Source organism: Acinetobacter sp. RUH 2624 (genome assembly GCF_000162375.2).
Classification (GTDB): Bacteria; Pseudomonadota; Gammaproteobacteria; order Pseudomonadales; family Moraxellaceae; genus Acinetobacter; species Acinetobacter nosocomialis.
In genome coordinates, this window is record NZ_KI391940.1 from 140,347 (window position 1) to 484,040 (window position 343,694).

At 39.9% G+C, this 343,694-nt stretch carries 306 protein-coding genes, 10 tRNA genes, 2 rRNA genes, 8 pseudogenes and 2 riboswitches (1 of these 328 running past the window's edge); of the genes and pseudogenes, 141 read left to right on the plus strand and 185 right to left on the minus strand.

All coding sequences use genetic code 11. The annotated features are described in order from the left end of the window. The 12 genes from bamB to HMPREF0014_RS22780 form a co-directional block, all read right to left on the minus strand. A protein-coding gene (bamB, locus tag HMPREF0014_RS22725) for an outer membrane protein assembly factor BamB (protein WP_004883298.1) crosses the window boundary here: on the minus strand, positions 1–654 show its 5' portion. It extends 492 nt beyond the left edge of the window; 654 of the gene's 1,146 nt are visible here — the first part of the coding sequence; the start codon lies at positions 652–654; the stop codon falls past the left edge of the window. After that, positions 654–1,352, minus strand: a complete 699-nt coding sequence (locus tag HMPREF0014_RS22730; RefSeq protein WP_002053293.1) for a tetratricopeptide repeat protein — start codon at positions 1,350–1,352, stop codon at positions 654–656. The genes bamB and HMPREF0014_RS22730 overlap by 1 nt, the downstream gene beginning before the upstream one ends. A 28-nt stretch (positions 1,353–1,380) precedes the next feature. Next, positions 1,381–2,673 carry a histidine--tRNA ligase gene (hisS, locus tag HMPREF0014_RS22735; RefSeq protein WP_006580431.1) on the minus strand — a complete coding sequence of 431 codons (1,293 nt, stop codon included), beginning with the start codon at positions 2,671–2,673 and terminating at the stop codon, positions 1,381–1,383. Further along, entirely contained in the window at positions 2,670–3,785 is a 1,116-nt protein-coding gene (gene ispG / locus HMPREF0014_RS22740) for a flavodoxin-dependent (E)-4-hydroxy-3-methylbut-2-enyl-diphosphate synthase (protein WP_000572095.1), read from the minus strand. The genes hisS and ispG overlap by 4 nt, the downstream gene beginning before the upstream one ends. Positions 3,786–3,806: 21 nt before the next feature. After that, positions 3,807–4,598 (minus strand): RodZ domain-containing protein, encoded by a 792-nt coding sequence (locus tag HMPREF0014_RS22745; protein ID WP_002053491.1) that lies wholly within the window; start codon positions 4,596–4,598, stop codon positions 3,807–3,809. Further along, on the minus strand, positions 4,589–5,365 hold the full coding sequence (pilW, locus tag HMPREF0014_RS22750; protein ID WP_306302597.1) for a type IV pilus biogenesis/stability protein PilW: 777 nt from the start codon (positions 5,363–5,365) through the stop codon (positions 4,589–4,591). Before pilW ends, HMPREF0014_RS22745 begins: the two co-directional genes overlap by 10 nt. Positions 5,366–5,404: 39 nt before the next feature. After that, the gene (gene rlmN, locus HMPREF0014_RS22755; RefSeq protein WP_002053401.1) at positions 5,405–6,637 is read right to left on the minus strand and encodes a 23S rRNA (adenine(2503)-C(2))-methyltransferase RlmN; all 1,233 of its coding nucleotides are present in this window, start codon (positions 6,635–6,637) and stop codon (positions 5,405–5,407) included. A 122-nt stretch (positions 6,638–6,759) separates the two neighbouring features. After that, positions 6,760–7,191 carry a nucleoside-diphosphate kinase gene (gene ndk / locus HMPREF0014_RS22760; RefSeq protein WP_000963851.1) on the minus strand — a complete coding sequence of 144 codons (432 nt, stop codon included), beginning with the start codon at positions 7,189–7,191 and terminating at the stop codon, positions 6,760–6,762. A gap of 113 nt (positions 7,192–7,304) precedes the next feature. Beyond that, on the minus strand, positions 7,305–7,505 hold the full coding sequence (iscX, locus tag HMPREF0014_RS22765) for a Fe-S cluster assembly protein IscX (protein WP_000524329.1): 201 nt from the start codon (positions 7,503–7,505) through the stop codon (positions 7,305–7,307). A 99-nt stretch (positions 7,506–7,604) separates the two neighbouring features. Then, the gene (locus tag HMPREF0014_RS22770) at positions 7,605–8,156 is read right to left on the minus strand and encodes a phosphatase PAP2 family protein (RefSeq protein WP_004710660.1); all 552 of its coding nucleotides are present in this window, start codon (positions 8,154–8,156) and stop codon (positions 7,605–7,607) included. Positions 8,157–8,180: 24 nt separating this feature from the next. Further along, positions 8,181–9,479: a glycosyltransferase family 1 protein gene (locus HMPREF0014_RS22775; protein WP_006580432.1), complete on the minus strand. Its 1,299-nt coding sequence runs from the start codon at positions 9,477–9,479 to the stop codon at positions 8,181–8,183. A gap of 137 nt (positions 9,480–9,616) precedes the next feature. Beyond that, positions 9,617–11,800, minus strand: coding sequence for a carboxy terminal-processing peptidase (locus HMPREF0014_RS22780; protein WP_006580433.1), 2,184 nt, complete (start codon positions 11,798–11,800; stop codon positions 9,617–9,619). Positions 11,801–11,992: 192 nt separating this feature from the next. Here HMPREF0014_RS22780 and nagZ point away from each other — a divergent pair, with 192 nt between their 5' ends. Next, entirely contained in the window at positions 11,993–13,012 is a 1,020-nt protein-coding gene (gene nagZ / locus HMPREF0014_RS22785; protein WP_006580434.1) for a beta-N-acetylhexosaminidase, read from the plus strand. 325 nt (positions 13,013–13,337) lie between these two features. Then, on the plus strand, positions 13,338–14,180 hold the full coding sequence (locus tag HMPREF0014_RS22790) for a class I SAM-dependent methyltransferase (RefSeq protein WP_006580435.1): 843 nt from the start codon (positions 13,338–13,340) through the stop codon (positions 14,178–14,180). 51 nt (positions 14,181–14,231) lie between these two features. On the opposite strand, the gene HMPREF0014_RS22795 is transcribed toward HMPREF0014_RS22790, so the two are convergent. Continuing rightward, on the minus strand, positions 14,232–15,545 hold the full coding sequence (locus HMPREF0014_RS22795; protein ID WP_006580436.1) for an alpha/beta hydrolase: 1,314 nt from the start codon (positions 15,543–15,545) through the stop codon (positions 14,232–14,234). Positions 15,546–15,844: 299 nt separating this feature from the next. Here HMPREF0014_RS22795 and HMPREF0014_RS22800 point away from each other — a divergent pair, with 299 nt between their 5' ends. Beyond that, the gene (locus HMPREF0014_RS22800; RefSeq protein ID WP_006580437.1) at positions 15,845–17,110 is read left to right on the plus strand and encodes a glutamate-5-semialdehyde dehydrogenase; all 1,266 of its coding nucleotides are present in this window, start codon (positions 15,845–15,847) and stop codon (positions 17,108–17,110) included. 105 nt (positions 17,111–17,215) lie between these two features. Here HMPREF0014_RS22800 and HMPREF0014_RS22805 read toward each other — a convergent pair whose 3' ends face one another. The 5 genes from HMPREF0014_RS22805 to edd form a co-directional block, all read right to left on the minus strand. After that, positions 17,216–18,844, minus strand: a complete 1,629-nt coding sequence (locus tag HMPREF0014_RS22805) for an NADP-dependent glyceraldehyde-3-phosphate dehydrogenase (RefSeq protein WP_002053334.1) — start codon at positions 18,842–18,844, stop codon at positions 17,216–17,218. A gap of 172 nt (positions 18,845–19,016) precedes the next feature. Further along, positions 19,017–19,529: a gluconokinase gene (locus tag HMPREF0014_RS22810; protein WP_006580438.1), complete on the minus strand. Its 513-nt coding sequence runs from the start codon at positions 19,527–19,529 to the stop codon at positions 19,017–19,019. A 17-nt stretch (positions 19,530–19,546) separates the two neighbouring features. Then, positions 19,547–21,250 carry a gluconate:H+ symporter gene (locus HMPREF0014_RS25690; protein WP_020992378.1) on the minus strand — a complete coding sequence of 568 codons (1,704 nt, stop codon included), beginning with the start codon at positions 21,248–21,250 and terminating at the stop codon, positions 19,547–19,549. A gap of 197 nt (positions 21,251–21,447) precedes the next feature. Next, positions 21,448–22,068 carry a bifunctional 4-hydroxy-2-oxoglutarate aldolase/2-dehydro-3-deoxy-phosphogluconate aldolase gene (gene eda / locus HMPREF0014_RS22815; RefSeq protein WP_002053427.1) on the minus strand — a complete coding sequence of 207 codons (621 nt, stop codon included), beginning with the start codon at positions 22,066–22,068 and terminating at the stop codon, positions 21,448–21,450. A 20-nt stretch (positions 22,069–22,088) separates the two neighbouring features. Next, positions 22,089–23,942 (minus strand): phosphogluconate dehydratase, encoded by a 1,854-nt coding sequence (edd, locus tag HMPREF0014_RS22820; RefSeq protein ID WP_006580441.1) that lies wholly within the window; start codon positions 23,940–23,942, stop codon positions 22,089–22,091. Between the two features lie 761 nt (positions 23,943–24,703). Between edd and HMPREF0014_RS22825 the strand changes: the two genes are divergently transcribed. The 4 genes from HMPREF0014_RS22825 (at position 24,704) to HMPREF0014_RS22840 (ending at position 30,544) form a co-directional block, all read left to right on the plus strand. Then, positions 24,704–25,906, plus strand: coding sequence for an acetate kinase (locus tag HMPREF0014_RS22825; RefSeq protein WP_031944372.1), 1,203 nt, complete (start codon positions 24,704–24,706; stop codon positions 25,904–25,906). A 43-nt stretch (positions 25,907–25,949) separates the two neighbouring features. Continuing rightward, positions 25,950–28,094, plus strand: a complete 2,145-nt coding sequence (gene pta / locus HMPREF0014_RS22830; RefSeq protein ID WP_006580443.1) for a phosphate acetyltransferase — start codon at positions 25,950–25,952, stop codon at positions 28,092–28,094. A 226-nt stretch (positions 28,095–28,320) separates the two neighbouring features. Beyond that, positions 28,321–29,847 carry a fumarate hydratase gene (locus HMPREF0014_RS22835; protein ID WP_002053445.1) on the plus strand — a complete coding sequence of 509 codons (1,527 nt, stop codon included), beginning with the start codon at positions 28,321–28,323 and terminating at the stop codon, positions 29,845–29,847. Between the two features lie 142 nt (positions 29,848–29,989). Continuing rightward, positions 29,990–30,544, plus strand: coding sequence for a DUF2059 domain-containing protein (locus tag HMPREF0014_RS22840; protein WP_004710671.1), 555 nt, complete (start codon positions 29,990–29,992; stop codon positions 30,542–30,544). A gap of 24 nt (positions 30,545–30,568) precedes the next feature. Here HMPREF0014_RS22840 and HMPREF0014_RS22845 read toward each other — a convergent pair whose 3' ends face one another. The 4 genes from HMPREF0014_RS22845 to tig form a co-directional block, all read right to left on the minus strand. After that, complete coding sequence (locus HMPREF0014_RS22845; RefSeq protein WP_006580444.1) at positions 30,569–31,285, minus strand: DUF2846 domain-containing protein; 717 nt, start codon at positions 31,283–31,285, stop codon at positions 30,569–30,571. 147 nt (positions 31,286–31,432) lie between these two features. Further along, the gene (gene clpX, locus HMPREF0014_RS22850; RefSeq protein ID WP_006580445.1) at positions 31,433–32,746 is read right to left on the minus strand and encodes an ATP-dependent Clp protease ATP-binding subunit ClpX; all 1,314 of its coding nucleotides are present in this window, start codon (positions 32,744–32,746) and stop codon (positions 31,433–31,435) included. A gap of 101 nt (positions 32,747–32,847) precedes the next feature. Further along, the gene (gene clpP / locus HMPREF0014_RS22855) at positions 32,848–33,453 is read right to left on the minus strand and encodes an ATP-dependent Clp endopeptidase proteolytic subunit ClpP (RefSeq protein ID WP_000289452.1); all 606 of its coding nucleotides are present in this window, start codon (positions 33,451–33,453) and stop codon (positions 32,848–32,850) included. Between the two features lie 194 nt (positions 33,454–33,647). Continuing rightward, positions 33,648–34,982, minus strand: a complete 1,335-nt coding sequence (gene tig, locus HMPREF0014_RS22860; RefSeq protein WP_002053278.1) for a trigger factor — start codon at positions 34,980–34,982, stop codon at positions 33,648–33,650. Between the two features lie 415 nt (positions 34,983–35,397). Between tig and HMPREF0014_RS22865 the strand changes: the two genes are divergently transcribed. From HMPREF0014_RS22865 to rdgB, 7 genes are all read left to right on the plus strand, one after another. Next, entirely contained in the window at positions 35,398–37,689 is a 2,292-nt protein-coding gene (locus HMPREF0014_RS22865) for a TonB-dependent siderophore receptor (protein ID WP_004883343.1), read from the plus strand. 105 nt (positions 37,690–37,794) lie between these two features. Continuing rightward, positions 37,795–38,478: a Fe2+-dependent dioxygenase gene (locus HMPREF0014_RS22870; RefSeq protein WP_002053497.1), complete on the plus strand. Its 684-nt coding sequence runs from the start codon at positions 37,795–37,797 to the stop codon at positions 38,476–38,478. 459 nt (positions 38,479–38,937) lie between these two features. After that, positions 38,938–40,635 carry a 2-isopropylmalate synthase gene (gene leuA / locus HMPREF0014_RS22875; protein WP_004883345.1) on the plus strand — a complete coding sequence of 566 codons (1,698 nt, stop codon included), beginning with the start codon at positions 38,938–38,940 and terminating at the stop codon, positions 40,633–40,635. Positions 40,636–40,717: 82 nt separating this feature from the next. Beyond that, positions 40,718–41,878 (plus strand): homoserine O-acetyltransferase, encoded by a 1,161-nt coding sequence (locus HMPREF0014_RS22880; RefSeq protein WP_002053295.1) that lies wholly within the window; start codon positions 40,718–40,720, stop codon positions 41,876–41,878. After that, the gene (gene metW, locus HMPREF0014_RS22885) at positions 41,878–42,471 is read left to right on the plus strand and encodes a methionine biosynthesis protein MetW (RefSeq protein ID WP_001217230.1); all 594 of its coding nucleotides are present in this window, start codon (positions 41,878–41,880) and stop codon (positions 42,469–42,471) included. The genes HMPREF0014_RS22880 and metW overlap by 1 nt, the downstream gene beginning before the upstream one ends. Then, positions 42,468–43,055: a tetratricopeptide repeat protein gene (locus HMPREF0014_RS22890; protein ID WP_000751694.1), complete on the plus strand. Its 588-nt coding sequence runs from the start codon at positions 42,468–42,470 to the stop codon at positions 43,053–43,055. Before metW ends, HMPREF0014_RS22890 begins: the two co-directional genes overlap by 4 nt. A gap of 167 nt (positions 43,056–43,222) precedes the next feature. Continuing rightward, positions 43,223–43,849 carry an RdgB/HAM1 family non-canonical purine NTP pyrophosphatase gene (gene rdgB, locus HMPREF0014_RS22895; RefSeq protein WP_002053259.1) on the plus strand — a complete coding sequence of 209 codons (627 nt, stop codon included), beginning with the start codon at positions 43,223–43,225 and terminating at the stop codon, positions 43,847–43,849. 214 nt (positions 43,850–44,063) lie between these two features. Here rdgB and HMPREF0014_RS22900 read toward each other — a convergent pair whose 3' ends face one another. Further along, a complete protein-coding gene (locus tag HMPREF0014_RS22900) occupies positions 44,064–44,939 on the minus strand; it encodes a permease (protein ID WP_006580447.1) in 876 nt (291 codons plus the stop codon). A gap of 252 nt (positions 44,940–45,191) precedes the next feature. Between HMPREF0014_RS22900 and HMPREF0014_RS22905 the strand changes: the two genes are divergently transcribed. From HMPREF0014_RS22905 to HMPREF0014_RS22925, 5 genes are all read left to right on the plus strand, one after another. Further along, positions 45,192–45,410: a Sec-independent protein translocase subunit TatA gene (locus HMPREF0014_RS22905; RefSeq protein WP_002053267.1), complete on the plus strand. Its 219-nt coding sequence runs from the start codon at positions 45,192–45,194 to the stop codon at positions 45,408–45,410. Positions 45,411–45,421: 11 nt separating this feature from the next. Beyond that, positions 45,422–45,859, plus strand: coding sequence for a Sec-independent protein translocase protein TatB (gene tatB, locus HMPREF0014_RS22910; RefSeq protein ID WP_002053452.1), 438 nt, complete (start codon positions 45,422–45,424; stop codon positions 45,857–45,859). Beyond that, positions 45,856–46,626, plus strand: coding sequence for a twin-arginine translocase subunit TatC (gene tatC / locus HMPREF0014_RS22915; RefSeq protein WP_002053474.1), 771 nt, complete (start codon positions 45,856–45,858; stop codon positions 46,624–46,626). Before tatB ends, tatC begins: the two co-directional genes overlap by 4 nt. 176 nt (positions 46,627–46,802) lie before the next feature. Beyond that, positions 46,803–48,788 (plus strand): alkaline phosphatase PhoX, encoded by a 1,986-nt coding sequence (locus tag HMPREF0014_RS22920; protein ID WP_006580448.1) that lies wholly within the window; start codon positions 46,803–46,805, stop codon positions 48,786–48,788. Between the two features lie 205 nt (positions 48,789–48,993). Beyond that, positions 48,994–51,186: a PhoX family phosphatase gene (locus HMPREF0014_RS22925; protein ID WP_006580449.1), complete on the plus strand. Its 2,193-nt coding sequence runs from the start codon at positions 48,994–48,996 to the stop codon at positions 51,184–51,186. A 44-nt stretch (positions 51,187–51,230) separates the two neighbouring features. On the opposite strand, the gene HMPREF0014_RS22930 is transcribed toward HMPREF0014_RS22925, so the two are convergent. Then, entirely contained in the window at positions 51,231–52,010 is a 780-nt protein-coding gene (locus tag HMPREF0014_RS22930) for an NRDE family protein (RefSeq protein ID WP_006580450.1), read from the minus strand. 93 nt (positions 52,011–52,103) lie between these two features. Between HMPREF0014_RS22930 and lgt the strand changes: the two genes are divergently transcribed. The 8 genes and pseudogenes from lgt (at position 52,104) to msrA (ending at position 57,618) form a co-directional block, all read left to right on the plus strand. Then, positions 52,104–52,922 carry a prolipoprotein diacylglyceryl transferase gene (lgt, locus tag HMPREF0014_RS22935; protein ID WP_002053387.1) on the plus strand — a complete coding sequence of 273 codons (819 nt, stop codon included), beginning with the start codon at positions 52,104–52,106 and terminating at the stop codon, positions 52,920–52,922. A gap of 73 nt (positions 52,923–52,995) precedes the next feature. Next, positions 52,996–53,355, plus strand: coding sequence for a hypothetical protein (locus HMPREF0014_RS22940; RefSeq protein ID WP_002053200.1), 360 nt, complete (start codon positions 52,996–52,998; stop codon positions 53,353–53,355). Between the two features lie 11 nt (positions 53,356–53,366). After that, a pseudogene (locus HMPREF0014_RS22945) lies at positions 53,367–53,728 on the plus strand (hypothetical protein). A 117-nt stretch (positions 53,729–53,845) separates the two neighbouring features. After that, a complete protein-coding gene (gene thyA, locus HMPREF0014_RS22950) occupies positions 53,846–54,688 on the plus strand; it encodes a thymidylate synthase (protein WP_002053494.1) in 843 nt (280 codons plus the stop codon). A gap of 44 nt (positions 54,689–54,732) precedes the next feature. After that, positions 54,733–55,242: a dihydrofolate reductase gene (locus HMPREF0014_RS22955; RefSeq protein WP_000312548.1), complete on the plus strand. Its 510-nt coding sequence runs from the start codon at positions 54,733–54,735 to the stop codon at positions 55,240–55,242. 14 nt (positions 55,243–55,256) lie between these two features. Beyond that, on the plus strand, positions 55,257–56,312 hold the full coding sequence (locus tag HMPREF0014_RS22960) for a DUF4105 domain-containing protein (protein WP_006580452.1): 1,056 nt from the start codon (positions 55,257–55,259) through the stop codon (positions 56,310–56,312). A 148-nt stretch (positions 56,313–56,460) separates the two neighbouring features. Next, the gene (locus HMPREF0014_RS22965; protein WP_006580453.1) at positions 56,461–56,958 is read left to right on the plus strand and encodes an SRPBCC domain-containing protein; all 498 of its coding nucleotides are present in this window, start codon (positions 56,461–56,463) and stop codon (positions 56,956–56,958) included. A 135-nt stretch (positions 56,959–57,093) separates the two neighbouring features. Beyond that, the gene (msrA, locus tag HMPREF0014_RS22970) at positions 57,094–57,618 is read left to right on the plus strand and encodes a peptide-methionine (S)-S-oxide reductase MsrA (RefSeq protein ID WP_002053439.1); all 525 of its coding nucleotides are present in this window, start codon (positions 57,094–57,096) and stop codon (positions 57,616–57,618) included. Positions 57,619–57,675: 57 nt separating this feature from the next. Here the strand turns inward: msrA and HMPREF0014_RS22975 are convergent, their stop codons facing one another. The 5 genes from HMPREF0014_RS22975 to HMPREF0014_RS22995 all read right to left on the minus strand — a co-directional run bounded on the left by HMPREF0014_RS22975 (position 57,676) and on the right by HMPREF0014_RS22995 (position 61,518). Further along, positions 57,676–58,080 carry a biopolymer transporter ExbD gene (locus HMPREF0014_RS22975; RefSeq protein WP_002053449.1) on the minus strand — a complete coding sequence of 135 codons (405 nt, stop codon included), beginning with the start codon at positions 58,078–58,080 and terminating at the stop codon, positions 57,676–57,678. Further along, complete coding sequence (locus HMPREF0014_RS22980; protein ID WP_002053291.1) at positions 58,080–58,700, minus strand: MotA/TolQ/ExbB proton channel family protein; 621 nt, start codon at positions 58,698–58,700, stop codon at positions 58,080–58,082. The genes HMPREF0014_RS22975 and HMPREF0014_RS22980 overlap by 1 nt, the downstream gene beginning before the upstream one ends. A gap of 44 nt (positions 58,701–58,744) precedes the next feature. Beyond that, positions 58,745–59,500, minus strand: coding sequence for an energy transducer TonB (locus HMPREF0014_RS22985; protein ID WP_002053518.1), 756 nt, complete (start codon positions 59,498–59,500; stop codon positions 58,745–58,747). A 387-nt stretch (positions 59,501–59,887) separates the two neighbouring features. After that, positions 59,888–60,751 carry a formyltetrahydrofolate deformylase gene (gene purU, locus HMPREF0014_RS22990; RefSeq protein ID WP_002053369.1) on the minus strand — a complete coding sequence of 288 codons (864 nt, stop codon included), beginning with the start codon at positions 60,749–60,751 and terminating at the stop codon, positions 59,888–59,890. A 74-nt stretch (positions 60,752–60,825) separates the two neighbouring features. Continuing rightward, positions 60,826–61,518 (minus strand): TetR/AcrR family transcriptional regulator, encoded by a 693-nt coding sequence (locus HMPREF0014_RS22995; protein WP_002053350.1) that lies wholly within the window; start codon positions 61,516–61,518, stop codon positions 60,826–60,828. A gap of 112 nt (positions 61,519–61,630) precedes the next feature. On the opposite strand from HMPREF0014_RS22995, the gene HMPREF0014_RS23000 reads away from it, so the two are divergent. The 4 genes from HMPREF0014_RS23000 to HMPREF0014_RS23015 all read left to right on the plus strand — a co-directional run bounded on the left by HMPREF0014_RS23000 (position 61,631) and on the right by HMPREF0014_RS23015 (position 65,508). Then, positions 61,631–63,079 (plus strand): coniferyl aldehyde dehydrogenase, encoded by a 1,449-nt coding sequence (locus HMPREF0014_RS23000; protein ID WP_006580455.1) that lies wholly within the window; start codon positions 61,631–61,633, stop codon positions 63,077–63,079. A 167-nt stretch (positions 63,080–63,246) separates the two neighbouring features. Further along, positions 63,247–63,483 carry a 50S ribosomal protein L28 gene (gene rpmB, locus HMPREF0014_RS23005; protein ID WP_000048256.1) on the plus strand — a complete coding sequence of 79 codons (237 nt, stop codon included), beginning with the start codon at positions 63,247–63,249 and terminating at the stop codon, positions 63,481–63,483. Between the two features lie 12 nt (positions 63,484–63,495). Further along, positions 63,496–63,651: a 50S ribosomal protein L33 gene (gene rpmG / locus HMPREF0014_RS23010; RefSeq protein WP_001205031.1), complete on the plus strand. Its 156-nt coding sequence runs from the start codon at positions 63,496–63,498 to the stop codon at positions 63,649–63,651. A 147-nt stretch (positions 63,652–63,798) separates the two neighbouring features. Continuing rightward, on the plus strand, positions 63,799–65,508 hold the full coding sequence (locus HMPREF0014_RS23015; protein ID WP_006580456.1) for a cation:proton antiporter: 1,710 nt from the start codon (positions 63,799–63,801) through the stop codon (positions 65,506–65,508). A 36-nt stretch (positions 65,509–65,544) separates the two neighbouring features. Here HMPREF0014_RS23015 and HMPREF0014_RS23020 read toward each other — a convergent pair whose 3' ends face one another. The 10 genes and pseudogenes from HMPREF0014_RS23020 to HMPREF0014_RS23065 all read right to left on the minus strand — a co-directional run bounded on the left by HMPREF0014_RS23020 (position 65,545) and on the right by HMPREF0014_RS23065 (position 74,342). Continuing rightward, positions 65,545–65,823 (minus strand): hypothetical protein, encoded by a 279-nt coding sequence (locus tag HMPREF0014_RS23020; RefSeq protein ID WP_002053465.1) that lies wholly within the window; start codon positions 65,821–65,823, stop codon positions 65,545–65,547. A gap of 112 nt (positions 65,824–65,935) precedes the next feature. Next, complete coding sequence (locus tag HMPREF0014_RS23025; RefSeq protein WP_004710685.1) at positions 65,936–66,439, minus strand: DUF6586 family protein; 504 nt, start codon at positions 66,437–66,439, stop codon at positions 65,936–65,938. Positions 66,440–66,561: 122 nt separating this feature from the next. Next, a pseudogene (locus HMPREF0014_RS23030) lies at positions 66,562–66,723 on the minus strand (ASCH domain-containing protein); the annotation flags it as partial. A gap of 7 nt (positions 66,724–66,730) precedes the next feature. After that, a complete protein-coding gene (locus HMPREF0014_RS23035; protein ID WP_000699342.1) occupies positions 66,731–66,970 on the minus strand; it encodes an RNA-binding protein in 240 nt (79 codons plus the stop codon). A 73-nt stretch (positions 66,971–67,043) separates the two neighbouring features. Next, on the minus strand, positions 67,044–69,023 hold the full coding sequence (locus HMPREF0014_RS23040; RefSeq protein ID WP_006580459.1) for an ATP-dependent helicase: 1,980 nt from the start codon (positions 69,021–69,023) through the stop codon (positions 67,044–67,046). A gap of 117 nt (positions 69,024–69,140) precedes the next feature. Then, complete coding sequence (locus HMPREF0014_RS23045; RefSeq protein ID WP_006580460.1) at positions 69,141–69,713, minus strand: HdeD family acid-resistance protein; 573 nt, start codon at positions 69,711–69,713, stop codon at positions 69,141–69,143. 137 nt (positions 69,714–69,850) lie between these two features. Continuing rightward, positions 69,851–70,609 (minus strand): hypothetical protein, encoded by a 759-nt coding sequence (locus HMPREF0014_RS23050; protein WP_006580461.1) that lies wholly within the window; start codon positions 70,607–70,609, stop codon positions 69,851–69,853. An 86-nt stretch (positions 70,610–70,695) separates the two neighbouring features. Next, positions 70,696–73,332, minus strand: coding sequence for a type I DNA topoisomerase (topA, locus tag HMPREF0014_RS23055; protein WP_002053435.1), 2,637 nt, complete (start codon positions 73,330–73,332; stop codon positions 70,696–70,698). Between the two features lie 35 nt (positions 73,333–73,367). After that, positions 73,368–73,817, minus strand: coding sequence for a hypothetical protein (locus HMPREF0014_RS23060; protein WP_002053270.1), 450 nt, complete (start codon positions 73,815–73,817; stop codon positions 73,368–73,370). Between the two features lie 147 nt (positions 73,818–73,964). Then, entirely contained in the window at positions 73,965–74,342 is a 378-nt protein-coding gene (locus HMPREF0014_RS23065) for a helix-turn-helix domain-containing protein (RefSeq protein ID WP_002053421.1), read from the minus strand. 99 nt (positions 74,343–74,441) lie between these two features. Here HMPREF0014_RS23065 and HMPREF0014_RS23070 point away from each other — a divergent pair, with 99 nt between their 5' ends. Beyond that, positions 74,442–75,449 carry a zinc-binding alcohol dehydrogenase family protein gene (locus tag HMPREF0014_RS23070; RefSeq protein WP_006580462.1) on the plus strand — a complete coding sequence of 336 codons (1,008 nt, stop codon included), beginning with the start codon at positions 74,442–74,444 and terminating at the stop codon, positions 75,447–75,449. Positions 75,450–75,503: 54 nt separating this feature from the next. On the opposite strand, the gene HMPREF0014_RS23075 is transcribed toward HMPREF0014_RS23070, so the two are convergent. Beyond that, on the minus strand, positions 75,504–75,749 hold the full coding sequence (locus tag HMPREF0014_RS23075; RefSeq protein WP_002053395.1) for a SlyX family protein: 246 nt from the start codon (positions 75,747–75,749) through the stop codon (positions 75,504–75,506). Between the two features lie 32 nt (positions 75,750–75,781). Here HMPREF0014_RS23075 and HMPREF0014_RS23080 point away from each other — a divergent pair, with 32 nt between their 5' ends. Beyond that, the gene (locus tag HMPREF0014_RS23080) at positions 75,782–77,692 is read left to right on the plus strand and encodes an ATP-binding cassette domain-containing protein (RefSeq protein WP_004710693.1); all 1,911 of its coding nucleotides are present in this window, start codon (positions 75,782–75,784) and stop codon (positions 77,690–77,692) included. Between the two features lie 16 nt (positions 77,693–77,708). Here HMPREF0014_RS23080 and HMPREF0014_RS23085 read toward each other — a convergent pair whose 3' ends face one another. Continuing rightward, on the minus strand, positions 77,709–78,719 hold the full coding sequence (locus HMPREF0014_RS23085; RefSeq protein WP_006580464.1) for an acyltransferase family protein: 1,011 nt from the start codon (positions 78,717–78,719) through the stop codon (positions 77,709–77,711). 137 nt (positions 78,720–78,856) lie between these two features. Here HMPREF0014_RS23085 and HMPREF0014_RS23090 point away from each other — a divergent pair, with 137 nt between their 5' ends. The 3 genes from HMPREF0014_RS23090 (at position 78,857) to HMPREF0014_RS23100 (ending at position 81,878) form a co-directional block, all read left to right on the plus strand. Then, positions 78,857–79,489: a LysE family translocator gene (locus HMPREF0014_RS23090; RefSeq protein ID WP_004883388.1), complete on the plus strand. Its 633-nt coding sequence runs from the start codon at positions 78,857–78,859 to the stop codon at positions 79,487–79,489. 119 nt (positions 79,490–79,608) lie between these two features. Beyond that, on the plus strand, positions 79,609–80,544 hold the full coding sequence (gene lpxL, locus HMPREF0014_RS23095) for an LpxL/LpxP family Kdo(2)-lipid IV(A) lauroyl/palmitoleoyl acyltransferase (protein WP_006580465.1): 936 nt from the start codon (positions 79,609–79,611) through the stop codon (positions 80,542–80,544). A 233-nt stretch (positions 80,545–80,777) separates the two neighbouring features. Continuing rightward, positions 80,778–81,878 (plus strand): glycosyltransferase family 4 protein, encoded by a 1,101-nt coding sequence (locus tag HMPREF0014_RS23100; protein WP_006580466.1) that lies wholly within the window; start codon positions 80,778–80,780, stop codon positions 81,876–81,878. 56 nt (positions 81,879–81,934) lie between these two features. Here HMPREF0014_RS23100 and gltP read toward each other — a convergent pair whose 3' ends face one another. Both gltP and HMPREF0014_RS23110 read right to left on the minus strand, forming a co-directional pair. After that, positions 81,935–83,221, minus strand: a complete 1,287-nt coding sequence (gene gltP / locus HMPREF0014_RS23105; protein ID WP_002053256.1) for a glutamate/aspartate:proton symporter GltP — start codon at positions 83,219–83,221, stop codon at positions 81,935–81,937. 690 nt (positions 83,222–83,911) lie between these two features. Next, complete coding sequence (locus HMPREF0014_RS23110; protein WP_002053517.1) at positions 83,912–85,033, minus strand: endonuclease/exonuclease/phosphatase family protein; 1,122 nt, start codon at positions 85,031–85,033, stop codon at positions 83,912–83,914. A 187-nt stretch (positions 85,034–85,220) separates the two neighbouring features. Between HMPREF0014_RS23110 and asd the strand changes: the two genes are divergently transcribed. The 5 genes from asd (at position 85,221) to truA (ending at position 91,043) form a co-directional block, all read left to right on the plus strand. Next, a complete protein-coding gene (gene asd / locus HMPREF0014_RS23115; protein WP_006580467.1) occupies positions 85,221–86,339 on the plus strand; it encodes an aspartate-semialdehyde dehydrogenase in 1,119 nt (372 codons plus the stop codon). A gap of 148 nt (positions 86,340–86,487) precedes the next feature. Further along, a complete protein-coding gene (locus HMPREF0014_RS23120) occupies positions 86,488–87,849 on the plus strand; it encodes a hypothetical protein (RefSeq protein ID WP_006580468.1) in 1,362 nt (453 codons plus the stop codon). A 59-nt stretch (positions 87,850–87,908) separates the two neighbouring features. Then, positions 87,909–89,201: a hypothetical protein gene (locus tag HMPREF0014_RS23125; RefSeq protein ID WP_006580469.1), complete on the plus strand. Its 1,293-nt coding sequence runs from the start codon at positions 87,909–87,911 to the stop codon at positions 89,199–89,201. A gap of 58 nt (positions 89,202–89,259) precedes the next feature. Continuing rightward, positions 89,260–90,231: an asparaginase gene (locus tag HMPREF0014_RS23130; RefSeq protein WP_006580470.1), complete on the plus strand. Its 972-nt coding sequence runs from the start codon at positions 89,260–89,262 to the stop codon at positions 90,229–90,231. Positions 90,232–90,245: 14 nt separating this feature from the next. Beyond that, positions 90,246–91,043 (plus strand): tRNA pseudouridine(38-40) synthase TruA, encoded by a 798-nt coding sequence (truA, locus tag HMPREF0014_RS23135; protein ID WP_006580471.1) that lies wholly within the window; start codon positions 90,246–90,248, stop codon positions 91,041–91,043. Between the two features lie 16 nt (positions 91,044–91,059). Here the strand turns inward: truA and HMPREF0014_RS23140 are convergent, their stop codons facing one another. Continuing rightward, a complete protein-coding gene (locus HMPREF0014_RS23140) occupies positions 91,060–92,070 on the minus strand; it encodes an AraC family transcriptional regulator (protein ID WP_004710706.1) in 1,011 nt (336 codons plus the stop codon). Positions 92,071–92,334: 264 nt separating this feature from the next. On the opposite strand from HMPREF0014_RS23140, the gene infA reads away from it, so the two are divergent. Next, positions 92,335–92,556, plus strand: a complete 222-nt coding sequence (infA, locus tag HMPREF0014_RS23145) for a translation initiation factor IF-1 (protein WP_001284370.1) — start codon at positions 92,335–92,337, stop codon at positions 92,554–92,556. A gap of 51 nt (positions 92,557–92,607) precedes the next feature. Here infA and HMPREF0014_RS23150 read toward each other — a convergent pair whose 3' ends face one another. After that, positions 92,608–92,982: a lysozyme inhibitor LprI family protein gene (locus HMPREF0014_RS23150; protein ID WP_082187659.1), complete on the minus strand. Its 375-nt coding sequence runs from the start codon at positions 92,980–92,982 to the stop codon at positions 92,608–92,610. 167 nt (positions 92,983–93,149) lie between these two features. Here HMPREF0014_RS23150 and HMPREF0014_RS23155 point away from each other — a divergent pair, with 167 nt between their 5' ends. Beyond that, positions 93,150–93,557 (plus strand): hypothetical protein, encoded by a 408-nt coding sequence (locus tag HMPREF0014_RS23155; protein ID WP_020992381.1) that lies wholly within the window; start codon positions 93,150–93,152, stop codon positions 93,555–93,557. A 53-nt stretch (positions 93,558–93,610) separates the two neighbouring features. Here HMPREF0014_RS23155 and leuB read toward each other — a convergent pair whose 3' ends face one another. The 4 genes from leuB to leuC form a co-directional block, all read right to left on the minus strand. Then, positions 93,611–94,690 carry a 3-isopropylmalate dehydrogenase gene (leuB, locus tag HMPREF0014_RS23160; RefSeq protein WP_006580474.1) on the minus strand — a complete coding sequence of 360 codons (1,080 nt, stop codon included), beginning with the start codon at positions 94,688–94,690 and terminating at the stop codon, positions 93,611–93,613. A 31-nt stretch (positions 94,691–94,721) separates the two neighbouring features. After that, entirely contained in the window at positions 94,722–95,312 is a 591-nt protein-coding gene (locus tag HMPREF0014_RS23165; protein ID WP_006580475.1) for a hypothetical protein, read from the minus strand. 112 nt (positions 95,313–95,424) lie between these two features. Then, positions 95,425–96,072 carry a 3-isopropylmalate dehydratase small subunit gene (gene leuD, locus HMPREF0014_RS23170; protein WP_006580476.1) on the minus strand — a complete coding sequence of 216 codons (648 nt, stop codon included), beginning with the start codon at positions 96,070–96,072 and terminating at the stop codon, positions 95,425–95,427. A gap of 18 nt (positions 96,073–96,090) precedes the next feature. Next, positions 96,091–97,509 carry a 3-isopropylmalate dehydratase large subunit gene (leuC, locus tag HMPREF0014_RS23175; protein ID WP_031944373.1) on the minus strand — a complete coding sequence of 473 codons (1,419 nt, stop codon included), beginning with the start codon at positions 97,507–97,509 and terminating at the stop codon, positions 96,091–96,093. Positions 97,510–97,753: 244 nt separating this feature from the next. Here leuC and HMPREF0014_RS23180 point away from each other — a divergent pair, with 244 nt between their 5' ends. Next, entirely contained in the window at positions 97,754–98,002 is a 249-nt protein-coding gene (locus tag HMPREF0014_RS23180) for a DUF2061 domain-containing protein (protein WP_031944325.1), read from the plus strand. A 117-nt stretch (positions 98,003–98,119) separates the two neighbouring features. Beyond that, positions 98,120–98,980 carry a LysR family transcriptional regulator gene (locus HMPREF0014_RS23185; RefSeq protein WP_004710713.1) on the plus strand — a complete coding sequence of 287 codons (861 nt, stop codon included), beginning with the start codon at positions 98,120–98,122 and terminating at the stop codon, positions 98,978–98,980. Between the two features lie 5 nt (positions 98,981–98,985). Here HMPREF0014_RS23185 and HMPREF0014_RS23190 read toward each other — a convergent pair whose 3' ends face one another. Further along, on the minus strand, positions 98,986–99,222 hold the full coding sequence (locus HMPREF0014_RS23190) for a hypothetical protein (RefSeq protein WP_006580478.1): 237 nt from the start codon (positions 99,220–99,222) through the stop codon (positions 98,986–98,988). Between the two features lie 95 nt (positions 99,223–99,317). Here HMPREF0014_RS23190 and HMPREF0014_RS23195 point away from each other — a divergent pair, with 95 nt between their 5' ends. Then, a complete protein-coding gene (locus HMPREF0014_RS23195) occupies positions 99,318–99,914 on the plus strand; it encodes a hypothetical protein (protein ID WP_020992382.1) in 597 nt (198 codons plus the stop codon). A gap of 4 nt (positions 99,915–99,918) precedes the next feature. Here HMPREF0014_RS23195 and HMPREF0014_RS23200 read toward each other — a convergent pair whose 3' ends face one another. Then, complete coding sequence (locus tag HMPREF0014_RS23200; RefSeq protein ID WP_006580480.1) at positions 99,919–101,358, minus strand: DUF2252 domain-containing protein; 1,440 nt, start codon at positions 101,356–101,358, stop codon at positions 99,919–99,921. A 153-nt stretch (positions 101,359–101,511) separates the two neighbouring features. Further along, entirely contained in the window at positions 101,512–102,162 is a 651-nt protein-coding gene (locus HMPREF0014_RS23205) for an HAD family hydrolase (protein ID WP_002053378.1), read from the minus strand. Between the two features lie 183 nt (positions 102,163–102,345). Here HMPREF0014_RS23205 and HMPREF0014_RS23210 point away from each other — a divergent pair, with 183 nt between their 5' ends. From HMPREF0014_RS23210 to katG, 3 genes and pseudogenes are all read left to right on the plus strand, one after another. Continuing rightward, positions 102,346–102,831, plus strand: coding sequence for an RNA pyrophosphohydrolase (locus HMPREF0014_RS23210; RefSeq protein WP_000567255.1), 486 nt, complete (start codon positions 102,346–102,348; stop codon positions 102,829–102,831). A gap of 84 nt (positions 102,832–102,915) precedes the next feature. Beyond that, entirely contained in the window at positions 102,916–105,210 is a 2,295-nt protein-coding gene (gene ptsP / locus HMPREF0014_RS23215; protein WP_004710729.1) for a phosphoenolpyruvate--protein phosphotransferase, read from the plus strand. Between the two features lie 513 nt (positions 105,211–105,723). Continuing rightward, positions 105,724–107,880 (plus strand): annotated as a pseudogene (gene katG / locus HMPREF0014_RS23220) (catalase/peroxidase HPI). A gap of 68 nt (positions 107,881–107,948) precedes the next feature. On the opposite strand, the gene HMPREF0014_RS23225 reads toward katG, so the two are convergent. Next, a complete protein-coding gene (locus tag HMPREF0014_RS23225; RefSeq protein ID WP_004710732.1) occupies positions 107,949–109,001 on the minus strand; it encodes an MBL fold metallo-hydrolase in 1,053 nt (350 codons plus the stop codon). A gap of 704 nt (positions 109,002–109,705) precedes the next feature. On the opposite strand from HMPREF0014_RS23225, the gene hcaR reads away from it, so the two are divergent. Continuing rightward, positions 109,706–110,605, plus strand: coding sequence for a DNA-binding transcriptional regulator HcaR (hcaR, locus tag HMPREF0014_RS23230; protein ID WP_002053339.1), 900 nt, complete (start codon positions 109,706–109,708; stop codon positions 110,603–110,605). Between the two features lie 257 nt (positions 110,606–110,862). Continuing rightward, a pseudogene (locus tag HMPREF0014_RS23235) lies at positions 110,863–111,384 on the plus strand (DUF1345 domain-containing protein); the annotation flags it as partial. Between the two features lie 19 nt (positions 111,385–111,403). On the opposite strand, the gene HMPREF0014_RS26010 reads toward HMPREF0014_RS23235, so the two are convergent. Continuing rightward, positions 111,404–112,494 (minus strand): IS4-like element ISAba33 family transposase gene (locus tag HMPREF0014_RS26010; protein WP_115736667.1). Its coding sequence is split into 2 segments (ribosomal slippage): positions 111,404–111,954 and positions 111,954–112,494, totalling 1,092 coding nucleotides; the frame shifts between segments, so codons are not numbered across the junction. A gap of 73 nt (positions 112,495–112,567) precedes the next feature. Between HMPREF0014_RS26010 and HMPREF0014_RS26015 the strand changes: the two are divergent. Then, positions 112,568–112,729 (plus strand): annotated as a pseudogene (locus tag HMPREF0014_RS26015) (DUF1345 domain-containing protein); the annotation flags it as partial. Positions 112,730–112,786: 57 nt separating this feature from the next. Here HMPREF0014_RS26015 and HMPREF0014_RS23245 read toward each other — a convergent pair. The 4 genes from HMPREF0014_RS23245 to HMPREF0014_RS23260 form a co-directional block, all read right to left on the minus strand. Continuing rightward, positions 112,787–113,392 (minus strand): glutathione S-transferase family protein, encoded by a 606-nt coding sequence (locus HMPREF0014_RS23245; protein WP_006580484.1) that lies wholly within the window; start codon positions 113,390–113,392, stop codon positions 112,787–112,789. Between the two features lie 48 nt (positions 113,393–113,440). After that, positions 113,441–114,133, minus strand: coding sequence for a YafY family protein (locus HMPREF0014_RS23250; RefSeq protein ID WP_020992385.1), 693 nt, complete (start codon positions 114,131–114,133; stop codon positions 113,441–113,443). A gap of 70 nt (positions 114,134–114,203) precedes the next feature. Next, positions 114,204–114,878, minus strand: a complete 675-nt coding sequence (locus HMPREF0014_RS23255) for an HAD-IA family hydrolase (RefSeq protein ID WP_006580486.1) — start codon at positions 114,876–114,878, stop codon at positions 114,204–114,206. Beyond that, a complete protein-coding gene (locus HMPREF0014_RS23260; RefSeq protein WP_006580487.1) occupies positions 114,875–115,807 on the minus strand; it encodes an RluA family pseudouridine synthase in 933 nt (310 codons plus the stop codon). The genes HMPREF0014_RS23255 and HMPREF0014_RS23260 overlap by 4 nt, the downstream gene beginning before the upstream one ends. A 722-nt stretch (positions 115,808–116,529) precedes the next feature. On the opposite strand from HMPREF0014_RS23260, the gene HMPREF0014_RS23265 reads away from it, so the two are divergent. From HMPREF0014_RS23265 to HMPREF0014_RS23280, 4 genes are all read left to right on the plus strand, one after another. Next, a complete protein-coding gene (locus HMPREF0014_RS23265; RefSeq protein ID WP_006580488.1) occupies positions 116,530–119,859 on the plus strand; it encodes an Rne/Rng family ribonuclease in 3,330 nt (1,109 codons plus the stop codon). Between the two features lie 191 nt (positions 119,860–120,050). Then, positions 120,051–121,892 (plus strand): long-chain-acyl-CoA synthetase, encoded by a 1,842-nt coding sequence (locus tag HMPREF0014_RS23270; protein WP_004710745.1) that lies wholly within the window; start codon positions 120,051–120,053, stop codon positions 121,890–121,892. 120 nt (positions 121,893–122,012) lie between these two features. Next, positions 122,013–122,088: transfer RNA gene (locus HMPREF0014_RS23275), tRNA-Lys, on the plus strand. Between the two features lie 22 nt (positions 122,089–122,110). Then, positions 122,111–122,186: transfer RNA gene (locus HMPREF0014_RS23280), tRNA-Lys, on the plus strand. A 65-nt stretch (positions 122,187–122,251) separates the two neighbouring features. On the opposite strand, the gene HMPREF0014_RS23285 is transcribed toward HMPREF0014_RS23280, so the two are convergent. Beyond that, positions 122,252–123,148 (minus strand): LysR family transcriptional regulator, encoded by an 897-nt coding sequence (locus HMPREF0014_RS23285; protein WP_006580490.1) that lies wholly within the window; start codon positions 123,146–123,148, stop codon positions 122,252–122,254. 112 nt (positions 123,149–123,260) lie between these two features. On the opposite strand from HMPREF0014_RS23285, the gene HMPREF0014_RS23290 reads away from it, so the two are divergent. After that, positions 123,261–124,016, plus strand: coding sequence for an SDR family oxidoreductase (locus HMPREF0014_RS23290; RefSeq protein WP_002053353.1), 756 nt, complete (start codon positions 123,261–123,263; stop codon positions 124,014–124,016). A 51-nt stretch (positions 124,017–124,067) separates the two neighbouring features. Here the strand turns inward: HMPREF0014_RS23290 and hemW are convergent, their stop codons facing one another. Next, positions 124,068–125,222, minus strand: a complete 1,155-nt coding sequence (gene hemW / locus HMPREF0014_RS23295; RefSeq protein WP_006580491.1) for a radical SAM family heme chaperone HemW — start codon at positions 125,220–125,222, stop codon at positions 124,068–124,070. Positions 125,223–125,339: 117 nt separating this feature from the next. On the opposite strand from hemW, the gene HMPREF0014_RS23300 reads away from it, so the two are divergent. Further along, positions 125,340–125,801, plus strand: coding sequence for a DMT family transporter (locus HMPREF0014_RS23300; RefSeq protein ID WP_006580492.1), 462 nt, complete (start codon positions 125,340–125,342; stop codon positions 125,799–125,801). 32 nt (positions 125,802–125,833) lie between these two features. Beyond that, positions 125,834–127,180, plus strand: a complete 1,347-nt coding sequence (gene abeM, locus HMPREF0014_RS23305; protein WP_004710751.1) for a multidrug efflux MATE transporter AbeM — start codon at positions 125,834–125,836, stop codon at positions 127,178–127,180. 33 nt (positions 127,181–127,213) lie between these two features. Here abeM and HMPREF0014_RS23310 read toward each other — a convergent pair whose 3' ends face one another. Beyond that, positions 127,214–128,464, minus strand: coding sequence for an acyl-CoA dehydrogenase family protein (locus HMPREF0014_RS23310; protein WP_006580493.1), 1,251 nt, complete (start codon positions 128,462–128,464; stop codon positions 127,214–127,216). Positions 128,465–128,496: 32 nt separating this feature from the next. After that, positions 128,497–129,744, minus strand: a complete 1,248-nt coding sequence (locus HMPREF0014_RS23315; RefSeq protein ID WP_004883462.1) for an SfnB family sulfur acquisition oxidoreductase — start codon at positions 129,742–129,744, stop codon at positions 128,497–128,499. Positions 129,745–130,001: 257 nt separating this feature from the next. Between HMPREF0014_RS23315 and HMPREF0014_RS23320 the strand changes: the two genes are divergently transcribed. From HMPREF0014_RS23320 to HMPREF0014_RS23330, 3 genes are all read left to right on the plus strand, one after another. Continuing rightward, positions 130,002–131,300, plus strand: coding sequence for an AarF/ABC1/UbiB kinase family protein (locus HMPREF0014_RS23320; RefSeq protein WP_006580494.1), 1,299 nt, complete (start codon positions 130,002–130,004; stop codon positions 131,298–131,300). Between the two features lie 102 nt (positions 131,301–131,402). Next, entirely contained in the window at positions 131,403–131,657 is a 255-nt protein-coding gene (locus tag HMPREF0014_RS23325) for a type B 50S ribosomal protein L31 (RefSeq protein WP_001224256.1), read from the plus strand. 253 nt (positions 131,658–131,910) lie between these two features. Then, on the plus strand, positions 131,911–132,243 hold the full coding sequence (locus HMPREF0014_RS23330) for a HopJ type III effector protein (protein ID WP_002114866.1): 333 nt from the start codon (positions 131,911–131,913) through the stop codon (positions 132,241–132,243). A gap of 132 nt (positions 132,244–132,375) precedes the next feature. On the opposite strand, the pseudogene HMPREF0014_RS25715 reads toward HMPREF0014_RS23330, so the two are convergent. The 5 genes and pseudogenes from HMPREF0014_RS25715 to HMPREF0014_RS23350 all read right to left on the minus strand — a co-directional run bounded on the left by HMPREF0014_RS25715 (position 132,376) and on the right by HMPREF0014_RS23350 (position 135,607). Beyond that, positions 132,376–132,504: pseudogene (locus HMPREF0014_RS25715) on the minus strand (hypothetical protein). 165 nt (positions 132,505–132,669) lie between these two features. Next, complete coding sequence (gene crcB, locus HMPREF0014_RS23335) at positions 132,670–133,050, minus strand: fluoride efflux transporter CrcB (protein WP_006580495.1); 381 nt, start codon at positions 133,048–133,050, stop codon at positions 132,670–132,672. Positions 133,051–133,174: 124 nt separating this feature from the next. Beyond that, positions 133,175–133,241: riboswitch (Fluoride riboswitch) on the minus strand. Positions 133,242–133,285: 44 nt separating this feature from the next. After that, positions 133,286–133,696 carry a GFA family protein gene (locus HMPREF0014_RS23340; protein WP_006580496.1) on the minus strand — a complete coding sequence of 137 codons (411 nt, stop codon included), beginning with the start codon at positions 133,694–133,696 and terminating at the stop codon, positions 133,286–133,288. 77 nt (positions 133,697–133,773) lie between these two features. Beyond that, positions 133,774–134,979 (minus strand): TIGR03862 family flavoprotein, encoded by a 1,206-nt coding sequence (locus tag HMPREF0014_RS23345; protein WP_020992386.1) that lies wholly within the window; start codon positions 134,977–134,979, stop codon positions 133,774–133,776. Next, on the minus strand, positions 134,969–135,607 hold the full coding sequence (locus tag HMPREF0014_RS23350; RefSeq protein WP_006580498.1) for an SAM-dependent methyltransferase: 639 nt from the start codon (positions 135,605–135,607) through the stop codon (positions 134,969–134,971). The genes HMPREF0014_RS23345 and HMPREF0014_RS23350 overlap by 11 nt, the downstream gene beginning before the upstream one ends. Positions 135,608–135,694: 87 nt before the next feature. Here HMPREF0014_RS23350 and HMPREF0014_RS23355 point away from each other — a divergent pair, with 87 nt between their 5' ends. Further along, positions 135,695–135,889 carry a DNA gyrase inhibitor YacG gene (locus HMPREF0014_RS23355; RefSeq protein WP_001138289.1) on the plus strand — a complete coding sequence of 65 codons (195 nt, stop codon included), beginning with the start codon at positions 135,695–135,697 and terminating at the stop codon, positions 135,887–135,889. Here HMPREF0014_RS23355 and HMPREF0014_RS23360 read toward each other — a convergent pair. The 5 genes from HMPREF0014_RS23360 to HMPREF0014_RS23380 all read right to left on the minus strand — a co-directional run bounded on the left by HMPREF0014_RS23360 (position 135,886) and on the right by HMPREF0014_RS23380 (position 140,295). Further along, the gene (locus HMPREF0014_RS23360) at positions 135,886–136,530 is read right to left on the minus strand and encodes an MBL fold metallo-hydrolase (protein ID WP_006580499.1); all 645 of its coding nucleotides are present in this window, start codon (positions 136,528–136,530) and stop codon (positions 135,886–135,888) included. The genes HMPREF0014_RS23355 and HMPREF0014_RS23360 overlap by 4 nt on opposite strands. A 23-nt stretch (positions 136,531–136,553) precedes the next feature. Next, entirely contained in the window at positions 136,554–137,570 is a 1,017-nt protein-coding gene (hemH, locus tag HMPREF0014_RS23365; protein WP_004883476.1) for a ferrochelatase, read from the minus strand. A 73-nt stretch (positions 137,571–137,643) separates the two neighbouring features. Further along, on the minus strand, positions 137,644–138,648 hold the full coding sequence (locus tag HMPREF0014_RS23370; protein WP_006580500.1) for a DUF4062 domain-containing protein: 1,005 nt from the start codon (positions 138,646–138,648) through the stop codon (positions 137,644–137,646). Positions 138,649–138,768: 120 nt separating this feature from the next. After that, positions 138,769–139,635 (minus strand): glutamate racemase, encoded by an 867-nt coding sequence (murI, locus tag HMPREF0014_RS23375; RefSeq protein WP_000125351.1) that lies wholly within the window; start codon positions 139,633–139,635, stop codon positions 138,769–138,771. 48 nt (positions 139,636–139,683) lie between these two features. Further along, complete coding sequence (locus HMPREF0014_RS23380) at positions 139,684–140,295, minus strand: DUF1285 domain-containing protein (protein ID WP_006580501.1); 612 nt, start codon at positions 140,293–140,295, stop codon at positions 139,684–139,686. 184 nt (positions 140,296–140,479) lie between these two features. Between HMPREF0014_RS23380 and HMPREF0014_RS23385 the strand changes: the two genes are divergently transcribed. Beyond that, positions 140,480–142,192 carry an electron transfer flavoprotein-ubiquinone oxidoreductase gene (locus HMPREF0014_RS23385; protein WP_006580502.1) on the plus strand — a complete coding sequence of 571 codons (1,713 nt, stop codon included), beginning with the start codon at positions 140,480–140,482 and terminating at the stop codon, positions 142,190–142,192. A gap of 43 nt (positions 142,193–142,235) precedes the next feature. Here HMPREF0014_RS23385 and HMPREF0014_RS26175 read toward each other — a convergent pair whose 3' ends face one another. Together HMPREF0014_RS26175 and tusA are read right to left on the minus strand one after the other, a co-directional pair. Continuing rightward, positions 142,236–142,616, minus strand: a complete 381-nt coding sequence (locus tag HMPREF0014_RS26175) for a hypothetical protein (protein ID WP_004710769.1) — start codon at positions 142,614–142,616, stop codon at positions 142,236–142,238. A gap of 132 nt (positions 142,617–142,748) precedes the next feature. Then, positions 142,749–143,006 (minus strand): sulfurtransferase TusA, encoded by a 258-nt coding sequence (gene tusA, locus HMPREF0014_RS23395; RefSeq protein ID WP_002053527.1) that lies wholly within the window; start codon positions 143,004–143,006, stop codon positions 142,749–142,751. A 184-nt stretch (positions 143,007–143,190) separates the two neighbouring features. Here tusA and HMPREF0014_RS23400 point away from each other — a divergent pair, with 184 nt between their 5' ends. Continuing rightward, positions 143,191–144,030, plus strand: a complete 840-nt coding sequence (locus tag HMPREF0014_RS23400) for a CBS domain-containing protein (protein WP_002156911.1) — start codon at positions 143,191–143,193, stop codon at positions 144,028–144,030. After that, positions 144,027–145,586 (plus strand): apolipoprotein N-acyltransferase, encoded by a 1,560-nt coding sequence (gene lnt / locus HMPREF0014_RS23405; RefSeq protein ID WP_002156963.1) that lies wholly within the window; start codon positions 144,027–144,029, stop codon positions 145,584–145,586. The genes HMPREF0014_RS23400 and lnt overlap by 4 nt, the downstream gene beginning before the upstream one ends. Before the next feature lies 1 nt (position 145,587). Here the strand turns inward: lnt and HMPREF0014_RS23410 are convergent, their stop codons facing one another. Beyond that, positions 145,588–145,926, minus strand: coding sequence for a tRNA-binding protein (locus HMPREF0014_RS23410; protein ID WP_002156976.1), 339 nt, complete (start codon positions 145,924–145,926; stop codon positions 145,588–145,590). Between the two features lie 240 nt (positions 145,927–146,166). On the opposite strand from HMPREF0014_RS23410, the gene HMPREF0014_RS23415 reads away from it, so the two are divergent. Further along, positions 146,167–146,427, plus strand: coding sequence for a DUF2798 domain-containing protein (locus HMPREF0014_RS23415; RefSeq protein ID WP_006580971.1), 261 nt, complete (start codon positions 146,167–146,169; stop codon positions 146,425–146,427). Between the two features lie 60 nt (positions 146,428–146,487). Here HMPREF0014_RS23415 and HMPREF0014_RS23420 read toward each other — a convergent pair whose 3' ends face one another. The 3 genes from HMPREF0014_RS23420 to gspF all read right to left on the minus strand — a co-directional run bounded on the left by HMPREF0014_RS23420 (position 146,488) and on the right by gspF (position 148,842). Beyond that, positions 146,488–146,832 carry a hypothetical protein gene (locus tag HMPREF0014_RS23420; RefSeq protein ID WP_006580970.1) on the minus strand — a complete coding sequence of 115 codons (345 nt, stop codon included), beginning with the start codon at positions 146,830–146,832 and terminating at the stop codon, positions 146,488–146,490. A gap of 265 nt (positions 146,833–147,097) precedes the next feature. Further along, positions 147,098–147,613 (minus strand): type II secretion system major pseudopilin GspG, encoded by a 516-nt coding sequence (gene gspG / locus HMPREF0014_RS23425; protein WP_020992388.1) that lies wholly within the window; start codon positions 147,611–147,613, stop codon positions 147,098–147,100. A gap of 23 nt (positions 147,614–147,636) precedes the next feature. Then, a complete protein-coding gene (gene gspF / locus HMPREF0014_RS23430) occupies positions 147,637–148,842 on the minus strand; it encodes a type II secretion system inner membrane protein GspF (RefSeq protein WP_004699003.1) in 1,206 nt (401 codons plus the stop codon). 148 nt (positions 148,843–148,990) lie between these two features. Between gspF and HMPREF0014_RS23435 the strand changes: the two genes are divergently transcribed. The 6 genes from HMPREF0014_RS23435 to HMPREF0014_RS23460 all read left to right on the plus strand — a co-directional run bounded on the left by HMPREF0014_RS23435 (position 148,991) and on the right by HMPREF0014_RS23460 (position 156,375). Beyond that, positions 148,991–151,219 carry a primosomal protein N' gene (locus HMPREF0014_RS23435; protein WP_006580968.1) on the plus strand — a complete coding sequence of 743 codons (2,229 nt, stop codon included), beginning with the start codon at positions 148,991–148,993 and terminating at the stop codon, positions 151,217–151,219. A 75-nt stretch (positions 151,220–151,294) separates the two neighbouring features. Next, positions 151,295–153,136, plus strand: coding sequence for a monovalent cation:proton antiporter-2 (CPA2) family protein (locus tag HMPREF0014_RS23440; protein ID WP_006580967.1), 1,842 nt, complete (start codon positions 151,295–151,297; stop codon positions 153,134–153,136). A 165-nt stretch (positions 153,137–153,301) separates the two neighbouring features. Continuing rightward, positions 153,302–154,177, plus strand: coding sequence for an Hsp33 family molecular chaperone HslO (locus HMPREF0014_RS23445; RefSeq protein ID WP_004710781.1), 876 nt, complete (start codon positions 153,302–153,304; stop codon positions 154,175–154,177). A 136-nt stretch (positions 154,178–154,313) separates the two neighbouring features. Next, a complete protein-coding gene (locus HMPREF0014_RS23450) occupies positions 154,314–154,925 on the plus strand; it encodes a LysE family translocator (RefSeq protein ID WP_006580966.1) in 612 nt (203 codons plus the stop codon). Positions 154,926–155,074: 149 nt separating this feature from the next. After that, positions 155,075–156,034: a DnaJ C-terminal domain-containing protein gene (locus tag HMPREF0014_RS23455; RefSeq protein WP_006580965.1), complete on the plus strand. Its 960-nt coding sequence runs from the start codon at positions 155,075–155,077 to the stop codon at positions 156,032–156,034. Between the two features lie 11 nt (positions 156,035–156,045). Next, positions 156,046–156,375: a chaperone modulator CbpM gene (locus HMPREF0014_RS23460; protein ID WP_000207458.1), complete on the plus strand. Its 330-nt coding sequence runs from the start codon at positions 156,046–156,048 to the stop codon at positions 156,373–156,375. A gap of 230 nt (positions 156,376–156,605) precedes the next feature. On the opposite strand, the gene HMPREF0014_RS23465 is transcribed toward HMPREF0014_RS23460, so the two are convergent. The 3 genes from HMPREF0014_RS23465 to rpsO form a co-directional block, all read right to left on the minus strand. Continuing rightward, positions 156,606–157,817: a magnesium transporter CorA family protein gene (locus tag HMPREF0014_RS23465; protein ID WP_006580964.1), complete on the minus strand. Its 1,212-nt coding sequence runs from the start codon at positions 157,815–157,817 to the stop codon at positions 156,606–156,608. 84 nt (positions 157,818–157,901) lie between these two features. Then, positions 157,902–159,989 (minus strand): polyribonucleotide nucleotidyltransferase, encoded by a 2,088-nt coding sequence (pnp, locus tag HMPREF0014_RS23470; protein WP_171057491.1) that lies wholly within the window; start codon positions 159,987–159,989, stop codon positions 157,902–157,904. A 257-nt stretch (positions 159,990–160,246) separates the two neighbouring features. Then, a complete protein-coding gene (gene rpsO, locus HMPREF0014_RS23475; protein ID WP_001229357.1) occupies positions 160,247–160,516 on the minus strand; it encodes a 30S ribosomal protein S15 in 270 nt (89 codons plus the stop codon). A 212-nt stretch (positions 160,517–160,728) separates the two neighbouring features. Here rpsO and HMPREF0014_RS23480 point away from each other — a divergent pair, with 212 nt between their 5' ends. Then, positions 160,729–162,027 carry an EstA family serine hydrolase gene (locus tag HMPREF0014_RS23480; RefSeq protein WP_006580963.1) on the plus strand — a complete coding sequence of 433 codons (1,299 nt, stop codon included), beginning with the start codon at positions 160,729–160,731 and terminating at the stop codon, positions 162,025–162,027. A gap of 717 nt (positions 162,028–162,744) precedes the next feature. Here the strand turns inward: HMPREF0014_RS23480 and recD are convergent. The 3 genes from recD to HMPREF0014_RS23495 all read right to left on the minus strand — a co-directional run bounded on the left by recD (position 162,745) and on the right by HMPREF0014_RS23495 (position 171,942). Beyond that, complete coding sequence (recD, locus tag HMPREF0014_RS23485) at positions 162,745–164,496, minus strand: exodeoxyribonuclease V subunit alpha (RefSeq protein WP_006580962.1); 1,752 nt, start codon at positions 164,494–164,496, stop codon at positions 162,745–162,747. 108 nt (positions 164,497–164,604) lie between these two features. Next, positions 164,605–168,303, minus strand: coding sequence for a UvrD-helicase domain-containing protein (locus HMPREF0014_RS23490; protein WP_006580961.1), 3,699 nt, complete (start codon positions 168,301–168,303; stop codon positions 164,605–164,607). Positions 168,304–168,306: 3 nt separating this feature from the next. Continuing rightward, a complete protein-coding gene (locus tag HMPREF0014_RS23495) occupies positions 168,307–171,942 on the minus strand; it encodes an exodeoxyribonuclease V subunit gamma (protein ID WP_006580960.1) in 3,636 nt (1,211 codons plus the stop codon). 171 nt (positions 171,943–172,113) lie between these two features. Between HMPREF0014_RS23495 and HMPREF0014_RS23500 the strand changes: the two genes are divergently transcribed. Together HMPREF0014_RS23500 and HMPREF0014_RS23505 are read left to right on the plus strand one after the other, a co-directional pair. Next, positions 172,114–172,626 (plus strand): hypothetical protein, encoded by a 513-nt coding sequence (locus HMPREF0014_RS23500; RefSeq protein WP_004710796.1) that lies wholly within the window; start codon positions 172,114–172,116, stop codon positions 172,624–172,626. 179 nt (positions 172,627–172,805) lie between these two features. Next, positions 172,806–174,125, plus strand: a complete 1,320-nt coding sequence (locus HMPREF0014_RS23505) for an MFS transporter (protein WP_006580959.1) — start codon at positions 172,806–172,808, stop codon at positions 174,123–174,125. A 23-nt stretch (positions 174,126–174,148) separates the two neighbouring features. On the opposite strand, the gene HMPREF0014_RS23510 is transcribed toward HMPREF0014_RS23505, so the two are convergent. Further along, positions 174,149–175,567 (minus strand): polyphosphate--AMP phosphotransferase, encoded by a 1,419-nt coding sequence (locus HMPREF0014_RS23510; protein ID WP_006580958.1) that lies wholly within the window; start codon positions 175,565–175,567, stop codon positions 174,149–174,151. 209 nt (positions 175,568–175,776) lie between these two features. Here HMPREF0014_RS23510 and HMPREF0014_RS23515 point away from each other — a divergent pair, with 209 nt between their 5' ends. The 15 genes from HMPREF0014_RS23515 to HMPREF0014_RS23585 all read left to right on the plus strand — a co-directional run bounded on the left by HMPREF0014_RS23515 (position 175,777) and on the right by HMPREF0014_RS23585 (position 192,164). Continuing rightward, positions 175,777–176,484: a hypothetical protein gene (locus HMPREF0014_RS23515; RefSeq protein ID WP_002157018.1), complete on the plus strand. Its 708-nt coding sequence runs from the start codon at positions 175,777–175,779 to the stop codon at positions 176,482–176,484. 148 nt (positions 176,485–176,632) lie between these two features. Then, positions 176,633–177,580: a bifunctional demethylmenaquinone methyltransferase/2-methoxy-6-polyprenyl-1,4-benzoquinol methylase UbiE gene (ubiE, locus tag HMPREF0014_RS23520; RefSeq protein ID WP_002156970.1), complete on the plus strand. Its 948-nt coding sequence runs from the start codon at positions 176,633–176,635 to the stop codon at positions 177,578–177,580. 11 nt (positions 177,581–177,591) lie between these two features. Next, positions 177,592–178,260, plus strand: coding sequence for a hypothetical protein (locus HMPREF0014_RS23525; RefSeq protein ID WP_002156948.1), 669 nt, complete (start codon positions 177,592–177,594; stop codon positions 178,258–178,260). 12 nt (positions 178,261–178,272) lie between these two features. Next, positions 178,273–179,892, plus strand: a complete 1,620-nt coding sequence (locus tag HMPREF0014_RS23530; protein WP_002156982.1) for an AarF/UbiB family protein — start codon at positions 178,273–178,275, stop codon at positions 179,890–179,892. 120 nt (positions 179,893–180,012) lie between these two features. Continuing rightward, on the plus strand, positions 180,013–181,326 hold the full coding sequence (locus HMPREF0014_RS23535) for an NAD(P)/FAD-dependent oxidoreductase (protein ID WP_006580956.1): 1,314 nt from the start codon (positions 180,013–180,015) through the stop codon (positions 181,324–181,326). A gap of 26 nt (positions 181,327–181,352) precedes the next feature. Beyond that, positions 181,353–181,751, plus strand: a complete 399-nt coding sequence (locus tag HMPREF0014_RS23540) for a VOC family protein (RefSeq protein ID WP_006580955.1) — start codon at positions 181,353–181,355, stop codon at positions 181,749–181,751. Between the two features lie 162 nt (positions 181,752–181,913). Then, positions 181,914–182,687, plus strand: coding sequence for a bifunctional phosphoribosyl-AMP cyclohydrolase/phosphoribosyl-ATP diphosphatase HisIE (hisIE, locus tag HMPREF0014_RS23545; protein WP_004710809.1), 774 nt, complete (start codon positions 181,914–181,916; stop codon positions 182,685–182,687). Between the two features lie 9 nt (positions 182,688–182,696). Beyond that, positions 182,697–184,199: a UvrD-helicase domain-containing protein gene (locus HMPREF0014_RS23550; RefSeq protein ID WP_002156955.1), complete on the plus strand. Its 1,503-nt coding sequence runs from the start codon at positions 182,697–182,699 to the stop codon at positions 184,197–184,199. A gap of 23 nt (positions 184,200–184,222) precedes the next feature. Further along, entirely contained in the window at positions 184,223–185,605 is a 1,383-nt protein-coding gene (locus tag HMPREF0014_RS23555) for an AAA family ATPase (protein WP_006580954.1), read from the plus strand. A 314-nt stretch (positions 185,606–185,919) separates the two neighbouring features. Beyond that, the gene (locus tag HMPREF0014_RS23560; RefSeq protein ID WP_031944152.1) at positions 185,920–188,769 is read left to right on the plus strand and encodes a monovalent cation/H+ antiporter subunit A; all 2,850 of its coding nucleotides are present in this window, start codon (positions 185,920–185,922) and stop codon (positions 188,767–188,769) included. Continuing rightward, positions 188,766–189,134 (plus strand): Na+/H+ antiporter subunit C, encoded by a 369-nt coding sequence (locus HMPREF0014_RS23565; RefSeq protein WP_000624229.1) that lies wholly within the window; start codon positions 188,766–188,768, stop codon positions 189,132–189,134. Before HMPREF0014_RS23560 ends, HMPREF0014_RS23565 begins: the two co-directional genes overlap by 4 nt. Continuing rightward, positions 189,134–190,945 carry a monovalent cation/H+ antiporter subunit D gene (locus HMPREF0014_RS23570; RefSeq protein WP_002156993.1) on the plus strand — a complete coding sequence of 604 codons (1,812 nt, stop codon included), beginning with the start codon at positions 189,134–189,136 and terminating at the stop codon, positions 190,943–190,945. The genes HMPREF0014_RS23565 and HMPREF0014_RS23570 overlap by 1 nt, the downstream gene beginning before the upstream one ends. 2 nt (positions 190,946–190,947) lie before the next feature. Then, positions 190,948–191,475, plus strand: a complete 528-nt coding sequence (locus HMPREF0014_RS23575) for a Na+/H+ antiporter subunit E (protein WP_002156972.1) — start codon at positions 190,948–190,950, stop codon at positions 191,473–191,475. Beyond that, complete coding sequence (locus HMPREF0014_RS23580; RefSeq protein WP_002053531.1) at positions 191,472–191,747, plus strand: monovalent cation/H+ antiporter subunit F; 276 nt, start codon at positions 191,472–191,474, stop codon at positions 191,745–191,747. The genes HMPREF0014_RS23575 and HMPREF0014_RS23580 overlap by 4 nt, the downstream gene beginning before the upstream one ends. 12 nt (positions 191,748–191,759) lie before the next feature. Continuing rightward, positions 191,760–192,164: a Na+/H+ antiporter subunit G gene (locus tag HMPREF0014_RS23585; protein WP_002157026.1), complete on the plus strand. Its 405-nt coding sequence runs from the start codon at positions 191,760–191,762 to the stop codon at positions 192,162–192,164. Positions 192,165–192,220: 56 nt separating this feature from the next. On the opposite strand, the gene HMPREF0014_RS23590 is transcribed toward HMPREF0014_RS23585, so the two are convergent. The 9 genes from HMPREF0014_RS23590 to tpiA form a co-directional block, all read right to left on the minus strand. After that, entirely contained in the window at positions 192,221–192,622 is a 402-nt protein-coding gene (locus HMPREF0014_RS23590) for a ribosome-binding factor A (RefSeq protein WP_002157043.1), read from the minus strand. Further along, positions 192,622–195,321, minus strand: coding sequence for a translation initiation factor IF-2 (infB, locus tag HMPREF0014_RS23595; protein ID WP_002156968.1), 2,700 nt, complete (start codon positions 195,319–195,321; stop codon positions 192,622–192,624). Before infB ends, HMPREF0014_RS23590 begins: the two co-directional genes overlap by 1 nt. Positions 195,322–195,331: 10 nt before the next feature. After that, complete coding sequence (gene nusA / locus HMPREF0014_RS23600) at positions 195,332–196,816, minus strand: transcription termination factor NusA (protein ID WP_002156952.1); 1,485 nt, start codon at positions 196,814–196,816, stop codon at positions 195,332–195,334. 37 nt (positions 196,817–196,853) lie between these two features. After that, entirely contained in the window at positions 196,854–197,378 is a 525-nt protein-coding gene (gene rimP, locus HMPREF0014_RS23605) for a ribosome maturation factor RimP (protein WP_002157009.1), read from the minus strand. 215 nt (positions 197,379–197,593) lie between these two features. After that, a tRNA-Met gene (locus tag HMPREF0014_RS23610) sits at positions 197,594–197,670 on the minus strand. 88 nt (positions 197,671–197,758) lie between these two features. Next, a tRNA-Met gene (locus tag HMPREF0014_RS23615) sits at positions 197,759–197,835 on the minus strand. 38 nt (positions 197,836–197,873) lie between these two features. Beyond that, positions 197,874–197,958 (minus strand) — tRNA-Leu (locus tag HMPREF0014_RS23620). A gap of 56 nt (positions 197,959–198,014) precedes the next feature. After that, positions 198,015–198,344 carry a preprotein translocase subunit SecG gene (gene secG / locus HMPREF0014_RS23625; protein ID WP_002156913.1) on the minus strand — a complete coding sequence of 110 codons (330 nt, stop codon included), beginning with the start codon at positions 198,342–198,344 and terminating at the stop codon, positions 198,015–198,017. 12 nt (positions 198,345–198,356) lie between these two features. Continuing rightward, complete coding sequence (tpiA, locus tag HMPREF0014_RS23630) at positions 198,357–199,151, minus strand: triose-phosphate isomerase (RefSeq protein WP_004710827.1); 795 nt, start codon at positions 199,149–199,151, stop codon at positions 198,357–198,359. 290 nt (positions 199,152–199,441) lie between these two features. On the opposite strand from tpiA, the gene pilB reads away from it, so the two are divergent. Genes pilB through coaE form a run of 4 tightly spaced genes read left to right on the plus strand, consistent with a single transcriptional unit; the run spans position 199,442 to position 203,866 of the window. Continuing rightward, complete coding sequence (gene pilB / locus HMPREF0014_RS23635) at positions 199,442–201,154, plus strand: type IV-A pilus assembly ATPase PilB (RefSeq protein WP_004710829.1); 1,713 nt, start codon at positions 199,442–199,444, stop codon at positions 201,152–201,154. Between the two features lie 27 nt (positions 201,155–201,181). Further along, positions 201,182–202,408 carry a type II secretion system F family protein gene (locus HMPREF0014_RS23640; RefSeq protein WP_006580952.1) on the plus strand — a complete coding sequence of 409 codons (1,227 nt, stop codon included), beginning with the start codon at positions 201,182–201,184 and terminating at the stop codon, positions 202,406–202,408. Then, on the plus strand, positions 202,408–203,268 hold the full coding sequence (locus tag HMPREF0014_RS26450; RefSeq protein WP_004710834.1) for an A24 family peptidase: 861 nt from the start codon (positions 202,408–202,410) through the stop codon (positions 203,266–203,268). Before HMPREF0014_RS23640 ends, HMPREF0014_RS26450 begins: the two co-directional genes overlap by 1 nt. 1 nt (position 203,269) lies before the next feature. Then, positions 203,270–203,866, plus strand: a complete 597-nt coding sequence (gene coaE / locus HMPREF0014_RS23650) for a dephospho-CoA kinase (RefSeq protein WP_000874125.1) — start codon at positions 203,270–203,272, stop codon at positions 203,864–203,866. On the opposite strand, the gene HMPREF0014_RS23655 is transcribed toward coaE, so the two are convergent. The 4 genes from HMPREF0014_RS23655 to HMPREF0014_RS23670 all read right to left on the minus strand — a co-directional run bounded on the left by HMPREF0014_RS23655 (position 203,863) and on the right by HMPREF0014_RS23670 (position 207,377). After that, on the minus strand, positions 203,863–204,777 hold the full coding sequence (locus HMPREF0014_RS23655) for a DMT family transporter (protein WP_006580951.1): 915 nt from the start codon (positions 204,775–204,777) through the stop codon (positions 203,863–203,865). The two genes, coaE and HMPREF0014_RS23655, sit on opposite strands and share 4 nt — an antisense overlap. 35 nt (positions 204,778–204,812) lie before the next feature. After that, positions 204,813–205,562: a 23S rRNA (guanosine(2251)-2'-O)-methyltransferase RlmB gene (rlmB, locus tag HMPREF0014_RS23660; RefSeq protein ID WP_006580950.1), complete on the minus strand. Its 750-nt coding sequence runs from the start codon at positions 205,560–205,562 to the stop codon at positions 204,813–204,815. Between the two features lie 101 nt (positions 205,563–205,663). Continuing rightward, on the minus strand, positions 205,664–205,990 hold the full coding sequence (locus tag HMPREF0014_RS23665; RefSeq protein WP_000099685.1) for a pyrimidine/purine nucleoside phosphorylase: 327 nt from the start codon (positions 205,988–205,990) through the stop codon (positions 205,664–205,666). Between the two features lie 76 nt (positions 205,991–206,066). Further along, positions 206,067–207,377 (minus strand): hypothetical protein, encoded by a 1,311-nt coding sequence (locus HMPREF0014_RS23670; protein ID WP_006582268.1) that lies wholly within the window; start codon positions 207,375–207,377, stop codon positions 206,067–206,069. Positions 207,378–207,491: 114 nt separating this feature from the next. Between HMPREF0014_RS23670 and recN the strand changes: the two genes are divergently transcribed. The 3 genes from recN to ruvX all read left to right on the plus strand — a co-directional run bounded on the left by recN (position 207,492) and on the right by ruvX (position 210,280). After that, on the plus strand, positions 207,492–209,159 hold the full coding sequence (recN, locus tag HMPREF0014_RS23675; RefSeq protein ID WP_006580948.1) for a DNA repair protein RecN: 1,668 nt from the start codon (positions 207,492–207,494) through the stop codon (positions 209,157–209,159). Positions 209,160–209,285: 126 nt separating this feature from the next. Beyond that, positions 209,286–209,840, plus strand: coding sequence for a YqgE/AlgH family protein (locus HMPREF0014_RS23680; protein ID WP_001979301.1), 555 nt, complete (start codon positions 209,286–209,288; stop codon positions 209,838–209,840). Continuing rightward, positions 209,840–210,280 (plus strand): Holliday junction resolvase RuvX, encoded by a 441-nt coding sequence (gene ruvX / locus HMPREF0014_RS23685; RefSeq protein ID WP_000127528.1) that lies wholly within the window; start codon positions 209,840–209,842, stop codon positions 210,278–210,280. Before HMPREF0014_RS23680 ends, ruvX begins: the two co-directional genes overlap by 1 nt. Positions 210,281–210,338: 58 nt before the next feature. On the opposite strand, the gene HMPREF0014_RS23690 is transcribed toward ruvX, so the two are convergent. From HMPREF0014_RS23690 to HMPREF0014_RS23700, 3 genes are read right to left on the minus strand one after another with little or no spacing between them, the layout of a single operon-like run. After that, entirely contained in the window at positions 210,339–211,340 is a 1,002-nt protein-coding gene (locus HMPREF0014_RS23690) for an HlyD family secretion protein (protein WP_002156989.1), read from the minus strand. A 39-nt stretch (positions 211,341–211,379) separates the two neighbouring features. Beyond that, the gene (locus HMPREF0014_RS23695) at positions 211,380–211,586 is read right to left on the minus strand and encodes a DUF1656 domain-containing protein (protein WP_002157017.1); all 207 of its coding nucleotides are present in this window, start codon (positions 211,584–211,586) and stop codon (positions 211,380–211,382) included. Then, a complete protein-coding gene (locus tag HMPREF0014_RS23700) occupies positions 211,579–213,678 on the minus strand; it encodes an FUSC family protein (RefSeq protein ID WP_006580946.1) in 2,100 nt (699 codons plus the stop codon). The genes HMPREF0014_RS23695 and HMPREF0014_RS23700 overlap by 8 nt, the downstream gene beginning before the upstream one ends. Positions 213,679–214,172: 494 nt before the next feature. On the opposite strand from HMPREF0014_RS23700, the gene HMPREF0014_RS23705 reads away from it, so the two are divergent. Beyond that, a complete protein-coding gene (locus HMPREF0014_RS23705) occupies positions 214,173–214,946 on the plus strand; it encodes an IclR family transcriptional regulator C-terminal domain-containing protein (protein WP_004883565.1) in 774 nt (257 codons plus the stop codon). A 195-nt stretch (positions 214,947–215,141) separates the two neighbouring features. Here HMPREF0014_RS23705 and HMPREF0014_RS23710 read toward each other — a convergent pair whose 3' ends face one another. The 6 genes from HMPREF0014_RS23710 to HMPREF0014_RS23735 all read right to left on the minus strand — a co-directional run bounded on the left by HMPREF0014_RS23710 (position 215,142) and on the right by HMPREF0014_RS23735 (position 220,815). Then, positions 215,142–215,753 (minus strand): alpha-ketoglutarate-dependent dioxygenase AlkB, encoded by a 612-nt coding sequence (locus HMPREF0014_RS23710; RefSeq protein WP_006580945.1) that lies wholly within the window; start codon positions 215,751–215,753, stop codon positions 215,142–215,144. Then, positions 215,750–216,604 (minus strand): methylated-DNA--[protein]-cysteine S-methyltransferase, encoded by an 855-nt coding sequence (locus HMPREF0014_RS23715; RefSeq protein ID WP_006580944.1) that lies wholly within the window; start codon positions 216,602–216,604, stop codon positions 215,750–215,752. The genes HMPREF0014_RS23710 and HMPREF0014_RS23715 overlap by 4 nt, the downstream gene beginning before the upstream one ends. Before the next feature lie 126 nt (positions 216,605–216,730). Then, complete coding sequence (pgsA, locus tag HMPREF0014_RS23720) at positions 216,731–217,318, minus strand: CDP-diacylglycerol--glycerol-3-phosphate 3-phosphatidyltransferase (RefSeq protein ID WP_002156973.1); 588 nt, start codon at positions 217,316–217,318, stop codon at positions 216,731–216,733. Positions 217,319–217,436: 118 nt separating this feature from the next. After that, entirely contained in the window at positions 217,437–218,231 is a 795-nt protein-coding gene (locus tag HMPREF0014_RS23725) for a thioesterase family protein (RefSeq protein ID WP_006580942.1), read from the minus strand. A gap of 120 nt (positions 218,232–218,351) precedes the next feature. Beyond that, complete coding sequence (gene uvrC, locus HMPREF0014_RS23730) at positions 218,352–220,151, minus strand: excinuclease ABC subunit UvrC (RefSeq protein ID WP_031944150.1); 1,800 nt, start codon at positions 220,149–220,151, stop codon at positions 218,352–218,354. A 133-nt stretch (positions 220,152–220,284) separates the two neighbouring features. Next, the gene (locus tag HMPREF0014_RS23735) at positions 220,285–220,815 is read right to left on the minus strand and encodes a CHAP domain-containing protein (protein WP_002157041.1); all 531 of its coding nucleotides are present in this window, start codon (positions 220,813–220,815) and stop codon (positions 220,285–220,287) included. Between the two features lie 883 nt (positions 220,816–221,698). Here HMPREF0014_RS23735 and HMPREF0014_RS23740 point away from each other — a divergent pair. Further along, the gene (locus tag HMPREF0014_RS23740) at positions 221,699–221,983 is read left to right on the plus strand and encodes a hypothetical protein (protein ID WP_006580940.1); all 285 of its coding nucleotides are present in this window, start codon (positions 221,699–221,701) and stop codon (positions 221,981–221,983) included. A gap of 173 nt (positions 221,984–222,156) precedes the next feature. On the opposite strand, the gene lpxO is transcribed toward HMPREF0014_RS23740, so the two are convergent. Beyond that, positions 222,157–223,071 (minus strand): lipid A hydroxylase LpxO, encoded by a 915-nt coding sequence (lpxO, locus tag HMPREF0014_RS23745; RefSeq protein ID WP_004699120.1) that lies wholly within the window; start codon positions 223,069–223,071, stop codon positions 222,157–222,159. Positions 223,072–223,644: 573 nt separating this feature from the next. Between lpxO and fadB the strand changes: the two genes are divergently transcribed. Both fadB and fadA read left to right on the plus strand, forming a co-directional pair. Continuing rightward, positions 223,645–225,798 carry a fatty acid oxidation complex subunit alpha FadB gene (gene fadB, locus HMPREF0014_RS23750; RefSeq protein ID WP_006580939.1) on the plus strand — a complete coding sequence of 718 codons (2,154 nt, stop codon included), beginning with the start codon at positions 223,645–223,647 and terminating at the stop codon, positions 225,796–225,798. Between the two features lie 12 nt (positions 225,799–225,810). Continuing rightward, a complete protein-coding gene (gene fadA, locus HMPREF0014_RS23755; protein WP_002157046.1) occupies positions 225,811–226,983 on the plus strand; it encodes an acetyl-CoA C-acyltransferase FadA in 1,173 nt (390 codons plus the stop codon). 46 nt (positions 226,984–227,029) lie between these two features. Here fadA and HMPREF0014_RS23760 read toward each other — a convergent pair whose 3' ends face one another. Then, on the minus strand, positions 227,030–227,521 hold the full coding sequence (locus tag HMPREF0014_RS23760; RefSeq protein WP_006582271.1) for a hypothetical protein: 492 nt from the start codon (positions 227,519–227,521) through the stop codon (positions 227,030–227,032). A gap of 238 nt (positions 227,522–227,759) precedes the next feature. After that, complete coding sequence (locus HMPREF0014_RS23765; RefSeq protein WP_006580937.1) at positions 227,760–228,407, minus strand: alpha/beta hydrolase; 648 nt, start codon at positions 228,405–228,407, stop codon at positions 227,760–227,762. Positions 228,408–228,478: 71 nt separating this feature from the next. Here HMPREF0014_RS23765 and HMPREF0014_RS23770 point away from each other — a divergent pair, with 71 nt between their 5' ends. Further along, complete coding sequence (locus HMPREF0014_RS23770) at positions 228,479–228,847, plus strand: MerR family transcriptional regulator (RefSeq protein WP_006580936.1); 369 nt, start codon at positions 228,479–228,481, stop codon at positions 228,845–228,847. An 18-nt stretch (positions 228,848–228,865) separates the two neighbouring features. Here HMPREF0014_RS23770 and HMPREF0014_RS23775 read toward each other — a convergent pair whose 3' ends face one another. Then, positions 228,866–229,624 (minus strand): hypothetical protein, encoded by a 759-nt coding sequence (locus tag HMPREF0014_RS23775; protein WP_006580935.1) that lies wholly within the window; start codon positions 229,622–229,624, stop codon positions 228,866–228,868. A gap of 177 nt (positions 229,625–229,801) precedes the next feature. On the opposite strand from HMPREF0014_RS23775, the gene HMPREF0014_RS23780 reads away from it, so the two are divergent. The 3 genes from HMPREF0014_RS23780 to HMPREF0014_RS23790 all read left to right on the plus strand — a co-directional run bounded on the left by HMPREF0014_RS23780 (position 229,802) and on the right by HMPREF0014_RS23790 (position 233,029). Further along, a complete protein-coding gene (locus HMPREF0014_RS23780; RefSeq protein WP_002156938.1) occupies positions 229,802–230,512 on the plus strand; it encodes a DsbA family oxidoreductase in 711 nt (236 codons plus the stop codon). A 352-nt stretch (positions 230,513–230,864) separates the two neighbouring features. Beyond that, the gene (locus tag HMPREF0014_RS23785; RefSeq protein ID WP_006580934.1) at positions 230,865–232,004 is read left to right on the plus strand and encodes a hypothetical protein; all 1,140 of its coding nucleotides are present in this window, start codon (positions 230,865–230,867) and stop codon (positions 232,002–232,004) included. Between the two features lie 122 nt (positions 232,005–232,126). Then, positions 232,127–233,029, plus strand: a complete 903-nt coding sequence (locus tag HMPREF0014_RS23790; RefSeq protein ID WP_006580933.1) for a hypothetical protein — start codon at positions 232,127–232,129, stop codon at positions 233,027–233,029. A gap of 84 nt (positions 233,030–233,113) precedes the next feature. Here the strand turns inward: HMPREF0014_RS23790 and htpG are convergent, their stop codons facing one another. From htpG to HMPREF0014_RS23815, 5 genes are all read right to left on the minus strand, one after another. Continuing rightward, a complete protein-coding gene (gene htpG, locus HMPREF0014_RS23795; RefSeq protein ID WP_006580932.1) occupies positions 233,114–235,033 on the minus strand; it encodes a molecular chaperone HtpG in 1,920 nt (639 codons plus the stop codon). A 102-nt stretch (positions 235,034–235,135) separates the two neighbouring features. Next, positions 235,136–235,489 carry a lysozyme inhibitor LprI family protein gene (locus HMPREF0014_RS23800; protein WP_006580931.1) on the minus strand — a complete coding sequence of 118 codons (354 nt, stop codon included), beginning with the start codon at positions 235,487–235,489 and terminating at the stop codon, positions 235,136–235,138. A gap of 183 nt (positions 235,490–235,672) precedes the next feature. Then, complete coding sequence (locus HMPREF0014_RS23805; protein WP_006582275.1) at positions 235,673–236,254, minus strand: OmpW family outer membrane protein; 582 nt, start codon at positions 236,252–236,254, stop codon at positions 235,673–235,675. A gap of 328 nt (positions 236,255–236,582) precedes the next feature. Then, a complete protein-coding gene (locus HMPREF0014_RS23810; RefSeq protein ID WP_006580929.1) occupies positions 236,583–238,007 on the minus strand; it encodes a Na+/H+ antiporter NhaC family protein in 1,425 nt (474 codons plus the stop codon). A 104-nt stretch (positions 238,008–238,111) separates the two neighbouring features. After that, positions 238,112–238,990 carry an alpha/beta fold hydrolase gene (locus HMPREF0014_RS23815; protein WP_006580928.1) on the minus strand — a complete coding sequence of 293 codons (879 nt, stop codon included), beginning with the start codon at positions 238,988–238,990 and terminating at the stop codon, positions 238,112–238,114. Positions 238,991–239,107: 117 nt separating this feature from the next. On the opposite strand from HMPREF0014_RS23815, the gene HMPREF0014_RS23820 reads away from it, so the two are divergent. Then, on the plus strand, positions 239,108–239,593 hold the full coding sequence (locus tag HMPREF0014_RS23820) for a DUF4442 domain-containing protein (RefSeq protein WP_006582277.1): 486 nt from the start codon (positions 239,108–239,110) through the stop codon (positions 239,591–239,593). Between the two features lie 41 nt (positions 239,594–239,634). Here HMPREF0014_RS23820 and HMPREF0014_RS23825 read toward each other — a convergent pair whose 3' ends face one another. From HMPREF0014_RS23825 to HMPREF0014_RS23970, 30 genes are all read right to left on the minus strand, one after another. Further along, on the minus strand, positions 239,635–239,991 hold the full coding sequence (locus HMPREF0014_RS23825; protein ID WP_023187972.1) for a hypothetical protein: 357 nt from the start codon (positions 239,989–239,991) through the stop codon (positions 239,635–239,637). A gap of 212 nt (positions 239,992–240,203) precedes the next feature. Then, positions 240,204–240,569, minus strand: a complete 366-nt coding sequence (locus HMPREF0014_RS23830) for a hypothetical protein (protein ID WP_002157021.1) — start codon at positions 240,567–240,569, stop codon at positions 240,204–240,206. Positions 240,570–240,735: 166 nt separating this feature from the next. After that, the gene (rpoC, locus tag HMPREF0014_RS23835) at positions 240,736–244,929 is read right to left on the minus strand and encodes a DNA-directed RNA polymerase subunit beta' (RefSeq protein WP_002053534.1); all 4,194 of its coding nucleotides are present in this window, start codon (positions 244,927–244,929) and stop codon (positions 240,736–240,738) included. Between the two features lie 86 nt (positions 244,930–245,015). After that, the gene (gene rpoB / locus HMPREF0014_RS23840; protein WP_002156925.1) at positions 245,016–249,104 is read right to left on the minus strand and encodes a DNA-directed RNA polymerase subunit beta; all 4,089 of its coding nucleotides are present in this window, start codon (positions 249,102–249,104) and stop codon (positions 245,016–245,018) included. Positions 249,105–249,408: 304 nt separating this feature from the next. Then, a complete protein-coding gene (gene rplL, locus HMPREF0014_RS23845) occupies positions 249,409–249,780 on the minus strand; it encodes a 50S ribosomal protein L7/L12 (protein ID WP_001229360.1) in 372 nt (123 codons plus the stop codon). Between the two features lie 42 nt (positions 249,781–249,822). Next, complete coding sequence (gene rplJ / locus HMPREF0014_RS23850) at positions 249,823–250,329, minus strand: 50S ribosomal protein L10 (protein ID WP_006580925.1); 507 nt, start codon at positions 250,327–250,329, stop codon at positions 249,823–249,825. Positions 250,330–250,648: 319 nt separating this feature from the next. After that, the gene (rplA, locus tag HMPREF0014_RS23855; RefSeq protein ID WP_002156922.1) at positions 250,649–251,344 is read right to left on the minus strand and encodes a 50S ribosomal protein L1; all 696 of its coding nucleotides are present in this window, start codon (positions 251,342–251,344) and stop codon (positions 250,649–250,651) included. A 3-nt stretch (positions 251,345–251,347) separates the two neighbouring features. Further along, positions 251,348–251,776, minus strand: a complete 429-nt coding sequence (rplK, locus tag HMPREF0014_RS23860; RefSeq protein WP_001074682.1) for a 50S ribosomal protein L11 — start codon at positions 251,774–251,776, stop codon at positions 251,348–251,350. A gap of 109 nt (positions 251,777–251,885) precedes the next feature. Continuing rightward, positions 251,886–252,419: a transcription termination/antitermination protein NusG gene (gene nusG / locus HMPREF0014_RS23865; protein WP_002115092.1), complete on the minus strand. Its 534-nt coding sequence runs from the start codon at positions 252,417–252,419 to the stop codon at positions 251,886–251,888. A gap of 7 nt (positions 252,420–252,426) precedes the next feature. Further along, positions 252,427–252,867 (minus strand): preprotein translocase subunit SecE, encoded by a 441-nt coding sequence (gene secE / locus HMPREF0014_RS23870; RefSeq protein WP_002157045.1) that lies wholly within the window; start codon positions 252,865–252,867, stop codon positions 252,427–252,429. A gap of 75 nt (positions 252,868–252,942) precedes the next feature. Next, a tRNA-Trp gene (locus tag HMPREF0014_RS23875) sits at positions 252,943–253,018 on the minus strand. Positions 253,019–253,078: 60 nt separating this feature from the next. Further along, positions 253,079–254,269, minus strand: coding sequence for an elongation factor Tu (gene tuf / locus HMPREF0014_RS23880; RefSeq protein WP_002157016.1), 1,191 nt, complete (start codon positions 254,267–254,269; stop codon positions 253,079–253,081). Positions 254,270–254,428: 159 nt separating this feature from the next. Next, positions 254,429–254,503 (minus strand) — tRNA-Thr (locus HMPREF0014_RS23885). Positions 254,504–254,516: 13 nt separating this feature from the next. Further along, a tRNA-Gly gene (locus HMPREF0014_RS23890) sits at positions 254,517–254,592 on the minus strand. Positions 254,593–254,628: 36 nt separating this feature from the next. Then, positions 254,629–254,712 (minus strand) — tRNA-Tyr (locus HMPREF0014_RS23895). Between the two features lie 56 nt (positions 254,713–254,768). After that, positions 254,769–254,844 (minus strand) — tRNA-Thr (locus tag HMPREF0014_RS23900). Between the two features lie 98 nt (positions 254,845–254,942). Further along, entirely contained in the window at positions 254,943–256,436 is a 1,494-nt protein-coding gene (gene trpE / locus HMPREF0014_RS23905; protein WP_006581152.1) for an anthranilate synthase component I, read from the minus strand. Between the two features lie 108 nt (positions 256,437–256,544). Beyond that, a complete protein-coding gene (locus tag HMPREF0014_RS23910; RefSeq protein WP_006581153.1) occupies positions 256,545–257,213 on the minus strand; it encodes a phosphoglycolate phosphatase in 669 nt (222 codons plus the stop codon). Positions 257,214–257,278: 65 nt separating this feature from the next. After that, positions 257,279–257,908, minus strand: a complete 630-nt coding sequence (locus HMPREF0014_RS23915; protein WP_006581154.1) for an FHA domain-containing protein — start codon at positions 257,906–257,908, stop codon at positions 257,279–257,281. Positions 257,909–257,948: 40 nt separating this feature from the next. Further along, entirely contained in the window at positions 257,949–260,225 is a 2,277-nt protein-coding gene (gspD, locus tag HMPREF0014_RS23920; RefSeq protein ID WP_006581155.1) for a type II secretion system secretin GspD, read from the minus strand. Between the two features lie 41 nt (positions 260,226–260,266). Beyond that, entirely contained in the window at positions 260,267–261,106 is an 840-nt protein-coding gene (locus tag HMPREF0014_RS23925; RefSeq protein ID WP_004710893.1) for a type II secretion system protein N, read from the minus strand. Beyond that, positions 261,106–261,849 carry a type II secretion system protein N gene (gene gspN / locus HMPREF0014_RS23930; protein WP_006581156.1) on the minus strand — a complete coding sequence of 248 codons (744 nt, stop codon included), beginning with the start codon at positions 261,847–261,849 and terminating at the stop codon, positions 261,106–261,108. Before gspN ends, HMPREF0014_RS23925 begins: the two co-directional genes overlap by 1 nt. A gap of 331 nt (positions 261,850–262,180) precedes the next feature. Beyond that, positions 262,181–262,507, minus strand: a complete 327-nt coding sequence (locus tag HMPREF0014_RS23935) for an H-NS histone family protein (protein ID WP_006581157.1) — start codon at positions 262,505–262,507, stop codon at positions 262,181–262,183. A 194-nt stretch (positions 262,508–262,701) separates the two neighbouring features. Next, on the minus strand, positions 262,702–263,142 hold the full coding sequence (locus HMPREF0014_RS23940; RefSeq protein ID WP_004710900.1) for a thioesterase family protein: 441 nt from the start codon (positions 263,140–263,142) through the stop codon (positions 262,702–262,704). Positions 263,143–263,149: 7 nt separating this feature from the next. Continuing rightward, entirely contained in the window at positions 263,150–264,343 is a 1,194-nt protein-coding gene (locus HMPREF0014_RS23945) for a hypothetical protein (RefSeq protein WP_004710901.1), read from the minus strand. A 9-nt stretch (positions 264,344–264,352) separates the two neighbouring features. Further along, positions 264,353–265,192: a hypothetical protein gene (locus tag HMPREF0014_RS23950; protein WP_004710903.1), complete on the minus strand. Its 840-nt coding sequence runs from the start codon at positions 265,190–265,192 to the stop codon at positions 264,353–264,355. A gap of 8 nt (positions 265,193–265,200) precedes the next feature. Further along, on the minus strand, positions 265,201–265,968 hold the full coding sequence (locus HMPREF0014_RS23955) for a uroporphyrinogen-III synthase (RefSeq protein ID WP_006581158.1): 768 nt from the start codon (positions 265,966–265,968) through the stop codon (positions 265,201–265,203). Positions 265,969–265,972: 4 nt separating this feature from the next. After that, positions 265,973–266,890 (minus strand): hydroxymethylbilane synthase, encoded by a 918-nt coding sequence (gene hemC / locus HMPREF0014_RS23960; protein WP_031944156.1) that lies wholly within the window; start codon positions 266,888–266,890, stop codon positions 265,973–265,975. Positions 266,891–266,989: 99 nt separating this feature from the next. Further along, positions 266,990–267,730, minus strand: a complete 741-nt coding sequence (locus tag HMPREF0014_RS23965; protein WP_004710910.1) for a LytTR family DNA-binding domain-containing protein — start codon at positions 267,728–267,730, stop codon at positions 266,990–266,992. A gap of 60 nt (positions 267,731–267,790) precedes the next feature. Then, positions 267,791–268,930 carry a histidine kinase gene (locus HMPREF0014_RS23970; RefSeq protein ID WP_006581160.1) on the minus strand — a complete coding sequence of 380 codons (1,140 nt, stop codon included), beginning with the start codon at positions 268,928–268,930 and terminating at the stop codon, positions 267,791–267,793. On the opposite strand from HMPREF0014_RS23970, the gene argH reads away from it, so the two are divergent. Beyond that, the gene (argH, locus tag HMPREF0014_RS23975) at positions 268,921–270,354 is read left to right on the plus strand and encodes an argininosuccinate lyase (RefSeq protein WP_006581161.1); all 1,434 of its coding nucleotides are present in this window, start codon (positions 268,921–268,923) and stop codon (positions 270,352–270,354) included. The two genes, HMPREF0014_RS23970 and argH, sit on opposite strands and share 10 nt — an antisense overlap. 9 nt (positions 270,355–270,363) lie before the next feature. Beyond that, positions 270,364–270,633 carry an oxidative damage protection protein gene (locus HMPREF0014_RS23980; protein ID WP_002053140.1) on the plus strand — a complete coding sequence of 90 codons (270 nt, stop codon included), beginning with the start codon at positions 270,364–270,366 and terminating at the stop codon, positions 270,631–270,633. A 315-nt stretch (positions 270,634–270,948) separates the two neighbouring features. Here the strand turns inward: HMPREF0014_RS23980 and phoU are convergent, their stop codons facing one another. The 4 genes and pseudogenes from phoU to HMPREF0014_RS24000 all read right to left on the minus strand — a co-directional run bounded on the left by phoU (position 270,949) and on the right by HMPREF0014_RS24000 (position 274,678). Further along, on the minus strand, positions 270,949–271,671 hold the full coding sequence (phoU, locus tag HMPREF0014_RS23985; RefSeq protein ID WP_000075183.1) for a phosphate signaling complex protein PhoU: 723 nt from the start codon (positions 271,669–271,671) through the stop codon (positions 270,949–270,951). A 108-nt stretch (positions 271,672–271,779) separates the two neighbouring features. Next, on the minus strand, positions 271,780–273,111 hold the full coding sequence (locus tag HMPREF0014_RS23990; protein ID WP_016803687.1) for a TolC family outer membrane protein: 1,332 nt from the start codon (positions 273,109–273,111) through the stop codon (positions 271,780–271,782). A 94-nt stretch (positions 273,112–273,205) separates the two neighbouring features. Continuing rightward, positions 273,206–274,104, minus strand: a pseudogene (locus tag HMPREF0014_RS23995) (EamA family transporter). Further along, complete coding sequence (locus tag HMPREF0014_RS24000) at positions 274,097–274,678, minus strand: TetR/AcrR family transcriptional regulator (RefSeq protein WP_006581164.1); 582 nt, start codon at positions 274,676–274,678, stop codon at positions 274,097–274,099. The pseudogene HMPREF0014_RS23995 and the gene HMPREF0014_RS24000 overlap by 8 nt, the downstream one beginning before the upstream one ends. Before the next feature lie 110 nt (positions 274,679–274,788). On the opposite strand from HMPREF0014_RS24000, the gene HMPREF0014_RS24005 reads away from it, so the two are divergent. The 6 genes from HMPREF0014_RS24005 to gluQRS all read left to right on the plus strand — a co-directional run bounded on the left by HMPREF0014_RS24005 (position 274,789) and on the right by gluQRS (position 281,260). After that, a complete protein-coding gene (locus HMPREF0014_RS24005) occupies positions 274,789–275,871 on the plus strand; it encodes a hypothetical protein (RefSeq protein ID WP_006581165.1) in 1,083 nt (360 codons plus the stop codon). A 34-nt stretch (positions 275,872–275,905) separates the two neighbouring features. After that, positions 275,906–276,040, plus strand: a riboswitch (TPP riboswitch). 90 nt (positions 276,041–276,130) lie between these two features. Beyond that, positions 276,131–278,008: a phosphomethylpyrimidine synthase ThiC gene (gene thiC / locus HMPREF0014_RS24010; RefSeq protein WP_006581166.1), complete on the plus strand. Its 1,878-nt coding sequence runs from the start codon at positions 276,131–276,133 to the stop codon at positions 278,006–278,008. A 75-nt stretch (positions 278,009–278,083) separates the two neighbouring features. After that, positions 278,084–278,710, plus strand: a complete 627-nt coding sequence (locus tag HMPREF0014_RS24015; RefSeq protein WP_004710927.1) for an NUDIX domain-containing protein — start codon at positions 278,084–278,086, stop codon at positions 278,708–278,710. A 4-nt stretch (positions 278,711–278,714) separates the two neighbouring features. Beyond that, positions 278,715–279,527 carry a 3',5'-cyclic-AMP phosphodiesterase gene (cpdA, locus tag HMPREF0014_RS24020; RefSeq protein ID WP_002053135.1) on the plus strand — a complete coding sequence of 271 codons (813 nt, stop codon included), beginning with the start codon at positions 278,715–278,717 and terminating at the stop codon, positions 279,525–279,527. A 210-nt stretch (positions 279,528–279,737) separates the two neighbouring features. Continuing rightward, the gene (gene dksA, locus HMPREF0014_RS24025) at positions 279,738–280,274 is read left to right on the plus strand and encodes an RNA polymerase-binding protein DksA (RefSeq protein WP_001262524.1); all 537 of its coding nucleotides are present in this window, start codon (positions 279,738–279,740) and stop codon (positions 280,272–280,274) included. Positions 280,275–280,276: 2 nt separating this feature from the next. Then, positions 280,277–281,260, plus strand: a complete 984-nt coding sequence (gene gluQRS, locus HMPREF0014_RS24030) for a tRNA glutamyl-Q(34) synthetase GluQRS (RefSeq protein ID WP_006582284.1) — start codon at positions 280,277–280,279, stop codon at positions 281,258–281,260. Between the two features lie 50 nt (positions 281,261–281,310). Here gluQRS and ftsW read toward each other — a convergent pair whose 3' ends face one another. The 5 genes from ftsW to HMPREF0014_RS24055 all read right to left on the minus strand — a co-directional run bounded on the left by ftsW (position 281,311) and on the right by HMPREF0014_RS24055 (position 286,403). Beyond that, positions 281,311–282,507, minus strand: coding sequence for a putative lipid II flippase FtsW (ftsW, locus tag HMPREF0014_RS24035; RefSeq protein WP_006581168.1), 1,197 nt, complete (start codon positions 282,505–282,507; stop codon positions 281,311–281,313). A 24-nt stretch (positions 282,508–282,531) separates the two neighbouring features. Further along, positions 282,532–283,878, minus strand: coding sequence for a UDP-N-acetylmuramoyl-L-alanine--D-glutamate ligase (murD, locus tag HMPREF0014_RS24040; RefSeq protein ID WP_006582285.1), 1,347 nt, complete (start codon positions 283,876–283,878; stop codon positions 282,532–282,534). Positions 283,879–284,025: 147 nt separating this feature from the next. Beyond that, complete coding sequence (locus HMPREF0014_RS24045; protein WP_002053159.1) at positions 284,026–284,277, minus strand: DUF6587 family protein; 252 nt, start codon at positions 284,275–284,277, stop codon at positions 284,026–284,028. Positions 284,278–284,289: 12 nt separating this feature from the next. Continuing rightward, on the minus strand, positions 284,290–286,146 hold the full coding sequence (locus HMPREF0014_RS24050; RefSeq protein ID WP_004710937.1) for a ferrous iron transporter B: 1,857 nt from the start codon (positions 286,144–286,146) through the stop codon (positions 284,290–284,292). Continuing rightward, a complete protein-coding gene (locus HMPREF0014_RS24055; protein WP_002053176.1) occupies positions 286,143–286,403 on the minus strand; it encodes a FeoA family protein in 261 nt (86 codons plus the stop codon). The genes HMPREF0014_RS24050 and HMPREF0014_RS24055 overlap by 4 nt, the downstream gene beginning before the upstream one ends. A 143-nt stretch (positions 286,404–286,546) precedes the next feature. Between HMPREF0014_RS24055 and xerD the strand changes: the two genes are divergently transcribed. From xerD to thrC, 4 genes are all read left to right on the plus strand, one after another. Further along, positions 286,547–287,467 carry a site-specific tyrosine recombinase XerD gene (gene xerD, locus HMPREF0014_RS24060; protein ID WP_002053149.1) on the plus strand — a complete coding sequence of 307 codons (921 nt, stop codon included), beginning with the start codon at positions 286,547–286,549 and terminating at the stop codon, positions 287,465–287,467. 146 nt (positions 287,468–287,613) lie between these two features. Further along, positions 287,614–288,429 carry a DsbC family protein gene (locus HMPREF0014_RS24065; RefSeq protein ID WP_006581170.1) on the plus strand — a complete coding sequence of 272 codons (816 nt, stop codon included), beginning with the start codon at positions 287,614–287,616 and terminating at the stop codon, positions 288,427–288,429. Positions 288,430–288,673: 244 nt separating this feature from the next. Then, the gene (locus tag HMPREF0014_RS24070) at positions 288,674–289,975 is read left to right on the plus strand and encodes a homoserine dehydrogenase (protein ID WP_002048970.1); all 1,302 of its coding nucleotides are present in this window, start codon (positions 288,674–288,676) and stop codon (positions 289,973–289,975) included. Positions 289,976–290,030: 55 nt separating this feature from the next. Then, positions 290,031–291,170 carry a threonine synthase gene (gene thrC, locus HMPREF0014_RS24075; RefSeq protein WP_002048893.1) on the plus strand — a complete coding sequence of 380 codons (1,140 nt, stop codon included), beginning with the start codon at positions 290,031–290,033 and terminating at the stop codon, positions 291,168–291,170. Between the two features lie 108 nt (positions 291,171–291,278). Here thrC and pbpG read toward each other — a convergent pair whose 3' ends face one another. Then, positions 291,279–292,325, minus strand: a complete 1,047-nt coding sequence (gene pbpG / locus HMPREF0014_RS24080; protein WP_006581172.1) for a D-alanyl-D-alanine endopeptidase PBP7/8 — start codon at positions 292,323–292,325, stop codon at positions 291,279–291,281. A gap of 211 nt (positions 292,326–292,536) precedes the next feature. Between pbpG and HMPREF0014_RS24085 the strand changes: the two genes are divergently transcribed. The 3 genes from HMPREF0014_RS24085 to HMPREF0014_RS24095 are packed head-to-tail and all read left to right on the plus strand — an operon-like array spanning position 292,537 to position 296,197. Continuing rightward, a complete protein-coding gene (locus HMPREF0014_RS24085; RefSeq protein WP_000633799.1) occupies positions 292,537–293,172 on the plus strand; it encodes a response regulator in 636 nt (211 codons plus the stop codon). Positions 293,173–293,182: 10 nt separating this feature from the next. Continuing rightward, on the plus strand, positions 293,183–294,751 hold the full coding sequence (locus tag HMPREF0014_RS24090) for a PAS domain-containing sensor histidine kinase (protein ID WP_006581173.1): 1,569 nt from the start codon (positions 293,183–293,185) through the stop codon (positions 294,749–294,751). A gap of 24 nt (positions 294,752–294,775) precedes the next feature. Continuing rightward, entirely contained in the window at positions 294,776–296,197 is a 1,422-nt protein-coding gene (locus HMPREF0014_RS24095) for a sigma-54 dependent transcriptional regulator (protein WP_006581174.1), read from the plus strand. Between the two features lie 3 nt (positions 296,198–296,200). Here HMPREF0014_RS24095 and HMPREF0014_RS24100 read toward each other — a convergent pair whose 3' ends face one another. The 4 genes from HMPREF0014_RS24100 to lptF form a co-directional block, all read right to left on the minus strand. Beyond that, a complete protein-coding gene (locus HMPREF0014_RS24100) occupies positions 296,201–297,385 on the minus strand; it encodes a S41 family peptidase (protein WP_006581175.1) in 1,185 nt (394 codons plus the stop codon). 15 nt (positions 297,386–297,400) lie between these two features. Then, positions 297,401–298,948, minus strand: coding sequence for a 2,3-bisphosphoglycerate-independent phosphoglycerate mutase (gpmI, locus tag HMPREF0014_RS24105; protein WP_006581176.1), 1,548 nt, complete (start codon positions 298,946–298,948; stop codon positions 297,401–297,403). 125 nt (positions 298,949–299,073) lie between these two features. Then, complete coding sequence (gene lptG, locus HMPREF0014_RS24110; protein ID WP_002048976.1) at positions 299,074–300,144, minus strand: LPS export ABC transporter permease LptG; 1,071 nt, start codon at positions 300,142–300,144, stop codon at positions 299,074–299,076. Next, positions 300,144–301,244 carry an LPS export ABC transporter permease LptF gene (gene lptF / locus HMPREF0014_RS24115; RefSeq protein WP_006581177.1) on the minus strand — a complete coding sequence of 367 codons (1,101 nt, stop codon included), beginning with the start codon at positions 301,242–301,244 and terminating at the stop codon, positions 300,144–300,146. The genes lptG and lptF overlap by 1 nt, the downstream gene beginning before the upstream one ends. Positions 301,245–301,387: 143 nt before the next feature. Here lptF and HMPREF0014_RS24120 point away from each other — a divergent pair, with 143 nt between their 5' ends. From HMPREF0014_RS24120 to HMPREF0014_RS24135, 4 genes are all read left to right on the plus strand, one after another. After that, positions 301,388–302,836, plus strand: coding sequence for a leucyl aminopeptidase (locus HMPREF0014_RS24120; protein ID WP_006581178.1), 1,449 nt, complete (start codon positions 301,388–301,390; stop codon positions 302,834–302,836). Beyond that, positions 302,829–303,236 (plus strand): DNA polymerase III subunit chi, encoded by a 408-nt coding sequence (locus tag HMPREF0014_RS24125; protein WP_006581179.1) that lies wholly within the window; start codon positions 302,829–302,831, stop codon positions 303,234–303,236. Before HMPREF0014_RS24120 ends, HMPREF0014_RS24125 begins: the two co-directional genes overlap by 8 nt. Before the next feature lie 38 nt (positions 303,237–303,274). Then, positions 303,275–303,913, plus strand: a complete 639-nt coding sequence (locus HMPREF0014_RS24130) for a hypothetical protein (protein WP_017393526.1) — start codon at positions 303,275–303,277, stop codon at positions 303,911–303,913. 130 nt (positions 303,914–304,043) lie between these two features. Beyond that, positions 304,044–304,262: a hypothetical protein gene (locus HMPREF0014_RS24135; RefSeq protein ID WP_002048916.1), complete on the plus strand. Its 219-nt coding sequence runs from the start codon at positions 304,044–304,046 to the stop codon at positions 304,260–304,262. Positions 304,263–304,320: 58 nt separating this feature from the next. Here the strand turns inward: HMPREF0014_RS24135 and HMPREF0014_RS24140 are convergent, their stop codons facing one another. The 6 genes from HMPREF0014_RS24140 to glnK all read right to left on the minus strand — a co-directional run bounded on the left by HMPREF0014_RS24140 (position 304,321) and on the right by glnK (position 309,825). Continuing rightward, a complete protein-coding gene (locus HMPREF0014_RS24140) occupies positions 304,321–304,980 on the minus strand; it encodes a riboflavin synthase (protein ID WP_006581181.1) in 660 nt (219 codons plus the stop codon). A gap of 42 nt (positions 304,981–305,022) precedes the next feature. Continuing rightward, a complete protein-coding gene (locus tag HMPREF0014_RS24145) occupies positions 305,023–306,315 on the minus strand; it encodes a DNA adenine methylase (protein WP_001083669.1) in 1,293 nt (430 codons plus the stop codon). After that, complete coding sequence (gene ribD / locus HMPREF0014_RS24150) at positions 306,312–307,397, minus strand: bifunctional diaminohydroxyphosphoribosylaminopyrimidine deaminase/5-amino-6-(5-phosphoribosylamino)uracil reductase RibD (protein ID WP_006582288.1); 1,086 nt, start codon at positions 307,395–307,397, stop codon at positions 306,312–306,314. Before ribD ends, HMPREF0014_RS24145 begins: the two co-directional genes overlap by 4 nt. 15 nt (positions 307,398–307,412) lie before the next feature. Next, positions 307,413–307,871 (minus strand): transcriptional regulator NrdR, encoded by a 459-nt coding sequence (nrdR, locus tag HMPREF0014_RS24155; protein WP_004710970.1) that lies wholly within the window; start codon positions 307,869–307,871, stop codon positions 307,413–307,415. Positions 307,872–308,031: 160 nt separating this feature from the next. Next, a complete protein-coding gene (locus HMPREF0014_RS24160) occupies positions 308,032–309,429 on the minus strand; it encodes an ammonium transporter (RefSeq protein WP_002048891.1) in 1,398 nt (465 codons plus the stop codon). Positions 309,430–309,486: 57 nt separating this feature from the next. Further along, on the minus strand, positions 309,487–309,825 hold the full coding sequence (gene glnK / locus HMPREF0014_RS24165; RefSeq protein WP_000780326.1) for a P-II family nitrogen regulator: 339 nt from the start codon (positions 309,823–309,825) through the stop codon (positions 309,487–309,489). A gap of 279 nt (positions 309,826–310,104) precedes the next feature. On the opposite strand from glnK, the gene HMPREF0014_RS24170 reads away from it, so the two are divergent. Together HMPREF0014_RS24170 and HMPREF0014_RS24175 are read left to right on the plus strand one after the other, a co-directional pair. After that, the gene (locus tag HMPREF0014_RS24170; RefSeq protein ID WP_002048939.1) at positions 310,105–310,332 is read left to right on the plus strand and encodes an accessory factor UbiK family protein; all 228 of its coding nucleotides are present in this window, start codon (positions 310,105–310,107) and stop codon (positions 310,330–310,332) included. A gap of 65 nt (positions 310,333–310,397) precedes the next feature. Beyond that, on the plus strand, positions 310,398–311,885 hold the full coding sequence (locus HMPREF0014_RS24175; protein WP_006581184.1) for a YifB family Mg chelatase-like AAA ATPase: 1,488 nt from the start codon (positions 310,398–310,400) through the stop codon (positions 311,883–311,885). A gap of 29 nt (positions 311,886–311,914) precedes the next feature. Here HMPREF0014_RS24175 and HMPREF0014_RS24180 read toward each other — a convergent pair whose 3' ends face one another. Beyond that, positions 311,915–313,339 (minus strand): PLP-dependent aminotransferase family protein, encoded by a 1,425-nt coding sequence (locus tag HMPREF0014_RS24180; protein WP_006581185.1) that lies wholly within the window; start codon positions 313,337–313,339, stop codon positions 311,915–311,917. Between the two features lie 111 nt (positions 313,340–313,450). Between HMPREF0014_RS24180 and HMPREF0014_RS24185 the strand changes: the two genes are divergently transcribed. Together HMPREF0014_RS24185 and HMPREF0014_RS24190 are read left to right on the plus strand one after the other, a co-directional pair. After that, positions 313,451–314,227: an aldolase gene (locus tag HMPREF0014_RS24185; RefSeq protein ID WP_004883678.1), complete on the plus strand. Its 777-nt coding sequence runs from the start codon at positions 313,451–313,453 to the stop codon at positions 314,225–314,227. 15 nt (positions 314,228–314,242) lie between these two features. Continuing rightward, positions 314,243–315,121, plus strand: coding sequence for a dihydrodipicolinate synthase family protein (locus tag HMPREF0014_RS24190; protein WP_006581187.1), 879 nt, complete (start codon positions 314,243–314,245; stop codon positions 315,119–315,121). Positions 315,122–315,163: 42 nt separating this feature from the next. Here the strand turns inward: HMPREF0014_RS24190 and HMPREF0014_RS24195 are convergent, their stop codons facing one another. Continuing rightward, a complete protein-coding gene (locus HMPREF0014_RS24195) occupies positions 315,164–315,985 on the minus strand; it encodes a TorF family putative porin (RefSeq protein ID WP_020992390.1) in 822 nt (273 codons plus the stop codon). A gap of 964 nt (positions 315,986–316,949) precedes the next feature. On the opposite strand from HMPREF0014_RS24195, the gene HMPREF0014_RS24200 reads away from it, so the two are divergent. Further along, entirely contained in the window at positions 316,950–318,266 is a 1,317-nt protein-coding gene (locus tag HMPREF0014_RS24200; RefSeq protein ID WP_002048907.1) for an OprD family outer membrane porin, read from the plus strand. Positions 318,267–318,374: 108 nt separating this feature from the next. On the opposite strand, the gene ppa is transcribed toward HMPREF0014_RS24200, so the two are convergent. Both ppa and HMPREF0014_RS24210 read right to left on the minus strand, forming a co-directional pair. Continuing rightward, a complete protein-coding gene (ppa, locus tag HMPREF0014_RS24205) occupies positions 318,375–318,902 on the minus strand; it encodes an inorganic diphosphatase (RefSeq protein WP_002048945.1) in 528 nt (175 codons plus the stop codon). A gap of 127 nt (positions 318,903–319,029) precedes the next feature. Next, positions 319,030–319,428, minus strand: coding sequence for an MAPEG family protein (locus HMPREF0014_RS24210; RefSeq protein WP_002048944.1), 399 nt, complete (start codon positions 319,426–319,428; stop codon positions 319,030–319,032). A gap of 106 nt (positions 319,429–319,534) precedes the next feature. On the opposite strand from HMPREF0014_RS24210, the gene HMPREF0014_RS24215 reads away from it, so the two are divergent. Beyond that, positions 319,535–319,918, plus strand: coding sequence for a hypothetical protein (locus tag HMPREF0014_RS24215; RefSeq protein WP_006581189.1), 384 nt, complete (start codon positions 319,535–319,537; stop codon positions 319,916–319,918). A gap of 41 nt (positions 319,919–319,959) precedes the next feature. Here the strand turns inward: HMPREF0014_RS24215 and HMPREF0014_RS24220 are convergent, their stop codons facing one another. The 6 genes from HMPREF0014_RS24220 to HMPREF0014_RS24245 form a co-directional block, all read right to left on the minus strand. Then, complete coding sequence (locus HMPREF0014_RS24220) at positions 319,960–321,639, minus strand: long-chain-fatty-acid--CoA ligase (protein ID WP_002048927.1); 1,680 nt, start codon at positions 321,637–321,639, stop codon at positions 319,960–319,962. A gap of 299 nt (positions 321,640–321,938) precedes the next feature. Next, on the minus strand, positions 321,939–324,158 hold the full coding sequence (gene parC, locus HMPREF0014_RS24225; protein ID WP_002048971.1) for a DNA topoisomerase IV subunit A: 2,220 nt from the start codon (positions 324,156–324,158) through the stop codon (positions 321,939–321,941). 153 nt (positions 324,159–324,311) lie between these two features. Then, entirely contained in the window at positions 324,312–325,631 is a 1,320-nt protein-coding gene (locus tag HMPREF0014_RS24230) for an MFS transporter (protein ID WP_006581190.1), read from the minus strand. Between the two features lie 82 nt (positions 325,632–325,713). Then, a complete protein-coding gene (locus HMPREF0014_RS24235; RefSeq protein ID WP_002048969.1) occupies positions 325,714–326,358 on the minus strand; it encodes a trimeric intracellular cation channel family protein in 645 nt (214 codons plus the stop codon). A 45-nt stretch (positions 326,359–326,403) separates the two neighbouring features. Beyond that, the gene (locus tag HMPREF0014_RS24240) at positions 326,404–326,871 is read right to left on the minus strand and encodes a YchJ family protein (RefSeq protein ID WP_006582290.1); all 468 of its coding nucleotides are present in this window, start codon (positions 326,869–326,871) and stop codon (positions 326,404–326,406) included. Between the two features lie 71 nt (positions 326,872–326,942). Next, positions 326,943–328,535, minus strand: coding sequence for a TerC family protein (locus HMPREF0014_RS24245; protein ID WP_004710994.1), 1,593 nt, complete (start codon positions 328,533–328,535; stop codon positions 326,943–326,945). A 326-nt stretch (positions 328,536–328,861) separates the two neighbouring features. Here HMPREF0014_RS24245 and HMPREF0014_RS24250 point away from each other — a divergent pair, with 326 nt between their 5' ends. The 4 genes from HMPREF0014_RS24250 (at position 328,862) to dinB (ending at position 332,938) form a co-directional block, all read left to right on the plus strand. Further along, positions 328,862–329,485, plus strand: a complete 624-nt coding sequence (locus HMPREF0014_RS24250; protein WP_001089658.1) for a TIGR00730 family Rossman fold protein — start codon at positions 328,862–328,864, stop codon at positions 329,483–329,485. A 168-nt stretch (positions 329,486–329,653) separates the two neighbouring features. After that, the gene (gene mdtD / locus HMPREF0014_RS24255) at positions 329,654–331,045 is read left to right on the plus strand and encodes a multidrug transporter subunit MdtD (protein WP_006581192.1); all 1,392 of its coding nucleotides are present in this window, start codon (positions 329,654–329,656) and stop codon (positions 331,043–331,045) included. Between the two features lie 77 nt (positions 331,046–331,122). After that, complete coding sequence (locus tag HMPREF0014_RS24260; RefSeq protein WP_006581193.1) at positions 331,123–331,881, plus strand: GH25 family lysozyme; 759 nt, start codon at positions 331,123–331,125, stop codon at positions 331,879–331,881. Position 331,882: 1 nt separating this feature from the next. Then, the gene (dinB, locus tag HMPREF0014_RS24265) at positions 331,883–332,938 is read left to right on the plus strand and encodes a DNA polymerase IV (RefSeq protein ID WP_006581194.1); all 1,056 of its coding nucleotides are present in this window, start codon (positions 331,883–331,885) and stop codon (positions 332,936–332,938) included. A 58-nt stretch (positions 332,939–332,996) separates the two neighbouring features. On the opposite strand, the pseudogene HMPREF0014_RS26400 reads toward dinB, so the two are convergent. Next, positions 332,997–333,059: pseudogene (locus tag HMPREF0014_RS26400) on the minus strand (hypothetical protein); the annotation flags it as partial. Between the two features lie 199 nt (positions 333,060–333,258). Between HMPREF0014_RS26400 and HMPREF0014_RS24270 the strand changes: the two are divergent. Further along, complete coding sequence (locus HMPREF0014_RS24270; RefSeq protein ID WP_006581195.1) at positions 333,259–333,612, plus strand: RidA family protein; 354 nt, start codon at positions 333,259–333,261, stop codon at positions 333,610–333,612. 146 nt (positions 333,613–333,758) lie between these two features. Here the strand turns inward: HMPREF0014_RS24270 and HMPREF0014_RS24275 are convergent, their stop codons facing one another. From HMPREF0014_RS24275 to HMPREF0014_RS24290, 4 genes are all read right to left on the minus strand, one after another. Next, positions 333,759–334,259: a DUF2726 domain-containing protein gene (locus HMPREF0014_RS24275; protein ID WP_006581196.1), complete on the minus strand. Its 501-nt coding sequence runs from the start codon at positions 334,257–334,259 to the stop codon at positions 333,759–333,761. A gap of 313 nt (positions 334,260–334,572) precedes the next feature. Then, on the minus strand, positions 334,573–336,951 hold the full coding sequence (locus HMPREF0014_RS24280) for a YgiQ family radical SAM protein (protein ID WP_006581197.1): 2,379 nt from the start codon (positions 336,949–336,951) through the stop codon (positions 334,573–334,575). A 214-nt stretch (positions 336,952–337,165) separates the two neighbouring features. Further along, complete coding sequence (locus tag HMPREF0014_RS24285) at positions 337,166–338,425, minus strand: esterase-like activity of phytase family protein (RefSeq protein ID WP_006581198.1); 1,260 nt, start codon at positions 338,423–338,425, stop codon at positions 337,166–337,168. A 146-nt stretch (positions 338,426–338,571) separates the two neighbouring features. Then, positions 338,572–338,976: a helix-turn-helix domain-containing protein gene (locus tag HMPREF0014_RS24290; protein WP_002048943.1), complete on the minus strand. Its 405-nt coding sequence runs from the start codon at positions 338,974–338,976 to the stop codon at positions 338,572–338,574. Between the two features lie 81 nt (positions 338,977–339,057). Here HMPREF0014_RS24290 and HMPREF0014_RS24295 point away from each other — a divergent pair, with 81 nt between their 5' ends. The 4 genes from HMPREF0014_RS24295 to HMPREF0014_RS24310 all read left to right on the plus strand — a co-directional run bounded on the left by HMPREF0014_RS24295 (position 339,058) and on the right by HMPREF0014_RS24310 (position 341,255). Then, positions 339,058–339,543 carry a DUF2938 domain-containing protein gene (locus HMPREF0014_RS24295; protein WP_002048933.1) on the plus strand — a complete coding sequence of 162 codons (486 nt, stop codon included), beginning with the start codon at positions 339,058–339,060 and terminating at the stop codon, positions 339,541–339,543. 18 nt (positions 339,544–339,561) lie between these two features. Continuing rightward, on the plus strand, positions 339,562–340,128 hold the full coding sequence (locus HMPREF0014_RS24300; RefSeq protein WP_006581199.1) for a flavodoxin family protein: 567 nt from the start codon (positions 339,562–339,564) through the stop codon (positions 340,126–340,128). Positions 340,129–340,132: 4 nt separating this feature from the next. Next, a complete protein-coding gene (locus HMPREF0014_RS24305) occupies positions 340,133–340,366 on the plus strand; it encodes a DUF2798 domain-containing protein (protein WP_002048955.1) in 234 nt (77 codons plus the stop codon). A gap of 280 nt (positions 340,367–340,646) precedes the next feature. Then, positions 340,647–341,255, plus strand: a complete 609-nt coding sequence (locus HMPREF0014_RS24310) for a transglycosylase SLT domain-containing protein (protein WP_006581200.1) — start codon at positions 340,647–340,649, stop codon at positions 341,253–341,255. A gap of 52 nt (positions 341,256–341,307) precedes the next feature. On the opposite strand, the gene cysK is transcribed toward HMPREF0014_RS24310, so the two are convergent. The 4 genes from cysK to HMPREF0014_RS0206650 form a co-directional block, all read right to left on the minus strand. Then, entirely contained in the window at positions 341,308–342,306 is a 999-nt protein-coding gene (cysK, locus tag HMPREF0014_RS24315; protein ID WP_006581201.1) for a cysteine synthase A, read from the minus strand. A gap of 151 nt (positions 342,307–342,457) precedes the next feature. After that, positions 342,458–343,000 (minus strand): GNAT family N-acetyltransferase, encoded by a 543-nt coding sequence (locus HMPREF0014_RS24320; protein ID WP_004711020.1) that lies wholly within the window; start codon positions 342,998–343,000, stop codon positions 342,458–342,460. 202 nt (positions 343,001–343,202) lie between these two features. After that, positions 343,203–343,317: ribosomal RNA gene (gene rrf / locus HMPREF0014_RS24325) — 5S ribosomal RNA — on the minus strand. 179 nt (positions 343,318–343,496) lie between these two features. Further along, a 23S ribosomal RNA gene (locus HMPREF0014_RS0206650) occupies positions 343,497–343,694 on the minus strand; the annotation flags it as partial.

Genomic DNA, 343,694 nt, shown 5'->3' on the forward strand with positions numbered 1-343,694 from the left:
GAAACGTGGGATACCACTAATCGTATCAATTGCATAAACATATGCATTTGCAGAAGCAATTAAAACAGTACGTGGGTCAAGACTTACCGGTGATGGTTGACCGCGTAAACTGAACTGAACGTTTGGCAATTTGTATGCCCAAACTTGTTGTCCTGATGACGCATCATGTGCAAATACGGTACCGTCGTTTGCAATCGTAATCACACGTCCAGATTGAACTAAAGAAGGACTTAATAATGCACCAGATAATTGTGCAGTCCATTTTTGTTCACCTGTCGCTTGATCTAAAGCAAATAATTGACCTTTGCTGTTACCAACAACAACAATACCTTCAGCTGCTTCAACACCAGAGCTTAAGCCCAATTTACTGACTTTTTTCTCCCAAAGACGTTGTTTGCCACGATATGCAGCAACTTCACCCTTAGGGTCAAGCGTAAAAACAACACCGTCACTAGCGTCAAGTTGTAAACGTAATGGATCTGCCTTATTCGTAGAAGAAACACTGCGCGAAAACACCGGTACCAGAGCCTTTTTCGACTCAGTCAATTTCGGTAGTGGATTTGGTTTTGCTTCTTTTACTTTGTTGCTAGAACATCCCACCAGTACAGCTGATGCGATTGCAATTGCCAAAGGCAGTTTGAATTTCTGATTCATTAAGACTCTTCCACCTGTGTTTCCAAAATTGGGCGCTCAATCTGTGGATCTTCAACTAAAACGCCAACACTTTCGAGTTTAATTTGTAAAATTTGTCGCTCTTGTTTACGTTCCAGTAACGAATCCCATGCAGCTTGATACGCTTTTTTAGCAGAATCAATATCTTTCTTCGCAACAAAGATATCACCACGTAACTCTTCTACTGTTGCTTTAAATGCCGGATCGACATTACCAGACAAAGTTTTTAGAGCTTCATCATATTTGTTTTGCGCCAATTGTGCATCTGCTAAACGCAATTTTACAACCTGAATCAGTCCTTCATCTTTTACTTTTGAGTTTTCAACTTTTTTCAAAGCTTTTTCAGCAGCAGCATAATCTTGTTTTTCATATGCAAGCTTTGCTAATACAAATTGAGTTTGTATCGCCTGAACTGAATCAATATCGTCTTTTACAAGTTTATCTGCCGATGCTGTTATTGAAGCTAAAGCATTTGGATTATCGGCTGTTGCATTTGCTTCATCCATTAACTGCTGTACTTTTGCAGTTTCTGTCTGACTTGTTGCAAGGTTTCTTTTTTGCCAATATTCCCACCCGAAAAAGGCAATCAATGCAATGAGAATCCCGCTAATCATGGCAGAACCATATTTTTTGGCGAACGACTTTAAGCTGTCGAATTGTTCTTCATCACTTAAGCTCATGTGATTGTCCTTTTCCAGATGTTTCAGTTTATTTTGTAAATTTTTCAATTAAGAATGGTACGAGTTCAGCTAGTGCCACTTGTGTCTGCTCAGCTGTTGCCAACTCTTTGAGAGCAAGCTGCTGTGCTTCCCATTCACGTTCACCCAAAATCATGGCGTAAACGGCCCCAGCCTGATCAGCCTTTTTCATCTGACTCTTCATGCTGCCTTGTGAACCCGTTTTAATACGAATATTACTATTCGTAGCTTCTAACTGATCACGTAATTGTTCTGCCAAAACTAATGCTTTAGCTTGATAAGCTGGCTCTGCTACCAAGAAAACTTCACAATCACGTACAATTTCAGCTTTTTCAACTTGCTCAAGTAGAAGCAATAAACGCTCCATACCCATTGCAAAACCAACTGCTGGTACAGACTGATCAGCCTTACCTTTTAGTTGGCCAACCAAGCCGTCATAACGTCCACCTGCACATACCGTACCCTGCGAACCTAAAGCTGTTGTTGTCCACTCAAAAACAGTTTTATTGTAATAATCTAAACCACGTACCAGTTTTTGATTAATTACAAATTTAACGCCCGCAGCAGTCAAATAATCTTGTAATTGCTGGAAGTGGTTTAGACTGTCTTCTTTTAAAAAGTCGTGTAATTTCGGCGCATTTTCCAAAATTTTCTGAGTCGATTCAATTTTAGAATCTAAAATACGTAATGGATTTGTTGTTAAACGGCGCTGTGAATCCTCATCCAAAGCATCTTTATGTTCATTTAAGAAGGCAACCAAAGCATTACGATATTCTGTACGCTCATCGGTTTCACCTAGAGTATTCAACTCAAGCTGAACCATATGATCAACGCCCATACGTTTCCACAAACGAGCTGTTAACAGAATCAATTCAGCATCAATATCAGGAGTTGCCACACCAAAAGTTTCTACACCAAACTGATGGAACTGACGATAACGGCCTTTTTGTGGTTTTTCATAACGGAACATAGGTCCCATATACCACACACGCGGCGTAGCACCACGCAACAAGTTATGTTCAACCAAAGCACGTACACAACCAGCTGTTCCTTCCGGACGCAAAGTTAATGATTCAGGTGGGTTTCCTTTATCGAAGAATGTATACATTTCTTTTTCAACGATATCGGTTGCATCACCAATAGCACGTTTAAACAGTCCCGTTTGTTCAACGATCGGCAAACGAATTTGTTGGTAACCATAAGCATCCATTAACGATGCTAAATGCTGCTCGAGACGTCTCCACGCTGCTGTTTGCGTTGGTAAAACGTCATTAAAACCTTTGATTGCGACAATTGAACTCATGATGAACTACGAATAATTTCTTTAGATTTAGCTTCTTCAAGCTCTTGAACACGTTGACGAACCATAGTTTCGATTTCATCAACCAATTGATTGGTATCAATTAAATGGCTTTTCTCACCATTACGATAAACCAGTGAACGAGGCGCAGCCCCAACAACCCCGATATCTGCTTCTTTTGCTTCACCTGGGCCATTTACCTTACAACCAATAACTGAAACATCCATTGGCGTACGTATATCTTCTAGGCGCTCTTCTAAGGCTTGCATCACCTGAATCACGTTAAATTCTTGGCGAGAACAACTTGGACAAGCAATAAAGTTAATACCGTTAGAACGTAGGCCAAGCGATTTCAAGATGTCAAAACCAATCTTGATTTCATCTTCTGGTTCAGCAGCAAGTGAAATACGCATGGTATCGCCAATACCTTCCATCAATAATCCACCAAGAGCAATCGCTGATTTCACAGTACCTGTACGGTAAATACCAGCTTCAGTCACACCAAGGTGCAATGGATTGTCGATTTGCTGAGAAAGCAAACGATAAGCATCCATGGTTAAAAACACATTTGATGCTTTTACGCTGACTTTAAACTCATGGAAATCTAGACGGTCTAAAATATCGATATGACGTAAAGCTGACTCAAGCAGTGCCTGCCCTGTTGGCTCGCCATATTTTTTCTGTAAATCTTTTTCTAGAGAACCCGCATTCACACCAATACGCATAGAAATGCCGTGATGGCGTGCAGCAGCAACAACTTCACGAACTTTTTGATCTGAACCGATGTTACCCGGGTTAATACGCAAACAGTCTGCACCATAGTCTGCAACTGCCAAGGCAATTCTATGGTCAAAGTGAATATCAGCCACTAATGGAACTGAAACACGTTTGCGGATCGCACCAAAGGCTTCAGCTGCTTCCATAGAAGGAACTGAAACACGCATAATATCTGCACCTGCATCAACACAACGCTCAATCTGAGCAACAGTTGCATCGACATCGCAAGTTTCGGTATTTGTCATACTTTGCACGCTAATAGGTGCATCGCCACCGACATAGACCGAACCAACACGGATTTTACGTGTTGGTCGACGTTTAATTGGGTTCTCTATCATTGTATCGCTCAACTCATGGTATTAGCGGGATAAACGGAATTCAGCTTTACCGTTTACCGTATATGGAGACAATGAAATCTGTTCTTGGTTTAGACTTAATGACACAGCTGTTGCATCATCAAGACGAATCTGGAATGGAGACTCACCATTTAAGGTTAAAGTCGATGCCTGACGACCCGTCGCTAAAACCTTGCCTGTTGCATCTACAATATGAACAGAAGTTGGACGGTTAAAGTTTAACACCAATTGATCACCCGCTGTTGCAGAGGCACTTCCTTTCATAGGTAAAACTTCAACATTAGACTGATTGGCTTTTGGCACATCAGCTTCTTCTTTGTTTGAAGTCCATTTTTGGACACCCATCACAATCAATGACACGACAGCAATAATCAAAATCGCAAGTAACGCACGCTTTAACCATTTTTTGTTACGATCACTATTAGAACCTGGTAATTTACCCATGATTTTAATTGGTGAGTTGTTTAAAGCATGATTTGGCAAAAGACCTGTATCGTTCGCATAAATTTCATCAAAACGCTGAATAATTGCAGTTGCATCAGCATTTAAATATTTCGCATAAGAACGATAATAACCTTTAATAAAGGTTGCTTCTGGCAAAGATTTATAATCGTCTTGCTCTAACGCACTTAGCGTTTTAAGCGGCATATTTAAATCAGAAGATACTTGCTCTAATTCTTTTTTCTGAGAAACGCGAATTTGACGTAAATACTCACCAGGACGTTGAATATTTCCTAAAGCAGAAGTCGGTAAGCTTGAGCCAGTTGGCTGCTGTGAATTAGGATTTATTTCCATACGGCCTCAGTACTATACTGTAATTGCAAATAACGTTGATATTCTGGACTTTCCGGGAATAAAGCACGTAACTGGTTTACTAAAACTTGCATTCCCATTTTATCCGCATTGGCTCGAGCCACTCTTAAACCAATCCAAAGTGCGCGAGCACCCTGATTTTTCTGCCCCACTGTACGAACGTATTGTTCATACATTTGTGTAGCAGCCGGAATCTGCTGCTGCAAATAAAAAATTTCTGCTAACTCTAACATTGAAATGTAAGAATCGCGGTTAGCAAGGAGTGCTTGTTTGAATGTTTTTTCAGCACTCGCAATATCACCTAATTTTAAATAAATCCGCCCTAGATTTTCTAAGGCTTGATAGCGTTGATCATAACCTAATGTTGCACCAGCAATACGGAATTGCTCAATGGCATCATTATAACGCTCCATTTGGTACAAATACGTACCATAATTATTACGCGCCTGAGCATTATCTGGCTCAGATGAAATTGCACGTTTAAAATAATGTTCTGCTTTTTCTAAATTGGGTTTACTGCCTTCTTGTTGCAATAAAATGCCCATCATCATATTTGCCGTTGCATCACGGCTATCGACACTTAAAGCTTGGTCAAGGGAACGCTTTGCAGAGTCCAAGTCACCAGAACGAATGTATTCTGCGGCAAGCTGCGTACGCACCTTAACTGCTTTTTCCGGGTCCTTTTTAAGCGTTGGCGAAGACTGACAACCACTGGCCAGAAATGCAACAGCAACCCCCATACATAACATGATCTTTAACTTCGGAGTACTCAAAGTCTGCCCTCAACTTTATCCTTGTGTACGTAAAATCTCTTGTCGCTGCGCTACTTTCTTTTGCCACTGCTCAGCACGGCGCGTACGGTCAGCAACTTGACCCACTAACTGTCCACATGCAGCGTCAATATCATCACCACGTGTTTGACGAATCGTACACACAAATCCGGCATCAGACAAAGTTTTTTGGAACGAGATAATACGATTTCGACTTGAGCGACCATACGGCGCATGAGGGAATGGATTAAATGGAATTAAATTAATTTTACTTGGTAAGTTTTTAAGCAACTTAAGTAACTGCTGTGCATGTTCAGGCTGATCATTTACGCCTTCTAACATCACATATTCAATAGTCACATGTTTACGCGCACTTTCATTACCATCTTTGGCAATATAACGCTGACACGCTGCAATCAACTGAGCCAATGGATATTTTTTATTAATAGGCACAAGTTCATTACGTAGTTCATCGTTTGGTGCATGTAAAGAAATTGCTAATGCAACATCAATATCTTGTGCAAGTTGGTCAATTTTCGGTACAACACCAGACGTTGACAAAGTCACGCGACGTTTTGACATGCCATAAGCAAAGTCATCAAGCATAATGTGCATTGAGCTTAATACAGCATCATAGTTGAGTAATGGCTCACCCATACCCATCATCACCACATTAGTTACTGAACGCTCGCGCTCGGCAACAGGCACTTCTTCCATATAAGAATAGTTTGCCATCCAAAGTTGCCCAATAATTTCATCTGGCGTTAAATCGCGCTGAAAGCCTTGCTTACCTGTTGAACAAAATGAGCAGTCTAATGCGCAGCCCACTTGTGAAGAAATACATAAGGTTTTGCGTGAACCAGTTTTATCTTCGGCAGGAATTAATACAGTTTCTACTAAAGAGCCAGAACCTTCACCTACGCGAAACACCCATTTACGTGTTCCGTCTTTTGAATAATGACGGTGAACAACTTCAGGGGCTTTAATTTCACAAATTTGTTCAAGCTTTGCGCGCAATTTGCCTGAAATATTGGTCATTTCAGCAAAATCAGTGACAAAATATTGATGAATCCATTTCATAACCTGCCCGGCACGAAACTTTTTCTCACCAATATCTTCAAAGAATTTTTCTAATTGAGCGCGTGACATGCCGAGTAAATTCACTTTTTCGGCAGCAGGCGATGCTGGCGTGGACGAAGATTGCTGCTGTCCATCAAGATTTTCAGATGAAACGACCACTGCAGAACTCATGTGTATTTACCTAAACCATGTCAAAAAAAGAATATATTGTTCAAGAATCAAACAATATGCTCTTAAGAGAATAAAAAAACCAGATAAGTAGTATACCACTTATCTGGTTTGAATGCTTTCGATTAACGAGTGCGTGGGCAGATCTCGTTGTCAGCAAAGAAGTAAGCAATTTCACGCTCTGCAGAAGCAACTGAGTCAGAACCGTGAGCAGCATTTTCGTCGATGCTTACAGCGAAATCAGCACGGATAGTACCAGGAGCCGCTTCTTTAGGGTTTGTAGCACCTAAAATTTCACGGTGAGCAAGAACTGCGTTTTCACCTTCAAGAACAGATACTACAACTGGACCAGAAGTCATGAATGCAACTAAGTCACCAAAGAAACCGCGTTCTTTGTGCTCTGCATAGAAACCTTCAGCATCAGCTTGAGAAAGGTGTTTCATTTTAGTCGCAACAATTTTTAAACCCGCTTTTTCGAAACGAGCAAAAATTTCACCGATGTGGTTTTTAGACACAGCATCTGGCTTTACGATAGACAAAGTACGTTCAATTGCCATGAGTGGCTCCTTTATTTTAAGATTTAAACTTTAAAAAATTTGCCGCATTATACCGATGTCATAGGCAATAATCAGCTTTGAATGTGTAAAAGTTGCGATTTTTTCTACTGTTTTTAGCGAACTTCATCTAACCAAGCCATTTGGATGGCTTCTAGCAATCCTTCGGTTGATTTATTTGGGTCATCACTAAAGTCTGGTAACGCACATACCCATGCATGTAAATCAGTAAAACGAATCCATTGCGGATCAACTTCTGGATGTGCTTCTGACAATTCAATGGCAATATCAATCGTATCTGTCCAACGTAAGCCCATAGCGGCTCCTATCTGTTTAATCTGCTAAATCACGAACTGTGTACTTTAGCAAATCCACAAACGTAATCGATAGCTTAAGCTGATAAAAATTACTGTTCGTTATAAAGCAATGCCCAATAATGGCGCGACAAAAATAATCAGACTTGCTACTGCCGCACCAATAAGTGCGCCTACAATCACATCACTTGGGTAGTGAAGTCCAAGCACCATACGAGACAATGCCACAAGCACCATGAATGGCAACATGGCAGCTAGCAACACAGGCTGGATATAACCTAACACAATTGTCACCATCACTGCATGTAGCGTATGGCCTGATGGAAAACTAAAGTGATCAAGTGGTCTCTCCCCAAGCACAATCACCTGATGTACTTGGTAAGGGCGTGGACGCGTAGTTTTATGTTTTAAGAATTTATAAATTGCTGTTCCGACTGAACCGCCAAGTAGCAAATAGATAATTTGCAAACTATAGGTAATGCCATGCATTCCCCATACAATTGCCAGCATGAGGTACCAAAATGGCCCATCGCCCGCACGGCTAATAATTTTGAAAAATAAAGCTACACGCTGTGAATGGGAAAAATGATTGAGGTATAAACAGCCTCGTAAATCTAGATCGAGTATTTTTATTTTTGCATTCTTTAATTTCATGGTTGTTCTCCTATTTTAGGATACTTAGGTGAAGTCCACCGAGGATTCCTTCACTACCTGATAAAATGCCTGTTCTAATTGCTGTACCGGAAGTTGCCAACCGCTTTGCTGTACTTTACGACAGGCTTGTATGCCCATTTCTCTAAGTTGTTGTACTGAAGGGAGTTGATAAATTTGTTGTATAAAATGGTTTTTCTGTCCAAGTGGACTTAACCAGCCACTTACGTTATGGACTAAATATTGATGTGCACATGCATAATCATACGCGATAACAGGCAAACCGCTTGCCATTGCCTCTAAAACTACGTTACCAAACGTTTCAACCTGACTCGCAAATACAAAGACATCAGCACTTGCATATGCTATTGCTAAATCTTGTCCACGCAAACTACCCGTAAAAATGACATTTCTCGCTTCAGGTAATACTTTTAATCGAGCAAGATCTGGGCCATCTCCTACCACCACAAGTTTAGTTTTATGTTGCTGCATATTTTGCATAGCTGCATAGCTTTCAACAATCAATTGAACTTCTTTTTCTGGTGATAAACGCCCTACATACAGCATGACACGAGTATCGGCATCGGCACCCCATTGCTGGCGTAAGCTTTCTGAACGATGTTTTGGTGAAAAGCGTGTGGTATCGACCCCTCGTCCCACCACAACCAGTGGACAGGTAATACCAAAACCACGTAAAGCTTCTTCGGTATCTTTACTTGGCACACAAGTCACTTGAGTATTGTTATGAAACCAGCAAAGATATTTTTGAATTGGCTTAACTAAAAAAGCCAAATCAAAGAATCGGCTAAAATCTTGAAATGGTGAATGAAAGCCACTAGAGACCGGAATATCTTTTGCTTTTGCAGCTTGCATGGCAGTTAAGCCCAAAGGCCCTTCTGTCACGATGTGCACAACATCTGGCGCAAATTTTTCAAAAGCTTTTGAAACTTTTAAATATTGGGGCCAACCAAATTGCAGAGTTGGATATTTAGGAATAGCCTGTGACATGACGAGACATTCTTGCTCTGGTAGAAAATCATGACACTTGGCTTTTTGTTCTGGGCGAACCAGTAGAATTTTATGACCTTGTTTTTGCAAACCTTGACATAACTGTAATAAGGAAAGCGCTACACCATTAATTTCTGGTGGCCATGTCTCTGTCACAATCGCAATTTTTAAACGAGGACGAACCAACCCGTGGAGTTGGTGCAATTCCTGAGTATTAGACAACTGCTGTTTTTGTTTAAAATAGAAGTGGAAGCTTTCAGGGAGTTGCTGTTGTTTTAATAGTGCTGTCGCGTATGAGCCTTGCATAGCGCCATCCATCAATGTATTTATTTTCATGCTTAAAGATTAAGCAGCTTTCTTGACACTTTGATGATAAATGCATGACAGTTTACTGACATGAAAAATTAAAAAAGCACGCTGAGAACAGCGTGCTTTTTTATAAACAGACAAAGAACTTAACGGTTCTGCAATTTTGCATAATCCATAAGTACATTTGCTGCTTCATTCACAAATGTTTCTTCTTCTGGTAATGCAGGACGTTGGTTGGCTTTCATTTTGGCACGAGATTCAGCCAATGCATCTAAGGAAGCCTGATAGCTTTCCCAGTTAGCAAAAGGTTTTTGACCTGTCGCTACACGGCGTTCATTTTCAGCATCTAAAGTTTGCTTTTCTAAACTCAGAAGCTCTGCGCGGCGCTTATCAATATCAAGAACAACTTGTTTCTGATCGCTAGTCACCTTTGCGATTGCCGTACGTTTATTTAAATATTTAAACTGCGGATCGACTGCTACACGTTGCTCTGAAAGTTGAGACAACTTCGCCACATATGGCTGAACAGAACCTTCACGTTTAAATGGTGCAGTTGGAATCGTATCCCACTTTAAGGCATTTTTCGATTTACGCTCACCAAACTCTTCGTTATAAATATCAACAAGCTTAATGTCTGGCACTACACCTTTGTTTTGCGTACTACCACCGGTAACACGGTAGAATTTACGCTGAGTTAAGGTTGCTTGACCATATGCCAAAGTATCAAGTTGGACCTGAGCTGTACCTTTACCTGTGGTTGTACTACCAATGATAATGCCACGCTCATAATCTTGAATTGCAGCAGAGTAAATCTCACTTGCAGATGCCGATGCCAAGTTCACCAATACAGCGAGTGGACCTGTATAGATTTGCTGACCACCATCGTTGTCTTCAAATACACTTACATTGCCATTGCCGTCACGAATTTGCACAACCGGACCTGACTTAATTACCTGTCCAAGCATACGTGCAACTTCTTCTAATGAACCACCTGGGTCATTACGCAAGTCAATAATAATACCTTCGACTTTCTTAGCTTTTAATGCCTCAAACGCATTTGCAGTGTCTTCAGAAACTGAACGATATTGCTGACCAGCACGACGTGAACGATAGTCGAAATAGAAAGATGGAATTTCAATGACACCTAATAGATGTTTTTTACCATCACGTATTACTTCAACTGTACGTGAACGGACGCCCGCATCTTCTTCTTGAATGACATCACGTACCAAAGTCACATTGCGTGCCTGACTCATTGACGCACCAGCACCAAGAAGTTTCAGCGTTACTTTTGTGCCACGCTTACCACGGATCAACCCAACAATTTCTGAACTCGACCAGCCGACCACATCAATCATTTTACCGCCCTCTTGAGCGACACCAACGATTCGGTCTCCTGATTTCACTTGACCAGACTTACTTGCCGGGCCACCTTCTACAATGGTTTCAATCTTGGTGTAATCTTCATTGCCACGCTCTGGACGAATCGATACCCCAATACCTTCAAGTTGTAAGGTCGTTTGGCGGTTCAGTTCTATCGCATCAATTGGCGGATAATAGTTACTATGTGGATCATAAGTCGCCAACATTGCATTTAATGTTTTATCTAAAACATCGTCGCTTTTCACACGGCTAATTCTTTCAAGCTGACGTGTATAACGCTTGGTCAAAGTCTGAGCCGGTGTTAAATCTTCTGGGCCTGTTAAGTCTTGACCATCAGCAAGTGATGGATTTTCTTTTAATGCCTTTTGTTTCGCCTGCTCTTCTTCACGGCTAATCGTTAAATTAATTAACTGCGAAACTAACATTTTACGCCAGTGATTTTGCTGCTCAGCCGATGTTTTAAAATACGGTGCTTTTTCGCGATCTACTTCAATAAAAGTATTTGGCTGTTTTAAATTTTGTGGTTTCTTTAACTCAGCAAGCATGAACTCATAAAATTGTTTTAAGCGTTCACGATATTGCTGGTGAATAGCAAACGGTCCAGTTAAATTCCCCGCTTTTAATGAAGCACCAAAATTTGAACCATAGAGCTTTTTATAATTTTGAACTTCAGCGTCTAAAAATAATGAATGGTCTGGATCAAGACTATCTAAATACATATCGAGAATACGGTTAGATGTATTCGCATCCAAACGCATATTTAAATAATGTTGGCGATCAACTAAAGTTGCCAGTTGACGAGCCACCAAGGCCTGCTCTTGCGTTGGCTGGATCGATTGAGAAACAGCAGCTGTATTGGTTGCTGCTCTTGCTTCGTTCATCGTATGAGAGAAGAATAAACCGCCAGTCGCGATTGCTACTGCACAAGCTATAGTTTGAAGTTTCATAAATTCTTAATACTTCCTTGGGTGTTCGTATCTTACACGCTCTGTTTTCGATATGAACTAAGCAGATTCAACATCTTAACCAACTAAATTGTTTATACCGTGTAGTTTTATCATATTCTGTACTGACAAAATGTAGCAAATCATTGCAAAATTCGCTTATTGTTTTTCAATCAAAATTCAAATGGAACCAATATGATTGGCGCGTTGATGCTGGACATTGCCGGCACAGAACTTACTAAAGAAGATATTGAACTATTACAAGCTCCGCAAGTCGGTGGCATGATTTTATTTGCACGAAATATTGAATCACCACAACAAGTCCGTGCTTTAACCGACCATATGCGTCAAGTTCGCCCAGATATTTTAATTGCCGTCGACCAAGAAGGCGGCCGGGTTCAACGTTTAAAATCTGGCTTTACACTATTGCCAGCCATGGGCCGCTTTGGGGAACTCTATATCACTCAACCACAAAAGGCTCTAGAACTGGCTGAACAGTGTGGCTGGTTAATGGCAACTGAAGTCTTAGCTGTGGGGATCGATTTTAGTTTTGCACCAGTTTTAGATCTTAATGCGATTAGTGATGTGATTGGTGACCGTGGATTCTCTAAAAATATTGAGGATATTGCTCCGCTTGCTGGTGCATTTATGCGCGGCATGAAAAAAGCTGGCATGGCAAATACTGGTAAGCACTTCCCGGGTCACGGTTCGGTCAAAGCCGATTCACATGTCGCAGCCGCAATTGACAGCCGTAGCTATGACGAAATTTACAACCATGATATGCAAAGCTTCATTAAGCTTATGCCTGAGCTCGATGCGCTCATGCCTGCACATGTAATTTACGACAAGGTTGACCCAAATCCGGCAGGTTTCTCACCTTTCTGGATTCAAGAAGTCCTTCGTAATCGTTTGAAGTTTAATGGTGTACTTTTCTCTGATGACTTAAGCATGCAAGCTGCTTGTGTCGCTGGAGGTGCAGATGCGCGTATTCAAGCATCTCTGGCAGCTGGTTGTGATATGGGGCTAGTGTGTAATGACCGTAGTGCAGCATGTACAGCACTCGATGGTATTGCAAACTTAGCGTTACCAAATCAAGAACGTTTAGAACGTATGCGTGGTCGAATTCCACAAATCCAAGTTGGTGAAACTTTATCGCTTGGAAATGAGTGGCAAACTGTCAAAACTGCCATTGAAGAGTTTAAGAATTCGATTTAAGTTAGTAAAAATTTTAATTGGCTACAAAAACCTATTCACTATCTGATACGCGGTTAAGTCATACGCAACCTGCTCATCTGCTGAAGGATATTGATTGCTTCAATATATTTGATAGATGCAGAAAGTGAACAGGTTTTGCGTATGACAATGGTTTTGGTTACTTTTCCCGAAAGAAAAGTAACTCCAACTGAAAGTTCATCCCAGAATGCCAACCTAATTGACAGGACTCCGTCATGCAGGTTCATTCACCATCAATGCATTAGAACCTCTTCATTGTTATTAATAATGAAGATCACACAAAAACAATAAATCGAGTTCAGGACGAATGACACAACACCTTTCAAAACACCGCCACATTTCTTTTACAGCCCACTATACAGGCTATATCTGGTATCAAATGGGGATCTCACACGAAGCACTTGCCACCAACAAAGGCAAATCTTTGGCATATTTAGTTCACCCATTAGAATCTTGGGCAGAGAAATATGTCGGTGGCAGTATGCGCACGACACTTAAACAGCGCCATACCATGCTTGATCATGATTTAGAGAAGTTAATTCAAGAAAATCCTGATTTACAGGTGCTTGAAATTGCTTGTGGTTTATCACCACGTGGTTGGTGGTTTAGGCAGCATTATCCTTCTATTACCTATCGGGAGCTTGATTTGCCCGATATGGCTCAAACAAAACAAAATGCACTACAACAAATTGAAAAAAATGCACCTGAAATTTTATCGGTCGATTTATTTACCGAGGCTTTCGCACAAGCGTTTGAAGTGTTTGACCCTAGCCGCCCACTAGTTGTAATCAGTGAAGGTTTAATTAACTATTTTGATAAAGACTTATTAAAGCAACTGATCCAATCCATTGCCCACTATGGTGCTTCCTTTAAAAAGCTTCATTATTTAACCGACCTGTATCCTGAACCCGTTAAGAACAAACTCGCAAGTATTATCTGGAACAGTAGTAAATTACTTAAACTTATGTCTCGAAGCTCATTTAGTTTTCATTTTAAGACTCCACTAGAAGTGAAAGACTTTTTTAAAGATGCAGGCTTTAGTCAAGTTAACGTTGAACAACCGCATATATTCTTCGGACAAGTTTCTAAAGAGAACGATGAAGAGCATTTAGGTGACTTAGTCTGGACTATTCATGCTCAATTGAAATAAAAAAAGAAGTCTCAATATTTTTGGGACTTCTTTTTTATAAAAAATTAAACTTTATGCTGCTTGCTTTTGGCGGGCAATAAAACGACTTAAACGGTCAGCAAGTTCGAAACTGCCATGTTTAAATAAAGCACGGATTCCTTGTTCAGTAGCATCAAAGATTAAACATTCAATCGAAAAAGCACCCTCTTCATCTTCTAAATATAGTGCGAGATCCCGTGGATGTTCATTTACAAAGTCGAGCTGTTTCACATCATCTAACTTCAAATACATTCCAAAGAAAGTCACATCAACAATCGTCACTGGCACCTCTGTTTGACATTCACGGTGGCTCAGTTTCGTTTTAGGCTGGAGAACTGGTATACGCTCTTCACCTCGGCGTTCCATGTTTTGCATTTGCTCACGCGTCATTGGAATAATGCCATCCAGATTTTGGATAGATTCACCCTTCAAAAATGAAGTGAACAAACTCATAGTTTCTTTACGGCGCTGAAGCTGTGGCACATGATCTGCGTTAGCAATTAGAGCAAATTCCATATCCGGACATTGCAAAGCAAAATTGGCATTTTCATGAGGTAAAGTAAAACTATCGTACTGCCCTGCTGCGACCAGTGTTTTACACTGTGGAATCGGTACATCTGTTAAGCGTAAAAGTCGATTACAGTTAATGTCATAACGTTCACGCTCGGTCCCCGTAAACTCAGCCATTTGCCTAAAAAATAATTTTTTAGCTGTCGGTGACATACGTGTTTTATCTAATTTGGCATGATTCACCAAATATAGAATCACCGCTTGTCCAAACTCTTCCATACGATTTTCTTGCATGAGTTTGAGTGATTCTTCCAAAATCATCCGCCAACTTTTACGGGTCTTTTGCATGACACCCATTAAAATCATACGGTCCATTAAATCTGGACGGTGATAAGCAAAACAAGAAGCAACAACTGAACCCAACGACATTCCCATTACAGAAACTTTTTGAATTCCCACAATATCTAACCAACGACCTAACATTTCGGACAAATCAGGTAGTTCTAATGTTCCAGCAGAAATTCCGGTATCTCGATTGGTAATTTGTTGATTTGCGCCCATAGATGGCAAGTCGATTAAAATGACCGGGCCACTTTCAAACAGTTGCTCAACACAATATTTATAAGAGTTAAAATTTTGAAAAGCACCACCAACAATCACAATCGGTGTTTTGTGAATGGTTTTTGGGTCTGCGATCGCCATGTATTCAATTTTCCAACCGTCAATCCATGTGGTACGAGCTGGCTGTTTAAAACTATCTCTATGGTAGATATCGAAAAACCCAAAACCGGCATAAGCTTGGTTTATCTCCGAATCCATTTGAATAATGGAATTCATATCCTTGCTTCCTCCTTGCTGTAATTTTTTTATGCTGCAAGAGTTCCTTCTTGAACATGTAATCTTTTATGCACAAATCTTTAAAATTTGTATTAGTTTGTATTGCACAAGTCCATTCTAAACAATTGTCTGAAATATACGCAATCGCTGAAATGACCGCTCATCTTGTTTAAGCCGCGAATAGTTTGCAAAATATTTAAATGTTTTTTTATAGCGGTCACATTTTTCAAAAAAAGCCATTCATTGTTCCGCATTTGACTGCTACTATCGTAGTCATTGGTAAATGATTAAAAACTGCTATGCAAGATTCAATTGAACAATATATGCAAAAAGTCGGGCAACAAGCACGTGAGGCTTCACGTGTTTTAACAAGTGCTTCGACTTCGCTTAAAAATCATGCACTCTCTGCTATTTACACTGCTTTAGAAAATAATCAGGCAGCGATTTTGGCGGCGAATCAACTCGACATGGAAAAAGGCCGTAGTAACCAACTTGACAGTGCCTTACTTGATCGTCTTGAACTTACGCCCGCACGTTTTAAGGGGATGTTGCAAGGTTTAAAAGATGTGATCGCTCTCGTCGATCCAATTGGGGAAATTACGGATCTTGCATATCGCCCCACAGGCATTCAAATTGGGAAAATGCGTGTGCCTTTGGGTGTAGTAGGTATGATTTATGAATCACGCCCAAACGTAACACTTGAAGCTGCCTCGTTAGCGATTAAATCGGGCAATGCCATTATTTTACGTGGTGGTTCAGAAGCACTTGAGTCAAACAAAGCAATCGCAGAAGCAGTTAAACATGGTTTAAAAGTTGCTGGTTTACCTGAGCATTCAGTACAAGTGATTGAAACTTCTGACCGTGCGGCAGTTGGTCACCTCATTACCATGGCTGAGTATGTAGATGTCATTGTTCCACGCGGTGGTAAAAGCTTAATTGAGCGTGTGACCAACGAAGCCCGTATTCCTGTGATTAAGCATCTTGATGGTAACTGCCACGTGTTTGTAGAAGCACAAGCAGACTTGCAAAAAGCATTACCGATTACTTTAAATGCCAAAACTCATCGTTACGGTGTTTGTAATGCGATGGAAACACTGCTTGTTGATGAAAAAATTGCAGATGTTTTCTTACCACGCATTGCTGAACTTTATGCTGAAAAACAAGTTGAGTTACGTGGCTGTCCAGAAACACGTCGTATTTTGGGTACGACTGTCAAACCTGCAACAGAAGAAGACTGGTATACCGAATATTTAGGACCAATTCTTGCAGTTAAAGTGGTTAGCGGGATTAATGAAGCAATTGACCATATCAATAAATATGGTTCGCATCATACCGATGCAATTGTGACTGAAAACTATACTTTAGCTCGTCAGTTCTTGGCTCGCGTAGATTCAAGCTCTGTCGTAGTTAATGCCTCAACTCGTTTTGCTGATGGCTTTGAATATGGTTTAGGTGCTGAGATTGGTATCTCAACTGATAAAATCCATGCACGCGGCCCTGTTGGCTTAGAAGGTTTAACTTCTCAAAAATGGATTGTGTTAGGTGACGGTCAAATTCGTCAATAAATCCCTTATTTAAATAAAAATGCCTGATCCATATCAGGCGTTTTTATTTTGTTATTTCCCATAAAAAAGCCAGCCCGTAGGCTGGTTTTTTTAATCGTATATTAATTAGAAAATGAAGTCAGTATTCACAAATTTCGAATAGTGCTCAGACACCATAGAAGCCAGCATACCTTTACTGTCATCAGTCTGTTTAGCCGCAATCATAGAGCGGATCGAGAATGCACGAAGCGCATCATGCACAGACAGTGTACCTTCTGCAGAATCTTTACGACCACCAAATGGGAATACATCAGGACCACGCTGACATTGACAGTTGATATTTACACGACAAACTTGATGTACCAGTGTATCGACCAAATGACCAATTTGCGCTGGGTCACTACCAAAGATACTCACCTGCTGACCATGATCAGAAGTAGTGACATAGTCCAATACTGTTTCAATATCATCATAAACAGCAACTGGTACCACTGGCCCAAACTGTTCTTCGCGATATAGTCTCATCCCCTCAGTCACTGGATAAACGACAGCTGGATAGAACATGGTTTTGCAGAATTCACCACCTTCCGGATTAACCACTTTAGCCCCTTTTGCCACAGCATCTTCAATCACTTCAGTCATGTAGGCGGTACGGTGCATACCCGGTAGCGGCGTAATAGAGACACCTTTTTCCCACGGCATACCTACTTTCAGTTTAGCCAGCTCAGTCGTTAAACGATTAACAAATTCATCGGCTATTGAGCGGTGTACCATCAGCATTTTCAAAGCAGTACAACGCTGACCATTGAATGACAATGCACCCAGTAGACATTCTTTCACTGTCAGGTCTAAGTCAGCATCCGGCAAAATGATAGCTGCATTCTTCGCATCCAACCCCAAAATCGCACGCAGACGATGGGATTTTGGATGTTGCTTTTTCAAATGATCAGCCACTTTACTAGAACCAATCAGTGCCAATACATTAATTTGCCCTGACGCTAATAAGTGAGGCACTACCAGAGAACCTGGTGCATAGATAGTATTGATTACGCCTTTTGGAAATGAATCTCGGAATGCCTCTAGCAATGGTTCAAATAGTAAAGTTCCAAATTGAGGTGGTTTAAAAATAATGGTATTACCCATTAGCATAGCTGGGATGAGGGTTGCGAAGGTTTCATTCAGTGGGTAGTTGTATGGTCCCATACACAACACAACACCTAATGGAGTACGACGAATTTGACCAATAGTACCTTCAGCAATTACAAAGCGAGAGTTAGCATTATCCAGATCTTTTAAAGCATCAATGGTTTGACGCATATAGGTAATAGTACGATCAAACTCTTTCTCTGAGTCAGCCAAGCTCTTGCCAATTTCCCACATGATCAGCTTAATAATCAGATCTCGTTGCTCTACCATGCGCTGAATGAAATTCTGCATACAAGCGATGCGCTCACCAACTTTCATCATTGGCCATTCGCCGCGACCATTGTTGTAAGCCCGTACTGCCGCTTCCAGAGCTTCATCACTTTCTTTTTCGCCCATGACTGGATAACTACCAAGTTCAACTTGCTGTAGGCTACCGTCAGACTGCTGAATCCAGATCGGAGATAATGTTTTCTTGGTTGGACCAGCCCATAGCTTCAACTCACCGTCCACCAGTGAGACACGTTGATGAATTTGAGATGGCAGACGTACACTTTCAGGAATACTGTCCACTACTGGAAATTTATGCTGTAAATTATTTAACTGATTCATTCTTCTTAATACCTTATTCTTTGTATATCTTTTTATATCTACCGAGCTTTCGCTGTAATCAGGTCTTATTCGGGTCAATACTACTATTATTATCAGTACTCACCTTGCTTGAACCGTAGATGCAAGGTGAATATCTTAAGGCTGTGATAGTTTCGATATTTTCTAGATGAATTTACCCCCGACACACACTATCAGTCACCCCTAGCTTCTGGATGACTTGTTCAATGATCTGTTCTGGTGTGAGAGCAATATCAATTGCTATTGCCTCATTCACATCAGGTTCTTCTAATGTATCTAGTTGAGTTTGTAACAATGCCGGATCAAAAAAATGACCAGATCTTTCTGCAAGTCTTTGCTGTAATAGTTCAAAAGAACCTTTTAGATATACAAACTTAACATTCTGGTCCTGCCCTCTTAAAATATCGCGATACATCCGCTTTAAAGATGAGCATGTAAACACAGCTGTTTCACCATCTCTTTGTTTTGTTTCAATTGCCTGACGAATGGCTTGCAACCATGGCAAGCGATCTTCATCAGTTAAAGGAATACCTTGGCTCATCTTGCTTTTATTTGCAGCGGAATGAAGCGTATCGCCATCAAGAAACTCACAAGCCAAACGCTCTGATAACAACTCACCAATGAGGGTTTTCCCTGTTCCACAGACACCCATAGCTATCACAATCATGGATTACCTACCTCTAATTACAAAACAGCGCTAAGCAACAATGTGAAAGACAAACCAAGTACTGAAATAATTGTTTCCAGTACAGACCAAGTCTTCAGTGTCTGCCCAACTGTCATTCCAAAATATTCTTTGATTAGCCAGAAACCAGCATCGTTTACATGCGAAAAAATTAATGATCCTGAACCTGTCGCTAATACTAAAAGTTCAGGTCTAACAACTACACCTGCCGCCGCCGCAATAGGTGCAACAATGCTACAAGCCGTAGCCATCGCAACAGTAGCCGAACCTGTCGCCAAGCGTATAAGGGCTGCAACAAGCCATCCTAACAACAATGGTGAAAGGTTTGCTTTTAAGGCAGTAGATACAATTTCATTAGAAATTCCACTGTCTCTTAAAATACCGCCAAAACCGCCACCAGCACCAACAATCAACAAAATACCGGCAATTGAAGCCAAGCACCCACCACAGAACTTTTCGATTTGTTCACGGTTGAAACCCTGCATGGTGCCGAAAGTAATAAAGCTGACCAAAACAGCAATAAGTAATGCAATATCAGAAGTACCAATAAAGCGTAATAACTCATTTGGGAAAGTTTTTGGAGCAAAGAAAACATCTGCCCAACTACCAACTAGCATCAATGCAACTGGCAGCATGATCGTAAATAAGGTAATACCAAAACTTGGTAATTCACGTGTCTTGTTAGCATCTGCTTCAACAAACTGCTTTGCTAAAGGATTATTTTCAGGCAATTTGACATATTTGTTGATCCATAATGCATACAATGGACCTGCTGAAGCCAAGCACCCACCACAGAACTTTTCGATTTGTTCACGGTTGAAACCCTGCATGGTGCCGAAAGTAATAAAGCTGACCAAAACAGCAATAAGTAATGCAATATCAGAAGTACCAATAAAGCGTAATAACTCATTTGGGAAAGTTTTTGGAGCAAAGAAAACATCTGCCCAACTACCAACTAGCATCAATGCAACTGGCAGCATGATCGTAAATAAGGTAATACCAAAACTTGGTAATTCACGTGTCTTGTTAGCATCTGCTTCAACAAACTGCTTTGCTAAAGGATTATTTTCAGGCAATTTGACATATTTGTTGATCCATAATGCATACAATGGACCTGCAACAACCGCTGTCGGGACACCAACCAACAAACTGTACATAATAGTTTTACCGATGTCGGCGTGGTAAGCCTGCACCGCGAGCAAAGCTGCTGGATGTGGTGGAATCAACCCATGTACGACCGATAAACCTGCAACCATAGGTAAACCTACAACCAACAATGATTTACCTGTGCGTTTAGCAATGTTGAAGGCAATTGGAATTAGAAGTACAAAACCGACTTCGAAAAATACTGGAAGCCCCACAATTAATGCAATGAACATCATGGCCCAGTGAATATGTTTTTCACCAAACCATTTAATTAAAGTAATTGCTATTCGTTCTGCACCACCTGACTCGGCCATCATCTTGCCAAGCATGGTTCCTAGCGCAATCACAATCGCAAGGTGACCTAATGTTTTACCGGTACCAGCCTCATATGATTTAACAATCCCATCCATTGGCATGCCAACTGCAAGAGCTAAACCGAGAGAAACAATAATAAGAACTAAAAAGGGGTAAATTCTAAACTTCGCGATCATAACAATCAAAGCAACAATCGCGATTAAAGTATAGATAAGCAACATGCCACCCTGAACGGTCTCCATGTGACACTTTCTCCTTGGAATAATGCTATCTAGGCATACTGCCCAAACGAAGCTCTTCAACCAGAGATATACTCATTGTTGAAGCACTCATTTTTTATATTTTGTATGACTGGCATCCGCCAGTCACCGCATCACAAAAAATCTAAAGCACCTAAAAGATACTTTAGATTTTCAAACCACAATTACTTTCGTAAAACTCACAACTGACTTGCAATTTGGGCTAAACGGGTAATTTCAGCCCAATCTTGTGCAGCGACAACAGGTTTAGGTGTTAACCATGACCCACCTACACACACGACATTAGGCTGCTTCAAGAAATCTGGAGCCGACTCCGCTGTAATTCCACCTGTAGGACAAAAACGTAAGTTTGGAAATGGCCCATAAAATGCTTTTAGCATCTCTACACCACCAGCCTGTTGAGCAGGGAAAAACTTCACAATGTCGTAACCCAATTCAATCGCTTGAATAAGATCACTCGGTGTCATTACCCCTGGTAAAAGAGGCAAGCCCGCATCTTGCGCAGCCAGATGCAAGTCTTTAGTCAAACCCGGAGATACCCCAAATTTAGCACCTGCTTTTTTAGCTTGAGCACAATGCTCAGGCTTAGTAATCGTTCCTACGCCCACCACAATGTCATCTGCTAACTGAGACGCTCGCTCAATAGCAGCCAAACCAGCAGCGGTACGTAAAGTAATTTCCAGTACTTTTACACCACCAGCATGCAACGCACGTGATACATGCTCACCTTGTTCAGCAGAATCAAAAGCCAACACTGGAATTACTGGGCCTAATTTGACAACATCTTCAATCTTGCTCATTACTTTGTAATTCCTTCGTCTCAAATATGCGCTTGTGGCTCTTCGCCAACAAGTGCACCAAACACAGATGCACCATGCTCAGCAGGCGCTGCTGCTGCACGGAATACACCAAATAATTCACGTCCAAAACCGACTTCGTTTTCAGCCTGATGTTCTGGCTGTGCAACAGGGCGTGACTGCCAAGTTTGTTCATCTAACTCAATATCGAGTACGCCAGCTTCAGCATCAATGATTAACATATCTCCGGTTTGAACTTTTCCAATCGGACCGTTTAATAACGCTTCTGGAGACAAATGAATGACTGCCGGTACTTTGCCTGAAGCACCAGACATACGGCCATCAGTCACTAATGCAACATGGAAACCTTGATCCTGTAAAACACCCAACACAGGCGTTAAACGGTGTAATTCAGGCATACCATTCGCACGAGCACCTTGGAAACGAACCACCGCAATAAAGTCTCGGTGTAATTCACCACGATCAAACGCCGCTTGTACCGCTTCTTGCGAGTCAAATACGATTGCAGGTGCTTTCACTTTACGGTGCTCTGGCGCAACCGCAGAAATTTTAATAACACCACGGCCAAGGCGACCTTGCATTAAGCGCAAGCCACCATCTGGCTGAAACGGCACATCAATGCTACGGAGTACTTTGTCATCAAGGCTTTGAACCACACCGTCAACCCAAGTGAGCTGACCGTCAATCAATTTCGGTTCTTTAGTGTAGTGCTGTAAACCTTTACCAGCGACTGTCGTCACATCGTTATGTAGTAAACCAGCCTCAAGTAAGTTACGAATAAGGAATGCCACCCCACCCGCTGCTTGGAAATGGTTTACATCGGCTTTACCATTTGGATAGATTTTTGCGAGCAATGGAACAACAGCAGACAACTCATCAAAGTCATCCCAGTCAATTAAGATGCCAGCCGCACGTGCAATCGCAATAAGATGTAAGGTATGGTTGGTTGAACCGCCTGTAGCCAGTAAAGCTACAATGCCATTGATAATGGCTTTTTCATCAATAACATGACCAATTGGCGTGTAGTTGCCTCGCTCAGCAGTTAAGTCAAGTACACGTTTAGCAGCTTCGGCAGTAAGCGCGTCACGTAGTGGTGTGTGAGGATGAACAAATGCAGCACTTGGCAAATGTAAACCCATCACTTCCATCAACATTTGGTTACTATTGGCAGTACCATAGAATGTACATGTGCCCTGCCCATGATATGCAGCAGACTCAGCTTCAAGTAAGGCATCGCGACCTACTTGGCCTGTAGCGAATTGCTGGCGGATTTTAGCTTTATCATCATTCGATAAACCGCTGCTCATTGGACCTGCGGGTACAAAAATAGTTGGTAGATAACCAAACTGTAAAGCACCAATTAGCAAGCCTGGCACAATCTTATCGCATACCCCGAGACACAATGCAGCGTCAAACATATTATGAGAAAGTGCAATCGCTGTACTCATTGCAATTGTTTCACGTGAAAACAATGACAATTCCATACCGGCATTACCTTGAGTAATACCATCACACATTGCCGGTACACCACCAGCAAACTGTGCAACGCCGCCATTTTCGCGAGCAGCTGTTTTTATAATGTCAGGGAATGTTTTATATGGGGCATGTGCCGAAAGCATTTCATTATAAGAAGACACAATACCAATATTTGGTTCACGCCCCACTTTAATAATTAATTTTTCATTATCTTCCATGCCGGCAAATCCATGAGCCAGATTGGCACATGAAAGTGCTCCACGAGCTGGAAATTTGCCTTGAGCATGTTCAATACGTTGTAAATATGCAGAACGAGTTTTTTGGCTACGCGCAATTACACGTTCGGTAACTTTTGCCAATATTGGATTCGGCAAGTCCATGCTGGACGCTCCTGTACAACCGGATAAGCCGGAACAATAAAAATAGACCAAATGATATATTTCATCATCATTTGATAAGGGGGAGGAACAATATTATTAAGGCAAAAAGCGACATGCAAGCCCTAGACAACTTTACGGTAATACCTGAGCATGAGTATTAAATACAAATTATGTTTAAGTTTTAAACAAGAAGCTGGTTTTATTTTTGACTATATTTACCGGTATATTAGCCTCTAATAACTATGAGAAAATTCTCATAATATCAAAGTAATAAAATATCTTTATAAATGTATTAACACAGTTTTTTTATACTAAATTTTATAATAAAAATGTTTATGATTTATTCATTTTAACCTATATATAAACGATTAAATCTTAATTTCATTTACGTATATTATTTGTAATATATCCATCGAGCTTGATTAAAATAACATCACTTCTTTTTCTTAAAAAATTTATACCAAATAGTTGAAAATTACATTAAATATAAATTTACTCTTCATAAATATATACAAAAAACTGTTTAATTCATCTACAAAAAATAAATGAATACAGTGGTTAAGCTTTATACTGAACAAATATTAGTTATAAAAAATTTAATGGTCGATAGTGCTTAAGTCTAATGGGCTAAAGTCTATCTTGGACAGAAAAACAACACATGTTAAAACATCACAACCTGCTCTTAGTGCATATTGCAATTAATGCCTTTTGATCAGGAAGTTAGGAAAACTATTTTTAAATCAGGACTTGGGTATTTCAACGTGGCTACATCAGTATTAGTTATTAATTGCGGTTCTTCATCTATTAAATACGCACTGGTTTCAGAGCGTCGTGAAGATCGTATTTATGGTTTAGCAGAAAACTTAGGGGCAGCTGATGCTCGTATTAAAGGAATTACAGTCGGTGGAGAACCGCTAGAGCTTTCAATTCCCTATGCTGACCACGCCAAAGCTTTAGAAACCTTACTTGCACGTCTTGCAAACTATAAACCTCAAGCAATCGGTCACCGTGTCGTACATGGTGGAAGTCTTACTAAAGCTGAATTACTCACCCCTGAAATTATAGAACGTATTCGTGCAGCCACGCCTCTTGCCCCGCTTCATAACCCTGCTCACTTAATTGGGATTGAAGCAACAATGCGCCTATTTCCTGAATTACCTCAAGTTGCCGTATTTGACACCGCATTCCACCAAACCATGCCTGCACATGCATACCGTTATGCAATTCCGAAATTTTTATATACAGACCATAACGTTCGCCGCTATGGCTTCCATGGCACAAGCCATGCTTATGTGTCTGACCGCGGCAGTGAACTGGCTGGAAATTTCCAAAAAGGTGGTTGGCTAACAGCACACTTGGGCAATGGTAGCTCGACTTGTGCAGTATGGAATGGACAAAGTGTTGATACTTCTATGGGCCTTACTCCGCTTGAAGGCGTTGTAATGGGAACCCGTAGTGGTGATGTCGACCCAAGCTTACACAACTTCCTTGCAAAAAACCTTGGCTGGGACTTAGCGAAAATAGACAAAGTTTTAAATAACGAAAGTGGATTACTTGGCTTATCACAACTTTCTAACGATATGCGTACAGTGATTGAAGCTTCTGAAAACGGCAACGAGGATGCTCGTCTTGCAATAGAGGTATTTAGCTATCGCCTTGCAAAATCACTTGCTGCCTTAAGTTGTGGTTTACCAAGTATTGATGGTCTGATCTTCACAGGTGGTATCGGTGAGAACTCTGCTTATATTCGTGAAAAAACTCTAGCTTATTTACCTCACTTCGGTTTACAGCTCGATAAAGATCAAAATAACAACTTAAAACGTGGTACAGAAGGCCGTATCGATAGCGGTACAGGTCCACAAATTTGGGTGATTCCAACCGATGAAGAAGGCCGTATTGCCAAAGAAACTCGTCAGGTTGTAGACGTTTCACCAAATACATCTCCTGAAGTTAGCCTTGCTTAATTACAGAAGTCAAAGAACGTTATTCATTTATTTATAGGTTTATATGAATACAATTTTATTAATTCCTACAGGTGAAGGGGTTGGTCTAACCTCTGCCTGTTTAGGTATGATTTATGCACTTGATTGTAATGGGATTAAAGCAGGCTTTTTAAAACCGTTCTCTCAGGTAGATCAAGAAAATTTAGACCGGACCACCTCTTTATTTGGCCATTTATTTCAAGGTAAAACTGTTCAATCCATTTCTCATGAAAAACTAACCCAACGCATTGCGGCTGGCGAAGTAGATGAGTTACTTGAAGAAGCAGTAAGTCTTCATCGCAGTATCGCAGCAGACAACAATGTGATTATTGTTGAAGGCTTATTACCAAATGGGCAAGACCATTTTGCCAGTGAACTTAATGCAAGCCTTGCACAAGCTCTCGATGCTGAAGTGGTTTTAGTCAGTACAGCAGATATTCAAAACCCACGTAAAACAGCAGAGAAAGTTGAAGCTCACTTACGGCAGTTTGGTGGTGCAACCTCTAACCGAACAGCGGGTGTACTCTTTATGCGTACACGTGGGTTGTCTGAAGAAACAGCTCAAATACCTGTCGCATTTGACCCGTCGTTACGTCCAACCGAAGACATCGCAAAATTTACGACAGAACTGCAAAAATACAATCGCTACTTTGGATCAAACGATTTACCAATTATTGGTTTAGTCCCATTTAGTAATACCTTAAGTGTACCTAGAACTTTAGACATCGCGAACGTGATTGATGGTCAATGGGTACATCAAGGCGAAGCGAAAACACGTCGTATTTTGCACTCAAGTTTAATTGCCTCAAGTATTGAATATGAACTTAATAAATTCATTGCAGGTGAGCTGATTATTAGCGCATCTGAACGTACCGACGTTTTACTTGCAGGTAGCTTGGCAACCAGTAACGGTATTCCATTGGCAGGCTTGGTACTGACCGAACGTGAAGCACCTGCCCCTGAGCTTTTAGAGTTTTGCCAAAGCGCGATTAAACAAGGCTTACCAATTTTACATACCCGTTTAAACACACTGGAAACGGCACAGCGCTTATCTGATTTTGGTAATGAAATTCCAATTGATGACACTGAACGTGCCGAGCAAGTGACTCGTTTTGTTTCAAGTCATATCGATGTCGAATGGCTTAAACAACACAGTAATAATGGAGCAACACCACGTCTTTCTCCTTCTGCATTCCGTCACGAACTGGTACAAAAATCGATTGCAGCCAAAAAACGGATTGTTCTTCCAGAAGGCGATGAACCACGCACTATTGAAGCTGCTGCTATATGTCAGGCTCGTGGTATTGCGCATTGTATTTTGTTAGCAAAACCAGATGCGGTACAAGACGTTGCAAAAGCACGCGGTATTGAATTACCAGCAGACTTGGAAATTATTGATCCGGACAGCATTCGCAACCAATATGTTGCACCTATGGTTGAACTCCGCAAAGGCAAACTCAATGAGTTACAAGCCAAAGATCAATTACAAGACACCGTAGTTCTTGGCACCATGATGCTGGCCCTAGATCATGTAGATGGTTTGGTTTCAGGTGCAGTTCACACCACGGCTAACACCGTGCGCCCTGCTTTTCAGCTGATTAAAACCGCACCTTCTTACTCTTTAGTTTCGTCCATATTCTTTATGCTTTTACCAGATGAAGTATATGTTTACGGTGACTGTGCAATTAACCCAGACCCTACAGCCGACCAACTTGCTGAAATTGCAATTCAGTCTGCTGACTCTGCAAAAGCGTTTGGAATTGACCCACGTATTGCCATGATCAGCTATTCAACTGGTACGTCTGGAACAGGTGCGGATGTTGAGAAAGTACAGCAAGCGACTCAAATTGCACAGCAACGCCGTCCTGATTTACTAATTGACGGTCCACTCCAATATGATGCAGCTTCCGTTGAAAGTGTCGGACGCCAAAAGGCACCGAATTCACCTGTAGCTGGCCGTGCCAATGTATTTATTTTCCCTGACTTAAATACAGGTAACACGACCTATAAAGCAGTACAACGTGCAGCAAATGTAGTCAGCGTTGGACCAATGCTGCAAGGTCTAAACAAACCAGTCAATGACTTGTCTCGTGGTGCTTTAGTAGATGATATTGTCTTTACTATTGCATTAACAGCAATTCAGGCTGAACAACAGGCTGCTGCGAAATAATTAATATCATTTAATCTTTTCTACCTCTCGCCATTTGATATCCGCTCAAATGGCTTTTTTTATTCTTAAATAACAACATTCCCTTTTGGTTATTCTTAGTTTTAAAACACTTAGCACTAGTCCTATTCGACTTTCGGTCAAAAGATCAACCAATCCCCCACAAGTTTGTGTTTTTGTCATATAATTTAGCCCGCTAGCTAACAGCCCGCTCAAGAGATTTTCTGGTATGACAACGATTATCAAACAAGATGACTTGATTACATCAATCAAGGACGCCCTACAGTTTATTTCGTACTATCACCCGCAAGACTTTATCCAAGCGATGAGCCGTGCTTATGATCGCGAAGAAAACAAAGCTGCAAAGGATGCAATTGCACAGATTTTAATTAACTCTCGCATGTGTGCGGAAGGTCATCGCCCAATTTGCCAAGATACTGGTATTGTTAACGTTTTCCTTGAAGTGGGCTTAGATGTTAAATTTGATTTAACTATGAGCTTAGACGATGCAGTAAACGAAGGTGTTCGCCAAGGCTACCTTGAAAACAGTAACGTTCTTCGTGCATCTGTACTTGCTGACCCTGCATTTGGTCGTAAAAATACAAAAGACAATACCCCTGCTGTTATTCACTACAAACTCGTACCGGGTAACAAGGTAGATATTACTGTTGCTGCTAAAGGTGGCGGTTCAGAAAACAAATCTAAGCTTGCAATGCTTAACCCATCTGACTCGATTGTTGACTGGGTACTTAAAACTGTTCCGACTATGGGTGCAGGCTGGTGTCCTCCTGGTATGCTCGGTATCGGTATTGGTGGTACTGCTGAAAAAGCCATGATGCTTGCGAAAGAAGCACTCATGGAAGAAATCAACATGGACGAATTACTTCGCCGTGGGCCAGAGAACAAAATCGAAGAACTTCGTATCGAAATCTTTGAAAAAGTAAATGCTCTTGGTATTGGTGCTCAAGGTCTTGGCGGTTTAACGACTGTTCTTGATATTAAAATCAAAGATTATCCATGTCACGCTGCAGGCAAACCAGTTGGTATGATTCCTAACTGTGCTGCAACTCGTCACGCTCACTTCCAGCTTGACGGCTCAGGTGTAGCTCATATTCAAGCACCAAAACTTGAAGACTACCCATCTGTAACTTGGGATTCTTCACAGTCTAAACGTGTAAACCTTGATACCATTACTCAAGAAGAAATGGATTCTTGGAAACCAGGTGACACATTACTTCTTAGCGGTACAATGTACACAGGTCGTGACGCTGCGCACAAACGTATGGTTGAAATGATCGACAATGGTGAAGAATTACCAGTTGATCTTAAAGGTAAATTTATTTACTACGTTGGCCCTGTTGATCCAGTGGGTGATGAAGTCGTTGGTCCTGCTGGTCCTACAACTGCAACACGTATGGACAAATTCACACGTAAAGTACTCGAGCATACTGGTTTATTCGGTATGATTGGTAAAGCTGACCGTGGTCCAGCAGCAATTGAAGCAATCAAAGACAATAAAGCAACTTACCTCATGGCAGTTGGTGGTGCGGCTTACCTCGTATCTAAAGCTGTTCGCGAAGCTGAAGTTGTAGCATTTGCAGACTTAGGTATGGAAGCAATCTACAAATTCGTAGTTGAAGACATGCCTGTATCTGTAGCAGTTGATGTAAACGGTACTTCAATTCACGCAGTGGCTCCAAAAATCTGGCAAGCGAAAATTGGAAAAATTCCAGTAATCGATGCCGCAGCAGGCTAATCAAGAAAAGCACCGAATTCGGTGCTTTTTTTTATGCCTTATAATTTTTTTTGGAAATTGAAAAGAATTGTAACAATTAGTTCGCCAATCTATGTTATTAATAAATACACCCACCCGCCATATATTGCATATAGGTCATTTCATGACTATCCGCCCTATTCTTAAAAATCTCTCAATCAGCCTCTGCCTAAGCTGTATTACGACAAGCTTGTTTGCCTCTCCTGCGAAATTAAGCTCAGTAAAAGAACTCATGCAAATGAGCCAAATTGATTATTTGCTTAAAGAATCAATTAATGAATTAACGCCTTATTATGATCAACAAGCTGAGCAGATCATCACTAATATTACAGGCATCAAAACTTTAGGCCCGAAAGAAAAAGAGGCTGCAAAAAAGTTAGGCTTACTTTTAAAAGATTCGAGTAACCAGCTCATTAGTAGCCCAAAAACTACGCAAGCCTTACAAGATATTTATTTAAAGACATATACTGAAGAAGAAGTTCAGGCAAATCTGAAATTTTTAAAAACCCCAGAAGGTCAATCAATTACGCGTAAAAACGTACAGATTATGGGGCAAATTTCAGAATACATGATGGAGTTGGGTCAACAAACCTTTAATGACCCTAAAGCACGTGATCATATGCAAGAAGAGATGCTTAAAATTATTGCGCCACTCATGAAAGATAAAGAAAAGTCTTAACTTTTCTTTATCTTTTGTAGGCCATTACCACGTTAAAGGGTTCCACAACTTAAATGGTTTAATCAGATGGACATCTGATTTTTCATCATATTTGGCTGGTTTTAGCTCTTGCGGTTTATGTCGAATTTTTCCTGAAGCATCTTCAGCTACAAAGTTGAAGCTAGAAGATTTAAGCTCGGTAAATGCTATCTCTCTACGTCCAATATTGTCTTGCATTAACATAAATGGGCCAGTGTGTTCACCACGGTCCATTTTATTTTCTTCATCGTATTTTAAATAATAAGACGTTCCAGCATCGACTGTAATATCAATATATTTTGGCTCTTGAAAATGAATACCTAATAAAGGCCGACTTGCAGAAATACGATAACTTCCTGCTGGCAGCTCAATCCAGTAATAATGATTATGCAATAAGCTTGGAATTCGTTTGCCATTTACAAATAAATTAATTGCTGCAATTTCCTGACGGTTCCATTTGGTATCTGGCCGATAGAGATAGACTACTGCTGCATGTTCATTTTGCGGTTTAATCGGAACAAATGTCTGACCTAGTTTTTGGTTGACCCATCCCCCCATGCTAAAACCACCGACATGGTATTGATCAAATACACCAGGTGCTTTATCAACATCAACTTTAGGTAAAGTCGCAGTCAGCTCAGCTGGATTCTTTGCCAAGTGTGATGAACTCTGGCAACCCGCAAGTAATGCGGTACAACTTAATGCAATAATTAAATAACGCATGACATCCCTCAAAGCGTTTTCTTTTGATTTTTCTATATCGCAAAACTATGCGTATTTTGTTTTTTTAGATTAACACCACCTACATGAATTGAAAACAAAAAAAGCATGAATCACTCGCGCGATTCATGCTTTTTAGATGAATGAAATCTAAGCAGACTTCGAATCAATTACTTTTAAATCTGCCTTAGCAACACTTTCATGAGTTGCTGTTTCTTTAGGCTGACGTTCTGGTTTGTAAACAGGTTCAGCTTCACCATTAATCACTGCTTCATTAATGAAAACTGTTCCTACATCTGTACGGCTTGGTAAGTCATACATTGTTTCAAGTAAAACATTTTCCAAAATCGAACGTAGACCACGAGCTCCGGTATTACGCTCAAGCGCTCGCTTAGCAACTGCACGTAAAGCTGAATCTTCAAATACAAGGTCAACATTTTCCATGTTGAATAAGTATTGATACTGGCGAGTTAATGCATTTTTTGGTTCTGTCAAAATTTGCATTAATGCTTCTTCATCAAGCTCTTCAAGCGTCGCAATAACTGGTAAACGGCCAATAAACTCTGGAATTAAACCAAATTTCACTAAGTCAGTTGGCTCAACTTGACGGAACAATTCAGCAATTTTCTTGCTTTCATCTTTTTTCTTCACGTCAGCTGTAAAGCCAATTCCGCCTTTTTCTTGGCGCTGTTGTACAATTTTTTCCAGCCCAGCAAATGCACCACCACAAATAAATAAGATATTTGAGGTATCAATTTGAATGAACTCTTGCTGCGGATGTTTACGTCCACCTTGTGGCGGAATTGAAGCTACAGTACCTTCAATCATCTTAAGCAATGCTTGTTGTACACCTTCACCAGAAACGTCACGCGTAATCGACGGATTTTCAGATTTACGTGTAATCTTGTCGATTTCATCGATATAGATAATGCCCTTTTGAGCTTTTTCTACGTCGTAATCTGCTTTTTGCAAAAGCTTTTGTACAATATTTTCAACGTCTTCGCCGACATAACCCGCTTCAGTTAAAGTGGTCGCATCTGCCATCGCAAATGGAACATCTAACAAACGAGCTAATGTTTGAGCAAGTAATGTTTTACCTGAACCGGTAGGTCCAATCAGTAGAATGTTACTTTTAGCAATTTCCACATCTTTAGACACATGACCAGATTGCCCGACTTTCAAACGCTTATAATGGTTATAAACGGCAACAGATAATGTCTTTTTGGCAAGATCCTGACCAATCACATATTGATTAAGCGCAGCACGTATTTCATGTGGTTTTGGCAATGCCTTGCTCGCCCAGTCACCTGCTTCAACCTGTTGGCTGGTTTGTACAAGGTCTAAGCAGACATCTACACACTCATTACAAATATATGCGTCCTCGCCCGCAATCAGTTTCCCGACTTCAGACTGCGTTTTACCGCAAAATGAACAATGTTTTTGTCCTTGAGGATGTTCGGACATATTCTCTCCACAAATAGAATCTTAAATATGAGGGCAAGCGATAGGGTTAAATGACTATATGGAGGCGTTTTCTAACAACTCAAGCCACTTAAAAACTCCCCTTATGGACGCTTACTTAATACCTGATCGACTAAGCCATATTCTTTTGCTGCTTGTGCAGTCATAAAGTTATCACGATCAGTATCACGAGCAATCGTGTCATAGTCTTGACCACTGTGTTCTGCCATCAAACGATTCAAGCGTTCTTTAATAAATAGAATTTCACGTGCATGAATTTCAATGTCTGATGCCTGACCACGGAATCCACCTAATGGTTGGTGAATCATTACACGTGCATTTTCAAGGCAATAGCGCTTACCTTTAGCACCAGCATTTAATAAGAATGCACCCATAGATGCAGCCTGCCCCATACAGTATGTCACTACATCAGGTTTGATAAATTGCATCGTGTCATAAATCGCCATACCAGCAGTGACTGAACCACCAGGCGAGTTAATATAAAGATGGATATCTTTATCTGGGTTTTCAGCTTCTAAGAACAACATTTGAGCAACAATCAAATTTGCCATGTTGTCTTCAACTTCACCAGTTAGAAAAATGACGCGCTCACGTAAAAGTCGTGAATAAATATCAAAAGAACGTTCGCCGCGAGAAGATTGTTCAACCACAACAGGAACTAAAGCATTTTCAATTGTTGGAACATACATACGTTATTTATTCCTAAATTTTTTGTGACTTAACCTATGGCAACAATATGCGGGATAATTTCTCAAATTGCAAAAGGTTCGCACTGAAATATTATATTATTTATACCTAAGTACTTAATGACGTACTCAAATTAACCACATACCTAAAAAATGAAAAAGGCGCCTAAAGCGCCTTTTCCTGACTTCTCAAAAGATTAGCCCATACGGCGAGCTTGTTGTTCTTTCAATAAATCTTCGTAAGATACTGCTTTGTCAGTCACTTTAGCAGCAGCTAAGATGTGATCAACAACTTGATCTTCTAATACAACAGCTTCGATTTGAGCACGTTGTTGAGCATCATTTTTGAAGTATTCGATCACTTCAGTTGGATCTTCATAAGAAGAAGCCATGTCGTCGATGTAAGCATCAACACGTGATTGGTCAACTTCAAGTTTAGCATCAGCTAATACTTTGCTTACTAATACGCCAAGTTTAACAGAACGCTCTGCTTGTTCTTTGAACAATTCGTCAGGAAGCATGCTCTTGTCAAAAGATTGAGCACCAGCGCCACCAAATTGTTGAGTGAACTGTTGAACCATTTGTTGACGTTGACGGTCAATTTCTTGAGCAACCATTGCAGCTGGTACTTCAACTTCGTTCGCAGCAACAAGAGCATCAAATGCCGCTTGTTTAACTTGGTTACGTAAACCATTGCGAACTTCACGTTCCATGTTTTTACGAACGTCAGCTTTTAATTTTTCAATGCCTTCTTCTTCAGTAACACCGAAGATTTTTAAGAATTCAGCATCAATCTCTGGAAGTTTAGGTTTTTCAACTTGCTTCACAGTGATTTTGAATTGAGCTGCTTTACCAGCCAAGTTTTCAGCTTGGTAGTCTTCAGGGAAAGTCACATCAATTACTTTCTCTTCACCAGCTTTCATACCAATGATGCCGTCTTCGAAGCCAGGAATCATACGACCTGAACCTAACACAAGTTTAAAGTCTTCAGCAGAACCGCCTTCGAACTTCTCACCGTCGATAGAACCTTCGAAGTCAAAAGTCACTTGCATATCTTTTTTCGCCATACCCTTGGTCACAGCCCAAGTTTGACGTTGTTTTTGCAAGTTTTCGATCATAGTGTCGACGTCAGCATCTTTAATTTCAGCTGTTTTACGTTCAACTTCTAAGCCGTCAAATGCTTTTACTTCAACTTCAGGATAAACTTCTACAGTCGCTTCAAAAACTAAAGCATCTTCTTTATGTTCAACTTTCTCAATGTTCGGCATACCTACCGCATTGATTTTTTCTTGTTGAATTGCTTCAAATACGCTGTCACGAATAATGTCATTCACAACTTCTTGATAAATACTTGCACCGTATTCGCGACGAACAACGTTTGCAGGTACTTTGCCCGGACGGAAGCCGTTGATCTTCACAGTTTTGGCAGTGCGCTTCAAACGAGCTTCAAATTGCTCGTTAATACGGCTCGTCGGTACAGAAACATTTAAACGACGGGCAACGCCCGAAACCGCTTCAGTCGTTACTTGCATGGCTTCCTCGATAAAAATTAGTTAGTAGGAACAGTTTTTAAAAAAGTGCTGTATTATATGACAACTTTCAAGATATACAAAATTAACCGATCAGATCAGTAAATTGAAGGTGGTTTTTCCAAGAAATTTCACAATAATTTTATGATTTTTTAATTTTTTTTAATTCAACCTTAAGCCAAAGTAATTTTTTAGTTATTCTTCATGAATCTAAAATTACAATTAAATTTCACATTATTATCGATTTTACAAACAGTTAAGAATAATCAATCAATTAGAGAATTTTAGACACAAAAACCTATTAAATCTTTCATATTTTCTTCATAATCCTATCGGCAAATCCAATTAACACAAACTGTACATATAAATAAGAATTATTATTATTCGCATAACGTTTTGTATTTAAGTCCTGAAAGTCATGTCATTGATTAGAACACGTAAAAAAATTGTTTCATCTGCAATCGCTTCATCCCTTTCTATGATTGCAACTACTGCAATGGCACAAGAAGCTGTTTCACAACTACCAACGATTCATACTCAAGCAACACAAGAAGAATCTTTAAAGGTAGATCAATCAGCAAATGCAAAATTCGTTGCTCCCCTTTTAGATACTCCGAAATCAGTTTCAGTGATTTCAAAACAACTTATTGAAGATACAAAAGTAACAACCTTATCAGATGCATTACGTACCGTCCCTGGTATCACGTTAGGTGCAGGTGAAGGTGGCAATCCAAATGGTGACCGACCTTTCATTCGTGGCTACAATTCAGAAAGTTCGATGTATGTAGACGGCGTTCGTAACGCAACTTCTCAAAACCGTGAAATGTTTGCTGTCGAGCAAGTAGAAGTGACCAAAGGTTCTTCATCTGCTTTAAGTGGTGCGGGTGGTTCAGGCGGTAGTATTAACCTGATTACGAAAGTTGCGAAAAAAGGTGACTCTCTTGAAGGTTCTGTTGCCGGGGGCACAGATAACTATGCACGTGTTACTTTGGATGGCAATAAAGACTTCGGCAATGGAGTGGCTGCCCGTGTGATTGTGATGGGACACCAAAATGACAAAGCCGGCCAAAGTAATGGCGCAGAATATAAACGCGCTGGTATCGCACCAAGTATTAGCTTCGGTTTAGATAGTGCTACTCGCGGAACACTGAGCTACTACTATTTAAAAACTGATGATACACCTGATTCTGGTGTGCCTTATCAATATGACGTCATTAAGAAAGCGACTGCTGGTAAACCGGTTGATGTTAAACAAGGTATTTATTACGGTTGGAAAGATCGCGATTTTCAAAAGCAAGAAAACCAGATTGGTACACTTAAACTTGAACATGACTTCAACGATAACCTAACTCTCAGCAATACCGCTGTTTATGGTAAGTCTAAAAATAATTATTTATGGACTCAGCCAGATGACAGCCAAGGTAACATTGTTAATGGTAAGGTTTGGCGCCGTGTAAATACCAATATTACTGATACAGACAGCTTTACTGATCAGCTATCATTAAAAGGTAAGTTCAATACGGGTTCTCTTAAGCACAGCTTTAATATTGGTGCTGAATATAGCAAGCAAGATTCAGATCGTGGCACAAACATCGTAACAGATCCAAATACTTCACAAATTGGTGGTAGCGGTACAAACAATGCTTGCTCACTTGCTAACTCAAATGGCTGGTGTACTGACCTTAATAACCCTAATCCAAATGATGCATGGTTGGGTCGTATACAAGCAAACCCAAATGTTACCAACATTACATCTAAAACCCAGTCAATTTACGCATTAAACAACATTGAAATTACACCTCAATGGTTAATTGACTTAGGTGTACGTTGGGACAAATTTGATACTGATGTTAAATATAATAAGGACTCAGGCTCAGGTGCAACGCTCATTAAAGCTGGCACAAAATACAGCTCAAGCAATGACTTCTTTAACTATCAAGCAGGTATCACATTTAAGCCTGTTGAAAATGGTTCTATTTATTTGAGCTACGCAACGTCAGCTAACCCAGTAGGTGTAGATGCTGGTGATGGTTCAGAAGGAATTAGTGTTCCAAACCGTAATACAACCGATGAACAAGCAAGAGCTATTAATAACCTTAAGCCAGAAGAAGTTAAAACTTATGAGTTAGGTACAAAATGGGATGTGTTAAATAACCGTTTAAACTTAACTGCTGCAATCTTCCGTACTGAAAAAACCAATACACGTGCTTTAGGTACTGATGGTTTCACAAGAAATATTGGTGAAACACGTGTTGACGGTATTGAATTAGGTGCGAACGGTAACATTACTGAAAAGTGGGCAGTCTCTGCTGGTTACACCTATTTAGATAGCGAAATCGTTGATGGTGGATATGCTAAAGATAGTAACGGTAACTATGTTCCAAGCCCCACAAACGGTAATCAAGTACAAAACGTAGCGAAAAACTCAGCGACACTTTGGACAACTTATAAAGTATTACCACAAGTGACAGTAGGTGCTGGTGCAGTCGCTATGGATAAAGTATTTGGAGATGCTGCAAATACTAAATACGTTCCTGGTTATGTTCGTTACGATGCTATGGCTCGTTATGACGTAAATAAAAATGTTAATTTACAGCTTAACCTAAACAACTTATCTGATAAGCGTTACTTTACTAAAGCTTATGCTTCTCACTATGCAACAGAAGCAGAAGGCCGTAGCGCAGTACTCGCAATCAACTTTAAATACTAAGTTAGTCTAGAATCCCATAATCTTTTTATGGTTTCTAATATAAAATAGCCTCTATAGTTAGAGGCTATTTTTAATTTTCTATTACTATTACTCGCAGGTATCACCGTGATCCACCATATTCCCAATGTATTGAGTAAAGAACAGGTTCAATATTTTCGTAATGAAATGGATAAAATTGAATGGGTCAATGGCAAAGTAACAGCTGGTACACTCTCTGCAACTGTAAAACGCAATCAGCAATTACCCGAAGATCATCCGCTTACTCACCATCTGAGTAATATTATTCTTGAGGCACTAGGCACTCACCCATTATTTTTATCTGCTGCAATACCACTTGATATTATCCCTCCCCTGTTTAATCGTTATGAAAATCAGGAGTCTTTTGGTTTTCACGTAGACAATTCTATCCGCCGCATACGTGGTACCAATGAACGGCTTAGAACCGATTTATCATGCACTTTATTTTTAAGTGAACCTGAAGAATATGAAGGCGGTGATCTAGTCGTAGAAGACACTTATGGCTATCACGAAGTGAAACTTCCGGCAGGAGATATGATTTTATATCCATCTACCAGTTTACATGAGGTGACGGCGATTACTTCTGGCTGTCGTATTGCTTCTTTTTTCTGGGTGCAAAGTATGGTGCGTGATGATGCTGAGCGACATATGCTTTTTAATCTAGATCAAACAGTACAAAACCTAAGAATCCAGCTGGGTGACAATCATAGCGAAGTCATTAAACTGACTAACCTTTACCATAACTTAATGCGTAAATGGGCTGAACTATAACTCTATTTATTTTTGCCTTATTTGGACTAATTAATTATTTTTATCTCAATAAGGCAAAACAATGAAAATTATTTTCGACAAAACATTAAACGGCGCAAAATTAGAAAATTATTTTCTGAACACTAAAATTAAAATGAGTATAAGACTTTTGCACAACGTGTAATCATTGTTTAGATGTGGTATATCTAAACAATAAGCATATTTGCAAACCACCAAACTTACTATTACATGGTCCATAGATGAAAACGAATCACTTGTTTGCCCAGCCTACTCAAGCAAGACATCATCTCGAACTCCTGATGCTGCGCCTCGTGCGCGTATAAATTTTTGTCTGTATTTTAGAGCAGACCTTTTCAAATTCCCTTTAATTTTTCTGTATTAGATACCATATATAACTGTAGAACGTTGCCTTTTATACGATACCTAGAGCAACCGTGCTACGAGATAAGGAGTTTTCTCATGATGTTGGCTGACCCTAGCAAAAAATACCGCCGTATGTACCAGCGAGTCGATTTACCAGATCGCCAATGGCCAAATAATGAAATTACAAAAGCGCCAATCTGGATGAGCACGGATTTACGTGATGGCAACCAAGCAATTTTTGAACCGATGAACATGGAACAAAAGTTCAAAATGTTCAAAATGCTTGTAAAAATCGGTTTTAAACATATTGAAATCGGCTTTCCTTCTGCGTCTCAAATTGACTTCGATTTTACTCGTATGTTGATCGAAGAAAATCATATTCCGGATGATGTATACATTGAAGTTTTGGTACAGGCACGTGACCATTTAATTGAGCGTACTTTTGAAGCTTTAGCAGGCGCTAAGCGTGCAATTGTGCATATTTATAACTCTAACTCTCCAACCTTCCGTCAAAAAGTGTTGAATGTAGATGTAAATGGCGCAAAACAGTTGGCGGTGAATGCAGCTCAGAAAGTAAAAGAATATGCTGCACAATATCCTGAAACTGACTGGATTTTCCAGTACAGTCCAGAATGTTTCTCTGCAACTGAATTAGAAGTCGCGAAAGACGTCTGTGATGCGGTTACAGAAATTTGGGATGCACGTCCAGATCATAAAGTGATTTTGAACTTACCTGCGACTGTCGAAGTTTCTACGCCAAATGTTTATGCAGACCAAATCGAATGGATGCATCGTAATTTGGCACGTCGTGATGGCGTGATTATTTCCGTTCACTGTCACAATGACCGTGGCTGTGGTATTGCTGCATCAGAACTTGCCATTATGGCAGGTGCCGACCGTGTTGAAGGCTGTGTATTTGGTAACGGCGAGCGTACCGGTAACGTTGACGTTGCAGCAATTGCATTGAACATGTACACCCAAGGTGTAGCGCCAGAGTTAGATTTCTCTAATATTAATGAAGTCATTGCAACGGTTGAAGAATGTACTGGTTTACCTGTACACCCTCGTCATCCATATGCAGGTGACTTGGTATTTACTGCATTCTCTGGTTCGCATCAGGACGCAATCAAAAAAGGCTTTGAATACCAGAAAAACGAAGAAATCTGGGATATGCCTTACTTACCAATCGACCCGAAAGATTTGGGCCGCGACTATGATGCTGTCATTCGTGTAAATAGTCAGTCTGGTAAAGGCGGTATCGCTTACTTATTAGAATCGAACTATAACGTTGTATTGCCTCGTCGCTTACAAATCGAATTTAGTCAAGTTGTTCAACAATATACTGATGAAAATGGTACAGAGATTAGCGCTAAACAAATCTGGACTTTATTTAAAGACACGTATGTTGAAGTGAAAAACCACCATTACACGGTCAAAAACTATAAGTTATCTGACATTAATGGTACTCAAATTATTGAACTTGAGATTGATGTTGAAGGTGAAACTCAACAATTGCGTGGCGAAGGTAATGGTCCAATCTCTGCATTCTTAAATGCACTTCAATTACCAATTGACGTATTGAACTACGAAGAACGTAGTATTAGTTCAGGTGCAAATGCCAAAGCATTAACCTTAATTGAACTTCAAGTGAAAGGTACAGGTAGAGGCTCATTTGGTGCAGGTGTTCACGACAACACAGTCACTTCATCTATTGAAGCCATTATTGCATGTACCAACCGTTTGATTGATCAAGGTGTTTTAAGTACAGATCAGGTTGTTGCTGCCGCTGTTTAATTAAAAAAAGACTTTGGAAAGGATACCTAGCTTGGTATCCTTTCTTTTTATTCCTGAAAGATTTAAAAGGCGAAATGTTCCCGTGTCTTTTCCAGCTGACTCAGTGGGGTTAGTCACTCCGCAAAAGTTCCAATTTGAAGAACCCTTACATCTTGAATGTGGCCGTGTTTTACCGCGCTTTGAGTTAATGGTTGAAACTTACGGCACTTTAAATGCAGATAAATCAAATGCGATTTTAATCTGCCATGCCCTTTCCGGACATCATCATGCAGCGGGTTATCACCATGAAGATGATAAAAAAGCTGGATGGTGGGATAGCTGTATTGGCCCGGGTAAGGCAATCGACACAAATAAATTTTTTGTAGTTGCACTCAACAATATTGGTGGATGTAGCGGATCGACCGGTCCAACTTCACCAAACCCTGAAAATGACAATCGCCCTTATGGACCAGATTTCCCATTAGTAACGGTACGCGACTGGGTTAAAACTCAAGCCATGCTTTCTGATCGTTTAGGAGTAAGCGTTTGGTATGCAGTCGTTGGCGGTTCATTAGGGGGCATGCAAGCACTACAATGGTCGGTAGATTACCCTGACCGTTTACAAAAATGTGTTGTTATTGCCAGTGCGCCAAAGCTTTCAGCACAAAATATTGCGTTTAACGAAGTGGCACGTCAGTCAATTCTGTCTGACCCGGACTTCCATCATGGTCGTTATTTGGAAAATGATAGCTATCCAAAACGTGGTTTGATTTTGGCTCGTATGGTCGGCCATATTACCTATCTTTCCGAAGAAGCCATGAAACAAAAATTTGGTCGTGATTTAAAGTCCGGCAAGTTTATGTACGGTTTTGATGTCGAGTTTCAAGTTGAAAGTTATCTGCGTTATCAAGGTGAACAGTTTAGCCGTAACTTTGATGCAAATACTTATCTGATTATGACCAAAGCTTTGGATTATTTTGATCCTTCGCGTGAGTACGGCCACTCGCTTACAGAAGCGATGAGTAAGACCAAATGTCAGTTTCTGATTGTCTCGTTCACCACTGACTGGCGTTTTGCACCAAGCCGTTCACAAGAAATTGTAGATGCACTCATTACCAATCATAAACCGGTAAGTTACCTCGATATTGATGCTGAACAAGGTCATGACTCGTTCTTATTCCCGATTCCACTGTATGTCAAAACACTGCGCGCTTTCTTAGGCGGTGAAGAACATTTAAAATCGACATCACTGGAGGCAAGCTAATGCGTATTGATCAACAACTGGCAGAAAAGTGGATTAAACCCGGCTCTAGCGTACTCGATTTAGGGTGTGGTGACGGTGAATTACTCGCTCATATGAGCCAAAAGCATCAAATTCGTGCTTATGGTTTAGAAATTGATCAAGAAAAGATTGCAATTGCCGTCAGTCGCGGGTTAAATATTATTCAACAAGATTTGAATCTCGGTTTGAGCCGTTTTGCCGACCAGTCTTTTGACTATGTGGTCATGGCACAAGCTTTGCAAGCCGTAGATGCACCCGATGTTTTATTAAGAGACATGGTGCGTGTGGGAAAACAGGCCATTATTACCTTTCCAAACTTTGCACACTGGAAGACTCGCTCTTTTCTAGCATTAAAAGGGATGATGCCTGTATCGGATGCTCTACCATATATGTGGTATAACACCCCCAACATTCATTTATGTACGTTTAAAGATTTCGAAGCACTATGTGCGGAAAATCAAATACAAATTATTAATCGACTCGCCGTCAATGGAAACCAGCAGGGAAGCCTGTTAAGCAAACATGTTCCGAATTTGTTTGGTGAAGTCGCTATTTATCGAGTGAGTGCACTATGAAAAAGACATTATTTAGCACACTAATTGCAGGACTGCTAAGTATGCAGGCTCATGCAGATTATATCGCCCAGCCACAATCGGTTGCGAGCCAGGCTGCGCGCTTCTCCACAATGGGGATTCATGACCTTCAAAAAGCAGCTCAAGCGGGTCAAGCTGGCGCACAATTTTATCTTGGAACACGTTACCAATACGGTAAAGATGTAGCAAAAGACGATAAACAAGCATTTACTTGGTTCAAAGCTGCTGCTGACCAAGGCCTTTCACCTGCGCAATTAAATGTTGGTCGTATGTATGCTGATGGTATTGGCGTTAAGAAAGATGAGTCTATGGCTCGTAAGTATTTCGAAAAAGCGGCAAGTAACGGCGATAACCGTGCAAGCTATAACCTCGCGATGATGGAAGAGCAAAAGAAAAACTACGTAGGTGCTTACCAGTGGTATGAGCTTTCAACTCGTGATGGCATGCTCGACAATAAAGTAATTAGCTTATCTGAAGGTAAAAAGACGGCTCTTGCTGCAAACTTAACTCAAGAGCAAATCCGTATGGCACGTGACCGCGCGGATAAATGGATTCAAGCACAATAATAATCCAGCTTATACTTACTCGACTAAAACCACCTTATATCACCTATAAGGTGGTTTTAGTTTTTAAGCTTCTAATTTTATATTCTATTTGTTTTGCTCTATATCCCCTTTCAAAAAACACGTAACATAGCTCACGTTCAATATTGGTTATAAAGTTTGGTTATCTTATGTCTACCCCACATTGGTTTGATCAGGGCTCTTTAGTCCTTGCAAGTAATAACAAAGGTAAAGTCGCAGAGTTTGAAAAACTTTTTGAACAGCTTAAGTTACCTGTAGAAATTATTCCTCAAGGTCGCCTTAATATTCCCGACGCCATTGAAGACGGCTTAAGCTTTATTGAAAATGCCATTATTAAAGCACGTCATGCCTCTAAAATTTCAGGGAAACCTGCTATGGCTGATGACTCAGGTATTTGTGTTCCCGTTTTAGGTGGTGCACCTGGTATTTATTCAGCACGCTATGCTGGAGAACATGGTGACGATGCAGCGAATAATGCCAAGTTATTAAATGATCTTTTGCCATTTCGTAAAAATGGAGAAGTGATTGAAGGCATGTTCGTATGTGTGCTTGCTTTAGTGACTCATGCGGAAGATCCATTACCACAAATTTTCCAAGGCATCTGGCATGGTGAAATTTTAGAAGCGCCACGCGGTGAAAATGGTTTTGGTTATGACCCACTGTTCTGGTTACCAGAGCTACAAGTTTCTAGCGCTGAGTTGTCTAAAGAAGAAAAAAATAAGATTAGTCATCGTGGACAAGCGATGCAGTTATTTAGAGAGAGCTTGCAGAAGTAAAACTTTATATAGCATTTATTTAACTTAACGTTAAAGTCATTTGCTATCGTGCTAGGCGACATGGATGTCGCCCGTCGAACTGCGACATCAAGGATGTGTCGTCAGTTCGACAAATGGTTTTGTTACTTTTGACGAAACAAAAGTAAATATTGCCTATATACACAAAATAAGCATATAACCACTATTAAAAGGCTGTCTGATCTAAACATCTTACTTAGAAGTAAAGATGTAAAAACACTGCATAAATCGCAATACACACACAACTCACTATAGTCCCCGAAGCGATATAAGCCGCTGATCTACCCGTCCCTTGATAATGTGTTTCCAGAGCTACAATATTGGCTGCCGGTGGCAAACAAAACATTAAAAACATTACACCAATATGCTGATTTATATTTGGAATCGGTAAAAATCTATAACTTAATCCACAAAGTACAAATCCACAGGCTACTTTAAATGCTTGAGCTTTTGTACTGTAAATTAAATCTTTTGCATAAACTCTGGTACGGCGTAGCCACATTCCAAGCACACACATACCTGCGAAAGTCATCGCAAATTTAGCAACCTCATAAACCCAATGTATAGCAGGGCTTTCGATATGCTGGGCCCCTAAAAGTCTGAGCACAACAGCACAAAATATTGATATACAAGGTGGCGACGTTAAAACCTTTTTTAATATATTGAGCTTACTTTGCGGTGCCGTAGTAACGGCAGTCACAGCCCAAGCATTGCCAAAAAGCGACATTCCAATATATAAAGCGACAATTGGAGCAGTTGCTTCAGGGCCAAATAAAGCCATAGCGAACGGAAAACCAAGCCATCCCATATTGGTATAACTGACGCAAAGCGCCAGTAAGCGGTCTTTAAATAAAGCCAAATAGGCAAAGAAAATAATAAACGCTGACCCAAAACTAAAGAGCATTAAGCTCAAACTTCCCGATTGATAAAAAACCATGTTGTAAATAATTACAACCGGAATCAGGAGTCGTGCAAGCCAAGCTGAAAGAATAGGTTTTATGGTTTCTGAAATAGAGGTCTGAGCAAGTAGAAGTCCTGTGATAAATGCCAATACAGGCAGTAGTAATGCCACGCTCTCTCCTCTCGCTCGTCAAAATCAGCTTGTTATGCTACACCTTTTAATTTTGAAATGTATGGTCTATTTCAAGTAAATTCGTCTAAGAAAGAAGCTCAATAAAACTTAAAAATCCTTCCAAAAAATATCTTTTAAAAACTGATCATAAGTGTCTACTTATAAATATTGTCTTAAAAATGAAATATAAGTGTCACATTCTTGTCATGGCAACCTGTTGAGATAAAGCGAACTAAAAAGAGGTATAAAATTATGGCCGGTTTATCTATTTGGCATGTCGTCATTTTCGCAATTGTAGTTATTTTATTGTTCGGTACATCTAAATTAAAAAATATTGGTAAAGATGTTGGCGGTGCAGTAAGAGACTTTAAAAAATCAGTTCGTGAAGAAGACGAAGCTGCATCTTTAAATACTCCTCGTACAATCGATGCACAAGTTAAAACATCTGAAAGCACATCAGTGAAAAGCTAAAGGTTTGACCCATGCTTGATGTAGGAATGACAGAGCTACTCTGTTTTGCAATTATTGCAATTTTAGTTTTAGGTCCAGATAAGCTTCCCGAAGCTGCACGCTTTGCAGGCCGCTGGTATGTTCGACTAAAACGCTATATTACCAATCTGCAAAACGAGATTGATCAGGAGCTGCGTCTTTCTGAGTTCCGCAAAGAAATGCAAGAGGAACTTAACCGCATCGAAGCATTGGAACGAAAAGTACAGCAACAGCTTGAAGAAATACAAAAACAGCAGATTTCAGAACATTTAGAAGTTACTGAAACGCCTAAAACAACACCAAAGCCTATTCGGAAATGTATTCCTATATCAGACCATTACAAAGTACCGTATGTTGCTAAACCTACGCCTTTAGTGACTCAAACTGATATTGCAGAAACATCTCCTGTTGAATTGAAGATTGCCGTATGAACCAACTGCCTTCAACCACTGTAAATAGTCAAGAAAACTTAGACCAAATGCCAATCATGAATCATTTGGTTGTTTTAAGACGCCATTTATTCAGGATTGTAGGGGTAACATTATTCTTATTCTTTTGTTTATTACCCTTTCGAAATAATACTTACCAATTATTATCTGAGCCTTTAAGGTTACAACTCCCTGCATCATCGTCAATGATTGCAACAGATGTAACAGCAACCTTTATGGCGCCATTTAAACTTAATTTATTTGTCGCACTTATGCTTGCAATGCCATTTATTCTTTATGAAATATGGTCTTTTGTTCGCCCTGCGCTTTATCAAAAAGAACGCCATTTAGCGCTTCCATTACTGATTGGTAGTATTGTCCTATTTTATGCAGGTGTCGCTTTTGCTTATTACATTACCTTGCCTGCCATATTACATTTCTTTATTAGCGTTTCACCTGAAACAGTAGCACCAATGACCGATATTAATAGTTATTTAAGCTTCTGTTTAAAGCTATTTTTGGTATTTGGTGTGACCTTTGAGATTCCTATCGCGACCTTATTACTGATTTTAATTGGTGTAGTAAATACGCAAAGCCTTGCTGAAAAAAGACGTTTTATTATTGTGGGCTGTTTTTTTGTTGCAATGTTTATTACTCCACCAGATGCGATTTCAATGGTGATGTTAGCTATTCCAATGTGGTTACTTTTTGAAATAGGCCTACTGTTCGGTAAGATTCTTGAGAAGAGAAAAAGCCAGACTGCCGAATAATTTAAAACTTCTCTTTAAAAGCCCAAATATTAAAATTTGGGCTTTTTACTTTTAAATCGTCTTAATTAATCAAACCATAAACTGTCTTCAAAGTGACTTAAAAATGTAAGAAAAGTGTCATTTCCAATCCATAGAATCGACTCAACAAATATACACACAAAAGTTACGGATTTATTATGACAACTGCTTCTAACCACCCAACACGTCGCGATATTTTAAAATGGTTTACGGGGATTCCTTTTCTTCCATTAGGTGCGATGGCTACGGCAGCAACGTTAGCAGGCTGTAATGACAGCAATAATGATTCAGATGTTGTTACTCCACCACCAACAGTAAACTTTAAAAACGCAACCTTTACATCAATGGCTGCGCCATCTTTAGCTAACCCAGCGGCGATGGCAACCACAACTGTTACATCAAGCCTTTCAATTAATTGGGAAGATGGCTCAAAAACTGACTACACATTAGCGTATAAGCCTTTCTTTACCACAGGTGATTTGGTTGCAGACGGTAAAGGTGGAAAAATTCTGGCGGGTGGTTATGTTGATATTAATAATCAACCAATTATTGATAAGTCAAAACCAGGCCAAGAACGTCAATTCTTCTCTGACTGCCCGGACGGAAGCTCTTTAATTAGCTTTAAACAAGCAACAGGCCGTGACTTTACCGATGCAGACAAACAAGCTTTAGGTGTTACTGGCAACCCTGTATTTCACGTAGTTCAATTTGAATATACGACTCGTGACCAAAGCTTAGCGTCTATGTATGGTTTACTACCATCTCCAATTGCGATTTTAACTTTAGACCAAGACCCTAAAACTGGTCATTTAACCCTTGTTAAATACCACAATGTTGATACCTCTAAAGTAAACGGTTTATGGATCACGTGTGGTGCAAGTTTATCTCCATGGGGAACTCACCTGTCGAGTGAAGAATATGAACCAGATGCAAACAATGTTGCTGGAAGCTATTTACCAGTATTTAGCAAAAACTTATTTGGCGACAGTACAAAAGGTAATCCTTACCACTACGGTCACTTACCAGAAGTTACTGTAAATACGGATGGTACAGGTTCAATCAAAAAACATTACTGTTTAGGTCGTATCTCTCACGAACTTATTCAAGTTATGCCAGATAACCGCACTGCATTGATGGGTGATGATGCAACAAATGGCGGTTTATTCATGTTTGTTGCAGATAAAGAAAAAGACTTATCTGCGGGTACGCTCTATGTTGCTAAATGGAAGCAAACCTCAGGCGTAGGTGCTGGTGCCGGTGATATTTCATGGATTAACCTTGGTCACGCGACAAGTGCTGAAGTAAAGAGCTGGGCTGATCAATATAAGATTACCGACCTGATGGATGTAAAAACGTCTGATCCAAAAGATGCAAGCTACACCAAAATCCGTTATAGCGGTAAAGACAACTGGGTAAAACTTGTACCTGGTAAAGAACGTGAAGCGGCTTTCTTAGAAACGCATCGTTATGCAGCCTTGGTTGGTGCAAGTATGGGCTTTACTAAGATGGAAGGCACAACTGTAAATATCAAAGACAAAATTGCTTACTCTGCGATGTCTTATGTACAGTCTTCTATGGTTGATAAAACTACTGATATTCAAGTACAAGGTCCAAAAGCTGGTGCAATTTACGCACATACGTTAAAAGGCAGCCAAGTTGATAACAAAGGTCAGCTTATTAACAGTGAATGGGTATCGACTCATATGGAACCACCTGCAGCTTTAGTGGGTGAAGACCTAACAACTGCTGATGCTTTAGGTAATACTGCAAATGCAGATAAAATTGCCAACCCAGATAACATTAAGTTCTCTGAAAATTTACGTACCCTCTTCATTGGTGAAGATAGTGGTATGCACGTAAATAACTTCTTATGGGCATATAATGTTGATACCAAACAATTAAGTCGTATCTTATCAACACCTGCTGGCGCAGAATCTACAGGTTTGCACGCAGTTGACTCTGTAAATGGTTGGACTTACATCATGAGTAACTTCCAGCACCCTGGTGACTGGGAATCTCCATTACACGATAAAGTAAAAGCAACGCTTGATCCTCTTGTTCGTGCAAACTACAAAGATCGTTTTGCAGCAGCAGTTGGCTATATTACAGCTGACCCTATCGCACCATCTGTTGTGAAGAAATAATTCTTAGCGCAACTCAAAAGAAGCCTGCTTTATGCAGGTTTCTTTTATTTAAAAGCATTTATAAAAATAAAAAGCCCTTTTCTTTTTTGACTAAACGATCAAATTTTTCATTAAGTTATCATTAAAACGTCAAGACCTCGTCATATTCAAAATTTAAGCTAATCAAGACTTTTATAAAAAACTTATTTTGAATTAGGAATTTAATATGAACGATTTGACGCCATATCATGAAGATCAGGAATTAGACAACAACACTTCAGACAATATTCACTTTCGTGATGTTTTAGACCAATATGTGAGCCGTCGTAGCCTCATTACTAAAGCAGCAAGCGGTGCTGTGGCATTAACTTTAGCCTCTACTTTAACGGGCTGTAATGATAATAACGATGACTCTGGTTCTAATAACGGTGGAACTGCTCCAGTCGATCCAAACAAAAAGCCTGAAAAACTTACCTTTACGCCAGTTGCTAAAAATTTAAATGATATTGTGACCGTACCAGAAGGTTACGAAGCAAATGTAATTTACGCTTTAGGTGATTCTCTTAATCCTTCTTTTGGTGATTGGGACGATAACAATATTCCATCTGGTCCAAGCTTCCAGTTTCGCTCAGGTGACTGCCATGATGGTATGCACTATTTTGGTTTAAACACATCAACAAACCGTTTTGATGACACTGTTTCAGCACAAGGTTTATTGGTGATGAACCACGAATACATCAACCAAACCTTTCTACACCCTAAAGGTCCAACCAAAGTTGATGGACGCCGCCCAGAAGACGAAGTCATTCGTGAAACCAATGCCCATGGGGTTTCTGTAGTCCAAATCAAAAAAGACCCTACTACTCAAAAAGTCGAAGTTGTAAAAAACTCTATTTTTAATAGACGTATTACAGGTTCTACAGTCATGGACTTCGCTGGTGCCGCGGCAGGATCTAACTTACTTTCGACGCGTTTTTCGCCTGCTGGCCGCCAGACTCGTGGTACACACAACAACTGTGGTAATGGCTATACACCTTGGGGAACATACTTAACCACGGAAGAAAACTTCATTGGTTATTTTGCGCGTAGTACAACTGATGATGCGCTACGTACTCCAGAAGAAATTATTGCTCTTAAACGCTATGGTCTTAAAGCAGGATCAAGCTCTCGCTACGGTTGGGAAACCGCAATTGGTCAAGTAGAGGCGCAAGACCTATATGACCGCTGGAATGCCGATGTAAAAGCCGCTCAAGCAACTCAAGATTACCGCAATGGACCAAACACATTTGGCTGGATGGTCGAAATTGACCCATTTGATAACCGCCAAAATCCGGTTAAACGCACATCATTAGGCCGTTTTGCCCATGAAGACAGTGCATGCCGTGCCGTAGCAGGTCAACCAATCGCATTTTATATGGGGGATGACTCTCGTGGCGAATATATCTATAAGTTTGTTTCAACCGCAGTGTGGGATACAAAAGATATAAACGGCGGCTATGCAGCTGGTGACAAATATATGAACTCAGGTAAGTTGTATGTTGCCAAGTTTAATAACGATGGTTCAGGTCAATGGATTGAACTTGCCTACGGTAAAAATGGTTTAAATGAAAGTAACACTACCTATCCATTTAAATCTCAGGCAGAGGTAGTCACTTTTGCACGCTTGGCGGCAGATTCAGTCGGAGCAACTAAAATGGATCGCCCAGAGTGGGCTACAGTTAACCCAATCAATGGCGAAATCTATGTCACACTTACAAATAACTCAAACCGTGGTAAAGATTACCCTACAGATGCGGCTAACCCTCGCAACTATACCGATCTGTATGCAGGCACAAAAGAACAAAAAGGAAATGTGAACGGTCATATCATCCGTTTTAGAGAAGCCGATGACAAAACCACTGCTGAAACCTTCAAATGGGATATTTATCTGTTCGGTGCAGAAGCTTCGATGGCTTCAAATATCAATTTGTCAGGCTTAACAGACAATAACGACTTTTCGTCTCCAGATGGTATGTGGTTTGACCCACGCGGTGTTCTCTGGATTGAAACAGATGACGGCGCTTATACAGATGTCACCAACTGTATGATGCTTGCTGCCCTACCAGGTCAAATTGGTGATGGTGGTGCGGCAACTACATCAAATGGTCAGCAAACTATAACCGGTGCTAAAGTTACAGACGCAACATTACGTCGTTTCTTAGTTGGACCAAAGCAATGTGAAATTACTGGTATTGCTATGACACCTGACTACAAAGCTATTTTCATTAATGTTCAGCATCCTGGTGAAGACTCGGCAAGTTATGCAAAACCAGAAAGTAACTGGCCTGCCACACAAAAAGATCCAAGCAACAAAACTGCGCGCCCACGTTCGGCAACTGTAGTTATTACCCGTAAAGATGGCGGTGTTATTGCTGGTTAATTGATTTCTTCCTAGAAAATGCCGATCAAGTGATCGGCATTCTTTTAACGGTTTAGAGGCACCTGCTGCTGTACAATTTGGCCGCTATGTTCGCCTTGCTGGGTCTTTTCCAACCAAATCCATTCATTATTGGTCATTCTTAAAAAATTCGAACACCGGGTTCCATATACTGGACTTTGAATAAAAGTCGATGATAACAACTCTTCCATTTCTGGTTGAATGCCTGTATTTGGCAACAATGCTGTGGTGACCTTGCGCTCATCTTCTAAAATATCCCACGCTGCATGTTGCAAGCTTAACTCTTCTGTTTTGTGCTGATGCATAGGCAAGAACTCTTGCGTAAAACGTGTGCGTAAATGTCTGGTTTTCTCCCAGTGATCGGACATTAAACCATTCGAAACCACATAAACGCTGTTGGCTAATACTTGAGGAGCCTCACCACGGTTACTCATGTAGACCGCTTGATCAGCAGTCCCCATAAACAGGTTAAAACCAGCAAAGTTCTGTTGCCGTTGTTCTAATTGCTGAGCAAAGCGAATCGGTAATAAATCAGACTCTAAAAAAGCCTGAACCAAATGACCACGAGAAGTTTCATATTGTTTTTTATCACGTCCATCACGGAAATTGGTTAACACAGCCCATCGGCCCTGCGGGGTAACCCCCATCCAAGTACCACCCGACTGTAAGTCTTGCCCTGCAATGATTGGCGTATGTTCCCATTGATGCAATAATGCTGTTGGTCGGTGATAAAACTCATCACGGTTTGAAATCAGACACAAGGGCATATCATCCAGAACATGCCATGCTAAAGCCACAATACACATTGATTCTTGTTCCCTATGTTTACACATTGAATGTACAACATTTTTCACATCATTCCGCTACAATCTGTCAAAACGTAAGATCAAGGAGCAGCAATGCTGACCTATCCTAATATCGATCCGGTCGCAATACATCTAGGACCTCTTCAAGTCCATTGGTATGGACTCATGTATTTATTGGCATTTTTATGTGCTTGGGGACTCGCTTCCTACCGTGCCAAACAGCGTGATGGCTGGACATCGGACATGGTTTCCGATCTGGTGTTTTACGGCGCCTTAGGAGTTGTACTCGGCGGACGTATCGGCTATGTGCTTTTCTATGAGTTTGATAAATTCCTTGAAAACCCGATCTGGCTCTTCCAAGTCTGGACAGGTGGTATGAGCTTCCACGGCGGCTTCTTAGGCGTCATGATCGCAATGCTATTCTGGTGTAAAAAATATCAAAAAACATGGTTCCAGACACTCGACTTTATTGCCCCTTGTGTACCGACAGGCTTAATGTTTGGACGCTTCGGTAACTTTATTGGTGGAGAATTATATGGTCGTGCGGTTACAGATCCGAATTATCCGTTCGGAATGATTTTCCCAACCGACCCATTACATTTAGTTCGTCACCCTTCTCAAATTTATCAAGCGCTTTGTGAAGGTCTAATTCTATTCATTGTTTTGTGGTGGTTTAGCTCAAAACCACGCCCACGTATGGCCGTATCTGCCCTATTTTTAATGGGTTATGGTGTTGCACGCTTTGTAATGGAATTCTTCCGTCAACCAGATGCTGACCAAGGTTTTATCTTATTTGGTTGGATGACGAAAGGACAAATCCTCACCGTTCCAATGCTACTCATTGGCCTTTGGATGATGTGGTATGCCTACCAAAAGAAAATTTATGACTGGGGCCCTCAAAAGAACAGTTAACATCTAAATCAGAGGAGTTTCGGCTCCTCTTTTTTATGCTACAGTTTTTATCTCCCAAGAAAGAAGATTCGCCATGCTGGAATTCTGGTTTAATACGCAAGTCCCGACTTTTAAAAAATTAATGATCTTAATTATTACCCTCTTAATCTGTATTGGGTTATATCAATATCAACCATTGCCCTTAGATACTATTTTAATGTTTACAGGAACTGGGGTTATTTTTTTAATCTGCCGTTACTTTAAATTGCATTTTGCTCAAAGTAACCCGACTGGTTTACTTTACCGCCTATTTACGTGGGTGCCTATTGCCCTCTTGTTTGCACTTATTTTTGTAAAAACCATGCCTAACTTGTTGATCTGGGGCGTCCAAGGCATTGCATTTATGGCACTTGCTGCTTTTATTTTTTCACCACAATCGTTATTTAACAAATAGGCTCATTTTTTATGTTGGCTTATTGGTATAACGCACCACGTCACATCAAACTCATCTTTATTATTGTCGTTTGTGCTGCAATTTATGCAGCCAATCAAGTTCAGCCTTTATCGTCGACTTACACTATTCTGAGCCTCGTGTTAGGGTTCGGGCTTCATTTCGGGCAATATTTACAAACAAAATTCCAGAGCACAGCTCATATAAATCTAAACTCCAGTTTCTGCTTGGAATTTACCCTCTCATTATTGTTGTTATTGTGATGTGGTTACTGCCCCCTCAACACAATTGGATCGCAACAATACAAGCTTTAGGCTTTGTACTGGTTGGATTTTTTCTTGTTTCAATTTATCAAAATCGTGCCAAGCGTTTTTAAGCATAAAGTTTAGCTCGTTTTTACTATTCCTAAAGCATGCTATTATCTTCCACGGTTTATTGATCCATGAACCGTCTCCCTTTTATTTTATGGAATTAATCCGAACTCGAGAGTGTTATGCGTGCATATTTAGACCTTCTACAACATATCCTTGATAATGGCGGTGACAAAGGCGACCGTACAGGCACAGGAACCCGTTCTGTATTTGGTCATCAAATGCGTTTTGATCTCTCTAAGGGTTTTCCTTTACTCACCACAAAAAAAGTTCACTTTCGTTCTATCGTGATTGAGTTACTTTGGTTCTTAAAAGGCGATACTAACGTTAAGTACTTACAAGACAATAAAGTCACCATTTGGGATGAATGGGCAACAGCAGAACAAACTGCCCGTTTCGGCCGCCCAGAACATGAACTTGGTCCAGTTTATGGCCATCAATGGCGTAATTTCGGCGCAACCAAAAATGCCGATGGTACTTATAACCAAGATGGTTTTGACCAAATTAAATGGTTAATTAATGAAATTAAAACCAACCCAAATTCACGCCGTTTAATTGTCTCTGGCTGGAACCCAAATGAAGCCGGACAAGTTGCTTTACCACCTTGCCACACACTCTTCCAATTTTTTGTACAAGACAACAAGTTGTCATGCCAGCTTTATCAACGTAGTGCTGACGTATTCTTAGGCGTGCCATTTAATATTGCCAGCTATGCCCTACTCACCCATATGATTGCTCAGGTGTGTGACTTAGGTGTTGGTGATTTTGTTTGGACAGGTGGCGATACGCATCTTTATGCCAACCATTTTGAGCAAGCAAAACTACAATTGACGCGTGAGCCATTACCACTTTGTCAATTAAAACTTAATCCGGAGGTTAAAGATATTTTCGACTTTAAATTTGAAGATATCGAGATTGTAGGCTACGAGTCACATCCGGCAATTAAAGCACCAGTTGCAGTATAACGACGGCTTAAATTTCATTAGATTACGGTTTAGAGAATAAAATTATGGCATGGCAAAATGTAGAAGTTGTCCACGTTGTCGCAATGGACAAAAATCACTGTATTGGTAAAGGCAATGCGTTGCCATGGCATATCTCTGCCGACTTAAAACACTTTAAAGAAATCACACAAGGTGGTGTGGTGATCATGGGCCGTAAAACCCTTGAGTCTATGGGCCGTGCTCTACCGAACCGTGTGAACTGGGTAATTACCCGTGACATTAACTGGCATTTTGACGGCGTAAAAATTGCGTATTCAATTGAAGATGCTTTAAATGCTGCTTTAGAAGATGCCAAAAACACCGAAAAGCAAGCTTTATTCATTATTGGTGGCGGTGAAATCTTTAAGCAAACCTTGTCAATTGCAGACCGTCTTGAGCTCACTCATGTTGACTTAGATGTACAAGGTGATGCACATTATCCAACTATACCGAGTGAATTTCATAAAACTGCAAGCGAACAGCAAGTAGATGAAAAATCAGGAACTTCATTCGAATTTGCCACTTATAAAAAATAATTTTCTGGTCGCCTATGCACAATATCGGAACACGTGAATTTATTATCGCCCTCGCTTTCGGCGCTTTACATAGTTTATTCACGTTGTTTATTGTGCTTTCCAGCATTTGGGTATGCTTAGCCTTATGGGTCCAACAACCCTTTGGCTGGTTAGGCAGCCGTATTATTATTGGCATATGGATTGCCTTTGCTCTAAGTATGGCAGGCTTATATTTCAATGGACATATCATTAGCCGTCGTACAGATATCCTGATTTATCTTTTAGCTTTTGCCTGTTCTCTGGTTTGGTATTTTTCGATTACTGCACGTCAAGACCGTGACTGGAACCCTGAAGTTGCCAATATGCTAAGTTACGAAAAACACGGCGATGTTATTACCTTGCATAATGTCCGTAACTTCAACTGGCATCCTGATGGAACCTATGATGTCCGCTGGGAAACCCGTACTTTTGACCTGAACCAGTTAAATGGCATAAATATCATTACCTCTTACTGGATGGGGCCACAAATTGCCCATACGCTAGTCAGTTTCGAATTTAAAAATCAACAACCTTTAGTTTTTTCCATCGAAATTCGAAAAGAAAAGACTGAAGAATTTTCGGCAATTGGTGGTTTTTTTAGAAAATATGAACTGAGCTTAATTGCATCTGATGAAAAAGATATTGTCTACACACGTAGCAACATTCGTAAAGAGCAAGTTTATAATTTCCCGGTCAATATGCCTCGCTCTGAACAAAAAGCACTATTTTTAGAATATCTTAAAAAGTCAGATGAGCTACGTGCACAGCCAAAATGGTATAACACCCTCACAAGTAATTGCACAACCTTGATTTTTGATATGGTTCAAGCCATTAACCCATATCAACTTCCTAAAGATTATCGCTTAATTGCGTCTGGTTACTTACCTAATTATTTATATGATCTTAAAGCACTTAATCAAAATATTAGTTTAAAACAGTGGTATCAAATCGCACATATCAATCCACGTACTGAGCATTTTGAACAACTTTCAGATCAGAGTAGTGAACACTTCTCTCAAATTGTGCGACAAGGTTTACCCAAAGCTGACTAGAGTCTGCTTGATATTTTATAGGCTTATTTTCGCCAAATACTAGAAGAACACTTTGAGAGCATTGAATATGATCTACAAAAATTACAAAGTAATTGTATAACTTATTCAATTTGTAAATTAACCAGTTTTCTAATAAAAGAAAATAATCATGACAGAAAAAATTACACCATTTAGTATTTCTAAAGTATTTAATGCACCTCGTGATCTTGTATTTAAGGTACATACTGATATTAATCACTTACAAAATTGGATGAGTCCAAAAAATTTCAAAATCATTCATACCTCAATGGATTTTAGAGTTGGTGGCACTTATCACTATGGATTAGAAGGACCCGATGGAACACAAATGTGGGGTAAGCAAGTGTTTCGTGAGATTGTACCTAATGAGCGATTAACGTTTATTCAATCTTTTTCAGACAAAGACGGTAACAGCACACGACACCCTATGTCACCGACATGGCCATTAGAAATGTTAGCAACCACAACTTTTGAAAATATTGATAATAAAACAAAAGTCACAATTACTTGGCAACCGTGGAACTCTGACGATATTGGTAACTCAACTTTTGATTCTGCACGCGATGGAATGACGCAAGGATTTAATGGAACATTCTCCAATTTAGAAGCTTATTTAAAAACCCTTTAAATATAGAGGATCTGTTGGTGGCTATCGAAAACTAAATAAGTTATTCTCTTTTTCTTTACTTTTTTATACACGCTTTACTTTGTAATCTAGATAGATAGACCCTATTGTAATAGGCAGGAAATAGAGGGAAAAACAATGCAACAGGCATTATTTGGCGGCGGCTGTTTTTGGTGCGTCGAAGCCGTATTTTTACAAATACGTGGTGTAGAAAAAGTAACAAGTGGTTATGCTGGTGGGCATACAACTCAGCCAACTTATGAGCAAGTATGTCAAGGTGACACTCAGCATGCTGAAGTAGTTCTCATCGACTTTGATGAACAACAAGTTACATATTCTCAGTTACTTGATGTGTTCTTTGCAACGCATGATCCAACGACCTTAAATCGCCAAGGTAATGATATTGGTACTCAGTACCGCTCTGTTATTTACTATTTTAATGAAGAGCAAAAACAGGCAGCAGAACACACGATTCAAACGTTAAAAGATGACGATCTTGATATTGTGACTGAGCTGTCTCCTGCCCCGACATTCTATCCAGCCGAAGAATATCATCAGAATTACTATGCAAAGAATCCTTCACAAGGTTATTGCAACTTTGCGATTCCACCTAAGCTATTAAAGCTATATAGTAAATTCCAGCATCTAATGAAAGATCAATAAATTAGAGCAATAAAAAAGCAACCGACTTGGTTGCTTTTTTATTGAGTAAACTAAATTTTAGTTTTCACTTACAAAGGCAATATCGCTCAGTCCGGCTTCACTGGCGCGAGACATTACCTGAGCTACCGTATCGTACTTCGACTCTTTATCAGCACGAAGTTGAACGGTTGGTTTAACCGCACCTTGACCTGCTTCTTGGAAACGTTTTTGAAGCTCATCAAGACTAATTACTTGAGTATCCCAAGCCACTTCACCATTTGCATTGATACTAATCGTAATTGCTTTTGGTGGTGGATCAATAATTTCAGCAGTTGTTTTAGGCAGTGTTAATGGAATCGATGGGTTGGCAACTGTTGCTGTGACCAAAAAGATGATCATTAACACCAACATAATGTCGATTAGCGGAATGAGGTTCATCTCATTTATGCCACTATCGTGGTCTTCACCCAATTGAAAAGCCATTAAGCTTGACCTCCAACATAACTTTGCTCTGCAGTTTTAACATCAGACTTTACAGTTGAGTCTTGCTGCAACATGGTGTCGATTAACAAACTGTGTGCTTGATCTTGTAAATCATGAGCAAGACCACGATTAGCACGTACACAAATGTTATAAGCCAATACCGCAGGAATCGCAACTGCAAGACCAAGACCAGTCATAATAAGTGCTTCACCTACTGGTGTAGCCACCTGAGCCAAACCTGCTTGTCCGCTCTTACCTACAGCAACCAGCGCGTGGAAAATACCCCATACCGTACCAAACAAACCAACAAATGGTGCAATTGAAGCAATTGTTCCTAAAACAGAAATACCTTTTTCAGCATTGACTTTTTCAGCAGAAATTTGGCGCAATAGTGCTTGCTCTGCAACTGCTTTACGCTGTTCAAAACTCAAAGGCTGTAACTTTGCTTTTAGCGAACTAATAGCTTTAGAGAGTTGAGCGTAAGCTTGTTGTTTTAATTGGCGAGTCCCCATCAAACGTAAGATGAAAACTGTCCAGGTAGCAATCGACATTGCCAATAAAATGAAATACAGAGTTTTACTCACTGCATCTGCATGTTGCCAATAGATTGAAAAGTTCATATTAGAACTCCTGATTAAGGTTAGCCGTTGGGACTCAAATTCGTTTAAGGGGTTAAATCAAAGGGTTGCTCGGCTTTAATTGGATAAGCAACACCGTTTTCCATATAAGGTTTAAATTTTGCACCACGTACAGCACGGACAACTTTGTCATCTAGACTTGAAATGCCACTGCTTCGTGTTACACGTACGTTGGTAATCTTACCTTTTTCATCGGCTTCAATCAGTACAACAACCGAACGCGCTTCGCCTTGTAAATCTTTTGGTGAAACAGTCAAACGTGGTGAACGGCTCCACTGCACACCTGAACCACCAATTGAAACATGTTTTGGTGATGGATCTGGCGCAGGTTGAGCTTTAGGTGCTTCTTGCACCACTGGCTTTGGCTTTTCAACGACTTTTTCAGTCACAGTAGTTGTTGGGGTCACTACTTTTGGTTCAACTTTAGGTTCTGTCTTTACTGCTTGTTTAGGAGTTTCAGCCTTTTTCACCTGCTGAATTTTTTCCACTGGTTTAGGCGGAGTCACAGGTTTCTCAACAACCTTAACTTCTTTCACTTCTTTTTTAGGTTCCGGCTTTTTAGGCGGTTCTTTCGGTTTCGGTGGTAAAGGTTTTGGTTGTTCTTGAATTTTTACAAAGCGGACTTGTAAAGGCTTCTTATCAATTGGCTTTAGTTCAGCAGGCTTAATGTGGCTAACTGCCCATAAGACCCCGATATGACCAATTGCAACCGCAATTAGTGCCGTGATGACTTTCTTTTTCATCGGATTGGGAGAGTTTAAGGCTGCGGAAGATTGACTCATAAGAATCTAATTACCTAATGGATGATGAAGTCGACTTCAATTTATAGAAACGATTTCAAACATCGGATAGAACAATAAAGTGCCACAATAATAAATGAGAAGTGTTTTCATTTGCAACTACTTTTTTTGCGAAAACACTTTCCAGTATTGTGCGATCTAACTTCATAAAGTGATATCACTTTACTTTTCTCATGTTTAGACAATGCACTAAAACTTGTTGGTTTCAGATACTACTTATCAAATCGTGCTCAACTTAAAAAAAACATTAAGCAACTATATTGAACGTAATCAATGAAACCTCAAATCATAGTTATGTTATAACATTTTAATTTTATTTTAGCCATAAAAAAGCACACTCAAAAGTGTGCTTTTAAAAATATGAGGTAATTAGAAAACAACCGTCTTATTACCATCTACAATGATTCGGTCTTCTAAATGCCATTTAACAGCACGAGCTAACACATTACGTTCCACATCTTCGCCAAGCTCACGTAACTGCTCAACATTATAATCGTGGCTCACACGTTCAACGTCTTGCTCAATAATTGGGCCTTGGTCTAGATCAGCAGTCACATAGTGAGCTGTTGCACCAATCAACTTCACACCTTTTTCATAGGCTTGCTTATATGGATTTGCCCCAACGAAAGCAGGTAAGAATGAGTGGTGAATATTGATGATTTTCATTTCCCATTTAGAAACGAAATCTTCACTTAAAATCTGCATGTAGCGCGCTAGAACTAATAAGTCATTACCCTGCATCATTTCATGAATTTGAGCATAGGCTTCTGCTTTATTGTCTTTAGTTACCTTAATCACAGTAAACGGAATACCAAAGTTTTCAACTGCTTCACGTAAATCTTCATGGTTAGAAATAACGTGGGTAATTTCACAAGGTAAAGAACCACGAGCATGGCGCCACAATAACTCAAGCAAAGCATGGTCGACTTTAGAAACTAAAATACCAACCTTTTTAACATCATTTACAAAAGCAAGACGCCATTGCATGCCATAACGTTCAGCAACATTTGCAGCGAAAGTCTGAATTAAAGCATCCTTACGTGACTGTAAATGATCAAGTTCAAATTCAACACGCATGAAATAACGCCCGCCTTGAGCTTCCGTCGCATACTGATCAAGCGCGGTAATGTTTGCACCTTGGTGGTACAAAAAGCTCGATACAGCCTGTACGATCCCAGGCTTGTCTTCACAAGTAATCAGTAAACGGGCTGTATTGGCAGTGGTCATATTCATTTGGTTAATATCACTTAATTGAGACAAAATTTTGATAAGCCGAGTATTCTAGCGCTCTAAATAAACAAGCACAACTATTCATCTTTTAAGGATGACAAGCTTGCAAAAAGATCAGAGGGTCCAAGTGATTCTAACAATTGTTCATAAGTCGCACGGCTTTCACCCATCAAATAAGGGCCTTCTAAGAAAACCATTTGACGTAATGCTTGCCAGACCCATTTCTCTTCAAGGTGATTGTTGTCACTAATATGCCCAGACATATATAGAAAGTTGGTCCAGTTGGTTAAGACAATCCAAAGGTTAATAATTAAAGCTTCAATTTCAGAAGCTGTCATTTTCATAAGTCCTGCATCAACAAAGGCCTGATAAATTCGTTGTCCTTGTTGCATCACCTGTCCCGCAAATCGCGGATAGATCTTTTTAAAGTCTTCGTTACTTTCAACTAAGTGATAAACATCACGATGAATAAAACGATAGTTCCATAACTGGCCGCTGAGCACTTGAAAATAGTTAATTTTGTCATTGGTCGTTAATGGTCTGTCTTCAGGTAAAGATAGCATTTCCAAAGTCTCGACCTGATATTGATACATTAATTCTTTAATAATTTCATGCTTGTTTCGAAAGTGATAATACAAGTTTCCAGGACTAATGCCCAACTCTGCAGCAATATGATTGGTAGTGACAGACCGTTCGCCACGCTCATTAAAAAGCTGCAAACTGATTTGTAAAATCCGGTCTTTTGTCTTCAAAGCTTTAGGTAGAGACATTTTAATAACCTTCGTTAATTCATATGGTTAAGACTTGCACACAGAAACCAACTTGACTCTTTAGAGTATTTACTCTAAAAAATAAGTATATCAGTATATTTGGTAAGTACCGATGAACAGTCAAACAAAAACAAATCCAGAGACTCAGGTTCCTTATGATGTTAAGCATTTACAAGATTTGCTTGAGCAGCAAAAGATTGCCTACTTACGTCATCCGGTACCCACTGCTAAAGAGCGTATTGATCGTTTAGCTCGTCTTAAAAGAGTCTTGGTAAAATATCAAGATCAGATTGCCGAAGCAATTAACCTTGATTATGGCAATCGTGCCATTATGGAAACCAAAATTGGTGAGTTGCTTACCTGTCTTGAACAAATCAAATATTACAGTAAGAACCTGACCGGATGGATGAAACCATCAAAACGCCATATCAGTGTATTACATCAGCCAGCAAAAGGTTGGGTACAATATCAACCAATGGGCGTAATTGGCATTATTACACCATGGAACTACCCGTTACTACTGTCTGTTGGACCACTTATTTGTGCTTTGGCTGCAGGTAACCATGCCATGATCAAAATTTCGAGTGCTTCTCCAAATTTTGGACAGGTTCTTGAAAATGCACTTTCTGAAGCCTTCCCACAAGAGCTGGTTGGGGTGGTAAATGGCGGCGGCGTAATTTCTGATGCGTTTAGTCATTTGCCTTTCGACAAAATGATTTTCACTGGCTCGACTTCTGTTGGTAAAACTGTCATGGCAGCCGCAGCTCAAAATCTGGTTCCGGTTATTCTTGAGTTGGGTGGTAAATCCCCTGCTTTGGTACATGCTTCCGTAGATATGAAAGATGTCGCACAGCGTATTGCTGTAGGTAAACTATGGAATGCAGGCCAAACTTGTGTTGCGCCAGATCATATTTTCTTGCCACGCGGAAAAACTGCCGAGTTCATTGAAAACTTTAAATTGATTGTGGCCGGAATGTACCCACATTTCCGTAACAACCAAGACTACACCTCTATTATTAATGATAAACAGTACAACCGTATTCAGGGATATCTCGAAAATGCCCGTGATCAAGGTGCGCGTATTGTTGAAGTTAATCCGCAAAATGAAATTTTAGATGATGTCCGCAAAATTGCACCGACTCTAGTGACTGGTGTAACAACTGCAATGGATATTATGCAAAATGAAATTTTTGGTCCTGTTCTACCAATTTTAGAATATGACCAAATCGAAGAGGTCATTGAGTTTATTAATAGTCGCCCGCGTCCTTTAGCAATGTATTATTTTGATTATGATCAGGCACGCGCTGATTATATCTCTCAACATACTCATTCAGGGCATTTCGGAATTAACATGGTGATTACCCATGTTGCGCAAGATGACTTGCCATTTGGAGGAATCGGCGCATCAGGTATGGGTAAATACCACGGACCTGAAGGCTTTTTTGGGCTGTCACATGAACGTTCGGTAATGTCAAATCCAAAACTTTATAGCTTGAAATACATTCTTCCACCGTTCAATAAACCAATTCATCGCTTCATTTCGAAAACCTTGTTGCGTTAACTGATCAAGGCATGATCTGTTACACTAGATCATGCCTCGTTTTTACCAATTTCGCTTGTCTTTTAATCGTATTTTTGGTATAAAACGCCCCTTGAATGAATTCATCCGTTTACATTTAGTATGACTGGCCACAGATTTGCTGTTGGCTAAATCAATGGAGTTACACCATGTCTAAGGTTTGCCAAGTTACCGGCAAGCGTCCAGTCGTTGGTAACAACGTCTCACACGCCAACAACAAAACCAAGCGCCGGTTCGAGCCGAACCTGCACCACCACCGTTTCTGGTTAGAAAGCGAAAAACGTTTTGTACGTCTTCGTTTAACCACTAAAGGTATGCGTATTATTGACAAATTGGGTATCGAAAAGGTTGTTGCAGACCTTCGTGCTCAAGGTCAAAAGATCTAAGGAGTCTGAGCAATGCGTGATAAGATTCGTCTCGTTTCTTCAGCTGGTACAGGTTATTTCTATACCACAACTAAAAACAAACGTACTATGCCGGAAAAAATGGAAATCAAAAAATTTGATCCAAAAATCCGTCAACACGTGATTTTCAAAGAAGCTAAAATCAAATAATTTTAGCGTCGAAAAAAACGACTTCTTAAAGAAGTCGTTTTTTTTTGCATTTTTTTTATACCTGCCTTTTTGTTAAACTTTCTACATATTCCACCTTGGCATTTTTTATGCTTGTCTTTAGCCTAACTCACGTAAAAGGAGTTTTTAGTGCCGCATGACGTAGATTTAATTATTTTACTTGCTGTTGGTTTCGGTGTTGCCCTCTTTTTTGGCTATATAGCCGCCCGACTACGACTTCCCCCTCTTATTGGCTACCTTATTGCCGGAATTATTATTAGTCCGAATACCCCCGGCATAGAAGCAGATATTCATCTTGCCAACCAACTTGCTGAACTCGGCGTAATGTTCTTGATGTTTGGCGTTGGGATGCATTTTTCATTAAATGATCTTTTACAAGTTCGTCGTATTGCCTTGCCGGGTGCGATTTTACAGATTGCTGTTGCCACCTTACTTGGTATTGGCGTTTCAATGTTATGGGGCTGGAGCTTTGGCTCCGCTCTGGTTTTTGGCTTAAGCCTATCGTGTGCGAGTACTGTTGTCTTATTAAAAGCTTTAGGAGACCGCGGTCTTTTAGACTCAGTAAACGGCAAAATTGCTGTAGGTTGGCTGTTAGTTGAAGACTTAGTGATGGTACTTGTTTTAGTACTTCTTCCAGCTACAGCAGTTTTACTTGGTGGCAAAGCACCAGCAGGCGCGCAAGGCAACATTTGGTTAACGCTTGGAATCACCCTATTAAAGGTGATTGGCTTTATTGCGTTCATGCTCATTGTAGGCAAGCGTGTAGTGCCTATCATTATGCAGTTTGTTGCTCGCTTAGGTTCAAGAGAGCTATTTACGCTGACAGTCGTAGCAGCAGCTGTTTCAATCGCCTATGGCTCTTATGCTATCTTTGGCGTTTCAATGGCCTTAGGGGCCTTCTTTGCGGGGATGGTCGTAAAAGAATCAGACTTTAGCCACCGTGCAGAAGAAGAGACTCTTCCCCTACGTGAAATTTTCTCAATTTTATTTTTCGTTTCGGTAGGAATGCTGTTTGATCCACATATTCTTATCGAGCGTCCACTGCATATTTTGGCAGTTATCGCAATTATTATGGTGGGTAAAACACTTGCTGCAATGGCCTTGGTTTTATTCTTCCGCTATCCAATTAATACTGCTTTGACTGTCGGGGCCAGCCTTGCACAAATTGGTGAGTTTTCATTTATTTTGGCTACTCTGGGAGTTTCTTTAGGTCTATTAACCCTAGAAGCGCAAAACCTGATTTTAGCGGGTGCTTTATTCTCTATTACGCTTAACTCTTTTGTTTTCTCGGCAGTTGAACCTGTACAACGCTGGATTCGTGAGCGCTCTCATTTGGCACGACTTCTTGAACGTAGTGGTGACCCACTCGCTATGTTGCCAGATGAAGTCGATCAGGCTTATCTACGCGATCAAGTGGTAATTGTAGGATATGGTGGCGTTGGACGACGTATTACTGAAAATTTAATTAATCAGAATATTAAAGTCGTGATTGCAGAAGAAAATCGTGAAATTGTAGAAAAGTTACGTCAAGCAAATATTGCTGCCGTAAGTGGTGTAGCAACTGAACCTGGTGTTCTCATTCAGGCTCATATCATGCATGCACGTCTTTTGGTGATTTCCCCTATGGATATTTTAGATATTCACCGGATTGTGGATATTGCCAAACAATTGAACCCTCAAATTCAGGTTTTAATTTGTGCAGAAAGTAAAGAAGAAGCTGCCGTTATTCGAGATGAAAATATTGGTGAAGTATTCTATGCAAAAGAAGAAATGGCAAAGAATATGAGCCATCATATTTTAAATCAAATCGAGCTTGCGCATCAGTCAACACATCATTAACGCATACAAAAAAGCGTACTCAAGAGTACGCTTTTTTTAACTTAGGAATTTAGGCTGCTCATCTACAACTTCAGCCTGCCATTCATTAACCTGCTTCTCTAGCAGTCCAAATAAAGCAGCTTGAATCATATGCTGGGCAACGATAGGCGTTTGCTCGCCTAATATCTCTTTTAGTTCATCACTAAATTGAATTTTAACCAAAGGCTCTTTTTCAGAACCAGCATTACGCAAGGCGAGCTCACCACCTTCGAGTTGGACTAACTCCAACACTGCTTCTTGATTTCCAAATAACTCTTTCAATTGCTGTATAGACATATACTTCCTCCATGTTTCAACATGGTGGCAAAGCACCCTTGCACTTTGCATCTCTCGTCTTATTTATATAGGCGCACTGGGATTAAATTTCAAGCGCTCAGACAGTTTAATTTTAGAACTCGACCATTTCGTTACGAAAACCATCAATTAAATGACTTAACTCTCTATGCCATTCACGCAAAATTTTCACATCAGGTAACCATGATTGTGGCCCCTGAGTCACTTTAATGATCAAATTAGAAGAAGTTTCTTCTTCCGGTGTCGGTTCAGTAGGTTCCGGTGCATATTGGCACATGCGGTAAGCACGCTTTAACTCTGCAACAAAACCATCTTTTGCCAATTGCTGCAAAACAGAAACTTCAGGAGAAACTTGTCCTTTTGCCGCCATATGCTCTTCAATCGATTTTAATGTCGGCTGCGAGTCATTTAAACGGTAATAACGTACCAGTTCTTGCAGAAATGCTAACATCGCACCATGCAAGTGAAAGACAGCTGTTTCACGATACGCTTGTACCTGCTGTACATGATCAGTTTGCTCTGCTTGTTGACACGCTAGGCGCGCAAAATAGAGTTTTTGATTGGTACGATCGGCATGATAACGAGCAACACGTGACATAACTAAACTTTCCTGTTCTAAAATTGCCATCAATATGGCTATTCTTAGCTTAACGACTCCATTGATAAAATCAACGTTATTTATGGTAAATCCAGAGAGACTTGATAAATTTTACGTTATCCCTCATCACCATCATTCATTAAAAAATTCTTGTTTTCAACAATGAATAGATCTTTAAGAGGTAACTCTGTAGGCACCCATGAAAGGACTTCAAGTGTCTTTACACCTTGGGCTATATAGGTTCCATTTGGAGCAACCACAGAAAGAGCTAAAAATTGTTGCATAAAAGTATTACTCTTCAGCAGCCTTAACGCGAATACCGTAACCTTTTACCTTAAGTGTATTTAGACCTTTGATTGCTTTAATGGCTTCACGCGGATTCGGCATTTCAACAAAGCCAAAACCTTTTGATTTACCTGTATCTTTATCGGTAACAACCACACAAGACTCAACTTTACCATAAGCCTTAAACAGCTCTAAAACTTCAGCTTCAGTCACTGAACGATCTAAATTACGAACTAATATTTTCATTTTCCAACCTTGATTAGCCTTCAAAATAAAGGCCAATATACATTTGAGTATTCACAGTGTCTTATACAGTAGTTTAGTCAAGATCGATACCAAAACCTAAGTTTACTGTTCGTGAAGTGTTCCATTGTTTTTTGGCAAATGGCTGTGGAACTTGCCGATGAATTTTTGCCTGTACCAAATGAGCAGGTAGATCATTTAAGAAATAACTTTCGATTTTGCGGCCTTGTTCGTCATATGTATCTTGTGACCATGTATTGAGATTTTGCTTCGTCAAAATCAATTCATTTTCCGCACGTGTTAATGCAACATACAATACACGGCGTTCTTCTTCGACTTCATCAAAATCGCCCTGCGCACGCGCATAGGGATATTGATTTGGTGAGACATGCGGCACATAACACACCTTCTGTTCTGCACCTTTAGCCGAATGAATTGTAATTAAGGTCACTAAATCATCATCACCCGCTTTTTCAATTTCAGAAATTGAAATTGGTTCAAGCACATATTCTTCAAGGAACTCACCAAGAGATGCATGCTTGCGAGCAAGTTGTTTGACTAAATCAAAATCTCTAGCGCGACGTGACCAATCTTTAGTTTTATAGTTTTGCTCCAACTGTTCACTTAAGGCATCAAGAGCTAGACCAATACTTGCCTCAACATGCTGCTGTAGCACATCAAGCTGCTTCAAAATCAAAATAGCCTGTAAAGGAACTTTTCCATGACGCTCCAAACGCTGGCAACGCTCTTCGACCTCACTAATGCTCATTAACTCTTGTGCTAACTTGCTGGCCCCAACGTCACCAATACCATCCCATAAGGTTAAAAAGCGCATCCAAGCCAAGTCATCCTGCGGGTTACTCACAATACGTAATAAACTGAGCACATCCTTTACATGCGCTGATTCAAGTAACTTTACGCCCCCAATAAAACGATACGGAATTTCAGCAGCGATAAATGCCCCTTCCAAATAACGAGCACTGTAGCCAGAGCGGACTAATACCATATGGTCATACCAATTTGCGCCCTGCTGATGCCGCTCTATTAAGTCTTGTGCAATCCAGTTGGCTTCTTCAAATTCATTACCAAACAAATGGAGTTGTGGCTTTTGTCCTTTGCCACGATGTGCCTGTAACTGTTTTTGATAATCGATTGGACTGTGGGCAAGTAACCAATTTGATAAATCTAATATTTCTTGAGTCGAGCGATAATTTAAATCTAAAGTATGAATTACTGCGTCTGGAATCCGCTCTTTAAACGAATGAATGTTTTCAAAGTCGGCACCACGGAAACCGTAAATTGACTGGGCATCATCTCCCACACAAAATAATTTCACCTTACCAATCAGTGGCTGCAAAAGAGCCCACTGTAAAGGATTGGTATCTTGCATCTCATCAACCAGTAAAGCTTGGCAAAAGCCTGCAACCCAGTTCGTCAGTGCTTCCGAGTTTTGTAAATGAACAGCGACGATCGACAAAATGTCATCATAATCTAAAAAATTACGCTCTCTTTTACGCTGTTCATAGGTTTTCATTAACTCAGCAATTTGTGATTTATATTCATATGCTTCAGGTAATTGCTTGAGTAACGCTTCAGACAGCTTAGATTGTGTATTTCGGGCATAAGAATATAAATCACACAGCTCTGCCGCTTTAGGCAAAACATTATCTTTGTCTTTGCCTCTCAATAAGCGAAACATGAGTAACTGATCATCACGATCAATAATACTAAATTGGGTTAAACCAAACGCTTGCGGATTACGACGCAATAAATACATGCAAAAGGTATGAAAAGTAGATGCGCGAAGGCCTTTGGCTTGTGCTCCAACATGCTGTTCAACCCTTGCAACAATTTCACTCGCAGCACGGCGCGTAAACGTTAAAATCTGAATTTGATTAGCTGACAAACCCTGATCAATTAAATAAGCTGCGCGAGCAACAATGGTTTTAGTCTTGCCACAGCCCGCTCCAGCCAAAACCAAACAGTTTTGTGCTGTAGTAGTTGCTGCTTTTTTTTGCTGAGCATTTAATTCATTAATTAACTTTGCAAGACTCATAACACATATCGCTAAAACACCAAGGCTTAGTTTAACAGACCCATACTATGAGATGGACCTTCACTCACTAAAAACAAAAAAAGGACACTCTAGGTGCCCTTTTGTTCGTTATTTATATTAAGAAACCGTTTTTGAACTAGAAGGCAAATGTTTAATTGCAGAAGCAAGTCCTAAAAAGTTGATTCCCTGAAATAAAATATCTACTGCTAAAAACATTCCCAACACCCAAAACGGAGAATCTTTAGAAACTAAAATTAAAATACCGGTAGCGAGTGTTAGTAACCCGGAAAATAAGGTCCAGCCCCACCCAGCGATTGGTCTCAATAAAAATGCATTTATAGTACGAATTACCCCGGCAATAATCAGGGCAATTGATAATAAGCTAGTTAAAACCACAGCCGTAGTCACAGGCGTAGAAAATGCGTAATAGCCCGCCATTAAATACAGCACACCAAAAAGTGCCCACAGCCATCGGCTACCGCCCTTAAATACACTTATGGCAGCAATCAAGTGCAGCACACCACCTATCATCATTAAAATACCAAATAGGAAAACAACCGAAAATGTTGCAAATGGCAGTGAGCTAAATAACACCAAACCGAAAATAATGAGCACAAAGCCTAATATTAGATACCATTTACGATCAGCATGTAGCTGATTACGAACTAAATCATTACCTACAGTTTTCATCATGGCTACTCTTATTATCAGGTATTAGAAAGTTTATATAATGTCATTATAGTGATGCACTTCACATTTATTGTCTGTATAAGATCTGCATCGTTTATTAACAATTGATAGGGATAAAACAGTATTTATCCACAATTTTATTTCAACCATCCAATTTCTTGAGCAGTCGGTAAACCAATTACAGTTTCTTGTAAATCACTTGGCATTTTATTGGTCTGTTCAGATAATGGTGTTCGACCACCCATGATTTCTGCTCGTGTTTGTGGATAAAGAGGGACCTTTTCAGGTTGTGCGTAGCCTAATGGATAAATCGGCTGACCTGTTTTTAAATCATATTTATCTTTTGCGCCAAAGCCGTGTAATAGCTCGTGAACGATAACAACCTGATTTTGTGGGGCTTGCTCTGGTATAGCAAACAAATTAACGCTACCAATACGGCCTTTTTCTAAAGCAGTCGAATGCACCAAAACTTTTTGATAACTTGGATCATAATAATTTAAATAAAGTTTGAGTGATGCACCACTATCTTCAGGCTGTTGTTGTCGCCATGCATAAAAACGAAACTTTAAGCTCCACCAAATGACATTCAGGATATTGGCATTTTGAGGAACTACAGGCGGCCTCTGCTGTAGTTGCTGCCCTAAACGAATTTCAAAGTTACTTGATTGCCCACGATAATGCTGTGACCATTCACTTAGGTAGCTTTTAAGCGTTTGGAAGTCAGCGTTTTGTAGCTGATGAATATAAGCTTGCGTGGTTTGTAAACCATCCGCGTTTACTGGGTGCAATACCACAACAATAGGCTGATTCCAGTCTTGGTTTTGGTCACGCCATGCCTGAACTGCAACGATTAATAAAACAATCAATAGACACAAAATCCGAATGTTTTTCCACATTCTTGTTCCCCATAAAAATTAAATTTTCTTTTCTTGTTCTAGATATAAAAAATGCTAGCTGAGCTAGCATTTTTCATTTGTCTTATTTAGCCTTCAATCCATTTACCGTCTTGGTAAATCAGGCTCCATTTAGTTTGTTTACCTTCTGGTGTTTCAGATCCCACATACTGCGATTGGTTCTTACGACTAAACTTCACAATGGTTGGGTTACCTTCAGGGTCTACATCCGGAGCTTGTAAAATAAACTGGTATTTTGGATCAAGTTGGTCAGCAACACTACGAAGCTCAGCAACTTTTGGTGCACGTGTTTCACGAATTTTCGGGAACTTACTTGCAGCCAAGAACAGACCAGCAGCGCCATCACGTAACACAAAATAGTCATCATGTTTGGTCGAGCGCAAATGTTCCATCTTAATTGGTTCTACGCGTGGTGGTGCAGGTTGACCATTTTTCAAAACTTTACGGGTATTATCACAGCTTGTACAAGCGAAATACGGGCCAAAACGGCCAGTTTTAAGCTGCATTTCACCATCACATTTATCACATGGAATGGTTGGGCCATCATAACCTTTGATCTTGAACTCGCCTTCTTCAAGCTCATAACCATCACAGTCTGGGTTGTTACCACAAACATGTAACTTGCGGCCACCATCAATGACATAACTGTCCATTGCTGTACCACATTTAGGACAACGATGTTTAGACATCAAGTCTGCGGTTTCAGCACTGTCATCATCAGATAACGCTGCTAATGACTCAACTGGTGTTAAGTTCAAAGTTCCTTTACAGCGTTCTTTAGGCGGCAAGTTATAACCTGAACAACCTAAGAATACGCCTGTAGTACCCGTACGAATCTGCATTGGTCGTGAACATTCAGGACAATGTACTGCTGGCACTTCAACTGGTTGATTACGGCGCATTCCCTGCTCACCTTGAGCATTGGTCAGACGCTTTTTAAAATCACCGTAGAATGTATCGAGTAATTCTTTCCAATTACGCTCACCCGTTGCCACACGGTCCAACTGACCTTCTAAATCTGCGGTAAAAGCATAATTCATCAGGTTATTAAAACTTTCATCAAGACGATCTGTTACGATCTCACCCATTTTCTCGGCAAAGAGACGGCGATTTTCTAACTTAACGTAGCCACGTTCTTGAATTGTAGAAATAATGGCAGCATAAGTTGACGGACGACCAATACCACGTTTTTCAAGTTCTTTTACTAAAGATGCTTCAGTAAAACGAGCTGGTGGTTTAGTAAAGTGCTGACTTGGATCTAGCTTTTCTAATTTTAAAATTTCACCCACTTTAATTGCAGGTAAAATGATATCGTCATCAGATTTGTTAGCACCACGAACTTTAGTGAAGCCATCAAATACAAGCGTACGGCCTTTTGCCTTTAACTCCACATTGCCAGCTTCAACGGTTAAAGTTGAAGATAAATATTCTGCCGGAGTCATTTGGCAAGCAACAAATTGACGCCAAATTAAATCATATAAACGCTGCGCATCACGCTCTACACCTGCAAGTTGATCACCTGTAAGTGCAACATTTGACGGACGAATTGCTTCATGGGCTTCTTGAGCACCCGCTTTGTTACCATAGCGGTTTGGCTTTGCTGGTAAATATTTCTCACCAAACTGGCTTTCAATATGAGCACGGACCATACTTACAGCGTCATCACTCAAGAATGTTGAGTCCGTACGCATATAGGTAATAAAACCAGCTTCATACAAACGTTGCGCCAACATCATGGTTTTCTTTACAGAGAAACCTAAGCGTGTACTTGCCGCCTGTTGTAAAGTCGACGTGATATATGGTGCACTCGGATTCACCTTAGTCGGCTTATCTTCACGCTGTGCAACTTTATATTCAGCGCCCTTTAATACATCCAACAGGGCATCTGTTTCAGCTTTGTTCTTTAATTTAAGTGTTTTACCAGCCTGTTTCACAGCCTCAAGACGAATATCATCTTTTTTAGCCTTAGTGTCTGCAAACACTTGCCAATATTCTTCTGGAATAAAAGCACGAATTTCACGTTCACGTTCAACAACAAGCTTTACCGCTACAGACTGTACACGACCTGCTGACAAACCACGGGCAATCTTTTCCCATAGTAATGGCGAAACCATGAAGCCTACTACACGGTCCAAGAAACGACGCGCTTGCTGTGCATTAACACGGTTTAAGTCGAGACGTGTTGGCTGTTTAAATGCTTCTTGAATGGCATTTTTAGTAATTTCGTTAAATACCACACGATGATAACGGCTATCGTCACCACCAATCACTTCGCGTAAGTGCCAAGCGATTGCTTCCCCTTCTCTATCCAAGTCCGTTGCGAGATAGATTGCATCTGCATCTTTGGCAAGTTTCTTGAGTTCAGCAACAACATTTTCTTTGCCAGGTAGAACCTCGTAGTGTGCTTTCCAGTCATGTTCCGGATCGACACCCATACGATTAATCAGCGCAGATTGGGCTTTTTGTTCTTTTTCAGCTTCAGTGAGTTTTGTCCGGGCAGCCGGCTTTTTCTCTGTTGATTTGCTGCCGCCTGTTGGCAAGTCACGTACGTGACCTACAGAAGACTTAACAATGTACTGCGAACCTAAATATTTGTTGATGGTTTTCGCTTTGGCAGGCGACTCCACAATCACTAAGGCACGTTTATGTGCAGCAGAGGCAGTAGATGCTGTGCTTTGAGATGCAGAGCGCGAGGTATTCGCCATATAAAATGTTATTCCTATACCAATAAATTTAAAAATCAGGCTTCAGCCAAGGCCAACAGATAAGCCTTCATCTCATCTAATTGCGTGGCTTTTAGGTCCGATTCCTCATCCCAATAAAGGCCTACACAGTTTGCCTGCATATCAATAGCATAAATCCCTTTTAATGCAATGGGAGAATCATTAAATTTCTCATCACCCTGCACTACTTTTAATTTTCCGTCTATAACACGAGCACGCATGAGCGTTAAACGAGCATCGGGGATCAATACACTATAATAAGCAACCATGCTGGCACGCTTTTCAGTTGCCATCGGGACATGTGTCCATTCAGGTGCGGCAATTATGCGTGGATGTAATCCCATTTTACGGGCTTTGTCTCGCATAATACCGAGTGCCTTTTCACGCGGACTCACTCTTAAACCAAAAATGGAGCCCAGCACAAAAAGAACAATGATAACGGTAACCCAAATTCCGATATTGTCCATAGCAAAACCTATTAATCTCTTTTATTAGAGTTGCATAAGCTGACCAGAAAACGCAAGTTACATCATAAAAATAATGTCCAATTAACCGACGAGGTTAAAAACTACAACATTTCCTCATAGATATTCTTAGCAATCTAGGCACAATATTTAGGCGCTCTTTTCAGTTTCAAGAGTAGCTAACTTACCAAACTGATCCAGATGCGCATCTCCCCACGTTTTTAGAGCAAGAAGTATCTGCTCAAGCCCACGTCCTAAATCAGTCAGGCTATATTCCACTTTAGGAGGAACTTGAGGATAAACCTCGCGATGAATAATGCCATCTTGTTCTAACTCACGAAGCTGATTGGTGAGCATTCTTTGCGTAATACTTGGAACTCGTTTACGGATTTCATTAAATCGTAAAGTTCCTTCATTTAATAAATGCCAAAGAATGACGCATTTCCATTTGCCATCAATCAAACTGATCGCGGCTTCAACTGAACAACCCGGTGAGCAGTCAAAACTTGAATGTCGAGCTTTTGCCATTTTACAGTATCCTTTTTGACACTATGAGCGTTATTTGTCTGTAGTCACTATTTTTAAGCTTACGTTATGATCAAACTCTCAACAAGAGGAATCACAATTATGAAAGCTGTCGCATATCAAAAAGCAGGTCCCATTACATCGCCAGAATCACTCGTTGATATTGAACTCGATACACCTGCTGCGAAGGGGCACGATTTACTAGTTCGCGTGCAAGCTATTTCAGTAAATCCAGTCGATACAAAAATACGTAAAAATATAAGTGCCGAATCCGGCTGGAAAGTGCTTGGCTGGGATGCTGTAGGCGTGGTTGAAGCGACTGGAGATAAAGTCACTCAATTCAAAGTAGGCGATGTTGTTTGGTATGCAGGTGCTTTAAATCGCCAAGGCAGTAATAGTGAATTGCAATTGGTTGATGAACGTATTGTTGGTCATAAACCAAAAATTTTAGGAGCAACAGAGGCAGCTGCTCTCCCTTTAACTGCAATCACAGCTTGGGAAATGCTATTTGATCGTCTGCAAGTTCCAAAGACTGCACCTGCTAATACAACTATTTTAGTGATTGGTGGAGCTGGCGGTGTAGGTTCAATTACCATTCAGCTTCTTAAGCAATTAACTAACCTCACGATTATTGCTACAGCTTCACGCCCTGAAACAAAAGAATGGGTAGAACAACTAGGTGCTGACTATGTATTAGATCATCGCGAGCCTTTAGCCCTACAAATCAAGCAATTAGGCTTAAATGCACCTTCATATGTGTTCTCGACCACTCAAACGGATCAGCATTTAGCAGATATTGTAGAGTTGATTGCACCACAAGGGCATTTTGGACTTATTGATGACCCTGATCAGTTAGATATTAAACCGTTTAAATCCAAGTCTGTCTCAGTCCACTGGGAGTTTATGTTTACGCGCTCCATGTTCCAGACTGAAGATATGGAAAAACAAAGTGAACTACTAAATGAAATCAGTAAACTGGTGGATGAGGGTAAAATCAAAACAACTGTAACTCAGGTTTTAAGCCCAATTAATGCTGAAAACTTAAAACGGGTTCATCAGCAAATTGAAAGTGGAACAACAAAAGGGAAGATTGTTTTACAAGGTTTTTAAGTAAAATTCAAAATACCTCCTAATAAAAAGGCAAGTATTGAACTTGCCTTTTTATTAATAGTGCGGAGGTTTATTCGTTAAAGGGTCAAAAGGTGCAATGCCTTCTGATAAATCCGAAGATTCCACACGTTGATAAAGCAATTGCATTTGTTTTTTCAAATCAGCTATTTCCTGAGTTTGAATAGCGAGTTGTTGATTTAATTGTTCAACTAAATCATCCAAAAATGTAATTCGCACTTGCAAATCTTCAATGGGTGCGGAAAATGACGCTTGATCATCATGATATGGTGGTTTAGTCATTTAAATCCTCATTTGAGATTCTGGAAAACATTATGGCCTATATTACCCTAAGGGATGTCCAACTTGCTTTTGGCGGACCTGCCCTGCTCGATGGCGCGAACTTTAATCTAGAACGTGGCGAACGAGTCTGTTTAATTGGGCGTAATGGTGAAGGTAAGTCTACTTTACTTAAACTCATCGAGGGAAGCTTATTACCGGATTCTGGTGAAGTTTCTATCCAAAATGGTTTAACGGTTTCCATGTTAGCCCAAGACGTTCCAATGGATTCAGGTAAGGTTGCTGATATTGTAGCAGACGGCGCGGGAGAAGCGGCTGAAGTACTCAAAGCGTATCACCAAGCAACCGATGCTTGTATGCTTGGCGATATGGAAGCTTGCGACCGTATGGGTAACCTTCAGCACAAGCTAGACCAACTAGACGGTTGGGCACTTGAAAATAAGGTGAATGCTCTATTAAGTAAAATGGGTCTCGATCCAAATGCAGACTTAGCAGACTTATCTGGTGGACGTAAACGTCGTGTTTTACTCGCTCGTGCTCTTTTAACGCAGCCAGACGTATTGCTTCTAGACGAACCAACCAACCATTTAGATGTTGAAAGTATTGAGTGGCTAGAAAAATTCCTACTCGATCAAAATAATTTAACACTTCTATTTATTTCGCATGACCGCTCTTTTGTAGATAGCATTGCGACTCGAATTGTTGAACTTGACCGCGGCATCTTACGTGGCTACGAAGGTAACTATTCACGCTATTTGGAGCTTAAAGCTCAGCAAATGGAAGCCGAAGAGAAACAAAATGCTTTATTTGATAAAAAATTAGCTGAAGAAGAGGCTTGGATTCGTCAAGGCATTAAAGCACGTCGTACACGTAACGAAGGCCGTGTTCGTGCATTAAAAGCTTTACGCGAAGAATCGAAAGCACGCCGTTCACAACAAGGCAAAGTGAGCATGGCGACTCAAGAAGCAAATCGCTCTGGTAAATTAGTATTTGATATTGAGCACTTGAGCGTATCTTATGATGGTAAACCACTCATCAAAGACTTCTCTACGCTTGTCATGCGTGGTGACCGTATTGGCTTAGTCGGTGATAACGGTGTCGGTAAAACGACTTTAATTAAAGCTATTTTAGGTGAAATCGAACACGGTGGCTCTGTTAAAACAGGTACTCAATTAGAGATTGCTTATTTTGATCAATTACGTAATGCCTTAGATCTTGAAAAAACAGTCATGGCAAACGTTTCAGAAGGCTCTGACTTTGTGGATGTAAATGGCAACCGTCGTCATATCTACAGTTATTTACAAGATTTCTTGTTCTCACCTGAACGTGCACGTACACCAGTAAAAGCCCTTTCTGGTGGTGAGCGTAACCGTATTTTGCTTGCTAAATTATTGCTTAAACCATCGAACCTGATTGTGATGGACGAACCAACCAATGACTTGGATATGGTAACTCTTGAGCTACTTGAAGAGATGCTTTCCGAATATAAAGGCACGCTATTACTTATTTCGCATGACCGTGCATTTATGGACAACGTTGTCACTTCTACTTGGGTCTTTGATGGTAAAGGTGGTATTGCAGAGTACATAGGTGGTTACCAAGACTACTTACTACAACGCCCAGATGAAAAAGTGGTAGACCAGAAGTCTGACGTTAAGAAAGCTCAGGCAAAAGCTGAAGCTGAAAAAGCTGCTGCTCAAAGTACCGTAAAAAAGGTGAAATTGAGCTATAAAGACCAACGTGAACTTGAGCAACTTCCTGCTGAAATTGAAAAGCTGGAAGTTGAACAAGCCGAGCTTTCTGACAAACTTGCAGATGGTTCATGGTTTGTGTCTGATGCAGATGCTGCGACTCAAGCAAGTCAACGCCTAGCAGAAATTGAAGAATTATTGCTTGAAAAATTAGAGCGTTGGGATGAACTTGAGCAAATGAGTAAAGGCAGTTAATCAATAAAAAAGGGCTTTAATTAAAGCCCTTTTTTGGTTTTAAAAGTTCTAATAGTTTTATAAAAGGTCTGTAAATAAAGAAGGAAATTAAACCAATTAAACGTTCAAATAGCTGTAACTGCAAAACCATACAAGTCAGGATAGCCAAAACAAGACTAATGAAAATATTGATCTCGACCGAATATTTAAAACTTAACTGATGAGTCAAAACAATAATTATAAAACCATGCAATATATAAACTGGCAGCGTTTTTTGGCCTAAACCAATCCAAGGTCGTTTAAAATTTTGAGTGAGTACAAATAAACTCAAAACACCCATAGTCGATAGCAACATAATTACACTGCGAATCAGCATTCCCTGCCATAGATCTACATGTAGTTGAAAATATGACAAACTACCAAATAACCAGTAATAACTATAATGACTTATATCGGCTACAGCAGTAATGATTAATAATGTGATAACAGCAAATAACTTTGCATAAGGCAACTGCGATATATACTGAAAAATGGTTTTACCATAAATCGACCCAGCTATAAAAAAAGGTAGAAATACGAAAATTCGACCCATCGAATAGCTGTAATTATTGATGGGTGAGCATCCAACCAGTAAAGCTAAAACTATTGAAAACAGAACTGGATATGCCGTCTTTTTTAAGAAAAAAGCGAGAACCGTCCAAGCCCCCATGCCAAATAAATACCATAACACCCAATAAGGTTTAGCAAACCATACCAAATGAAATGTACCAGTCCAAAGACTTCCATTATAAAAGGCATCAAGCAATTGAAATAAAATTTGAAATGGCAAATATAAAGATAGAAAGTAAATTAATTTTTCTAGTATTTTCTCTTCTTTAAAAAACATGCCCGATATAAAAATAAAAGCTGGCATATGAACAAAGTAAATACTCCCTAAAATCGCTTGATTTAAAGGCTCGTTCCAGCCAATTAACCTCTCAAGGTAATGACCTAATACAACCAGAAAAATTAAGATGCCTTTTGTGGCATCGATATGGAGATTTCTCATAAATTTCTATGAAATCAGGATATTCATATCATACTGAATTATTCTTATTTTTTAATTTAAAAAGACAATGAATAAAGTTTCGCTGTATATAAAATAATTATGATATACCTATCAGTATAATATTTAAGGATAATTCCGTGCTAGATCTCTCTCAAATTTTGGCATTCGGACTCATTTGCTTGGCGATGGTACTCACCCCGGGTCCGAACATGATTTATCTTATCTCTCGCTCCATTAGTCAAGGCAAAATAGCAGGTTTTATTTCCCTCGGTGGGGTTGCTGTTGGTTTTGTATTTTATATGCTCTGCGCTTCTTTCGGGATCACAGCGCTTGTTGTGGCAGTTCCATATGCTTATGACACAATTCGTATTGTCGGTGCCATATATTTACTCTGGCTTGCATGGAAAGCATTACGTCCAAATGCAGCGCCTATTTTCAGTGTAAAAGACTTATCTATTGACTCACCATTAAAATTATTTTTAATGGGCTTTTTGACAAATTTACTTAATCCTAAAATTGCAATTATGTATTTGTCTTTATTGCCACAGTTTATACATCCACAACAAGGCAGTATTTTAGCGCAGTCCATTCAACTCGGGACCATACAAATTTTTGTCAGTGTTTCAGTCAATGCACTGATTGTATTTTCTGCAGGTAGTATTGCGCTCTTTCTACAGCAAAAACCGCTTTGGGCAAGCATTCAACGCTGGATTATGGGGACTGTATTAGCCGGACTCGCTGTTCGTATTCTTTTAGAACACCGCCGATAACGCACTTTGTTTTCTTTCCCCTGCTCTAAAACTTCAATTTACTCCTGTGTATTACGACGATAAATTCAGTTCGTGATACACTTTTGCCAGTTTTAACTTTTTAAATTTTTTATATCGTTATGAGCCAAAAGCAGCCTTATACGCCCGGTGAGTTTCAATGGTCCTTTTTATTACCTAAATATTGGGGTGTATGGATTGCGATTACTTTCCTCATGCTTTTGGCTATTTTACCATGGGCGATCCAATGGCGTTTAGCTCACGGGTTAGCAAATCTTGCTTGGAAATATTTAAAATCTCGTCGCAAAACTACTATTCGTAATTTAGAAGTTTGCTTCCCTGAATGGTCACCTGAAAAAGTACAGCAACAAGCAAAACAAGTTTTTGTAGATATGATGCTTGGTATTTTTGAGACCTTAAACGCATGGTATAAGCCTTACTGGTTTAAAAACCGCGTCACAATTGAAGGTTTAGAACACATTACTGATGCTCAAGCTCAGGGCAAAGGTGTTTTATTACTGGGAACTCATAGTACTTTGCTTGATGCCGGTGGTTATGTATGCGCTCAATATTTTGAACCTGATGTTGTTTATCGTCCTCAAAATAATCCACTACTCGATATGCTGATTTATCGCTGCCGCGGCACAATCTACAAAGCACAAATTGATCATGATGATATGCGCGGCTTAATTCGTCACCTTAAAGATGGTGATGCCATTTGGTATAGTCCCGATCAAGACTTCGGGCTTAAACAAGGCGTTATGGCACCATTTTTTGGAGTGCCAGCTGCGACAGTAACGGCTCACCGTCGTTTATTAAAAATTTCCAAAGCGGTTGCTGTTCCTTTATATTTTTATCGTCATGGCGATGTACATGACCCTAAATATCATATCTTGATTGAACCTGCAGTCGACAATATGCCAAGCGAAGATGAAGTCGATGATGCAACCCGCGTGAATAAGATTATTGAGAACCAGCTTCGTATCGCACCAACTCAATATATGTGGTTTCACCGTCGTTTTAAGACACGTCCTGAGGGATATGAAGAGATCTATTAAATAATCTTCAGTAACGGCCGCACTGTAGTAATAAACATCTAAATAAACACCAGCATGTACTATCGTGCGAAGGCGACAAGGACGTCGCCCGTTGGATTACGACATCATGGATGTGTCGTTAGTCCAACAAATGGTTTTGTTACTTTTGCCAAAACAAAAGTAAGGAGTAAACTCCACCTATTAAATGAATAACCGGTAAAACACCGCTTTGCTACAACCTAAAGGCAAAATCAATGAAAGTGATGCAACTTCTCCCAGAACTCAATAGCGGTGGCGTAGAACGCGGCACACTGGAAATTGCACGTGCACTGGTTGCACAAGGCCACCAATCTTTGGTTATATCAAATGGCGGACGATTAGTGTCTCAACTTGAAGCCGAGGGCTCTAAACACTTAACACTACCGATTCATAAAAAATCTTTATCGAGCTTATGGCAAATCCGCCCTTTACGTCGACTTATTGAAGAGCATCAGCCCGATATTGTTCATGTACGCTCACGTGTTCCTGCATGGCTTACCCATTTTGCTTTAAAAGGAATACTAGCCCATAAGCGCCCTCACCTCATCAGTACAGTACATGGTTTCTACTCAGTCAATCGCTATAGTGCGATCATGACTCAGGCAGAAAAAGTAATTGCCGTTTCTGACAGCGTGGTTAAATACATCACTGACCATTATAAAAACTGTCCACCACAAGATATTGTACGGATTTATCGAGGGATTGATCCAGCTGCTTTCCCGCATAACTACCAACCCTCAGCACAGTGGTTTAATCAAGTTTTTAATGACTTTCCTGAACTCGAAAATAAATTTTTACTTTGTCTGCCTGGCCGTATTACGCGTTTAAAAGGACATGAAAGCTTAATTGAATTGATGCAACAACTTCAGTCGCAATATCCTCAACTTCATGCTGTTGTTGTGGGGGGTGCCGATGCTAAAAAACAGGCCTATTTAAGTGAGTTGCAAAGCACCATTCAAAACAAAGGACTTGCAGATAAGATCACCTTTGTAGGACATCGCTCAGATATACGTGAATGGCTCGCTTTTAGCGACATTGTGCTCACTCTATCCAATCAAGCAGAAACATTCGGTAGAACAGCATTAGAAGCACTGTCAGTCGGTACGCCAGTAATTGGCTGGAACCGTGGAGGTGTTGCAGAGATTTTATCTCATGTATATCCACAAGGTCTTGTTGAAGCCGAAAATGAAAAAGCTTTATTAGAAACAGTAAAGCATCATATTGAACAACCGCAAACAGTCGCTCCTGTGACAATGTTCAGTTTAAAAGATATGTGTGACCAAACCCTTGAGCTCTATCAAAGTGTATTGAAATAACATAATAAAAAACCCGCGATCATCGCGGGTTTTTTATTAACTAAAAGAAAGCAGTCTTATTTAAATGTTGCTTCATAAGCAGCAGCTTTTTCATAGTCATATTGTTTTTCCCATTTACTGATTACAAGTACCGCAAGCGCGTTACCTACAACGTTCAACGCAGTACGTGCCATATCCATAATACGGTCAACACCAGCAATAAACGCTAAGCCTTCCACAGGAATACCAACACTACCTAATGTCGCTAATAACACCACAAACGATACGCCAGGAACACCCGCAATACCTTTCGAAGTAATCATTAATGTTACAACCAAAATAACTTGTTGGCTGATCGACATTTCAATACCGTAAAGCTGTGCAATAAAGATTGCTGCGATACTTTGATAAAGCGTAGAACCGTCAAGGTTAAAAGAATAACCAGTTGGGATTACAAAACTAGAAATCGCTTTTGGCGCACCATAAGCTTCCATTTTTTGCATAATACGCGGTAAAACTGTTTCAGAACTAGCAGTTGAATATGCCAAGATTAATTCATCTTTCAAAATCTTAAACAAAGTAAAGATATTGATGCTGAACATTTTTGCAGTTAAACCAAGTACCACTAAAGCAAAGAACAAGATTGCACCGTAAACCAATACAACCAATTTACCTAATGGAATAAGTGAAGCAAAACCAAAGTTTGCAACAGTAACAGCGATTAAACCAAATACACCCACTGGTGCATATTTCATGATGATGTGTGTCACACGGAACATTGTTTCCGATACAGCATGAAATACATTTAATAATGGGTCTTTTGTTGTAGCTGGCAATGAAGATAAGCCAATACCAAAAAGCACAGCAAAGAAAATCACTGGTAACATTTCGCCATGTGCCATTGAACTAATAATGTTCGTTGGGATAAGCGATAATATCGTCTGGATAATACCATGAGACTGTGACTGTACTTCTTCAGTTGTATGCTTATATTGAGAAATATCAGTTTGAACCAGTTGAGACATATCAATGCCTGAACCTGGATGGAAGATATTTGCTGCAACCAAGCCGACCAAAATAGCAATAGTAGTAATAATTTCGAAATAGAGAATGGTTTTAAAACCAAGACGCCCAAGACTTTTTGTACTGCCAACACCCGCAATACCTAAAATCAATGTAGAGAAAACGATTGGGATGACAATCATTTTAATCAGGCTAATAAAGATCTTACCTAATGGAGTAAGAACGTTATTTACAATACTATCTTTGATTTCAGGCTGGTTATGTAAAACAGCCCCAACAACTATCCCTAGGATTAAAGCAATTAAAATTTGCCATGCAAGGCTAAATTTAAAATTCTTCATAAGACAATCCTTATGCACCGCAAAGTATCAAATATGAGAGGGAGAAGACCACTACTTTAGAGTGAAACCTCAATATGTACACGAATTTCCAAACAGAAATTTAAATGCACAAGCAAATCACAACCCGCCGATCCGGCGAAGTAAACAACAATGCCTGTTGACGATCCAACATGTCAACGATCGGCACATTCTATTGAGATTTGCCAATTAAACAAGTCCAATTTATGTCTAAATAGACCAAAGCCTATATTTATTCTTCAATAATCTATAAAAACAAAAACTTATCAAAAAAAATTTTTGTATCTATTTTCATCGAAAAAGGCTCGGATATATAAAAAAACTTATGGACAACTACCTATAATTAAATAGATTTTAAAATTAAGATAACCTTAAAAATATTTCTTTAATTTACAAATAATTAAATGGCATTTATATAAAATATCAACCCGAGTTCTGCGTCCTGCAAAACTCGGGTAAATGAGGTTGTGCTTTCAGGGTATATAATTCTTTTTATTGCTTCCGTTCTAACATCTTATCCGTGATGTCGTTCCATATCAGCTTAGTGCATCCTTACTTGGGATTATCCATTCCCGCTTCCGTGTGCCGATGAATGTAGAATACGGGTTTTAGTTCCCCCTGCCTATTGGACCTAGACTCAAATCTTTGTACGATATTGCTTACAACCTGCTTTTATATACTTTTCTCTTTATAAGGCTCTGCAATTTCATCAGTCACTATTTTTTCTTCTTTTTCAGCTTTAGCAATACCTTCTTGTATAGCAGCTTGAGCTTCTTCTTCATCATCTTGAGTTTCTTCAACTTCTTCTTGAATCTCTTCAAATATTCGACCTGTTTGTAAAACGACGTAGACAGGAAAATGATCTGAGCCAATATGAGATAAACGCTGCATTTTTACTAAACCAAAGTCTGTACTATGAAAGATATGATCAAGTGACCAACGCAATAAAGAGTAATCTGCGTGAAAAGTATTAATAAAGTGTCGGCCAACTCGCGGGTCGAGTAATCCACTAATACGCTGAAATAAACGTGTTGTGCGTGACCATGCGACATCATTTAGATCTCCCATCACGATACAACTCTCATCCAGATCTTTAATTTGATCTCCAACAATTAAAAGCTCTGCATCTCGTAGTGTTGAATCTTTTGCTTCAGTTGGACTAGGCGGCTTAGGATGTAAACAGTAGAGCTGAACAGGCATCCCAGAACGTAAGATTACAGTGGTATGAATAGAAGGAATTTCATTACTTAAAATGAACTTGACCTCAGTATTTCTAAGCGGTAATCGACTATATAAATGCATGCCATATAAATTATCTAATGGTACAGGCACACGGTAAGGGTACTCCTCTTCAATTTCTTTTAGAGCATTTTCCCATGTCTTGTCACTTTCTAACGTCAACAATAAATCAGGTTTTAATGTCCGTACATGCTCAAGTAATAAATGATATTTATCATTGGGTGTAAGCACATTAGAAACAATTAGTGAAATCTGTTTTTTAGGATCTACTTGATGTTGCTTTACCTTTTTAACCTGTTTTTTCCAAAACAAGGTATAAGGCAAAACCATTTTAAGTTGATAAGCAATTGCTGCAATGAGTACTGCAAGTAAAAGCTCACGCCATATGTTCCATTCAGACGGCCAAAACAACATGCCAATTAAAGCAATAAAGCCCACAAACAGAATTTGTAAACGTGGAAAATCAGCCCCTCTAAACCACCACTCATCACGAGGGATAAGTGACCAGAAAGTCAACCAAATCACCACCACAGACACAACTTCGATATAAATCATTGAAATTACTCTTTTAAGATGATTTGTTTTTTAATGTTTTTGTCATCTTTATCAATTTTGTATGTAACATAAACAAGATATTCTACTCAATAAAATTGCTGTTTTGATTCTGTAACGCTTGCAGTTGTGAGCACTTTTGATACACTCAACTCCCCCTAACAATTTTAACGCACCGAGGCAAAATGACATGAAAGTAGGTCTGGTCGGTTGGCGCGGGATGGTCGGTTCCGTCCTTATGCAACGTATGGTTGAAGAGAATGATTTTGCTCATATTGAGCCATTCTACTTCTCTACCAGTAATGCAGGTGGTGAAGCTCCTTCATTTGGTGGTAAGACTGCCCCAGCACTTATGGAAGCTACAGACATTACCAGTCTGAAGCAAATGGATGTCATTATTACCTGCCAAGGTGGTGACTACACGTCTGAAGTTTTCCCACAGTTAAAAGCAACTGGTTGGGATGGCTACTGGATTGATGCTGCATCTACTTTACGTATGTCTGATGATGCAATCATCGTTCTTGATCCAGTTAACCTTAACGTAATTAAAGACGGTTTAGCGAAAGGTACTAAAACTTTCGTTGGTGGTAACTGTACAGTATCACTTATGTTGATGGGCGTAGGCGCACTTTTCCAAAATAATTTGGTTGAGTGGATGACTGCTATGACTTATCAAGCAGCATCAGGTGCTGGCGCACAAAACATGCGTGAGTTGTTAACAGGTATGGGTTATTTGTACAACAATACCAAGGCTTTGTTAGATGATCCTAAATCTGCAATTCTTGATATTGACCGTCAAGTTGCTGAGTTACAACGTGGTGAAGGCTTCCCTTCTGCTAACTTTGGTGTGCCACTTGCTGGTTCATTGATTCCTTACATTGATAAACAGCTTGAAAGCGGTCAATCTAAAGAAGAGTGGAAAGGTCAAGTTGAAACCAACAAGATTTTAGGTAACTCTCAAATTGTTCCTATTGATGGTCACTGTGTGCGTATCGGTGCAATGCGTTGCCACTCTCAAGCATTAACCATCAAACTGAAAAAAGATGTTCCGCTTGATGAGATCGAAGATATGATTCGTAACTCAAACCAGTGGGCTAAAGTTGTACCAAATACACGTGAAGCATCGATGACTGATCTTACACCTGTAGCTGTGACTGGTACCTTAACTGTACCTGTAGGCCGTTTACGCAAACTCAATATGGGTAAAGAGTATCTCGGTGCATTCACAGTAGGCGATCAGCTACTTTGGGGTGCTGCTGAACCTTTACGTCGTATGTTACGTATTTTAGTAGAATACAAAAGCTCATAATTTGACCTGAATTATTCAGTCAAAATAAAAAGCCGATCACATTTGATCGGCTTTTTCGTAACTGGTTTGTGAAAAATTAACAATTTATTTACATTTCATTATTGTATAATTTTGAACGACTTTACGACTGATCAGGTCATGGATTGAGATGACTGCATATAACAAATTAAAAATTGCCATTTTCACCATTATGTCTTCGCCTTGTGTTTATGCGATTACATTAGATCCTATTCAAATTCAATCTGCGCCTGGGGAATTACTTTATGCAGAAATGAATTTTCAGCAAGCGGATCCAAATACCCCATTACAAGTCAGTTTAGCCACTCAAGAAGATCTTAATAGTTTGGGAGTAACTCACCAACCTCCTGGTAATCTGAATTTTTATACACGCCAAAATGGCCAAGGTTCTGGCGTTATTGTGATTACCTCATCTCGTCCTATTATTGATCCTGAATTGAATATTGTCGTAAAAGTCAGTGAAGGTAATGCAACTCGTCTTCAACATATTAAAACCGTTTTAAAGCCATCGCCTATAAAAAAGGTCGCTGCTAATGAAACTCCACTTTCACCGCAATTTATCGTAAATGAAAAAGACATCGCGTTAAACTTACCGGAAAGTACTCGATACACACCTGCTGAGACAGCAACAACCGTAGCAGAAACTCCAGCTAATGAACGTAATCTAAATATTAGTACTGGAACTGCTCCAGCTTTGAATAGCTCTGCTCCTGCGACGCCTTTTACCGAAAAACCTTCGACTCAAGCGCCACAGCAAACTATAGCAGCAATGAGTACTGAGCCATCTGCTATAGAAAAACAGCCATCTACGCCTCTTAAACCAAGCAATGACAATCAAACAACTACAGTCAAAAAAGCAGCCCAACCTAAGCCTGCTCAACACAAAAATGTATTAAGTAAAAATACACCGAAAAAGCAAAAAATCAGCACTTATAAAGGCCCTGCACCTACCGGTAAATATGTTGTACAACGTAATGAGTCTTTATGGAGTATTGCCAATCGTATCGCAGCACAAACTAAACAACCTGTAGCTAAAGTCATGCGAGATATCCAAGCTCAAAATCGACATGCTTTTATCCAAGGCGATGTAAACCGTTTACGTCAGGGAATTTCACTAAATTTAACAGCAGCAAATACAGCTAAAACTTCACATCCAAAACCTAAATCAACCGAAGCTAACTTAGCAAAACCTACTTCTGGCCGAGCTAAATATCGTTTGCAACAAGCTGAAATGAGCATTGTGGCAGAGAACAGCCCAAATTCTAATCATGGAAGTGCAAAAAAGAGCACACAACAAGGTCAAAACAATACTGAGTTAGCAGTAAAAGTTATGACAACTCGAGAAAAAACCGTTACATTACAAAGGAATGTAACCAAACTAAATCAAACTTTAAGTTTAAAAGACCAACGTATTCAACTTCTGAATGCGCGTTTGGCAGAGTTACAGCAGCAATTAAAAGCACAGCAACAAACTCACAAGCAAAAACACTAAGTTAAAACCAGAGTTAGCTCGCTTTATATTGCAAAATTTTATTTTTTAAGGGGAAAGTAATGTTATATGTGATTCCGTTTATCATATTACTCGTGGTCGCCGTTGTTTTAAAAAAACGCGAGAATGGCCAAAAACAAGAGACCACCTCCCCAAAAAGTATAAGTAAAAAATCGGGCAAAAAAGCAGGTGCCAAATCGAGTAAAAGCTCGCGTGAAAAAAGTAAAACCAATGTAGTTGAAGAAATCACTCCTGCTCTTCCACAAAGTAGTCCTGTTCCTGAGGCTGTTCGTCAAAATATTCAACAGCTCATTCAAGAAAAACAGTTTTCAGCGGCTGAAGCTCAAGTCAATCAGGCACTAAAAAAAGACAATACCCAGCATGAATTGTATTTATTACTTCTTGAAGTTCATATTGCTCAAAAAGATGAATTCGCGATTCAACAACTAATTAGCCACATTCGCAGTTTGGCATTAAATGAAATCGCGATTAAAGCAGAAGCAAGACAAAAAGAATATGAGTCTGCAAGACAACCTGATGCTATTGATTTTCCTCAAGCTCAATCATATGAAGAACCGAAAAACACACCTGACACAACTGCTCAGTTTGACCAGTTAACAACAAGTTCTTCTGAAACTTCTTTTGATGACTTGCAGAAAGACTATACACCTGTAAAACAAGAACCAGCAGTTGAAGTTGAACCGTTAGAATTTAACTTTTCATTTGAAAAAACTGCAGCTACCGAAAATATCAGTCAACCCATACAGGAACCAGAACAATCAACATCTCAGCAAATACCAGAAGTTTCGTCATCTCAAGAAACAAATGAACTAGCTGATTTAGAGTTTTCTTTTGACTTGGCACCTCTGCATGAAAATGAAGAAAAAACTCAAGCAGTAGAAGTAAAAGCAAATCAAGAAAATAGCGTCAATGCATTAGATTTTAACCTTGACTTAAATCCTTCAATTTCAGAAAAGAAATCTGATGAACAAGTTTCATCATTAGATGAACTTACACTCGTAGAACAAGCACCATTAGAAGCGACTTCTATCGCACCTCTTGAGTTTTCGCTAGATGAACCTGCACTAGTTACAGCACCAGAAATTGAAACTCAAAACCATCTAGATGTAGTAACTAAAGAGGCTACTCAAACTCAAATAGAGGATCCACTACTAGACGCATTTCCAGAATTAAAACAAGTAAATGAAAGTGAGCTCGACTTAAAACTGGCTGAGCAATATATCAAGTTTGGTGAGAACCAAGCAGCGCGCAATTTACTACAGGCTAATGAGCAAAAATTCAACACAGAACAACAACAACATGCGAAAAACCTACTTAATCGCATAGCTTCTTAGAACTGTTCGATTTACCATAAGCAGTCAGAGATGACTGCTTTTTTATGCCTGCAAAAATATGAAAAAAATAGCCTTATTTTACATGGGTGGTACTTTTGGCTGCGTCGGTGAGCCGTTAGCACCTATGCCTTATGACCAATTCTTACCTCAACTTGAGAAAGTGATACCTCCACACTTAACAGTTGACTGCTTTGCGGCACCCAATATTGTCGATAGCAGTGCATGTACGGCACCTGATTGGTTACGTCTAATTCAACGCATACAACAACTACAACTTAAAGGCTATCAGCATTTCGTTGTTATTCACGGTACAGACACGCTCAGTTATGCGGCTGCGACCCTAGCTCGCTTTTTAGGCCAAAGCTGTCATATTGTGATTACTGGTAGCCAATACCCGTTACTCAATGTTCAAGGTGATAATACTCGTGAATTCACTGATGCAATCGAGAACTTATATCTTGCATTAGAACAAGTGATTAGCTTACCTGTAGGTGCTTATCTTGCATTCCATCATCAAGTATTCCATGCACAAACTGCATTAAAAACTCATACAACTGAACTCGATGCATTTTCAGGTTTAAGTAGTGAAGTTGAATTTACGCCTCAACAAAATGAATTGATCGTACAAGATGCTCAAATTGAACGAGCTGCTTCATTTCAGATTTTAAACTGGATGATGCAACCGATTTCAACACAGCACTTGGTACAACAGTTACGTCACTTACTTCCTGCTCCACCGCACTTTTTAGTGTTACAAGGCTTTGGTACAGGCAATATCGCAGTTAACCCTGAACTATTGGCAACATTAGATGAACTCTATGCTCATGGTTGTGTTCCAATCTTGGCAACACAAGTGACATTTGGCGGCATTGACCAACGTTATGCAATTAGTGCATGGACCAAAACTGCAAAAATTGTCATTAATGATGCACATAGTCATGCAGATCTTTATGCAAAAGCACTTCAAATCTATTTAAAATACCCAACCCCAGAACAATGGCTCAGCCATTGGAATGAAAATTTGCATTAAATAGAGGTAAAGCTATGCAACGTTATGCGGTCGGTATTGAGTTTAGCGGAGTTCAATATCGAGGTTGGCAAACACAACAGCCAGGCGTTGCCAGCGTTCAGGAAACTATCGAGCGTGTACTCAGCAAAATCGCAGATGAATCTATTGCACTTCACGGTGCGGGCCGAACAGATGCGGGAGTACATGCAACGAATATGGTGGCACACTTCGATACGAACGCCATTCGTCCAGAAATGGGATGGTTGAGAGGAGCAAATAGCCAGTTACCTAAAGATATTTCCATTCAGTGGATAAAACTGATGGATGAAAATTTTCATGCACGCTTTAAGGCAACGGCTCGACGTTACCGCTATGTTATTTATAACGCTCCTTGTCGACCAGCCCTCTTACATAAACAGGTCACGCACATTTACCAACAGCTAGATGTGCAAAAGATGATTAAAGCTGCTAGTAAATTTGAAGGTACACATAACTTTGAAACCTTTCGTGCAGCAGCATGCCAGTCCAATAAGCCTGTTCGACATGTAACGCATTGTCGTCTATTTGAACATGGCCGCTATTTAGTGTTAGATATTCAAGCAGATGGTTTTTTACACCATATGGTGCGTAATATTGTTGGATGCTTACTCGAAATTGGTCAAGGTATGTATGAAATAGACCATATCGATACGATGTTTGCAGCACAAGATCGTAAAGCAGCAGGAGTCACTGCTCCACCTGACGGTCTCTACTTTATTCAATGTTACTATCCCGAGGAGTTTGACTTACCACAACCACCACTTGGGCCACACTGGTTAAACCTACCTGAGTAGGCTTAACCCATTTTTATTAGCGGTGCTGTTTACGCTTACGGTACTCAACTGGTGTTTCATTGGTCCAACGTTTAAACGCACGATAGAACGTACTTGGTTCAGAGAAACCCGTTAAATACACAATACGCTCCACACTCTCACTGGTATTTGCCAAAAGTTTTTTAGCTAAACGACAACGATAGTCAGAAAGTATTTGTTGGAAACTGGTATTCGCTTCACTCAACTGAGTGCGTAAACGACGTGGCGTAATATTTAATTGTGCTGCTACAGTTTCTAGCGTGGTTTCTCCACTTTCTAGTGTTGAACCAATCGCTCGACGAACCTCACCGACCAAATCATAACGAGCCAATTCTTGTAGCTTTTCAATTGCGAGCTGTTCATGCAGTTGCAATAGTTCAGGTTCCGCCTGCCAAAGCTGGAAGTCTAAAATGGCAGGATCAAAATATAGCCTTGTTTCTTTTTGCCCTAAACTTACCGGACAGCCATAAACTCGGAAATATTCATCTTCCGAAGCACCTTCACTAAAGTTAAAATCGATGAAGATAGGATGAAACTGACCTTCGGTAATAAATTTGAAGAATCGAAGCACACCAGAAATCGCACATTCTGAAAAATGACGATTCACAAGGTTATCAGCCCCCACTTGCTCACCATTGGTTAAATAGCAACGCCCATCTTCGACAACCAGCTTTGCATCAAATGCATCACTAATTAGACGTTGATACGCTAAAGCTCTTTTAAGGCCTTCACCAAAGGTTTCACTACTAATAAATAAATGTTCAATCACCTGACCACGGTACAAAGGCAAATGCTCACCTAAATGCAAACCGATGTCTGGATCTTTACTGACTTCCTGAGCTGCAGTCCAAAAGGCATACTGTGCACTTAACGGAGTACGTGCATTTGTATCGACCTGATTTAAAGCGACTCCCGCTTTAGTTAATATTTCTTCTGTTGGCAATCCTGCACGACGAATTGCTTGATAGCCAAAACGTAATACAACTGATGCATCTGTTAGCTGACCCACGCAGTGCCCTTCCATGTAGATACTTCATTGATACTTAGGAGCTGTTGACTCTTTATGCATGAACAGTCCCTAATAACTATGATTTTAGATTAGCGTTGATTGACCAAACTGACAACAGAATTAGAGTTGTTTTGTGAAAAAAATTACATCTTTTTTTACTAGTCATAGTTTAACCAGATGCTTTAACAAGAAGATGTCTATCTTGTTTTTTTTAAATAAATTGACTATAATTTGCGCCTTTCCAATTTGATCATCAGGTAGGCTATGGCCAATAAAGAGGAACTCATTGAGTTCGAAGGCGTTGTCACCGAAACGCTTCCTAATACGATGTTCCGTGTACGTCTTGAAAACGGTCACGAAGTTATTGCACACATTTCTGGTAAAATGCGTAAACACTATATCCGTATTCTTACTGGCGACAGTGTAAAAGTCGAAATGACTCCATATGACTTAACTAAAGGTCGTATTACGTACCGTGCTCGCTAATTAGTGAATGCAAAAAAGCCACTTCATGATGTGGCTTTTTTATTGCTTTATTTATTCACTTAATCGACTGGACTTACACCCAACTGTTTGGCATTCACGCAATCTTTCTTGTAGCCAATGGTTTCTTTCCTGCGTTGTCTGTAAACGACACTGCACGTCTACACTATTTCTATTTGAATCTGTACATTCAGCATCACGTTGACGTATCCACGCAAGCTGAGACTTCTTAAGCGTATTTCTTTGTGCCGTATTCAATTTTGCTCTTAATGCCTGATAATTTTTATTTAGATCTGCATCAGCACTCGCATAGATTTTATTTGTACAGTAAATATCATCATAGGTATTACGAGTAGTGTCGCAATTATCGGCATATACCGCTGTTACTCCAAAGCTGCATAAAAGTGCTAAAAGTATTTTTTTCATCATGTTTTCCTTAAGTTTTTTACGAAGTAATTATAAAGCCTTTCAGATGTGAGTATGAATTGCTAGATAAACTCATCCTCCATTTATCATAAACTTCCTTTTTTTCTTTACAAGCTAGGCAATCCAACCTACCGTTATCTAACAATAAATATAATTTGATAGAGAGAAAAATGAATATATCGAACCTATGCCGAATAACCTTGCTCTCAGTGATGTCTATTTATTTGAACGGTTGCGCAACTCAACCACGCCAATCTGTCGACTTACAAGAATATTTAAAAGGCTTTCTGGGCAAATCATCGACCACCATTCAACAAGAACTAAACTTACGCGGTCTTGGCTTTCAAATTGCGCATGTTCCACAAAAAACATCAAATCAACTCATCTACACGATTCTACGGCCATTAAGTATTCCCATTCCTATGGTCAGTAATGTAGAGATGGGTGGTAATCCAGTTCCTATTCAATCGGGGACATTAGGGGGCAACTCTTACGATGTTAATTTTAATTGCAAAGTTATTTTTCAGCTTAAAAATGACATTGCTGAATCTATTCAATACGAAGGTAAAGCTTGCTAAACACAACCATAAAAAAACGCAGCTTGAAGCTGCGTTTTTTAGCAAAGTAGCGTTTAAGCAAGAGCAGCAACGACTGCTTCACCCATCTCGGCTGTACCTACTTTAGTCATGCCTTCAGACATAATATCGGCTGTACGGAAACCTTGATCAAGTACTTGCCCTACTGCATCTTCAATTGCTTTAGCAGCAGCTTCTGCACGGAAGGTATAACGAAGCATCATTGCAACAGAAAGAATGGTTGCTAATGGGTTTGCCACATTTTGACCCGCAATATCAGGCGCCGAACCATGACAAGGTTCATACATGCCTTTGCCATTTTCATCTAAAGAAGCTGACGGCAACATACCAATTGAGCCTGTAAGCATTGCTGCTTCGTCAGACAAGATATCGCCAAATAAGTTACCTGTAACGATTACGTCAAACTGTTTAGGTGCACGTACAAGTTGCATAGCAGCATTATCCACATACATATGTGAAAGCTGAATATTTGGATAGTTCGCTTGCTGTAAGTCAGTAACCGTTTGCTTCCAAAGCTCTGTCACTTCTAAAACGTTTGCTTTATCTACAGAACACACTTTACCGCCACGTAATCCTGCAAGTTCAAAAGCAACTTTTGCAATACGCTTAATTTCGCTCTCAGAATAAACGTCAGTGTTATAGCCCTGTTTTTCACCATTTTCGAGTTCACGAATACCACGTGGTTGACCAAAGTAGATACCACCAGTCAATTCACGAACGATCAAAATATCTAAACCTGCAACAATTTCAGGTTTTAAGCTAGAAGCATCAGCCAATTGTGGATATAAGATCGCTGGGCGCAAGTTAGCAAATAAGTTAAGTTCACTACGAATTTTTAAAAGACCGCGTTCAGGGCGAATAGAGCGTTCAATAGTGTCCCATTTTGGTCCACCAACGGCGCCTAATAAAATGGCATCAGCTTTTTTGGCTTGCTCACTTGTTACAGCTGGATATGGTTCTCCATGAGCATCAATCGCAGCTCCACCTAACAAGCCATGTTCCCAAGTCAAAGACAAATTAAATTTTTCATTTACTTTATTTAATACTTTTTCTGCTGCCCCAACAATTTCAGGACCAATCCCATCGCCAGCCAAAATTAAAATCTGTTTAGACATGAAGTTTTCCATTTTCAAAGACAAGACAGTGTTATGACTGTCGTGGTGTTAGTTTTTTCTGTTCGAGAAATTCACCGAGTCCTGTGGTTGCATCAAATGGTCGACAAAAACGGCGAATTACACGCCCATCCTGCTCTAAGTCAACACATAATGGATCTGGTACAGAAACATTCAGCAAACTACCCGAACGGTTAGATTTGTCTCGGTACATTTTAAACATATAGCGATGGTTGGCTTTGAATTGGTGAATAACATGGATGGTTTCTGCCCGATCTGGAGAAATCGGATAGTAACGAATCACCACTTCATATTGTTTGGCAGGCACAGATAAATACAAACTATTGCTTTGACTTAACACCGAACCATTTAATCTCACAATTCCTTGATGAATTGCCTGATTACTAATACGACGTGTCTGTGCATCAACAACAGTAATATCATTTAGCCGTTCAAATTCGCAACTTTTTGCGCCTGAACAATATATTGCTGCATTCTGCCCCAAATTTTCTTGTTCAGCCTGCTTAATACGAACAGTATCCACTACATTGTAAGTGCTCTGACAAGCACTTAGTGTTATTGCGCACAGGCCCAACAAAAAGCTATGAGTAACGTTCCTCTTCATTGTTCAAGCCCAATCCTCATCTAGTGCATAATTTTAAGCTGTTGTTATGCTTTAGCATGTTAGCAAGAGTTTGAACACGACGCCATGACTATGTTTAAAATGTACCAAAAGGTTAATTTATCTCTTGGAATACCCAAGGACGAACCTGTTTGGTTTTTTCTTCATAAGCGCGAATTGCGTCCGCATTTTGAAGAGTTAAGCCAATATCATCCAAGCCATTTAACAAGCAATGCTTACGAAATGGATCCACTTCGAATTTAAATGCTTCACCTGCTGGTGTACGAACTTCTTGCGCAGCCAAATCAATTGTTAATTGATATCCTTCATTCGCAGTACATTCTTTGAATAATTGATCAACAATATTCTCAGATAAAATAACTGGTAACATGCCGTTTTTAAAACAGTTATTAAAGAAAATATCAGCAAAGCTTGGCGCAATAACGGTACGGAAACCATATTCGTTTAATGCCCAAGGTGCATGCTCACGACTTGAACCACAACCAAAGTTCGTACGAGCAATTAAAACTGTTGCTCCCTGATAACGTGGTTGATTCAAAACAAAGTCCGGATTTTTTGGACGTACCGAGTTATCTTGACCTGGGTAACCTTCATCTAAATAACGAAGTTCATCAAATAAGTTGTCGCCAAAACCAGTACGTTTAATCGATTTTAAAAACTGTTTTGGAATAATTAAATCTGTATCGACATTGGCACGATCTAATGGTGCAACGATACCTTGTTCAACTGTATAAGCTTTCATGGTTTGCTCCAGACCGAATTAAAATGAACGAACGTCAACAAAATGACCTGCAATTGCAGCCGCTGCTGCCATTGCCGGACTTACCAAGTGAGTACGGCCACCATTCCCTTGACGACCTTCAAAGTTACGGTTTGATGTCGATGCACAGTGTTCGCCCGGTTGTAACTTGTCTGCATTCATGGCTAGACACATTGAACAACCCGGTTCACGCCACTCGAAACCAGCTTCTAAGAAAATTTTATCCAAACCTTCTTTTTCTGCCTGCTGTTTCACTAAACCAGAACCCGGAACAATCATCGCTTGCTTAATGCTAGAAGCCACTTTACGGCCTTTAACCACCTCAGCAGCAGCACGGATATCTTCAATACGTGAGTTAGTGCAAGAACCAATAAATACACGGTCAAGTTGAATTTCAGCCAATGCCTGACCTGCGTTTAACCCCATATATTGATACGCACGTGTCCAGTCACTACGTTGTACGTCATCTTTCGCTTGTTCTAAAGTTGGTACAGCTTTAGATACTGGAATTACCATCTCAGGTGAAGTACCCCAAGATACCTGTGGTTCAATCTCTGCGCCATTTAACTCAACAACTGCATCAAAAACAGCATCATCGTCTGAATGTAAAGTGTTCCAATAAGTAACCGCTTGTTCCCACTGCTCGCCTTTTGGTGCGTAGCTACGGCCTTTTACGTATTCAATGGTTTTGTCATCAACTGCAACCATACCAACACGTGCACCCGCTTCAATCGCCATGTTACATACCGTCATACGTCCTTCAATCGACATATTACGGAAAACTTGGCCACCGAACTCAATTGCGTAACCCGTACCGCCTGCGGTACCGATTTTACCGATAATCGCCAACACCACATCTTTTGGTGTTACGCCCTTACCTAAAACGCCATCAACACGAACCAACATATTTTTTGATTTTTTCTGAATCAAACATTGTGTCGCTAAAACGTGTTCAACTTCAGATGTCCCGATACCATGTGCCAAACAACCAAAGGCACCATGAGTTGCTGTATGCGAGTCACCACATACTACCGTCATACCCGGTAAAGTTAAGCCTTGCTCAGGACCAACAACATGCACAATACCTTGGCGAATGTCATTAATACCAAATTCAACGATATTAAATGCCTTACAGTTATCATCTAAGGTTTGAACCTGAATACGCGATGTATCATCTTCAATACCTGCAATGCCCTGATCACGCTCTTTTTTAGAGGTTGGAACGTTGTGGTCTGGTGTAGCTACGTTTGCGCTTAAACGCCACGGTTGACGACCCGCAAGTTGCAAACCTTCAAATGCTTGTGGACTTGTTACTTCATGCAATAAATGACGGTCGATATAAAGTAAGCACGAACCATCATCACGCTCTGTAACTACGTGGTCATCCCACAATTTGTCATATAAAGTTTTGCCTGCCATGTCGTCTTGCTCCATTGGACTGGGTAATTCTAATCTTTCTTCGATTATAGCCAGAGTTTCACATAAATCTAATTTATCATTTTTATAAATTAGAAAACTTTTAGGAATCATTCCCGTCTTTATTTATATTGTTCAAAAATATTTAAATCGGTTTTGTTAATGATTATCATTTGCATAATCCATTTTTAATCTTATACTCTTATCTCTATACTAAAAATATCAAATATAGGTAGAGAGAACGATGATGGCTAATATTCAAAAATTCGTTGTAAATAACCAACGTACATTAAAGAAAACCTTAAGTTACTACATTATGCATATTACGGTAGCCATGTTAGTTGCCTACTTTGTAACGGGTAATATTTGGATGGCTTTAACATTAAGTATGTTAGAACCAACCGTACAAGCATTTGCATTTTTCTTTCATGAAAAAGTATGGGCAGCAAAAGACCGTCGTATTTCAGCTTTAAACGAAAAAGAGACAACTGCTTAGGTTAAGATTAATACGCCAAATCACAAGTTTATAGAACGTTTGGCTGCAAGCATGATACGATTTTGGCTTGGCGACTTTAGCCTCTCTCGATTTTTCTATCCCAAGTAGAGTTGTATTATGAATCTTGCAGCCTTTGAAGCTTTTGTAAAAGTTATGGAAACAGGGTCTATCTCTGTGGCTGCAGATCAACTCTTTATTACCCAACCTGCTGTTACCAAACGTATTCATAGTCTCGAAGAATATTTCGGCGTAAAGCTATTTGAGTCGGCAGGACGTGGGGTTCAAGCCACTCATGCTGCGCATTCATTATTACCAAAAGTCAAAAGCTGGTTAAATGAACTTAAAGATATTCACCACACGCTAAGTCATGAACAAACACAAATACAAGGCCGTTTAAAAATTGGCACGAGTCATCACATCGGTTTGCACCACTTACCTGCTCCACTTAAACACTTTGTTCAGCAGTTTCCACAAGTCACTTTAGACGTACATTTTGTTGACTCAGAACAAGCCCACGAACAGGTCCTTGCTGGTGATTTAGAGCTTGCATTTTTAACGCTTCCTCCTTCAGGTGATGAACGTCTTAACTACATTACCATCTGGAATGATCCTTTAGTTTTTGTAGCTGCTCCATTTCATCCATTGGCTCAAAAAAAGAATTTAACCTTACAAGATTTAATTGAATATCCAAGTTTGCTGCCTGCCGCACAGACTTATACAGCCCAAATTACTTTGGCCGAGTTTGAAAAACAGGGGCTTAAACCGAAAATTACTATGAGTAATAACCCTCTAGAGTCAATTCGTATGTTGGTCTCTATTGGTTTAGGTTGGTCAGTTTTACCAAAAACTTTATTGAATCAAGATATGCAGCAGCTCGATTTAAATGTCGAGATGAACCGTCAGCTAGGTATGGTATGGCACCCTGCACGTACGCAATCTAGAGCCATGCAAGAGTTGATTAAAATGATGCAAGAATAACGGTATTAATGGCTATATTTTTTAACAAGGATATAAATCAAAACTGCGAAAGGTAGTAGTAAAAATAGAACGCCCCAACTGAAACATATGGCAGCGAAAATAATTCCGCCAAGTGCACTCATAAACAGTAAAGCAATGATATAAATAAGTAACTCACCAAAAATAGCGGTAATGAGCTGATCTATAAATTCTTGAAAGAAACCATTGCTACCTTTACTTTTAGTGCGCTTATTTTTAGTCATGCTATTTTAATTAATAAAGTTATATATTGATTAGAAATAATACTGTAAATATATACCCTTTACTCTACTATCCTTATACTTTTCGCTTAAGATTCATGATCGTGAAGAATCCATATTCAAATATAATTAAAGTCGGTTTATATATATTTATAACTTTAGCTATCTTAGTTCTAGTTACATTTATTTGGTTTAAACCGATACGTGTTATTTTCGCCCATCACCTTTCATTGTTACATTGTGATGGTCAAGTCTGTGTAGATGATCCAAAGACACAACCTCTTGCGAACACACTTTATAATCAGGCATTACAAGAAACCCAAGATAAATTAGGTGCTTTTCATCAACAGCCCACTATGGTTTTTTGCTCCACTCCACAATGTGCCAATACCTTTGGTATGGAAAAAGCAGCCGCTAAAGCGGTTGGTAATTTGGGGTTATTGGTTGCACCACGAGGCTGGAAAGATTTCTATATCACTCATGAACTTATTCATCATCGACAAGCCGAAGAATGGGGAAATATAGCAATGCTGACTAAACCTAAATGGCTGGTAGAAGGCATGGCTTATAGCTTAAGTGATGATCCACGCCCTACGTTATCGGAGCCCTTTCAGCAATGGCGGGCGCAATTCAAGCATTGGCATCAACAGAACCCTGACCCAAATATTTGGCATGTCACAGAGAAAGTTAAATAATTTATTAAAGTGCATCATCTCCGGCGAGCTGAATCTTACTATCAGCAATTTCATTCATAAATTGCTGATAGTCGTTTAGATTACGCTCTGCATATTCTTCTGCATAGGTTTGTAATACGTCTATAATCGTATCACCCTCTCCAAGATATCCTATAAGCACATCTGCATTTCCCGATTTTGCATGGGCATGCGCTAAAGCCAAGCCACAATCTTCAGCATACTTATAGAAATACTCTTCATCCATATCCTTAAGATTAAAAGAGATTTTCATATCACGTAACTGACGTACATGAAAATGTTGAGTTGATATTGAGGAAAACCCAAGAAATATATCACTTGCGGCTTGCATCAGTTGCTGTCCATGTATTACACGTTCACCTTCGTGATTTACTTTTTCTACAAATAACGGACTAAGAATTGATGGATTCGCTTCTTTCATTTGTAAAATTAACGGCTCCCGATCTGCATCCTGAAATAATGCTATGGCTGATCGTGTACCAACACTTCCAATACCAACCACTTTAAAAGCCACATCTGTACATTGATAACGATCAAAAAGGACTTGGCGATCATATTTCAAAGAGTCACGGTATTGTTTAAAGAATACGTCAACATCTTTACTAAATGGTTCATCTGCATTTGGGTGCCATAATAACGGCGCATCATCTACAAAATGACGCAAGCCTGTATCTTGGTCTTGCTGTGTAAGCTTCGGCAATACAGAGTACACCGTTTTTTTCTGTGCAGAATCAAGATCCTTTTCACTTTTCTTTCTTAGTTTTCGGCATTCAGTATTTTCTAATAAGGTAACGGCATCAATTTTTTCATACCAAACTTGTAGGGGCGAAAGTTTTGCATTTTCTAATAAGTGCTGACGATAACTATTCAGCATTATTTTAACTGCTTTTAAACCCACTTTATCTGCAAGATTAATATCGCGTGCTGCAATCACAAAACTGGTTGCTAAACGCTTTACATCCCATTCAAACGGGGCAACTAAAGTTTCATCAAAATCATTAATTCCAAATAACAGGTTGCGTTCTGGACTTGCAAAACCACCAAAGTTACTTAAATGACAATCACCACAAATCTGTTGAAATAAACCTGAATTTAGTGGCTCCCACACTTGGTCAAATAGCATCAAAGAAGGCATACCACGATAAAATGTAAATGGTGAAACGCTCATCCGTTTTGCACGAATCGGTTTGAGTTTTTCTAAACGTCCTTGGTTATTCCAATCATAGATCGTTAAAGCAGTTGTTCCTTCTGGCCGTTCAGAAAGTTTTGAAAGTTGTTCAAGCGGTACTTTTTTCCGTTGAGTCTTACCTAATTTAAAACCCTCACTTTTACTCAGTAATTTTCCTTGATAGCTATGACGTGTTAAATCAATGCTTTGATTATTCCAAAGTTGTTCTGGTAATTTAATCTGTGGTGTTTTTGACATTATTACCTCTTTTTTTAAATTTATTTTTATTGAACTTATCAATATTTATTTTTGGATTAGGATTTTCATAGGATATAAAAAGAATGATTTAAACCTAATGAATGAAGAGTTGGAAAACCTTAAATACCGTATGGGTCTTCCAACTCTACAATCTTAAATCGACCAGTCCTGAATTTCCCAGTTATGCTCTTGAGCTAACTTTTCTAGACGATCATCAGGATTTACAGCAATTGCATGTGTTGCATATTCAAGTAAAAAACGGTCATTGATTGAATCTGAATAAGCCCAAGACTCAGACACACTGCGTCCAGCCAACCAATCGTCAAGACGCGCAAGCTTACCTTTTTGATAACATGCCAAGCCCGCAACTTTACCTGTATATTTGCCATCAACAACTTCGGCATTGGTTGCTAAAATTTCAGTAATGCCAAATTCACGGAAAATCGGCGCCGTAATAAAATCACTCGTTGCCGTAATACCCACAATGGTATGGCCTAAATCTTGATGTTTCTTAATCGCCTCAAAACCTTTAGGGCGCATTTGAGGGCGAATTACTTTTTCCATAAACAACTGATGAAGCTCAGTTAAATAGTTATTGTCATGCTTAGTTAAAAAGCCAAAAACAAATTCATTATAAGCATAGGGGTCAAGTTGCCCTGCTTTGTAATCTTCATAAAATTTATCATTCATCTGACGATGATGAACCGGATCAACCAAACCTTCATTGACTAAAAATTCACCCCAAGAATGGTCTGAATCGGTATTTAACAAGGTATGGTCTAAATCAAACAACGCCAGTTTCATGAAAATTCTCGTTTAAACTGAAATTTAAGAAAAAAAATGTAAATCTATCTCCGCTAGTCGATAGAAATTCGTTAAGATCGTAACAATTTAAACATTTTACTTTGATCTTTTCGAGCTGGACATAAAAAGTTGTTGGTCCCCGTGGTCAAAGTCAACGATATAGACAAATATTTAGGTAGCCAAATGATCGACTCAGAAGGTTTCCGACCGAATGTCGGGATCATTTTGGCAAACGATGATGGACAGGTTTTATGGGCAAAGCGCATTGGTCACAATGCTTGGCAATTTCCACAAGGAGGCATCCAGTTTGGAGAAACCCCTGAACAGGCACTTTTTCGAGAACTGAGAGAAGAAATCGGCTTATTGCCCGAACATGTCCAAATTATTGCGCAAACCAAGGGATGGCTGCGTTATCGTTTGCCACATCGGTACATTCGGTCAGACTCTGACCCCGTATGTATCGGACAGAAACAAAAATGGTTTTTACTGAAGTTAACTGCGCCTGCAAAAAATATTCAGTTGAACCTCTCTGACCCGCCCGAATTCGATGAATGGCAGTGGGTTAGCTATTGGTATCCTCTTGGTCAAGTGGTGAACTTTAAGCGTGATGTTTACCGCAAAGCCATGGTGGAGTTGTGTACACAGTTGCCTATGCAACAATTACCCTAAAAATCATTTATCTAGCAAATGATTTTTATTAAAAGTGCTGTTATAAATACATTCATAGTCTAAAAAATACTGGAGTATACATCCATGTCAAACATGCAACTCGACACTCTAAGACGCATTGTCCAAGAGATTAATGCGTCCGTGAGTTTGCATGAATCGTTAGACATTATGGTCAATCAGGTTGCTGAGGCCATGAAAGTGGATGTTTGCTCTATTTATTTACTCGATGAACGCAATCAGCGTTATGTCTTGATGGCCTCAAAAGGCTTAAATCCAGAATCTGTTGGACATGTCTCATTGCAGTTAGGTGAAGGCTTGGTCGGTCTGGTTGGGCAACGTGAGGAAATCGTTAACCTTGATAATGCCCCAAAGCATGAGCGCTTCTTGTACTTACCCGAAACGGGCGAAGAAATTTATAACTCATTCCTCGGCGTACCTGTCATGTACCGTCGTAAGGTTATGGGTGTTTTAGTCGTCCAAAATAGACTTCCTCAAGATTTTAGCGAAGCAGCCGAGTCCTTTTTAGTTACGCTATGTGCACAGCTTTCCGGGGTAATTGCACATGCTCACGCGGTTGGTAACATCGATGTATTTCGTAAACCAAGCAATGGACCTGCCTATAAAACCTTCCAAGGCGCTTCAGGTGCAGGCGGTGTTGCTTTAGGCCGCGCTATCATTTTATATCCACCTGCCGATTTGGGTGCTGTCCCTGACCGTGAAGCAGAAGATATTAGCCATGAACTTCGCCTTTTAGATCAAGCGATCTCATCAGTTCGTTCAGAGATTCGTTCTTTAGACGAAAAAATGCATGATTCACTCATGGCAGAAGAACGCGCTTTATTTAGTGTTTTCTTAAGAATGCTAGATGAAAATGCATTACCCGCAGAAATTAAAGATCTGATTCGTGATGGTCATTGGGCACAAGGTGCTGTACGTCGTGTAATTGAAAAGCACACTGCCCTATTTGCGCAAATGGAAGATGACTATCTTCGCGAACGCGTTTCCGATCTTAAAGATTTAGGCCGACGTATTTTAGCGTGTTTACAAGAAGAAGATTCTAGCCACCGTGAACTCAGTCCAGACAGTATTTTAATTGGTGAAGAAATTAGTACTGCTGCGCTCGTCGAGTTACCGGTCGATAATATCGCTGCTATTGTAACCTCAGAAGGTGCAGCTAATTCACATATGGTGATTGTGGCACGCGCATTAGGTATTCCAACTGTAGTTGGTGTAACCGAACTGCCTGTAAATACGCTTGATGACGCGGAAATGATTGTGGATGCCTATCAGGGTCGTGTTTTTGTGAACCCTCCACGTCGTTTACGCCAACGCTATAAAGAAATTCAAAAAGAAGACGAGCAAATCGCAAAAGATCTCAAACAATACGAGACCAAAGAAGCGATTACTCCTGATGGGGTTTCTGTTCAACTTTTTGTAAACACGGGTCTCATGATTGATGTTGTTCGCGGCGTACAACGCGGCGCGCAAGGTGTAGGTCTATACCGAAGTGAAATTCCATTCATGTTACGGGAACGTTTCCCAGGTGAAGAAGAACAACGTGCAATCTACCGCCAACAGTTGAGTCACTTTGCCAATAAACCAGTGGTAATGCGAACCCTCGATATTGGTGCCGATAAAGATTTACCGTACTTCAGTATCGAAGAAGAAAACTCGGCATTAGGATGGCGCGGTATTCGTTTTACACTCGATCATCCAGAGATTTTCTCAGCACAAATCCGGGCAATGCTCAAAGCCAGTATTGGTTTAAATAACTTGCATATTCTATTGCCAATGGTGACAACAGTAAGTGAAGTCGAAGAAGTACTTTATTTACTTGAGCGAGACTGGATAGCCGTGCAAGAAGAAGAGCAAGTTAAAATTACTAAACCAAAAATCGGGATTATGGTAGAGGTACCAAGTGTACTGCTACAAATTGATGAGTTTGCTGAACTTGTCGATTTTTTCTCGGTTGGTTCAAATGACTTAACTCAATACTTACTTGCGGTAGACCGTAATAATCCGCATGTGGCTAGCGTATATTCACACTTCCATCCATCTATTTTGCGTGCGTTGACTCGACTGGTGAAGGAATGTCACAAATACCAAAAACCGGTAAGTATTTGTGGTGAGATGGCGGGTGACCCATTATCAGCAATCTTACTAATGGCAATGGGCTTTAATACTCTTTCTATGAGTTCAAGCAATATCTTGCGTGTGCGTAAAGCAATTTGCCATGTACCAATGACAGATGCGCAAAAGTTACTTGATGATGTCATGAAAATGAATAACCCGCTTATTGTAAAAAGCTGGCTTGAGTATTACTTTAAAACGCATGGTTTGGCGGATATGGTTAAATCTAACCGCCTTGTCACCGTATAAATATTTAAAAAAAGGAGAGTTTTAACTCTCCTTTTTAATTGAACTAGTTTTAGTTTTTTCTTTTTTCAAATCCTCATTTACCATACTCAACAATTTTGCTTCACCGTTAAAATCGGTTTTATCTATTAATATGGACAATTTAATCCATTTGAAAAATAAACAATCAAATTTTAGTATATTTAAAGAACGAAATTGAAAGATATTGCGATGTTTCAATGATTAAGGAGCTCATGCCATGCATCATTATTTGCAAAAGTCGAACCATTTTCCCTCTTGTTTTTTAGCCTTCATGCAGTAAATTGAAGGAATAATAAACAAAGGAAACTCATGTATTGTTGAATAAAAATGATGAGCTGACATAACAGTGAAAAATTTTTAAAACGGTTTATCTCACCACTTGTTTCCTCATTTCTTTATTCGATAAGCATCATTTTTTTAACCCAGAAGTCCAGGAAAATGAGCTTTCGGTTCCATTAAGAGCTCAAATAAATATTACCCAGAGAGAATATAATCATGTCAAACGAATCAAAATGTCCTTTTTCAGGTCATAACTCAAAACCGCAAGTAACAGTCGGTGGTGGCACGACTAATTTGCACTGGTGGCCAAATCAATTACGCGTCGACTTACTCAATCAACATTCAGAACGCTCTAATCCACTTGGTAAAGATTTTAATTACCGTGAAGAATTTAAAAAAATTGACTACTACGCACTTAAAGCGGATATCAAAAATGTCTTAACCGATTCCCAAGATTGGTGGCCAGCCGATTGGGGAAATTACACAGGCTTATTTATTCGTTTAGCATGGCATGCTGCCGGCACCTACCGTATGGGTGATGGCCGTGGTGGTGCGGGTCGTGGTCAACAACGTTTTGCGCCTTTAAATAGCTGGCCTGACAACGCAAGTTTAGATAAAGCACGCCGTTTACTATGGCCTGTTAAACAAAAATACGGTCAAAAAATATCATGGGCTGACTTATTTATTCTTGCCGGAAATATTGCACTTGAGTCTTCTGGCTTCCGTACCTTTGGTTTTGGTGCAGGCCGTGAAGATGTTTGGGAACCAGACAACGATGTAAACTGGGGCGATGAAAAAGAATGGTTAGCTCACCGTAACTCTGAAGCTTTAGCTGGCAGTAATCTTGCGGCAACCGAGATGGGACTAATTTATGTAAACCCTGAAGGTCCAGAAGCTAGCGGTGACCCAAGATCAGCTGCGCCGTTTATTCGCGCGACTTTCGGCAACATGGCAATGGACGATGAAGAAATTGTTGCTTTGATTGCAGGCGGTCATACTTTAGGTAAAACTCACGGTGCAGCCTCTGCTGACCATGTTCATGCCGATCCAGAAGGCGCTCCAATTGAGCAAATGGGCTTTGGCTGGGCAAATAGCTATGGCACAGGTGTGGGTAAAGATGCGATCACGTCAGGTTTAGAAGTAATTTGGTCACAGACACCAACACAATGGAGCAATTACTTCTTTGAAAACCTATTCAAATACGAGTGGGTACAAGAACGTTCACCTGCTGGTGCAATTCAATGGGTAGCAGCAGATGCTGAGGCAATTATTCCTGATCCTTTCGACCCGTCAATTAAACGTAAGCCAACAATGTTGACTACAGATTTGACTTTACGTTTTGACCCTGAATTTGAAAAGATCTCTCGTCGCTTCCATAACGACCCTCAAGCTTTCGCAAATGCTTTTGCTCGTGCCTGGTTCAAATTAACTCACCGTGATATGGGTCCAAAAGCACGTTATTTAGGTCCTGAAGTCCCTGCTGAAGATTTAATTTGGCAAGACCCATTACCGGCCGCTAACGCTATTCCATCTGCTGCAAGTATTGCTGATGCAAAAGCAAAAATTGTGGCATTAGGATTATCTGCCGGTGAGTTGGTTTCTCTTGGTTAGGCATCAGCATCAACATTCCGTGGTGGAGACAAACGCGGTGGAGCAAACGGTGCACGCATTGCTTTAGCTCCTCAACGTGGTTGGGAAGTCAATAAAAAAGCTGTTGAGACTTTAACTAAAATTGAAGAACTCAAAGCATCAACTCAATTATCATTGGCTGACTTAATTGTGCTTGCAGGGAACATCGGTGTAGAACAAGCTGCTCAGGCGGCAGGTTTCAACGTTAGCGTACCATTCGCTCCTGGTCGTGTAGATGCATTACAAAGTCAAACTGATATCGAAACTTTCCAATTACTACTCGGCGCTGCTGATGGCTTTAGAAACTGGAAAAAACAGGGAGTCAACACACCAGCTGAAATCTTATTGATTGATAAAGCTCAGCAACTGACTTTGACTGCACCAGAGTTAACTGCATTAATTGGTGGTTTACGTGTACTGGGCACCAATTGGGATGGTTCACAGCATGGTGTATTCACTCAGCAAGTCGGTGTACTTAGCACAGATTTCTTTACAAACTTACTCGACATGTCGAATGTATGGGCACCTGTTGATTCAACAAGTGAAGTATTTGAAGGCAAAGATCGTAAAACAGGTGCAGTTAAATTTACTGCAACACGCAATGATTTAGTCTTTGGTTCTAATTCAATCTTACGTGCATTGGCAGAGGTTTATGCTCAAGCCGACGGTAAAGAAAAATTTGTTAAAGACTTTGTTGCAGCATGGACAAAAGTCATGAATCTTGACCGTTTTGACTTAGCTTAATTTAAGTCCAAATAATAAAAAGCCAGTTCAATTTGAACTGGCTTTTTTAATATAAAAACCATAGGCTTTTAGACAGTCAATTTATGCCCTTCTCGAATACAATAAAAGGGATTAGCAAGTTTTGATGAAGCTTTAATAGCTTGAGCTAAAGCATGTTCAGGGTCTTCCCGATCTTCATCTGTTAACTGAAAAGTTCGATAGTGAATCGCAACAGAACGATGCGCTTGTAAATCCAAATGTGCATGAACTGCATCTTGAGGGTTCATGTGAACGTAGCTCATTAGTTTACGAGGTTCATAAGCTCCAATTGGAAGTAAAGCAACACGTGGTGCGCCATAACGTGCATGTATCTGTTTGAAGTGTGCTGCATAGCCAGTGTCACCAGCGAAAAAACAATGACCTGTTTTTGCTAAAACCGAAAAACCACCCCAAAGTGCTTTATTTTGATCACGTAAGCCCCGCCCCGAACCGTGCTGAGCAGGTGTATAGACAATTCTTAACTCATGATAAGGAATTTCTTGCCACCAATCCATTTCAATGACATGGAAATCTTTAGGCAAGTAAAACCCGTTGCCAAGCCCTGTATAAATCGGCATCGCAAATTTCTTGTGCAACCATTCAAGCGTTGCCAAATCCATATGATCATAATGATTATGGCTCAGTAAGACTCCATGAATAGTGGGCAACTGTTCCAAAGCAAAACCGGCCGGGCATACACGGCGTGGTCCACGCCCATGCAACGGACTCGCATAATCACACCAAACCGGGTCGGTAATAAAGTTATATGGTCCAATTTGAATGAGTACAGTAGCGTGACCTACAAACCATACTTGCCAATCATCTAAATCCGCATGAGGACGGTTCTGTGGTAAGGCAATTGGTGTATTCACACGAGTTTCGTATTCACCTTGAATATCAACATTCCATGTATAAGATTCACGAGTGACTAACCAACGCAATAATTCTTTCGATCCTCGTGCAGGCGATCTAGGCTGCTGATTATAAAAACGGGTGTCGTTTTCATGGCCCAATTCAGGATGACAAAAAGGCGGTTTTATCCATGTATGCGTCCAACAGGACTGAGTCGGCAATTGATAAGTTAATGTCGGCTTGTCTTTCATGGGCTTATTCTATGGTTGTAGCATCAGGAGGATGATTCATTCAATTTTCTATCTTAGCGATTTAAATAAATTAAGCTATGACACTTACACTTATTTATCATATAAATATCCCTTTATTTTTGTCGCCGCCGACATACACCAATCTAAAGTGCCACAAAAAAATGTTTAGATGTGTTGAGTTTGTGATTCGTTACTTACAGTTCTTATTAAAAGCTACTGTATAACATAACAATAGTATATAATAAGTAATCTATAGCTAAAGGATGAACTACTTTTATCTTAGTTATTCAATAAATCTTTTAAATTGCTTAATTTTATCAACTTTTATCGATGATTGATAAACTAAAAAAATAGAGCAATATAAGTGTGATACATTTACTATAAAAATACTTTCCAAAATTTTTCGCTAAAAAAATCAACACCTAAATCTCTGCATTAATAATAGATTTTTTCATAATATGAGAAAACTTTAAGTGATTTTTAAAAAAGAAATTAAAATTTCCTATGAAAATTTAAAAAAAACAGTTAATAATCGGCAATTAATATATTTTATAAATTAATAATTAAGAAAAATTTCATATTAATTTAATAATGATTTATAAATTTTCATTTATTTTATAAATATCTAAAGCATCTTCACGCTATATAGTTTTATGCTTTATACTTTACTTAAATCATAGTAAGACATTTTTTGGATTAGTCTTATGGAATTACGCCATCTTCGATATTTCATCACTGTTGCTGAAGAATTAAATTTTAGTAAGGCCGCTCTAAAACTCTATACTGCTCAACCCTCCCTTAGCCAACAAATTAAAGATTTAGAAGAAGATGTCGGTGTACGACTTTTAAACCGCACAAAACGTAAAGTCGAGTTAACTGAAGAAGGTGAAGTATTTTTAGAACATGCCCGTTTAACACTTGCTCAAGCAGATAAAGCTGTAGCGATGGCACGTCAAGTCTCAAAGGCCAAACAACAATTATTACGTATTGGTTTTGTCCCCATTGCAGAAATGAAAATTTTCCCGTACGTACTTCCAAATCTACGATTACAACATCCTGACCTGACCATTGAACTATCAAGCTTAAATAATACAGAACAACTCAAAGCATTAAAAAGAGGTGAACTCGACATCACCTTCACTCGTGATAATACCGAAACCGATGAAATCCAAAGCCAATTTGTTTTAACAGAACCATTAATTTTTTTATTACCTAGAAACCATCCTTTGGCTAAATATGAACGCATTCCTGTAAAAGCTTTACACGGTATAGATTTTATTATTCCTGCCGCCGAACAATCGAATACGCTGCACAATACTATTTTAGAATTTACTAAAACTCATGGTATTGATCTGAATATCGTACAAAAGGCCGATAGTATTTTACTCAATATTAATTCGATTGGGTCAGGTCTAGGTTGTACGATTTTACCAGCCTATGTTGCACCTCTAGGTGTATCAAATACAGTAGTTCGCCCTTTAGATGTGGATTTACCTTCTTTAGATTTATTTGTCAGTTATCGTAAAAATACAGAATCTGTAGGTGTTAAAAGATTTATTGACCAGCTCAATAAAGTGTTTCATCTTGATAAGAATCTCGATTAAATACGACAAATTAAAGTTAACTTTATTTGGCAATAATAAATTAGTTAGAGAATCTAAATTAAAGTATAAAATAAATGAGCTTAAGATTTATTTTATACTTTTGATCCATTATTTAAATTGCGATAATTTTTTATATTTTAGCTTATCAAAAATATTATTTAAAAAGACAATCAAAAGTATAAACAATATATAAAACTTAATGTTAAATTAACCAAATAGTAAAAAATAGTTTTTACGGCATAAGGAGAGTCGAGTAAATGTTGGGACTATTAAAGCATTTGGGGCGTAGCGTAAAAAACCGACCTCACTTCTTTATTGCTTTATTCGTTGGCGTTATTGCTGGAATTCTATTGACTTGGTTTACCTCATGGAAATGGTCTACTATTTTATTAGTAAGCTGGAACGGTTCGATTGGCTTATATTTATTGAATGTTTTCAAACTTATGAAAAATGCTGATCACTCTCAAATGCAGCAGCAAGCTAAAAAACAAGATGAAAGCAAATGGGTCATTATGCTGATTGTTTTACTTGCAATTTCTATGTGTCTAGTTGCTATATTAGTACAGCTGTCTCAGCTTCCTTCTGACCATTATGCAAAATTAGGACACGTTGCTTTAGCTTTACTTACCATTGTTTCAGCATGGCTTTTTATGCACACTGTTTTCGCCTTGCACTATGCACATGACTTTTACATGGCTTTATCCAGAAATGAAGAAAGTGGTGGATTAGATTTTCCAGGGACCAAAAATCCAACATATCCTGATTTCTTATATTTTAGTTCTCTGTACACGACAAATTTCATAGGATCCTTGTCCTATCAGGCTTTTTCTTTCTTAAAATTGCTAGCACTTTCTTAAATTCTTCTTTTTTTCCAAAACCAATCAAACGTAGAATAGCCATTTGAACATAGTCCAAACCGTAGCGAAATAAACTTACTGAAAGTCGTCCATGCTTCTTTATTTTTATCGCTTTTTTTCGATCATGTTGCCATTCACCTGTTAAATAGCACCAACAGAAACCGATAGCTAGCACTGCTATCAATTTCTTGACTCGTCCAGGGTCTGTTAAACGAGTATTTTCAAGATTGAATCCACGTCCTTTGAGACAACTAAATAAGGTTTCGATTTCCCAGCGTAATGCATAATCACGAATAGCAGAAGCATTAAACATAGGAGAAACAACAAGTAAAAGTTCTCCATCTTCTAATCGTAGCGCACTAATATACAGTTTTACTCGACCAACCCAAATACGTCGTTTACGACATTCAGTTTGACCAACTTGAAGATGACGAAATAAATCACTAATTTTATGATTCCTGGCTAAGTGATTGGTCACAATAAAGTTTTTTTAACACGTATACAGAAGTTAATGTCATTTTCAATTAACCATGTAAACCATTTCTCACCGATAAATTCTCTGTCTGCGAACACATTCACAATACGGTCTTTACCAAAAATAGAGATAAAGCGTTGAATCAAAGCAATACGCTCTTTTGTATCTGAATTTCCACGTTTATTGAGCAATGTCCAAACAATAGGTATCGCTATTCCACGATAGACGATGGCTAACATCAAGATATTGATATCTCGTTTTCCCCATTTCCAATTGGTTCTATCTAAAGTCAGTTGCACTTTGTCGAATGAAAATATATTGAAAATTAACTGAGAAATTTGACGATAATCAAAATACTGACCTGCAAAGAAGCGTTGTATACGTCGATAAAATGATTGTGGTAAGCACTTGATGGGTAAGGCTTTAGATGCAGAAGAAAGATTACATGTCTGTTTTACAATTAATGCAATCATAATCAGTGTAAAACATTTTACATGTGACTTGTTCCACTTTAGATATTTGTTTAAGATGAGATGTAACTCATTGAAATGTGTCATCATATTCGTCGTCAGAAAACAAGTATTATGCCATTATTTCAATGAGTTATCTTTTTTTGTCGTGTACAAAGATTTTAGTTATATTATTGGTACTTCAGCACAAACAGCAGATGTATCGGTTACCACTAGGCATATGCGTTTGCTAAACTTATTTCATTTCGTTCTGGCATTTGGCTTTAACACGACTATTTTAGCAATTTGTATTAACGTCGCTGCGGGTTTTATTAGCAATTAAAGCTTTTGATTAAAAAACAAAAAGCCACCTTAAAAGGTGGCTCGAAGTAGCATAGGTTTACAATAATCCGCCCATACTGCTTTGTTTTAACCCTTCACGTTGTTTAATCGTTTCAACATAACGTGTAATGGTAGGGTGTGATTCAATCGTGTTCATTTTCAATTGCCATAACAACATCGCGCCCACGCTTACATCTGCTGCCGTAAACTGTTCACCACATAAGTATGGATTAGCCTCACTCAGCCCTTGAATCAAAGCATGGTAAGCATCGTTGTAATCACCATAACTCACAAACATTTTTTGCTCAGGAGATACTTTTATTCCTAGAGCTTTATCAACGCCAGCAGCTTCCCAAGGTCCAGCCATCATAAATAACCAACGATAATACAAACCACGCTTTGGATCATTCAACGCTGGTGCCAAGCCTTTATCACTAAACTTGTCCGCAAGATATGCGCAAATTGCCCCTAACTCATAAATAACAACATCGCCATCTACCAATACAGGTACTTTTCCAAAAGGATTAATTTTTAAATATTCTGGTGACTTCATCTCGGTTCGGTATGCAAGTTCAATACGTTCACATTCGACACCAAGCTCGACTAAAAGCCAGTCGATCACTACACCACGCGATTCTTTGTTAGTATAAAGTTTAAGGCTCATTTTTATGGCTCCTTGTTTATCGTGGTTCTAGTCTACAAATATCTTTTGTCAGTTTTTGTCAGTAGTCTGCGATTCTTGTGCCCACCACTGCTGGAAGAGTTGCTGCTTAAATGATGGATATAATTCTTGGGTTAAACTTAAGTGTTGAATACGATCCATTCTAAAATGTCGAAAGTCCTGTCTTAATTCACACCATGCGGCCAACACAATTTTGTCATTAAAGTATCCCAAGGCAAAAGGCCACAAGGTTCGAACACTACTTCGTTGTTGTTCATCATGATAATGCATCGTAATTTTGACTTGCTGCCGAATGGCTAAACGTACTTGTTCAACCTGATTTTTATCTACAGGCAGCCATGTGTTAAACGCTCTTAAGGTTGTTTGCTGTAATAAATATTGGCGATGTTCAGGCAGCACAGAATTTAATTTAGCTAAGATTGATGTAGAAGCCGATTGTAAAGATTGATCGGGTACACTCTTCAACCAATACAACGCCAGAAAAATAGCTTCAACTTCATTTTCATTGAGCGTCATTGGTGGCAATACTATGTCTTCTTTAAGCTGAAATCCTAAACCCGCTGATGCATCGATTCTCACACCTTGGGCACGTAGACTATCAATATCGCGGTAAATACTACGAACACTAATTCCCATACACTCAGCCAAGACTTGTGCAGTCACTGGATAACGGGATTCACGAAGTTGCTGTAAAAGATTTAATAAACGAATAGAACGGCTCATTTTTCTCGTCTTATTGTTATTGGACATACAATAAGAGGGAATAAATTCCCCCTTCTTATATCATTCTAAATTACGCTATATCTGCATTAGATAACTTTGCATACTCTCTTAAAAAGTTGTGCAGTTCAGGTACATCTTTAGCAATCGTTAAAGGCTGGAACTGTTGTAAAACTTCGATTGAATGCACACCATAGCCAACACCAATACGTGACATACCTAAACGCTGTGCCATCTCAAGATCATAGCTACTATCACCAATCATTATGGCGCGCTCGACGCTTACCCCTGTTACATTCAAGATTTCTTGTAACATAAGCGGGTCTGGTTTTGAACGGGTTTCATTGGCTGCTCGAGTAACATCAAACAGATGAGTACTTTGTGTTTTTGCAATCACACGGTCTAATCCACGGCGGTTTTTACCTGTTGCTACCGCAAGTTTTAAACCTTGAGCTTTTAAGTCATGAAGTAACTCAGAAATACCTTCGAACCATGCATCATTTGTCGAGTTGGCAATATAGTGATCGCCATATGCTTTTAAAATCGATTCATGTAGCTCTGGTGTTTCCGGAAATAAAGTTTGCATCACTTCCGGTAAACCTAAACCGATAATACTTTTTGCGGCTTCATCCGTTAGCGTTAACTCATGCTGCTCGGCCGCATGCTGTAAACTTGCCACAATCTGACCAACAGAATTATATAAAGTACCATCCCAGTCAAAAATCACTAATTCGGTTTTCAGACTCATTTTGCTACTCTCAAAGCCTCTAATAACTGGATCATGTCTTCTGGTAACGGTGCTTCAATCGTTGGATAACCCGGAATATCTAAACGCATGGCATGCAAACACAAACGGCGTGCTTCAGGCCCCGCATAAGCAGTGTTGTGACCATATTTATCGTCACCCAGCAAAGGATGTCCAATACTTAAACCATGTACACGAATTTGATGGGTACGACCTGATAAAGGCGAAGCATGAACCAGTGTGGCATTTTTAAAGCGCTCTGCAACCACCCATTCGGTTTTACTTGGCTTACCTTCTTTAGATACACGTACGCGACGCTCGCCATTTGCTAACTCATAGCGAAATAGAGGAGCATCAATGAGTTGTTTATCAAGACTTACCTGACCTTTTACAATAGCGGCATAGGTCTTACGAATTTTGTGTTCACGCAACATATCTTGTAGCAACTTTAAAGTGCTACGCTTTTTACTAATCATGACCAGACCAGAAGTGTCACGGTCAATACGATGAATCAGTTCTAAATATTTTTTACCTGTTGCCGCGCGTAGTGCCTCAATCAAACCATACGCCACGCCACTACCGCCATGTACGGCAATACCTGAAGGTTTATTTACAACTAATAGGCCTTCATCTTCGTAAACCACACGGCTTAATAAACCTTGAGCTACACTGTCGCTTACAGGAACAGCAGTTTCATCTTTTTGTTCATAGCGAATAGGCGCAACGCGAATCTGGTCGCCAATTGCAAGTTTGGTCTCGGCTTTAATACGTTTTTTATTCACGCGAACCTGACCTTCACGAATCAAACGATAAATTCGACTCTTTGGTACACCCTTCAAACGTGAAAACAGGAAATTATCAATTCGTTGTCCTGCTTGATGCTCATCCACCTCAAACCAAGTGACACTTTGCCATTGCTGTGTAGAATTCATACTAATATTTAAACCTGAAATTTTACGAAATTTGATTAATAAATGACCGATTAGCTTAGTTTTTTCACAAGAAATCTAAGCTTAGCCCATAGGCAGATGCTGCAAGGTTTGATATAGTCAGCGCACGGATACCACCGTAAGTGAACATCTAAAGGGAAATTTCCCTGATTGAAACCTCAATCAAAATGATGCTTTCATCACCAGCTCGGACAGGTCCTAAAGAATTATGCCGACGCCGAAGGCTTATTATATCGGCAAAATGACAAACTGTTGCGTTTAATTCAGTTTGTTCAAAAAAATATGTTACCAACTCTAGTTGGTTATGGAACGTAAACTGATACACATCAGACAAATCGATCCTTAATGTTGCCTTCAGGCTAAAGCGTTGATGCATTGGAACTGCCGAAAGCACCGATACGATGAGCATTCCGTATCAAACTTCCAATAAAGAAGTCACTTCGCGCCCAATGACAGTGAAAGTCATTAACCAATGCACCGCTCACCCGCCAGTGAAGCAAAAGGGAATTCCGATTTAAAGGTTGAAGCAGTATTGCCTACATCACAGACGAGAATCGAAGCTAAGGCTAAATGTAGCCGGTAACAGATGACTCAGACCACAAGTATTTTGAGATCTGGGAAATGATCCGTCATGTTCGATGTTCGTTCAGAACCTTTAAGTTTGTTTGGTTTGTTTGTGTGAGTCACTATTAGGTGTCACACCCATGAAACGTATGTTGATTAATGCAACTCATGCCGAAGAAGTTCGCGTTGCACTTATCACTGGTAATCGTCTTTACGATTTTGATTTAGAGAATCGTACCCGAGAACAGAAAAAATCCAATATCTATAAAGGCCATGTCACCCGCGTAGAACCTTCATTAGAAGCTGTTTTTGTTGAATACGGCGCAGGTCGTCAAGGCTTCTTATCTATGCGTGAAATTGCGAACAGCTATTTTCAGGCAGACCCACGTCAAACTTCAAACATTCGTGAACTTATTACTGAAGGCACAGAGCTTTTAGTTCAGGTTGAAAAAGAAGAACGTGGTAATAAAGGTGCAGCCCTTTCTACTTTTATTTCTCTTGCAGGCCGTTATTTGGTTCTTATGCCAAACAACCCGAAAGGTGGTGGTATTAGCCGTCAAATTTCAGGTTCAGTGCGTGAAGAGTTAAAAGAAATTTTAGCGTCTTTAAATGTACCTCGTGGTATGAGCGTTATTGTACGTACCGCTGGTATTGGCCGTACTCAAGAAGAATTACAACTCGACTTACAACACTTGCTTGACCTTTGGGCACAAATTCAAAGTACAGCAAGCTCAGGCCCTTCTCCGATGCTTGTTCATCAGGAAGCTGGCGTTGTAACACGTGCGATTCGTGATTACTTACGTGATGACGTTGCTGAAATCTTAATTGATAGTGAACAGGCTTATAACGAAGCATATAACTTTGTTAAAGCAGTAATGCCACGTCAATTAGACAAATTAAAAACTTATACTTTAAACGAGCCATTATTCGCTCATTTTGGTATTGAAAGCCAAATTCAAACTGCTTACGAACGTGAAGTAAAACTTCCTTCTGGCGGTTCAATCGTAATTGACCAGACTGAAGCTTTAGTTTCAATCGACATTAACTCTGCGAAATCAACTCGCGGACATGACGTTGAAGAAACCGCACTGAATACAAACCTTGAAGCAGCAGAAGAAATTGCTCGTCAACTTCGTCTTCGTGACATTGGCGGTTTAGTTGTGATCGACTTCATCGATATGACTAAAGAACGCAATCAACGTATGGTTGAAGCAAAACTTCGTGAAGCAACCCAAAGCGATCGTGCCCGTATTCAGTTCGGTCAGTTGTCTCGTTTTGGCTTAATGGAAATGAGCCGTCAACGCTTACGTCCATCGCTTGAAGAAGCAACAGGTTATGTATGCCCTCGCTGTCATGGTACAGGCATGGTTCGTGACTTACGTTCACTTTCTCTTTCAATCATGCGTAAAGTTGAAGAGATTGCTCTTCGTGAACGTCATGGTGAAGTTCAGGTTGAAGTTCCAGTTGAAATTGCAGCCTTCTTGCTTAATGAAAAACGCCATAGTTTGGTGTATTTAGAGCAAACTTCTGGTGTACGTGTAACTGTATTACCTCACCCGCACTTAGAAACTCCACATTACGAAATTGCTTATAACCCAGATGGTTTTGCTCCATCTAGCTATGAACGTACTGAAGCAACTCGCTCTAGTGAGAAAGAGTTAGGTTATGAGTCTTCTGAATGGCATTTAGAAGAAGCAGATCATGCTCATGTAACAGCTCCTGCTTCAAAAAATGGTTCTGCTCAGAAAAAGACAAGCCATACAACTCAACCTGTAGTACAGCAACCTGCAGCTCAAAAAGCAGCAAGTCCTTGTGCATGGTTAGAAAACTTATTTGTTCAAAAACAAGCGCAAACTGTTGATCAATCTCGTTCAGCACAAAACGCTGCTGCTGCGATTGAGCAAATGGTAAATACGGGTGCTGTTAGCCGTGGTCAGTTCGGTCAAGTAGCCGTACCTGCTGTTGCAGAAGTTGCGCCAGTTCAAACAAATAACGCTTATATTTCACAGTCACCTGTGAAACAAGAAGTTCGTGAACATGTTGAAAAAGACGATAAATCTCAGCAACAACGTCAGAACAACAAAAAGCGTAAACATAAAGAGCAACGTGAGCAACATCACCAATCTCATGAACAGCAACATCAAGTGCATGAAGAAGTGGTTCAGTTGTCACGCCAAGAGCAACGTGAGTTAAAACGTCAGCAAAAACGTCAACAACAGCAAGATCAGCAACATCAAAATAATGATGTACAACAAACTGAAAATGTTGTTCCACGTCGTGATCGCAATAATCAACAGCGTCCGAACCGTCCAAATCGCCACCGCGATCCAAGCGTATTAAATGAAAATCAAAATACGCCGGCACCAGTTGTTGTTGATGAAAAACAAGTTAAAGTTGATGTGATTGATGCACCTAAGCATGATGTCATGAACACTGCTTTAATTATTAATGTTGATCAAGGTCAAAGCGAGATTGTGGCGCTTACACCTGAACGCCAAGTTGAGCGTGTTGAGCCTACTCCTGCTGAAGTTGCTCCAGAGTCAACACCAGCTCCTGTTGCAGAAGAGAAAGCCGTTGTTGCTGAAGCAAAAAATGAAGCTCAGCCAACTGAACAAGCTGCTCAGCCACAAATCCAACGTGCTAGCAATGACCCACGTATGCGTCGTCGTCAGCAACGTGAGGCTAAACAAGCCAAAGCTGCTGCGCCATCTATTGCGCCATCGCAAATACCAACTTTGGCACAACACACGATTGGTAGCTTAATTCGTCATGTATATGGCGAAGACTGTACCGTATTGATTGAACAATTTGGTTTAGTACCAACGTTTAATCGTGCATTGCAAAAGTTTGCAGAACAGTATGCAAGCACTTTAGTGGTTGAAGTAACTTCTGAAACAGAAGAGAAAAAGCCTGTAACTCGTGATGCAGAACTTCCAAGCCATAAACCGGCTGAAGAAGCAGAACCAGCACCCGTACTTCCACTTACTCCATCGCAAGCACCGACTCCACGTGTTGCAAATGACCCGCGTGAACGTCGCCGTTTAGCAAAATTAGCTGCGGAGCAAGCATTTGAGCAAGTGAAACAACAACATTCTGCTCAAGAAGAAGTTGTAACTCCTGCTCCTGTAGCAGAAGAAACTGTTGCTACTGCACCAGCTGAAACACAAGCTACTGCTGAACCAGAACAGCAACCGCTTGAACTTAATCAGTCAACTGAAGTTGCACAGCCTGAAGCTGCCCCTGTAGAAGAAAAAACTACAGAAACAGTAGCTGAAGCTCCTGTAGCAAAAGAACCTGCGCCATCAAAAGCAACAAGCAAAGCGAAAGTAGCTCCTGAAGAAACAGCGGCTCCGACTGAAGCGGCAGCTGATGCTGAAACAGAAGACGCTAAAGCCGACAAGGATAAACCAAGTCGTCCTCGCCGTCCTCGTGGCCGTCCGCCAAAAAAAGCTAATCCTGTAGCTGAGTAAGCCATTTGCTCAATTGCAGCTAATTTAAACAAACCTAGTCATTTCGATGACTAGGTTTTTTTTGTTATTTTTAACCAATTAGGTTGATTGCACTAGAAGAAAAGTTTTAAAAGCATGGTGAACCATGAAAACTATTGGACTTTTTGCCCCACAACCTTTTTTGGATTGATCGAAAAATAAATAGGATTGATATGAGCCAGACAACACAGACCGATATCATTACGCTTGGTGATGTTGCCACAAGACTTCCTAGCTTCATTCCCAAAGTACCCCATATCCTAAATGGTCTTAGACAGGCTTATTTAAGAACATCACATACTCCAACAGGTTTGGGTATTGCTTTTGAAAAAGCTGTTAAGCGAAATCCTAAAGGCGCGGCATTATTATTTGAAGATCAAAGTTATTCTTATGAAGCTTTAAATGAATGGGCAAACCAGATTTCCCATTACTACCTTTCGCTGGGAGCGCATAAGGGTGACGTCATTGCTGTAATGATTGAAAACCGCTCTGAGCTAATCGCAACAATTATTGGTTTAGCCAAGATTGGAGTCACGATTGCGCTTGTGAATACATCACAAGTCGGTAAGGTTCTTGCTCATAGCATCAATCTGGTAAAGCCAATTGCTGTTATTGCGGGTGAAGAAGTTCGTGCTGCTATTGACGAAATTCGTCAGGATTTAAATGTTCCTAAAGATCGTTTCCACTGGTTCGCAGATCAGGCAACCCGTCAAAATTCGGGTACAGCACCTCAAGGTTATATCAATCTAGCTGACCAAATTGATCAATTTCCAAAATTTAACCCATCCACTACCCATTCTGTGACTGGTAATGATGGCCTGTTTTATATTTACACCTCTGGTACAACAGGTTTACCAAAGGCAGTTATTTTCAAACACAGTCGCTGGACATTAGCGTATGGTACTTATGGCCATATCTTAAACTTAGGACCAGATGACGTCATGTATGTGACCTTACCACTTTACCATGCAACAGGTGTGGTGGTTTGCTGGTGTGGTGTAATTGCTGGAAGTGCAACCCTTGCAATTCGTCGTAAATATTCGACTAGCGCTTTCTGGAAAGACGTTCAAAAATTTAATGCATCTGCTATTGGTTATGTCGGTGAACTTTGTCGCTACTTAATGGATGCTCCTGTTACGGAACTTGACCGTAACCATCGTGTCACAAAAATGATCGGTAACGGCATGCGCCCAAATATCTGGGACAAGTTCAAACAACGTTTCGGTGTTAAAGAAGTGCTTGAGCTTTATGCATCGAGCGAAGGTAACGTTGGATTTAGCAACATTTTCAACTTTGACAATACAGTTGGCTTCTCTCCTACACCATATGCCATTGTTCAGTTCGACAAAGAAAAAAATGAACCAATCCGCGATAAAAACGGCTGGTGCCAAAAAGTAAAAGCAGGTGAAGTTGGCCTACTCATTGGGAAAATTACTAGCCGTTCTCCATTTGATGGCTACACCGACCCTGAAAAGAACAAGTCTGTGATCTGGAAAGATGTTTTCAAAAAAGGTGACTCTTATTTCAACACTGGTGATTTAGTTCGAGATATCGGTTTCCGTCATGCTCAGTTTGTGGACCGCCTAGGCGACACTTTCCGCTGGAAAGGTGAAAACGTATCGACCACTGAAGTGGAAAACATGGTGTGTGAATACGAAAAAATTGCTGAAGCTGTTGTGTATGGTGTAGAAATTCCAAATACCAACGGCCGTGCTGGTATGGCAGCAATTACGCTGGCAGATGGTGAAGAGTTAAATGATGCAGATTTAACCGAAATGGTCACTGTGTTTAAGAAGTGTTTGCCTGCTTATGCTGTACCGGTATTTTTACGTGTACAAAAAAAGGTCGAAACAACAGGCACATTTAAATATCAGAAGAATAAACTGAAAGAAGATGCGTTTAATCCGAGCAAAACTTCTGAACGTTTACTCGCTTTATTGCCTGGTGCAAGCAGTTACTGTGACATCACAACTGAAATTTTTGACAACATTCAGGCATATAAATACCGTTTTTAGTTCATTTTTTAGCTAAACAAGAGGAAATCGTGCTTTTTATAGGCAATCATGCAAATGTTTTTAAATTTCCTCTTGTGTTAGTTGAATAACTTGCTAAAATACGCGACATCAAAACGATACGGGTCGTTAGCTCAGTTGGTAGAGCAGCGGACTTTTAATCCGTTGGTCCCGCGTTCGAGTCGCGGACGACCCACCACTTATCTGTTTTGAACCTATTTGGGTCGTTAGCTCAGTTGGTAGAGCAGCGGACTTTTAATCCGTTGGTCCCGCGTTCGAGTCGCGGACGACCCACCAAATTCTAAAAAGCCTCTCACAATTTGAGAGGCTTTTTTTATTGTTATCTTATTTTCTTTTTATGACTAAAAGATGACGATACATTTTCGATTTAAAACCTCTCCCACCCAATTCATAAAAACTTCTAATCGTTTCGGAATATAAGTCCTGTTGGGATACAAAATATTAAGTGGAAGTGACGGTGCACTATAAGCACTCAGGACCTCAACCAAGATTCCCTGCTCAATTTTATCTTGAACATCATAGTAAGGAACTTGAATAATCCCTAAACCTGCACAGGCCGCAGCACTATAAGCTTCCGTATTATTTACACTTAAAGCACTATCCATCATCACGCTTCCTCCTTGATATACAAACTCACCCTGCTTTTCACCTACGGCTCCTACATAGTTAATGAGTTTGTGCTGAGATAGATCTTCTAATTGTTCAGGCATACCGTACTGTTCTAAATAGCCTCTACTTGCACAATTCACCATGACCAAATGGCCAATAAATCTTGCAATTAAACTACTGCTATCTAGCTCACCTACCCGAACAACACAGTCAATTCCTTTTTCAATTAAGTCAGTCATGTCATCAGAACTATTAAGCTGCAAATGTATATCTGGATAGCGATGATAAAAATCTGACAGTTCAGGAATAATTACTTGATGCACAATCCGACTGGGCATCGAAATTTTTAATGTGCCTCGGTAATGCTGCTTTTGGGTCTGAATGAGTTGTTCTAATTGTTCATAGTCCAATAAAAGATTTTGGCATTCTGGCAATATTCGCTGTCCATCTTGCGTAAGACTGACTTTACGTGTAGTTCGATGAAATAAGCGTACGCCATAGTGAGTCTCAAGCTGTTGAATAGCACTCGTTACTGTTGAGCGCGGTAAATCGAGTCGATGTGCAACCTCACTAAAGCTTTGTCGTTTAGCGACTTCTGTAAAAATAAAAAATTGCTGCAAACGATCCATTTAATTGTTCGTATTTTCTGAATAGTTAAACCAAACTAGCACAATTGATCAAAAATTACCGCCAATCTAGACTAAAAATACATTAAAACAAGTCATCATAGGAACAATCATCATGACAACTCATAGCCTCAAAGATAAAGTTGTATTGATTACTGGCGGTGCTAAAAACCTTGGCGGACTCATTAGTCGAAAATTTGCAGAACAAGGAGCAAAACTCGCAATTCACTATAACAGTTCAGAAACTCAAGCAGATGCCGAGCAAACACTCGCAGACGTAAAAGCCTTGGGTGCAGATGCAATTCTAATTCAGGCAGATCTAACAGATATCGATAACATCGAGAAGCTATTCTTAGACACTAAGCAGCATTTTGGTGGAATAGATATTGCGATTAATACAGTTGGAAAGGTCTTGAAGAAGTCATTTTTAGAAACGACAGAACAAGAGTTTGATAGCATGAGCGATATCAACTCAAAAATTGCCTATTTCTTTATTCAATCGGCAGGTCGACATTTAAATAACGGCGGAAAAATCTGTTCAATCGTGACTTCTCTTCTTGCAGCCTATACTGGACTCTATTCAACCTATGAAGGTTTAAAAGCACCTGTTGAGCATTACACCCGCGCTGCATCGAAAGAATTTGGTGACCGCCAGATTTCTGTAACTGCTGTTGCACCAGGCCCAATGGACACACCATTCTTTTATGGCCAAGAGTCTGCTGAAGCAGTCGCTTATCATAAATCAGCTTCAGCTTTAGGTGGACTTACTAAAATTGAAGATATTGAGCCTCTCGTTCGCTTTTTAGTCACTGATGGTTGGTGGATTACGGGCCAGACGATTTTCGCAAATGGCGGTTATACTACCCGCTAAAATTAAAAAAGCCGCATCTCATCGTGCGGCTTTTTCTTTAGGACTATTTAATTATAAAAACTCTTCGAGTACCGAATTTAAGAAAATATGCCCTTGCTCTGTACAGGCTAAACGAGTGCTGTCCTCTACCAGAAGTTTCCTTGCCCGTAATGAAGTAAGCACATCATTTAAATCATCTAAACTTAAGCCTGTACGCTGTTTATATAAATCGGCTTTTACCCCATTATTTAAGCGTAAAGTATTCATCATAAATTCAAAAGGTAGTTCATCTGCTTCAATCTTTTTCATTTGCAAATGTTCTGCTGGAACTTTAGCTAAATAGTCTTTCGGCAAACGAGTCTTTTGGAAACGATAGACGCCATCTGACTGTGTTACTTTGCCATGTGCACCTGCACCAATTGCAAGATAATCACCAAACTCCCAATAATTTAAATTATGAGCTGAAGGCTGCTCTTTACGCCAAGCTGACACTTCATAATTGATAAAGCCATTTGCTTTTAGATATGCTTCGCCTTGCTCTTGAATATCTTCTAACACTTCATCTTGAGGTAGAACAGGCTGCGTTCGGAAAAACACGGTATTTGGCTCAATAGTAAGTTGATACCAACTGATATGTGTAGCACCATGCTCTACAGCCATCTTTAAATCATAAAGTGCTTGTTCGAGTGTTTGTTCAGGCAGCCCATGCATTAAATCGACATTAACTCGCTTAAAGCCTGCTTGTCTTGCTTGCTCTATTGCATCCATAGCATTGTTTGCTGAATGAATACGTCCAAGCTTTTGCAAGTGATCTGTATTAAAAGTCTGTACACCAATCGACAACCGGTTAATACCCGCCTCTAAATAGCCTGCAAACGGGTCATGTTCTAGTGTTCCCGGATTAGCTTCTAAAGTAATTTCACAGTTATCTTCAAATTTAAGTAATAACTTAAGCTGCTCAAACAGCCATGCATAACCTTTAGCAGAAATAAGTGAAGGTGTTCCCCCACCAATAAATACACTGTGAATTGAACGCCCTTGGGCCATCTCAACTTGAGTTTCAAAGTCGGCCACTAAGGCTTTTAAATAGATTTGCTCGAGTTCTGACGAAAGCGCACCATCAGGCACCGCATGCGAGTTAAAGTCACAATATGGACATTTACGCACGCACCAAGGCATGTGGATATATAAAGATAACGGAACAGAAGCAGGGTTTAATACAGCCAAGGAACAGGGTCCAATTTACACAATATTTCTATTTTAACATGACTGCATCAATGGGCTTATGAAAACATACCTTAATTGCTTTAGACTGTTTTTAAACATACTTAAATATTGATAAAAATGATGAAATTCTCTAGTCAACTTTTCCTGATCTTACCCTTAGCTATGGGAATCGGTATTGCCATGGCTTTTCAGACTGCAATCAATGCTCAGCTTCGTGAGCAATTACACTCACCATTACAAGCGGCATTGTTATCATTTTTCATAGGCACAATTGTCTTGGCCATTATGGTGTTCTTCCAAAGTGCTGAAAAACCCTCTTTAAGTGAAATATCTAATATTCCTTGGCTTCTTTGGACCGGAGGATTCCTTGGGGTTTATGCAATTAGCATGAGCATTTATACTGCACCTAAGCTTGGTTTTTTAACCTTTACAGGGTTAGTCGTTTTTGGACAATTGGTCATTTCTATGTTACTTGATCATTTTGGCTGGTTAGGTACCGAAAAGACACCTGTTACATGGCAACGGTTTCTTGGTGGAGTGGTCATCTTTGTTGGTGTGTTACTCACCTTGCAGCGCTAGTTTCATTTTTATATTTATAAAGAGTACCTTTTGTGTCGAATGTCACGTCGTTTCGGGCTGAATTAAAACAACTCTTCCATTTAATGTTACCTATTTTAATTACGCAGTTTGCTCAAGCAGGGTTCGGGTTAATTGATACCATTATGGCTGGGCATTTATCTGCCGCAGACTTAGCCGCTATTGCGGTAGGTGTAGGTTTATGGGTTCCCATTATGCTTCTGTTTAGTGGAATCATGATTGCCACTACGCCGTTAGTTGCAGAGGCAAAAGGCGCGAGAAATACAGAACAAATTCCTGTGATTGTTCGTCAGTCATTATGGGTTGCCATCATTTTAGGTGTAATGGCTATGCTCATTTTGCAGCTTATGCCTTTTTTCTTACACGTATTCGGTGTTCCAGAAAGCTTAAGACCTAAAGCAAGTTTATTCTTGCATGCTATTGGTTTAGGTATGCCTGCTGTAACTATGTACGCAGCGCTACGTGGCTATTCAGAAGCTTTAGGCCACCCACGTCCTGTAACCGCGATTAGCTTATTGGCCTTAGTGGTTTTAATCCCGCTTAACATGATTTTTATGCATGGCTTAGGACCAATTCCAGCGTTAGGTAGTGCAGGCTGTGGCTTTGCAACCTCCATTTTACAATGGCTCATGCTGATCACTTTAGCAGGCTATATCTATAAAGCTTCTGCTTATCGAAATACTTCTATTTTTAGTAGATTTGACAAAATTAACCTGACTTGGGTTAAAAGAATTTTAAAGCTTGGCTTGCCAATTGGTTTAGCAGTGTTCTTTGAAGTGAGTATTTTTAGTACAGGTGCATTAGTCCTTAGCCCATTAGGTGAAGTGTTTATTGCTGCACATCAAGTGGCTATTTCAGTTACTTCTGTGTTGTTTATGATTCCGCTATCACTTGCAATTGCCTTAACCATTCGCGTGGGGACATATTATGGTGAAAAGAACTGGGCTTCCATGTACCAAGTACAAAAGATTGGTCTAAGCACAGCAGTATTTTTTGCTCTATTGACTATGTCTTTTATTGCTCTAGGCCGTGAACAAATTGTCTCGGTTTATACTCAAGATATAGACGTTGTACCTGTTGCCATGTATTTACTCTGGTTTGCAATGGGCTATCAGTTGATGGATGCTCTACAAGTCAGCGCTGCCGGCTGTTTAAGAGGCATGCAAGACACACAAGCACCGATGTGGATTACCCTAATGGCTTATTGGGTGATCGCTTTCCCAATCGGGCTTTATTTGGCACGTTATACCCATTGGGGCGTAGCTGGCGTATGGCTTGGTTTAATTATTGGTTTAAGTATCGCCTGTGTTTTACTGCTCTCAAGGCTTTACCTAAATACAAAGCGCCTAAGTCAAACCTAATAAAAAAGCCGATGAAATATCGGCTTTTTTATTTTATGCAGACTTTGCCCGCGGGCTTGCTCCAATTTGCCAGACAAAAGGTAAATCCGTACGGTTTACTTCCCAATCTCCAATCACTTTTTCTTTATAAATAAGCGGATTATGTGAAGACACAGTACGCGCATTACGCCAGAAACGGTCCAGTTGTTTCGCTTGGCTACTTGCTGATGCACCTAATGCATTAAATAACTGACTTGTTAAATCAAGCACTAAATTGGAAATCACGACCTGCCCTTGTGCCGACTCAAGCTCGGCATCTACATTAAACTGATGCTCTTTCACTTCAGACTCGGCAAAATGGCTTTCATAAGCCTTTTGTAATGCCTCGGCCGTTTTCAAGGTGATTGCTTCACTTGCATAAGCTTGAGCTGAGGCCTTACCGACCACTTGTAAAACTTGTGGGTCGTGACGAACCAAGTCACCATTACCATGACTAAAAATACGTGTGCGTTCACGAATTTCCTGACTGAACGTCTCGACTGCAGCGCGCGCAATACCTGTTAATGTTGCAAGATGCACCACCTGATAAAAAGCGGTTTGATACTTAAAACGTTGATCAAATGGAATGAGGTTTGAAGCTGGCAAATGAACTTGATGTACTTTTAAAGTACCACTGCCGGTTGTCTTTTGACCAAAGCCATCCCAATCATCAAGCACACTTACACCTGTTTCATGACGGTAAATAGCAGCAATCACATGACGGTCATTTACCTCATCGTAAGCAAATAAATCAATCCAGTCTGCAAAGATACTACCGGTTGAATAGTACTTTTCGCCATTTACCACCAAGTTACCCGAAGCGTCTTTGGTGACACGTGTAACGACATCACCAATCTGTACGTTTCCAACTTCTGTCCATGCATTTCCGACTAAATCGCCTTGTATAAAACGCTGAAACCAGACCTCTTGTGAGTGCTCTTTATGAGCAACCAAACGGTCTTCAACAAATGCAAAATGACCACGTAAGGCTTGTACAATATTGGAATCAGCTTCTGCTAACTCTGCTAAAAGCTGGAACAGTTGAGGTAATGAAACCCCATCTCCACCATATCTACGGGGTACTCGTACAGCACCCAACTTAGCTTCTTTTAACCACTGAATCGGTTCAAAAGGTAAGATTCGCTCTTTTTCCCGTTGAATTGCACCTTGCGCAATTTTCTCAAAAATAGGACGAAATCTGTTTGCAACCTTTTCATAATCCGCGCCTACCGATAGTTCTTCTAATTCAATTTGAGCTGTTGTCATCGTTATTCTCCTAATTTTGTTTTTTCTTCAATTTAACTCCATGCATGACGAGGTGGTTGAACTCCATTGAGGTAGTAGTTACCGACAATGTGATATTTCCAACGCACAGGGTCATGCAAGGTGTGGGTACGGGCATTGCGCCAGTGACGGTCAAGGTTGAGTTCAGATAAAGTAGAACGCGTACCCGATAGTTCAAAAAGTTTATTGGCAGCTAAAATAGCAATTTCTGTGGTGAGTACTTTAGCCTCGGCAACCAGTAGTGTGGCTTGGTTTACATGCTCTTCGGTGGTGTCAGCAATGGCCTGATCAATTGCATCTCCGGCCAAGTCCAGCACCGCTTCTGCTGCACGCAGTTTAATTTTTAGGTCACCAATATTTGCAATGGTGTAAGGGTCATCACTGGCTTTTTCCAAACCTGAATCAATCCATGCACGGCTGTGATTTTTGACGTATTGAATCGTTTCTTCAATTGCACCACGCGCAATACCTGCATCGACTGCAGCCTGAATAAACTGAGAAATAGCACCTGCTGGTGTTGGGCGTTCAAATGCTTGGTAAATCGGAACTAGATATTCTTCACGTACTGGCACCTGATTCAGCTCTACCGTACCGCTAGCCGTGGTACGTTGTCCAAAACCAGACCAATCATTAATAATATTGACCCCAGATGTTTCACGTGGCACAAGTGCAGCATAAGGTTGCCCCTGTTCATTTACAGCAACAATTGGAATCCAGTGGGCAAGCAAAGCACCCGTTGCAAAGAATTTTTTGCCATTAATTTCATAGCCATGTTCGGTCTTTTCAAGTTTAGTTGTGAGCTCCGCGACTGTCTTACTGTGTTTTTCCGAAAATGCATTGCCAAAACGAATTCCTCTTAGCACCAAATTAAAGAAGAACTGTTGCTGTTCAGGTTTCGCATCTAGTCTTAAATGTTCAATAAAAGCCAAGTGATTTTGAGGCAACTGAGCAAGAGAAGGATCGACACTTGCAATTGTTTTGATCACTTCTGCTAAAGTTCGATACTTGACTTGTGCGCCACCAAATTGCTTAGGTACTGTAATGGCCCATAGGCCGCTTTGTGAGAACTGCTGAATTTCATTTAAGGGTAAACGGCGCTCTCTATCACGATCTGATGCTTCTTGGGCAAACTCTTGAGCAAGTTGCTTGGCAATCTCAATTGCTTCTTCATCAGAACGAATAATATGTGCATCTTTCGACTGCTCGAATACAGATAAAGGAACCGCTTGAGAGCGCCCATAGGACGAATTTAGACTGGTCATAACTTTTATTGTCTCTATTTCTTATTTAACATGTCCTTCACCTTAGCACTAAAAAAACAGCGACTTTATAGATATTAAAGCTTTGTTTATGAAATGAATTTTGAAAAGCTTTTCACATTTTTTACTTTAAAAATAACGTTTTGTTTTTCGAAAATTTTCTTACATGCGATAAACAATTTCATATAGGCTTTTTAAGTTTTGTCACCTATGATCAAAACTAGACAATATTATATTGTAGTCAACGAGGTATCGAAGATATGGCAAAGAATGCAAGTTCACCTGGCAAACGATTTATGAAACTTGCAGGAATGACCGCGAGCATTGCAACAAAAACCGTTTCTAACTCGATTCGAAACCTGACTGCGGATGAAGAACAGAAACTGGCTGCAAAAACTAAATTGTTTCAAGATATCGGTCTACAGATTGCAGACACCTTAGGCGAAATGAAAGGTGCTGTCATGAAAGTTGGGCAAATTGCATCGCAATATAAAGATATCTTCCCACCAGAGGTTGCTAAAGCAATATCAAAACTACAACGCCAAGCTCCAGCCATGCCTTTTGCAGCAATTCAACAACAAGTTGAACGTGAGCTTGGAAAACCGCTCAACGCTGCCTTTAAATCTTTTGATGAACAGCCTTTTGCTGCTGCATCGATTGGACAAGTTCACAAAGCAGTTTTGCCAAATGGTGAACAAGTTGTGGTTAAGGTTCAATATCCCGGTGTTGATGAAGCCTGTGAAAGCGACTTAAAACAAGTACGTTTAGCACTACGTTTAATGGGTGTACTTAAGATTGATAAAAAGCTGCAAGATCAGCTTTTTGCAGAGATTCAAGATAGTCTATCAGCAGAGCTTAACTATGAAATCGAAGCTCAAAATCTTGAAGTCTTTAAAACTTTTCATAGTAAATTAGACGACAAAATTATTATCCCGACTGTTTATAAAGATTACTCTTCAAGACGTATTTTAACTTTAAGCCTTGAACAAGGTGACAGCATTGAAACTGCTAGTTCTTGGCCTATTGAAATTCGAAACACAATTGGCCGTCGTCTAATCCGCGCTTTAGGTCAAGAAATATTCTTTTTAAAACGTTTCCACTGTGACCCTCACCCAGGTAACTTTGCCTTCCGCCAAGATGGTAGTGTGATTATTTATGACTATGGCAGTGTTAAAACACTTTCCAATGAAATTGTGTATAGTTTCAAACGACTGGTGAATGCAGCTCGCCATGAAGATATTGATCTTATTGAAACCGAATTACTTGCTCTGCACTCTTTGACCGAAAAAGGTAAATTCCCGAGCGATCTTTATAAACTCTGGATTGAAGTATTATTGCGTCCGCTTACCACAACCTATGATTTTGCAGAGAATTCATCCCATCATGATGGCATGTTACTCGTGAAAAAGTCTTTAAAATATTGGGATGTCTTTAAACCTTCACCAGATACATTAATGGTTAATAGAACCATTTCAGGACACTACTGGAACCTCATTCATTTAAAAGTACATGACAACCTGAATGATTTATTTGAAGAACTTGTTCCGCCTTCTAACTAATTCAATGAACTGATCAATGTAACCTTTCGGAGGTTACATTGACTTATTTATTGTTATGTTATAACATTTCTTTAATCAAAAATAAATTTAGGACAATCTCTCATGCGTAAAGATATTCATCCTGCTTATCAACAAGTGTTATTTCATGACACCAATGCAGACGTGTACTTTTTAATTGGTAGTACCATTCAAACTAAACAAACTAAGGAATATCAAGGACAAGTCTATCCTTATGTGACTCTTGATATTTCAAGTGCTTCACATCCGTTCTATACAGGTGAAGTACGTCAAGCAAGTAATGAAGGCCGTGTTGCAAGCTTTAACAAACGCTTCGCTCGCTTCAATCGTAAGAGTTAATCTTACGTTAAGTTTTGACCAATACACTAAAATCATTGGAAGCCTAAGACTCATCTCCTCCACTTAGGCTTCTTTTTTTTATGTACATTTTTTCAATGATTTTCTAAGGTGTGTATAAACCAAAACTTATCCACAATTTGGCTAAAACGCTTCTGATTTTTCTCAACAATCCATCATTTTTTATAGCTCTCAAGCTTTCAAAACGTGTATTCAATGCTATGCTTAAGCCCCATTTGATAGGAAGTTTAAGATTATGGCACAAGAGTTACTTGCCCAATTACAAGCAGGCACAGCAAAATTTTCAGATGTTTTAGCTCATATTGAAGCACGTTACCAACATACTCCAACAGCTTTTCAAAATGGCGCACAGCATAACGCTGCAACTGAAAATCAAGGCAGTGCGAAAGTTTTCTCTTTTGCCAAGTTACAAGGTTTAGATCAAGCACAAACTTTAAGTTTATTTGCAGAGCACTATGCATCTGTGTTGGCTACCCCAGAGGGAACTGACCATCAAAATATTCGTCAGTTTATGCAAAATGGTTGGGATGGTGTGAAGTTTGAAGGTCAGGCTTTAACTGAAAAGTAATTAAGTATTTGTGAATATATGACGGAGTCTTACCGTTTATTCTCAAATGAAAGTAGCTAATTCTGTTACTTTGGTTTTGCCCAAAGTAACCAAAGGCATTTGTCATCAACAGAACCTGTTTCCCGTTTGCACTTATCCAATATTTTGCAAAAACAATATATAGCTGATTTCAGTCAGGCTGTTGATGACTTTAACGCGTATCAAATCCTAAAATAAATCAGATGTTTTTAATTCATCATTTACTATCGTGACAAGCGGCATGGATGCCGCTGTTTTGCTGTGCTACATGGATGTAGTATCAGCGAAACAAAAGATTTTTGCTTACTTTTGATCTCTCAAAAGTAAGGTATGCCTATACAAATGGTCTTGGAGAATATCGTAAAACAGAGGCCGTGCAGTATATATCGCTCCTTAAACATCGGAATATCAGTTGCCTGCTACCCAATAATAAGTCGCCAACCCCAAACACGTAAAAATTAACGACCCAAGTAAATGAATAGAAATAGCCAACATCGCCATTCCCCACTTACCACTTTGCAATAAGGTGACGATCTCAATTGAGAAAGTTGAGAATGTAGTTAAAGCACCACAAAAACCGGTAATCACAAAAAGTTTATAGTTCGGACTCAAATCACTATGAGCAAAATAAGCCATCGCAAAACCAATAATAAAACCACCGACCAAATTAACAGTAACAGTACCCAACGGAATTTGCGGATAAATCGGGTTCAGTTTTAAACCTAAAAACCAACGCAACCACGCCCCTAGAACCGAGCCTAAAGCAATTGAAAGTAAAGGATAATACATAGAACCACCCCTTTAGTGAGATGCTAAAAGAGCAAAAAATAATGAAGGAAAATATGACATGGCGTACTCCAAAAATAAGCAGAGTACGCAATAACCTACGTACCCAGCGATATAAATACATGAGGGTAACGTAGGCATCATTAGCCAATACGGCGGTTTTTCAAGGGAGGAATGCCATCTCCCTGTTTTAAGTATATTAAATTATCTAAAAGTTGATTAAAACATACTTTTTAAATCATGGACGTTCATCGTATTGCGGTAAATCGTCACAAATGCTTTCCCACTCTGCTTTTGAAGCAGCAAAAATATGCATTGTCGGCTTTTGGTCTAATGGTGTATCTAGTGTCCCAATTCTTAAACGATACAGTTCAGGTTGGGCATCACGCGAGCTAATAAGCGGTGAACCACATTCACTACAAAACCAACGGTACACACCGTTCACAGCAAATTTTTTGACGAGGTCTTTACCTTGTGTAATTTTAAAATCTGCACTGTTGACAGGAGCATTCGTTGCAAATGCTGTTCCATTGGCTTTCCGACAGCGTTGGCAGTGGCACTGAATAATATCTCCGATACCGCCTTTAATTTCATAGCGGATACCCTGACATAAACAACTTCCTTGATAAACTGGTGATGTCTGAGACATGTTCTCATAAATCCTATTATTATTGATCGCTCAAAAATAACACTTTTCACATATCAAACATAGCACCAAATTCGCTATTATTTTTCTAAGAATGAATGCACACCTTCACCAGCTGCTCGGCCCGTAGCAAAACATGCTGTAAGCAAATATCCGCCTGTAGGAGCATCCCAATCCAGCATTTCGCCACAGCAAAAAACACCTGAGGTTTGTTTCAGTTCTAGACTTTCAGTTAATGCACCTTGCTTGATACCACCAGCACAACTAATTGCTTCTTCAATCGGTCTAAAACCATCTAACTTAATTTGAAGTGCTTTAATTTGCTGAGCCATAGCCTCTGGTTGGCTCCATAGCGATTTATCAACCACTTCTCTAATTAAGTTAATTTTGGCCGTGTCTAAGCCTGCTTTACGCCAGATATTAGTAAGCGATTGTTTTTTGCTAGCCTGTAACTTTTTAACTAACTGTGTAAGCTCTACATCAGGCAATAAGTCTAAAAATAGATTTAAGCCTTTTCCTTGTTTTTGTTGTTCTCTTAAGGCGCGTCCAAGTTTATAAATGACACCACTTTCTAAACCGTAGTGAGTAATCACAATATCACCATGAGTGACTTGGTTAGGTTCAACCCACGCATTGATACGCTTTAAAGGTTCCCCAAAACAACTTTCCATAAAAGCTGACCAAGTGTGCAATACCCCTGCGTTACTCGCTTGAAAAGGCTCGATACTGGATTGATCCATCCATTTTTGCCAAGCACCATCACTACCCAATTGAGACCAAGACACCGCCCCGCATGCTAATACGACTGCATCGTATTGTTGGGTAAAAGTTTCAGTGCTTTGATTATTTTGGTTTTCTAAAGTCACTGTTGTACCTTGCAAATTAATACAACGATGACGATAAAAGAATTTAACTTGCTGTTCTGCTAAACGTTTTAACCAAGCACGAAGTAAAGGAGCCGCTTTCATTTCAACAGGGAAAATACGACCGGAACTACCTACATACGAGTCTATTCCCAGACTTTTCATCCAGTTCTGAATCCAGACTGCATCCCATTTTTCAACCCACGGCTTGAGCCATTCTGCATGATCATAACGTTCAATGAACTGGGCTAATGGTTCAGCATGCGAAATATTTAAGCCCGTTTTGCCTGCCATCAAAAACTTACGCGCAGCCGAAGGTTTTTGCTCAAACACATCAATTTCATAAGCATACTGACTCAGTACCTCAGCTGCCATTAAACCAGCCGGACCCGCACCAATAATGGCAATCCGCTTATTCGCCATGTGTTTGCCCTTGCATTGGCGTAAACTCATCAAATCGAGTTTTATAACCTTCCGGCTTGGTCATAATAAGCTGCTGACAAAGCTCACCACGCTCTAAATATTTAATTTCAAAATGAGTGCGTGCAGAGGTTTGCGCAATTTTTTCTTTTTGGTAAGGCAGCTTCCACACATTTAATAACTGTTGTTCAGCTTCTTCAATATATTCAGGAATATTACTTGCTAAAGTAATAGTTCCACCTGTTTTCAGGCGTGATAATAAAAACTCAAAAAATGGCATGTTCAACCAGCGTTGTGCTGGATTATGAGGTTCTGGGTTGGGATAGAGAATAAAAAAATGTTCAACTTGAGCAGGGTGTAATGCATGTACCACCCACGGCAAAGCATCTGCATGTACAGGTACCAAGTTGTCTCTTGGTTCCAAACCATGCTGCTTTTGCATGGCTAAGAATTTTTCTCTAGTTCGTTCAATTGCATATAACGTGTGCTGAGGATTTTGCCCACTAAATAGCAGAGCATGTTTACCTTTGCCTGCCCCAATTTCTACACAAATTGGAGTATTTTCAATTGGGGTAAAATCACGAGGCGCTTGCATACGTTGTGCTTGAAATTGACGAATCTGCATAATCACATCAAACTAAATAAAAATCGGCACAAGTCTAACAAGTCACCTGACTTTTGCCTAATCTATTTCTCTTCACTTTGAGGATATCGCTTTATGCCACGTACATTCCCCTGCCCACGTTGTGGTGAACCAAGTGTTTGGGAAGGCAATGAATTTCGTCCGTTTTGTTCTGAACGTTGTAAACTCATTGATTTAGGCGCTTGGGCAAACGATGAATATAGACTGCCTACCCAAGATGCTCCTCAGCAAGACAAGGGTAGTCAGCATGAAGATGATTATGAGGATTAACCCGCTTTACCCGCGACAAAAGGGTTAAATTGTTTTTCATAGCCAATGGTACTCATTGGACCATGACCCGAAATAAACTGGGTTTGATCTGGCAAGCTAAAGCATTCACGTTGAATCGACTCAATGAGTTGCTCATGGTTACCACGTGGAAAGTCTGTTCTTCCTATTGAGCCTTTAAACAGGACATCGCCAGTCCAGAGTAAACCATGATTCTTATTATAGAACATGACGTGACCTGGTGTATGTCCTGGTGCAAAACGCACTTCAAACTCATCTTCACCGAGTTTTAGCACTTCACCGCCTTCAAGCCATTGATCAACTTTTACTGGCTGTGGAATTGGAAAACCATAACGTGCTGAAACTTCCTGAATCATATCTAGCCAGAACTGATCTTCTTTATGCGGACCAACAACAGGAACACTCCATTCTTGTGCGAGCTCACCCACCGCCCCTGCGTGATCTAAATGCCCATGAGTGAGCCATAGTGCCTTTACTTTTAAACCTAAAGCTTCTACTTCTTTCTTCAAAACAGCAGCGTCACCGCCTGCATCAATCAAAACTGCTTCTTTTGTTTCACTGTCCCAAACTAAAGAACAATTTTGAGCAAAAGCAGTAACTGGAACAATTTTGACTTGCAGCATAAGAACCTCTGGCTAAAACGCAATTAACGGTGGGCTAAGGTATGGGTAAGGGCATCAAGATTAGCCTGAACTAAACCTGCAAGCAAATCAATATGAGCCTGATCACTATTTAAAGCAGGAATGTAAGCGTAGCTTCCGCCACCTGCCTCTTGAAACAACTCAGCGTTTTGTATAGCGAGCTCTTCAAGTGTTTCTAAACAGTCAGCAGAGAAAGCGGGACTTAAAACCTGAACAGACTTAACGCCTTGCTTCGCCCAATCTTGTAAAAGCTGGTCAGTATAAGGTTTCACCCATTCTTGTTTTCCAAACCGTGATTGGAAACTAATAGCCCATTCATCATCTTTTAAATGCAAAGCTTCAGCGACTAACTTTGCAGTAATACGACAACGATCTGCATAAGGATCTCCTTTATCTGCATAAGGCTGCGGAATACCATGAAAAGACATCAATAGTTTTTCAGGCTTACCATGCTGTGCTTGATAAGCTAAAACACTTTCTGCCAGTGCTTGAATAAACATTGGGTGCTGGTAGTAGTCTTTAATAATGGTCAAGCCTGGCAAATTTCGCTGAGTAGGAATCCACTTAGCAAATGCGTCATATAACGGTGCTGTCGATGTGGCAGAATACTGAGGAAATAAAGGCAATAAAATGACATGCTCTTGTGGATGAGCTGCCAACTTTTCTAAAACTGCATCAATACCCGGATTACCATAAGTCATGGCGGGCAACACAGTTAAGTCAAACTGTTTATTTTCACGCTCTAAATAAGCCTGCACACGTTGAGTTTGCTCAAATACAATTTCACGCATGGGCGAATCGGTAGACCATACCGAAGCATAAGCATGCGCTACTCTTTTTGGGCGAAAAGGCAAAACAAACAGATTTAAGATAATCCACCAGATGAATTTTGGTATTTCAATCACACGTGAATCAGATAAAAACTGCTTTAAAAAACGGCGCACCGCTGGGACAGTTGCCTCATCCGGTGTGCCTAAATTCGCTAAAATGACAGTAACTTTCGGTTTTTGTTCAAACGACATGCGCAAATGCCTTTCAGTTCATCTTATGACACTAATGTAACAGTTTTCATGGTCATATCTAAATTGAATTGCTCTAAGCTTTTAATCGAGTCACCCGATGGTTCCATTTATAACTGAGCAAGAGCTTTTGCGCTTTTGTCGTTACCTTCCATAAACTATGCTGCTGATCAATCTTGGTTGGAACAATCCACCCCTGTGATTGCATCTGATTTTTAATACGGAATAGTGCCTTGTGATTAATCTGTGCGCCAGCCACCGCATGTGCTCTTGGCAACTCCTGACGGGCATCCTCTAGTCCCGCATGATTGAGATATTCATTGAGACAAGTTCCAAAGTTCTCTTCTGGCATGGCTGTCTCAAAATGTTTAGCTAATATACTTAAGAGCTGTGACCAAGTCATTTGTCTCTGACGCTTAAGCTCTCTAAAGTTGCCATCTTGAAAAGCTTGAATGTGATATTCAAACGCAAAAACATCATGTGGAGCCACTTCATTGGTTTGAGTTGATGACTCTACTAACTGTTGCTCTAATTGTGAAATTTTACTTTTTAATCGATTAATTTCATCTTCTAATTGATGTGCTTGGTGTGCAGGTACCCAGCCTTGCCCCACTTGCTGTTCAACTATTAGAGGCATATTTAAACGGACCGCTAACTCTAAGTCACGAGGGCTTTTAAAGTAAAATATGTGGTGAGCTTCATGTAATAGTTTTTTTCTAAATGCGAGAAATTTTTCTTTAAGCTGTGGATGAGTCTCTTGTAAATGCATCTCACGGCTTTCAGGCTGTTCATGCATAAATACCACAATAGGTTTAGCTCGACTTAAAGCGTATTCATACTCTAGAGCAAAGTAACTAGCACCAGAAATAGATTGTTCACCATACTGGCTACCTAGCAACAAAACAACATAATCCGATTCATCAATTTGCCGACGGGCAAGTGTTGTAGTTAAAGGACTTCTATACTCTAAACCCCAAGCAAAAAAACCCATACTGACTAAAGTTTGAGAGAGAACCATACGTTCAGGTTGCATCTCGCGACCTGACGTTGAAATAAAAATCTGATAGCGTGTATCGAGCATAACAATACCCTTATCGCCCCATAATCTTAATATGGCCCAAATAAGCCAAGATTATGAACCGCCCCAAATAAGAAAAATAAATATAAAAAAACGCTTTCTTCTGAATGCCTACAACAGAGCTCAACTCAGATTGTGTAGCGTCCATGTCAATTCTTGTGGAATCATATTCTGTAAAACAGGTTGCAATGCTTCAGCATTATTACCACTTACATAACATTCAATACGTGCAACATTCTGACGTATTTGGTCACATAATAACTCATTTTTTATTAAAATACGGGCTGTTTGTCGGGCAACTGCTAATCCCGAATCAACCAGTGTGAATTGGTTATCAAAAAGATGATGAATTGCTTCATTTAAGAACGGATAATGTGTACAACCGAGCACTAAATAGTCAGCCCCTTGATCGGCTGCAGGCTGTAAAACCTCTTTTAATGCATTCAAACAAACAGGACTCATTTGCTGGCCTGCTTCGACACAAGGAACAAGCTCCAGATTGGTTAAAGTCATGACTTTAACACCCGCTGGAACAGCAAATTTTTCAACGACATCTTTAATAAGTTGCCCACGAAAAGTAGCAGGCGTTGCCAATACTGCAACTACTTTAGAACGGGTTTGTAATACGGCAGGTTTTAATGCCGGTACTAAACCAACAATGGGAAAGTGCTCGCCATAATGTTCACGTAAATGGTCAAGACTAAATGCTGAGGCAGTATTACATGCCACGACTGCAATTTTACAACCTTGGCGGTATAACCAGTCGACAGCGCGAGCGGTAAGCTCTCTAATTTCTTCATCAGAACGAGGGCCATAAGGAACATAGGCTGTATCGGCATAATACACAATATGTTCGTTTGGCAAATATCTGGCAATTTCTGCTGCAACTGACATACCTCCAATACCTGAATCAAAAATACCAATTGGGGCATCTGCTGATGCTTTAGGCATAGATTCTAATTCGGTAAATAAAGGCTGTATGGCTGTCATGGCAGTACTAGAGAGTGTCGGAAAATTTCACTCTATAAAGCTTAAACCTCAAGTGCCTAATTGCAAGTGCAAATTACCACTTTTTAACTGCAAAATGGTTTCGCCTTTATCATTTTCGACCAATGTTCCGTAGTTCACGAGATGATAAAAAGCCTGACGTTGAATAAGCGCATTAATACCAAATCGGACATGCACGTATGGGCGTAATTCTCCTGCATATTCGCGCATAAAAATCGGGTGTTCTGCATCAACTAAAATCACATCTTGATTGGTGGTAGTCAGTTGCAAAAACTGATCACCTAAAATTTCAACCTGATCGACTTGATTGACCAATAAAGGTTCATCTTCAACTTCGATTTCAATTTGTTCTACAGGGGTTTTCAGGTAGAATTTACCCTCTTCTTTCCATAGGACTTTGGTAAACAAATCCAATAGAGCTTGGCGCTTGATTAATTGACCTTCGTGCCACCATTCTCCATTGGCTTTAACCGTTAAATCCATTTTACCGCAATGCTTTGGATGCCATTGCTCTAAAGGTGGGATTGACCTTTTGTGACTTTGCTGTACACCTTTTAAGTATTGTGCAATGTTCATTAAGTTTTTATCATCAGATAACGGTATTTTTCCCATATCCGATGGGGAATTATTTTGATTTACCATAGTTTATGCCTTGCTGACGAGAAAATATGACGACTCAGCCAATTGGCTAGATCATGGTTTAAAACTATACTAGCCAAAACGATAAAAGGCACAATAGCATATTTGCGCCTATGGATTAAAACTCACGGCAGCACCGGATGATCTGACATTACGGTTGCCACCTTTAAGTATTGAGGAGTCCTACATGGAACACATCGAACGCGAATCGATGGAGTTTGACGTTGTCATCGTAGGTGCAGGACCTGCAGGTCTATCTGCTGCGATTAAGATCCGTCAATTAGCGATTGAGAATAACTTACCCGATCTTTCAGTTTGTGTAGTTGAAAAAGGCTCTGAAGTAGGTGCGCATATCTTATCTGGTGCTGTACTTGAACCGCGTGCTATTAATGAACTTTTCCCAAACTGGAAAGAAGAAGGTGCGCCTCTTAACGTGCCTGTAACTGAAGACAAAACTTTCTTCTTGCTTTCAGAAACTACGTCTAAAGAAGCACCTCACTGGATGGTTCCAAAAACCATGCACAATGACGGTAACTATGTTATCTCGCTAGGTAACGTTGTTCGCTGGTTAGGTCAAAAAGCTGAAGAATTAGAAGTTTCTATTTTCCCTGGTTTTGCTGCATCTGAAGTGCTTTACCATGAAGACGGTACTGTAAAAGGTATTCAAACTGGTGACATGGGTATTGGTAAAGATGGCGAACCAACGCATAACTTTACTCCGGGTTATGAGCTTCACGCTAAATACACCCTCTTTGCCGAAGGTTGCCGTGGTCACTTAGGTAAACGCCTGATTGCAAAATACAATCTTGATAAAGATGCTGACCCTCAGCACTACGGTATCGGGATTAAAGAACTTTGGGAAATTGACCCAGCAAAACATAAGCCGGGCTTAGTCATGCACGGCGCTGGTTGGCCATTATCTGAAACTGGTTCGTCTGGTGGTTGGTGGTTATATCACGCTGAAAACAACCAAGTGACTTTGGGTATGATTGTGGACTTGTCTTATGAAAATCCACACATGTATCCATTTATGGAAATGCAGCGCTGGAAAACTCATCCACTCATTAAACAATACTTAGAAGGTGGTAAACGTATTTCTTACGGCGCACGTGCTGTAGTGAAAGGCGGCTTCAACTCATTGCCTAAATTAACTTTCCCAGGTGGTTGCTTAATTGGTGATGACGCAGGTTTCTTAAACTTTGCAAAAATCAAAGGCTCACACACTGCCATGAAATCAGGTATGTTATGTGGTGAAGCTGTATTTGAAGCAATTGCTGCCGGAGTTGAAAAAGGTGGTGATCTTGCGGTTGCTCGTGTAACCGAAGGCGAAGATTTATTCGTTAAAGAATTAACTTCATACACTGACAAATTTAACAACAGCTGGTTAAAAGAAGAGCTTTATAACTCTCGTAACTTTGGCCCTGCAATGCATAAATTTGGTCAATGGATTGGTGGTGCATTTAACTTTATCGACCAAAACGTCTTTAAAGTGCCATTCACTTTACACGACTTGAAGCAAGACTTTGCTGTATTGAAAACTGTTGATGCAACTAGCTTTAAGCCAAACTATCCAAAACCAGATGGCAAGCTTACATTTGACCGTTTATCTTCGGTGTTTATCTCAAACACTGTACATGAAGAAAACCAGCCAGCTCACTTGAAGCTTACTGATCCTTCAATTCCAGTGAACGTAAACTTACCAAAATGGGATGAGCCTGCACAGCGCTACTGTCCTGCTGGTGTTTATGAAATCATGGAAAATGATGATGGTTCTAAACGCTTCCAGATTAACGCAGCAAACTGTGTTCACTGTAAGACTTGTGACATTAAAGACCCATCTCAAAACATCACATGGGTAACGCCTGAAGGCGGCGGTGGTCCGAATTACCCTAATATGTAATAAAAAAGCCCCGAATAATCGGGGCTTTTTTATTAGTATCCACTTATTGAAAAGGCGGTATTTTTGATACTTTTAGATTAAAATTCTTTTTATAGAAAATAAATGTGCCTAATAAAAATAAGCTAAGAAAACCAAAATTCCGTGCTAGATCAATATACCAAGCTGATTTTCCAAACAATAAATCAATCATTAGCATAAATCCCATGAATCCTGTATGTAAGATGAGGCTATTATTAATTTTTGATTCTGGAGCAAAAGATGTATTTCTATAACCTAATATAATTGAACCGAGAATTATAAAAGTGAATAAAATTATTGTAGCCATAGTCTCAGTTAACCAAGAAACTTTTATACTTAACAAACCAGCAAGACATGCGAACCAAAGGAAAATAAATAAGCTTCGTTTTAGAAAATAATCTTTCATTTTTATATGCCATTTATATACTTAATTTTATAGATTATATAACGATTCTTATTTGTAAAAAATTATCATTTTAAAATAATTTAAATGTTTAATGGCTCCCAACACTATTCATTAGAAGCCTTATTTATTCTATTAACCCTTTTTCACCAGATAATGAAATTCTTTATGACCATTTTCATCTAAGCGTTCTTCTTGTAAAAGCAACTCGTGACCTAAATGCATACAAAATTTAGGAATATCCCACGAAGTCGAATTGTCTGTTGCGAAGACCTCAACCACATCTCCAGACTTAGATTTACGAATGGCTTGATGCAACATCATGACAGGTTCCGGACAACGTAAACCACGCGTATTGAGTTGTACAGTAGGTGAAATAGGTTGTTCTGACATAACAAACTCGAACAAATAGAATTTTCACATTTTAGCATAAACCGATCACTGACTTATGAACTGTAACTGGTGTTTACATAACAATATGTGTTTTGTCTTTTACTTTGTTTTATAGATGCATAAGGGCCTTTTCTTCGGTATGATCAATGTATTCATTTGATACATTGAGTCTTTAGGAAAGATCATGCAAGAGGAACCGAGTCCGTCGTGGGGAATGCGAGGCTTACGAAAGTGGTTAGGTACAGCGCCCGAAACCCGAGATGAATTATTAAAACTAGTCCAAAATTCACGTCGTTTTTTAGAACCTGATACTGTTGCCATGCTTGAAGGTGTTCTTGACCTTCCTGCTACAAAAATTCGTGAAGTTATGACGCCACGAACAGCAATGATCAGTATGCAAGAAGATGATCAGTTACTTGATATTCTTCACGTATTGGTTGAGTCTGCTCACTCACGTTTTCCAGTTTTCTCAGCTGACCAACCCGATAACGTCGTCGGTATTTTATTGGCAAAAGATTTACTGCCATTTTTGACTGAACCGAATACCAAATTAGATATTGGCTCGCTTATGCGCCAGCCATTATTTGTGCCTGAAAGCGCACGTTCAGATCAAGTTCTTCGTATGCTCAAACATACCCAAACCCATATCGCAATTGTCATTGATGAATATGGCTCTACGGCTGGTCTTGTTACGCTTGAAGATATTCTTGAAGAGATCGTTGGTGAAATTGAAGACGAACATGATACTGCTGATGAAGATGCACAGTACATTGTTCCAGATAACGACCATACTGTAGCGAATGCATGGATGGTGCAGGCACTTACACCAATTGAACACTTCAACACTGTTTTAGATGCTGATTTTTCTGACGATGAAGTAGAAACTGTCGGCGGTTTATTGCTTCAAGAAATTGGTCTAGTCAGTGATTTACAAGGTCAGACAGTTGAACTTGGAAAATGGTTATTTACGATTGTTGAAGCAGATGCCCGCACTATTCATCTGATTCGAGCTGTACGTCAATGAGAGCATACTTTGAAAAGCTGTTAGATTCTTCGCAACAACAAAAACAGCTTCCATTAATTTTTCCATTGCTCATTGCTTTATTTTCAGGTGCCGTGTTTAGTTTTGCACTGGCACCTTATTATTGGTGGTGGCTGGCAATTTTGTCTCCTGCCCTACTCTATGCAACATTACATAAACGCTCAGCCAAACAAGCATTTGCGATTGGTTGGAGTTATGGTTTTGGTTTATGGTTTGTAGGGGCTTTCTGGCTCTATACATCTATCCATGTATACGGCGATACCAATGCCTTTTTAAGCGTATGTATGATTGCTGTTATGGCTCTTGTGATGGGGTTATTTACAGCATTCCAAACTTGGGTTTATCGACGCTTCTTCCCTGAAACACCGCTGACTTTCGCCCCTCTCTGGATTGTTTTTGAGTGGGCTAAAACTTGGGTGTTTACAGGTTTCCCATGGCTATTTGTAGGGTACGCTTTTACCGAACGTTTACTTGATGGCTATGCACCGCTATTTGGTATTTATGCAATTTCTTTCGTGGCAATTGTATTGGCGTGTGCTTTAGTTGAAGTTCTGCGTAAGCGTATTTTCTGGGTTATTCCTTCTGCCCTATTAGTTTTAGGTGCATGGGGAGCATCATATATTCAGTTTGTACAACCTAAAGCGGCTAAACCGCTTAGTGTTTCGCTTATTCAAGGTAACATCCCACAAGATTTAAAATGGCTAACCGAATATCAAGTTAGAACATTAGAAATTTATGCAGGTTTAACTCAATCTGAATGGGGCCGTGACCTCATTGTATGGCCTGAGTCTTCAATTCCACTCTTCCAAACCGATATTGAACCGTTTTTGGATGCCATGGATGCACAAGCGAAAAAGAACCATACTGCTTGGGTAACCGGTATTCCTTATTGGGATGTTGCAAAATCACATCAAGTCGGCAGTCCTCTGTATTACAACAGTATTATGGCTTCTGGTAGCGATTCAAGCGGCCTTTATAAAAAGCAGCGTCTTGTGCCGTTTGGTGAATATATTCCGCTTTCAGGTTTACTCTCTTGGGTATTACCAGCCATGCAAAATGATATTAGCATGAGCGGATTTACACGTGGTGAGAGCAACCAGAAACCACTCTTAATTAAAGGGCATGCGCTTGCTGCTGCAATTTGTTATGAAGTGGCATATCCAAACCTGACACGACGTAATGCAGAAGATAGCGACTTCTTGGTGACTGTATCTAATGATGCTTGGTTTACAGGTACTGCTGGCCCATGGCAACATTTACAAATGGTACAAATGCGCGCGAAAGAAAATGGTCGCTGGTTTATTCGTGCAACCAACACAGGTGTAACAGCATTTATTGATCAAAATGGTCATATCACTGAACAAGCACCGATTGATAAAGAGTTTGTCTTGAGAGGTGATTTACCGGCTATGCAAGGCCAAACTCTCTATAACCGTTTAGGTGATTATCCAATTTTAGGATTTGCAGTATTACTGTTGGTTTTAGGTTGGATTTATCGTCCACGTAAAGTTGATGTGTCTTATAAATCACGTCGCTAAGTTATAATAGCTTTGTACCCAGAGGAACTTCAAACTCTGGAATACAAAGTGCAACATCCCCATCTGCGTTATGAAACCCTGTCACTAAGCATTCTGACTGAATAGGACCAATTTGTTTTTTAGGGAAATTCACGACAGCAACCACTAATTTATCAATCAAGTCCTGCGGTTGATAAAGTTTAGTAATCTGGGCACTCGATTTACGTACACCCAATTCTTCACCAAAATCTACATGCAGAATATAAGCAGGTTTACGCGCCTTTTCAAAAACCTCAGCTTGAATAATTTTACCTACACGAAGCTCTACTTTTAAAAAATCATTCCACTCGATTTGTTCCATTTACTTTTCTCATATTCTTAAATATCTGATTTGAAGCATATAATATGTACAAATAAAGAAACACCCTCTTTTTATTTTCAGCTCTCAAAATTCATGTTAAATTAAATCTGCTGACTCAAAAGCCGTAAACGTTTACGTCAATCAACGTGCCAACATACCTCCAACAATGCTTGGAGCTATTTATTCAAAATATTTTTATATTTTGAATGGCACGGGCGTTTGTTGGTTTACGGAGTTAAAATGAAAAACTCAAAATCTTTATCTAGTTTTAGAAAACTTCCAAATCGCTATACCTTTATCGTTTTACCCTTTCTTTTATCGATCATTATGACTTTTGTGGTTTCAATGATTAGTACATTACGAAGTTTGGGATTAGAAGAATTTTCCCTATATGTATGGATGTCTGCATGGGCAATTTCTTGGATAATCGCTTTTCCAACATTACTTTTAGTCTTACCGATCGTCCGTAAAATCACGACACTATTGGTACAGCCTGCTTAAACAAAAAAGACGTAGATTTAATATCTACGTCTTTTTCAAAAATGAAGTTAGCTATCAGTATTAAAAAGCGATAGATAACTGCAAAGATAAATAAGCAACTAGACTTGATAAAAAAACCATTGGTACATAGCGATAAGCTTTAAAAACTAATTGCTCATATTTAGATGATATTTGTTTCGCTTGCCATATGCTTGCTTTTAATGCAGTGAAAAAGCTCACCATTAACCATGCACTGACAATACTTAATGCGAAGAAACCAATCATGATTTGGCTGCTACCTTCTGTACTCAGCCATAGTTTTAATGAAACTTCAGAAATTGGTAATAATGCTAAAATCAATAGGACAGACTTAAGCATCGCCCAATGAAACTGATTCAGTTCATCAAGTACGAGAAATGCTTTCATTTAATCTCTCCCATAGTTTTATAAAGTGGTTTTTATTTATTATGCAAAGCTTTTATTTAAATATATAGCTTATTTTCTCTCATATTTTAACTTTCTTGTAACTATTAAATATGGGAATAATTCTTATTTTAAATCTCAAAATTAGATATTAACTTTTTTACCTTATTTTCAATTATTTATTATATTTTTGTGATTAAGAAAGATTATCAATTCGGATTATCGTTTTATCTTATTAACCGAATCGATAATCTCTCTTACATTTTAATTAAGGTTGGTAGTAAATATCGGCATCGTTGCCTTCACCACCTTCTTTACCGTCTGCACCAAATGAATATAAGTCAAAAGGATGACCGTCTTTTCCTGGAATGACATATTGAATATCATTTTTCCAACTGTCTTTAGGATAACCACCTTTCACATAACCACCTGGCATCCAGTTTTTTGCTGTAGCAGGTTGATTAATAAGTGCATCTAGTCCGCCTTCTTGCATAGTTGGGAAATGTCCGTTATCGAGCCTGTACTGATCTAAAGCACCAGCTACCCCCTTCAACGTAATTTGAGTGGTATCGATTTTAGCTTTTTCACTACGACCCATGACGTTCGGCACAATTAAAGCCGCCAACACACCTAAAATAACAATCACGACCATGACTTCAATAAGGGTAAAGCCTGAGGCACGTTTCATTCGAGCACCGCTCGAACGTGCCACAAGTCTGAAAGCTACGCTTGAGGTTTTTTGAGCATCCTTAACGTGCTCTTTTTGTTTCATGACCATCTTCATCATTATCTCTAATATCAAAGTTATTAAATCATATTGTTCATATTTACGATTGGCAGCATAACCGCAATTACAATAACCAACACAATGCTTGCCATTAATACCAGCATAAGCGGTTCAAGTAATGCCAATAAGGTTGAAATAAATGTCGTCACCTCACGGTCTTGCATAGTTGATGCACGTTCCAGCATACGGTCAAGCTCACCTGATGCCTCACCACTTCGAATCATTTGTACCATCATTGGTGGGAAATAACCACTGCGCTCCAATTGCGTACCCAAGTTACCACCTTCGGTAACACGCTCAGCAGCATGGGCAATAGAGTCACGGATGACCCAGTTATTGGTCACAGCAGCACCAATTTTTAGAGCATCCACCAACGGCACACCCGAACGAGTCAAAATAGATAAAGTACTGGCAAAGCGTGCAGCATTAATACCACGAGACAGTTTACCGAATAATGGCAATTTGAGTGTTAAGCGATCAAAAGCATAATGACCAGCCGTTGTTTTTAAAAACCGTACAAACGCAACAACGCCTATCACAGCAAAAAGTATAATAAACACCCACGCATGGCGAATAAAATCACTCGCTTTCATTAAAGCGACTGTAATCCATGGTAAGGCATCTTTGCTTTGATCGAAGGTTTTTACAATCTCTGGGACGACATAGGTCATTAATCCCATCACAATACCAAAAGACATCAGCATTAAAATGATCGGGTAAATCATGGCACCTTGAACTTTCTTTTGCATGGCAAAACGGTTTTCGGTGTAGTCAGACAACTGATCTAAAATGAGATCTAAATGACCTGAACGCTCACCTGCTGCAACCGTTGCAATATAAAGGTCAGGAAAACGACCTGACTGTTGCATGCCTTGCGCAAGTGAATGCCCTTCTAATACTCTTGAACGAACCGAGAGTAAAAGATTTTGCACATGTGCTTTTTCACTTTGTCTGCTCACGGCGCGTAAAGCTTCTTCTAAAGGAATTGCAGCAGCGACCAAAACGGAGAGTTGTCTGGTCATCAGTGCTAAATCATAAGCACTAAACTTTTTCTGGAATAACCCGTGGCTTTGATGCTTATCTTTTTGCTCAACAGGGTCAACGCTAATCGGAGTCCATGCTTTATCGCGTAATTGTTGGCGAATCTGACGTGCTGAGTCTCCTTCAAGCACCCCCTTTTGCTGCTTCCCTGAAGCATCAATAGCAGTAAATTGATATGCAGGCATGGTAATGTTCTAATTTTCCAAAAATAATAGTCGCTGCTGTTGCATCTATGCTACGCAATCATTCATATTCATTCTATAGCCTGTGTAGAATACCCAAGTCCTCTTCACGACGCTATGCCGTTTTTTAAAATTGACGAAATGAGCCTCTATGACCATAACGCCAAAGCCTGATTCAGTTGTTTATCGTGTGCGTGTTGCCGTACCTGTGCATCTGTACGACACTTTTGACTATACACTCACCAAAGCACAATATGAACGGGCTCAAGTAGGTTCACGCGTCGCAATTTCATTTGGACGGCAAAACCTGATTGGTATCATTACTGAAAAAGTTGACCCACAAGAATCATTTACAGGTAACTTTCAGCTTAAAGCCATTTCTGAACTTTTAGATGATGAGCCTATTTTAGATGAACAAGTTTTAAATTTATTGACATGGTCGGCACAATATTACCAATTTCCGATTGGTGAGGTCATGCAAACTGCTTTACCTGCGTTATTACGTCAGGGTAAACCGATGGATGTTTTATTTCATCTATGGAAAATCATTCCATGTGACAATGTTGAAGCTCTGCTAAAACGCTCAATCAAACAACAAGACGCTTATCAAATTTTAAAATTACACCCTGCTGGAACTACAGAAAATATTCTTAATTTGAGTGGTGTAGAAACTGCGACACTTAAAGCACTTCAAAAGAAAGGACTGGTAGACTGTACGCTTGAGCCTCATGACTTTAGCCCAGCACCCGTACAATTGGCGCAAATGCCACTCACGCTAAATGATGACCAAAAGAAAGCCACTCAGCACGTCATTAATACACAGCATCAATATCAAGCGTTTTTGTTAGATGGTTTAACGGGAAGTGGTAAAACTGAAGTTTACCTGCACATCATGCATGAAGTGCTAAAGCAAGGTAAGCAAGTATTGGTGTTAGTTCCTGAAATTGGTTTGACCCCTCAAACCATTTCGCGCTTTAAGTCTCGTTTTAACTGCGACATTGCTTTATTACATTCCGGCTTAAATGACTCTAAACGCTTACAAGCATGGCAACAGGCACAGACTGGAAAGGCCTCTATTATTTTAGGGACGCGTTCAGCCATTTATACACCACTGCCACGTTTGGGCCTTATCATTTTAGATGAAGAACACGACCTGTCTTATAAACAGCAAGAAGGCTTTCGTTACCATGCGCGTGATGTCGCGCTTTACCGCGGACATTTACAAGGCTGTCCTGTTCTTTTAGGTTCGGCAACCCCAAGCATTGATAGCTATCACTTAGTCGAAACTGGCAAGTTAACTGCACTTCAGCTGAACCAACGTGCAGGCCATGCGCTTTTACCAAAAATGCATTTGATTGATCTTAAAATTGTCAAAAAACAGCATGGAATTAGCCAGCCTTTAATCGAGCAAATTAAAAATACCCTAGCAAGAAAAGAACAGGTTTTAATTTTTTTAAACCGACGTGGTTATGCACCTGTTCTGGTCTGTGAAAGTTGTGGTTGGCAAGCGAATTGTCCGCATTGTGATGCGCATTTTACGTTGCACACTCAGCCTTATTCTTATTTACATTGTCACCACTGCGGCACGGTTCATCGCTTGCCAGACCACTGCCCTGAATGTCAGCAAAAGAGTTTAAAAACTTTAGGTGCTGGCACAGCCAAGGTTGAAGAGCATTTACAAGAATTATTTCCAGATCATGATGTGATTCGGGTCGATCGTGACAGCACCAGCCGAGTCGGTAGCTGGCAAAAAATTTATGATCGCATTCAGCAAAATAAACCTTCGATTTTGCTCGGTACGCAAATGTTGGCAAAAGGTCACCATTTTCCGCATGTGACCTTGGTTGCTATTTTAGATATTGATGCAGGTTTATTGAGTGTCGATATTCGAGCGCCAGAGCGTACTGCTCAATTGATTGTACAAGTGGCTGGTCGTGCAGGTCGTGGAGAACATAAAGGCCATGTTTATTTACAGACTTTAAGGCCAGATCACCCTTTATTAACCACGCTTATTGAAAAAGATTATCGGGCAGTCGCAAAGCAAACATTGGCTGAACGTAAAGTTGCATTACTGCCGCCTTATCGCTATGCCGTACTTATACGCGCTGAATCGAAAGATCGCGATTATACCTTGCATTTTTTAAATGAAGCTGCCGAGCAACTTCGCCAAATTGCAGGCGATATTGTTGATATCTGGGGACCAATTCCAGCACCAATGGAACGTAAAGCGGGACGTTACCGCGCACATATGGTGATTTTGTCTGCTGACCGCGCTCGTCTGCATTTTTATTTAAGACAATGGTGGGCTCAGTTGGTTCATGCACCAAGACAGCATCAACTCCGACTCTCTATTGATGTTGACCCGCAAGAATTTAGTTAGATGATTTGAATATCATGGTGTGAAGAAACCTTTTTGGCTTTACACTTAAAAAGATCAATACATTCGGGGTAATGAATGTCATTCCTACTGCAAGCAACTATTTTTCTTGGAGCTTCTCTGATTTTAGTCCCTTTGGGTAAACGCTTGGGGATTGCAACAGTTTTAGGTTATTTATTTACGGGCATACTTCTTGGCCCAAGTGTTTTAAATATTGCCCATGACCCTGAAGCCATTATGGAATTGGCTGAGTTTGGGGTCATCTTACTTATGTTCCTGATTGGCTTAGAGTTACGTCCACAGCGCTTATGGGAAATGCGTGACTCTATTTTCGTGATGGGAAGTTTGCAAGTGGTGATTACGGGCATAATTCTCATGCTCACCATATTCCTGCTATTTCAACAACACCTCGCTGCGAGCTTTGTGATTGGTTTTGCGCTTGCGCTATCTTCTACGGCTTTTGTATTACAGCTTCTGTCTGAAAAACAACAGCTCAATACGACTTATGGCCAACAATCATTTTCAATTTTACTGTTCCAAGATATTGCAGCAATACCTTTACTAGCAGTCATTCCCCTCTTGGCAGGAACAGAATCTACCCATCATGGTATTGCTTATTTTGCTGCCATCATCGCAACATTTAGTGGACTATTCCTATTTAGTCGTTATGTGATGCGTCCATTTTTTCGTTTTGTCGCAAAAAGTGGTGCGACCGAACTGATTACGGCTGTAGGGTTATTTATTATTCTTGCTGTTGTGCTACTTATGGACACTTTAGGAATTAGCACGACACTAGGCGCTTTTCTCACTGGGGTACTTTTAGCCGACTCAGAATTTCGTCATGAACTTGAAGCAAGTATTGCTCCGTTTAAAGGGCTATTACTTGGTTTGTTCTTTATGACTGTGGGCATGACCACACAACTGTCTTTATTTATTGAAATGCCTTGGCTCATTATTGGCGGAGCGATTGGCTTACTCGTTATAAAAACCCTCGTGTTGACCGCTATTGCCCGCTATAAAAAATATAGTTGGAACAATAGCCTGCTGCTTGGAACATGTTTAGCGCAAGGTGGTGAATTTGCATTTGTCATTTTAAGCCTTGCTAAAAGTGAAAAAGTTTTGACTGATGCTTTATTAGAACCTGTTACCCTGATTGTGACGTTGTCGATGGTCCTTACCCCAGTCATTTACTGGATTATGGCAACTAAAATCATTCCTTTGCTTAATAAAGAACGCCCACCTGAATATGATGAAATTCCGCAACAAGATAATCCAATTATCATTGCTGGGTTTGGTCGCTTTGGACAAATTATTGCGCGTATTGCCCGTTTGCAGCACTTAGGCTTTACTGCCATCGACAACAACCTTCACCAAGTGGACTTTGTGCGTCGATACGGCGGTAAACTCTACTATGGAGATGTCACCCAACCTGACTTACTTCGCTCGGCAGGCATCGAAAAAGCCCAAGTATTTATTCTCGCAATAGACGATGTCGAAGACTCTATGAACGTTGCGCGGCATCTAAGATTGAACTATCCCCACATAAAGTTACTAGCACGTGCACGTGACAGACACCATGTACATCTATTAAGAGACTTAGGTGTTGAACATATTTGGCGTGAAACCTATTTATCATCGTTAGGTATGGCTTATCGCGCTTTACGCGAACTTGGTATTTCAGATGAACAAGCCTATAACAATATCGAAATCTTTCGAGATTATGATGAGAAATTACTCATTCAGCAGCAAAGCATTTATACCGATGAACAAAAGGTTTTTGAAACTCATCGTAATGCGCTGGCTGAACTTGAACATCTCTTTGAAAGCGATGCACAGCAAGCCACATCAAGACATGACGTGAATTTAAAGCGTCATTTACAACCAAATCGTATCGACATTACACGAGATCACGAAGAATAACTTGAGATTTCGCAAAATGGCTATATTAAGGACTTATTCACATTGCCTAAATGATTGCGACAATCGGTACAAGAGTTACCGATGTCCTGCTTGCAGCCACGCTGCATTCCCTAAGCTTGATTAAACCGAAGTTGTTATAATCTGCTTAGGGCCCTGGAGAATATTATGTCTGATTTACGCCAACGCTTTTATATAGAGGACTTTCCTGTTCGCGGTGAAGTAGTTCATCTGGAAGAAGCATTACAAACTATTTTAGCTCAACGCGACTACATGCCTGCGGTTAAGATTCTATTAGGCGAGATGTTGAGCGCGACTGCATTACTTGCAAGTACTTTAAAAATCAAAGGCCGTATCAGCTTGCAAATCCAGGCTAGCGGCTCTTTCAAATGGGCCATGGCTGAATGTAATCACTTAGGTGAAGTTCGTGCTTTAGCAGACTACGAAACAGATCCTCGTTTTGTTGAAGCAACTGACAGCAGTACAGTCCTTGGCGCTTTAGTTAATCCAATTTTATTTATTAACATCGAACCTGAGCATGGTGAGCGTTATCAAGGGATCGTACCTCTTGACCAAACAAACTTAGCGGGCTGTTTGATGCAGTATTATGATTTATCTGCTCAAATTCCAACTCGTATTGTATTGGCAAGTACAGCTAAACGCTCTGGTGGTCTACTCATTCAGTTATTACCTCGTCATGATGAGGAAGAGCAAAAACTGGTTGATGAAGATTTATGGCCACGTTTAACTATGCTGACTGAAACGCTCAAGCCTGAAGAACTAACTGAGCTTTCAGCGAATGAAATTTTGTATCGTCTTTATAATGAAGAAGAAGTACGCTTGCCAGAAGTTGAACATTTAAAATTTGGCTGTACTTGCTCTAAAGAGCGCTGTGCTAAAGCACTCATTCAAATTGGTGTTGATGCTGTTCATGAAACATTGGAAGCACAAAACCCGATTCAAATGGATTGCCAGTTCTGTAATACTCGTTATGAATTCACTGCTGAAGAAGCATTAGGTCTGTTTGGTGAACACTTGAGTTAATCCCTTACTTTATAAAAAGGCGGTCAAACCGCCTTTTTATTTATCTATAATTTTTGATGAGAATTTTCAGCATGTTATTTTAAATCAGTTAATATGAGCTTACTTTATAACCCAATAAATAAGATGCTTATATTTCATGAATTATTTTGATTATTTTCTCTTTATTTTCAGTGTCATTATTATGATTGCGACCCCTGGCCCAGTCATGATTTTGGTGGCAAGCGCCGGACTGAAAGGCGGATATAAAAAAGCACTGGAAACCATTTTTGGTACAAATCTCGCCTCACTGGTTTTAATTTTTATTTCGGTACTCGTACTTAAAGGAGTACTCGGTATTAATGAAAGCTATTTAAATATTATTCGCATTTTAGGCTGTCTCTATATTGGCTATTTAGGACTTAATATTCTCAAAGAAGTCATCCAAGCTCCGCATCCTGAGGCAATACAAACCGTTTCTGCCCAAAATGGTGGTTTTAAAAAAGGCTTTTTAGTGGGTATTTCAAACCCTAAAGATATTATTTTCTTTTCAGCTTTCTTTCCTCAATTTGTCTCTATTTCACCTAACCTAAATTTCAGTTTGACCCTTCTTACACTGACATGGATTATTTTAGATTTTTTAACCCTATCTTTGGTTTATGTATTCTTCCGTCGCCTTTCTAACAGCCACTTATATCCTAAAATACTCGGCTTATGCGGCCTATTGCTTTTATTAATTGCCCTATACGGTTTATATCAAAGTTTCATATAAAGAATGAGAGGCATAGTCCTAATCGACTTATGTCTCTTCCACCTAGTCTCCCATTTTTGTAAGAGAACAACTCTTATACAATCTAGCTCATTGAAAGCCTTAAAAATTGTTTCATAATGAAATAAACAACACCATCGTGATAAAACATTATGGCCAAAAATTATTATGAAGAATTAGGGGTTAAACGAGATGCCTCTGCTGATGAAATTAAAAAAGCATATCGCAAATTAGCTCGTAAATATCACCCCGATATCAGCAAAGAAAAAGATGCAGAAGAAAAGATGCAGGCTATTAACGTCGCCTACGACACCTTAAGTAATGCCGAAAAAAAGGCTGAATATGACCAAATGTTAGACCACCCACAAGGTTTCAACGGCTTTGGCCAAGGTGCAGCTCAAGGTGGATTTGATGGTGCACGCTTTTATCGTCAAGGCTTCTCAGGCGGCGGTGAACAAGCTGACTTTAGCGGCTTTGAAGACTTATTTGGTCGTTTTGGTGCAGGCTTTGGTGGTGGACAGCAACAATACCAAAGGCAACAACGTAGTTACCGGGGTGAAGATCAACATGCCAGCATAGAGGTCGATCTTGATATTGCCTATCATGGGTCAACACAACAGATTACCTTGCAAATTCCGACTGTGAATGTTTATGGTGAGCCTGAGGTACAGCGCAAAACCCTACAGGTGAAAATACCTAAAGGGATGAAGGAAGGCCAACAAATTCGTCTAAGCGGACAAGGACAAAGTGGCATTAATGGTGGTGCCAACGGCGATCTTTATATCGAGATTCAATATAAAGATACAAATCGTGTTCATGTAGAAGGCAGTGATGTATATTTAACTGTAGATGTAGCGCCATGGGAGGCCGCATTAGGTCAAGGTATTGAAGTAAAAACACCTGCAGGACCTTTACATGTCAATTTACCAAAAAATGCAAAACAGGGACAACAGCTACGTTTAAAAGACAAAGGGATACCAAATAAAACGCCAGGTCATCTTTATTTAATTTTAAATATTGTATTCCCACCTGTGCATTCTGAAAAAGAAAAAGAAGCCTATCAGCAATTGGCAGAAGCCTTTGCTTCATTCGAACCTCGTTCATCTCATTAGGGAGCAAGATCATGACAACCATCCATTATCGAGAAATTGTATGTGACGGCCACACCTTTAGTGCTGAAGTCGTTGATGAACAATGTACATTTGATCTGCAACAATTTGCTCAAGCCTGTGGTCAAAGCCCGGACTGGATTCTAGAGCTCATTGAGTACGATATTTTAGCGATTGATACTCCACCTGAAAAACATCAGTTTATGGGTGAAGATGTTATTCGCGCTCGTAAAGCCTATCGTTTGCAACGTGACTTTGATGCAAGTTTGGCAGCAGTTGCGGTGATGTTAGATTTGATTGATGAAGTGCAACAACTTAGAAAACAGTTGAAGCATTTCCATTAAGATTTTTTCTTCTAAATAATCTTTAAAGTAGGTATGAACTAACGTGATGGGCGGCATGGATGCCGCCTTTTGGACTGCGGTAACATGGATGTACCGTCAGTCCAATAAATGGGTTTTGTTACTTTTGCCCAGTCAAAAGTAAGGATATGCCTATACAAAAAATATCTAATTAATTCATATATTTGAGGCAGTATTAACAAATCAACTTTACTGATCTTTGAAAATTCCTATTACTTCAACCGAGTAATCTTCTCCACTTCCTTCAAAGTCTGCTTAATCGGTTCATATTCCAAAAACCAGAACAAATTCATACGCTCTTGGCGGTGCTGCTGAGCCAATAAATCAATAACGCTTTTCTCACCCCGCCCCACTAAATGCTGTCTATAGAAGTAGTACAACAATAAAACCGTACTGAGCAACATAACACCGAGCATAATCCAGAAACCCACTGGCGACTTAAGCCCCGGAATAAACTCAAAGTTCATTCCGTAAATACCAGTTAAAAGCGTAAGTGGTGCAAATACAGCGGTAATAATGGCAAGAATACGCATATTTTCATTGGTCTGGTTTGCAATCGCTGAGAAATGCAAATCTATTGCCGATTGAATCGCACTCCGTAAACGTAAAGTATGTTTTTGAATACGTTCTACATGACTCATTAAATCATTCAAACGAACTAATAAAAGATCTTGTGAACTATGCGTACGCTCACCAATCACATGATGATAATTTTCTACAATTTCATCCCGAAACTCTTGTAGGGTTTCGATTTGTTCTTCACACAAGTTTTCGACCTGCTGAAAGGCCATGTTTTCATGAAACAGTTGATGCCATTGTTTAAAACGACGATTGCCCTGTAATAGTTGTTGTTGCCAGTGCTCGACCCTTCTGGTTAAAGGCGAACGAATATCAAGATAACCATCCACCATGCTATTGAGCAGACGTAAACACAAATCTACAGGTGAATTAGGCAACTTACGGGTTTTATTTTGTTCTTCTAAGGTTTTACATAAAATATTTTCAAGACGCTGAATATAATTTTCAATCGACTTGTTGCCCTGCTCACGTACACTAATCAGAACTTTAGGGGTAAAAATAAAACTAATTGGCGTGGTAGCTAAGCCAAACACACTCTCGTGTGTTTCTCCATTTTTAATTTCATCATCAGGTGTAACAAGCTTTTTAAAAATGAGCAGGTCATATTCTTCAAGCGTATCAAAGGCACAGGGGTGCTCGATATTGGCAATATCTCGCATATGAAATTCATTAATTGCGACATCTGAAAGCTGCTGAATTTTTTGTTGCCACTCTTCATTATGGTTAACAACGTCAGATCTCACACTATCAATCCAGAAAAATTCCAGAACATGTTCAGTGTGCTTTTCTCGGCTCAAAAAAACATAGCCATCCTTTTGATGACGATAAAAATAATAAATCTGCATACCACGTCGATCTATTTGTGTGTTACTTGCATCATGCCATAAAAAAAGCCCGCATCAAGCGGACTTTTTTAGTGAGTTAAGCAATTATGCTTGCTCAATATCTTTCATAGTCAATTTGATACGACCACGGTTGTCAACATCAGCAACTTGTACTTTCACTTCCTGACCTTCTTTAAGAACATCAGTTACGTTCGCAATACGCTCATTAGAGATTTGCGAAATATGAAGAAGACCATCAGTACCTGGCATAATGTTTACGAATGCACCAAATTCTACAATACGGATAACTTTACCGTCGTAGATTTTACCTGGTTCAACTTCAGCAGTAATCGCTTGAATTTTTGCAATTGCAGCTTTAGCAGCAGCTTTAGTTTCACCAAATACGCGAACTGTACCGTTATCTTCAATATCAATAGCAGCTTTAGTTTCTTCAGTAATTTGACGGATAGTTGCACCACCTTTACCAATTACGTCACGGATTTTGTCCGGATTAATTGTAATCACTTCAAATGTTGGAGCATGCATTGAAATTTCAGGACGAGCGCGTGAAATTACTTTATTCATTTCATTAAGGATGTGCATACGACCAGCAAATGCTTGGTTTAACGCAACTTCCATAATTTCTTCAGTAATACCTTCGATCTTGATGTCCATTTGAAGTGCAGTAATACCGTTTGCAGAACCTGCTACTTTAAAGTCCATATCACCAAGGTGGTCTTCGTCACCTAAGATGTCAGAAAGTACAGCAAAACGATCGCCTTCTTTCACTAAGCCCATTGCGATACCCGCAACTGGTGCTTTAAGTGGAACACCTGCATCCATAAGAGATAATGACGCACCACATACAGAAGCCATTGAAGATGAACCGTTAGATTCAGTAATGTCAGATACAATACGAATAACGTATGGGAAGCGGTCAGCAGCAGGAAGAACAGCTTGAACACCACGACGTGCTAAACGACCATGACCAATTTCACGACGTTTAGGGCCAGATTCACGACCTGTTTCACCTACAGAGTATGCAGGGAAGTTGTAGTGCAACATGAAGTTGTCAGTTTTAGTACCAGAAAGCGTATCAACCATTAACGCATCACGAGTATTACCCAAAGTTGTTGTTACTAACGCTTGAGTTTCACCACGTGTAAATAATGCAGAACCGTGTGCACGGTCTAATACGCCAACTTGAACGTCGATCGCACGAACAGTTTTAGTATCACGACCATCAATACGCGGCTTACCTGACAAGATGTTGTCACGTACTGTACGGTATTTAAGGTCTTCAAATAATTCGTTTACTTCTTCAGCAAGACCAGTTTCGTCATTTTCAGGAACGAACTGAGCTACAGCTTCTGCATAAAGTGCATCTAATGCTGCATAACGATCTTGTTTAACCGCAATCGTATACGCTTCAGAAATTTTAGCTTCGAAAGCTGCTTTTAATTGCTCACGAAGTGTTTCATTTTTAGCTGGAGCAACCCAAGTTGATTCCACTGCACCGGCAGCAGCAGCAAATTCTTTAATTGCTTGAATCGCGATTTGCATTTCGTCATGACCGAAAAGCACAGCACCAAGCATTTGGTCTTCTGAAAGTTCTTTTGCTTCAGATTCAACCATTAATACAGCCGCTTCTGTACCAGCAACCACAAGGTCAAGGTCAGACTGAGCCATTTGTTCAAAATTCGGGTTTAAAACATATTCACCGTTAATTAAACCAACACGTGCTGCACCGATTGGGCCACGGAATGGTGTACCTGCAATTGCTAATGCAGCAGAAGTACCTAACATTGCAGCAATATCAGCTTCCATAGTTTTGTCAGAAGAAACAACTGTTGCTGTTACTTGAATTTCGTTGAAGTAACCTTCTGGGAACAATGGACGAATTGGACGGTCAATAAGACGTGAAATTAAAGTTTCAGCTTCAGAAGCACGACCTTCACGCTTACCGTAACCACCAGGGATACGACCAGCTGCATATTGTTTTTCTTGATAGTTAACTGTTAACGGGAAAAAGTCTTGACCCGCTTTTGCTTTAGATTGAGCAACAACTGCAACTAAAACAGTTACGCCGCCCATTGTAATTAAAACTGTATTTGCTTGACGTGCAACGCGACCCGTTTCTAAAACGACTTGATGTTGACCGAACTGGAATTCTTTACGAACGATGTTAAACATTGACATGTATTGTATTTTCCTAATTTTATTCTAGTGAGACCCCTAAGGTTTGGCATTCAGACTACAACTATTGGTAGATAAATGACAAAGCTTAGAAGCCATCACACTAGACCAAAAATTTTAAATAATATTAAACGCAAAGAAGGAGCGCACAAGCGCCCCTTCTATAAATCGCCTAACGGTTGATTAGGCGAAACTTTCTTTCCAGAAACAAAGCATAGCAACATGCGATAAACCGAAAACAAAGCAAAATCGAATTAACGACGTAGACCTAAAGCACCGATCAAAGCAGTGTAACGCTCGTGGTCTTTACCATTTAAGTAGTCAAGTAATTTACGACGTTGGTTAACCATACGGATCAAACCGCGACGGCTATGGTGGTCGTGTTTGTGAGCTTTAAAGTGACCTTGTAAATCATTGATTTGAGCAGTCAATAAAGCTACTTGTACTTCTGGTGAACCAGTGTCGTTTTCAGCGCGAGCAAATTTAGCAATGATCTCTGCGCGGTCTGCATTAGTTAAAGCCATTCGATTTCTCCGAGATGCTTAAAAAATAAAATGATATGAATCAGTTGAGCGCAACTGACTGCCGTGCATCACTACAGCAAGTTGCCTATTTTAAGGTATCTATATATGGATTGCAAAATTGTTTTCAGTTACCTGTCATTTTAGACACTGACATACGCATCCGAACCCTGCACACTTGACCGTCAATAAAAAGAAAGAAACGCGAGGGACGTGTGAAAATATTTTCGACCAACACCTGTCCAGTACCAGACGATATTGGATCGGTCATTCATCACAAAGATGAGGTACCTACTGAACAAGGTGGAATGAGTGAACGTCAGGTTCAAAAGATCTGGAAGAGTATTGAGTCGCTCTATAAAACCGGGAACTATCCGCTCATTACTTTTTGTTTACGTAGACAAGGGAAAATTTTATTAAATCGAAGCATTGGCTATGCTCAAGGGAACTCTCCAGAAGGTTTGCAAAATAATGCCCTCATCGCAACGCCGGATACTCCTGTTTGCTTATTTTCAGCATCCAAAATGATTACTGCTATGTTGATTCATCTTTTAGATGAAAAAGGTGAAATCAACTTACTTGACCCCGTCAGTTATTACATTCCTGAATATGGTGTAAATGGGAAGCGCCGTGCGACCATCTTTCATTTGTTAGCACATCGGGGAGGCATTCCTTATGTTGATGGAGAAGTCACTCCTGAACTGCTTTTTGATAAAGATGAAATTTTAAAGCGCCTATATGCAGCAAGACCTGTTTCTCCAGCAGGAAATCACCTCGCCTATCATGCAGTAACGGCAGGTTATATTTTAGGTGAAATTATTGAGCGAGTCACAGGGCAAGACCTTCGCCAATTTGTGCATGAGACCATCGAGAAGCCGATGGACATGCCTTATTTCAACTATGGTTTGAAGCCAGAGTATCGCTCCAAAGTTGCACTCAATTGTGCAACAGGTTTACATCCTCGCTTAGGAACAGATCATTATTTAAATCATGTACTAGGTGGCGGCTTACAACTCGCTGTAGATGTAACTAATGATAGCCGCTTTATGGATACCATCTGCCCTGCTGGCAATATTTATACCAGTGCCGAACACGCTGGACGCTTCTTTGAAATGCTTTTAAGTGGAGGAAGTTACCAAGGCAAACAAATTTTAAGTGAGAAAACAATTTTTAGAGCAACTCTACCGACCACAGGAGTTAACATTGACCGAACCTTATTAATACCTATGCGTTATGCACTAGGTCCCATGCTCGGTAGCAATCCAGTAGGTTTATTTGGTCCAATGACTGGACAAGCTTTTGGTCATCTCGGCTTTTCTAATATTTTATGTTGGGCCGACCCAGAGCGAGATATTAGCGTTTCACTGTTAACCACTGGAAAGTCCGTAGTAGGCACTCACCTTCCAGCTCTAGCCAGCTTGCTCTATCAAATTTCTAGCCAATGCCCACGAATTCCTAGAGATCAGCGTCGCTCATTGTTTGGTAGCGATTCACATGAAACAGATCTAGTCTAAATCGTAATAACTTAGCGCTAAAATAAAAAACCCAAGCATTTCTGCTTGGGTTTTTGGCGCTGTAGTTCTTGTTTATCGTGTTTATCGCTGTTCTTATTGTTATGTGTGAGATGCTTTCCACATCCTTCTTCTCGTTTTACTCACTTCCGTTGTTTTTATTTCTATTTCCTTATGTGATGTATTTTGTCATATCCAATTATGAAGAAAAGTAGTATTTTTCTTATCATCATGTAAGCGAAAACGTACAGGTCTGTCTAATATTTAGCGTTTATCTGTAACAGCTAAATAACGTACGGTTCTGTATAACATTTAACTTAACAATTCACGCGAAAAATGCCCATTTAAGAATCATATTACAAATAAATATATTAATATGCTTGAGTTAAATTATTGATAATCAGAATAAGAAATAGCACGACGCAAACAAGGGGTTATTTAATTTATTTAACGTGATAAAAACTCAAAATATAAAAAAGCCCTGTAGTCTCTCCCAAAACTACAAGGCTTAGCGGCTGTAAGTTTCCTCTTTATTCACCTACTTCATTGTAAGTTCGCAGTCTCTCGACTTAAGTTGTTATTATTGTGCGATTTTGCCCGACATTCCTTGCCAAGCTCGTTGTGCGTTTATAATCTCAAAAACAGGGTATGTTCTCTAGCAGCAAATATCTCGAATCCATGTAAGCTTTTTCTTACAAGGGTAAAAATATTAAGTTTGCCTTAACGAACTAACCGATTAACTTTTTCAACTAAACCGCTTTTTCTGGTCGTACGAACTGTAAAAGATTGCAATAAAGCCTCTGGATGAACCAACAGACTGACCACTTTTTTCGCTCGTGTAATCGCAGTGTAAATTAACTCTTGGCTTAACAAATTCTTAGCGGCCTGATCGAGAACAACAGCAGTATGTGTAAATTCAGACCCTTGCGATTTGTGAATGGTTAAAGCAAATGCACTTTGAATACTTTTAGGTAATCGGTTTGCAGCAACCCACTTATTTAAACTTGGGAAATAGACTTCAAACTGTTGCGGCTGGGTTCTATGTTCAAAACATAAACCAATGTCACCATTTGAAATACCAAGCTGGTAATCGTTATAAGTCATCATGACCGGACGGCCTACATACCATCCTCCTAAAGTCACAATACCTAGCTGTTGTTGTAACCAGCGTTCGGCATATTGATTAAGTTGCTGCAAGCCAAATGGCCCATGACGAACTGCCGTTAAAATACGGTAGTCATCGAATGACTTAACGATATTTTCAATATGCTCAAGTGATCGATCATCTTGTAAATAAGCTTTTAGGCTTTGCACATAGCCTTGAAAGCCCACCATCAATTTTTGATAGTAAGCTTCCAGCTCTGTAAATGATCCTTCAGGTAAATATTCAAGCTGAACTACATCGGGCATATCAGCTTCTAAAGGAATTGAGCGTAATTCTGAAACCTGAACAATATCAATTTCAAATTGTTGTAAAACTTGCTCATGGTTGATTTGACTAGTTTGCATTTGAATAAATCGAGCAACCTGACCAATCAAAGCACCTTCTGCAAAACGACGGCTGGTTTGAAGGTGAACACGGTTTTCAGATAAAGCCTCTATTTGCTGTAAATCTGCAAGTACTGCTCCAACATCTACAGAAGCAAGCTGGTTGGCATCACCTAATAAAATAATTCGACACGACTCAGGAACAGCTTCAAATAATAACGTTGCCAGATTTAAATCCAGCATAGAGGCTTCATCCACCACAATAACGTCATAAGGCAACGGCTGTTTTTGATTAAACCGTGGAGTTTGACTATGCCCCATACCTAATAACCGATGGATAGTTTGGGTACTTTGGTTTCTTAGCTCATCACTTATTAATCCCGACTCAAGCAGTTTGGGATCATTAAACGAGTTTTGTAAGGCTTCTTGCATACGTTGTGCAGCTTTACCCGTCGGAGCAGCCATCGCCACACGAATATGCGGAATTGCCTGACTAAGCACAGCAATAATACGAGCGAGCGTATAGGTCTTACCTGTACCCGGTCCACCTGTAATAATACTTAAGCTCTGCCGAGTCACCATTTGCAAAGCAGCTTGCTGATGAGGATCAGTTAATAAGTCTAAATGCTCTTCACATGAAACAGGTTGAATTGGTTGTTGCTTTAATCGGCGAATTTGCTCAGCTAGACGTTGCTCTAGGTTCCAATATCGGTATAATGCCAACCCCTGCCCGTCGTGGACACAAGGAGCAACTTGAGACTTTGCTTGTTCAGCAGATATCACCAGTTGGCCAAGTGTTTCTATTTGCTCTGGGCTAATCTCAATACAACTGTCACCCTGCAAGCTCGCTTCAATCAGCTGCTGCAAAAAATAAGCTGCCTCTGGAGCTTGTGTCTGTGCAGTAAACGGGGCTTGATTTAGAAAGGTACTCCAAGTCATTAACCAGCTTAAATCGCTTTGTTCAGGGCTATTTAGATTGTCCACACACTTATCCACCTAGTTTTCCACACGCTTGTCCACATGGTTATAGACAGGCTTATCCACACCCCAAGTATTTGTTAATTCTAAAATTAGATCATTTATCAGCATTTTTTATGCAATTTTATCCTCAGCAAAGTACCCTAAAATAGCATCAAGGCGTAGAACAAATTCTGTACTTGGCTGCCAATAATAATAGCCTTGCTCAGCTTCGCCATTCATACCGCGTAAGTAAAGATAAGTTGCCCCACCTAAGTGTTGTTCAATATCATAATTCTGCATTTTGACTTTTAAATAACGATGTAACGCAACCAAATACAGGCCTGCTTGTAGCCAATAGCTGGCTAAAGACATACTTTGTGCAATGCTTTCTACACTGTAATCGGCAAGGTTTTCACCTAAGTAGTTACTCTTATAGTCAGCAATGTGATAACGCTGCCCATCAAAATAAACCAAGTCTATCGAACCATTTAAATAGCGAGCAGAACGAGCCTCTAATAACTCTGGCATTTCCATACCATATTCAGCAAAAAGTTGATGAATACGTTTCATGGCTAGCACACGATCTGACAGTGCTAAATAAAAAGGACACTCTGATAAATAGTGCTCTGGCTGTAACTGATTTAAACGAAAACCTTGATATAACGGCGTACTTAGAATCTCTTGCAACCATTCGGCCACAGCGTGATAAAGCGAATATTCCGCTTCTTGTTCTTCGGGAAAGCTTTCTTGGTATTTGATTAATAAATCTTGCCACAAACTACTGTAGTCATTTTTAAAACGACGGCGTATTTCACTTACCCACTCATCTGAACATTGAAAATCAATATGTTCAAAAATTTCATGTAAGAAATTACCTGCGAGCGTCCCTCTCGGAAAATTGCTTTTGATCCAGCTAATTGGCTGTGCTGCGGGCGCCTCAACAGAAATAACCTGATCGAGTTCATCCTCGGCTAAAACAGCTTCATGGCTCTGGCTCGCAAGTAAATCTGTACCTACTTTATGTCTTAAATGCTGTGCCAGATAACTAAAACTGGTTTTGCCTCTTGAATAAAAGCGCTGATCAGGAAAATGCTGTGCCTGTATCTCAATAATATTGATGTTTTGATTTAAATGCCTTGCAGCAGGTGGTTGCTCCAAAATTATTTCATCGGTACAACAACGGTGCTGGAATGGTTCAGCTCTGTTTTTCCAAAATGCCAAACCTGAAACAGACTTGCCATCCGTATCTTGTAAGAGCGCATAAACACGATGACTTGCCCGGGTTAAAGCAACGTACCATAGACGATTTTGTTCCGCTAAAGCCCGTTCTTCATGCTGCTTCAGCTCGGTTTCGTTTAAATATGTTTTATCGGCAATCGCAACGACACGTTGTGTTAGAGTTTGAGCCGACTCTGGAACCGTTATATCTTGGGTCGAGAAGTTAAGTGTCTTGTTATTTTCCCGAAATGGCTTGTCGGCCCCGAGCAAAAAGACAATTTTAAACTCAAGACCTTTTGACTGGTGAATGGTCATGAGCTGTACGCCAGCTTCACTCGACAACCTACGTTCTAACTCCCATTCACGGTCAAGCGGTGACTGTAGTTGCTTGAGATACCAATGATAGAGATTTTGCGCACCCTGATATTTCTCGCTATGTTGGCTCAAAATTTCGGTCAAATGACGCAAGTTCACCACAACCCGCTCATTATCTTTACTCTGGACAGCAACCAGATTTTTCCAAATGACAAATTGGTTTAAACATTGCTGCCATGCTACTAAAAAGCCCTGAGCTGACCAAAGCTCACGAATAGCATCAAAACCAGTCATAAACTGGCTTAAACCTTCGGCCGTTTGTTCGAGTTGCAATAGCTGTTTAAGGTCCATAGCAAATAAACGACTAATCAAAGCTCGTTTCACTTTGGCCTCATCGTAAGGATGGAGTATCGCTGTGAGTAAGGCCCCAACATCCTGAGCAATTGTGCAATCAAAAACGCTTCGTTTTGATGGCCGGTTAACTCGTATTCCTAAACGTTCTAATTCAAATTGAACTTTATCAAGACCATCATGATTACGCGACAAGACTGCAATATCGTCTTCATTTAAGATTTGAGTCTGGGCATCTTTTTGAAAATAAAGTTGTCCTGCATGTGACTGATTGAGTAAATCACGTATTTTCCACGCGACTTGCTGTGCTTCCGTTTCCTTGTCTTTTAGCATAAGCCAACGTAAAGGATGCGGATTAGGCTGGTTTTGATCGATTAAAACTGGATGAGGTCGAGTCCCTGCCCGAATCGGGTCATATTGAACCTGTTCACCAAAGTCAATTTGCCTTTGAAATAACGCATCAACCACTTCAACCAAGTCAGCGACTGAACGGTGGTTATGAATTAACTTATATTCACGGCCATGCTTTGCCTGAATATCTTTGTAGGCATTTAAAAAGGTGAGCATATCCCCACCACGAAAACCGTAAATTGCCTGCTTACGGTCACCCACCATAATCATGCAACCTTTTTGGTAACGTTCTGGATGACGCCAAATGCTGGCGAGCATGTCATCTTGGTCTTGGTTGGTGTCTTGAAACTCATCGACCAAAATTAAGGGGTATCGAGCTTGCACAAATACGGCGAAACGTTGCCCCTGCTCGCCCTTTAAAGCTTCTGACAAAGTGCGAATTTGCTGAGAAAAAGTCGTCTCGCCCTTGTTTTGTAAAACCTGTGGTAAACGTTTTTTAACCTCTACACACAAATAGGCTTTTAAATAAATATGAAGCTGATCGAACTGTTCAGCATAGTTTTTCAGTACACCAAATAACTGCTGAATCTGCTGAATACAAGGATGCTGATAAAATCCATCCGAAATTTCGGCAGGACATTTCTTGAAAACTTTCTGATCGGCAAGCTGGCCTAAAAACTTAAAAATGAGTTCGCGTTGTACCGCTAAAGACCCATCAAAAACTAAAATACTGTCGCTTTGCTTTAAAACCTGTAATAACTGTGGCAAACATTCACTAAATAACTTATTAAATGCTCCATTACGAAATATTGTGCCGCTTACATGTTTATAGTGTTCGCCATCAAGCAAGTAATACGGTTCTAGAAGACTGATATCAATTTCTGCTGCCAACTGTTTGAGCTGAGCAAGCTGTTCAAACTGAATGGTAGGCTTTTCGGGAAGTTTAAAATGAGCCGAACTAAAATTCAGTGAGTCTTCGACCAGTTTGACAAAACTGTCGACACTTTTTAACTCACCTGCCAGATACAATGCATCAATTACAGTTTGAGGCTGAGACTGTATCCATTCACGTAAAACATCATGAATCAGTTGTCGGCTATAGGTTTTGGCATCATCGGTAATTTGAGCACGTTCAATTTTGCCACTTTCAAAGGCAAACTCACGTAATAGTTTTTGGCTAAAGCTATCGAGTGTTCCGACAAATAGCTCATCTAGCTGATCAATAACAAGCTTTAAGCGCTCACAGGCATAGGCAATACGTGTCGCAAAATGCTTTAGAACATGTTGCAGTAATAAGTCAGATTCTTGCTCGGCCTGTAAAAGGATCTCTTTTTCAGTCAAGCTCCGCTTGGCATCTAAGTAACGGTAGGTTTCGACCAAACGCGCACGAATTCGGCTTTTTAACTCGGCAGCGGCAGCACGGGTGAATGTTGTTGCAATGACTTGGCCCGGTAAATATTTCTCAAGAAAAATACGGACCATTAAACTCGACAGTGTATAGGTTTTCCCGGTACCCGCCGAAGCCTCAATTAAATGCAGTCCACTAAATTCAATATCAATAATAGGTTGATAAGACACCTGTACTCTTGAGTTCATGTCTTACTCCGAATGTTGAAATTGAAAAACCGGATGATACAGGTCATAAGCAAACTCATCACAAGCATGTTGAAGTAATGCTTGTGCATCTTGTTCTTGCAAAATGAAACGCCAATCTTGATGTAACTTGCACGCTTCATTTTGTGTCATATCGATAGAGGTAAATGTCCCCGTTTCATTCCAGTATTTTAACAGCTCCGCATAGCTCTTCTCATCGAGTTTTATTTTTTCTGTCGGATTTGTTGTTTCCCACTGATATGCCTTAGCTTTTTCAAGTGGTTTTAATAATAAAGCTGCTGGTAACACGAGCGGCTGCTGTTGAGCATAACGCCAGATTTTAAACCAAGGCTGTAAATACTGCCGAGCTTGCTCCGAACTAATACCTTTACAGATGACGGTTTGATCACTAAAAACCACAATACGGCGTCTTTCAGCTCCTGCACTTCCTTCATTTAAATAGGCCAACCAAAGCAGGTACTCTAACCAGACTTTTGCACGTCTTTTTGCCCGAGCACTTGATGCTTCCATGCTGACCCAATCCTGAGTTTCAGATTTTGGCACCTTAATATTCATATGTAGCTGTTTGGCAATTCGCCACACACGCTGAGTCGTTTGTGTCACGGCTGGCGCATAATGATGAAGACGCTCAAGCAAACACTCCTGTTCAAAAATGCCCTGTTGCCATGCGCTGTATTGAACTTTGCCTACAGGCAACTGATCAAGTAGAGCTTCTGGCTGTGCCTGCTGTTCGTTTTGTTGTAAAAAATGTCGAATGGTATAACGACCCAAACCATCTAAAAGCAGAGGTTCATTCTGATCTAACTCCCCAACACTTCCCAAGTTTTCTACGCCTAAAGTTTTTAAATATAGGCGTGCAGGGAAAGTCACATCCTGTATCCACTGATGGCTGTCTAAAACCAACATGTCAGGTATTTCTAAAGGATAAGATGTATTTGCCCAAGGCTTAAGAACACCGGAAGCTTGCTGAATTTGCATCGCCACATTAAACCAGTGATCTTGGTAGCGAATATAACTTTTCTCGGCCATAAAACCCTTCGGGTCAAACGGCTGTAAATAATGTAAATGGTAGAGCTGTTTTAATTGAGACGGAATTTCAATGCCTTCAATCACTTCACGGTCAGGTGCATTTGGCTCCGGTTTTACAATAAACGCAAGATGCTCACGGAACTCTTGAAGAATACTAGAAGGATCTCTCACCTCACCGTCATTAACATCAAAACCGTTATAAAACAGCCATAAGTTTTCTTGGGCTAAAAGTAAGGCATCCAAGAAAGCGCCTTGATCATCCTCAAGACGGGAACGGTCACCTAGTTGTTGACGTAATGCATCCATCAAATCAAATGGCACGTGGGTATCACGGTTAGGAAACTGCCCTGCATCAAGGTTCAACATCACAATTAAGCGATAAGGTAAGGGACGAATTTGTCCAATCTGGGCAAAGGTAATCTGTCCGGTCGGTTCAGCTTGGGCGGTCTGATTTTCTAAAGTTCGCTGAATCTCATCCAGAATATAAGGCAAAGGCAAGGTGATTTTACGTAAGGCGCCTGATTCTGTCTCGGCATAGTAGCTTGCAAGCGTTAACATACGCTCTTGTTTTTTTACAATTTCCCGCGCAGTTTTTAAAGCAGCCACACCAGCCTGCTCAAACTCGATAATATCTTGCGAGAGTATTTGCAGCCAGTATTCCACCGTATGACTTTTTCTCTGCTCATGCATAATGAGCCAGTCACGGCGCTCATTTAAATCTTGATAAATCTGAATGAGCGTACCAATAAGCTCAAAATCACTCGGTTGGACCTTAGCGTAACTCAGCACCTGATTAAATGTAGCGTGTTCAGGAATTGCTATACCGAGCGCTAACCGCTCTAAAGCAAATTTAAAGCTATATCGATAATCATCATCGCCGTCACATAAGCTACGTTTCAGATGCTCTGCATCAAGCCCACGTTTAAACCCTGCATCAACAAGTAAGTTTAAAATTCGTTCTACTTGAGCATATTCAAGTGCATAACGCTGCTGTGTCGCATGCAAACCAAGCCAGTCAGCAAAGTCATCAAAGCCAAATCGCCCTTGCATGAGGTTAATTCGGCCAATTACGGCACGCCATGCATTGAGTGCATCAAGTGAGGCAACACCTGCTATTTTGACAGGCAAATGCACGCCTTGCTCAGTCGCTGTAGCAGGAAAAACACTTCGTATTAAAGGCTCTACCTCAGCCAAATTAGGAACCAAAACCAAAATATCATTTGGACGACGCGGCTGTTCGTGCGGTTTTGCCAACCAGCCAATCAATTGTTCTTTCAATACTTCAAGTTGCCGTAATGTCGAGTGGCAAATATGAATCTGAATTGAGTCATCGTTAGGGGCAAGCTCATATTGCTTGGCTTGGGGCTCCACCAAGTGCAAAATATCTGACTGAACTTTACCAAGTAAACTTTCAGGAAAATCATCTACAAAGGCATCCACCCACTTACCCTCTTCACCTGTAGACAAGTTTGAGAGTAAGGAGAAGTGGTCGCGGGCTTGTTTCCCTAATCTGGTTAATAGTGGATGTCTTGACTCACGCGCCTCAGCATTAAAGTTAAGCGTAAATTTATTAAAAAAATCGGCAATTTCCGCATCGGTCGCTTGGGGATTCTTTGCGATAAAACGCTCTTTTACCCCTAAGTCATAGCGCTGTTTCCAGAGTGGGTCGACACTATCGGCCCAATATTCTTGCGAAGGGTTATAGTGCAAAATCAACACATCAATGTATTGCCCTAAACGGCGCAAAAACTGAAGCTGGCTAGGCGGTAAGTCTAGCAAAGTAAAAATGACTATTTGCTCCGGCAAACGAGCCAATGCCTTCTTCTGGCGCTCAGGATGCTCTAACTCTTGCCAAAACAACTCATCAATTTGCTGCATTTGCATAAAATCATCATGAAAATGCTGCTGCCATAACCAGCGCTGCCAACGCTCTAACTCTTGGGTTTGCTGTAAAGTAAAAGCAGAAATTTCTTTATCTTTCTGCGCAATATACTTTTCGATATCCAGCGCGCGACCTTGTCCCCACGCTGCTAACCAGTTATTTGGACAAGTACAGGTATTTTCACAACCACGCTGGCACTGTCCCCGATAGACCATATAGTTACTAAATAAATCGGCAACCTGCTCGGCAACCCAATACAACATTTTTTGTTTTTTTAGCTGCTTCTCAATCCCTTGTTCGAGTCGATCTGCGCTGTCATAAATACGTTGAACAATAGAATGCAGTGGATGAGAGCTATCTATGCTCATGACATCAGGCTGAATAAATTCCTGTAAGGCTTGATGTACACGCCATTTAAAAATCAAGCGTGGAATATTCGCTTTACGAACCTGTTCCTTATGTGCTGTGAGGACCTGTTGATAGGCATACCACTGAAACCCGCGCACACGTTGGTGGAACTGGTAATTGGCGCTCATTCCTTGCTGTTCTGCAAGTTTTTGTATCAGCCACTGCTCGATGGCAGGACTTGGCACAATGAAATGCTGGGCTTTCAAAACCTGTAATGGATGCGTTGACGGCTGGGACGTAGATGCCAGTACGCCCTGCAACAACACATCAATACGTTGACTTTGAATAACATGGATACCCATTTATTTCATATCCTACTCGCATAATTTATGCACAAAATCATAAACATTCATTACTATACAACTGAATCTGACTATGTCACGTTGGTTTAAACACAGCATAATCTCATTTTAGGTGTCACTTACCTTATGTTGGCAAGGCACCTTTAAGGAACACATTACAGGTAAAACATTATGAAAATTGATAACATTCCTGACTATATTGATCCTAGCCTAAATCTGGAACAAATTCGCGATGAGTGCCACGATCTCATTCAGAAAAGAGCTTACGTCTCTGCTGGTGCAGCAATTGTACCCATTCCTTTTTTTGACGTGGTAGTAGATTTGGGAATTTTGTCACAGCTTATTCCCGATATTAATTCCCGTTTTGGTTTAGCACCTGAACATGTCAGCGTCTATGATCCAAAAACAAAAACCATTCATTGGGATGAATTGCGTAAACGTGGCTTTCAATTTTCAGGTTTTGTGGTCGCGCGTACAACCGTTAAAAAAACCTTTAACGGTTTCTTTGGCAAAATCGTAACGAAACAAGTGACGAAATTTATTCCGTTAGGCGGACAAATTGTTGCAGCAAGTTTAGGTTATTTTATGATGAAAAAAATAGCCCAAACTCACTTAAATGACAGCTACAATCTTGCTAAACGTATCCAACAAAAAGGACGCAACTCAACAGTACTTGAGCATTAATATAGTCCTATCATAATTTTAAGGCACATGACTGTGCCTTATTTTTTACTTTTAAAATTTACACAATAAAACAAAAGATATATTAAAAACTTTAATCTTCACTTATTTTTTTAAGTTTTACTAAAGTTTAAAAGTCTATTATTCAGTTTACAATGCCAAATGAAATACGGAGAGCCATTGTGGAATATGGACAATCAACATCCCGTTTACGTGCCATTTTTAATGTGACCAGTGGCAACTTCCTAGAACAATATGACTTTTTTCTCTTCGGTCTATATGCAAAAGCCATAGGTGAAACTTTTTTCCATTCTGATAGCAGCTATGCCGCGCTAATGAAAACTTTTTTGGTATTTGCCGTTAGTTTTTTAATGCGTCCAATTGGTGCACTCGTCTTAGGTCCATATGTCGATCGAATTGGACGCCGAAAAGGATTGATGGTCACCTTAAGTATTATGGCAATTGGCTCATTGTTAATTGCACTAACACCTGGATATGCCACTATCGGCTTTGCAGCCACTGTCTTAATATTTGTTGGCCGTTTAGCCCAAGGTTTCTCAGCTGGCGTTGAGTTAGGTGGTGTTTCGGTTTACTTATCTGAAATTGCGGAACCACATAACCGTGGTTTTATTACCAGTTGGCAATCTGCCAGCCAACAAGTCGCTGTAATTTTTGCTGCTACATTAGGCTATTTAGTCAGTCTAGCCTTTACAAAAGCTCAAGTTGATGCCTGGGCTTGGCGTATTCCATTTTTTGTCGGCTGTGCAATTATTCCTTTTATATTCTGGTTACGTAAATCCTTAGCCGAAACTGAAGCTTTTTCATCTCGAAAAGAGCATCCAACTACTAGACAAATTATGTCAACGCTTGCAGCAAATTGGAAAATTGTAGTTGTTGGAATGTGTATGGTTGCAACAACCACAACCATGTTCTATTTCATTACAGTTTACACCCCAACTTATGGAAAAGAAGTCCTACACTTAACAAGCACAGAAAGCTTATTTGCAACAGTGATGGTAGGAGCAAGTAATTTTATTTTATTACCTATTGGTGGTTATTTATCAGATAAAATTGGCCGAAAGCCATTATTAATCACCACAACCATTTTAATTTTTGTAAGTGCTTATCCTTTATTAAGTTGGCTAACTCAAAACATTAGTTTGGCACACATGTTACTTTCACTACTATGGCTATCTCTGCTCTATAGTTTCTATAACGGCGCATTGGTTGTTTCCCTAACTGAAATGATGCCAAGTTCCGTAAGAATTGCTGGTTTTTCTGTAGCGTATAGTCTTGCCACTTCTATATTTGGTGGGTTAACACCTATGATTGCCACATATCTTGTTCAAGAATCTGGCAGCAAAAGTATGCCTGCTTTCTGGTTAATGTTTGCCGCAATCATCAGTTTGATTGCAACGCTTATTGTATTTCGCAATCGACAAACTCTTGCTACAAAATCCTCTTCAATTAAGGATCAATTTGTACAACCAACAGTTCAATAATATTCAAACAGTTAAAGGAGACATTAGTCTGCCTTTAACTGTTTCAAAATCGCTCTTAACACTTCTAAACGCGCAGTATATTTATCATCAGTGGCAACAATATGCCAAGGAGCATATTCGGTACTGGTTCGTTCAAACATATCTGCTGCTGCTTTTAAATAATCATCCCATTTGTCACGATTACGCCAGTCTTCTGCGGTAATTTTAAAGCGTTTATGCGGTGTCTCTTCTCTGGCTTTAAAACGTTGTTCTTGCTCATCTTTACTAATCGCTAGCCAAATTTTTACCACAATCGTTTGGCTATCAAATAAGTCTTTTTCAAAGCGATTAATTTCGTCGTATGCCCTTTGCCATTCCAAAGGTGACGCAAAACCTTCCACACGTTCTACTAGCACTCGGCCATACCAAGTACGGTCAAAAATCGTAATTTTTTCGGCTTCATTAATGCGGTTCCAAAAACGCCACAAATAAGGATGCCTTGCTTCGAAACGTTCAGGTGCTCCAATACAATGAATATCATATTCACGCGGGTCTAAGTTTTTCACAATTCGTTTAATGGCCCCCCCTTTGCCCGAAGCATCCATTCCTTCAAAAGCAATCACAAAATTACGTTTATCAAAACGCATGGTATCGGCAATTTTTTTGCTGAGTTTATCGAGCTCTTTTTTGTACTCAGCTTTATCAAGCTGTTCTTGAGCAGGTTTTAATAAACTCTCGGGAATCTTGGCCTGCTGCCATTTCCCTTTGACTTCACTTTCATGTTCAGGTAGCTGACGCATATGTTGTAAAAGATACTGAGCAAAAAATTGATCGCGCTGTTTTTCATCTTCTCCATCAATAATGTACCAATCGTCGGTAAAGCGGCGGCGTAACTTTTGCAAAGTGTCATATTGTTTTTTATTACGCCAGTCTAGGCCGTGGAGTTTATGCCAATGTTGTTCAGAAGGGTCTATTTTATCTAAACGTTTTTGCAATGATTTCCAAGAAAGATCAAACCAGACTTTAATCACATCGACATAATTATTTTTTAGGTCTTGTTCAAATGAACGCATATTTTCCACATATGCATCAAAACGTGCCTCATCCAAAGGCTCTGACACATGCGTCGCGGTAACCAACAAGTCACTATACCAATTGCCAAACATCACCACAATTTGGCCCTCAGTCGGAATAAACTCTGAATATGACTGCCAAAAAGCTTCTGTATATGTCAGCACACGCGGTGCATCTGCTTTTACCCTTAAATATCTCGGATCTAACCATTCTCGAAGCTGTTTAACAGCCTCACCTTTTCCGGCCAGTTCGATGCCACTCATTAAAATGAGCGTACTTTTAGCATTTTTTTTACCGCGACTATCTTTTAAAGCATATTGTGCTTCAATCAAATCGACCGAAAGCTGTTCTTCGTCTCGAATTTCAAATTTTGGTTGTTGTTCACTCATAGTCCACTGCTCTAATCTTTTATTGTTTAATTTCGTTGTTATTTAACTTATGCGCTTAGATGATGAATTGCTATACAAATTATGTCATTGCAGCAAAATTCTGTCTAAAAATTGACGCATAAATCATTTTTTTTACATCTACTCGCCATAGTAGAAGGTTACAATGCCTTTTATGATTTTTTGCAAATAGCCCAATATTAGAGCCTTAAATGTCTAAACTCGCTGCTTTTGATGATCTTTTACAACAATATAAAACATTTAATTATCACGATAATCCAGTGCTTGCCCAGCGTTTGCAAGATGTACAAACATGGTTAAAAGAGCGGATGAAAGAAACGCATCACGACTTTTTTAATCTGCCAGAGCACAAGCTCATGTCAGAGTATTTTTTAAACCGTTTATATGGCGGCCCAGAGTTTGATGCGCTTGCTGCACAAATTGAACGATTATTGAAATATGCCCATAAAGCAGAAAAAGTCCTACCTGAAAACGCAATTAAAACAGGAACAAAGTCGGTAAGTTTGGCTGTACTTGCCACGCAACTTGATGAACAAGTGGCCATGCAGCTTCTTGAAGACTATCCAGCAGATACAGTACTCACTGATGAGATCATGCGTTTAACCTTAATCAAGCTTGATCAGGCCGAAGCCCGTTACCAGCAGCTTGCCCTTCTTGATGACTTAGGGATAGCACTCGATAAATACATGCGTTCATTTATGATGTTCACTGCTTTTAAAATGTGTAAAGGTATTGCACAAAAATATCACTTCGAATTGATGTATGATTTTATTCAAGATGGTTTTACCGCAATGAAACCATTAAAATCAGCAGAGGCTTTCATTAAGACTTTTACGGAAAAAGAACGTCAGATTGTTGAAAAAGTACATTCAGGACATCCGAATCCGTTTAGAGTGTGATAAGGTCGGCACATAGAAAAAACTCAACCTCGCGAAGTTGAGATTTTATTCATTATATTTGCATGATGATGCCTGTAAAAATAGACAAAATCTGTCATCATGCAGAACTTATTCCGTTTCACTTGAGTTTGAGTCTAGGAGAGACAATATGTCTAACGAAAACCAAAAGCCAACATCTCCAACTGAGCAGGCACAAAGTTCAGACAAAGTTAGCCCATTCCTAAGCTCACCTTTACCGCAAGGTACCCCTCAAGGGCAACAACAAACTTTACAGCAAACCTTAACAGATACACCTGTTAGCGGTTCTGTACCAAAATACAATTTACCACGTGGTGCAGGCAACACTGGCAACGTTGGTGAAACAACTCACTTTGGTTATTCAACAGTTCGAACTGAAGATAAAGCACAAAAAGTTGCTGAAGTTTTCCACTCGGTTGCAAGCAAATATGATCTTATGAATGACTTGATGTCATTTGGTATTCACCGTTTATGGAAACGCTTTGCAATTAACATGTCTGGTGTTCGCCGTGGTCAACACGTGTTAGACATTGCTGGTGGTACAGGCGACTTAGCAAAAGTATTTAGCCGTGAAGTTGGTCCTCAAGGTCATGTGGTACTTTCAGACATTAACGAATCGATGCTGAATGTTGGCCGTGACCGTCTGATTGATGCAGGCTGTACCAATGTCGATTTCGTACTTGCCAATGCTGAAACTTTAGAACCTTTTGCAGATAACAGCTTTGACCTTGTTACCATTAGCTTTGGTCTACGCAACGTAACGGATAAAGATGCTGCGCTTGCTTCTATGTTCCGTGTACTTAAACCAGGTGGTCGTTTACTGATTCTTGAGTTTTCTAAACCAGTATTTGAGCCTTTTTCAAAACTTTATGACCTCTACTCATTCACCGCTTTACCGATTATGGGTAAATTGGTTGCCAATGACTCAGAAAGTTATAAATATTTGGCTGAATCAATTCGTATGCATCCAGACCAACGTACCTTAAAAGGCATGATGGAAAATGCTGGCTTCCAGAACTGTGACTATCACAACCTGACTGGCGGTATTGTTGCTGTTCACCGCGGTTTCAAACTGTAAGGGATAGCGATATGTGGTCGATTCTAGCACTCGGTGCAGTCGAACGTATCATTCATCATCTGATCGATCTGGATGCATTAACCCGCATTCAGCTCAATCAGTTACAGGGCAAAATGTTGCGTGTTGTCATCGATAGCCCGCAGCTTTCTGTCGATGTATTCTTTGACCAAGAAAAAGTACGTCTTGAACCTACTGCAACTGGGCACAGCGAAAAACCTTCTATTTTTGAACAACGCCCTTTTGATCCGCAATTTAAAATTTCTGAAGCAACAGCTACTTTACATGTCAAAGATGTTGTTGAACTCATCAAACTATTGGTGAGCGATCCCGACCAGATTGGTAATATCCCGCTACAAGGTGACTATCACCTATTACAGGATATTCAAAAAATTATGCAGCAGACTGAACCTGATTTAGCTGCGCATTTATCAAAATGGGTTGGCCCTCAACTCGCTCATGAAATTGGTAAGATTCAACTTGCACCCAAGCATCTAAAACGCTCTCTTCAAAGCCATCTATTTTTCGCTGAAGATGCTTTAAAAGAAGACAGTGGTTTATTTGCCCCACGTTGGGAAATGGACGATTTAAATCAAGCTACGCGTAAGCTTAATCAAGATATTGACCGTCTAGAAGCTAAATTACAGCAGCTCAATGCACAACTACAACCCACTCAAGACTAGGTAAGACCGTATATGATTCCGCACGTTTCACGTTTACTCGAACTTTGGCGTATTGCAGCGCACTATAGACTCGATACGTTGTTCCCTGCGGATGAACTACCAGTTAAAGCTAAACATGCATTAAATATTATTAAAATGCATCCGGCAGCATGGTCGAGTCGTGAGCGCAAGAATCCTTTAAAGCTTAAAGAAGCTTTAGAAGACATGGGACCACTTGCAATTAAGCTTGGGCAGTTACTGTCAACTCGACGCGACCTAATTCCACCTGAAATACTCGCTCAATTGGTTTTACTTCAAGATCAGGTGAAACCTTTTGATAGCAATGTTGCCAAACAACGTATTCAAGACTCTTTAAAAGCAGACGTAAATACACTATTTGCTCGCTTTGATGACCAACCCCTTGCTGCTGCCTCAATTGCACAAGTTCATACAGCGGCACTACATGATGGCCGAGAAGTTGTTGTTAAAGTCACTCGTCCAGATATTCGTAGCCAGATTTTACAAGATTTTGAAATTTTGGCATGGCTAGGAAATACACTAGAAAGCCGCCTTGAAGCTGCTCGTGCATTACATTTATCTGAAATTATTCAAGACTACCGCCAGATCATTTTAAATGAGCTGGACTTGAGTATTGAGGCAGATAACACTCGTCGTATGCGCCATTACTTCACTGGTTCGACCATGATGTATGTGCCAGAAGTCTACATGGACACCAAAGATGTTATGGTGGCTGAACGTATTACTGGTGTACCTATTTCAGACACGGCAACCTTTGACCGTTTAGGCATGGACCGCGCACAACTTGCAGAAAAAGGCTTAACTATTTTCTTTACGCAAGTATTCCGCGATAACTTTTTCCATGCCGACATGCATCCCGGCAATGTCTTTGTAGAAACCATCAACCCAAGCAATCCACGCTTTATTGCACTGGATTGTGCGATCATGGGTGAGCTTTCTAAGCACGACCAGATGACGGTTGCCCGCATGTTGCTTGCTGTCATGAACAGCAACTTTATGCAGCTTATTCAAATTGTGCATCAAGCTGGCTGGATTCCACCGGGTACCGATCAAGACGCTTTAGCACGTGAGATGCGCCGTACTGTTGGGCCAATGGTGTCTAAACCAATGGATCAACTTGATTTTGCAGGTATCTTAATTCAAGTGATGGACATTGCCCGTCGCTTCCATCTTGAGATTCCACCACAGCTCATGCTGCTGCTCAAAACTTTAGTGCATGTAGAAGGCTTAGGTACGGACCTTTATCCGCAACTCGACATCTGGAAATTGGCAAAACCAATTTTGACAGAATGGGTTAAATCCAACATGAACCCAGTCAAAAATGTAAAAGAACTTGGCCAGCAATTACCTGACCTGCTTTTAGGCGCTCAAGATTTCCCAAGCTTAATTATTGATAGCTTAAATGGTTTAAAGAATCAGTCTGCTTGGCAGGACCGTCAGTTACGTGAAATTCAGCAACTTCGTTTGCAAATGGAACATCAACAGCGTCGTAGCTGGATGTTTGGCAGTACCATGCTGATTTTACTAACCATTGCCATTATTAGCCCTTGGTTTGTTTCCATTATTTTAATTGTGCTGAGTAGTTTATTAGCGCTTTGGCGTGTGTTGAAATAAATTCTAAATCCCTTGCCTCGCAAGGGATTTTTTTATGCCTAAACTTTAATTTTAAAAAATATAGATCGTTTATTCGTTCATTGCTAAATTGAAGCTGTAAATACTTGAAAAGAACAAACAATGAAAACACCTCATTTTGCCATTGTTGGTGCAGGTACAGCAGGTTTAGCCACCGCAATTTTGCTCGCCCGTGAAGGCAACAACGTTACTATTTTTGAACAAGTTGATGAGTTATCTCCGGTAGGGGCCGGTTTACTGCTACAACCTGCGGGTTTAGCTGTATTTCAACATTTAGGTGTACTCGACAAAGCCTTAACATTAGGTGCAAGAGTCACAGGCCTAGAAGGGCAACTTCCGGACAAACGTCTTTTAGTTAACAGTCACTATCACGAAGCATCAGCAAATCTTTATGGTTTAGGTATACACCGTGCCACTTTGTGTCATGTACTCACTCAAAAGCTTAGCGAGTATTCAAGCCAGATTACTTGGCATATGAACCATTCTGTTGAAAAATTTGAAGAACATAACGAAGAGGTTCGAATATCCGGAACTCATCAAAACCAAAAGTTTGATGCTTGTTTTGATGGCCTACTCATTGCCAATGGTGCTCGTAGTCAATTACGTCCTAAAGCATGGGTAAAGGTTGACCAAGCCTACCCTTGGGGTGCAGCGTGGAGTATCGTGCCTGAGTGCCAATTCCTTGAACCTGAAATTCTGCATCAATTTTATGATCGCTCGAAAATTATGATGGGAATTCTTCCTACAGGAGCGGTTCCAACCAAACCTCAACAGCGCCTTTCGAGTATATTTTGGAGCTTACCTACCACACAATTACAAAGCTTTTTGCAAGATGAACAAGCTAAACAGACTTGGTTAAAGCAAGTCTCTGAGCGTTGGCCAAAAGTTGCAGAGTGGCTCAAAGAAATTTTGTATAGCAGTCAAACTCAGCCCAAATGGTTATCTGCAAACTACCGTGATGTCGTCATGACCCAATTTGGTCAAGGTCGAATTGGGGTAATTGGAGATGCAGCTCATGCAATGAGTCCTCAGTTAGGACAAGGTGCAAATATGGCATTATTAGATGCTTGGGCTTTTTCTCAATCATTGCGGCAAGCTCAAAAAAACCAGAATATTGATTGGTCCTTGCTCTGGCAGCATTATCATCAGCTTCGCGGTTCATCTACCCAGTTTTATCAATTTCTTAGTCGCTTACTAACACCACTATATCAATCTGACCATTGGTGGGCGGGAAGTTTAAGAGATCTAGTTTTCCCTTGGATGTATCAAATTCCTTATTTTCGAAAAGAAATGGCAATTACGATTTCAGGCTTAAAGACTGGTCCATTTCGACAACTTGATTATGATCAAGTCGCTCAATTACCTAAAGAAAGCAGTGCGTTTCATTTAAAAAATGAATCTCTGTCTGACTATTAACCCATCCAAATGATAGTGAATAGAATATGAAAATCAGCCATCTTGATCATCTTGTTTTAACTGTTGCCAGTATTGAGAATACATGTAATTTCTATCAAACCGCGCTGGGGTTTAAAGTCATTACCTTTAAAGGCGATAGAAAGGCTCTACAGTTTGGAAATCAAAAAATAAATTTACACCAGCAAGGTAACGAGTTTGAACCTAAGGCATTACAGCCAACTCCCGGATCTGCCGACCTGTGTTTTATTTCAGATACTCCCATTTCAGAAGTGGTTGCACAGCTTAATCAATTAAATATACAAATTGAAGAAGGCCCCGTTGAACGTACTGGTGCAATGCACCCTATCCTTTCAGTTTATATTCGCGATCCAGATCAAAATTTGATTGAGATTTCAAATATTATAACGACTCAGCCACCTAAATAGGCTCTTCATAAGTAAGAAGTGCAAGCTATTCATTACGTTGACAAAGACAAAAAGAACAAAGAATTTTTCCGCAAAGTGGCGTTGATGCCGTACACTATACAAGCTATTTTTTAGCATCTGACAGAAATCAATTTATAGTTCATATTTCTTTGGTGATTCCTCATGAATAACACGCAATGGCTCGATGAAGTAAAATTTAACGAACAAGGTCTTATCCCTGCCATTGCTCAACATCATCAAACCGGACGTATTTTGATGGTAGCGTGGATGAACCGTGAAGCACTTGCGCTCACAGCAGAAAAAAATCAGGCTGTATACTTCTCTCGCTCTCGCCAAAAACTCTGGCACAAGGGTGAAGAATCAGGTCATTTTCAAACAGTTTATGAAATTCGTTTGGACTGCGATGGTGATGTAATCGTATTACAAGTTGAGCAACACGGCGGTATAGCGTGCCATACAGGTCGTGAGTCTTGTTTCTACCGTAAACTTACCCCACAGGGTTGGGAAATTGTCGATGCACAATTAAAAGACCCTACCGCAATTTATGGTGACAAAGCTAAAACTGAAAGCCACGATCATGCTCACACCACTGAACAAGTTGATGTGCTTGCTCACTTAGGGCAATTGATGCAAGAGCGTAAGCAAGCAGAAGCAGACACTTCATATGTTGCAAGCCTCTACAAAAAAGGCATTAATAAAATCTTAGAAAAAGTTGGCGAAGAAAGCGTAGAAACTATTATTGCTGCAAAAGACTACGCTGCTCAAAATACAGAAAGCAATTTAAATGACTTGATTTATGAAACTGCCGATTTGTGGTTCCATAGCATTGTCATGTTGGGTTATTTCGATCTTAATCCACAGCTTATTATTGACGAATTAGCTCGTCGTCAGGGTTTATCTGGTTTAGTTGAAAAAGCTAACCGCAATAAGGTTTAAAATCACTCAGTGTCGAATATCGAAAAACCTAAAGCCACCTATGAGCAAGCAATTGCCATAGATAACGCACGTCTTGGGCAATCATTTAAAGTGATTGCCTATGCGGGTACAGGTAAAACTACTACCTTACAAATGATTAGTGATGCCATGCCTGAACGGCGTGGAATGTATTTGGCATTTAACAAAGCCATTGCAGGCGAAGCTCAGAACAAATTTCATCGCAATGTAGACTGCCGTACTTTTCACTCACTCGCGTTTCGTAGTGTGCCACGTGGTGTGACTGATAAATTACGCTTACCTCGCTTAAGTCCAAGTTTTATTGCCAAAGAATATCGACTAGAACCGATTACCTTACGACGCATGATGGGTGGACGTTATGAAAAATACGTCTTAATGCCAAGTCGATTAGCGAGTCTTGTCGCCAATGCAGTAAGCTATTTCTGTTCGACCAGTTCTCAATATCCAGCGCCTCGACATATTCAGGCGCCAAACTGGTTACATCCAGACGATATTACTGAGCTACAGACCCACCTTTACCCTGCTGTTGAACGCCGCTGGCTTGAGTCCATCGACCCAAACCATCAAGCGGGAATTGGTCATGATATTTATCTCAAGCTTTGGGCATTGTCTGAACCTAACATTCCGGCAGATTATGTCTTATTTGATGAAGCCCAAGATGCTGACCCTTTAATGTTGGGTATTTTGCTACGTCAAAAAAGTACGCAGGTTATTTATGTAGGTGATGCCCACCAGCAAATCTACGCGTGGCGCGGTGCAGTAAATGCCATGCAACAGCTGCCTTTGCCAGAGTCTCGCCTCACCACTTCTTTTCGTTTTGGAGAGGCAATTGCCGATGTCGCCAATGCTTTGCTAGGTGGCTTAAATGAGACAGTACCTTTACTTGGTAATCCGAACCAAAAATCAAGCGTAGTCAATAAACCGCATACAAAAATGCGTGATGCGATTTTATGTCGTACTAATGCTCGCGCAATGGAGCTGTTATTGGCAGGCTTAGTTCACGGCGATAAAGTGAGTTTACAAGCTGACCATCAAAAGCTAAACCGTTTTGTAGATGCTGCAAGCCTCTTGAAGCAAGGAAAACGAGTTACTGACGTCCCCGAGTTAGCATGGTTTAACTCATGGCATGATGTTCATGAATACTGTGAAACCAATGAGGGAAGTGATATTAAACCATTGGTTAAACTGGTGGATGATCACGGTACCGACCCACTGAAAAAAGCACTTGCAAAGATTACCCCACTTGAGCAAGCTGACTATGTCATCTCGACTGCCCATAAAGCAAAAGGACTAGAGTGGAATCGTGTCCATATTGAAGATGATTATCAATTTAAAATTAATGGCTTAGAACACAAGATTACAGATGAGGAATTAAGATTACTTTACGTGGCCTGTACTCGTGCTAAAGTAAGTCTAAACATCCATCATCTTTATGATCTGATACAACAATTAAAAGTAAGGGCGCCTTTAAGTCTTCGTAAGTCGGTTGGTTGAAGCGCTCATAATTAGGTGAGCCTATGAGACTTCAATCCATCCAATTTAAACATGTTGCTCTGTTTCATGACCTAAAGATCCAGTTTCAATATGATAAGCAACCGATTACTTTAATTTTAGGTGAGCAGGCAACCGGTAAAAGTATGCTACTTAAGCATATTTATCATGCTTTAACGTGGTTTCCTGCGCGTCTTAAAGATGTCCGCACTCCGGGTGTTGTCATGCCCGATCAAGACATTACTCATTCTCGTTTACAATCTAAAATAGAAGTGAGTATCCATATTCCTTCAGAGTTCGGGCAATTACCTGAAACTACATCTGCACAGCAAACCGACACATCCGTTTGTAGTTGGAAACTATTTAAGACCTTAAATGCAACTGGTGTGGGTATTAGTCAAGTTGAAACTCAGCAGCTCGATCAAACTGTTACGCTTTATCATCAAGTCACCAGAAAAGACCCGCTTCAAGGACTTCCTCTACTTGCCTATTACCCATCTGAACGATTTGTTAACGATATAAATTTACTCAATAAAAACCTTCCAGGTATTACTCAGTCTATTTCTGCTTATGAAATTAGTTTAATCCCGTTTACAACTTTTACTCGCTTTTTTGAATGGTTACGTGAAATTAGCGATATTGAAAATGCGCAAGCAGCGCAGGTTGTACAACGAATTATTTCAAAACAATCTAATCCACAAAATCAGGAAGAACTTTTACATCAGCTTCAAATCGAATTGGCAGGGCAACCTAAACAGCTTCCTTCACCAAATCTATATGCGCTTAAATCAGCGTTAAAGATTATATTTCCAGAACTTGAAGACCTTTACCTACAATATCATCCACGGCTTCAACTCATGGTACATTACAAAGGTGAAGCTTTAGCATTTCAACAACTTTCCAATACCACAAAAACATGGATCGCACTCGTAGGGGATGTTGTACGCAGACTTTGTTTGCTCAACCCACTCAGCTTAGATCCTTGCCTTGAAGGCGAAGGAATTTTATTAATTGACCAGATCGATTCACAACTAGATGCTCAACATTGTTCAGAAATTTTAAATCGACTTCATCAAGCATTTCCGCGTTTACAAATCATAGTGACTGGGAGCCGTGAAGAATTACTTGAGCATGCGACTGCTTATCAATGTTTTAAATTAGAACATGGCAAAGTAGGTCAACTTGATTTAAATACGACTCAGCAGCAGCTCGAACACCTTTATACCCTCTTGCATCGAGATGAAGCTTTAGCACCACATATAGATACTTTGCCACCTGATACTGAACCTACAACAGCCCAGATCGACAATTTGTACCAACAAATTCAAAACTTAAATGAACAACAAAAAAATGAATTATTACGTATGATTCATGCAGGAGATACTTCGGAAGAAACCTCATCTCTGTAGACGTTATTATCCATATAGCTCAATTTTTATAATAAAAACCGGATTCGCTAAATATACGATGAAATCTGTTTTTTGAGCTGAAAAATCACTAGATGTTGTTACCACATGTAATAACATCAGATTTTTAATGATTTTTTAGTGTACAATAAATTTCATTTTGCGTTTTTATTATTCAAGTTGCGCAATACAACTTGTTTCTCGCTTTATTTTTCTAATTTGGTCGGGTTTTCAGAATATAAGCTTTGGAAATCTCTTTGAATTCCTATCTATTCTGAAATGAAAATTTCACCTTTAGGCTTCGGTCTAAATTATATATGGATACGAGTGTGCTACCGATAATTATCTTATTACCGTTAATATTAGGCACCACCCTTGTTTCATTGCTTCAACGGTTTTCACGTGGAGTAACGGCTTTAGGGGCGATCGGAGTCAGTTTAACCAGTTTTGGTTTATTACTGACTCAGGCTAAAACTGTGCTTGGTGGTGCAAGCATTCAACAAAGTTGGGATTGGTTACCGCAATTAGGAATTAATCTGAGCTTTAGACTTGATGCCCTTGGTTTATTATTTTCTCTTCTTATTACCGGTATCGGTACACTCATTTATATTTATGCCTATTATTATTTAGGCCCTAAAAATTCATTAAGTAAATTATATTTATTACTCATGCTGTTTATGGCAGCAATGCTGGGTATTTCCCTTTCAAACAATTTAATTATTTTATTAGTGTTTTGGGAACTTACCAGTATTTCATCTTTCTTATTAGTAGGTTACTGGAGTCATTACGAAGCTGCTCAACGTGGCTCGCGCATGGCACTTACCATTACAGGAATGGGTGGACTCGCCATGCTAGGTGGATTTGTCTTATTAGGGCAAATCACCGGTACTTATGAAATTAATGATATTGTCGGAATGAAAGACCTCATTCAAAGTCATCATCTTTTTGTTCCAGCGCTTTTGCTTATCCTACTTGGTGCTTTTACTAAAAGTGCTCAGTTCCCTTTTCATTTTTGGTTACCCAATGCAATGGCAGCACCCACCCCGGTGTCAGCCTATTTGCACTCTGCCACCATGGTTAAGGCAGGTATTTTCTTATTAGCACGTCTTGCACCTATCTTTATTGGTGCGGCGCTTTATCACAACATTGTCACGTTTGTCGGCCTATTCACGCTTTGTATGGCGGCATGCTTTGCTATCTTCAAAGAAGATTTAAAAGGATTATTAGCCTATTCAACTATTAGTCATTTAGGTCTTATTGTCTGCTTATTAGGTATTGGTTCACCTTTAGCGGTTGCCGCTGCAATTTTTCATATTATTAACCACGCAACCTTTAAAGCTGCCCTGTTTATGATTGCAGGGATTATTGACCATGAAACAGGTACACGTGATCTTAGAAAATTAAGTGGCGTTTGGCAGCTACTGCCGTTTACCGCAACGCTCACTATGATCACTGCAGCCTCAATGGCAGGTGTTCCTCTTACCAATGGCTTTATTTCTAAAGAAATGTTCTTTACCGAACTGTTAGCGAACCTTTCAGGATCGGCTGTTATTTTTGCCAGTATTATTGCGACCCTTGCCGGTATTTTTGCAGTGAGTTATTCAATTCGTTTAGTTCACGGCGTATTTTTTGATGGCCCATTGGGTAAACAAGTTCCAAATAAAAATGCCCACGAGCCACCTATCGGCATGAGAGCACCAGCTATATTGCTCGCGGCACTATGTATTTTGGTCGGTATTTTCCCTGCCCTACTGGTCGAGCCTTTAGTTAACAGTGTGACACGCGCAAGTCTTATGCAGCCTGATTTTGCAGGAACTCATCTTGCAATTTGGCATGGATTCAATGCGCCATTAGTCATGAGTATTATTGCCTTGGCTGGAGGTACGCTTTTCTATTTTGCCCTAGCAAAAGATGGCATGATTCGTAAGATCGACCTTGACCCAAGACTCGGTCGCTTACAAGGCCGTATTTTATTTGATTTATTCTTAAAGCATTTATTATTAACGAGCCGAAAAATCAAACAAAAAACCGAAAATGGTTCTTTGCAAAGTTACCTATTTTTAATCATTGCTTTTAGCACCATCATGGTGACCATGCCTTTGCTCAATCAAGGGCTTACCACAGGTACACGTGAGCTGACTCATGCCCCATGGATTGCAGTTGTGCTTTGGCTAACCTTATTCTCAGGTTGCTGGATGATGCTCTGGTTTCACCATGAACGCATCAAAGCTGTACTCATTAGCGGTGCAATTGGTCTCGTGGTGACCATGGTGTTCGTTACCATGTCTGCACCTGACTTAGCACTTACTCAAATTACGGTAGATGTGGTTACGACTGTTCTTTTGTTGATGAGTTTGTCTTTACTACCACAGCTGACACCTTATGAATCTACTCGCTCAAGACGTTTAAGAGATGCATTTTTAGCAATCATTGGTGGCTTAGGTATCGGCTGGATTACGTGGCTCATTTTAACGCGTGACCATAATTCGATTTCATGGTTCTTTGCTCAGCAATCTTTACCACTTGGCGGTGGTTCTAACATCGTGAATGTTATTTTGGTGGACTTCCGTGGTTTCGATACCTTTGGTGAAATTACCGTATTAGGCATTGCTGCGATTGGTGCGCTATGTCTTATGGATGGCATGCGCGTACACGGTACCACCATGACACAAGGCCTCACCTACCGCTTTAACCCATCTCCGCTTATGTTCCGTATTACGGCCTCTTGGGTTTTACCTTTAGCGTTGGTGGTAAGTGTCTATATCTTTATGCGCGGACATAACTACCCTGGCGGTGGCTTCATTGCAGGTTTAATTACCTCAATGGCACTTATTATTCAGTACATTGCTTTAGGTCAAGATCAAGCAGAACAAATGTTAAAAGCACAATCTGGTCGTCTTTATGAAATCTGGATTGGTTCTGGTTTAACAATTGCGGGCTTAACTGGTATTGCCGCATGGTTCTGGGCACGTCCATTCTTAACTAGTGCTCATGTCTATATTGAGTTACCAATTTTAGGAAAACTACATCTGGCTTCAGCAGCAAGCTTTGATTTGGGTGTGTATATCACGGTGGTAGGCGCCACTATGCTACTCATTTCTGTATTAGGAGACTCTCGCCACTCGAGTATGTCTGGTCCTGTACCTCATGGGGAGAAATCATCATGATCAGTTTAGAATTCTTACTGGCCTCTGCCATTGGGCTACTTGTTGCTACAGGCATCTATCTTATTTTGCGTGCGCGTACCTTTCCTGTTGTGTTGGGTTTAGCCGTACTAGGTTATGCGGTTAACTTATTTTTGTTTGCGATGGGCCGTCTGCAAGTCAGCTCGCCAGCTATCCTAACGGAGACTACCAATATTACAGATCCGCTTCCACAAGCGCTTGTTTTAACTGCGATCGTTATCGGTTTCGCAACCACAGCGTTTATTGTGCAACTGGCTTTACGCAGCCGTTATGAATCAGGAAGTGACCACGTTGATGCAAAAGAAGATATTTCTCCAACATACGACCCACGTGAGGATGAGCCGTGATGTTTGATTTTTTATCTTTTTGGCAAGCAAATACACCAATTTTCAGCATCCTCATCCCGGCATTTACTGGTTTTATTTTACTGCTTCTAGGCAATCCTGGCGCTGGTGCATTAAAAGAAGACTGGCGTCAACCTTGGCGACGTGGCATTAGCTTGCTCTCAGCAATCGCAGGTTTAGTCACTGCTGTTAGTTATCTGATTGTTGCTAATACAGGCCAAATTACTGTTTACCAGTTGAGCGAGTGGTCAGCACCATTTGGTATTGTGCTGGTACTTGATCGACTTTCAGCATTTATGCTGGTTTTAACCTATGCCTTAGCAGTCCCGGTTTTATGGTATGCAAGTGAGAATTGGGATACGAGAGGTCGCTATTTCCACGCTATATTCCATTTTCTTTTAATGGGCCTATGCGGAGCATTTCTTACAGGTGACTTATTCAACCTGTTCGTTTTCTTTGAAATCTTGCTTATGGCGTCCTATGTTTTGCTGTTGCATGGACAAGGCAAACCACGTTTTCAGCTTGGCGTACACTATGTCATTATCAATCTCTTAGCCTCTGCCCTATTCTTAATTGGCCTTGGTATGATTTATGGCAGTGTAGGCAGTCTAAATATGACTGACGTTTCACGCCTTTTACCAACTTTAGATGCAGATCAACATAAATTAGCAGTCGCTGGTGCCCTACTGTTATTTGTCGTGTTTGGTATTAAAGCAGCCATGCTACCAGTGGGTTTTTGGCTACCAAAAACTTATGCCGTTGCAAGTACACCTGTCGCAGCGATCTTTACCATTATGACTAAAGTGGGCATCTATGCCATTTTGCGTGTAAATGGAACTGTATTTAATGATGTACTTAGCCAAGAAATCTTTAAAAGTTGGCTTCTTCCAATTGGCTTAATTACGTCTCTATACGGTGTGGTTGGAGCAATCGGTGCAGATCGCCTTAGACGTTTTGTTGGTTTTATGGTGCTGTCTTCGATTGGTACATTATTGACTGCAATTGCTATGTCAAATACGCAAGCGTGGTCAGGGGCACTATTCTATTTAGTCCACAGTACACTGATCGGTGCTGCATTTTACTTGTTCTGTGGTTGGATGACTTCGCAACGCGGTGATTTCAAAGATCACTTAAAAATCGCACCAAGAATTAAGCAAGAAAAAGCAGCCATGCTGACTTATTTCTTAATTGCCATGATGCTCGCTGGTTTACCACCTTTTAGTGGCTTCTTTGGAAAGGTGTTTATTTTACAAGCAACTGTTGAAACAGCATATCAAGGCTGGGTAATTGGTATTGTGCTTGTGGTCAGTCTATTAAGCATTATTGCGTTAACACGTGTCGGATTTATTTTATTCTGGCGTGCCTCAGCACCAGAAGAAGATCCGATCAATCCTGCTTATATTATTTATCGGGCTTTACCTGAACGTGCACCACCACGTAATGATTCAGTGATTTATATTTTGCTTGCAGGTTTAGTGGCTTATGTCGTATTTGCTTCACCTGTGTTGCACTACACCACAAGCACTGCTCAGCAAATTCAAAATCACGCCTTATATCAGCAATCTATTCTTAAAACTGATCAAAATGGCGAAATCATTAGTGTGCAGCCTTATGATTCAACTTATTTACCAGAAACAAAATATGGTGGAGAAGTTGAAGATCATAATGCCTATCTGATACCTGACATTATTTCTAAAGACACATACAACGGTGTACATATTTCCGAATACAAACACCGCCAAATTCAGCAGCAAGAAAAATTGCAAACGCCAACCATTGCTGATGAAAGTCAACTGAAACCTATGGAGCCATAACAATGCAGCTATCTAAATTGCTTGACCGCTGGTTCCCGCATCCATTTGTTTCTTTTTTAATTATCGTTTTTTGGTTAATGCTCTCGCATAGTCTTGATGCAAGTGACCTGCTTATGGCTGTAATTTTGGGGCTTGTGATTCCTCGATTGGTTCGACCTTTTATTACTAGAACACCGCACATTCATTGGCAACCAGCAGTAAAACTATGCTTTGTTGTACTGTGGGATATTATTGTTTCCAATTTTCGCGTTGCTAAACTGGTATTAGGGTCACCTAAAAAATTACATCCCAAATGGTACCGTGTTCCATTAGAAACAGAACATGAACAAGTAAATTCTTTACTCGCAATGATTATTACCACAACACCAGGTACGGTCTCTGCTGGTATTGATCAAGAGCGTGGTGACATTTTGGTACACTCGCTCAGTACAGAAAATACTGAAAGTGATGTGCAAGACATCAAACAACGCTATGAGGCTCCACTCATGGAAATTTTTGATGTGAAAAGCAAATCGGAGGACAATACATGACCATCCTACCTTATGCACTTGGCATTAGCTTGATTGCCATCACGATCTCTATGTTGCTCTGTCTGTTTCGCATGGTGATGGGACCATCAATTGTAGATCGCCTTTTAGCACTTGATACCCTTTTTCTAAATGCAACTTGTCTCATTGTTGTATTAGGTATTTATTGGACAACCACCTCTTTATTTGAAGGGGCATTATTAGTTGCCATGCTAGGGTTTGTATCGACAGCTGCTTTGGCTCGTTATTTTACAACCGGTCATGTAATCGATTAGAGGGAGGTCAAAATGCAAATTACAATGGAAATTATTGTTTCGATCTTTCTGGTTTTTGGTTCGTTCTTTATGTTAGTTGGTTCAATCGGCATGGTACGCCTACCCGATTTATTTATGCGACTACATGCGCCTACCAAATCGAGTACATTAGGACTAGGTAGCTTTTTAATTGCTTCAATGATCTTTTTTGCTTTTCAAGGTCGTTTTGGCTTTGCCGAACTTCTCATCACTCTGTTAGCTTTCATTACGGCACCTGTTTCAGCCAATTTAATTGCACAAGCAGCACTACATCTGCGTTTACGCTCATTAAGTGGTGAAGTTCCTGAAGCAATCGAACGTCCATTACCATGGGATCGCTATAAAATCGGACAACGCTTTTCACAAAACAAACCTCCGATGGAGCCTCCTCAGGAATAAAAATGTGAACAAATAAAAAAGCCACCCAAAGGTGGCTTTTTTATTTTGAGTATAAATTACTCTTCGTCATCTGACTTACGTTCCGGTAAATCTTGTACCGCTTTTTCAATAAGACCAAACATATAATTACCATATGCATTCGTCTTATCGTAATGGAAACGTAAGCGAGGCGTAATACGTGTTTTGATACGACGACTGAGTTCATGACGCAAGAAACCAGAAGCTTTATTTAATACATCTAAAGTTTCTTTATTTGCTGCTTCACTTTGCTCATCACCTAGCTCACGCCCCATAACAGTAACGTAAACTTCAGCGTATCCCATATCCGCACTGACTTTCACGGCTGAGATGGTCACTAGACCACCCAGACGCGGATCTTTTAACTCCTGACGGATTAGATCAGACAGCTCACGCTGTACTGAATCCGCCATTCGCTTTAAGCGTTGGCTACCCGCCATTAAAGACTCCGTTTAATCAATTGAACATCATATACTTCGATCTTATCTTGTACTTTGATGTCTTTATAACCTTTAACCGCAAGACCACATTCCATACCAGCACGAACTTCATCAACTACATCTTTATAACGACGTAATGATTCAAGTTCACCTTGGAACACAACCACGTCATCACGTAATACGCGAATCGGTTTATTACGGTGTAATGTACCTTCAAGTACCATACAGCCTGCTGCTGCACCAAACTTACTTGAGTGGAATACTTCACGTACTTCAGCAACACCCAAGATTGTTTCACGGTGTTCAGGAGCAAGTTTACCGCTCATGGCATCTTTCACATCATCAATCAATTCATAGATGATGCTGTAGTAACGAATATCGATACCGTCTTGGTCACTTCTCTGACGCGCAGCTGTATCAGCACGAACATTGAAGCCTAACAATACTGCTTCTGAAGATTCAGCAAGAATTACATCAGATTCAGTAATCGCACCAACACCAGAACTAATTACACGAACTTTTACTTCATCAGTAGAGAGTTCATATAAAGCTGCATTCAATGCTTCTAAAGTACCACGTACGTCAGTTCTTAAAACAACGTTCACTGTAGGAACATCTTTTTTGCCCATTGACGACATGATATTTTCAAGACGCATTGCACTTTGACGCTCAATACGTTTTTGACGCTCACGGTCAGCACGAGCATCGGCAACTTCACGTGCTTTTTTCTCGTCATTTACAACAAGAACTTCGTCACCTGCCATTGGAGCATCTGGAAGACCCAGAATTTCTACCGGAATAGATGGTCCTGCTGATTTAATTGGCTTACCGTTTTCGTCAGACATTGCGCGGACACGACCATAAGATGAACCTGCAAGAACAAGGTCACCAATATTTAATGTACCGTTTTGAACAAGAATAGAAGTTACTGCACCACGGCCTTTATCAACACGCGCTTCAATAACAACACCTTGCGCAGCACCTTCAGCAGATGCTTTTAATTCCATCAATTCTGATTGAATAAGAATTAAATCAAGAAGTTCATCAATACCTTGTCCAGTATGTGCTGAAACTTTAGCAATCGGAACATCACCACCCCATTCTTCTGGAACGATTTGTTTCGTTGTTAATTCATTTAACACACGGTCTGGATCAGCAGATTCTTTATCCATCTTGTTGATTGCAACAATAATTGGAGTACCTGCTGCACGTGCATGGTCAATTGCTTCCGCAGTTTGTGGCATTACACCATCATCTGCCGCAACAACCAATACCACGATATCTGTTGCTTTAGCACCACGTGCACGCATTGAAGTAAACGCAGCATGTCCCGGTGTATCAAGGAATGTAATAATCCCTTTGTCTGTTTCAACGTGATACGCACCAATGTGCTGGGTAATACCACCTGCTTCACCAGCCGCAACTTTCGAACGACGGATACGGTCAAGCAATGATGTTTTACCATGGTCAACGTGACCCATAATCGTAACAACTGGTGGACGAGTTGTTTGCTCACCACGTGCTTCTTCAGCCGCTTCAAGCAAGTTATCTTCCGCCTGTGTATCAGAAACTAGAACAGGGTTGTGTCCCATTTCTTCTACAACAAGTGCCGCTGTATCTTGGTCAATAGCTTGATCTTGATTAACCAACTCACCCATTTTCATAAGTGTTTTGATAACTTCACGTACTTTAATCGCCATCTTTTGAGCAAGATCGGCAACAACAATACTTGAACCGATTTCTACGTCATAGACTTGCTTTTTAACTGGCTTTTCAAATCCATGCTTGTTTGCTTGGCTTGATTTTAAACCACGTTTGTTATGGTTAACGAAGCTTTGCTCTTCTTGACCACGACGACCACCTTTCTTACCCGCACGCGGGTTAGTAGTTGCGCCACCGCGTTTAATTTCACGGTCTTCTTGCTTAAATGAATCTTCATACGCTTGGCCAACAAGACCTGAAGCAAGTGGAGAATCATCAATTACACGAATTGTGGTAGTAGCATCGTCATTTGAGTACTTAGATGCCATTTTGCGCATTTGTTCAAGCGTACGTTGCTGAGCTTCTTCAGCCGCTTTACGACGTGCAGCTTCTTCAGTTGCTTTTAACTGAGCTGTTTGAGCTTCACGCGCTTTCTTTTGCTCTAATGTTTCTGCTGGTTTTGGTGCAGGTTTTACTGTACCACCACCACGTTTTTTCACTACAACGGCAGCTTTAGGAGCTGACTGTGCAGCGCTATCTTGTTGATGAGCAGCACGCATTGCATCTAAAGTTGCTTTTGCTTTTTGCTCTGTTTGAAGACGCGCTTTTTGCTCTGCAGTTTCACGCGCTTGTTGATCTGCACGTGCTTTAGCTTCTGCTTCTGCACGCGCTTTAGCCTCTGCTGCAATTTGTTCTGGGTTTGGTTTAGCAAAAACCTGTTTTTTACGTACTTCTACGTTAATTGTTTTTGCTTTACCTGAAGTACTTGCAACTTTAGCGGTACTGGTTGTTTTACGTTTCAACGCAATTTTTCCTGTGTTACCACTTTCCTGACCATGCACTTTTTTCAAATGATTGACTAAAGTGTCCTGTTGTTCAGTGGTAATAATGTCGTCTGCTGTACGTTGAGGCAAACCTGCTTCGCGAGCCTGTTCTAGGAGCTTCTCAACAGGACGTCCTACACTGAGAGCTAACTCTTTAATCGACTTGTCCGTCATATTTCATCTCCTAGTTAAACCATGATTCGCGAGCTTTCATGATCAATTGACCTGCTTTTTCATGATCAAGACCTTCAATATCAGAGATATCGTCAGTAGCCTGATCTGCCAAATCATCCACGGTAATAATACCGCGAGCGGCAAGCGAGTAAGCGATCTCAGAAGTCATGCCTTCCATTGTGAGAAGGTCTGCGCTCGGTTCTTGAATATTTTCTTGCTGTTTCAAAGCATCAGTAAGGGCTGCTTCTTTTGCACGACTTTGCAACAACTCAACCAATTCAGCATCAAGCTCAATTTCGTCAAAAGTTTCAGCAGGAACATAAGCAATCTCTTCTAAAGAAGTGAAGCCCATTTCTACCAATGCCATTGCTAAATCTTCTTCAATATCTAAACGTGATACAAACATGTCGAGATATTGTTGAGCTTCATTTTGCTGACGAGCACGATACTCTTCTTCAAGCATCATGTCGAGTTTGTAGCCAGTTAAATCAGAAGCTAAGCGAACGTTTTGACCTTGTGAGCCAATCGCACGAGCTAATTGATCGCTGGTTGCAAAAATAATATCGGCACTTCTTGCATCTTCATCAAGCACGATGCCTGAAACATCAGCTGGTTCTAATGCGCTAGCAATGTATTGAGCTGGATCATCAGACCAAACCACTACATCAATACGTTCACCGTTTAACTCCTGCTGTACAGCTTGAATACGCGTACCACGCATACCAATACATGCACCTACAGGGTCGATACGGTGATCATTTGTTTTCACTGCAATTTTAGCACGGACACCTGGTTGGCGTGCCGCTGCTTTAATTTCGATAATCTCTTCAGAAATTTCAGGAATTTCTTTTTTCATTAAAGCGATTAACATTTCAGGCTTAGCGCGTGATAACAATAACTGAGCGCCGCGGCCTTCACGGTTAACATTATATAAGATAGCGTTTACACGTTGCTTTGGACGAAGAATTTCTTTAGGAATCATTTCTTCGCGAGCAAGATAAGCTTCTGCGTTGTCGCCTAAATCAATGATGAAACCATCTTTGGTTTGTTTTTTCACTTCACCGTAGATTAACTCACCCACTTTAGATTCGTATGCATCAGCAACTAAAGCACGCTCAGCTTCACGGATTTTTTGTACGATAACCTGTTTTGCGATTTGCGCAGCAATACGGCCAAACTCGATAGATTCAACTTCAAGTTCACGCACATCACCAATTGACCATTTCGATGGATCAACATCAGAGATCGCATCTTGGCAAGCTGGCATTTCATGATCTTCATCCGCCACTACAGTCCATTGACGGAATGTACGGTAATCACCAGTTTTACGATCAATCTCTACACGAAGCTGAGCTTCTTCAGCATGCGTACCTTCGTAAAATCTTTTCTTCGTTGCAGCAACTAGAGCTTGTTCTAAAGCCTCGAAGATCGCTTCACGACTAACACCTTTTTCATTACTAACCGTTTCTACAACGGTAAGAATTTCGCGGCCCATAAGTCACCTACCGATTTCTTATATAATTTAAATAAATTTAATCTTGATAGATCAAGTTTGCTTTATCGATATTGTTGCTGTCGATATCAAGCACATGCTTTCCTTCAACTTCAACCTTAATCTCTTCATTTTCAAGGTCTACAGCAAGGAGTTTTGCTTGAAATTTACGGCGATTTTCTACTGCTGCAATTAAACGCAAAGCAACTTGTTGTCCAATATAGCTTTGCAACTGTTCAAGTTGAAAAAATGGGCGATCCCAACCTGGTGAAGAAACTTCTAAAGAATATTCACCTGAAATCGGATCATGAACATCCAACATCGCGCCGACTTGTTGTGTAACACGTACACAATCTTGTACGCCAATACCACGACCTTGTTCTACTTCACCATCTTCATTAATCACTGGTTCAGCGTTTTCATCAACCGGTCTATCGATATAAATACGCAATAATGAACGTTTACCTTGTGGAAGGAATTCGATTCCCCACAGGTCAACACCACATGCCTGCACTGCTGGAGCAATCATGTCATACAATGCTTGGGATTTATTTGATAATTTCATTTACTCTCGTCATTCTCGTGCGATTCAATCGGTTGTTTTAACCGACACAGACCTACTATAGTGAAGCATGACTATTTGACCAATTGATGTCGACACTACACGATAGCGATACGATAACCAATAAAAAAGGGCGTTAATCGCCCCTATGTAGCACAGAAAACAATAGTCCACTGTGCAAAAAGGCCCACCTGTCTGTGAGCCTCTTTTAAGAAACTTGGTAGCGGGAGCTGGATTTGAACCAACGACCTTCGGGTTATGAGCCCGACGAGCTACCAGACTGCTCCATCCCGCATCAACGTGCAAAAATTATATACAAATATCGAAAAAAGTCAATGTAAACTTTACAATATTCGTTTGATTAAGTTGCACCTTAATCAAATTGGTAGCGGGAGCTGGATTTGAACCAACGACCTTCGGGTTATGAGCCCGACGAGCTACCAGACTGCTCCATCCCGCATCAATAAACTGCTTGCACTCAACTTTCTGGTTCAAAGTTGGTGCGGAAGGGGGGACTTGAACCCCCACGCCCGAAGGCACTACCACCTCAAGGTAGCGTGTCTACCAATTCCACCACCACCGCAGCTTGTGGGACGCATTCTAGTCCTTCCAATTGCAAAAGGAAAGCCCTATTTCGAATTATTGACCCGTTTTTGGTGCATTTGGTGAAGTTTCAGGCGATGTTGTTTGAGCTGGTGCTGTTGTTTGTACAGTTTTCAAACTATATGCCTCTGTAGTCTGTTTTTTTGCAAAAACAGCAAGAGTCAAACTCGTTACAAAAAACAATGCAGTTAAAACAGCAGTCAGGCGAGTAAGGAAGTTACCCGAACCAGATGCACCAAATACAGTTGCTGCACCGCCACCACCAAAAGAAGCACCAGCATCTGCGCCTTTACCATGTTGCACTAAAATCAATGCAATCATCAGTACAGCTAAAATAATATGTACAACAAGTACAAAAGAGTGCATACCCTATCCTCGTTATTTGCTTTGCGCGAAGGCTTGTACAATTTGATAAAAAGATGCTGCATTTAATGAAGCACCACCCACCAACGCACCATTAATATCTGGACATGCAGCTAATTCAACAGCATTTTCAGCTTTTACACTACCACCATATAAAATAGCAATACTTGAACCCGCTGAGGTAAGCTGGCATAAGCCTTCACGAATTTTAGCGTGCATTGCTTGTGCATCTTGTGGTGAAGCTGTTTTACCAGTACCAATTGCCCAAATCGGCTCATAAGCAATTACGACTTGGTTTTGCCACTGTTCAGCAGTCACTACGGGTGCAATATCACAAATTTGTTGTAAAACAACTTGCTCTGCCTGCCCTTGTTCACGCTGTTCAAGACTTTCGCCCACACAATAAATGACAGTCAAGCCCGCATTTAATGCATTTTGGAGTTTCGCCTTCAAAATTTCAACGTTATCGCCAAAAATATCACGGCGTTCAGAGTGTCCGACCAATACGAAATTAATTTGGCTATCTTTTAATAATTCTGCACTAACTTCGCCAGTATAAGCACCTGTACCTGCAATACGCGATACATCTTGCGCAACTGTATATACCGTTCTTGCAGCATCCTGCAATTGCGCCTGTACTGTTGTAAGTGCAATAGAAACAGGGGCAACGCCCACATGGCAGCTTTCATCTGCAATTTGGTTTTGTTGCAATAATTGTTTAAATTCTTCTATAAGTTGGTTGGCGTTAGCACGCATTGGATTCATTTTCCAGTTGCCAACTACCCAAGGCGTAATCGTCGAACCCGACATACTGCTCACCTTTCATCAAAAATGCAGCACATTCTACACGCATTTATACAAATTTCAGATACTTTTCTTTAAAGGGATTACTTATATCTTTTCTTCTCTTTGAAATTAAGAAAAACTTTATAGCCATTCGAAGTTAAACATTCTAAAAATTAATCTTTAAAAACTTCGACTAGTTCAAGCTTTAATAGCTCGAGTAAGACTAGAGCAACACTTTATAAGGTAGTAATTTTACATAACAAAAGTATAATTTTTCATATACCAATTATAAACACATTAGCATAGGCAGGCAGATGTCAGTATTACATACATCTCCAAAATTTACGGGGTTTTTTCGGCGTTTAGTCGAAGAAAAGCATGTGTCGGCAGCGACCATGCAAAATGCATTAGATGCAGCAAAGAGAGCCAAGCAGGATACAGTCGCATATTTAATTGAAGAGGTACATCTCTCCCCTTCTTTATTGGCTGAAACCATTTCTGCGGAGTTTGCTGAACCATATTTTGATCTAGATGTTTATGACACATCTCAGATTCCTAAAGATCTGGTCGATCAAAAACTGATTTTAAAACATCGAATTTTGCCGCTCATTCAAAGAGGACAAATTCTATATGTCGCGACCAGCAACCCAAGCAATATTGAAGCAATCGATGCAATCCGTTTTAACAGTAAATTGCTGGTTGAACCTGTTATTGTCGAGCATCATAAGCTGGAAAAAGTTTTAGGCCAGCATTTTGCAGAAGAAAGCAGCTTTGACTTTAATGATGAAGAGTTTGATCTTGATGTCAGCCTTGATGGTCCTACCACTCAAGAAGATGAAGAAGAAACACCTCAAGGTGATGAAGCTCCTATTGTTAAATATATTAATAAGTTGCTTATTGATGCCATTCGTATGGGCGCGTCAGATTTACATTTTGAGCCTTATGAAAAGTCATATCGGGTACGTTATCGTGTCGATGGTGTGTTACGTCAAATTGCCAATCCGCCTTTACAACTTGCAAACCGTTTGGCATCACGCTTAAAAGTAATGTCCCAAATGGACATTTCCGAAAAACGTGTCCCACAAGATGGTCGTATTAAACTTAAGCTATCAAAAACCAAAGCAATTGATTTCCGTGTGAACTCTCTCCCTACCTTGTTTGGTGAAAAATTAGTTCTACGTATTCTTGATCCATCAAGCGCAATGCTAGGCATTGATGCATTAGGCTACGAAGAAGAACAAAAAGCTTTATTTATGGAAGCTTTAGATAAACCACAAGGTATGCTTTTGATTACTGGACCAACAGGTTCCGGTAAAACTGTATCTCTATATACAGGCTTAAATATTTTAAATACTGAAAGTTCCAATATTTCTACTGCCGAAGATCCAGTGGAAATTAACTTAGAAGGTATTAATCAGGTTAACGTCAATCCTAAAGTGGGTTTAACATTTGCAGCTGCTCTTAAGTCTTTTTTACGTCAAGACCCTGACATTATTATGGTCGGTGAGATTCGTGACTTGGAAACAGCAGAAATTGCGATTAAGGCTGCTCAAACCGGCCACATGGTGATGTCAACATTACATACCAATAGTGCTCCGGAAACATTGACCCGTCTACGCAATATGGGAGTTCCTTCTTTTAATATTGCAACATCAGTAAATCTAGTGATTGCACAGCGTTTAGCACGTCGTCTTTGTTCTCAATGTAAAATACCTGCTGATATTCCTAAACAAAGCTTATTAGAAATGGGCTTTACCGAACAAGATTTAGCACATCCAGATTTTCGGGTTTTTCAACCCGTGGGCTGTCCTGAATGTCGTGAAGGCTATAAAGGCCGTGTCGGTATTTATGAGGTAATGAAAGTTACACCTGAAATTTCCAAGATTATTATGGAAGATGGCAACGCTTTAGAAATCGCGGCTGCTTCTGAAAAATTGGGGTTTAATAATCTACGTCGTTCAGGTTTAAAAAAGGTGATGCAAGGGGTGACCTCTTTACAAGAAGTTAACCGTGTAACCAGTGAATAAGACACTATTTAAAATAAGGATAATCTAATGGCTGTCAAAAAGGCACAAATGATGCCGACTTTTGCTTATGAAGGGGTTGACCGTAAGGGCGTAAAAATTAAAGGAGAACTTCCGGCTAAAAATATGGCTTTAGCCAAAGTAACCTTACGCAAACAAGGGGTGACTGTTCGAACTATACGTGAAAAACGTAAAAATATTCTTGAAGGGTTATTTAAGAAAAAAGTCACCACACTCGATATTACGATTTTTACCCGACAACTTGCGACTATGATGAAAGCTGGTGTACCTCTAGTACAAGGCTTTGAAATTGTAGCAGAAGGTTTAGAAAACCCTGCCATGCGAGAGGTTGTCCTCGGTATTAAAAGTGAAGTTGAAGGTGGTAGTACCTTTGCCTCAGCTTTAAAAAAGTACCCTCAACATTTTGATAACTTTTTTTGTTCACTTGTTGAATCTGGTGAACAATCAGGTGCACTCGAAACGATGTTGGATCGCGTTGCAATTTATAAAGAAAAAAGTGAGTTGCTCAAGCAAAAAATTAAGAAAGCAATGAAATACCCTGCAACAGTTATTGTGGTAGCCATTGTGGTGACTATTATTTTGATGGTTAAAGTAGTCCCCGTTTTCCAAGATTTATTTGCTTCTTTCGGCGCAGAATTACCAGCATTTACACAAATGGTCGTGAATATGTCGAAATGGATGCAGGAATACTGGTTCATTATGATTATTGCGATTGGTGTATTTATTGCTGCGTTTTTAGAAGCAAAAAAACGTAGTAAAAAGTTTCGTGATGGCTTAGATAAACTGGCACTTAAGTTACCTATTTTCGGAGATCTGGTTTATAAAGCAATTATTGCCCGTTATAGCCGCACGCTTGCTACAACATTTGCCGCAGGTGTTCCGCTTATTGATGCACTAGAGTCGACTGCAGGCGCAACAAATAATGTCATTTATGAGCAAGCTGTGATGAAAATTCGTGAAGATGTGGCAACCGGTCAACAACTTCAATTTGCTATGCGAGTATCTAATCGTTTTCCATCTATGGCTATACAAATGGTTGCAATTGGTGAAGAATCGGGTGCACTAGACAGCATGCTCGATAAAGTTGCCACTTACTATGAAAATGAAGTGGATAATGCCGTTGATGGTTTAACTTCTATGATGGAACCTTTAATTATGGCAATTTTAGGGGTACTCGTAGGCGGTCTGGTAATTGCTATGTATCTTCCAATTTTCCAAATGGGCTCAGTTGTATAATGCAAGACATCATTGCGTATTTTATTCAAAACTTAACTGCACTTTATATTGCTGTTGCACTCGTGAGCCTATGTATCGGTAGCTTTCTTAATGTAGTGATTTACCGCACACCAAGAATGATGGAGCAAGATTGGCAGCAAGAATGCCAAATGTTACTCAATCCTGAGCAACCCATTATTGATCATGAGAAGCTAACTTTAAGTAAGCCTGCTTCATCATGCCCTGCATGCCATCAACCCATCCGTTGGTATCAAAATATCCCACTCATAAGCTGGCTAGTGTTAAGAGGAAAATGTGGTCATTGCCAGCACCCGATTAGCATTCGCTATCCAGCCATCGAACTACTTACCATGCTATGTTCATTGGTGGTGGTTATGGTGTTTGGTCCAACCATACAAATGCTTTTTGGACTCGTCCTCACATGGATATTGATAGCACTTACCTTTATTGATTTCGATACACAATTATTGCCTGATCGCTTTACCCTACCTTTAGCTGCGCTTGGTTTAGGCATTAACACCTTTAATATCTACACCTCACCCAACTCGGCCATTTGGGGTTACCTCATTGGTTTTCTATGTCTTTGGATTGTCTATTACTTATTTAAAGTAATTACTGGCAAAGAAGGTATGGGCTACGGCGACTTTAAATTACTTGCAGCATTAGGTGCATGGATGGGGCCATTGATGCTGCCGTTAATTGTGTTATTGTCATCGTTACTTGGCGCAATCATTGGCATCATTTTATTAAAATTAAGAAATGACAATCAGCCTTTTGCGTTTGGGCCATATATTGCCATTGCAGGTTGGGTTGCCTTTTTATGGGGTGATCAGATTATGAAAATTTATTTGGGAGGTTAAGATGGCTTTTATTCTGGGAATCACAGGTGGTATAGGCAGTGGTAAATCAGCTGCAACACAGTGGTTTGAATCCCAAGGAATCCAAGTCGTCGATGCCGATATTGTTGCTCGCGAAGTGGTTGAAAAGGGCCAACCTGCCCTTCAAAAAATTCAGCAAACTTTTGGAGACTGGGTGCTTCAACCCGATGGCAGTTTAGACCGTCGTGCCTTACGTGAATATATTTTTCAAAATCCACAAGCGCGTCATACACTTGAGCAAATTACCCATCCTGCAATCCGTCAATCTATTATTCAACAGCTACAAAATCCTAAAAGTCCTTATGTAATTTTAGTTTCGCCATTATTGTTTGAAACAAATCAACATGAACTGGTCAATCACACGCTACTAATTGATGCGAGTGAACAAACTCAAATTCAGCGTGCAAGCCAGCGCGATGGGCAAAACCAAGAACAAATCCAGAAAATCATTGCTGCACAAATGCCACGCGAACGAAAACGTGAGCTTGCCAATGACATAGTGTTTAACGATGGATTACTCGAACATTTATATCAGCAATTAGAGCCTTTACATCAAAGCTATTTGAAGCGTGCAAACTAATTTTGTGTATTTTGCTGTTTAATCTTTTGTGTCAGGCTATCTTGTCTAAACCAGCGCCAAGGCTGTAAAGCGCCTACCCCCATACCTACCAAGCCCACAACAATTGATGGGCTTAATGATTCACCAAGTAAAGGTACAGCTAAAATAGCTGCAATAAACGGCGCCAAAGTTACAATACTTCCCGTTTTAAAAGCACCAAGACGTTGAATAGCAGCAACATAAGTCAACGTTGCAATAATAACGACAAATACGCCATGAAAAATGCCTTGTACAGCCAAATGTACAGGATCTACATCCATAAAATGTTTAGGTAAGAATAATAGGTAAATCGGCAAATAAATAATTGCAGACCAAATCGCGACGCTTGCCATAGAGTGCCAGGCAGAGAGTTTCCACTGTTTAAGTAGTACAGTAAAAATCCCCCACCAAATTGCACTGATAAACAGAAGTAAATCGCCAATTCCAAAAGCAGAGGTACTACTTTGTAGCATTAATGCACTCATGAGGCCCAAGGCAGTGATCATAATTGCCAGACTCACCCATGTATGTTTATCAAATGGTTGTCTAAATAGAATATAGGCAGCTATAGCTGTACAGATGGGGATACAACCATTTAAAAATATTGCGGCATGTGCAGCTGGCGCATAAAGAAACGCAGTATAGACGGTGAGACAATAGATGACTCCACCAATGAGCGCCAAAATAACCGCATGCTTACTCCATAAAAAAGCGAGATCTTTTTTATAAATTAAGATAGGCATCAAAATTAGAAAAGCAATAGCGAAGCGCAGTGCAGCAATATCCCAAGCACTAATGTGCCATTGTGCATTTAAACGGGCAAAAAGCGTAAACCCGCCCCAAATGCACATGGTCACCAATACAAAAAAATAACCTTGCTTACGGGGAGACATATTTAGACTGCTTTAAAACGAGAAAGGCAGCTAAATTATACCTCAGAACGCTGACGGCAAGCCTCATAAAGTGCCATACCTGTTGCCACACTCACATTTAGGCTCTGTAAATTCCCAGACATCGGGATATAAACTTTATGATCACACTGTGCCTGAGTAATTGGACGTAAACCTGTGTCTTCTGCACCCATAACAATGACAACTGGGCCAGAGAAATCACATTTTTGAATAGGCAAAGCACTTTCATCAAGCATTGTACCAATCACACGTACGTGAGTTGTCTCTTTAAGATGCGCTAAAGTACGCGCTAAGTTTGTTACTTGAATAAATTTAACTTTTTCGGCCCCACCCGCTGCGACTTTGCGAGCAGTTGGAGTTAAGCTTGCTGAGCGATCACGAGGAACAATGACTGCTTGAACACCCATTGCAGCGGCTGTACGAATACAAGCCCCTAAGTTATGCGGGTCTGTCACCTGATCTAATGCCAGCAATAAGGCATCTGGAGTTTCAGCCAAAATCTGATCGAGATCTTTTTCATTTAACGTCGGATACGGACGTACTGCCGCAACTACACCTTGGTGGAATGGTAAGCCTGCAAGCTTCTCAAGGCTTTCACGGCTTGCTTTTTGTACGCTAATTCCAAAAGGCTCAGCCAATTGCAAAATCTTTTGTAAACGTTGATCATCGCGCCCCTTCAATGTAAACAAGGTCAGCACGCGCTCCGGCTCAAGTTCTAACAATGACTCCACTGAGTGAACGCCATAATAATATTCCGGTTTTGCCATGCATGACCTCTAACAACGTTTGAGCAAAAAATAAAAATCCTGCAAAGCCAACTTCACAGGATTTCTTTGGGCATAGTGTACCCGATTTAAACAGGAATTTCTTAGCCTTCTAAATGGCAAACATAATCGAGTACTTCATCAGTCTCGATTTTAAAAACGCTATTGCCTGGTACATAAAATGATTGACCAGCGCGGAACAATTCACTTTCATTGCTATCTGCAATTTTAACGCGACATTCACCTGAAATAATTTCCATACGCTCAGGAACATGTGTTTCAAATGTTAAAGGCTGCTCAGTCGGCAAAATAACACCTAATGTTTTTTTCGTTCCATCTTCAAATTGCACGGTATGGCTGATACATGCTCCACCAAAATAAACATTTGATTTTTTGATGACCGTTACATGATCAAATTGGGTTGAACTCATGCACACTCTCCAGATAATGCCGCATTTATATAAATTATGATGAATGTAGTTTAATTGTGCCTAAATAACTAATCAATCAGTTTTCATACGGATAGACTTGTAATTTCCACTGCTGTAACTGAATTTTTTTAGCAAAAGCGTGGGGTAAATTTACTTCAATATTTCGACTCTTCGACACTATTGCATCATATCTGCAAACTTCATCGTGATTTTCATCGAATACAACCCAATAAACTTTCTCTGCAGTTGGGTGTGTCACAGCAGTTGTAACCACTGGTGAACCATTATCCATGCCAACATGAAAATTGTCTGGGTCATTTTGCATTGAAGCTGACTCATAAGCCGGAAAATCGACGCCATTTTCATCAAATTGCTGGCTGTCATGCACAAGCACACTTTGTTTTAAAGTCGGCCAAACACGATAACGAAGATAATGCTGATCTATGACCCGATTGTCCGGATACTTTCCAGTGGCGACATAATCTCTGACATGTGCTTCAATATTATGAAAAATACCTGAGCAACCACCCCACATTCCCGCCAAAATTAATTCAGTGTGAGAATAGCTATCTCTCATTAAATGAAACCATTGATCACTCTTGAGCCAAGCATCGACAGCAGCTTTTTCACGATAAGACACGATAGAGTCAGCATCCCGTATCAAAAATCGTTTAACTAGCGGATCATCCATGACTAAAAAGCGCCAAAATAAACCAGATAACTGTTTTTGAGTGGAGCTGACATGTACTACTTGGGCACCATTTGCTTGTAAACGTTTCTGTACAAGTTCAGGAACGGTATCATCTATATAGAACCGACACGTCCATTCCGGATAAATTTCTTGCGCTAACTTAGTATTTAAAATTGAAGTTTCACAGTAACGCGGATTTGCTCCAAATAAAGAAAAAGCAATAATGTTTTCTTGAGGATTGGGACTAAATGGTACAGGTTTATGCGGGGGTATATTTAAAGCAGGCTCATTCTTTGTGAGTTCTTTTTTTGTTGAAATGGCTAAACGCCCAAATTTGATTTTTTCTTCTTTTTTATTTAAATGATGACAAACTTCGGTTAAGCCATCATATAAATTTGTATTAACGTTGGAACCACTTGCTTTAATAGCTTGCATATAATGTTGATATGCATCGTCATAACGGCGTAACCGCAGCTCAGTATAAGCTAAATCAGATAGTGCTCCAGAATGCTGTGGCACTAGATTTACCGCTTTTTTTACATGCTGATAAGCTTTGGCATAATCACCTTGTGCAGCAGCCTGTTTAAATGCATTAAAATGCTGACTTAAAATTTTATTCATTTCAGCAGGATTTGTTTTTTTATGGCGGTTCATCATCCCTATTGGTGCTTTCGGTAAGCTTAATGTTTTTTTCATTGTAAAGTTCCGCAATCTTGCTGTTCTATAATTTCATTTAGAATAATAGATCACTTGTAGCAAATTCAAAACTTCTCTATCTTTAACCCATAATTTGGCGCGTTGGATGCGTTTATGCTCACACATTTAACTTTAATCAATTTTGCATTAGCTGATCATTTAGCTATTGATATAGAACAAGGATTTAATGTTCTAACAGGTGAGACAGGTGCCGGAAAATCATTATTACTGGATGCACTCTCTGCCTGCTTAGGGGAACGTACAGATACAAATTATGTCCGCTATGGTTCGGACAAAGCGGATGTAACCGCAGTTTTTACTTATCAGAACAATAGCCCTGAGGCAAAATGGTTACAAGACCATGAGCTAGATGATGATTCTGGGGAAATTCATTTACGTCGGGTTATTTTCGCAACTGGCCGTAGTAAAGCATGGGTGAATGGCCGCCCAAGTAGCCTCTCTGAGCTTAAAGAATTGGGGCGCCTATTGGTTCAATTATATAGCCAGCACAGTCAGCAACAGCTTCTTGAACCACCTTATCCAAAGCATTGGTTAGACCGTTATAACAATTTTTATGCTGAAGCGAATGATGTCCGTGAAGCTTATAGCACATGGCAACGCACGATTCGTTTACACCAAGCAGCCTTAGATGCTCAAGCAACTCGTCTACAACGTATTGCGACCTTAGAGCTGCAAATCGAAGAACTTGAGGAAGTCATTCAGACCGATTACAAAGAAATCGAGCAAGAGTTTGACCGTCTCAGTCATCATGAACATATCATGCAAGATTGTAGCTATAGCTTGAATGCGCTTGATGAAGCTGAACAAAACATTACTCAAGAAATGTCATCGATCATTCGCCGACTAGAATCTCATGCTGGACGTAGTGAACAGCTTTCTGAAATTTATAATTCTTTACTTAATGCTCAAAGTGAAATTGATGATGCAACATCAAATTTACGTCAGTTTATTGACCGTCAGAGCTTTGACCCTGAACGGATGGAAGAACTCAACTCCAAGTTAGAAGTTTTCCATCGTCTGGCACGTAAATACCGTACTCAGCCAGAGACGCTGAAAGAAGAGTACGAAACATGGCAAAATGAGCTTGAACAGTTACATCAACTTGAAGACCCAGAGACTCTGGCAGAACAAGTAGAAAAGTCACATCAAGAGTTCTTAGACAAAGCCCAGCATTTAGACAATATTCGTCGTGAAGCTGCTACTCCACTTGCAAAACAATTAACCGAGCAGGTTAAGCCTTTGGCACTACCTGAAGCACACTTTGAGTTTAAATTTGAGCCATTAGAGCAACCAAGTGCAGAAGGCTTAAGCTTTATTCAACTTTTATTTACTGCCAACAAAGGCATACCACCACAACCATTGGCGCGTGTGGCATCGGGTGGTGAGCTTTCACGTATTGCACTGGTCATGCAAGTGATGAATGCTGAAAAGACCGAAGCAGAAGTTTTGGTATTTGACGAGATTGATGTCGGGATTAGTGGCGGTACGGCTGAAGTAGTTGGACGATTACTTGCCGATTTGGCTCAGCATGTCCAACTGCTATGTATTACTCACCAAGCGCAGGTCGCTGCACAATCTGATCAACATTTGTTAGTTAAAAAACAGCAAACAGATCCGGCAAGCAGCACCATCGTACAACTCGATGAAAATCAGATTATTTCTGAACTAGCACGTATGTCAGGTGGAGTTGAAATTAATGAAACGACCTTGCAGCATGCTAAACAATTACGCCAACTTAAATTTCAGGCTTCTTCAAATTAATAAAGAAAATGAGAGAAAAAGATTGGCGAAATCCGATTAACTCTTGTATGTTGATAAAAAGAACCTATATACATAAAAAGGGTCGAGAGACCCTATAGCGACATTTTTTGAGGGAGAACCGCTTAGGTGACCAAACAATACATGACTCACCGTTGTCTGATTGCCCCGCCAGAAATGGCAGATGACTTTTTTGCAAATACTGTAATTTATCTTGCCCGCCATGACGAAGAAGGTGCTCAAGGTATTATTATCAATCGCCCTGCTGGTATCCAAATTAAAGAACTACTCAATGATTTAGACATTGATGCAGACAATGTAAATCCGCATGAGGTTTTACAAGGTGGACCTTTACGCCCTGAAGCAGGCTTTGTCCTTCATACTGGTCAACCAACATGGCACTCCTCTATTGCTGTCGGTGAAAATGTCTGTATTACCACCAGTAAAGATATTCTCGATGCAATTGCACATAACGAAGGTGTTGGTCGCTACCAAATCGCCCTCGGTTATGCGAGTTGGGGTAAAAACCAGTTAGAAGATGAAATCGCCCGTGGTGACTGGCTCATTTGTGATGCCGACATGGATCTGATTTTTAACTTGCCGTACGATGACCGTTGGGATGCAGCCTATAAAAAAATTGGTGTAGATCGTACATGGCTGGCTTCTGAAATCGGACATGCTTAATGACTGCAACACAATCAAAATCAATTATGGCTTTTGACTTTGGTACTCAAAAAATGGGAATGGCGATCGGCCAATCTGCAATTGAAAGTGCTAATCCATTGCCATTATTTGTGATGAAAGATGGGATTCCCAACTGGGACCAACTTTTAAAAATTGTCAAAGAATGGCAACCTGATTTGTTTATTGTCGGTCTTCCATTAAATATGGATGATAGCGAATCAGAGCTTTCTACACGTGCACGTAAGTTTGCACGCCGTTTACGCCATCAAACCAATATTGAAACATGGATGGTAGATGAACGACTCACCACCCGTGAAGCAAGAGAAGAACTTGGTTTTTATCAAGAACAAGGCCGTGCAAAGAAATTATCAGCAGATAGTTTTGCCGCAGCTTTGCTGATTCAAAGCTGGTATCGCAATCCAGTTGGTTTAACACCATAAAAAATAAAAAAGCATGTTTTACACATGCTTTTTTATTGGGTTTAAAAACTTCAATTTTTTATTTTTCAATAATATGTACTGTAGCAGTACGACCAGAAACAAAAGCCAGCTCGTTTTTTGGTGCTTCATCTAACACAATTTTTACAGGTACACGCTGTGCTAAACGAACCCAGCTAAACGTCGGGTTTACGTTTGCAAGCAATTTAGAACTACTTGAACGCTCACGATCTTCAATACCCGATGCAATACCTTGCACATGGCCTTTAATTTTCTGACTGTCACCCATTAATTGCACACTTGCTTGATCGCCAATATGAATGCGGTCTAATTTTGTTTCTTCAAAATATCCCACAACATAAAGTTGTTTACGATCTAGCAATGCTGCAACCGCTTGTCCAACTTGAACATAGTTACCCGGACGCAAATCAAAGTTAGAGAGTGTTCCATCTGCCGGTGCAACAACAGCCGCACGGTGCATATTGAGTTCTGCTAAATGTAAGTTACTTGTTGCTGCTTCAACCAATGCCTGTTGCTGTTTAATAGTGGCTTCAGCTTGTTGAATAGCTGCTTGGAGTTGCTCATGTTCCGCATGTGATTGATCGCGAGTTGCAAAGACCTGATCTTGTTCTTGTTTAGAAATCGCGCCATCCATTAAGTTTGAATAACGGTTTGCGTTTTTCTCGGCTAACTTAATGTTAGTGCTCGACTTAATCAAGTTTGCTTTGGCTTGTGCTAAACCTGCTTGTGCCTGAGCATATGCCGCTTTTGCTTTTGCCAAATCAGACTTTGCTTGCTCTACATCTAAAGCTCGGCGAGAGACATCAATTTTAAAAAGCACCTGACCTTTTTTGACAGTCTGGTTATCTTGAACCAATACTTCCGTTACAAGTCCTGCTACATCTGAGGAGACTTGAATAACGTCACCACGAACTCGGCCATCACGTGTCCACGGCGCTGCATTATAGTAATTCCATAAATGCACAATGGTATAGACCGCAATCATTAATGCGACAATCAAAATCACTGGACGGATGACTTTTTTCAACTCCAATTGATTCATTTTACTCACCTAACTCAATCTTTAATCTGGCAATCATCTTTAAGCACCTAACCCAACAAAAATTTGGTGTATCACCAAAAGTAGTAAAAGGTAAAAACACAAATTGAAAATGCTGGGTAGTGCAATCCAGCCTTGTGCAATCCATTTGTTAGTTAAAGGACTTAACAAGCGGAAACATATATATGCAAATAAGGCTTGGACGAGCAAAGCAGGCAGGTAAATACCGTAGACATTAAACTCACCCATGCGCTGTGGCTCCTGTAAGCGTACGATCTGCATTCATTTGGTTTGATGAAACATGACACATGCTATAAGCAATATTATTTAGCGAAATAAATAATCTTTGACGCAAAGTCATATCTTCAATATGTGAAGCAAGTTGTTTAAGTTCAAACAAGGTCTGATGAATGTGCTGTACCAATACATCACTTTCATCTTTTTCATTTTCTTTGGCTCTAAACAGCTCATCTAAATCTTGTTGCAAACGGCCAATGTGATGAGCTAGTTCTGAAGATGGCTGAAATTGATTTGCTAACTCTTGAAGTCGGCTTAAATCAACAATCGCACTTGATTCAACCAATGCTTGATGAATCGATTTTTTAATCTCTTCTGACTGAACCATTTTGGTATTTAAAACACCAACACGGTCTAACATCGCCCGCAAATGAACTTTGAATTCAATGCCATAAGGTATATAAATCGCTTGACGCATCGCGCGATAATGTAAAGCTAAAATACGGTTTGCACTGGTATCGGGTGACATGGCACGTACAACATCTATCACTATGAGAGACACCAATACGCCCATAACCATACCAAATGAGCTGTCTAGGTAAGACACTGCATCCATACTGTAAGCATTATGCAAGTTCAGACCCATCATGGTGTTAATACCCAGCACCATGCCCACTGGCATGAGTGCTTGATTCGCCATCATAGAAACCGCAAATAAGAACATCGGCAACAAAACGAGTCCAAGTTCCCAAAATGTAGTGACATGAGGAAAAACACCAAAAGCATAAATAAACACTAAAACAGCCGAAGCCACACTACCCCATATAAAAATACGCAAGACAGGAACAGGATTATCTAAGGCCGTTAAAATACAAGCTGTTACTGCACCGATCTGTGCCATCATAAATCCAGCTTTCCAGCCAGACAGAATCCACACACCTGTCACAATAAATGTAATGAGTACCGCACTAATACCGCCTCTGACTGCTACACCATGATCTCGGTGCAAACTTGGATATTTAGTCGTCATTGGGGTAATGTTATCTGGAATCTCTTTATTACCTTGCTTGATGCGTTGCCATAAAACTTTTACAGCTAGAACATTACTAATGAAATGGCGGACATCCATTTTCATGGCAGCCAATAGCACTTGTTGATGTTCAGAAGCCGAGTCATTTAAGTTCAAAAAATCATTTTCAAACTCGTCAGGTAACTGCAAAACATTTTCATCAGTCATCTGGTCTTTTTGTTCAAGAAAATGAATCACATGACCTGAAAGCTGCTTTAATTTGTCTGAATGACTTTCAATAAAATTGAGTTCTTGCAGTTGTTTAATTCGCTCGGACAAAGCAACTAAGTTTGCAACTACCATCGACATTTGGTGGAGCATTTCTTGCAAAGGTTTGGTCATGCCATGTAACTCACCTTTTTCATAGCTCAAGTGAACTGCCAGAGCATGAATATCGGTCGTATCACGAGTAATCGCAGCCAAAAGCTGTGTATTGTTTTGCTGTTGATCTGCATTTAACAAATTAGCAAATAGGTTCTCTGTATCTTTGAGTGTCTTAGTTACACGCTGTTTGATTGCCGAACCAATATGCATCGGCAAAATAGTTGCGGACACAACCGCACTCGAAATCACCCCAATTGAAATCTCGAGTACACGCGCCAAAGCAATATCAAAAATATTGTACTGGTCAATATATGTAATCGCGTTATACGCAATCATTGCAGTTGAATAACCCGCCAACATAAATGCATAACTGCGAGGTGTCCGGTCGAGTAAGGATACATAAAGCGCAAAGCCCACCCATAGTGACAACACAACCGTAAATATCCACGGCGTATTAATCAGGTGAGGTGTTATTGTTAACGCAACAATGGCACCACCCACCGTGCCTAAAACACGATAGACACACTTAGACGACACCATACCCGAATAAGGGTTGGCGATAATCAGGACGGTACCGATCGACCACATTGGATTAATCAGGTCTAATTCAAACGAAACAAATAATGCCAACATGCCGGCAATAAATGTCTTTATTGCAAAAATTAGATCCAGCTTACTCGGGCGGAAAGCCAGTATTTGCTTTAATAACATGAACTCATCTCAAATACAGATTTGAACTGATGAGCATGCTCATCAGTGTCCATTTGCCTTTTAAAAAGACAACACGACTTTGTCATTTGCCTTATAGACAAATGAGTTAATGAGAGCATCCTTCAATACAATGATTTTTCCTACATCTCTGTATGATGTACCGAGATGATTTCAGTTTGGCCGCTATTTATACGACCAAGCTTAGGAAAGGAGAGACATCGAAAAAGTCGGCAGAGTAAACCAATTTCTCGATTAGATATTTTGCTGCACAATTTTTTCAAAATAAAGTGATTTAGTCAACTAAAATATCTTTATTTGATAATTTGATATGTTTTTAGTTAATCATATATGATGTGTGAATCAAGAGAACTTTTCTGATTCTGAGCGTAAAATATTTAAATCAGGTAGTTATCTTGGAATTGAGACAAAGCTTCAATTTTTCTGTTATAAGAACTCAAGTGTGACCCGTTTATTAAGGATACGAATAAGACATCATGGCAATTTCAAGTTTTGGCAAAATTTTAACCGTACTGGATTTATTTTCAGTTTCACGACCAGTGATTAATGTCGATATTATTTGCGAAGAACTTGGCTTGTCTAAACCGACCAGCTATCGTTATCTGAAAGAACTCGTATCAGCCGACTTATTAAAACGTATTAATGGTACTTCTGGCGATTACACTTTAGGCTCAAAAATAGCAGTTCTTGACTATGTATCCAGAACAACCGATCCATTAGTTCAAATCAGTACGCCGTTTATGCGTAACATTGTTGAACGCACTGAACTTTGCTGTTTACTCACCTATTTAAATGATGACTACTGCATTGATATTCATCATGAGATTTTTAAAGATACAGAGCTACTTTCATATGGCCGAGGTTGTCCGCGTCCGATCTATGTTGGAGCATCACCAAAAACAATGGTGTCACATTTAAGTAAACAGCGCATGCATGACTATTATCAACGTTTTCAACATGAGCTGTCTGAATCAGGTTTTGCTCTGGATGAACCAAGCTTTATCCAACGCATGCGTAAAATAAAGAAACAAGGCTTCTATTTCTCACAAGGTGAGATTGATCCTAATGTTTCAGGGCTTGCTGTACCCGTTCGTTTTTCAAGTAAAGAAGTTCCATTAGCTTTAACACTAGTCGCATCAAAAAATCGCTTTGATTTTTTAAATATTGAAAAACTCATTGAAATTTTGCAAGAAAATGCTGCATTAATAGAACAGCGCTTTATGGAACTTTCCGAAAAAGGCGAGATCTAAAATAATATTTTTGATAATTTAAAGTTTTCTTACACTTTGAAGCATTGAAAATATCTAAATATTCTCATATTATGATTTTAGCACCTATTGATGATTCTTTTCATCAGCAGCTCATCAATAGAAGGCTCTCCCTCAGAGGAATAAGCTCATGCTGCCATCATGGGCTTTTTTCTTGCCCAATTTTTATAATAAAACTTATGAAAATTTGAACTGACGGAATGTCAGATTAATACGCGGTTGTAAAATCTTGGTTGAACGATTTAAACGGTGTTGCCAATATTGTTGAGTCTCACCACGCATCACAATAAGTTGACCCGGTTGTAACCACATCTCAACTTTTTCCTTGGTTTGAATATGTCTAAAAGAGAACTTCCGCGTTGCTCCAAAACTTAAAGAAGCAATTGTAGTAGTTCTAGCTAAAGACACATCCGAATCACTATGCCAAGCCATACCTTGCGTTCCGTCTTCATAAAGATTTGCCAAGCAAGAGTTAAATTTTTCTGAAAGAATCTGCTCGACTTGCTGCTTTAGCTTGGCAAGTGCTCTGTCCCACGGTAAAGAATCACGAAAGACACCGGAATATTTATATCGATAATGCTCATCTCCATACCAAGCAACCTTGCGGGGTGTAATAAAGTGCTTGCCATATAGCTTCGCTTCATCATGTCGCCATGCCAAATGGTGGTACAAATAATGAAAATATTGTTCGGCTTCTTCTATACTTAAAATACATCCATAATCCTGAACCTCACCTTCATAAGGCAATAAGTTTGAACAAGGCTCCGGAGAAAATAAATCTAGTGTCATGCAATCTCCCCTTGCTGCTTAGCCATTTCCCAAGCTAACAATGCCAGTTTACGCCCTTTTTGCCAATGGTACTCACCGACCATTCCTGTTGCACGAATGACTCGATGACACGGAATTAAATACGCAATCGGATTTTGCCCAATTGCCGTAGCGACTGCTCTGACTGCTTTAGGTTTTCCAATTTGCTCAGCAATATCTTGGTAAGTACGTAGCTGTCCTTCGGGAATAGTAAGTAATGCTTCCCACACTTGAAGCTGAAATGGTGTTCCTGCAAGATTAAGCGGTAATTTCTGCTGTAAGTGTTCTGAAAAATCTTGTCTAAACCACTGTGCAATTTGCTGATGCCAAATCGGAGAGTGATTTCTTAGTTGAGCTTTCGGAAAGTATTGTTTAATGATGTCTTGAATATTTTCACGACTATCAACAAAGCGAACAGAACAAATCCCTTTCTCACTACTTACTACTAATAAATCACCAAATGGGCTTGTTTCAACTGAATAATTCAGTTCAACCCCATCACCTTGCTGCTTGTATTCACCTGGGGTCATCCCCTCAAGCTGAATAAACAAATCATGTAAACGACCCGTACCCGATAGTCCAGTATTTAAAGCAGTATCTAATAAGCTACGTTGCTGCATTAAATAATACTTTGCCTGCTGCAAGCTCATATATTGCACAAACTTCTTAGGGCTAATGCCTACCCATTCCTGAAACTGCCGCTGGATATAACTTGGACTTAAATCCATATATTTAGCGACATCTTCTAAGCTTGGTTGCTGGTCTAGATGTTCATATAAATATTCAATAATTGTGGCAATCACAGCAAATTGCCGAGAAGAAAGCATTTGCATCTGTCACCTCCTTAGCACTTAATCTTACTTTAAAGTAGCCAAGACACCATGACGACCCGATTCTTGCACTCTTCAAAAATAAAAAAAGCCTTTCGTTATAGAAAGGCTTAATCATTCAACCTGACATTAGGGTTGTTTTAGATATGGCCACGCTGCTTTTAAATAAATAAACATTGACCATAAAGTGAGAATCACAGCGGTATATAACAAAGCATAAGCCAGCATTTCTAAAGGCTGCCAATTCAGTAGAAATACACTAATCGCAATCATTTGAAATGCGGTCTTATATTTACCTACAGTTGACACTGCTACACTGGTTCGTGCACCGAGCTCTGCCATCCACTCACGTAAAGCAGACACGGTAATTTCCCGTGAAATAATAACAATTGCAGCAAAAGCCATCGCAATTGTCGGTTTCCACTGCACTAAAACAATAAGTGCAGCTGCCACCATAAGTTTGTCTGCAACTGGGTCTAAGAATCGGCCAAATGCTGAAGTCTGGTTCAAAGTTCGTGCTAAGTAGCCATCAAACCAGTCAGTTACGGCAGCCAGCACAAAAATAGCCGTCAAGATAATATGACGCGTCATACTTCCTACGTGCTCACCAATACCTATTGCAGGCGGCCAATATGCAATCACCAAAAATACAGGAATAAGCGCGATACGCGCCAAAGTTAGGATATTTGGGATATTCAGGATTCGCCCTGTGGTCATAAACACCGCCAATTTAGTCTTCACGCATCTTTTAACAGACAACGACACATACTTCAATATTGTATCTATCTGTAACAGCCACTTTATACGAAATATGTGAATCGAGAAAGTAGATTACTTAGGTAAATACCGTAACAGTTTGCCGCAAGATTGCAATTAAATGATCATTTTGATCCCAAAGATATGCATATTCTGTGGAATAACCCTCAGCTGCATATTCAGTCGTGACTTTATATTTAAACCAGTCGCACAACTGATGCTGAACTGGATGAACATAAGTAATGTGCCATGTTAAAGAGCTTGCTGGCGCAACTTGCTTAAACATTGGCAATACACCCGGCGGCCAAATATCCATAAGTACAATCAAATCAGGTAATGTCATTTGACGATTTTCATGTTGTTCTGGTGAGAACCTTGACCAACCACCAAAGTCAGGATGCCCACTTGCCGTTACCTGATAATTACCCTCAGCCCAACAGACTTCAAAATGCTGAAAGCATTCCGGCATATGTTTCGCAAAAGGAATGACGGTTAAATTTTCTGGTTGTACATAAGCAGGTGCTATGGGTTCTTGTTTTACCTCAATACTCGACACACGAGACACGCCAAAACTTGCAACCAAAATGGTTTGAACTGCATTATCTTGCCATAACCGTGCTTCAAGCGTAGTGACTGACTTTCCTTCTCTTAAAACTTCAATAGTCAATCGGGCAGAACCTTGTTGTACAGGGCCTACAAAAGTAACACTACAACTTAACAGCCTTTTATTTGAATCTTGAATATGGGCGCATGCTTTTTGCATTAATAACCCTGCAACAAAGCCCCCAAAAACGGTGCGGCCCTGTAACCATCCTGCGGGTATATCAATCCATTCATTTTGTTTTACATCTTCCCATAGTTGTAATAACGACATTCCTATCCCTAAATCATGCGTATGATTAAGAAATATCTTTCATCATTTTGACCAACATGTGAATGATCATTCAGCTATTAATTTACGAGCGCTTTTGTCACTCATATTCTCAAGACTTAACTACTCATGCAAAATTTTATAAATCGTTCTTGCCATCACTTCACCCAAGCCCGGCACGACTGTCAGTTCTTTTTCAGATGCTTTTAACACCCCTTGAATCCCACCAAAATGTGTTAATAAATCTCGACGGCGTTTAGGTCCTAAGCCCGGAATTGCTTCTAAAACTGAAGTACTACGGCGTTTGTCGCGTTTAGCGCGGTGTTTAGTAATGGCAAAACGGTGAGCTTCATCACGCACCTGTTGAATCAAATGTAGTGCCTTGTTATCTTCAGGTAACTGGATTTTTGTGCCATCAGTAAAATGAAGCGTTTCAAGGCCCGGTTTACGTCCCTCACCTTTTGAAACACCAATCATGAAAGCATCAAGTCCAAGATCTTGCATAACTTCCATGGCCATATGGAGCTGGCCTTTACCACCATCAATTAAAAGTAAATCCGGCAACATTGCCTTTTTATAACGACGTGTTAAAGCTTGTCGCATCGCAGCGTAATCATCGCCTGCGGTAATATCTTGAATGGCAAATTGTCGATAATCCCGTTTACGTGCACCGCCTTGGTCAAACACCACACACGATGCAATAGGCGCTTCACCCATGGTATGGCTAATATCAAAACACTCAATACGATCGATCGGACGGCCAACTACCTGCTCAAGCTGGTGGAAACGCTCATTAAGTTCTAAATGATTACTCAACTGCCCTTTAATTGCATGCTGAACATTCATTTCAGCAAGTTCTAACCATTCGGCACGTGTTTCTCGCACATTGCTCTTAATCTGGACTTTCTTTCCAAACTGCTGTGCTAAAGCTTCCTCCAACTCTTTACGGTCAGGTAAGGCAGTATTCACAATCAGTTCGCTTGGTACTTCATCGGCAACCTGAAAGTAAAAGTTTGCCATGAAGTCACTCAGCATTTGACCAAGGTCATCGCCCAACATATCAGGGAAATAACTTTTTCCGCCTAACATACGACCATTACGCACATGCATAATCTGCACACATGTCACTCCAGCCTGATAGGCAATGGCTAAAATATCCGCCTCACCTTTCACTTTGAAAACAGCTTGCTGTGCTTGTACTTCACGGAGCAAAGACAAACGGTCTCGATAAAAAACAGCTTTTTCAAATTCAAGATCTGCCGCTGCCTGCTCCATTTTCGCAATCAGTTCTTGGTTTAATTCTTTGGTATCACCTTGTAAGAAACGAATACTGTTATTGACGTCTTCTTTGTAATCTTCTGGTGAGACTAAGCCTACACATGGGGCCGAGCAACGTTTGATTTGATATTGCAAACATGGACGCTTGCGCTGTGAGAAGTAAGTATTTTCACATTGGCGCACATTAAAAAGTTTTTGTAAAACCAGTAAGGTATCTCGAGCACTATAAGCGCTTGGATACGGGCCAAAGAACTTCCCGATTTGATGCTTACCTTTGCCACGTCCACTGGCAATTCGCGGATAAGGTTTATCTGCCGATACAAAGATATAGACATATGACTTATCGTCTCGCAGCATAATGTTATAAGGCGGACGATGTTGCTTAATTAAGTTTTGTTCTAAAAGCAGCGCTTCAGTTTCTGAACGCGTAACGAGCGTTTCAATATCATAAATTCGTGCAACTAAAGCCTGAGTTTTCGGATGCTCAATGGTTTTAACAAAATAACTCGATACCCGATTTTTTAGGTTTTTAGCTTTACCCACATATAACAACTCTCCCTCTTTCCCTAGCATCTTATAAACGCCTGGAAGTTGGGTCAGGTTAGCTAAAATTTTTTCAATATAGGGACGAGCGTTTTGATTCACTATTGGCATACATGGCTTAATATTGAATACCTAATGTGATGTTTTCACCTTTACTTTTCAAGTGCTTTACTGTGGCAGAACCTAAATTTGAAAACACATCATGAATTAGCCCGACAATATGTGTCGTACTACCTTAAGAATCGAGGCGATAGTAACTATATTTCACGTCTTTTTCTTTATATACCGCATAGGTTTTTTGACGAAAATCTGAGAACCAACCATTACCCGTATAGCCAGCAATGTGTCCGTAGGTATGACCACTGGTACGTTCGATAATATAAATATCACCTTCTTGAGGACGGTTAAATGCCGGTTTGATTTTCTTATAGCCGTTCTTTTCTAATGTATGTCCCCAGTCAGATGCAGCTACTGGATGCTTGGAAACATCTGCACCTGCTGCTTGTAGAGCAATACGGATATTCTTGGCACATTTCTCTTTGCTGTGCTTTGCTGACATGCTTTCAAGTTTGCTTGAGAACTTATGTAAATCAATGTTTTGATCTTCTACTTTATGTCTTTTAGAAGTCGTTCGGCCATGCTTTTTAGTCTCAGCAGAAGCTTTGTTTAACATCGCTTTCGTTTTTAAGTCACCCTGAGAACTTTCTTCTTTTCTCAATTTAATATGGTGAACATGTGCATGAGCTACGTGATGAGCATGAGCCATTTTGAAACCTACTTCCGCTAATCAGTCTTCGAAAAAACGGAGCAATTGTAGAATCAAAATTATGCGTTGGCTTTTAATAGTTGTAACAAATTGCCAGCACTGTGAAATGAGTCACAAAATGAATTTATCGTTTTTATTTTATAAAAAAATACCTTTTCTGGCCCTTTAATCTTTCTATAAATATTGAGGCAAAGATATCCTATTATAAAAGCAAAATACTTAGCTACAACCAATCAATCAAATTCATTTCAACCGACCAAACACTTATATAAAACTTCAGATTAATTAGAAATTTTAAATATTATAAATATTTCCCCAAATAATATTTAAAATGAAAAAATTTAATAAAAATAAATCACATTTATTTTAAATAAAAATCCTTTTTAATAATTGACGCTTTTCATTTTAACTATTATTATCTCGTTGCTGGCCTACATTGCCAGTCGGTTTTAGCAGACCGTAATCTATGGCGGGTTATAGTACAATCTATAAGTCGTTAGACCCTTGCGTCCCCTTTTCTTTGCGGTAGGACGGGAGGGGGACGCCCTGTGCGTGCTGGTCCCATAGATTCCAGTCTGCTAACCCCCTTTCGTTCTACCACCCTAATTAATTCGCGGTAATCTGGTGGTAGGACTCCATTTTTTAAGGAGTTGGCCATGCCATTATTCAAACTTGTTTTCTCTCTAATTTAATTATTTTATTTATTTAAAATTTGGTTTTATGCCTTATTTTTATATCTATAAATTATTTTTATTTTAAAAATTTTAATCATTTTATTTTCCTGTTTTTTAGGAGGATTAATTATTAACTAAAATTTATTTTAACTATTTAAACCCATTATATTTTTATTTTACTCATAGATATAAATCATTATGAGAATAATATGAAAGCTTATAAAGCTATTTTAACTTTTAGTTTAGTTCTAGGTAGTTTGGGTATTTCGGGTTGCAATTTACACACTCAGCAGGAGTTTGAAAAAATTTGCCTATCGGGTGGACATAGCGAGTCGAGTTGTGACTGTATTTACCAGCGACTTGAACAAGTTTACTCCCCTAAGCTCATGCAACGCCTTAAACATGTCAGTTTGCAAAGTCCTGTTCTCCCACAGGACTTTGTCCCTACTTTTTTGAACACCATGCAGCGATGTGACAAAAGTAGTCTGGGCTAAGCGTTGGCTTAGCTCTTTATCTCTGTGTCGCAATGGTTGATTACTTTAAATCAGCGCAAAAAATTAAAGTCTGTTGTGGCACAGAGGCCTGTCAGAAAATTTCCACAAAAAAAACCACACTCGAAGGTGTGGCTTAGTTCAATCACGCAGAATTTTTATTTCGGGCGCTTTCATTAAAACACGTATGGTCGAACAAAAATCAGGAAGAAAATTCCAAGCATGAGGAACCATTTCAAGAAGTAATACAACTTACGGTTTTTAGCTTTTAAAGCTTTAGCTTTAATACGAATTTGATAAACATAACCAAAGGCTTTATTTAAGCCCCCTGTTTGGTCACCTGTTTCATTCGGTGAGCTTGCCGCAGTCATCACATTACGGCCAAACCAATGGTTGAAACGTTCCATCCATTTTACTTTCATTGGACGCTCAACGTCTGCGAAGAAAATAATACGGTTTTGATCAGTCTTATTTTCAGCATAGTGAATATAAGTTTCATCAAACACAACACTTTGACCATCACGCCAAGAGTATCTTTCACCATCTACATCAATAAAACAACGGTCATCATTTGGTGTAATTAAACCCAAGTGATAACGAAGTGAACCTGCGTACGGGTCACGGTGTCTAACCAAACGGCTATCAGGAGCAAGCTCTGTAAACATTGCCGCTTTAATGGTCGGTAATGTTTTGAGTAAAGCCGTTGTTTTCGGGCAAAGCTCAGCAGCTGAAGGATGGCTTGATTCATACCACTTGAGGTAAAAACGTTTCCATCCTGTTTTAAAGAACGAGTTAAAACCTAAGTCATTGTAGGTACTCGATGCTTTAATCCCACCTTGGTCATATAAAGCTTTCGCTTCATCTCGAATCATTTCCCAATTTTCATCTAACACTTTTAAATCTTTGAAGTGTTGAGTATCGATATAAGGCTGATTCGGTACCTTTGAAAAGATGTACATTAAAAAGTTAATCGGTGCGAGCAAGGTTGAATGGTCAAAAAATTGACGATAAAACGAGTGACGCACTTTGCCGCGATGTTGGATATACAATGCAGATATTACAAAAATCGCTAATACGATCCACTTAATCATATTGCTACTCTTTCAAAAGTTTAGGGCAACATTACCTTAATTTTCGAAGGTAATAGTAGCCAGAAGAATATTTAATTGGCGCAAATTTTAGCAAAATTGACTTATAAAAAGCGAATGTAAAAAATTAAACAGCATATTTCGGAACATTAAGTACTTTAATATAAAAAATAGTACGTAAATTTTTGTGGTTCTAATTCATTAGAAAATTGTAACTTTATAGTCGGTTTTTTCAGTCATTACACCAGAACAATTGACCTTTTTGACAAGAAGTGAAAGGAATAAAATTCACATTTTTTATATAAAAAATTAAAGATTTATACTTTTTATAATTAAAAACTTAAATTAAAACAAAAACCTCTAACCAATAGCTATCTCTATGATTTTCTTTATGCATTTAAGTGGTATGAATTCAACAAAAAATAAGATGACCCTTGCGTCACGGCTTGATACAACTTGTCGGGTTCTTTTTAGATATAGTTATCGTAAGATTAGCGAAGCATAAATGTGTACCGGAGCTGTACACACGCTTCATAACATCAACTTAGAAATCCTCCAAAACTAAGGAGATCAGGCATGATCCACGCTGGCAATGCCATTACCGTCCAAATGCTTGCGGACGGAATTGCAGAATTCCGCTTTGACTTACAAGGTGAGTCGGTCAATAAATTTAACCGTGCAACAATTGAAGATTTCAAAGCTGCTATCGCGGCTGTAAAAGCCAATAACGATATTAAAGGCTTAGTCGTAACTTCTGGTAAATCTACATTTATTGTAGGTGCAGATATTACCGAGTTTGGTGAAAACTTCGCACAAGGCGAAAAAGCGATTGTTGACTGGCTTATGCCTGTTCACGAAATCTTCAATAGTTTTGAAGATTTAGACGTTCCAAAAGTTGCTGCTATTAATGGCATGGCTTTAGGTGGCGGTTTTGAAATGTGTTTAGTTTGTGACTATCGCGTGATGTCAGAAGCTGCACAAGTGGGTTTACCAGAAATTAAACTCGGCATTTACCCAGGTTTCGGTGGTAGTGTTCGTTTAAGCCGTCTTATTGGTATTGATAATGCAGTTGAATGGATGGCAATGGCTGCTCCTAAAAAACCAGCTGCTGCGCTTAAAGATGGTGCTGTAGATGCTGTTGTAGCTGCTGACAAATTACTTGATGCTGCAACTGACTTGGTTAAACAAGCAATTTCTGGTCGTTTAAACTGGAAAGCAAAACGCCAAGAGAAACTTGAAGCTGTAAAATTGAACCCGCTTGAACAAATGATGGCGTTCAACACAGCAAAAGGTGCAGTACTTGCTAAAGCAAATCCTGCTCAATACCCTGCTCCAAAACTATTACTTGATTCATTACAAGCTGGTGCAAGCCTTGCACGTGATGAAGCATTAAAAGCTGAGGCTGAAGGCTTTGCTAAAGCAGCAATTACTCCACAAGCTGGCGCATTGATTGGTCTATTCATCAATGACCAAGTTGTGAAAAAGGCATCTAAACAACATGAAAAAGGTGCTCACCCTGTAAACCAAGCAGCTGTACTTGGCGCTGGTATTATGGGTGGTGGTATTGCTTACCAAGCAGCAAGCAAAGGCACTCCAATTATCATGAAAGATATTGGTAACCCACAACTTGCACTAGGTATGTCAGAAGCTAACAACTTGTTAACTAAGCAAGTTGAACGCAAGAAAATGAAGCCTGCACAAATGGGTGAAACGCTTGCACGTATTCGTCCTACTTTAAGCTACGAAGAGTTTAAAGAAGTCGACATCGTGATCGAAGCGGTAACTGAAAATCCAAAAGTTAAAGAAATCGTACTTGCAGAAACTGAGAAAAATGTTCGTGAAAACACGATCATTGCTTCTAACACTTCTACAATTTCAATTACACGTTTGGCAAAAGCATTACAACGTCCTGAAAACTTTGTTGGTATGCACTTCTTCAACCCAGTTCACATGATGCCGCTTGTAGAAGTTATTCGTGGTGAAAAGACTTCTGAAGAAGCAATTGCAACGACTGTCGTTCTTGCTCAAAAAATGGGTAAAACACCAATCGTTGTAAATGACTGCCCAGGGTTCTTGGTTAACCGTGTATTGTTCCCTTACTTCGGTGCATTTGACCTTCTTGTAAAAGACGGCGCAGATTTCCAACAAATCGACAATGTAATGTCTAAGTTTGGTTGGCCAATGGGCCCTGCTTACCTGATCGATGTTGTAGGTATTGATACAGGTGTGCATGGTGCAGAAGTAATGGCGGAAGGTTTCCCTGACCGTATGAAGCCAGACTACAAAGGCGCAATCCAAGCAATGTATGAAGCGAAGCGTCTTGGTCAAAAGAATGACGTAGGTTTCTACAAATACGAACTCGACAAGAAAGGCAAGAAAGCAAAAACTGTTGATCCAACAGCGTATGAAGTGATTGCTCCGTTCGTAACTGGCGAAAAACGCGAATTTGATAACCAAGAAATCATTGACCGTATGATGCTTGCTTTCTGTAACGAAACAGTTCGTTGCTTGGAAGACAAGATTGTAGCAACTGCATCTGAAGCAGACATGGCAATGATTATGGGTGTAGGTTTCCCTCCATTCCGTGGTGGTCCATGCCGTTACATCGACCAAACTGGTGTTGCTGAATACGTTGCACTTTGCGATAAATATGCACACTTAGGTAAGGCTTATGAAGCGCCGCAAATGTTGCGCGACATGGCTGCTAACAATAAAAAATTCTACGGTTAAGGAGCGACGTGAATGGCTACTTTAAATCCACGTGACGTTGTGATTGTTGATGGCGTTCGTTCTGCCATGGGCAAATCTAAAAACGGTATGTTCCGTAATGTACGTGCCGACAGTTTATCTGCTGAACTTGTACGTGCGCTCGTTGCCCGTAACCAGTTTGATGTAAACGAAGTTGAAGACCTGATCTGGGGCTGTGTAAACCAGACTCTAGAACAAGGTATGAACATTGGCCGTAACATCGGTTTATTGGCTGACTTGCCTAAAACTGTTGCTGGTCAAACAGTGAACCGTCTTTGTGGTTCGTCTATGCAGGCAATCCACACTGCGGCTGCACAAATTGCGACTAACCAAGGTGACATCTTCATTATTGGTGGTGTAGAGCACATGGGTCATGTAGGTATGATGCACGGCATCGACCTTAACCCAGAAGCATCTAAACACTATGCAAAAGCATCTAACATGATGGGCTTAACTGCTGAAATGTTAGGTCGTATGAACGGCATTACTCGTGAAGAACAAGATGCGTTCGGTGTTGAATCTCACCGCCGTGCTTGGGCTGCAACTCAGGAAGGTCGTTTCAAAAATGAAATCGTTGGTGTTGAAGGCCACGATGCAAATGGTTTCAAAATCCTTTGCGACATCGACGAAGTGATTCGTCCAGATGCAAACCTTGAAGCATTCAAAGCATTAAAACCTGTATTTGACCCTAAAGGTGGTTCAGTAACAGCAGCAACTTCTTCTGCTCTTTCTGACGGTGCTTCTGCAATGTTGCTTATGTCTGCTGAACGTGCACAAGCATTAGGTTTAAAACCACGTGCTGTAATTCGCTCTATGGCAGTAGCAGGCTGTGACGCAGCAATCATGGGTTACGGCCCAGTTCCAGCGACTCAAAAAGCGCTTAAGCGTGCTGGCTTATCAATTGCTGATATTCAGACTGTTGAGTTAAATGAAGCATTTGCTGCACAAGGCTTGTCTGTTCTTAAGGGCTTAGGTCTTTATGACAAACAAGACATCGTGAACTTAAATGGTGGTGCAATCGCACTTGGTCACCCACTAGGCTGTTCTGGTGCACGTATTACAACTACGTTGTTGAACGTGATGGAACAACAAGATACTCAAATTGGTCTTGCGACCATGTGTATCGGCCTTGGTCAAGGTATCGCAACGATTATCGAACGTGTTTAATTAACACCAAGATAAAAAATCCCCGCTCAATGCGGGGATTTTTATTTTACCGGCCTTTTAAACCATCTTGGATTTGTTGCTGTAATTTCAAAATATCATCTAAATTTACTTTCATCGTACCTTCACGATAAGCATCGACATTACTTCGGTTAATGTTCAACGGCTTTAACATTTCAAAAAGACCATTGGTTGGGTCAGAAGACTGAATCCCGCCCGCTACCGCTAGAATATATTCTCGTAAAAATGGAGAAAGTTGTGAGAGATCAGGCTGCGCCATAACGGGCTGATAATCTATGGTCGTCATCCCTTCTGGGACTAAAGCATTCTGTATATCGTTATGTATTTTATATTCATGGTGTTGTAGTGCTTGGCGTACCTTCTTATCTTCTTGAAACGGCACAAAGCCCACCTCATCACGTAGCTCAGATTCAGCCATAACGCGAATAGTGGGTAAAGTCGTTACTTCTTCTGCCTGAACAGTTGGTAAACCTATAAAAGCAAATGCAGCGACTAAAGCTGATTGTTTTAGAAAGTTCATAACTAGCTCCAAAAAATCAGTCATCCTGTTTCAATCAAAAGATGAAGATTCAAATAAAGGTCTCTATAAATAGGCTACAACAAACTGCTTTGTGATTCAGTAAGGCTCAGATAAACGGTAAATATAATTAAAATTTTTAATGTAATAGTAAGGGACTTTCTTAATAAAAAGCTGAATAGAAAAACCACCCTATAAATGAGTTATAACCATTTATAGGGTGAGATTTATCTTATAGATTTTATTTGTTCTCTAACATTTCTTTTAAAGAGTCGACCAATTGAGGAAATGCCGTATAACCTTCCCGACCTAAAAAGTGCCCGCCATTAGGAACAGTAATGTACGGCGCATCAATATCCTTAGCCAATTGAATCGTTAAGTGTGGTGGAACCAAATCATCATTATCAGATAAATACACCAACTTTTTCTTTATGCTCTTAAAATAATTGGTGTCGACTTTGCTCTGTGTTATATAAGCTGTGAGAGGGGAAGAATCTGCAATTGGTCCAGAGAATCCGGATACTAAAATCATTCCTCCAATATTTTTATAATCATGTCTTTGCAAAAAGTGCAGTAAGGTAATGACACCCAAACTATGTGCCACAAAATAAGTATTTTCATTAACCACTGGTATCTGTTCATCTAAAACCTTCTGCCAAGCATCTACATTGGGATGCTCAGAATCTGGAAATGGTATTAAAGTAACAGCCGTATGTTCATCTTCTATTTGATGTTTTAGGTCCAAGAACCAGTGATCATGTATAGAAGCCGAATAACCGTGAAGTACAAATATTTGACGCATGTTCTTCTCCTGATGTTCCAGTGTTTTGGTATTTGCAGCAAATGACATTAATCCAAATAACACCAATAAAATGAGTTTTCTGATCATTGAACAAGTACCATTTTGAAAGATAAAAACATGCTAAACTATGACACCACTGTTAAGGTCAAGCCTATTTTATGAACCTAGCTAAAGTCGCTGAGCTTACAAAAGTTAGTCCGCGTATGCTGCGTTATTATGAAAGTTTAGGGCTAATACAACCGCATCGAGCAAGTAATAACTATCGAAGTTATACGCAAAAAGATATTGAAAATATTAAGAAAATTAAAATATTAAATGATGCGGGTATGACACTAAAAGATATCCAAGTGTTATTACCATGTTTTGATTTAGATGAAAGGGTATTTACGCTTTGCCCTATTGTTCAAGAAAAGCTACAAACAGAGCTGATGCATGTATCGGAGCAGTTAAACAAACTACAAACTTCTCAAAGTTTATTACAATCTTTCTTGATAAAAGGCAAAGCTGAGAGCACCAATACATCATGATTGATGCTCATGCTGTAATTATTCTTCTAACTCATTTTCTAAAGCAGCCACGTTCTTTTTCTTAATACTTTCAATTTTTGCATTAAGCTTTAAGACATGTTGGTAAAGCTCGTTAAATTTTTTAACTTGAGCATTTTCATGAAAAAGAATCATATGGTCTTTCTTTTGCCACGAATAGTTTTTTAGAAGTTTAAACATTTCCTCTGCGTCATCTAAAATTTGCAGCTCAATCATAAAAATCGTATGGTCTTGATCAGCTTTTTGCTGAGTTCCCAATTTCATTTCAAGAAGTTGTCTGGTATCTGCATCAACAGATAATTCCTGTATTTTAGCGAGAAAGATTTTATGAATTTTTTCATATTCAGATTGGTATTTATCTGAAGCTTTTCGAACGTCAGCCAACATCTTTTCTGTTTCAGCATATTTTTGTTTTTTATCAATATCCAAACGGTCAACATTTAAAAAAGTATCCCATTTTGCAACCTTTAATTCTCTTAAGTATTCATTACGCGCATTTACATTTTGAACCCAATAACTTAAAAGAAATTCTGAGACTTGCTTATAATGCCCTGCGAGCCGTTTATCATGAATATCGAGTTGTACAGGTTTAGACCAATCTTGAGCCTGTTCATAAAGTTCACTCATTTTTTCATTCATCACCACATCGAACATTTGGCTACTGTCTTTAGCTTGTTGCTGTTTAATATGTTGATAGGAAAAAAAGACAATACCTGCAATTACCACCAAACCTGCAATCGCAATCAAAATTCGGCGCATACACACCTCCTATTTCCATTCTTATAGTTTTGCTCTTTATAGTTATAAAATAGAGCTCTTACTTCTTTATATGTCATTTATTTCACAATACGCAACACTCTATTCGCTATTCAATGCTTTAAATCCTTGTACATCATCCCTATTATGATGAGTAATTAAAATTTATGAGATTCTCCCATGCGTGTTGATGTCTGGTCTGATGTAGTTTGTCCTTTTTGTTACATCGGCAAAAAACGCCTTGAGCATGTCGCGGCTGAAGCTGGCATTGAACTTGATATTCATTGGCATAGTTTCGAGTTAGATCCGAATGCGCCAGCGACCCACGACACTTCAAATACTGAGCGTTTAGCGAAAAAATATGGTCGTACCTATGAAGAGATGGAAGAAATGGAGCGCAACATTGCGGCCATGGCTGCCTCTGAAGGAATCGACTTCCAATGGCAAAAAGCCAACTCAGGCAATAGCTTTAACGCTCACCGTATTATTCACCTAGCTCAAAGTAAAGGCTTAGGTAACGAAGCAAAAGAAGCCTTTTTTCACGCTTATATGACTGAAGGTTTAGCTATTGGCGAACGCGAAGTCGTAGAAGAAATCGCTTCTCGTATTGGCTTAGATAATGCCGAAGTTGAATATGTACTCGATACAAATGAATTGGCTGACTTTGTTCGTCATGACGAAAAGATTGCGCATGAGCAACTTAATGTAACAGGCGTACCATTCTTTGTATTTGATCAAAGAATTGCACTTGCAGGCGCACAACCTCGTGAAGTGTTTTTACAAGTCTTAGAACAAGCACAGCTCAAGGCAAATGCTGAAGAAATCGAGCAAGATGATGCTGCTGTTTGTAATGATGAAACATGTGATATTCCACAAAATAAACAGTCTTAATTGCAAAGTGTGAACAAATCGTATGTTTTATCATCGTTTTAGCAATAGAGCGTTCTAAAAAAAGAACTATTCAATTGCTTAAAATGCGTTTATGATTGCCACTTAGAATATTCGCGCTGTAATGTTCTGTTTTTTATGTGTTTAATGATCGGAATTTGAAGTTTCCTTGATCTAAAATCCCCCTAGTTTGGGGGATTTTTTTTTGCTTAAAAATTCTCGCTAATAGCTTAAACTTTTTAAGTTATTTCAAATATGTAAGAAAAGTTAAATTTACTTAACTTTTGTGTCGTCCTCTTGATTTTATTAGAAAAATCAACAAAAGTGGCAATAACAACAAAACATAAAGATAGATATGAAAACATTTCACGTTATTACGTATCGGCAGCTTTTTGCACTTGTAACATTGGGATTTGGTTCTATATGCATGGCTCATGCAGAAGTAAATTCTTCTTCAACTCAACAAGTCAATGGTTCGTCATCTGGAATACAAACCGAAGAAAATAAAGATGAAAATCTTTTAGATCAAATTCCAAGGTGGATTGATGCCACTCCAACGATTTTTCCGGAGCAGTCCAACCAACCAATTGTTCCACCTACCGAGCAGACCGAAGACCAGACCTGGTTTGACCGTAAGCAAAAGAAAATTCGAAATTGGGCCGATCACACTTCGGAAAAAATTGATAACTGGTTTGGTGAAGTCGACCCTCAAAAGCCTGCTTCGGCCACCATTCGAGTCATGATTGATAACTATTGGAACGAATATGATAACTTTGAAATTAAGCCAAGAATACGCGGTAAAATTAAACTCCCGACGCTAGAAAAACGCTTAAGCGTGGTATTTGGTGATGACTCTTTAGATAACGAATTTAATAATAGTCCAGCCAATATTAACCAGAACCCAAATCAAGATTCAAATAAGAAACTTGATACTAAACGAACACGAGATGATAACAGCTCAATCGCATTACGTTGGTCAAATTTCTCTAAAAAACTGCCGTTTGAAACAGATGCCGACTTAGGTATTCGTTCTGGAGACGACGTGTATGTTCGCTTAAAAGCATCAAGAGATTGGCAACTCCGTAATGACTTTAAGTTTTATGCTGAAGAAATTTATCGCTATGGCATTCATAGTGAAAATTATTTACGTACTAATTTGGAACTCACCCATGCTCGTCCAAATCAACCCATCTTATCAAATCAGTTCAGCCTAACTTATGCTGACGATCAAGATGATGATTTAACATGGGAAAACCGAGTTTTCCGTGAACATAGTTTCTTTGCAAATAACCGTTTTAACTATGGTATTTACACAGGTGGCTATTACAACGACAACGATTTACGCTTAAACAGTTGGGGGCCATTTGTATCATGGCGTCAGCCGCTCTTACGTGAGTGGTTCTTTGTACAAGGTGACGTCAACTACTTTAATGACCACCGTGAAGACCGTAACCATTTTGTCAGCACATTCTTACGTTTAGAAGCACTTTTCTAATTGAGCAAGATCACCTTGGAGGTTATCTCCAAGGTGATGAATAATAAAATACTTTTAAATAAAAATTTAAGCTTTTTCCCTTACAATACTGAGCTAACTTTTGATTCCTGATTTTCAGAAAAATGAATCAATTCTCTTCTTTGTCATTTGAATATAAATCTAAAGCTCTACTTTGTATTTATAGTTTAGGTATGTTGGTTTTAATCCCTCATACACAGCTTTTCTCTACGCCCTTAAAGCATCAACGCTCCACGAGACGCTCCCTACATCCGTCGAGCCTATTCATAAAAAGCAAAAGTCATTCTCTAACTTTTTCAAATTCACCATGTGAAGTAGAAAATAATAATGATTCAGATGCAGCACTCATTCAGGACCTGATGGCCGTGTTTGGAAATGATACGCTGTGGAACCGTGCAACCCAGCACAAACAACCTTATAAAACCTTGGGTAAGAAAAAGAAGAAAGCTTCAACACCCCATATTTCGATCAGCAACCCAATTACTGCAAGCTGGGATACGATTTCAACATGGATACCTTTTGAAAATAATCTTGATTTAGGCTCAAATTCAGAAAGTGATGTTTATGTACAATTTCTTGCCAAAAAAAAATGGAATTTAAGACATAACATTAGCATAGATACCGAACAAGTCTTTCGCTATGGCTCAACCAGCCGAAACTATACTGAAACCACGCTAAACTTAACGCAAAAGATGCAAGACAACACCCTGTTCGCTAACAAATTTAATGTGAATAAGAGTGAAAATGAAGAATACAACTGGGGCAATTGGACTTTTCAGCAATTTGAGTTCGTAAAAGATAATAGCCTGACTTACGGCATTTATAGTGGCGGTGTATATACTAAAAATGACATGCGGGTAAATAGTTGGGGACCTTATATTTCATGGCGCCAGCCCGTATGGCGAGATTGGATTTTTATGCAAAATGATCTTAATTTTTTTAATCATATTGATGATGACCCGAAACATCAGCTTAGTGTTCAAATGAATTTAGAAGCTAATTTTTAACCAAAAATCATCAAGTTGTGGATAACTCTTTCTTTATCCACAAAAAAGCCTCTGACAGTTCAGAGGCTTTTTTTACATCAAATATTATTTCAACAATAAGCTATTAATACGCTTCACATAAGCTGCCGGGTCTTCCGGTAAACCACCTTCTGCAATCACAGCCTGATCAAAAATCACGTTTGCCAAGTCATCAAACTGTTCTGAACCTTCAAGTTTTTTCACTAAAGGATGCTCAGGGTTAATTTCTAAAATTGGCTTGATTTCAGGTACAGCTTGTCCCGCTTGTTTGAGCATACGAATAAGTTGAGGAGACAACTCACCTTCACTTGTTACTAAACACGCCGGAGAATCTACTAAACGGGTTGTTACACGGACTTCTTTAGTTTTAGCCTTCAATGAGTCACTTAATTTCTCAACAACAGGTTTAAACTGTTCAGCCGCTTGCTCTAGTGCTTTTTTCTCTTCTGCATCTTGCAAGTCACCTAAATCAACAGCGCCTTTAGATACATTCTTTAATGGCGTACCGTCAAACTCATGAACAAAGTTCATTGCCCACTCATCAACACGCTCTGCCATTAACAATACTTCAATGCCTTTTTTCTTAAACAACTCCAACTGTGGAGAGTTTTTAGCAGCAGCTAAGCTGTCAGCAGTAACATAATAAATGGCTTTTTGGCCTTCTTTCATGCGCGCTTTATAGTCTGCAAAAGAAGTTACCACTTCATCATTTGTTGAAGTTGCATAACGTAATAATTTTAAAATACGTTCGCGGTTACCAAAGTCTTCGCCCAAGCCTTCTTTCAGTACTGAGCCAAACTCAGTGTAGAAGGTCTTGAATTTTTCTTGGTCTTTTTCATCTTCTGATTTAGCCAAACCATCAAGCAAAGTGAGTACACGGCGTGCGTTACCTTCACGAATTGTTTTAACATCACGACTTTCTTGCAACAACTCACGGCTCACATTAAGCGGTAAATCGGCGCTGTCCACGACACCTTGAACAAAGCGTAAATAGTTTGGAATTAAATTATCCGCATCATCCATAATGAATACACGTTTTACATATAACTTAATTCCCGCTTTTGCTTCACGTGTAAAAATGTCATGTGGCGCTTTACTTGGAATATAAAGTAATTGGGTATATTCGGTGCTGCCTTCAACACGGTTGTGTGCCCAAGCCAGTGGTGCTTCGAAGTCATGAGTTAAGTTTTTATAGAAGTCAACATATTGCTCTTCAGTCACTTCACTCTTGTTACGTGTCCATAAAGCACTTGCAGAGTTAATCGCTTCCCATTCATCAGTCTTGACCATTTGGCCGCCTTTAGGCTCTTCACCTTCAGCAACCTCCTCTTCCTGCCAAACTTCTTTTTGCATTTCAATTGGCAAGCTAATGTGGTCAGAGTATTTATTAACGATTTGCTTAACTTTATAAGACTCTAAATAATCAAGCGCGTCATCACGCAAGTGAAGAATAATATCAGTACCGCGTGAAGCTTTATCAATTTGCTGAACTTCAAACTCACCTGTGCCACCGCTGATCCAACGCACCCCTTCAGAAGCATCGAGACCTGCGCGGCGTGATTCAACTGTAATTTTATCGGCAACAATAAAACCTGAGTAGAAACCAACACCAAACTGACCAATCAACTGAGCATCCGCTTTCTGGTCGCCCGTTAATTTTGACATGAAGTCTTTAGTGCCTGATTTTGCAATAGTACCCAAGTTATCAATTGCTTCTTGTTGGCTTAATCCAATACCGTTATCAGAAATCGTTAAAGTTTTATCTTCTTTGTTTAAGCTGATGCGTACATGTAAGTCCGGATCATTTTCATAATATTCAGGATGATTAATTCCTTCAAAACGCAACTTATCACATGCATCAGATGCATTAGAGATAAGTTCACGTAAGAAAATTTCAGGGTTCGAATAGAGAGAATGCGTCACTAAATGTAAAAGCTGGGCTACTTCTGCTTGGAAACTATAATTTTGTGATGCTTGTTCACTCATAAATCACTCCTTAAATTTTGAAGTTTGTTTGTTCTCGAATGCTTTATGAATGGAGTACTTCTACAATTTTTCAATCCTGAATATTAAAAAATTTTTCTTTAATTAAAACGGACCATGACTTAGTACCCTATCTTGCAAGATAGAGTCCAATTGTTGTTGTCTCTGCTGATAAGCTTTAGAAATACAACTTACATTAGCTGCACAAGCATTCCTTTTTTTTAACCACTGCTGCTGTGTATCTTTTTGATTATCACGGCCACCCATTGGCAATGCATGTAAAACAATTTGATATGTTGTTGCCATTTTGACATCAGCATCATTTAAAGAACGATTTTTGCAAATACTCAGCTCAGTCTTAGTTTTTGCAGCATTACAAGAGAAACTAGCAGCCTGTGCATTATGAGCAAGCGTGATGCCACTAAAAAGTGCTAGACCTATGGCAAATTTTCTATTCATGAGGTTATTCCTTTAAAGATATATAAAAAATAGTTTAAAAATAAAGACCAAAAGAATATGTATAAAACTGTCTGTTTTATGCTTTTTTTAGTGAGAGCAATAAAATAAAAAACCTCACATAAAATCTATGTGAGGTGCCTGAGTCTAGGTTTGTTATTATATTTTTTCTATTTATTATTATGCTTAAAATTTATAGCTATAACCTAAAGTGTAAACAAACGGATTAATATCCAAGTCAAATTTAGCACCATTTGTTAAAGTAACTTCTGGGCTAATATCCGCATAGCGAACATCTACAAATACACCCCAATTTTTCGCATCAGCAGGTTGGAAGTTAAAACCAACTTGTCCAGCTACACCAAAATCTTCTTTTACTTTCTCAGCAACACCTTGCTCATCCCAAGGAATAAATGCTGTCGCCCCGATACCAATATACGGTGTGAAACGAGTTGAGTTTTTAAAATGATATTTTGCGGTAATTGTCGGAGGTAATTGTTTAATACGTGCTACATTTTTACCGTCTAATAAAACATCATGATTAACCGGCGCTGCTAATAATAATTCTGCCGAAAAAGGTGATTCACCAAAAAAGTATTCAACTGATGGTGTAAATGCATATTCATGATCAGCTTTTACTACACCTAAAGCAGTTGTTGTATCGTCAGATGGAGCAATAACACTACCCCCAAATTTTACTTGCCAATTACCAGCAAAAGTAAATGAAGACATCCCCATTAATGCAATAATCAAAGCTTTTTTGAACACGTTAATATCTCCAACCTTATTTATATTTATAATAAACATTTATTTTAAATTGATGCAACACCCATTATAAAATTATTTTTATATTTATTTTTAAATAACTGTTTTAAATAAAAATATATATTAACCAACCATTTTAATTGGTTTTTATCCCAACTTTATTAATCAGAATTATTTTATATAACCAACCTTTTTAATATACTTTAAATTCCGAGTATTTTAATATAATTTATTTTAAATACATATTTTATTTAGAGCATAAAAAAACCTTCTTAATGCTTATCTTAAGATAATTATTAAGAAGGTTTTAATTTAATATATTATAAAAAACTTATAAAACCATGGCTGCAATCCAACCAAAAACTAACAATGGAATATTAAAGTGGATAAATGTTGGAATGACGGTATCCCAAATATGGTCATGTTGTCCATCGACCCCTAAACCAGCTGTTGGTCCTAAGGTAGAATCGGAAGCTGGAGATCCAGCATCACCTAAAGCCGCCGCTGTACCAATCAATGCAATTGTCGCTAATGGCGAAAAACCAAACTGTACACATAAAGGTACATAAATAACTGCTAAAACAGGCACACTTGAAAAAGATGAACCAATACCAATCGTGACAAATAAACCAATACTCAGCATTAAGAAAGCCGCGAGCGCACGATTATCACCAATGATTTCAACCACCCCTTTAACCAGTTGATTGATATCTCCTGTATGCGTCATGACTGAAGCGAAACCGGCGGCAGAGATCATAATAAAGCCTACTAGAGCCATCATTCGCATGCCTTGTACAAAGACATCATCTGCATCTTGCCATTTAAAAATGCCGGCTGTAGACAGAACCGCAAAGCCTACTAAACCACCCAAAATCATTGAGCCGGAATAAAGCTGTGCAACTAAGGTAAGACCAATCGCGAGCAAAGCCATAAAAATTGTTTTTTTCGCAATTACAGGGCCTTGCTCTGCTTCGTGTTTAAGTTCTTCTGCATCTGCTTTTAGATCTACTGTTTCATCTTGCGCTGTTGCACGCAGAGGTTTGTCTAAATCAATGGTAGCTACAGGGGTAATGGCACGGTCCGCATAAATTCTTGGCTTACGGTAACTAATAAATACTGCAACTAAAGTACCTAAAACCATACCTAAAACTGGAATAGCCATGCCAATTGGCATCATCCCACGTTCTACATGCAAGCCATAAGCAGCACCGATTTTGTTGATATTCCCCATCAAAATTTGTTCAAGGAAAATCGCACCAAAGCCAACGGGTAGAAAAATATAAGTACCTACTAAACCTAAAGTCAGGACACAAGCTGCTGCACGGCGGTCTAGTTTTAAATGATTCATGACTCGTAATAATGGCGGCACCAGTACAGGAATAAACGCGATATGAACCGGTATGAGGTTTTGAGAGAAAATGGCAGCAATAAGTAAAATACCTAAGAGTAAATATTTTACTTTGGTTTCACGGCTTTTCCCCGCTTCCATTCCCAACAGACCAATAAGTTTATGAGCAAGCAGGTCGGGTAAACCCGATTTAGAGAGAGCGAGTGCAAATGCACCTAATACAGCATAAGCGAGAGCAACTTCGGCTCCATCACCAAGACCAGCATTAAAAGCTTCAACTGTTTGAGAAAGACTTAAACCCGCGACAAGACCACCAACAATGGCAGAGACCACTAATATCAATACGACAGAAACGCGTGCTAGTGATAGTAAAAACATCACAGCAATCGCCACAACAACAGCATTCATGAACAAATTCAGAACAAAACAAAAGGCGATATTCTATCAGATTCACATCTACGAAGCCGAAAATATCGCCAAATTATCAGTTTTGTAAATTAAACAGTCACTTATTAACTTTGTGATTCGATGAACTGACGAATATGTCCTGCCACTTTTTCAGCCTGACTCAGAATCGCCCAATGGTTTGCTTCAAGCTCAACATACTCAAAGTTTTCAACCCATTTTGGCATTGCTTCCGTAATATATTCAGGACTCACAAAAGTATCGTATTTTAAAATTATTGCTTTGACTGGACACTGTGCATAACGCTGGCGAGGAGTTGTTAAGCGAGGAATAAAATTCGCACGATATAAATTAATCCCGTATTTACCATCAGCAGAAATATTACTATTTAACGGTAAATTATCTTTTCTCTCTAAGTCTTTTAATATTTTGCCCCATTTTTCTGGAGTAAAAAGAGACCAGACCGTCGGAGCAATTAATGGTAAATGGAAAGCACCGATATACCATGATTTTGTTAGTATTTTTAAGATTTTTGCAGGCGTCGTTTTAAATTTATCTCTTAAGAACAGCGCAGCATGATCTAAACAAGGACCAGAAATGGTTGTATAAGAGAGTAAACGGCCTTTAAATTTAGGTTCAGTTGCAGACTCCCAAGACTGAATTGATCCCCAATCATGGGCAGCCATATGGAACTGTCGATTTGGGAGTACTTCATCGACGACTTCTTGTAAGTCTAAAGATAAACGTTCTAAACGATAATCCCGTATTCGTTTAGGAATAGATGACAAACCCGCTCCACGGACATCATAAGTAACAATATAAAAATCATTGATTAAATGCTCAATGACCGATTCCCATACTTCCTGATTATCTGGATAACCATGTACTAAAACTAATGGAGTATTTTTCTCATCACCCCAAGCCTTAGCGCATAGAGTTTGTTGATCACTTGTTGTTACTGTATAAATCTTTGGCTGCATAATCATTTCCTATTTTGTTTTTCAATCGATCATGTCGTTAATCGGATAAAGCATTGCCATCAATATAAAAAAGATGATACTTATCTAGTATGACCAGTGTTGCAATAAAAAAAATTGACTATTATGGCTATTTTAAAAAAACTTCAGAACATTCCCTCAATTTCTAAATTCTTATTTAATTATTATCCTCCCTACCGCGGTGCAGGGATTCATATTGAAATCATGAATTTAGAGCTTTGTCATATTCGCGTAAAAATGCCACTGACCTGGAAAAACCAAAATCTGGTAGGTACTCATTTTGGGGGTAGTCTTTATTCTATGGTTGATCCATTTTATATGCTGATTCTTATGCATCACCTTGGATCAAAATATATAGTTTGGGATAAAGCGGCTGAGATTAATTTTTTATCGCCTGGGCGAAGCACTGTTTATGCTGATATTCGAGTTGACTTAGCAGAAATTGAACAGATTCGAGAACTTGCCGAGAACTATGCTCCAGTGCTTAGAACATATCATTTAAATATTTTTGATGAATCAGGTGTGAGAATTGCTGAAGTGCAAAAGACGCTATACATCCGTAGAAAAAAGGCAAAAGCCTTATACCCATAAAAATAAGTGCCTAAAGGCACTTATTTTTATTTTAGTAAATTCTAACGCTTTTCTTCAATCGCAGCGCCGGCACCACCACCAAGTGCACCACCAATCGCAGCGCCTGTGTCTCCACCAAAAATGGCTTTCCCTACTACAGATCCAATACCGGCACCGATAGCACTACTTGTTGTGGAACTCTTATTACTACCTTTAGCATTCGCTCCTACACCCGCACCAGCTGCTGCACCTACACCAGCACCTAGACCGCCACCAACATGGTTACCGACACCACCACCAACAGCACCGCCTAATGCTGCTGCACCAATACGCTGATCAGATGGACTCATATTCTGACAACCAGTGAACATGAATGCAGATAACATTAAAGTAGAAATTAAACCAATTGTTTTTTTCATGACCATACTCACTCCATTGTGCTCTAATCAAAGCATAATCTTCTTTTATGAGGAATTTGATCAGTTTATGTTATCGCACTGTGGCAATAGATTGATATTTTGTAAAAGCATTCTAGGTCTAGTTATTATTTAAATTTCAATCTAATAAGCAAAGAAAATAGAAGCTCTTATTTTACAAAGAGCTTCTAGTTTAAATATATTTAAAGGTACTTTTAGTATTTCCCTTTTTTCTCTTCATAGGCCGCGCCCGCACTACCACCAAGTGCACCACCTGCAGCAGCACCAGCATCACCACCAATCACTGCACCACCTAAGATTGCACCAACACCAGCACCAATTGCACTGTTACGTACAGTTTTACTGTTAGACCCTTTTGCATTTGCTGCAACGCCTGCGCCAAGAGCTGCCCCTAAACCTGCACCAATATTACCGCCCACATGTTTACCTACCGCACCCCCTGCACCGCCACCAATAGCTGCAGAACCAATACGTTTACTTTCTGGACTTGCATTTTGGCAACCTACAAATAGAGTGGTTGACATCAGACCCACACCTGCAATCATCATCATTTTTTTCATTGAAAGCTACTCCTCTACTCAGTTGTGCCTAGGATAGTATGCTTTCATGAAGAGTTTTTTCTCATTAAGTAATAGATTAAGAGTGCTTTAATAGACTTTTGTAAAAATAGCTTATTTTTTCCACAAAAAAGACGCCCTAAGGCGTCTTTTTAATAAAACTTTAAGCTTAGAATTGTTCTGAGTTTAAAGCTTGGCTAAATGCTTGGTCTACTTCGCTGAAGTCATTATGAAGCTCATGTTCTGCAGCTTCTGCTTCTTGACGACGACGTTCTAAATGGTATGCAAGACCAGTACCAGCTGGAATCAAGCGACCCACTACAACGTTCTCTTTCAAGCCGCGTAAATCATCTTCTTTACCTGTTACAGCCGCTTCAGTTAACACACGAGTTGTTTCCTGGAACGATGCAGCAGAGATGAACGAGTCAGTAGAAAGCGATGCTTTCGTAATACCCATCAATTGACGTTCAAACTTCGCAGGGAACTTGTTCTGAGCCAAGACAGCTTGGTTCTCTTGAACAACGCGGATGTAATCCACTTGTTCGCCTTTAATGAAGCTTGTATCACCACCATCGATGATATCAACTTTACGCAACATTTGACGTACGATAACTTCAATGTGCTTATCGTTGATTTTTACACCTTGGAGACGGTAAACGTCTTGAACTTCGTTCACGATGTAGTTAGTTAAAGCAACTTCGCCTTTCAAGCGTAAGATGTCATGTGGGTTTTGTGGACCATCAGAAATGGTTTCACCACGGTTCACATGTTCACCTTCAAACACGTTGATTTGACGCCATTTTGGAATCAACTCTTCGTAAATTTCAGAACCGTCATCTGGAGTAATTACTAAACGGTTCTTACCTTTAGTCTCTTTACCAAAGCTTACGATACCAGACACTTCTGCCAAGATCGCGTGTTCTTTCGGCTTACGTGCTTCGAACAAGTCAGCAACACGTGGAAGACCACCGGTAATATCACGAGTACGTGAAGATTCTTGTGGTACACGACCAATAACGTCACCCACACCAATTGTTTCGCCATCACGAACGGTAACAATTGTGTTTTGTGGCAAGAAGTAGAACTGTTCGCCGCCATCAGCCGTATCCAATACGATTGCTGGACGTAAATCTTTACCAGAAGCAGGACGTGCTGTTACAGGCAAGATTTCAACAGTTGTCATACCAGTTGCATCATCAGTTTTCGATGTTGCAGTTACACCATCAGCGATTTGGCTGAAACGTGCTTTACCAGCAACTTCTGTTACTAATGGATGTGTATGCGGATCCCAAGTCGCAACGATACCACCTGCCTCAACGACTTCACCATCTTTCAACAAGATGCTTGCACCGTAAGGAAGTTTATAACGCTCACGCTCACGACCTAACTCATCGGCAATACCAATTTCACCTGAACGTGAAACTGAAACCAAGTGACCTTTCGCGTGTTGTACAGTTTTCACGTTGTGGAAACGTACAGTACCTTTGTTACGTACTTGAACACTGTTTGCAGCAGAAGTTCGGCTCGCAGCACCACCTACGTGGAACGTACGCATCGTTAACTGTGTACCTGGCTCACCAATTGATTGCGCAGCCATTACACCTACTGATTCACCTGGGTTCACCAAGTGACCACGTGCAAGGTCACGACCATAACAACGAGCACATACACCGAATGTAGATTCACATGCGATTACTGAACGTACTTTAACTTCATCGACACCAGCCTCTTCAAGCTGAGCTGCGATTTTCTCGTCAATTAACGTACCGCGAGGTAATACAACTTCATCATCAGAAGCACGACGTACATCTTCAGCAGTTACACGACCTAATACACGGTCACGTAATGGCTCGATGACATCACCACCTTGAATGAATGGAGTCATTACTAGGCCGCCATTTGTACCACAATCAGGCTCAGTAATTACCAAGTCTTGTGCTACGTCTACAAGACGACGAGTCAAGTAACCAGAGTTCGCTGTTTTCAATGCTGTATCGGCCAAACCTTTACGCGCACCGTGTGTAGAAATAAAGTACTGAAGTACTGTTAAACCTTCACGGAAGTTCGCTTTAATTGGTGTCTCAATAATCGAGCCATCCGGTTTTGCCATCAAACCACGCATACCAGCAAGCTGACGAATCTGCGCCGCACTACCACGGGCACCAGAGTCAGACATCATATAGATGCTGTTGAATGATTTTTGCTTCTCATCTTCACCTTGTTTGTTTTTCACAAGTGTGTAAGACAAGTTATCCATCATCGCTTTAGCAACTTGGTCGTTTGTACGCGCCCAAATATCGACAACTTTGTTATAACGCTCACCAGCAGTTACGAAACCTTGTTCGAACTGTTGTTCGATTTCACGAACTTCTGTTTCAGCTTTATCAATAATTGTGTGCTTAGTAGGTGGAATTAACATGTCTTCCATACCTACAGATACACCTGAACGAGTCGCTTGACGGAAGCCCAAGTACATTAACTGGTCAGCGAAGATAACTGTATCTTTCAAACCAAGTTTACGGTAGCAAGAGTTGATTAACTTCGAGATGTTCTTTTTAGTCATCTCAAGGTTGATCATGTCAAAGCTTAAACCTTCTGGAACAACTTCCCAAAGTAAGCAACGACCTGGTGTCGTATCAACAATAATAGTTTGCTGTTCACGCTCACCATTTTCATTGATAACAGTTTGATGCACACGTACTTTAACACGAGCATGAATCGCAACTTGACCAGTTGCAAGTGCACGGTTTACTTCGTGAGTATCCGCAAACACCATGCCTTCACCTTTAGCATTTACTGCATCACGTGTGATGTAGTAAAGACCCAAGACAACGTCCTGAGAAGGAACGATAATTGGCTCACCGTTTGCTGGTGACAAGATGTTGTTTGTTGACATCATCAATGCACGAGCTTCTAACTGTGCTTCAAGTGTCAATGGAACGTGTACCGCCATTTGGTCACCATCGAAGTCGGCGTTAAACGCAGCACAAACGAGTGGGTGAAGACGGATTGCCTTACCTTCAATAAGAATAGGTTCAAATGCTTGAAGACCTAAACGGTGAAGTGTTGGCGCACGGTTCAACATTACTGGATGTTGACGAATTACAGATGCAAGAACGTCCCAAACTTCCGGAGTCTCACGTTCAACCATTTTCTTCGCAGCTTTAATGGTTGTTGCCTGACCTGAAGCTTGTAATTTCGCGAAAATGAATGGCTTGAATAATTCAAGAGCCATTTTCTTCGGAAGACCACATTGGTGAAGACGTAAAGTAGGACCTACAGTAATTACCGAACGACCAGAGTAGTCAACACGCTTACCTAACAAGTTCTGACGGAAACGACCTTGTTTACCTTTGATCATGTCTGCCAAAGATTTTAATGGACGTTTGTTAGAACCAGTAATTGCACGACCACGACGACCGTTATCAAGCAACGCATCTACAGACTCTTGTAACATACGTTTTTCGTTACGTACGATGATGTCCGGCGCTGCAAGGTCAAGAAGACGCTTCAAACGGTTATTACGGTTAATTACACGACGATATAAATCGTTCAAGTCAGAAGTCGCGAAACGACCACCTTCAAGTGGAACTAATGGACGTAAATCTGGTGGAAGCACCGGAAGTACATTCATTACCATCCATTCTGGCTTGTTGTTCGAGTCTTTGAATGCTTCCATCAATTTCAAGCGTTTAGATGCTTTTTTCAACTTCGTTTCAGAAGTTGTTTGAGGAATTTCTTCACGTAAACGAGCAATCTCAGCTTCAAGATCAATGTCTTTCAACAAGTCTTGAACTGCTTCCGCACCCATTTTTGCAACGAACTCGTCACCGTGCTCTTCTAAAGCTGTAAAGTATTCTTCGTCATTAAGAAGTTGATACTTTTCGAAAGGCGTCATGCCAGGATCAGTAACAACATATGATTCGAAATACAATACACGTTCGATATCACGAAGTGTCATATCAAGTAATAAACCGATACGGCTAGGTAACGATTTTAAGAACCAGATATGCGCAACTGGAGAAGCAAGTTCAATGTGCCCCATACGTTCACGACGAACTTTCGCTGTAGTTACTTCAACGCCACATTTTTCACAAATGACGCCTTTGTATTTCATACGCTTGTATTTACCACACAAGCATTCGTAATCTTTTACTGGACCAAAGATTTTGGCACAGAATAAACCGTCACGTTCTGGCTTGAACGTACGATAGTTGATCGTCTCAGGTTTTTTAACTTCACCATGAGACCATGACTTAATCATTTCTGGTGACGCAAGACCAATACGGATACGGTCGAACTCAACTGGCGCATGACCATCTGAATCCGTTTTCTTACGCATGATATCGAGCAAGTCTTTCAATTTTTTTCTCCGTGTGTCGGGAAGCCTCGCTTACCCGACTGGGTCACAAATATTGTTTTTTCCTAAAAAATCGTGAGTCTTACGACTTAATCACCATTTTTCAGTTCAATGTTGATACCTAAAGAACGGATCTCTTTGGTCAATACGTTGAACGATTCAGGCATACCCGGATCCATATAATGGTTACCATCTACAATATTCTTATAGATGCGAGTACGGCCTTCAACGTCATCCGACTTCACTGTGAGCATTTCTTGGAGTGTATATGCTGCACCGTATGCTTCAAGTGCCCATACTTCCATCTCACCGAAACGCTGACCACCGAATTGTGCTTTACCACCAAGCGGTTGTTGTGTAACTAATGAGTACGAACCAGTTGAACGCGCATGCATCTTGTCATCAACCAAGTGGTTCAACTTCAACATGTACATGTAACCAACAGTTACTGGACGGTCAAACTGTTCACCTGTACGTCCATCAAACAATACTGTTTGACCTGTACGTGAAATGTCAGCCAACTCAAGTAAATCTTTAATTTGACTTTCTTCAGCACCATCAAATACAGGAGTAGCCAAAGGAACACCAGCACGCAAGTTGCCTGAAAGTGCTAGGATTTCATCATCAGTCAAGCTATCAAGATCTTCTTGCTCGCCACCGACTTTGTTATAAATCTTGTCTAAGAATTCACGTAGTTCTAAAACTGTACGCTGTTCTTTCAACATTTTTTCGATTTTGTCACCAAGCCCTTTAGCCGCCATACCCAAGTGAGTTTCGAGAATCTGACCCACGTTCATACGAGATGGTACGCCCAACGGGTTCAATACGATATCTACAGGTACACCGTTCGCATCGTGTGGCATGTCTTCAACAGGTAAGATGTTAGAAACAACACCTTTGTTACCATGACGACCAGCCATCTTATCACCAGGCTGAATACGACGTTTAACAGCTAAGTAAACTTTAACAACTTTCAATACGCCAGTTGTTAACTCATCACCTGTTGCAAGCTTACGTTTCTTCTCAGCGAATTTCTCATCAATTTCTGCGCTCTTCTCTTTCAAGAACACTTGAATCTGAGTTAAACGCTCAGCGATTGCTTCATCTGTCGGTTGAATTTCAAGTAAATCAACAAGCTCTAAGCCAGACAATAAATCTTCAGAAAGTTTATCGCCACGTTTAGTTGAACCACCGCCATTAGACTCTTGACCTTTAAGTAAACGAATTACACGTTCACGAGCCGCTTCTTCGAAGATTTTATACTCTTCTTTCAAGTCTTTACGATAAGAATCAAGCTGTGCTTTTTCAATCGCTAATGCACGGTCATCTTTCTCTAAGCCATCACGAGTGAAGACTTGAACGTCGATAACTGTGCCTTTAGTACCAGATGGAACACGTAAAGATGAATCTTTAACGTCAGCAGCTTTTTCACCAAAGATTGCACGAAGCAATTTTTCTTCAGGAGTTAACTGAGTTTCGCCTTTAGGCGTTACTTTACCAACTAAGATGTCACCAGCAGTAACTTCAGCACCGATATAAACGATACCTGATTCATCAAGTTTAGAAAGCGCAGCTTCACCTACGTTAGGAATATCGGCAGTAATTTCTTCTGCACCTAACTTAGTATCACGTGCCACACATGACAATTCTTGAATATGAATAGAAGTTAAACGGTCTTCTTGAAGAACACGCTCAGATAATAAGATCGAGTCTTCATAGTTGTAACCATTCCATGTCATGAACGCTACACGCATGTTTTGACCAAGCGCAAGTTCACCCATGTCTGTTGACGGACCATCTGCCAAGATGTCACCACGAGCAACTTTGTCGCCCAAATTCACGATAACATTTTGGTTAATACAAGTATTTTGGTTCGAACGTGTATATTTGATGAGGTTATAGATATCTACACCTGCCTCACCTGCAACCATTTCATCTTCGTTTACACGAATAACGATACGAGAAGCATCTACATATTCAATTGCACCACCACGGTTTGCGATTACACACACACCCGAATCACGTGCTACATTCGCTTCCATACCAGTACCAACAAGAGGCTTGTCAGCACGTAAAGTAGGAACAGCCTGACGTTGCATGTTCGAACCCATCAATGCACGGTTCGCGTCATCGTGTTCAAGGAATGGAATAAGTGATGCAGCAACAGATACAACCTGCTGTGCAGAAACGTCCATATGCGTCACTTTTTCAGGTGGCATACGTACGAATTCACCTTGGTGACGAACAGAAACAAATTCTTCTGTTAAGTTGCCATCTTTATCTACTGCTGAGTCGGCCTGTGCAATAACAGTACCTACTTCTTCAATTGCAGATAAATATTCAACGTCATCAGTTACACGACCATCTACAACTTTACGGTATGGTGTTTCCAAGAAACCGAAGTCATTCGCTTTTGCATATACAGAAAGCGAGTTAATCAAACCAATGTTTGGACCTTCAGGCGTTTCAATTGGACACACACGACCATAGTGAGTTTGATGTACGTCACGTACTTCAAAGCCTGCACGTTCACGTGTTAAACCACCTGGGCCAAGCGCAGATACACGACGCTTATGTGTAATCTCAGATAATGGGTTGTTTTGGTCCATGAATTGAGATAACTGGCTTGAACCAAAGAATTCTTTGATTGCAGCAGCAACTGGCTTAGCATTAATCAAGTCTTGTGGAGACAAGTTATCAGTTTCTGCTTGGCTTAAACGCTCTTTAACAGCACGCTCAACACGTACTAAACCAACACGGAATTGGTTCTCTGTCATTTCACCAACAGAACGTACACGACGGTTACCTAAATGGTCGATATCGTCTACTTCGCCTTTACCGTTACGGATTTCAACCAACGTACGTAATACATCGATGATATCTTCGTGCGATAAAATACCTTCAACTTCACGAGATTTTTGATCAGTACCAACTTCGTAAGGACGACCTAGACGACGGTTGAACTTCATACGACCTACTGGAGATAAGTCATAACGCTCAGAAGAGAAGAATAAGTTATTGAATAGGTTTTCAGCAGCTTCTTTTGTTGGCGGCTCGCCTGGACGCATCACTTTGTAGATTTCTACTAATGCTTCTTCACGTCCCGCTGTTGTGTCTGCACGCAATGTATCAGCAACAAATGAACCACGGTCGATGTCATTCGTGAATAGGATGTTAAATTGTTTAACACCACCTTCTGCCAATTTCACCATTACTTCATGGCTTAACAACGTATTTGCAGCAATTACTTCACCATCACGTAAAGTAATATCTTCAGCCGTAATACGTTCATATAAGTATTCATCAGGAACTGAAAGTTTAGTTAAACCTGCAGCTTCCATTTGACGTACGTGACGCGCATTAATACGTTTGCCTTGCTCAACAATGACTTTACCTTCATTGTCAGCAATATCAAATTGAGCCATTTCACCACGTAAACGCTCAGGAACAAGGTCAATTTGATAGCTGCCCATGTCAAGATACACAGGTACTTTTTCGTAGAACAAATTCAAGATTTGTTCATTGTTATAACCTAGTGCACGTAACACAACAGTAGCAAGTAATTTACGACGACGGTCAATACGTACGTAAACAAGGTCTTTTGCATCAAATTCAAAGTCTAACCATGAACCACGGTAAGGAATGATACGTGCTGAATACAACACTTTACCACTTGAGTGAGTCTTACCTTTATCATGGTCAAAGAATACGCCTGGTGAACGGTGTAATTGAGATACGATTACACGCTCAGTACCATTGATAACAAAGGTACCGTTTTCAGTCATGAGTGGAATTTCACCCATATAGACTTCTTGTTCACGTACGTCTTTAATTGATTTAGTTTCGCGATCTTTAATAATCAAACGAATTTTAACGCGCATTGGTGCCGCATAAGTCGAACCACGAAGAATACATTCGCGTACATCGAACTCAGGTTTACCAAGGCTATACTCAACAAATTCTAAAGCAGCATTGCCAGAATAACTTTCGATAGGAAAAACTGAACGAAATGCGGCTTGGAGACCGATATCTTCGCGGTTTTTTGGAGTTTTGCCATCTTGCAAGAATGTTCTGTACGAATCGACCTGAATCGATAGTAAGTACGGTGCATCCATTACTTGGGGCAATTTACCAAAATTCTTACGGATCCGTTTCTTTTCGGTATATGAGTATGCCATCTGGAGTCCTCGGAAAGTAAACTAAGCCCGCCTGCAGAACGGGCTCAGAAGGAATTACGCAGGCCGATATGGCCACCACTGTTTACAAATGCTGCAATTTTTAGTGGTATAAAAACGCTTAACAATATTTTTAAAAAAGAAAAATATTGGTAAACATTTGAAATTTCTTGTTTTATTTAGATTTTTCTAAAAATCAAACAAAACTAACAAAAATCGAGCCGATTATTGTAACGCAAAAAGGCTGATGACCCAAGAGCCATCAGCCATTTTATGGAGCCGATTTAAAAACCGACTCCTTTTACAATTACTTAAGTGTAACTGTAGCACCAGCTTCTTCAAGTTTCTTCTTAAGTTCTTCGCCTTCTTCTTTAGAAACGCCTTCTTTAAGAACTTGAGGAGCACCTTCAACTAGGTCTTTAGCTTCTTTAAGACCAAGGCCAGTTGCTTCACGAACTGCTTTAATAACAGCTACTTTGTTAGCACCGAAAGAAGTCAACTCAACGTTGAATTCAGATTGTTCTTCAGCAGCTGCAGCAGCGCCACCAGCTGGAGCAGCAACAGCAACAGCTGCAGCTGAAACGTTGAATTTCTCTTCGAAAGCAGAAATTAATTCAACAAGTTCAAGAACAGTTTTTTCAGCAACTGCGTTTAAGATTTCTTCGTTAGTTAAAGCCATGAGAATAACTCCAAATGGATATTGAATGGTGTGTAAAATTGATTAAGCAGCTTCTGACTCGTTTTTCTCTTTGAGCGCTGTAATGAGGCGACCCAATTTCGAAATAGGAGCTTGAAGAACAGAGGCAAGCATAGTAAGCGCTTTCTCTTGGTTTGGAAGATTAGCAATTACGCTAACATCAGCACCTTGATAAACTTTGCCGTCAAATGCAGCAGCTTTTAATTCAAATGCTTTGTTAGCTTTTGCAAATTCTTCAAACAAGCGTGCAGCTGCACCCATGTCATCTTCAGAAGTTGAAAAACCTAGAATTGTTGGACCAACAAGGTTGTCGTTCAAGATATCAAATTGAGTACCTTGGAATGCGCGCTTAGCCAAAGTGTTACGTACGATACGTGTAGTTACACCTAACTTACGAGCTTCAACACGAAGTGTTGTTAATTGCTCTACGCTTAAACCTTGATAGTCAGCAACAACGGCTGCAAACGCTTTAGAAGCAACTTCACTTACTTCTGAAACGATCTGTTTTTTGTCTTCGATAAGAAGAGCCATTGTAAAACCTCCTAAGGTGATTTATGCACCCAATGGGCACACTCCCAATTCGTAAGCCTTTCGACTTACACGCGGAGGAGGAACAAATCACACCACCGCGTCTACGCAGGCTGGATTATTAAGAAAAGCCGCTATCCGAAAATAACGCCTTCTCGCCTGAGGTCTTTGACGCTGATAAATTCTCATTCATCAATTCAAAGTCCGCCTGATAAGCAAGAGTCAAAGCGTTGCTTTAACTGCGCAAAAATAGAAATTTATTCCTATTTTTACTACCTACTCAATCAGGACTTTAAAATTCTGTACAGAACTAAGTTAAAACTTAGTTAGAAACGTTGTTTACATCAACAGTAAGACCAGGACCCATAGTTGAGCTCAAAGTGATCTTTTTGATGTATACACCTTTAGAAGTTGCAGGTTTTAACTTTTTCAAGTCAGCAACTAAAGTTTCAACGTTTTGACGGATTGCAGCAGCATCAAAGCCAACTTGACCAATCGCAGCGTGGATAATACCCGCTTTGTCTACACGGTAACGAGCCTGACCAGATTTTGCGTTTTTAACAGCATTCGCAACATCAGGAGTTACAGTACCTACTTTAGGGTTTGGCATTAAACCACGTGGACCAAGAATTGTACCGAGCTTACCAACAACACGCATAGCGTCTGGAGCAGCGATCACAACATCAAAGTCAAGGTTTCCACCTTGGATGCTTTCAGCAAGGTCATCAAAACCTACAACATCAGCACCAGCTTCTTTAGCAGCTTCTGCTTGAGCGCCTTGAGCAAATACAGCTACACGTACAGTTTTACCAGTACCTGCAGGTAATGTAGTAGCACCACGAACAACCTGATCAGATTTACGTGGATCTACGCCAAGGTTTACAGAGATGTCTAAAGATTCTTTGAACTTTGCAGCAGGTAAGCTGTTAAGAACCTGTACTGCTTCTTCCAAAGTGTAAACTTTGTTTGCTTCTACAGCAGCAGCAATGGCTTTTTGACGTTTAGTTAACTTTGCCATGTCTTATAGCTCCACTTCCAAGCCCATAGAACGTGCAGAACCAGCAATGGTACGAACACGCGCGTCTAAATCAGCACCAGTTAAGTCTGGTTCTTTAGTAGTCGCGATTTCTTCTAATTGAGCACGAGTCAACTTACCAACTTTAGTTTTGTTAGGTACAGATGAACCCTTTTGGATACCAGCAGCTTTCTTAAGAAGAATAGAAGCTGGAGGAGTTTTCATGATGAATGTGAACGACTTGTCGTTGTACACAGTAATCACTACAGGAATTGGAAGACCTGGTTCAACTTTTTGTGTAGCAGCATTGAATTCTTTACAGAATGCCATGATGTTTACACCACGTTGACCTAGTGCAGGACCAATTGGTGGAGATGGATTTGCTTTACCAGCTGGAACTTGCAGCTTGATATAGCCGTCAATCTTCTTAGCCATTTTAAAATACCTCTGGGTACAGGCGCCGTTAGGCTCCCCAATTTCTACGTAACAACACTGTTACAACAACAATGCCCGATAAAATCGGGCGCTTTTCAACCAATTAAGATTAAATCGTTTTTTCGACTTGGCGAAATTCGAGTTCAACCTGAGTTGGTCGATTAAACACGTTAATCGTCAACGTTAAACGTGACTTGTCGTATTGAACCTCTTCCACCACACCTTTAAAGTCTGTGAATGGACCGTCAATAACGAGTAATTCTTCACCTGGTTCAAACATCGTCTTAGGACGTGGAGCTTCACCAGTATTACGTACACGCGCAAGAATCGCATCTGCTTCACGTTGAGTGATTGGCGCTGGTTTTTCAGGTGTACCCCCGATAAAACCTAATACTTTCGGACATTCTTTAACAATGTGCCAAGTATCATCATTCATTTCCATTTCAACTAACACATAGCCAGGAAAGAATTTACGCTCAGATTTACGTTTCTTACCATCCTTCATTTCTACCACTTCTTCGGTAGGAACTAGGACATCACCAAAGCTATCGGCAACAGCGCTACGCTGGATTCGTTCTGTAAGTGAACGCATCACTTGTTTTTCATAACCAGAGTAGGCATGAATAATGTACCAACGTTTCATAGCTCTTTTACCCGATAATCAACTTAATTAACCAACCCAAACCATAGTCAAAGCACCATAATACTAACGATGCAACAACTACAACCAATAGAACCTGCCACGATGTAGTGACTGTTTCTTGTTTTGTTGGCCAAGTTACTCGACGCAATTCGACTCGTGCATCTTTCAGCAAACGAACGAAGCCTTTACCTTGATGGGTGGCGTATAATAAACCTAAAGCCACAACGATACAAGCAAAAATTACCCCAACGCGCACCCATACATTATTTGCAGGGGCCCAATACGCTGGTAAATGCTGATTCACCATGGTAGCCGAGAGCAATAATGCAATTGCTATCACCCATAGAACGATATCTAAAGGCGAACCAGTACGAACAACTTCAGCAGAATTATTTCTTTGAGGAATTGGCGCGTCGCTCAATGCGTCACGCGATTTATCATTCGACATTTTTGTACTCGTCGTAGAACTCGCGACTTATTATATGAACAACTAAGCCAGCATCAAGCTTTTTATTTCAAAATATGGCAGGTCAGGAGGGACTCGAACCCCCAACATTCGGTTTTGGAGACCGACGCTCTACCAATTGAACTACTGACCTATAAAGCAAGTTGAGAGCCAAAGCTCTCAACTTGAGACGTAATACGTCACTATATTATGCTTATGCAGTTACTTTCGCAACAACACCAGCACCTACAGTACGACCACCTTCACGGATCGCAAAACGTAGACCTGGGTCCATTGCGATTGGGTGGATTAATTCTACTGACATTTCAACGTTGTCACCTGGCATTACCATTTCAACGCCTTCTTTCAACTGGATCGCACCAGTTACGTCAGTTGTACGGAAGTAGAACTGTGGACGGTAACCATTTAAGAATGGAGTGTGACGACCACCTTCTTCTTTAGAAAGTACGTATACTTCTGCGTCGAATTTAGTGTGCGGCTTGATTGTACCTGGTTTAGCAAGTACTTGACCACGTTGTACGTCTTCACGCTTAGTACCACGAAGTAATACACCACAGTTCTCGCCTGCACGGCCTTCGTCAAGAAGTTTACGGAACATTTCTACGCCAGTTACAGTTGTTTTAACTGTATCTTTAATACCAACGATCTCTACTTCTTCACCAACTTTAACGATACCAGATTCTACACGGCCTGTTACTACTGTACCACGACCAGAAATTGAGAATACGTCTTCGATTGGCATTAAGAATGCTTTGTCGATAGCACGTTCTGGTTCTGGGATGTAAGAGTCAAGAGCTGCTACAAGAGCAAGAACTGATTCTTCACCGTAAGGACCTGCTTCACCGTTAAGAGCAGCAAGAGCTGAACCACGGATTACTGGAGTGTCATCACCCGGGAAGTCGTAAGTAGAAAGAAGTTCACGAACTTCCATTTCTACTAATTCAAGTAATTCTTCGTCGTCAACAAGGTCGCATTTGTTTAAGAATACGATGATGTAAGGTACACCAACCTGACGAGAAAGAAGGATGTGTTCACGAGTTTGTGGCATTGGACCGTCAGTCGCAGCACATACAAGAATCGCGCCGTCCATCTGAGCAGCACCAGTGATCATGTTTTTAACGTAATCGGCGTGGCCCGGGCAGTCAACGTGTGCGTAGTGACGAATTGGAGAATCGTATTCTACGTGTGAAGTATTAATTGTAATACCACGTGCTTTTTCTTCAGGTGCTGAGTCGATTTGCGAGTAATCTTTCGCTTCACCGCCGTAAGTTTTTGCACAAATAGTTGCAATCGCAGCAGTTAAAGTTGTTTTACCATGGTCAACGTGACCGATTGTACCCACGTTTACGTGTGGTTTATTACGTTCAAACTTGGCTTTAGCCATGATGATCTTCCTCGTTTACGTCGAACCAACTACAAATGGCGCTGAACTAACTCAGCTTATCGACATATCGCCTAAAAAACAGACACCCAATACTTGAAAAGCAGACTATATAGCCTGCTTTCTGAAAACTTTGTGGAAATCCACTCAAACTTTAATATCTGGAGCTCTTATCGAGATTTGAACTCGAGACCTCTCCCTTACCAAGGGAGTGCTCTACCACTGAGCTATAAGAGCGACTATCCTTCGATGGAGCGGGAGACGAGGATCGAACTCGCGACATGCAGCTTGGAAGGCTGCCGCTCTACCAACTGAGCTACTCCCGCAACGTTGGTAATAACCACTTCATTCGAAGTTTAGGATGGTGGTGAGAGAAGGATTCGAACCTTCGAAGCTTTCGCAACAGAGTTACAGTCTGCCCCCTTTGGCCGCTCGGGAATCTCACCAATATCGCACTTATCTACAGTGCTGTTCTTTACTCATTCAACTTAACACTTTAAAATGGTGCCGGCACACGGATTCGAACTGTGGACCTACTGATTACAAGTCAGTTGCTCTACCAACTGAGCTATGCCGGCGTTTCTTAGTGTTTCGTACGTTTCGTATCGGAACGGTGTGCAGTTTAGCAAAACTTCCAAACGATGCAAGCGGTTTTTTAAAAAAAACCGCTAAAAACTCATAAAATCAATCCGTTTGATGATAATTCAACCGCTTTGATCACTGCGCGAGCTTTTATTTGGGTTTCATTCCACTCAGATTCTGGATTTGAGTCAGCAACAAGCCCTGCTCCAGCTTGCACATACACTTTTTTATCACGGATAACACAAGTACGGATTGCAATCGACATATCCATTTCACCATGCCAACCTAAATATCCCACTGCTCCACCAAAGACACCTCGTTTTACGGGCTCTACTTCATCAATAATTTCCATTGCGCGTATTTTTGGGGCACCGGATAAGGTTCCTGCCGGGAAGGTTGCCTTAAATACATCAAGTGCATCGATATCATCACGCACTTCACCTTGCACATTTGAAACAATATGCATGACATGTGAATAGCGCTCAATTACCATTTGATCCGTTACTTGGACCTTACCAATTTTTGATACACGCCCTACATCATTTCGACCAAGGTCAATCAGCATCAAATGTTCAGCAATCTCTTTTTCGTCAGAAAGCAAATCTTTTTCTAGTGCAATATCTTCTTCTTTAGTTTTACCGCGTGGTCTGGTTCCCGCTAACGGCCGAACCGTAGCGATACCATTTTCTAAACGAGATAAAATTTCTGGCGAAGAACCTACTATATGAAATGGTTTTTTATCAGTAATCGTTTGGCCTTGAACTAAAAATAGATAAGGTGAAGGATTTAGATGACGTAATGCACGGTAAACCTGTAAAGCTTCTCCATCAAATTCGGAAACCATACGTTGCCCTGGAACAACCTGCATCACATCGCCAGCACGAATGTATTCTTTAACTTTTTCTACTGTCTCTAAAAATTTTGCTTTACCAGTGATTGATTCAAAATGTGGAGGTGTATGCGGCTTCGCTTGCAAACTAACTGGTGTTGCCAACAGTTGTTCTAATTGATCTAATTTTTGTTGAGCATCATTATAGGCGTTACTCTGCTCTGCATCCGCATGAACAATTAAAAATAACGTATCTTTAAGATTGTCAAAAACAATAACCGTCTTTGAAAGCATCAACCATAAATCTGGAAGCGTAATTGGATCGGCTGTAGGAACATTCTTTAAACGTGGCTCGATATAACGGACTGCGTCATAGCCCAAATAACCTACTAATCCGCCTGTAAAGCTTGGTAAATCTGGTAATAGATCGGCTGGGGGTACTTTAAATTGTTTTTGGAATTCACGAATGTATTGAAATGGATCTAGACAATCTTGTTGTGTGATTGATCCATCAGCATGCTGTATAGATAAAACACCAGCATTGCAGGAAAAAACTGTTGATTCACCCAATCCAATCATAGAATAGCGAGCCCAGTTCTCTCCACCTTCAACTGATTCAAACAAGTAAGCTTGTGTTTGATCTTTAAAGCGGGCAAAAACCGATAATGGAGTTTCAGTATCTGCCAATCTTTGACGATAGACTGGAATAGTATTGTAACCAGCAGTTTTAAGTTTCTCAAATTGCGCTAATGTTGTCATGAATCTTCTCTAATATGGTTTCGATTTAAAAGTGTGTTTTTCTAGATTCGAGTTAGACACGCCATCGAAAAACCATACGCTTATTCATTCTTATCTCCATTTTCTCCATTAGACAATTAACTCAGCAAGACTATCAACAACTTGCTGAGGTTGGCAATCATAGATATTTTCTCCATGATTATAGCCATAGCTAACCACAATACAATCAATTCCGGCACGGCGTGCAGCTTCAATATCATTACTTGAGTCACCAATCATTAACGATTGTGAAGCAGATGTTTTTAGGCTTTCCATGCAATGTAATAATGGCAGTGGGTGTGGTTTTCTTTCAGGTAAGCTATCTCCTCCAAGTACAACTTGGAAATAAGGAGAAAGTTCTAATGCATCTAGTAACCCTTGAGCAAGCTTGACAGGCTTATTGGTAACACATGCCATTTTTATATTCAAAGTTTGGCAATGTTTTAAAAATTCAGGTACGCCTGGGTAAATTTGAGTATTTACACACAGCTCTGCACCATATATGTCTACAAACTTTTGCAATAAAACCTGATGTTGTTCAGCCTCCAATTTTCCAAATATATGAAGCAGAACACTTTCACAAAGTTTTGAAGCTCCTTTACCTACCCATTCCCGTATTTGTGCTTCTGTTACCAATGGCCAACTGAGTGATTGCAGACTTAAGTTCATAGACCGATATAAATCGGCAGCGGAGTCAACCAACGTTCCATCCAGGTCAAATAAAATTAAATCGCGCTTACTTAGTTGTGCAACAGACATTTTCTTCTACTCAAAATTAAAAAGGCATGCGTTTAGCATGCCTTGATTGTAAAAGCACCAACGAATTATTTAAAGAATAACCATGCCAATACAGCCAAAATCACTAAAATAATAATAGTAATTAAACCAATAGATGCATTCTTTTGCTGCTCTTTTTCTTCAGCTACACGAGAAACAGGTTCTTCAATAGCAACCGGAGTTTGCTCAGGCTGAGCATGAATATTCACTCCTTCAGGAATCGGTGCAGGTTTTGGAATAGAAATATTCTGCGGCATACCATCGTGGCGAACTTCCACCTCTGTAGCACGCTCTGCGAGGCTTGGCATGCCTTGATCACTTAAATCTTGTGCCGGTGCAGCTTGTACTGGCTCTGCTTCAATTTCAGGTAAATCATTATTTTCTTGAGCAGGCGCTAGTACTGAAAATTTAAAACTTGCAAATTGAACAATATCACCATCATGCAGCTGCTTTTCTTGCTCAATACGAATATCGTTTACAAATGTACCATTTGATGAATTAAGGTCTTGCACCCATAACAATTGGTCCTTTAAAAGCAATGCCGCATGGCGACGCGAAATTTCAGCGGCCTGTAATAGCAAATCAGCATCTTGATGACGTCCCACCAACATATCACGATCAATACTAATTTCTTGACCAGTAAATTCACCAGTAATTGCTTGCAGTTTCCAAGTCATGCCTATGTCCTATTCATTTTTTATCAATCATAACATGCTACTACGGTGCCGTGCTTGGACGCAGTGTCGTTGTTGTTACTGTATTTTTAGTTCGATTCACTTCTGGATCAGGTAACTGCAAGGTCTGTTTCTGAACAGCAGGCTCTACCGCCACAGGTGTGGTTATGGTCGTGCTTTTTCCACCTGATGGAACCTGTTGATAATTTTTGGATTGAGTTCCAATACTTGGAGGTGTCATTTTTTGATTGTAAACATCATCAACCTGCTCAGGTAATTTTGCAAAATTACCATTTTTATCCATAGCCAATTGCAAGCTATAAAGCTGATTATAGCGCTGCTGAGATAAACGGCGAACATCATTCGCATCGCCTACAATTGTTGGATGAATAAAGACAAGTAGATTACGTTTTACATTACTTCTATTATCCGATCGGAATAATCGCCCAACATAAGGGATACTACTTAATCCTGGTATACCTTGTCTTGAAAGTGATGTGTCATCTGATACCAAACCACCCAGCACTACAGTCTGCCCATGTTCCGCCAAAACAGCTGTTTTAATAGCACGTTTACTTGTGACCAAGTCAGCAGCTTGCCCACGACTATCCTGAACAGCAGAGACCTCTTGCTCTACTTCCAGACGTACTGTACCGCCTTCACCAATATGTGGAATAACTTTTAATGTTACACCGACATCTTTGCGTTCCACAGTAGTGTATGGATTAATACCCGTACTATTGGTAGTGACTGATCCTGTGACAAATGGAACGTTTTGACCTACAACAATATAAGCTTCTTCATTATCCATCGTTACAATGGATGGCGTTGAAAGTAAGTTTGATTTTGTATTGGTTTTGAGAGCTTGAATTAATGCACCATACGCCTTACGAGAGTTATCAAAATTACCCAATCCTAAAGTTGCACCATTACCTTTATTAGCTCCATTAGCGATAGCAGATGCAGCTCCAGCCGTACCACCCGATAAATAACCAGCAGCAATAGAAGATAAACTCGCCCCTACATTACTAAAGCTAAGTAAACCAATTCCACTAGATAAATCGCCGAGTGCCCATTGAATTCCAAGTTGATCTGCATCATCTCCAGAGACTTCAATAATTGCGGCCTCGATAAGCACTTGTTGACGACGGACGTCTAGTTGTTGAATTGCAGATTCAATTTCACGCATTAATTGGGGATCAGCTTTAACCACCAATGAGTTCTGAGCATTATCTGCAATGATACTTACACCATTTTGGTTAAAGCTGGTGATATTGTTCTGATTACTATTGTTTGAATTACCATTTAGGTTGATTGATGGGGTAGATATTGAACTACCATTTGAACCCGACGTGTTTGAACTAGAATTTTGGTTATTCCCAATCAAACCATTAATCGAATTTGATGAATTAGATGAGTTCTTATTGTTGCCAGAAGAAGATACTGCTTGACCAGTGACTAGTCCTTGTAAAATTTCTGATAAATTTTTAGCACTCGCATATTTTAGTCTAAAAACTTTTAAGCCACCCAAACGATCAGCAGAAGGCACATCCAGCATTTCAATCATATGACGAATGCGCTTACGTGTTTCTGGATCACCTTTTACTAAAATACGGTTTGTTCGGTTGTCTGCAATAATACGAATACGAGCACCGCTAAAATCTTTAGATGCACCTGTTGCGCTCATTGCTTCAAGTTGTGTGATGATTTCTTCTGCTTGGCTCGACTGAAGATTGATCGCTTCAATATCGTTTTGCCCAGTCCCGTCTAAGTTACGAATAATATTTTCAAGCTGATAGATATTTGCGGCACGGTCCGAAACAATCAGTGCATTGGTCCCTGCAATCGCAGCCATATGCGCAAACTGGGGCATTAAAGGGCGAAGTGCTGGAATTAAGTCATTTGGATTAGTATTTTCAAGCCAAATCACTCGTGTAACGATTTGATCTCCACGAACCCTATTTCTAGCATCATAAGGAATTCCTGAGTTTTTAACGTTGCTATCCGGTACAAGCTTAATCGTATTACCAGAAGGAATTGCAACAACCCCATTTACATTTAAAACCCCAAGAAATAGGTCATAAACCTCATCTTTATTTAATGGCTTATTAGAAATAACCGTGACATTACCACGTACTCTTGGATCTACAGCGAAGTTCTTTCCTGTAATGTCTGCAACTTCATTAATAAAGGCAGTTAAGTCAGCATCACGTAAATTGATCTTCCATGTTTGGGCATAGGCACTGCTACTCACTGTCGCAATCAATGGGGCTGATGCAAGTAATGCCCAAAGTGGACGTTGATGATTCAATAAAGCCATAACTCGCGATATTTCCTAACTCTTATGGTGACGTGTTATCACTAAAAATTTTGTTGTATGGTCATCACTTGATCACCACGTTTTATTTCTATTTTTACTTGTCCTGCTCGACGAGCTTGTTCAAGTAATTGCACATCCGTTTGCCCTTGCCCAACCGTTTGACCATTCAAAGAGACAATTCGATCGCCAGGCCTTAAACCTAACTTATTTCTAAGCGCAGTCGGTGTACGTTCTGTAACTTCATAACCTTCACTTGAGTTGCCACTGACCCCCATATCTTTGAGGTACTGCTCTCGGTTACCTTGCATCTGCTGAATCGCTTGCCCTAGGGCTTGTTGAGTCGTATTTACAGGTGCCGCAGGTTGAGAAGGTGTAGTAGGTTGTTGTTGTGAAGCATCTGGCGTCATCGGTTGATATAACCCATTTGGCAAACCTTTAAACTCAAGTTCTCGGGTACTGCCATTTCCTTGACGTAACACCACATGATCCCAATAAACTTCTGCCAGTTGGTAAGAAGTAGAACCAATGGTTTCACCAACCCGATAACGCTCAGCAATATTATCAACTTTAATAACAGCCGAAGAGAAGCGGTTTGGATAACCCACCATTACGCCTTGTAATTCTAGATTCACACTTTCCTGAGCCGCATTGGCAGAAGGTTCATTAAAAAGTGAAAAAGTACTAATGTTTGGTATTTGTGGCTGCTGAGAACCGAGCTCTACCCGATCAAACTGCATCATTTGTGGAGGAGCAATCACCAACCAAAAAAATGAAGCCAATTTCCAACACAACCATAAAATTAAAATGGCTAAGACGACTACACTGAGTCGATCTAATTTTTGCCATTGTAATTGCTGTAATTTATCAAGCCATGCTTTCATTAGTTACCACCTTGTAGTAATGGTTGGCGAGAACTAATGACAAAAGTGTCTAAACCAGCTTTTCCGTCATAAGAAGGAACGTTAAGCAATAAACGCTGTGTGAGTTGAACATCAAGCATCATATTGGCATCAAGTAGAAGATTCGCCATTTTTTGATTTCGCTGATCACGGATGTCAACTTGTAGCTGTCCATTGTGGTCAGACAACTGCCCACTTAAAGAAGGCATGTTCATACGATCTTGACGATCACCAATATTATAAACCAGCGCTCCACCACCCCAATGTAACTGACCATCAACCGCTGCAAAGCCTTGCTCTTTTTTATAATTAAATTGAATATCTTTAAGTTGAATACTATTTACAGGCCATTGCCAGTTCACAATCTGCTTCAGTGTTTCTGGAGCAACTTGACCATTCATATTTCGTACAATTACTTTTTTGCCAAAACCATATGCCATGATTCCCGCTAATTGTGTATTACCGCTATGAATATCAACATCTGCAGCAAAGCGTAATAAAAGTAAATCTAGAGGTCTCGTTTTCCAGTGAATGGTTCCCCGTAAAGCACCACGATGCCAGTCTGCTTGCCCCTGCCAGATGTTGCCACTTACATTATGGACAGTTTGATTATTTTTTGAAAATTTAGAGATAAGCCAAGTCGCCGGAATCTGTAAAATAATAAAAATTAAAAATGCAATGAGGGCAAAAAACCACCACTTCCATTGCTTAGACTTTTTCTTCATTCAGCCTTACCAACATGCAAATTATCGTCCTTATATGAGAGTTCCTCTCTAGTCTGACATTATGCATACTTTTTCAACATCGCCAATTCACTTCATATAAAAAAACCAAGCAATCAGGCTTGGCGTCTTCTTAAAGACTATAAGTTGTACGTATGACAAAATCATGAAAATTGACGTTTGATCTCACTAAATGCAAATTTAGTCTCAACAATGTATTTATTCAGGAATTTAAACACTTTATTGAATACTTTATTTTTTAAATAAAAGTTTTAATTCTTTTTAAAATAAAAAAGCCAAGCTAAATCGCTTGGCTTTTTAAGAAGCAATACAATTAGATTAAGAAATCTTCAAGTTTTGCACCTTTTTCGATTTCAGCAACTAACCAGCGTGGTTGTTTACCACGACCAGTCCAAGTCTCTTCAGAGTTGTTTTTGTTACGGTAGCGTGGTTCTACAGATTTACGTGTTGTTTTCTTACGTTTTTGAGCACCAAACTCAAGAAGTTGTTCAACACTAAAACCTACATTTTCAGCAATCTCGATAATTTGATTATATGCATCTACAATTGCTTGATCTTTTTTGCTTGCAATTAAAGCTTCTGCTTCTTCTTGTAAGCGTTTTAACTCTTCAACAGATAATTCACTAATATCCGGTTTCATTAATAAATACTCCAGTCTTACAGACAATTCAAATAATACAGACAAAATTTAAAAACATTAAATCATAACCAATAGTATTTATAATCTATTCAATAAGCAATAGTTTGAAAGACGAGTTCGTCAGAATAATGCTATAAATTTACTTTTTAATTACATTAATAATTATAATTGAAATATATTTTCTTAATATTTATTTAAGCTAAATGTATTAAGTCATGTCCTACTGATTTTTCTAATTCAATAATTTTACTTTTTACTTCATTTGGTATTTCACATTTTAAACCTGTAGATTTATCTACACAAACCATTACTGCTTCAGCTGTAGCAACGATTTGCTGCTGCGTTTCACTCCATAATATATAAGCCATACGGAATGCGCTATTGCGCATCTCTTCTACACGAACCCCTACTTTCAATACATCTGGATAAAACACAGGTTTTAAATATTTGCACTGACTTGAAGCAACAACAGTATATATATTTGGGGTCAATATATTTACATTTTCCATATATAAAATACGTGAGCTTTCAATATATCTATAATATTGTACATTATTGACATGACCAAAAGCATCCATATCTCCCCATGCTACTTTCTGGTCGTATATTACAGGGTAGACAGACAGTTCTTTCATTTTTACCTCATATTTTAAATTTTAAAAAATTCGCATCATTTTCAAAGATTAGGTTTAACTGTTTGATTAACTCATCATCTTCTTTTAAGGTTGATTTAATACGTAAATAGCTCATTAAAATATTATCTGGGTATAAACTTAATAATATTTCTGCTTCAGCTTGACGCTCCGTTGCCATGTAAACATGCCATTTTGCAAATGTTAAAACCGGCAAATTCATATATTGAGATTCGAATTGATTAATCTTTTCCTCAACATCTGCATAGTCAGGAACCTGCTTAAGCAATTGTTGCTGAAACCATAAGTAAAATACGTCTGGATCAAATTGCTCTTTGAGTAAATGCAAGGTTAATGCTTCATGCTGAATACTCATTTCTGGCATACGGGCCAAAAGTTTTAGCCATAGCAATTTACTACTATAAGGTCTGGTTTGAATTTCAGACTCTAAATCTAGATAGCGCTGTTGCAGTGCATGTAAATCGTCTACCGAAGCTTGATCGAATTGTTGTAGAAGCTGTTGCAACCATAAATCACGATGCTCAGCGTCCAATAATCCATACTTCATTGAACGCAAATATACCCATGGTTGCTGTAAAGCAAGCTGCCCCCATAACGCGGTTAATCGTTGTTGATATGCTGTCTCGATCTCTTCAAGCCAAGGTGATAATTGATGTTGATATAGAAACTCAAGATGAGTTAATGCACGTTCCGCTTCATTTTGAGCTAGAAATATTTCAATACGCTGCAACTCGGCTAATTCAAAAGCCATTGGTGGGGATTGATCTAAAGCATCTAATGCTTTTTGATAATCTCCACTTAAAACCAAAAACTTGGCATCAATAATATTTTTTAAAAGGCCCGACTGATTAAAAACGCGTTCGATAAATACCCGTTGGTCTTCGGCAGCTTCTAATAGCCAGACAATACCTAATTGCTCATAAGGATGAAGGTTTTTAAATTGAAAAATATTTTCTCTTTTCCTCTGTTCACGCGAGGAATAACGTTTAATCCAAAGCCATATTAACTGAGCAATAAAACTCATCACAACAAAGGTAAGGACTAAGCCCCACACATTTGTTTGCAGTTGCAATTGACGCCAGTAGATATAGACGTACCCCATGCCGTAGCCATAACTCAATAAAGCTAAAGCCGCAAAAAGTACTAAGCTAATGAGCAGGTAAACCCATAGGAGATGTTTCATATGTCCTCCTTATGAGCCTAATAGACCAAGAGTTGATAATTTAGGCACAGGCACGATAGATAAGTGAGCCACTTTAGCAATACGGTTTTTCAATTGTTGACTGGTGGCGTCTGGCAGTTCATTTAGTTTTTGCATTACTGATTGCAGCTCATTTTGATACTCTGCCATCTTTCCTTGATTTAGTGCCTGCTCAGCAATTAAGAGTCTTAATTGCACTTCCTTAAATACAACACTTCGATTCATTAAATTAATAGACGGCGTTTCTACTTTTTCAATACGGAACCATTTTTTCCACCAAGACACTGCCTCGGATTGATCCATTTCAAGTTTAGGTTGAGCTAATGCTTGTTGAATATTCTTATCAATAGTTTGCAGTAAGTCATCAATCAATTGATGACGCTGATTTTGAGCAATTACGTATTGCTGTATTGCCTGTTTATCCTGTTCAATCGCCTGATTTAAACTGTGTTGTAATGCCGGGGCAATTTCATATTGTGGTAAGGATTGTTGTAGTTGAGTTAAATGATCTACCGCAAAAATAAACTGTTGTTGATCTATCGCAAACTGAATTAAATCTAATTTTTGTTTAATGACTACCGTTGGCGTAATACCAGTATGAATGATTTCATGATTTGTTAAAGGTGCTGCTTGAACGTCACTACTCGACTGAGTCTGTGTTTGTCTTTTTAATGCCACCAATTGATCATTTAAATTGGCATACTGCTGCTCCGATTGCAGTAAGCTCTGCTGAAGCTCAGGAACAGTACGAGAAATTTGCCACATATCGTAACTGAGCTTAGCCAACCAAGCGATGCTCAGCAAAATGATGATAGAAACAAGTTTTCTCATACGAATCCTTATAATGCCTGAATGTGATGAATCATCCCCGAAGGCGATAAATTTTCAAGTTGAATAATGTGAAAATAGGCCTGTTGTTGATCGCGATATTTTTTAACAAGTTGAAAAAGACGTGGCCCTAAAACCAAATATACACAATCAGGTTGTACATTATTTTTTAAACAAAGCTCTAACCAATATTTCCAGCTTGCCTCACTAGTAATTAAGACAAGCCATTTTTCTAAATTATAATTTGAATTCTGTGTCAGATGTTTGAACTTTGAATATGAAACTTCTGGGCACTGTCGATGATATAAGACAAAATTCAAAATCTGAATGCCTTGCTGTTGCAAAGTTTCCATCATAAATTGACGGCCACCTTCACCTCTCCAAAAAGCCACACTACCCGTCTGTCGCATATTATGAAGAATAGGAAGATTAAGCATGCCTTCAGACGTTTCCACATCTGGAACATGCGCGTCAATTCCATATTCATGGAGACGATTTGCCGTGGCTTGTCCGACCGCAATCCACTGAATATGTTTTAAGTCATCTAGCTTTAAACCACTTTGCGTTAAGTACTGCATACCCACTTCAACAGCAGTGGGACTAACCACTACAATCGCTTGTGCGCCAGTTAACTGCTGATAGAGTTGAGCGAGTGATTCTGAAAAAGGTTGAGCAACCAATTCTAAAAGAGGTAAAGACTCGACCTGAAACCCCTTATTTTGCAATGCTTGAGTTAATTCAGCCGCACGTGAATCAGGTCGAGTATTAATAAACAGCATAACGTTAGTAAAGAGCCTTCAATAAATCGCCAGCGCCTTGTTCAAGTAAGTTTCGAGCAAGGTTTTCACCTAATTGCTGAGCATTGTGTGCTTCATCTGTGAGTTCAGCACGCAATAATGTTTGCCCATCAGGACTTCCGACGCGACCTTCAATATGAATTTTGCCATCTTGTAAGGTTGCATAACCTGCAATTGGAACCTGACAACCACCTTCAAGATAGGCATTAAAAGCACGCTCAGCACGTACACAAACATCAGTCTCTGTATGTAAAAGAGGTTGAATTAAAGCCAATACGTCTTGATCATCTGCACGACATTCCAAACCAAGAGCACCCTGCCCAACCGCAGGCAAACTTACACTTGGCTCGATACAGTGACGAATGCGTTCTTCTAATCCTAAACGTTTTAGACCAGCGCTCGCCAAAATAATCGCATCGTATTGACCATCATCTAACTTACTTAGGCGAGTTCCAACATTTCCACGTAAATCAACAATTTGTAGATCTGGGCGTTGTTTTAAAATTTGTGATTTACGACGTAAACTTGAGGTGCCAACTTTTGCTCCTTGCGGCAAATCAGCAAATTTTTCAAATTGATTCGAAACAAAAGCATCTAAAGGATCTTCACGTTCGCAAATGACCGCTAAAGTTAAACCTTCCGGTAATGCCATCGGAACATCTTTCATTGAATGTACAGCAAGGTCGGCACGACCATCTAAAAGTGCTGCTTCCAACTCTTTAACGAACAACCCTTTACCACCAATTTTTGCTAAAGGTGTATCTAAAATTTTATCGCCCTGCGTGACAAACTTAACCAACTCCACCGTTAAATCTGGGTGAAGCTCCTGTAAACGGGCACGAATATGTTCTGCCTGCCAAAGAGCAAGTGGGCTTTGTCGTGTAGCAATTTTCAAGGTTTTCATAAATTCAAGCATGGGCTGGTCAAACAATACACCCTAAACTTAACTTGATCCCTTAAAATTGCAAGTAAAATCTCACTGACAAAATAGGATGCTGACTCGTTAAAGTTGGTGTATTCGCTCTCTAAGGGTAGATAAATGACGGCGGCTAACGGAAAGTCTTTCATCCAAGCCACGTAATCGAACCTGATACTGACCTGAACTCACAAGCTCTAAACCATCTAAATAAGCAATTGAGACCAAAGCATTTCGATGAATACGGATAAACTGATCTGCAAATTCAGTTTCAAGTTCTTTTAGCGTTTCATCAATCAAGACACTGCCATTTTTATGTCGTACCGTGACATATTTCTGATCTGCCAAAAAATAATAGATATTTTCAACAGGAATCAGCTCAACACCGCGATAGGTTTTAGCAGCAATTTGATGTCTTTGCGTTTTTAAATCCTGCAAAAGCGTAGGATTAGGTAAGGCACTGAGCTGCGCTTGAGTAAGTTGAGTTAATTGCTTAAAAACCTGCTCAAGTTCTTGAGGGTCAATCGGTTTAAGAAGATAAGCTTGTGCCTGTGATTTAAATGCTTCTAGAGCATGTTGATCATAGGCTGTGCAAAATACGATAGCAGGTCGAGGATTAAGCTGACTTAATTGCTCCGCACAGACGAGACCATTCATACCCGGCATTTGGATATCAAGTAAAATCACATCCGGTTGATGAAGCCGTGCCTGTTCCAAGGCATCTTGGCCATGATGAGCTGTTGCGACAACATCATGTCCCATCTTTGAAACTAAACGTGATAATCGTTCCACTGCAAGTGGCTCGTCATCACAAATTAGCACCTTCATTCATCCTCCTTGTCACCGTTAACTTGGTCCATTTTTTTATGGTTAACTCTGACTGACTTATTATTTTGATTGGTAGTGATAGCTCATAATAGTGGTATATAAAGTTTCACCCTTATACACCTGGAACCTAACAGAGTTCCCATAATACGCCTTCAAGCGCTGCTTAACATTTTCAAGAGCGATTCCATGCCCTTTCCGTGATTTTATTGTATCGTCTGTATAAGGGTTGGTAATGACTATACTGACCTGATTTTGCAATATTTCAACCAATACCCCAATGGTTGCTTTACCTATCATTGGTTCGACCCCATGAAAAATACTATTCTCTAACAAAGGTTGTAATGTCAATAAAGGAATCGTGACCTGCTTTAATTGCAAAGGTTCAATTTCCATTTTCCAGTCAACTTGTAAACGCTCACCTAAACGTATTTGTTCAATTATTAAATATTGTTTACTAAGCTCAATTTCTTCATACAAGCTTACCAATTTTAATTCTTGAAAACTCGCTCTAAATAAACGTGATAGACTAATCAGCATACTTTCTGCTTTATCTGGGTCTATCGTAATTAAACTCACCACATTATTTAAACTATTAAATAAAAAATGAGGATGAATACGTGCTTGCATAGCCTGAATACGAGCATTTAATTCAGCATATTGTTGATGCAACCATTGTTCCCGAACATATAAATAGCGCAAACAAAATGCGCCAAGTAATATTCCATAACTTAAATATAATGGGACATGAGTAAAATAAATACTCCAGTCCTGTCCTGTAGCAGACATCCTTTTCAAAATTCCGAATTGAAAAAAATTAGTTATGATGGTGGTCGCCACCACAATCGCTTGCAACAAGACAAAACCAATGGCCAAAGCATATTTTTGCTGAAGCTGACTAAAAAAATTTTGAAAATATTCAACTAAAGCAAAAAAAGACAAAATCACCCAGTTAATAAAAATCATATATTGTAAAAAGCGTGACCCACTTAATGCGTGCCAAGACTGCGCTTCCGCCAAGGCCAGAACCAATGCCAAAACATTACTTGCAATAATTAATTCTAATAAGTGTTGCCAACGATCAATTTTCGTAAAAAAATAGGAGGAATTTTGATTTCGATATGCTGTAGAAAACAACTTTGTTTGTTGAGCTTCGGCAAGTGATATACTCTTTTTTATTTTACTGAGCCACCATGACCACATCTTCAAATCCCCCTAATTCAGCAGCCCCAAACCAAACCTCAGGTATGTGGGGTGGTCGTTTTTCTGAAGCGACAGACGCTTTTGTAGCAGAATTTACTGCCTCTGTTCAGTTTGACCAACGTTTTTATAAGCAAGACATCGCTGGTTCTATTGCGCATGCTACCATGCTTGCGAAAGTTGGCGTACTGACAGAAGCAGAACGAGACGACATTATTGAAGGTTTAAGCACCATTCGCGCAGAAATTGAAGCTGGAAACTTTGAATGGCGTATCGATCTTGAAGATGTTCACATGAACATTGAATCACGTTTGACTCAACGTATCGGCATTACAGGTAAAAAATTACACACTGGTCGTAGTCGTAATGACCAAGTTGCAACTGATATCCGTCTTTATCTTCGCGACGAAATTGATGATATTTTAGGCTTATTAGAGCGTTTACAAAAAGGTTTGTTGGGCTTGGCTGCCAAAAATGTAAACACCATTATGCCTGGCTTCACTCATTTGCAAACAGCTCAACCAGTAACTTTCGGCCATCACTTATTGGCATGGTTTGAAATGTTGGTTCGTGACACTGAGCGTCTTCAAGACTGCCGTAAACGTGTAAACCGTATGCCACTTGGTTCTGCGGCTCTTGCTGGTACCACCTATCCGATTGACCGTGCTTACACAGCAGAATTACTAGGCTTTGAAGCTGTATCTGAAAACTCACTCGATGCTGTATCAGACCGTGATTTTGCAATTGAATTTAATGCAGCAGCATCTTTAATCATGATGCACTTATCACGTATGTCTGAAGAACTTATTCTTTGGACTTCTGCACAGTTTAAATTTGTGAATATTCCTGATCGCTTCTGTACCGGTTCTTCAATCATGCCACAGAAGAAAAACCCTGATGTTCCAGAACTCATCCGTGGTAAATCTGGCCGTGTGTTTGGTGATTTAATTAGCTTACTTACGCTCATGAAGGGTCAGCCATTGGCGTATAACAAAGACAACCAAGAAGATAAAGAACCTTTATTTGATGCAATCGATACGGTTCGTGGTTCTCTCATGGCATTTGCAGACATGATTCCTGCATTGGTTCCAAATATTGAAATCATGCGTGAAGCTGCACTTCGTGGGTTCTCGACTGCTACAGACCTTGCTGACTATTTAGTGAAAAAAGGCGTTGCGTTCCGTGATGCGCATGAAATTGTGGGTAAAGCTGTTGCATTAGGTGTGGCTGAAGAAAAAGATTTATCTGAACTCACACTTGAGCAATTACAACAATTCTCTGACCTAATTACAGCAGATGTATTTGATAAAGCTTTGACACTAGAAGCTTCGGTAAATGCACGTGATCATATTGGCGGAACTTCACCAAAACAGGTTGAAGCTGCGATTGCCCGTGCCCATAAACGTTTAGAACAGTTATACGCTTAAGGATACAAAATGAGTCGACAAGTATTTTGCCGTAAATATCAAAAGGAAATGGAAGGATTAGACTTTGCTCCGTTTCCGGGTGCTAAAGGCCAAGAATTTTTTGAAAATGTTTCTAAGCAAGCATGGCAAGAATGGCTACAACACCAAACTACGCTAATTAATGAAAAGCGTTTAAATGTTTTTGATCCAGAAGCGAAAAAATTCCTTGAAGAACAACGTGAGAAGTTCTTCAATAATGATGAAAGCGTTGAAAAAGCAGAAGGTTGGAAGCCAGAATAATTCGTTTTTTCTAAGTTCATCATCATTAAAAAGGCGGGTTTATATACATAGACCTGCCTTTTTTTACGTGAAACTTACACAAACATATAAAGTCTTACATAGAGCGCACAGGACTCTACATGACATAAATTGGCTCACACCTTAATATCAATTCATAGCAAGTAAGACACGATCCGTGTCGTGTTTTCTCTTAATGCACTTGATTTTCTGTCCTGAACTTCCCCCCAAAGTTCGGGACATTTTTTTATCTATTATTTCTAAAAAATAAAAAAAGCCTTGTTTCAAACAAGGCCTTTCGATACTTCAACTCAAGTATTACTTTTCGTGAACTTTTGCTTCAATTTCTTCAATTTTAGTATGGCGAGCATCAAAACCTTTTGCCATGTAAATCACTTGTTCAGCAATGTTACGAGCATGGTCACCAATACGCTCTAAAGAACGTAAAACCCACATCACGTTAATTACACGTGCAATATGACGCGGATCTTCAATCATATAAGTCATTAAAGTACGTGTTGCTGACTGATATTCACGGTCAATATCCGCATCAGCTAAAAGTACACGTAAAGCTTGATCGGCATCTAAACGTGCAAAAGCATCGAGAGCATCGTGAATCATGACACGGACTTGGTTACCGATATGGCGGGTTTCCATGTAACCACGAGGTGATCCACCCTCTTCACATAGATTTTGTGCAATACGGGCAATTTTTGCAGCTTCGTCACCAATACGCTCAAGGTCGGTATTGGCTTTGCTCATCGCAATTACCATACGCAAGTCAATCGCTGCTGGATGGCGACGCGCCAAAATCAGTGTCAGACCTTCATCAATATCACGCTCATATTGATTGACTGCATTATCTTTAAATTGAACATCAATTGCTAAATTCGCATCTGTATCAAGCAAAGAATGAATTGCATTGGCAACCTGTTGTTCGACCAAGCCACCCATGGTCATAAACTTTGTGTTCACATCTTGCAAATCTTCATTAAATTGAGAAGAAATATGATGGCTTAACACCGGATTACTCGGACTCAAGGGAAGCCTCCAACATGATGGCGCAGGGATAAAATGATTGAGCATTAAAACACATCAATCATTAAATTTTTATGACAAAATTAAATTTCAGATAAAAGCATTTTTTTATTACTGATACGTTAACCAGCTGTTTAATTCAACTAGATCTTTTTCCCCTAGCTGACCTACAGCCGCTTTTAAACGTAATACATTTAATAAATAGTCATACTGAGCATTAAGATAATCCTGTTTTGCTGAAAAAGCATTACGCTGTGCTAATAAAACATCGACCATACTTTTTAAGCCCTCGTTATAACTTGCTTTTGAGGCTTGAGAGACAAGTGAAGAAGAGTCCATTGCCGCCTTTCTTGCTTCAAGTTTTGCACGGTCTGTATCCACCTGCATAAAAGCGCTTTTTACATCAACATTGGCACGGCGAATGGCCGCATCGAGCTGGGATTGCGCTTTATTTAACTCTATAGTGGCTTTTTTAATAGAGGTTCGTGTTTGACCTCCATTAAATAAATTCCAGTTCATCTCTACGCCAACCTGATCAAACTTTCCATCAGTCGAAATCAGTGTTTCTGGTGTTTGTTTGGTATAGCCATAACTCGCCACAGCATCTATTTGTGGATAAAGTGCAGCTTTTTCCACACGGCGTTGGTCTTCAGCATATCGCTTTTGTAAACGGGCTTGCTGAATCTTTAGATTTTGTTGTTGGGCTAAGCCAATCCAGTCATCAAGTTGGGCTGGATAAGGCTTTTGAAAAGTAAAATCACTTCGCAGTACTGCAAGCTTATCTTGATAAGGGCCAATATATTCAGAGAGCTGTTCTTGAGCTAAAAGAAGCTGAACATTAGTTGCAATACGGTTGGCTCTGGCATTTTGATACTGGGCATTTGCCTCACTCACATCACTACGTGCCACCAAACCTTCTTTAAGCTTGGCATTCATCATATTGAGTTGTTCAAGTAAAGCCTTTTCTTCTTGTAAATATGCAGCGGTAAGTGCCTGCTGACGCAGTACATTAAAATAGGCTTCTGCCACGTTTAAAACATGATCTTGTTTTTGCAGGCGTAAAGTAATTTCACTAAGAGCAACCGAGGTTTTAACCTGTTTATAACCTTCCCATGCATCCATACGAAAAAGAGGCTGACGAGCAGATAAAGTTGCTTGTTTGGTTGTTGATGTATTACTGACCAAAGCATCGGACAGTCCCTCTTGATCAACACCGGGAAAATTTGAACGCTTTACGGTTTGGCTATTACGATTAATCTTTCCAGATAATGTGACTGTAGGTAATAAAGCACCAGTTGCTAAGCCTAAATTAAGCTGATCTGCTTCAAATTGTTGTTGATTCGCTTGCCATGTCGGATCATTTTGCTTTGCGCGCTCATAAGTTTCAACTAAATCTAAAGCAAAACTCGGCGATGCAAAACTCCATAAACTCGCCACAAGCATTAATTTTATTTTCATTGTCTAAATCAACGATAAAACTTGGCTTTAAGACTAAGAAAAATTTGATTTAAACTCAAGCCAGTAAAAGTTTTCATTTTTATGTATTTTCAGGCTTTGATAACATCAAAATACAAATGAAAATCAAAAACATGCCTAGCCAGCCCACCCATGATACATGTTCACCCACCAACACAATCGCAAAAATCGCAGCAATTAAAGGCTCAGATAAAGTTAACGTAGTCGCTTTGCTCGCATTTACAGTCTTTAGCCCAAAGCCGAAAAGTAAATAACCGAGGAACATAGGAATTAGCATCATATAGCCAGCCACAAGTAAATTTGTTGAGCTCTCTAATAAACCGCCCCCTGTAAGCAACAAAGTAGGAAGTAAAATAACTGCTCCGCCACCCATAATCATGCCCATTGCAGCTTTAGCAGCAATACCTCGGTCTATTAATCTTTTTGCAGCCCATGAATAAAGCGAATAAGTTGTAGCAGCAACAAGCCCGAGAAAAATACCGAAGAACTTATCCCATTCATTTGTAATATCTTGTGCTGTGTGGCTTTCACCCATAGATAATAAACTTACTCCCACAACACCAAACTCAGGAACCACGTTTTAGATAAAAATTTACGGTCAAAGAATCGCTCTAAAACTGCTGAAATGAGTGGAGCCGAACCAATTGAAACCACTGTACCAATCGTAATTCCGGCATAATGCATAGAAGAATAAAAAGCTAAGGGATATATCCCAACTGCTGCAATGCCCAAAAGAATAATAGGAATATTACGCCCAATAAATTGCCGGTTTTCTCGTATAGCTCGTGATGCAACCAGAGCTTGTAAAAGGCCTCCACCGCCCATCGCCACAGCACCAATTGCCAGTGGTCCAAGTGTTGGGGCAAATGCTGCCGCAGTTCCTGTTGTCCCCCACAAAACAGAGGCAACTAAAATTGCAATTGTGCCACCATAACTACTATTTTTAATAAGGCTAATCATGTTGGCATTCTCGATCTAAAATATCTTCTGCCATTTGCCTCGCTAATTGAAGTTGACGGCTACTACCCTCTAAACCAGCTCTTGCCATAGAACCTTCTAAAAGAAAAGAAAGTTGTGAGGCGATATAGCTAATACGCTGTGAGTCTGGTATTAATTTTTTTAAATGCTCAGCAACAATAGCCTCAACTTGTTCTTTATGCTGCCTTACAGCATTTCGTCCTGCACTATTTGCAGGAAACTCAGCAGCAGCATTTAAAAGTCCACATCCCCTAAAACCCTTTTCATAAGCAAACTCGGCATGATCTTGATAGGCATCAAATACGGCCAAAATAGCTTCTTTAGCTGTTTTTGTTTTTTCTAAACGGTTTTGATAAAGGTCTAACCACTCTTGATGTCGTGCAGCAATGTAGGCATCAACAAGATCTCCTTTTGAAGAAAAATTATTGTAAAGCGACATCTTGGCTACATCTGCTTTAGCCGTAACCGTATTAATTCCTGTTGCAGTAATGCCATCGTTATAAAACAGTGTTGCCGCTGCATCGAGAATTTTCTGTCTTGCTGTTTTATCATTCATAGCTTTCACCTAAGTAGACCGATCTACCTAATAATAAAGATTTCTAACAGTGATGCAATCTTTTTAAGCGTTATAATTTGAGCAATATCAATTTCGATAAAAATATAAAGATGAAAAAAATTCTAATGATGAGTATGTGCAGTGCACTACTTTTAGCTGGATGTAGTAAAACATCAGAGCAAGATCAGGCTGTATCTAAAGAGCAAAAATCAACTGCACAAAAGTCCACCGAACAGCGAGACAGTAGCAGCTTACAAACTATAGCTGCTATGCAGAAAATTAATCAAAACAGTAAAATGGAAGACCTAAATCAAATTAATGAAAAACTTAAAACCTGTGTTCCCTCTTTAAAAAATAATGAACAGCTTAAGCTAATTGAAGCATCGACGGCTATGTATCAGCGTTTTCTAAAACAAGAACATAATGAAAAAACAGCAAAAGCGTTTGAAGCTTTTGGATATGCCATTTTAGAACAAGAACCATTAGATGCTAAAAAAACAATGAAAACCAAGAAAAAGTTATTCGATCAACTCGGTACTCGTGATCAATATCTGATTCAACACGAGGGCCAAGCCTATATTGAGCTACTCTATCAAGGTGAGGGCATATTTACTTACCGCCGTCAGCCAAACTATTTAGTTGATGTTTTTGCTAAAGCCCTACCCGCTGACCAAAAAGAGTTCTTAACTCGCATGGCAAAAGACAATAAAAACATTTTCTATGACGATGGTGCGTTGGCTATCTCATGGAAAGAGCTTACTGAGCGTGCATTATTTTGGGAAAAATTTATTCAAAAATATCCAAAGAGTTATTTTATTAGTGATGCAAAATTATTATTTAATGAGTACCGATATTTTATTTTCTTTGGGCTAGATAATACGCCTGTATCCGATGAGTTTGCTCCAAACACATGGATTGATAAAGATGCTCTACAACAAATTCGTTTCTTATCTACACAAAAACAATCCAGCTTAGCAAAACCCGCTCAACAATTTCTAAAGTTTATTGCCACTCCTGTGGATGAACGTAATACACAATTCAAGACAGATTTAATTGATGAAAATGGGAAAAAGAAATCTACCTATCAGATTGTGCATGAACAGCTTGAGCAATTATTAGAATTAGAGTCACCGTGGAATACCAAAAGTTATCGTGACTGCCACATGGATGCGGTTTGTATAGATACAAATTGACAATGCCAGCCAACCTAAAACATGTTAGTCTTTAAATCGCTTGACGGAGCGCGAGTAATAGCTCGCTGAGATTGTGTAAATTCCGTGTTATCTCAACACAAGTTTGATCACAAGTACCGTTGAACCTGATCAGGTTAAGACCTGCGTAGGAATCAAGCCATCTAAAAACTTAAAGCCCTCAATTTATCTAGTTCAAGATAAATCCGCCATCGTTTTTGGTCGTGCTTGATTCGTTGATGTTATTCATAAGGATCATGTGATGAACCAATTAACGAATCTCTCTTCTGCTGAAATTTCAGCACAACATGAACAAGATGCAAAAGATTTAACTCGCATCTTACCTGCTTCTAAAAAAGTTTATATTGAAGGCTCTCGCCCTGACATTCAGGTTCCAATGCGAGAAATTTCTTTAACTGATACCCCAACTGGCCTTGGTGGTGAGCACAACCCACCTATTATGGTTTATGACACTTCAGGTGTTTATACTGACCCTACTGTTCAAATTGATTTAAACAAAGGTTTACCTTCAGTTCGCCAAAAATGGATTGAAGAGCGTAACGATACTGACGTTCTTTCTGGCCTAACTTCAAAGTTTGGTCAGGAGCGTTTAAAAGATATTCGTACTGCTGATATTCGCTTTGCACATATTCAAAACCCACGCCGCGCTAAAGCAGGCAAAAATGTCACTCAAATGCACTATGCCAAGCAAGGTATTATTACGCCTGAAATGGAATATATTGCGATTCGTGAAAATCAGCGTCAACGCGAAGCTGTAGATATGCGCCAACACCCAGGTCAAAACTTTGGTGCAAAAAACTTAAAAGAAATTACACCTGAGTTTGTTCGCCAAGAAGTTGCCGAAGGCCGCGCTATTATTCCTGCCAACATTAACCATCCAGAACTTGAACCAATGATTATTGGTCGTAATTTCTTGGTTAAAATTAATGCCAATATTGGTAACTCTGCGCTTGGCTCTTCAATTGATGAAGAAGTTGCGAAAATGACATGGGCAACCCGTTGGGGCGCTGACACCATTATGGACTTGTCTACAGGTAAAAACATTCATGAAACACGTGAATGGATTATTCGTAACTCACCTGTTCCAATCGGTACCGTGCCAATTTATCAAGCCCTTGAAAAAGTTGATGGTGTTGCTGAGAACCTGACTTGGGAAATCTTTAAAGACACACTTATTGAGCAAGCTGAACAAGGCGTTGACTACTTCACCATTCACGCAGGTGTATTGCTTCGCTATGTGCCACTTACAGCAAACCGTTTAACGGGTATTGTGTCTCGTGGTGGTTCAATCATGGCGCAGTGGTGTCTCGCTCATCATGAAGAAAACTTCTTATACACACACTTTGATGAAATCTGTGAAATTATGAAAGCCTATGACGTGTCATTTAGCTTAGGCGATGGCTTACGTCCGGGTTGTATTCAAGATGCAAATGACGAAGCGCAGTTCAGTGAACTTAAAACATTGGGTGAGCTTACTCACCGAGCATGGGAACATGATGTTCAGGTCATGATTGAAGGCCCGGGTCACGTACCAATGCACATGATTAAAGAGAATATGGACTTGCAGTTAGAGGTATGTAAAGAAGCACCATTCTATACACTTGGGCCTTTAACTACAGACATCGCTCCGGGCTATGACCACATTACTTCTGCAATTGGCGCAGCTATGATTGGTTGGTATGGCACAGCAATGCTTTGCTATGTGACACCTAAAGAACATTTAGGTTTGCCAAACAAGAAAGATGTAAAAGACGGAATTATTACTTACAAAATCGCAGCACACGCAGCCGATCTTGCCAAAGGCCATCCGGGTGCACAGGTTCGTGATAATGCCTTGTCTAAAGCACGTTTCGAATTCCGTTGGGACGACCAATTCAACCTAAGTTTAGACCCAGATACAGCGCGCAGCATGCATGACGAGACTTTACCAAAAGAAGCGCATAAATCTGCACACTTTTGCTCAATGTGTGGTCCGAAATTCTGTTCAATGAAAATCACTCAGAATGTCCGCGACTATGCCAACAATCTCACCAATAGCGATTCAGAGGTTGAAGAAGGCCTCAAAGCGATGAAAGAGGTTTATCAAGAGCAAGGACAAAAACTGTATCATAAAGTGTAAATATTCAAAAAAAACACTTGCCTAGCCATGATTCTCGGTTAGGATGAAATAAATAGATTTCGTCCTGATCGAATCATGAGTATTGTCGAGCATCCAAGTTATACATCTAAAGATGTCGAAGTAACATCACGTGAACTTCTGTTCAGTGGTTTTATTCAAGTTGAAAAAGTCAGCCTTCGACATCGTCTATTTAATCAATCTGAATATACTCCTGTATTGCAGCGCGAACTTGTGCATCGACCTGAAGCGGCTGGCGTTCTACTCTACAATGACCAAAAACAACAGTTTGCCCTAATTGAACAGTTTCGTGTTGGTGCTTTAGATGACTCTCAATCGCCGTGGCAACTCGAAATTATTGCAGGCGTGTTAGATGGCAATGAGTCACCAGAAAGTTGCATTCGACGTGAAAGCCTTGAAGAATCAGGTTGTGAAGTTCAGGATTTAGAGCATCTATTTAGTTTTTACCCATCAGCAGGCGCCTGTTCAGAATTATTTCATCTATATGTCGCCGAAACCGAATTACCCGCTGTAGGCGGTGTTTTTGGAGTAGATGATGAGGGTGAAAATATTCAGCTGCATTTGTTTAGTTATAGCGAAATTCAAACACTACTCGACAGCGGACGTTTAAGAAATGCCCCTGTTATTATGGCATTACAATGGCTGGCTCAACACAGCAAAACGATAATAAATCCGAAGAGGTAGGAGGGTGACTTTCCAAGTCTCAACACTTTCACAAAAAAATCATGTCATCATACAAATTACCGATACACATTTATTGGAGTATCCACAGCTAGAATTTGTGGGGATGAATCCTGAAGAAAGTTTCCATGCCATTATCCAGCAGATATTGAAACAACATCCAGAAGCGGACGCGATTATTCATACCGGAGACCTCGCACAAGCCCCAACCCCTATTACCTACAAGCGTTATATCAACTTTATGCAAACCTTGGGTTTGCCTTTTTTCCACACGCTCGGTAATCATGACAATGTGGACCACTTTCCACTGCATAACGAAAATCATCAGGAACCTGTGGTGGTCGGCTTAGGGAATTGGCGCATCATTATGCTCAACAGTGCCGTAAAGGGAAAAGTAGATGGTCATTTGTCATTGGAACAATTAGAAAATTTAGAAAACTTACTTGAGCAATTTGCAGATCATCCAGTTCTGCTAGCTTGCCATCATCACCCATTTGCCATGAAATCAAAATGGATTGATCATCACAAACTACAAAACTCAAATGCACTACTGGATACGTTAAGCCCATTTAAAAATGTAAAAGCTTTAGTTTGTGGACACGTACATCAAGACTCTCTTAATATTTGGCAAGGTATCGAATTTTTCTCAACACCTTCCACAAGCGTACAATTTAAACCGTTTAGTAACGATTTTGCACTCGATCAAAATGCACCGGGTTACCGTTACATTCGTCTGAATAATGATGGTACTTTTGAAACAAAAGTGTTTCGACTTGAAAATTTCGAAACCCATATAAACACTGATATTTCAGGATATTAGTCCTAAATTGAATACCTCTATGAGGAATTATGACTAGGGCAAACACGTTTTGAAATTATTTACGGGATAGAATGACTATCATCTTGCAGGAAAAATCTATATGATGACGACCCGATGGAAAAATCCATCGATGGTTTTCTATAAAAACACTTGCATATCACCATATTTTTTGCGTATAGATAATACGTGTATGATGAGGAATGCCCTATTATGGCGAATGACAACCACAACCAAGTTTTGGATGAACATACAGAAGTTGTAGTAGAAGGTGATAAAGCTTCTGCAAAACGTGCACGTAAAGTGAAACCTAAAACTTCTGACGTAGGCTCAACTGCAAGTTTATTTGGTATTGCACCTTATCAACCTAAGAAAAATGAAGAGTACATGTCTGAAGGACAGCTCGAGCATTTCCGACAAATTCTGCAAGCATGGAAAGCTGAATTAATGTCTGAAGTTGATCGTACTTTAAATACGATGCAAGATGAATCAACTGCATTGCCAGACGTAAATGACCGTGCTACCCAAGAAGAAGAATTTGCAATTGAATTACGTACACGTGACCGTGAACGTAAATTAATTCGTAAAATCGAACAATCTCTTGAAGCGATTAAAAACGAAGACTACGGTTTCTGTGAAACTTGTGGTATCGAAATCGGCTTACGTCGTTTAGAAGCACGTCCAACTGCAACGTTATGTATTGACTGCAAAACCTTGGCAGAAATTAAAGAGAAGCAAAATAACGGTTAATTGTGACGGTTAAGAATTCTCTAGCCGAGTTCGACTCGGCTTTTGCGCAGCAGTTAAATCGCTTGCCAGAAAAGCATAGCTTTTCTCTTGCGCAGCCGCGGAACAATGTTCCACTTAATCGCTGCTCATACTCAGGCCGGTTTGCGCCCTCGCCAACCGGCCCTTTACATTTCGGATCACTGATTACTGCTGTTGCCAGTTACTGTGATGCTAGAGCTCACAAAGGGCGATGGTTTGTTCGTGTTGAAGATACTGACATTCCACGCATCTATCCCGGTAGTGAAGACCATATACTCGCATCAATTGAAGCTTTTCAGTTCGATCCTGATGCAGAGATCATCTTTCAAAAAGACCGCCTAAATATTTATGAAAGCGTATTAGACCAACTTAAAAAAGAAGGTTTAGTTTACGCATGTCAGTGTACCCGCAAAATGCTCGGTTCAAATGCAATCTATGCAGGTACTTGCCGTGATTTGCATCTCGATTTTCAAGATCAAGCGATTCGCCTAAAAGTTCAGGATCAGCAAATCTGTTTCGATGATCGATTGCAAGGACTTCATTGTTCTAATCTACAACATGACCTTGGTGACTTTGTTCTTAAACGCCGTGATGGCATTATTAACTATCAACTTGCTGTTGTCGTGGATGATTATCTACAAGGTATTACACACGTTGTTCGTGGTGCAGACCTTTTAGATAACACTGAACGCCAAATCTGGCTGAGTCAGCTCCTCGGTTACCCTAAACTAAGCTATATGCATCTTCCTCTGGCTATGAATGATCAAGGACAAAAGCTTTCTAAACAGAATCTTGCTCAAGCACTCGATTTAACTAAAGCTCCTCAATTACTACAACACGCCATACAAGCCCTAGGTCAACCCAAGGTTGAATTAGATCGCCCTGAAGTGATGCTCAAGCAAGCTGTAGCGCAGTGGAATGTAGATTTAATTCCTCACGGACAAGAGCTTGGCGGAATATATTTATAAATAAAAAAAGCCCGATTCGATATCGGGCTTTTCATAACAACTGAAATAGTTTAGAAGTTCGATTCTTCTCTTTCAGGGTTTACTTCTTGAGTTGACGCATCAATCTTTAAGATCAAGCTAATCATAGCTGCACACATCATTAAAGACGTACCACCATAACTAATAAATGGCAGTGTTAAACCTTTGGTTGGCATTAAGCCCATGTTCATACCCGCATTTACCAAAATCTGGAGTAAGAAAATAATACTAATACCGTAAGCCAAATAGCCCGCGCGAAGATAATGATGTTTCAAGGCACGGTGTCCAATTTTGATACAACAAGCCAACATCAAGAAAGATAAGCCAATGACAATCGAAATACCAAAGAAGCCAAACTCTTCGCCTAACACGGCCAACATAAAGTCAGTATGCGCTTCTGGTAAATAAGATAGCTTTTGAACACTATGCCCTAAGCCTGTTCCAAACCATTCACCACGGCCAAAGGCCATGAGTGCATTTGATAACTGATAACCCACACCTAATGGATCTGCCCATGGGTCGGTAAACGAAATCAAACGCTGGAAACGGTAAGGCTCAAACAAGATCAAAAACACGATACCGGTGACAATCGCACCAAGCATAATTAAGAACTGTGTTGGCGGCGCACCAGCTAAAAAGAACACGCCGACCATCATCATGACAATAACGATCGTCGCACCCAAGTCAGGCTCGGCAATAATTAAACCGACCGTAATCGCCATCACACCACTTAAACGCATTAAACCTTTCCAGTGCGTACGAACCTCTTTAGCACGGCGTACCACGTAGTCTGCCGTAAAGATTGCCATCATGACTTTGGCAACCTCTGTAGGCTGTAAGGTAAAACCACCGATTTTAATCCAACGTGTAGAACCATTGACTTCCGAACCTACCGCCAAAGCAGCAAGTAACAGAACCATGGTTAACAACCACAGCGGAAACGTATTTTTAAACCATGTATTGAGTGAGATTCGGTAAGTCAAATACGCCACGACCCCAGCAACCGCAATAGATATCGCATGGCGGATGACATAGTGAAACGGGTTCTCATGCATATATTCTGCATAAGGCATCGAAGCAGATGCTACCATCACCGAACCGATACATAACAATGCAACGACACAGAAAATCAAGACATTACGTGGCGTCACTTCCGCTGGCCATTTCGGCAATATCCGTTCATACCAATGATTGATTTTCTGGATTGTGGTCTGAGCTAAGCCTGCCATACTACATTCCTAATCATATTTTCTTTAAACCAACGAATTGACGCAGGCAACAAACTGCTGACCACGGTCATTATAACTTTTAAACATATCAAAACTTGCACATGCTGGTGATAGCAATACCACATCTTCAGCTTGTGTTTCACGTTGACATATCTCGACAGCTTCTTTAAGTGTTGCCGCATGTAAAATTTTAGTTGCGCCTTGAATGGCCTGCTCGATGACAGGCGCATCTTCACCAATCAATACCACAACTTTGGCATACTTTTCGATAGAAGAACGTAAAGGAGTAAAGTCTTGACCTTTACCCTGCCCACCTAAAATTAGGGCAACTTTACCTTTTTTCACTTCAATCGCAGCACCTAAACCATCAATTGCTGCAAGTGTGGCGCCCACATTGGTTCCTTTTGAGTCATTGTAATAACGTACATCATGTACGGTCTTTACATACTCACAGCGGTGCTCTAAACCTTTAAAGTGTTTTAAAGTTTCAAGCATAGATTCCATAGGTAAGCCAATTGCTTCACCCAATGCTAAACACGCTAAAGCATTGGCTACATTGTGCATACCTTGAATATATAAGTCTGAGCTTTTAATTAAACGCTGCAAGCCACGAGCAAGCCAAAGTGTACCGTCAGCATCTCTTAAAATGCCGTACTGGTTTAAGTCAGGTGCATTTAGACCAAAGCTTTGCATTGGCGTTGTATCAGGTACAAGAGGACGGCTTAAAGCGTCATCACGGTTAAATACAACTTTCTTGACACCTTGGAAAATACGGTGCTTTGCTTGGTGATACTCCAGCATATTGCCATGACGATCTAAGTGATCTTCACTCATGTTCAGTACCACAGCGACCTCAGCATTTAAGTGAGATGTGGTTTCTAACTGGAAGCTTGATAACTCAAGTACCAATAACTCTGGTTGATCTTTAAGTAAATCTAGAGCTGGGCGACCAAGGTTACCACCAATGGCAACCTTTTTCCCCGCGTCTTTAGCCATTAAACCCATTAAAGTAGTAACAGTACTCTTCGCGTTAGAGCCTGTAATCGCAACAATTGGTACATCAGTTGCACGGCGAAGTAGCTGAATATCACCTACTACAGAAATACCTTTAGCAATAGCAGCCTGAATTTCTGGTAATTGTGGTGCAAGGCCCGGGCTTAAAATAATTTCTTCTGCTTGGAGTAATAATTCTTGATCGAGTTTACCAAAACTGGTCTTCACGTCTGCAGGAATTTGATCATGTCCGGGAGGTGTGGGGCGGGAATCCGTTACTGCAACTTGGTAGCCTTGTTCATGCAGGAAATTTACAGCAGAAACACCTGATATACCCAAGCCTGCTACAACTTTTAACCCACCACGTTGTATTAACATTTTTGCCCCACAATTTATCAATCGACAGAATGGCAAAAATGTTAGCACTTTGCTGTTTTGAATACTTTTTCAGTTTGACTTTTATTCTACTTTTTTTGTGTCAGTGCGTAAAAAAGCCATCATTCGATGGCTTTTTATACAGAAAAGTTAACGCCACTTCACCGTTTGTACCGGAGCGGACTTTTGGGTAGGTGCATCATCAGTAGAACAGCCACAATTGCCACCACAACCGGCAGCCTGTTTAGGCTTCAACCATGATGCCAAACGCTGCCAACCCAAGCGTTGACACTGGATTGATAATGCAAGAAATACTGAAGCGGACGTTTGAGGAAATACCTTTTTAAAGACAACAATGGCACTCCACAACACCAATACAGCAACAATAAGGTAATCAAACATAAGCGCCTCCTATTAACCCCAAATGCGTGATGCAATTTGGTAGGTTAAAAATGACATGAGATAAGCCAAACCAAATAGATAAGCCGTCATGACTGCCACATGTTTCCATGAACCTGTCTCACGGCGTACCGTTGCCAAGGTTGCTAAACAATGTGGTGCATAAATAAACCAGACCAATAAAGATAGCCCTGTAGCCAATGACCAACCCGTGCCGTTTGCACTAATCAAATGAGCAAGCCCCTGTGCAACAGCATTATCATCAGCACCAGATAACGCATATACCGTACCTAATGCGGCAACCACAACCTCACGAGCAGCCATTGCGGGAATGAGAGCCACCACGATTTGCCAGTTAAAGCCAAGCGGTGCGAATAAAGGCTGAATAAAGTGCCCTGCCATACCCGCAAAACTATAATCAATTGCTGGTAGCGTTGCGCCTTCGGGTGGTTGAGGGAAAGTACACAAGAACCAAAGAATAATGGTCAATGCAACAATAATCCCACCAACACGACGCAAGAAAATCTTTGCGCGTTCCATCAACCCAATAGCGATACTTTTTGGATCAGGAAAACGATAACTTGGTAATTCCATTAACAAGGCATGCTGTGATTTGTCTTTACGCAAAAACTTCATCACAAAGGCAACACAAAGTGCACTTAAAATACCTGCCATGTATAAACCAAACAGCACCAAACCTTGTAAGTTAAAGATGCCTAAAACAGTTTGACTTGGAATAAATGCACCAATTAACAAGGCATAGACAGGCAAACGTGCCGAACATGTCATGAGGGGTGCAACCATGATCGTGGTAAAACGGTCACGTGAATCACTGATACTTCGGGTTGCCATAATGCCAGGAATCGCACAGGCAAAACTTGATAATAATGGAATGAAAGAACGACCACTCAAGCCGGCTTTAAACATTAATTTATCGAGCAAGAACGCTGCACGCGGTAAATAACCTGATTCTTCGAGTACCAAAATAAAGAAGAAGAGAATCAAAATTTGAGGCAAGAAAGCCAGTACTGTGCCCGCTCCTGCCAGAACACCGTCTACGACTAAACTGCGTAGCACAGGTTGATGGATGGCTCCATTTAACCACTCACCTAACCATGGGATTACCCCATCTTCAATTGCAGCTTTAAAAGGTTCAGCCCAAGCAAATACTGCCTGAAAGACAATAAACATCATTACTGCCAAGCTGAGTAAACCCAATACAGGATGTAAGAAAATTCGATCTAGAAAGTCAGTACGCTTATCATCATGATCAACAAAATTAACCACATCTTTAAAAATCGTTTCGATTTTCTGATGATGCCCACCACTTAAACCACTCAGTTCAGTATGAGGTACGGTATATTTTTCTTGATCGAGCGCATGCAATAAATTTTCAATACCTGAATTACGTACGGCAACCGTTTCAACAACAGGAACACCTAAACGCTCAGAGAGTTTCTGTGTATTGATTTGAATACCGCGACGGCGCGCTTCATCCATCATGTTCAATACAACCAGAATTGGACGCCCTAATTCAATAATTTCAAGCACCAAACCCAAATGCAGTTTTAAGTTCGTCGCATCGACAATACATAAAAAAGCATCTTGCTGTCCTTCTTCGGCAATTTTGCCTTGGCAGACATCACGGGTAATTTCTTCATCTGGGCTAGTTGCCTGCAAACTATAGGTACCCGGTAAATCTAGTACACGAACTGCACGGCCTGAAGGTAATTGAAAGTTACCGACTTTACGCTCTACAGTTACACCCGCATAGTTAGCAACTTTTTGTCTTGTCCCAGTTAAATGGTTAAACAGCGAAGTTTTACCGCAGTTCGGGTTTCCCACAAGGGCAATACGTAGCGCATTACTCATGCGGGTACTCCTTCTAACTGAATCTCGATTTTTTCCGCTTCCGCCTTACGTAAAGCGAAACGAGTAAAGCCAATTTGGATTAAGATCGGATCACCACCAAAAATACCTTTGGTAATCACCTCTACTCGAGTACCTGGTACAAAGCCCAAGCTTTCCAAACGAATTGCGACCAAATCTTGTTGCTCGGATGTTTGTGTCATCCGATCTACTTTGGTGATGGTAGCCGCTTGCTTCACTTTCAACGCTGATAAACGCACCGCATCCGATCCTAAACCTTTTTTACTAGTATACATATAAATGAGAATAATTACCAAATAAGGTTAAATTTCAATTCTCACCTACTTTAATCGACAAATCTTAAAGTTTCTTTTAAAGTACAGGGGTTTAGAGGACATTGTTTATGATAAATAAGAAACCGCGTATTCCAAGCCCTGTTCAAATTCCTGAACATTTGAGCTTTTTACAAGGTTTTCGCGACTATTTAGTTGCACAAACAGTGAGTCCACATACTCGTAATGCTTATTTATCTGACCTGATTCAATGTGCTGAACTTCATAAAAAAAATAGCTTGCCGAAATGGTCAAGTGATGACATTTCTGATGTTCTCATTGAACTCACCAAAATAGGTAAAAGTCCACGCTCAATTGCACGTTGTTTATCTGCCCTACGCCAGTTTTACAAATTTTTACGTGAACAAAAATTACGAAGCGATAACCCGGTAGCGACACATCACTCACCCAAAATTGGCCGAGCTTTACCCAAAGATTTATCAGAAGAAGATGTCGAAGCACTGATTCAAGCGCCTGACATTACAACAGCTTTGGGACTACGTGACAGAGCAATGTTTGAAGTACTTTATGCATGTGGTTTACGTGTTTCCGAGCTAATCAACTTGCGCTTGGAGCTAATCAATTTAAAACAAGGCTATTTACGTATTACTGGTAAAGGCAATAAAGAACGTTTAGTACCATTAGGCCAATATGCTTGTGACTGGGTAGAACGCTACTTAAATGATGCACGTCCACAACTTTATAAAACTTCCACTGACTATTTATTTTTAACTCAACATGGCGGAATCATGAGCCGTCAGAATTTTTGGTATGCAATTAAACGATATGCACTACAAGCCAATATTCAGGCTGAGCTGTCGCCTCATACCTTACGTCATGCCTTTGCAACACACTTGCTCAATCACGGCGCTGACTTGCGCGTAGTACAAATGTTACTGGGCCATAGTGACTTATCTACCACCCAAATCTATACCCACGTAGCACAAGTAAGAATGCAACAATTACATGAAAAACATCACCCTAGAGGTTAAAAATTTTTAAACGAATTACATGAAATACACCGAACAATCATTTGATTTCGTTCACAAAGGTTAAGAAAGTTTTAACAATACACACCAGATTTTTTGTTATGCTTAGCAGCTTCTGACTATAAATACTGATGAAATAAGGGTTATCTATGTCCTTTACCCGATCTCAAATTTTTCTTGCCTGTGCTTTGGCTTCTAGCTTGTTGTTCAGTGCTTGTTCTAAAGAAAACAAACCACAAAAAGAAGATGCGCTCACAGCGACCGCACCTGCTACTGGGGAAGCTTCAACCATCATTGAACGCAATGCTAAACAACGTTTAATCGAAACTTTGCAAAAACAATTTAAGAATGCAAACATCAACGTCAAAATTTTAGACATCAAACCGACTGAAGTATCTAATTTATATTGGGTGAACCTTGAAGGTATGACTTCTGTTTATACGACAAGTGATGGTAAGTACCTTATTCAAGGTGATGTCATCCGTTTAGGCGGTAAAGAGCTGCATAATATTGGCGACAACCTTCAAGCATCAGAAAACAAAAAGCACCTTGCTGCTTTAAAAAATGAAGATTTGATTGTTTACCCAGCTAGGGGTGGTAAAGCTAAACATGTAATTTATGTGTTTACCGATGCAAGTTGTCCTTATTGCCACAAACTACATGAGCATTTAGCCGAGATTAATGAGAAAGGCATTGAGGTTCGTTACATTGCGTGGCCGCGCGGCGAACAATTTATGCCAACGATGGAAGCCGTTTGGTGTAGTGCAGACCGTAAAGCTGCATTTAATCAAGCTGTACAAGGCATTAGTATTCCACCTGCTCAATGCAAAAACCCTGTTCGCGAACAATATCAACTTGGTTTAAACATGGGCGTAAATGGTACTCCAGCCATCTACAACGTTGACGGACAATATCTCGGTGGCTACTTAACACCAGATGAGTTAGTTAAACGTCTGGATAAATAATATTCTCAATTTTGATGAATAGTTCACCAGTTATCTTGTACACAAAGTGCTGCTCTTAATGCAGCGCTTTGTTTTTTCAACAAATTGTTCTTTACATGCCAGTGTTTAAAGACTGATCTACTCTGCTTTTCCGAACATCGCACTCTAATTGATTGAACAGGCACGAAAAGCGCTAGAGTCTGGCGTTTTTTTTAGCTATGATCTAGCTTCAATTAAATGATTCAATGATGATATGGAGTGTGACGTGAAACCAGTTCGCCTGGCAATACTCGGTCTAGGTACCGTAGGTGGAGGAGCCCTTAAACTACTACAAGAAAATGCCGCTGAAATTAAACGTCGCACCGGTCGAGAAATTCAAATTACCCACGTTGGAACACGTCGCCCTCGTCCAGATCTCGAATTAGAAGGGATTAAACAAAGCGCAGACTTACTTGATATCGTTCGTCAACCCGATGTAGATGTGGTTGTAGAAGTGATGGGTGGTATTCACCCTGCTTACGAAGTTATTATGGAAGCCATCAAGCACGGTAAACAAGTTGTTACTGCAAACAAAGCTTTACTCGCTGAACATGGTAATGAACTATTTAAAGCAGCAGAAGACAACGCTGTCCAAATTGCTTATGAAGCAGCAGTTGCTGGCGGCATTCCAATTATTAAAGTGATTCGTGAAGGCCTTGCTGCAAACCATATTGAATGGCTAGCAGGCATCATTAATGGTACAGGTAACTTTATTCTCACCGAAATGCGTGAGAAAGGTCGTGCATTTGATGATGTATTAAAAGAAGCTCAAGAACTCGGTTATGCAGAAGCAGACCCAACTTTTGATGTTGAAGGTATTGATGCTGCGCATAAACTTACAATTTTAGCGTCTTGTGCGTTCGGTATTCCTCTGCAGTTCGATAAAGTCTATACCGAAGGTATCAGCAAAATCACTGCGCAAGATGTGAAGTATGCCGAAGAACTTGGTTTCCGCATTAAACATTTAGGTATTGCACGTCGTGCTGAACATGGTATTGAGTTACGTGTTCACCCAACGCTTATTCCAGATGAGCAGCTTATTGCCAACGTAAACGGCGTTAAAAATGCTGTCTTAGTTCAAGCCAATGCCGTTGGCCCAACGCTGTACTATGGCGCTGGTGCTGGTGCTGGTCCAACAGCTTCTGCGGTCGTTGCCGATGTGATTGATATTGTTCGTGACATCTCTTATACAGAAGATGGTGCAGGTACAATTCCTCAACTGGCTTTCGAAGCATTAACAAATATGCCAATTTTAAGCCGGGAACAAATGACTACAGGTTATTACATCCGCTTAAATGCTGAAGATCAAACTGGTGTACTTGCAGATGTAACAACCATCTTAAGCCGTGCTGGAATCAGTATTGATGCCATCATGCAACAATCACGCTTAAAAGACCTCATTCCAATCGTAATTTTGACCGATCCAATCGTTGAATCAAAAATGGATGACGCTCTTGCGCAAATTCAAGCATTACCTGCAATTCGTGGCGAAATCGTAAGAATTCGTTTAGAATCGCTCGATAGTTAATCAGGTTGAGGGAAAGATTCCCTCTCCCGCTTCACCTCATAATTGGAACACCATCATGTCTAATGCCAATCGTTATACTGGTCTTGTAGATCGTTATCGTGACCGTTTGCCAGTTTCGGCAACTACTCGTGCTATCTCTTTGGGTGAAGGCAACACCCCTCTCATTAAACTTGAGAATATTCCACGTATTATTGGCAAAGATGTTGAAATTTATGTGAAATATGAGGGCTTAAACCCGACTGGTTCATTTAAAGACCGTGGTATGACCATGGCTGTAACCAAAGCGGTTGAAGAAGGTTCTAAAGCAATTATCTGTGCATCTACAGGTAACACTTCTGCTGCCGCCGCCGCATACGCTGCGCGTGCTGGTATCAAAGCATTTGTTTTGATCCCAGAAGGCAAAATCGCAATGGGTAAAATGGCTCAAGCCATGATGTATGGTGCGATCACTATGCAAATCCGTGGTAACTTCGATGATGGTATGCGTCTAGTAAAAGAAGTGGCTGATCAAGCTCCTGTAACGATTGTAAACTCAATCAACCCTTACCGTTTACAAGGTCAAAAGACGATTGCTTATGAAATTGTTGAAGCTTTAGGCCGTGCACCTGACTATCACTGCTTGCCAGTAGGAAACGCAGGTAACATTACAGCTCACTGGATGGGTTATACAGAAGCTGTAGCAAACCAACCTGCTGATCAGTTCGAACAAGTGATTTATGATGCTGCGACCGATCAATTTACCGGTCCTAAACCAGAAGGCTTACCAACAATGGTAGGTTACCAAGCTTCTGGTGCAGCTCCATTCTTACGTGGTGCTCCAGTTGAAAGCCCTGAAACAGTTGCAACTGCAATCCGTATTGGTAATCCACAAAGCTGGAACCATGCAAAAGCTGTGGTACGCGACTCTAAAGGCTGGTTTGATGAACTTCAAGACAGCGAAATTTTAGAAGCTCAACGCTTACTTTCTATGTATGAAGGTGTATTTGTTGAGCCAGCGTCTGCTGCTTCTATCGGCGGTGCAATCCGTGATATTAAAGCAGGTAAAATTGCTGAAGGTTCTGTTATCGTATGTACAGTAACTGGTAATGGTTTGAAAGATCCTGATACTGCAATCAAACAATGTGCTGATGCAGTGATGTTGTCAATTGATGCAACAATGGATCAAGTAAAAGATTCAATTTTATCTAATATGTAAAATCTGAATTTTTATAAAAAACGGCTGTATTAAACAGCCGTTTTTTTATGTTGTTTAAAATGGCATAAAAAAACGCTTCTTAATAGAAGCGTTTTTAAAATATTTAACTTAAATACGTTTTGGCAAATTACTTAACCAACCTAACAAGTTAGTTGCATCGTTATTACGCGCCTGTGTACTTGGTTCACCAAGCAATACAATGACTGCTGGACGTGAGTTCACAGTAGTATGCATAACAACACAACGGCCTGCTTCATTAATATAACCAGTCTTAGATAAGTTGATATTCCAACCACCATTACGCACTAAAGCATTGGTATTGTTTGACTTGAGTACACGGTAACCTAAATTAAAGTCGTAAGTCGGTGTTGTTGAGAATTGACGTATCAAACCATACTGAGACGCTGTACTCGCCAAAATTCCCAAGTCACGCGCCGAAGAGACATTACGTGGGTCTAAACCAGTTGATTCGTAATAATGAGTGGCATTCATACCCAAAGAACGTGCTTTAGCATTCATCGCTGCTACGAATGCAGGACGACCGCCCGGATAAGTACGCGCTAAAGCTGCTGCCGCTGGGTTTTCTGACTTCATTAAAGCAAACAGAAGAACTTCTGCACGGTTCATCTTGTCGCCCACACGTAAGGTAGAGCTTGAGTTCTTACCATTTGCACCGGCAAAATCGATTTGCTCAAGTGTAATTTCTTCTGACATGTTTAAACGCGCATCTGCGGTTACAACTGCTGTCATTAATTTGGTAATAGACGCAATCGGTACTGACGCGTTGGTGTTTTTACTATAAAGGACCTCACCCGTTTGCGCATCCATTACAAGTGCAGCACGTGCACTAACACTCGGCTGGGCATTATAGCCCACGGTATCACGGATTGGAGCAACTCTAGGTATAGAGCTAATAACTTTCGGTGCATTACTGCCACGTAAAGTTGTAGTAACAGACGTTGAACCTTGCGGAGTCGGCTCATCATCTTCATCATTTAAAAGTTGACTAGCATCCGCTGCAGACCAATTTAAACTTGCAGTACCAGTACTCCCTGAGGACGGGTTATTGACGAGTTCTGCAAAGCTTGTTGAACTCAAACTAAGCAAAATAGACATGCTTAACACATGCATTAAAGACTTTTTAGAATTTTTCACGGCACAATACTCGACTCAGGGTGACACACATTTGCGCTTACTATCATTATGCCTTACATTTGAGATATAAGGTATAAAGCTTTACCGACACAATTGTGCACAACTATTCGCTCACTATAGAAGAATAGGATTGCTAATTTTGTCATTCCATTGCAAGCTTATTTTGCTTTATGTAACAAAAAACTTGTTTTTTGAAAGAAAGGAGGTCTTCTTGATTACAGTTTTAGTTGTCGATGACCATGAACTGGTACGTACGGGTATTTGCCGTATGTTAGAAGATCATGCAGATGTTGAGGTAATTGGACAAGCCGAATCTGGGGAAGAAGCTATTGCTATCGTTCGCCAGCAACATCCGCAAGTCGTACTACTTGATGTCAACATGCCAGGCATCGGTGGTGTAGAAACAACTCGTCGTTTATTACAAACAGCTCCAGAGACGAAAGTGATTGCTGTAAGTGGCCTTGCCGAAGAACCCTACCCATCTTTATTGCTAAAAGCTGGAGCAAAAGGCTATATCACCAAAGGAGCCCCAATTGCCGAGATGGTTCGTGCAATTAATAAGGTCATGCAGGGTGGTAAATATTTTAGTGCCGATATTGCCGAGCAACTGGCAAGCTCTTATTTATCTGATACTCAACAATCTCCTTTCGATTCGTTATCGGAGCGGGAAATGCAAGTTGCGATGATGGTCGTTAACTGTATTAGCGCACAAGAAATTGCCGATAAACTTTTTGTAAGTGTGAAAACTGTAAATACTTACCGTTACCGTATTTTTGAAAAGTTAGGAATTGATAGTGATGTAAAACTCACACATCTTGCGATTCGTTACGGTCTGATCAAACCATAATCAGACTTACATGCACTCTCCTTTAAATTCATCCCTGTCCCATACGATTTTTCGTTTGGGCACTTGGTATGGTTTATACCGTCTTATTATTGCGGTTAGCCTGAATATTATTTTGGTTTTAACCAATGCTCAAACCGACAATAGTTTGCAGCAACCCTCTTTATATTTTTACACTTTACTAAGCTATTCAATTGTAAGTCTTGTGCAATTGTTATGCTTTAAATTTATTGCTATCCAAACTACTCGGCAGCTTATTTTATTTTTTATTGTCGACATTATTTGTTTAAGCCTCCTTTCATTTTCTGCTGGGGAGCCTAATTTACAAATTAGTTTGCTGTATGTGATTGCTATCTTTACTTCGGCGATTTTGCTCAGTGCAAGAGTGTCTTTAGTTATTACCTTACTTGCGGTTATTGCGGTTATTTACCAACGCTTCGTGGGTAGTTTATTTGACTACAACAATCTAAACACAATCGGTAATAGCGCTTTATTAGCTTTTTTATTTTTCGTTGTTCACGGGATTGGACAAATTGCAGTGCAGCGCTTTAAATTACTTGAAGCACTCACCTTTCACCAGTCAATCGAGCTTTACCAGCTTCAAAATATTAACCGTTATATTTTAGAGCAAATTGAACAAGGCTATTTAGTTTTAGACGAAAATTACGACATTGTTGTTAGCAATCCCGCTGCTTGTTCATTGCTTGGTATTCCTCCCCAGTTTGCCAATGAAAAATATCCTTTAGCAAAGTGGCATGCCGATTTATTTGAAATATTGAAGTTTGGCGACTTAAAAGAAAATGACCGATTTATTTTTGAGTCTCGGCTATCGGCTTATTCCATTAATATTAAAGTGCAGCATCTTTTAGTGCCACAACAAGCTCTGACACTACTCATTTTACAAGATGCCCAACAAATTAATCAGCAAGCACAGCAACTCAAACTTGCCGCTTTAGGGCAACTCTCGGCAAGTATTGCACATGAAATCCGCAATCCTCTGGCTGCAATTGTTCAAGCAAATGAGTTACTTAAAGATAGTGATCTCGAACAACAAAATACTTTACGCCATATGATTGGCAAGCAAACTAAACGCATTGATAGTATTGTTCAGGACACCTTAGGACTTGCTCGTAGCGAAAGAACACACCCTATTCAGATTGACTTAAACAATTTTATAAATACGCTACTCGATGAAGATTTATCTGACGTTAAGCACTCAATTCAACTCAAAATTTCTGATCGTTCTTTAAAATTTTTATTTGACGAAAAACAACTAAGACAAGTCATGATCAATTTAGTGCGAAATGCTTTACGACACAATGCACCCGACTCACCGAATGTCATGATAAACATTCATTCACAAACAAATAAAATTTATATTGATGTGATCGATTACGGTGAAGGTGTTTCAAAACGTGATATATCTCAATTATTTAAACCATTTTTTAGTACCGAAATTAATGGAACTGGTTTAGGATTATACTTGTCTCATAGTTTTTGTGAGGCAAACCATGCAAAGCTCACCTATGTAGAGCAAATACAAGGGGCATGCTTCAGAATAGAATGCCCAATAATATATTGATTTTTTTATTAGGTTTTTGGGGAAATGGCAGAACAGCAACCACTCGTTTTGCTTGTAGACGATGAGGAAGATTTGTGCCTTTTAATGCAAATGACACTTGCACGAATGGGGATTAAAACACATCTTGCTTATCGGGTTGAACAGGCCAAACAACTCTTCACACAGTTTCATTACGATGCATGTTTAACCGATCTAAACTTACCCGATGGGAGTGGGTTAGAGTTAGTCAAACATGTCTCTCAAAATTATACAAACACACCCATTGCGGTTTTAACTGCTTACGGCAATATGGATATTGCAATTGCAGCATTAAAAGCAGGTGCTTTTGATTTTGTAAGCAAACCGGTCAACCAAGTACATCTAGATCAATTATTACAGAAAGCCTTAAATCGGCAAAAAATAGAGCATGATTTTGCAGAGAGTGCTCTAGAAAACAAATTATTAATCGGCCGCTCTCAGCCTATTCAACAACTACGCATCGCAATTAAAAAAATTGCTCGTTCTCAAGCACCTGTATTTGTTACTGGCGAGTCTGGAACAGGTAAAGAAGTGGTTGCCAACCTAGTTCATCGGCTGAGTAACCGTAGTGAAGGGCCTTTTATTGCGATTAACTGTGGCGCTATTCCAACTGAACTGATGGAAAGCGAGCTGTTCGGACATAAAAAAGGTAGCTTTACAGGGGCAACGCAAGACAAACAAGGCCTCATTTTATCTGCTCATGGTGGCAGTTTATTTTTAGATGAAATTGCCGAATTACCACTCAGTATGCAGGTTAAATTACTACGTGCAGTACAAGAAAAAAAGATTCGTCCTGTCGGTTCCGATCAGGAAATTGATGTTGATTTTCGGGTGATTAGTGCGAGTCATCAAGACTTAGAGTTATTGGTTCGACAAGGCAAATTTCGTCAGGATTTATTCTTCCGAATCCATGTTATGGATCTCATGTTACCGCCTTTACGCGAACGTGGTGAAGATGTCTTGTTACTTGCGAATCACTTTATTCAGAAAATTTGTATGGAGTGGGAAACCCCACTTAAACAATTAACTGAGGCTGCTGAAACTTATCTGCTACAACAACACTTTCCCGGCAATGTTCGCGAATTAAGAAATATGATTGAGCGAGCAATTACTTTAAGTGACGATGCCAATATTGATGTACCGCATTTGCACCCAGCCCCTTTAAGAGCAAATATTTCTAATTCAATCGCAACGGTATCTCAAAGCTTGCAGAATCCCGTAGCTACGCCACAGATTGTAAAAAAATTACCAAGTGAGGGTCTAGAACGTTATTTAGAGAGTATTGAAAAAGATATTCTGCTCAATGCACTCAATATGACCCATTGGAATCGAACCTTAGCAGCTAAAAAATTAGGAATGACTTTCCGTTCTTTACGCTACCGTTTGAAGAAATTTGGGTTAGATACTGAAACTGAACAGGAAGTATAAAGCTTACTTCCTTTTTAGAAGTAGGTCGGCAACACGCTCTAAATAAACTTCGTCTTTCATTTCTGGAGGCAAGGGATAGGTCTGGTTAGGCTGAATACCTTGACCTTCGATCATATTACCATTTGGCGTGTAGTAATGTGAGACCGTCATTTGCAAGGCTGCCCCACTTGGCAAAGGGAAAAGTTTCTGTACAACGCCCTTTCCATAACTTTTTTCACCGATGACCCAAGCACGTTGATGCTCTTTCATTGCAGCAGTAAAAACTTCTGCTGCCGAGGCAGATCGGTGATTAATTAAAATACCAACTTTTATATTTTGAAAATCATTTCCCGGTAAAGCCTGAAATTGCTGATTACCTTCTGAACGACTTTTTGTAGAAACAATAATGCCATGATTTAAAAATAAATCGGCTGACTCAACAGCAGCAGATAGCAGCCCGCCTGGGTTATTTCTTAAATCAATTAATACAGCTTTTAAACGCGAAGAACTATTTTCTTCAATTAAACGTTTAATCTCATTGGCGGTATCTTGCTGGAATACTCTAATTTTTAGTACCAATACCTGATTATGTAACATGACAGGTTCGATATCAGTTTCAATCTTTTTATTACGGACTAAACTGATTGGGGTATTTGACTCTTCTGTCTGTACTTGCAGCGTTGAACCTATTGAACCATACAACAAACCAAGCACCTGATCTTGGGTTAGATTTTTAAGTTCCTGATTATCTATCTTTAAAATGGTCTGTCCATTTCTCAAGCCTAGTTTATATGAATCAGAACCTGCCTTTAGGTCACGAATCATCCATTTATGGACATGTGCTTCTGGGCTTAATGCAAAATCAACCGAAGCAAGATCACCTTCGGTGTATTGAATGAGTTGACGGTATTCTTCAGCTGACAAATAGCGTGAGTAACGGTCTAGACCACTAACAAGACCTTTAATTGCTTGTAAAAATAAAGCATCGTCCGATTTTTCATCGACATAGTTATCGCGAACAATCCCATAAATTTGTACAAACTGCTGAATCGACTCAATAGGGACTTCTGCATAACTTTCTTCTGATTCTGGTGAATCAGCATGCTGAGGCGATAATTTTTCTTTTACAACAGGAGCAGCAAGAGCAAACTGGCTGCAACACATCAATACACTACCCAAAAAAGCTTTATATATATTGTGTTGCAGCATTTAGTCACCTATCGCTTATGCAGATAATGTAATCAGATTACGACCTTGCATTTCCGCAGGTACAGGAATCTGCATTAGATGAAGGATAGTCGGTGCAACATCTGCAAGTACACCACCTTCTGCGATAGTCGCTTGTGTTGGACCAACATAAATAAATGGTACAAGCTCTGTTGTATGTTGAGTATGAACTTGGCCACTTTCGTAGTCCTGCATTTGCTCAACATTACCATGGTCAGCAGTAATAAGCATATGACCTTTCTTGGCCATCACAGCTTCGTATACACGACCTAAACATGTATCAACTGCTTCAACCGCCTTAACCGCGGCATCAAATACGCCTGTATGACCGACCATATCACCATTGGCATAATTCACAACAAGTAAATCGTACTCACCCGAGTTAATTGCCTTAACGAGTTCATCAGTTACTTCATAAGCACTCATTTCAGGCTTTAGATCATATGTCGCAACGTTTGGTGATGGAATTAGAATACGCTTCTCACCTGGGTATTCATCTTCTCGACCACCACTAAAGAAGAAAGTCACATGCGCATATTTTTCTGTTTCAGCAATACGTAATTGCGTTTTGCCAAGAGAAGATAAATATTCACCAAGTGAGTTTTTCAACTCTTCAGGCATATATGCCACAGGTGCATCAATGCTGGCCTGATAACGTGTCAACATGACAAATTTAGAAAGGTTCGGTACAACTTTACGCTCAAAACCTGCGAAGTCCTTTTCAACAAACGCACGTGTAATTTCACGAGCACGGTCAGCACGGAAGTTCATGAAAACAACGCTATCGCCATCTTGAACTTTAGCCACATCACCAATACGAGTTGCTTTCACAAATTCATCATTTTCATTGGCTGCATATGCAAGTTCTAAACCTTCAACAGCAGTATTTGCAGTACGAACTGCTTCACCTTCGGTCAATAGACGGTAAGCCTGTTCTACACGGTCCCAACGATTATCGCGATCCATTGCAAAATAGCGGCCAATCATAGTTGCAATACGGCCCTTGCCTTCATATTGAGCAAATAGAGCGTCTAATTTTTCTAGTGAAGATTGTGCACTACGTGGAGGAGTATCACGACCATCAAGGAATGCATGAAGATAAACTTTTGCACCACGTTTTAATGCGAGTTCACACATCGCCACAATGTGGTCTTCATGTGAGTGAACGCCACCTTCTGAGAGCAAGCCCATAATATGAACTGCACCACCAGCATCTTTGGCTTTTTCAACAGCATCAATTAATACTTCATGTTTGAAAAAGTCGCCAGTACGGATGTCTTTAGTAATACGGGTAAAATCTTGATACAACACACGTCCAGCGCCAAGATTCATATGGCCAACTTCAGAATTACCCATTTGTCCATCAGGTAGACCTACATCTTCACCAGAACCAGAAATAAGACTATTTGGATGCTTTGCTTTCATTGCAGTTAAATTCGGGGTTTTTGCTGCAAGAAAAGCATTATCTTCAATCGCTTCACGGTGTCCAACACCATCCATAATGACCAGAACGTGAGGGATCTTGCCAGCAGTTGCATCCGTCATAATCAATTTCTCTTTTGTCTACAATTTCATCGCCATATCTTACCGAATTTTCGGTGAAGACTCTATTTTTTCCTATGGCTTTCACCAATGCATCTCATTGAGAAAGCCATTTATATTCTTTCGAATTAGCGAGCACGGTAAAGTAAGTAACTACCGGCACCAAACATTAAAATAATAGGTACAAGTACAAACCACGCTGGTGAAGGCGCGTATACCAAACTTGCGTAACCCAAGAAATCTTGTAAGTAATAAAAGCCTAAACCGATAAAGAGTGCGATCACCAAACGAAAGCCCATTGACTGTTGACGCAGTGGACCAAAAATAAAAGAACAAGCCACTAATACAAGCGTAATCAATGAAAATGGAGAAGCAACTTTTTGCCAGAAAGCCAATTGGTAAGTTTTAGGAACTTGGCTATATTCATCCATATAGCGCATAAAACTAATGAGCTGACTTGGAGATAAGTCTTCAGGGTCTAAAGTCACCATGTGGACATATTTAGGTTGTAGAGCCAATCCTAAAGACTGCTGATCATGATTATTTAGTATCGAATTACCATCTGTAAGAATGTCTGTCTGGCTGGCTTTTTGCAAAGACCATTGACCGTCTTTAATAAACTTTCCTTGCTCTGCATTAATTACAGACTGCAAGTGATATTCTTTATCAAAGTCGACAACCTGAATATCTCTTAAGTTTCCTTGTGAGTTCGCATAGTCAATATAAATAAAACGTTGCCCTTCTCTTGACCAATAGCCTTTTACTTCGCCTAGAGCAGCAACTGAACGATGACTTTTGATACTTTGTGCTTTCTCATTGGTATAGGGAACAACCCATTCACTTAACGCAAAAGATAAAACAATCAGTAGCAAAGCTGAGCGCATTACCCAGCCCACAATACGCCATAAACTGATCCCAACCGAGCGCATCACGATGAGTTCACTGTTGGATGCTAAAGCGCCCAATCCAATTACCGCACCAATTAAGGCTGAAATAGGCAAAATTTCATATAGATAACGAGGAGCACCCCATAACACATAGATAAAAGCTTGCCATGCATTATAGTCAGGCTTTAACTCACCCAGTTCACCTAAATAGGTAAACAAGACTTGCAAAACAGATAAGACAATGGTGGTACCAAACATTGCAAGCGCAGTGGTTTTCGTCACATATTTGGCGACTATTCGACGTGCTAACATTATAATTTCACTCGCTTGATCTGTTTCTTGATTTTCGGCCCTAATTTCTGTTTACGTGAAAATATGGCAGCTGCAATTGCATAAACCAATAAAGCCGCTGGATACGCCCAAATATCGAGCTCACCTTTACTAATACGAGTCTTAATCGCAATCATAAGTACAATCAAGCTCGCAAAAATAAAAATAGATGGAATGAGACGATAATAACGACCTTGTCGAGGACTCACCTCAGACAACGCAACCGACATCATAAGAGCAACAATAATGGTAAACGGACCGAATAAACGCCAACCTAATTCACTTCTAATGACTGGATCATTTGTTTTAGCCAATAGTTTAGAGGTTGGAAGTGCCTCTACGTCACTACTCTCAAACTTGACGTCTTTATCATTCTCAAGTCTTAAACGATAAGACTGAAACTCTGCTTGCGTATATTTAGGTTGTCCCGGATATATTTCATAACGGCGCCCTTGAACCAGATCGACGACATTGGCAGTATCATTGGCAACCTCAACACGTGTTGCCTCTTTGGCCAAAATCATGACATCTGGTTTACCTTCTTTGGCAGCCCGCTGGTAAAAGAAAATATCTTTGAGGTTTTTACGGTCTTCCGACAGTGAACCTGCATAAATCGTATAAGGTCCTGAAGAAATAAACTCTCTTGGTCGAACCAAGTCAAAGCCTGTCCTTACAGCTTGGGTCGTTGTTAATTTTTCAAATTCACGTAGTCCCCACGGCGTCATCCACAGCATAAGCACAGACTGACAAACCATATAAACCAGTGTCATTGGAATGAGTAAGCGTGCCAATTGATGACGGCTTACGCCACTACCATTCAAGACAGCCATTTCATGGTCAACATATAAACGACCAAACACCAACATTAAACCAATAAAAAATCCCAGTGGTAAAATGAGGGTTAAAAATTCAGGTAAACGGTATCCAATGATGCTAAATAAAATACTTGCATCTAAACGCCCCTGTGCCGCCACACCAAAGTATTTGATCAGACGACCACCCATCATGATTAGGGTCAATAATGCGATGACCACCAATGAGGTAGAGACAACTTGCTTGACGAGATAACGCCGAATAATCAAATTAATACTTCCAAAAGGCTAAACGGGACGAACGCTAGTTTACCCGAATGTTAAAAATATAAAACCGCACATTGCAACGCTATGCTTGAAAGTGTTTCAATGTTTTAATCCAACATAACTTTCTATAGGCAATCACGGCAGCCATGAAATTTACAACTTATACAACTTTTCCTGAACAGACATCTAATGAATCTTTGTGGGTTTTAGTTGATTCAGAACAGCTACAAAGCAACCTCAATACATATCAAATCAATAACCTAGAAAGTATTCTTACGGCGACTCAATATAAAGCTAACTTCAATGAGACACTGCCATTATTTGGTCAGCTTAGCACTCAACCTCACAGCCAACTACTTGGTTTAGGAAAAGCAGCTGAACTTCAAGCAGTTAAGTTAGCAAAATTGGCACAAACCATTATCAAATCGACACAAAATAAATTTAAGCATATCGCAATTGATATTGCTGCATTACCTGTCGAATACCATTATTTATTTGCATTAAGCTTAACTCAAGCAGCTTATGGTTATGATGAGTTTAAATCGAAAAAAAATGAATTTGTGTTACAACAAGTTGATTTAATTAGTCCACATACTAGCCTTAATGAAAATCAACTTGCTTTAGTACATGCCGTACAATCTGGTCAATCTTTTGCGCGTGACTTAGGTAACCGTCCAGGTAATATCTGTTTCCCTGAATATTTGGCTGAACAGGCTTTAGCTTTAGCAGCAGAATTCCCTGATTTACTCAAAGTGACTGTCTTAAATGAGCAGCAAATGGCTGACTTAGGCATGTATGCTTTCCTTGCTGTGAGTAAAGGATCTGAGCGTCCGGGTCGTATTGTCACTCTTGAATACCAAGCACAGCTTGAACAAGCCCCTGTCGTACTTGTCGGCAAAGGCGTTACTTTTGATACAGGCGGTATTTCTTTAAAACCAGGCCTTGGCATGGATGAAATGAAGTTCGATATGTGTGGTGCAGCCTCTGTACTTGGTACGATTCGCGCACTATGTGAAGCACGCCTTCCAATTCATGTGGTAGGTGCGATTGCAGCAGCAGAAAATATGCCTTCGGGTAAAGCGACCCGCCCAGGCGATATCGTAACGACCATGAGCGGCCAAACTGTTGAAATTTTAAATACTGACGCTGAAGGCCGTTTAGTTCTTTGCGATACGTTAACGTATATCAAACGTTTCAATCCGGCAGTTGTGATTGATATCGCAACATTAACTGGTGCTTGTGTAGTGGCATTAGGTAAAGTGTTAAGCGGTTTATTCTCTCCTGACGATGCTTTAGCAACTGAGCTACAACAAGCTGGTGAGCAGTCATTCGACCGTGTATGGCGCATGCCAGTGATTGATGATTATCAAGAACTCTTGGACTCACCTTTTGCAGACATCGCTAACATTGGTGGACCACATGGTGGTGCAATTACAGCAGCCTGCTTCCTTGAGCGTTTTACTCGTGACTATCGTTGGGCTCATCTAGATGTAGCAGGAACAGCTTGGTTATCAGGTACAGCAAAAGGTGCAACTGGCCGTCCAGTACCACTACTTATGCAATTCTTGGCTAACCGTGTAAATACGAATGGCTAAAGTTAGCTTTTATCTGTTTGAAACCAGTGAAGAACGGCAAGTCGATAGTGCTTGCCGTTTATGTCGAAAGATCTTGCTGAAACATTCAAATATCTGGTGGTATTGCCCAGATGTACAGTTACAACAAACACTTGATGAAAAATTGTGGAGCTTTGATCCGACCAGTTTCATTGCACATGGGATTGATCAGGCAGACGCAGCAGTATGTATTTCGGCTAAACAACCTTCTGAACAAGGCTGGTTGGTATTTAATTTTAACAATCATGCACTTGAACAAGTGAATCATTTTAGCCACATTATAGAAATTGTTGAAAATAATGAAGCAGCCAAGCAAATTGGCCGAGAAAAATTTAAAATGTATCGTCGTTTAGGTATAGAACCTCGAACCTTTAAATTATAACGCGCTAAAATGTAGATACTGTTGAGCAAAGGAGAACTGTGGTGGCATTAAATGTCGGGCAAGATTTTAAAAAAAGATGGTTAAATGCGCCTGAAGCTGTCCGTCATGCCTATCAACAGGATTTGGCACGTATTTGTGATTTATTAGAGCCTCAGACGCCTATTCAACTTTGGGTACTCAATGATGAGAAGGCACAGCTAGAATCACAGCAAAACATTGAACAAGCTTATGCTGACTTAAAAGCAGAGTTAATCGAACAGGCACGTATTCGTCGTCAGCTTGCTTTAGAAAAGTCTCTTGCAGATAAGCGCGCAATGGAAGCAGCCTATGCTGCTGAATTACAAGCAGACGAAGTTCGTAAATTTAGTGAACAAACTCAAGCTCTACAAGCTTTCCGCAGTCATTTAGAACAAGAAGTTGCTGAACACACTGCGCGTTATCAGAAAAATCCTGAAACACCAGCAGTGAACTACTCTTCTGGGGTAAAACTTAGCATTACCGATGATCAAATCTTATCTGAGCTTGAAAGTTTACGTATTCGTTTAGAGCTTGAAGCTGAGAACTTAATTGAACAGTCTGTTACGGCTTTCCGAGCTAAGCTAAATTCGGCAGCTCAAGAAGAAATTGAATATATTTTAAAAAATTCTAAGTTTTCTGATGAAAAAATAGAAAAGTAAAGTTTATACAACGCTCCTTGTCATAAAAATGACATTTAATTGTCACAAAATAGTCATGCATAATATTCTTTTAGTTCAAATAATTATTAGAATAATGCATATGTATTTATGAAAATTAATGAGGGTAAAAATGGACATTCCACATCAGATTTCAATGCAACTTGAGCAGCTTAATCAGGGTGAGCAATGGACATTTTCAGCACAAGAACTTTATATGAGTCACAACGACTTTAATTCACTTTCAATTTTACTCACACGAGCGTCAGAAAAAGGTGAGTTTTCAATTACACGTACCCAGCATAATAAACCCTGGGTTGGCACACACTCGGTTACTCTGACCAAACATTAATTTCAAAAATAAAAAACCGGAACATATGTCCGGTTTTTTATTTTAGCGATTTAAAACTTTATTTTAAAAAGCCATTTTCAGCTAAGAAAGCCATACTAATATTTGACTCGGTTTTTTGTTCAGCAGCTTTATCACCCAGTAATAAACGCTCGATATAACGTGCTAATACATCAACTTCAAGGTTAACTTTGCTACCGACTTGCCATGTTCCAATATTGGTACGTTCTGCTGTGTGCGGAATTAAGTTCAAACTTAAAATATTACCGCGTAAATGATTAATGGTTAAACTAATACCATCTACTGTCACAGAACCTTTCTCTGCTAAGTATTTAGCAAGTTCTACAGGTGCTGTCACTTCATAATAAATTGAGCGAGCATCTTCACGGACTACGGTAATTTCACCTACACCATCAACATGACCACTTACAATGTGTCCACCAAAACGGGTTATTGGCAGCATCGCCTTTTCCACATTGACACGTTGACCCACTTTCCAGTTACCTAAAGTGGTACGGTTTAAACTTTCGCGAGAAACATCAGCTGCGTACCAGTTGTCTCCCCACTCAATAACGGTGAGACAGATCCCATTGGTTGCAATTGAGTCACCTAAATGTACATCCGACATATCCAAATCGGTTTGAATACGTAAACGCACATCGCCACCTACACTTTGCAGGCTTTCTACTTTACCTAAACTTTCAATAATGCCTGTAAACATGGCTCAATCTCCAAATCTTTTACACTGCTTAAATTGCAGCGCTTACCAAAGTGCGAGCTGCGTACTGTTACCTGAAGTATCTACACCACCTAGCTCGGCAAAGTGGTAAAGCTGGCCTAACAATTGACGTAACGGCGGCCCTGGTTTGGCATGAGTATCTGTAATCACAATAAACTCAAGCACACGTGCGCGCTCTGACTGACGTTGTTTACTTACGCGATAACGTGGAACATCTTGAGTCAATAAAGTGACTTTTCCACGCTCCAGATTGGCCATCAGTAAGTCTTTTGGCTCAATATTACCATCGGTCGAATAACTGGTCAGAATATAACGTGCATTGATGGTTGAAAGTAATTTTTCATACGCATCTTTTGCATGTTTAGAAGAGTTATAAGGACTTGGACGTTCTTTACGCCATGCACGGTCAATACCACTCTTATAGCCTTTCGTATCTGGCGGTGGTAAATCGACTTGATCCCATAACGTCAATGCATTTAGAACATGGTAGTTACTACTATAAGCATGCTGGTTATAAGGTGGATCAAGATAGGCTACATCTACTTCAAAACCGCTCATCTGGTTTGCTAAATGCTGAGCATCTACACACCACATTTCAGCAGCAGGGCGTTTACGGTCACCAATCTCACAAAAACGGCTCGGTGTGAGCCACAGCAATGATTCAATTCGTTCTAAGGCCGTTTGTGTACGTCCGCCCCACCCTTGGTGGAAGCTTTTAAATACACCACTGGTATTACTCACAAAACTTGCCGAATAGAGTAATGGCGCAAGCAAGGCACTCATTTCTACATCATTAATTGCGCCCTGTGCCTGCCATGTTGCAATCTGCTGGCGAATCGCATCAATGCGCATACCATTACGACGCTTAAAGAACAAACGGTCACGAGATGGATCATAGACATCATCATTACGAGGGCAAAGGTTATGCGTTACCCAACCTTTAACCTCAGGTAAGCGGTTTAAATAATCGATGGCTTTCTGGTAGCCACCAAGCTCTTTAAACGCGGGTGCATCGACACACGCTAAAATTGCATGATTTAAAGCATGGCTATAAGGTTCCCAGTCATTTGCAATGACTCGGTAACCGTTTTGGCGTGCCAAGCGAGACACCACACCACTACCTGCGAAGAAGTCGGCAAAAATCGGAGGATTCTTTTTCTTGCTGTTCAGCGTCCCTGTAATTTCCAGAGCTTCTAAAATCAAGTGGAGCAATCGGCGCTTGTTACCCAAGTATGGTACAAGCTGATGAAAAAGATATTCGTCTGTCGTGCGGGCTGCATGACGACGTTTGTGGTAAACCGAAGGCTCTGAATTCATACTTTCTCTTGCGTAGGGATTAACCTTAAGCGTATATCTTGATCAAGTTGTATTACATCAAGAAGTTTAAAACGAAGTTGCTGTGCCATATATTCAAAATCTGCGTTGAACATGGCTCTTGCACTTTGCCCCAATAAAGTCGGGGCAACATAACTGATCATTTCATCCACCAAACCTTCTTGCAAAAAGGCGGTAGACAATGTTGCGCCAGCTTCAACCAGCACATCATAAATTTGGTATTGCTTAGATAAGGCCTGTAATAGTGTTTTTAAAGGCTGAATTTCTAATTGTATCACGCCTAAGTCAGCAAGTTCCTGACGATATGGCCCCATCACCATGACAGTTTCAGGATTTTCTAAAATTTTAGCAGTGAGCGGTAAACGCCCTCTTCGATCTAGAATTACCCGTTTTGGCTGCGCAACTGTTTCGATATCAAGATTATGGAGTGACCGTACATTAAGCTGACAGTCATCAGCAATCACAGTATCAATACCTGTAATCACGGCACCTGAAATCGCACGCCAATGTTGGACATCTTGACGAGCAGCAGAACCAGTAATCCACTTCGACTCACCCGATGCCATTGCAGTACGCCCATCTAAACTAGAAGCAACTTTTAAACGCACATATGGCATGCCCGTAGACATCGCTTTTAAAAAGCCTTGATTAAGTTTGGCTGCTAAATCTTCACAAATCCCGATTTCTACTTCAATACCGGCATTTTTTAAGATCTGAACACCTTTACCTGCAACAAGCGGATTGGGATCGGGACACGCCACCACCACTTTTTTAACCTGTGCTTTAACCAATGCTTCAGCACACGGCGGGGTTCGTCCATAATGAGCACACGGCTCAAGCGTCACATAAGCAGTTGCGCCTTGTGCTTGTTCACCCGCCTGACGCAGCGCAAAAACTTCAGCATGAGGTTGACCAGCTTTCGGATGAAAACCTTCACCAATCACTTGATTGTCTTTGACAATAACACAACCGACATTTGGATTTGGTTTTGTCGAATAGAGTCCTCGTTTGGCAAGTTCAATGGCTTGCTGCATCCAGTACTGATCTTGTTTCAACTCAGACATATAAATCTCAAATGATTAATGTTCACGTTGTTGCATTTGCTCAATTTGACGGCGAAACGCTTCAACATCCTGAAAGTCTTGATAAACCGAAGCAAAACGAACATAGGCAACATGATCAAGTGCAAATAAAGATTGCATGACAATTTCACCAATAGTTCTAGACTTAACATCACGTTCACCTAAACGGCGAATCTGCAATTGAATATCGCTCAGAACCGTTTCGATCTGCTCTTGTGTCACTGGACGCTTTTGTAAAGCATGCATAAGTGAACGACGTAGCTTGGCTTCATCGAACGGTTCATTCTTTCCATTCGATTTGATCACACGGGGCATCACCACTTCATAGCTTTCAAAAGTGGTAAAACGTTCACCGCAAACTACACACTCACGACGTCGACGAATCTGACAGCCTTCTGCGGCTAGCCGAGAATCGATGACTTTACTATCTGCGGCGTTGCAAAATGGACAATGCATAGCGGACTTAATAGGATCAATTACTTTGACCTAGTGTAGCAAAATTTCTACGCTTACTGAACCAGCATTCTATGAGACAAAAAAACAGCCCTGAGCCAGATCAAAGCATCGCTTTGATCACAACCCAAGACTGTTTTTAGTACAGCAAATATATTACGAATTATTCAATACGTTCGCCATGTTGGCTTAAATCCAGACCCATACGTTCATCATCGGCATTAACACGCAGACCAATCACCACATCGATTACTTTAAGAATAATGAAGGTTGCAATACCGCTGTAAACCATAGTTGCAAGTACACCTTCAACTTGTACCCACAATTGGCCTGCAAATGTTGGTGCTAAAGTCACACTAGCTGCTTTAATGATTTCATCACTGTAGAACACGCCAGTTAAAATCGCGCCGACAATACCACCTACTGCATGTAAACCAAAGGCATCCAATGCATCATCCGCTTTGAGTAAACGTTTAAGTGCTGTAATACCCCAGAAGCAGACTACACCACCAATTAAGCCCATCACTAGAGCTCCGCCTACGCCGACGAAACCTGCTGCTGGTGTAATCACAACCAAACCAGCCACAGCACCAGATGCACCACCTAATACAGAAGCTTTACCACGAATCATACGTTCTACAACTAACCAAGAGAAGGCAGCAGCAGCGGCAGCAACTTGAGTCACTAAAATTGCCATACTTGCACGAGCACCAGCGCCTAACGCACTACCACCATTGAAGCCGAACCAACCTACCCAAAGTAAGCTTGCACCGATTACAGTTAAAGTTAAGTTATGCGGTGCCATAGATTCACGGCCAAGGCCAATACGCTTACCAAGCATGTAAGCTGCGACTAAACCTGCAACACCAGAGTTGATATGTACAACTGTACCACCAGCAAAATCTAATGCGCCTGCTTTAAATAACCAACCATCTGTGGCCCACACCCAGTGAGTAATTGGCGCATAAACCACAAGTACCCAAATTGTAATAAAGGCCATGAAAGCTGAATATTTCATACGGTCAGCAATCGAACCACTCAAAATTGCGACAGTAATGATGGCAAAAGTCATTTGGAAAATAACAAATAAGCTTTCAGGAATTGTTCCACTTAGTGCGTTAAAACCTACGCCATTGAGCATCGCTTTAGACAAGTCACCAAAGTATGCACCTGTGCCAGAGAACGCGAGTGAATAACCAGCAATCACCCAAAGCAAACTTACCAAAATTGCAGCAGAAAGGCTGAACATCATGGTACTTAATACGTTTTTCTTACGGACCATACCGCCGTAGAACAATGCCAAGCCAGGAATCGTCATCAACAGTACTAAAGCTGTTGAAACTAAAATCCAAGATGTATCGCCTGTATCGAGTTTTGGTGTCGGTGCTGGAGCTGCCGGAGTTGCGGCAGCTGCTGGTGCTGCTGCAGATGTTGCAGGTGCTGCAGACGTTGATGTTGCTGTAACCTCAGATGTCGGTGTTGTTACAGTCTCTTCTGCCCAAGCGGCAGTACCACCCAAAAGTGCGCCTGTTAGACTCAGCGCCATAAGCATTTTTTTCATTCGTGTCCCCCAACCTCATTTGCGAGCTATTTATTGCTCAGCAAGCTTTGTGCCAATTTAGACAGCATCTGGTCCTGTTTCACCCGTACGGATACGGATGACTTGTTCCAGGTTAGTCACAAAAATCTTACCGTCGCCGATTTTCCCAGTGCTTGCCACACGAGTAATTGACTCAATTACTGCGTCGACCATTTCATCGCTAATCGCAATTTCGATTTTTACTTTAGGTAAGAAATCAACCACATACTCCGCGCCGCGGTAAAGTTCTGTATGCCCTTTTTGACGACCAAAACCTTTAACTTCAGTTACGGTAATCCCTTGTACACCAATGTCAGAGAGTGCTTCACGCACATCATCTAATTTAAACGGTTTTACAATTGCAGTTACAAGCTTCATGTTTGTTTCCTTCGGCTTCTTTTCACCAGTAAGGTTTTATGTTCAATTTTCATGCCAATATTTCAAAGGTTGGAGGAGATGAATCTTTTGCATGAGCTTTCTTTATAACCTATTTAGTTATCAAGATGTAGATGAGCTACTAAAAATAAAATGAATTTGCAGTCCTGTTTTTATTTCATTTTATCGTTATCCAATATGGAAAAGCCAAGAAGCCTATATACGAGGTTCAAGCAGTGTTAAACTGGCAAGCATAAGGTAATACAACAGTTTGGATATCTCATGCTAGAAACTCTATTACAGGCTATTTTGGAACAAATTGACGAGCCTAAAAAAGATTTAGAAAAAAACTTACGTGCATTATTAAATGAAACTGTCGAGAAATTAGACCTCGTGTCTAAACAAGAAATCGAAAGACAAAAAACTGCACTTCATTTAGCCAATCAACGTTTAGAAGAGCTACAAAAACAAGTAAGTCTATTAGAAGAAACTTTAAAGAATAAAAAATAAGCACCAATGTAGCGCACTTATACTTTACAACGATTAAAAATTAAGCACCACAATGGAACAAGAAGATGTCTTTTTCTAAAATTTATACTCGGGGACTTTTAGGCTTACATGCGCCTCTCATTGAAGTAGAGGTACATGTGAGTCAAGGCTTACCTTCTCTAACGATCGTAGGGCTTGCTGAAGCAGCAGTCAGGGAGAGTAAGGACAGGGTTCGCTCAGCCATTATTAATAGTGGATTTCAGTTTCCGACTAAACGGCTGACTATTAATCTTGCTCCCGCAGATTTGCCCAAAGATGGTTCACGTTTAGATTTACCGATTGCATTAGGGATATTAATTGCCTCAGGTCAGCTTCCAGAGAACTGCACTGAAGACTTTGAATTTATTGGAGAGTTAGCACTAGATGGTCATGTAAGACCTATTTCAGGTGCTTTAACTTTGGCAATGGCCTGCCAACAAGCCCAGCATAAAATTGTTTTACCCCAAGATAATAGTCAAGATATTAGTCATTTACCAAATCTTGAGTGTTATCCGGTTAGTCATTTAAAAGAAGTTTGTGAACACTTTTTAGGAAATACCAAGCTATCTCAGGTGCAATCATCTTCCCGCTCAAATGACATGCCGTATAAATTTGACCTTGCTGATGTAAAAGGTCAGCTACGTCCACGTCGTGCACTGGAAATTGCAGCTGCTGGAGGGCACTCCCTGCTCTTTAAAGGACCACCGGGTACAGGTAAGACTTTACTCGCCTCACGTCTTCCTTCAATTTTACCACCACTTTCTACTCAAGAAACGCTTGAAGTTGCGAGTATTTATTCGATTTCAAATACACCGCATATTTTTGGACAGCGCCCTTTTCGTGCACCCCACCATACAGCCTCAGCAATTGCACTAGTTGGGGGCGGTTCTCATCCTAAACCGGGTGAAATTACCTTATCTCACTTAGGGGTTCTCTTTTTAGATGAATTACCCGAGTTTGATCGCAAAGTATTAGAAGTCTTACGCCAGCCGCTTGAGTCAAAAGAAATTATCATTTCACGGGCAGCCCGGCAAATTACCTATCCTGCCAACTTTCAGCTTATAGCAGCAATGAACCCCTGCCCATGTGGTTATGCATTTAATCAAGACAGTCGTTGTCAGTGTTCACCCGAAAGTATTAAGCGCTATCAAAATCGTATATCGGGACCATTACTTGACCGCATCGATTTACATATCGATGTACCGCCATTAAAAGCTCAGGAACTACAAGACCCAACACCTGCTGAGGATTCGACAACTGTGCGACAACGTGTGATTTATGCTTATGAACAACAAATAAAAAGGCAGAATTGTTTAAATCAAGCGCTTTCACCAAAACAATTAGAACAATTCGCTGTCCTAGATGACACTTCACAGCGAATGATTGAAATGGCACAGCAACGTTTAAATCTATCAGCTCGTGCTTATCATCGTGTTTTACGGGTTGCTCGTACCATTGCCGATTTGTCTCAAAGTGAGATGATTCAAAGTCCTCACCTTACAGAAGCTCTCTCCTATCGAGGCAATCATTCTTAAAATAAAACAGCGGATTATGTGTCCGCTGTTCATTTATTTCTATTAAGAATATTGTTTAAGTTTTCAATTAAAGCCGTAATTTCTTTCTCTGATAAAGCTGCAAAACCGAAGCGGATACTACGATTAGGGTGTTCTCCCTGTTTAAACTTATGCTCTGTATCAATATTGAGTTCTTTTAAGTTTATAAGCTGATCTTGGGTAAATGTTTTCTGAAATTTCACCCACAAAGCCATTCCACCCGCGGGAGGTTGTATATGAACAGTCTCAGCAAAAACTCGTTGAAACGCAGCTAAGGCATGATCGCGACGTAACTGATAAATCTTTTTCATTTTACGTATGTGTCGTTTGATCTCTCCTCTCTGCATTAAATCCGCTAAAGCGAGTTCCGTAATATTATTGCCCTGCCGGTCAATCAATAAAATATCTTCAGTAATGGAGTGAATGATGGGGGGAGCTGCCACGATGTAGCCTAACCGAATACCAGGTGCAAAAACTTTAGACAATGAGCCCACATGAATGACTAACTCAGAGTGAGGTAAGCTCGCTAAGGGTGGCATAGGCCGACTGTCATAGTGAAATTCATGGTCATAGTCATCTTCAATAATGTAAAACCCCCATTTTTTTGAAAGCTCTAAGAGTTGAAGACGACGACTCATTGGCATGGTAACTGTTGTGGGATATTGATGATGTGGCGTTGTATAGATGGCAGCGACAGAATATTCTTGTAAAATCCGTTCCAAATCTTCAATGACAATACCTTGCCCATCTAATTTGACAGTAACAACCTGAAAACCATTTGACTGGAATGCCTTAAAAGCAGATGGGTAATACAGCTCTTCAACGACAATGACACCTTGGCGGTTTGGTAATGCGCGCGATGCAAGAAAAATTCCCATCTGGCTTCCACGTACAACACAAATCTCATCTTCGGCAACATTCATAAAACGTTCCATCGATAGCATTTGTTGCAAGGCTTGTCTTAACTCACTCATTCCTCTTGGATCACCATAGCCCATGTACTGATTTTGCGTAATTTTAATCAGAGCATGCCGATAGGCCCTCGAAAACAATTCGTATGGAATAAGCCTCGGATCTGGCACACCATCGTTATGTGGACGTTGAGTCACTTCTCGAATAACGGGCTTATGATTAACTTTTCGCTCAGATACTGACTCTATTTGAAGCTGTTTTTCCGGCAAAACATCTGCCACAAATGTGCCTTTTCGGGGGCGAGTCACTAGCCATCCTTGTGCCTCTAATTCCTCGTATGCCGCTTGTACCGTTTTCCGATTAATTCCTAGTTCTTTTGACAAGCTACGAGACCCTGGTAGCATAGTTCCCTGTACTAAACGCCCATTTAAAATTTCTTGGCTAATCAAGTTAGTAAGCTTTAAAAAAACTGTTTTTTCTTCTCTTTCATCGATACGGAAATGTACTTGCCAAGGTCTTAGCATATTCGCCCCATCTGGACCATATAACTTATAAAAACTGGATGTATTGATTCATCCAGTTATTTTCTATTCTGCCTTCACCTACTTAATTTGGTCAACTGGACTGGAGAAGAGATGAAGACTGCTTCTGTAAACAAACAAGAGCTGATGCAACATGCACAGCAAGACATGCAAAAGTGGATTAGCGACTCAGATTTAACTGATCGTCAAAAGCTTGCACTCACTTGTCGTATTTTATTTGATCATGGTCATGATGCTGGTTTAGCGGGACAAATTACTTGCCGTAGTGAAAATAAAGAAACTTTTATTACTCAGCGTTTCGGATTAGGTTTTGATGAAATTACTGCTTCAAACTTACTTGAAGTAAATCAAGATCTAGAACCCATCAATCAAGAAGGAATGGCAAACCCAGCCAACCGTTTTCACACTTGGATTTATAAAGAACATCCAGAGGTGAATTGCATTATTCACACACATCCCACCCATGTAGCTGCTTTATCTATGCTACAGATTCCACTCATGATTTCTCAAATGGACGTCTGCGCACTTTATGAGGACTGCTCATTTGTAGGTCATTGGCCAGGTGTTCCTGTGGGTAATGAAGAAGGTATTTTGATTTCCTCTGCTCTGGGTAAAAACCGCGCTGTTTTGTTGTCTCACCACGGCCAACTGGTCACAGGAAAAACCATTGAAGAAGCATGTAACTTGGCTCTTTTAATTGAACGCGCAGCCCAACTGCAACTACTGGCAATGTCTGCCGGGCAAATTCAGCCTATCCCCCACAGTCTAGCAACAGAAGCACATGACTGGGTATCTACCGATAAACGCAACAAAGTGAACTTTGCTTACTACGCACGTAAAGCTTTGAAAAACCATTCTGACTGTATTTAAAAAGAGACTTCGACCATGAAACTAAAAGGCATTATTGGCTACCCTGTTACTCCATTTTCTGATGACAACACCATTAATCTTCCTGTTCTAAAACAAATGCTGAATTTGCTTATTGAAAATGGTTGCGATGCAATTGCACCTTTAGGCAGTACAGGAGAAAGCGCTTATCTTAAATGGGATGAATGGTGCTTAGTCGCAAAAACTTCAATTGAAAGCATTAATAAGCGCGTGCCTGTCATTATTGGAATTTCAGAACTCACCACTGATCAAGCCATCAAAAAAGCCCAGATCGCGCAAAGCTATGGTGCAGATGCACTTATGGTGATTCCTGTATCTTATTGGAAACTAACTGATCAAGAGATTTTTGAATATTATCAAGCGATTGCTCAGGCCACGAGTTTACCAATTATGGTGTATAACAACCCTGCAACCAGTGGCGTTGATATGTCTCCAGAGTTAATTGTGCGTATGTTTAACAACATCGCAAATATCACGATGGTAAAAGAAAGCAGCGGCGATATTCAGCGCATGCATAAAATTTATGAACTATCAAAAGGTGAACTTCCGTTTTATAACGGTTGTAATCCTCTAGCTTTAGAGGCCTTATGTGCGGGAGCAAGCGGTTGGTGTACAGCAGCACCAAACTTGCTGGGTCAACAACCTCAACAGCTTATTCAACACGTCAAAAATGGTGAATTAGAGCAAGCTCAGAAGTCATTTTACCAACAACTTCCTATCCTACGTTTTATCGTAACTGGTGGTTTGCCTAAAACGATTAAAGCAGGTTTACAGTTAAAAGATATTTCTGCGGGGTCACCACGTAAGCCTTTGTCTAAAGCCACGAATATTGAGCTTAATCAGTTAAAACAACTACTTTCTGAAATAGAAAACTAATAAAAAAGCGGGTTTATTTACCCGCTTTTTTACAGCATAAACTTAGAAAGTTTTAGTTAAACTAAATACTAGACCAGCGTCATAAGGCTTTTTCTGAGCATCAGTCATACCAGAAGTACTCACATCAGTACCCACTACGTCTAATTCAGCCAAAATACCTAAAATGTTACGGTTTACACCAACTTTATAATCAATATAGCTGTCGTCTGTACCAGGGCCGCCCGCAACTACGGCTAAAGCCTCTTTGTTTTTGAATTTGTTATAACCAACTGATGCAAGTCCAGTAAATCCAGTGTTTGCAATTGGTGCCGAATAACCTACGTTAAAATACCAGAACTGTTTAGAGTTCGCCCAGTAGTCATTTGAATAGTTAACGCCCACACTGAGCGCATCGCCTTTAAATAAAGAATCGGCAAACGTTAACTTACCGTAAATTTCATTAAAATCTAATCCATTTTTGCCATCGTAACCAATGCCGTTACGGTCAAAACTATGGCCCGAACCAATGTAACCATAATGGATCACACCTACATCATAAGTTGGCGCAAGCTTATCGGATAACTTTAACGTATTGGTATAACCCAAAGCGACATCTGTTTCAGTTGAGTTACCTGTTACACCAAAATCAACACTTGAACCCCAAAGCGATAAATAAGCACCTGATTTATGAGAAAAAGTAAAACCACCTTGAATGGCAGGGTTATTTGAAGATTGTGTAACACCACGGAAACGATAATCTGTGGTTGCTGCTACGCTACCTGTTGTCGTGATTCCATAGAAAGATGGAGCACTTTCAGCCATAACCATGGTTGAACCTGCTGTGAGTACGCCGACTGCTACTACTTTAAGTGCAAATTTCATCATTTTGATCTCCCCCACAATGAACGCACGATTTAATTGAATTAAACAAATTTTGTTACTTAAGCTTTAGCAATTGCTGTGCCAAGTCCATATTTGGTATCGCTGGGCTGCATAAGTTTTGAAATCAAATTCTTTTTAAAATGAAAAAATTGCTTAGTACACGAAACTTTATATTTATAAAAAACAAATATATAAAATAGATTTATTACAAATCTAAAAATACTCAACATAGAAAAACCCCTTATCGGAAATTAGTAACCGAGGTAAGAAGTATTCCTTTGATACGCGTAAATTTTCTATTTAGATCTAAAGCTGAGATATAAAAAGTATGTAAATTATTGAAGGCGTTAGATGAAATGATCTGTGATTGAGCATTTTTGCTTACTTCATTTCTGTATTTATTTCTGAGTTAAAGTCGATGAACTATTTTGGGTCTTTTTTAGGCAACAATATAAATAAAAAAAGTACTGCACAGAATTTATGCAAAATATCGCACTAGATTTGATCAGTTCAATTAAATTCTATTGGCTTATTATAACAATCGGTTCATATATACAGTACTTCTAAAAACAATGTTATACAGTAACAATTTATAAGTAGGCTTAAAATAAATCGTTGAAAAAATCAACTCAAAGCAAGGTTAAAAAGTAAACATATCCAGCAAAAAAGGATAAAAAATGAACACAAGAATCACGTATTTTTTGAAGTTTGACTATAAAATAAATGGTAAAAATCAACTAAAAAATAAATTACTTTTTTTATTTTAAACAATACATTAAGTATAAAAGGCTATGAGTAAATTTACTAAATAACCGGTAGCACATTAATCAATTTCTGCATAGCATATATAAAATAAAATCAACAAAAATATATCTTTTTTATAGATTACTTATACAATTGATGGAAATCCTAGGCCCTGAACTATAACAAGGCACAGGATTTATCGTTTTTATGAGGTTCTTTAAATATGCTAAATGCACAAAAACTTACATTAGCAGTTCTCATTTCTGCGGCAATAATTTCCTCAGCTCAGGCAAGCGAGCAAAGTGAGGCAAAAGGATTTGTTGAAGATGCGAACGGTTCTATTCTCTTCCGTACAGGTTATCTAACTCGCGACAAAAAACAAGGCGCGAAAGATACTAGTTCATTTGCTCAATCGGCAATTGTAAATCTTGAATCTGGCTTTACCCCTGGTATTGTTGGTTTCGGTGTAGGCGTTGTTGGTGACGGTTCATTTAAAATCGGTGAAAATAATAATGCCGGTAATCAAATGATTCCTAAGCACAATGATGGTTCAGCTTACGATCATTGGGGCCGTGGTGGCGGTAGCGTTAAAGCTCGTTTCTCAAATACGACTGTACGTTATGGTACTCAAGTACTCGATTTACCAGTTTTAGCAAGTAACACTGGCCGTATGGTTCCTGAATACTTTACAGGTACTTTATTAACAAGCCATGAAATCAAGAACCTTGAATTAGTAGCTGGTAAATTCACTAAAGACCAAATGTCTGATCAAATTAATACCGATGCTGATGTATTTGGTAAAGGTCTTGATCGTGCAATCGTTTGGGGCGGTAAATACAAGTTTGATGATAACTTAAATGCCTCTTACTATGGTTTAGATAGCAAAAATAAACTTGAACGTCATTATGCTAATGTGAACTATAAACAGCCTTTGGCTAATGACAGTTCATTAACTTATGATTTCAGTGGATACCATACTAAGTTTGATGCAAATGCACGCACTTATTCAGCAACTGGCTTTGTAGCACCAGATTATGCTGATAATGGTAAAGCAGGCGAAGAAAAGACCAACAATATTTGGGCAATTTCAGGAACTTATGCTACTGGTCCACACAGTGTGATGCTTGCTTACCAACAAAACACTGGGAATGTTGGTTATGACTATGGTCAAAACGCTGACGGTTTCCAAAGTATTTATTTACCAAACTCTTATATGTCTGATTTCATTGGTAACCACGAGAAATCTGCACAAATTCAATACAACGTTGATTTCGGTAAATTAGGCGTATTACCTGGTTTGAACTGGACAACTGCATTTGTATACGGTTGGGACATCAAAGTTCGTGATGTAACTGACAATGCTCAAGAGCGCGAATTCTTCAACCAAGTAAAATACACAGTTCAAAGTGGTTTTGCTAAAGATGCAAGTCTTCGTGTCCGTAACTCTTATTACCGTGCAAGTGATTCTTACCAAGGTGCGTACATCGGTGATACAAACGAATGGCGTATCTTCCTTGATATCCCTGTGAAATTATTCTAATTCATAGATCTATCAAGCATAAAAAAAACCTACCTCTGGTAACACAGGTAGGTTTTTTATTGAGTCTAGAATATCAATTGAGACACACTAGACTCATAAAATCAAAACTTATTTTTTAGCAGCTTCGATTGCTTTCAATACTTCAGCTTTAGCAACGTCCGCACCTTCCCAACCGCTGATTTTTACCCATTTGCCTGGTTCTAAATCTTTATAGTGGCTGAAGAAATGCTCAACTTGGCTAATCAACAATGGAGGAAGATCTGTATATTCCTTCACATCTTTGTAAAGTGGAGATAATTTCTCATGTGGAACCGCGATTAATTTCGCGTCGATACCGCCGTCATCTTCCATGTTTAATTTACCCACTGGACGGCAACGAATTACAGAGCCAGCAGCAACAGGATGCGGAGTTACAACAAGTACGTCTAATGGGTCGCCATCTTCAGATAAAGTATTTGGTACATAACCATAGTTTGCTGGATAGAACATTGCTGTGCCCATGAAACGGTCTACAAACAATGCATCAGAATCTTTGTCAATTTCATATTTAATTGGCGCTGCATTTGCAGGAATTTCAATGATGACATAGATGTCATTTGGTGCATCTTTACCTGCTGGGATATTGCTGTAACTCATATCAATACTCTTTCGTTATGAAGTCAGATGTAAAATCCACTCGATTATAACGTGGATATCATCAAAATGATGCCGATTATACAATGCGCACACGCGAAAGTTGATATGAATGGTGACAGAATGACACTCAAGTCAACTTAATTGTCACGATCAACAAGAATATTGGGCATAACAATGATAAAAACCAGACAATCGAGCGTAAAGTTGCCCAATTACTCAAGTAACAAATGCCATAAATCACGCGCAAAATAATATATGCCCAGCCCAGTCTCAAAATAAAGTACTCAGGCACCACCATATATTCAGCCATCAGAATAGCTGTTAAAAATAAAGGTAAACTTTCAAAACTGTTTTGTTGTACTGCATTTGCCCGAGCAGCGATTCCCTTTGTATTAGCAAGAAAATCTCTTGGGTTCTGATTATCAGAGGGCTGAAAACCACCCTTAAATTTTGCAATTACGGTAAATGCGTATGGCAGCAAACATGCCACTAAAATAATATAGATAATGCTGCTGATGCCGTGCATAGTGCCATCCATCACTGAAAATACTGTTGATCATGCTATCATAACTCATCGTTTTTACCTGAAATTTTATGCAATCGCATGTCATCACTGATTTATAGGGCTATGTATGCAACAACCTGATCAAAAAGAATTGCTCGAGGTCTTAGAAAAGCAAAAGAAGAACCAGCTTCAGGTAGATCTTATCTTCAAAATTGTATTACCCATTGTCGCTTTTTTACTGAGTGTGATTTGCGCGAATTTCAATTGGCAATCGACACTGGGTACCTTTGTCATTTTGACAATCACTTTTATTGCAGTGGGTGTCAAAAGACTTCCTTTATGGCATTGGCTCATTGTAATTATCGTGTATTGTCTGATAGATAATTACCTTAGTTATGGCCAACTTGACTTGTCTCACTTACGCCTACAACTCGGCACAATGTTTGTTTTTGTGGGTATAGTTGGAATCGGCCGTCCTTATGTAGACCGCTGGTTTATGAAAAGCCACTAAATAAAAAAGCGCCCTACGGCGCTTTTTTTAATCACTAACGATTAAGCAGGTTTACGTAGATCTTTACGTAAAATTTTACCTACATTTGATTTTGGTAATTCATCCATAAACTCAACATAACGAGGGCGTTTGTAGCCTGTTAAGTTTTCTTTAGCAAAGTTCAAAATTTCTTCTGTGGTCAAGCTTGGATCTTTTTTCACAATAAAGAGTTTTGGTACTTCACCTGATTTTTCATCTGGAACACCAATTGCAGCAACTTCCAACACTTTTGGATGTTTAGCAATAACTTCTTCAATTTCACTTGGATAAACGTTAAAGCCTGAAACCAAAATCATATCTTTTTTACGGTCTACAATTTTTGTATATCCACGGCTGTCCATTACACCAATGTCACCTGTACGGAAGAAGCCGTCAGCTGTCATCACTTTAGCTGTCTCATCTGGACGGTTCCAATAGCCTTTCATCACTTGAGGACCACGGATTGAGATTTCACCTTGTTCACCTAAAGGTAATTCTTTACCGTCATCATCTAAAATAGCAACTTCTGTTAAAGGTAATGGAATACCAATGGTGCCGCTAAACTCAGTAGAAGCTGGAGGGTTTGCAGTCGCTACCGGAGAAGTTTCTGATAAACCGTAACCTTCAATAATGGTAGTGCCAGTAATTTTCTTCCAAGCTTCTGCTGTAGAAGGTAAAACTGCCATACCACCGCCCATTGCCATTTTTAAATTGCTATGGTCAAGTTGTTTGAACTCTTCATTATTTACCAAGGCATTAAACAATGTATTTACTGCTGGGAAGAAAGAAGGTTGATATTTACGTAATTCCTTAATCACGGCTGGTAAATCACGCGGGTTCGGAATCAGGATATTTGCCTGTCCTTTGTACATGCCGTACATCGCACAAACCATGAATGCAAAAATATGATAAAGCGGTAATGCACAAACGATACGATCACCTTTAGCACCATCATTTGCACCAAATTTACTTTGGAAAATACCGTCACACTGTAAAAGGTTAGCAACCAAATTACGATGCGTCAGCTCAGCACCTTTTGAAACGCCTGTTGTACCACCGGTATATTGAAGCACAGCAGTATCACTTAAAGTTAAAGTCGGGCGTTTATAATTGCTTGGGTTTTCTTTATTTAATGCGCTATTAAATTTAACATGGCCAGGAATATTCCAAGCTGGAATTTGTTTACGCACTTTACGTAAAACAAAGTTCACTAAAGTACCTTTTAGTGTACCTAACATGTCTCCAACAGAAGCAACTACAACATGCTTGACTGGAGTTTTACCTAAAATACTTTGATAAACACTCGCAAAGTTTTCAATAATGACGAGAACTTCAGCACCTGAGTCATTTAACTGATGTTCAAGCTCACGTGCTGTGTATAGCGGGTTAACATTCACTAAAATCAAGCCAGCACGGAAGACTGCCAATGCCACTACAGGGTACTGCAATACGTTTGGCATCATTACTGCAACACGCGTACCTTTTGCTAACCCCAAATTTTGCAAATAGGTCGCGAACTTACGGCTTGCAAGTTCCAACTCGTTAAATGACATGGCTTTATCCATAAAGATAAAGGCATCACGAGAACCAAATTTTTGGAAATTACGCTCAAAAATATCAACAAGTGAGGTATTTTCTGCAGGCAATGCTACTGTTTCTGGAATCCCTGTCTTTTGGTATTCTGCAAACCAAATCTTTTCCATAATGCCATTATCTCCGATTCGTAATCCTTAGTAATAACTGTTATTCAATGCCCCAGCTATTCTTTAGCTTCTTGGTGCCAGAACATATTTAAAACTTATTGGCACATTCATGACACTTTCGAACAAGATTATGAGACAGAAGTTTTGACAATTTGGCCCTGCCAAATTTTTTGCATGGAGTACAAAAATTATGTACTCCAAATTGCTGCCCTTTTAATCATTATTCCATACCAACAAGTTCAGTTCACTGCTTGAACTTGTTGCCATATATAGCGTATTTATGTTGCCAGACGCTAGCTTTATCTCTGAATCAACAGTTTATTTGCTTTTTGATATCCACGTGGTAAGAGCTGACCTTTCGAAGCACGTTTACCCATGTATTTTTGTAGATCATCACCTTTTAATTTGAGATGTTGTTGACCTGCAACCACCTGAATTATTTCATCTAAGTTCAGGGTTGTCATGGATAAAATTTGCTCTTTGGCTTCAAGTTGTATCAACTTATTACCTTTACCTTTATTTAAATTTGGCAGCTCGGCCAAATCTAAAATTAACAAACGCCCTGCTGAGCTCAGTACAGCCAAATGCGTCATATTTTGGGCAGAAATGAGTGGTAGAGCTTTTGACTTCTCTGGTACCGTTAAAAATGTCTTACCGGCTTTCGCAGTGGTATCTAATTGCTTAGTTTGAGTTTTAAAACCGTAACCTGCGGAACTTGCAGCAATCAATTCAGACTCATCATCATCTAAATAAACCTGAATAAACGATACACCACTTGCTGGAGAAAGCTTAGAACTTAATGGATCCCCCAAGCCTCTGGCTGAAGGTAAATTACTAATCGGTAAGGCATAACTACGCCCTGTTTCATCAAGGAAATAAACTCGCTGATTGGTTTTACCGACAGCATGACTTAAATATTGGTCCCCTGCGCGGTAGTTCAGATTTTCAGCATCAACATCTGCACCTTTTGCCGCACGGACCCAGCCAGCTTCAGACAACACAACTGTTACCGTTTCGGCTGGCATTAAATCCTGTTCTTTAATTTGAACCGCTTCAGCACGTGCGACAATTGGAGAACGGCGCTCATCACCGAACTTTTTCGCATCTTCTTTTAGTTCACCAATAATCAGATTTTTTAGAGATTCAGGATTTTCGAGTTGTTCACGAATAATGGCAGCTTTCGCCGAAAGCTCATCTTGTTCATGACGGATTTCCATCTCTTCAAGTTTTGCCAAATGACGTAATTTAAGCTCTAAAATTGCTTCAGCCTGTATCTCATCAATATTGAAGTGTTCCATCAACACTGGTTTAGGCTGATCTTCTTCACGAATAATACGAATAACAGTATCAATATCGAGATAAGCAATTAAAAGACCTGCCAAAATATGTAGACGCTTTTCAATACGGTTTAAATGATACTGCAAACGGCGAGTTACCGTTTTTTTACGGATTTCAATCCATTCCAGTAAAATACGGCGAATCGATTTAACTTGAGGGCGGCCATCTTCACCAATCATGTTCAAGTTGACACGATAACTCGACTCTAAATCGGTGGTCGCAAATAAGTGACTCATCACTGCTTCCGCATCAATACGGTTAGAACGCAGCACAATCACGAGTCGTGTCGGGTTTTCATGATCCGACTCATCACGCACATCAACGACCAATGGCAGCTTTTTAGCCTGCATCTGGTCAGCAATTTGAGTAATCACCTTAGAACCAGATACTTGATATGGCAACTCAGTAATCACAATTTCATGCTTTTCAACAGAATAAACCGCTCTCATGCGGTAGCTACCACGACCAGTCATCTGGATTTTAAGTAACTCTTCTGGCGGAGTAATAATTTCAGCTTTGGTTGGTAAGTCTGGAGCCGGAATATATTCAGCTAATTTTTCGTCCGAGGTTTGCGGATTACGGATTAAGGCAATTGTTCCTTTTACCACTTCACGCAAATTATGCGGTGGAATATCGGTGGCCATACCTACAGCAATACCTGTCGTACCATTAAGAAGAATATTAGGTACACGTGCAGGTAAAGTGATCGGTTCTTTTAAAGAACCATCAAAGTTATCTTGCCATTCGCTGGTGCCTTGGCCTAATTCGCTCAGCAATAATTCACTATAAGCCGAGAGTTTGGCTTCTGTATAACGCATCGCAGCAAAAGACTTAGGGTCATCTGGTGAACCCCAGTTCCCCTGACCTTCAATTAAAGGATAGCGATAGCTAAATGGCTGAGCCATTAAGACCATGGCTTCATAACAAGCCGAGTCACCATGTGGGTGGTATTTACCAAGTACATCACCCACTGTACGCGCTGATTTTTTTGGCTTGCCACTGCTTTTTAAGCCTAGCTCGCTCATAGCATAGACAATACGGCGCTGTACGGGTTTTAAGCCATCACTGATATGCGGCAATGCACGGTCCATAATGACGTACATGGCATAATTCAAGTAAGCCTGTTCAGTAAATTCGGCTACAGAGCGGTTTTCTGTCGCATGATGCGCAAGGCTGGTCATAGTCAGCTTATCTTCCAAATCAGTCGTTATTTTAAGTGTGTATTATGCTAAGTGGGCTATGTTACAGACACAAGAGGGACTCTGTCACCTGAGCGTCAAATTGTGTCTTATCTCTCTATATTTTTAGTTACTTGCTATAAAGTTAGGCAAAAACTATAGCCCGATCGACTCTAACCTTTTACCTTGAGTCTCTTCACCTAATACCAAAATAACTAAGGCCACAGCAAGTAAAACAATAGTAAACATCATAAAAACGTGATTAAACCCGTTTTTGGCGACCATCATATGTGTCACGACCATTGGCGCAACAATTCCACCGATACGCCCCATTGCCGATGCCCACCCCGAACCAAAGGCCCGAATGTTGGCTGGATATTGTTCTGGTGTGTAGGTATATAACACTCCCCATGCACCCAAATTAAAGAATGACATGAGACAGCCCCAAAACATAATGCTATTTACACTGTCGGCTTGTCCAAAGAAATATGCCGACAAAGCACAAAAACCGATAAATGCCGCAAGTGTGATTTTTCGGCCTAATCGTTCAACAAACCACGCGGCCGCCAAGTAGCCCGGTAACTGCGCCAAAATCATAAGCAATACATATTCAAATGATTTGACAACGTCGTAGCCTTGTTTCACCAATAAACTCGGCAACCAAGTAAAGATGCCGTAATAGGAATAAACAATACCAAACCAGATCAGCCAGAGCATTAGACTTCTGCGAGCAAATTGGCCACTCCAGAGCTGTTTAAATGAAACTTTTTGTCGCATCGCCACAGGCACGACTTCAATATGGTGAACAATTTGCACACCTGCTTTAGCCTCTAGTTTTTGTACAAGTGCATGCGCTTCTTCAATACGACCACGGTTAATCAAATACGGTATCGACTCAGGGACTTTTTTCCAAATCACTAAAATATAAATAAGTGGAAGACCTCCCACAAGAAAGGCAATATGCCAACCAAATTTAGGAATAATAAAATAAGAAATGAGCGCAGCAACCAGCCAGCCTAATCCCCAAAAGCTTTCAAGCAGAACAATAAACCGTCCACGAACATGAGCAGGAACATATTCACTGACCAATGTAACTGCTACAGGTAACTGTCCACCTAGCCCTAGTCCCACAATAAAACGAAAAATTAATAGCCACTTCAGATCTGGAGCAAAAGCACATAACGCAGTCGCAATACTATAGATGGCCATAGTCATCGCAAATACAGTTTTTCGGCCAAAACGATCTGCTAAGGCACCAGAACAAACTGCTCCTATGGCCATTCCCACAAAGCCAATACTGACAATCCAGCCACTTTCAACTGGTGTTAATGACCAGTCTTTAACAAGGGTCGTCATAATAAAAGCGATAATACCGGTATCCATCGCATCAAACATCCAACCTAAACCCACTACCCATAAAAGCGTGTAGTGAAATTTGCCAATTGGAAGATTTTGTATACGTGAAACCAGATCCATAGGAACAACTCTACTGGAAAGAATAAGTGGACAAGACCATATATAGAATTGTTATATCATGCCCACATGAAGTTCTGCATGATTAATGTTCGTCGGTTGAAGAAGCCGACTCTGCATCATCATCTTTATAAATAAATTTAGGCATTTCCAAACCAAAATAAATGGCAATTAAACGAAGCGTAAAACCAAATACCAAGGTTGAAATAACAGTAAGTTCTAGACTTAAACCTAAATCTAGACAGACCCAATAGCAAATAACGGCAACAAAAGAAATACTTGCATACAGCTCACGGCGGAAAACAAACGGGACATCGTTACATAAGATGTCACGTAAAATACCGCCAGATACTCCCGTTAAAACGCCTGCTACAGCCGACACGACAAAGCCATGTCCCATTTGTAAGGCAATCTGGCAACCAATAATAGTAAATCCAATCAAGCCTAAAGCATCAAGCACCAAGAAAATGTTATGTAAATGGCGCATCCACTTGGCAATGATGATGGTAACAAAAGCAGCACAACACGTTAAAACTAAATATTCAGGATGCTTTACCCACGTTAAAGGATAGTGTCCAAGGAGTACATCACGTACAGAACCACCACCCAAGGCCGTCACACAGGCAATCAGTACAACACCGAACCAGTCCATACTCCGTCGCCCAGCAGACAATGCACCGGTCATGGCTTCGGCAGTAATCGCAATAATATAAATAACGGTGAGTAACATTGCCCTTTCCTTCAGGCCAAACGGTGGGCGTATTTTAAGATAAAGTTATAGGAATTGTGCACAGCATTGCTTAAATTTTTTTCCTGAATCACAGATACAAGGTTGTTTCATGGTGACCTGCATATCGACCGTTGGATCAAGGAAAAACCATTGCTGCTGGTGATATACAAAATGTGAAACTTCATGATGGATTTGAGCACTTTTTCCATCATGATAATGAGCCTTAAACTCGACCTGTGCATGAGTCTTGTCTAATTTTTCTTTGGCCTGTATGACTTCTAAACCGAGCCATTGATTTTGTTTACTCCATTCGGCAATCGCCTCTTTATCAAGAGCAGCTTGCTGACCTAAAGCCGTCGTTTGCACAATATAATCGATTTGCTGCAATGCAAATGCGCTATAACGCGAACGCATAAGCTGCTCTGCTGTGAGTGCTTTTACTGTGCCTAAATGTAAAGGCTCACAACATTCTGCATAGCTACCTTTTCCGCATGGACAAGTTTGTTGGGTCATTCGATACTTCTCAAATAAAAAATAGCTCAAAGTTGAGCTATTTTATGATGTTTCTAAATCTGACACGCAATTTAATCTTTCGATTCATCTTGTTCGATAGAAACAATATGAACTTTCTCGATCTTGTGGCCTTCCATGGTTACAACTTCAAAGCGATAACCATCCGCTTCAACAGTTTCACCATTTTCAGGTAAGCGACCTAAATGGAATAACAAATAACCCGATAAAGTAGAGTACTGTTCACTTTCATCTACCAAATCACGACCGAGTAAAAGCGATACATGGCGAATATCGGTTGAACCTTCAAGTATTAACGAACCATCTTCTAAGCTTTCAGCTGCTGCATCTAGTTCATCTTCATCAGGGAACTCACCCGCAATTGCTTCTAAAATATCAATTGGTGTCGCAATACCTTCAATTGAACCATATTCATTTAGAACAATCGCCATTTGCAAAGGAGCCTGACGTAATTGTTCCATCACCATAAGCACTTGAGCATTTTCATGCACAATGACTGGCTCACGTAAGTACTTTTGAAAATCAACAACGCCTGTTTCAATGAAGCCATTTAGAACTTTATGCGTAAGCGCGATACCTTCAATATTATCAAGTTCACCACGAGCAACAATTAAACGTGAATGTGTCATCGACATTAAACGTTCTTTCAAAACTTCTGGTTCATCATCTAAGTCAATCCATTCAAGCTCAGGTCGTGGAGTCATCACCGACTTTACTGGACGTTCAGATAACCCAAGTACGCCTTGTACAAGCACACTATGGTAAGCACCATTTTCTTCATCAAAGACTTCATCGGCAAAAGCTTGAGTAGCCAATACATCTTCTTTATCAGCCGTTTGAGCGTCTGAAGTAGAACCGCTATTTTTACTGCCTAACATACGTAAAACCGCAGAAGCTGTGCGATAACGTAAATCTGTAGTCGTCACTAGCTTTTCTTGATTGCGACGCATGGTTTGGTTGATCATTTCGACTAAAATCGAGAAACCAATCGCAGCATATAAGTAACCCTTCGGAATATGGAAACCAAAACCTTCCACCACCAACGAGAAACCAATCATCATTAAGAAGCCAAGACACAGAATAACGACTGTTGGGTGCTTATTTACAAAGTCCATGAGTGGTCTTGAAGCCCACAGCATAATACCCACAGCAATCACAACAGCAACCATCATGATTGAAAGCTCTTTGACCATACCTACAGCAGTAATTACGCTGTCTAGTGAGAATACGGCATCAAGCACTACAATCTGGACAATCACCATCCAGAACGCAGCATGAACTGGATTATCTTCTTTATGGAGCTGTTTACCTTCCATGCGCTCATGCAATTCCATGGTGCCTTTAAATAACAAGAACACACCACCGAATAACAAGATCAAATCACGGCCAGAGAATGGATGGTCAAAAATATGGAAAAGTGGTTGGGTGAGTGTCACAACCCAAGCAATTGAAGCTAACAGAATAAGACGCATTCCCAAAGCGAGTATTAAACCCACTATACGTGCCTTAGTACGTTGTTCTGGCGGTAACTTTTCAGCCAAAATAGCAATAAAGACGAGGTTATCGATCCCTAGTACGATTTCAAGAACAATTAATGTAGCTAAGCCTACCCAAGCAGACGGATCAGACATCCATTCAAAGATCATTGATCCTGCTCCTGTGCTGGGTGGATTTTATCTTTATTGGGCAACGCAACAGGCGTGCCTAGACAAAGGGGGAATAATGTTTTTTTAGGACAAGAAATTAAAACGGAGCGACTACAACCACTACCCATATTTGTTCATATGTTGTTAAACGAATTTTCAGTATAGGCAAGATTTAACATAAATTCATCATTTTTATTTGATCATTATATGTATTCACCAAACCCATACAAAACATGAATCTTTCCTATAAAACTGCTTATAAAGTTGTCATATTTTTTGCTTAGTGTAGACAAGAAATATGAACGTGATAAGGTGAAAATAAAGCAATGAATAGCGTATTAACAATGGCAGTAAATGATTCACCAATAACATCTGTAAAAACAACACAACCTCTTATTGCATTATATTGTGGCTCACGAGCAGGAAATAACCCGATTTATCGCGAAAAGGCAATTGAGTTAGCCAGCGGAATTGCTGAACAAGGTTTTGGTTTGGTCTACGGCGGTGCCAGCATTGGTCTAATGGGACAAGTTGCAGAAAGCGTACTTGCGCATGGTGGAGAAGCTGTAGGTGTCATTCCTGAATTTATGCTTGATTATGAAGTGGCTCATGCAGGATTGACCGAACTGCATGTGGTCGAAACCATGCATGAACGTAAAGCCATGATGGCAGAGCGTGCGAGTGCTTTTATCGCACTACCTGGTGGTTTGGGAACATTCGAAGAAATTTTGGAAATTGCGACGTGGGGTCAACTCAATCAGCATCAAAAACCTATGATTTTATATAACGTAAATGGTTTTTATAATGCATTAATTGCTCAGTTAGACCATGCAGTCCAAGAAGGTTTCCTTCCTCTTCAGCATCGAGCTAAATTAATTGTATGTGAAGAAATCGATCAAATTTATAACGTCATTAAAAATTTAAAAATGCCAAAAAGATTTGTTGTGTAAACTCTCTTATCTCAATAAAAAAGCGGTTCTTCCGCTTTTTTTGTTTTAACTATTTTCACCGTTGCCTTCAAAAGCAATTAGATTTAGTAAAGGGGTACTCAACATTGCCTTACTCTTTTTACTTTCAATTTGTTTTACACTAAGCGAAAACGTTAATTTTCAAATGTTATGAATGCCACGCCGACTCATCAAGCTTTGCAACCTGAATATCGCCTATTGGTTCTTTTGGTTTCCATTGGCTTTTTTATGCAGGCATTAGATACAACAATTGTAAATACAGCTATTCCTGCAATGGCACATCATTTAAATGAAGATCCATTACGTATGCATAGCGTGGTGGTAGCTTATGTTTTATCTGTGGCGGCCTGTATTCCTTTAAGTGGATGGTTGGCCGACCGCTTTGGTGTTAGAAATACGTTTTTATCAGCAATTGTTATTTTTACGCTTGCATCTTTAGGTTGTGGTCTTTCTCAAAGCCTTAATGAACTTTTATTTTTCCGTGTCATTCAGGGTGTTGGGGGGGCATTATTACTCCCCGTTGGTCGTTTATCACTTTTAAAAATTATTCCCCGAACTCAGTTCCTAGCTGCCATGAGTCTTATGAGTCTGGCAGGTTTACTTGGTCCTTTGGCAGGTCCCACACTCGGAGGCTGGCTCGTTGAAGTTGCAACATGGCACTGGATTTTTCTTATTAATATTCCAATGGGTATACTCGGTATATTAATGACATTAAAAGTCATGCCAAATGTAAAAGAACCTACAGTAAAATCCTTTGATCTTATTGGTTTTGTGCTCTTAGTCGTTGCAATGATTGGCTGGTCTTTAGGTATTGAACATATTGCCTCGCCTGAATACTCCAAATGGTTCAGTATTTCACTGTTAGTGGTGGGAGTAATCGCAACGCTTTGGTATGCCTATCATTCACATACACATCAAAATGCATTATTCCGTAGCCGTCTCTTTAGAAATAAAATTTATGCGATTGGTATTTTAGGTAATTTCTTCGCCCGCTTTGGTGGTAATGCCCTACCTTTTGTTTTACCACTCATGCTACAGGTCGCTTTTGGTTTTGAGCCATTCATTGCGGGATTAATGATGATTCCGCTAGTGTTAGGCTCGCTTTTCTCCAAGCCGATTGTTAGACCGATCATTCAGAAACTGGGTTATCGTCGTTTTCTGTTAATTAACACAACTTTAGTGGGACTATGTATTGCGTCTTTTGCAATTATGACTGTCGACACCCCAACTTGGTTTAGAGCTTTACACTTCTTCTTATTTGGTACATTAAACTCATTACAATTCGTAGGAATGAATACGCTCACCTTAAAAGATTTGCCTCAGCAAGATGCGAGTAGTGGGAATAGTTTTTTATCAATGATTATGATGCTTTCAATGAGTATTGGCGTTGCGCTAGCAGGTACACTCATCAATGTATTTACCAATTACTATGGTACAGCCCATGTAACAACAGCGTTCCATGTCACCCTTATTTGTTTAGGTTGTATTAATGTCATTACTGCGCTTATCTTTTGGCAAATTCCAAAAAATACACCTGTGTAAGCAGTTGCATTTTTAGCATGGTTTATATTTCTTAAATCACGCTATGATGTGGGCTTCATATCAATACTGAGTTTTGCATGACCAAGCTGGCAAAAACCTTTTCTGCACCAAGCTACAATACCCTAATTGGGATTGTTTTAGCTTGTGTTATGGGGGTTCTGACTTACTTTGGTCTGTTCTACCAACAAAAAGCAATCGCTCAAGATTACCCTGTTCAAGGCTTTGATATTTCTCATCATCAAGAAGATATCAACTGGAAAAAAATATCCCCAAAAAAATTCCAATTTGTTTATTTAAAAGCAACTGAAGGCGGTGATTATAAAGACCCAAAATTTCAAGAAAACTGGCTAAAAGCACGCGAACATGGATTTCATGTCGGGGCTTATCATTTTTATCGTTTATGCCGTGATGGTAAAACACAAGCTGAAAATTTTATTGCCACTGTGCCCAACAAGACCGATGCCCTTCCCCCTGTTATTGATTTGGAATATGACGGCAACTGTATTAATGCGCACACCAAAGAACAACTACTTAAAGAAATAGGCATCATGCATGACCGCTTAAAACAGCATTATGGTAAACAGCCTATCTTTTATATTTCCAAAACTTTTTACCACATTGTATTAATAGGTAGTTTCCCTAATACACCTCTGTGGGTCAGAGATTACGAAGGAAAACCTGAGCTTAAAGACAAAAGAAAATGGCTCTTTTGGCAACATAGTAATCAAGGTAAAATTGAAGGTATGACCAAGCCAGTAGACTTAAATGTTTATGAGGGTTCAGTCAAAGAATGGCACCAATTTTTACAGCAGCAAGGCATCGTGAAAGCACAATAATATGCGCAAAATCATTCATATCGATATGGATGCCTTTTATGCATCGGTCGAATTGCGAGAACGTCCTGATCTAAAGCATCTGCCCGTCGTTATATCTTCACATCATCCACGCGCTGTTATTGCGGCAGCTTCTTACCCTGCCCGTGAGTTTGGCTTACGCTCTGCTATGTCTATGACCCAAGCAAGAAAACTATGTCCTCACGTTGTTATTATTGAACCTAATTTTGAAAAATATCGTGCTATCTCGGCTCAAATTCATAGTATCTTTCAACAATACACCACTCTTATTGAACCTTTATCTTTAGATGAAGCCTATCTCGATGTCACTGAAAATTTAAAACAAATCGCGAGTGCGACCGAAGTGGCTATGCATATTCGGGAAGATATTTTCAGGCAAACCGGACTGACAGCTTCGGCTGGTGTAGCACCTAATAAATTCTTGGCAAAAGTTGCGTCCGACTGGAATAAACCGAATGGCTTGTTTGTTATAAAACCGTCTCAAGTAGGCAGTTTTATTCAGGACTTGCCCTTAAAGAAAATTCCAGGAGTAGGCAAAGTTACTCAAGAAAAACTCCAACAGCTAGAATTGCATACGCTAGGCGACTTACAAAAAATTGAAGAAGCTGTTTTAGTTCACCACTTTGGTAAATATGGCCAACAGCTTTATTTATACGCTCAAGGCATCGATAACCGGCCCGTTCAAGCTGAACGTGCTCGTCAGCAAATTTCAAAAGAAACCACATTTGATAGTGACTTTACCCTAGCACAGTGCCAACCCTACTGGCATGGCCTAGCCGAAAAAGTCTGGCAAAGCTTAGAGAAAAAGCAACTTAATGCTCGTGGTGTAAATATTAAGCTCAAACTTAAGAATTTCCAGACTTTGCAACACAGTAAAAGTTTTAAGAATCCAATTCACTCTCAACAAGACCTCATTCAAGTTTTATTCTTACTTTTAAATGAGATGCATATTTCCGAAAACTTCCAATTTCGTCTTATTGGTATTGGGGTTTATCAATTACAAACTAAAGCTGACGACTTTCAACTGTCTTTATTATGAGTGTTGTTTTTTTATACAAAAGAACAACTTTTAAACAAAATCTATTCCCTTTTGCTTAAAGTTTGAAGTAATCTAATCAGCGCATATTCATTACCCATGTATTTGCAACATGCCAAAGCAACCTTTACTTTCGGCATATCGTCCTGTGATTGGCGCGACGACCAAATCCGAATATTACAGGGCACTTAGAGTACATGGAGCTTGCCCATTCTTATAAATCACAACAATAATCTACCGAAATTCTTTTGCACTTGCTTGCACCTGCCCACGAACTCTTCATAAAATCGAACTATTCAATAAAGACACTTTAGAGCATTTTTATGACGGTAAAACGCTTACACGTGACTTCACGCTACTGTGAAGTTGCGATTTCAGGTAATTTGGTACACCTAGCTGGGCAACTCGCAGATGATACAAGCGCAGATGTCACAGGACAGACCCAACAAACTTTAGATAATATTGACCGTCTATTGGCTGAAGCTGGAACTGACAAAAGTCATATCCTGTCTGTCATGATTTTTCTAAAGGATATTGATAAGGACTATGCAGCCATGAATGCAGTATGGGATGCGTGGATTAGCAAAGAGCATCCACCTGCTCGTACTTGTGTTGAATCTAAACTTTATGCACCTGATGTACTTGTAGAAATGACCGTTGTTGCGGTACTCCCTTAATTCTTATTCATTTTAATCTATAAAAAACTGAGCACTATCATGATCGATATTGCTCAGTTTTTATATTTTTAAAGATAATAATATCAGCATTTTTTAAAATCATTATTTAATGAGGCTTAAAATTAAATCACTATAAGACCTAATTTCTAAGACTTTACAAAAGCATTTGAAATTCTTTCTAGCTGAGGCGTTGCATGTAAAGTCGCCATCTCTGATTCAGGGGTTAATAAATCTCTTCTTAACTCATGATAATCTGGCACACTGCTGTAACTTAATACACGATAGCCCGCAAGCTGTAATAAACGGCGCTCATATTGTTGATGTGCTCGACGTAAACCACTTTCTTCAAGCATAACCACTACAAAAACTTGATAATTTTGATCAAGCACAACAAAGTCAGCTGTCATATTTTGATATTTGCGACGAGTGTGAGCATATTTCGTTGTTAATAATGCATCAAATGAAACATGAGCTAACACAGTAAATTTAGGCAATACTGTCTGTAAACGAGTTAATGTCATTTGTTCATGACTACTTAACACGGCACGGCGCTTTAATGCACTGTCTTGTTGGTGCTTTCTTGAGAGGCTTTTCGCCGCCATAACAACGGTCAAAAATAGTAATAAGATTGTAATTAAATAGTACATGGGTCCATCCTTTAAGTTTTTTATAATGATTTTGCTAGATCACGCTTTGTTTTAATTGATAACGACACAGCCGTTCTTTAAAAGGTTCACTTAGTAATTTCACTTGTAGTTATCAAGCTTGGCTTAAATTTAGCCACCCTCACATTATTTATAAACACAGACTCAGCAACAATCAAGTGCAGCTCGTCAGATTTTTAGGTTTTATCATTTTTCATTACACTTTTTACATAAAAAATGCTCAAAAATCTCACCATATGATTTATTCACCCACTCTAGAAATAAAAAAGGCTCTTAAGCAGAGCCTTTTTTATCGTTATCCACGAGCTTTTGATTTTGGTTTACTTTTACCACCAAAAGGTCTCTTTTCACCTGTTTCACGAGGAGGGAGACCCGTATGTTGAGTCAGTACCTGCCCTTTTTGAGGTCGTTTATGCTGATTTTTATTTTGAACTGTTTGACCTGAACGCTTCACTGAATCGCCCGCAACAGTCGAGTTCTTCTTACGCGCAGATTTATATTCTCCTTCCGCCCCTTTCGGTTGATAAGTTGGAATTAAATGTTGCTTTGAATTACCAATTAAATCAGCGCGGCCCATTTCTTTAAGTGCTTCACGAAGTAATGGCCAGTTATTTGGATCGTGGTAACGCAAGAATGCTTTGTGCAGACGACGGCGTTTTTCACCTTTTACAATGTCTACATTTTCAGTGTAACGCGCCACTTTTGCGAGTGGGTTTTTCCCTGAATAATACATGGTTGTCGCAGTTGCCATCGGTGATGGATAGAACGTCTGTACCTGATCGGCACGGAAACCATTCTTCTTCAGCCAGATCGCAAGATGCATCATGTCATAATCAGAAGTACCTGGGTGTGCAGCAATAAAGTAAGGAATTAAATATTGCTCTTTTCCTGCTTCTTTACTAAAGCGATCAAACATTTGTTTGAAACGATCATACGTACCAATACCCGGTTTCATCATCTTAGATAACGGGCCTTGTTCAGTATGCTCTGGTGCAATTTTTAAATAACCACCAACGTGATGTTGTACTAGCTCTTTGACATATTCAGGGTTTAATACTGCAAGGTCATACCGTAATCCCGACCCAATCAAAATCTTCTTCACCCCTTTAATCGCACGTGCTTTACGATAAAGCTGTACTAAAGGGGCATGGTCGGTATGCAAGTTTTGACAAACACCCGGATATACACAAGAAGGTTTACGACAGTTCTTCTCAATTTCAGGGTCTTTACAATGCAAACGGTACATATTTGCTGTTGGACCACCTAAGTCTGAAATAATACCGGTGAAGTTCGGCGCCGTATCACGAATTTTCTCGATCTCACGTAAGATCGAATCTTCAGAACGGTTTTGGATAATACGGCCTTCATGTTCTGTAATTGAACAGAATGTACAACCACCAAAACAGCCACGCATAATATTGACCGAGAATTTGATCATATCAAATGCAGGGAAACGTGCATCTCCGTATGCAGGATGCGGCAAACGTGCATATGGCAAATCAAATACATAATCCATTTCTTCTGTGGTTAGAGGAATTGGAGGTGGGTTGATCCAGACATCACGCTCACCATGACGTTGAACCAAAGCACGTGCATTACCCGGGTTGGTTTCAAGGTGCAAAATACGGTTTGCATGTGCATAAAGTACTTGATCATTCGCTACTTCTTCAAAAGAAGGTAAACGAATTACAGCCAATTCTCGCGGAGGTAACTTGTGTTTAATCGCTTTTGACTGAGCAGGCTTTAGCTGGACAATCTGAGTATTTTCATCAAGTTGGTCGCCTTCACGTACAATCGGATTTGCAACAATTTCTTTTTGAAAACCTTGATATTGAGCTAATGTGTTGCCTTTATCTTTCTCAATTTCACAACCATCAATATCTTCAGTCATGACATATGGATTAATAATTGGGTCAACACGCCCAATCGTATCTACATCATTACTGGCAATTTCAACAAATTTTGCTTTAGCCGCTTTGTTATGTTTATTAATAATAAATGCTGTACCACGAACATCTGTAATCTCGTAGATTTTTTCACCTTTAGCCAAACGGTGCATCACATCAATAATGGCACGTTCGCCATTACCATACATAAGCATATCGGCTTTTGAGTCCATCAAAATTGAACGACGGACTTTGTCTGACCAATAATCGTAGTGCGCGATACGACGTAAACTACCCTCAATACCACCCAATAGTACAGGTACATCTGGGAATGCTTCACGACAACGTTGGCAATAAACTGTTGCTGCGCGGTCAGGACGTTTGTTCGGTTCATTGTTTGGAGAATATGCATCATCCGAACGGATTTTACGATCTGCCGTATAGCGGTTGATCATCGAATCCATATTGCCCGCAGTCACTCCCCAAGCAATCGTTGGCTTACCCAATACACGGAAACTTTCAACATTGGTCCAGTCTGGCTGTGCAATAATACCGACACGGAAACCTTGCGCTTCCAATACCCGTCCAATCACACCCGATACAAATGATGGATGATCAATATAAGCATCGCCACAGACTAAAATAAAGTCACACGCATCCCAGCCGAGTTGGTCCATTTCTTCTCGTGACATCGGCAAAAATGGTGCTGGTTCAAAACACGACGCCCAATATTTGTCGTAATCAAACAACGCTTTTGGCGCAGTTTGCATAGTATAAGCGGTAGACATGGCTTGCGAATCTCGGCTAGCAGATGGAGGAGAGACATCTAAAGATGAAAGCCGATCATTTTAACATGAATTTCATTCATTTTCCTTGTTTATAAAACACGCGAAAACAATAATATAGAAATTAATTTGATTAAAGTTTGCTCAATATTTTATTCTTAGATTAAATACGGCGGAATAAAATCCGCCGCAAATTGAACTCATTTATTTATATAGCTTAGAAGAGAGCTTTTGGTAAACGAATCTGAATAATCTCGTTATCATCGGCCAACTTTGCATTACGTCCTGTCGACCCAGGGAAGTTATTATCATTGAAAACCGTCAGCGTTGTACCATTTTCAATAATTACATCTTCAATAGTTTCAAATGGGAAGGCAAAAACCTGTCCCGTACCAATATCCCCTGCTCTAGCTGTGCCATACAACATATTCGGGTTAGCAATTTTAATTAAGTCGACTAAATCTTCACGGCTGACCAGCTGGCCTGACTCATTCAATTTAATACGAATTAATTTTTTATAGCCACCTAGATTATTCTGAGTTGCATCACGCTCAATAATAATACCCTCATTATTATTAAAGAGTTGGAAATCACCAATATTGGTAGCTTTACTGTCTAGCTGGAACCAATAATATTTTCCTGTATACGCTTTTTTCTTAATATCGAATTGGGAAATCAACAGTTGTCTTTCTGTTTCCCGAATTGATTTAATTGGCTTTTCTATAAGAGGGTAAAGATACTGCCCATCTGGCGAAATCGCCATTCCTTCAAAACCGCCACTTTGTTGAACAAGAGGTTCTACAAAATTAATTTGTGCTTTATTAAATTGATTTTGTGGTGAACGTAATTCTTGAGTCGGATTTAACGGATTTGGTAAAGGAATTGGGGCATCTAATAACACACCATCCGCTGAAAAATGAAGTAAATAAGGGCCAAACTCATCCCCAATCCAGTAAGTACCATCGCTAGTCCGTTGCATTGACTCTGGGTCAAAATCAGCACCCGTTAATAAACGCTCAGGCGTGTTACCATTCACGATATTAAAAGGAATTAACTTGTTTGGATCACGCAATTGGATAAAGCTTTGTACAGTGACTTGCCCTGTACCTTTGGCTTTAGTTTTAAAATCAGGTTTTAATTTATAAATACGAAGCAAAAAGTCAGAAGAATTATCTTGGGTACCAAAACCATTATCGGCCATTGCCATATAGCTACCATCTTCATTTTTTAATGCAGCCGAAAAACCTTGTACAGGCTGGCCTTTAAATGGCGGATAAATTCCATTTGCACCTTTTACATATGCACCAGAGTCTGGGCCAGCAGCATAGGTTTCTACAGGCAATTTGGCAAAAGAAATTAAAGTTGGTTCGGTAACGTTTTCTGCAGGTGAAGTTTGTTCTTGATCGTTATCATCATTACATGCCGTCAATCCTAAACTGGCACAGCATAATAATGCGACTAAAGTTTTTTTGCTCATGATTTTATACATTTGGTAAAAAATTAAGCAAATTTAATCAAGCTTATATGAAGTTTTTGCTTCAAAAAGATGAAATCTTTATGGCGAAAATATGACAAGCCCACTGCTCAATACAAACATAAATTAAATGTCTTCACTATAACGAATTAAAGTTTTGTTGGCTGATATTCTCCAGCAATTGCTGCTTTCAAAAAGTTCTGAAAGGTTGGGCATTCCATATGATTTTCGGCTGGACAGACAGCTGCATGTTGTAATCCTTGACTAATAAAATGTAATCGCTTTGCCATTTGCTCTAGTTGTTCAGCTTTATTTTTTAGTTTCTGACGATCAAGATCAGGCTTACCATCTTGTCCAAACATAGTAGCGATCTCATTTAAAGAAAATCCCGCAGCACGTCCTAAAGCAATAAGTGCCAGTTGATCAAGTACCTGCTTACCATACTGCCGACGTAAACCTTGCCGCCCAATTGACTTAATTAACCCCTTCTCTTCATAAAAACGTAGCGTAGCTGTTGTGACTTTTGCCTTCTTAGAAACTTCACCAATATCCATAACATCCTCTTGACTTCAAGTGAACTTGAACTTGCACAATAAATTTATCACGTTTCATACGTATAAAAGCAAGGTGTAAAAATGAATACCTCTACATTGTTCTTTCAAGCTTTATGTCTTGGTATTGGTGCAACAGTTATTATGGATATATGGCTGTTAATACTAAAAATATTTAAGATCCCGACCTTAAATTTTTCCTTTCTCGGACGCTGGGTAGGTTGGATAGTTCAAGGAAAACTCATCCATCAATCTATCGCTCAAAGCCCTCAAATTAAGGGTGAATATTTATTGGGCTGGATTGCTCATTATAGTGTCGGGATTATTTTTGCATTGAGCTTTCTTCTCATTATCGGCTCAGATTGGCTCATTCATCCTCAGTTTTACTCAGCACTAATCTTTGGTGTAGTCACTGTTCTAATTCCCTTTTTTATTATGCAACCGGCCATGGGTAGTGGTTTTGCTTCATCAAAAACCCCGCACCCTTTTCTGAACTGCTTAAAAAGCTTACTGAACCATAGTGTCTTTGGCTGTGGTTTATATCTCACTGCAAAAATATTTCAAATTTAGATAAAGAGGAAAATAATCATGAAAACTGTTGCCATTATTTACTATAGTCGCCAAGGACATACCCAATTTATTGCTCAGCAAATTCAAACTGGTATTTTAAGCCATCAAGATATTGAAGTAGATTTACTTAATGCTGAAGATCTTATCGAGAGCCCAGAAATTCTTAATCAATATGATGGCTTAATTTGGGGATCTCCTACTTATTTAGGTGGCGTATCTGCCAAATTAAAACAACTCATGGATGCAACAGGGCCATTATGGAAAAAGCAGAATTTTAAAGGAAAATTAGCAGCTGGATTTACCGTTTCCTCTCTTCCCGCTGGTGATAAACAATCGACACTAATTTCGATTTTTACCTTTTGTATGCAACACGGCATGCTCTGGGTCGGCAACCCGATTCTGCCCGAGCAACACCACGGTATTCCTTATATTCAAGCAGCCAATCGTCTTGGTTCATGGTCAGGCTTAATGGCTCAGGCTGAACATGGCAGTAATGCCGATAGGTTTGATGAAGGAGATATTAAAACTGCTCAACAGTTTGGAGAAAATTTTGCATTGACCTTAAGTGCTTATCAAGGAATATAAAACCATGAAAGCACAGAAACTTTTATTCCTCTTAATTTTATCGGGAATGATGTCTTTTATCGTTTCAGGTATTTCAACTTTTAAAGTAGTAGGACTAAATCATTACTTCGTTTCATTGTGGATATCAGCTTGGATTATTGCATGGATATTGGCTTTCCCAAGTGTATTGATTTGTGCTCCTGTAGCCCAGAAACTCGTTGACCTTGTATTTAAGAATGTTAAAAAAGTACGTCTGTAAGTTAAAACTTACAAAACTTGCGGTGATTTGCGGATATTCAGCTTTAGTATTATTTCATAATATATGAATCATAGAGAGACAGGATGTCTCATTGAAGAAGAATAAGAACGCAGGAAGCGGTAGTTGACAGGAGTTAGCTACATAAAGCTGAATACGAAGGAACCTCGACAGGATGTCGGGGTTTTTTCATTTCAATTATACAAAATTCTTACTTTTTAGATGTGCTGAGCAACAGAACTAATATTGATCCTATAAGTACGGCTAAATACCATCACTTTATTTGAAACTTCATTATTGGTTTTGTATTTTGCTTACCCCATCTTTAACCCAAAATCGTTTTGAACCATCACAATTACACATCCTTGGTCTGAAATTTTTCATAATTTTCTTGATGATCATAATGACAGGATGTACAAGCTTAGGCCCTAATAGTGGCTCATTTACTTGGCGTTCAAATAAGCTATCATCTGGTTTACAAAAAGCTTATTCCGTTCCACCGAGTACAGCGAATAGATTATCTCCTATGATTATTCAAAGTGCTGACAAATATAATGTTCCTCCACTTTTACTCGCGGCAGTTATCAGACAAGAGTCGAACTATAATAGTAATGCCCGCTCTCCGACTGGGGCTGTTGGTTTAACTCAAATTATTCCAAGCTATTGGCAACAAACTTGTGCTGGTAATTTATATGATGAATCTACAAATATCCAATGTGGTGCTTATATTTTAAATCATTACTATCAAACAGCAGATAGCTGGTTCAAAGCCACGGCCTATTATAATGTTGGGCCAACAGGATATGAGCGAAGCTTCTGGACCCGCCACAAAGCGAAAAAATATGCTCGATCTATTAAGCACCATCAAAAAAACTTAAAAAGTGCCTTATAAATAAGCTTAAATAAAAGCCCATCAATGGATGGGCTTTTTTATGCGATTAATTTTATTCGTCAAATAAACCTTCAAATAAGACAGAAGACAAATAACGCTCCCCACTGTCTGGCAGAATAACAACAATGGTTTTACCAGCATTTTCAGGACGTTCTGCAATTTTTGCAGCAGCAGCCAGGGCAGCGCCACTTGAAATACCCACTAAAATACCTTCTTGGGTTGCACAGTTTCTCGCCCATTGAATTGCTTCTTCGCTACTCACTGGTAAGACTTCATCCACAAGGTCCAAATCAAGATTCTTTGGAATAAAGTTCGCACCAATTCCCTGAATTTTATGTGGTGCAGGTGTAATGTTTTCACCATTTTTGGTTTGAGTAATAATTGGAGACTCAGCAGGTTCAACTGCTACTGAATACAAAGGTTTATTTTGAACCTGTTCAAAGTAACGAGAAATACCTGTAATCGTACCGCCTGTACCGACGCCCGCAACTAAAATATCGACTTGCCCACCTGTAGCTTGCCAAATTTCAGGACCAGTTGTGTCTACATGAATTTGTGGATTCGCTGGGTTTTCAAATTGTTGTGGCAAGAAATAAAGATCTGGCTGTTCAGTTGCTAATCGTACAGCCTCATCAACTGCACCTTTCATACCTTTTGCGGGTTCAGTTAAAACCAAATTAGCACCTAAGGCTTTCAGTACTTTTCTACGCTCAAGGCTCATACTTGCAGGCATAGTTAAAGTTATTGGATATCCTTTTGCCGCAGCAACAAACGCCAATGCAATACCAGTATTACCACTGGTTGGCTCAACAATATGCATACCTTCTTTTAATACACCACGTTTCTCTGCATCTGCAATAAGTGCCGCGCCAATACGGCATTTCACAGAAAATGCAGGGTTACGGCTTTCCACTTTTGCTAATACGGTTGCGCCCGTTTTAATCAAACGGTTAATACGTACTAAAGGTGTATTACCAATAGCTTCGGCATTATTGGAATATACCGCGATACCTAAATTGTTGGGAGTTGGAAATTGCTGGTCGGTAGACATGTTATATCCTTATTAGATTTGGAATGATTCTGAATCATTATAGGCTTGTCTAATAAACAGGAAAGTAGAAAAAGTTAAGTAATATAAAAAAATGACAACTACATCTAAATTAGACTTAGAAAAAAATAATAAAATTATTAGACCATTCTAACTACCAAACCTCACCCTCTCGCCATTCTGCGCAAATACTATCGCCCTGTGAGCGATGCAATAGTAGATCTTTCATAGAGATACTCAAAGGATATAGCATAATTTCATAGTCATCAGTCAGATAAGTAGATGTATCTTGTTTGATGTACAAATCTCCCCACCAAGTAGTCCAACCTAATTTTTTATAAAACGCTTCATCTTCTGGTTGTAATGCAGCAAGTTCATATTCCAAATCAGTTAATGCTTCAACTAAATATTTTAGTAATTGTGATGCAAGCCCCTTACCTCTCATCGTGTAATTAGTAGTCACATACTCTACATAAGCAGTTTTTACATTGGAGCTACCATTTATAGTAAAAACTCTATCCGTCCATAAGGCATGTGAAACAATTTGATCATCTAATATACCCACGACATGAAATGCTTTTTGCATGAAAGCATATTGGCTCCAAGGATCTTCATCAAAAGCAGCAAAACATAATTCAGCAATTTGATGGCGTTGATTTTTATCTAGATCTTGGGCTGCGATAATTTTGAACTGCATAGATGAAAACTCAAATTTAACTATTTATAGATTAAGCAAAGATTGAAATATTATGAAATGTTTTTTTATTACATTGAACTAAGACCCTATATCTCTGAAACAGAGCAGCTGTGCAAATCTGATTTTTAGTTATGTGTTTTCACTTTATTTCGTGCAATAAAAAACACCCCCACTCTTTAGAATGGGGGTGTTTAGAATAATGAGCTGGCGATGACTTACTCTCACATGGGTAACCCCACACTACCATCAGCGCTAAGAGGTTTCACTTCTGAGTTCGGGAAGGGATCAGGTGGTTCACTCTTGCTATGGTCGCCAGCACAACTGTTTATGGATACTTGCTTTGGTCTTATTGACTGCCGAAGCGTGTTCCAAATCTTTACAGATTGGGCTGATTGAATCTGACTGTGTTCATTTTATCTAGTGGAATAACTAAATCAAGTTTGTTTGTAGATTTATGAATCGATTGATGCTTTGTATACAACTGCTTGGGTGTTGTATAGTCAAGCCTCACGAGCAATTAGTATTGGTCAGCTTCACATATCACTATGCTTCCACATCCAACCTATCAACGTCCTAGTCTCGAACGGCTCTTTAGAGGAATAAATTCCTAGGGAAATCTTATCTTGAGGTAGGCTTCCCGCTTAGATGCTTTCAGCGGTTATCCCTTCCGAACATAGCTACCCGGCGATGCGAC

Coding starts and splice junctions, on each gene's coding strand:
- HMPREF0014_RS22980 (WP_002053291.1), bottom strand. CDS start 58,700: ATGAACTTTTCAATCTATTGGCAACATGCAGATGCAGTGAGTAAAACT.
- rpmB (WP_000048256.1), top strand. CDS start 63,247: ATGTCTAAGGTTTGCCAAGTTACCGGCAAGCGTCCAGTCGTTGGTAAC.
- HMPREF0014_RS23770 (WP_006580936.1), top strand. CDS start 228,479: ATGAACCTAGCTAAAGTCGCTGAGCTTACAAAAGTTAGTCCGCGTATG.
- HMPREF0014_RS23065 (WP_002053421.1), bottom strand. CDS start 74,342: ATGGCAAAAGCTCGACATTCAAGTTTTGACTGCTCACCGGGTTGTTCA.
- eda (WP_002053427.1), bottom strand. CDS start 22,068: ATGAGCAAGATTGAAGATGTTGTCAAATTAGGCCCAGTAATTCCAGTG.
- rpsO (WP_001229357.1), bottom strand. CDS start 160,516: ATGGCTTTAACTAATGCAGACCGCGCAGAGATCATTGCTAAATTTGCT.
- recN (WP_006580948.1), top strand. CDS start 207,492: ATGCTCACACATTTAACTTTAATCAATTTTGCATTAGCTGATCATTTA.
- HMPREF0014_RS22995 (WP_002053350.1), bottom strand. CDS start 61,518: ATGTCTCTACCTAAAGCTTTGAAGACAAAAGACCGGATTTTACAAATC.
- HMPREF0014_RS23460 (WP_000207458.1), top strand. CDS start 156,046: ATGACAACCATCCATTATCGAGAAATTGTATGTGACGGCCACACCTTT.
- rplL (WP_001229360.1), bottom strand. CDS start 249,780: ATGGCTTTAACTAACGAAGAAATCTTAAACGCAGTTGCTGAAAAAACT.
- HMPREF0014_RS24200 (WP_002048907.1), top strand. CDS start 316,950: ATGCTAAATGCACAAAAACTTACATTAGCAGTTCTCATTTCTGCGGCA.
- HMPREF0014_RS23670 (WP_006582268.1), bottom strand. CDS start 207,377: ATGAAAAAAACATTAAGCTTACCGAAAGCACCAATAGGGATGATGAAC.
- HMPREF0014_RS23360 (WP_006580499.1), bottom strand. CDS start 136,530: ATGCTGCAAGTCAAAATTGTTCCAGTTACTGCTTTTGCTCAAAATTGT.
- HMPREF0014_RS22790 (WP_006580435.1), top strand. CDS start 13,338: ATGACACAACACCTTTCAAAACACCGCCACATTTCTTTTACAGCCCAC.
- HMPREF0014_RS23320 (WP_006580494.1), top strand. CDS start 130,002: ATGGCAAAGAATGCAAGTTCACCTGGCAAACGATTTATGAAACTTGCA.
- HMPREF0014_RS23190 (WP_006580478.1), bottom strand. CDS start 99,222: ATGACTAAAAATAAGCGCACTAAAAGTAAAGGTAGCAATGGTTTCTTT.
- HMPREF0014_RS23035 (WP_000699342.1), bottom strand. CDS start 66,970: ATGAAAATATTAGTTCGTAATTTAGATCGTTCAGTGACTGAAGCTGAA.
- HMPREF0014_RS23205 (WP_002053378.1), bottom strand. CDS start 102,162: ATGAAACTGGCGTTGTTTGATTTAGACCATACCTTGTTAAATACCGAT.
- pnp (WP_171057491.1), bottom strand. CDS start 159,989: ATGTTTAACATCGTTCGTAAAGAATTCCAGTTCGGTCAACATCAAGTC.
- HMPREF0014_RS23825 (WP_023187972.1), bottom strand. CDS start 239,991: ATGAAAAAAACAATTGGTTTAATTTCTACTTTAATGTTATCTGCATTC.
- HMPREF0014_RS24215 (WP_006581189.1), top strand. CDS start 319,535: ATGCAACAACCTGATCAAAAAGAATTGCTCGAGGTCTTAGAAAAGCAA.
- HMPREF0014_RS23800 (WP_006580931.1), bottom strand. CDS start 235,489: ATGAATAGAAAATTTGCCATAGGTCTAGCACTTTTTAGTGGCATCACG.
- ptsP (WP_004710729.1), top strand. CDS start 102,916: ATGTCAAACATGCAACTCGACACTCTAAGACGCATTGTCCAAGAGATT.
- leuA (WP_004883345.1), top strand. CDS start 38,938: ATGATGTTGGCTGACCCTAGCAAAAAATACCGCCGTATGTACCAGCGA.
- HMPREF0014_RS23705 (WP_004883565.1), top strand. CDS start 214,173: ATGGCAATTTCAAGTTTTGGCAAAATTTTAACCGTACTGGATTTATTT.
- HMPREF0014_RS22890 (WP_000751694.1), top strand. CDS start 42,468: ATGAAAAAGACATTATTTAGCACACTAATTGCAGGACTGCTAAGTATG.
- HMPREF0014_RS23380 (WP_006580501.1), bottom strand. CDS start 140,295: ATGGTAAATCAAAATAATTCCCCATCGGATATGGGAAAAATACCGTTA.
- nrdR (WP_004710970.1), bottom strand. CDS start 307,871: ATGCATTGTCCATTTTGCAACGCCGCAGATAGTAAAGTCATCGATTCT.
- infB (WP_002156968.1), bottom strand. CDS start 195,321: ATGACGGACAAGTCGATTAAAGAGTTAGCTCTCAGTGTAGGACGTCCT.
- HMPREF0014_RS24290 (WP_002048943.1), bottom strand. CDS start 338,976: ATGGATATTGGTGAAGTTTCTAAGAAGGCAAAAGTCACAACAGCTACG.
- dksA (WP_001262524.1), top strand. CDS start 279,738: ATGGCGAATGACAACCACAACCAAGTTTTGGATGAACATACAGAAGTT.
- trpE (WP_006581152.1), bottom strand. CDS start 256,436: ATGACAACATTAGCGCAATTTGAGAAACTTAAAACTGCTGGTTACAAT.
- lptG (WP_002048976.1), bottom strand. CDS start 300,144: ATGTTAGCACGTCGAATAGTCGCCAAATATGTGACGAAAACCACTGCG.
- HMPREF0014_RS23060 (WP_002053270.1), bottom strand. CDS start 73,817: ATGGACAATATCGGAATTTGGGTTACCGTTATCATTGTTCTTTTTGTG.
- topA (WP_002053435.1), bottom strand. CDS start 73,332: ATGGCGAATACCTCGCGCTCTGCATCTCAAAGCACAGCATCTACTGCC.
- parC (WP_002048971.1), bottom strand. CDS start 324,158: ATGACCAGCCTTGCGCATCATGCGACAGAAAACCGCTCTGTAGCCGAA.
- HMPREF0014_RS23690 (WP_002156989.1), bottom strand. CDS start 211,340: ATGAATCAATTGGAGTTGAAAAAAGTCATCCGTCCAGTGATTTTGATT.
- HMPREF0014_RS23260 (WP_006580487.1), bottom strand. CDS start 115,807: ATGAATTCTACACAGCAATGGCAAAGTGTCACTTGGTTTGAGGTGGAT.
- rplK (WP_001074682.1), bottom strand. CDS start 251,776: ATGGCTAAGAAGATTGACGGCTATATCAAGCTGCAAGTTCCAGCTGGT.
- HMPREF0014_RS22835 (WP_002053445.1), top strand. CDS start 28,321: ATGACAACGATTATCAAACAAGATGACTTGATTACATCAATCAAGGAC.
- HMPREF0014_RS23040 (WP_006580459.1), bottom strand. CDS start 69,023: ATGAGTCTTGCAAAGTTAATTAATGAATTAAATGCTCAGCAAAAAAAA.
- HMPREF0014_RS24245 (WP_004710994.1), bottom strand. CDS start 328,535: ATGATCTTTGAATGGATGTCTGATCCGTCTGCTTGGGTAGGCTTAGCT.
- HMPREF0014_RS24235 (WP_002048969.1), bottom strand. CDS start 326,358: ATGTTACTCACCGTTATTTATATTATTGCGATTACTGCCGAAGCCATG.
- HMPREF0014_RS23155 (WP_020992381.1), top strand. CDS start 93,150: ATGAATATATCGAACCTATGCCGAATAACCTTGCTCTCAGTGATGTCT.
- HMPREF0014_RS23765 (WP_006580937.1), bottom strand. CDS start 228,407: ATGATCAGAAAACTCATTTTATTGGTGTTATTTGGATTAATGTCATTT.
- HMPREF0014_RS23370 (WP_006580500.1), bottom strand. CDS start 138,648: ATGCTCGATACACGCTATCAGATTTTTATTTCAACGTCAGGTCGCGAG.
- gltP (WP_002053256.1), bottom strand. CDS start 83,221: ATGAAGAATTTTAAATTTAGCCTTGCATGGCAAATTTTAATTGCTTTA.
- HMPREF0014_RS23640 (WP_006580952.1), top strand. CDS start 201,182: ATGGCTGTCAAAAAGGCACAAATGATGCCGACTTTTGCTTATGAAGGG.
- HMPREF0014_RS23465 (WP_006580964.1), bottom strand. CDS start 157,817: ATGCAGATTTATTATTTTTATCGTCATCAAAAGGATGGCTATGTTTTT.
- HMPREF0014_RS22960 (WP_006580452.1), top strand. CDS start 55,257: ATGCACAATATCGGAACACGTGAATTTATTATCGCCCTCGCTTTCGGC.
- HMPREF0014_RS23000 (WP_006580455.1), top strand. CDS start 61,631: ATGAACAGTCAAACAAAAACAAATCCAGAGACTCAGGTTCCTTATGAT.
- HMPREF0014_RS23490 (WP_006580961.1), bottom strand. CDS start 168,303: ATGAACTCAAGAGTACAGGTGTCTTATCAACCTATTATTGATATTGAA.
- HMPREF0014_RS23510 (WP_006580958.1), bottom strand. CDS start 175,567: ATGAGTGAACAACAACCAAAATTTGAAATTCGAGACGAAGAACAGCTT.
- ftsW (WP_006581168.1), bottom strand. CDS start 282,507: ATGGCAGGCTTAGCTCAGACCACAATCCAGAAAATCAATCATTGGTAT.
- HMPREF0014_RS23525 (WP_002156948.1), top strand. CDS start 177,592: ATGTGGTCGATTCTAGCACTCGGTGCAGTCGAACGTATCATTCATCAT.
- HMPREF0014_RS24000 (WP_006581164.1), bottom strand. CDS start 274,678: ATGAATGATAAAACAGCAAGACAGAAAATTCTCGATGCAGCGGCAACA.
- edd (WP_006580441.1), bottom strand. CDS start 23,942: ATGGACTTGCCGAATCCAATATTGGCAAAAGTTACCGAACGTGTAATT.
- HMPREF0014_RS23950 (WP_004710903.1), bottom strand. CDS start 265,192: ATGAGAAAACTTGTTTCTATCATCATTTTGCTGAGCATCGCTTGGTTG.
- HMPREF0014_RS24175 (WP_006581184.1), top strand. CDS start 310,398: ATGTCTTTTTCTAAAATTTATACTCGGGGACTTTTAGGCTTACATGCG.
- nusA (WP_002156952.1), bottom strand. CDS start 196,816: ATGGGCCGCGAAATTCTTACCGTTGTAGAAACGGTTAGTAATGAAAAA.
- HMPREF0014_RS22810 (WP_006580438.1), bottom strand. CDS start 19,529: ATGATTGTGATAGCTATGGGTGTCTGTGGAACAGGGAAAACCCTCATT.
- xerD (WP_002053149.1), top strand. CDS start 286,547: ATGATAAATAAGAAACCGCGTATTCCAAGCCCTGTTCAAATTCCTGAA.
- HMPREF0014_RS22840 (WP_004710671.1), top strand. CDS start 29,990: ATGACTATCCGCCCTATTCTTAAAAATCTCTCAATCAGCCTCTGCCTA.
- HMPREF0014_RS23780 (WP_002156938.1), top strand. CDS start 229,802: ATGCGTGTTGATGTCTGGTCTGATGTAGTTTGTCCTTTTTGTTACATC.
- HMPREF0014_RS24185 (WP_004883678.1), top strand. CDS start 313,451: ATGAAGACTGCTTCTGTAAACAAACAAGAGCTGATGCAACATGCACAG.
- HMPREF0014_RS23020 (WP_002053465.1), bottom strand. CDS start 65,823: ATGTCTATACAGCAATTGAAAGAGTTATTTGGAAATCAAGAAGCAGTG.
- HMPREF0014_RS23495 (WP_006580960.1), bottom strand. CDS start 171,942: ATGGGTATCCATGTTATTCAAAGTCAACGTATTGATGTGTTGTTGCAG.
- HMPREF0014_RS23200 (WP_006580480.1), bottom strand. CDS start 101,358: ATGTCAAAAACACCACAGATTAAATTACCAGAACAACTTTGGAATAAT.
- HMPREF0014_RS23080 (WP_004710693.1), top strand. CDS start 75,782: ATGGCCTATATTACCCTAAGGGATGTCCAACTTGCTTTTGGCGGACCT.
- HMPREF0014_RS24250 (WP_001089658.1), top strand. CDS start 328,862: ATGAATAGCGTATTAACAATGGCAGTAAATGATTCACCAATAACATCT.
- HMPREF0014_RS24100 (WP_006581175.1), bottom strand. CDS start 297,385: ATGCTGCAACACAATATATATAAAGCTTTTTTGGGTAGTGTATTGATG.
- HMPREF0014_RS24320 (WP_004711020.1), bottom strand. CDS start 343,000: ATGCAGTTCAAAATTATCGCAGCCCAAGATCTAGATAAAAATCAACGC.
- HMPREF0014_RS23415 (WP_006580971.1), top strand. CDS start 146,167: ATGAAAAACTCAAAATCTTTATCTAGTTTTAGAAAACTTCCAAATCGC.
- HMPREF0014_RS24270 (WP_006581195.1), top strand. CDS start 333,259: ATGACGGTAAAACGCTTACACGTGACTTCACGCTACTGTGAAGTTGCG.
- HMPREF0014_RS24195 (WP_020992390.1), bottom strand. CDS start 315,985: ATGATGAAATTTGCACTTAAAGTAGTAGCAGTCGGCGTACTCACAGCA.
- HMPREF0014_RS23715 (WP_006580944.1), bottom strand. CDS start 216,604: ATGCAAATGCTTTCTTCTCGGCAATTTGCTGTGATTGCCACAATTATT.
- HMPREF0014_RS23965 (WP_004710910.1), bottom strand. CDS start 267,730: ATGAAGGTGCTAATTTGTGATGACGAGCCACTTGCAGTGGAACGATTA.
- infA (WP_001284370.1), top strand. CDS start 92,335: ATGGCCAATAAAGAGGAACTCATTGAGTTCGAAGGCGTTGTCACCGAA.
- HMPREF0014_RS23445 (WP_004710781.1), top strand. CDS start 153,302: ATGTCTGATTTACGCCAACGCTTTTATATAGAGGACTTTCCTGTTCGC.
- HMPREF0014_RS22770 (WP_004710660.1), bottom strand. CDS start 8,156: ATGAAATTAAAGAATGCAAAAATAAAAATACTCGATCTAGATTTACGA.
- HMPREF0014_RS23820 (WP_006582277.1), top strand. CDS start 239,108: ATGGCTATTTTAAAAAAACTTCAGAACATTCCCTCAATTTCTAAATTC.
- murD (WP_006582285.1), bottom strand. CDS start 283,878: ATGTTAATACAACGTGGTGGGTTAAAAGTTGTAGCAGGCTTGGGTATA.
- rpoB (WP_002156925.1), bottom strand. CDS start 249,104: ATGGCATACTCATATACCGAAAAGAAACGGATCCGTAAGAATTTTGGT.
- HMPREF0014_RS24190 (WP_006581187.1), top strand. CDS start 314,243: ATGAAACTAAAAGGCATTATTGGCTACCCTGTTACTCCATTTTCTGAT.
- clpP (WP_000289452.1), bottom strand. CDS start 33,453: ATGTATGTTCCAACAATTGAAAATGCTTTAGTTCCTGTTGTGGTTGAA.
- murI (WP_000125351.1), bottom strand. CDS start 139,635: ATGACAGCCATACAGCCTTTATTTACCGAATTAGAATCTATGCCTAAA.
- HMPREF0014_RS23130 (WP_006580470.1), top strand. CDS start 89,260: ATGAAAAAAATAGCCTTATTTTACATGGGTGGTACTTTTGGCTGCGTC.
- HMPREF0014_RS24220 (WP_002048927.1), bottom strand. CDS start 321,639: ATGGAAAAGATTTGGTTTGCAGAATACCAAAAGACAGGGATTCCAGAA.
- HMPREF0014_RS23270 (WP_004710745.1), top strand. CDS start 120,051: ATGAGCCAGACAACACAGACCGATATCATTACGCTTGGTGATGTTGCC.
- HMPREF0014_RS23665 (WP_000099685.1), bottom strand. CDS start 205,990: ATGAGTTCAACCCAATTTGATCATGTAACGGTCATCAAAAAATCAAAT.
- hemC (WP_031944156.1), bottom strand. CDS start 266,890: ATGAAAACCTTGAAAATTGCTACACGACAAAGCCCACTTGCTCTTTGG.
- HMPREF0014_RS23560 (WP_031944152.1), top strand. CDS start 185,920: ATGGATACGAGTGTGCTACCGATAATTATCTTATTACCGTTAATATTA.
- hisS (WP_006580431.1), bottom strand. CDS start 2,673: ATGAGTTCAATTGTCGCAATCAAAGGTTTTAATGACGTTTTACCAACG.
- HMPREF0014_RS23330 (WP_002114866.1), top strand. CDS start 131,911: ATGGCACAAGAGTTACTTGCCCAATTACAAGCAGGCACAGCAAAATTT.
- HMPREF0014_RS22800 (WP_006580437.1), top strand. CDS start 15,845: ATGCAAGATTCAATTGAACAATATATGCAAAAAGTCGGGCAACAAGCA.
- HMPREF0014_RS24295 (WP_002048933.1), top strand. CDS start 339,058: ATGAATACCTCTACATTGTTCTTTCAAGCTTTATGTCTTGGTATTGGT.
- HMPREF0014_RS23420 (WP_006580970.1), bottom strand. CDS start 146,832: ATGAAAGCATTTCTCGTACTTGATGAACTGAATCAGTTTCATTGGGCG.
- HMPREF0014_RS26175 (WP_004710769.1), bottom strand. CDS start 142,616: ATGAAAGATTATTTTCTAAAACGAAGCTTATTTATTTTCCTTTGGTTC.
- tatB (WP_002053452.1), top strand. CDS start 45,422: ATGCTTGATGTAGGAATGACAGAGCTACTCTGTTTTGCAATTATTGCA.
- leuD (WP_006580476.1), bottom strand. CDS start 96,072: ATGAAAGCTTATACAGTTGAACAAGGTATCGTTGCACCATTAGATCGT.
- metW (WP_001217230.1), top strand. CDS start 41,878: ATGCGTATTGATCAACAACTGGCAGAAAAGTGGATTAAACCCGGCTCT.
- HMPREF0014_RS23740 (WP_006580940.1), top strand. CDS start 221,699: ATGAAAGCTTATAAAGCTATTTTAACTTTTAGTTTAGTTCTAGGTAGT.
- HMPREF0014_RS24210 (WP_002048944.1), bottom strand. CDS start 319,428: ATGCACGGCATCAGCAGCATTATCTATATTATTTTAGTGGCATGTTTG.
- HMPREF0014_RS23210 (WP_000567255.1), top strand. CDS start 102,346: ATGATCGACTCAGAAGGTTTCCGACCGAATGTCGGGATCATTTTGGCA.
- HMPREF0014_RS24240 (WP_006582290.1), bottom strand. CDS start 326,871: ATGACCCAACAAACTTGTCCATGCGGAAAAGGTAGCTATGCAGAATGT.
- HMPREF0014_RS23315 (WP_004883462.1), bottom strand. CDS start 129,744: ATGACCAGTCTAAATTCGTCCTATGGGCGCTCTCAAGCGGTTCCTTTA.
- HMPREF0014_RS23970 (WP_006581160.1), bottom strand. CDS start 268,930: ATGTGGTCATGGTGGCTCAGTAAAATAAAAAAGAGTATATCACTTGCC.
- HMPREF0014_RS22920 (WP_006580448.1), top strand. CDS start 46,803: ATGACAACTGCTTCTAACCACCCAACACGTCGCGATATTTTAAAATGG.
- HMPREF0014_RS24180 (WP_006581185.1), bottom strand. CDS start 313,339: ATGCTAAGACCTTGGCAAGTACATTTCCGTATCGATGAAAGAGAAGAA.
- gspG (WP_020992388.1), bottom strand. CDS start 147,613: ATGAAGATGGTCATGAAACAAAAAGAGCACGTTAAGGATGCTCAAAAA.
- HMPREF0014_RS23085 (WP_006580464.1), bottom strand. CDS start 78,719: ATGAGAAATCTCCATATCGATGCCACAAAAGGCATCTTAATTTTTCTG.
- HMPREF0014_RS23400 (WP_002156911.1), top strand. CDS start 143,191: ATGCAAGAGGAACCGAGTCCGTCGTGGGGAATGCGAGGCTTACGAAAG.
- HMPREF0014_RS24280 (WP_006581197.1), bottom strand. CDS start 336,951: ATGTCTACCGCTTATACTATGCAAACTGCGCCAAAAGCGTTGTTTGAT.
- HMPREF0014_RS22845 (WP_006580444.1), bottom strand. CDS start 31,285: ATGCGTTATTTAATTATTGCATTAAGTTGTACCGCATTACTTGCGGGT.
- HMPREF0014_RS23125 (WP_006580469.1), top strand. CDS start 87,909: ATGTTATATGTGATTCCGTTTATCATATTACTCGTGGTCGCCGTTGTT.
- HMPREF0014_RS24275 (WP_006581196.1), bottom strand. CDS start 334,259: ATGTACTATTTAATTACAATCTTATTACTATTTTTGACCGTTGTTATG.
- HMPREF0014_RS23455 (WP_006580965.1), top strand. CDS start 155,075: ATGGCCAAAAATTATTATGAAGAATTAGGGGTTAAACGAGATGCCTCT.
- nagZ (WP_006580434.1), top strand. CDS start 11,993: ATGATTGGCGCGTTGATGCTGGACATTGCCGGCACAGAACTTACTAAA.
- fadA (WP_002157046.1), top strand. CDS start 225,811: ATGGCTACTTTAAATCCACGTGACGTTGTGATTGTTGATGGCGTTCGT.
- thrC (WP_002048893.1), top strand. CDS start 290,031: ATGTCTAATGCCAATCGTTATACTGGTCTTGTAGATCGTTATCGTGAC.
- tig (WP_002053278.1), bottom strand. CDS start 34,982: ATGCAAGTAACGACTGAAGCGGTTTCGGGCGTTGCCCGTCGTTTAAAT.
- HMPREF0014_RS22745 (WP_002053491.1), bottom strand. CDS start 4,598: ATGGAAATAAATCCTAATTCACAGCAGCCAACTGGCTCAAGCTTACCG.
- HMPREF0014_RS24090 (WP_006581173.1), top strand. CDS start 293,183: ATGCACTCTCCTTTAAATTCATCCCTGTCCCATACGATTTTTCGTTTG.
- HMPREF0014_RS23695 (WP_002157017.1), bottom strand. CDS start 211,586: ATGGGTGAGTTTAATGTCTACGGTATTTACCTGCCTGCTTTGCTCGTC.
- pgsA (WP_002156973.1), bottom strand. CDS start 217,318: ATGACCACAGGGCGAATCCTGAATATCCCAAATATCCTAACTTTGGCG.
- HMPREF0014_RS23410 (WP_002156976.1), bottom strand. CDS start 145,926: ATGGAACAAATCGAGTGGAATGATTTTTTAAAAGTAGAGCTTCGTGTA.
- HMPREF0014_RS23710 (WP_006580945.1), bottom strand. CDS start 215,753: ATGACACTAGATTTATTTTCTCCGGAGCCTTGTTCAAACTTATTGCCT.
- HMPREF0014_RS24300 (WP_006581199.1), top strand. CDS start 339,562: ATGAAAACTGTTGCCATTATTTACTATAGTCGCCAAGGACATACCCAA.
- HMPREF0014_RS23760 (WP_006582271.1), bottom strand. CDS start 227,521: ATGAACTTTCTAAAACAATCAGCTTTAGTCGCTGCATTTGCTTTTATA.
- HMPREF0014_RS24160 (WP_002048891.1), bottom strand. CDS start 309,429: ATGAAAAAAATGCTTATGGCGCTGAGTCTAACAGGCGCACTTTTGGGT.
- leuB (WP_006580474.1), bottom strand. CDS start 94,690: ATGTCTAAACAGATTTTAATTTTGGCTGGCGATGGGATTGGTCCTGAA.
- htpG (WP_006580932.1), bottom strand. CDS start 235,033: ATGAGTGAACAAGCATCACAAAATTATAGTTTCCAAGCAGAAGTAGCC.
- glnK (WP_000780326.1), bottom strand. CDS start 309,825: ATGAAGCTTGTAACTGCAATTGTAAAACCGTTTAAATTAGATGATGTG.
- HMPREF0014_RS23940 (WP_004710900.1), bottom strand. CDS start 263,142: ATGAAAGAACTGTCTGTCTACCCTGTAATATACGACCAGAAAGTAGCA.
- secG (WP_002156913.1), bottom strand. CDS start 198,344: ATGCACTCTTTTGTACTTGTTGTACATATTATTTTAGCTGTACTGATG.
- thyA (WP_002053494.1), top strand. CDS start 53,846: ATGCGTGCATATTTAGACCTTCTACAACATATCCTTGATAATGGCGGT.
- HMPREF0014_RS23555 (WP_006580954.1), top strand. CDS start 184,223: ATGAGACTTCAATCCATCCAATTTAAACATGTTGCTCTGTTTCATGAC.
- pilB (WP_004710829.1), top strand. CDS start 199,442: ATGTCAGTATTACATACATCTCCAAAATTTACGGGGTTTTTTCGGCGT.
- HMPREF0014_RS24015 (WP_004710927.1), top strand. CDS start 278,084: ATGAGTATTGTCGAGCATCCAAGTTATACATCTAAAGATGTCGAAGTA.
- HMPREF0014_RS23450 (WP_006580966.1), top strand. CDS start 154,314: ATGAATTATTTTGATTATTTTCTCTTTATTTTCAGTGTCATTATTATG.
- HMPREF0014_RS24285 (WP_006581198.1), bottom strand. CDS start 338,425: ATGAGCAAAAAAACTTTAGTCGCATTATTATGCTGTGCCAGTTTAGGA.
- HMPREF0014_RS23225 (WP_004710732.1), bottom strand. CDS start 109,001: ATGAAAGACAAGCCGACATTAACTTATCAATTGCCGACTCAGTCCTGT.
- HMPREF0014_RS23025 (WP_004710685.1), bottom strand. CDS start 66,439: ATGTCACGTGTTGCTCGTTATCATGCCGATCGTACCAATCAAAAACTC.
- HMPREF0014_RS23385 (WP_006580502.1), top strand. CDS start 140,480: ATGGAACACATCGAACGCGAATCGATGGAGTTTGACGTTGTCATCGTA.
- HMPREF0014_RS23980 (WP_002053140.1), top strand. CDS start 270,364: ATGAGTCGACAAGTATTTTGCCGTAAATATCAAAAGGAAATGGAAGGA.
- HMPREF0014_RS23700 (WP_006580946.1), bottom strand. CDS start 213,678: ATGTTATTAAAGCAAATACTGGCTTTCCGCCCGAGTAAGCTGGATCTA.
- leuC (WP_031944373.1), bottom strand. CDS start 97,509: ATGGCAGGCAAAACTTTATATGACAAATTGTGGGATGACCACGTAGTT.
- HMPREF0014_RS22930 (WP_006580450.1), bottom strand. CDS start 52,010: ATGTGTATTGTGGCTTTAGCATGGCATGTTCTGGATGATATGCCCTTG.
- HMPREF0014_RS22965 (WP_006580453.1), top strand. CDS start 56,461: ATGACAGAAAAAATTACACCATTTAGTATTTCTAAAGTATTTAATGCA.
- HMPREF0014_RS23535 (WP_006580956.1), top strand. CDS start 180,013: ATGAAAACACCTCATTTTGCCATTGTTGGTGCAGGTACAGCAGGTTTA.
- purU (WP_002053369.1), bottom strand. CDS start 60,751: ATGAATATGACCACTGCCAATACAGCCCGTTTACTGATTACTTGTGAA.
- HMPREF0014_RS24260 (WP_006581193.1), top strand. CDS start 331,123: ATGACCAAGCTGGCAAAAACCTTTTCTGCACCAAGCTACAATACCCTA.
- HMPREF0014_RS23775 (WP_006580935.1), bottom strand. CDS start 229,624: ATGCGCCGAATTTTGATTGCGATTGCAGGTTTGGTGGTAATTGCAGGT.
- HMPREF0014_RS23655 (WP_006580951.1), bottom strand. CDS start 204,777: ATGTCTCCCCGTAAGCAAGGTTATTTTTTTGTATTGGTGACCATGTGC.
- HMPREF0014_RS23810 (WP_006580929.1), bottom strand. CDS start 238,007: ATGAATGCTGTTGTTGTGGCGATTGCTGTGATGTTTTTACTATCACTA.
- rlmN (WP_002053401.1), bottom strand. CDS start 6,637: ATGAGTTCTGCAGTGGTCGTTTCATCTGAAAATCTTGATGGACAGCAG.
- mdtD (WP_006581192.1), top strand. CDS start 329,654: ATGAATGCCACGCCGACTCATCAAGCTTTGCAACCTGAATATCGCCTA.
- HMPREF0014_RS23565 (WP_000624229.1), top strand. CDS start 188,766: ATGATCAGTTTAGAATTCTTACTGGCCTCTGCCATTGGGCTACTTGTT.
- HMPREF0014_RS23570 (WP_002156993.1), top strand. CDS start 189,134: ATGTTTGATTTTTTATCTTTTTGGCAAGCAAATACACCAATTTTCAGC.
- HMPREF0014_RS23355 (WP_001138289.1), top strand. CDS start 135,695: ATGCCACGTACATTCCCCTGCCCACGTTGTGGTGAACCAAGTGTTTGG.
- HMPREF0014_RS23435 (WP_006580968.1), top strand. CDS start 148,991: ATGACCATAACGCCAAAGCCTGATTCAGTTGTTTATCGTGTGCGTGTT.
- HMPREF0014_RS23790 (WP_006580933.1), top strand. CDS start 232,127: ATGAATCAATTCTCTTCTTTGTCATTTGAATATAAATCTAAAGCTCTA.
- HMPREF0014_RS23310 (WP_006580493.1), bottom strand. CDS start 128,464: ATGACAACAGCTCAAATTGAATTAGAAGAACTATCGGTAGGCGCGGAT.
- pilW (WP_306302597.1), bottom strand. CDS start 5,365: ATGTTATGTATGGGGGTTGCTGTTGCATTTCTGGCCAGTGGTTGTCAG.
- HMPREF0014_RS23325 (WP_001224256.1), top strand. CDS start 131,403: ATGCGTAAAGATATTCATCCTGCTTATCAACAAGTGTTATTTCATGAC.
- HMPREF0014_RS23045 (WP_006580460.1), bottom strand. CDS start 69,713: ATGAAAACTGTAGGTAATGATTTAGTTCGTAATCAGCTACATGCTGAT.
- HMPREF0014_RS23185 (WP_004710713.1), top strand. CDS start 98,120: ATGAATCTTGCAGCCTTTGAAGCTTTTGTAAAAGTTATGGAAACAGGG.
- asd (WP_006580467.1), top strand. CDS start 85,221: ATGAAAGTAGGTCTGGTCGGTTGGCGCGGGATGGTCGGTTCCGTCCTT.
- HMPREF0014_RS23300 (WP_006580492.1), top strand. CDS start 125,340: ATGATGAAATTCTCTAGTCAACTTTTCCTGATCTTACCCTTAGCTATG.
- crcB (WP_006580495.1), bottom strand. CDS start 133,050: ATGTATTATCCTTTACTTTCAATTGCTTTAGGCTCGGTTCTAGGGGCG.
- HMPREF0014_RS26450 (WP_004710834.1), top strand. CDS start 202,408: ATGCAAGACATCATTGCGTATTTTATTCAAAACTTAACTGCACTTTAT.
- HMPREF0014_RS24305 (WP_002048955.1), top strand. CDS start 340,133: ATGAAAGCACAGAAACTTTTATTCCTCTTAATTTTATCGGGAATGATG.
- HMPREF0014_RS25690 (WP_020992378.1), bottom strand. CDS start 21,250: ATGGAGACCGTTCAGGGTGGCATGTTGCTTATCTATACTTTAATCGCG.
- HMPREF0014_RS22905 (WP_002053267.1), top strand. CDS start 45,192: ATGGCCGGTTTATCTATTTGGCATGTCGTCATTTTCGCAATTGTAGTT.
- coaE (WP_000874125.1), top strand. CDS start 203,270: ATGGCTTTTATTCTGGGAATCACAGGTGGTATAGGCAGTGGTAAATCA.
- HMPREF0014_RS24120 (WP_006581178.1), top strand. CDS start 301,388: ATGAAATTTACAACTTATACAACTTTTCCTGAACAGACATCTAATGAA.
- tuf (WP_002157016.1), bottom strand. CDS start 254,269: ATGGCTAAAGCCAAGTTTGAACGTAATAAACCACACGTAAACGTGGGT.
- lpxO (WP_004699120.1), bottom strand. CDS start 223,071: ATGATTAAGTGGATCGTATTAGCGATTTTTGTAATATCTGCATTGTAT.
- HMPREF0014_RS22925 (WP_006580449.1), top strand. CDS start 48,994: ATGAACGATTTGACGCCATATCATGAAGATCAGGAATTAGACAACAAC.
- msrA (WP_002053439.1), top strand. CDS start 57,094: ATGCAACAGGCATTATTTGGCGGCGGCTGTTTTTGGTGCGTCGAAGCC.
- rdgB (WP_002053259.1), top strand. CDS start 43,223: ATGTCTACCCCACATTGGTTTGATCAGGGCTCTTTAGTCCTTGCAAGT.
- HMPREF0014_RS23735 (WP_002157041.1), bottom strand. CDS start 220,815: ATGGCTCATGCTCATCACGTAGCTCATGCACATGTTCACCATATTAAA.
- HMPREF0014_RS22865 (WP_004883343.1), top strand. CDS start 35,398: ATGTCATTGATTAGAACACGTAAAAAAATTGTTTCATCTGCAATCGCT.
- HMPREF0014_RS22975 (WP_002053449.1), bottom strand. CDS start 58,080: ATGGCTTTTCAATTGGGTGAAGACCACGATAGTGGCATAAATGAGATG.
- HMPREF0014_RS23830 (WP_002157021.1), bottom strand. CDS start 240,569: ATGAAAAAAATGATGATGATTGCAGGTGTGGGTCTGATGTCAACCACT.
- HMPREF0014_RS23815 (WP_006580928.1), bottom strand. CDS start 238,990: ATGATTATGCAGCCAAAGATTTATACAGTAACAACAAGTGATCAACAA.
- lgt (WP_002053387.1), top strand. CDS start 52,104: ATGCTGACCTATCCTAATATCGATCCGGTCGCAATACATCTAGGACCT.
- gspF (WP_004699003.1), bottom strand. CDS start 148,842: ATGCCTGCATATCAATTTACTGCTATTGATGCTTCAGGGAAGCAGCAA.
- gspN (WP_006581156.1), bottom strand. CDS start 261,849: ATGAAGAAAAAGTCTAAGCAATGGAAGTGGTGGTTTTTTGCCCTCATT.
- HMPREF0014_RS23285 (WP_006580490.1), bottom strand. CDS start 123,148: ATGGATCGTTTGCAGCAATTTTTTATTTTTACAGAAGTCGCTAAACGA.
- HMPREF0014_RS22795 (WP_006580436.1), bottom strand. CDS start 15,545: ATGAATTCCATTATTCAAATGGATTCGGAGATAAACCAAGCTTATGCC.
- ruvX (WP_000127528.1), top strand. CDS start 209,840: ATGACTGCAACACAATCAAAATCAATTATGGCTTTTGACTTTGGTACT.
- rplA (WP_002156922.1), bottom strand. CDS start 251,344: ATGGCAAAGTTAACTAAACGTCAAAAAGCCATTGCTGCTGCTGTAGAA.
- truA (WP_006580471.1), top strand. CDS start 90,246: ATGCAACGTTATGCGGTCGGTATTGAGTTTAGCGGAGTTCAATATCGA.
- HMPREF0014_RS22730 (WP_002053293.1), bottom strand. CDS start 1,352: ATGAGCTTAAGTGATGAAGAACAATTCGACAGCTTAAAGTCGTTCGCC.
- HMPREF0014_RS22775 (WP_006580432.1), bottom strand. CDS start 9,479: ATGGATGGCGCTATGCAAGGCTCATACGCGACAGCACTATTAAAACAA.
- HMPREF0014_RS22805 (WP_002053334.1), bottom strand. CDS start 18,844: ATGAATCAGTTAAATAATTTACAGCATAAATTTCCAGTAGTGGACAGT.
- HMPREF0014_RS23590 (WP_002157043.1), bottom strand. CDS start 192,622: ATGGCGGGTAGCCAACGCTTAAAGCGAATGGCGGATTCAGTACAGCGT.
- tusA (WP_002053527.1), bottom strand. CDS start 143,006: ATGTCAGAACAACCTATTTCACCTACTGTACAACTCAATACGCGTGGT.
- HMPREF0014_RS22955 (WP_000312548.1), top strand. CDS start 54,733: ATGGCATGGCAAAATGTAGAAGTTGTCCACGTTGTCGCAATGGACAAA.
- HMPREF0014_RS23075 (WP_002053395.1), bottom strand. CDS start 75,749: ATGACTAAACCACCATATCATGATGATCAAGCGTCATTTTCCGCACCC.
- ubiE (WP_002156970.1), top strand. CDS start 176,633: ATGTCTAACGAAAACCAAAAGCCAACATCTCCAACTGAGCAGGCACAA.
- HMPREF0014_RS24005 (WP_006581165.1), top strand. CDS start 274,789: ATGAAAAAAATTCTAATGATGAGTATGTGCAGTGCACTACTTTTAGCT.
- ribD (WP_006582288.1), bottom strand. CDS start 307,397: ATGTCTGAGTTGAAACAAGATCAGTACTGGATGCAGCAAGCCATTGAA.
- lpxL (WP_006580465.1), top strand. CDS start 79,609: ATGAGCCAAAAGCAGCCTTATACGCCCGGTGAGTTTCAATGGTCCTTT.
- HMPREF0014_RS23070 (WP_006580462.1), top strand. CDS start 74,442: ATGAAAGCTGTCGCATATCAAAAAGCAGGTCCCATTACATCGCCAGAA.
- rlmB (WP_006580950.1), bottom strand. CDS start 205,562: ATGGCAAAACCGGAATATTATTATGGCGTTCACTCAGTGGAGTCATTG.
- HMPREF0014_RS23530 (WP_002156982.1), top strand. CDS start 178,273: ATGATTCCGCACGTTTCACGTTTACTCGAACTTTGGCGTATTGCAGCG.
- HMPREF0014_RS23255 (WP_006580486.1), bottom strand. CDS start 114,878: ATGAGTCTGAAAACCGAATTAGTGATTTTTGACTGGGATGGTACTTTA.
- ndk (WP_000963851.1), bottom strand. CDS start 7,191: ATGGCAATTGAACGTACTTTGTCTATCGTAAAGCCAGATGCTGTGTCT.
- HMPREF0014_RS24125 (WP_006581179.1), top strand. CDS start 302,829: ATGGCTAAAGTTAGCTTTTATCTGTTTGAAACCAGTGAAGAACGGCAA.
- HMPREF0014_RS23110 (WP_002053517.1), bottom strand. CDS start 85,033: ATGATTTATATCGAAGTTGTGTCTGTGGTGGTGATTTGGTTGACTTTC.
- HMPREF0014_RS23440 (WP_006580967.1), top strand. CDS start 151,295: ATGTCATTCCTACTGCAAGCAACTATTTTTCTTGGAGCTTCTCTGATT.
- HMPREF0014_RS24045 (WP_002053159.1), bottom strand. CDS start 284,277: ATGTTTGATTACCTTATTGTTGCTGTATTGGTGTTGTGGAGTGCCATT.
- HMPREF0014_RS23120 (WP_006580468.1), top strand. CDS start 86,488: ATGACTGCATATAACAAATTAAAAATTGCCATTTTCACCATTATGTCT.
- HMPREF0014_RS24095 (WP_006581174.1), top strand. CDS start 294,776: ATGGCAGAACAGCAACCACTCGTTTTGCTTGTAGACGATGAGGAAGAT.
- nusG (WP_002115092.1), bottom strand. CDS start 252,419: ATGAAACGTTGGTACATTATTCATGCCTACTCTGGTTATGAAAAACAA.
- HMPREF0014_RS22940 (WP_002053200.1), top strand. CDS start 52,996: ATGCTGGAATTCTGGTTTAATACGCAAGTCCCGACTTTTAAAAAATTA.
- HMPREF0014_RS23340 (WP_006580496.1), bottom strand. CDS start 133,696: ATGTCTCAGACATCACCAGTTTATCAAGGAAGTTGTTTATGTCAGGGT.
- rimP (WP_002157009.1), bottom strand. CDS start 197,378: ATGAAATTATCAAATAAATCCCAAGCATTGTATGACATGATTGCTCCA.
- HMPREF0014_RS23500 (WP_004710796.1), top strand. CDS start 172,114: ATGAAAATTGATAACATTCCTGACTATATTGATCCTAGCCTAAATCTG.
- HMPREF0014_RS23925 (WP_004710893.1), bottom strand. CDS start 261,106: ATGAAAGCATGGCTTGATAAATTACAGCAATTACAATGGCAAAAATTA.
- HMPREF0014_RS23575 (WP_002156972.1), top strand. CDS start 190,948: ATGCAGCTATCTAAATTGCTTGACCGCTGGTTCCCGCATCCATTTGTT.
- HMPREF0014_RS23580 (WP_002053531.1), top strand. CDS start 191,472: ATGACCATCCTACCTTATGCACTTGGCATTAGCTTGATTGCCATCACG.
- gspD (WP_006581155.1), bottom strand. CDS start 260,225: ATGGCTTTATTGAATCATCAACGTCCACTTTGGGCATTACTTGCATCA.
- rplJ (WP_006580925.1), bottom strand. CDS start 250,329: ATGGCTCTTCTTATCGAAGACAAAAAACAGATCGTTTCAGAAGTAAGT.
- cysK (WP_006581201.1), bottom strand. CDS start 342,306: ATGTCTACCGACCAGCAATTTCCAACTCCCAACAATTTAGGTATCGCG.
- HMPREF0014_RS23150 (WP_082187659.1), bottom strand. CDS start 92,982: ATGATGAAAAAAATACTTTTAGCACTTTTATGCAGCTTTGGAGTAACA.
- HMPREF0014_RS22780 (WP_006580433.1), bottom strand. CDS start 11,800: ATGAAACTTCAAACTATAGCTTGTGCAGTAGCAATCGCGACTGGCGGT.
- tpiA (WP_004710827.1), bottom strand. CDS start 199,151: ATGTCGGGTTCGACGATTACGCCTTGGGTAGTTGGCAACTGGAAAATG.
- HMPREF0014_RS23910 (WP_006581153.1), bottom strand. CDS start 257,213: ATGTCTGTTGCACAACTAAGTAAGCGCGATTTAATTTTATTTGACCTG.
- HMPREF0014_RS23785 (WP_006580934.1), top strand. CDS start 230,865: ATGAAAACATTTCACGTTATTACGTATCGGCAGCTTTTTGCACTTGTA.
- HMPREF0014_RS24065 (WP_006581170.1), top strand. CDS start 287,614: ATGTCCTTTACCCGATCTCAAATTTTTCTTGCCTGTGCTTTGGCTTCT.
- HMPREF0014_RS23265 (WP_006580488.1), top strand. CDS start 116,530: ATGAAACGTATGTTGATTAATGCAACTCATGCCGAAGAAGTTCGCGTT.
- ppa (WP_002048945.1), bottom strand. CDS start 318,902: ATGAGTTACAGCAATATCCCAGCAGGTAAAGATGCACCAAATGACATC.
- secE (WP_002157045.1), bottom strand. CDS start 252,867: ATGTCGAATGATAAATCGCGTGACGCATTGAGCGACGCGCCAATTCCT.
- HMPREF0014_RS23515 (WP_002157018.1), top strand. CDS start 175,777: ATGTCTAAACTCGCTGCTTTTGATGATCTTTTACAACAATATAAAACA.
- gpmI (WP_006581176.1), bottom strand. CDS start 298,948: ATGACGGATGCAACTGCTGGCAAGATCCCTCACGTTCTGGTCATTATG.
- HMPREF0014_RS24170 (WP_002048939.1), top strand. CDS start 310,105: ATGCTAGAAACTCTATTACAGGCTATTTTGGAACAAATTGACGAGCCT.
- HMPREF0014_RS24140 (WP_006581181.1), bottom strand. CDS start 304,980: ATGTTTACAGGCATTATTGAAAGTTTAGGTAAAGTAGAAAGCCTGCAA.
- HMPREF0014_RS23915 (WP_006581154.1), bottom strand. CDS start 257,908: ATGACTTGGAAACTGCAAGCAATTACTGGTGAATTTACTGGTCAAGAA.
- HMPREF0014_RS23725 (WP_006580942.1), bottom strand. CDS start 218,231: ATGTCGTTATTACAACTATGGGAAGATGTAAAACAAAATGAATGGATT.
- HMPREF0014_RS24050 (WP_004710937.1), bottom strand. CDS start 286,146: ATGAGTAATGCGCTACGTATTGCCCTTGTGGGAAACCCGAACTGCGGT.
- HMPREF0014_RS23165 (WP_006580475.1), bottom strand. CDS start 95,312: ATGAAGAGGAACGTTACTCATAGCTTTTTGTTGGGCCTGTGCGCAATA.
- HMPREF0014_RS23990 (WP_016803687.1), bottom strand. CDS start 273,111: ATGCTTGTGGCGAGTTTATGGAGTTTTGCATCGCCGAGTTTTGCTTTA.
- ispG (WP_000572095.1), bottom strand. CDS start 3,785: ATGATAGAGAACCCAATTAAACGTCGACCAACACGTAAAATCCGTGTT.
- HMPREF0014_RS24230 (WP_006581190.1), bottom strand. CDS start 325,631: ATGGATCTGGTTTCACGTATACAAAATCTTCCAATTGGCAAATTTCAC.
- HMPREF0014_RS23100 (WP_006580466.1), top strand. CDS start 80,778: ATGAAAGTGATGCAACTTCTCCCAGAACTCAATAGCGGTGGCGTAGAA.
- HMPREF0014_RS23585 (WP_002157026.1), top strand. CDS start 191,760: ATGCAAATTACAATGGAAATTATTGTTTCGATCTTTCTGGTTTTTGGT.
- HMPREF0014_RS23955 (WP_006581158.1), bottom strand. CDS start 265,968: ATGCTGTTTATTAATACTCGACCTGATTCACGTGCGGCTGAATTAACT.
- HMPREF0014_RS23290 (WP_002053353.1), top strand. CDS start 123,261: ATGACAACTCATAGCCTCAAAGATAAAGTTGTATTGATTACTGGCGGT.
- HMPREF0014_RS22985 (WP_002053518.1), bottom strand. CDS start 59,500: ATGAGTCAATCTTCCGCAGCCTTAAACTCTCCCAATCCGATGAAAAAG.
- HMPREF0014_RS23345 (WP_020992386.1), bottom strand. CDS start 134,979: ATGGCGAATAAGCGGATTGCCATTATTGGTGCGGGTCCGGCTGGTTTA.
- HMPREF0014_RS23195 (WP_020992382.1), top strand. CDS start 99,318: ATGATCGTGAAGAATCCATATTCAAATATAATTAAAGTCGGTTTATAT.
- argH (WP_006581161.1), top strand. CDS start 268,921: ATGACCACATCTTCAAATCCCCCTAATTCAGCAGCCCCAAACCAAACC.
- HMPREF0014_RS23050 (WP_006580461.1), bottom strand. CDS start 70,609: ATGTGGAAAAACATTCGGATTTTGTGTCTATTGATTGTTTTATTAATC.
- dinB (WP_006581194.1), top strand. CDS start 331,883: ATGCGCAAAATCATTCATATCGATATGGATGCCTTTTATGCATCGGTC.
- hcaR (WP_002053339.1), top strand. CDS start 109,706: ATGGAATTACGCCATCTTCGATATTTCATCACTGTTGCTGAAGAATTA.
- clpX (WP_006580445.1), bottom strand. CDS start 32,746: ATGTCCGAACATCCTCAAGGACAAAAACATTGTTCATTTTGCGGTAAA.
- HMPREF0014_RS23245 (WP_006580484.1), bottom strand. CDS start 113,392: ATGAGCCTTAAACTTTATACTAACAAAGAATCGCGTGGTGTAGTGATC.
- iscX (WP_000524329.1), bottom strand. CDS start 7,505: ATGGGCTTACGTTGGACAGATACGATTGATATTGCCATTGAATTGTCA.
- rpmG (WP_001205031.1), top strand. CDS start 63,496: ATGCGTGATAAGATTCGTCTCGTTTCTTCAGCTGGTACAGGTTATTTC.
- HMPREF0014_RS24135 (WP_002048916.1), top strand. CDS start 304,044: ATGGACATTCCACATCAGATTTCAATGCAACTTGAGCAGCTTAATCAG.
- HMPREF0014_RS23935 (WP_006581157.1), bottom strand. CDS start 262,507: ATGAAACCGGATATTAGTGAATTATCTGTTGAAGAGTTAAAACGCTTA.
- HMPREF0014_RS23180 (WP_031944325.1), top strand. CDS start 97,754: ATGGCTAATATTCAAAAATTCGTTGTAAATAACCAACGTACATTAAAG.
- HMPREF0014_RS23540 (WP_006580955.1), top strand. CDS start 181,353: ATGAAAATCAGCCATCTTGATCATCTTGTTTTAACTGTTGCCAGTATT.
- hemH (WP_004883476.1), bottom strand. CDS start 137,570: ATGTCGTTTGAACAAAAACCGAAAGTTACTGTCATTTTAGCGAATTTA.
- fadB (WP_006580939.1), top strand. CDS start 223,645: ATGATCCACGCTGGCAATGCCATTACCGTCCAAATGCTTGCGGACGGA.
- HMPREF0014_RS23250 (WP_020992385.1), bottom strand. CDS start 114,133: ATGAGCCGTTCTATTCGTTTATTAAATCTTTTACAGCAACTTCGTGAA.
- thiC (WP_006581166.1), top strand. CDS start 276,131: ATGAACCAATTAACGAATCTCTCTTCTGCTGAAATTTCAGCACAACAT.
- hisIE (WP_004710809.1), top strand. CDS start 181,914: ATGAATAACACGCAATGGCTCGATGAAGTAAAATTTAACGAACAAGGT.
- HMPREF0014_RS23945 (WP_004710901.1), bottom strand. CDS start 264,343: ATGAAACATCTCCTATGGGTTTACCTGCTCATTAGCTTAGTACTTTTT.
- tatC (WP_002053474.1), top strand. CDS start 45,856: ATGAACCAACTGCCTTCAACCACTGTAAATAGTCAAGAAAACTTAGAC.
- HMPREF0014_RS24145 (WP_001083669.1), bottom strand. CDS start 306,315: ATGAATTCAGAGCCTTCGGTTTACCACAAACGTCGTCATGCAGCCCGC.
- lnt (WP_002156963.1), top strand. CDS start 144,027: ATGAGAGCATACTTTGAAAAGCTGTTAGATTCTTCGCAACAACAAAAA.
- pta (WP_006580443.1), top strand. CDS start 25,950: ATGAATACAATTTTATTAATTCCTACAGGTGAAGGGGTTGGTCTAACC.